Source organism: Pseudomonas sp. PLB05, from assembly GCF_021106615.1.
Lineage (GTDB): Bacteria > Pseudomonadota > Gammaproteobacteria > Pseudomonadales > Pseudomonadaceae > Chryseomonas > Chryseomonas benzopyrenica.
This window is the reverse complement of sequence record NZ_JAJOHO010000001.1, coordinates 450,929-903,406: the sequence shown is the minus strand read 5'-3', so window position 1 is coordinate 903,406 and position 452,478 is coordinate 450,929. Positions and strand designations below refer to the sequence as shown.

Genomic DNA, 452,478 nt, shown 5'->3' with positions numbered 1-452,478 from the left:
GTAACGGGCGCATTGCGCCGGCGTCTCGTCGCCGTGGAATTGCAGGAGATCCAGGGGCACGGCATCCAGCGTCTCCTCGATCTCGCAGGGCGAGGCATCGACGAAGAGCCCGACGGTGGTCACGAAGGGCGGCAGCGCCGCCACGATCTGACGCGCCTGGGCAGCGCTCACCGCGCGCGGGCTGCGCGCATAGAACACCAGGCCGATGGCATCGGCGCCGGCAGCCGCGGCGGCCAGCGCATCCTCGACCCGGGTGATCCCGCAGATCTTCACTCGAACGTTAGCCAAACCGGAATGACCTCGTTCCAAATCGATGGATGTTAGCAGACCACCCGCGCAGCGTCAGCCTTGGGGGTCATCCAGCTCGGGGATATGCCCCAGGAACAGCGGACCCAGCGGCCGCTTGGGCACGGGCGTGCTTTCGGGATATTCGGCGTCCACCAGGTAGAGGCCATAGGGATGGGCGGTAACGCCACCCAGCCGTCGCTCCCGCGCCGCCAGGACCTCGCTCACCCACTCCACCGGCCGCTCGCCACAGCCCACCGCCATCAGCACCCCGGCGATGTTGCGCACCATGTGGTGCAGGAAGGCATTGGCGCGGATGTCGAGGACGATCAGCCGCCCGCTCTGCCAGAGACGCAGGTGGTGGATGGTCTTGATCGCCGACTTGGCCTGGCAGGCCTTGGCCCGAAAGGAGGTGAAGTCGTGGGTGCCGAGCAGCACCTGGGCCGCCTCGCGCATGGGCTCGATGCGCAGCGGACGATGATTCCAGGTGACCTCCTCGGCGAGGTGGGCGGGCCGGATCGGGTCGTTGTAGATCACGTAGCGATAACGCCGTGCCATGGCGCTGAAACGGGCGTGGAACTCGTTGCTGACCGGCTTGACCCAGGTGACGCTGATGTCGGACGGCAGATTGGCGTTGGTGCCCATCACCCAGGCCTTGAGCGGCCGCGCGACGGGGGATTCGAAATGCACCACCTGGCCGGTGGCGTGTACCCCACAGTCGGTACGCCCGGCGCAGTGCAGCGCGATGGGCGCCGCGGCGACCTCGGACAGAGCGTCTTCCAGGGTCTCCTGGACGGAGCGCACGCCCGGCTGCTGGCGCTGCCAACCGCGATAGCGCGCACCCTTGTACTCCACGCCGAGCGCAATGCGCTGGGGCGGAACGATGATGGTGGGGTCTAGAAAATCCAAGGCGACGGCCAGGCGAAAAAAAGGGGAGGCAGCTTATAGCGCCTCCCCTCCTCTGCCAAGTCCGGCCGCGGTCAGCTGAGCTGGGCGATGATCTCCCGCGCTTCCTGCTGTTGTCCGGCATTGCCCTCGGCCAGCACCTCATCGAGGATGTCCCGGGCACCCTCGGGATCGCCCATGTCGATGTAGGCGCGCGCCAGGTCCAGCTTGGTGGCGGTCTCGTCTTCACCGGAGAGGAAGTCGAAGTCGTCCAGACCGTCGCTACCAGCCGTGCCGCTGGTGGTCTCGGCATCGAACTGGCGCGAGGCCTCCTGCAGGCGGGCGGCGAATTCTTCGTCGCTTTCGCGTTTGGGCGCCGGCTGCTCGTCGTCGAAATCGGACAGGTCGAAACTTGCTGGCAGCTCGGCGTCGGCGGTCCGCGTGGCGGGCGCATCCAGCGGCTCGTCGAAGGCCGAACTAGCGTTCGAACGCTCGATCGGCTCGTCCTGTACCGGATCGCCCTGCCGCTCGAATTCGCTGAAGTCCAGGGCGAAGTCGTCGTCCTTGGCGGCCGGAGTGGTCGCCGAGGTAGCCGTGGGTTCGGCATCGAAATTGAGATCGAAGTCGAAATCGTCGCGGGAGTCGGCGGCCTTGGCCTGAGCATCGGCGAAGGCTTCGCCAAACAGCGGCTCCTCGACCGGACCAGCCGGCTGATTCGACTGGGTGTCCTCGCTGCCGAAGTCATCCAGGGACAGATCGAAGTCCTGGCTGTCCTCGGTGGCCGAGAAACCCTGATTGCGGGTCTGCTCCTCGCTCAGTTCGTGGGCGGCGGCCAGGGCAGCCGCCCCGACTGCAGCCGAGGCCACCGCCACGGTGGCCATTGCCGGATAGCGCGACTTCAGGTGCTCGACCGCCGGCTGGGCGCCACCGATCTCCTTGAGTTCGCGCTCCTCGCGCTGGAAGCCATCCTTGTCGCCCATCTCGGCATAGACTTCCATGAGCTTGAGGCGCAGATCGGCGCGATGGGGCTCCTGGTCGCTGGCCTTCTTGAGCACCTCGGCCGCCTGACTGAAGCGACCATAGGCCATGTAGATGTCGGCCTGACCCAGGGCGTCGTCCTGGGCGTCGGCGTCCTGCGCGCTGTCCTGGGTACCCTGCCCCAATTCCAGGCCGGCGAGTGCGTGGTGGTCGCCAAGCTCGGGATCCGCCTCGAACACCGTATCGTTGCGCGCGGCTTCGGCGTCACGCTCACGCTCGGCCTCCTTCACCGCATTGCGACGCGAGTTGATCATCAGCAGGACCAGCAGCGCCAGCAAGGCGCTGCCGCCGATGATGCCGAGCCACAGCGGGTTGCTGAGGATCTCGTCGAGGAAGCTGTTGGTCGCCTCGGTCGGTTCGGTCGCCGGGGTGCTTGGCGTGACCGGAATGACCTTGGGCTCGCTGGCAGCGGGCGGTGCCGCGCCGGTACCTGCCTCGCTGGCGGGCGGCGTGGTGGTCGGTGCGGGGGTGCCCTCGGCTGGAGTGGCCGGGGTCGTCGCCGCCGGCTCCTGAGGCGCCGGCGTGGCGGTGTTCTCGGCCGGCGCGGGCGTGACCGGAGCCGCGGCTCCAGGCGATGCCGGCGGCTGGGCCGGCTGGCCCGCGGCCTGGGGATTGGCCATGTTGGCCTGCATCCGCGCCAGTTGGGCGTCCTTGAGCTGCATGATCTTCTGCAGCTTGTCGAGCTGCGACTGCAGATCGCCGAGGCGGCTCTTGAGTTCTTCGTTCTCGCGGCGGGTGGTGTCCAGGCTCTCCTGGGTCACCGCCAGGCGATCGGCCAGGGCCTGGTCACCGCCCTTGCCACCGGCGGACTCGCCGGCGCGACCGGAGGGCTGACCGGAGAGCAGCTTGAGGTTGTCCTTGGGCGCGGCGGGTGTCGACGTCTCGTTGCCACTCGGCTGGGTCGATGCATCTACCTGCCGGCGTGGCGTCCCCGCGGAGGCGCTGTCGCCACCCTGCTTCCAGGCGCGGGTCTGGCGGGCGATCTCGGCCACCGCCTCGCGCTGGGGCCGCGCGCCGGCCTGGGCCTGATCGGGCAGGCGCAGCACCTGGCCGCTTTTCATCAGGTTGATGTTGCGATCGATGAAGGCGTCGGGATTCAGGTCCTGGATCGCCAGCATGGTCTGATCGACGGTGACGCTGGACGCCGGGCGATTGCGCGCCGCCACTTCCCAGAGGGTATCGCGCCGCTCGGTGGTGTAGGTGCCAGGCGCCTGGGTCACGCTCGGCGCCGGCGCGGCAGGGGGCGTGGCCGGACGCGGCGCACTCGGCGAGGTGGTGCGCGCCCGCGGTGCGGCTGGGACCTGAGGTGCGAACGGCGCTGCCGCGGCCTGGGGGGTATAGAGCGGCGGATCCAGCAGCACCGTGTACTCGCGCAGGATCCGGCCACTCGGCCAGTTTACTTCGAGCAGGAAGTTGAGATAGGGCTCGCGCACCGGGCGCGCCGAGGTCACGCGGATGACGGTGCGCCCATTGCGCACCTCCGGCGTGAACTTGAGATCGTTGAGAAAGAAGGCGCGGTCCACCCCAGCCTTGCCGAAATCCTCGGCGGAGGCCAGATTGGGGCGCAATTCGGCGGCGCCAAGGTCGCGCAGGTCCGACAGATCGATGGTGGCATCGAAGGGCTGATTGAGGGCGGAATTGAGGTGGATCTCCCCCAGGCTGAGGGCCTGGGCCGCGCCAGACATCAAGGCGCTCGCCGCTGCAATTGCCCGCACCAGTTTCTGAACTCGAACCATGACCGTCCCTTTTTAGAAGCTGTCGATCGCGCCACCGTGCGGGCGCCTGTGTCCATCGCTGCGTGCCATGTCCACCACCCCTTTGCTCAAGCCAAAAGGGCGAAGCATTTCACGAAGTATCTTTTAGGCCGACTGTTTAAGCAACAATTCGGCCAGCTGAACGGCTGTGAGCGCCGATAATCTGACGTTGTCCGCCACCAGCCAACACTCCAGTCGTCGAGCATCCCGTGGATGCAGTCGGACGCGCCCTACCAACACCTCTTCCCGCCCCAGGGCATCGCCTACCGCGGACGGACAATCGAGCTCTTCGTCGAGCGCCAGGCCCGGCTCGTCCCCTAGGGCTTCCAGCACCTGCTCCAGTTGCCAGGGCGCCCGGGCCCTCAGGCTCAGCGCCAGGCTGTCGCCAAAGAACACCGGCGCCTGCAGTGCGGTGACATCCAGTACCGGCAAGGTCTCGCCCAGCACCTGCTCACATTCGTCCAGCAGGCGATGTTCCTGGGCAGTATAGCCATCCGCGGCCGGCGCACCGGTGCGACCTAGCAGATTGAAGGCCAGCTGGCCCTCGAACAGCCGTGCCTCAACTGGCCGGCCATTGAGCAGTTCGGTGGCCTGACGCGCCAATTCCTCGACGCCGCCACGGCCAGCGCCGGACGCCGCCAGGCAGGCGGTCAAGGAAGCGTCACCTAGGGTATTGAGGCGAGCGAGCACCGCTGCCACGCTGGCGGCCGCCTGGGTGGCAGCCAGGGGCACCCCGAGCCAGGCGGCGGCAGAGAGATTGTCCAGACGCTCGCCGTTGATCCGGGGCAGGACGGAGCGCGCGGCCGAGGCGCCACTGAGATCCAGCACGGCGCAACCGGCGGCGGTGAGTTGCGGCCTGAGACCTTCCACCACGGTGGCTGGTACGGCGAGGATGACGATGCCGACCTGGGCGAAATCGAAGCCGTCAACGCTGGTGACGCGCAGGTTGCTGCCTCGGAACGGCAGATTCTGACCTGCCGACTCACCACTGGCGAGCAGGTGCAGCCGGCCGAGGGGCACGTCGCGCTCGTCGAGGAGTTCGCGAATGGCTTCGCCATGGGCACTGGTGGCGCCGATGAGGGCGATATCTCTGGCAGTCATGATGGGGACGGTCCGCAACGAAAGAGGGCCGCACTTTACTGGCGGCCCTCCTCCCTAAGCAAACGTTTAACCGTCAGCTCACTGTTCGAGCAGGATCCGCAGCATGCGCCGCAGCGGCTCCGCAGCACCCCACAGCAGCTGGTCGCCAACGGTGAAGGCGCCCAGGTACTGGGAACCCATGTTCAGCTTGCGCAGCCGGCCGACCGGTACGCTCAGGGTTCCGGTCACGGCAGCCGGCGTCAGATCGCGCATGCTGACGTCGCGGTTGTTCGGCACCAGCTTGACCCATGGATTGTGCTGGCTGATCAGGCCGTGGATGTCGGACAGCGGCACGTCCTTGTTGAGCTTGATGGTCAACGCCTGGCTGTGGCAGCGCATGGCGCCGATGCGCACGCAGATGCCGTCCACCGGGATGGGATTCTTGAAGCGTCCGAGGATCTTGTTGGTCTCGGCCTGGGCCTTCCATTCCTCGCGGCTCTGGCCGTTGGGCAGTTCCTTGTCGATCCAGGGGATCAGGCTGCCGGCCAGGGGAACGCCGAATTGCTCGGTGGGGAAGGCTTCGCTACGCAGGGTCTCGGCGACCTGGCGGTCGATGTCGAGGATGGCGCTGGCCGGATCGGCCAGGCTGTCGGCGACGGCAGCGTGGGTCGCGCCCATCTGGCGGATCAGTTCGCGCATGTTCTGGGCACCGGCGCCGGAGGCCGCCTGGTAGGTCATGGCGCTCATCCAGTCCACCAGACCGGCTTCGAACAGCCCGCCCAGGGCCATCAGCATCAGGCTGACGGTGCAGTTACCGCCGATGAAGTCCTTGCGGCCATCGGCCAGGGCCTGGTCGATGACGCGACGGTTGACCGGGTCCAGCACGATGACGGCGTCATCCTGCATGCGCAGACTGGAAGCCGCGTCGATCCAGTAGCCTTTCCAACCGGCCTGGCGCAGCTTGGGGAACACCTCGGAGGTGTAGTCGCCGCCCTGGCAGGTGAGGATGACGTCGAGGGTCTTGAGCTCGTCGATGCTGTAGGCGTCCTTGAGCGGCGCCACGCCCTTGCCAATGGCCGGGCCTTCGCCGCCGACGTTGGAAGTGGTGAAGAACACGGGCTCGATCAAGTCGAAATCCCGCTCTTCGAGCATGCGTTGCATGAGCACGGAGCCCACCATGCCACGCCAACCGATCAGACCTACACGTTTCATCGCTACTGCACCTTTGTTGTCTTGGAGGACGGCCGCCTCCCCTGGCGGCCGATCAGATTAACGCCTAACGAGCGCCGCTACTACTGCTTCGCCCATCTCGCGGGTACCCACCCGCTGCTTGCCTTCCGACCAGATGTCGCCGGTCCGCAGGCCCTGATCCAGCACCTGGCCCACCGCCGCCTCGATAGCCTCGGCCGCCGCGGCGGCGCCGAAGGTGTATCTGAGCATCATGGCCACCGAGAGGATGGTGGCCAGCGGGTTGGCGACGCCCTGGCCGGCGATGTCGGGCGCCGAGCCGTGGCAGGGCTCGTACATGCCCTTGTTGTGGGCATCCAGGGATGCCGAGGGCAGCATGCCGATGGAGCCGGTCAGCATCGAGGCTTCGTCGGAGAGGATGTCGCCGAACATGTTGTCGGTGACGATGACGTCGAACTGCTTGGGTGCCCGGACCAGCTGCATGGCGGCGTTGTCGACGTACATGTGGCTGAGTTCGACGTCGGGATAGTCCTTGGCCACCTCCTCCACCACTTCGCGCCACAGGCGGCTGGATTCGAGGACGTTGGCCTTGTCCACCGAGCACAGTTTCTTCCCGCGCAGACGGGCCATGTCGAAGCCGACGCGGGCGATGCGGCGGATCTCGCCTTCGCTGTACGGCAGGGTGTCGAAGGCCTGGCGTTCGCCGTTCTCCAACACCCGGGTCTCGCGCGGCGAGCCGAAATAGATGCCGCCGGTCAGCTCACGGACGATGAGGATGTCCAGGCCGGAGACCACTTCCGGCTTGAGGGTCGAGGCCTCGGCCAGTTGCGGATAGAGGATGGCCGGACGCAGGTTGCCGAACAGGCCCAGGGCGGAACGGATCTTCAGCAGACCGCGCTCGGGACGGATGTCGCGCTCGAGCTTGTCCCACTTGGGACCACCCACGGCGCCCAGCAGTACGGCATCGGCGGCGCGGGCAAGCGCCAGGGTCTCGTCGGCCAGAGGCACGCCGTAGCGATCGATGGCGGCGCCACCCAGGTCGTCATGGACCAGCTCGAAGCCGAGGTCATGGTCGCGGTTGACCGCTTCGAGCACCTTGACCGCCTCGGCCATGATTTCCGGACCGATGCCGTCGCCCGGCAGGATGAGGATCTGCTTGCTCATTGTCTTTTCCTGTTCCAAATCAGATGGGCTGGGCCCAGAGAACCATGACGTCGACGCTGAAGGAGCCGTCGCGGTCGATTTCGAAATACTGGCGGACTTCCTGACCGATCTTGTTCTGCAGGCTGCGGATGGCCTGGCACTGCGGCTCGGGCGTACGCATGCGCCCGGTCCAGCTGGCGAAGTCCAGGCGCAGGCGCTGGCGACGGCAGCGGGTCACGCCGAGGCGCGCCATGTCCAGCAGGCGGTGCCACTCGGCCAGGGAGTAGTTACGCACATGGCTGATGTCGCGCAGGATCTCCACCGTCTGCAGGTAGGTGTCCAGGCGCGGGTTGGCCGGCGAGACCACGTCGATGATGGCCATTTCGCCACCGTGTCGCAGCACACGGCGCACTTCGCGCAGGGCCGCGCCGATGTCGCGCCAGTGGTGCGCCGAATAGCGGCTGAAGACGAAGTCGAAGCTGGCGTCGCCGAAGGGCAAGTGCTCGGCCATGCCGGGCTGGACGCTGATGTTGTCCAGGCCCTGCTCGGCGGCGGTGCGCTTGACCACCGAAAGCATTTCCTCGGCCAGATCCAGGGCGACCACTTGGCCGGCCACCGGCGCCACGTTGTAGCTGACGTGACCGCCACCGCACCCGAGATCCAGCACCTTAGCGCCTTCGCGCTGGGCCACGGCGTCACGCAATTCGGCGAGTTCGGCGCCCTGGGCATGGACGGTGCTGGTCAGGTAGGCCTCGGCGGTGGCGCCGAATTGCTGCTGTACGTGTTGCTCGTGGTCACCGCTCATGGAGCCTCCGGAAAGAGCGCCGACCTTGAGGGCCGGCGACGGGGTTCAGGCGCTGGGGAACATCCAGGGACTGCTCTGGCGATAGCGGGCTTCGAAACTCCCGATGGCGTCGGCATCCTGCAGGGTCAGGCCGATGTCGTCCAGGCCATTGAGCAGGCAGTGCTTGCGAAAGGCATCGATCTCGAAGGACAGCGCCACACCATCGGGACGGCGCACGGTCTGGCTCTCGAGATCGACCACCAACTGGTAGCCCTCGCTGGCTTCGACCTGGCGGAACAGCTCGTCGACGTCGGCATCGCTGAGGATGATCGGCAAGAGGCCGTTCTTGAAGCTGTTGTTGAAGAAGATGTCAGCGAAGCTGGGCGCGATCACCGAACGGAAGCCGTAGCCATCCAGCGCCCAGGGCGCGTGTTCGCGGCTGGAACCGCAACCGAAGTTTTCCCGGGCCAGCAGGATGCTGGCGCCGGCATAGCGCGGCTGGTTGAGCACGAACTCGGGGTTGAGCGGGCGCTTGCTGTTGTCCTGGCCAGGTTGGCCGACGTCCAGATAGCGCCACTCGTCGAACAGGTTCGGGCCGAAGCCGGTGCGCTTGATCGACTTGAGGAATTGCTTGGGAATGATCTGGTCGGTATCGACGTTGGCGCGATCCAGGGGTGCGACCAAACCGGTGTGCTGGGTAAAGGCTTGCATGGTCAGGCTCCTCAGGCGGTGGCGAAGTCGCGGACGTCGACGAAACGACCGGCGATGGCAGCGGCGGCGGCCATGGCCGGGCTCACCAGGTGGGTACGGCCACCGGCGCCTTGCCGGCCTTCGAAGTTGCGGTTGGAGGTGGAGGCGCAGTGCTCGCCACTCTCCAGGCGGTCGGCGTTCATCGCCAGGCACATGGAGCAGCCCGGCTCGCGCCACTCGAAGCCGGCTTCGATGAACACCTTGTCCAGGCCTTCGCGCTCGGCCTGGGCCTTGACCAGACCGGAGCCCGGCACCACCAGTGCCTGCTTGAGGGTCGCCGCGACCTTGCGGCCCTTGGCCACGGCGGCGGCGGCGCGCAGGTCCTCGATGCGAGAGTTGGTGCAGGAGCCGATGAAGACGCGATCGAGCACGATGTCGGTGATCGGCTGGTTGGCCTTGAGGCCCATGTATTTCAGGGCGCGTTCGATGGAACCGCGCTTGACCGGATCGGCTTCGCGGGTCGGATCCGGCACCTGCTGGTCGACGGCCAGGACCATCTCGGGCGAGGTGCCCCAGCTGACCTGCGGCTTGATCTGGGTGGCGTCGAGCTCGACCACGGTATCGAAGTGGGCATCGGCATCGGATACCAAGCCACGCCACTCGGCCACGGCGGCCTCCCAGACGGCGCCGGTGGGCGCGAAGGGACGACCCTCGACGTAGTCGATGGTGGTCTGGTCCACCGCCACCATGCCCACCCGGGCACCGGCCTCGATGGACATGTTGCAGATGGTCATGCGCCCTTCCATGGACAGGGCGCGAATGGCGCTGCCGGCGAATTCGATGGCATGGCCGTTACCGCCGGCGGTGCCGATCTTGCCGATGATGGCGAGAACGATGTCCTTGGCGGTCACGCCGAAGGGCAAGTCGCCTTCCACCTTCACCAACATGTTCTTCATCTTCTTGGCCACCAGGCACTGGGTGGCGAGCACGTGCTCGACCTCGGAGGTGCCGATGCCATGGGCCAGAGCGGCGAAGGCGCCGTTGGTGGAAGTGTGGGAGTCACCGCAGACCACGGTCATGCCGGGCAGCACGGCGCCCTGCTCCGGGCCGATGACGTGAACGATGCCCTGGCGGACGTCGTTCATCTTGAACTGGGTGATACCGAAGTCGTCGCAGTTCTCGTCCAGGGTGCGGACCTGGATGCGCGAGGTCTCGTCCTTGATGGAGTCGAGGCCTTCCTTGCGGTCCGGGGTGGTGGGCACGTTGTGGTCGAGGGTCGCGAGGTTGGCGTCGAGGCGCCAGGGTTTGCGGCCGGCCAGACGCAGGCCTTCGAAGGCCTGGGGCGAGGTCACTTCGTGGATGATGTGGCGGTCGATGTAGAGCAGCGCCGAACCGTCGTCGCGCTGCTTGACCAGATGCATATCCCAGAGTTTGTCGTAGAGCGTCTTGCCAGCCATGGATGGATTCCTCATCAGGCGTGGAACGGCACGGGCCTTTGCATGCCCTTGGTGCTTGTGGGGTCAAAGATACCGCGCTAGGCTCGCATGAAACAAATTCATCTTTTTCATGAAGCGCATAACCAATAGGAATTCGACGTCTTGGACCTCGCCAATCTCAATGCCTTTGTCGCCATTGCCGAAACCGGCGGCTTTTCCGACGCTGGCGAGCGCCTGCACCTGACCCAGCCCGCGATCAGCAAGCGCATCGCCGCACTGGAGCTGCAGCTGGGGCTGCGGCTGTTCGACCGCATCGGGCGCGAGGTCAGCCTGACCGAGGCCGGACGTGCCCTGCTCCCCCGCGCCTATCAGATTCTCGGCGTGATCGATGACACCCGGCGGGCGCTGACCAATCTCAATGGTGCCATCGGTGGCCGGCTGACGCTGGCGACCAGTCACCACATCGGCCTGCACCGGTTGCCGCCGATCCTCAGGCGCTTTACCCGGGAATATCCCGAGGTGGCGCTGGATATCCGCTTTCTCGATTCGGAAGCCGCCTACGACGAGATTCTGCATGGGCGGGTGGAGTTGGCGATCATTACCTTGGCGCCCCAGACCGCGGCGCCGATCAAGGCGGTGCCGGTGTGGAAAGATCCGCTGGATTTCGTGGCGGCGCCCGAACATCCGCTGGCGAATCAGGCAGAGGTGACCCTAGCCGACGTGGCGCGGCATCCGGCGGTGTTTCCCGGAGGCAATACATTTACCCGGCTGATCGTGCATGGGCTCTTCGATGCCCAGGGGCTGACACCCAATATCGCCATGAGCACCAATTACCTGGAGACCATCAAGATGCTGGTGTCCATCGGCCTGGCCTGGAGCGTGCTGCCGCGGACCCTGCTGGACGACCAGGTGCGCCGGCTGCCGCTGCCGGGGATACAGCTGGAGCGACGGCTAGGGTACATCCTGCATACGGAGCGCACCCATTCGAATGCGGCCCAGGCGTTCATGGGATTGCTGGATGAGGTGGAGGGGAAGTAACGCGTTCAGCGTATACCTATTGATTAGGCATGCGTTTCCGGCATTGGCAATCGCGGCCATGGGCCGCTCCTACAAGTACGGAGCTAACCTGTAGGAGCGGCCTATGGCCGCGATCAGCGCCGTAGGTTGGGCTGAGACGGCTTTATCGTCGAAGCCCAACAACGCGGAGTCAGCCTGGGCAACGTTGGGCTTCGCTGCGCTCAACCCAACCTACGGTGCCGTCAGGAACGCATCAGCCCTTCTTGAGTTTCTTCAGGCGCTTCTTCGACTTGTCGATGACTTCCTTGCGCTCGCGGTCCTTCAGCTCTTTCCATCCCTTGATCTCTGAGCGTTTGCGGCCACATCCCTGGCAGACGTCGTCTTTGATCTTGCACTGGCTGATGCAGGGACTTTCGACCTTACCCACGGCAACCTCGGAAATGAAAAAGGCCCTGCAGTATAACGACTGCAGGGCCCTGTCCAGCGCCATCGGGCAGGATGGCGGACTATGGGGGCGATTTAGAAAACCGCTTGAACCTTCAGGCCACCCACCACGGCATTGTCGACTTCACGCACGCCACCCGGGCTCTTGATGTACTGGAGGTTGGGGCGCACGGTCAGCCAGTTGGTCACGTGCACGCCGTAGTAGATCTCGGCGTCGTACTCGTTGTGCTGCAGCGGCGTGAAGGCCGGATCGTCGTAGTCGGTGGCACCGGCGGCCTGGTTGAGGGCACGCTGATTGTCGCGGAAGTCGCTGTTGGTACTGATGCGCGCGATGCCGAAGCCGATGTCATCCTTGGGACGACCGTCGAAGGGGCCCTTGTAGACCAGGCCGGCCTGGACGTAGTTGCTGACCTTGTTGACGTCCTTAGCGTGGGCGGTGAAGTTGGCGAATACTGACAGGCCACGGCTCGGGTCATCGTTGTGCGCGGTGATCTGCTGACGGGCCACGACCCAGTAGCCGTGCTTGCTGGAGTGCTCCTTGTAGTCCAGCCCGGTGAGGGCCGCGGAGTTGCCGTTGACGTCTTCGTAGACGTCGTTGGCATCGGCAGTGCTGTAGTAGTAGCCGACGCGGTATTCGCCCGGCAGGCCGTTGACCTTGGGCGACCAGACCATTTCCACCGGCAGGACCGCACCCTTGGTGCCGCTGCTGTTGAGCTTGAAGCCGTTGCCGGTTTCCAGCAGCGACGGATTCTGCTCGTAGGCCCCAACCTGGACGAACAACTCGGGGGTCAGGCTGTACTTGACGCGCAGGGCCCACTGACTGACCGGCCAGTTGTACCAGATGCCTTCCCAGTTACCGACCTGGGAACCGCAGAACGCCAGGTTCTGGAAGTCGCACTCGAAGGAGTTGAAGTCCTCGCCTTCGCCGAAGCGACCGGCCTTGATATCCAGGCGACCGTCGAAGAAGCCCTTGGACAGCCACAGCTGGGTCAGACGCCAGGTCTGGCCACGGCCATAGACTTCCTGCACCGAGGAGTAGCCGCCGACGCGCGGATCGGTGATGCGGTCGTCGGTGAGGTTGCGGCCGTCACGGGAGGTGATGGCCAGCTTGAACACCGAGTTTTCCCAACCGGCGATCTTGTTCATGTCGCCCCACAGGCCAAACATGTACTGCGAGCTCCAGCGCCCGGTGCGATCGTCGTCGTAGCCGCCACGCAGGTTGGTCGCGCCCTCGCCCACGTATTCGAGCTTGATGTCCCAGCCCTTGTCGCGCAGGTCCTTGCGCACGCCACCCCAGTCACCGGTCATGGTGTTGCCCAGCGGCTCGAAGGCGGCCTCGGTGTTGTTGACGCCACTGAAGTTGCCACCCGGATTGGCCTGGGGCGCCGCCTGGGCACCCGCGGCGACCGCCAGGGCCAGCAGCGATACCAGGGGCAGTGCGCGCCCCGGACGATTCTTGTGATTTTGCTTGTTCATTACTGAGATCCCTTTTTATTGAAGTGATGACACCCTGGGCCCGAAACCCGCGTCTCTAATACTTAGAACCTATTCAAAGTCTGCTGCGCGTCGGCCAAACGGCGTTGAAAAGGGCTTCGGAATGCTCATTTACCACTCGTAAACTCCGCTTCCTCAGCCCTTTTCGCCTGGTTTGGCTCTAGCTCGCGAGACTCTGAACAGGCTCTTACGGCAGGACGTTGAGGACTTCGTAACAGGCACCCATGGTGTGGTAGTCGACCTTGCCGGCCGGACTCTTGTCGTCGGAGTACTTGTGGTTCCGACGGTCGAGCAGGCGCCACCACGCGCCGTGCTCGTGATCGATGAAATGCGTCCAGCTGTAGCGCCAGAGCGCCTCATAGTGTTCCCAATAGTGGGCCTCGCCACTGCGCTCGGCCAGCAGCGCCGCGGCGGCCAGGGCCTCGGCCTGCACCCAGAAATACTTGTCCGGATCGCAGGGTGAGCCATCCGGGGCGAAGCCATAGTAGAGACCGCCGTGCTCGCCATCCCAGCTCAGGCGCCAGGAGATATCGAACAGCGCCTGGGCGCGCGGAAGCAGCCAGGGCTGGGGGCGATGGCGCTCGAGGATCAGCAGCAGCTTGGCCCATTCGATCTGGTGCCCGGGCTGGAAGCCCCAGGGCCGGAACAGGTTGGCCGGATCGTCGCGGTTGTAGTCCCAGTCGATGGACCAGTCGCTGTGGTAGTGCTCCCAGACCAGGCCACCGGGGACCTCGTCGGCCACCCCGCCCTGCCCTTGGGTCAAGGCCGCCTGGCGCTGGGTCATGTTGCGGGCCAGGGTCTCGGCGCGGTCCAGGTAGCGCGTCTCGCCGCTGGCTTCGAAGGCGGCCAGCAGGGCTTCGCAGGCGTGCATGTTGGCGTTCTGGCCGCGATACGGCGCCACGGTCTGCCAGTCGGCGCTGATCTCGTCGACGTAGAGGCCATCGGCTTCACGCCAGAAATGGGTCTCCAGGGATTCCCAGGCTTCGCTCAGCCAGCCACGCGCTTCCTCGATCCCGGCGAGCAGGCCATGAGCATAGGCCAGCACCACGAAGGCCAGGCCGTAGCAGTGATTGGTGCCATCTACCACGATGTCGCCGTCGAGCAGCCAGGCATAGCCGCCGTTGGCCTGGCGATGCCGCTCGCGCAGGTACCTCAGGCCATGACGGGTCGCATCCAGGTAGGCCGGATCGCCATAGTGCCGGTAGGCCATGGCGAAATCGAAGACGAAGCGGGTACTGGAGACCAGATGGCGGGTCTGGCGGTCGTAGACCGTCCCGTCGTCCTTGAAGAAGTGATAGAAGCCGCCTTGGGGATCGACACAGCGGGGATGGTAGAACGCCAGGGTGTGGCGGACGTGTTCCAGCAGGGTGTCGCGACGACGAAAATCGGGGAAGTCCATCGGGTTTCCTTGGCGGCTATTGTTGTTGTGGGAAAGCGGTCTAGTGAGGGCTCACCTGCAGCAGGGCTTCGACATCGGCACGGGTCGGCGCATAGGCGCCGGCATGGCGGCAGGACACCGAGGCACTGGCCGCGGCGAATCTCAGGCGCTGCTGCAGGTCGGTCAGGCCCAGCAGGCCCGAGGCCAGCCAGCCGGCCATGGAGGCATCGCCGGCGCCCACGGTATCGACGACGTCCACGGCGATGGCGGGCTGCTGCCATTTGCCGTCCGGGGTATAGAGCACCAGGCCGTGCTCGCCACGGGTGAAGAGAATGCGGGCCTGTGGATTGAGGGCGCGCAATTCGTCCAGCGCGGCGCGCTCGTCCAGGCCCGGATAGATCTGGCGGATGTCTTCGTCGGACAGCTTGATGTCGTCGGCCAGGCGCACCAGTTCGGGAAAGGTCTGCTGGCGATAGCGATCGTCCATGAGGTTGCGCCAGTTGGGATCGTAGCTCAGGCGCTTGCCAGCGGCCTTGGCCTGGCGCGCCAGGTCCAGCAGGGTATCGGCCAGCGGATAGCGGGCCAGGCTGATGCAGCTGAAATGGCAGACTTCGGCGGCCTCCAGCCAGCCTTCGGGCAGCAGCGCCGGATCGAATTGCAGATCGGCTTCGCCCGCGAAGAAATAGCGTGGTGGGCGGCTCGACGGCACGATGGCCACCAGGGGATCGGCAGCGACGCGCTGCAGGAAGCGGGTATCGAGGCCGGCGGTTTCCGATTGCCAGGCGATCTCGTCACCCAGGCCATCCTGACTGATGGCACCACCAAAGGCGCTTGTCACGCCCAGCCGGGCCAGGCCACGCGCCACGTTCCAGGGGGCGCCGCCTGGATAACCCCGCCATTCGCCAGGATTACCCTGGACGATGTCGGTGAGGGCTTCGCCAAAGACCACAACGCGGGGTAGTGCCATTCTTGTTCTCCTGTCTGTCACGGCAGCCGGGAGTCGATCCCGAGCCTTTGGTAAGGCCGCAACCCGACCTCAGGCGCGGCGGCGGGCGGACCTTACCACTGCTGTAACGTTTCAGCCATGAACTCCGTTCAAGAAAGTCGGCGACCGCTGGCTGGATCGAACAGCACCGCCCGTCGCGAATCGATCCGCCACAGCACCTGGTCGCCGGCCCGCGGCGCCTCGCCCGGCGCGACTCGGCAGCAGACCTTGGTGCCGTTCCATTCGGCGTACAGCAGGGTGTCCGGGCCGGTCGGCTCGACCACCTGGATCCGCGTCAGGATGCCTGGCACTGCGTTGTCCGCCGGATGCGCCGACTGGATCTGCTCCGGACGCACCCCAAGGATAGCCTCTCGGCCAGCCAGCGCAGGATCCAGTTCCGGCAAGTCCACCTGGCTGTCGCCGGTATCGCCGGTGACGCGGGCGACCACCCTGCCCTCGCGCGCTTCCAGGCGCACCGGCACGAAGTTCATGGGTGGCGAGCCGATGAAGCTGGCGACGAAGAGATTGGCCGGGTTGTTGTAGATCTCCTCGGGGGTGCCGAACTGCTGCACCTCGCCATCCTTCATCACCGCGACCCGATCGCCCAGGGTCATGGCTTCGATCTGGTCATGGGTGACGTAGACGGTGGTGGTCTGCAGGCGCTGGTGCATCAGCTTGATCTCGGTGCGCATCTCCACCCGCAGCTTGGCGTCGAGGTTGGACAGCGGCTCGTCGAACAGATAGAGCTTGGGCCGGCGCGCCAGGGCGCGACCCATGGCCACCCGCTGCTGCTGGCCACCGGAGAGCTGCGCCGGCTTGCGCTCCAGCAGGTGCTCGATCTGCAGCAGCTTGGCCACGCGCGCCACCTCGGCGTCGATCTGCTCCCTGGGCGTCTTGCGGATCTTCAGGCCGAAGGCGATGTTCTCGCGCACGGTCATGGTCGGGTAGAGAGCGTAGGACTGGAACACCATGGCGATATCCCGGTCCTTGGGCTCGACCTGGGTGACGTCCTCGCCGTCCAGGCAGATGGCGCCGCTGCTGATGTCTTCGAGGCCGGCGATGGCGTTCATGAGGGTGGATTTGCCGCAGCCGGAGGGTCCGACCAGGATGAGGAACTGCCCGGCGTCGATGCGGATGTCGATGCCCTTGAGGGCTTCCTGGGCGGCGTTGCCGTAGGTCTTGCGTACGCTTTTGAGTTCGAGAGCTGCCATGGTGGCGTTCCTTATCCTTTGACCACGCCCGAGGTCAGGCCCCGGACGAAATACTTGCCAGCGAAGATGTAGACCAGCAGCGTCGGCAGCGCGGCGATCATGGCGGCGGCCATGTCGACGTTGTATTCCTTCGCGCCGGTGCTGGTGTTGACCAGGTTGTTCAGGGCCACGGTGATGGGCTGCGACGAGCCGCTGGCGAACACCACGCCGAACAGGAAGTCGTTCCACACCTGGGTGAACTGCCAGATCAGGCTGACCATCACGATGGGCGTGGACAGCGGCAGCAGGATCTTGAAGAAGATGGTGAAGAAGCCCGCTCCGTCCAGCCGCGCCGCCTTGATCAGGGCATCGGGGATGCCCACGTAGTAGTTGCGGAAGAACAGCGTGGTGAAGGCCAGGCCGTAGATCACGTGCACCAGCACCAGGCCGGCGGTGGTGTTGGCCAGGCCCAGCTGGCCGAGGGTGAAGGACATCGGCAGGAGGATCACCTGGAAGGGAATGAAGCAGCCGAACAGTAACAGGCTGAACAGCAGGTTCGAGCCGCGGAACTGCCACTTCGACAGGGCGTAGCCGTTGAGCGCGCCGATGAAGGTGGAGATGAGCACCGCCGGCACGGTGATCAGGAAGGAGTTCCAGAAGTAGCTGTGCACCACGTCCCAGGCCTTGAGCCAGCCGATCACCGTCCAGTCCAGGGGCAGGCTCAGCAGGTTGCCGGTGCGGACATCGTCCGGGGTCTTGAAGCTGGTCAGCAGCATCACCAGCAGCGGCACCAGATAGACCGCGCAGGCGATGATCAGGGTGGCGTGGATGGCCACGCGATTGACGTTCAGAGCCTTAGCCATTTCGCTTGCTCCGCAATTCCGAGTAGAGATAGGGCACCAGCACCGCCAGCACCGCGCCGAGCATCAGCACCGCACTGGCCGAGCCCAGGCCCATCTGGCCGCGGGTGAAGGTGTGCTGGTACATGAACACCGCCGGCAGGTCCGAGGCGTAGCCGGGGCCGCCCGCGGTCATGGCCATCACCAGGTCGAAGCTCTTGATGGCGATGTGGGCGAGGATCATCACCGCACTGAAGAACACCGGCCGCAGGCTCGGCAGGACGATGCGCAGGTAGATGGTGGGCAGCCCTGCCCCGTCGACCTGGGCGGCGCGCAGGATGGAGGAATCCACGCCGCGCAGGCCGGCGAGGAACATGGCCATGACGAAACCCGAGGCCTGCCAGAGGGCGGCGATCAGCAGGCAGTAGATGACCCGGTCGGGGTCCACCAGCCAGTCGAAGCGAAAGCCTTCCCAGCCCCAGTCGCGCAGCAGCTTGTCCAGGCCCATGCCTGGGTTGAGCAGCCATTTCCAGGCGGTACCGGTGACGATCATCGACAGCGCCATGGGATAGAGGTAGATGGTGCGGATGAAGCCTTCGCGGCGGATGCGCTGGTCCAGCAGGATGGCGAAGAAGACGCCGATGGCCAGGCTCAACAGGATGAACAGGCCGCCGAAGATCGCCAGGTTCTTGCAGGCCACCAGCCAGCGGTCGTTTTCCAGCAGCCGTGCGTATTGGGCGAAACCGGCGAAATTGTAGCTAGGCAGGAAGCGCGAATTGGTAAAGGAGATCACCGCCGTCCACAGCATGTAGCCATAGAGGCAGACGACCATGGCGATGGCCGTGGGCGCCAGCACCAGCTTGGGCAGCAGGCGCTGCAGCCGGTCCGGGCGTCGGCTGACCGCCGTCGCGGGAAGAGCTTCGGTAAGAGCCATGGAGGCATTCTCAGGGGTGGTATTATCTTGACGTCAGGGAGTTGGATGATCGCGGCCATGGGCCGCTCCTACAGCCGACGATTGGCCTGTAGGAGCGGCCTACGGCCGCGATAAACAATCCTCACCGATGGCTGTTTGCGCTTACTTCGCGGCCTGGATGGCGGCGACCAGTTGCTCGGTGGCCTTCTTCGGATCAGCGTTGGCGTCGTTGAAGAAGTTGGTCACCACGTCGAAGATCGCGCCCTGCACGTAGCTGGTGTTGGCCATGCTGTGCGCCATGCTCGGCTCGGCCTTGCCATCGGCGTTGGCCGCCTGGAAGTCCTTGGCGGACTGCTGGGCGCAGCTGTCGAACTTGGACAGGTCGATGTCGTTACGCACCGGGATGGAGCCCTTGTTGAGGTTGAAGACCTCCTGGAAGGGCTTGTCGATGACGGTGCGTACCAGGTCGTCCTGGGCTTTCTGGTTGTCCTTGTTCTTGATCTTGAACATGGCCAGGGAGTCGATGTTGTAGATGAAGTCGCCTTGGGTGCCTGGCATCACCACGCATTCGTAGTCGACGCCCGGCTTCTTGCCGGCGGCGGTGAATTCCGCCTTGGCCCAATCGCCCATGATCTGCATGCCGGCCTTGCCCTCGATGACCATGGCGGTGGCCAGGTTCCAGTCGCGACCGGCGGCGTTGGGATCGACGTAACCCTTGATGCGCTTGAAGGTCTTGAAGACCTCGACCATCTTGTCGCTACGGATGGTGTCGGCATCGGTCTGCACGAAGACCTTGTCGTAGCCTTCCGGGCCCATGATGGCCATGACCAGGGATTCGAAGATGGTGCCGTCCTGCCAGTTCTGACCACCGTGGGCCAGGGGCACGACGCCAGCGGCCTTGAGCTTGTCGGCGGCTTCGAAGAATTCATCCAGGGTGGTGGGCACCTTGGCGCCGGCCTTCTTGAAGACGGCGGGGTTGATCCACAGCCAGTTGATGCGGTGAATACCGGCCGGTACGGCGACGTACTCGCCGTCGTGCTGCATGGTCTGGGCCACGCGCTTGGGCAGGATGGTGTCCCAGTTACCCTGCTTGGCGATGTCGCTGATGTTGGCCAGGAAGCCCATGCTGGCCCATTCCTGGATGTCGGGCCCTTTCAGTTGGGCAGCGGACGGCGGATTGCCGGAGACGGCGCGGGTCTTGAGCACGGTCATGGCGGCTTCACCAGCGCCACCGGCTACGGCGAAGTCCTTCCAGGTATCGCCCTGCTTCTGCATCAGCTGCTTGAGCACATCGACGGCGCGAGCCTCGCCACCGGAGGTCCACCAGTGCAGCACCTCGACCTCACCGGCATGGGCGGTCAGGGGGGCAGCCAGCGCGGCGCAGGAAAGGGAAACGGCGAGAGCGAGACGATTCAATGCCTTCATGAGGGGTCGTTCCTTGTTGTTTTTTTATTGGAGCTGGGCCGAGTCTAGTCAGACGACTGCGGCCGTGGGTAACGAAGGGAAGGCGTTTTGTCACGAGCTGGTGACATAGCGGCAGGGTCCTGCCTAGCTGCGCGGCAGGGTCAGGGTCACCCGCAGACCGCCCTCGCGGCGGTTGCGCAGCTCCACCTCGCCGCCATGGGCGTGGGCCAGGTTGCGGGCGATGCCCAGGCCCAGGCCGTAACCCTGGCGGTCGGTGGCCAGGCGGACGTGGGGCTGGAACACCTGTTCCAACTCCTGCTCGGGCACTCCTGGCCCTTCGTCGTCGACATGCAGGACGAAGGCATGACCGTCGTCCTCCACCTGCAAATGAGCGCGATGGCCATACTTGAGGGCGTTGTCCAGCAGATTGCCAATGCAGCGCTTGAGCGCCAGGGGCTTGCCCAGCAGGGTGCCCTGGGCTTCTCCGGTGAGGCATACCCGCGGGGGCTGCTCTTGGGTGAAGGGCTCCACCAGCTGCACCAGCAGCGCCTGCAGGTCGACCGGCTCCAAGTTCTCGTGGATGTCGGTGTCCTTGACGCACTGCAGGGCGCCCTTCACCAACAGATCCAGCTCGTCGAGATCACGCACGAGCTTGGCCTGCATCACCTCGTCGTCCACCAACTCGGCACGCAGCCGCAGCCGCGTGATGGGGGTGCGCAGGTCGTGGGAGATGGCGCTGAACAGCTGGGCGCGCTCGTCCAGGTAGCGGGCGATGCGTTCACGCATGGCATTGAAGGCGCGGGTGACCTCGCGGATCTCCTGGGCGCCCTCTTCCCGCACCGGCGGCGTATGGACCTCCAGCGACAGCTCCCGCGCAGCGCGCGACAGCCGCTTGAGCGGGCGACTCTGCCAGCGGATCAGCAGGCCGATGAACAGCAGCAGGAAGGCGCTGCTGAAGACCATGAACAGCAGCTGCTGCAGGGGCAGCCAGGACTCGTCTAGGCTGTAGTAAGGCGCCGGCATCAGGGTCGCCAGATACACCCACTCCCCTTCGCCGATGCGGATCTGGGTCACCAGCACCGGCGGCTCCAGTGGCTCCAGACTCAGGGCATAGTGCGCCCAGGAGCGCGGCAGTTCGTCGAGCGCCAAGGCACCGTTGAACAGCCGCAGCTGCTGCGGGCCGATGAATTCCACGTACATGGGCATGGTGGCGCCCAGGCGTTCGCGCAGCACCGCTTCGACCTCCTGCAGCACGGCGCGACGCCCTGTGGTCGCGGGCAGTGCCTGCATGGTCAGCGGCTTTTCGTTGAGCGAGACGAAGAAGCGCGTGCCGCCCATGTTGCGCAGCTGTTCCAGCACCAGCGGCCGATAGGCCGGTGGCAGCAGGCTGAAATAACGGACGCTGGCGGCGATGGAATAGCCCAGGCTGCGGGCCGCGGTCTGCAGGCCCTGGTTGCGATCGCTGCGCAATGCGGCCGACCAGAACAGCGCCGAGGCGCCCTGGGCCAGGAGCACCGCCAGCAGGGTCAGGAGTAGCATCCGCGCCAGCAGGGAACGCGGCACCAGCCGCGCGAGGGGACCGCTACACCGCATCGGCGACCAGTCCGCTGACCTCGGCGGCGAGCAGGTAGCCGGATCCCCGCACAGTGCGGATCAACCGCGGCGATTTGCCGGTGTCGCGCAGGCGCTGGCGCAGGCGACTCACCGCCATGTCGACGATGCGCTCCAGCGGCAGCACCTCGCGGCCACGGGTGGCATTGGCGATGGTGTCGCGGTCGAGGATTTGCTGAGGATGATCGAGAAACAGCTTGAGCAGGGTGAAATCGGCGCCCGACAGGATGACCTCCTCGCCGTCGCGGTGGAACAGCCGATGACTGACCGGATCCAGGCGCCAGTCGTCGAAGGTCAGCAGACCGGTAGCCACCGGACGCGTTTCGCCAAAGCCGGCCCGGCGCAACAGCGCCTTGATGCGCGCCAGCAGTTCGCGGGGGCTGAAGGGCTTGCCCAGATAGTCGTCGGCGCCCAGCTCCAGGCCAATGACCCGATCCGCCTCGTCGGAACTGGCGGTGAGCATGATGATGGGCACCTGGCGGCAGCTCGACTGCTCGCGCATCCAGCGGCAGAGGGCGAAGCCGTCTTCGCCGGGGAGCATGACGTCAAGGATCAGCAGGTCGGGGACGAAGTCACCCAGCGCCCGGCGCAGCTCGCGGCCATCGCCAACGGCGCGCACCTGATAGCCGGCACGGGTGAGATAGGCGTCGAGAAGCTCACGAATTTCCCCGTCGTCGTCGACGACCAGGAGGGATTTGCCCAGGGTGGACATGGCGATGTTCGCTCTTGTTGTCTTGGCCGGAGGCCAGCTACCGGTAGTGCCGGCAGCATACCGGGGTCGGGCGACCTTGAGTAGTCGCCCACCCCGGGGTGGATCAGAGCCTGTTCAAAGGATCGCGAGCTAGAGCCAAACAAGGCAAAAATGGCTGAGGAAGCGGAGTTTACGAATGGTAAATGAGCATTCCGAAGCCATTTTTAACGCAGTTTGGCCGACGCGCAGCAGACTTTGAACAGGCTCTTAGACCTGTCGCGCCTCGGCGATGGTTTGATCCAGGGCGACGCCGGCACCGAACAGCCCCGGATACTCGGCGGTCACCAGCCAGGCCGGGATGTCCTTGAGGTAGGCGCTGCTGGTCTTGCCCTTGTCGGCGAAGGCATGGGCGAAGGCCCCGCTCTGGAAGCGCTCGACGAAGCGCGGCAGGATGCCGCCGGCGATATAGACGCCACCCAGGGCGCCCAGGGTCAGGGCCGCGTTGCCGGCGACCCGCGCCAGCCAGATGAAGAACTGCTCCAGCACGGCATCGGCATAGGGATCGCCCTTGAGCGCCAGCTCGCAGATGTCCGCCGCGCTGTGCAGGGCGGCGGTCCGGCCGTCCAGCTCGCAACTCGCGTGATAGAGGTTGACCAGGCCGCTGCCGGACACCACGCGCTCCGCGGAGACGTGATTGCCGAACTGACGCTTGAGGATCTTCCAGATATCGAATTCGCGCTGGGTGTTGATCGGCAGGTCGACGTGACCACCCTCGCTCGGCAGCACGATCCAGCGATCCTTGCCGCTGGGCACCAGGCTGGCGAGACCCAGGCCGGTGCCAGGCCCGATCACCAGGCGCGGGCGGGTCGGCAAGGCGATGCCGTCACGGACCTGGACCGAGTCCGCCGGATCCAGGCGAGCGATGGCCCAGGCCATGGACGTGAAGTCGTTGATCAGCAGCAGATGAGTCAGACCCAGCTCGCGGCAGAACTGCTCGCGCTTGATCACCCAGTGATTATTGGTGAAGCGGAAGTCGCCTTCGCCCACCGGGCCCGCACAGGCGAGGCACACGGCGGTGATGTCATCCAGCGCCACGCCGGTCTGCGCCAGGTACTTGCGTACCGCGTCTTCCGGACAGGCGTAATCCGCACAGGCGAAGACCTCGATGGCCTCCAGGCGACCGTCACGCCACAGGGCGAAGCGGGCATTGGTGCCCCCGATGTCGCCAACCAAAGCCAAACTCATTTCAGCGCCTCCAGGCTGGAAGTAAATGCACTGGCACCCGATTCAGCCGTGCTCATGGCGCCGCGCATGAAGGCGAACAACTCACGACCACAGCCTACCCCGGTGCCCTGGGGCGCTTCGACCGTCTGGCGGGCCATCCATTCGTCCGCCGGGACCAGAATCCTCAGCTCTCCGGTACGCCCATCGACGCGGATGAGATCGCCGTCACAGACCTTGGCCAGCGGACCGCCGTCGATGGCTTCCGGGCAGACATGAATCGCCGCCGGAACCTTGCCCGAGGCGCCGGACATGCGGCCGTCGGTGACCAGGGCCACCTTGAAACCGCGATCCTGCAGCACGCCGAGGTAGGGGGTGAGCTTGTGCAGCTCGGGCATACCCAGGGCCTTGGGTCCCTGGAAGCGTACCACCGCGACGAAGTCGCGCTCCAGTTCGCCGGCCTTGAAGGCGGCCGCCAGTTCGCTCTGGTCATGGAAGACCCGCGCCGGGGCCTCGACCAACTGATGTTTGGGCGCCACGGCCGACACCTTCATCACGCCGCGGCCGAGGTTGCCCTGCATGACGCGCAGGCCGCCCTCTTCGTTGAACGGGCGGCTAGCCGGACGCAGGATGTCTTCGTCCAGGCTCTCGGCGCGCCCAGTGCGCCACTCCAGCTTGCCGTCCACCAGGAAGGGTTCCTGCAGGTAGCGCGACAGGCCGTGGCCCATGATGGTGTTGACGTCTTCGTGCAGCAGCCCGGCTTCGAGCAGGGTGTGCACCATGAAGTTGACGCCACCCGCGGCATGGAAGTGGTTCACGTCGGCCTTGCCGTTGGGATAGACCTGCGCCAGGGTCGGGGTGACCGCCGAGATCTCGGCCATGTCGTCCCAGGTCAGCTGGATGCCGGCGGCCTGGGCGATGGCCGGGATGTGCAGGGTATGGTTGGTCGAGCCACCGGTGGCGCTCAGGGCGACCACGGAGTTGACGATGGACTTCTCGTCGACGATCTCGCCCAGCGGCATGAAGTTGCCGCCCTGATGGGTGATGCGGGTCACCTGGCGCGCCGCCTCGCGGGTGAGTTCGTCACGCAGCGGGGTGTAGGGATTGACGAAGGAAGAACCCGGCAGGTGCAGGCCCATCACCTCCATCACCACCTGGTTGGTGTTGGCGGTGCCATAGAAGGTGCAGGTGCCGGGGCTGTGGTAGGACTTCATCTCCGATTCCAGCAGCTCTTCGCGGGTCGCCTTGCCCTCGGCGAAGGCCTGGCGCACGCGCGCCTTCTCCTTGTTGGAGATGCCCGAAGGCATGGGGCCGCCCGGGACGAAGATCATCGGCAGATGGCCGAAGCGCAGCGCGCCGATCATCAGGCCGGGAATGATCTTGTCGCAGATGCCCAGCAGCAGCGCGGCGTCGAACATGTTGTGCGACAGGGCCACGGCGGTGGACATGGCGATGACTTCACGACTCGCCAGGCTCAGCTCCATGCCGGCCTCGCCCTGGGTCACGCCGTCGCACATGGCTGGCACGCCGCCGGCGAACTGACCGACGGAGCCGATCTCGCGAAGCGCCTGTTTGATCAGCTCCGGGTAGTGCTCGTAGGGCTGATGAGCCGACAACATGTCGTTGTAGCTGGAAACGATGGCGACGTTGGCCTGGTCCATCAAACGGAGGCGCTGCTTATCCGTCGAGGATCCACACCCGGCGACGCCATGGGCGAAATTGGCGCATTGCAGCTTGCCGCGCTGCGGACCGTCGCTGGCGGCGGCCCGGATCATGGCGAGGTAACGCTCACGGGTCGGACGACTGCGTTCCACCAACCGCTGTGTGACTTCGAGGACGCGAGGATGCATGGTTTCGATTCTCCACCGGGCTAAATTTGTTGTTATTTAAAACATTCACAGCCAAATTGGCGCTATTATTCCGCTTAGCACGCGTCATGTGTAATGTTTTTTACAACAAAACCCAGCTATCGCGAGGTTTCTCTCAATGAGTATTCGTATTGCCATCAATGGTTTTGGACGCATCGGCCGCAACGTGCTGCGGGCGCTGTATACCGAGGGCTATCGCCAGGACCTGGAGGTCGTCGCGATCAACGACCTGGGCGACGCCGCCATCAATGCGCATCTCCTACAGTATGACAGCGTTCATGACCGCTTCCCTGCCGAGGTGTCCGTCGAGGGCGACAAGCTGGTGGTCAATGGCGACCGCATCGCCGTGACGGCCATCCGCAACCCTGCCGAGCTGCCGTGGAAGGACCTGAAGGTCGACGTGGTGTTCGAATGCACCGGCCTCTTCACCAGCCGCGACAAGGCCGCTGCCCACTTGGAAGCCGGCGCCTCCAAGGTGATCATCTCGGCACCGGGCAAGGACGTGGACGCCACCATAGTCTATGGCGTCAATGACAACATCCTGCGTCAGTCGCACCAGATCATCTCCAACGCCTCCTGCACCACCAACTGCCTGGCGCCCGTCGCCCAGGTGCTGCAGCGCGAGCTGGGCATCGAGAACGGTCTGATGACCACCATCCATGCCTACACCAACGACCAGAACCTGTCGGACGTCTACCACTCCGACCCCTTCCGGGCGCGTTCGGCCACCCAGTCGATGATTCCGACCAAGACCGGTGCCGCCGAGGCTGTGGGCCTGGTATTGCCGGAGCTGCAAGGCAAGTTTAGCGGCATGGCGGTGCGCGTACCGACCATCAACGTGTCGCTGGTCGATTTGACCATCCTGACCGCCAAGGAAACCGACGCCAAGACCATCAACGCCTTCATGAAGGCGGCGGCCGAAGCTTCGCCGGTGCTGGGCTACAACGACAAGCCGCTGGTCTCCATCGACTTCAACCACAACCGCCTGTCGTCGATCTTCGACGCCAACCACACCAAGGTGAGCGGCAAGCTGGTGAAGATCATGGCCTGGTACGACAACGAGTGGGGCTTCTCCAACCGTATGCTCGATACCTGCAAGGCGCTGGTCAACGCGCCGGCCTGAGGTCTGTAGGTCTGAGTTGGAAGAAAGCGCCTTCGGGCGCTTTTTTCGTTTTGGCGAGAGTGTTGGGCTTCGCTATGCGAAGCGCCAACCTATTCGAATATCGCGGCCATGGGCCGCTCCTACAGTTAAATCGGAGCCTGGAGCGGTCGCTACGGCGCACCGGCATGGCCGCGATACGGATCAGCCACTGGGGAGGCTTATGTAGGTTGGGCTGAGCGTAGCGAAGCCCAACAGGGCTGACTCAACCCTCGTCTTCTTCGTCCGCCGCCTGGCGCAGGTCGTCGAAATCGGTCTTGAGGCCGGTCTCCATGGCGTCCAGCTCGGTGAGCAGGGTGCGAAAGCTGGTGCGCTCGGGGATCACCAGGGTGTCCTCTTCTTGCTCCGGCTCCCCTACCCCCAGTGCCGCCAGGCTCAACTCGGGGTCTTCCAGCACCGACGCCGGTTCGGGTTCCAACTGGCGGACCTCGGCCAGAGGCGGCAGTTGGTCGAGACTGCGCAGGTCGAAGTAGTCGAGAAAGGCCTTGGTGGTGGCGAACATGGCCGGGCGGCCGGGCACGTCGCGATAGCCCACCACACGGATCCAGTCGCGCTCCAGCAGCGTCTTGACGATCTGGCTGTTGACCGCCACGCCGCGCACCTCTTCGATCTCGCCACGGGTGATCGGCTGGCGATAGGCGATCAGCGCCAGGGTCTCCAACATGGCGCGGGAATAGCGCGGCGGACGCTCCTCCCAGAGTCGCCCGACCCAAGGCGCGTACTTTTCGCGCACCTGCAGGCGATAGCCGGACGCCACCTCCTTGAGCTCGAAGCCGCGCTTGCGACAGGAGCCACCGAGCACGGCGAGACCGGCGCGCAGGTGGGCGGGCTCGGGGCGCTCGTATTCTTCGAAGAGTTCGGCCAGACGCTCCAGGGTCAGGGGGCGGCCGGCAGCGAGCAGGATGGCTTCCAGCAAGGGTGCCAGTTGCTTGGGATCGGTGTAGTTCATGGGCGGCGATGATAAGGCCGGGCGCGAGTCACGCCAAATCCAACCTATTTCAGAATGGCCAGATCCGTGGGGTCTTTGGCCTTGTCGCCAGCCGGGGCGGCCAGGCATGCTCGTTAGATCGCTACGGAGAGCCACCCATGCCGCTGATCGCTGCCCTGCTCTACCCAGACGTCATGAGCCTGGACGTCACCGGCCCGCTGCAGGTATTCGCCTCGGCCAACCTGGAACGGGAACGTCAGGGCCTGCCCGCCTACTATCAGCTGCGCCTGCTGGGCGCCGCCGAAGGCTTGGTCAGGACGTCAGCCGGCATCGGCATCCAGGCCGAACAGGGTTGGTACGACCTGGACGTGGGCGAGGTGGACACCCTGCTGATCCCTGGCGGCATAGGCATCGAGACGCTACGCCAGGATGCCGGCCTGCAGGCCTGGCTGCGCGATCTGGAACCCCGGGTGCGGCGTCTTGGCTCGGTGTGTTCCGGCGCCTTGATGCTGGCCAGTGCCGGCCTGCTTGACGGCCGCCGGGCCACCACCCACTGGGCCTATGTCGACGAACTGGCGGCCTTTCCGGCCATCGAGGTCCAGGGCGACCGCCTGCATACCTATGATCCACTGGGGCGCGATGGCGATCCCCATGTCTTCACCTCGGCCGGCGTCACCGCCGGCATCGACCTGGCCCTGGCGCTGGTGGAGGCCGATATCGGGCGCCCCCTGGCCCTGGCGGTGGCGCGTCGGTTGGTGATGTTCCTCCGCCGTCCCGGTGGCCAGGCGCAATTCAGCGCCTGCCTGGCGCCCGATCCGGGACGGACGCCCCGCCTGGCCGCCCTGCTCGACTGGATTCCCGGCCATCTCGGCGAGGACCTTGGGCTGGAGCGCCTGGCCGAACGCGCCCATATGGCGCCCCGTACCCTGTCGCGGCTGTTCAGTCGCGAGGTGGGCATGGGCCCGGGTCGCTATGTCGAGCAGGTCCGGCTGGAGACGGCGCGGGTGCTCTTGCAGGACGGCCAGGCCTCCATCGCCACCGTCTCGCGCCTGTGTGGCTTCGGCCACCCTGAAAATCTGCGACGCACCTTTCACAAGCACCTGGCGGTCAGCCCCCAGGACTACGCAGCGCGCTTCGGCGCCTGATCAGGGAGCGACAGCCATGCTGGACATGCGGACTTCGTGTGAGCACTGCGCCAAGGCGTTGCCGATGGAGAGCAAGGAGGCGGTGATCTGCTCCTATGAATGCACCTTTTGCACGGAATGCGCGGCGGGGCCGCTGCAGGAGCAGTGTCCGAATTGTCGCGGGGAGCTGGTCAGGCGTCCGCAGCGGGTAGCGAAAGAAGCTCAAGACACCTGACAGCAAGGCACGGCACGGCACGGCCATGGCGATCCGCCGATGTGACCGCTCTGAGGCACACTGCTGATCACGGCCATGGGCCGCTCCTACAGATACACCTCTGCTGTAGGAGCGGCCCATGGCCGTGATCGCATCAACGCGAATCATCACGCCATCACCGCAACAACCCCGCCTCCGCGCGGATCGGCTCCGGGGTGGGTTCGCCCAGCAGATCCAGCACGGCGATTTCCAGCCCACGACTGAGGGCGTCCAGCGGCAGGTGGTTGGGCTGGGTGCCGAAGGGATCGGCGATCTGGTCGCCCAGGGCATCCAGGCCAAAGAAGGTGTAGGCGAGCACCAGCACCGCCAGGGGCGTGAACCAGCCCAGGCTGTCCACCAGGCAGAACGGCAGCAGGAAGCAATAGACGTGCACCACCCGGTGCAGCATCAGGATGTAGGGATAGGGAATGGGGGTCTGGCGGATGCGCTCGCAGCCACTGAGCACCGTGGTCAGCCGGTCCAGCTGGTTATCGACGTTGGCGATCAGCGGGTCACCGAGCCCTTCCTGTCGTGCCCGGGCAACCAGCGTTGTGCCCAGCCGGCGGATCAGCGCACTGGGTCGGTGAGGGACCGCGAGCAGGGTTTCCTCATCCACCAGCACGCGCTGCAGATCGGCAGACGGTGCTTCCCGGCGCAGGTGATCACGCAGCGCATAACCAAAGGCCAACAGCGGGGTCAGCAGCTGGCGGCGCTCGACCGCATTCAGGCTGGGCAACAGGGTCTCGACCTGGCGCGCCAGGTTGCGTCCGGCGATCAGCAGTTCGCCCCACAGACCACGCGCCTCCCAGAAGCGCTGGTAGGCGGTGGTGTTGCGAAAGCCGAGAAAGATCGCCAGGGTCAGGCCCCAAAGGGTCAACGGGGTGGTGGTCAGGCCGAAGTCGAAGCGCAGGATGACGCCATGGCTGAGGGTCACCGCCAGGCTCAGCAGCATCACATAGAGCAGCTTGCGCCAGATCGCCTGGACGATGGACCCGCGTACCGTGAACAGCAGTTCGCGCAGCGAGGGATTCTGGGGGCGGGTGATCACCGGTAAGGCCGAGGCAGTCTGAGATGAATCAGCGCCACCCGCTCACCGGCCACCGAACGTCGCTCTTCGATGGCATAAGGGGTGAAGCCCAAGGCTTGGTAGAGCAGTAGCCCCACCACGTTTGCGTTGAAACAGGAAAGGACCACTTCACGGGCGCCGTGTGTCTCGAACGCGCGCCCTATCATCATCTTCAGCAGGTAACGTCCGACCCCCTGCCCCCGGTAGGCGGGATCAACGACGGCATTGCCAATCGCATACACCTCATCCGCCCACCTGCAGAAGTTGGAAAATCCCACCACTCGCCCATCCGCCACCACGACGCGATTGTCGCGACGCTCCGCGATGGCGGCCTGCAATTGAACTGGGGTGAGCGGGAATTGGGCACGGGGAAACCAGAACATCAGCTCCGTGGGGTTCTTGGAGAATTCACATAGGGCGGGCAGGTCACTGTCTTGGACCGGCCGATGGCTTAGCTGCAAGGTGAGGTCCTCGGGTTGATGGCTGGACGATCTTGCCCAGCTTTTTGGCTTAGCTACCAAACACTATCCCGACCAGCACCCCGCCGGCCAGCAGCCACAGCGGATGCCAGCGGGTAAATAGCGACCCCAGAGCACCCGCCGCCAGGATCAGCACCCACAGCGGCGTGGTGGCCACGCTCACGCCCACCAGCCAGGCACTGGCGGCTACCAGGCCGACGGTGACCGGCACCAGTCCGGCCTGCAGATGACGGCGCCAGGGGCGGTCGGCGAAGCGTTGCCAGAGGTGCAGCACGCCGAGGGTCAACAGCGAGGACGGTACGAACTTGGCCAGGGAGGTCACCAGCAGCCCCGGCCAGCCGGCCACGTGCCAGCCGATCAGCGGCACGATCATCAGGTTGGGACCAGGCGCCGCCTGGGCCAAGGCGAACAGGGCGGCAAAGTCGGCGGCGCTCATCCAGCCGTGCACCGTCACCACCTGGCGCTGCATCTCCGGCAGCACCGAATTGCCACCGCCAAAGGCCAGCAGCGAGAGCTGGGTGAAGATCAGTGCCAGGGCCAGCAGAGTCGCGCTCATAGGCCCTGCCGATAGCTGAGCAGGACGCTGATCGGGGTGAGCACCAGCATGGTCCAGAGCAGCGGCAGCTTGAACAGCGCCAGGGCGAGAAAGGCCAGGCAGGCGATGCCCAAAGCCAGCCAGCGACCGCGCAAGGGCTGAATGAGCTTGACCGCCATGGCTACCAGCAGGCCGGCGGCCGCGGCCGCGAGACCGGCGAAGGCGCGGCCCACCAGGGGGTCGTCATGGTAGCGGTCGTAGAGAACGCCCAGGCCGACCACCACCAGGGTCGGCCCCACCAGCAACCCGGCGGCAGCGGCCAGGGCGCCGCTCCAGCCGGCGAATCTCATGCCCACCGCCACCGAGAGGTTGATGATGTTGCCGCCCGGCAAGAACTGGCAGAGGCCGAGCAATTCGGTGAATTCCTCCGCCGACAGCCAGCGCCGCTTCTCCACCAGGTAGCGCCGCGCCAGCGGCAGCACCCCACCGAAGGCCGTGATGCCCAGGCCGAAGAAACCGAGGAAGAGATCGCGGCGCCGCGGCCGGTGCAGGGTGGAGTCGTTGTCCATGGGCAGGGGTTCGTCAGATCCAGAGTGACAACAATAGCGTACCGGCAAGACCAGTGACGGAAACCAGGGTCTGCAGCACCGACCAGACCCACAGCGTCTGCTTGAGCTCCAGGCCGAAATACTCGCGCACCATCCAGAAGCCGGCATCGTTGACGTGGCAGAAGAACACCGAGCCGGCGCCGATGGCCAGGGCGATCAGCGAGGCCTGGGGACCGGCCAGCCCGGCCACCACCGGCGCCAGGATACCGGCCGTGGTGGTGGTCGCCACCGTCGCCGAGCCGGTCGCCTGGCGCAGCGCCACCGCGATCAGCCAGGCCAGCAGGATGTAGGGCAGATGGGCGCCCTCGGCGACCTTGGCCACCGTATGGCTGACCCCGGCGTCGAGCAGGGTCTGCTTGAGGCCACCGCCGGCGCCGATGGTGAGCAGCAACGCGGCGATGGGCGCCAGGCTCTTGCGCAGCACGCCACCGACGCGCTCGCGCGGCATGCCACTGCCCCAGCCGAGCAGCACGGTGGCCGCCAGCACGGCGAGCCCCAGGGCGATCAGGGGTTCGCCAAGAAACTTCAGCCCCTCCGCCAGACCGCTGTGCGGGTCGAGGGCGACCTTGGCGAAGGTGCTGCCCAGCATCAGTAGCACCGGCAACAGGATCACCAGCAACGACAGACCGAAACCCGGCTGGCGCGCGCCCTGATCCCGGGCGCTGAACAACTCGCCCAGCTCCGCCGGCGGCTGGATCGTCATGCGCCGCGACAGCCAGCCGCCGTACAGGGGACCGGCCAGGATCACCGCGGGGATGGCGATCACCAGGCCCAGGAGCATGGTCAGGCCAAGGTCCGCGTGCAATGCCCCGACCGCGATCAGCGGACCGGGGTGCGGCGGCAGCAACGCGTGCAGGGTGGTCATCCCGGCCAGGGCCGGAATGGCGATGCGCAGCAACGGCTGCCCGGAGCGCTGCGCCATGACGAAGATGATGGGCACCATCAGTACCAGGCCGACCTCGAAGAACAGCGGCAGGCCGATCACCATGGCCACCAGGGCCATGACCCAGGGCAGGCTGCGACCCTTGCCCAGGCCCAGCAGGGTGCTGGCGATGCGATCGGCGGCACCGGACTCCGCCATCAGCGCACCGAGCATGGAGCCCAGGGCGATGATGATGCCGGCCTCGCCAAGGATCCCACCCGCGCCCTTGCTGAAGGCCTTGGCCACGGCTTCGGCGGGCAGCCCGGCCCCCAGGCCGGCGATGAAGGTGCCGATGAGAATGGCCAGGAAGGGTGGCAACCGGGTGACGCCAATCAGCAGGACGATGGCCAGGATGGCGGCCAGGCAGCAAGAGATCAGCCGGGTGTCGTGGGCGACCCAAGCGAGCGCAGCAGGATCCACAGGTGACTCCTTGTAACTTATTGTTTCAGGATCACCTTAACCGAAACAAGGTTCGAGGTACGACGTAAATCGAAATAACCCCTTTCGCTTATTGCACTTAGCTTGCGAACCTCAGGCGTTTCGCAGGATCCAAACTGCGTTCGGTCATGACCGAATCCCTTACCCTTTGCTCGCAGGCGGTTGGCATGAACGAAACCTCTACTCTCTGGCAGCAGACCCTCGCCCAGTTCCGCGACGGCACCGGTTCCACCCTGCCCACCCCGGGCAGTGGCGCGGCGGCTACCGTGGCGGCCTGCCTGGGCGTCGCGCTGGTCCTCAAGGGCTTGAAGCTCAGCCAGCAGCGCCAGCCGGTGACCCGCCACGCCGAGCTGATCACCCTGGGCGAGCGCCTGCAGGAAGCCCTGAGCACCTGTGCCGACGCCGATGTGCAGGCCTTCGCCAACTACCTGGAAGCCGATCGTCAGGCCAGTGGCGCCGGGGCCGAGGGCGAACGTCGCCAGCAGGCGCTCAATCTGGCCGCGGCCAACGCCGTGCAGATTCCCATCGCTACCGCTCAGCTGTGCCTGGAAGCCCTGGATCTCGCCGTGATCGCCACGCCGCTCACCGTCGAACCGCTGCGCAGCGACACTCTGGCCGGCGGTCGCCTGGTGCATGGTGCCCTCGGTGCGGTGCTGACCACCGTGGATGCCGACCGCAATGGCCTGAAATCCGGCGACGCCCGGGAAGCCGCGCGGCAGATGCGCGACAAGCTCCAGCAGCAGGCTGATCAGCGACTCGCCCAGCTGAGCGCCACCCCCGTTCCGCCGGCCATGGGCTGACGGCCGGTGCTGGCCCGCCTGGGCTGGGTCCTGCGCGGACTCCAGCGACGCCTGTGGTTCCGCGCCACCCTGTTCTCGGTCGCCGGGGTGGCGACCGCCCTCCTCGCCCTGCTCCTGCGTGACCACATCCCGGCCAGTCTGCCGGCCAAGGTCGGCGCCGATGCCGTCGACAAGATTCTCACCATCATCGCCAGCAGCATGCTGGCGGTAACCACCTTTTCCCTCAGCACCATGGTGACGGCCTACAACGCCGCCGCCAGCAGCGTGACGCCCCGGGCCTATCCGTTGCTGTTGGAAGACAGCACTACCCAGAACGCCCTGGCCACCTTTCTCGGCTCCTTCCTGTTCAGCCTGGTCGGCATCATCGCCCTGAGCACCGGCCTCTACGGCGACAACGGCCGCGTGGTGCTCTTCGCCGTCACCCTGGTGGTGATCCTGCTGATCGTCTTCACCCTGCTGCGCTGGATCGACCACCTCTCCCGGCTGGGGCAATTGGATGCCACCAGCGATAGCATCGAAGACGCCGCCCGGCACAGCCTGCAGCGCTGGTTGACCCATCCTTACCTGGGTGGGGTGGCGGCGCCGGTCGATGAACCCGCCAACGGCCGCCCGGTCCTGGCGGACCGCACCGGTTATCTGCAACGGGTAGACATGCCGCTATTGGCGGACCTCTGCGGCGACCGCGCTCGCCTGCGCCTGGCCGCCCTGCCCGGCGCCTTTCTCGATCCGGCGCAGCCGCTGCTCTGGGTGGAAGGCCTACCGCCGGAAAAGGACGCGCGCCTGCGCGCCGCCTTCACCCTGGATGCGCGCCGGGTGCACGACCAGGATCCGCGCTTCGGCCTGACGGTGCTGGGCGAGATCGCCACCGGGGCGCTGGTGCCTTCGCGCAGCGATTCGGGCACCGCCATCGCCATCCTCGGTCGCGCCCAACGGCTGCTCACCGAACTCACCGAAAGGCGCGAGCCCGTCGAGCCTCGCTATCCGCGGATCGAGGTGCCGGAGCTATCGCTGGACGATCTCTTCGACGACTTCTTTCTACCGGTGGGCCGCGACGCGGCGCCCCTGGTGGAGGTGGGCATGCGGCTGCAGAAATCCCTGGCGCGCCTGGCGGTCCAGGGCGATGCGCGGATCAGGCGCGAGTGCCTGCGGCATTCCCGCCTGGCGCTGGCCCGGGCCGAAGCCACCCTGGGCCAGGCCGAAGACCGAGTCATCCTCCAGCAGCTGGCTGCGGACGTCGAACGCCTCTGCGCCTCCCGCTAGCGCGACCAGGCCGGGTCGGTGGTGAAGGCGATGGTCAGCCAGCGGTCCGGGCCCTCGCCGCCAATGGCCTCGCCGATCTCGTCGCGGATGGCGTCCCATTCGTCCAGGGTCTTGGCCGGCCAGCCCACCGGCACGATGAAATACAGCTCGATCTGCCGGGCCCGGCCGACCTTGGCCACATAGGCACGGTAGTCGAGAAAGCCGAAGCGCGAGACCATGCCCTGGGCGACCTCATCGACCTGCTGCTTGAGTTGCGGCGGGGTCACCATGAGGATTTCCGTGAAGGCCTGCCAGACCAGCTTCAGCGGTATGGGAATGATGAGTACGCAGATGATCGACAGCACCAGGGGATCGATGTACGGCGTGATCCAGGCGTAGGCCGTGCCTTCGGCCAGGGCACCAACCAGGAAGGCCAGTACCAGGGCGGCCGAGATGCTGCCCGACATGATCCAGCTCTTGATGTCGAGCTTGAGAAAGTCCGACTGGATGTCCCGGTTCAAGCGATGCACGAGGGCGGCGAAGCCAAAGCAGCATACCGCAGCGACCAGTGCATAGAGCAGCGCCATGCCGAACGCCAGCGCCTTGCCGCCGCTCATCAGGCTAATGATCGAGTTGACCAACGCGTAACAGGCCACGATGCACAGCACGCTGCCGTTGAGGGCGAGCACCATGGGTTCCAGGTGCCAGAACCCCATGTTGAAGCGCTCGGCCAGTCGCCGGTCGCCCTCCGCCTCCTGGCCGTGTCTATGGATCAGCATGGCCACCAGCAGCGCCACGCCACTCATGAAGGCGTCGGTCAGCGAATAGAAGCCGTCGAAGACGATGGCGTAGGAACCCGACAGCACCCCGAAGGCGATGCCCACGACCGCCAGGACCACCGTGACGACGATGGAGAAGCGCAGCACCGTGCGCTCGTTGCCTAGGCGTTTCAGCATGACTCACTCCAGCCACGGGATCGCCGCCAAGGGCGGCGAACAGGTTCAATTCAGGCCAATCATAGAGGTCGGCAGGCTAGCCTGCATGGGCAGTTCGGCAAGGCTTCCATGCATGGACGCAATCAAAAGCCGGCAGGCTTCGGGTGTACACTGCACCGGTGCTTCTTTCCTTCAAGGCCTCTGACAGCAGCCTCTTCCGTATCCCAGAATCCTCAACGGCGACCCACCATGATCGAAGTTACCGAACGCTCCATCGCCGAGTTGCGTCGCGCACTCGAAACCGGCCAGACCACTGCGGTGCAGCTGGTCGAGGCCTACCTGGCCCGTATCGATGCCTACGACCCGCCCGCCAGCGCCACCGCGCTCAATGCCGTGGTGGTGCGCAATCCCAAGGCCCTGGCCGAAGCCGCCGAGTCCGATTGCCGTCGCGCCCGGGGCGAGACCCTGGGGCCGCTGGATGGCATCCCCTACACCGCCAAGGACAGCTATCTGGTCAAGGGGCTGACCGCCGCCTCCGGCAGTCCGGCGTTCAAGGACTTGGTCGCCCAGCGCGATGCCTTCACCATCGAGCGGCTGCGCGCCGCCGGTGCCATCTGCCTGGGCAAGACCAACATGCCGCCCATGGCCAACGGCGGCATGCAGCGCGGTGTCTATGGCCGCGCGGAAAGCCCCTACAACGCTGGCTATCTCACCGCGCCCTTCGCCTCCGGGTCCTCCAACGGCGCCGGCACCGCCACCGCGGCCAGCTTCGCCGCCTTCGGCCTGGCCGAGGAAACCTGGTCCAGCGGGCGCGGCCCGGCGTCCAACAACGGGCTCTGCGCCTACACCCCCTCGCGCGGGGTCATCTCGGTGCGTGGCAACTGGCCGCTGACGCCGACCATGGACGTGGTGGTGCCCTATGCCCGCACCATGGCCGATCTGCTGGAAGTGCTCGACGTGGTGGTGGCGGACGATCCCGACACCTCCGGCGACCTCTGGCGCCTGCAGCCCTGGGTGCCACTGCCCAAGGCCTCGGAGGTCCGCCCGGCCCGCTATAGCGACCTGGCCGTCGACGCGAACGCCCTGGCTGGCAAGCGCCTCGGCGTGCCGCGCATGTTCATCAACCAGGACCCGGAGGCCGGCACCAGCGACAATCCCGGCATCGGAGGCCCCACCGGCCAGCGCATCCATACCCGGCCCTCGGTCATCGCCCTCTGGGAACAGGCCCGCGCCGCCCTGGAAGCGGCCGGCGCCACCGTGGTGGAGGTGGACTTCCCGCTGGTGTCCAATTGCGAAGGCGACCGCCCCGGCGCGCCCACGGTGTTCAACCGCGGCATCGTCTCCCAGGCCTTTCTCCACGACGAACTCTGGGACCTGTCCGCCTGGGGCTTCGACACCTTCCTGCGCGACAACAACGATCCCAGCCTGAACCGGCTGGTGGACGTCGAAGGCGAGCTGATCTTTCCCCACGAACCCGGCACCCTGCCCAACCGTGAAGGCGACCTGGCCGCCGGCATGGCCGAATACGTGCGCATGGCCGAGCGGGGGCTCAAGACCCTGGACCAGATCACCACCCTCCCCGACGGCCTGCGCGGCCTGGAACAAACGCGCAAGATCGACCTGGAAGACTGGCTGCAGGCCCAGGGCCTGGACGCGGTGCTCTTTCCCACCGTGGCCGACGTGGCGCCGGCGGATGCCGAGATCAATCCCGCCTCGGCCGACATCGCCTGGAGCAACGGCGTCTGGGTCGCCAACGGCAACCTCGCCATCCGCCACCTAGGCGTGCCGACCGTCACCGTGCCCATGGGCGTGATGGCCGACATCGGCATGCCGGTGGGCCTGACTTTCGCCGGGCGGGCCTATGACGACTCGAATCTGCTCAGGCTCGCCGCCGCCTACGAGGCGACCGGTTCCAAACGCCAGGTACCGCCGCGGACGCCGCCGCTGGTGGGTTGAGGGTAGAGTGGTGAGTCTTGCCGGCTTCGCCGCGGTCGCGCTGCTGCTGGGGCTCAACCGTGATTCGGCGATGGCGCAGTACCTGGGTCTCTTCGTCTGGGGGCTGACGTTCGGCGGCGCGGCGACGCTGCTGCAAGCCGCCCTGGCGGATACCGCGGGCAGCGGCACCGATGCAGCCCTGGCGATGAACGTGGTGACCTGGAACAGCGCCATCGCCGGGGGTGGCATCCTGGGCGGCCTGTTGCTGGAAGGCGTCGGCCCCCAGGCCCTGAGCTGGGCCGTGGTGGCCTTGTCGCTGGGCGCCCTGGCCATCGCGACGGCTGCCCGGCACCACGGCTTTCCGGCGGGCACCCGGGCGAGCGTCTCACCCGTCCTGGGCCACTGACCGTCCGCGCAGGCACCCGGCCCGCGCCCTTCAGCCCCGGTGCGGGACCGCCTCCAACGTCTCGCCCTGGAAGAAGGCCGGCGCACGCCAGCGGGCGAACAGCATCAGCACCAGACCCAGGGCCAGGATCACCACGGCGATGATGAACACCAGGCCGATACCGCCCAGGTGCGAGCCGCTGCCGAAGTCCGGCGACAGGCTGGCGATGGCGGTCTGCCAGAAGATCACCGAGAGGATGATGGCGCCGAGCAGCGGGCAGAGGCCCCGCAGCAGCGCATGGCGCAGGCTGTCGAACAGGCTGCGGCGGAAATACCAGACGCAGGCATAGGCGGTCAGCGAGTAGTAGAAGCAGATCATCATGCCCAGGGCGGTGATGGTGTCCGCCAGGACGTTGTCGCTGAGGGTGCGCATGACCACATAGAAACCGCCCGTGGCGATACCGGCGGTGATGGTGGCATAGCGCGGCGTGCGCGAGCGCGGGCAGATATGGGCGAAGCGGTGCGACACCGCACCGTAGTATCCCATCGCCAGCAGGGTGCGCGCCGGGGAGATGAAGGTGGATTGCAGAGAGGCGGCGGTACTGGCCAGCACCGCGATGGACATCAGGATCGCCAGCGGCCCCATCACCGGTCCCGCCAGGTGGGCGAAGACGTTTTCCTGGATCTCGGGATTGCCCAGCCCCAGGCCGGCGTCGCCGATGCCGGCGAATTGCAGGGTGGCCGCGGCGGTAAAGAGGTACAGCAGCAGGATCAGCAGCACCGTGACCGTCGCCGCGCGCCCCGGCACCTTCTGGCTGCCCACCGACTCCTCGCTCACCGTCAGGCAGACATCCCAACCCCAGAAGATGAAGATCGACAGCGACAGCCCGGCGGCAAAGGCGGAAAAGGATTCGACGTTGAAGGGGTTGAACCACTCGGGGTGGAAGACCACCGGCGCCGCCGCTGGCGCGGCGTTGAAGGCCGCCAGCGAGAAGCCGACCAGCACCAGCAGCTGCAGGGCGACCAGCCCGTACTGGACGCTCATGGTCATGCCGATGCCGCGGCAGCTGATCCAGACCGCGATGGCGATGAACACGCAGCAGGTGACGATGTTCACCAGCAGGTGCTGCGACAGCGCCGCCAACTCTGCTCGACCGCTGAGCTGGGCGAGAAAGAGATAGAAGAAGTCCACCGCCACCCCGGCGAGGTTGGATAGCACGATGGTGGTGGCCGTCACCAGGCCCCAGCCACCGATCCAGCCAATCATGGGGCCGAAGGCGCGGGTCGACCAGGTAAAGGAGGTGCCGCTGTCCGGATCCACGGCGTTCAGCTCGCGATACCCCAGGGCCACCAGCAGCATCGGCAGGAAGCCGACGATGAAGACCGCGGGCAGGTAGACGCCCACCTCGCGCACGGTCGGCCCCAGGGCGCCGGTCAGGGTGTAGACGGGGGCGATGGTGGAAATGCCCAGCACCACGCAGGCGAGTAGCCCCAGGGAGCCGGCGGCCAGGCCCTTGGCGGACGGATCGGCCAGGGCTTCCGGCCCGGTGTTGCCCGGGGCGCCTGCAGGTGCGCCCTTGCTCTGTTCAGTCATGCGTCTCTGCCCTGCTGTTGGAATTGTTATTCAGAGTCCGGCGTGCGCGGCAAGGTGCCTAACGCGACGCGGCATGGCGCTGGCAGGCGTCGCGGAACGCGTCCAGCAGCGTCAGGGATTCGGGGTTCTCGCGGAAATTCCACTCGGGATGCCACTGCACCCCGACGACGAAGCCCGGCGCGTCCGCCAGCGACACACCCTCCACCAGACCATCCGGTGCCCGGGCCTCGACGCGCAGCCCACTGGCCAGCCGATCGAGGCCCTGGCTGTGCAGCGAATTCACCTGGAAGCTCGCCGGCAGCCCCAGGCGCTCGAACACCCCGCCCGGCGGCACCTGGACCGGATGCTTGGATGCGTATTGCTCGGCCAGCAGCTCGCTCTGGGGCTCGCGGTGATCGTCATGGCCGGGCAACTCCTGCACGCGTTGATGCAGGCTGCCGCCGAGGGCCACGTTGAGCTCCTGAAAGCCCCGGCAGATGCAGAACACCGGAATGCCGCGATCGATGGCCAGCCGCAGCAGCGGCAGGGTATAGGCGTCCCGGGAGGCATCGTGGTGGGTGCCGGCCAGACTGGCGGGCCCCTGGTAGTGATGGGGCTCGACATTCGACGGCGAGCCGGTGAACAGCAGGCCGTCCAGGTGTTCCAGCAGCGCCTGCGGATCGCTCGGCACGCTGCGCGCCGGCAGTACCACCGGCAGCCCGGCGTGACCCGCGGCCTCGACGTACTTGTCGCCGACGGTATGGGAATCGTACTTGCCGAGCGTCTGCCGGCACGCCGTCACGCCGATCAGGGGCATAGGGGACATGGCTTATCTCCAGAGTGCCCGCCTGGATCAGGCGGGCGGACAGGGTCAGATACCGAGGCGATCGCGCAGCTGGTAGTAGGTCGCGCCCAGCGCGGTGAAGGGCACGCGCAGGAGTTGCCCGCCCGGGAAGGGATAGTGCGGCAGGCCGGCGAAGGCATCGAAGCGCTCGGCCTGGCCGCGCAGGGCCTCGGCCAGCACCTTGCCCGCCAGGTGGGTATAGGTGACGCCGTGGCCACTGCAGCCCTGGGAGTAGTAGATGTTGTCGCCGAGACGCCCCACCTGGGGCAATCGCGACAGCGTCAGCAGGAAGTTGCCGGTCCAGGTGAAGTCGATCTTCACGTCCTTGAGCTGCGGGAAGGTCTGCAGCATCTTCGGCCGGATGATCGCCTCGATGTCGGCCGGATCCCGCGCGCCATAGACCACGCCGCCGCCATAGATCAGCCGGCGATCGGCGCTGAGGCGGAAGTAGTCGAGCAGGTAGTTGCAGTCCTCCACGCAATAGTCCTGGGGCAGCAGGCTGCGCGCCATGTCCTCGGACAGCGGCTCGGTGGCGAGCACCTGGGTGCCGCAGGGCATGGACTTGGCAGCCAGTTCCGGCACCAGTCCGCCCAGGTAGGCGTTGCCGGCCACCACCACGAAGCGCGCCTTCACCTGGCCATTGGCGGTATGCACCACGGGGTTGGCACCGCGGTCGATACGGGTGGCGGCGCTCTGCTCATAGAGCTTGCCGCCCAGGGAGGCCACCGCCGCCGCCTCGCCCAGGGCCAGGTTGAGCGGATGGATATGGCCGCCGCTCATGTCCAGCAGGCCGCCCAGATAGCGATCGGTGCCGACCACTTCGCCGATGCCGGCCTTGTCGAGCAGGTGCAGCTGGGTATGGCCATAGCGCTCCCAGAGCTTCTTCTGAGCTTCCAGGTGGCCGAGCTGCTTGCCGGTCAGGGCGGCGAAGACGCCGCCGTCCTTGAGATCGCACTGGATGTCGTAGCGGGCGATGCGCTCGCGAATGATGCGCCCGCCTTCGAAAGCCATCTCGCCCAGCAGTTGCGCCTGCTTGGGTGGCAACTGACGCTCGATGGCATCGATGTCGCGGCTGTAGCTGTTGACGATCTGACCGCCATTGCGCCCCGAGGCGCCGAAGCCGACCCGCGCCGCCTCCAGCACCGTCACGCTGAAGCCGTGCTCCAGCAGGAACAGCGCGGTGGAAAGTCCCGTGTAACCGGCGCCGATGACGCAGACATCGGTCTCGACACTGCCATGCAGCGCCGGGTATTCGGTGTGGAGGTTACGCGAAGCCGCGTAGTAGCTGCCGACGTGTTGTTGCATGGTGAGATTCCTCTGCTTGCGACTCCGGCGGCTGCGCCGGAATCGCCGCGCCTGTTCAGAGCTTGATCCAGGTCGCCTTGAGTTCGGTGTATTTGTCGAAGGCGTGCAGCGACTTGTCGCGTCCGTTGCCGGATTGCTTGAAGCCGCCGAAGGGCGCCGTCATGTCGCCGCCATCATACTGGTTGACCCAGACGCTGCCCGCACGCAAGGCCCGCGCCACGCGATGGGCACGGGAGATATCCCGCGTCCAGACGGCCGCGGCCAGGCCATAGGGGGTGTCGTTGGCGATGCGCACGGCCTCTTCTTCATCCTCGAAGTCGATCACCGCCAGCACCGGGCCGAAAATCTCTTCCCGGGCGATGCGCATGGCGTTGTCCACCCCTTCGAAGATCGTCGGGGTCACGTAGCTGCCACCGGTCTCGGTCAGGGCGCGCGCGCCGCCGCTCACCAGCCGGGCACCCTCGGCGCGGCCCGCTTCGATGAAACCCAGCACGGTGCGCAGATGGCCTTCGTCCACCAGGGCGCCGACGCGGGTGCTGGGGTCCAGCGCATGGCCGGGCGCCCAGGCCTGCAGCGCCTCCGCCACCAAGGCCAGGAAACGCTCCTTGATCGAGCGCTCGACCAGCAGCCGGGAGCCGGCCACGCAGACCTCGCCCTGGTTGAAGGCGATGGCCGCCGCGGCCGCTTCGGCAGCGGCCACCAGATCCGGGGCATCGGCGAAGACGATATTGGGACTCTTGCCGCCCGCCTCCAGCCAGACCCGCTTCATGTTCGATTCGCCGGCATAGACCAAGAGTTGCTTGGCGATGCGGGTGGAGCCGGTAAAGACCAGGGTGTCGACATCCGCATGCAGCGCCAGCGCCTGGCCGACGGTATGGCCATAGCCGGGCAGCACGTTGAACACCCCTGCCGGGATGCCGGCTTCCAGCGCCAGCCCCGCGATGCGGATGGCGGTCAGCGGCGACTTCTCGGAAGGCTTGAGGATCACCGAATTGCCGGTCGCCAGCGCCGGGCCCAGCTTCCAGCAGGCCATCATCAAGGGGAAGTTCCAGGGCACGATGGCCGCGACCACCCCCACCGGTTCGCGGGTCACCAGGCCGAGCTGGTCGCGCGGCGTGGGCGCCACCTCGTCATAGACCTTGTCGATGGCCTCGGCGCTCCAGCGGATGGCATTGGCCGCCGCCGGAACGTCGATACCCAGGGCATCGCCGATGGGCTTGCCCATGTCCAGGGTTTCCAGCAGGGCCAGCTCCTCGGCGTTCGCCAGCAGCAGATCGGCGAAGGCGATCAGCACGCGCTTGCGCTGCGCCGGTGCCTGGTGCGCCCAGTCACCCCGCACGAAGCTGGCCCGTGCGGCCTGTACAGCCACTTCGGCATCCTCGGCCATGCAACTGGCCACCCGCGCCAGGTGACGACCATCCACCGGGCTCAGGTCGTCGAAGACGGCGCCGCCCAGGGCGGCCTGATAGCGGCCGTCGATGAAGGCGCGGGATTCGACGGTCAATGCCTGGGCGCGCCGCTCCCAGTCCTGTCGTGTCAGCACGGTCATGATTGCGCCTCCTAGACGGTATGCAGATACCAGTTGTATTCGAGATCGGAGATGGTGGTCTCGAACTCCTCCAGCTCGGCTTCCTTGCAGGCGACGAAGATGTCGATGTACTCGGGGCTGATGTACTGGTTCATCACCGCGCTGTCGTCCAGGCGGCGCAGGGCGTCGCGCAGGTTGTTCGGCAGGCTCTGTTCGAGCTGCTCGTAGGAGTTGCCACTGACCGGCGCGCAGGGTTCGAGTTGCTGGGTCATGCCGTGATGAATGCCGGCCAGGATCGAGGCCATCATCAGATAGGGATTGGCGTCGGCGCCGGCGACCCGGTGTTCGATGCGGATCGCCTCGCTGCTGCCGGTGGGTACGCGCACCGCCACGGTACGGTTATCCAGGCCCCAGCTCGGGGCGTTGGGCACATAGAACTGGGCGCCGAAGCGGCGATAGGAATTGACGTTTGGACAGAGGAAGGCCATGGACGCCGGCAGGGTTTCCAGGATGCCGGCGATGGCATGGCGCAGCGGCGCGTGGTGCTCGGGATCCTCGGTGGCGAAGATGTTCTGTCCGGTCTGCTTGTCCAGCAGCGAGATGTGCACGTGCAGGCCGTTGCCGGCCTGGCCGGGATAGGGCTTGGCCATGAAGGTGGAATCCATCTCATGGTCGTAGGCGATGTTCTTGATCAGCCGCTTGAGCAGCACCGCGTAGTCGCAAGCCTTGATGGCGTCCTCGACGTGATGCAGGTTGACCTCGAATTGTGCCGGCGCGGATTCCTTGACGATGGCATCGGCCGGCAGTCCCTGCTCCTTGGCGCCTTCGAGCATGTCCTGCAGGCAATCCACGTATTCGTCCAGGTCGTCGATCAGATAGACCTGGGTCGAGACTGGTCGCTTGCCGGAGATCGGCGAGCGCGGCGGCTGCGGCCGGCCGTTCACGTTCTCCTGGTCGATCAGGTAGAACTCCAGCTCGAAGGCGGCGCAGATGGTCAGTCCCAGGTCATCGAATTTCTTCACCACCCGGCGCAGCACCTCGCGCGGATCGGCGAAGAACGGCGAGCCGTCCTGCTCGTGCATGGTCATCAGCAACTGCGCGGTCGGGCGCTTCTGCCAGGGCTCGTAGCTCAGGGTACCGGGGATGGGAAAGCAGGTGCGGTCGGCATCGCCGATGTGCAGGCCCAGGCCGGTGCTTTCCACCGTGGAGCCGTTGATATCCAGGGCGAACAGCGAGGCCGGCAGATTGATGCCGCGCTCATAGACCTTGGAGAGACTGGCCCGCTCGACGCGCTTGCCCCGGATGACGCCGTTCATGTCGGTGATCAACAGATCGACGTACTGGATCTCGGGGTGCTCCTTGAGAAAGCCGTTGGCTTCGGTGAGCTGGACGACGCGGGGGGATATCGAATTCATGGGAGGCATCCTTGACGCTGGCCCGCTTCGTTGTGCTTGCTCGTGCGGGTCTGGCAGCGTGGCTGTGGGCGGTGGTCGCTGCAGGCGCCGACCCCGTCTGCCAAGGTCCGCCCTCCCACCTGATTGCCCTCGCGGGGCTGGGCCAGTATAAATTGGCATGAGCGCAACCCATATCGGCGAATCGGCAAAGGAAGAATGCACGGATGCAATATCAAATAGGCCATGCCGATCTCAAGCTGATCCTCGCCCTGGTGCGTGGCCGGACCCTGGCCCGAGCGGCCGAGCAGTTGCAGGTGGATGTCTCCACGGTGTTTCGCGCCATCCGCAAGCTCGAAGCCAATCTGCAGGTCGCGCTGTTCGACAAGACCCGGCGTGGCTACACCCCCACCCAGAGCGCCAAGGCGCTCGCCGAACAGGCCGAGCGTGCCGAACAGGCCCTGGAAGCGGCGCGGATCGCCCTCACCCAGGGCGAGAACGTCATCAGTGGCACCGTCCGCCTGACCTGCACCGACGCCGTGCTGCGCAGCCTGCTCTTGCCGGGCCTGGCCGAACTCATGCCGCGCTATCCGGCGGTCGCCCTGGAAGTGGCCACCTCCAACACCTTCGCCAGCCTGAGTCGGCGGGATGCGGATATCGCCCTGCGCCTGTCGAACGCCCCGCCCGAACACCTGATCGGCCGGCGGCTCGGTCGCAGCTCCTACTTCGTTTGCGGCCACGAGCGCTATCGCAGCGGCTATGGGCAGTTGGCCACTGAATTGCCCTGGATCGCCCCGGACGACTCCCTGGCCGATCACGTCTCGGTCACCTGGTTGCGGCAGGCCTATCCCAGCCTCACCCCGCGCTATCGCTGCAGCAGCATGTCCTCGGTCGGCAGCCTGGTAGGTGCCGGTCTTGGCGTGGCCGCCCTCCCCGACTTCATGATCAGCAGCCTGGACGGCGTCGAACGCCTGGGTCCGGCGCTGCCAGGCTGCGACACCGATATCTGGCTGCTGACCCGCCCGGACAATCTGTCGCTGCGCTCGGTGCAGATCCTCTTCGATGAGCTGGCGAATCTATTGAAAACCCGGATAGCGGATGTTTGCCAGGCCTGAAGCGAAGCGCTCGTTCGTCGGCTTTAATGGCGACTTACCGGTAACTTTCCCAGTACCGCGTTCCACCCGAACACCCTTTGAACAGAAGTTTTAACGAATTTTTCACGCATTCTTGACGAGCTTTTTGAAGTTAAGGTCATCAACGCGACCTAACGCTTTCAAGTGCTCTGCAGACACGCGGAGTCAAGTACGGAAAGTGCTGTTTCCAGGTAGGCCGTCGGCGACGAATTGCCTTAAAAAACAAGCCGGTTAGGCGATATCGAGAGTCATGGTGGTCAACTTCCACGGAGACAACGATGAGCAGCCGCTTCGCCATACCCGATAACCCCGATCGCGATTGTCTGTTGAACATTCACCGGCTTCTCACCTTGAGAATCGATCAACTGCGCAATGTCGATATGGGCAGCTCGCAACTGCAGGAGATTCTCTTCCAGTTCGAAGCCCTGACGGCAGAAACCATCCAACTGGTCGAGGAAGTCGCCGTGAGACTGGCGACCGAGGCGCATTAGCGGCCAGCGGCCGCAGCGTTCCGGGGCAGTGAAGTGTCCGGCGCGATCCCGCATTCGCCACCACCTGCTCTGCTCGGAAGCGCGCTGGCTGGAGGGATTTGCGTCCAGCGAGGAATGAGGACCCCAGGTCGGGATGCACCTGCGGGAAGCCTGTCGGGCGATAGATTGCAGGCAGCTCCTCCGCCCAGGGCATTCAGGCATTCAGGCATTCAGGCATTCAGGCATTCAGGGCCATGGCCGCATACAGGCCATCCTGCCTGACCAGTTCTTCGTGAGTGCCCTGCTCCACCAGTTGCCCAGCCTGGATGACCAGAATCCGATCCGCCTGCCTGACGGTGCTGAGGCGGTGGGCGATGGAGATCAGGGTCCGCGGCCCTTGCAACGAAGCCAGGGCCGCAGCCATCGCCGCCTGGGTGCTGCTGTCCAGGGCGCTGGTCGCTTCATCCAGGAGGATGATCGGCGGATCGCGCAGCAGCATGCGGGCGAGGGACAGACGTTGGCGCTCGCCGCCGGACAATTGATAGCCCCGGTCACCGACTCCGGCCCCCAGCCCCTCGGGAAGCCCGCGCACCGTGGCATCAAGCTGCGCCCTTTCCAGCGCCCACCAGAGTTCCGCCTCGCTCGCGTCGGGCTTGGCGAAGCGCAGGTTGGCCTCGATGCTGGCGTTGAGCAGGAAGGTATCCTGGGTCACGATGCCGACCAGGCTGGCCAGCGTCGCGAAGCTCAGCTCGCGGATATCGATGCCGTCGTAGCGGATACGCCCCCGATCGGCGTCGTACAGGCGCGCGAGGAGATAGGAGATGGTGGTCTTGCCAGAGCCGGTGGGGCCAACCAGCGCCGTGTGCTTTCCGGCCGGTATCTCGAACGTCAGATCCTTGAGTACAGCGCGATCGCCATAGGCGAAGCTCACGTTCTCGAAACGGATGCCTCGCTGGAAATCCTGCCGCGCAAGAGTCGTCGGTGAGCTCGCCTCGACGACCGTCGCCGGCGTATCCAGGTAGCTGAACACCCGCGCCAGCAAGGCGCGTCCCTTGGCGAATTCGATCCGCGTTTCAAAGATCTCCAGCAGCGGCCAGAGCAATTGCTCCTGCAAGGCGATAAAGGCCACCAGGGTGCCAATGGACACCTGCAGCCCCAGGCCGATGAACAGACCGCCGCCCAGGAAGGTCAGCGCCGGCAGGAGATCCAGCGCCAGGAAGACGAGCGCGAATTCCCATTGTCCCGCCGTGCTGGCCTGGGTTTCCAGGCGCGCCAGCTGCGCGGAGTCACGCTGAAAGCGCTGCACGAGATAGTGCACGCGGCCCAGGGTACGCGACAGGATGATGCCGCCGGCCGACAGGGACTCGGCGATGTTGGCAGAAAGGTCAGCCACCTGTTCCTGTTGCCGGTAGGTCACCCGCTCCCGCAGCTGGGCGACGCGGCCATTGATCCAGACCAGCAAGGGAATGACGGCGAAGGAGACACACGCCAGGCGCCAGTCCAGCAGCAGCATCGCCACCAGGGTCGCCGCCACGACGCTCAGGTGCTTCGCCAGATCCGTGGCGGAGTGGGTCAACAGGGTCTGCAGACCGGCGATGTCGCTGGACAGGCGTGCCTGCACTTCGCCCGCACGGGTACCGGCGAAAAACGCCAGCGAGAGGTTCTGCAGGTGGCCGTACAGGCGGGTCCGCAGGTCGTGCATGACGCTCTGGCCCACCCGAATCGCGACATAGGTCTGGGTCAGGTTGGCGATGGCATTGAACAGCGCCACCCCGACCAGACCCGCGGCCAGATAGACCAGCAGCGTCAGGTCCTTCGCCGGCAAGGCATCGTCGACGATGCTGCGGATCAGGAAGGGACTGATCACGCCGCTGATCCCGGCGACCGCGATCAGCAATACCACCAGCACCAGTGCGGCCCGATGTGGAGCCAGTAGCTCGAGAACTCGCGCGAACGTGACATGCCGCCTGGCCAGGTCGCCATAGTCGTCGAGGATCTCGGTTTCAGCCGGCGATGGTGGGGAAGAAGAGGAACTGGACATTTGCGTGCTTTCAGGTCGGTCAGAGGAAGGAGCGGACTCGGGTCCGCGTCATCGGGTGCCAAGGAAGCCTTGGGCTGTCTAGGGGTCAGGACGCGAGGGCGTCGGTCAGCCGGATGTCAAAGCGCGCGCCGCCTCTTTCGCTTTGCGTCAGCGCCAACTGCCCGCCCTGCTTTTCTATGGCGCGACGGCTGATCGACAGCCCCAGGCCGAAGCCTCCGGTGGCGCGATCCCGACTGCGATCCAGGCGATAGAAGGGCTCGAACACCCGCTCCCGCTCGCCCGGCGGAATACCCTCGCCATCGTCCTCGACGGTGATCAGCAGGTTGTCGGCGTCGCGGCGAACGGTCAGCCAGACCCCACGCTGGCAATAGCGCAGGGCATTGCCAATCAGGTTCTGCAACGCGCGGGCCGTGAGTCTTGGTGCCAAGAGGGCTTGCTCGGGCGCAGCGGCCATGTCCAGGCTCAGGGTGACGCCACGCCTTTCCTGTTCCTCGCTGAAATCCGCCAGGACACTGTCCAGGAAGGCACCGAGCGTGAGTGCTTGACGCTCGGGTGGCTGCTGACTGGACTGCAACCGCGCGTAGGAAAGCAGCTCGTTCACCAGCGCATCCAGTTCGCGGACGTGGCGAATCTGCTGCTCCAGCTGTCGCTGTGTTTCAGCGGGCAGCGGGTCGGCCTGCAACAGTGCCAGGCCGAACTCCAGACGGGACAGGGGCGTGCGCAGCTCATGGGAGACCGCATTGAGCAGATCGCGCTGCTGGACGATCAGGGTTTCGAGGTCCTGGGCCATGTCATCGAAGGCCCGCGCCAGCTGGCCGATGTCCGAGCGCGGCGAGATCGCGGTACGCTCCTGCAAATGCCCTTTGCCCAGGCGCGCCGCCGTGCGCCTGAGCCGCTCCAGATCGCGCCAGTGCGGCCGCAGCCAGACATACAGACAGATGAGCAGCGCCGCCCCGATCAGGGCGTTCATGGCCCAATAGGTCAGGGCTATGTCGGTCGGAACCTCGGCGAAGCCGACCCAGAGGACGTGCCCGCCCGGCAGGGGGATCAGGGCGACGCTGGGATCGCCATCGTCGGTCAGGCGGACGCGCCGCTCGCCCTTGGCCAAACGGTGGCGCTCGGCGCTCGTCAACCGAGCATCGGTCTGCAGCCCCAGCTGCAAGGTGACGGGCGCGATGTCGGCGTTCAGCTCAGCCAGCAGCGCCGGCCAACGAGAGATCGGCGTCTCCACGAAGGTCCGCTCCACCAGTTTCAGTGGGCCATGCATCTGCTCCAGACTGACGCGACTATAGCGATCACTGAACATCTGCTGCAGGGCTTCCGGGACCAGATAGCTGGCTGCGCCATAGGTCACCAGCAGCACGCAATAGAGCCTAATCAGGATCTTGAACATCTAGGCGGACCCGACGCCGCGGCGCGGTCGTCCCTGCTGCGAGACCCATCCGGCCCGTTTTGCCAGCCTGAACGACGGCCAGCGCGAACGGTAGGCGGCGCCTTCCTGGCGCTGACCAGGCAGGAGCACGAGCGTGCTTTGGCGACGCTGATCGGTGGCCATCGGCGCGGCCGAGGCGGCGACGGTTTCGACGCGAAAAAAGGGTTTCACAGGTAGGTCCCAGGGCAAGCAGGCGGCGAGCATAACGGAGCGCCAAGCCCTCAAGGGCAGCCCTTAACACTCTTTCACAAGAGACCTACAGACCTTTACAAGGCAGCCCGGGCGCGCCCTCTACCATAGCGTTCTCCATGAGGACGCCCGATGTTTCACTACCCACTCTTCCCTTCCAGCCACTCCGAAAAAAAGCGGATCCTGGTGCCATCGCACGCCTTGGCTCGGCCCTGCCGCCCAGCCCTGCCCTGGAGCGAACAGCTCACGGCAAGCAGGCTCGTCATGACTGGAGTAACCGTCCTCGCCCTGAGTGGCCTGCTCGCGGGCTGCTCCCTGGCACCCCTCCATGAACGACCGCAGGCGCCGGTCCCGGAGCGCTATCCCGTGCTGACGGCGTCCTCGGACCTGTCACCGGACCGCCAGGGTCTGTTCGCCGACCCGCACCTGCGCGCCTTGATCGATCAGGCCTTGGAAGGAAACCGGGATCTGCGACTGGTCGTGCTGGATATCCAGGAAGCGCGCGCCCGCTATCGCATCAGCCGTGCCGACCTCATGTTCGAACTGGGTGCCACCGCCAGCCGGACGCGGGAACGGACTCAGAGCCTGGATAGCGCCTCGCGTACCGGCCAGGAGCGAAGCGGCAGCCAGACGGCCAACCGATACAGCGTCGGGTTGGGTACCAACGCCTACGAACTGGACCTGTTCGGCAGGCTGAGAAACCTGCGTGATGCCGCTCTGGACGAGTACCTGGCCCAACGCGAGACGCGCAGCGCGGTGGAGCTGTCGCTGATCGCCGAGGTGGCGACGGCCTATCTGAATCAGCGCGCCCTGGATGAGAGACTGCTCGTGAGTCGCAGTACTCTGGAAAGTCGCCAGCGAGGCCTCGCCCTGATCGAACAGCGCCATGCCGCCGGCGTGAGTTCGGCGCTGGACCTGGCCCAGGCTCAAACGGCGCTAGAGACCACCGAAGCCGATCTCGCCGTCCTGGAACGGAGTCGGGCACAGGCGGACAACAGCCTGCGCCTGCTGCTCGGCGGAGAGCCGCGCAGCGACCTGTCCCCGCCCTTGCCGCTTGCGCGCCAGGGTCTCGACCTGCCCGTCCCGGCGGGCTTGCCCTCTGACCTGCTGCAACGCCGTCCGGACATTCGTGCGGCCGAGTACCGCCTGCGTGCGGCCAACGCCAACATCGGCGCCGCTCGGGCTGCCTTCTTCCCGCGCATCACCCTGACGGCCAGCGCCGGCTACCTGAGTTCCGATCTGAACGGCCTGTTCAACCTCGGCAATCAGGTGTGGAGCTTCGTCCCTCAATTGCAGGTACCGCTGTTCGACGGCGGTCGCAACCGCGCCAACCTGGACCTGGCGGAGGTGCGGCGCGATCAGGATATCGCTCGCTACGAGAAGAGCATCCAGGTCGCCTTTCGCGAGGTAGCCGATCAACTCGGTGCGGAGGCGCCCCTGAGACGGCAGCTCGCGGCCCAGCAGCGCCTGCATGACATCACCGCGCGCAGTGTCGAACTGGCGAGCGAGCGCTATCGGCAGGGGCTGGACAACTACCTGAATCTGCTCGACAGCCAGCGCAGCCTCTACCAGGCCGATAACGCCCTGATCGAAACCCGGCTGCAACTGATGATCGCCCACGTCGAGCTGTTCCGCGCACTGGGAGGCGCGTGGGAGCGGAGCGGCGGAGCGGATCTAGCCGCTTCACCCGCTGCGACCCCGTCGCCCATGGCCTCGCGTTAACACTTGTTTACCGGCCTTCATGAGGTTTTACACGGGCCCTTCTGCAGCTCGATATCCTGAATTCCAGGCGCCCATCCACCGGATGCGCGTTCGCACAAAAGGAGACGCCAGTGAGGCACGTCGTAAAAAGCATTGGCTTCATCGCCATGATACTGGGCGGGGTGGCCGTACTCGTGGGGTGGCTCATAGACCCCACCGTCGCCTTGAACAACGGCATAAAGCTGGTTTCGATAAAGCGCGAGTTCCTGCAAACCGACTTCTTTCTCTGGGGCGCCATGTTGTTTGCCGCCGGCTTCAATGGCTATTCCCTGCATACCGATCTGTGAGACCGACGCGACCTTTCCTTTCGTTGATCCACGGGAAAACGTCTCCGCTCCCAGGACATTTCACGAGCCTTGGCTAATGCTCGCTTTCAGCGTCTCTATGACTCTGCTGCTGGCCTGCCTCTCCGCCATGCTCGGCCTGGTCGACCTCGACGAACCCGACGCGATACCTGCCCATGAGCCTGTTGCCCACAGGCAAGCCGTTCAAGATCCTGTTCGATGCCCTCGACCTCTGACAGCCACCACAGGCCCTCGCGAGCAGGCTGAGCCAGGATCGCCGCCAGTTGCCTTTCCGCCCGTCTCCCGGCACGGTGACCCGCCCACCTAGTCCGGAACGCTCACCTTGACCCCTACCCTGCACATCGCCGCCGCCATCCTCCTGAACGACCGCCAGCAGGTGCTGCTGGTGCGCAAGCGGGGCACCACCGCCTTCATGCAACCGGGCGGCAAGGTGGACCAGGGGGAGCAACCCCTGGAGGCCCTGATCCGCGAACTGGAAGAAGAGCTTGGCCTGGTCATCACGCCGGACGCCGCGACCTTTCTTGGCAACTACCAGGCGCCGGCCGCCAATGAACCCGGCTTCAGGGTCGATTGCGCGCTGTATCAGGTAGCCATGGGCGCGCAAGATCAGCCGCTGCCGGCCGCCGAAATCGAAGAGGCGCTATGGGTAGCGGTAGACGAGCCCGGCGCTCTGCCGCTGGCGCCCCTGACCGGCGAGGTGATCTGGCCCTTGCTGCAGCGGCAGCTGCTGAGCCACTAGCAATCGACCTCGGTCAGGCCCGACCGCGCCGCAACCGCCCTGCCAGAGTGGCCTGAGGCATCAGGCCGCTCTGGCAGCGATAGGCGTCAGACTTCCGGTAACGGCCGCCACCCTCCCGCCGTACGCAGCTCGAGGCAGGCCGGCTGGCCATCCAGGCGCAACAGGTGCAGCCAGCCATTGCGCACCAGATCGCGCACCACGGCATGGTTGGCGATCACCTGATCGATCATGGCGCGCGGCGCCTCGATCACCACGTGCAGCCGTAGCGGACGATGCATCCACTGCTGACCGTCGTGCAGCGACTGGCGCGCCAGACCGATGCGCAGGTCGCCGCCGTTGCCCTCGAACACCCCGATATGGCCGCCCACTACGTTGTGCAGCAGCTTGTTGCCACTGCCGAAGCGCAGGTTGTCGGTGGTCGAGGTGAAGTACTGCAGGTTGATCCAGTGGGCCACCACCATGGGTGCGGTCATGATCAGCTCTAGTACCTTGCCCCCTGCGTCCTGCCGCCAGTCGTAGTCGTGCAGGAAGGCGCGGCCCTGCAGATCCACCGCGCGGGTGCGTGCCCGCGGCGCGGCGATGAAGGCGGCGTTGCCGGCCAATCCCCATTCCGGCCGGGTCTGCGCCCAGTCGCGGGCGCGCCGCCGCAGCCGTCCGAGCAACTTGGCCGGCTGCTCCTGCAGCGGCGCCAGGCCCAGGGTGCTGGCCCGTTGCCGACGCACTTCGGCGCTCGCTCCGTCCAGGGCTGCCCGCAGGCGTTGCCAGCTGGGCTGGAGCGCCGCAGGAAGCGCCGCATGACCAAAGACCTGCACCTCATCCGTCGTGGTGTTGTGCAGCCCGGCCAGTACCTGGCAGTGCGGCGGCAGGTCGAGGCCGCGCACCCGTAGCCCGATGCGGACCTCGGGATCGTTGAGCAGGCCGGCCAGCAGTCGCGCATTGATCTCGCCGCTCTGACCACAGCAGGCGCCGCAGTCCAGGCCTGCCGCCTGAGGATTGTTGGCGCTCTGGCTGCCATGGCCGACCAGTACCAGCAGAGGCGGCAGTTGTCCGCTGAGCCCCATGGCCTTGAGGATGCGCTCGGCCAAGTCGACCTGCTGGAGCCGCGACAGGGCCGGCAGCCGTGGTTGCAGCTGCTGCCGCTCGTGGCAGCGCCAGGCACTGAGTTCTGGCGACGGCGCACCACCGGTCAGGCCATAGGTCCGCCCCAACAGCGCCCCGGCATAGCCCAGCCCCACGCTCTCGACCAGGGTGAAGGTCGAGGCCGGCAGCCGCTCGAACAGCCGCCAGCGACCCTGACGGGCCAGGCGCTCCTGGCGCAGCTCTGCCAGTTGCCGATCCCGCTCGGCATCGCCACTGCCATCGCTCACCTGCAGCTGCGGCGCGAGTAGGCCCGGCAATTGCGGGCGCGTGGCCTGGGTACCCAGCGGGGTATAGGCGATGGGCAGGCCGAAGAAGCCGGCGAAACCGCCGGTCTCCAGCTCCGGGCACGTCTGCTCCAGGGCGCGTCTGAGCGGCTCGGAACGCACGTCGATGCAGAAGAACAGCTTGGCCAGCGGTGCCGTGGATGCGGCGGCGGGAGTGCTCTGGCACAGGGCCCGCTGCAGTTGCTCCTGCCAGGCCAGTTCGTCGGCGCGCTGCCACAGCTGCAACGCCCGCCAATTGGCCGAGGGCGCCTGCTGCGAGCGCTCCTGCCAGGCCGCCCGCCAGCTGTGCCAGCGGCTCCCGGCATCGCGCCGGCGATCATCCACTAGCCATTCCCAGGCCGCGCGGATGGCCAGCAGCTCCAGCAGCGTCTGGTCGTCCTCGCCCTGCAACCGGGCCTGCCAGCGCCGATAGGCGCACCAGGAGGCCCAGCCCAGGTTGCGCAACAGCAGGCAGTCGAACCAGGGGGCCCAGTCTTCCGCCGGCAAGCCCAGATGCTCGACCGCCGCCTCCAGGGCCGCCTCGGGTTGCAGTGGCAACTCGGCAATGCGCGGGTGTAGGTCGCGACAGGCGCTGAGCACGCTCAGACCCCGGTCGGCCAACAGACTGGCGCGCCAGGCCTGGTACAGCCCGGCACTGTCCGCCGGCCGCCAATCGGCCTGTTCGTGATCGAACCAGGCCGCGCAGCTCTGGCCGATCTGCTGGGTGATCAGCGCCGGCCAGCCCGGAAGCGGCACGCCTGGCTCGGCGAGATCCTCCAGCAGCGGCAGCCCCTGGCCGACCTCCGCGGGGGCGTTCAGTACCTCCAGCAGCCGTACCGGCGTGCAGGACGCCCCCTGCTCGGCCAGCGCCTGCTGCAGATGGCGCTCGGCGATGCGGCCGTCCTGCCAGGCCTGGCGATAGTCAGCGGTGTCCAGAGTCAGGCGGCTGCCGGCGCGTTGCCAGAGTTGCGCGGCGACGGTCTGCCAGGCCTGATCGCGCCGCTCCCACAGGGGGCTGACAGCGATCATGCGATCCAGCGGCCAGGTCGGCGCGATGCGCGCACAGGCCTGCCGGGCGGCCTCGTGCAGAGCTTGGTGCTTGAGGCTGGGAAGCGCTTCGAAGGCAGTCATGGGTGGTCTCCAAGGGTGGCGCTCAGGGGCTGGGGCGCACGCGCCGGCCACAGGCGGAAGGTCAGGCGGGTGAAGTGCTCGTCCAGGTAGAAGCCGGCAAAGGCCAGCGTGTAGAGGCGTTGCGCCAGAGCGCCGCGAGGCCGAGCCAGCAGCAGGCCCTGCAGCAGGTAAAGACCGACCAGCAGGCCCATCGCCAGCAGGGCCAGCGGCAGCGGCGCCTCGGCGAGGTGCTGGTCGAGGATCCAGCCGGCCGCCTGATGCCACAGCAGATAGGCGCCCAGCAGCAGGCCGAACATCAGCAGTCCGTGCGCCCACTGGCCGCGGCGCAGGCACCAGGGCGCCAGGCCGATCGCCAGCAGCGTCAGGGCCACCAGAGGCAGCTCATGGCGGGGCAGCAGCCAGGCCCAGAGCGCTTGCAGCAGGGTCAGCATCAGGGCGGCCACCAACAACGCGCGCAGCAGGCCGGCCAGGTCGAGCGCGGGTGCCTGGGGTTGCAGCGCCTGTTGCCGGGCATGGGCCACCGTCTCGCCCGCGGCCAGGAAGGCATGGGCCTTGTACAGCGAGTGGGCCAGCAGGTGCACCAGCGCCAGTTCGTACAGCCCCAGCCCGCATTCCAGCAGCATCAGACCCATCTGCGCGCAGGTCGACCAGGCCAGGCGGACCTTGATGCTGATGCGGGTCATCATCACCAGGGCCGCGAGGACCGCGGTCAGCCCCCCCACCAGCACCAGCAGGCTTTGCGCCGGTACGGCGGCGGAAAACAGCGGGGCGAAGCGCAGCAGCACGAACCCGCCGAGATTGACCACCCCGGCATGCAGCAGGGCCGAAACCGGCGTGGGGGCCTCCATCACCTGGATCAGCCAGCCATGCACCGGCAATTGCGCCGACTTGAGGATCACCGTCAGCGCCAGCAGCAGCGCCGCGCCCTGCAATTCCCAGCCGAGCGGACCACCCGCCTGCACCTGGGCCTCCACGGCGGCGAGGATCAGTGAGAGCTGGCTGCTCCCGCCCGCCTGTACCAATAGCAGGATCGCCAGCAGCAGGCTGACATCGGCCAGGCGACTGGCGATGAATTTCTTGTGGGCCGCCACCACGGCCTGAGGGCGCTCGCGGTAGAAGGTCAGCAGCTGGTGCAGGCACAGGCTGGACAGGATCCAGGCGCCTGCCAGCAGCAAGAAGTTATCGCTGGTGACCACCGTGGCCACCGCCGCCAGGGTGGCCAGCAGGGCGAGCACATAACGCCGCTGTCCTGGCTCTCCTTCCAGATAGCGCTGGGAGTACTCGATGATCACCAGCGCCAGCAGGCTGACGAGTCCGGCCATCGCCAGGCCGAGGCGATCGGGGTGCTGGGTTTCGAAGACCGCCTGTAGCCAGGCGGCAAGAACCAGCAAGACGCCCAGATAACCCGCGACACGAGCGGGCCGCCAGAATTGGCGAGGTGAAGCCAGAAAGGCCGCCGGCAACACCGCCAGGGCATAGACCCAGGGCAACAGTGGAGCCAGGGGAAACAGCGGGCTAGACATCGTGCACACTCCTTGAACACCAGAGGGCACCAGTTTCAGGATGTGTACGGATTATTTAAAATAGATTGATCATAACCTAACGTTCACTTTTGAAGAACGAAGCATGCGCCGCCTCAATTTCCATCACCTGCACTACTTCTGGGCCGTGGCCAAGGAAGGCAATCTCACCCGCGCCGCCGAGGCGCTGCATGTCTCCCAGTCCGCCCTCTCCACCCAGATCCGCGTGCTGGAAGACCAGCTCGGCCATCCCCTGTTCCTCCGCTCCGGACGCAGCCTGCGGCTGACCGAAGCCGGACAGCTGGTGCTGGACTACGCCGAAACCATCTTCGCCCTGGGCAGCGAATTGCAGAACACCCTGCAGAACGCCCAGGAGGCGAACCAGAGGCTGCGCATCGGCTCCGTCGCGACCCTGTCGCGCAACTTCCAGGAGAACCTGCTGCGCCCCTTCCTAGGCCGGGAGGACCTGGTGCTCACCCTGGAATCCGGCAGCGTGGACGAATTGCTGGAGCGCCTGGCCCTGCACAAGCTGGACGTGGTGCTGACCAACCAGGCGGTGAGCGCCGACAGCCAGCGCACCTGGCAATGCCGCCTGCTCCATCGCCAGCCGGTGTGCCTGATCGGTCCACCACGCCAGGACCGCCGCCCCTTCGATCTCCACCGCGACCTACAACAGGCCCGCCTGATCGTGCCCGGGCGCAGCAGCGATGTGCGCAGCCAGTTCGACGTCTATTGCAGCGGCCAGGGGCTGACGCCGCGCATCTGCGCCGAGGTCGACGACATGGCCCTATTGCGCCTGCTCGCCCGCGACTCCGGCGACATGGCCCTGCTGCCCGCCGTGGTGGTGCAGGATGAACTGCGCAGCGGTGCGCTGCAGCTCTACGCCGAGGTGCCAGAGATCGCCGAACGCTTCTATGCGGTGACGCTGCAGCGGCAGTTCAGGTTGAGCATTCTGGAGGAATTACTGGGGTAGCCGGCGGGATGGGACTTTGCATAAGCGACACCTAAGACTGAGAAATGCCTCCCCACAGTCCGCCATTAGGACAGAAGCTAAGCAGCTGTGCGCTCAAAATGCGGTTTGAAACATAAGTCGGCCACTAGGAATGAACCTGTTACTTTCTTCAAGGGAAGAAAGCAGTCATCTATATTAAAACTGAAATCTATATAAAATCATCTAACCTCTTAACGGGCCGACCGGAAATTGGAACCTCAAAATAATCTCATCGACAAGAATGCCAATCATGATAAAATCATCAAGCACAGATCCAGCGCACCCTAAAACTCATAGCTAGATTTAAAATATTTTAATATATTAGAGTTTATCAAAAATCTCAGATTAAAATTAGAAATTACTTCAATCAATATTATAAACACATGACCATTTTAAATAAGATCAAGAGGTAGAGAATGTCTTTGCAGTCAAATTTTCCTCTAATTTTCGGAAACTTTAAAGATGACTCTATATCCGAGGCGGTCGAGGAACTGGCATCACAAGGCGGCACTGAAACGCTGGGGGCAATCTTCACTCGCACCGAAGTTGTCAATTTCATATTAGACTTAACTGGCTATAAGAGCGACCGCCCCCTATACAATCAAAGACTGCTGGAACCTTCTTTTGGAGGCGGCGATTTTCTGTTGCCAGCCATCGAACGATTAATTGCCTCTTGGCAAAATTTCGGCGGAAGCGAATTCGATATTGAAAACCTAAAAAAATCGATTCGTGCGACTGAAATCCATAAAGGCAGCTTTGAAAAAACCTACTCCAAAACTAAAAACCTGCTTATCAAAAACAAATTCTCTCAAGCTATAGCTGAAGAACTTACCAGTGAATGGCTGACCCAAGGAGACTTCCTACTTCAACCATTTGATAAAACGTTTAACTACATCGTAGGAAACCCTCCATATGTACGGCAGGAATTGATACCACCCGCCTTGCTTACAGAATACCGGCGCAGATACGAAACCATATACGACCGAGCGGATTTATATATACCTTTCATTGAACGATCTCTTTCTTTATTATCCGAAAATGGAAACCTAGGATTCATTTGCGCGGACCGCTGGATGAAAAATCGATATGGCGGACCACTACGCAACTTAATCTCCAAGAATTTTCACTTAAAAGTATATATAGATATGACGGACACTCCGGCATTCCATACTGACGTGGTTGCCTACCCTGCGATAACCATCATAGGAAGAGAAAATACAGGGAAAACATTAGTAGCGCACAGGCCAAATTTAGACGAAACAACTTTATCCGAACTAGCATTCAACATACTATCGGAAGAACCTTCAAGCCAAAAAAACGCCATTATAGAACTATATAAGGTTGTTAATGGTGCAAATCCTTGGCTATTAGAATCCTCGGATCAGATGGCATTAATACGTAGACTGGAAAGTGAGTTTCCATGCCTAGAAGAATCGGGATGTAAAGTTGGCATTGGTGTAGCTACCGGCGCTGACAAGGCATTTATAGGCAATTTTGATTCACTCGATGTGGAATCAGATAGGAAACTACCCATTGCGACGACAAAAGACATATCTACAGGTCAGGTTTTATGGAAAGGCCTCGGAGTTATCAATCCTTTCAAAGATGAAGGTGGACTTGTCGATTTAGAGAAATATCCAAAACTAAAAAAATACCTAGAAAGTCGTCGTGAAATTATTGCAGGACGTCACTGCGCAAGAAAGTCGCCTAGCAGCTGGTATAAGACAATTGACCGGATAACCCCCTCCCTTGCTAAAAAGGAAAAACTTCTTATCCCTGACATTAAAGGCGAAGCGCACGTAGTATATGAAGACGGAAAACTTTATCCTCACCATAATTTATACGTAATTACATCTGACACCTGGGACCTAAGAGCATTACAAGCGGTTTTGCTGTCTTCAGTATCAAAGCTATTTGTTGCTACATATTCAACAAAAATGAGAGGGGGCTTCCTTAGATTTCAAGCTCAATACTTGCGCAGAATAAGACTCCCATTATGGGATAGCGTCCCATCACCGCTCAGAAGAGAGCTTATAAGCGCAGCTGAGCGTTTAGACCTGCAAGCGTGCAATGCTGCAACCTTCAGGATGTATAAAATGACAGCTGAAGAAATCCTCTCGATTGGCGGGTAATACCGCCAGCTTCTGCAAATAAAATATTGGCACTAAAATGAATTTAGACTGGCTAGATGATAAAGTCAAAGAGGCAGTGAGAAACTTCTGGACTACAAGAGATGGTGGAAAAGGGGTATTAGCTGGCAAGACTCTAGATGCTTTTGTCAAACTCATTGAACAAACAGTTAAAGATAGCGGCCTCTTAAATGCAAAAGCTTACACAGGAAAAAACACATCTCAGCTTCCTGGTTTTTTTAGACCACACAAATGCTGGGATGTAGTTGTAGTGGAGAATGGCAATTTAATTGCAGCTGTAGAGTTTAAATCTCAAGTAGGATCCATAGGAAACAACTTCAACAACCGCACCGAAGAGGTTCTTGGCAGCAGCTTGGATCTTCGCACAGCAATCGAAGAGTCCGCATTTGGCGACGACGCCAACATATTTACAGGCTATATCATAGTTGTAGAGGACAGTGCCGACAGCAGGACCACCCCGAACATAGATATGTCATTCTTTCCAGTCATGCCTGGCTTTTTATTGGATGAGACCGTCCGTAAAGAATTTTATATACCACGAGAAGACAATACTTATCCCAGAATAAAAGGAGTATCTTATATAGATCGATATGACATTATGTGCAAGCGCCTTATGCTCAAAGGCCTCTACACTGCAACTGCACTTATAGCAACCCCCCAAGAAACACCCATTACAGGAAACTATAACAGTATTAGTGCGCAAACCAGCATACATACTTTCATATTAAAACTTGCAAATCACTGCGAAATAATTAACCACATGAAAAATCAAAAATTATAAATCGCTATCAGACACAGAAAGACGTCTAATGCGAAGCTCCAAACGATACTCAGATCTCCATACTATGCCGAACACTACGCCGTGACTTATCGCTAACAACCACCCAGCACCCCAGGCGTGCCCTCCTCCCCCTCGCCCGCTACAATGCGCGCCTTCGTGCCACGCCTGATCGAGAAGACCCGCCATGTCCCTGCCCAAGCACCATCTGGAATTGCTCAGCCCTGCCCGAGATGTCGGGATTGCGCGGGAGGCCATCCTGCATGGGGCCGATGCCGTCTATATCGGCGGGCCGAGCTTTGGGGCGCGGCATAATGCTTGTAACGAGGTCAGCGAGATTGCCGAGCTGGTGACCTTCGCCCGGCGCTACCATGCGCGGGTGTTCACCACCATCAATACCATCCTGCATGACGACGAGCTGGAGCCGGCGCGTAAGCTGATTCATCAGCTGTATGACGCGGGCGTGGATGCGCTGATCGTGCAGGACCTGGGCGTGCTGGAGCTGGACATCCCGCCGATCGAGCTGCATGCCAGCACCCAGACCGACATCCGCACCCTGGCGCGGGCCAGGTTTCTCGATCAGGCCGGCTTCTCGCAGCTGGTATTGGCGCGTGAGCTGAATCTGCAGGAGATCTCGGCCATCGCCGCCGAGACCGACGCGGCCATCGAATTCTTCATCCATGGCGCCCTGTGCGTGGCCTTCTCCGGCCAGTGCAACATCTCCCACGCCCAGACCGGCCGCAGCGCCAACCGGGGTGACTGCTCCCAGGCCTGCCGCCTGCCCTACACCTTGAAGGATGACCAGGGTCGGGTGGTGGCCTTCGAGAAGCACCTGCTGTCGATGAAGGACAACAACCAGAGCGCCAATATGCGTGCCCTGGTCGAGGCCGGCGTGCGCTCCTTCAAGATCGAGGGGCGCTACAAGGACATGGGCTACGTGAAGAACATCACCGCCTACTACCGCCAGTTGCTCGACGAGATCCTCGAAGACCGTACCGACCTGGCCCGCGCCTCCAGCGGCCGCACCGCGCACTTCTTCGTGCCCGATCCGGACAAGACCTTCCACCGCGGCAGCACCGACTACTTCGTCACCGACCGCAAGGTGGACATCGGCGCCTTCGACTCGCCGACCTTTACCGGTCTGCCGGTGGGTCAGGTGGAAAAGGTCAACAAGCGCGACTTCATCGCCGTGACCGAGGAGCCGCTGTCCAACGGTGATGGGCTCAATGTGCTGGTCAAGCGCGAGGTGGTGGGCTTTCGCGCCAACGTCGCCGAGCTCAAGAGCGAATTCGAGGAAGACGGTGCGAAGCGCTACCGCTATCGCGTCGAACCCAACGAGATGCCCGAAGGGCTGTTCCGCCTACGGCCGAATCATCCGCTGTCGCGCAACCTGGACCACAACTGGCAGCAGGCCCTGCTCAAGACCAGCGCCGAGCGTCGTATCGGCGTGCGCTGGCAGGTCGAGCTGCGCGAGCAACGGCTCCAGCTGACCGCCACCAGCGAGGAAGGCATAAGCGCCACTGTCGCCCTGGACGGCCCCTTCGGCGTGGCCAACAAGCCGGAACAGGCGCTGGACGGCCTGCGCGACCTGCTGACCCAGCTGGGCACCACCGAGTACCACGCCCTGGACGTGACACTGGACGCACCCCAGGCCTTCTTCATCCCCAATTCGCAACTCAAGGCGTTGCGCCGCGAGGCCATCGAACAGCTGACCGCCGCACGCGTCGCCGCTCACCCACGCGGTCGCCGCAAGGCCGAGACCAGCCCGCCGCCGGTGTACCCCGAGTCGCACCTGTCGTTTCTCTACAACGTCTACAACCAGAAGGCCCGCGACTTCTACCACCGCCATGGCGTGCAACTGATCGACGCGGCCTACGAGGCTCACGAAGAGCCTGGCGAGGTGCCGGTGATGATCACCAAGCACTGCCTGCGCTTCTCCTTCAACCTCTGCCCGAAGCAGGCCAAGGGCGTCACCGGCGTGCGCACCAAGGTCGCGCCCATGCAGCTGGTCCACGGTGATGAGGTGCTGACCCTGAAGTTCGACTGCAAGCCCTGCGAGATGCACGTGGTGGGCAAGATGAAGGGCCATATCCTCGACCTGCCGCTGCCGGGCAGCCAGGCCGCGGCCAAGGCGCTCGCCAGCATCAGCCCGGAAGACCTGCTCAAGACCATCCGCAACAAGCCGACTGGCTACAGTCACTGAGCCAAAGTGGGCTCCCAGGGTCGATCTGGTCTCGCCCGCCAGATCATCGCCTCGGGAGCCCGGCCGGTCGACGCGCTGTCGGCTCGCTCGCGAAATCGCCATTCCCCGCTCACTCGAGCGCGAATCTCCTCGCTGCTCATCGCCTCCAGCCAGGGCTGGCAAAAGGTGGGTGAAGCGACTTTTTATCGACTCGGCAGCACCTGCCGTAACGCCTGGGCCAGAGGCGCTCGCCGTCGCCAGCAGTGCTGTCACCACGAGTCGAATCGCGCCCGACCGTGAAAAAAAGTGCACGGCACCAGCTCAAAGAACTCAAACCTGGCTGATGCCATCCGTGGGCTCCTGGCTGAATGGCCGAGCTGGCGGACGGTGTCCTGTGTTCCAGTTGACCAAGAGCTCGCTGGGATAAAACGAGTCGCGACCGCGCCTGCGCGGCCGAGTCGTGGCGATTTCTGAACCGGCTAGAAGACCCCTGCTTTATGGATCTCGGATTTTTCAACACCCTGCTATCGACCAGTCTGCTCGGCATCTCGCTGGCCAACTGGCTCGCCATGCTGTGCACCATCCTGCTCAGCTTCACCCTCGCCCGAACCGTCATCGGCTTCGTCCTGAGAAACCTGCGGTCCCGCGCAGAGAAACCGGGTGCCCATGTCAGCCATATCGCCATTCAGGTCTTGTCCAGCACCAGCAATACGCTGTTGCTGCTGGCCGCCATTCTGATCGGCGTAGGGATACTGGACTTGCCCGAGCGTTGGCTGACCCGGGTCAGCAGCCTCTGGTTCGTGGTGGCGGCGCTGCAGGTCGGGCTATGGGCCAACCGCGCGGTGGCCCTGGCGGTGCACCACTACTTCGTCAAGCATAGCCAGGCGGACGTCTACCAGGGCAGCGCCCTGGCCACCCTGTCGCTCTGGGGGGCCAAGGTGCTGCTCTGGGCCGTGGTCGGCCTGGCCATGCTGTCCAACCTCGGGGTGAACATCACCGCCTTCGTCGCCAGCCTTGGCGTGGGCGGTATCGCCATCGCCCTGGCCGTGCAGAACATTCTGGGCGATGTGTTCGCGTCCCTGTCCATCGCGGTGGACAAACCCTTCGAGGTAGGTGACTTCATCGTCGTGGGCTCACTGGCGGGCACGGTCGAACACGTAGGGCTCAAGACCACCCGGATCAGAAGCCTGGGCGGCGAGCAGATCGTCATGGCGAACGCCGAGATGATCGGCAGCACCATCCAGAATTACAAGAAGCTGCAAGAGCGCCGTATCGTCTTCAAGTTCGGACTAACCTACGCCTCCCAGCCAAACCAGATCAAACAGGTCACCACTGCCCTGAAGGAGATCATTCAACGGCAGGACAAGACGCGCTTCGACCGCGCTCACTTGCTGACCTTTGGTGACAGTTCGCTGGAATTCGAAGTCGTCTACATCGTGCTGGATGCCAGCTACAACGTATATATGGACATCCAGCAGGCGATCAATATCGAGATGATGGAAGCCTTCGCCAAGATCGGCGTGCGTTTCGCCCTCTCCAGCCGAAGTCTCTATGTCGAAACCCTGCCCGCGGACTTTCCGCTGGAAAAGGATCGGCAGGATGACACTCAGCGGGATGCCTGGACGCAACACGGCATCCAATAGATCCCCCTCGGAGACGACCCGTGCTGGAACTGGCAGCGATCATTCTCTTCATAACGGCGGTTCTGGCTTTTCTGAACCGTCGTTATGTCGGGCTTCCCTCAGCGATCGGCGTGATGGCCATCGCCCTGGCGCTTTCCCTCGGGTGCATCGGGCTGGACTGGCTCGGGTTTCCTCTGGTCCGCGACTACGAGCAGAACCTGCTGAGCTCCATCGACTTTTCCGAACTGCTGATGCAGGGGATGCTGTCGGTCTTGCTCTTCGCCGGGGCCCTGCATATCGATCTGAGCGAGCTCAGAGCCTTTCGCTGGCAGGTGTCGCTGCTGGCGGTCGTGGGCACGACCGTATCCACCCTGGTGGTCGGATTTGCGCTGTTCTATCTGTTGTCCTTTACCCATGTCTCGCTCTCGCTGATCCACTGCCTGATCTTCGGTGCGCTGATTTCACCGACGGACCCCATCGCCGTCATGGGCATCCTCAAGACGGCCGGAGCGCCCAAGAACACCGAACTGGTCATCGCGGGCGAGTCGCTGTTCAACGACGGCGTGGGTGTGGTGCTCTTTTCGGTGCTCCTGGCGACGTTGGTCAACGACGAACCCATCACCGTGACCAGCACCCTGGAGATCTTCGCCCACGAAGCGGGTGGCGGCATCCTGCTGGGGCTGGTCGTGGGCTATCTGGCCTTCGTCATGTTGCGCAGCATCGACAGCTATCCGGAAGAGATCCTGATCACCCTGGCCACCGTACTGGGCTGCTATACCCTGGCCAACCACCTGGGCGTATCCGGTCCGCTGGCGATGGTGGTCGCCGGCTTGATCATCGGCAACCATGGCCGGGCGCTGGCGATGTCGGACACCACGCGCAAACGGATCGACGCCTTTTGGGAAGCCCTCGATGAGATCCTCAATGCCGTGCTGTTCGTGCTGATCGGACTGGAAATCATCCTGATCGACCTGGCGCCTCCACTGCTGCTGGGCGGGGTTATGGTCGCGGTGCTGACGCTACTGGCGCGCCTGGTCACGGTGGGAATCCCCGTGGGGCTGCTGGGCAGGAGATTTCGGCTGGTGCCTGGCTCCTGGCGGATTCTGACCTGGGGTGGCCTGCGCGGTGGGATCTCGGTAGCGCTGGCCCTTTCCCTGCCCATCGGCGGCGAGCGCGACGTAATTCTCACCCTGACGTATGTGGTAGTGATCTGCTCGATATTGGGTCAGGGTCTGACCATCGGCAAGGTTGCGAAAACGGTATGCAATCCTGCCGCAACCCCATCGCAGGAGCGGCACTGACCCACGGCTGAGCACCGTATCCAGCCGCTGGCGGCTCGATACGGGATAAGGCCTGTCGACCCATGCTGACCGGACACCGGCTCAGCATGGGTCGCCCGCTACTTCTTCAAGCGGCCTGCGGCGCCTGTCGAGCCAGGCCGTTGTAGGCGTCGAGCATGCGTTCGCACCAGGCCGTGAGGGAATCGTCCTGGGCCAATAGCGACTGGGTGCTGACGACCCGGGCCCATTGGAAGGCGCCGAATACGATGTGATCGGCGTAGGCCGGCGCGTCACCAGCCAAATAATCCTGTTGGGCCAGGGTGCTACGCAAAGGCTTCAGGATCGCCCGAAAGGCCTGCAGCGACGCCTCGCGCTGGCTAGCCAGCTCATCCAGGGATACCCCAAACGCGGCTTCGCGGGTCCGCTTGAAATAGTCCTTGTCGGCTTCATCCAGCACCGCATGGACGTCGGGCAGGATCAAGCGCGCCAGCGCCGGATGGACACTCTCGGCAACCCACTGATTGACGAAGCGCGTCAACGCCTTCAGCGCGGCATCGCCCAGCAGCGAGGGCCGATCGGGATACTGTTGATCCAGATACTCGGCGATGGCCCAGCTGTCGGTCACGCACCGCTCGCCGTCGACCAGCACCGGCACCTTGCCCTGCCCGGAGAAGGCAATGGCCTCCTTCTCGTGGAAGCGCCAGGCGACGGTCTCGACCGGCAGCCCCTTGTGGGCCAGTGCCAGGCGCACGCGCCAGCAATAGGGGCTGAAGCGGCAGCTGTCGTCGGCACCAGCCAATTCGTATAGACGGAGTGGAGTGGGCATCGGGATATTTTCTCTTGGTTGAGCAACGGGGCCTCGGACGCCTGCTGGTTCAGACACAGTCGCCCATCAGGTCTTCTGGGACAGCGGAAGAGAGCCAAAAGTACCCACACGCCTGCGCTTTCAACAACCGAGGATGATCGAGGTGGTCAGCCTGACCGCTGCTCCGGTACGCCCTTCCAATCCTTACTTGAACGATCGCTTCCCAGCGCCCTGGGCAAGACCTCCCCACTGGCTAGCCCGGCAAAAAGCCTTTTTTCCAGCGGACCCTCTGGTTGGCTGGCGAAGTTCATCGGCAGGTAATTAGCGCAGGTGCCCTTCCTCGGGCCGGGCTCTCGCCCCCTGTATCGACTACAGTTCAGCGAGCCCCTTCAGCTGTCGCGAACGCTGGCGCCGCAGTACCCGCCCGAGACCGGCGACGCGCAGAGCACCACCAGTCAGGAGTCACGGATGGAGCAGGACAACCAGAAACAGGACTACCTCACCACCCTGGAGTCGCTGGAAAGCCTCTACGGTGAGGTCGCGATCGCCGATCGCCTGGCCGCCGGCGACCTCACCCAGCGCATCGAGGCCGAGGGCCGTGACGAGACCGCGGCCCTGCTCCGCGCCATGGGCGGCATGAACCAGCGCCTGGGCCAGATCATCAGTAACGTCCGCAGTGCCTCCGATGGCCTGGCCAGCGCCTCGGAAGAGATCTCCGCCACCGCCCAGAGCATCAGCCAGGCCAGCACCGAGCAGGCCGCCTCGGTCGAGGAGACCAGCGCCAGCGTCGAGCAGATGTCGGCCTCCATCGCCCAGAACACCGAGAACGCCAAGGTCACCGACGGCATGGCCGGCAAGGCCAACCGCGAGGCGAACGAAGGCGGTCAGGCCGTGAGAGACACCTTGGTAGCCATGAAGACCATCGCCGCCAAGATCGGCATCATCGACGACATCGCCTACCAGACCAATCTGCTGGCACTCAACGCGGCCATCGAAGCGGCGCGCGCCGGTGAGCATGGCAAGGGCTTCGCGGTGGTGGCCTCGGAGGTGCGCAAGCTGGCGGAACGCAGCCAGGTGGCGGCCCAGGAGATCAGCAATGTCGCCCAGGGCAGCGTGGCCCTGGCCGAACGCGCCGGCTCGCTGCTGGACGACATGGTGCCGTCCATCAGCAAGACCTCCGATCTGGTGCAGGAGATCACCGCCGCTTCGGAAGAACAGAGCGCTGGCGTCGACCAGATCAACAGCGCCATGCTGCAACTGAGCCAGGTGCCCCAGCAGAACGCCTCGGCCTCCGAGGAACTGGCCGCCACCGCCGAAGAGATGAGCAGCCAGGCCGAGCAGCTGCAGCAACTGATGGAGTTTTTCGTCCTGAACGGCGCCTCGTCCACGCAACGCTTGGCGCACCCCGCTACCAAGGGGTCGGAACCGGGCCTGGCCAAGCGAGCCGCAGCGCTGGTCGACAGCTCCCGGCACACGACCCAAGGTCGCGTACCCACTGGCTATGCGCTTTTCGAGGAGCCTGCCTGATAGCGAGCCGACCCTGGCGAAGGTGTTCACCCCTGGGTGAGCATCTTCAGCTGCAGGACGCTCCACGGGAGCTGTCAAGCCTGCCCTATCATCCCTGCACTGCAGGGATCGGCGAAACAACGGGTACGCCTACAAAACCTCAGCTGCGTAGGCCGAGAAACTCCTGCAGTCGCAGCGCTATCAGTCTGACCTCCGCCTTTTCGGAGAAACCGACCCGTGGCCAGTCATAGCGGCTGTCACATTCGGTGGCATGGCCGCTGTCGGCTTTCAGCTGCTTGAAGAAGTGTCTGGTTTCAACGATCCCTCGACCTGCCCTTCTGGCATGGGATTCGACGTCGAAGGCAATCTCGCCCAGATTGCCCTCCGCCAGACCCGCAGCGGGCCGGTACAGGAAGAGCTGGCCGCGTTCGGCCTTTACACAGCGAAAGCCCTGCCCGTTTTCCATTTCGTACAAGGCTCCGTAGATATCCGTGAGCAATCTTCTGGCCGTCTCGAACACATACCCATCCATCTATCCAGCTCCCTGCTTTTCGGCAAAAGATCGCGGCAACACCGGTATGGGCGCGGATCATAGAGAACCCTAGCAGTCGTTCAGGAATTAACTCCCAACGGAAACATCGCCTCACAGTTGCCAGACATGGATAGATAGGCGAATCAGATCCTGGCCACGCTGTTTCCCTTGGCTCACAGGGCTAAGGAACGTCTTGACGAAGGACACGACGATGCGCCGTACCTGTCTCAGGGTCCTGTGCAGACCTCGACAAGTCGCGGTAGGAATTAATGATCAACCAGGCTTTCGCCGTGGACGCCACCGCGTGGCGGGCAGGCATCTCAGCGGGCCATCGACAGGCCCGCGCCTGATGCCGGAGCGGACCTAGCCCTTGAAACCCTTGCCCACCAGATAGACCTCACGCGAGCGGGGACGCGAGGCTTCGGGCTTGCGGATCGACACCTTCTCGAAGGAGGTGCGTACGTCCTTCAGAAAGACATCGGAGCCTTCGCCCTGGAACACCTTGACCACATAGTTGCCGCCCGGCTTGAGCACCTGGCGCACCATGTCGAGGGTCAGCTCCACCAGGTACATCGCCGCCGCTTGGTCGGCCGCCGCGACGCCGCTGATGTTGGGCGCGATGTCGGAGACGATCAGATCGGGCTGGCGGCCATCGAGCACGCCGAGGATCTTCTGGAAGACGGCATCGTCGGTGAAGTCGCCCTGGACGAAGTCGACGTTGTCGAGGGCTCCCATCGGCAGGATGTCGGTGGCCACCACGCGGCCCTTTTCGCCGACGATGCCCCCGGCCACCTGCGACCAGCCACCCGGAGCCGAGCCCAGGTCCATGACCAGCATGCCCGGGCGGATCAGCTTGTCCTTTTCGTTGAGCTCGATCAGCTTGTAGCTGGAGCGCGAGCGCAGGCCGTCTTTCTGAGCGCGTTTGACGAAGGGATCGTTGACGTGTTCATCCAGCCAGCGACGGCTGCTTTTGGATCTTTTCATGTTGGAGCTACCACGGGAAAGCGGGTGAGAAGCGGACGCACGCCAGGTCTGGCCGGCCGCGAAGTGGCGGCGATTATAAGCCGATAACGCCCCGGGACGAATCAGGGATCGCCCGGGTGACCGCCAGACCGCCCAGAGGCGCGCCCATCGTCCCAGCCTGACAGCGCCGGGGCCGCCGGGTACAATCGCCGCCCCACCCCTCCTCGTCCCTTCCTTTGCCGGAGTCACCGGCCAGGATTATTGTCATGATTCGCATCAACGAACTGTCGCTGCCGCTTGATCACACCCCCGCCGAACTGCGCCAGGCCATCCTCGGCCGCCTGAACCTGCGCGACGCCGATCTCCTGAATTTCACCGTGTTCAAGCGCAGCTACGATGCGCGCAAGAAGAACAGCGTCATCCTGTTCATCTATATCATCGACCTGGAAGTGCGCGACGAGGCGACGGTGCTGGCGCGCTTCGCCAATGACCTGCACGTACGGCCCGCACCGGACACCGGCTACTACCCGGTCGGCCAGGCGCCGGCGAACCTGACCGAGCGCCCGCTGGTGGTGGGCTTCGGCCCGTGCGGCCTGTTCGCTGCCCTGCTGCTGGCCCAGATGGGCTTCAAGCCCATCGTGCTGGAGCGCGGCAAGGAGGTGCGCAGCCGCACCAAGGACACCTGGGCGCTGTGGCGCAAGAAGGTGTTGACGCCCGAATCCAACGTGCAATTCGGTGAAGGCGGCGCCGGCCTGTTTTCCGACGGCAAGCTCTACAGCCAGATCAAGGATCCGAAGTTCTACGCCCGCAAGGTGATGCACGAATTCGTTCGCGCCGGCGCGCCGGAGGAGATCCTCTACGTCAGCAAACCGCATATCGGCACCTTCCGCCTGACCGGCGTCGTGGCAGCCATGCGCGAGGAAATCATCGCCCTCGGCGGCGAAGTCCGCTTCGAAACCAAGGTGACCGATCTGGTGATCAACGACGGTCAGCTCGAAGGCGTGGTGCTGGCCAATGGCGAGACCCTGCACAGCCGCCACGCGGTCCTCGCCCTGGGCCACAGCTCCCGCGACACCTTCCGCATGCTGCATCGCCAGGGTGTGTTCATCGAGGCCAAGCCCTTCGCCATTGGTTTCCGCATCGAACATCCCCAGGGCATGATCGACGAGGCCCGCCTGGGTAAATACGCCGGCCACCCCGAGCTGGGCGCCGCCGACTACAAAGTGGTGCATCACGCCAAGAATGGCCGCGCCGTGTACAGCTTCTGCATGTGCCCCGGCGGCACCGTGGTGGCCGCCACCTCCGAGCCGGGCCGCGTGGTCACCAACGGCATGAGCCAGTACTCGCGCAATGAACGCAATGCCAACTCCGGCATCGTGGTGGGGATCAATCCCGAGCAGGATTTCCCCGGCGATCCGCTGGCCGGCGTCGAGTTGCAGGAGCGCCTGGAATCCCGCGCCTATGAACTGGGCGGCAGCGACTATTCCGCGCCCGGCCAGCTGGTCGGCGACTTCATTCGCGGCGTGCCCTCCACCGCATTCGGCGAGGTGGAACCCTCCTACAAGCCGGGCGTGCGCCTGGGTGATCTGGCGCCGTCGCTGCCGGCCTATGCCATCGAGGCCATCCGCGAGGCGCTGCCCGCCTTCGGCAAGCAGATCCGCGGCTTCGATCGCCCTGACGCCATCCTCACGGGCATCGAGACCCGTACTTCCTCGCCGGTGCGTATCACCCGGGATAACGACAGCCTGCAGAGTCTGAATCTGCGCGGCCTCTACCCGGCCGGTGAAGGCGCCGGCTATGCCGGTGGCATCCTGTCCGCAGGCGTGGATGGCATCAAGGTGGCCGAGGCCCTGGCCAGATCCATGCTGTCGCAAGGCGACGAGCAGGACGTCCCGCTGGTCCGGGCCGCTGGCTGATGAAGCTCGACGACCTCAAGAAGCTCCACCAGAAGAAGTACCGCGCCGAATTCGGCCACTTCCTGGTGGAGGGCGAGCACCTGGTGCTGGAGCTGCAAAAGGCCGCGCTGCAAAATCCCCCGCTGCAGCGCGCCGAGCTCTATGTGACGACTGCCTATGAGCACTGGCAGAGTCCGTTCCGGACGCACCTGATCAGCGACCGGCAGATGGCGCAGCTGGCCGACACCAAGACCCCGCAAGGGATCCTGGCGGTGGTGCCGATGCCCGCCGCCCTGACGGTCGCACCGGCAGCCGTCGAGGGCGAGCGCGCGGTCTATCTGCACGAGATCCAGGACCCGGGCAACCTGGGCACCATCCTGCGCACCCTGGCCTGGTTCGGCGGCTTTCGCTGCCTGCTCAGCCCCGGCAGCGTCGACCCCTACAATCCCAAGGTGGTCCGCGCCAGCATGGGCGCCATCTTCCACACGCCGCTGGAGCTGGATGTCGCACTCGACGGCCTGCAGGAGCGCTTCCCGCGCCTCGCCTGCCTCGATATGCAAGGCACGCCGGTGCAGTCAGCCCAGTTCAAGGCCTTCGATTGCTACCTGTTCGGCAACGAGGCCCGCGGCGTTCCCCGCGAGCACCTCGCGGCCCTGAATGCCCAGCCCTTCACCATCGCTGGCGCGGGCGCCATCGAATCGCTGAATCTGGCGGCGACGGTGAACATGTGCGCCTATGAGTTGAGTCGGTAGCGGCATCGTTCACTTTGGATTACGAAAGCGCGCGCGATTTGCGGCTCCATCGAGCTGAACAGTACCGCGCGCACCCGGTCCGTATGGGAACGACCACCGGGAGAATCGACGATGACGACAACCAGCAACCTCTTGTGGGGCGCCTTGGCTATTGGCGTGGTGACAGGCATGCGCAGCATGCTGGCGCCGACCATGGTCAGCCAGGCGCTGGCCGAGCGTGCGGACATAGAGGGCGCGGGCGAACCCGCACGTACCCTAGCGTCGCGTCAGGTACGGCGCTACGTAATGCCCCTGGCCGCCGGTGAGCTGTTGGGCGACAAGATGCCCTTCGCCCCGGATCGCACCATTGCGCCATCGCTGCTGGTCCGTGCCCTATCCGGCGGCATCAGTGCGGCAGCGCTCGCAGGTGCGCGGCGACAACCGATACTGCTGCCGGCGTTGATTGGCTCCAGCGCCGCCTGTCTCGCCGCCAAGGTGGCGATCGATCTACGCAAGCGCTACGGTACCAACGCCTGGGTCAATGCGGGTCTTGGCCTGGCCGAGGACTGCTTGGCCGTGTCGCTGGGCAACGCCGGGTTGCGTCGGGCCCTGCAGGATCGCTAGGACAGAAGTCGCACGCCGCTCGCCCTTCACTCTGCCCGGCAGGCCGCGCACGCCCTATCTACCTCAACATGAGCGAGTGCGAACATCGCCGGGCATGAATCGTCCAGAACCCCGCCGGAACTCCTATTAGACATCGCGATCAGAGTTAGCATGAGTGCTCCAACCCTCATTGACTTCAGCCCTGCCAGAGAGCGGGGCTTTTTTTGCCTGTCGTCCAAGGGGTGAGCGAGGCTATCGAGTGCCACCTATGAGGGTGCCGGCACGGCATGGTAAGACGCCTCTTTCACCACGAGAAAATCGCCATGCGCCATCTGTTGCTACCACTACTCCTAGCACCCGCGATTCTGCTTAGCAACCCCGCCTTCGGCCAGCAGGCGCTGAAAACGGATAGCGACTACCTCCAGCACCGGGCAGCCTCGTTGAGTGAGCGGATAAACCTTGCCGTCAAGGGTCACCAGGTGTCCAAGCAACAGGCAGCACGTTTGCAAATGGCCGTAGGCCAGGTGCAGACACGTGCGGGGCATTTACAGGCTCGTGACGGAACAATCAGCCGGCCGGATGCCGATGCCATGAACCAGAACCTTACCGACGTTGAAAGAACGCTTACCCATCAGCCGTGATGGATAAGGCAGATGCATGTTCTCCCAAGACAGATCTCCAATGTTCCTCAGCAGCCTCCATGGCCGCCGCTGACGTGACGTTGTTGGAGCCCTTACCGCTGCGTACATCAGTCCGGTAGGGTCCCTAGACTTTCGAGAGCAAACATCTGTCCATCTTCAGAGCTTCGTACTGTCTGGCGGCAGCTCGTCTGGCTAGTCAGGATCGTGCTCTTCGTCGATATGCCGCCGGTGAGCGACTAGCGACTAGCTGCGGTGATTATCATGTTTTGGTAATTCAACTGGGACGCGAATGCAGCACAGCGAGGCTGATCTGCACCAAAAGCATCTCGGGGCCGGCTTCTGATCGATGACTGATCAACTCTTCTCCCTTCTCGGTTTGTGCCTCCCCGGCCCTCGTGATCATGAAACGATAAAGCTCGATAGGTTCGTTGGTTACCGCGTTTCGGATCAAGACAATGCAGGCAATCTTTCCCTCGTCGTCGTGGGAAAGCGGGTGAGTAATGATTTCGAAGAATCGGCCAAGCACAACGGCCTTGAAACGATCTTCAGTCGCCTGAATGTGCGTCCAGACTTCAGCGACGTCTTCACTGCCCGCAAGATCGGCCATGATGTCGAAATACCTGGCCGTATGCGCCTTGGCCCGCCTGAGGTCCTTTCCGAACGATGCAAGCATCTGGACGCCAGCGATGTAGTCTTTACCTACCGATTCCATGGACAAGCTCCTGGTTGTGAAAGAGGAAGCTGGGACGGGTATAGAGACAGTGGGTCGAATGTTCTTCTTTCGGACCTGCTGCGCACGGGAAAGACTCCCTGTCCCCTTTGCACCGACAGGTGCCTGCTACCTCGAGAACACGCCTGGAAAGCACCGGAAAACCGCGGCCCGGACAATGTGCAGGGCCAGCGATCCCGCGTTGCGACGCCATGTTGCATGCAGGTACCGCGGATCAGACGCAACGGGGGCGGGATCGGGGTCATTACCCGCTCTCCATCGGCTCGACCTGAGCCTGGATGCGAAGCGAGTCCGTCCCAGCCAACCACCGCTTTGACCGCTCTGCTGGAGCGGTCGGCTATTCGCCCACGCCGTTCGCAACGCGGCGTCGAACGCCATTGGCCATCGAACTACCTCGTGACTCCTCTCCGCGACTCGAACAAATCGCCCTGCAGATAGGCTGAAGCGAACTGCGCAGCGTCGGCGAGACCTTTCGGCAGCAGGGTGCCGTAGTGCCTGGAACTTGTCGGAAAGCGCTGTAGTCATGACGCCGCATGGCAGAACGGCCGGGTCGTCTGTCGCCCGGAGTGCGCGCCCGGCGTGGCCGCTGCCCGGTGCCCGGTGCCGTCCCTGCATGCTTTCCACTTGCACCAATAACATCAACTAGCCGTACGGATAGTATCCGCAGGGATATCACTTGCGTCGTGCATCACGTCCTGCCGCATGGATCGCCAACGGCGCGGGGTATGACCGGCAAGCCTTGCGAAGGTCCGACAGAAGTGGGACTGGTCGGAAAAGCCGCATTCCAGAGCCACGTAGGCAACGGAAAGATCTGTCTCCACCAGCAGACCCTTGGCCTTGTCGATTCGACAGGCCAGGGCCCACTCCTGAGGGGATACGCCCGTGGCTTTCTTAAAGGCGCGGGAGAAGTGACTACGAGAGAGCGAGCAGCTTTTCGCGACTTCCGCGACCATCAGCCGGCTGCTGTCGCCCTGGTCCTTGCCCAGTAGTTCCTTCGCCTTTCGTTCCTGCCAGGGTGCCAGCGCGATACGTGCCTGTGGCTCACCTTCAGGCCGCGCGTAGTGCTGCAAGAGGTGACCGCACAGCTCTCGCCCGGCTTCCAGCAGGCGCCGCGTCTCCACTGCGCAGGCATTCTCCAGGGCGTCCTTGAGCAAGTCGACCAGTTGGTAGGTCTCGGCGTCCAGGGCACGGGCGTGAGGCAAGTAAGAGCTGGGCATGAGATCTCTCCTGAAACTGATGGAGAGAGCGTGCCGGACATCGCGCGGCGCTGCCCTTTAGCCGATGTGAAACGTTCTTAAAGGTCATTTAAGCGCGGCTGCAGGAAGTTGGGCGATCCCCTCCCTCATGCGCGGCAGCGTGAAGAAAAACAGACTTTCCCCGCGCCGACCGCGGGTACAGCGCAGCGAGCCACCGTGGGCACTGATGATTGACCAGCAGATGGCCAGGCCCATTCCCATCCCGGTGGGCTTGTCGGTGTAGAACGCCTGAAACACGCGGTCTTCGCAGCCGGGCGCAACGCCAGGCCCGCTATCCTGCACGATCACCAGGATGTCTTCACGCACCGGACGGGCCGAAATGTACAGCCGTCGCCGCAAAGGCGGCAGATCCTGCATCGCCTCGACCGCATTGATGATCAGGTTGCGCACCACCTGCTGGATCTGAGTAGCATCGCCCAAAGCATAGGCATGAGGGGCAATGTCGATGACCAGCCCCACGTTCTGGTCCTGAATATCGGCCCGGGTGACGGACAGCACCCGATTGATGACGCCATCTACCGCGATCGGCTGGCGCTGCGGAGGCGCCTGGCGCGCCAGGGAGCGCATGGCATTGACGATGTCCGCCGCTCGCTGACCCTCGGACAGAATATCGCGAATCCCCTCCAGGGCATCTTCCACTGCGGGGACCGCCCGATCCAGCCAACGCACGCTCGCACCGGCATTGGACAGGATGGAAGCCAGCGGCTGATTGATCTCGTGGGCGATGGATGCTGCCAGCTCGCCCAGCACGCTCGCCTGGGAGGTCCGCTCCAGCTCACCGCGGGCGGCACGTAGCGCGATGTCGGTCTGGCTGCGTTCGGTGATATCCAGCAGTACGCCGATGAAGCCATTGCCCGTGTCGTCCGGCTCCCCGGCCAGTTCCAGAAAATGGTGATTGCCATCGAGTGCCACCGTCCGGAACTTGAGACGAAAGGCATCGTGGCTGTGGACACCCTGGCGCAACTGCTCGCCGAACGTTTCTCGATCATCCGGATGGACCAGCAGCGCCGCGTCGTGCAGGTAGCCGGCATCACCCGGGGCAGGCAAGCCAAGCTGATCGAGCAGCTGGCGCGACCACAGCGAGGCGGATGCCTGGGGCTTCCAGGAGAAGGTTGCATAGCGACTCACCGCCTGGCCCAGCGCCAGCAGGGCCTGCGTCCGCCGCAAGGTGCTTTCGCTGGCTCGCCGCCGCTCGTTCTCGGCGCTGAGGTCACTGTAGAGCTGGGCGTTGCTCAGCGAAATGGCAGCCTGGGCAGCGATCAGCTCCAGGACGTCCACGCGCGCCGGCTCGAAGATTCCTGGAATGAGGGCGTTCTCCAGATAGAGCACGCCGATGACCCCGTTCTGCTTGAGCAGGGGAATGCAGCCCACCGAGCCGCGTTCGAGCTCCAACAGGTGCGGATCCTGGGTGAAACGGCGCAGAGCTTCGGTGCCATTGATGGCGAGCGGCTCGCGATGTTCGAGCACATGCCGGACCAGGCAACGAGGTATTGGCAGGTCACGGGGCAGCTCGCCTCGAAGCCTTACCTCCACGCCACTGGCCTGGGCGACGCCGATGGCCTCGACCTCCAGGTCATCCTCGGCGCCTAGCAACAGCGCGGTGAAGGTCGCGCCAGCGTGGGTGGTCGCGTTGGCCAACAGCGTCTTGATCAGGGCTTCCGGCTCGATCTCCCGTGAGAGCGCCTGGCAGGCCCTGGTGATGGCGAGAACGTCGAGTTCGTGCTTGCCCGGAAGCGCGAGGCTGGGCGCCAAGGCGGGCGCTTCCCGCAAGTCGGGATGGGTCAATTCAAGACGTTCGGCCAGGCGCTTGGCGCCCCACCGGCACCAGGCGTCACGTCCCAGTCGCAGGTGTACCCGAGCCCCGTAATGCATGCTGACCAGGGCCAGGCAGCGACTTTCCAGCTCGTGGCCCAGCCCCTGAATGTGGATCGCCCCGCAGGCGGTGGCCTTGTCGATCGCGTCCTCGTAGTGCAGCAGGGCCTGCAGATGATTACCTTCGATGCGCTGGATCTCGGCTTCGGCCAGCGCCAGGCGGTCGCCGAAATAGCGCGGGTTCAGCTCCGCTGCGGATCTCAGGCACTGGAGCGGACGACTGAAATCCTCGGTGGTGCCGGTTTGGGTCTGTAGAGCGGCGCGGGTGAGCACCGTGAACAGCGCCAGATCTACCAGATGGACATGCACAGGGGCTGCCCAAGCCAGCGCCCAGGCCCGATCCAGATGCCCCGCCGCTCGAGTGAGACTGCCGTCCAGAAACAGATACAGCCCCTCGAACAGCTCCCACAGGAAGTGCAGCTCACCCATCTGCGAGCGGGCGACACGCTGCGCAAGCTCCGCATGATCGGGAATGGGGATGGACTTGCCGATGTCACCGGCCAGCCGGCGAATGTAGAGCGCCTGGATGAAAAGGATGCTCTGGGCGTCGATGAATTCGAGGTGCCGCGCGTACTGCAGACCGGTATCGATCTGCCGGAGCATGCGTTCGATCGGCGCACCCAGCACGATCAGGTCGGAAATGATGTGGTTGTTCGCATAGCAGGCGAAGCTAGGACTGCCTTTTGACACCAGAAACCGGTAGGCGGACTCGGCACACTCCACCGAATAGGGCAATGGTCTGGTCCAGACGCTCACCCGCTCGAGTGCGATCAGGGCCGCGCCGCGCGCCTTGGTGAAGCGCGGCTCGGCACTGAGTTCGGAGGCGACTTCGGCGTAGCGGAAGGCATCGCCATGCCGTCCCAGATGATGGGCTGTCGCCACGCCAAACCAGGCAAGCCCCTCGACGCCGGCGACACTGAGTCCATGCGCGAGCGTCAGCCGGAGGATCTGGCTGGCGGCCACCCACATCAGGTTGGGTTCGACGAAGGCACCTGGGACGATGGCTGCGCGCAGCAGGTCGACGCTCGCCCTGATGCGCTCGTCTGTCAAGGGCGCCAGCTGACCGAAGGCAGCTGCCGGGTCGGTACCGAGCGATTCGGCGACGCTCCGGCCCAAGGCTTCGGCGGCATGATCCGACAGTAGCAGGTCGATGTCAGGCGCCAGGTGGGCGAGGCCCTGCGCCAGGGTTTGGAGCGCCCCCCGGTAGTCCCCCTGCAGCGAAAATATTTCGCAGCGCAGCCGGTACAATTCGGCGCGATGGTCGGCGCGGCGAGTTGCCTGCAGCTGCGTGTCGATGTAGTCCCTGGCCACCTCGTAGGACGCATTGAGGATGAGGCATTGTCCGTAGAGGACCCTGACCTGGGAGGCCGGCTCCTCATCGCCGACAGCGAGCACGGGATTCAGTCGCTCGGCATAGTGCAGATAATCCAGGGCGACCGCTGGTGCCACCAGGCCACGCGCTTGTTGCGCGCCCTCCACCAGCAGGGCTACCAGGGCCGCCGTCTGTTCCGCGGGAAAGGCATCGGCAGGCACTTCGAGCACATGGGACGCCGCACGGTGGACCAGGCTGGGCTGGTCGCCGGAGGCCACCGCGGCGGTAAGGCGCAGGGCGAAGTCCTGATGCATCGCCTGCCGGGCACCGGGTGCCAGCCGTGCTGCCAGTGCTTCCCAGATGGAATCATGGACGAACGACAATCCCGCGCGGTGCTCGACGATCAGGCCCGCCACGAACGCCGGCTTGAGCCAGCGAATGACAGATGCCGGATCCAGCTCCGCAATCAGCGCCAACTCCGCCACGGCGGTTTCATTGCCCAGCAGCGCGAGCTTTTCCATCAGCTCGCGCGTACGCATCGGCAGCTTTTCGACGCGCAGGTCCACCAGCGAGGACATGCCACCGGAAGGGATGTCGGCGCCCATGGCATTTTCGCGAAACGCGGCCACGGCCTGGCGGAAGTACAGCGGATTCACGCTGCCGTCCTGCCCGATCTTCGCCTGCAGGAACGCCCGTTCGGCGTCGGTGAGGAAGGTCTCCTGCACCAGGAGCTCGGTCAGCGCCTGGTCATCCAGCGGTGCCAGCGGCACCTCCTTGACCCGGCACCTCAGTGAGCGGCAATGCGCCAGGAAGGCCGCGGCGGCCGCCTCGGGACGCAAGGCACTGGCTCGATAGGCGACCACCAGCAACAGGTGCCGGAATTGCCCGGGCTCGAGTTCGCGCAGGAATGTCAGGGACTCGGCATCGGCCCGGTGCACATCATCCAGAAACAGCACCAGGGGATGATCGGGCGTGGCTACGGCCTGCAGCAGCTGCTGCAGGGTGCCATGCAGGTGACGGCGTGCCTCGCTCATGTTGGGCGTCACGCTGAGGCGCGCAGGTCCTACGAGTTGCTCCAGTTCCGGCACCAGCCGCGTGACGGCGCTGCCGAATTCGCCGATCGCCACCTTAAGTCGCGACGCCCAGTACTCGCCGCTCTGGCGTGGATCGTCGCGCAGCGACTTGCATAGCGAGGAGAGCGCATTGGCGAGCAAACCATAGGGGCTGGCATGTCCCAGCGCCCTGCCCTTGCCCATCGCATACAGCTGTCGTCCGGGCGCATTCGCGAAGAATCCGGTCACCAGCGCCGTCTTACCCAGCCCGGCTTCGCCACTCACGAGCACGAGCCCCCCCTGCTCCGCCAGCAGGTCATCCAGGGCGTCCTGGAGTAGCCCAAGGTCCTGCGTCCTGCCGATCAAGGCGCGTGGGGAGGCATCCCCCAGTTGAGTCGATATGTCGGAAGCGTCCCGACTCGGGCGACTGGCCTCCTGCCAATCGGCATGGCAGCGCCGGAGTTCGGCCTCGAGCTCCAGTGCCGAGGCGTAGCGTAAACCCGGCTGCTTGGATAGCAGACGAGCGATGAGCGGATCCAGACAGCTGGGCAGGTCACTTCGCCGCGACGTCACCGAGGGTGGTTCGACCGCCAGGTGAGTGTGCAGCCAGCTGGGCGCATCGACCGCTTCGAAGGGGCGGTCACCTGTGGCGAGTTCGAACAGCGTGATACCCAGGGCGTAGAGATCGCTGCGGACCGTGGCCGCCGCCTGTCCGCCGTTGGCGAGTTCGGGTGCCAGATACGCCAGGTTCGACGAGCCGATGTCGCTTCCCGCGCCTGGCACGCGTTCGGTCTCGGCGGCATAGGCGAAACCGGTGATACGCACCGAATCCCCGGCACCGCAGAGGAGATTCCCGGGTTGGAGGTCCCGATGCAGGATACCCGCCTGGTGTACGTCGTTCAGCGCGGCAGTCGCGGCGATGGCCAGCCGGAAGAAGCGATCGATGGGTAGATCGACGGCCCTCAGGGCGGACAGCGGTACGCCGTCCGCATCGTCCAGGACCAGCACCGGTCCATTGGCGGTATTGAGCAAGGCGCGTGGCAGTACCGCCCAGGCCGCGGCCAGGCGCGGCGTCAGCGCATATTCGCGATCCAGTCGTGGATCGTTGACCTGGGCGGAGGCCGAGGTGATCAACAACCAGGGTCGCCGGGTACGCTCGTCATAGGTACGCCAGCGGTGCAGGCCGTCCACCTCGTCGATCGCGATCCAGGTCGCCTTGCTCGGCCATTCATCGCTGAAATCCAGGCGATCACACCAGGGCCGATCGAGTCCTCCTGCCATCAGGACTCCCAGGGCGCCGTGGCCCGAGCCAGCGTGGCGAGCAGCGCTTCCGCGGTAAAGGGTTTGGCGAGGAACTGAACGCTGGTATCCAGGCGCACCGCTTCGACATCCACCCCCTCGGCCTCGGCCGACATGTAGACGATGGGAATGCGGTAGCCCGCGATGCACAGCTGCCCATAGGTCTCCCGGCCTGACAGACCTGGCATGTTCAGATCCATGAGCAGGCAGGAGGCCCGCGCCTTCCATTCGGAATTCAGCAGGCTTTCTCCCGACGGGAAGGACACCGCCTGATAGCCTTCCGACTTGAGCAGATTCACCACCGCCTTGCGGACGGATAGTTCATCATCAACGACACAGACGGCGTCCATGGGCAGCCTTGAGCGGAGGATACGAAGTGCCGAACGGTACGCCGAATCCAGTGCCTGTTCAGGCGGATTGGATGTCGAGCGTCGCGCTATCAGGCAGCCTTCCCGCCATTCTACCCAGCAGGACCAGCTCCACTAGGGTGCGTGTGCTCAGTTTTGTCATGATGTGCTTTTTATGCAGCTTGACGGTGACCTCCTGGAGTCCCAGCGCCAGCGCGATGTCCTTGTTGCGTCGGCCCTCGACCAGCAGACCGAAAACCTCCTGTTCGCGCGGCGACAGGGTGGCGAAGCGCGCGCGGATCGCATCTTCGCGTCGCGCCTGCACATGCAGTCGATGCGCCGTTTCCAGGGCTTCCTGCAGGCTGTCGAACAGCGCCGACTCGTCGAAGGGCTTGGTGATGAAGCCGACCGCTCCCGCCTTCATGGCCCGTACCGACAGGTCGATGGTGCCGAAGCCCGTCATGAAGACGATCGGCACCTTGATACCACGCTGGGCAAGCTCCGCCTGCAGATCCAGACCGCTGCTCTGACTCAGGCGCACGTCCAGCAGCAAACAGCCGGGATCCTCGAAGGAGCAGGTCGACAGGTAGGCCTCGGCGGAGGCGTAGGCGAGCGCACTGAACCCCGCCGATCTAAGCTGGCGAACCAGGCCGTTACGTACCGTCGATTCATCGTCGACGATATGCACGGTAGCCAGGGCTCTCCAGTCAGGCGATCGGTCATCCGCCTTGGTGATCGCTGGCGGATGGTCCTCGGCGGAGGCGAGCTGTGCGACGGGCAGATTCAGTCGATAACCACGGCCGGCCACGGTTTCGAGCAGATCGCGATCCAGCGCCAGCTGCTTGCGTAACGAAGACATCTGGACATGGAGATTGTTTTCCTCGACCACCGTATCCGGCCATACCGCTTCGATGAGTTCGTCCTTGGTAAGCAACCGCTGAGGCGCTGCCAGCAAACATTCGAGCAGGTCAAAGGCGCGGCTGCCAAGCCGAACCGGCTGGTCGTGGCGAAACGCCTCACGGCGCTCGATCGATACCCACACATCTCCTAGACGAATCATAAGCTCCTAGCCGGCTCGGTAGTGGCTGACGATCAAAGTATGACGTCAGTTATCTATCGATAGCATTACTATTGAAATTGGCATTAACGCTTCGGTCCCGTGGTTCAAGGCTACGGCGCTATCCGCCAAGGCGCGGACCGGCAAGCCTGAATGTTCCGTCCATCGGTACGCGCCATTGGTGCGCGCCGTCGAATCGGCTGCCGCGTACGACACCGTCGCAACAATCGTCCAGCTGGGGCACTGTTGCAGTGCACAAGCAAATGGACGGACACGCTGGCGAGAAGATTAAACGGGGGAGATGTCGCCTGAGCGTTAATTAACGTTAATCCAGCACATTTACGTTAATTAACGTCTTGGTCCTTTGGAGAAGAAGCCCGGCTGATCGGACCAGGACGAGCGCTAATCGGGACGTTCGAAGCTGCAGAAGCGCGCGGCAACCCGCGTAGATGCCGAATGCTGGATGGCCCCACGCGTAGGGCCTGATCCTTTGTTAGAAGATCTACCCCCTTGATTGTCACCTTGGTTCCGCAGCACCCTTTTTCGTATGATGCCCGACACCAACAGACGGAACCTCAGGTGTGGACGCCCCAGTAAAACCGGCTTCTTCAAGCCAACCCGACCCGAGGATAGCGCGCTGGGACGCGGGGGCGGCGGTCAACCAGCTGTCCTGGGACGACCTGCGCATCATCAAGGCGCTCAGCGAGTCCGGCAACCGTGCGGCTACCGCCAAGAAACTGGGCATCAACGTCTCAACCGTTTCCCGGCGAGTGGCGCAGGTGGAGAAAACCTTGGGCGTGGCGTTGTTCGACCACCGTCGCTCCGGCTATCAGCTGACAGTCGAAGGCGAGGAACTGCGTGCCTTGGGCGAGCGGGTCGAACTGGATATCGTCAGCGTCGCACGACGTGTCTCCCGCGCTGCACAGGGTCCACTGGGCAAACTGCGGATCACCACCAGCGACTCGCTGCTGCTGTACTTCCTGACCCCGATCATCGCCGACTTCAAGGCGGCGAACGATGGCATGACCATCGAGGTGCTGGTGGGGAATCAGACCTTGAGTCTGGCACGGGACGAGTCCGACATCGCGATCCGGGCCACCAGAAAGCCCGCCGACAGCCTGGTCGGTCGCAGGCTGGCCACCATTGCCTGGGCCGCCTATGGCAGTCGCAACAGGGTGCGGCAGGAGGATCCCTATGCGGCCGGCCAGGCCTGGGTGTCCTACGCCTCCGCCCTGGCCAACCTCAAGGCGGCTGCCTACCTGGAATGCCGAGTTGCCCCTGAGGACGTCTCCTACCGTACTGATTCGGTCGCCGCCGCCAGTGCGGCCATCGTGGCAGGGCTGGGTTTCGGCTTTCTGCCCTGCATGCTGGGCGACAGCACGCCCGGTCTGGTGCGCGTGGGGCCGGTGGTGCCAGAGCTCAACGACGAACTCTGGCTGCTGACTCATCAGGACATCCGCAAGTCCTGGCGGGTAAAGGCCTTCATGGCGTTCTGTGCGGCGGCGGTAGCCGAGCAGAAGGCGCTGGTGGAAGGTCAGCGCCCGTTTGCCACTGCGCTCGAAGACAGCGAAGCCTCTACCTAGCGCGCGCGACTGCCAATCACCGCCCGGCAGGCGATCTCGATCAGCTGCGGGCGCTGGGCCAGCCTCGAAACACCAATGATGTTGCTGGCGCAGCGCGGCGCCTCACAACCGTAGGCCGCCTTGCGCACCTTACCGACGACGGCAAAGGCGGCGTCCATGTCCAGCACATAGAGAGTCTCCTCGACCACGTCTTCCAGGCTTGCGCCATAGAGCGCGAGCAGCTTGGCGATGTTGTCGTAGGCGGTGCGCATCTGCTCGCCCATGGTGGAAAAATCGCTGGGGCGACCCTCGCTGTCCAGCGGTGCGGGCGCTACCAGATTGCCGTCTGCGTCGTGATTGAACTGCCCCGAGACGAAGATTTCGTCACCCACCCTACGGGCCTGCGGATAGCCGTAGGCCTGCTCCCACGGTACGCCCCAGTACGCCGTGTCCTTGTCCTTCAACTGTGCTGCTGCCATTGCCTGTTCCTCGCGGAAAGTGGATTCGCAATGCGGAATCCGGGTGATTGGAAGGCCAAACCCTAGCAGCGCGTTGACGATGTTTGTGGCGCAAATTTGCGCTTTCAAAGGTGCAAAAGTGCACAAGCACAGCTTCGATTGATCCCTTACCTTGGATACCAGTTCCGGTCACAACCGCTGCGAACGAGGCCGTCGCCCCCTTGAAGGCGAGCCGCCGAGATCGCCGCACGGAGCACAGCCCAAACCACACTCAATCGATAGGTGAAGCCATGAACAACTCCAAAACCGAAGTCCTAACTCCCCTGAACAGCCAGCTGATCTTCATCGACCAGCAACCGCAAATGGCCTTCGGCGTCCAGAGCATCGATCGCCAGACGCTGAAGAACAACACCGTCGGCCTGGCCAAGGCCGCCAAGATCTTCAACGTGCCCACCATCTTCACGACGGTCGAAACCGAAAGCTTCTCCGGCCACACCTATCCCGAGCTGCTCGCCGTGTTCCCGGATGCGCCGCTGCTCGAGCGCACCTCGATGAACTCCTGGGACGACCAGAAGGTGCGCGATGCGCTCAAGCGTAATGGCCGCAACAAGATCATCGTCTCCGGCCTCTGGACGGAGGTGTGCAACACCACCTTCGCTCTCTCCGCCATGCATGACGCCGGCTACGAGATCTACATGGTCGCCGACGCCTCGGGCGGCACCACCCAGGCCGCTCACGACTACGCCATGCAGCGCATGATCCAGGCCGGCGTGATCCCGGTGACCTGGCAGCAGGTCCTGCTGGAATGGCAGCGCGACTGGAAGAACCGCGACACCTATGACGCCGTCATGGGCCTGGTGAAGGAGCATTCCGGCGCCTACGGCATGGGTGTCGACTATGCCTACACCATGGTGCACAAGGCCCCCGAGCGTGTCGCTCACGGCCCCACCCTGGCGCCGGTCGCCGCGGCCGTCTGAGCCACTGCCAGCCCCACCGTCTCGGGCGGTGCTGGCGCTTCCATTGCCCAGGCAGGAGTCCTACTCATGAATCCCTCTTCCACTACCGCGACCCTGGTCGTGCGCCACCAGGTCCACCCACAGCACGAACAGCGCTACGAAACCTGGCTGCACCAGACCATCGAGGCCGCCAGTCAATTCCCGGGCCACCTGGGGGTGGACGTAGGCCGCGAACGCCATGGAGATGTCCTTGATTTCACCTCGGTGTTGCGCTTCGACGAGATGCAGCACCTGCAGCTATGGCTCGAATCCTCTGCCCGTCAGTGGCTCGTCAGTCAGGCACGCCCGTGGCTGCAGGATGGCGACAACACCGAAATCCAGCTCGGCAAGGACTTCTGGTTCGCGCCCCGGGAGGCCGACCAGGCACCTGCACGCTGGAAACAGGTGGTCGTCAGCTTCCTGGTCATTCTGCCCCTGAGTCTGCTGATACCCGCCCTCTGGCGGCCCGTATTCGGCGTCGCCCCCTGGCTCGCCGGCTACCTGATGAGCAACCTGCTGATCACTCTGAGCATCGTGGTGCTGGTGGTGTACCTCTTCATGCCGCTGGCCACCCGCGCGCTGAATCCCTGGCTCAGCGCTGACACCCCATAGCGCGCCAGCCCTTCCGCCGCCCTCCTCCCCTTCGTCCGCGATAGCCCTTCCGTTCGTTCATAAGGAATACCCATGAGCGCCGCCGCAACCTTGCTCGACCGCCACCTGCACACGGCAGACCTGCCGTCAGCCCCCTCCACCGCAGTGGCGACCGGTAGTCGAGTGCTCGGGCATCGTTACCTGGGAAAGCGCTGGCAGGGTTCGGTCCTGCGAGGCTGGCTGCTAGGTCTGTTGCTGGCAACGGCCACTGGCCAGTCCGCCACCGCGGCCGAAACACCCGCTCCCGCAAGCTGGGATGTCTTGCTGCGCAACTACTTCCTGCACAGCGACCTGCGCGACAAGGTCGGTCCCGGCCAGCAGAGCTATCAGCAGGAATGGGCGCAGGGCGTCATCGGCGAGCTGCGCTCCGGCTACACCGACGGGGTACTTGGCGTGGGTTTCGATGTACACGGTTTCCTTGGACTGAAGCTCGATGGCGGCCGCGGACACACGGGTACTGGACTGCTGCCGGTCGATGGCAAAGGGCGTAGTGGGAATTACGCGTCCGCTGGTGGAGCCTTGAAAGTCCGAATGGGGACCTATCAACTTCGCTATGGCGAAATGATGGTCGAGACGCCCGTTTTCGATACGGCTGACAAGCGCCTGCAACCGGAATACGCCACCGGATGGATGCTCGAGGGTACGCCGCGACCGGACATGCAGCTGCAACTTGGACACTTCACAGGCTTCAAGAACCAGGCTGGTCGCTCTTCTCATGACGATCTGGAAGGAGCAGGAGTCTCTACCCGCGGCAGTGCCATCAGCCTCGTCGGCGCACGCTTCGCCGTCACCCGGACGTTCAGCGCTGCCCTTTACGCCGCACAGTTGGATGACCGTTGGCGGCAGGACTATCTCAACCTCAGGGTGAGCGATGCCAGCTGGACGCTGGAGGCCAACGCCTACCGTACGCGGGACCAGGGATCTGCCACCGCTGGCGCGATCGATACGCTCGCTTACAGCCTGCTAGGCAGCCATCGCATCGGTGCCCAGACGTTCACCCTGGCCTACCAACGGGTCGAAGGACGGACCCCTTTCGACTTCGTGGGCGGCGACTCTATCTACCTGGCGAACTCGGTCAAATACGCCGATTTCAACGGCGCCGGCGAGCGGTCGTGGCAGGCGCGGTACGATGTGGATCTCGCGGTATTCGGTCATCCCGGCTTGAGTGTGATGGCGCGGTACGTCAGCGGCCGGGGCATCGACAGTACCCATACCCGTCCTGACAGCGCCTATGCCCGTTCACTGGAGGCGGGCGGACGCCACTGGGAGCGAGATCTCGACCTGCGTTACCGGGTCCAGCAGGGCGCGGCCAAGGATCTGCGGGTGACGCTTTCCCACGTGAGTCACCGAGGCAACGACGCCCAGGACGGGCGAGACCTCGATCGGCTGTATCTCATCGTCGAGTACCCGCTGCGTGGCTTCATTTGAGGGCACGCGCCATGAGTCGCGGCTTGGCGATGAAACCGTCCGACCGTTCGGCGTGCAGGTTCGTGCTGACGGCTCGGCTCATGCCATGGACCGCAGGACGTCACTCGACCGAAGCGCAAACGCAGGCGCCGGTCAGTCGATGGAGTCCGTCGCCCGATCGTGAACCTCGTACGATCCGTTACGCGCCCCCTGGCTGTTGCCGCCCCTGGCCCCGAGCGGCTTATGCCAATCGACGCGGCGACCCGCACATCCGCGCCGTGGTTGTCGAAAGGCGCCTTCGGGCTATGGAGCAGACGTGGATAATGGCCGCTGCGTCGGTGCTATCGCTGCACGTCGAAGCGACAACGAACTCATCTTCACCCATGCGCCCTATCGCATCACCGCACACCCCGGGATGGCGAGTTACGAGCGGTTGCATTCACGCCTGTCAGGCAGGCAGAATCGATCCGGTTGTACGATGACGGACAAACAGAGTCATCGGCGACGCCTCGCTTCGTTCCAATAACTACAACAAGGAATCTCGACATGAAAAAGCTGACGCTCCTGGTAAGCTTCCTCTGCCTGTTCACAGGTTATGTCGCCGCCGCTCCCCATGATGAAAGTGACGTAGCTGCCGCCGTGGACAAGCTGACCCAAGCCATGTGGCACAAGGACATAGCGCAACTCAAGGCACTGACCGCTGACAACCTGACGTATGGGCATTCAAGCGGCAACATTCAGGACAAGCAGGCGTTCATCGCCGACATCGAGACGGGGAAGAGCGCGTTCAACGAACTGAAGATGCTCAACCAGAAGATCACCCTGTCGGGAGATGTCGCGCTGGTTCGCAATCACTTCTCGGCCCAGGCTGTAAACAGCGGAAAAGTCGTGCCAACTGAAATCGAGAATTTTCAGATCTGGCAGAAGCAGAATGGCCAGTGGCTATTGATCGGTCGTCAGGCATTTCGCTTCTGATAACCCCTTCGACAGAGGCTGCGTCGATCGCCATGGAAGGTCGTAGAAGATCGACGCTCTCTCGGTCCCACCTACCGCTGCCACATTATGAACTGCCGCCTCGCTGGCCTTGGGTCTTCTGCAAGCCGCCGGCATCGGTGTTGATCCCTTAGACAGTCCTGTCACGCTGCACCGGGCCATCGACGTCCCTAAGCTGGGCTGGCGAATCTCCGCCAGCAGGTCAGTCGATCTTGGCCCGCTTGCGTGTCCGCATCGGCAGTTGGCCTTCGAAATCAATCTGACTGTTCCTGAGCTGACCGCGGCTCAGAGTTCACCGGTACCTGACCACGTGCCACTTGCGTCGTAGCGCATCCTCGGAGAGCAAGACAGCCATATTGAAGAAAGCTGGCTTCCTTCATCGACCAGCGCGGCGCCTGACATCAGATCGGCTGGAGAACAGCACCGCGCTGTCACTGCGGCCCGACGTCACGATTGGGCGCTTTCACCAGGCGTGTGAGTCATCAGTCCTATCCTTCGGCACGTCAAGCCAGGGGCCACCCAGGCTGTGAAGATCGTGGCGCACCGGCCACTCGTCGAAATCCAGCGACATCGCCCAAATGATTATTGCGATATTCGAACGGGCGAATCATAGTGGCCTGATGCCATTTACCTGATCGATGTTCGAGACCTGATCATGCACCCTGATCCCCAAGGCCAAGCCCGCGAAGCGCTACTTGGCCTTCATCGCCAACTCCAGGAAAACGCCAGCCAGCTCAGCCAGGTCGACTGCGATGACCCGGACGTCCGAGCCGTGCTGCAGGCGGTACATGATCTCAATCAGAGAGTTGCCGACCTGGTGGCGGAAACCGCCTTGCTGGCGCCCTTGGAACTGGACTCGGTCACCAACGGCAGCTCATGCGACGGTACCTGCCAATCCTGACTCATCGCCCCTGTCGACTCGACCTTTCACCGGGTCCCGGGCGAGGAGCCGGCGAAACGCCGTGACAGACTTCCCGAGCTGCATTGCCAGACCGAGATGCACGGGCGCGAGTGGAATGACAGGCGCTGTGTGAAGCCGCCTATCCGCCAGCGTCTTTACCCGGCCGCCGTTGGTAGGCACGCGCCCATTCGAGCAGGATGTTTTCTTCGTCGGTACGATCATCGACACCGCACTCTTCCAGTACGGTCACCACTCGACTCATGAAGTCTCGATCGATGCGAGCCTGCTCCATGAGCCTGGTCAGATTCAGCTGCCCCAGCCGCTGGAGCGGGGTCTGAGATTCGTTGTCTTCCATGCCCATCACGTCTGTCCCTGTAAGCACGGCTGCCGAATACCGACTGGCCTATCGCCATCATCTTCCGGACAGGGTCTGGGCTGGCAATGGTTATTGCACGAAGTGTCAAGAATGATGACTGAGCGGCAGTTGATGGCGCGTCCAAGGCGGTTGGCTTGGGCCCTCTGCTCGGCTCTCCGCGCCAGGCAGGCCCCAGCGAGCCTGCCCTACCTGCAACCTAGAAGCCCAGCACCAGAGGCAGCACCAGCGCGGTGACGATGCCCAACAGAATCATGCCCAGCGCCGAGAAGGCTGCCGTTTCCTGGCCCTCGCGCAAGGCATGAGCCGTGCCGATGGCATGGCCGTTCATGCCCAGGGTCAAGCCGCGAGCCGCGGGATCTTCCACCTTGAAGACCTTGAGCAGCGGCAGCGCCAGCGTGGTGCTGATGACGCCGGTCAGCATCACGATCACGGCGGTCAAGGGCGCGATGCCACCGAAATGATCCGCCAGCGGCAAGGCGATCGGCATGGTGACCGACTTCGGCACCAGGCTCATCAGCAGGGTCTCCGACAAGCCAAACAGCCAGCCCAACGCCAGGGTCAGGGAAACGCCCACGACGCCCCCTACCGTGAGGGTTATCAGCAGCGGCTTGCAGAGCGCCACCACCCGCGGGAAGTTCTTGTAGAGCGGAACGGCCAGGCCTACGGTGGTGGGCCCGAGCAGCATCGAGAGCATCCCGCTGGCGCCGCGATACGTCTCGTAGGGAATCCCCCCGACCCAGAGCACGATGGCGACGATCGCCGTGGTGATCAGCACGGGTTGCAGCATGATCAGGCGCAGGCGCTGTTGCAGCACGAGCGCCAACTGATAGGCCGCGAGCGTCAGGGACAAGGCCAGCAGGGGCGCCAGGGCTTGATCAGACATGGTCTTTGTTTCTACCGATCAGGTACTGCAGCAGCCAGCCGCACAAGGGAACGGTGACCAGCAGAGACAGGGCGATGACCAGCACCAGGCGTAACCAGACCGAGGCCTCGATACCGCTGAAATCGACGATTCCCACCGCGGGCACCACGAGCATCAAAGGCAGGTACCTGAGCAGATTGCCCGCCATGGTCTCCACGCCTTCCGGCACTCTGCGCAAAAGCATCAACAGGGTGAACAGAACGATGATCCCCAAGACACTGGCCGGAATGCCACCTATGACGTTCGTCATCCCAGAGCCCAGCAGATAGCAACCTACAAGCGTCAAAAAACCCGAGATATTCATAACCACCCTGAGTGATAGCTTTCTTGTTGAATAGCCTTCAATAACAGCGTGCGCGGCAACGTCCAAGATGGAAGACCCGCATCGAGCTGCGGACCTGCGCTCCGCCGGAAAGCATGGAAATCGCCGCTGATATGGCCTTTCCGCAGCTCACCTGCTACGCCTGGCGTGAGCGGGCCCATGCTAGCCTTTTCACTATAGGCACAGCTGAAAATGCCTGTGCAAATCCATGCTGAGATCGGCGAAAGGTACCCGGTGCGTTCGGCTCGATGCCGTGAATAGCGCCTCGATCTAGGTCGCCTTACCCTGCCCTGCCAATCGGATATCCGTACAACCATGTTCGAACACCTAGCCGAGTACCCGGGCGACCCGATACTGTCGCTGATCAAGACCTATCAGGACGACACCCGACCCGAAAAGGTAAATCTGGGTGTCGGGGTCTATCTGGATGCGCAGGGCAGGTTACCGGTGCTGCAGGCGGTGGCGGCGGCCGAACAGCAGCTGAGGAAAGCAGCGCCGGCACCTTCGATGTATCTCCCCATGGCGGGTCATGACGCTTATCGCCTGAACGCTCAGCGCCTGCAGTTCGGTGACCAGAGCCAGGCACTGGCGGAGGGGCGGATCGCGACCATCCAGACCCTGGGCGGATCGGGCGCCCTGCGGACCGGTGCCGACTTCCTGCGTCAATGGTTTCCGGATTCAGGGGTCTGGGTGAGCGACCCGACCTGGGACAATCACCTCGCCCTCTTCGCCGGGGCCGGCTTCACCGTCGGCACCTACCCCTATTGCCGGTCGGCCTCAGCCGAGCTCGCCTTCGAGGCCATGCTCGGCACCCTCAGCACCCTCCCCCGGCACGGCATCGTCCTGCTCCATCCCTGCTGTCACAATCCCACCGGCCTGGATCTGACCAACGCCCAGTGGCTGGCGGTCATCCAGGTACTGGCCGAACGCGAACTCATCGCCTTCGTCGACTGTGCCTACCAGGGTTTCGGCGAAGGACTGGAAGCGGACGTCTTCGCCATCAGGGAAATGGAGCGCGCGGGTCTGAGCTTCCTGGTGAGCTATTCCTTCTCGAAAAACTTTTCGCTATACGGCGAGCGGGTGGGCACCCTATCGGTCGTCTGCTCTTCTGCGCCACTGGCGTCCAAGGCCCTGGGCCAGTTGCAAGCCACGGTGAGACGGCATTACTCGAGTCCGCCGCGGCATGGCGCTCTGCTGGTGGATCTGGTCCTGGGCAGCGAACTGGCCGATCTCTGGCGGACCGAGGTGGACGCCATGCGCACCCGCATCGCCGCCATGCGCGAGTCGCTGGCACAGGCGCTGGTCGAGGCGGGCCTGCCGCTCGGCGAGCGCATCCGTCGCCACCGGGGCCTGTTTTCCTATACGCATCTCACCCGGGCGCAGGTGCTGCGGCTCCGTCAGGATCATGGGATCTATCTGGTCGACAATGGCCGCCTGTGCCTGGCGGGGTTGACAGAGGAAAGGCTCGCCTACGTGTCTGCGGCGATCGCAGAGGTGACCCGCTGAAAGATAGGGCCGCCCCCGCGAATTCGTCCAGGCCTGACTGAAGCTGCTAGCGCCTCAGCCCGGCACCGCACGCATGCCCTCGAAGATCAGGCGCGTGGTGTTGCGCACGTTGGCGGCATGTCCCTCCCGGTCCATCTCGTCACTGGCCGTCAGGCGCAGCAGTTGCAGGTGCGAGTAATCGTTGAGCAGAAAGGCCGCCAGCTCTACGTCCAGATCGGCGCGCAGCTTGCCGGCGGCCTGCAGCTCGCGCAGCACACTGGCGATCTCGCCCTGCAGGCCGCGGTTCATCTGCCGGTAGGCCTGGGGCAGACCGCTGTCGCCCCCCACCAGCACCAGCGGCAGCAGTTCGCGCCAGAGCGCGGCGGGCAGCACCTCTAGTGCGTAGCTGACGAGGAGGTGCTCCAGATGGCAGAGCGCCTCGACGGGATCTGCGACGTCGCGGATGTGCCGGCGCACGTCGATCAGGGCGCGGCGATCGGACTCCTTGATCATCTCCAGGATGATCTCGTGCTTGCTGCCGAAATACTTGAACACCGTGGGCGCCGAGACCCCGGCCTCGCGGGCGATCTGCTCGACCGTGGTCTCGCGAAAGCCCTGGCGCTGGAACAGCATGACCGCCGCTGCCGAGATGGCCGTGCGGCGTAATTCCTTCTGACGTTCGCGTAGGCCGCTCACCGTCGCTCCTGATTGCTGGCTATGGCCGAAAGGATAGCGGGCTTGCCTTGACCACGAAAAATATTTTATTGACTAAAAAAATTAACAGGGTTAATTATTTTCTCGTACCTGCTCTACGCAGGGCAATTGCCAGGATGAGTCTGATGAACCAGATCCTCGACCGCTCCCTGGTTTCCCGGAATCGGGAAGTCAGCGAGATGTACGACCAACAAGAACAAGAGCCCGTACTGATGCAGGGTTTTCCTGCCGAGCCGGACCAGCGCGTGACCTGGGCCAACTGGATGTCGCCGCCGTTCAACCGCTGGGGCTTCCGCAACCTGGCACGCCTGCGCCCCACCATCGAGGTAGCCGCCGGATCGCGCCCGGACGCGGTGCTGGCCCAGGCACCCGTGGCGCTCAAAACGCTCAGCTTCGAAAGCAGCTGCGGCCGCCGCGTCAGCGCCCTCGACCATCTGCGCGCCAGCAAGACCGACGGCTTTCTGGTGCTGCACCAGGGCCGCATGGTGTACGAGCGCTACTTCAACGGCCAGGTCGCCACGGACCGCCACATCATGTTCTCGGTCACCAAGTCGCTGATCGGGGTGCTCGGTGAGCAACTCATCCATGACGGCGTGCTCGATGCCCAGGCACTGACCCAGCACTATGTGCCGGAACTGGCCGGCAGCGCCTTCGGCGACGCCAGTGTCCGCCAGTTGCTCGACATGGCCGTCGGCGTTCACTACACCGAGCTGTACGACGATCCCGCCTCGGAGAGTTCCCAGTACGGCTACGCCTGTGGCTTCAAGCCGGCCCTGCCCGAGTACGCCCAGTACGAATCCCTGTACCAATACCTGCCGTCGCTGCGCAAAAGATGCGAGCACGGCGGCCTCTTCCATTACGTGACCGCCACCACCGAGGTGCTGGCCTGGGTGATGGAGCGTTCCAGCGGCCTGGGCTGCGCCGAGCAGCTGCAGCGGATCTGGCAGCAACTCGGCTGCGAACGCGACGGCTACTTCATGGCCGACCCCTGGGGTCGCAGCGTCGCCGGTGCCGGCTTCAACGCCACCCTGCGCGACATGGGCCGCTTCGGCCTGATGCTGGCCAACGGCGGTCGGGTCGATGGCCAGCAGGTCATCGACCCGGCGGTGATCGAGGCCATCGCCGCCGGCGGGGACCCGGGGATCTATGGCGTGCACAAGGACTTCTCCGAATGGACCCCGGGCGCCTCCTACCGCAGCCAGTGGTACGTCTTCAACGACCACAGTCCGGCCATCATGGCCAGTGGCATCCACGGCCAGTACCTGTTCGTCGATTTCGCCTCCGAGGTGGTGATCGTCAAGCAGTCGTCGCTGCCCGAGGCGGTCACCGAACTGGACATCGATACCGTACGCCTGCTGCGCGCCATCGCTGCCCAGCTGCACGACTGATCCATCCCTAACAAGATCGACGAGCGCCGGCTTGCCCGCGCGCTCACCTGCTACGACAGGTATCCGGTGGCCGTCCTGGCCACCCTTCACTGCCCTGTAATACAAGAAAAATAGTCAGGAGCTTCATATGTGCACAACCAAGCGCCTTCCCGGCGTGCTGCTGGCGCTCGGCCTGCTGCTGGCCAGCCAGCCGGCCCTGGCGGGCTATCCCTTCGAATACGAGAACCTCAAAGGCGACGTCAACCTGACGGTGGGCGCCGGCTCCCTCTCCACCCGGGGCGTCAATTTCGGCGCCGGTCGCGTGGATGCACGCAGTGGCAAGAACGACGGCCGCCGCAGCGCCTGGCAGGAGTTCTACGTCAAACCCGGCGTCACTCTCGACTACTCCCTCAGCGACAGGGTCCACCTGCTCGCCGGTGGCTCGGTGGTCGGCGCCACCACCCTTGGCGACGGTGATGCCGGTGGCTTCACCCGCGGCTCAGACGGCCGCTTCGCCCCCGAAGAGCTCTATGCCGGAGTGCAGGCGGGCGACTGGAAATTCACCGCCGGCCGCCAGAACTTCATGGTCGGTACCGGCTTCATCGTCATGGACGGCAACCTCGATCTGTTCGGCGATGGCGCCTACTGGCTCGGTCCACGCACCGCCTTCCGCGACTCGGCGATCCTGGCGTGGGGGCATGGCCCGGTCCAGGCACAGGCCTTCACCCTGCGCACCGACGATCACTATGGCGATTTCCGCCTGAGCGGCGCCAACCTGGATTACGATCTCGACGGCCAGGTGACCCTCGGTGCCATGGCCCTGACGGTCGATACCCTGGCCAGCAGAGACAGCAACGCGGCGCGCCGCGACGGCATGCGGGTCTACAACCTGCGGGCACTGCGTGGCCACCTGCCGGGCCTGCCGAACCTGACCCTGAATGGCGAATACGCGGTGCAGCGCGGCGGTGACGGCGCCCTCACCTATGACGCCAAGGCCTGGTATGCCCAGGCCGACTACCAGTTCCAGGACCTGCCCTTCACCCCCACCCTCGGGTACCGCTACGCCGTCTTCTCCGGTGACGAGAACCCTACCGACAACCGCCAGCAAGCCTGGGATCCGCTGAGCAAGGGCTTCATCGACTGGAGCACCTGGCTGGTGGGCGACGTGGTGGGCAACTACCTGCTGTTCAACAGCAACGAGCGCGTCCAGCAGTTCTCGCTCAAGAACCGCCTCAGCGAGGCCCTCACCCTGGGCGTCATCCACTACCAGTTCTGGCTCGACCAGGCCAACTTCCGCGGCGCCGCGGTCAATGACCGGCGTTTCGCCGACGAGACCGCGGTGTACCTCGACTGGACGCCCAATCGGCAGTTCTACAGCTCGCTTTCGTACAACTGGGTGCAGGCCAAGTCCGCCGCCCGGCAGGCGTTCGGCGACAACGAGCGCTTCAGCGCCCTCGAGCTTTACTTCACCTATCGCTACTGACCAGCCACCACAGCCCCCGTGGGGCACAGGAGAGCGTGATGACCACCAAGACACCAACCGAGATCGCCGTACCAACGCTGGAGTGGGTGCTGAGCCTGCATGTCCTTATCGACCCGGCCGATGACCTGGGCGCTTGCACGGATGGCCAGCGCAGCAACTATCGAATCACCGGCGGGCATTTCGAAGGCTTGAACGTGCGTGGCGACGTGTTGGCCGGTGGCGCGGATTTCTATCTGCAGCGCAGCGACGGCGTGGGTGAGCTGGACGCTCGCTATAGCCTGCGCAGCGATCAGGGCGAGTGGATCAACATTCACAACCTTGGTCTGATCACCCTTAGCGAGCGAGGCCGCACGCAGGTTGCCCAGGGCCTCTGGCCCATCGCCGAAGAGGACTACCACTGCAGTTGCACGCCGCGCTTCCAGGTGGCCAGCGGCAGGCTCGACTGGCTGACCCGCAGCGTGATGATCGGCAAGGTGAGCTATCCCGCCGTCGACCAGGTCGCCATCCACTGCTATCGCCTCAGCTGACCGGCAACCCCTATAGCAGCCAGGCTTTTCACTGAAGCGGCAGGCCCGTCTGTGGCCGAGCCGGCAGGTAATAGACCATGACCATCGCCAACCAAACCCTGGTGCGCGCCGCGTGCATCGCCATCGCCGCCGCTTCGATCCTCGTCATCGGCGTGCAGCCGATCTTCATCGGTCTGCTGACCGAACGCCTGGGCCTGACCCTGGCGCAGCAGAGCTGGACCATGTCGGTGGAAATGTGCGGCTCCATCGTTGGGACACTGCTGTATCTGCCAATGATCCGCTTCCTCGGCCCACGCACCATCGCCCTGGGCACGGCCTTGCTGTTGCTGTTCGCCAACGCCGCGACGGCCAGCGTCACCACCCTCGATCCGCTGTTGGCCTTGCGCGGTCTCTCGGGCCTCTGCTCGGGCGTGCTCTACTCCTATGCCATCTACTGGCTGGGCAGCATGCCGGGGCAGGACAGGTCCTTCGGCATCCTGCTGTTCGTGCAGACCGCCCTGTTCGCCAGCAGCGCGGTGCTCATGCCGATGATCGCCGCGTGGCAGGGCTTCGCCGGAGCGATCTATTACCTGGCGGCCTGGTTCGCCCTGGTCTGCCTGCTGAGCGGCTGCCTGCCGGCCAGGCAGAGTCCGGAAGAACAACGGCTCGCCCACACGCCGCTGCGGGCGGGCCTGACCGTGATCGGCGTCTGCTCGCTGCTCGGCATGCTGTTCCTGCAACTGTCGATCTACTCGCTGTGGGGCTTCGTCGACGGCATCGCCAGCGACGCTGGCGTGGCGCCGGTGGACATCGGTTGGGCGATCAGCATCGGGCTGCTCGGCGGCCTGCCCGGTGCGGCCCTGCCCAGCGTGGCCGGGCGGCACCTGGGCCGCGTACCGATGATCCTCACCGGCTCCCTGGCCGTGCTCGGCGCCATCTACATGCTGGCCACGCGCATCCACACCGCCGTAGATCTGCTGCTCGCGGTCTTCCTGATGAACTTCGGCTGGAACCTGGCGCTGTCCTATTACATGTCCTCGGTCGTAACCCACGACCCGAGCGGTCGCCTGACCAAGCTGGTCGGCGTGGTACAGGTCGCCTCCGCCGCCGCGGCCCCGACCCTGCTGAGCCTGATCATCGAAGGCAACGACCGGCGCAGCCTCTTCGTGCTGTCCGCAGGCGCCATCCTGATCGGCTGCCTGCTGGTGATCGTCATGCTGGCCTGCGGGCGGCGCGGCGTGCAGGGCAAGGCACTGAACTGCTCGGTCTGAGCGTTGGCCGCAGGCTAGGGGGTGCCGCGCGAACATCACGGCCTTCCGCGCAACCAGGCGACAAACTCCATGACCGATTTGTCATCACCCGGTCAGCCTGGCGTCCCCTCTGTCCTCCTAGAGTGGCCCGGTCAGCGACTCGCTACCCACCCCTTCAAGAGGACTCTCCATGAAAGCGCTCCTACTCGGTCTTTTCGGTCTGCTCGCCACCGGCTCCGCCCTGGCTGCTCCCGACCATCCCGCTCCGATCCATGACAAGCCCGGTTTCTTCGTCCCCCTCGACGTCGACAAGGTCGTCAGCCAGACCGACCTGAGCGCCCAGTGCGGAATCGTGCCGGCCCACCTCGACTATCTGGATCACGCCGGCCGGGAACATGAGCTGGACTATCTGGTGTCTGGCAATGGCTGCTACAACCAGAATTGAGGCGTCTTTCGACCCGGTACCGAAGCGTGGCGGTCACCGCTGTGCTGGCCAAGGGGGCGCCTGTAACGGCCCCTTCCGCCACCAGAATCCAGGGCTATTGGGCCAGTAGCGCACGCCACGGGTCGGCATGCGGACCGCTAGAAAAACCGATAGGCCTTGGCCAGGGCCCGCTCCAGTACGGCGATGCAGGCGTGGTCGTCCGCATAGGACAGGAACTGGCGCTGCGCATCGGCCTGGGCCTCGGCCAGACGCGTCTTGCGCTCGGCCAGCTCATCTTCCAGCACCGAGGTGCTCATGCCGCCCAGATCACAGCAGGGGTTGGGGCCATTCATAGAAAACTCCGGACAGAAGTGCAGACTGCGTCATCAGACAAGGTTTTGAGATTTGGTTCACAAATCTTAGCGAATCTCATTGTTGCTGAAAGCTGAGTTTCGACCCGGTGCTGTACCGCCCCCCCGCGCTAGAGCGTCTCCCCGAGACTTCCGTACCCTGCACCGGCTATCAGCGAGGCAAAAGCTATACAATTCGGCGCCCTAATCGAGCTGTGAAGATACATGCGCCTTTTGCTTTCGCTTCTCCTGGCCACACTGGTGGCCTCCTCCGCGCTCGCCGCGGCGCCCGATACCTTTGTCGAGGCCAAGGTAATCGCCAGACAAAAAGTCTATTTCGATCAGAACACCAGCGCCCAGGGCGACCTCTATTGCGGCTGCAAGTGGGAGTGGGTCGGCAAATCCGGAGGACGGGTCGATGCCGCCTCCTGCGGTTTCCAGGCGCGCAAGCAGGAAACCCGCGGCGAACGCACCGAGTGGGAGCACATCGTGCCGGCCTGGACCTTCGGTCATCAGCGCCAATGCTGGCAGAACGGCGGACGGGAACACTGCGTGGCGGATGACCCGGTGTTCCGCGCCATGGAGGCCGACCTCTTCAACCTCTACCCCGCCGTGGGCGAGGTGAATGGTGACCGAGCCAATTTCAACTACGGCATGGCCCAGGGCGTGCTGCCGCAATACGGCCGGTGCACGACGAAGATCGACTTCCAGGAACGCGCCGCCGAACCGCGCGACGAGGTCAAGGGCCTGGTCGCCCGGGTCACCTTCTATATGTTCGATCGCTACGGCCTGAACATGTCGCGCCAGCAACAGCAACTGCTCATGGCCTGGGACAAGCAGCAACCGGTCACCGCTTGGGAGCGCGAACGGGATAGTCGCATCGCCGCGGTGATGGGCCATGGCAACCCCTTCGTGTCCGGCGAGCGGCACTGGACGCTGGGCTACCAGCCGGTTGGTGACGGCATCGTCAGTCCTCTGCCGGAGGCCAAGCCAGCGCCGTCAACGCCCTCAGCACCGGCCAAGACCGATAGCTCCACCGCGGCCAGCCAGGGCGCGATCATCGGCAACCGCAACAGTCACGTCTATCACCTGCCGCAAGGCTGCCCGAGCTACGCCCAGGTGTCGCCGAAGAACCAGATCAAGTTCGCCTCCGAAGCCGAGGCGAAGGCGGCAGGCTTCACCAAGGCGGGCAACTGCGCGCCCTGATCGCCAGCCCCAGGCGCTGACCTGCAGCACCCAGGTGTCCTGAGCCGCTTCGGCAGTTACTGCCCCTTGGACAGCTCCACCAGCATCCGCGTGAGCAGATAGATGCGCGGTGTCACGCTGTCCAGTTCCACGTATTCCTCGGGGGTATGCAGCTTGCCGCCGACGATGCCGAAGCCGTCCAGGGTCGGTACGCCGGCACCCGCTGCGATGCTGGCATCCGCGGCGCCGCCACTGCCCTCGACGGTCAGGGTGCGGCCCAGCTCGCCATAGATGCCCTGGGCCATGGCCAGCAGCCGATCGCTCGCCGCGGTCTGCGGCATCGGCGGCAGGCCACGCTCCAGCCGCGTGGTCACCTCGGTGTCGGCAATCCGCTTGTTGGCAGAGATCCGCGCCAGGTCCTTTTCCACCCGGTCGAATTCTTCGGGCAGCGCGGCGCGGACATCGGCCTTGGCGACGGCATGATCGGGAATCACATTGATGCGGTCACCCGCCTCGATCACCGTGAAATTGACCGAAGTCTTCTTCTCCGCGTCGCCCAGGTTGCCCAGTTGCAGCACCTGGTGCGCCACCTCGGTGGCGGCGTTACGCCCCAGTTCCGGGGAAACGCCGGCATGGGACGACTTGCCCTTGACCTCCACCACGGCGGTGGCGCTGCCCTTGCGCCACACCACCAGGCCATCGGCCGGCCGCCCCGGCTCCAGATTCAGCACCACGTCGTGCTGTTTGGCGGTGCTGGCGATCAGCTCGGTGGCGGCCTGGGAGCCGGTCTCTTCGCTGGCATCCAGCAACAGGGTGATCTGCCCGTAGTCCTTGAAGTCGAGGGCCTTGAGAATCTGCAGCGCCGCCAGGGCGACCACGATGCCACCCTTGTCGTCGGACACGCCCGGGCCATAGGCGCGTTTTTCATCGGTACGATACGGCCGGGCCTTGGCCGTGCCTTCCTTGAACACCGTATCCATGTGCGCCAGCAGGAGAATCTTGGCCTTGCCGCTGCCCTTGAGCGTCGCCACCAGGTGCTGGCTCTTGTCCGGCGCGGTGTTGGGCACCTCTTGCACCGTGGCGCCGAGTTTCTGCAATTCCGCGCTGACGAGCTTGCCCACCTCGGTCAGGCCGGGCGCGTAGCCGGACCCCGAGTCGATGTTCACCAACCGCTCCAGCAACGTGAGCGTCGGCGCCTTGGCCTGCTCCGCGGCGGTCTGGATGCGCGCGTCGAGCGCGGCACTGGCGGGCAAGGCGATGCAGCAGGTGAGAACGGCAGCGAGGGTGGTACGCAAGAACGGAGCGGACATCGGACTTTCCTTGTTGGCCTTATTGGATTAGTCAGACAACTGTAGTCGCCACCAGGACATAGGGGAAATCAGGCTGCCAGCTGTTTGGCGCAGGCCTGCAATCACCCCAGGAACATCGCTCCCAGCAGCCGCCAGCCATTGACGGCGTGCTGCTCCGCCGCACCTGCATGGGCACCCTCTGGCGAGACAGGGCTGGTCAGGGGTCAGCCCTAGTTCACCAGGGCCTTGAGCGCCTCCAGGACATCCCGAGTGGCCTGCTGGGTCCCCGCCGTATCAGGCCCGACCTTGGGGCCCAGCACGACGCAGCTGTCCTGATAGGAAAAGACCTTGCCAGTCTGCTGGTTGATCAACTCGCCCTTGGCGTTCTCGGCGATCCGGCAGTCACGCACGGTCTGGCTGTCCTTCGCGACCACCACCGGACTCCAGACATAGGGATTGTCGAAGCCATGCTCGGCGTGGGGATAGGTATGAACCCGGAGGTCGGCGCCCTGCTGCTTGAGCGTCGCGAAATAGCCCTCGCAACGGGAATAGGGATCGTAGTTGTCGGCCAGGCCGTGATAGACGCGCAGCGGTTTGGATACGACCCTGTCCTGCTCACGAAAGGTGATCGAGCAGTCGGGATAGAACGACAGGTAGCCGGCGAACTGGAAATCCTGGCTTTTCCAGAGCTTGTCGAAGCGCGCCATGGCCGCATAGAGCGAGGCCTGCCCACCGCGGGAAAAGCCCATGAGGATGATCTTGCCTGGATCGATTCGCGGGTGCCGCGCGAGCAGGGCGCCGGCGCGATAGTCATCCAGAACGAGATTGAGCCGCCCCAGCTGGGCCTGGTCGGTGGCGGTGCGGGTGATGCCCCGGCCCGAGAAGCCATCCATGGCGAAGGTGGCGATGCCGACCTGATTGAACTGCCGCTGCCAATAGGTGATGTTGGCGCCCAGGCCTCCTGAACCATGCTGGAGGATCACCACCGGGACCTTGCCCGCGCCTGGCGGCAGCGACAGCACGCCACCGAGCAGGACCTCGGTACCGCCTTTGTCCCCCGTCAGGAATTGCTGATCGCTAAGGGTCAGCGAGGTGAAGGTCAGCACCTCTTGCCGAGCGGGGATATCGGTTGCCGGCGAGGTGGCGGCACAGACGGTGGCACAGGTAAGGCAGGCAATGGTCCCGAGCGCGGGGCGCAAAGATCCAGAGGACAGATGGCGCATCGGCTGCATCCTTCTTGTGGGGTCCTCCCAGGGTAGCCAATCAACGGCGCCCTGCTGCGGAGGCGGTGAGCAGAACCCGCCGCACTAGCCAAATTTGGCACCTTTGCCGCGCACTCCCGCCTTGAGGTACGAAACTTGTAGCTCCCGCGCCAACGGCCCTTTGCTACCCAAAAGGTTTCCTAAATGCACCAAGACGGCTCCCTCGCGTTACCGCCGCGCGTCCGGCATCGGTATACCGGTGACATCGACGAGCACGCGCTCTGCGTCGAGGGCTGGCGCATGCAATACGATCAGCTGTCCGCGGGCCGCTTCCAGGGCGAACTCAGCGACCTCTGGCTGGACGACATCAGCCTGCTGCGGGACAGATCCAACCAGGCCATGCTCAAGAGCGGCGAGGCCCAGGGAGAAACCCTGACCTTCAGCCTGCCCATCCGCAACGCTGGCGCCCTGCACTGCGCCGGTCATACCCTCCACGAGGCCCAGTTGCTGGTGGCACGCGGGGACAACCTTCCGGAGTTGCGTACCCCGGCCAATCTCGAATTGCTCTGCATCAACCTGCAGGAAGCCGAGATGGCGCGACTGCTGGCCTGCCAGCACAGCACCCTGGGCGTGCGCGACCTGCCCGGCTGCTATCGGCTACCGGTGGGGGGTGCCTATCTGGAGTTGGCACGGCTGGCCCAAGAGCTCTTCACCCCCGAGGCGCAGATCCTGACCTGGCTGGCGCAGCCGCGCGCGCGCGCCATGCTGCGCGACACCGTGCTGATGCACCTGCTCGATCTGCTCGACACCGGCGAGCCCCACGAACTGGCACCGAGCGCTCGACTGCGGGTGATCCGGCGGGCACGAGAGTACGCCCTGGCCCATCCGGATCAGCCGCCCAGCATCCTCGAACTGTGCAATAGAGTCGGCGCCAGTCGCCGCAAGCTGCAGTACTGCTTCCAGGAGACCCTGGGCATCAATCCGCTGGCCTATCTGCGTACCTTGCGCCTCAATGCGGCGCATCGCGCCCTGCGCCGGGGCGCAGGCGAGTCGGTGCAGGACGTCGCCGCCCAGTGGGGCTTCTGCCATCTCAGCCGCTTCGCCCGCGACTACCAGACGCTCTTCGGGCAACTGCCCTCCACCACCCTCAAGGCCGCCGGGCAAAAGTGCTGAATCTGGCTAACGGCGGGTAACGGCTTTCCCTCAGGCTGGACTGGCCAATAAGAAGAGGGAACTCCATGAACGTTACCCGTCCGCTTCACCTCCTCGCCGTCGGCTTCGCCGCCCTGGGGATGACCGCAGCAAGCCACGCCACCGAGAACGGCTCGCCCACCACCGCCTTCGGGGTCTACAACTTCGGCGCCGGCTTCACCCCGCCGCCCACGCCCCACGGCACCCTCGGGCTGCGTGCCAACTACTACCGCGCCACCTCCCTCCGCGACAGCCATGGCCGCGACAACGGCAACGATTTTTCCATCGATGTGCTGTCCCTGGGCCTGGCCTATCTGAAGATGACCGATAACCGGGTGCTGGGCGCCCGCTACGGTTTCGGCGGGGTGGCGCCCTTCTTCAAGATGGACGCGGACCTCACCGTCAAGGCCAACGGCGTGCCGGTGTTCTCCGACAGCGCCGACCTTTTCCGCCAGGCCGACTTCCAGGTGATTCCGCTGATCCTGCAGTGGGAGCCCTCGCGCAACCTGGGGGTGAACTTCTGGTTCCAGGTGCAGGCGCCCACCGGTGACTACGACAAGAATCGGCTGGTCAATCCAGGCACCAACCACTGGACCGTCTCGCCGATGCTCAACCTGAGCTACATCACCGACTCGGGCTTCGAGGTGTCGTCCAGCTTCCAGACCGATTTCAACAGCCGCAATAACGCCACCGACTACCGCAGCGGCACCGAATACCGCCACGAATTCGCCGTGGGCCAGCACATCGGCCCCTGGACCCTAGGCCTGGGCGGCTACTACTACCGCCAGCTCACCGACGACGACGCCCCCGGCCTCAGCCGTGGCAATCGTGCCCGGGTACTGGCGCTGGGCCCGGCGCTGAGCTTCTTCCAGCCGGGTCTGCCGCCGGTCTGGGTGCATTTCTACAAGGACATCGACGCCCGCAACCGCGCCGAGGGCTACACCCTCGCCGTGCGGCTCTCCCACAGCTTCTGAGGATCCGACCATGACACTCAAAGCCTCCTCCAGCCCCTTGGCCGGTTGGCGCCAGGGCGCCGTACTCCTGCTCGGCAGCAGCCTGACCATCATGGGTTCGGTGATGGTCGCCCCGATCATTCCCAAGCTGGGCGCCGAATTCGGCCCGGTCGAACCTCGTGCCGAGCTGCTGATCCCCCTGGCGATGACCGGCCCCGCCCTGGCCATCGCCCTCTTCGCGCCCCTGGCCGGCTGGCTGGCCGATCGCCTGGGTCGCAAGCGTCTGCTGGTCCTGGCGACGCTGTGCTACGCCGTGCTCGGCATGCTGCCGGCACTGTTGCAGTCGCTGCCGGCCATCACCCTCACCCGTCTGGTCTTCGGCCTGGCCGAGGCGGCGGTGATGACCTGCTGCGTGACCCTGATCGCCGACTACTGGCAGGGCAGCAAGCGCCTGGCCTATGTCAATGGCCAGGTCATCACCATCAGCCTGGTCGGCTCGCTGTTCTTCGTGGTCGGTGGCGCGCTCGGCGAGCATTCCTGGCGCACGCCCTTCTATCTCTATCTGCTGCCGCTGCTGCTGGTGCCCTTCATGTTGCGGCTGCTGTGGGAGCCCAGCCGCGCCAGCGCCCAGAGCCACGTCGATGAAGGCCCCCAGCACAGCGCGCCGCTGCCGCTGATCGTCAACTACCTGCTGGTCTTCGCCGGCATGGTGCTCAGCGTGGTGGTGCCCATCCAGAGTCCGCTGCTGCTGGTGCAACTGGGCGTGACCTCCAGCACCCTGATTGGCGCCTCGGCGGGCCTTGGCCTGCTGGCGACCCTGGGCGGGCCGCTGCTATGGCCGCTGCTGCGCCGCTGGTGGGGCCTGGCCGGCTGCAATGCCGTGCTGTTGGCCTGCATGGGCATCGGGCTCTGGCTGCTGGTGAACGCCCGCAGTTACGAAGCCGTGCTGGTGGCGGTGACCATCCACGGCCTGGGCGTCGGCATGCTGGTGCCCAACACCATGGCACCGGTGATGGGCGCCCTCAGCGCCCGGGCCCGGGGTCGCGGCATGGGCGGCTATACCGGCTGCCTCTATTTCGGCCAGTTCGCCAGTCCCCTGGTGGTGGCCGCGGTCCTGCCCTTCTCCGGCGATCTACACCTGGCCATCCGCGCCCTGGCCAGCGCCGCCCTGGTCGCCGCCCTCGCCTGGGCCGCCGTCGGCCTACTGCGACGCAAGACCGCCCTGCCGACCCCGTCGCGCTCTTCCTGACTTCTGCTCGAGGATCTTCCATGCATAGCCTACAACCCCTACTGGACACCCAAGACGGCCACGGCCTGGCGACGCTGCTGCGGCAGCGCGAGATCACGGCGAGCGAGCTGCTCGAAGCGGTCATCGAACGCCTGGACACCGTGGAACCCAGCCTCAATGCCGTGAGCGAACGGCTGTATGACCAGGCCCGCGCGGCGGCCAAGGCACCGCTCGACGTCGATGCGCCCTTCGCTGGCGTCCCGACCCTGGTCAAGGACCTCTTCACCCCCCTCGCCGGGGCCCGCATGACCAATGGCTCCCTGGCCCTGGGCGAGGTGCGGCCGGATTTCGATTGCGAACTGGTGACCCGCCTGCGGCGGGCCGGCTGCCTGTTCCTCGGCACCACCACTTCGCCGGAATTTGGTACCTCCTACAGCACCGAGTCCCGCCGCTTCGGCGCCACCGCCAATCCCTGGAATCCCGCCCACAGCGCCGGCGGCTCCAGCGGCGGCGCGGCCGCCCTGGTCGCCGCGCGAGTGGTGCCCTTCGCCCATGGCAACGACGGCGGCGGCTCGCTGCGAGTGCCGGCGTCCTGCTGCGGGATCTTCGGTCTCAAGCCCAGTCGTGGCCGGATGCCTTCCGGGCCCATGGTCGGTGAAGGCTGGGCCGGCATGGGCACACCCCATGCCATGAGTCTGTCGGTGCGCGACAACGCCCTGCTGCTGGATGCCACCGCCGGTGCCGATCTGGGCGCGCCCTATGCCGCTCCGGCCCACGCCGTCCCCTTCGCCAGCCTGCTGGAGCGCGATCCGAAACCGCTGCGCATCGCCCTGGTCGAGCACCTGGCGCCCTGGCCGAGCGGCCCCGAGGCCCTGGCCGCGGTGCGCCACACCGCCCGGCTGTGCGAAAGCATCGGTCACCACGTCGAGCCGGCGACCCTGCCGGTGGACCTGCCACGCTTTCTCGACCAGGTCTTCGACATCATCGGCCCCAGCACACGCCACTACCTGCAGGTGCTGGGCACCCTGCGCGGTGCCCCGGTCAGCGAAGAGGAGCTGGATGCACGGACCCGGGTGATCCTGCGCGAGCGGGGCGACATCCCCGCCCATCGCTACGCCGCCGCGGTCGAAGGCCTGCACGCCCTGGGTCGCACCCTGGCCGGTTTCCTCACCGACCATGACCTCATCCTCACCCCGACCCTGACCCGCGAGCCGCCACGCCTGGGCGAACTGGACGGTGGCAACGGGGAGCGTCCGCTGGCCGAGGCCATCGCGGCCTTCCACAGCTATTCGCCCTTCACCGCCCTGTTCAATGCCAGCGGCCAGCCGGCCATGTCGGTGCCGCTCTGGTGGACCGGCAATGGCCTGCCGCTGGGCAGTCACTTCGCCGCGCGTTTCGGCGAGGAAGGGACCCTGCTGGCGCTGGCTGCCCAGCTGGAACGCGCCCAGCCCTGGGCGGACCGGCGGCCGCCGCTGGCGGGAATCCGCTGACCGTCGGCGCTCGACCCGCCACCCCGGCCGCACGGCAACGCCGGCGGCGGCCGCGGGCCAGACACGGAGATGCCCCTCGCAACTTAGCGGGCATCCCGTCCCCCGCTTCGCTTGGATGCTCGCTATACTGGCCGCGCACGGCCTGTGACGAATCCCTCTGGCATCGGTGCTGGAGGCTTCAGTTTGTCGCTCGCCATCTTCCCTGCGTGCCCGGGTAGGGCACCGTACGAGCGACCCGATGAGCAGCCTCCCCTCGACTCCAGTCCCCTCGTACGCCCTGACCCAGGACCTCGAGCTCATCGCCGAGATCGCTGCGGTGCCCAGGATCCTGGACGTGGTCTGCCGGATGACCGGCATGGGCTTCGCCGCCGTCGCCCGGGTGACCGACCACCAGTGGATCGCCTGCAGCACCCTCGACCTCATCGGCTTCGGCCTCCAGCCCGGTGGCGAGTTGGAACTCAAATCGACCATCTGTGACGAGATCCGCGACCATCGCCAGCCGGTGGTGATCGACGACGTCGCGCTGGACGACCGCTACCGTCACCATCACACGCCCCGGCGCTACGGCCTGCGCAGCTATATTTCGGTCCCCATCGTGCTGGACGATGGCAGTTTCTTCGGCACCCTCTGCGCCATCGACCAGCGACCGGCCACGCCGAGCAGCCCCGAGATACTGGCGGCCTTCGAACTCTTCGCCGGCATGATCGCGCTGGAGATCGGCGCCCAGCGCCGCTTCCTCGCCGCCCGCAACGTCCTGCACAGTGAGGGCTTTTCCCGCAGCCTGCTCCAGGCCAGCCTGGATTGCGTGAAGGTGCTCTCCGCCGGCGGGCACATCGAGTTCATGAACACCCAGGGCCTGGAGCTGAACCAGCTGCGGTCCGTCGACCAGGTCATGGGCCGCGAGTACGCGGCGCTCTGGCCGGACGAGGAAGTCGAGAAGATCCGGCACGCCGTCGCGCGTGCCGCTGCCGGCCAGACCACCCGGGTCGAGGGCTTCTGCCCCACGGCCCGTGGCGAGCCGCGCTGGTGGGAGGTGTCCTGCTCGCCTTTCGCGGTGGCCGGCACCGGCGAGGTGAAGATCGTCTGCATCTCCCGCGACATCAGTAGCCGCATCCTCGCCCAGCAGGCGCAACAGGCCCGAGCCGAAGCCATCGCCGCGCTCAACAGCGAACTGGAGCAGCGCATCTCGGAGCGCACCGCTGAGCGCGATCAGATCTGGAACTGTTCGACCGATCCACTGTGCGTGGCGGACCTCGAGGGCTTCTTCGTCAACCTCAATCCGGCCTGGCAGCTGACCCTGGGCTGGTCGCTCGAAGAACTCAGGGCCCAGCCATTCCTGGCCTTTGTCCATACCGACGACCTCGTTGCCACGCGCCAGGCGTTCCGCGACGTCACGCAGGGCATTGCGCTGGTCGGCTTCGAAAACCGCTACCGCCATCGCGACGGTTCCCACCACTGGTTTTCCTGGAATGCCACGCGCAATGGCGAACTGATCTACGCCACCGTGCGCGACGTGACCCAGCAACGCCAGCAGACGCTGGATCTCGCGGCCGCCGAGGACGCCCTGCGCCAGGCGCAGAAGATGGAAGCCATCGGCCAGCTCACCGGCGGCGTCGCCCATGACTTCAACAACCTGCTCACGGTCGCCCGTACCTCCTGCGACCTGCTCAAGCGCCCGAACCTCAGCGAAGACCGCCGCGAGCGTTACCTGGAGGCGATCTCCACCACCGTGGATCGCGCCGCCAGATTGACCGGCCAGCTGCTGGCCTTCGCCCGCCGCCAGACGCTGGCACCTGAGGTGTTTTCCGCCCGGGAGAATGTGCTGGCCATGAGCGACATGCTGGAAACCCTGCTCGGCTCGCACGTCGGCATCGAACTCGACCTGAGCGACGACCCCTGCCTGGTCTATGCCGACCCCAGTCAGTTCGATACCGCCCTGGTGAACATCGCAGTGAACGCCCGCGACGCCATGAGCGGTGCCGGCCGCCTGACCGTCAGCGTCAGCACCGTCGCTTGCATCCCGGCCAACGCGGCGCAGCCCGAACTCGCCCTGCCGGCGGTGGCCATCGCCCTGACGGACAACGGCAGCGGCATCGCCCGGGAGCACCTGGAGCAGATCTTCGAGCCCTTCTTCACCACCAAGCGAGTGGGCCAGGGCACCGGTCTCGGCCTGAGCCAGGTGTTCGGCTTCATCAAGCAATCCGGTGGCGAGGTACGGGTCACGAGCGAGATCGGCCGCGGGACGACCTTCCACCTCTATCTGCCGGTCGCCCCAACGACCGGGCAGCCGTCATCCCTCAATGACGCCACGGCAACGGCCGACGGCGGCGGGATCACCGTCCTGGTGGTCGAAGACAATCTCGAGGTCGGTACCTTCGCCGTCGATCTGCTGAGCGATCTCGGCTACCACGCCGTGCTGGCCGTAACTGCCGAGAGCGCCCTCGCCTTGCTCGCCGACCAGCCAGGCCAGTTCGACGTGGTCTTCTCGGATGTCGTCATGCCCGGCATGAGCGGACTCGAACTGGCCATCGAGATCAGACGCCTCTATCGCGACCTGCCGATCCTGCTGACCTCCGGCTACAGCCAGGTGCTGGCGACCAATGGCGCCCAGGGCTTCGAGTTGCTCCACAAGCCCTACTCGGCGGAAGCCTTGTCGCGCCGGCTGCAGGGAATCCTGGCCGAGCCCGAGACGCATCTGGCGACCTAGCACGGTCCCGGCAACGCTGAGGCACTGGCCCACGCTCAGGTGACGACCGCCCTGCGCCGCCCGCGGCGACCGCGCAGGAGCGGGCGCGACGGAGCACCAGGGCGGGCCGACAGCGGCCACCCCTGCAGCGCGGGCGATCAGGTAACATGCGCCGCCGCGGGCCGATGGCCCCCTATCTGCAGGCAAGGAGTCAAGAGTGTTCGATACCCAGGTCATCATCATCGGGGCCGGCGCGGCCGGTTTGATGTGCGCCCTGAGCGCCGCGGCGCGCGGGCGCCAGGTGCTGGTACTCGATCACGCCAACAAGGCGGGCAAGAAGATCCTCATGTCCGGGGGCGGCCGCTGCAACTTCACCAACCTCTATTGCGAGCCCGCTAACTTCCTCTCGCAGAACGCGCATTTCTGCAAATCGGCTCTGGCGCGTTTCACCCAATGGGATTTCATCGCCCTGGTGGCCAAGCATGGCGTGCCCTACCACGAGAAGAAGCTCGGCCAGCTGTTCTGCGACAACAAGGCCAGCGACATCCTCGCCCTGCTGCTGGACGAGTGCGAACAGGGCGGCGTCGACATCCGCCTCGATACCTCGGTGCAGGAGATCACCCGCCTCGACCCAGGCGGATATCAGCTGCAGACCAGCCTGGGCCCGGTGCGCGGCGAATCCCTGGTGATCGCCACCGGCGGCCTGTCGATCCCGACCCTGGGCGCCACCGGTTTCGGCTATCAGGTCGCCCGCCAGTTCGGCCACCAGCTGCTGCCGACCCGCGCCGGCCTGGTGCCCTTCACCATCACCGATCCCCAGCTGAAGGAATTCTGCAGCGCACTGTCCGGCACGGCGGTGGAAGACTGCCGGATCAGCTGCAATGGCCAGAGCTTCGTCGAGAATCTGCTGTTCACCCACCGTGGCCTGAGCGGTCCGGCGATCCTGCAGATCTCCTCCTACTGGCAACCGGGCGACACCCTCAGCATCGACTTGCTGCCCCACCTCGACCTGGTGCAATGGCTCGCCGAACAGCGCCAGGCGCGCCCCAACAGCGAACTCAAGACGCTGCTGGGCGAGCTGTTCACCAAGAAGATGGCTACCCTGCTCGCCGACAGCTGGTTCCAGTCCAAGCCCTTGAAGCAGTACACCCCCGACGAACTCAAGGCCATCGCGGCGCGGCTGCACGACTGGCAGCTGATCCCGGCGGGCACCGAAGGCTATCGCACCGCCGAGGTCACCCTGGGCGGCGTCGACACCCGCGAGGTCTCGTCCAAGACCCTGGAGTCGCTCAAGTCGCCTGGCCTGTACTTCATCGGCGAAGTACTGGACGTCACCGGCCATCTGGGCGGCTTCAATTTCCAGTGGGCCTGGGCTTCGGGCTACGCGGCGGCGCAGTACGTCTAGGCCAAGAGACCTGGGACAGCGCCCTGCACCGGGACTCAGGTAACCGCAGACGGCCAGGTCTGGCTCGCGATGCGCAAGAAATTCCCGCCCAGAATGGCGTCGATGTCAGCGGCGGCGTAGCCCCGACCCGCCAGTTGGCGTACCAGTTCAGGGAGCGCCTCGGGTTGCAACTGGGTATGACCGTGAGGCTGTCCATAATGACGCGTCGGCCACCAGTCTTCCGCGTCGACGCCCGCAGGAAGGTCATGGTCGGCAGGGCACAACTCGGTATCCAGTCCAATGCCGATATGCCGGGTTCCGACTCGTTCCGCCAGGTAGTCGATCTGGTGGATATAGCTGGCCACCGACGCCTCGGGATCACCCAGAAAGATGCCCAGCCCGGTCAGGCCGATCACGCCATCCTGTTCCGCGCAGGCGCGGATCTGCCGATCGCTGATCGTCCGGGGATGATCATGGAGCGCCTTGATGTTGGTGTGGGAGAAGACCACCGGCCGGGTCGAGACCGCCATGATCTCCAGGCTGGCACGCTCGCTGGCATGGGAACAGTCGAGGGTGATGCCCGCGGCATTGCCGGCCGCCACCATCTGGCGACCCAGCGTCGTCAGACCGCCGCCCTCACCATGGCAACCCCCGGCGCAGGCGTTGTCGCGGTTGTAGGCGAGCAGCATCTGGCGTACCCCGAGGGCGGCATAGAGCCCGACCATCGCCGGGTCGTCGAGCAGCATGGTCGAGCCTTCGAGATCGAAGGAAACGGCCAGTTTGCCCTGTTCGTGCGCCCGGTGGAGGTCGGCCACCTCGCCGACGAGACGGAAGTGCGCGTCATGCCGGGCCAGCCAGGCACGGAAGCCGGCGAGGGTTTGCAGCACCGTCGTGAAAGGCGTCATGTCCATGCCGACATTGATCGACACATGATGGAAGCCGGCGTCGCGATAGCGACTCAAGCCAGACATGTCCTGTCCCGGCACCAAGGGCAGGCAGGCATGCGCCTCCCAGCGTATCGGCTTGAGGCCTGTTGCCATGGCCGCGACAGTCTGCATCTTCGTCCCCCTCCACACGTCTCGAGGGGTTCAACATAGCATGCAGACTGGGGCCGGCCTCGGCGCTAGCCGACATTCACGCCTCGCAGCAGCGCCGGATCCACGGCCCGCGCCTGATAGCGCACCGCGGCCTGGCCATAGGCCTGGGGATCGAGCACCTGGTCCCAGCGTGCCGACGCCTGCTGCTGAACCGCCACGACCTCGGCGTGCGCCGCCTTGGGTTGCAGCGCCGCCTGGGCGCGTCTTTCATTGATCTCGGCGGCCATGGCGGTATAGCTGGCGGTGCTGAGCAGGGCGAGTGCGGCCATCTTGTTGAAGACGTTCATGGTGGATTCTCCGGTCTTGAACATGGGGGCTGGCGTCACCGCGGAAGCGGTCCGGCGTCAGTCACGGTGCTACCTTGCGCCCGGGCGTCTTAACGCTGTCTTAACGCCTCTGAACCCGACCTGAACGGCTGCGACAACCTGCCCCAGGCGATGGCCACTGGCCAATTGATCTGGATCAGTTTTGCCCAGGGCCAGCAGGCGCATCCTGCATGCAGCCGCCACTCCGCCCTGGAGGGGCGCCACGGCTCGCGAGGTCGCCATGAACGGACGCCTGGTCAAAGAACTCTTGGTCATCCTGCTGATCAAGCTGGCGCTGCTGATGGTGATCAAGAGCCTCTGGTTCAGCGCCCCCACGGTCCCGCCCGACGCCACCCAGGCGGTCAGCGCCCACCTGCTGGACTAGCACCCTTTCCCCCTTCTGAGGAGATTGCCGGGATGATCTCGGAATCCGTCGTGGACCTGTCACGCCTGCAATTCGGCATGACCGCGCTGTATCACTTCATCTTCGTGCCCCTGACCCTGGGGCTGGTGGTGATCCTGGGAATCATGGAGTCGGTCTATGTGATGACCTGCAAACAGGTCTACAGGGACATGACCAAGTTCTGGGGCAAGCTGTTCGGCATCAACTTCGCCCTGGGCGTCACCACCGGCCTGACCATGGAGTTCCAGTTCGGCACCAACTGGGCCTACTACTCCCACTATGTCGGCGACATCTTCGGCGCGCCCCTGGCCATCGAGGGCTTGATGGCCTTCTTCCTCGAATCCACCCTGATCGGGCTGTTCTTCTTTGGCTGGGACCGGCTGTCCAAGGGTCAGCACCTGCTGGTCACCTGGCTGGTGGCCCTGGGCTCAAACCTCTCCGCCTTGTGGATCCTGGTGGCCAACGGCTGGATGCAGAATCCGGTCGGCGCCGAGTTCAACTACGTGACCATGCGCATGGAGCTGGCCGACTTCGGCGCCCTGCTGCTCAATCCCGTTGCCCAGGTGAAGTTCGTCCACACCGTGGCCTCGGGCTATGTCACCGGCGCCATCTTCGTGCTGGCGATCTCCAGCTACTACCTGCTCAAGGGCCGCGACATCGGCTTCGCCCGGCGCTCCTTCGCGGTGGCCGCCGCCTTCGGTACCGCCGCGGTCATCTCGGTGATCGTGCTAGGGGACGAATCCGGCTATCGCGTGGGCGAGGTGCAGAAGGTCAAGCTGGCCGCCATCGAAGCCGAGTGGAACACCGAGGAAGCCCCGGCCTCCTTCACCCTGTTCGGCATCCCCAATCAACAGGAGATGCGCACCGACTACGCGGTGAAGATCCCCTACCTGATGGGCCTGATCGCCACCCGCTCCACCACCGAACAGGTCACCGGCATCAAGGATCTGGTCAGCCAATACGAGGCCCGCGTCCGCAATGGCGCCCAGGCCTACGCGCTGCTGGAGCGACTGCGCGCCGGCGACGACTCCGCCGCCACCCGCGCCGCCTTCGATGCCCACAAGCAGGACCTGGGCTATGGCCTGCTGTTGAAGAAATACGTCAACGATCCTGCCACGGCCACCCCCGAGCAGGTCCGTCAGGCCGCACGGGACACCATTCCCGGCGTCGCCAGCCTGTTCTGGACCTTCCGCATCATGGTCGCCAGCGGCGTGCTGATGCTGGCGCTGTTCATCTGCGCCTTCTGGGCCTCGACCCGGCGCAACGAGCTGAAGAAGCCCTGGCTGCTGAAGTGGGCCCTGTTCAGCCTGCCGCTGCCCTGGATCGCCACCCAGACCGGTTGGTGGGTGGCCGAGCACGGTCGCCAGCCCTGGACCATCAGCGAGGTCCTGCCCACCCACCTGTCGGCCTCGACCCTGGCCCCGGCCGATCTATGGGGCTCCATCGGCGCCCTGGTGACCTTCTACACCCTGCTGCTGATCGTGGAGATGTACCTGATGATCCGCTTCGCCCGCCTCGGCCCGAGCAGCCTGCACACCGGCCGCTACTTTCACGAACGGGCTGCCCAGGTCGACGACGCCCTGCGCCAGGCCGCCACCGCCAAGCCCGTCGCACCGGCCAACGCCTGAGGAGACTGCCATGTTCGACTACGAAGTGCTCAAGCTCACCTGGTGGGTGCTGATCGGCGTCCTGCTGATCGGCTTCGCCCTCACCGACGGCTTCGACATGGGCGCCATGATCCTGATGCCCCTGATCGGCAAGACCGACAAGGAACGCCGCGCCGCCATCAACAGCATCGCGCCGCACTGGGACGGCAACCAGGTCTGGTTCATCACCGCCGGCGGCGCCCTCTTCGCCGCCTGGCCGATGGTCTACGCCACCGCCTTCTCCGGGCTCTATTGGGCGCTGCTGCTGGTGCTCTTCGCCCTGTTCCTGCGTCCGGTGGGATTCGACTACCGCAGCAAGCTCGACAACACCCGCTGGCGCAACGCCTGGGACTGGGGCCTGTTCACCGGTAGCCTGGTGCCGGCCCTGGTATTCGGCGTGGCCTTCGGCAATCTCTTCCAGGGCGTGCCCTTCCAACTCGACGACACCCTGAGATCCACCTACAGCGGCAGCTTCTTCGCCCTGCTCAACCCCTTCGCCCTGCTCAGCGGCGCGGTCAGCCTGGCCATGCTCTGCGCCCATGGCGGCAGCTGGCTGATGCTGCGTACCCACCATGCCCTGGGCGAGCGCGCCCGGCGTGCTACCGGCCTGTGCGCCCTGCTCCATCTCGTCACCTTCGGTCTGGCCGGTGTCTGGCTGGCCTACGGCTTCGACGGCTACGTGCTGGTCAGCCAGGGCGATCCGGGCAGCGCCTTGAATCCGCTGCACAAGGTGGTGACCACCGGCAATCCGGGCTGGCTAGCCAACTACCATACCCAGCCGCTGACCCTGCTCGCCCCGGTGCTGGCCGCGCTCGGCAGCGTCCTGGCCCTGCTCGGCAGCAGCTGGCGGCAGGCCGGCCTGGCCTTCACCGGCACCTCCCTGGCCATCGTCGGCACCCTCGCCACCGCCGGCTGCGCACTGTTTCCCTTCGTGCTGCCGTCGAGCCTGGACCCGGCCTCCAGCCTGACCATCTGGGACGCCGTCTCCAGCCACAAGACGCTGGGCATCATGTTCGTCGCCGCGGCCATTTTCGTGCCGCTCATCCTGGCCTACACCCTGTGGAGCTACGTGCGCATGTGGGGCAAGGTCGACGACCGCTTCATCGACGCCAACCCCCACGGCCTCTACTGATCAGCCCCTCTCAAGGAGACATGCCATGTGGTACTTCACCTGGATCCTCGGTGTCCTGCTCGCCGCGAGCTTCGGCATCATCAACGCCCTCTGGCTGGAAAGCACCCGGGAGCTCGATGTCCATGACGATGCCGAGTGCTGAGGCCCTGCCCCGCGTCCACCCACTAGGACGGACGCTGTCCCTGCTACTGGCGGCGCCCCTGGCGCTGCTGCTGATGATTCACCCGGGCTTGATGCTCGATGCCAGCGGGCATTACAGCCATCCGCTGCTGATGGGGGTGATGCTGGGTGTCTCGGCTGGGCTGGTCCACGGCGTGGGCTTCATGCCGCGCCTGTGGCTGTGGCGCCTGGTGTTCGGGCCAGTGGTGGGCTGGCCGCTGCTGGTGCTGGGCTACGCCCTGCTCATCAGGGCACAGCTGGGCTGATTGAAGTTTGATGATAGCGTCCGGCATTCCCGGACGCCGCTCAGACCACCAGGTTTATCGCCTGGCAGTGCGTCTCACCCCCACGCTCGCAGCAAAAAATAATCTGACGATAAAGGTTCGTCTGCAGGTGCCGACATATTCGGAATCGACCTCGACTCGCCGGCTCCTTACCTTGTCGTCGGCGCACCCGCTGACCGCCTCAGAGACTTTCACGATGCTCAGGAACGCCCCCCTCAGTACCAAACTCCTGCTGATCCAGCTCCTGCCCCTGGCCGGCTTCCTGGTGATCTCGGGCCTCTACACCGCCGATCGCTACGAAACGCTCAAGAACATGGAGCACACCGTGACCGCCAGTGCCACGGCCGAGCGCGTCAGTGCCTTGGTCACCAGCCTGCAGCGCGAGCGTGGTGCCAGCGGCGTGTTCCTCGGCAGTGGTGGTAAGTCGATGCAGGACAAGCTCAAGACCTTCCGCGAAGATAGCGATAAGGCACAGAACAACCTACATGCGTTGGCCACCGGTAACGACGCCGCCATCCAGACCGCCATGCGCGCCCTGGACACCCTGCGTGACCTGCGCAGCAAGGTCGATGGCCTGGCGCTCAACAGCACCCAGTCCGGCGCGGCCTACACCGACCTGATCAAGGCGCTGATCGGCTACACCCATGCCCTCGAAGCGGGTGTTGATGATCCTGAAATCCTGCGCGCCCTGGGCGCACTCAATCTCTTCGTCGAGATGAAGGAACGCGCCGGCCGCGAGCGCGTACTGCTGGGCTTGGCCTTCAACCAGAATCGCTTCGACGCTGGCCTGCTGTCGCGCTTCGCCCGCAACCTGGGCGAATTCTCCGCCTACGCCGACGCCTTCCAGCGCAAGGCCACGCCTGAATTCATCCGTCAGCTTGACGACACCTTCAAGCAGCCCAGCGCCATGGAAGTCACCCGCCTGCAACAGCTGGCCTTCACCGTGCCGTTGGGCGATGCCCTGGGCGTCAAGCCGGAGGACTGGTTCAACCTGGCCACCCAACGTATCGACCTGATGGGCCAGGTGGAGGCGGACCTGGGTGCCAGCGTCGGCGCCCAGGCCGAACAGGCCCGTGCGGGCGCCAGTCGCGGTCTCTGGACCACCCTCGGCCTGGTGCTGCTGGTGCTGGTGGCCGTCTCGACGCTGGCCTGGGTGATCATTCGCAACATCAAGCAGGCGGTCGAGCAGGTCAACGGCACCCTTACCCGCCTGGCCACCCGTGACCTCACCGCCCGCTGCGCCTACCAGGGCAAGGACGAGTTCGGCACCATCACCGGCAACCTCAATCTGATGAGCCAGGAGCTCGGCCAGGTCATCCAGGAGATCGGCGCCGCCACCGTGCAGGTCGCCACCGCCGCCGAAGAGGCGTCGGCGGTCGCCATCCAGACCAGCCAGAACGTCGCCCAGCAGCGTCTGGGGACCGACCAGGTGGCTACCGCCATCGCCGAGATGAGCGCCACGGTCAAGGACGTCGCCCGTAGCACCACCGAAGCCGCCGAAGGCTCGCGGCAGGTCGAGGGCAACACCAGCCAGGGTCGCCGCGAATTGCAGGCCACCATCGGCCTGGTGCAAGGGCTGTCGGTGCAGGCCGAGCGGACCTCGGAGATCATCGCCGAACTCAAGCAGGAGAGCGATGCCATTTCCTCGGTGCTGGACGTGATCCGCGGCATCGCCGAGCAGACCAACCTGCTGGCTCTGAACGCCGCCATCGAAGCCGCGCGCGCCGGTGAAGCCGGGCGTGGCTTCGCCGTGGTGGCCGACGAGGTGCGCTCCCTGGCCCAGAAGACCCAGCAATCCACCGGCAGCATCCAGCAGATGATCAGCCACCTGCAGAGCGGCTCCGACCGCGCCACCCAGGCCATGCAGGAGACCCTGAGCCAGGTGCAGACCGGCGCCAGCAACGTGGTCCGCGCCGGCGAGCTGCTCGGCGAGATCGCCGAGGGCGTGACCCTGATCAACGACCGCAACATCCAGGTGGCCTCGGCCGCCGAACAGCAGAGCCAGGTCGCCGAAGAGATCAGCCGCAACGTCAACGACATCAACGACCTAGTGATTCAGGTCAGCGCCGGCGCCGAACAGACCGCCGTCACCAGTCGCGAACTGGCCCGCCTCGCCGAACAGCAACAAGCCCTGGTCGGCCGCTTCCGGGTGGCCTGAGGCCATGAATTCGCAACGGTCGGTGCCTTCGCAAGACACTGGCCGTTCGCTCGGGCCCCTTTCGCCCAAGGCATTCCTCATCACCGCTAAGGGTGCACTTCAGTCGACCATAGCCAACGCCAAGGCGAAAAAAGCGGAAGAGTGGGAGGCTCTCCCGTAGTGCTCAAGCCTCTTCAGAAAGGCACAGGGACGCACCCTTCCACTCGCGCACGCTAGCCTCAAGAACTCATTGGCATGCGGCGGCACCCCACTGGCCGTACCTACTCACGCTCCGGGCCAACGCCTGAACAGGGCGCTGGCGTTCACGCCACCAAAGCCGAAGCCATTGGACAGTGCGTATTCGAGCGGCAGTCGGCGCGCCCGCAAGGCCACGAGATTCAGGCCTTCGGCGGCCTGATCCGGGTGGTGCAGATTCAGCGTCGGCGGCACGATCTGGTCACGCAGGGCGAGCACGGTGAAGATCGCCTCGATACCACCGGCGGCGCCCAGCAGGTGCCCGGTACTGGACTTGGTCGAGGTAATGGCGACTGGCGAGTGATTACCAAAGACTGCCCGAATAGCCGCCAGCTCCCCCTTGTCGCCCACCGGGGTGGAAGTGGCGTGAGCATTGATGTGTTGCACCTCGGCGGCGTTGATCCCGGCCTGGCGCAGGGCCTGCTCCATGGCGCGGCGGGCACCGCTGCCGTCTTCCGGACCGGCGGTGAGGTGATAGGCATCGGCGCTGGTGCCGTAGCCCACCAGCTCGGCCAGGGGTGTGGCGCCCCGGGCCAGCGCGTGATCCAGTGACTCAATGACCAGGAGCCCAGCGCCCTCCGCCATGACGAAGCCTGCCCTATCCCGGTCGAAAGGCCGGGACGCCTCTTGTGGACGATCGTTGTAGCCGGTCGCCAGGGCGCGGGCCGCGGCGAAACTGCCCAGGGTCACCGTATGGAGAGCGGCTTCGGTTCCTCCACAGATCGCGATGTCCGCCTCCCCTGCACGGATAAGGCGGGCCGCGTCGCCGATGGCCTGGACGCTGGCGGCGCAGGCTGTGACCGGTGCGCCGAGTGGCCCCTTGAAGCCATGCTCGATGGATACATGACCGGCGGCCATGTTGGCGAGAAATGACGGCGCGGTGAACGGCGAGAGCCGCCGCGCACCGCGGTTATCCGTGGTGCGCACGGCACTGGCGATGGCGTCGAAGCCGCCGACGCCCGAAGCGATGAGCGTGGCGGTTCGTTGCTGGGCGACATCGTCACCAGGATGCCAGTCTGCCTGTTCGAGGGCCTCCCGCGCCGCGACCAAGGCAAACTCGATGAAGCGATCCATCTTCTTGCGATCCTTGGCGTTGATATGGAGCTCGGGGTCATAGCCGGCCGCCGGGTCCTGCGCCAGATCGGGCACCTGCCCGGCGATGCCGCAACCAGTGTCTCCGGCTACGCTCTCAGGTAGCGCCCGGAGACCTGACCGACCGGCGAGCAGGCGCGACCAGGTCACCTCGGCTCCACATCCCAGCGGACCGACTAGCCCAACCCCGGTAACGACGATACGGACTGGATTCTGCTTGTTCATAAGGCTCCTCGATAGACGGGGCTGAAGGTCCAATCGTCTGGACAGGTATCCCGTAGATGCAGCACTGCTGCCCCATAAGATGACGGCCGACATATAAATCATATGATAGCCATCATGTAAAGCCTGCCAGCTGGCCTGCAGGGTTACCCATGAAGCCTGAAACTGATGGTCAGGCGCCTTCGTTGGATACCGCGAAGGCATCTGGCTGGCGCGGGATCAAGTGCTTCGACCCTTGAGTGCGGAGATCAGGATCCGGTCAGCTAGGCGCCCGACGACTTCGCTTCGAGCAGTTCGAGCAGCGCCGTACGAGCACCATCGAGGACACGATCGGACAGCTCGGGATCCACCACCCCGCGCGACAGCACTAGGGCGCCAACGAGCGTGCTCAACACCAGGACAGCGTCCTGGGGATCCGGCAAGTGCTCGCCAAGCTGCCCCAACCTTGCGAGGAGCGCCTGGTCGGTTGCGGGGTGCGCCTCCCCGCGCTGGCCAAGTTCGGCGGAGACGGTCGGAAAGATGCAGCCTCTGGCGGGCTCGTCCCGGTGCACCGTCGAAAGATAGCGCTGGATGAATTCGGGCAGCGACCAATCCCCCGTCAAGCTCGCGGGCGTTACGGCCCCGATCTCCAGCAGGCAGTGGCGCAGCGCTTCATCGATCAGCTCGTCCTTGGACGCGAAGTGCCCGTAAAACCCCCCATGTGTCAACTTCAGCGCCTTCATCAGGGTCTGCACGCTGGTCGCATTCACCCCGTCGCGGCGAAAGCGCCTGGCAGCCTCTTCGATGATCCGCTGCCGCGTCTTCGCCTTGTGCTCTTCGTCGTAACGCATGGGGTTCTCGATGCCTGGTATGTCAGTCGTCATGCTACGCCGCCAGGCCCACCGGTGGAATCGGCAGGCACTATTGCGGGTCAGGCTTTCAGCAGCGAGGTGGGCCCCGATTGCTGCTCGTGGCGGCTATATCCGGCTTCGCCCGCCCAATGCGGTCACGGCGGCACGCTGCGCCAGGCTGTCCGCGCCCGCGTATTGCTCCTGCCGCAAGGCCGCGAAACGCGCCTGGGACAACGGCCGCTGCAGATGGAAGCCCTGGGCCTGGTCGCACTTGAGATCGGCGATGCGCGCCAGCTGGCCGGCGGTCTCGATCCCCTCGGCCACTACCGTCAGCGACAGTGCCCGTCCCATGCTGACGATGGCCTCGACGATGGCCGCGTTGCTCTCGCTCACCTCGATGTTGGAGACGAAGCTGCGGTCGATCTTCAGGCAGTCGAAGGGATAGGTGCGCAGATAGCTCAGCGAGGAATAGCCGGTGCCGAAGTCGTCCATCGACAGCCGCACGCCCAGCGCCTTGAGTTTCTTCATCAACTCCAGGGCACCCGCCGCGTCATCCAGCAAGACGTTCTCGGTCAGCTCCAGCTCGACCCGTGCCGGGTCGATGCCGGTGCGCTCGAGCACCTTGTGGATCCGGGCGACCAGATCGTCGCGCTGGAACTCCAGCGGTGACAGGTTGATGGACACGATCAACTCCGGCGACCAGTCCATCGCCTGGCTGCAAGCCTCCTGCAACACCCAGTCGCTCAGGCCCAGGATCAGCCCGGTCTCCTCCGCCACCCCGATGAACTCGGCAGGCGCCAGGCGGCCACGGATGGGATGATTCCAGCGCACCAGGGCCTCGGCGCCCAGCAGGCGCTGGCTGCTGGCGTCGAAACGCGGCTGGAAATCCAGCTCGAACTCCAGCCGCTGCAATCCCAGGCGCAACTCGGTCTCCAGCTGACGCCGCGCGAGGATGCGCTGGTTCATGGTGGGCTCATAGAATCTCAGGGTGTTACGCCCCGCCGCCTTGGCTTCGTACAGGGCGATGTCGGCATAGCGCAGTAGATCCTCGGCGCTATGGCCATCCTGGGGTGCCTGGGCAATGCCGACGCTCGCACCGATGTTGATGTCGTGCTCGTCGATCCGCATGGTCCGGCCGATGCCCTCCAACATCCGGTTGCAGAGCAGGCTCACCTGCTCGGCGCTCAGGCAGCCCTTCACCGCGATGACGAATTCATCGCCGCCGATACGGGCCACTAGATCGCCCTCGCGCACGCTGGCGCGCAGCTCTCGGGCGACCTGACAGAGCACCTGATCGCCGGCGCCATGGCCGAGGGAATCGTTGACCGGCTTGAAGCGGTCCAGGTCCAGGGCCAACAGGTGCAGCGGCTGACTGGCACTGACGCCCTCGGCGAAGCGCTGCGCCAGGTAGCGGTGCAACTGGTGACGGTTGGCCAGTCCGGTGAGGGCATCGTGCTGGCTGATGTGTTCGATGCGCGCCTTGGCCTCGATCTCCTCGGTCACATCGCACACGGTGCCGCGAAAGCCGGCCAGCAGGCCACCGCTGATGATGGGCTGAGCCGAGAGCTGGCAGTACCTGAGCTTGGCCTGGGCGTCGCGCATCTCGCAAGGCAGCGGACGGCGACTGCGTCCGGCCGCCAGCGGTGTTCTGGCTACCTCCTCGACCTGGCTCGGCGGATAGCCGAGCAGCTCGTGCAACGGGCGACTCAGCCAGGCTTCCCGGCTGAAGCCGGTGACGGCCACGAAACGCTCCGAAAGATAGACCAGCCGCTGCTCGGCGTCGCTCTCCCAAATCCAGTCGGACGACGCCTCGGACACGGTGCGGAAGCGCTGCTCGCTATGCCTCAGGGCATCTTCGGCCACATCCGTCTGCCGCGCCGCCAGCGCGATCCGCCGACGCAGGTACCAGACCAGCAGCAAGGCCAGACCACACATCGTCGCCAGCAACGGCAGGAACTGCGCCAGCAGGCGCTGCCCCATGCCATGCACCAGCCAGTGAAAGGTCACCGCGATACCCGGATCGGACTTCACCACCAGGGTCGGCCGCTCCGCCACGACGGGCAGTTCCCCTGGCTCCGCGGTCAGCCCGGGCAATTCGAAGGTCTGGCCGAGCTGGGCGAGCTTGTCCGGCGTGAGGATATCGACGAACACCATGTAGGACAGCCGCTTGAAGTCCTGGTAGGTGGCATCCGGGCGGATGACCGCGACCATTACGCTGGCCGGCTTGCCCTCGATCAGGAAATAGCCCTGGGCATGGCCATCCTTGAGCGAGCGCTCCCTGGCCTGGGCCAGCAGGGTCGCCTGGTCGTCCCCCAGCCAGGTATCCAGCTGCATCTTGCTGCGTCCGCCGCCGACCACGGCGTAGCGCGTGACGCCGTTGGGCGCCAGGATGAAGGCGCCATTCACGCCATAGTCGCTGTAAAGGGAGGGCCCGACGTTGTCTTCCTCATAGGCCCAATTCACGTCGACCTTCTTGCTGGTCCGTGCATAGGCTTCCATCCAGAAAGAATAGTCAGTCAAGACCCGGCCAAGCCTGTCCAGCCGCGTTTCCAACGCGCGCTGGGCGTCCGCCTCGCTGTGGTGGCGTTGCTGCTCGTCGATGCGCGCGCACAGGTCGAACAGCATCCACCCGGCCAGGGTAAAGATGAGGGTGACCAAGGCGAAGAAACCAAGGGAAGCCTGACGGGCGACACGGTTGAGTTGGGTAGGCACGGTAGCGACCTGTTGCAACGGGTTGTACGAGGGTGCTGACGACAGGCGACCAGGCCGTAATCGTCTGCCTATATATCGGCATCGGCCCGAGCGCCTTGAAGAGTCCGAATGAATATTCCGCAGAAACACGGGTTAGAGCGGCTGGTTTTGCACCATCCGCGGGCAAAGGAGCGCTGGGCGCGCCAAGACGGCGCAGCCTTGCCCAGGCCTCTTGCCCAAAAACGACAGAGGTCGGCCACTTGCCCGGGCAAATGTTGACCTATCGGTCAGCTTTACCCACCATCAAGGCATTCGAGAGCAGGTGGAGAGCGGCCGTGATCAGGTTTCTGCTGGACCAGGAGCTGCGCGTCGAAGAGCAGCTCGATCCCAACCTTACCGTGCTGCAGTACCTGCGCGAGCATTGCGGCAAGACCGGCACCAAGGAAGGCTGCGCCTCGGGCGACTGTGGCGCCTGCACCGTGGTGCTGGCCGAGCCCGACGGCGAGCGGCTGCGCTATCGCACGGTCAACAGTTGCCTGACCTTCGTTGCGGCGCTGGATGGCCGGCAACTGATCAGTGTGGAGGACCTCAAGCATCAGGGCCGCCTGCACAGCGTGCAGCAGGCCATGGTCGACTGCCATGGCTCCCAGTGTGGCTACTGCACGCCGGGCTTCGTCATGTCGCTGTTCGCCTTGCAAAAGAACGTCGCCGCGCCCGATAACGCTGCCACCCACGAGGCACTGGCCGGCAACCTCTGCCGTTGTACCGGCTACCGGCCAATCCTGGCCGCCGCCGAACAGGCCTGCACCCAGCGCCAGCCGGACCAGTTCGATGCCCGGGAGCAGCAGACCCTGGAGCGCCTCAAGGCCCTAGCGCCGGCGCCGCACACACGCCTGGAAGGCGCCAACCGGCGCTGCCACAGCCCCACCACCCTGAGCGAACTGGCCAGCCTCTACCAGGTGCAGCCCGCGGCGCGCCTGCTGGCCGGCGGTACCGACTTGGCCCTGGAAGTCACTCAGCAGCATCGCCGCCTGGAGACCCTCATCTACCTGGGCAACCTGCCCGAGCTGCATGGCGTGACCGTCAGCGAGGAACGTATCGAGATCGGCGCCGCCACCCCGCTGGCCGACTGCGCCGCCGCCCTGGCCGCCGACTATCCGGATTTCGGCGCGCTGCTGCAGCGCTTCGCCTCCCTGCAGATCCGCAACCAGGGCACCCTCGGCGGCAACATCGGCAATGCCTCGCCCATCGGCGACAGCCCACCCCTGCTCCTGGCGCTCGGGGCCAACGTGCTGCTGCGCCAGGGCGAACGCCTGCGCGAACTGGCCCTGGACGATTTCTTCCTCGACTATCGCCAGACCGCCCTGGAACCAGGCGAATTCATCCAGGCGATACGGGTACCGCGGTCACGCGAGGGCCTGGTGTTCCGTGCCTTCAAGGTGTCCAAGCGCCTGGACGACGACATCTCCGCGGTCTGCGCCGCCTTCGCCCTGGAACTGGAGCAGGACCGCGTCGCCAGCGTGCGCATCGCCTATGGCGGCATGGCGGCCACGCCCAAACGCGCCGCCCGCTGCGAACAGGCGCTGCTCGGCCAGCCCTGGAACGCGGCGTCCATCGAGCGCGCCGTCCAGGCCCTGGCGGAGGATTTCGCCCCGCTGTCGGATTTCCGCGCCAGTCGCGAATACCGCCTACTGACAGCGCAGAATCTGCTGCGCAAATGTCATCTGGAGACCACCCAGCCCGCGCTCGTCACGAGGGTCACCGCCCATGTCTAGCACCCTGCCCGCCCGCACCCCGGAGGAAATGGCCGCCGCCTTCGCTGCCGGTCTGGCCACCGGCGTCGGCAAGCCGCTCAAGCACGAGAGCGCCGACAAGCATGTCAGCGGCGAAGCCCTCTACATCGACGACCGCCTGGAATTCCCCAATCAGCTGCACGTCTATGCGCGGATGAGCGAGCACGCCCATGCGCGTATCACGCACATCGATCTCTCACCCTGCTACCAGATCCCCGGTGTTGCCCTGGCCATCACCGCTGCCGACGTGCCTGGCCAGCTTGACATCGGCGCCGTGTTGCCGGGGGATCCGCTGCTGGCCGATGGCGAGGTCCAGTATCTGGGCCAGCCTGTACTCGCGGTAGCCGCCACCAGCCTGGACGCCGCCCGCCGCGCCGCCCAGGCTGCTATCGTCGAATACGAGCCGCTGGAGGCCATCCTCGACGTCAAGGAAGCGCTCAAGCGCGAGCACTTCATCTCCCCCAGCCACAGCCACCGGATCGGTGACGCGACCGCCGCCCTGGCCGCCGCGCCCCATCGCCTACAGGGCGAACTGGCCATTGGCGGCCAGGAGCACTTCTACCTGGAAACCCAGGTGGCCTCGGTGATGCCCACCGAAGACGGCGGCATGCTGGTCTATTCCTCCACCCAGAATCCTACCGAGGTGCAGAAGCAGGTGGCCGAGGTGCTGGGCGTCGCCATGAACAAGGTCACCGTCGACATGAGACGCATGGGCGGCGGCTTCGGTGGCAAGGAAAGCCAGGCCGGGATGCCGGCGGCGCTCTGCGCGGTGTTCGCCCATCTCACCGGGCGCCCGGTGAAGATGCGCCTGCCGCGCTTCGAAGACATGCACATGACCGGCAAGCGCCATCCCTTCCACGTCGAGTACGACGTCGGCTTCGACGACGATGGCCGACTGCTAGGCATCCGCTTCGAGCTGGCGGGCAACTGCGGCTACTCACCGGACCTGTCCAACGCCATCATCGACCGCGCCATGTTCCATGCCGACAACGCCTACTTCCTCGGCAACGCCCAGATCACCGGCCACCGCTGCAAGACCCATTTGGCCTCCAACACCGCCTACCGGGGTTTCGGCGGCCCCCAGGGCATGCTGGCCATCGAGAACGTCATGGACGCCATCGCCCGCCATCGCGGTCTCGATCCGCTGGAGGTACGGCGGCGCAACTACTACGGCCAGGAGACGCGCAACCTCACCCACTACCATCAGGTGGTGGAGGACAACTTACTCAACGAAATGACCGCGGACCTCGCGGCCAGCAGCGACTATCAGGCACGCCGCGAAGCCATCCAGGCCTTCAACCGGGTCAACCCGGTGCTGAAGAAAGGCCTGGCGCTGACCCCGGTGAAATTCGGTATTTCCTTCACCTCCTCCTTCCTCAATCAGGGCGGCGCCCTGGTCAATGTCTACACCGACGGCAGCATCCACCTGAACCACGGCGGCACCGAGATGGGCCAGGGGCTCAACACCAAGGTCGCCCAGGTGGTGGCCGAGGTCTTCCAGGTCGACATAGCCCGCATCCAGATCACCGCCACCAATACCGACAAGGTGCCCAACACCTCGCCCACCGCGGCCTCCAGCGGTACCGACCTCAACGGCAAGGCCGCGCAGAACGCCGCCCAGACCATCAAGGACCGGCTGATCGACTTCGCCAGCCGCCACTTCCACGTCGGGCCTGAAGAGGTCGACTTCCGCAACGGCCACGTCAGGGTCCGCGAGCGGCTACTGAGCTTCGAGGAGCTGATCCAGCTGGCCTATGTCGGTCAGGTATCGCTCTCCAGCACCGGCTACTACCGCACGCCCAAGATCCACTACGACCGCGACCAGGCCCGCGGTCGGCCCTTCTACTACTATGCCTTCGGCGCCGCCTGCTCCGAAGTGCTGATCGATACCCTCACCGGCGAATACCGCCTGCTGCGCACCGACATCCTCCACGACGTCGGCGCCTCCCTGAATCCGGCCATCGACATCGGCCAGGTGGAAGGCGGTTTCGTCCAGGGCCTGGGCTGGCTGACCATGGAGGAGTTGGTATGGAGCGACGCCGGCAAGCTGCTCACCGCCGGCCCTTCCACCTACAAGATCCCGGCGGTGAGCGACGTGCCGCCGGATCTGCGGGTACGGCTGGTGGAGAATCGCCAGAATCCCGAGGCCACGGTGTTCCACTCCAAGGCCGTGGGCGAACCGCCCTTCATGCTCGGCATCTCGGTGTGGTGCGCCCTGCAGGACGCCGTGGCCAGCGTGGCCGACTACCGTTTCCACCCGGCGCTGGACGCCCCCGCCACCCCGGAACGGGTACTCTGGGGCGTGGAGCGCATGCGCCGCCTGGCCGTCGAAGCCCAGGCCGCCCCGCTCCCTGTCACGGAGGAATCAGCATGAACAGCAAACGCGGCTGGCTGGCCCTGCTGGCCGACTTCGAGGCGCGCGGCGAACCCTGCGTGCTGATCACCGTGGCCGACGAGCAGGGTTCCACCCCTCGCGACGCCGGGACCAAGATGCTGGTGGGCCGCGAAGAGCAGCACCTGACCATCGGCGGCGGCCACCTGGAATACCGCGCGGTGGAAATCGCCCGGGAGATGCTCGCCGCCGGTACCCGCCAGCCGCGCCTGGAGCGTTTTTCCCTGGCCGCCAGCCTCGGCCAGTGCTGTGGCGGCGTCACCACCCTGCTGTTCGAGCCCCAACTGGTCCAGGATCTGCCGGTGATCGTCTTCGGCGCCGGCCATGTCGCCCGCGCCCTGGTGCCGCTGCTGGCCGGTTTGCCCTGCGCGGTGCGCTGGGTCGATTCGCGGCCCCAGGAATTTCCCGATCCGCTGCCCGCTGGCGTCGCAAGGATCGTCACCGAAGAGCCGGTCGACGAGATCGCCCGCATGCCGGCGGGTGCCTACTATATCGTCATGACCCATAATCACCCCCTGGACCTGGAGTTGACCGACGCCATCCTCGCCCGGGGCGACCATGGCTACTTCGGCCTGATCGGCTCCCGGACCAAATGGGCCAAGTTCCGCCACCGTCTCGCGGCGCGTGGCCACGGCGCCGACCGCCTTGCCACGGTGCGCTGCCCCCTGGGCCTGCCCGAGGTCCAGGGCAAGCTGCCGCTGGAGATCGCCATCGCGGTGGCCGGCGAGGTCATCGCCCACTACGGTCGCCAGGCCCAGCAGACGGATCTGCCGCTGCGCCTGGTCACCGCCAGCCCAAGTTAGCTTTGCAATCAGAGAACCCTATGACCGCCATCGCCCATCGCGCCGCCCTGCTCCACAGCCTTGCCGACCCGGCCGAGGTGGGGCTGGACGCCTCCTACGAATACCACGCCGACGGCCTGCTGCTGGTCGAGGACGGCCGCATCCAGGCCATGGGGCCGGCCGCCGAACTGCTGCCCACCCTACCCACCGGCACCCCGTTGATCGAGCACCCCCACGCCCTGATCACCCCCGGCTTCATCGACACCCATATCCACTATCCGCAAACCGGCATGATCGCCAGCTACGCCGAGCAACTGCTGGACTGGCTGGACACCTACACCTTCCCCACCGAGGGCGCCTTCGCCGATCCGGCCAAGGCGGCCGAGGTGGCGGAGATTTTCGTCGGTGAACTGCTGCGCAACGGCACCACCACCGCCCTGGTGTTCGGCAGCGTCCATCCGCAGTCGGTGGACGCCTTTTTCCAGGTCGCCGAACGACTCGATGTGCGCATGATCGCCGGCAAGGTGCTGATGGACCGCAATGCGCCGGGCTATCTGCAGGACACGGCCGCGTCCGCCTATACTGACAGCAAGGCGCTGATCCAGCGCTGGCACGGCAAGGGTCGCCTGCATTACGCGGTCACCCCGCGCTTCGCGCCGACCAGCACCCCCGAGCAATTGGAAGCGGCCGGGCGCCTGTTGGCCGAGCACCCGGACGTCTACCTGCACACCCACCTCTCCGAGAACCTCAAGGAGATCGACTGGGTGAAGGCGCTGTTCCCGGAGCGCGCCAACTATCTGGATGTCTACGACCACTTCCAGCTGCTCGGCCCGCGCTCGGTGTTCGCCCATGGCATCCACCTCTGCGACGAAGAGTGCCAGCGCCTGCACGAGACCGGTTCCGCGGTGGCCCACTGCCCCACGTCCAATCTCTTCCTCGGCAGCGGTCTGTTCGATCTCAAGCGGATGGAAGCCTTCAAGGTCAATGTCGGTCTCGGTACCGACGTTGGCGCCGGCACCAGCTTCTCGCTGCTGCAGACCCTGGGCGAGGCCTACAAGGTGCAGCAACTGCGCGGCCATCGCCTGCACCCCTTCAAGTCGCTGTACCTGGCCACCCTCGGCGGCGCCCGCGCCCTGCGCCTGGACGAGCGCATCGGCAGCCTGGCCCCCGGCCACGACGCCGACTTCGTGGTGCTCGACCTCAAGGCCACCCCGCTGCTGGACTACCGCCTGCAGCAGGCCAAGAGCCTGGAGGAAACCCTCTTCGTCCTCACCACCCTGGGCGACGACCGCGTAGTGCGCGAGACCCATGCCGCGGGTCGCCTGGTACACAGTCGGGACGCCTAAGCCCGTTGGGCTTCGGCGATGGAGCCACCTCACCCAACCTACCCATCACCGTAGGTTGGGCTGAGCGCAGCGAAGCCCAACAAAACTCCCCCCATCCCATACGCACAAAAAAGCCGCCCCGAGGGGCGGCTTGCGCGTTCAGCCTAAGCCGACTCAGCTGGTGCGATAGCGCTCCAGCCAATGGGCGTAGGGCGCCGGCAGCACCCAGGACGGCTGGTCGACGCCCAGGGCCTTGGCTGCATAGTAGGGCCAGTGCGGATCGGCCAGGTGGGCGCGGCCTACCATCACCAGATCCAATTGCCCGTCGGCCACTACCTGGTTGGCCAAAACCGGGGTATCGATGTTCCAGGCCGAGGCGACCTTGAGGCCGGTGGCCTTACGTACCTGCTCGGTGATGGGCGCCAGCAGGCCCGAGCCCCAGGGGATGTTGGCGGTCGGGGTGGAGAAACCGATGCTGACGCTCAGCAGGTCCAGGCCTTCGCGCTTGAAGCCCTGGGCCAGCTCGATGGATTCGGCCAGGGTCTCTTCGTCGCGACCGTCGTATTCGATCACGCCGAAACGGGCGGTCAGCGGCAGGTGCTCCGGCCAGACCTTGCGCACCTCGGCCAGGGTTTCCAGCAGGAAGCGACTGCGGCCGGCGAGGTCGCCACCATATTGGTCGTCACGCTGATTGGAGTGTACCGAGAAGAAGCTCTGCGCCAGGTAGCCGTGGGCAAAGTGCAGTTCCAGCCACTCGAAGCCGGCTTCATAGGCACGCTTGGCGGCATCGACGAAGTCCTGACGGACACGGGCGATGTCGTCCAGGGTCATGGCCTTGGGGACCTTGGGCAGGTTGGCACCAAAGGCCACCGCGGACGGGGCGATGGTGTCCCAGCCTCGGGCGTCGTCGGCGGCGATGTGGTCGTCGCCTTCCCAGGGACGATTGGCACTGGCCTTGCGGCCGGCATGGGCGATCTGGATACCCGGCACCGAACCGGCGGCCTTGATCGCCTGGACCACCGGCACGAAGGCCTGAGCCTGGGCGTCCGACCAGATACCGGCGCAGCCGGGGGTGATGCGGCCTTCCGGCGAGACCGCCGTGGCCTCGACGACGACCAGGCCAGCACCGCCACGCGCCAGGCCGGCATAGTGCACTTGATGCCAGTCATTGATGACGCCATCGACGGCGCTGTACTGGCACATGGGCGGGATGGCGATGCGGTTGCGCAGCGTCACGTCCTTGAGGGTGAAGGGTTGGAACAATGCGGACATCTGAGCGGTCTCCCATAGGACAGATCTTGGTTCGTTATTTCGATATTAATCGAACATAACATAATCGCCAACCCCCGGTGTATGATTGGCTCATGCGCCCTTTCAAACATCCCAGTCCTGACGAATTCTCCCTCGAGCGTCTATTCCATGCGCTCAGCGATCCGGTGCGTCTGGATATCGTCCGTTATCTGGCGCGGGTCACCGAGGCCACCTGTGGCGAACTCGATGGTGGCCGCCCCAAGTCCAGCATGTCGCATCACTTTCGTGTCCTGCGCGATGCAGGACTGGTGCATACCCGCAACGCCGGCACCACGCACATGAATCAGTTGCGCCGCGAAGACCTGGATCAGCGTTTCCCCGGCCTGATGGCAGCCATCCTGGCGCAATCCTCCGATCCCGTGACAAAGCCAGACTAGCTCAGTGGCAGGGAGCGCCAGCAGGCGCTGCCCGGCGTCGTGCTGGTCGTCGCCTGTCGTCTCGGCTGGTCTGGGCGCAGGGAACTCTGAGCGGCGTTCTTCGCTCTTCCCGGTATGAAGGTTGCAAAAGAATAGCTATGGGCAGCGCAGGCGCTGGACGCTGCCGGGAGGTAAAGGATGGGCAAGCACTGGGGATTGGCGACCGCACTCGCAGGTGTCGCCGCGCTGCTCGCTCTCGTACCCAGCCCTGAGCCCATCGCTGAGGCGCGCGGTATCCAGCGGGTCATAGCCTTTGGCGACAGCCTGATGGACTGCGGCACCTTCGGCCATATCTATGCCACCAACCCAGGGCGTACCTACCCTCAGGAAATCGCCGACGCCTACGGTATCGAGTTGGGCCCCAATCGGCAGGTGGAAGGCTATGGCCAGGAGGGACCGAGCGATCCCGATGGTCTTTGCTACGCCGAGGGCGGCGCCGTGACCGGGAGTTTCACCGAGCCGGGCTTCGATCACAACGAAGCGCCGCTGGCCTTTTCCCAGCAGATCCGCAACTTCGAGATGCAGCATGGCCGCTTCCGCCAGCAGGATCTGGTCCTGGTGCAGATCGGCGGCAACGACATCATCGGCCCCTTCTATGACAAGACGCTCAAGGCCGCGCTGATGGCCGACGCCCCCCTGCCCCCGGCGATCCGCGAGCAGGTCGAGACGCGGATCCGCCATACGGCCCTGAACGAGGTCAAGCTGCTGCGCCATGTGCTGGGTCTGGGTGCCCAGCGCCTGGTGGTGCTCAACAACACCGACTATGGCAAGGCGCCCTATCTCGAACCCTGGACACCCGCCCTGGCCGAGCGTAACCACGAACTGGTGCGCCTCTACAACGACACCCTGCAGGCGAACTTGCCAGCCAGTGATCGTCTGCTGCTGGTGGATGCCTATCGGGTGATGGAAGAGGTCTTCGCCCACTACGGCAACTACGGCTTCACCCATGCCGAAGGTGATGCCTGCCTGCCCGGTCGCGAGTTCTGCGATCCGGACAGCTACGTCGAACCGGGCGCCGATCAGGCCTACATCTTTGGTGCCCGCGGTCATTTCGCCAGCCGTACCCACAGCATGCTGGCCCAGGTGGTGCTGGAACGCATCGCCCAGACCTGGCCCGGCAGTGCCGTGCCGGATCGACCGCTGCTCGCCACCGCGCGATCGAACACCGAACCGACCATCCACTAACGCCGCTGAAACCGCGCCCTACCCTGGTGCCGGCCTGGGCGAAAGCGCACCGCGGCGGCGCAATCTTGCCTAGCTGCCGCGATAGGTCGAATAGCTGTAGGGCGAGACCAACAGCGGCACATGGTAATGCGCTCCCTCGTCGGCGAGGCCGAAGCGCAAGACCACGGTATCGAGAAAGGCCGGTTCCTCCAGCGCCACGTCGCGCCGCCGGTAGTAATCGCCCACGTCGAACTCCAGTTCGTAGACCCCCGCCGTGAAGTGCTCGCCCTGCAACAGCGGCGTGTCGCTGCGACCATCGGCATTGGTCCGCATCTCACCCAGCGCCTGCCGCGCCGCCCCCTCCAGCCGGTACAGCCGGACAGCGATATCGGCACCTGGGCGGCCACCGGTGGTGTCCAGCACGTGGGTCGTCAGGTAACCGCCAGCGGATGGAGTGGACATGGGAAAGCTCCTGCAGAGGGGTGCGCCAGCCTAGCAGCTTTTCACCTGCCGATTGTATACAGCCCAGCCCTGGCCCAGTCCGCGGGACCGCTGCCCTCCAGCGCGGGAAAGTCTTCAGACCGGTCAGACCAGTTAGGCAGGATTCTTGCTGGGACTCGGCAAAGGTCTCCAAACATTGTATACAAAACATCTCGACTGCCAGGATGCCCCTTCCATGACCTATCCCCGCGATCTGATCGGCTATGGCGCTCAGCCGCCCCACCCCCGCTGGCCGGGTGATGCCCGCATCGCCCTGTCCTTCGTGCTGAACTACGAAGAAGGCGGCGAACGCAACATCCTGCACGGCGACAAGGAATCCGAGGCCTTCCTGTCCGAGATGGTCGCCGCCCAGCCCCTGCAAGGGGTGCGCAACATGTCGATGGAGTCCCTCTACGAATACGGCAGCCGCGCCGGCGTCTGGCGCATCCTGGAGTTGTTCGCCAAGCACCAGGTGCCGCTGACCGTCTTTGCCGTGGCCATGGCCGCCGAGCGCCATCCCGAGGTCATCCGCGCCATGGTCCAGGCTGGGCACGAGATCTGCAGCCACGGCTATCGCTGGATCGACTACCAGTACCTGGACGAAGCCGAGGAGCGCGCCCATCTGCAGCGCGCCATCGAGATCCTCGCCGAGCTGACCGGTGAACGCCCGCTGGGCTGGTACACCGGGCGTACCGGGCCCAACACTCGGCGCCTGGTGATGGAGGAAGGCGGCTTTCTCTATGACAGCGACACCTACGACGACGACCTGCCCTACTGGGAACCCAACAACCCGACCGGCAAGCCGCACCTGGTGATCCCCTACACCCTGGACACCAACGACATGAGATTCACCCAGGTCCAGGGCTTCCACACCGCCGAGCAATTCTTCCAATACCTCAAGGACGCCTTCGACACCCTCTACGAAGAAGGTGCCACCGCGCCCAAGATGCTCTCCATCGGCCTGCACTGCCGCCTGATCGGCCGCCCCGGTCGCCTGGTGGGCCTCAAGCGCTTCCTGGAGTACGCCCAGAGCCACGAACGGGTCTGGTTCGCCCGCCGGGTGGACATCGCTCGCCACTGGCACAGGGAGCATCCGCCGGCATGAGCGCCTTCCAGACCGTCACACCCAGCCAGCTGGATCGCGCCGCCTTCGTGGCGGCCTTCGGCGGCATCTACGAGCACTCCGCCTGGGTCGCCGAGCGTGCCTTCGACGAGGGCCAGCCGCTGCCGGATAGCGTCGACACCCTGCATCAGCGTCTCGCCGCGCAGGTCGCCCGGGCCAGCCAGGCCGAGCAGCTGGCGTTGATCCAGGCGCACCCGGACCTTGCCGGACGCGCGGCCCTGGCTGGCGAGCTGACCGCCGCCAGCAGTGGCGAACAGGCCGGTGCTGGCCTCGATCAATGCACCCCGGACGAGCTGGCCCGCTTCACCCGCCACAACGAGGCCTACCGCGCCAAATTCGGCTTCCCCTTCATCATGGCGGTGAAGGGCAGCAACCGGCACCTGATCCTTGCGGCCTTCGAGGAGCGCCTGCCCAACACCCCGGAGCAGGAATTCCAGCGCGCCCTGGCCGAGATCGACCGCATCGCCCTTTTCCGCCTGCAGACCCTCTGACCCTTTTCCGACAAGAGCACCCCATGAAACGCACCCACGCCGCGCCCTTCGAGAAGTACCTCAACCTCGCCGATGCCCGCCTCGGCACCCGCGTCATCAGCGTCACCGACGACTGGTTCGCCGCCGCCGACCGCATGCTCCAGTCCCACGAGCCGGAGTGGAAGGAAGGCGTCTACGACGACAACGGCAAGTGGATGGACGGCTGGGAATCGCGGCGCAAGAGGTTCGAAGGCTACGACCATGCGGTGATCCGCCTGGGCGTGCCCGGCTCGATCAAGGGCGTCGACATCGACACCCGCTGGTTCACCGGCAACTATCCGCCCTCCGCCTCCCTGGAAGCCTGCTTCTGTGCCGAGGGCGATCCGGCCGAAGACGCTGCCTGGACCGAGGTGCTGCCGGCCATCGAGATGCAGGGCAATAGCCACCACTACCATGCCATCGCCGATGACCGCCCCTGGACCCACCTGCGCCTGAACATCTATCCCGATGGCGGCGTGGCCCGCCTGCGGGTCTACGGCATTCCCCATCGCGACTGGTCGACCCAGGCCGAAGACGAGGTGCTGGACCTAGCCGCCGCCCTCAACGGCGGACGCGCCCTTGCCTGCAACGACGAACACTATGGCCGCATGAGTAACATCCTCAATCCGGGTCGCGCCGACAGCATGGCCGACGGCTGGGAAACCGCGCGCCGCCGCACCCCTGGCAACGACTGGGTGATCATCGCCCTGGGCCACGCCGGCATCGTCGAAGAGATTCTGGTGGACACCCTGCACTTCAAGGGCAATTACCCGGACAGCTGCCAGATCCAGGGCGCCTATGTGCGCGGCGGTACCGACGGCCAGATCGAGACTCAGAGCCTGTTCTGGAAGGAGCTGCTGCCGCCGCAAAAGCTGCAGATGCACCAGGAGCACAGCTTCCGCGAGCAGGTGCGCGATCTTGGCCCCATCACCCACGTGCGCCTGAACATCTTCCCGGACGGCGGCGTCAGCCGCCTGCGGCTGTTCGGCAAGGTCGCCCGGGGCCAGGCATGAGCCGGCCACTGCGCATCGAGCCGCTGACCGCCGAGGGCTTCGCGCCCTTCGGCGAAGTCATCGAGACGGCGGGCCGGGATTGGTTTCCCATCAACAATGGCTCGACCCAGAGATACCACGCCCTGGCGCGGGTCGAGACAGGGCCGGCGGACGGCACGGCGATCATCAGCATCTTTCGCGCCCGGCGCCTGGACTATCCGCTGACCATCACCATGCTCGAACGGCATCCCCACGGCAGCCAGGCCTTCGTCCCGCTATGCGGCGAACCCTTTCTGGTGGTGGTGGCGCCGCTGGCGCCAGCCCCGGATGCCGGCGCCATCCGCGTCTTTCGCACCGATGGCCGCCAGGGCATCAACTACCACGCCGGGGTCTGGCACCATCCGGTGCTGGCCCTGCGTGACGAGGACGAATTCCTCATCGTTGATCGCGCCGGCAGCCTGCCCAACTGCGACGAGTTCTTTTTCGCCGCGGCCGAGTGCCCGACCCTGGCACTCTAGGGATTGACGGGCGCGCGCCTTAGTTGCTTGCGCAGCAGGCGCGCACTGTCCAGGCAGACCCAGGCCACCGCCAGCCAGATGGGACCATAGGTCCAGATGGCGCCCTCCGGCAGCTGCTCACCGAGCACATAGAGGGCGACGAAGACCAGCAGCGCCGGCTCCACATAGCTGAGGATGCCGAACAGACTCAGCGGCAGCATGCGGCTGGAGGCCAGCATGGCGGCGAAGGCGATGGCGCTGAGCAGACCCAGCCCCGGCAGCAGTGCCCATAGCCAGGGTGTCTGCTGCAGGATCAGGCTGGGCGAAAACCAGTGCAGCGCAAGCAGCGCGAAGGGCAGCAGGCAGCACATCTCCAGGACGAAGCCGGACAGCGCATCCACTGCCATCCAGCGGCGCAGGACGAAATACGGCGGATAGCCCAGCACCGGCAGCAGGCTGACCCAGGACAGCGCCCCGGTCACCCAGACCTCGTTGATCACCCCCAGCAGCGCACAGGCCACTGCCAGGCGCTGCAGCGGTCGCAGGCGCTCGCCATAGACCAGCCGCCCGGTCAGCACGATGGCCAGGGGCAGCAGGAAATAGCCCAGCGACATCGCCATGGCCTCGCCATTCATGGTCGCCCAGACGAACACCCACCACTGGATGCCCATCAGCAGCGCCGCCGCCGGGATGGCCAGGCACAGTCGGGGCTCGCGCACCAGCCGCTTGAGCGTGGCCAACAGGGCCTTGCCCTCGCTCAGGACCACCACCAGCAGGAGCACCATCGGCAGCGACCAGACCACCCGCAGGGCCACCACCTGCAGGCCGTCCAGCGGCGCCAGCCAGGCGAAGTACACCGGCATCAGTGCGAACAGCACCGACGACAGCACCGAAAGGCCCAGACCCTTGCCGGACAGCACGTTCATGACTGACGCCCCAGACGGTTGATGAACAGCGACAGCAGGATGATGCCGCCGCCCAGCAACAGCCTAGGCAGATCGGCTGGGTGCTGCCAGATCAGCAGGCTGACCAGCAGACCCGCCGGCACGTGGGCCTCGTTCATGATCGCCAGGGTGCCGCCATTGACCCGCAACGAGCCCAGCGTCCACCAGTAGAGACCGAGCGCCGTGGCGAACACGCCCATCCAGATCAGCACACCCCACTGCAGGCCGGTGCTGGGCAGCCGCGCCGGATTGCCGAACAACAGAAAGGACAGCGCCGCCACCAGCAGGGCGCCGAGAAAGAACAGCCCGAAGTAGCGATGCAGCGCACCCTGCCCGGCATAGGCGTGCCCCAGGTGCTTGCACAGCACCTGGCCGGCGGCGAAGGTCAGGTTGGCCACCTGCAGCAAGAGAAAGCCCAGCAGGTAGTCACCGGTCAGCGGCTGGAAGCGGATCAGCGCCGCGCCCCCGACCGCCACCACGGCGGCCAGCAGCGACCAGAGGCGGAAGCGGCGCTGCCAGGCATCGTCAAGCAGGGTCACATAGATTGGCGTGAGCACGGTGAACAGCAGCACCTCCGGCACCGTCAGCACGGCGAAGCTGCGATACAGGCACAGATAGGTGATGCCGAATTGCAGGGCGCCTGCCGCCATCAGCCCCAGGGCGAAGCGCCCCGGCACTCCATGCCAGCGGGTGAAGGGCAGGAACAGCACGAAGGCGATGGCCACGCGGACCAGCACGGCGAAATCGCTGTCGACCCGACCGGCGAGGTACTCGCCGATCAGGCTGAAGGAAAACGCCCAGATAAGGGTGACGAGCAGAAGGTAGGGCATGGCGGCGACGCACGAAAAAGGTGCGCGACCTTAACGCGCCCGTTGCCGGAGGGAAACCCCCGGCTTATCGCAGTCTAGCGAGTGGCGTTCAGGCCCGAGGGTTCGGCACCGGTAAGCGCCGCCACCGACTGATTGGCCTGCAGCACGTTATCGGCGCCCGAGACCAGGGTCTTGGGCTCGGCCACGCCGGCCGCGCGGGACCAGTAGACCTGCTGATTGGAACCGCCCACGGCGATGTCGGCCTGGCTGAGCAGGGTCAGCCGTGCCTTGGCGCCGTAGCCATAGGCATCGACCTTGGCGATGCCGTCGCTGCCACGCACCTTGGCCTGCACCTGCTGATAGCCACCGCCGATGCTCAGACTGGCCACCGCGCCCCTGACCGTGGTGACGCTGCCCAGGCCATGAATGGTCAGCGCCTGGGCGCCGTCGAGCACCAGCCGATGATGACTGCCGTAGACGGTCACGGTGCCGCACTGACCTTTCAACGTCAGGGTATTGCCCTCGCCGGACAGGGACACGTCCCGCCCCTCGCAGTCGAGGGTCCGGCTGATGTTCATGCCGTCGATATCGATGGGCTCGACGGCCGCCGCGACGGATTCCTCGGCCTGGACCAGCAGCGGCGCGATGACCAGACAACAACCCAGCAACGCCTTGAATGACGACATGGAGACTCCTTGTCTTGCCTAGAGGGGGACACTCATCGGCTGGCTTGGAGGGCAGCGCCGACGGGACATTTGACCCGGCGTCCGACATTTTTTCAGGCCGTGATGGCCGCCGCGTTTTCCCATCACCCCCGCAGGCACTAACATGCGCCCTTTCGTGGCCCCAGAGCGCTCGATGAAGACTCCTCGCGTTTCCCTCGATCAGTGGCGGACCCTGCAGGCGGTGGTGGATCACGGCGGCTATGCCCAGGCCGCCGAGGTGCTGCATCGCTCCCAGTCGTCGGTCAGCTATACCGTCGCCCGCATGCAGGAGCAGCTCGGCGTGCCGCTGTTGCGCCTGGAGGGCCGCCGCGCCGTGCTGACCGATGCCGGCGCCGTGCTCTTGCGCCGTTCGCGGCGCCTGGTACAGCAGGCCAGCCAGTTGGAGGAACTGGCCTATCACATGGAGCAGGGCTGGGAGTCCGAGGTGCGGCTGGTGGTAGATGCCGCCTATCCCACTCGCCCCCTGCTGCTGTGCCTGCGCGAATTCATGCCGCAGAGTCGTGGCTGCCGGGTACGGCTGCGCGAAGAGGTCCTATCCGGGGTGGAAGAGGCCCTGCTCGACGGCTCGGCGGACCTGGCGATCACCGGCCTGGTGATCGCGGCCCACCTGGGCGCCTCCCTGGGCAATGTCGAGTTCGTCGCTGTCGCCCATCCCGAGCATCCGCTTCATCAATTGCAGCGCACCCTGGTGACCGCCGATCTGGAAGAGCAGCTGCAGATCGTCATCCGCGACAGTGGCCGCGCCCAGCCGCGGGATGCCGGCTGGCTGGCCGCCGAACAGCGCTGGACGGTAGGCAGCATCAGTACCGCCGCCACCTTCCTGCGTGACGGCCTGGGCTTCGCCTGGCTGCCCCGGGACGCCATCCAGACCGATCTCGACGCCGGCCTGCTCAAGCCGCTGCCGCTGGAACAGGGCGCCCAGCGCTTCCATCCCTTCCAGCTCTACAAGACGCGCCAGCACGAGCTGGGCCCGGCCTCACAGATCCTCATGAACCTGTTGCGCAAACATGCCCTGCCACGCTGACCGTGGCGGGGTGCCAGCCGGGTTGCTATCGTTCGCCAGTCGTCTCCGCCACTCAAGGATCCATCATGTTCAAAGCCCTGCTTGCCGCCTGCGCCCTGTTCGTCGCCTCCACCGCCTGGGCCGCGGACAATCCGCACGTGCTCATCAGCACCAACAAGGGTGACATCGAGGTCGAACTGGATGCGGCCAAGGCGCCGGTCAGCACCGAGAATTTCCTGGGCTATGTCGACAGCGGCTTCTACAAGGGCACCCTGTTCCACCGCGTCATCCCCGGCTTCATGATTCAGGGCGGCGGCTACACCCGCGACATGCAGGAGAAGCGCACCAAGGCCCCGATCAAGAACGAAGCCGACAACGGCCTGAAGAATCTGCGCGGCACCCTGGCCATGGCGCGCACCTCGGACGTCAACTCCGCCACCAGTCAATTCTTCATCAACGTCGAGAACAATGCCTTCCTCGACCACGGTTCGCGCGACTTCGGCTACGCCGTATTCGGCAAGGTCGTGCGCGGCATGGAAGTCGTCGACCAGATCGCCGGCGTCCAGACCACCCGCCAAGGCATGCTGCGCGACATTCCCCGTGAACCGGTCATGATTCTCGCTGCCAAACGGCTGTAAGCCGACCCGTCCGGCTGGATGCCGCGCGCCGGTCATCCAGTCCCAACGGCGAGGTCCCCCTTCCGGCGACGCGATACGCTGTCTCCTCTCTACAAGGACCCCGCATGATCTTTCGCCGCTTCGAACGCATCATCGATGCGTTCCGGGAAGCCCCCGATGAAATGCCGCCCACTGGGGTCGGCGCCTTCTATCTCCACTTCCTCAAGCAAGCCTGGCCGGCCTTCGCCCTGCTGTTGGTGGTCGGCCTGATCGGCGCCCTCATCGAGGTCGCCCTCTTCAATTTCATCGGCCAACTGGTCGACCTGGCGGGCAGCGCGCCCAACAGCACGGTGTTCTTCCAGGAGCACGGCGGCACCCTGATCTGGATGGCGGTGGTCACCCTGGTCATCCGCCCCTTGTTCATCAGCCTGCACGATCTGCTGGTGCACCAGACCATCACCCCCAGCCTCACCACCCTGATCCGCTGGCAGAACCATCGCTACGTGCTCAAGCAGAGCCTGGGCTTCTTCCACAGCGACTTCGCCGGGCGCATCTCCAACCGCATCATGCAGACCGGCGTCTCCCTGCGCGATTCGGCGGTGCAGGCGGTGGACGCCATCTGGCACGTGCTGATCTTCGCCGTCACCTCGCTGATCCTGTTCGCCCAGGCCGACGTCTGGCTGATGGTCCCGCTGGTCCTCTGGATCATCGGCTACGTCATCGCCCTCTGGTATTTCGTGCCCCAGACCAAGGAGCGCTCGGCCATCGCCTCGGAATCCCGCTCGCAGCTTTCCGGGCGCATCGTCGACGGCTACACCAACATCTCCACCCTCAAGCTCTTTTCCCACTCGGCCCAGGAGGAGCAATACGCCCGCCAGGCCATGGAAGAGCAGACCGAGAAAGCCGAGAGCGCCGCCCGCCTGATCACCGCCATGGGCGTGACCATCGCCATCCTCAGCGGCTTCCTCATTGCTGGCACCACGGGCCTGGCCCTCTGGCTCTGGCACCAGGGCGTCATCAGCGTCGGCGCCATCGCTCTGGCCACCGGCCTGGTGATCCGCATCAACAGCATGTCCGGCTGGATCATGTGGGTGGTCAACGGCATCTTCGAGAACATCGGCATGGTGCAGGACGGCATGAGCACCATCGCCAAGCCGCGCCAGGTCGGCGACGCCCCGGACGCCAAGCCGCTGCAGGTGACCCGCGGCGCGGTGCTGTTCGAGGACATCGCCTTCCACTACGGCAAGGGCGCCGGCATCATCGAAGGCCTGACCCTGGACGTGGCCCCGGGCGAGAAGATTGGCCTGGTCGGCCCCTCGGGCGCCGGCAAGTCCACGCTGATCAACGTGCTCTTGCGCCTCTATGACCTGGAAGGCGGTCGCATCCTGGTCGACGGCCAGGACATCGCCCATGTCACCCAGGAAAGCCTGAGATGCCAGATCGGCGTGGTCACCCAGGACACCTCGCTGCTGCACCGCTCGATCCGCGAGAATCTGCTCTATGGCCGTCCCGAGGCCACTGATGAAGAACTGCACGCCGCCCTGCGCAAGGCCAAGGCCGATGACTTCATCGCCCGCATCACCGACGCCCATGGTCGTACCGGGCTGGATGCCCAGGTGGGTGAACGCGGCGTCAAGCTCTCCGGCGGTCAGCGCCAGCGCATCGCCATCGCCCGCACCCTGCTCAAGGACGCGCCCATCCTGCTGCTGGACGAAGCCACCTCCGCCCTCGACTCCGAGGTGGAGGCCGCGATCCAGGAGAGTCTGGAAACCTTGATGGAAGGCAAGACGGTGATCGCCATCGCCCACCGGCTGTCGACCATCTCGCGCATGGACCGCCTGGTGGTCATGGAACGTGGCCAGATCGTCGAGATGGGTTCCCATGACGAACTGATCGCCTACAACGGCCTCTATGCCCGCCTATGGCGTCACCAGACCGGCGGTTTCGTCGGTCACGGCGTGCCGAGCAGGCAACGGGTACGCAGCAGCTCCAGCTGACGTTCCTGGTCCAGGCCCGGGTAGAAGCCTTCGATCTTCTGCAGGCCTCCCAGCCAGCTGCGCCGCTCCACCACGCACTCGAACACCGGGCAGGCCGTCTGCCCGGTATCGCCGCAGTCGCGGTAGTAGGTCAGTCGCTGGCTCTTTTGCGCCGTGCCCTGGAAGGGACCGGGGCGATCCTGCAGGACATAGAAGTCGATCTCCGCCGCGCTGCGATGATTCTCCCACTGGAACGCCAAGGTACTGGGATAGAAGAGCACCAGCAGGCCCGCCAGCAGCACCCAGAGAATGCCCGCCGTCACCGGCAGGGGCAGCCGCGAACGAAAGCGGCGCCCACCCCGAATGATCAGCGCCGTCACCACGGTGACCAACGCCAGGGCGATGCACAGGGACGGCAGGCCGGTGATGACCTGACCGGCCACGCCGATGTCCAGCCCGCTGGGCGACGGTACCGTTCGATAGCCGATCTCCAACCGTTCCCAGCCCACTCGATTGCCGATCAGGCCGGCGAGACCAAAGGCGGCGGCCAGGCCGACCAGAGCCCAGAAGGTACGAGGATTGCTGCTGCGCATGGGAAATCGTCCAGACAAAGACCGGGAGACTGCCTAAGCCCGCCGGTGAAGGCAAATCCGAATTTCTCCTGACCCTGGCCCTCTATTGAAAGCCCCCTGCCGAGGAGTCCGCCCATGTCCATCGATCTCGCCCGTGCCGTCCACATCGTCGAAAAGGCCTTTCTGCCCCTGCGCGGCAACGTCCGCGAAGATCCCAGCGACGCCAGCTTTTCCCTTGAGGTGACCGACGGCGCCCGGGTACTGGCCTCGATCGCCCATGTCGCGCGCAGTCAATACAGCCATGCCGGCCATCTCGCCGCCCTGATCGAGCAGACTCGCCTGGAGCTGGCACGCGACGGCTACCTGCTGGAGCCGTGGTCGATGCCGGGTTAGACCGCCGCCCCTGGTCGGCGACCGCGAGGTTCGGCAAGGCGGTGTCGAGCTGATAGACTGCCGCCCCGCAGCCGCCACACCCCGTGGCCCAACGCGAGTGGTTATCGTGGAAATTTTCAAAGAATTCATTTTCGAAGCCGCGCACTTCCTGCCCAATGTTCCGGCAGGTCACAAGTGCGGACGTCTCCATGGGCATTCCTTCAAGGTAGGCCTGCACATCGAAGGTGCTGTCGATCCCCATACCGGCTGGGTCCGGGATTTCGCCGATATCAAGGCCGCCTTCAAACCCCTGTACGAGCGTCTCGACCACCATTATCTGAACGACATCCCGGGTCTCGAGAACCCTACCAGCGAAGTGCTCGCGCGCTGGATCTGGCAACAGCTCAAGCCCCTGCTCCCCGAACTCAGCCAGGTTCGCGTCCATGAGACCTGTACCTGTGGCTGCATCTACCGCGGCGCCTAGGCTTGTCGGAAAAGCGCTTGCGCTCGGCCATACTGCGTTGAAAATCTTCCCGGAATGCTCATTTACCCCTCGTAAACTCCGCTTCCTCGCTGATTTTCGCCTTGCCTGACCTTCGCTCGGCTGCTGTTCAGACAAGCCTTAATTTTTCCCTCCCATTCAAGGTGCCGATGGCGGCAGTCATTTTTCTGCCATAATTCGCGCCTGCCAACTGTCGACGTATCCCCATGTTCGAACTTTTCAGCGGACTCCACGCCTGGGTCGCCATCAGCCTCGTCTTGGCCTTGGCCTTTGTGCTGGCCTTTGAATTCATCAACGGCTTTCACGACACCGCCAACGCCGTCGCCACGGTGATCTACACCAAAGCGATGCCCCCGCACCTCGCGGTGTTCTTTTCCGGCATCTTCAACTTCCTCGGCGTGCTGCTCGGTGGCGTCGGCGTCGCCTACGCCATCGTCCACCTCTTGCCGGTGGAGCTGCTGATCAACGTCAACACCGGCCACGGCCTGGCCATGGTGTTTTCTCTGCTCGCCGCCGCCATCACCTGGAACCTGGGCACCTGGTACTTCGGTATCCCCGCCTCCAGCTCCCACACCCTGATCGGCTCCATCCTTGTCGTCGGCGTGACCAACGCCCTGTTGACCGGTATCCCGGTGAGCGAAGGGGTGAACTGGCAGAAGGCGATCGACATCGGCCTGTCGCTGATCTTCTCGCCACTGGCCGGCTTCGCCGTCGCCGGTCTGCTGCTGCTCGCGCTCAAGCGCTGGCGACCGCTGTCGAAGATGCACAAGACCCCGGAACAGCGCCGCGAACTGGATGCCAAGAAGCACCCACCCTTCTGGAATCGCCTGATGCTGGTCCTCTCGGCCATGGGCATGAGTTTCGTGCATGGATCCAACGACGGCCAGAAAGGCATCGGCCTGATCATGCTGGTGCTCATCGGTATCGTCCCGGCCAAGTTCGTGCTGGATCTGGACAGCACCACCTACCAGATCGAACGGACCCGTGACGCCGCCATCCACCTGGGCCAGTTCTATGAGCGCCAGGGCGACAACCTCAAGGACTTCCTCGCCGAAGTACCCGGCAATCGCGACCTGCCCCAGGAATTCCGCTGCGCCCCGCACATGACCGTACCAACGCTGCAGGCGCTGCTGGCCGACCTGGAAGGCGTCACCGACTACCGTGCCATGAGCGACGACCATCGCCAGCAGGTGCGTCGCTACCTGCTGTGCCTGGACGACACCGCCAAGAAGGTGAGCAAGCTGCCGGTGCTGACCGCGCGTGATCGCGACGATCTCAGCCGCCTGCGCAAGGACCTCACCAGCACCACCGAATACGCCCCCTTCTGGGTCATCATCGCCGTCGCCCTGGCCCTGGGCATCGGCACCATGGTCGGCTGGCGCCGCGTGGTGCTCACCGTGGGCGAGAAGATCGGCCGCCAGGGCATGACCTATGCCCAAGGCGTCAGCGCCCAGGTGACGGCGGTGGCGGCCATCGGCATGGCCAACGTCTTCGCCCTGCCCGTCTCCACCACCCACGTGCTGTCCTCGGGCGTGGCCGGCACCATGGTCGCCAACCGCAGCGGCCTGCAGGGCAGCACGGTGCGCAACATCCTCATGGCCTGGGTCCTGACCCTGCCGGCCTCCATGGCCCTCTCCGCCGGCCTGTTCTGGCTGGCGCACCTGTTCCTGTGATCCCCATCCACCGGGCTCCGCGCGAGCGGTGCCCGGTTGGACCCCTCGTCGGGAAAGCCTGAACAGGATAGCTATTGACGAGTCTAGAGAAATGTGTCCCAGCAAAGACACCTTTCCGAGACAGCCGTACGGTGAACGTCAATGACTCCTGCGACCTACATCCTTCTTCTGATACTTGGCTGGCTAGCCCTGTCGCTGGCCATACTCTGGGCCATGCTGCGCCTGGCGCGGCGCGCCCGCCCCGTGGCGATGTCCTCGCCCAGGGTACTGCCCAAGGCAACCCCCACCGTCCCCGTGAGTCCAGGCAAACACCTGGTCTGCTAGAGCTCTGGACGTGACGAAGCCACCTCGACACCTAGGCGGTGCGCGGGAAAAAAGGAAGGATTCTTATTGTTTGAGAAGAAGGGATTCGAGCGAAAGCGAATCAGGTGAGCAGGGTGTTTTCCTGAGCGCTGCGGCTCATCTGCTCGAGAATCTGGTCTTGCTGTTGCGGGGTCAGGGTGTCCCAGCAGTGGTGCTTGATGAACAGCCCGGCGCCAAAGGCGACGTACAGCGACAGAGCGACGATGACGAGCGTTTCCAGCCCGACGATAGCCCAGGAACGACTCTTGGACGCATTGTCCTTGGTTTTCATAACGACCTCGTGAAATTTAGAGGGGCAATAGTTTAGTCCCTTAAGCAACTTCCGTGCAGCGCCAGTCGTCGATTGGTCAAGCTCATTGACCTGACACTGCGACGAACTTGCGCAAGTTCGACGGCCCTTCCGGGCCGGCGACTTCCCCACACAGGCAAGCTGCAGTGGCACGAATGCACGCCAGGCGCCGCGCTGGTATACTCCGCCGACTGACGGGTCGCTGCAGGCCCTGCCGGTTCCGCTGGCTGTATCGGCCGATCCTGCAACTTCCGCAGCGACGCTTTGTCGCATCGCACGTCCATCGCCGCCGCGCCTGTCGCGCGGTCCGATAACGCCTTCTTGGGGCGTCTATCGACTCAAGGGTCGATCCTCGCTCGCCCGGCTTCGCGCCACAGCTGTGATAAAGAGGAGTTAAAGCAAGACATGTCCACCACGTCGAAGATCATCTACACCCTGACCGACGAAGCGCCCGCCCTGGCGACCTATTCGCTGCTCCCCATCGTCGAGGCCATCACCGCCTCCTCCGGCGTCGCCCTCGAAACCCGTGACATTTCCCTTGCCGGCCGCATCATCGCCCTCTTCCCCGAGTACCTGAAGGAAGAGCAGCGCATCTCCGACCACCTCGCCGAACTCGGCGAACTGGCCACCACTCCCGAAGCCAACATCATCAAGCTCCCCAACATCAGCGCCTCGGTGCCGCAGCTCAAAGCCGCGATCAAGGAACTGCAGGGTCAGGGTTACGCCCTGCCGGACTATCCGGATGAGCCCAAGGACGACAAGGAAAAGGACGTCAAGGCGCGCTACGACAAGGTCAAGGGCAGCGCCGTGAACCCGGTCCTACGGGAAGGCAACTCCGACCGCCGCGCCCCGCTGTCGGTAAAGAACTACGCCCGCAAGCATCCCCATCGCATGGGCGCCTGGAGTGCCGACTCCAAGTCCCACGTCGCCCACATGGACGCCCATGACTTCTATGGCAGCGAGCGCTCGGCCACCGTCGAGAACGCCGGCAGCCTGAAGATCGAACTGATCGGCAAGGACGGCAGCAGCAAGGTCCTCAAAGAGAAGACCGCGGTCAAGGCGGGCGAGATCGTCGATGCCTCGACCATGAGCCGCAAGGCCCTGCAGAGCTTCATCGCCGCCCAGATCGAAGACGCCAAGGCCCAGGGCGTGCTGTTCTCCGTGCACCTGAAGGCCACCATGATGAAGGTCTCCGACCCCATCATGTTCGGCATCATCGTCGGCGAGTTCTACAAGGACGTGCTGACCAAGCACGAAACCGCCTTGAAGGAAGCCGGCTTCGATCGCAACAACGGCATCGGCGACCTCTATGCCCGCCTGTCCAGCCTGCCGGAAGCCACCCAGGCCGCCATCAAGGCCGACTTCGACGCCCAGTATGCCCAGCGCCCGGCACTGGCCATGGTCAACTCCGACAAGGGCATCACCAACCTGCATGTGCCGAGCGACGTCATCGTCGACGCCTCCATGCCGGCCATGATCCGTGACTCCGGCAAGATGTGGAATGCCGAAGGCAACCTGCAGGACACCAAGGCCATCATCCCCGACCGCTGCTATGCCGGCGTCTACCAGGTGGTGATCGAGGACTGCAAGCAGAACGGCGCCTTCGATCCCAGCACCATGGGCAGCGTACCCAACGTCGGCCTGATGGCGCAGAAGGCCGAGGAATACGGTTCCCACGACAAGACCTTCCAGATCCCCACCGACGGTACCGTGCGCGTGACCGACGACCAGGGCAAGGTGGTCTTCGAACACTCGGTCGAGGCCGGTGACATCTGGCGCATGTGCCAGACCAAGGACGCGCCGATTCAGGACTGGGTCAAGCTGGCCGTCAACCGTGCCCGCGCCAGCGGCACCCCGGCGATCTTCTGGCTGGACCAGAACCGCGCCCACGACGCCCAGGTCATCGCCAAGGTCGAGCGCTACCTCAAGGATCACGACACCAACGGCCTGGACATCCGCGTCCTGGCGCCCGAGGAAGCCACCCGCGTGTCCCTGGAGCGCATCCGCAAGGGCGAGGACACCATCTCGGTGACCGGCAACGTCCTGCGGGACTACCTGACCGACCTCTTCCCCATCATGGAACTGGGCACCAGCGCCAAGATGCTGTCCATCGTCCCGCTGATGAACGGCGGCGGCCTGTTCGAGACCGGTGCCGGCGGCTCCGCACCCAAGCACGTCCAGCAGTTCGTGCAGGAAAACCACCTGCGCTGGGATTCCCTGGGCGAGTTCCTGGCCCTGGCCGAGTCCCTCAACCACCTGGGCGAGACCACCGGTAACGCCAAGGCCAAGATCCTGGCCAAGACCCTGGACCAGGCCAACGGCCAGTTCCTCGACAGCAACAAGTCGCCGTCGCGCAAGGCCGGTGAACTGGACAACCGCGGCAGCCACTTCTACCTGGCGCTGTACTGGATCCAGGCTCTGGCCGAGCAGAGCGACGACGCCCAGCTCAAGGCCCAGTTCGAGCCGGTGGCCAAGTCGCTGACCGCCGACGAAGCCAAGGTGGTCGCCGAGTTGAACGGCGTCCAGGGCCAGGCCGTGGACATCGGTGGCTACTACCACCCCGACCAGGCTAAGACCCGCCAGGCCATGCGTCCGAGCGCCACGCTCAACGCCGCCTTGGAACAGCTCAAGGGCTGAACCTGAGGGCTGCGCCCGCAGCCTGAATGGGTGATTACAGCGAACCCTGGCCCTGGCCGGGGTTCGCTGCATTTGGGACCGCCAAAGCTTAGGCCTTGCCTGAAAACTGCCTGCGCTCGGTCATACTGCGTTGAAAATCAGCTCGGAATGCTCATTTACTCCTCGTAAACTCCGCTTCCTCGCTGATTTTCGCCTTGCCTAACCTTCGCTCGGCGACTTTTCAGACAAGCCCTAGGCGGTATACTGCGCGATTACCGATAGCGGAGTCCGAGATGGATTGGCACGCCCACGTCACCGTGGCCACCGTGGTGGAAGACGCCGGTCGCTTCCTGCTGGTGGAAGAAGAGAAGCAGGGTCGCCTGGTGCTCAACCAGCCGGCCGGCCACCTGGAGCCGGGCGAGAGCCTGATCGAGGCGGCACGCCGCGAGACCCTGGAAGAAACCGCCTGGCAGGTGGAGATCCAGGGCGTGATCGGCATCGGCCTCTATGTCGCGCCAGGAAATGGCGTCACCTACTACCGCACCGCCTTCCATGCCCGCCCCCTGGCCCACGAGCCCGGGCGCGTCCTGGACGCCGACATCACCCGCGCGGTCTGGCTCACCCTCGACGAGATCCGCGCCGAGCAGGCCCGACTACGCAGCCCCCTGGTCCTGGACGCCATCGAGAAATACCTGGACGGACACCGCTACCCCCTGTCGATGATCGTAGATATGAGAGGTTTTTGAAGTGAACGGCACCCGCGTCATCGTCGGCATGTCCGGCGGAGTGGATTCCTCGGTCTCGGCCCTCTTGCTCAAGGAGCAGGGCTATCAGGTCGAGGGCCTGTTCATGAAGAACTGGGACGAGGATGACGGCACCGAGTACTGCACCGCCAAGGAAGACCTGGCCGACGCCCAGGCGGTCTGCGACCGCATCGGCATCACGCTGCACACGGCCAACTTCGCCGCCGAGTACTGGGACCACGTCTTCGAGCACTTCCTCGCCGAATACAAGGCCGGTCGCACGCCGAATCCGGACATCCTCTGCAACCGCGAGATCAAGTTCAAGGCCTTCCTCGACTACGCCCTGGCCCTGGGCGCCGACCTGATCGCCACCGGTCACTATGTGCGCCGTCGCGACGTCGACGGCCAGACCCTGCTGCTCAAGGGCCTCGACGCCAACAAGGACCAGAGCTACTTCCTCCACGCCGTGGGCGGCGAGCAACTGGCGCGCACCCTCTTCCCGGTGGGCGAACTGGAAAAGCCCGAGGTCCGCGCCATCGCCGAGCTGCATGGCCTGGCGACCGCGCGCAAGAAGGACTCCACCGGCATCTGCTTTATCGGCGAACGCCGCTTCAGCGACTTCCTCAAGCAGTACCTGCCGGCCCAGCCGGGCGATATCGAGACCACCACCGGCGAGGTCATCGGCCGCCACCACGGCCTGATGTACCACACCATTGGGCAGCGCCAGGGCCTGGGCATCGGCGGCATGAAGGATGCCGGTGACGATCCCTGGTACGTGCTGAGCAAGGACCTGACCCGCAACGTGCTGATCGTCGGTCAGGGCAACGCCCACCCCTGGCTGTTCGCCGAGGCCCTGACCGTCAGCGAGATGTTCTGGGTCAATGACCTGGACCTCACCCAGCCGCGCCGTCTCACCGCCAAGGTCCGCTATCGCCAGCAGGACCAGCCCTGCCGGATCGAACGCCAGGGCAGCGGCTACCGGGTGGTCTTCGACGAGCCCCAACGCGCCGTGACCCCGGGTCAATCGGTGGTCTTCTATGACGGCGATGTCTGCCTGGGCGGTGGCGTGATCGAACACTATCAACCTGCCTGCGCCGAGGCGCCCGCCGCATGAATCGCACCCAGGAACAACTCATCGCCCTGGGCGGCGTCTTCCAGGCCGCCGTGCTGGTCGACCAGTTGGCGCGCACCGGCCAGGTGCCCGAAGAACCCCTGGCCTGCCTGCTCGGCAGCCTGCTGGTCAGGGATCCGGGCAGCACCCTGGACGTCTACGGCGGCAGCGTAGTGCCGCTGCGCGAGGGCCTGGGCGCCCTTTCCAGCACCCTGGAGCGCAATCCCAACAGCCTGCAGCGCGAGCCCCTGCGCTATGCCCTGGCGATGACCGCCCTGGAACGCAAGCTGGAGAAGCGCGGCGACCTGCTCGACCTCATCGGCCGGCGCCTCACCCAGATCCAGTCCCAGGTCGAGCACTTCGGTGTGGCCCACGAGAACGTCATCGCCGCCTGCGGTGGTCTCTACGAGGACACCCTGAGCACCTTCAAGCAGCGCATCCAGGTGCACGGCGAGATGCGCTACCTGCAGCAATCCGCCACCGCCTCGCGGGTACGCGCCCTGCTGCTGGCCGGGATTCGCTCGGCGCGCCTCTGGCGCCAGCTCGGCGGCCATCGCTGGCAGCTGGTGCTCAATCGCCGCAAGCTGCTCGATAATCTCTATCCCCTGCGCAACGGCTGATCCCAGGCCGGCGGCGGTACTACAGCCCCGGCCTTTGCGTGTAGAATTCGGCCCCTTTCTCCCCCGCTACCAAGAGAATGCCCATGCAGCTCTCCTCGCTCACCGCCGTATCGCCCATCGACGGCCGTTACGCCGGCAAGACCGCCGCCCTGCGCCCCATCTTCAGCGAATTCGGCCTGATCCGTTTCCGCGCCCAGGTCGAGGTCCGCTGGCTGCAGCGCCTGGCCGCCCACGCGGGCATTCCCGAAGTCGCGCCCTTCTCCGCCGAAGCCAATGCCCTGCTGGACAAGCTGGCCACCGCGTTCAGCGTCGAGCAGGCGCAGCGGGTCAAGGACATCGAGCGCACCACCAACCACGACGTCAAGGCCATCGAGTACCTGCTCAAGGAAGAGGTCGCCAACCTGCCGGAGCTGGCTGCGGTGAGCGAATTCATCCACTTCGCCTGCACCTCCGAGGACATCAACAACCTGTCCCACGCCCTGATGCTGCGCGAAGGCCGTGACCAGGTGCTGCTGCCGCTGATGCGCCAGATCGCCGGCGAGATCCGCGTGCTGGCCCATCGCTTCGCCGACGTGCCCATGCTGTCGCGGACCCACGGCCAGCCCGCCTCCCCCACCAGCCTGGGCAAGGAACTGGCCAACGTGGTCTATCGCCTGGAACGCCAGATCGAGCAGATCGCCGCCATCCGTCCACTGGGCAAGATCAACGGCGCCGTGGGCAACTACAACGCCCACCTGTCCGCCTACCCGGACGTCGACTGGGAAGCCAATGCGCGTACCTTCATCGAAGACGACCTCGGCCTGACCCTGAATCCCTACACCACCCAGATCGAGCCGCACGACTACATCGCCGAGCTGTTCGATGCCATCGCCCGCTTCAACACCATCCTGATCGACTTCGACCGGGACATCTGGGGCTACATCTCCCTCGGCTACTTCAAGCAGAAGACCGTGGCTGGCGAGATCGGCTCCTCGACCATGCCGCACAAGGTCAACCCCATCGACTTCGAGAACTCCGAAGGCAACCTGGGTATCGCCAACGCCATCCTCCAGCACCTGGCCAGCAAGCTGCCGATCTCCCGCTGGCAGCGCGACCTGACCGACTCCACGGTGCTGCGCAACCTGGGCACCGGCCTGGCCCACGGCGTGATCGCCTACGAAGCCACTCTCAAGGGCATCGGCAAGCTGGAACTCAACGCCGCGCGGATCGCCGAAGACCTGGACGCCTGCTGGGAAGTCCTGGCCGAGCCGGTGCAGACCGTGATGCGCCGCTATGGCGTGGCCAACCCCTACGAGAAGCTCAAGGAATTGACCCGCGGCAAGGGCATCAGCGCCAGCGCCTTGCAGGACTTCATCGACGGCCTGGAAATCCCCGAGGCCGCCAAGGCCGAGCTGCGCCAGCTGACTCCGGCCGGCTATATCGGCAACGCTGCCGAACAGGCCCGTCGGGTCTGAAGATCATCCTTTTTCTACGCCCGGCCTCGCCGGGCGTTTTTCATTGCGCGAGGTGTGCATGAACCCGGATCAACCCCTGCAACTGCTCGGCGGCCTGACCGCCCGTGAATTCCTGCGCGACTACTGGCAGCGCAAACCCCTGCTGATCCGCCAGGCCCTCCCGGACTTCCAGAATCCCCTGGAGCCCGACGAACTGGCCGGCCTGTCGCTGGAAGAGGAAATCGAATCCCGCCTGATCATCGGCCAGGACCGTACCTGGGAACTGCGCCGCGGCCCCCTGCCGGAAGACACCTTCGCCAGCCTGCCCGAGCGGGACTGGACCCTGCTGGTGCAATCGGTCGATCAGTTCGTCCCCGAGGTGGCCGAGGTGCTGGAGTCCTTCCGCTTCCTGCCCAGCTGGCGCGTCGACGACATCATGGTCAGCTATGCCGCCCCCGGTGGCGGTGTCGGCCCCCACTACGATCACTATGACGTCTTCCTGCTGCAGGGCCATGGTCGCCGCCGCTGGCGCATCGGCCAGCAGTGCACCGCCGACAGCCCGCTGATCGACGGCCTGGAGCTGAAGATCCTCGCCGACTTCCAGCAGACCGACGAATGGGTCCTGGAACCGGGCGACATGCTCTACCTGCCGCCGGGTCTGGCCCACGACGGCATCGCCGAAGACGAGTGCATGACCTACTCCATCGGCTTCCGCGCCCCCAGTGCCGGCGAGGTGCTCACCCACTTCACCGATTTCCTCGCCCAGTTCATCCCCGAGGACGAGCGCTACAGCGACGCCGGTTGTGCGCCGGCCAGCGAGCATCCGGCCGAGATCCCGCCCGAGGCCATCGAGCGCCTGCGCGGCCTGATGAAACGCCACCTGAGCGACGATCGCCTGCTGTTGGCCTGGTTCGGCCAGCACATGACCGAGCCGCGCTATCCGGAGCGGGTCGCCGGGGAAAACCTCAGCGCCAAGCAGCTGCGCAAGGAACTCGACGAAGGCGCCCTGCTGATGCGCAATCCCAGTGGCCGCATCGCCTGGAGTCGCCTGGAAGACGAGGTGATGGTCTTCGCCAGCGGCCAGAGCCGCCTGCTGCCCATGCGGCTGCAACCGCTGCTCGACCTGCTATGCTCGGCGGAGGTCCTGCACGAGGCCAATCTCGCGCCCTGGCTGCAGGACGACGATGCCATGCGCCTGATCCGCGAACTGCTCCAGCAGGGCAGCCTGATCTTTGCCGGAGAAGACGACGACGAGTGAGAAGGAGCCGCCGTGGACGAGTCCTTTGCCGATCTGACCCTGGACGCCCTGCCCGAACCTCAGCTCGGCCAGGATCTCGCCCTGCGCCTCGAAGGCCTGGACGCCCTGCGTGAGCACAGCGTCCGCCTCATCGCTCAAGCCAGCCGCCAGCTGTGTATCCAGACGCCTGACCTGGAAGCGCCCCTCTACGACAACCGGGACGTCGAGGCGGCGATCAAGCGCCTGCTGCTGGGCCATCCACGGCATCAGGTACGTCTCCTGATCAACGACAGCGCCCTCGCCATGCGCCAGGGCCATCGCCTCATCGCCCTGGCGCAACGCCTGACCAGCAACCTGCTGATTCGGCGACCACCGGCCGACCAGCAACCGGAAGGCGCCTGCCTGATTGTCGACGACCAGGCCCTGCTGCGCCGCATGGGTAGCGCACCCACCGGCTTCGTCCGTTATGGCGACCGCGCTGCCGTCAAGGTGCAACAACTGGTCTTCGATCGCCTCTGGGCGATCAGCCAACCGGATCAGGAATTGCGGAGGATGCTGCTGTGAAAGGCCTGCTGGCGCTCTTGCTGCTGTTGACAGCCACCGCCTGGGCCACGCCGCGTACCGAAGTCATTCCCCTGCAATACCGCACCGCCGACGACCTGCTGCCCACCCTGCAAGCCGTCCTCGGCAGCGAAGGCAAGGTCAACGTCTATGGCAATCAGCTGATCGTCAACGCCGAGCCGGCCAAGCTGGCCGAGATCAAGAATCTGCTGGCCCAGCTGGATACCCAACCGCGGCGCCTGCTCATCACCCTGGCTACCCGCGCCGGCAGTTCGGGCGCCAGTCAGGGCTATTCGGTAAACGGCGATGTGCGCTCGCCCCAGGTGCGCATCATCGAAGACAGCACCGACCAGAAGGAGGATGGCGCCCAGCGCGTCCAGGTCACCGAGGGCTATCCCGCCTTCATCCGCTTCGGCGCAGACGTGCCGGTGACCACCTACCAGACCTCGCCCTATGGCCAGAGCTACGCCCAGACCGATTACCGCCGGCTCGAACGCGGCTTTCAGGTCACCGCCCGTCTGAGCGGCAACCTGGTCCATCTGGACATCAACAGCGTGGATGATCGCGCCGCGGCCATGCGCCCGGGCACGGTGCAGACCCAGAGCGCCGCCACTCGCATCAGCGGCCCGTTGGGGCGATGGCTGGATCTGGGCGGCTTTCGCCAACAGGTCGAGAGCGACCAGAACGGCCTCACCCGCTACTACTCGACCGAGGGTCGTGACGACCGTCAACTGAGCATTCGCGCCGACCTCATCGACTAGCGAATCGGCGAACGGCAGAACTCTGGCGGCAACTGGCAATCTAGGACACAGGAAGCAAAAGAAACTTATTTGAGAATAATTCTTATATTCATTCTCAAATAAACCTGAAGTTCCGTTTAGTTTGATTCAAAGCAGTCCAATAGAATCTTTTTAAGCCAATAAATTTACAGAATGAATCGATAGAGCATAAAATCTGTCTGTGTTGCGACACCGTGTCGCACTGATAGCGCCTGATACCCAATAATTAAGGATTCAAAGCATGTCTGAGTCGATCAGCCTACTGACCCACAACTGGAGCTTCGCGGTATTTCTCCTGGGCGTGGTCGGTCTGATCGCCTTCATGCTCGGAGTCTCGAGCCTGCTCGGCAGCAAAGCCGTGGGCCGTAGCAAGAACGATCCCTTCGAGTCCGGCATCGTCCCCACCGGGGGTGCTCGTCTCCGTCTCTCTGCCAAGTTCTATCTGGTCGCGATGCTCTTCGTGATCTTCGACGTCGAAGCCCTCTTTCTCTTCGCCTGGTCGGTTTCCATCCGTGAATCGGGATGGGCCGGCTTCGTGGAAGCCTCCATTTTCATAGCAATTCTGTTGGCGGGTCTTGTCTACCTGTGGCGAATCGGAGCGCTCGATTGGGCGCCTGCGAGCCGTCGCGAGCGGCAGGCGAAGTCGAAACAATGAGGCTTTGGCAATGCAATACAATCTCACCCGGATCGATCCCGATGCGGCAGTAGACCGCTATCCGGCCGGCCAGCGGGAAACCGTGGCCGACCCCGTCGAAAGTCAGGTCAACCGCAGCATCTTCATGGGCAAGCTCGAAGATGTCCTGCGGGGCGCGGTCAATTGGGGGCGCAAGAACTCCCTCTGGCCGTACAACTTCGGCCTGTCCTGCTGCTATGTGGAAATGACCACCGCCTTCACGGCGCCCCACGACATCGCCCGCTTCGGCGCCGAAGTCATCCGGGCCTCGCCGCGTCAGGCCGACTTCATGGTCATCGCCGGCACTCCCTTCATGAAGATGGCCCCGGTCATCCAGCGCCTGTACGAGCAGATGCTGGAACCCAAGTGGGTGATCTCCATGGGCGCCTGCGCTAACTCCGGCGGTATGTACGACATCTACTCGGTCGTTCAGGGCGTGGACAAGTTCCTGCCCGTCGACGTCTATGTGCCCGGCTGCCCGCCTCGCCCCGAAGCCTTCCTCCAGGGCCTAATGCTCCTGCAGGACTCCATCGGTGAAGAGCGCCGCCCCCTCTCCTGGGTGGTGGGCGACCAGGGTATCTACCGCGCCGAGATGCCTTCGCAGCGCGAGCAGAACCGCGAGCGCCGCATCCAGGTCACCAACCTGCGCAGCCCAGACGAAGTGTAAGTCCCTTCCGGGACCTGCACGCTGACGACGATCGATTAGCGACGGAACATCATGACCGCAGACACCGCTCTGTCCGCCTCTGCGCTCGCCCCTGCCGGCGAAGCGTCGGTGGTTGGCGAACTCCAGGGCCAGTTCGGCGCCGACGCCCTGACCCTGCAAGACACCCGTACCGGCATGCCGGTGATCTGGGTGGCGCGCGAACGAATCATCGAAGTGTTGCGCTTCCTACGCAACCTGCCCCGCCCCTACGTCATGCTTTATGACCTGCATGGCGTGGACGAACGCCTACGGACCCATCGCCGCGGCTTGCCCAACGCGGACTTCACCGTTTTCTACCACCTGCTGTCCATCGACCGTAACAGCGATGTGATGCTCAAGGTAGCCCTGTCCGCCAACGACCTGCGCCTGCCCACCGCTACCGGTATTTTCCCCAACGCCAACTGGTACGAGCGGGAAGTGCTGGACATGTACGGCATCCATTTCGACGGTCACCCGCTGCCCAAGCGCATGCTGATGGCCGACAACTGGCAGGGGCACCCCCTGCGCAAGGACTATCCGGCGCGTGCGACCGAGTTCGATCCCTATGCGTTGAATGCCGCCAAGCAGGATCTCGAACAGGAAACCCTGAGATTCAAGCCCGAGGAATGGGGCATGAAGGAGCATGCGGAAAATTCCGACTTCATGTTCCTCAACCTGGGCCCGAACCACCCCTCCGCCCACGGTGCCTTCCGCATCATTCTGCAGCTGGACGGCGAAGAGATCGTCGACTGCGTTCCGGAGATCGGCTACCACCACCGCGGCGCCGAGAAGATGGGTGAGCGCCAGTCCTGGCACAGCTACATCCCCTACACCGATCGGGTCGACTACCTGGGCGGGGTGATGAACAACCTGCCCTACGTCCTTTCGGTGGAAAAGCTCGCCGGTATCAAGGTGCCGTCGCGGGTCGACTTCATCCGCGTGATGATGGCCGAGTTCTTCCGCATCAACAGCCACCTGCTGTTCCTGGGTACCTATATCCAGGACATCGGCGCCATGACCCCGGTGTTCTTTACCTTCACCGACCGTCAGCGCGCCTACAAGGTGATCGAAGCCATCACCGGCTTCCGCATGCACCCGGCCTGGTTCCGTATCGGCGGCGTCGCCCATGACCTGCCGCGTGGCTGGGACAAGCTGGTCCGCGAATTCCTCGACTGGATGCCCAAGCGTCTGGACGAGTACGAGAAAGCCGCGATGAAGAACAGCATCCTCATCGGCCGGACCAAGAACGTCGCCGTCTACAACACCAAGGAAGCCCTGGAGTGGGGCGTCACCGGTCCCAACCTGCGCGCCACCGGTCTCGATTTCGACCTGCGCAAGGCCCGTCCCTACTCCGGCTACGAGAACTTCGAATTCGAGGTGCCCATCGCCCACAACGGCGACTGCTACGACCGCGGCATGCTGCGCGTCGAGGAGATGCGCCAGAGCCTGCGCATCATCGAGCAGTGCCTGCAGCACATGCCCGAAGGCCCGTACAAGGCGGATCACCCGCTCACTACGCCGCCGCCCAAGGAGCGCACCCTGCAGCACATCGAGACCCTGATCACCCACTTCCTGCAAGTGTCCTGGGGTCCGGTGATGCCGGCGGGCGAAGCCTTCCAGATGATCGAGGCGACCAAGGGCGCCAACAGCTATTACCTGACGAGCGATGGCAGCACCATGAGCTACCGCACCCGCATCCGGACGCCAAGCTTCCCGCATCTGCAGCAGATCCCGGCCGTCATCCGCGGCAGCATGGTGTCCGACCTGATTGCCTACCTGGGCAGTATCGACTTCGTCATGGCCGACGTGGACCGCTGAGCATGAGCACCGAAACCCTGATCCAAACCGACCGTTTCGTCCTGAGCGACACCGAGCGCTCGGCCATCGAGCACGAGATGCATCACTACGAGGACCCGCGCGCGGCGTCCATCGAAGCCCTGAAGATCGTCCAGAAGGAACGTGGCTGGGTGCCGGACGGCGCCATCTACGCCATCGGCGAGGTGCTGGGCATTCCCGCCAGCGACGTCGAGGGCGTGGCGACCTTCTACAGCCAGATCTTCCGCGTGCCGGTCGGTCGCCACATCATCCGCGTGTGCGACAGCATGACCTGCTACATCGGCGGCCACGAATCCGTGGTGGGCGAGATCCAGCGTCAGCTGGGCATCGGCCTGGGCCAGACCACCACCGACAGCCGCTTCACCCTGCTGCCGGTCTGCTGCCTGGGCAATTGCGACAAGGCCCCGGCGCTGATGATCGACGACGATACCCATGGCGATGTCCAACCTGCGGGCGTGGCCAAACTGCTGGAGGGATACGCATGAGACTGACCTCCTTCGGGCCTGCCAACAGCATCGCCCGTACCCCCGAGACCCATCCCCTGACCTGGCGCCTGCGTGAAGACGGCGCTCCGGTCTGGCTGGAGGAATATCAGGCGAAGGACGGCTACGCCGCGGCGCGCAAGGCGCTGACCGAGCTGGCACCCGACGCCATCGTCCAGGAAGTCAAGGACTCCGGCCTCAAGGGCCGCGGCGGTGCGGGCTTCCCCACCGGCGTGAAGTGGGGCCTGATGCCCAAGGACGAATCCCTCGATATCCGCTACCTGCTGTGCAATGCGGACGAGATGGAGCCCAACACCTGGAAGGACCGCCTGCTCATGGAGCAGCTGCCGCACCTGCTGGTGGAAGGCATGCTGATCAGCGCCCGGGCACTCAAGGCCTACCGTGGCTACATCTTCCTGCGCGGCGAATACGTCGACGCCGCCGCCAACCTGCGGCGCGCGGTGGAAGAAGCCAAGGCCGCCGGTCTGCTGGGCAAGAACATCCTCGGCAGCGGCTTCGACTTCGAGCTGTTCGTCCACACCGGTGCCGGTCGCTACATCTGTGGCGAAGAGACCGCGCTGATCAACTCCCTGGAAGGTCGCCGCGCCAACCCGCGCTCCAAGCCGCCCTTCCCCGCCGCCGTCGGCGTCTGGGGCAAGCCGACCTGCGTCAACAACGTCGAGACCCTGTGCAACGTGCCGGGCATCGTCGCGGGTGGCGTGGACTGGTACAAGAGCCTGGCCCGCGAAGGCAGTGAAGACATGGGCACCAAGCTCATGGGCTTCTCCGGCAAGGTGAAGAATCCGGGCGTCTGGGAACTGCCCTTCGGCATCACCGCCCAGGAGCTGTTCGAGGACTATGCGGGCGGCATGCGCGATGGCTTCAAGCTGAAATGCTGGCAGCCCGGTGGCGCCGGTACCGGCTTCCTGCTGCCCGAGCACCTCTCGGCGCAGATGTACGCCGGCGGCATCGGCAAGGTCGGCACCCGCATGGGCACCGGTCTGGCCCTGGCCGTGGACGACAGCGTCAACATGGTTTCGCTGCTGCGCAACATGGAAGAGTTCTTCGCCCGCGAATCCTGTGGCTGGTGCACCCCCTGCCGCGACGGCCTGCCCTGGAGCGTCAAGCTCCTGCGCAGCCTGGAGAAAGGCGAAGGCCAGCAGGGCGATCTCGATACCTTGCTGCAGCTGGTCAACTTCCTCGGCCCGGGCAAGACCTTCTGTGCCCACGCACCGGGCGCCGTCGAGCCCCTGGGTAGTGCCATCAAGTATTTCCGCGAGGAGTTCGAGGCCGGTGTGCGCAAGGCGCCCAGCGAACCTCGTCCGACTGCTTCCGCGACCGTGATCTGAGGACCTGCCCCTCGGGGCCGCTCCCATCGCTTTCTGGCCGGGCTCGACCCGGCCGGCGCTGCCACTGGCGACCGCCAGGGCGGCGCGAACGTTTTCCCATTAGCCAGACCCGCCCTGCGCGGGTGAGAAGAAAACCCTATGGCCACTATCCATGTAGACGGCAAGACGTACGAGGTCGACGGGGCGGACAACCTCCTCGAAGCCTGCCTGTCCCTGGGGCTCGACATCCCCTATTTCTGCTGGCACCCGGCGCTGGGCAGCGTCGGCGCCTGCCGCCAGTGCGCGGTGAAGCAGTTCGCCGACGAGAATGACACCCGCGGGCGCCTGGTCATGTCCTGCATGACCCCGTCCAGCGACAAGACCTATATCTCCATCGAAGACGCCGAAGCCAAGGAATTCCGCAGCTCGGTCATCGAATGGCTGATGACCAACCATCCCCACGACTGTCCGGTCTGCGAAGAAGGCGGCCACTGCCACCTGCAGGACATGACGGTGATGACCGGTCACAACAAACGCCGTTATCGCTTCACCAAGCGTACCCACCAGAATCAGGACCTCGGCCCGTTCGTCGCTCACGAGATGAACCGCTGCATCGCCTGCTATCGCTGCGTGCGCTACTACAAGGACTACGCCGGCGGTACCGACCTGGGCGTCTACGGTGCCCACGACAACGTCTACTTCGGCCGCGTCGAGGACGGTACCCTGGAGAGCGAATTCTCCGGCAACCTGACCGAGGTCTGCCCCACCGGGGTGTTCACCGACAAGACCCACTCCGAGCGCTACAACCGCAAGTGGGACATGCAGTTCGCCCCGAGCATCTGCCATGGCTGCTCCTCCGGCTGCAACATCAGCCCCGGCGAGCGCTATGGCGAATTGCGCCGCATCGAGAACCGCTTCAACGGCTCGGTGAACCAGTATTTCCTCTGCGACCGTGGCCGCTTCGGCTATGGCTATGTCAATCGCAAGGATCGTCCGCGTCAGGCCCTGCTGAAGGACGGCAGCCTGGAAACCGGCATCGACGCCGCCCTGGATCGCGCTGCCCTGCTGCTGCGCGGCAAGAAGGTGATCGGCATCGGTTCGCCCCGCGCCAGCCTGGAAAGCAACCACGCCCTGCGCGAACTGGTCGGCGCCGAGAATTTCTCCAGCGGCATGAGCGCCCGTGACCTGGCCAACGTGCGCCTCGTGCTGCAGGTCCTCAAGGACAGCCCCCTGCCCGTCCCGACCCTGCGCGCCATGGAGAAGCACGATGCCGTCTTCGTCCTCGGCGAGGATCTGACCCAGACCGCCGCCCGTCTGGCGCTGTCCCTGCGGCAGTCCGTCAAGGGCAAGCCCGAGGCCATGGCCTCGGCGCAGAAGATCCAGCCCTGGCTGAACGCGGCCGTGCAGAACATCGGCCAGAGCGAGCGTAATCCGCTGTTCATCGCCAGCGTCGCCGCCACCCGCCTGGACGACGTCGCCGACGCCCGTCTGCATGGCTCGCCGTTGGAACTGGCCCGTTTCGGCCACGCCGTGGCCCACGCCATCGACGCCAGCGCCCCGGCCGTCGACGGCCTGAGCAGCGAAGTCGCCGAGCAGGCTCGCCTGCTGGCCGAAACCCTGCTGGCCGCCGAACGGCCGCTGGTGGTATCCGGCACCTCCCTGGGTGAGCCGGCGCTGATCGAAGCCGCCGCGAACCTGGCCAAGGCCCTCGCCGCCAAGGGCAAGGCCGGCTCCCTGAGTCTTGTGGTGCCCGAAGCCAACAGCCTGGGCCTGGCGCTCTATGGCGGCGAGTCCGTCGAAGACGCCTTCGCGGCCCTGGAAAACGGCCAGGCCGATGCCCTGGTGGTGCTGGAGAACGACCTCTATCGCCGTGCCCCGGCCCAGCGGGTGGATCAGGCACTGGCCCGCGCCCAGGTGCTGGTGGTGCTGGATCACCAGCGTACCGCCACCGCTCAGCGCGCCGACCTGGTGCTGCCGGCGGCGAGCTTCGCCGAAGGCGACGGTACCCTGGTCAGCCAGGAGGGTCGCGCCCAGCGCTTCTTCCAGGTCTACGAACCGAGCTATTACGATCCCTCCAGCCTGGTCCGCGAGGGCTGGCGCTGGCTGCATGCCCTGCGCAACACCCTGGACAACCGCCCGGTGGACTGGACCCAACTGGACCATGTCACTGACGCCGTGGCCACCGCCGCACCGCAGCTGGACGGCATCCGCGATGCTGCGCCCAACGCCAGCTTCCGGGTGAAGGGCCTCAAGCTCGCTCGTGAACCGCACCGCTACAGTGGCCGTACCTCCATGCGTGCCAACCTCAGCGTGCACGAGCCGCGTGCGCCCCAGGACGCCGACACCGCCTTTGCCTTTTCCATGGAAGGTTATGCCGGCAGCGCCGAGCCGCGTCAGCAGATCCCCTTCGCCTGGTCGCCGGGCTGGAACTCGCCCCAGGCCTGGAACAAGTTCCAGGACGAGGTGGGTGGTCACCTGCGCGCTGGCGATCCGGGCGTACGCCTGATCGAGTCCCAGGGCGATCGCCTGAGCTGGTTCGCCGTGCCGACCGCTGCCGTGCGCGGCGCCGAGTCCGGCTTCCAGGCCGTACCGCTATACCACCTGTTCGGCAGCGAAGAGACCTCTTCGCGCGCCGAGCCGGTGCGTGAGCGCATCCCGGCGGCCTACGTGGCCCTGGCCAAGGCCGATGCCGACCGCCTGGGCGTCAACGAAGGTGCCCTGCTGCGCCTGCAGGTCGCCGGTCAGGAACTGCGCCTGCCATTGCAGATCAAGGCCGAGCTGTCCGCTGGCTTGGTCGGCCTGCCCGCCGGCTTCGAAGGGATTCCGGTGGACTTCGCCGGCCTCACCGTGGAAGGACTGCAGGAGGCCGCGGCATGACCTGGCTCACCCCCACCCTCATCGCCGTCGTCATCGGCATCGTCAAGGCCATCGTCATCCTGCTGGCGGTAGTCATCTGCGGTGCGCTGCTGAGCTTCGTCGAACGCCGTCTGCTGGGTCTCTGGCAGGACCGCCACGGCCCCAACCGGGTTGGCCCCTTTGGTGCCTTCCAGCTGGGCGCCGACATGCTGAAGATGTTCTTCAAGGAGGACTGGACGCCGCCGTTCGCCGACAAGATGATCTTCGCCCTGGCACCGGTGATCGCCATGGGCTCGCTGCTGGTGGCCTTCTCGGTCATCCCGATCACCCCCACCTGGGGCGTGGCGGACCTGAACGTCGGCCTGCTATTCTTCTTCGCCATGGCCGGCGTCAACGTCTATGCCGTGCTCTTCGCCGGCTGGGCGAGCAACAACAAGTTCTCGCTGCTGGGCGCCATGCGCGCCTCGGCCCAGACCCTCTCCTACGAGGTGTTCATGGGCCTGTCGGTGATGGGCATCGTGGCCGTGACCGGTTCCTTCAACATGAGGGACATCGTCGAGGCGCAGCACCAGGGCTGGTGGTTCATCGTTCCCCAGTTCTTCGGCTTCTGCACCTTCTTCATCGCCGGCATCGCCGTGACCCACCGTCATCCCTTCGATCAGCCGGAAGCCGAGCAGGAGCTCGCCGACGGTTATCACATCGAATACGCGGGCATGAAGTGGGGCATGTTCTTCGTCGGCGAATACATCGGCATCGTGCTGATCTCGGCGCTGCTGGTGACCCTGTTCTTCGGCGGCTGGCACGGTCCCTTCCTGGACACCCTGCCCTGGCTGTCGTTCTTCTGGTTCGCCCTGAAGACCGCCTTCTTCATCATGATCTTCATCCTGCTGCGCGCGTCCATTCCGCGTCCGCGCTACGACCAGGTAATGGCCTTCAGCTGGAAGTTCTGCCTGCCCCTGACCCTGATCAACCTGCTGGTGACCGGCGCGGTGGTGCTTTACACCGCCATGCCGGCCATCGGCCAGTGAGGTATCCGTCATGATCAAGGAAATCCTGCACGTCCTGCATGGCACCTACACCCAGTTGCGCAGCATCGTGATGGTCTTCGGCCACGCCTTCCGCAAGCGCGACACCCTGCAATACCCCGAGGAGCCGGTGTACCTGCCGCCGCGTTACCGTGGCCGCATCGTGCTCACCCGTGACCCCGACGGCCAGGAGCGCTGCGTGGCGTGCAACCTGTGCGCCGTGGCCTGCCCGGTCGGCTGCATCTCCTTGCAGAAGACCGAGGCCGAAGACGGTCGCTGGTATCCGGAGTTCTTCCGCATCAACTTCTCGCGCTGCATCTTCTGCGGCATGTGCGAGGAGGCCTGCCCCACCACCGCCATCCAGCTGACCCCGGACTTCGAGATGTCCGAGTTCAAGCGCCAGGAGCTGGTGTACGAGAAGCAGGACCTGCTGATCTCGGGTCCGGGCAAGTATCCGGAATACAACTTCTACCGTGTGGCCGGCATGGCCATCGCGGGCAAGCCCAAGGGTGCCGCGCAGAGCGAGGCAGAGCCGATCAACGTGAAGAGCCTGCTGCCCTAAGGAGCTGTCGTGGAATTCGCCTTCTATTTCTCCGCTGGGGTGGCCGTGCTGGCCACCTTCCGGGTGATCACCAACACCAATCCGGTGCATGCGCTGCTGTACCTGATCATCTCGCTGCTGGCCGTGTCCATGGTGTTCTTCGCCCTGGGCGCGCCCTTCGCCGGGGCCCTGGAGATCATCGTCTACGCCGGCGCCATCATGGTGCTGTTCGTCTTCGTGGTGATGATGCTCAACCTCGGGCCGGTCATCGCCGACCAGGAACGCAAGTGGCTGACCCCCAAGGTCTGGATCGGTCCGTCGATCCTCGCCGGTGCCCTGCTGGTGGAACTGCTGGTGGTGCTGGCGCGCACCCCGGGTGGCACCACCATCGGTCACACCTCGGTAGAGGCCAAGGCCGTGGGCATCAGTCTGTTCGGACCCTATCTGCTGGCGGTCGAACTGGCCTCCATGCTGCTCTTGGGTGCCCTGGTCGCGGCCTATCACCTGGGTCGCAGCGACGTCAAAGACGGGATCGGCGAGTGAGTCGCCAAGGACTGGAGAACAGCCAATGAACGCCATACCTTTGGAACACGGCCTGGCCCTCGCCGGTGCCCTGTTCGCCCTTGGCCTGGTGGGCCTGATGGTCCGCCGCAACATCCTCTTCGTGCTCATGAGTCTGGAAATCATGATGAATGCCGCCGCCCTGGCCTTCGTGGTCGCGGGTAGCCGTTGGGGCGCTCCCGACGGTCAGGTGATGTTCATCCTGATCCTGAGCCTGGCCGCCGCCGAGGCCAGTATCGGCCTGGCGATCCTGCTGCAGCTCTATCGCCGCTTCCACACCCTCGACGTCGATGCCGCCAGCGAGATGCACGGATGAACCTGCTACCCCTCACCTTCGCCTTTCCCCTGGTCGGCTACTTCCTGCTGGCCTTCTCCCGCAGTCGGCTGTCGGAGAATCTTTCCGCGCTGATCGGCGTGGGTTCGGTAGGCCTGGCGGCGCTGGTCGCCGCCTGGGTCGGCTGGAACTTCCACGCCGCACCGCCCGCCGACGGCCACCTGACCATCGTCCTCTGGCAGTGGATGAACGTGGAGGGCTTCGCGCCCAACATGGCGCTCTACCTGGACGGCCTGTCGCTGACCATGCTCGGCGTGGTCACCGGCGTCGGCTTCCTGATTCACCTGTTCGCCTCCTGGTACATGCGCGGTGAAGAGGGCTATTCGCGCTTCTTCGCCTACACCAACTTGTTCATCTTCAGCATGTTGCTGCTGGTTCTCGGCGACAACCTGCTGCTGCTGTACTTCGGTTGGGAAGGCGTGGGCCTGTGCAGCTACCTGCTGATCGGCTTCTACTACAGCGAGCGCGCCAACGGCAACGCAGCGCTGAAGGCCTTCATCGTCACCCGCGTCGGCGACGTCTTCATGGCCTTCGGTCTGTTCATCCTGTTCATGACCCTGGGCACCCTGGACATCCAGGAGCTGCTGCAGAAGGCCCCTGACGTCTTCGCCAGCGGTGATCCGCTGATCGTACTGGCCACCCTGGCGCTGCTCGGCGGTGCCGTCGGCAAGTCGGCCCAGCTGCCGCTGCAGACCTGGCTGGCGGACGCCATGGCCGGTCCGACCCCGGTCTCGGCGTTGATCCACGCGGCGACCATGGTGACCGCGGGCGTCTACCTGATCGCCCGGACCCACGGTCTGTTCCTGCTGGCGCCGGAGATCCTGCACCTGGTCGGCATCGTCGGTGCCGTGACCCTGGTGTTGGCTGGTTTCGCCGCCCTGGTCCAGACCGACATCAAGCGCATCCTGGCCTATTCGACCATGAGCCAGATCGGCTACATGTTCCTGGCCCTGGGTGTAGGCGCCTGGCAGCCGGCGATCTTCCACCTGATGATCCACGCCTTCTTCAAGGCGCTGCTGTTCCTCGCCTCGGGTTCGGTGATCCTGGCCTGCCACCACGAGCAGAACATCTTCAAGATGGGCGGCCTGTGGAAGAAGATCCCCCTGGCCTACGCCAGCTTCGTGGTGGGGGGTTCGGCCCTGGCGGCACTGCCGCTGGTAACCGCCGGCTTCTACTCCAAGGACGAGATCCTTTGGGAAGCCATGGCCAGCGGTCACACCTACCTGCTCTATGCAGGCCTGGCCGGTGCCTTCCTGACCTCGATCTACACCTTCCGCCTGATCTTCATCACCTTCCATGGCGAGGCGCACACCGAGGCTCATGCCGGCCACGGCATCGCCCACAACCTGCCGCTGGCGGTACTGCTGGTGCTTTCGACCTTCGTCGGCGCGATGATCGTGCCGCCGCTGGCCGGTGTGCTGCCGGAATCCGTCGGCCATGCCGGTGGCGAAGCCAAGCACTCGCTGGAGATCACCTCGGGGGCCATCGCCATCGCCGGCATCCTCCTGGCCGCCCTGCTCTTCCTCGGCAAGCGTTCCTTCGTGAACGGTCTGGCCAAGAGCGCGCCGGGCCGCTTCTTCGGGACCTGGTGGTATCACGCCTGGGGCTTCGACTGGCTGTACGACCTGATCTTCGTCAAGCCGTACCTGCTGCTGACCCGCCTACTGCGTCGCGATCCCTTCGACCAGGCCATTGGCCTGATCCCGATGCTGGCACGCGGTGGCAACCTGGCACTGAGCATCACCGAGAACGGCCGTCTGCGCTGGTACGCGGCTTCCATCGTGGGAGGCGCCGTGCTGTTGCTCGGCGCGCTGCTGCTGGCCTGACCCCCTGACTAAGGATAAGTACACGTCATGCTTCTGCCCTGGCTAATCCTGATCCCCTTCATCGGCGGCCTGCTCTGTTTCCTCACGGAAAAGACCGGCCCGCTGGTGCCCCGCTGGATCGCTCTGTTCACCATGCTGCTGGAGCTGGTGCTCGGCCTCTGGCTGTGGGCCCACGGCGACTACAGCCTGGCGCCGGCCCCTGGTGCCGAAACCGCCTGGACCGCGGAATTCCAGATGGACTGGATTCCGCGCTTCGGCATCAGCCTGCACTTCGGCCTCGACGGCCTGTCGCTGCTGATGATCCTGCTCACCGGCCTGCTCGGTGTGCTGGCGGTGACCTGCTCCTGGCGCGAAGTGCAGCGCCATGTCGGCTTCTTCCACCTCAACCTGCTGTGGATCATCGGCGGCGTGGTGGGGGTGTTCCTGGCGCTGGACCTGTTCCTGTTCTTCTTCTTCTGGGAAATGATGCTGGTGCCGATGTACTTCCTGATCGCGCTGTGGGGCCATAGCTCCGCGGACGGCAAGAAGAGCCGCATCACCGCCGCCACCAAGTTCTTCATCTTCACCCAGGCCAGCGGCCTGATCATGCTGGTGGCGATCATCGCCCTGGTGCTGGTGAACTACGGTGCCACCGGCGTCCTGACCTTCGACTACGAAGACCTGCTGCAACTGCAGCTGGATCCCAAGCTGGAATACCTGCTGATGCTGGGCTTCTTCATCGCCTTCGCGGTGAAGCTGCCGGTGGTGCCGCTGCACTCCTGGCTGCCCGATGCCCACGCCCAGGCGCCAACCGCCGGTTCCGTCGACCTCGCCGGTATCCTGCTCAAGACCGCCGCCTACGGCCTGCTGCGCTTCGCCATCCCGCTGTTCCCCAACGCCTCGGCGGAATTCGCGCCGATCGCCATGTGGCTGGGCATCATCGGCATCTTCTACGGCGCCATCCTGTCGTTCGCCCAGACCGACATCAAGCGCCTGGTGGCCTACTCCAGCGTCTCGCACATGGGCTTCGTGCTGATCGGCATCTACTCCGGCAGCCCCCAGGCGCTGCAGGGCGTGGTGGTGCAGATGATCGCCCACGGCCTTTCCGCCGCCGGCCTGTTCATCCTCTGTGGCCAGCTCTACGAGCGCATGCATACCCGTGACATGCGCGAGATGGGCGGTCTCTGGGCACGCCTGCCCTACCTGCCGGCCCTGAGTCTGTTCTTCGCCTCGGCGTCCCTGGGTCTGCCCGGTACCGGTAACTTCGTCGGCGAGTTCCTGATCCTGCTGGGCGCCTTCCCGGTGGTGCCGATGATCACCGTCATCGCCACCTTCGGCCTGGTGTTCGCCTCGGTCTATTCGCTGATCATGATCCACCGCGCCTACTTCGGCCCAGCCAAGGCCGAGGGTGCCCTGCCGGGTCTGAATGCACGGGAACTGTCGATGCTGCTGTTGCTTGGCGTGCTGCTGGTGCTGCTCGGCGTCTACCCGCAGCCGGTGCTGGATACCTCGGCCGCGAGCATGGCCGGTGTTCAGCAGTGGCTCGGCGAAGCCTTCTCCTCTCTCGTTTCCGCCCGGTAAGAGCGCCATGACCTTTACCTACGAACACTTCATCGCCCTCCTGCCGATCATCATCACCGGCCTCACCGCCGTGGTGGTGATGCTGGGCATCGCCTGGCGGCGGGATCACACCATCATCCCGACCCTGGGCGTGATCGGTCTCAACCTGGCCCTGCTGTCCTGCATCCCGGCCCTGGGCGTCGGCGCCATCGACGTCACCCCGCTGCTGCGCATCGACGGCTTCAGCTGCTTCTACATGGCGCTGATCCTGATCGCCACCCTGGCCTGCATGACCCTGTCGCACGCCTACATGGAAGGCTATCCGGGCAACCGTGAAGAGCTGTACCTGCTGCTGCTGATCTCCGCCACCGGCGGTCTGGTGCTGGTGGCGGCGCAGAACGTCGCCGGCCTGTTCATCGGCCTGGAACTGCTGTCGGTACCGGTCTACGGCCTGGTGGCCTACAGCTACTTCAATCGCCGCTCCCTGGAAGCCGGCATGAAGTACCTGGTGCTGTCCGCCGCCGGCTCGGCCATCCTGCTGTTCGGCATGGCTCTGCTCTACGCCCAGTCAGGTAGCCTGAACTTCGCCGACATCGGCATGCAAATGGACGCTCCGGCCAGCACCGGCCTGCTGATGGAAATCGGCCTCGGCATGCTGATCGTCGGCCTCGGCTTCAAGCTGTCCCTGGTGCCCTTCCATCTCTGGACTCCGGACGTCTACGAGGGCTCGCCGGCTCCGGTCGGCGCCTTCCTGGCCACCGCCAGCAAGGTCGCCGTCTTCGCCGTGCTGGTACGGGTGTTCCAGACCATGCCCATGGCCACCGAAGACGGCTGGCTGCACGATGCCATCGCCTTCATCGCCATCGCCTCCATGCTGGTGGGCAACCTGCTGGCGCTGATGCAGAGCAACCTCAAGCGGCTGCTGGGTTACTCCTCCATCTCCCACTTCGGCTACCTGCTGGTGGCGGTGGCCTCGGGCGAAGGCCTGTCGATGGAAGCCGTGGCGGTCTACCTGGTGACCTATGTCTTCACCAGCCTGGGCGCCTTCGGCGTGATCACCCTGATGTCCAGCCCGAGCAACGGTCAACGTGACGCCGATGCGCTGTTCGAGTACCGCGGCCTGTTCTGGCGCCGTCCGTACCTGACCGCGGCGCTGACGGTGATGATGCTGTCCCTGGCCGGCATCCCGCTCACCGCCGGCTTCATCGGCAAGTTTTACGTCATCACCGTGGGCGTGGAAGCGGGCATGTGGTGGCAGACCGCGGCCATCGTGCTGGGCAGCGCCATCGGCCTGTTCTACTACCTGCGCGTGATGGTCACCCTGTACCTGACCGAGCAGGGCCTGCAGCGCCACGATGCGCCGATGAACTGGGGTCAGCGCGCCGGTGGCGTGATGCTGATCGCCATTTCCATCGCGACCTTCGTGCTGGGTGTCTATCCGCAGCCGCTGCTGCAACTGGCACAGCTGACGGTGTTCTGATCCCAGACGCCGCCCACGATCCCCGCTTCGGCGGGGATCGTCGTTTCTGGCCCCGGTGAAACACCCGCCCTTGGCAGGGTCGCACCGCGACCGCTACCCTCGACCCCTACTCTGCCTTCTTCTGCCCTTTTCTGGAGACCGCTTTCTCCCATGCCTGCGTTGAAACCCCTCGCCCTGACCATCGGCCTGCTGCTTGGCAGCCAGGCTTTCGCCGCCCCTGTCTTCGACGTCACCGAACTGGGTGACCCGGCAACTGCCTGTACCGACCTCGACACCTTCGTCAATGCCAAGTGGGTGGCGGCCAACCCCATCCCGCCGGACAAGTCGCGCTGGGGTTCCTTCATGGCCCTGGGGGAAAAATCGCTCAACGACCAGCACGCCATCCTGCAACGTGCCGCGCGCTCGGCGGATCGCGCGGAAGCGGGTTCGGTAGAACAGAAGATCGGCTGGCTGTATCGCTCGGGCATGGACGAAGCCGCCATCGAGCGCGCCGGCTATCAGCCGATCCAGGCGCAACTGGCCGCCATCGATGAGTTACGCACCACGGCCGACGTGGTGAAGTACCTGCAACAGAGCTTCGCCCGTGGCGATATGCAGGTGTTCTCCTTCGGTTCCGGCGCCGACTATCAGAATGCCAAGCAGCAGATCGCCTACGCCTACCAGGGAGGCCTGGGCCTGCCCACGCCCGACTATTACACCCAAGCCGACTACGCGAAGCTGCGCCAGGCCTATCTCGGCCATATCGCCCGGCTGCTGGTGCTGACCGGAGTGCCCAAGGACAAGGCGGCCGCCCAGGCCGAACTGGTGCTGGCCTTCGAAAGTCGCCTGGCGCGGGCTTCCGTCAAGCCGGTGGAGCTGCGCAATCCGGAGAATCAGTATCACTACCTCAGCTTCGCCGAAGCCAACAAGGTCACGCCGCACTTCGACTGGCAAGCCTTCTTCGCCAGCCAGGGCGTCACTGGCCAGCAGGGCTTTTCCTTGTCCCAGCCCGGCTTCTTCGCCGAATTCGACCGGATGCTGGCCGAGACCCCCATCGAGCAATGGCAGGCCTATCTGCGCGCCCATGTGATCGACGATGCGGCGCCGCTGCTGTCCAAACCCTTCCAGCAGGAGAGCTTCGACTTCAACCAGAAGACCCTAAGCGGCCAGCAGCAACAGAGCGAACGCTGGAAGCGGGTGCTGCGCGCGGTCAACGGTGCCATGGGCGAAGGCCTTGGCCAGCTCTATGTGCAAGAGCACTTCTCGCCCCAGGCCAAGGCCCGCGCCCAGGAGCTGGTGGACAACGTGATGCTGGCGCTCAAGGCGCGCATCGAGCAGCTCGACTGGATGAGCCCCGAGACCAAGCAGAAGGCGCTGGCCAAGTGGGACAGCTTCCTGCCCAAGATCAGCTATCCCGAGCGCTGGCGCGACTGGAGCGGCCTGACCCTCAAGCCCCAGGGCTTCTACGCCAACCTGGAAGCCGCCTCGCGCTTCAACTATCGCCATGACCTGGACAAGATCGGCAAGCCCACCGACCGCCAGGAATGGGGCATGTACCCGCAGACGGTCAATGCCTACTACAGCCCCACCGACAACACCATCAACTTCCCCGCCGCCATCCTGCAGCCGCCGTTCTTCTATCCGGACGGCGACGATGCCATCAACTACGGCGGTATCGGCGCAGTGATCGGTCACGAGGCCAGCCATGGTTTCGACGACCAGGGCAGCAAGTTCGACGGCGCCGGCAACCAGGTGGACTGGTGGACCCCGGCCGATCGCAAGGCCTTCGAAGCCCGCACCGGCAAGCTGGTGGAGCAATTCGACAACTATCGTCCGCTGCCGGACCACCCGGACCTGCACGTCAACGGCAAGCTCACCCTGGGCGAGAACATCGGTGATCTCGGCGGCATCAATGCAGCCTACGACGCCCTGCAACTGGCGCTGGCGAAGAAGCCGGAGGAAGCCAACCGCACCGTCGACGGCTACACCCAGCAGCAGCGCTTCTTCCTCAACTGGGCACGGGTCTGGCGCAGCTCCGTGCGTGAGGAACAGCTACGCCTCTCGCTCAACACCGACCCCCATGCGCCCATGAGATTCCGCGCCATCGGCGCGCCGTCCAACATGCCGTCCTTTGCCCAGGCGTTCAGCTGCAAGGCGGGCGATGCCATGGTCCGACCGAACGAGAAACGCGTGGAAATCTGGTGAGGGGCCGGGGGCGTCCGGTGAACGGGTATCGCTTTTGCATCGGCTGTCGCCCCTCCCTGTCAGCGCCCCTTCCATGCCCCTAGAACTCGCCTTTGCCGAAGCCACCGCGACCGGTCCGCGCAAGGAAAACCAGGACGCCTTGCGCAGCGTCCAGCCCAGTGCGGCCCTGGCGGCGACCAAGGGACATCTGTTCGCCCTGGCCGATGGCGTCAGCGGCTGTCCGGACGGTGGCCTGGCCGCGCGCGCGACGCTCCAGGCCCTGGCCCAGGACTACTACTCCACGCCGGAGACCTGGCCGGTGGCCCAGGCTCTGGAACGGCTGCTGCTGGCGCAGAATCGCTGGCTGCAGGCCGCCGGCAATGGCCAGCCACTGCTGACGACCCTTACCGCCCTGGTGATCCGCGGGCGGCGCTACACCCTGGCCCATGTCGGCGACTGCCGTGCCTATCGCTGGTATGGCGGTCGGCTGACCTGTCTCACCGTCGACCACGTCTGGCAGCAGGCCGGCATGCAGCATGTGCTGACTCGGGCCCTGGGGCTGGAGAACCACCTGGTGGTGGATTTTCGCGAAGGCGAGCTGGACGCCGGCGAAACCCTGCTGCTGGTGAGTGACGGCGTCTGGGCGGCACTGGGCGAAGACAGCATGAGGCATATCCTGGTCGATGGCGTGACGGACCTGGATGCCACCGCCCAGGCGCTGGTGGCCGGGGCCCTGCATGCCGGCGGCCAGGACAACGCCAGCGCCCTGCTGGTGCGGGTCGACCGCCTGCCCGACATCTCCCTGGCCGACACCCTGGCCAATGCCGATACCTGGCCGCCGCTGCCCGCCTTGAAGCCCGGCCAGGCCTTCGAAGGCTGGACGGTGGTGGAGCGTCTGGCCGAATCGCGGCAATCGCTGCTCTATAGGGTCAGGGACGAAGCTGGCCGCCCCTGGCTGCTCAAGACCCTGCCCGCGGCGCTGCAATTCGACACCCTGGCCGGTCATGCTCTGCTCATGGAGGAATGGTTCCTGCGCCGCGTCGCCGGTCGCGCCTTCGTCGAGGTGCATCCGCTGCCCCAGCGCGCCCATCTCTATTTCGTGCAGCGCGAGTATCCCGGGCGCACCCTGGCACAACAGCTGGCCAGCGACGGACCCCTGGCGCTGGCCGACTGGCTGGACGTCGCCTCGCGCCTGTTGCGTGCCCTCGGCCAGCTGCACCGACGCAACATCCTCCATCGTGACATCAAGCCGGACAATCTGCATCGTGGGCAGGACGGTGAGCTGCGCCTGCTGGATTTCGGCCTGGCCTATTGCCCGCAACTGTCCCAGGATCTGCAGGACAGCCCGGGCACCCCCAGCTACCGCGCTCCGGAGTCCTTCGAGGGCGCCGCGCCGAGTCCGGCCCAGGATCTCTATGCCGCTGGCGTGACCCTCTACCTACTGCTGACCGGCGGCTATCCCTACGGCGAGGTGGAACCCTTCCAGCGCCCACGCTTCGGCGCGCCCGCCAGCGTCCTGCGCCGGCGCCCGGATGCGCCGGCCTGGCTGGAAGACTGGCTGCAACGCGCCGTGGCGGTAGAGCCGGGCGATCGCTTCGAAACCGCCGAAGAAGCCCTGCTGCTGTTGGAACAAGGCGAACGCCAACTCCTGACCCGCCCCCTGCCGCTGCTGCAGCGCGATCCCCTGCGCACCTGGCAGATCGTGGCGACCTGTTCGCTGACGCTGAATCTTTTGCTGATACTGCTCTGGCTCTATCGGCACTGATCGCGCGACGAAGTGGAGCAGCTTTTGCAGGCCACTGGCCAGCACCCTGTCTGAGCCCGCGCCATGTCCGATCACCAGATGCCCCCCGCCCTGCGCTTCATGCTCGCGGCGCGGCGCTGCGAATTGCAGCAGCTGGAAGGGCTCGCCCTGACGTGCGAGCTGGTGGAACGCGCCAGTGAACTGGTGCATGACCTGCAGCGCGAGCGGGGTTTCAGCAATGTTCTGCTGGGTACCGGCAACGATCGCTACCGCACCGCGCTGGAGCAGCATTCGACGACCGCGCGTCACAGCGAGGCCGGGCTGCGCGCCTGCCTGGAGGCCCTCGATGCCAGGGTGACCCAGGAACGGCCCCGGCTGCTCAATCGCATCGCCTGTGTCCTGCACCTGCTCGATGGCCTGAGCGGCCTGAGACGCGCCATCGTCGAACGCCGGGTGCAGATGCAGCAGGCCACGGGTACCTTCTCGCACCTGATCGGCAGCCTGCTGGCGGTCATCTTCGAGGCGGCGGACACGGCCAGCGATCCAGGTTTGAGCCGCGCGCTGGTCGCCCTGTTCAACTTCATGCAGGGCAAGGAACTGGCGGGCCAGGCTCGGGCGGTGGGCGTCGTCGGCTTCGCCCAGGGCTACTTCGACCAGGATCTGCTGGCGCGCCTGGATGAACTGGACGGTGGCCAGCTGCGCTGCTTCGCCGGCTTCCTCGACCACGCCGACGCCCGGGCAGCCGCCATCTGGGACGAGGTCCAGGGCTGCGCCTCACGGCAGCAGATCGAACAGCTGCGCACCATGGCCCGGCGCACCTCACCGACCACGCCGGTGGCAGGGGTCCTCGCCGAGCTCTGGTTCGAGCTCAATACCCGTCGTCTGGATGCCATGCAGGCAGTGGCCCAGCATCTGGTGGCGGCCTTGCGGACCCGGTGCGCGGCCAGCATCAGGGACGCCCAGGCCGATCTCGACAGCCATCGCAAACTGTCGCGGCGGCTGGCCGAACTCGACCGCGAACCGGGTCAGCCGCTGCTGTTCAGCCTGGCGGCCAATCCGGTGAGCGACGCGGGGCCGGGCGAGGCGCCCGCCGGCATCCTCGACCTGCTGCAGGCCCAGACCCGGCGGCTGCACGAGGTCGAGGCGGAATTGCAGGAGACTCGCCAAGCGCTGGCCGAACGCAAGCTGCTGGAGCGCGCCAAGCAGCGTCTCATGGAGCAGTTGGCGCTGCCCGAAGCCGAGGCTCATCAGCATCTGCAGCGCCTGGCGATGCGCAGCGGCGTGGCCTTGGCCGAGGTGGTCCGCCGGATCCTGGCGCAGCCCGGCTGATAGCGCAGCGTGCGCCCGGACGGCGCACATCGGCAGGGATTCGCCCCGCCACTGTGCGCCAGACGGCACCTCATCTCCAGCAAAGCCGCCATTCGGCGCTTGGCACGGTCTCTGCAATCACCCTCCTGAGCGAGTTTCGCTCCCACAGCATCTCCCGGACGACGGCGTCCACCCTCGCAGCTATGGCTGCCGAGCGTGGGCGCCTTTTTTTATGCCCGCGCATTAAGGACAGACGATGGACGACAACTCCCGTAACGATGACCAGGCCGGTCGTGGACTCCCCCGCCGCAGTTTCCTCAAGCAGTCGCTCGGTATGCTGGGCGCGGGCGCGGCCCTCAGTCTGCTGCCGCCCGGTCTGAAATCCGCCGCCTGGGCAGCGGGCAGCGATACCGTGGAGACGACCAAGGCCAAGCTCGGCTTCATCGCCCTCACCGATGCCGCCCCGCTGTTCGTCGCCGATGAGCTGGGACTGTTCGCCAAGTACGGCATGACCGAGGTGGAGGTGCTCAAGCAGTCCTCCTGGGGCACCACCCGCGACAACCTGGTGCTGGGCTCGGCAGCCAACGGTATCGACGGCGCCCATATCCTCACGCCCATGGTCTATCAGCTGGCCGCCGGCAAGATCACCCCCAATGGCCAGCCGTTGCCCATGGCGCTGTTGGCCCGCCTGAACGTCGACGGCCAGGGTATCTCCTTGTCCAACGACTACCGGGAGCAGAAGATCGGCCTCGACGCCAGTGGCTTCAAGAGCGCCCTGGCCGCCCGCCACGCCGCCGGCAAGAAAACCTCGGCGGCCATGACCTTTCCCGGCGGTACCCATGATCTCTGGATCCGCTACTGGCTGGCGGCCAATGGCATAGATCCGAATCGGGACATCACCACTTTGGTAGTGCCCCCGGCGCAGATGGTGGCCAACATGAAGGTGGGCAACATGGACACCTTCTGCGTCGGCGAGCCCTGGAACGCCCAGCTGATCAAGCAGAACATCGGCTACAGCGCCCTGACCACCGGCGAACTCTGGGCCAACCACCCAGAGAAGGCCCTGGCCCTGCGCGCCGACTACGTCCAGGCCAATCCCCGGGCCACCCTGGCACTGCTCAAGGCGGTGCTGGAGGCTCAGCAGTATTGCGACGTGGCGGCCAACAAGGCCAAGGTCGCCGAGATCTGTGCCAAGCGCCGCTGGATTGGCGCGCCCGCCGACGACGTGGTCGGCCGCCTGCAGGGCACCTTCGACTACGGCACCGGCCGGGTCGTGCAGAACAGCCCGCACGTGATGAAGTTCTGGAACGAGCACGCCTCCTTCCCCTATCAGAGCCACGATCTCTGGTTCATCACCGAGAACCAGCGCTGGGGCTATCTGCCCGGCGCTCTGGATGCCCAGGGGCTGATCGCCAAGGTCAACCGCGCCGATCTCTGGCGCGAAGCGGCGGCGGCCATCGGCGTGCCGACCGGCGACATCCCCAGCGGCAACTCGCGCGGCACGGAAACCTTCTTCGACGGCAAGGTGTTCGATCCCGCCGATCCCAAGGCCTATCTCGCCAGCCTGACGCTCAAGGTCTGACGTCCCCCCCCTTTTGCCAGAGGAGTTTCGCCCATGAACGCCCACACCCGGCTACCCAAGGCCCTCGCCACCTTTCGCCCGCAAACCCGCCTGCGTCGGCTTGGCCAGCAGGTGCTACGCAATGGCCTGCCCCCGCTGGTGGTGAGCGCCCTGCTACTGATTGTCTGGCAGCTGCTGTGCAGCCGTCCCGGCGCGGCCTTGCCGCCGCCGAGCCAGGTGGTCAGCGACACCTGGGAGCTGATCACCCAGCCCTTCTACGACAATGGCGGCAACGACGTGGGCATGGCCTGGCAACTGCTGGCCAGCCTCGAGCGCGTCGCCTACGGCTATCTGCTGGCCGCGGTGGCGGGCATCGCCCTGGGCGTGCTGGTGGGGCAATCGGTCTGGGCCATGCGCGGCCTCGATCCGTTGTTCCAGGTGCTGCGCACCGTGCCACCGCTGGCCTGGCTGCCGCTGTCCCTGGCCGGCTTCAAGGACAGCCATCCCTCGGCCCTGTTCGTCATCTTCATCACCGCCATCTGGCCGATCATCATCAATACCTCGGTAGGCATCCGCAACATTCCCGAGGACTACCGCAACGTGGCGCGGGTGCTGCGCCTCAATGGCTGGGAGTACTTCCAGAAGATCATGCTGCCGGCGGCGGCGCCCTACATCTTCTCCGGCCTGCGCATCGGCGTCGGCCTGTCCTGGCTGGCCATCATCGCCGCCGAGATGCTGATCGGCGGCGTCGGCATCGGCTTCTTCATCTGGGATGCCTGGAACGCCTCGCGCATCAGCGACATCATCCTGGCGTTGGTCTACGTCGGCGTCATCGGCTTCCTGCTCGACCGGCTGGTGGCCTTCATCGGTCGTCTGGTCACCCGCGGCACCGCGAACTAGTGCGGTGTTTCAGAAGCTATCTACCCAATTTTGGCGGCGCTTTTTGCCCGCAGCGGCGGACCGCCCCGGGCGGCGTTGCCACTCCTCGCCATAGCCCTGCTATGACTCGTCGCGGCGCCTAGCCCGCTCGGGGCGCCAAACCGAACAAAAATCACTCGCCAATTCTTGCGCGAACTTCTGAAGCACCACACTAGAGGATTCCCATCATGGCCCAGCCCTATCTGAGCATCGAGCATATCGACAAGAGCTTCACCCGCAACGGCCTCACCTCCACGGTGCTGCGCGACGTCAATCTCAAGATCGAGCACGGCGAGTACATCTCCATCATCGGCCACTCCGGCTGCGGCAAGTCCACGGTGCTCAACATCGTCGCCGGCCTGATCGAGCCGACCTCCGGCTCGATCCTGCTGGAGAATCGCGAGGTCCGCGGTCCGGGTCCCGAGCGCAGCCTGGTGTTCCAGAACCATTCGTTGCTGCCCTGGCTGACCGTCTACGAGAATGTCGCCCTGGCGGTGGACAAGGTGTTCAAGGGCACCAAGAGCAAGGCCGAACGCCACGCCTGGACGCTGCACAACCTGGAAATGGTCAACATGGGCCATGCCCTGCACAAAAGGCCCAGCGAAATCTCCGGCGGTATGAAGCAGCGGGTCGGCATCGCCCGCGCCCTGGCCATGCAGCCCAAGGTGCTCTTGCTGGACGAACCCTTCGGCGCCCTGGATGCCCTCACCCGGGCGCATCTGCAGGACGAAGTGATGCGCATCCAGAGCGAATTGCGCAATACGGTGATGATGATCACCCACGACGTGGACGAGGCGGTACTGCTCTCGGATCGCATCGTCATGATGACCAACGGCCCGGCGGCCACCATCGGCGAAATCCTCACCATCGACCTGCCGCGGCCTCGCGATCGCATCACCCTGGTGGACGATCCGCGCTACAACGGCTATCGCCACGCGGTGCTGAGCTTTCTCTATGAAAAGCACAGCCACCCCGGCGCAGTGGCCTGATCGCGCCCCCTTTCGAGGCACACCGCCTCGAAAGAGGGCAGCCGTCGGTGGCTATCGGCTCGGATCACCGCAGAATGCGGGCAGGCGGCAGCTGGCATGAAGCGTGCACCCTGCTAGCTATCAGCGGTCTTTCTTCAACGGCGAGGAAAGACCCTTTGGACAAAGGCGTCCCAGCTGCTTGCAGCGGGACGCCTTTTTTTTGCGTTACAGTCGCCACCCTGACTACGAGAGGTCACTACATGAGCGGGAAAGTCTGGTTGATCGGCGCCGGCCCCGGCGATCCCGAGTTGCTGACTCTCAAGGCGGTACGCGCCCTGGGCGAGGCCGAAGTGGTGATGATCGATGACCTGGTCAATCCGGCGGTGCTCGAACACTGCCCGACCGCCCGGGTGATCCGCGTCGGCAAGCGCGGCGGCTGTCGCTCCACGCCCCAGGCCTTCATCCACCGGCTGATGCTGCGTTACGCCCGCCAGGGCCGTTGCGTGGCCCGGCTCAAGGGTGGCGATCCCTGCATCTTCGGGCGTGCTGGCGAGGAAGCCGAATGGCTGGCCGCCCGCGGCGTCAGCAGCGAGATCGTCAATGGCATCACTGCCGGCCTGGCCGGCGCCACCGCCTGCGGCATCTCCCTGACCCTGAGGGGCGTGGCCCGCGGCGTGACCCTGGTCACCGCCCACACCCAGGACGACAGCGCGCCCAACTGGCCCGCCCTGGCGGCCACTGGTACCACCCTGGTGGTCTACATGGGCGTGGCGCGTCTGGCCGAGATTCAGCAGGGTCTGCTGGATGGTGGTCTCGCGCTGACAACCCCCGTAGCCATGATCGAGAACGCCTCCCTGCCCAGCCAACGCGAGTGCCGCTCGACCCTGCAGGATCTGCAGGTGGACGCCACGCTCTTTCAGCTCCGCAGTCCGGCGATCCTGGTGATCGGCGAGGTGGTGGGCCAGGCGGCTCTGCAACAGGCGCTGAGCTTCGCCGCCCAGGCCTGAGCGGCGAACTCAGGCACCCCGCCGCCGTTCCTATGGGTAATCCCCCAGCAGAGCGGCGCCCATGGACCTCGTCATCGCCCGCCCGGACGGCCTCTATTGCCCGCCCGGCGACTTCTACATCGATCCCTGGCATCCGGTGGAGCGCTCGGTCATCACCCATGGCCACGGCGACCATGCCCGGGTAGGCAACGGTCACTATCTCGCCACCTCGGGCAGTGCCGGCATCCTGCGCGCCCGGCTGGGGGCGGACATCAACCTCCAGACCCTGGAATACGGCGAGGTCATCGACCACCACGGGGTCAAACTGAGCTTCCATCCGGCCGGCCATGTGCTGGGCTCGGCGCAAGTGCGCCTGGAATACCGTGGCGAGGTCTGGGTGGCCTCGGGTGATTACAAGGTGGAGCCCGATGGCACCTGCACCCCCTTCGAGCCGGTGCGCTGCCATACCTTCATCACCGAATCCACCTTTGGCTTGCCGATCTATCGCTGGCGACCCCAGGCGGAGATCTTCGCCGAGGTCAATGAATGGTGGCGCGCCAACCAGGCCCAGGGACTGGCCAGCGTCCTCTACAGCTATGCCTTCGGCAAGGCGCAGCGGCTCCTGCACGGCCTGGATCCGGAGATCGGCCCCATCCTCGCCCATGGCGCGGTGGAACCCCTGAACCGGGTCTATCGCGAGGCCGGGATTCGCATCCCCGAGACCCACTATGCCGGCGATTTCAAGAAGAGCGACCCCACGTTGCGCCAGGCGCTGATCATCGCCCCGCCCTCGGCCGGCGGCAGCACCTGGATCCGCCGCTTCGGCGAGCACAGCGATGCCTTCGCCAGCGGCTGGATGATGCTGCGCGGCACCCGCCGTCGGCGCGGAGTGGATCGTGGCTTCGTGCTCTCCGACCACGCCGACTGGCCGGGCCTGCTGTGGGCCATCGAGCAGACCGGCGCCGAGAGGGTGATGGTCACCCATGGTTCGGTGGCCACCCTGGTGCGCTATCTGCGCGATCAGGGTCTGGACGCCCAGGGCTTCACCACCGAATACGGTGAGGAAGACGATACCCCCGTCGCCGCGGAGGCCCAGGCATGAAGGCCTTCGCCGAACTCTATGGCCGTCTCGACGCCACTACCTCCAGCAATGCCAAGCTGGCCGCCCTGGTGGACTACTTCGGCAGCGCCCCGGCCGCGGATGCCGCCTGGGCGGTGTATTTCCTCGCCGGCGGCCGCCCCCGGCGCCTGGTGCCGACCCGGCAGCTGCGCGAGCTGACCATGGCGCTCTCCGGCCTGCCCGAATGGCTGTTCGAGGAGAGCTACCAGGCGGTCGGCGACCTGGCCGAGACCATGGCGCTGCTGATTCCCACCGCCGATGCCGCCAATGCCGAAGGCTTGGCCTTCTGGCTGGAGGAATACCTGCTGCCCCTGCGCGGGCTGCCGCCGGAAGAGCTGGCCGAGCGGCTGCCGCCGCTCTGGGGCCAGCTGGATCGCCAGAGTCTGATGGTCTGCATCAAGCTGATCACCGGTGAGTTCCGCGTCGGTGTCTCCAAGCTGCTGGTGACCCGCGCCCTGGCCACCCTGGCGGACCTGGATCCCAAGCGCGTCGCCCAGCGCCTGGTGGGCTATACCGATCTCTCCCATCGCCCCACCGCCGAGGGCTATGCCCGACTGGTCGCTCCGGAAAGCCCGGATGAGCATGCCCAGCGGGGTGGTCAACCCTATCCGTTCTTTCTCGCCCACGCCCTGCAACTGCCGGTGGAGCAGTTCGAGGCGCAACTGGGCCCGGCCGAAGACTGGCAGGTGGAATGGAAGTGGGACGGTATCCGCGCCCAGTTGGTCAAGCGCGACGGTCGCCTGTGGATCTGGTCGCGGGGCGAAGACCTGGTCACCGATCGCTTTCCCGAACTGCATCCCCTCGCGGAATCGCTGCCCGACGGTACCGTCATCGACGGCGAGATCGTGGTCTGGAAGGAAGACGCCGCCCCCGACACCCTGCTCAGCAGTGAGGAGGTCAGCGAGCACCAGGATGACCAGGATCCGGCCGCGCCCATCCCCTTCGGCGTGCAGCCCTTCGCCCTGCTGCAGCAACGCATCGGCCGCAAGACCCTGGGCAAGAAGATCCTCGAAGACGTACCGGTCATCCTGCTCGCCTACGACCTGCTCGAATGGCAGGGCCACGACCTGCGCAGCCAGCCGCAACGTCAGCGCCGCGCCGAGCTGGAACGGGTGGTGGCGCGCTGTGCCAGTCCGCTGCTGCGCCCCTCGCCGCTGCTGCACGGCAAAGACTGGCAGGATCTCGCCCGCCAGCGCGAGGCCTCACGCACCCTGGGGGTCGAAGGCATGATGCTCAAGGCCCAGGATTCGCTCTATGGCGTCGGTCGTACCAAGGACATGGGCACCTGGTGGAAATGGAAGGTCGATCCCTTCTCGGTGGATGCGGTGCTCATCTATGCCCAGCGCGGCCATGGGCGGCGTGCCAGTCTCTATTCCGACTACACCTTCGCCGTCTGGGACGGTCCGCCGGAGAGCAGCGAACGTACCCTAGTGCCCTTCGCCAAGGCCTATTCGGGGCTTACCGACGAGGAGATGCGCAAGGTGGATGCCATCGTCCGCCGCACCACGGTGGAGAAGTTCGGCCCGGTACGCAGTGTCGAGCCGACCCTGGTGTTCGAGCTGGGTTTCGAGGGCATCGCCCTGTCCAAGCGCCACAAGAGCGGCGTCGCCGTGCGCTTTCCGCGGATGCTGCGCTGGCGCCACGACAAGCCGGTGGCCGAAGCCGATACCCTCGACATCCTGCAGCAGCTGCTGGCCTAGCGGATGACCGGCCAGGCACCGCCACCGGTAGCCGATGGTGCCATAGGCGCGCCGCAGGAACCCCGCTGGGCCTTGGCGCTCGCTTGCCTCCCGGCCTTGGCGGCGATCCTGCTTGCCGGCTGGTGGACGGGGACTTGGCTGCCTTGCGTGGTAGCCCTGGGTGGCGCCTATACCGTCGGCTTCGGCGCCTACAAGAGCTTTGCCGCAGAACCCTTGGCGCCCATGCTGGTGGCGGCGCTGGGGATGGCCTTTTCTGCCGTGGTTGGCTCCCTGCTGGGCCATCAGCTGCCGGCGCTGGTCATGGCCGGCGCCCTCTGGGCCGCCTGCTGCGCCTGGCTGTTCGCCGTCGGCAACGGCCCCTGGTGGATCACCCAGCAGTGGACGGTGGCCCTGCTGGTCGCTGGTGGCTTTCCCGGTGATCTGCAGCAAGCCTTGCTGCGGGGCGGCCTGGTGCTGGGCGGTGGGCTGCTGCAACTGCTGCTTTTCGCCCTGGTGCAAAAGGCCCTCTACCGCTCCCAGTGGCGGCTGCGCACCGGCTCCCTGAAGGCCCATCTCTGGGAAGTGGTAGCCCTGTTCGCCGACAGGTTACGGCTCGGCCGCTACGGCTTCTATGCGGCCGCCGTGGTCGCCCTCTGCCAGACCCTGACCGGCCTGCTCGACTACGGCCACGGCTACTGGGCGCCCATGACCGCCCTGCTGGTGCTCAAGCCGCGACTGGGCGACACCTGGCGGCGCGGCCTGGGTCGGCTGGGCGGCACCCTGGCCGGCTGCCTGCTGGCGGGCGCGGTGGTCTGGCTCGACGATACGCCCGCCGTCCTGGCCGGTGCCTGCCTGCTGTGCGCGGCGGGCGCCTATCTGCTGCAGGACGGGCGCTACTCGCTGCAGACGCTGTTCATCACCGGCACCACGGTGCTGATGGTGGCCCTGGCCGGCGCACCCGAGGCGAGCATCGCCCGGGAACGGATCGGCAGCACCCTGCTGGGCGGTGCGGTCGCCCTGCTGTTCCTGGCGCTGGAAGCGGGCGTCGAACGAGGACTCGCCCGCCTTCAGCGACGCCGCCGGTTGCGCCAGGCGAACACCAGCAACCCCAACAAGGCACCCAGGTAGCTGCCATCGTGCATCCAGGCCGCCAGCAGGAAGCCACGGCTGTCCTGCACGCAGGCAGGAACCCGCTGCACGCTGCCCAGCTCCAGGACGAGCCAGCCCAGGCCCAGGCCCAGAAAGGCGAAGCTCAAGGCTCCGAACAGGACGGCCGCGCTGCCGCGCCAGAGATAGCGCTCCATGCCAGCACGCCCGCGCGCCAGCCAGAGCAGCGCCAGACCCAGCGGCAGGCCTGCCACCGCGCCAGCGTGAAGGCCGACCCTCGCCGCTCGCCAGCGCGCCACATCGGTGTCGAGCAAACCGAACTGCGGAAATTTCAGGCAGTGGAAGTAGTCCGGACCTATGCGGTAGCTGAGCTGGTCATGCAGCGCCCCATAGAGCGCGGCCAGGGCGATCAGCGCCAATAGCCTGCCCAGGCCTCGCGCCACCGGCTAGCCCAGGGCCTTGTGGTAGCTGTGCAACCCCGTTCCCAGCGGTCGCGGCAGAAAGCCGCAGAGCACGCCAGAGGTCATCGCATTTTCCCGGCAGGTCATCTCGCCTCACTCCCGTTTCCTTTGCACACAGCCACACGCCGCTATTGCTACCGAGCAGATACGATGTCTTATCGAATCGGCTCTTCTGCTACCTTTCTGCCCACCTTTGGCGCAGGCGTATCTTTTTAGACCCAAAGCGGTGCGTTCGTCCGCCCTGGGCAGGAAAGCCGCGCCTTTCCGGTGCATAATGCGCGCCGCTCGGCTGGGTCGGCTGCGACAGGATGTAACCAACGCGGCAACCGCGTACAGATTTGGGACGATCTTCGCCGACTGGTAAGCTTATTGCTCCCGCGAGGGCACGGGCGTCGTACTGGCGCCATGATTTCATCCACATTCGCACTAGGATCCGACATGAAAAAAAGCTGGCTGACTCTCTCTGCGCTCGCCCTGTGTCTGGCCGCCGGTTCGGCGATGGCCAAGGAATGGAAAGAGATCCGCTTCGGTGTGGACACCACCTACCCGCCTTTCGAATCCCAGGCCGCCGATGGCAGCTTCGTCGGCTTCGACATCGAACTGGGCAACGCCATCTGCGAAAAGCTGGAAGTGAAGTGCAAGTGGGTGGTGAGTGACTTCGACGGCCTGATCCCCGGCCTGCGGGCGCGCAAGTTCGACGGCATCCTATCCTCGCTGACCAAGACCCCGGCCCGTGCCGAACAGATCGACTTCTCCGACCTGCTGTGGTCGGGTCCCTCCTCCATGGTCGTCAAGGAAGGCTCCAACCTGCAGGCCACTCCGGAAAGCCTGAAGGGCAAGACCGTCGGCGTGCAGCAGGGCACCATCCAGGAAACCTTCGCCAAGCAGAAGCTGGCGCCCAACGGCGTCAACGTCCAGAGCTACCAGAACCAGGATCAGGTCTATGCCGACCTGGTGTCCGGCCGTATCGACGTCGCCATGCAGGACATGCTGCAGGCCGAGGGTGGCTTCATGAAGTCGCCCCAGGGCAAGGGCTACGTCAACACCGCCATCCACGACGAGCTGCTGCCGGCCGATACCGCCGTCGGTATTCGCAAGGGCAACGACGAGTTCAAGACCTTCGTCAACAAGGGCATCGCGGCCATCCACGCCGACGGTACCTATGACAAGATCCAGAAGAAGTACTTCGGCGACCTGAACCTCTACGATCCCAAGTAAGGTTCGCTCGGCAGACGCCCCCGGTGCCACCGGGGGCGTTTTACGTATGACCGTTGGCGCTCACCGTGCCCGCGGCCTCACCAGGCGATTCTCCCAAGACGCATGCAGCAGAATTCCTTCGACTCCTTCTTGCAGTCCATCGGACTGGGCACGCTCAGCCTGCATGGCTACGGCCCGCTGATCCTGGAAGGCACCCTGACGACCCTCAAGCTCGCCGGCTTCGCGCTGGTGGTGGCGGTCATCCTCGGCCTGCTCGGCGCCTCGGCCAAGCTGTCGCGCCTCGCCCCCCTGCGCTTCATTGCCCAGAGCTACACCACCCTGATCCGTGGCGTGCCCGATCTGGTGCTGATGCTGCTGATCTTCTACAGCCTGCAGAACTGGCTGGGCGCCCTTACCGACTACATGGGTTGGGATTACATCGACATCGATCCCATGGCCGCCGGTGTCGCCACCCTCGGTTTCATCTACGGCGCCTACTTCACCGAGACCTTTCGCGGCGCCATCCTCGCCGTGCCGCGCGGTCAGGGCGAGGCTGCCGTGGCCTATGGCCTGACCCGCTGGCAGACCTTCACCCTGATCACCTTTCCGCAGATGATGAGATTCGCCCTGCCTGGTATCGGCAACAACTGGCAGGTGTTGCTCAAGGCCACCGCGCTGGTCTCCATCATCGGCCTGGCCGATCTGGTCCGCGCGTCCCAGGAAGCCGGCAAGGGCACCTTCAAGCTGTTCTACTTCCTGATCGTCGCCGGCGTCATCTATCTGCTCATCACCGCCGTGACCAACGCCATCCTCGGGGCCCTGGAACGGCGCTATCACGTCGGCGTGCGGGAGGCCAAGCGATGATCGAACTCCTCCTGCAATACTGGAAGCCCCTGCTGTGGACCGATGGCTACCACATCACCGGCCTGGCCATGACCCTCTGGCTGCTGGTGGCCTCGGTGGTGATCGGCTTCGTCGTTTCGGTGCCCCTGTCGGTAGCCCGGGTGTCCGAGCGCCGCTGGCTGCGCTGGCCGATCGGCTTCTACACCTACGTCTTTCGTGGCACCCCGCTCTATCTGCAGCTGCTGATCTGCTACACCGGCATCTACAGCCTGGGCTTCGTGCGTGACCAGCCCATGCTGGGCAGCTTCTTCCGTGACGGCCTGAACTGCACCATCCTGGCCTTCGCCCTGAACACCTGCGCCTACACCACGGAGATCTTCGCGGGGGCCATCCGCAACACGCCCCATGGCGAAGTCGAGGCGGCCAAGGCCTATGGCCTGGACGGCTGGCGGCTGTACGTGCACGTGATCCTGCCTTCGGCGCTGCGCCGCTCGCTGCCCTTCTACAGCAACGAAGTCATCATGATGCTGCACTCCACCACCCTGGCCTTTACCGCCACGGTGCCGGACCTGCTCAAGATCGCCCGCGATGCCAACACCGCCACCTTCCTGACCTTCCAGGCCTTCGGCCTGGCCGCGTTGCTGTACCTGGCGGTGTCCTTCATCCTGATCGGCCTGTTCCGCCTGGCGGAGCGCCGCTGGCTGGCCTTCCTCGGCCCGACCCACTGACCCAAGCGGCCGCGCCTGGCGCGGCCCCGGAGTTGTCATGCGCCATCTCACCCATCCGCTGGTCGCCCCGGTCCCGGGCACCGAGCGCTGCATCCACAGCTTCCACTTCGGCCCCGCCGAGAGTGGCCGCAAGGTCTATATCCAGGCCTCGCTGCATGCCGACGAATTGCCCGGCATGCTCACCGCCTGGCACCTCAAGCAGCGTCTCCGGGCGCTGGAAGCCGCCGATGAGCTGCTGGCGGAGGTGGTGCTGGTGCCAGTGGCCAACCCCATCGGCCAGGACCAGCAGGTCGCCGACGTGCACCTGGGTCGCTACGAGCTGGAAACGGGCCAGAACTTCAACCGCCGCTTCCGCGACATGACCGCCCAGGTCGAAGCCGCCATCGCCGAGCGCCTGGGTGACGACGTGGCCGCCAACCAGGCCCTGGTACGCGAGGCCTTCCGCACGGCCCTGGCCGCCGAAACCGCCAGTACCCAGCTCGACAGCCAACGCCTGACCCTGCAGCGCATGGCCTGCGACGCCGAGGTGGTGCTCGACCTGCATTGCGATTTCGACGCCGTCGCCCACCTCTACACCACGCCGGAAGCCTGGCCCCAGGTGGAGCCGCTGGCGCGTTACTTCGGTTCCGAGGCCAGCCTGCTCGCCACCGACTCGGGCGGCCAGTCCTTCGACGAATGCTTCACCCTGCTCTGGTGGAATCTCCACCAGCGCTTCGGCGAGCGGCTGCCGCTGGGCAGCCTGTCGGTGACCCTGGAACTGCGCGGCCAGCTGGACGTGCGCGACGAACTCGCCGCGGCGGACGCCGAGGCCATAGTCAACTACCTGCGTCATCAGGGCTTCCTGAGCGGCGTCGCCGCACCGCTGCCGCCCCTGCTGCAACCGGCCACGCCCCTGGCGGCGGTCGAGCCCGTGGCGAGCGCCCAGGGGGGCGTGCTGGTACTCAAGGCCCAGGTAGGCGAGCGCATCGAGGTCGGTCAGGTGCTGGCGCAGGTCATCGACCCCATCAGCGATCGCGTGGAGGAGGTCCGCAGCGCCGTCGCTGGCATCCTCTATGCGCGCTCCAATCGCCGCATGGCCACGGCTGGCATGGTGATCGCCCACGTGGCGGGCACCGAGGCCTATCGCAGCGGCTACCTGCTCTCGCCGTGACCCCTACCCCTTTTCAGCTGTGGAATCCCTATCCATGTACAAACTGACCGTCGAAGGCCTGCACAAGCGTTACGGCGACCACGAAGTGCTCAAGGGCGTCTCGCTCAAGGCCAAGACCGGCGATGTGGTCAGCCTGATCGGCGCCAGCGGCTCCGGCAAGAGCACCTTCCTGCGCTGCATCAACTTCCTCGAGCAGCCCAACGCCGTGACCATGACCCTGGACGGCGAGCCCATCCGCATGGCCGATGACCACGGCGCGGTGCGGGTGGCCGATGCGGCTCAGCTGCAGAACCTGCGCACGCGCCTGGCCATGGTCTTCCAGCATTTCAATCTCTGGAGTCACCTGAGCGTGCTGGACAACATCACCCTGGCGCCGCGCAAGGCCCTGGGTGTGGGCAAGGCGGAAGCCGAGGACCGTGCACGCACCTATCTGGAGAAGGTCGGTCTACCGGCACGCGTGGCTGACCAATATCCAGCCTTCCTCTCCGGTGGTCAGCAGCAGCGGGTCGCCATCGCCCGCGCCCTGGCGATGGAACCGGAGATCATGTTGTTCGATGAACCTACCTCGGCGCTCGACCCGGAATTGGTCGGCGAGGTGCTCAAGGTCATTCGCGCTCTCGCGGAAGAAGGTCGCACCATGCTCATGGTGACCCACGAGATGGCCTTCGCACGGGAGGTGTCTTCCCAAGTGCTATTCCTGCACCAGGGGGTGGTGGAGGAAGAAGGGCCGCCAAGCGAAGTACTGGCGAGTCCGCGGAGCGAACGTCTGCGCCAGTTCCTCAGCGGCAATCTCAAGTAGGCCTCGGGTCCCTGCCTGGGGACCCCGTGCGAACCAGGCGGCGCCAGCCACCCAGGTTCGTACCCGCCACTGCCGAGGTCGCTTAGCGACGCAGCTGCGTGCGACGCCGGTGGGCAGCCAACTGCTCGCGCTCGCGGCTGGAAATCGGGATGGCCTTCACCAGGCCGAGTCGGGCGAGCAGGTCCAGCATCAGAGCTTGTATACGGTCGTTCATGGAAACTCCTCGAGCCAGCGCTCAGTCAGGGACAGCTACAGCGGGCAGGGCTTGCTGCCCTCCTCCACAATATTGAGTCTTCACCGACCGATTCAATCCACAGGGCTGCGGTTGTTCGTCGCAACAGGGCTGAGCTTTGTCAGAAAGTATGTCTCTAGGCTGCCTGCCAGAGATGTCAGCTAGCAGACGTCACTGATTGGCCAGATGCCGATTGTTATTGGAACCCATAACAAATCTGTCTGTCTTGATCTGCGTGGCGAGTTCAATCCACCTCTCGAAACCTGACGAATGGTGAAAAAACACTGCCTTCGTTGGTTATCATCCCAGAGTGATAACGGGTTAGCCGCGGTTCCTCATCCAATAACAACGATGTCATCAGGGTGTCCGCACTCCGATGTTTTCCCTGCTTGTTGTTATCTCCATTACTTTCATCAGGCGCGTCACCAGCACGGCGGGAGTGCTTCCATGAACAGATCCTTACCTCTATTTCTCGTCCTCGGACTCCTGGGCAGCCCGGTGATGGCGGCCAGCTGGGGCATGCAGCGCGAGGTGGGGGATTTCGCTCTGAAGATGAGCACGGCGCCGTCCCGCAGCATGGCTCAGGGCCTGGTCGCGCCGAACTCCGCCGGCATGGGCGGCGGCTTCGATCTCACCCATGACAGCGGTCTGTACTTCGGCCAGTGGACGACCAACAACGCCTCGTCCGCAGAAGCGCCCCTGCTGGAGATGGATACCTATGCGGGCTACAAGCATCGCTTCGCGCCCGGCTACGGCTACGAACTGGGTGTGATCAACTACAGCAACCTGATCCAGAACGTCGATCCCAGCCGCGAGCTGTATTCCGGCATGACCGTCTATGGCAAGCGCCTGGGCGCGGCCTTTGCCAATGACCCCGGACGCCAGAACGCCTCGCTCTACGCCGACCTGGGTACCCTGCCGCTGATCAAGACCGGGGTCTCGCTCAAGTACACCAACTATGTGCTGGACATGCCCACCACCCTCGACAGCGGCGGCATGGTGCGCAGCTTCAATGACTGGTCGGTGAATCTGAGTCGCAAGTGGGTTAACACCCTGTTCAACCTGACCTACAGCGGCACCAGCCTGAGAGGCGCCGACTGCTCGGTGTATTCGGGTCACAACACTTATTGCGACAGCGCCCTGATGCTCAAGGCCTCTCACCCCTTCTTCTAAACACCACAGCTGTCCGCTACTGCCGCAATAGACTGCGCCCAAGCCCCACCTGGGGACGTTCCCGCCCCAGTTGCTGCAGGGCCTGCCGCGCCCGCACCTGTTCCCCGGCCTCCAGCTCGACCAGCCAATTGATCTTCGCTCCTACCCGGGTGGCGATGGGTACGCCATCGCGATAGAGCAGGCGATTGCCGGCCACGGCAGGCACCTTGGCGCCCGGCAGCAAGGTGCCGACCAGATTGAGCGGATCCAGCGCCGACACGCATACCCACAGATCCTCCGGCAGCCGCTGGCGCCATTCCCGCAAGGGTGCGATGGCGGCCGGATCGGCGAACTGTTCGCCGGACAAGCCGGCGATGAAGCGACCGCCCCGGATCTCGCCACGAGCCTCCAGACGATGGCAGGCGCGCAAGAGATCGCGCCAGGGGGGCAACACCTCGCTCTCACGCTGCAGCAGTTGCCAGCAGAGCACGCCATAGCGGCGCAGCAACAGCCCGACCAGCCGCTCCAGCAGGGCATCCGGCAACCGCTCCTCAGTAGGGGCCTCGGCCAGTCGCAAGGCCGCCCAGCGCCCGGCGTCGTCCATGCCGCCATAAAGAGGCATTCGCCCGCGGCGCAGACCGGTGCGGCTGCCGCGCTTGGCTGCTGGTAGCAACAGGGCGCGCAGACCGGCGAAGCTGTCGGCGTTGACCGCGCCCCTACCAACCAACTCGCCCAGGGCCGTTTCCAGCTCGCTGCGCAACAGGCGCGCCTCGCCGAGCAGCTCATCGAAGAAGGAGGCGCCGCGACGCGTCAGCACCTCCAGCACCCGCTGCCCCTTGGGCGACAGGGCCTCGGCCAGCGGGGGCGCGGTGAGGCTGTTCCAGTCGGCCAGGTGGCGCCGGGGCAGCAGGACGATGGGTGACCCCTTGACCGGGCCGCCGCCTCCGCGTCCGGGTTGCGGCAGGCGCAGCCAGACGACCCGACCAGCGCGGCAGAGATCATCGAGGTGGGTAAACTGGTAATCCGGTAGACGACTGGGCAGGACCTCCCCTTCCCAGCCGGCGGCGGCGACCTCGAAGCCCTCCAGCAGGCCGATGACCTGCTCAAGGCCCTCGTTACCTCTCAGGGTCGCCGGACCGGTCAGATGGTGGTGCTCCAGGAGGAATCTCAGGTAGTCGGCCAGCGGCACCGGCTCGATGGCCTTGCGCAGTCGCCCCAGGGTATAGCGATGGATCCGCGCCAGGAGATGGCGCTCGCACCACTCCACGGCGCTGCCTGCCTCGGTGAAGCGCCCCTGCAGCACATAGCCTTCGCCCTGCAGGGCCAGCAGGGCCGGCGTGAGACGCGCCGGCGGGAGCCCGAGGCTGGCGGCCAGCAGATCCTGGTCCACCGGACCGAGGGCGGTCAGACGCGCGCGCAGGAGTTCCACCAGCGCCCCCTCAGGATCCACCGGCGCCTTGAATCCGGGCGGAGGACTGAGCAGCGGCTCCGTGGGGGTATCGGGAAACAGCACCTGAAAGAACGGCAGGCGCTCGGCCGCGATCCACAGGGTGAGCTCCGGCAGCCGCAGCCGCCCGGCTCGGCCGGCTTTGACCAGCTGGCGGGCCTGGGTCTGGTGCGGTGCCAACTCGGCCTCGGTGAGAAAGCCGACGCCCAACAGGGCTTCATGCAGGTCGTCGGCACTTTCCAGCCGTGGCCAGGCTTCTTCGCGCACTAGAGCGATCGCGGCGGGATCCAGGGCGCCCAACTCGTCGGGCTCGGCGCCGCCGAAGCGGCGATTCTGCACCGCGAGCGTCCGCCGCTCCTCGACCGGGGCATCGTCCAGATAGGCATAGGGCTTGGCCGTGAGCACCTCGGCGGCCAGTGGTGACGGCCCGGGCAGGTCGCGGGTGAGCAGGGTCAGCTGGCCAGAGGCGATGCGCGCCAGCAGCGCCAGCCAGCCACGGCTGTCGAGGGACTCGTGGAGGCAGTCGTCGAGGGTCTGGCGGACCAGCGGGTGATCAGGTACCTGGCGCTCGCCGGCGAGATTCTCCAGGCAGGCGACCTGATCGGGAAAGACCGTGGCCAGGAGGTCTTCGCTGCGCATGCGCTGCACCTGGGTCGCCACCTTGCGCCCGGCGCTGAAGCGCGGCAGGGCCAGGGCCGTGGTGGCATTCCAGCGCCAGCGCACGGCGAACAGTGGCGCATCGAGCAGGGCCTGGATCAGCACGGTCTCGGCGGTGGCCGGATGCAGGTAGCGCCAGACCTCGTCGAGGACGAAGCTGTGGCTCGTCGCCAGGGAGAGGATCAGGGCATTCTCCGTGGCCGCCGCCTGCAGCTCCACATTGAAGTTGCGGCAGAATCTCTTGCGCAGGGCCAGGCCCCAGGCGCGGTTGATGCGGCTGCCGAAGGGCGCATGGATGATCAGCTGCATCCCGCCGGCCTGGTCGAAGAAGCGCTCCATCACTAGCGTCTGCTGCGTCGGTAGCGCACCCAGCGCCTGCCGGGCACGACCCAGATAGTCCACCAACTGGCGGGCGGCACCCTCCTCCAGCTCATAGGCCGCGCCGATGCGGGCGATGGCCGGTTCCGGCGGCTCGTCGGTGCCGGGCAGCAGCGGTTCGAACTCCGCCCGCAGCCGCGCCAGGCCTGCAGACAATTCATCGCTGCGCCCCGGCGCCTCGCCGTGCCAGAAAGGGATGTTGGGCGGCTGCCCCTTGGCATCCTCCACCCGCACCTTGCTGCCTTCGATCTTGACGATGCGGTAGGCGGTGTTGCCCAGCTGGAAGACGTCGCCCACCAGGCTTTCGAAGGCGAAATCCTCGTTGACGCTGCCGACGGTATGGCCCTGGGGTTCGAGCAGCACACTGAAGTCGCCGCTCTCCGGGATGGTGCCGCCGCTCATCACCGCAGTCGCCTTGCCGCCCCGGCGGCCGCGCAGGAGTCCATTGACCGCATCCCGATGGACGTAGGCCGCCCGCGGACCGCGGCGATCCGTATAGCCCTGGCTGAGCATCTCCACCACGGCTCGGTAGTCGGCTTCGCTCAGCCCGGCATAGGGCTCGGCCTGGCGCAGCACGGCCAGCAGGCCGGCTTCGGACCACTCCTGGCAGGCCACCTCGGCCACCAGCTGCTGCGCCAGGACATCCAGCGGCGCCACGGGGATGTGCAGGGTATCCAGCTCACCACGGCGCACGCAGTCGAGCAGCGCCACGCACTCGACCAGGTCGTCCCGCGAGGTGGGAAACAGCCGGCCCTTGGGTAGGCCGCCGACCTGGTGGTTGGCCCGCCCGACCCGTTGCAGAAAGGCGGCGATGGAGCCTGGCGAGCCGATCTGGCAGACCAGATCGACATCGCCGATGTCGATGCCCAGCTCCAGGGAGGCGGTCGCCAGCAGCAGGCGCAATTCGCCGCGCTTGAGGCGCTGTTCGGCGTCCAGTCGCTGTTCCTTGGCCAGGCTGCCGTGGTGGGCGGCGACCTGGGCGTTGCCGAGGCGGTCCGAGAGCTGGCGCGCCATGCGCTCGGCCAGGCGGCGGGTGTTGACGAACACCAGGGTGGTGCGGTGTGCCTCGGCCAGCTCGGCCAGGCGGTCGTAGACCAGCTCCCAGGCCTGGGTGGAGAGCATTGCCTCCAGGGGAATGGGCGGCACCTCCAGGGCCAGATCGCGAGCACGCTGGTGGCCGATGTCGATCACCGTACAGGGCCGGGCCTGCCCCTGGGCATCGCGGCCGACCAGAAAGGCAGCCACCGCGGCCAGCGGCTTCTGGGTGGCGGACAGACCGATGCGTTGCAGCGAACGCCCGGTGAGGGCCTCCAGTCGCGCCAGGCTCAGGGTCAGGTGACTGCCGCGCTTGCCATCGGCGATGGCATGGATCTCGTCGACGATGACGCCACGCACGCTGGCCAGCATTCGTCGCCCGGAGTCCGAACCGAGCAGCACATAAAGGGATTCTGGGGTGGTGACCAACAGATGCGGTGGCCGCCGGCGCATGGCCGCCCGCTCCTTTTGTGGCGTGTCTCCGGTGCGCACCGCCGTGCGTAACGCCAGGGGCGGTAGGTTTTGCGCCTCCAGCGCCGCGCTGATGCCAGCCAGGGGGTCTTCGAGATTGAGGCGGATGTCGTTGGACAGGGCCTTGAGCGGCGACACATAGAGCCAGAGGCAGGCCTCGGGCAGGCCACCCTCCTGCAAGGCCTCCTGCACCAGGCCATCCAACACGGCAAAGAAGGCGGTCAGGGTCTTGCCCGAACCGGTGGGGGCCGCCACCAGTACCGAGGCGCCGGCGCGAATGGCCGGCCAGGCCTGCCGTTGCGCCTCGGTCGGGGCGGGAAAGCGCGTCGTGAACCAGCTGCGCGGCGCGTCGTGAAAGTCCGCCAGACTGGCGGCGGCAGGCGATATTGAGGTCATGCCCCCAATATGGGAGTGGGTACTGGGAGCCTCAACCCAAGCCGACCGGCGGCTCAGGTGATGCGATTGCGCAATTCGCCCCCCTCCAGCATGGCTTCGAGGTTGGCCAGCATGACCTGTTGCTGGGCCTGTTGGGCCGAGGCGGCGTTGGCCGCAACGTGGGGGCTGAGCACCAGGTTGGGCTGCTGACGCAGGCGCTCGGGCACCTCGGGTTCGCGGGCGAAGACATCCAGCGCCGCGCCGGCGATCACCCCCTGCTCCAGGGCGTCGGCCAGGGCCTCTTCGTCGACCACGCTGCCACGAGAGATATTGACCAGGTGGCCTTCGGCGCCGAGTGCGGCCAGGACCTCGGTATCCACCGCGCCCACGGTCTCGGCGCTGGCGCGGACCGCTACCACCAGCACATCGCTCCAGCGCGCCAGCTCCAATAGGCTGCCGTGGTAGAGGTAGTCCAGTTCCGCACGGGGCGAGCGATTGAAGTAGCCGATCTCCATGTCGAAAGCCTCGCCGCGGCGGGCGATGCGCCGACCGATCTCGCCCAGGCCATAGATGCCCAGGCGTCGCCCGGCCAGGCCCGGCACCTGGGGCATGCGCTCGACGGCGTTGCTCTGCCAGCGGCCGCTGCGGACGAAGGTGTCGCCCTGCAGCAGGCAACGCGCGCTGGCCAGGATCAGGCCAAAGGTGAATTCCGCCACGGCGGTGGCATTGGCGTCGCCGGCGGTGGTCACCGCGATGCCGCGCTCGCGACAGGCGGCCAGCTCCACGCCTTCGTAGCCGGTGCCGTAGCAGGCCACCAGGCGTAGCGCCGGCAGAGCGTCCAGCAGGGCGGCACGGGTCGGCAGGCCACCAATGGTCAGCAGCGCCACCGCCTCCTCGGCACCGACGGGCAGCGCCATAGGATCGGTCGGCGAAAAGGGCCCGAGTACCTGGTAATGAGCTTCTAGCTGGGTTACCAGTCCCTGGGGCAATTGCGGGGCCATCAGCAGCGTCGGTTTCATCTTGTAATACTTTCCTTGACCAAAAAACCCAGCGTCGCCAGCGGAGGGCATGGTCGTCAACCATTCTCTTTAGGCCGCCGCTTGCGACCCCCTTCACCGTAGCGGTGGAACCGATCCAAGCTCTTGAATGGCTTGGGTTTTCACGCAACTTGTGGACCTGACGCCAGGTCCGATCGGCGTTCGCCAACCACACAGGGATTTTTGGGATGAGTAGAGTTCTCCGCCAGGCCGGTACTGCGTCCTGCCTTGCCTTGCTGGCCGGTCTGCCGCTGAGCGCCGCGGCACTGGAATTCAGTGGCTACGGCCGGGTAGGTGTCGGCGGCGCCGCGGAAGGTGGCAAGCAGAGCTGCTTCCAGCTGCCCGGCGCACCGGCCAAATACCGCCTGGGTAACGAATGCGAGACCTACTGGGAACTCGAATTGCACCAGACGCTGTACAAGGGCGTCGACGGCACCGAACTCAAGGTGCACGGCATGGCCAGCCTCTACAACGTCTACGACCAGACGCCGACCTTCAGCGGCGACAATGGCAACGTGCGCCTGCCGCAGATCTGGACCAGCCTCAGCCTGCCGGCACTCAATGGTGGCGGTCTCTGGGCCGGCCGCCGCTACTACAAGCGTCACGACATCCATATCAACGACTTCTACTACTGGAATCCGAGCGGCACCGGCTTCGGCGTGGAGGACTATGGCCTGGGCGACAGCGGTATGCGGCTGAGCTATGCCTTCAGTCGCGAGGACAACATCGACCAGCCGGACAAGGCCAACCGCCATGACCTCAACCTGGGCGGCATCAAGACCAATCCCGGCGGCGAGATCGAACTGGGGCTGTCCTATATCCAGCGCGCCGGCCAGGTGCAGAACGCCCACAGCGGCTGGTCGGCTACCGCCGAGCACAAGCAGGCGCAGTTCTTCGGCGGGGTCAATGTCTTCACCGTGCAGTACGGTCGCGGCCCGGGCACCGGACTGGGCGCCACCGGCAGCCTGACCGCCGACCAGGATTACGAAAGCCTGCGCGTGCTCGAATCGCCGCGCTGGCAGCTCACCCCGCGCTTCGGCGGCCAGTTGCTGGCGCTCTACCAGCGCGACCGGGCGCCGGGCGATGGTGGCCAGACCTGGTATTCCTTCGGGGTGCGGCCCAGTTACGCCTTCACCCGGCTGTTCAAGCTGCAGGTGGAGTTCGGCCACGACCAGATCCACCCCGATAGCGGGGCCACCCGCAAGCTGAACAAGGTCACCGTCGCGCCGACCCTGGCGCTGGGCGGCATGGGGCTGATGGACCGTCCGGAGATCCGCCTCTACTGGACCTACGCCAGCTGGAACCGCGGCGCCCAGGACGCTGCGGTAGCTGGCACGGCGCTATCCGACAGCGGCGCCTTCGGCGATGCCCGCCACGGCAACAACTTCGGTGTGCAGCTGGAAACCTGGTGGTAGAGAGCGGCAAGCGAGACCGCCCGTCCTGAGCGGGCGAACTAAACCCATGGCGCCCGGTCGGTTTCCTGACAACCAAAAGGCCGACCAGGGAGAACGCCATGAATCCTCTCGCCCGCGCGCTGCCCGCAGCGAGTGACACCGCCACCACCCTGCTCGACCGCTATCAGCGCGTGCGCCGGGCCAGCGAGGCGCTCTGCGCCCCGCTCACCGTCGAGGATTACGTGATCCAGAGCATGGCCGACGTCAGTCCGCCGAAATGGCATCTGGCCCACGTCACCTGGTTCTTCGAGGCGTTCATCCTCAAGCCCTTCCTCAAGGGTTACCAGACGCCCAATCCGGCCTACGATTACCTGTTCAACTCCTATTACGAGACCCACGGCAAGCCCTTTCCGCGGGCGGCCCGCGGGCACCTGTCACGGCCCGGCGTGGACGACGTCTATCGTTTCCGGGCGGCGGTGGACGCGGCCATGGCCGACCTGCTCAGCGCCCCGCCGGCCGAGCACGCCGCCGAGATCGCCCGACGCCTGGAGCTAGGCCTGCACCACGAGCAGCAGCACCAGGAATTGCTGCTCATGGACATCAAGCACATCCTGGCGCAGAACCCGTTGCATCCGGTCTATCGCGCCGACCTGGTCAAGGGCGCCGCAGCTCCGGTGGCGCCCCTGGGCTGGGAAAGCCATCCAGGCGGCGTCCGTCACGTCGGCCATGGTGGCGAAGGCTTCGCCTTCGATTGCGAGACGCCGGTCCACCGGCAATTCGTCGACGACTTCCAGCTGGCCGATCGCCTGGTCACCAATGGCGAATACCTGGCCTTCATCGAAGACAACGGCTATGGCCGCAGTGATCTCTGGCTGTCCGACGGCGCGGCGGCCATCCGCAGCCTCGGCTGGCAGGCGCCACTGTACTGGCAGAAGCTGGATGGTGTCTGGCACCACTTCACCCTGGGCGGCCTGACCCCCGTCGACCCCGCGGCGCCGGTCTGCCACCTGAGCTTCTACGAGGCCGATGCCTACGCCAGCTGGGCCGGCGCCCGGCTGCCCACCGAGGCGGAATGGGAAACCGTGGCGGCGCGCCAGACGATCCAGGGCAACTTCGTCGAGCAGGATCACCTGCAACCGGTCGCCGGCGAAGGTCAGGGCATGCGCCAGCTGTTCGGCGATGTCTGGGAATGGACCGGCAGCGCCTTCCGTCCCTACCCCGGTTTCAAGCCGCTGCCGGGCAGTCTGGGCGAGTACAACGGCAAGTTCATGTCCGGGCAGATGGTCCTGCGCGGTGGCTGTTGCGCCACGCCCCAGGACCATGTGCGCGCCACCTATCGCAACTTCTTCTATCCCACCATGCGCTGGCAGTTCTCCGGTCTGCGCCTGGCCAGAGAGGTCTGACCCATGGCTCTAGCGGTGCGCTTCTTCGATCAGCAACCGGTGACCGTCGCCGACAGCTCGCTGCGGGACGACGTGCTCCAGGGCTTTGCCCAGACCCCCAAGGCGCTGTCGCCCAAGTACTTCTACGATCAGCGCGGCTCCGAGTTGTTCGAGGCCATCACCCGCCAGCCCGAGTACTACCCCACCTGCACCGAAGAAGCCATCCTCGCCAAGGCTGCGGCCGAGATCGCCCGCCTGGCCGGCCGTGATGCCGCCCTGGTCGAACTGGGCAGCGGCGCCAGTCGCAAGGTACGCCTGCTATTGGAAGCCATGCACCCGGCTGGCTACCTGGGCATCGACATCTCCCGGGAATTCCTGCTCAGCAGCACCCAGCGGCTGGCGGCCGACTACCCCTGGCTGGACGTCAGCGCTGCCTGCGCCGACTTCAGTCGACCCATGACCCTGCCCGACAGTCTCGACGGCTTGCGGCCCATCGCCTTCTTTCCGGGTTCAAGCATCGGCAATTTCACGCCCGAGGAGGCCAGCGTCTTCCTGCGCAATCTGCACCGGATGCTGCCAGCGACCGGTGGCCTGCTGATCGGGGTCGACCTGATCAAGGATCGGGCGCGGCTGGATGCGGCCTACAACGATGCCGCCGGGGTGACCGCCGCCTTCAATCTCAACCTGCTCGAACGCATCCGCCGCGAGCTAGATACCGATCTGGATCCACAGCGCTTCCGGCACCTGGCCTTCTTCAACGAAGAACAGGCGCGCATCGAGATGCACCTGGTCAGCACCCGCGACCAGACCGTACGTCTCGAAGGTCACCGCTTCGCCTTCCGTGAAGGCGAACGTCTGCATACCGAGAATTCCTACAAGTACAGCCTCGAGAGTTTTCGCGCGCTGGCCGAAGACGCCGGTTTCAGACAGGTGCGGGTGTGGACCGACCCCCAGGCGCTGTTCGCCGTCTTCTACTTCGCGGCCTGAGCCTTTCGACAGATAAATGACGACTAGCAGAGTGTGAGGCGGGTGGTGAGGGAACTCTCGACCCGATCACGCTCTAAGTAGCAATCTGCTACTACAGCGCACCGAGACGTTGCTATGGAGCCTGCTCCACTCACTGCGGCCAATGAACGCCAGCGTCTTGCACTGCTGCGCGATCTCGCCTTGATCGACCGTCCTTCCGACCGTGCCTTTCAGGACCTCACCGCCCTCTGCGCACGGCTGTTCGATGTCCCTTACGCCATGATCTGCTTTCTTGACGGCCAGCAGGTCCACTGCCGGGCCACGGTGGGCTGTGAGCCCTTCACCGTGCCGCGTTCGCAGTCGTTCTGCCAGCACCTGCAGGAGACCGCTCTGCCGCTGCAGGTGGAAGACGCTCGCCACGACGTGCGCTTCGCTGGCCTGAGGGTGGTAAAGGGCGAGCCCAATATCCGATACTATCTGGGCGCACCACTGCGCACGGCCGAGGGGCTGATGCTCGGCAGTCTGTGCCTGTTCGATTCGGCGCCGCGGGCCGCCCTGTCGCAAGACCGGCTGCTGGGCCTGCAGCAGCTGGCAGCCCTCGCCAGCCAGCACATCGAACTGCTGCGTACCGAGGCTTTCTGGGATCCGGTCACCCAGTTGCCCAATGGCCAGCGTTTCATCGAAGACGCCGAAGGCCTGATCCGCGCCGGCACCCCGGTGGTGGCCGTGGCGGCCGACCTGTTCGCCCAGAGCTATCTCAACGACTTCATCAAGGCCATGGGCCAGGCCCATTTCGATGGCCTGCAACGCGCCATCAAGCAACACCTGCGCCGCCTGCTGCCGGCTGAACAACCGCTGTATCGCCTGGGGCCGGCACGCTTCGGCTTTCTCTTGCACGATACCGACGAAGCCGCGCAACAGGCGCTGCTCGAACGCCTGCAGCAGGAGTTGACAGGGGTGCTCGACTACAATGGCATTCCCATCCAGACCCGCCTGGGCCTGGGGGTGATGTCCCTGACCGACGATCATCCCACCGACTGGCTGCGCGCCCTGATCGCCACCGCCGACGATGCCCGCGCCGAGATGCGCGGCTGCCGGCATTTTGATCCGCAGCACGACGCCGCCTACCGCCGCGCCTTCGCCCTGCTCAGCGCCCTGCCCCAGGCGCTGCGCGCCGACGACCAACTCAGCCTGGTCTACCAGCCGCGTATCGACCTGGCCACCGGTCGCTGTCATAGCGTCGAGGCGCTGCTGCGCTGGCAGCATCCGCACCTGGGCCCGATCGGTCCGGCGGAATTCATTCCGCTGGCGGAAAAGACCGCGCTGATCACCGCCCTGAGTCGTTGGGTGATGCAGCAAGCCATCGGCCAGGCCTATGCCTGGCAACGCGAAGGACGAGGGCTGGGGGTGGCGATCAACATCTCGGCCCATGATCTGAACGATCCGGACTTCACCGAGCACACCACCGACCTGCTGCAGCGCTATCCGGTCAATCCCCGGCGCCTGGAACTGGAGGTCACCGAGAATGCCCTGCTGGGCGATGTGGCCCTGATCCATCGGCAGCTGGCGGCGCTACGTGAGCTGGGCATCGGTATCGCCATCGACGACTTCGGCACCGGCTACAACAACCTCTCGCACCTGCGCGAATTGCCGGCCGACACCATCAAGATCGACCGCAGCTTCGTCCGCGAGCTGACCCATCGCACCAAGGATCGGCTGATCGTCAGCTCGCTGATCGAACTGTCCCATCAGCTGGGCTTTCGCATCACCGCCGAGGGCATAGAGACCGCCGAGGCTTTGGCCAGCCTGCTGGCCATGGGCTGTGACGAAGGCCAGGGCTTCTGGATCGGCAAGCCCATGGCGGAACCGGAATTGCAGGCCTGGCTGCTGGTCCAGCAACCGGATCTGCAGCGCCCGGCGCGCCGGGCCCCGGTATTCCAGCTGTTCGATGGCGCGGCCAAGAGCTAACCCTCAGAACCATCCATTTCAAGTTTTTCCATCCTTGATGATCTTAACTGCCCCTATCACGGGATGTTCGTGGAACTTAGGAGCGCAACCTCATCTGGAAAGAAGTCGTTGAGAGATTCGAATAGCAAGCCCTTGGTGCGGTGATGGCGCACCAGGCGTTGGACCGAGCCTTGCCTGTTAGTACACGGTCTTCATGGGCGGCAGAACCTGCCGGGGCTGGCAACTGCGGTAGCTCGACGGCAGCCGGCAGTTACCTTCAGGCCAGCGAGAAACGGCTGGCGCCGTTATGCGGCTTTCGTGGTGCGGCACTGCCGGGGCACGCGCTAGTGATCTACGACGCGGACAGTGCGCTGGTGTGCGACATCGTGGCGTGCGAAGACGCCTATGAGAGCAAGCGCCCCGGCCCTGCTCCTTGTGAAGGCCCAGGACAAGCAGGTGTGGATCGGCGACCGGCACTTCAGCACCCAGGCCATCGTTTAAGGACTGACCGAACGAGGGGCAGGCTGCATCGTGCGCGAGCGTGCGCGCCGCCCCAAGCCGCGACCCACTGCCCCATGGAACGAGCAGATCGACACTTAGACCGGGCACATGCGCGAGCAGTTCATCGAACAGGCCGAGCTCCCTAAAGGCGCCCTGCGGCACTGGCGCCGCATCGAGATCACGCTGCACACGCCCACCGAGTCCGGCGATAAGACCTTCGTGCTATGGAGCAACATGCCCCATGAGATCGAAGCGGCCACCCTCCGCGGCACTGTACCGCAAGCGACGGCGCATCGAAGGCCTGTTCGGGCGCCTAGAGTCGGTGCTTAACAGCGATATGAAGATGCTGGGCCATCCACGTGCCGCCTTGAAGGGCTTCACTGTGGCAGTGTTGGCCTACAACGTGCTAGCCCTACTCAAACAGCTCATCAAGCATGCGCGTCGCCACAGTCATCCGGAGCTGGACGTGTCCACCTACCACATAGCCGTGGACATCGCCGCCGACTACGGGCCAATGCTGCGCCTGCTAGCGCCGCAGAATCAATCGCGCGCAGACGACGCCCCCGGCCAACTCGTCGAGCACTTGCTGCTGGACAAGCGAACCCCAAGCAGTCGGCCACGTCCAAACGAAAACCCAAGGCCGCAGGGCAAAAGCTACGTCGACAGCTCCGTTGCTCGCGCTCATGCGTCCACCGCTCGCGTACTCGAGCAAGGCGCGGCTAAAAAGACCTTGAAGGGGATGCCTTTTAAAGCCCTATTGCTGCAATGAAATGCCAAGCGTTACTTCATGAAAAACCTTGACCAAGTCGGCTTCGAGCGAATGCGAGCTGGCGCCACACAAAGCTCACTGCACAGTGTCTGCTGGCCAGTGCTAGTGCTGCAGTTCATCCCATACCTTGGCATAAAGCTCCTGCACCTCTGGTGGGCAAGCCACTGTGTACTCGGCACTGTCCAGCACTGCTTTAGGAATATTCAGTTCCGGCGCGCTTCTAAGTTCCTCTGAAAGGAACATGTCGGCACCTTCAATTCCGGTGTCATAGCCGTGGAAACTCGAATTCAGCGCAGCGTTGCGCGGGGATAGTATGAAGTTCATGAACAGCCTGGCATTTTCCACGTTCCGAGCCTCGGCCAGCAGAACCAGACTGTCGCTGAACACTTGAGTGCCTTCACGCGGTAGTCCGAAGTGAACATGTGGGTTGGCCAGGCGCTGGCGCAAGGCGGCTCCATTCCAGTCGATGCTTGCCTGGAAGTGCCCACTGGCCATCATTTCCACGCTGCCATAGTCCATAGCCTTCCACGTCGGGCGTGCCTTGAGTAAGGTTGTCCGTACTTTGGACATCAACGCCGGCTCTGCATCGCACATGCGCCCGCCGTGCATGCGTACCGCGGCGTAGATCACCTCGTTTGGGTCGGCACCGATGTTGATGGTGCCCTTCAGCGCTTCGGGTGGATCCAGCACCACCGACCAGGTATTGATGTCGCCTTCATAACGGTCGGCGTGCACTGTCACCCCTACTATGCCCCATGCCCAAGGGACTGAATACATGCGTTCTGGATCGAAGGGCGGATTGGTCCACGCCTTCTGTACATATCGGTAGTTGGCCAGGTCGATGGCGCCACTTGGACGTAGCAGCTTCGCTTCGCGCCAGGCAGGCAGAAAGTTGCTGGCGACCACGGCAAGATCGGCCTGAACTGTGCCATCTCTAATCTCGGATAAAGCCGCTTCGCTGGTGCGGTACTCGATCAGCCGGACCTTGATGTCATAGGCCTGCTCGAAGCTAGCCAGCAGTTCGGGGCTGGTGTAACTCTCCCAGTTGTACAGGGTTAGGGTACCAGCGGAGCTGACCGCCGTGCTCAACAAAAAGCCGCTCAAACCGACCAGGAGGCTGGCCACCGGTTTCCAGCTCATCAGATGTCTCCTTGCCGAGTTAGGCCAGCGGTAGTAGGACACGTCCCATCGCAACCTGCTTGGAGTGAGTGTCTTGCCCTTCCAGCGCCGAATAGGCAATTGATGCTGAGAACAGCATCAGCAGGACTGAGGCGCAGCGCAGGAATCTGCCGGTATACCTTGACCAGGCTCGGCGCAGGGTTAGGAGGTGGCCCAGGCAGGTCCACAGACTGCCGATTGGAATCAGCACCAGCAGGAAAACACCCATGAACCAGACGAACTGCGGCAGTGACTGGAATGCTGTCAATGGAAATGCGCTGCTGGCGAACAGAAACGCTTTGGGGTTGAGCAAGGTTGCAAGAAACACCTCCAGCCCGCCAGCGCACTGCTGATTGGAGACCAGGCGAGATACGCTACTGCGCCATAGGCGGGTAGCCAGCCATAGCAGGTAGCCCGCGCACAGCCATTTCATGGCAATGAGAAGCCAGGGCCGGTCTGCTCCGTAGGCCAGCAGCAAGCTGCCCCAGGCCAGGATCGATAGGGCGTAGCCTGCCGCCTCTGCACCTACCAGCGGCAAGGCCCGCCACAAGCCGCGTTGCACCCCAGCGGAGAACAACAAGGTATTAGTAGGCCCAGGCACTACGAGGATCAGTGAGGCAAGCAGCGCCAAGGGCAGCACGTGATCGAGTGTCGGCATGTGAAGTCCTCGCAGAGGGGCTCAGGGCGCGGTGAAGGGCAGTGATGTGCGCAACGGTTCGACACTGTCCAGGCCCAGTGCCATGCGGCACAGGCGCTCAATGCCGATGCCGAAGCCCGCGCTGCGTGGTGGAACGCTGCCGTCACGCATCAAGTCGCACATGATCGCGTCCTCAGGACCGAAACTGGCGAGATGGCGAGCTTGGGCCTCGAAGCGTTCCGGATCGTCTTCGTCGGTGTAGCCGTGGACCACTTCCACGCAATCGATGAGGATCTCGAAACGCTCAACGATGGCACCCTGGCCGTCCCGACGCCGGGCGCGCACTTCCGGCAACAGCGGGAAGTCGGTTACCACCATGCAGCGTCCCCGCGATAGCGGCTCGATCTGCTCGGTGATGTAGCGATCAATCAACCACAGGGGGGAGATGTCCGGCTTGTTATACATTTGGCGAAACTTGCGCACCAGGGCCTCACTAGCGCCGGGATCGCTGAACAGGTCTATGCCTAGGTCTTCGAACAGGTGGCCGGCGAACGACAAGGTCTCGATCTGGCCTTTGTAGAAGGTGCGGACCAGTCGACAGGCTAGTTCGAGCATTTCGCCCAGGCTGGCCTCCTGACGATAGAGATCGAGCATGGTGAATTCGGGTAGGTGGGTGCTATCGAGCTCGTCTGGCCTGAAACAGGCTGCCAGTTCGTAGATCGCCGGTGCGTGCTGCAGGTTGCAACGCAGAGCGAAGGCCGAGGACTCGCGCAGCCACCGGCCGTCGCTCAGTTGCAGGCGAGGACGATCTGCATCGCCGGGGTAGCGGCGTAGAATCGGCGTCATGATCTCCAGGTAGCCTTCGCTGTCGAGCAACCTGCGAATACGCTGCAGCATCCGAGCCTTGTAGATCACGGGATGTATGTCGGGGGCCATGCACACTCCTTGGCGAGTATCTTGACCGGTCGCGGTCGACTCAGGGTTGCGGGTTGATCTTCCACCAGCGAGGCCGGGACGAAGTGAATGAATGGGACGTCGGGCGCAGTGCCTTGTCGCCCTTAGCGTCGAAACAGCCCAGCAGCAGGCCGACAGTGGGCGCGTCGTCAATGGCGCCGAGACTGCTGCCGCAGGTAGGGCAGAACGCACGGCTGGATTGCTCCGAAGAGCGGTACAGCGCCGGTATGCCACCTTCCCCGGTCCATTCGACGTCGGCCTTGTCAAACTCCACCCAGCACAGGGTGAGACTACCCGAGTGGCGTTGGCACATGCTGCACGAGCAGGTATGCGGAAATCGCGGTTCGCCCTTGGCGCTGAACCGAATGCGGCCGCACAGGCAACCACCGGTATGAGCAGTGACTTTCATGGGACTAGTCCTTGCCGTCACGCGCGGCGTCGATCAGCGTACTCAGTTCTACCCATTGATCGACGAACGGGGTGAGCATCTGCAGGAAACCGTCGATGACTTGCGGCTGCAGGAAGCCGAACAACTGGGCCTGGCGAATGAAACGAGCAATGCCATCCTGGTGCCCTTGCTCGACCGCCACTTTGCCAGTGGCAGCCTCGTGTTCCTCGTCCAGATGCATGCGGTAATAGTCGTGTAACCTGGGCAGATCGGCACCCTGGCCACGCCCCAGTACCACGCCGAGGCGGTCGGTGATCGCTTGCAGCAGACGGGTTTCGGCAATCGCCACTGCTTCGGTGGCGTAGTACATGCCGAGGATGGTGGAAGGGCAATGGGACCAGGCCAGTACATCGATCATTGACACTAGGCTGCGGGTGGACGCGGCCCTGGGCATCCAACCATTGACTCTGAAGCCGAGGTCGGCAATCAGCGCGCCGCTGAAGACCACGTAGTGAGCGGGTAGCTTGCCGCGCTCACCCCCTTCCTCGAGATAGTTGCGCGTCAGTTCCTGTGCCAGCTCGGGACAGAAGCCGCGCACGGTATCGGCCGCACGCAGCAACAGGGTCGAATTGTAACGGGCGAACACTGACAGCTCGCCAATGTACAGACGCGCCTGTTCGGCGGTCAGGGCGGCAGGATCGACGCGTTGCCAGATCTGTTGGTAAAGAGCCTCGATCAATGGATCGAGGTGTTCGATGATCAGCCGCTCACCGGAAATGACCGCCCGGCCTTCGCTGATTGCCTGTTCGAAGATCTGGCGCGTATGCGTTGCCTGAGCCAGTGCCTCGTCGACGAGACTGGGGAAACTTCTGTACATGTTCGACGCTCCTTCACCAGTTCAAACCAGTTCGAGACTACCGGTACGCGAGAGCGCCCGGCAGGCTTCACGCTGTTGCTCAGTTTCCACCGGCACAGAGTCATAGCTGTTCAGTTGCTCCAGCCAGGCGACCTGTCTGGCGTGCGGGTCATCAATGACCACACTGCGTGCTCCGGCAAACACACGCCGTTGAGCAGCAGAGCAGCCTAGAGCTGCCTGGTGGCTGACGTGCAAGGGTTCACGCAGGCGGATGCGCTGGCCTATCTGGATGGGCAACGGCTCCTGCAACGGGCCTTCCTCGCAGACTTTGGCCGAGATGCGCCGTGGCAGCTCCCAGCCGCCGTTGCTGATCAGTCGGTGCCAGTGGTAACCGAGGTACTCGTGTAGCGCACCGTCGCTCCAGCGCCGCAAGTTGTCGTCCAGCAACTGCCCGAGCGGCACCAGCAGCGGATTGCGATTACCGAAAGGAAGCAGGTCGGAGATACCTTCCTGGTCGAATGGCAGACTCTGCTCACTGAGCTCCGGGATCACCCGACGTGAAAGAAAGCGCGTCAGTGGATAGGTGTAGAATGGCAGGGCCACCGATACTGAATACTCGTCCTGGCGTCCGATGTGATAAACCGACGCCGGCAGGTACAGCACGTCCCCAGGCTTGAGCAAGAACAGTTTGCCGGTCTTGAGCAAGGCGTCGTATGCGCTGGCACCAGCGAAGGTGGGCGCCCGGCCGCCGGCTAGGGCAATGTATTCATCGCGAGTCCAGCAGTAAAATTCCTTCACGCCGGGGCCCAGATGGCAAAGAAACGCGTGCTCGAAGCCTTCGTGTATACCGAATGCAGTGCCCGCATAATTGCCGCAAAACGCTGCTTGCTCCACGCCACCCACGGGCATGCCGCGAAACGCGAAAAATGAGCGAATGAAGCGACCAAAGTCTGCTGCCAGGCGAGGGCTGATCTGTTCGAGATTGTTGATTACCAGACTGAACCGCGTCCTTGCAGTAAGGCGCTGCATAAATGCGACCAGCGTTTCGCCATTGAGGCGTAGTTGACGGTAGGCCTGCTCAATGAGGTCATCCCGACGCTGTTCACCATCATAAATACGAATACGGCTATCGGTAGTTTTCCTGTCAGATTGCTCGGCCAGATCATAAAATGCTTGTTCAACTACTTCAGGGCCGGAAAAACCTTTATGTATCGGCAGAATGGATTCGAACAAGTAGGGTGCTCGGCCCCCTGCGGTCTTTTGATCAAAATCGTCCCATAATTTTGCTTCAAACATATCGAGAAGTTCCTTCGCTAATCGAAAGCAACGCTACTCGCTGTTGAAATGACCGGCCGCTGCAACTCGCAGCGGCCGGCGCTTACCGCACTCAGGCGTCAGGTCGCACGCCTGCCTTCATCGCGTCGGGCCGTACACCCGCCTTCATGGCGTCCGGGCGAACCCCGGCCTTGAGGGCATCCGGTCGCACGCCCGTCTTCAGGGCATCAGGGCGATCACCTGCTTTCAGCATGTCCATTTCGAAGTTCATGTTGCATTTTCCTTCTAAAAGGATTGGCAAAAAGATTTGCCCGCACGCACAGCCACACAATCATTGTGAATCGCTGCAATGATCTGAGCAAAGTTGTGTGTCCGCCCGTGCAGACGATGGGTTGAAACACGCCTGGAAGCCTTTTCTTCGGCGCAAGAAAATAATTACCTTCCGCAGAGGATTTTCCAAATCGGAAAATGTTTCGAGTTGTATGAATTGGCCTAACAGTTTGATGGAAATTAAAAAAATCGTGTAAAACGAGGGAGCCAAATGTGATTGGCTAACGTGACATGTGACATCTGAAGAGCAATCCAGATGACCGTTTTGTTACTGTGTGCGTTACGGTGTTGGAATCTTTTTCGTAAGGTAAAGAGTGGCATTGTCATAGGTACGTAACGCTGCCGGTTTAGGGCTTCGAAAGGAAAGGAGCTATGCATGTAGCCAATCCCCGTCACTGGCTTGCCCTTGTCGCGATCATGCTCGCTTTCCTACCCGTGGTTCTGGACATGACCATACTTACTGTAGCCATGCCCACCCTGACCCTGGCGCTGGGGGCTTCTGCCGCCGAAGTCCTGTGGATAATGGACATCTATCCATTGCTGATGGCAGGTCTGCTGGTGCCCATGGGAACGCTAGCCGATCGCCTAGGCAACCGTCGTCTGCTCCTGATCGGCTTGGTAGTGTTCGGAGTTGCATCGCTGTTGGCAGCCCTGGCTTCGACCACTACCTGGCTCATCGCTGCCCGCGTGCTTCTGGCTTTTGGTGGCGCGATGATCATGCCATGCGTGCTGGGCATCATTCGCCGCACGTTCGAAGATGAGCAAGAGCGTGCTACGGCGCTGGGTTTGTGGAGTATGGTCGCTGCCGCTGGTGCAGCACTTGGGCCGCTGATTGGTGGCGCGCTGCTGGAGTACTTCTGGTGGGGAGCGGTCTTTCTGGTCAATGTCCCGATCATGCTAGTAGTTGCGCCCCTGGTGTTGCTGTTACTTGACCGAGACCAGCAGACCACTCCTTCCGATTGGGCACCTGGCCAGGCATTGCTCTTGATCGCAGGAATGCTGGCGTTGATTTACGGGGTAAAGGCCGCATTCGGCGCTACTCAACCTCTGGCCCTGGCTGTGCCGATCGCGCTGCTAGGAGTCGCTCTGCTGAGTATCTTCGTGCGGCTGCAATTGCATTCGACCACGCCCATGCTGGAGCTGTCGCTGTTCAACCAGCCTGCAATCGTGGCCGGGATTGCCATGGCGATGGTGACGTGCGGCACGCTAACCGGCGTGGAGCTTACGCTTGCACAGGAACTTCAGTACATGCTGGGAAAAACGCCGCTGCAGGCCGCCACCTTCATGATTCCGATCATGGCTGCTGCGGCCTTGGGTGGGCCATTGGCCGGCTATCTTATCAGACTCGGCAGCCTGCGCTGGGTGGCCAGTGTTTCCTTGTGGCTGTGCGCGATGACCATGGCCTTAATGGCCTCGGCTGACCTACACCAACCGGGTTTCTTGGTACCTGCAATACTGGCCTTGCTGGGCCTCACACTTAGTATAGGGCTGACAACTGCCTCTATTGCAATCCTGGGTTCGGTAGAAGCCAGCAAAGGTGCAGCAGCGGGATCATTGGAAGCGACTGCCTATGAGCTGGGGACAGCGCTGGGAATCACTTTTTTCGGTATGTTTATGTCCGTAGTGTTCGCCCATATGCTTGAACTGCCGGTGGACCTTGCTCAGCCTTTGGCTGACCGTGCGATGCGATCAATCGGCGACAGCTATATCGTAGCCCAAGGTCTGATAGCGCCTCAGAGTGGGGCATTGATTAAGGCTGCCAGCGAGGCCTTTTCGACAACGCATAGCGTGTTGCTGATGACCTGCTCGGCCATGATGGGAAGCCTCGGGGTATTCGTCTTCCTCATGCTAAAAGGGTGCAGGCATTAGGGTTTGTTGAGAATCAAATCCAAACGATCACAAGGTTAGGGAGCAGTAAGCGGATGAGCATGGGCCGCCGGCAGAAGCCGAAGCAATCCACTATCAGCGTCGGCCCAAGCGGCATGACTCACACCAAAGAGCCTCCGGAGTTCCCAAGGCAGTTCATGCTTCTTAGAGCCTGTGCAAAGCATAGCGAGTTAGAGCCAAAGCAGGCCTAGACGGCCTTACGAAAGTAGCTGAGAAAGCGGATCAGACCCGCGCTCGGGTTTACGTGGTAAAGAAGCATTGCGACGGGGCCGCCTAGGCGGGGCTGGCGACCCAGGCTGTTTTCAACACCCTTTGGCCGACGCGCAGCAGACTTTGAACCGGCTCAGTGCGGGATCACTCCTGGGTGCGCTTGCGCGGCGGCGCGAAGCCGTCGGCCGAGGTCGGTACCAGGGCACCGGGGCGGCGCTCGGCCTTGGGTTTGGCCTTGGTCTTGGCCTTGCCGTCCTTCTTGCCCTCGGTCTTTTTCTTCTTGACGCCAGCGGCCTTGCCCGAGGCCTTGAGCTTTTTCGGGCCGTTGTAGTTGGCCTTGAGACCCGGCAGCTGGCGGCGCTCGAATCTCAGCTTGAGATAGCGCTCGATGCTGGACATCAGATTCCAGTCACCATGGGTGACGAAGGAAATCGCCAGGCCCGCCTCGCCGGCGCGGCCAGTACGACCGATGCGATGGACGTATTCGTCGCCGCTGCGCGGCAGGTCGTAGTTGATCACCAGGTCGAGGCCTTCGACGTCCAGGCCACGGGCGGCCACGTCGGTGGCGATCAGCACCTTGACCGCGCCGCTCTGCAGCCGCTCCACGGCCAGCTTGCGGTCCTTGGTGTCCTTGTCGCCGTGCAGCACGAAGACCTTGAGGCCCTCGGCCACCAGGCGGCCGGTCAGGCGATCGGCCTGTACCTTGGTGTTGGTGAAGACGATGGCCTTGCGATAGGTCTCGTTGGCCAGCAGCCACTGCAACAGGCGCTCCTTGTGCGGCGGCTCGTCGGCCAGGATCACCTGCTGCACCACGGCTTCGTTCAATTCGCCGGTACGGTCCAGCATGAGGTTCTGCGGCTCGCGCAGGACCTGCTCGACCACCTGACGCAGGCTGTTGCCGCCGCTGGTGGCGGAGAACAGCAGGGTCTGGCGACCCTCGCGTTCGCAGCTGGCGGCGATCTGCAGCACGTCCTCGGAGAAGCCCATGTCGAGCATGCGGTCGGCTTCGTCGAGCACCAGCATCTCGATGTCCTTGAGATCCACGTTGCCAGCGTTGCGCTGCTCCAGCAGCCGCCCCGGGGTGGCCACCAGGATCTCCGGGTTCTTGCGCAGGCCGGCGGCCTGGACGCGGAAGTCCTCGCCACCGATCACCAGGCCGGCCTTGAGAAAGGTGAACTGGCCGAAGCGTTCGATTTCCTTGGCGGTCTGCTGGGCCAACTCGCGGGTCGGCAGCAGAATCAGGGCGCGAGCGCCGGAGCGGGGCTTGGGATCCTTGAGCAGGCGATCCAGCAGCGGCAACAGGAAGGCGGCGGTCTTGCCGCTGCCGGTCCGGGCGGTGACGCGCAGGTCATGGCCTTCCAGGGCCGGGCCCACGGCAGCGGCCTGGACCGGGGTGGGCGTCTTGAAGCCCAGGGTATCGAGGGCCTTGAGCAGGCGCTCGTGCAGAGCGAGTTCGGTAAACACGGGTAGACCTCGGTAAAGAAAGGGCGGCCGCCGCGGGCGACCGCGAGTGATCAGGGGACCAGACGGCTGCGGAACAGCGCCTGGTGCTCGCGGCACTGGGCGGCGGCGAGCAGGAAGACGCCATGGCCGCCACGCTCGAATTCGAGCCAGGTGAAATCGACTTCTGGATAGAGCGCCTCGACGTGGACCTGGCTGTTGCCCACCTCCACGATGAGGATGCCCTGCTCGGTGAGGTGATCGGCGGCCTCGGCCAGCATACGCCGCACCAGATCCAGGCCGTCCTCGCCACAGGCCAGGCCCAGCGCCGGTTCGTGCTGGTATTCGGCCGGCATGTCGGCGAAGTCCTCGGCATCCACATAGGGCGGATTGCTGACGATCAGGTCGAAGCGCTGCCCCGGCAGTCCGGCGAAGCCATCGCCCTGGACGGTATAGACGCGATCTTCCAGGCCGTGGCGCTCGATGTTCTGCCAGGCCACTTCGAGGGCGTCGTAGGACAGATCGCCCAGGGCCACCTCGGCCTCGGGAAAGGCATAGGCGCAGGCGATGCCGATGCAGCCCGAGCCGGTGCAGAGATCGAGGATGCGCGCCGGCGTGGCCGGTAGCCAGGGGGCGAACTGGCCGTCGATCAGCTCGCCGATGGGCGAGCGCGGCACCAACACCCGCTCGTCGACGCTGAACGGCAGGCCGCAGAACCAGGCCTCGCCGAGCAGATAGGCGGTGGGCACCCGCTCCTGGATGCGCTTGTGCAGCAGCACCCCGAGTTCGTAGCGCTCGTCGTCTTCCAAGGCGCAGTCCAGGTAGCGGTCGGCGGTGTCCCAGGGCAGGTGCACGGCGCCCAGCACCAGGGCACGGGCCTCGTCCCAGGCGTTGTCGTGGCCATGGCCGAAGAACAGTTCTTCGGCATGGAAGCGGCTGACGGCCCAGCGGATGTGGTCGCGCAAGGTGCGCAGGCGGGATTCGCTCATGAAAGGCTCCGGATGATCAGCCGCGCATTCTAACCCGCGCCCGGTCCGGCTGCAGGAACTTAACGTCCGGGCCTTTCTTCCTAAGCCTAGACCTTCAACGAGGAGAACATCATGAGCAAGACCGTAGCCGACCATCTCTGGGAGCGACTCGGCCAGTGGAACGTCGAGCGCATCTTTGGTTATCCCGGCGATGGCATCAACGGCATCATGGGCGCCCTGGGTCGGGTGGCCGACCAGTTCGACTACGTGCGGGTGCGCCATGAGGAGATGGCCGCCTTCATGGCCTGCGCCCATGCCAAGTTCACCGGCGAGGTCGGCGTCTGCCTGGCCACCTCCGGGCCCGGCGCCATCCACCTGCTCAACGGCCTGTACGACGCCAAGATGGACCATATGCCGGTGGTCGCCCTGGTCGGCCAGCAGGCAGCCTCCTCGCTTGGCAGCGACTACCAGCAGGAAGTCGACCTGCACACCCTGTTCAAGGACGTCTCCGCCTACGTGGAGACGGTGGTGCATCCGGCGCAGCTGCGCCATGTCATCGACCGTGCCTTTCGCGTGGCCATCGCCGAACGCCAGGTGGCCACGGTGATCATTCCCAACGACATCCAGCAACTGCCGGCGGTGGAAAGTCCGCCGCACCAACACGCCAATGTCCTCTCCGGTGCCGGCGCCATTCCGCCGCGCCCCTATGCCCAGGAAGACGACCTGCAGGCCGCCGCCGACATCCTCAATGCCGGCAAGAAGGTCGCCCTGCTGGTGGGCGCCGGTGCCCTCCAGGCGCGTAGCGAGGTCATGGCGGTGGCGGAAAAGCTCAGCGCCGGGGTGGCCAAGGCGCTGCTGGGCAAGGGCGTGGTCTCCGACGAGCTGCCCTATGTCACCGGCTCCATCGGCCTGCTCGGCACCGAAGCCAGCGATCTGCTGATGAAGGAATGCGACACCCTGCTGATCGTCGGCTCGACCTTTCCCTACACCGAATTCCTGCCCCAGGAGGGCCAGGCGCGGGCCGTGCAGATCGACCTGCACGCGCGCAACATCAGCATGAGGTATCCCATCGAGCAGCCGCTGCTGGGCGATGCCGCCGAGACCCTGAGGCGCCTGCTGCCGCTGCTGGAGAGCAAACCCCATGACAGGTGGCGGGCGCGCATCGAAAAGAGCGTGGCCGACTCCTGGCACTCCATCAAGCAGCGCGCCCTGGCGCCCGCCGAGCCGATCAATCCGCAGCGGGTGTTCCATGAACTCTCCAGCCAGCTGCCGCAGGATGCCATCCTCTGCGGCGACAGCGGCTCCCACACCAACTGGTATGCCCGTGACATCCGCATGAGCGGCCAGATGCTGGGTTCGCTGTCGGGCAAGCTGGCGACCATGGGCTGTGGCATTCCCTATGCCATCGCCGCCAAGTTCGCCCATCCGGATCGCCCGGTGATCGCCCTGGTGGGTGACGGCGCCATGCAGATGAACGGCAACGCCGAGCTGGTCACCCTCCAGCAGTACTGGAAGAGATTCAGCAACCCGACCTTCATCGTCATGGTGCTCAACAACGGCGATCTCAACCAGGTGACCTGGGAGCAGCGCGCCCTGGCCGGCGATCCCAAGTTCGCCCCGGCCCAGGACGTGCTCGACTTTCCCTATGCCCGCTATGGCGAGTTGCTGGGCTTCAAGGGCCTGCGCATCCATCGCCCGGACGAGGTGGCCGATGCCTGGCAGCAGGCCTTCGAGGCGGATCGCCCGGTGGTGTTGGAATTCGTCACCGACCCCAGCGTGCCGCCTTTGCCGCCCCATATCAGCTTCGAGCAGGCCAGGGCGTTCCTCGGCGCCATCGCCAGCGGTGACCCGAACCGCTGGGCCATGCTCAAACAGGGAGCCCGCCAGCTGCTGCGCTAGCCCGCGCGTCTCAGGCTCGCCAATAGCCGCCGAGGCGTATAACCTCGGCGGCCTGACCAAGCCTAGGGTATGAGCATGCAGTTGCCCGAGCACGACCGTTTCGATCCGCCGCCGCTGCGCTTGCGGCGACCCTTCCTGACCACCCTGACCGCCGGCCTAGGGGTCTTTTCCGTCCTGATCGGCCTGGCCGCACTGCTGGTCGGCGCCGCCGCCTGGTTGCAGCCGCCACAACTGGCGCCTTATCTGACGACGGCACGCGAGACTGCCCCGGGCTTCCTGGCTGGCGGTGCCCTGCTGTTGCTGTGCGGGCTTTGGCTGCGCCGCCGCAGTCAGCGGCGCTGGCGCTATCGCAATGCCCTGAGTCTGGCGCCCGAGCTCAAGCGGCGGCGCTGATCAAGACCGCCGCAGCCGCGCCAGGCCACCACCCAGCAGACCGGTGAGGCAGCCCAGTACCAGGCCGCCGACATGGGCGCCATTGGCGATGGAGCCGAAGCCGAGCAGATCGAAGACGCCGGTCAGGCAGATCACCAGCCAGATCAGCATCATGGCCACCACGCCACGGGGCATGCGATAGGCCGGATTGGGCGCCAGCCACTGGAACAGCCAGCAATGGCCGAGCAGGCCATAGAGCACCCCGGACAGACCGCCGAACAGCGCCGGCCCGGTCCAGGCGTACTGCACCAGGTTGGAGCCGGCAGCGAAGGCCAGGGTCAGGAGCAGCAGCATCACACCGCCCTGGCGGAATTCGATACGGCGACCCAGCTCCCAGTACCAGAGGGCGTTCATCGCCAGGTGCAGCAGGCCGAAGTGCAAGAAGATCGGGGTGACCAGCCGCCACCATTCGCCACGGGACAGGCTGACATCGAGATCGAGAAAGGCGATGTGCTCGGCGTCGATCAGGCGGAATTCCTGCAGCGTCAGGTAGTGGATCAACGCCAGGTTGTCGCCCAGTTCGGTGGCCAGGCCCAGCAGCAGGGTGACGGCGAGAAAGACGGCGCTGACCGGACTGGCCTTGAGTTGCGCCAGCAGGCCGAAACCCCGCGGGCTACGGGTAGCCTGGACCTCGCCGCGCGGATCGCCGTCGGGATAGCGTTCATAGAGGCTGCGGGTCTCTTCGACCCGCGCCGGGTCCAGCACCCAGAGCACCTGGCTGTCGCCCTCCTCCACCACCCGATGGCGGATCTGCAGCCGCCGCAGCAGGCGGGTGAAGGCCAGCAGGTCGCGGCCCAAGGGCACGCGCAGCACGGGTTGCGGCTGGTTCATCGGCCCTCCTCGCGCTGGACATCGATCCAGACGAACTTGGCCGGGTCGATCTGGCGTTCGTCGTCGAGGCGGTAGGCCACCAGCTTGCCGTACTTGACCGCGCTGTAGTCCAGGCAGGCCAGGTTGGGTCGCAGGGGTTCGGGATGGCCGTCGCGCCAGTAGTGGCCGACGAACAGCAGCGGCTCGCTTTCGCCATAGCAGAGCAACCCGGCCTTCTCCTCATCGCTCAGGCGTTCGCAGGCGATTTCCGCCGGCAGGGCATCGGGTTGGAAGACCACGTCGCCATAGGTCTGGGGATCGCGCTCCCAGAACTTGGTGCGAAAGCGCGCCCGCACATAGCCATCGCTGCCGGTGAGACGCAGGCCATGGGGCAAGGGCAGCGACACGCCATTGAGCAGGCGCGAGGCGACCCGGCTGGCCAGGCTGCCACCGACGATGGACTGGCGGACGAAGTCTTCGTCGATGCAGGCATCCGGATAATGGTGGAGGAATTCGTCGATCAGCCGCTGATCCCAGCAGGCGTGCACGATGCGGAAGTGGCCGAAATCCTTGCACAGCGGCAAGGTGTACAGCCAGCGCAGGTGGTCCTGCCACTCCTGGGGATGATCGGCGAAGGCGGCCAGGGTCTCTTGGATCAGCTGGCGGTGCCGGGGCGTGTGTTCACGCACCCAGGTCTGGCCGGTACCGGGACTGGCCGGGGTGTACCAGGCCAGGGCGTTGAGTTCGTGGTTGCCGAGGATGCAGTGGGCATGACCGCCCTCGACCATGGCGCGCACCCGGCGCAGCGAACCGCGGATACGCGGCCCGCGGTCGACCAGGTCACCGAGAAAGATCGCCTGGCGCTCGGGGTGCTGCCAGACGCCATCCACCTGTTGATAGTCGAGGCGCTCCAGCAGCAGGTCCAGGGTATGGGCGCAGCCGTGGAGGTCGCCGATCAGATCGTAGCCCAGGGGCATCAGTCGTCTCCCAGGCGACTGCCCCAGCCGAGCTTGGTCCGGCAGATCTCGTAGTAGTTGTGATCCAGCGGATGGATCAGCCTGAGCTTGTGGGGCTTCTTCTGAATGGTCACGGTATCGCCGGGTGCGCAGGTGAAATGATTCTGGCCATCACATGAGACCTGCGGATAGATCGTCATGTTCGGCGACACCAGGATCGACAGGGTGCTGTCGCCGGACACCACGATGGGGCGGCTGGACAGGGTATGGGGATACATGGGCACCACCACGATGGCATCCAGCTTGGGATGCATGATGGGGCCACCGGCCGACAGCGAGTAGGCAGTGGAGCCGGTGGGCGTGGCGACGATCAGGCCGTCGGCGCGCTGGCTGCAGACGAACTGGCCGTCGATGTACAGCTCGAACTCGATCATCCGGGTGGACTTGCCGGGGTGCAGCACCACGTCGTTGAGGGCATCGCCCTGGCCGATCATCTCGCCGCCGCGCTCGACGAAGGCATCGAGCAGAAAGCGCGTCTCCATCAGGTACTGGCCGTCGAGCACCTCGGCGACCTTGGTCTCCAGCTCGTCGGGACGGATGTCGGTGAGAAAGCCCAGCTTGCCGCGATTGATGCCCAACACCGGCACCCGTGGCCGCACCAGAGCGCGGGCGGCGCCGAGCAGGCTGCCGTCGCCGCCGACCACGATCACTAGGTCGCAGATCTCGCCCATGAGCTTGCGGGACACCGTCTGCAGGCCGTGCCCGGGCAGCACCTCGGCAATGGTGTTTTCCAGGATGACGTTGCGCCCGCGTTGCAGCAGGAAGGTCTTGAGCCGGCGGATGGTGTCCAGCACCTGGGTGCTGCCGAGTCGACCGATGATGCCGATGTTACGAAAGGAGTCCATGACGCGCCGGCGGCCCCGTTGGCTGGAAAGTGCGGAAAGTATGGGCGAAAGCCCGTGGCAGCGGCAAACCGCCCTCATCCGACCACGGGTCGCCGCCGGTGATCCACAGCGGCCCGGCTTGGCCTATGCTGGCACCATGACGCCCTTCGCCGAGCTGCACGTCCTGCCCCGCCGCCTGAGCCAGCCCCAGGTGCGCGACCTCGCCTGGGCCCTGGTCGCCCCGCCGCTGCTGACTGCCGCCGATACCCGCCACCCCCTGGCCGCCAGCGACTGGGCGAGCCACCCCGCAAGACTGGCCGACTGGCTGCGGCAACAGGACGCGGCACCCGCTGAATTGGCCGCGTGGCTTGCCCAGGGCAGCGACCGCCGCCTGGGCCGGCAGTACGAAAGACTCTGGCAGTTCGCCCTGGCCCGAGCACCGGGCGTACGGCTGCGCGCTGCCAACCTGCCCCTGCGCGAGGGCGAGCGCACCCTGGGTGAGCTGGACCTGCTGGTGGAGGACGCCGAAGGCGTCCATCACCTGGAACTGGCGGTGAAGTTCTACCTGGGCGAAGGACCAGCGCAGGCACCACGCTGGCTGGGCCCCGGCGGCGAGGATCAACTGGCGCGCAAGCTCGCCCATCTGCGCCAGCGCCAGCTGCCGCTGTCGGCCACGCCCCTGGCCCGAGCCAATCTGGCCGCGCTGGACATCGCTCCGCCGCAGGCGGCAATGTGGCTGGGCGGCTATCTGTTCCAGCCGCTCGACCGCCCCCTGCCCTGGCCGACCGGTGCCTTGCCGCCCCGGCAACCCCAGCTGTGGTGCGAGCGCAGGCAGCTACCGGACGGCCCCTGGGAGGTGCTGCCCAAGGGCCACTGGCTGGCGCCCGCGGTCGCCGACACGCCCTGCCTGCCCTTGCCGGACGGCGAGCCGATCTGGCCGCAATTGCTGGTGCGTCGCGACGCCCAAGGTGACGAGGACGCCCGACTGTTTCTGGTGCCGTGCGGTTGGCCGATTCAGCCGGTGGCCAACGCCGCCAGCTGAGCCTCCAAAGCGCGGCGGCCCTGCAGGCCGCCGCTGTGGATCAGCACCAGGCGACTACCCGGTGGCAGCGCGCCGCCTTCGATCTCCTGGCGCAAGGCCAGCCAGAGCTTGCCGGTATAGAGCGGCTCCAGGGCGATCCCGGTCTGCGCCTCGAAGTCCGCCATGGCCCGGGCCAGCTCGGCATCGATGCGCCCGAAACCACCGCGGCTGGCGTCCAGCAAGCGCCAATTCGGGTTGGTGTGCTGCGCGAGCAGCCGGTCCAGGTTGGCTTCGACGCCATGCCCGAGCGGCACCGCCAGCCCACCCACCACCTGCCAGGCGGGATCGGCGGCGCGGATCACGCCGGCCAGAGTGGTGCCAGTGCCGGCGGCCAGCCAGAGTTGCTGGCAATCGGGCCAGCCAAGAGCGGCGAGCCCCTCGCGCAGCTCGGTGACAATCGCCATGCAGGCCGCGGCGGCCGACTCGTCGCAGCCGCCTTCGGGAACCGGCAGCAGCCCGGGATAACGGGCCTGCCAGGGGTGCCAGAAGTCGGCGTCATGGCGGCGGCGATAGCCGCCATAGCCCAGCCAGTGCAGGGTCATGCCATTGGCCTGCACGTCCTCGACGGTAGGCGTCAGGCAGGGCTCGCCACGCAGGAGGCCGACGGTGGCGAAGCCTTCCTCCCGGCCCAGGGCGGCCAGCGCGTGCAGATGATTGGAGTGGGCGCCACCGAGGCTGATGAGCCCACGGCCCGCGCCCCGGGCCAGGCGTTCGCGCCAGGGCCGCAGCTTGTAGCCCTTGTTGCCGTTATGGGCGGCGGGACGTTGATCCAGGCGTAGCACCGCCAGGCGCAGGCCGCGTGCGGCCAGGGCGGCGAGCCGCACCTCCTGGAGTGCGGCGGGGGTGGGAAACGTCATCAGCCAGGGGCTCAGAGATTGGCGACGTCACCATCGCTGTCATCGCCGCGGTGCTCGGCGCACAGCGTCGAGTGCTGGGGATCGAACTGGGCCGGATGCTCCACCCGCACCACCGGTCGGCCGCAGCGTTCGCCGTCCACCTCGGCCAGGCACACCGGCTGCTGGTGATGCTCCAGCCAGCGCTGGTACTGATCGCGACTGACCTTGCAGTGCTCGGCGACATACCCTAGCGGATCGGCGCTGAAACGCGGGACATCCTGGCGACTGAGGATCAGATGACCGGCGCCAGGCTGGAAGGTGACGAACAGGATGCCCTGGCGCGCCAGGCGCTCCAACTGGCCTTCGTTGCTGTCGCCGATCAGCTGGGCGCAGCGCTCGCGCAGCTGGCGGATGTCTTCCTGCAACTGGCCGTCCAGCTCGTCGCGGTACTTGAGTTCCACCTCGCGGATGGTCAGCTGATTCTTCAGCTCGCCCACCGCCGCGGCCACCCGGGCCTCGCTTTCGGCTTCGGACTGGATGCGCAGCGCCTCGATCTTGTAGAGGGCGTTGCGTTCCAGGGTGCGCATCTGTTCGTTGAGTTCTTCACGCTCCCGGCGGGCCAGGTCGTGCTGCTGCTCCAGGTGCTGGGCCAGGGCGGCATAGCGCACCTCCAGCTCGGCCTTGGCCGTACGCAATTCGTCGGCATCGCGCTGCAGGCGCGCCAGGTCTTCCTGGTGCTGGCGGGTCAGGGTCAGCAGGCGGGTGCGCTGGCCGGCGATCAGCTTGTCCAGCGCCTCCTGGTGTTCCTGGGCGAGGATGCGGCGCACCCGTTCGAGACGGGCCTCGACGTCGATGCCATCGGCGGCGCTGGGATGGTATTCCCCGGCCAGCTCTACTTCGCCATCGCGCGGTGCGACCAGCCCCAGGCAATCGCGGATCGCCTGCCAGTCGTCGTGCTCGGCATCGCTGCGCGGATCCCAGAGATCGCCCTGGTGCCAGGAGATCGGACAATGGCTGCGACTGGCCAGGCGGATCGGCCCGGCGCCCAGGTCGGGACCGACCCCGCCGCGCTCGGCCAGCTCCACCAGCGGCAGGTCCCATTCCGGCAGCGGACTGCCCTGGGCATCGAAGGCCAGCAGGAAAAACACCGTGGCCTTGACCCGGCGATGGTCGTCCAGCAGCAGATAGACGAAGCGATGGCGCCGTCCGGCGCAGTCGAGCAGCGTCTGATCGCCCTGCCAAAGCGCCTGAAAATCGGGAAACAGCAAGGCGCGATTCACACCCTGGTCGCCGAACCCCAGCACCACCGGGGTCAATACCGCCTCTTCGTTCAACGTCTCTGCCATCTCTCGCCGCGTGCTCTGTCGATCCCACATGAATTCCGAGGCCGGCGTCTCGCCACCGGGCGACCGGACGTGCATCCGCGCCCGACCTCTGGTCGGCGACGCCTGTATCTCGCGCCTCCGCCCGACTGCTCCGATGCGCCAGGCCCCCACCCGACGCATCAGGACGGCAGCTTAGCCAATCCTGGTCGGTGGGATGGAACAGAGGCCAGACATTGGGACGAGGGTCGGTCCGGATCGGATGTTATGCGGAGTGGATCACAGAAATCATCCCTGATTGCAACGAAGAGTTACAGCTCCGCGGCCAGCCGGGTGGCTTGATCGATGGCGCGCTTGGCGTCGAGTTCGGCCGCGACATCCGCCCCGCCCACCCGATGCACCGCCACGCCGGCGCCGAGCAGCTCGTCTTCCAGCTCGCGCAGGGACTCCTGGCCCGCGCAGAGCACCACGTTGTCCACGTCCAGCACCTGCTCGGCGCCATCGGGCAGGCGCAGGTGCAGGCCGGCGTCGTCGATGCACAGGTATTCCACCCCACCGAGCGCCTTGACGCCACGCTGCTGCAGGCGCGCACGGTGGATCCAGCCGGTGGTCTTGCCGAGGCCCTTGCCGGGCTTGCCCGGCTTGCGCTGCAGCAACCAGACCTCGCGCGGCACCGCCGGCGGCGCGGCCGGTGCCAGCCCGCCGCGGTTGCTGAAACTGGGGTCTATGCCCCACTCGCGATAGAAGGCGGTAATGGGCTCCGCCTCCTGGTGGCCATGGGTAAGGAAATCCGCGACGTCGAAGCCGATGCCGCCAGCGCCGATCAGCGCCACCCGCCGCCCCACCGGCTGGCGCTCCAGCAGCACGTCCAGGTAGCCCAGCACCTTGGGATGGTCGACGCCGGGAATCGGCGGCACCCGCGGCGTCACCCCGGTGGCCAGGATCACCGCGGCGAAGCCCTCGGCCTGCAATTCGGCGGCGCTGACGCGATGGTTGAGGCGGACATCCACCGCCAGTCGCTCCAGGCGACGCTGGAAATACCTCAGGGTCTCGCCGAATTCTTCCTTGCCGGGAATGCGCCGGGCCACATTGAACTGGCCGCCGATGCGCTCGCTGGCCTCGAACAGCACCACCTGGTGACCGCGCTCGGCCAGGGTGCAGGCGGCGGCCAGGCCCGCCGGGCCGGCACCGACCACGGCAAAGCGGCGTGATTCGGCGGCATGCAGGATCTGCAACTCGGTCTCGTGGCAGGCGCGCGGATTGACCAGGCAGCTGGTCAGCTTGCCGGCGAAGGTGTGGTCCAGGCAGGCCTGGTTGCAGGCGATGCAGGTATTGATCTCGTCGGCGCGGCCGGCAGCGGCCTTGGCGACGAAATCCGCGTCGGCCAGCAGCGGTCGGGCCATGGATACCAGGTCGGCCTGACCGGCGGCGAGGATGGCCTCCGCCACCTCGGGGGTGTTGATGCGGTTGGTGGCGATCAGCGGCACCCGCACCCGGCCCTTGAGCTGGGCGGTGACGGCGGCGAAGGCGCCGCGTGGCACCAGGGTGGCGATGGTGGGGATGCGCGCCTCGTGCCAGCCGATGCCGGTGTTGATCAGGCTGACCCCGGCGTCTTCCAGCCAGAGCGCCAGCTGCAGGCATTCCTCGGGGGTGCTGCCCTGCTCCACCAGATCCAGCAGCGAGAGCCGGAAGATGATCAGGAAGTCCGGGCCGGTCGCGGCGCGAATGCCCGCGACGATGGCCAGCGGCAAGCGGCAGCGCTCGGCGAAGTCGCCGCCCCAACGATCCGTGCGGTGGTTGGTCCGCGCGGCGATGAACTGGTTGATGAAGTAGCCCTCGGACCCCATCACCTCGACGCCGTCGTAGCCGGCCTGTTGCGCCAGCGTGGCGCAGCGGATGAAGGCGGCGATCTGCCCCTCCACCTCGGCCTCGTCCAGTTCGCGCGGGGTGAAGGGATTGATCGGTGCCTGCAGCGCCGAGGGCGCCACCAGCTGGGGGTTATAGGCATAGCGACCGGCGTGCAGGATCTGCAGGCAGATACGCCCGCCGGCGGCATGCACCGCCTCGGTCACCGGCCGGTGGTGCTCGGCTTCCTCGGGCGTGGTCAACTTGGCCGCGCCCTTGGCCACCGCGCCCTCTTCGTTCGGCGCGATGCCACCAGTGACGATCAGGCCGACCCCACCCCGCGCCCGCTCGGCGAAGAAGGCCGCCATCCGCGCGAAACCGCCCGGCCGTTCTTCCAGCCCCGTATGCATGGACCCCATCACCACACGATTGCGCAACATGATCGACCCCACGGGCAGGGGTTCGAGCAGATGCGAATAGCTATTCATAGGGGTGGTATTACGGGGGGCAAGCTCGATCATGGCGGTCTCCGGTGGTTGGCCTTTCTGGGAAAGCCTGGCGCCACGATAGGAGCGGCGCGCCTCGGCCTCAATCACCAGAAATGACAACCTCTTTACCCAAATGCACAGCCACCCCTTGGCAGTGGCGGTCTGGTCTCCTACCCTGAGCACCTTCATCTCACCCGGCCACAGGGGCCGGGACCGCTCTGGAGTACCGATGCGCAAGCTCGTGTTCCTGGTGCTGATCGCCCTGTTCGCCGTGCTGGCGGGCTGGGTGGCCCAGCGGCCAGCCTTCCATTATCTGTCGGACCTGCGCAGTAGCCTGGCGGTGGACCTGACCACCACGCCAGCCGCGGCCACCACCGGCAATCTATTGGGGATCGAGCCCGAGCTGATCGCCCTGGACTACGGCAATCCTGAGCGGCTGCGCCTCAAGCTCGACGCCTCTCTGGCCAACGCCCGCCGGCTGGGGCTGATCGGCACCCAGACCATCGTGGTGCTGCCCGAACACCTGGGCACGCCCCTGGCGCTGATGGGCGAGAAACCCGAGGTCTATGCCGCGGCCCGCAGCGAAGAAGCCATCCAATGGCTGCTGCTGGGCAATCCGCTGCGCGTGGCCCGCGCCTGGTTCCAGACCGAGGGCGACCGGCGCCTGGCCGACAGCCTGTTGCGCATGAAGGCCTGGGACATGGCCAGCGCCTATCAGCAGCTCTTCGCCGGACTCGCCCGCCAGTACAGCGTCACCCTGGTGGCCGGCTCCATCGTTCTGCCCGGTCCGACCCTGGTCGACGGCGAGTTGCGGGTGGGCAGCGGACCGCTGCGCAACGTCACCCTAGTCTTTGGTCCTGACGGCAAGCCCCTGGGCCAGCCGCTGGTGCGACCGCTGACGGCCCAGGCGCACGGCGATGATCTCAGTCCGCCGCTGCTGCGACTGGAGACGCCGCTGGGTCGCCTGGGCGTCATCCAGGGGAGCGACACCGGTCGCGTCGGCGTGCTGGACGATCCCCAGGTGGACCTGCTGGCGATCCCTGCCCTCGCCTCGGGCACCACCCCCGCACCGGCGCCCTTCGATGTGCAGCGCCTGCGCGCCGCCGGCATTCGCGCCGCCTTGGAAGTGCAGCTGCGCGGCCGTCTCTGGGAATGGCAGGCCGCTGGCGGCAGCCAGGCCTTTACCCCGGATGCGGCAGCGGCCACCGATCCCGCCCGGGCCGGCAGCAAGCTGATCAATCTGCGGCTATGAGTGCGCCGGCGCTGCGCCTGGGCGATCTCTCCACCGGTTTCGTGCTGGCGTTGGCGGCTGCCGTCAGACAGCGGGGGACCGATGCCGCCGCCCTGCTGGCCCGCTTCGGCCTGACCGCGGCGCGGCTGGCCGAACCCGGCGGACGGCTGTCGATCCCTCACTACATGCGCCTGGGCCATGCCGCCTTGGAATTGACCGGTGATCCGGCGCTGGGCCTGGCCATGGGCCAGGCGATGCGCCCGGCCTTGCTCGGCCTTGCCGGCATCACCGTGGGCCAGGCGCCGGACGTGCGGCATGCCGCCGAGACGCTGCTGACCCTGGAGCCGCTCTATGGCCGCAACTACCGGGGCCGATCGCGCTATGCGGCCCAGGGCCGCGACGCCTGGCTGCACTTCTATAGCATCAGCCCCTACAACGGCTACAACCGCTTCGTGGTGGACGTGGTGCTCAGCGCCTGGTTGGCGCTGCTGGGCACGGTGGCCGGGCAGGCGCTGCAACCGCGTCGCGTGCTCATCGAATACCCCACGCCGGCGGATCCGGCACCCTACGCGGCTGCCTTCGGTTGCCCGGTGGAATTCGGCGCCGCCGAGAATGCCCTGCTGCTCGATGCCGCCAGCCTCAGCCTACCCGGCCCCGAACACTGCCCGGCCACCTGGCGCCAGCTGCTGGCCCTGAGCGAAGCCGAGCACGGCCGCCTGACCCGGACCCGCGGCCTCACCGAGCGGGTGGTCGAGGTCATGGGGCCACTGCTGCGCCATGGCGAGCCGACCCTGGAGCAGATCGCCGGTCGACTGCGCCTGCCCCCCTGGACGCTGAGGCGCAAGCTGGCCGAGGAAGGTACCCAGTACCGCACCCTGCTCAACCTGACCCGTCGCGACCTGGCACTCGCCTATATCCGCGACACCGAGGCCAGTTTCGGCGAGATCGCCTACCTGCTCGGTTTCGCCTCTCCCGCGGCCTTCCAGCGTGCCTTCAAGCGCTGGACCGAACAGACGCCCGGCGACTGGCGGCGTCTCCAGCGGCAGGGAGTGGCGAACTGAAGGGAGCATAGGCGAGGATCACGGGTCCTAACTGGCTGATCCTTCATCAGGACCGCTGTCGCCCCATGCCGAACTTCCTGCTCGCCCTGTTGCTGCTGTGCCTGGCGTTGCCCCTGCGCGCCGCCGAAACCCCTGCCCCGACCGGTCTCGATCCCCAGCAGGCGCGCCAGGTCGCGGCCCTGCTGCAGGATCCGCAGCGCCGCCAGGAGCTGATCCTGACCTTGCAGGCCATCGCCAGCCAGCCGACGAGCACGACCGGGGCGCGGGCGGCGCCGGCCGCTACGGCGCCCGCGGCCGCCACCGCGCCCAGTGCGGCCACCCCCCCGGCGGCAGGCGAAGAAAAGGCGCTGGTACCGCTGGAGGCCAATGGCCTGATCGCCCAGACCCTCAGTCGCGTCGGGCGCTGGGCGGACAACCTGGGCAGCGAGCTGAACCAGATACAGCGGGCCGTGCGTACCCTGCCGGACTGGTCGCGCGCCAGCTTCACCTCCGCAGCGGGTCGCCATGCCCTGCTGCAGGCCCTGCTGACCCTGGCTACCCTCTTTGTCGCCGGCCTGGTGGGCGAGTGGCTGATCCACCGGGCGCTCCGGCGCCCGCGGCAACGACTGCAGCGCCATGCCGATCTCGCCGACAGCCGCGCCCGGCGCCAGGCCCAGCAGACGGCGGCACAGCAGCCTCCGCCTGAAGCCTCGGCGACCACGACCGAAGACACGGCTACCCGCCCCGCGGAACCTGCTGTGGCGCTGGTCAAGACCCAGATCGATGGGGTGGATCGGCTCGAAGAGGTGCCAATCGCCCCGTCCGACAGCGCCGCGCCCGCGCCAGCCGCGCCGGCGACCGAGTCCGCCGCCACCGATCCCGCACCCGCCAACCGCGCCCGACCCAGCGCCGAGGAGCACTGGACCACCCTGCGGCACCTGCCCTTCGCCCTGGGACTGCTGTTGCTGGAAGTGCTGCCACTGCTGGCCTTCTGGGCCACGGCGGCGCTGCTGATCCACTATCTGGTGGGGTCGGATGCCAATCAGCGCGAGCTGGTCGGTGGCTTCCTCGGGGCCTATCTCACCACCCGCCTGGCGCTGATCGTCATCCGCCTGCTGATCGATCCCGCCGCCCACGGCATCCGCCTGCTCAAGGTCAAGACGGCCCTCGCCTGCACCCTGTTGCGCTGGCTGCACGCCTTCGTTGCCCTGGTCACCTTCGGCCTGGCGCTGGCCCAGGCCGCGGACATCCTGGGGGCCAACGAAGAGGGCCGCGAAGCCATCGTCAAGCTGGTCTCGCTGCTGGCCCATCTGCTGGTGGTAGGGCTGATCTTCCACATGCGTCGACCGGTGGCCGCGCGGATCGCCGGGCACCAGGACGGCAATGGTGCCCTGACCGTGCTGCGCGCCTGGCTGGGTCAGGTCTGGGCCGTATTCGCCGCCGTGTTCGTCATGGGTGGCTGGACCATGTGGGCGCTGGACATCGAGAACGGGCTGCCGCGGCTGATGAATTTCGTCGCCCTCTCCGCCGGTATCGTCATCCTCGGACGCCTGGCGGCGGTGTTCCTGCTCGGCTTGCTGGGTCGGCTGTTCCAGCCGGCCACCACCGAAGGCGCCAGCGGCACCGAGCTGCACCTGCAGCGCTACTATCCGCTGGCGCGCTGGCTGGTGGGGGTGATCGTCACCCTGATCACCGTCCTGGCGCTGTTCCAGTCCTGGGGCTGGAGCGTGCTGGAATGGTTCGGCACGGGCAGCATCGGGCGCAGCCTGCTGTCCGCCTTTCTCACCATCCTCATCGCCGCCGCCATCGCCGTGGTGGTCTGGGAAGGCGCCAACGCCACGGTGAATCGTCGGCTGAGCAGCTGGAACGAACGCGGCGATACGGTGCGGGCCGCTCGCTTGCGCACCCTGCTGCCCATGCTGCGCACCGGGCTGTTCATCCTGGTCGCGCTGATCGTTGGCCTAACCGCCCTGAGCGAACTGGGCATCAACACCACGCCGCTGCTAGCCAGCGCCAGCATCATCGGGGTGGCCCTCGGCTTCGGCTCGCAGAAGCTAGTGCAGGACTTCATCACCGGCATCTTCCTGCTGCTGGAAAACGCCATGCAGGTAGGCGACTGGGTCACCGTGGCCGGGGTCTCGGGCACCGTGGAGTACCTGTCGATCCGCACCGTGCGCCTGCGCGCCGGCGATGGCTCCCTGCACATCGTGCCCTTCAGCTCGGTATCGGCGGTCAACAACATCAACCGCGGGCTGGGCAACGCCGCCCTGCGCATCAGCGTGGGCTACGGCGAAGACATCGAGCGCGTCATCGCCGAACTCAAGGACATCGGCGCAGGCATGCGTGCCGACGAGGCCTTCAAGGACCTGATCCTCGCCGATCTGGAGATCTGGGGCGTAGATGCCGTCGACGGCGCCATGGTGACCATCGCCGGGCAGATGAGATGCCTCGACAAGGGCCGCTGGGGCGTGCAGCGCGAACTCAACCGACGCATCCTCGAACGCTTCCGCGAGCGCGGCATCGAGATCGCCAATCCGCGCGCCAGTCTGCTGCTGCCCAGCGAAGCCGGTATCGTGCCCTCCTCGCCCATCCAGCCACGGCCTGCGGAGTGAACCCCGTGCGGTATCGCCAAGACGCCTTCAACGGCCTGATCATCGACGCCGCCTCGCTGCCCGCCACCCGCGAGGCCTTCGCCCCGGCGCTGGCCGAGTTGCTCGACAGGGCTCGCCGCGAGGGTCGCAACCTGATCTGGCTGACCCTGCCCCTTGCCCTTGGCGAACTGGTCGGCGTGGCCACCGCCGCCGGCTTCGTCTTTCACAACTGCCTGGAAGAGGAACTGACCCTGGTCTGGCGCGGCACACCGACCGCCTTCGCGCCCTTCGTCCCGACCCACAGCCTGGGTGTCGGCGGCCTGGTGCTGAACAGCCACGGCGAACTCCTGGCGATCCGCGAACGCGGCAGCCAGGGCTACAAGCTGCCGGGCGGCCATGTCGAGCTGGGCGAGGACCTGGGTCCTGCGGTGATCCGCGAGGTCTGGGAGGAAACCGGTATCCGCAGCGCCTTGCGCGGCGTGGTCGGGCTGGTGACCACCCACCCCTATCGCTTCGGCAAGTCCAATCTCTATGTGGTCTGCCGCCTCGACCCCCTGAGTGCGGAGATCGCCATCCAGGATCCGGACGAGATCGAGGATGCCCGCTGGCTGGCGCTGCCCGACTACCTGGCGGACCCGGGCAACAGCGCCTTCAATCGCGAGCTGGTGCGCAGCCTGGCCCATGCCGAAGGGCTGGCGCCCAGCGCCTTGAACAGCGAGCGCTATCCCAAGGCCGAAGTCTTTCTCGCTCAGAACGTGGTCACGATATCGCGAGCTAGAGCTAAACAAGGCGAAAATGGCTGAGGAAGCGGAGTTTACAAATAGTAAATGAGCATTCCGAAGTCATTTTCAACGTAGTTTGGCCCACGCGCAGCAGATCGTGAACAGGTTCTCAGCCGTCGAAGGACTGATCCATGCTCTCGGCCGGATGGGCGTCGCGCGGACGGCCCACCGGGCGGGCGGGAATGCCCACCACCGTGGTGTGGGGCGCCACCGGGTGCAGGACCACGCTGTTGGCGCCGATCTTGGCGCCCTCGCCGATCTCCAGATTGCCGAGGATCTTGACCCCGGCGCCGATCATAACCCCGCGCCGCACCTTGGGATGGCGATCGCCCTGTTCCTTGCCGGTACCGCCCAGGGTCACCTGTTGCAGGATGGAGACGTCGTCCTCCACCACCGCGGTCTCGCCAATGACGATGCCGGTGCCGTGGTCGAGCATGATGCCCCGCCCCAGCCGCGCGGCCGGATGGATGTCGATGGCCAGCAGGCGATTGCAGCGCGCCTGCAGGTGCAGGGCCAGCAGTCGCTCGCCGTTGCGCCAGAGCGCATGGCTCAGGCGCTGGGTCTGCAGCGCCAGGAAGCCCTTGGAGAACAGCAGGATCTCCAGCAGGCTGGCATAGGCCGGATCCCGCGCCAGCACCGCTTCCAGGTCCGCGCAGGCGGCCGCGGTCAATTCCGGCCACTCGGCGTGCAGTGCGGCGAATCGCTCGGCGAGTGCCTCGGCCTGTCGCGGATCTTCCGCCAGGGCCTCGGCGCAGCGCCGCACCAGGACGGCGGCCAGATCCACCGGCTGCAGCAGCGCTCGCGTCAGCCCTCGGCCAGGGCTGGGGCGTCGCGGCACCCTGCTTCGGCCTGGGCGCGCAGGAGTTGCCAGAGTTCGGTAGCGGAGCGAGGCGGCATGGCAGGAAAAGGTCCTTAACGGGGGGGCCAAGCTTAGCGGGCGCGACCGCCAACGTCTTGTACATCAGGGTGGTGCTGTCTCGGCGTTCGGGCTGGCGGGCATCCAGGGCATAGCCGGGAATCCGGCCGACCACCTGATAGCCCAGGGACAGATAGAGCGGCTCGGCATGGTCGTCGCTACGGGTGTCCAGGGTCAGCAAGTCCCGCCCCTGGGCCTGGGCGGCCGCCTCCACCGCCTGCATCAGCCGGCGCGCCAGCCCCTGGCGACGGCAGTCGGGATGTACCAGCAACTTGACCACCTCGGCGCGGTGCGGCTGATTGGCCGGGGTATCCAGCACCAGTTGCACGCTGCCGACCACACGCCCGGCCTGGAGGGCGGCGAACAGCAGGCGATCGCCGCGGGCCAGGCCCGGCGCGACCCCTTCGGTCCAGAAGCGATGATTCACGGCGTCGGTGAGTGGCAGGATGAAGCCGATGCTCGCCCCCTCCAGCACACAGGCGGCCAGCAGCTGCTGGAATTCGTCCAGGTGCGCCTTGAGGTCGGCGACCTCCAGCCGTTCGATGCGACAAGCAGTGGTCATGGCAGCTCCTCAGATCATGAACAAAAGATAGCGAGCGCCGTCAGCGCCGCTGAGAAAACGGCTGCTGCCCCACAGGCGATAGCGCAGGCAATCGCCACTGCTCAGCCGATAGGGCTGTTCCTCGATCCAGAGCTGCAACTCGCCCTCCAGCATCAGCAGATGGTGTTCGAGGCCTGGTCGAGGGGAGGCCTCATAGCGTATATCGACGCCGGGCCCCAACTGACTCTCGATCACCTCACCCGCCAGCGCCTGGGCCGGCGGTGACACGGAGCGGCGGCTAAAGGCCTGCGCGGGATCCCTCCAGACCTGCTGGGCCTGGCGCTGGACCTGTGCCGGAAAAGACTGCTCCACGCTGTGCAGCAAGCGCGTCAGGGTCAGGCCGTAGGCCGAACAGAGCTGGCCAAGCACCGCCGTGGTCGGGCTGACCTCGGCATTTTCCAGCCGTGACAGGGTTGCGCGACTCACGCCACTAAGGGTTGCCAGCTGTTCGAGTGACAAACCGCCTTCGAGGCGCAAGGCCTTGAGTCTGAGTGCCAGGCGCTCATCGAGCATCGTTCACCTCCCATTTTCGGGATTTTTTCTCACAAAAGAGAAAATTGAGCAACCCGTTTCTTGGGAAACTTGCTATCCAGCCTATAACTATCGCATTAAACTTTATCGGAAAAACCCTTTAACCCCTGCCTATTATATTAGGGACCCAGCGTCAGTTAATAAGGCAACCAGAGGCTCTGGAAAGAGTGCCTGAACAATTTCTCTTATTGAGGGGCCACTAAACCACCGCGCTAAACACGAAACCTTGGAATGACATTTTTCATGTTCAAAAAGAACGTGACGGTAGAATAGACGTCTCAGTTACTGACCGCGCCGGACACCAGCCTGGGCGCGCCTTTCTGCGATCTATTTCAAAAAATGTCAGCACTACAGCGTTATTGCCCAGACATTGGCAGTAAAACCGCTGAAATCCTTTACAACCCCTGTACAACTTTCTTTGCAGGGGCTCTAGTGCGGCCAGTTGAAACTCAAGCCTTGTATTCAAATTAAACGTCGTCCAATAAAACGCCCTCCTATCAGCCTGCTCGAACTCGCTTGTTAAACTCCTACTCTCAATAAGCGAACCGCCTGGCCTTTAGGGGGCACGGCGCTCGACTCGTCAGTAACCTAAAGTGGAGAAGTTCTTATGGCTAACAAGAGCAGCAATCCAGGCAACTTCGCCAACAATCGCGATCGTGCCGCCGAGGCCGGGCGCAAGGGTGGGCGTGCCAGTGGTGGCAATTTCGCCAATAATCCCGCTCGTGCTTCCGAAGCCGGGCGCAAGGGTGGCCAGAACAGTCATGGCACCCGGCGCACAGAAGCAGAGAGCGAAGCGGCCGCGACCTGAAATCCACCGTTTTGCCGGCAGCCTCCTGTCCTTTACGCCAGAAGGCTGCCTCTGTATCCCTGCCAGACCAGTACCCCTCCCCTATTGCGCCTTCCCAAGTGAGCCCCAACGCACATAAATGCATGGCCGTGCTACCGTTATCGGACAGCCCGAGTGGTCCTTAGGGCCTACTCCTTTCGCCCTCGTCCGCCTGCACCGGTGCCCATGCTCAACAACATTCGCATCCAGAACAAACTCTTCGCCGGCTTCGCCGCCATCATCGCCCTGGTGGTCCTGCTGCTCTGGCTGACCTATGCCGCCTTGCAGAGCCTGGTCGACGCCAATCGCTGGGACAGGCACACCGCCGAGGTGCTGCTGTCGGTCACGGCGCTGGACAACAACCTGCTCGAAACCCGCGCCAAGTTGCGTACCTACTGGTATTCCGGGACCGCCACCGATGCCGAGACCGCGCGCCAGGCCCTGCCGTCGCTGGCCGCCGCCCTGCGTGTGCCCCAGCAAATGACCCAGGACAATGTCAGTCAGCAACAACACTTCGCGCGCCTGATCGCCGATCTCGACAGCTGGCGACAGAACACCTTCGAACCACTGCTGCGCCTGCGTGCCACGGGTAATCTCAGCGCGGTCCAACTGGCCAACGAGCCGCTGATCGACAACCTCACCAGCCAGGTCGCGGCGATGCGCCAGGAGATCCAGGCTATCGCCGATGAAGAGCGACGCCTGTCCGCGCAACGCGCCGGCCATACCGAGGAGGTACGCAACCAGCTGACCTGGACCCTGGTCGCCGGCGGTGCCCTCTGCGTGCTGCTGGCCGCGCTCATCGCCTGGCTGCTCTCCCGTCATCTGCTGCGCTCGATCCGCCGCCTGACCGCTACCGTGGCGCGCATCTCCGCGGGCGAAAGCGGCGCCCGCGTGGACGTGCAGGGCCGAGACGAACTCGCGCAGGTGGGGCTGGCCTTCAACCAGATGGCCCAACAGATCCAGGACGACCATGCCCGCGAGCAGGTCCTGATGCAGCGCCTGCGCGCCGATGTCGACGATCTGCTGGGCGTGGTCAACCGGGCCGCCGCCGGTGATCTCACCGGACGCACCGCGGTCAGCGGCGATGACGCCATCGGCCAGCTGGCCCGCGGCCTGGGCAAGATGATCGAAGACCTGCGCGGGATGATCGCCAAGGTGCAGCGCGCCGGCATCCAGGTGACCTCCTCCACCACCGAGATCGCCGCCTCGTCGCGCCAGCAGGAAGCCACCAGCATCGAACAGGCACAGACCAGCGTGGAAGTGCTGAGCACCACCCGGGAAATCGCCGCCAACGCCAATGCCCTGGTGCGCACCATGGAGGAAGCCGTGCAGGTGGCGGACGAGACCACCCAAGGCGCGGTGCAGGCGCGCAGCAACCTGGCGAGCATGGACAGCACCATGCAGCGCATGGTGGCGGCGACCGACTCGATCAATGCCAAGCTCGCCGCCCTGTCGGAGAAGTCCAGTCATATCAACAAGGTGCTGACCACCATCACCAAGGTGGCCGACCAGACCAATCTGTTGTCGCTCAACGCCGCCATCGAGGCGGAAAAGGCTGGCGAGGCGGGCCGCGGCTTCTCGGTGGTGGCCACCGAGATCCGCCGGCTGTCGGACCAGACCACCGCCGCCACCGACGACATCGAGCAGATGCTCAAGGACATGAATTCCGCGGTATCCGCCAGCGTCATGGGCATGGACAAGTTCTCCGAAGAGATCCGTCGCAGCGTGCAGGAGGTGGCCAGCGTCAGCGATCAGTTGGCCGGGGTGATCGAGGACGTGCAGAAATTGCCGGCACGCTTCGATATCGTCCTGGAAGGCATGCAGTCCCAGGCGGTGGGCGCCGGCCAGATCGCCGAGACCATCACCCAGCTCAACGACAGCACCCAGCAGACTACCGAGGCGCTCAAGGCCACCAGCGAAGCGGTGCAGTATCTGCAGCAGGCGGCCCAGGACCTGCAGAGCAGCGTCGCCACCTTCTCGGTCACCCGTTGACCATGCAGATCCTGGTCTTCCAGTTGGCCGACGCTGCCGCAGCTCTGCCCACGACGGCGATCCGCCAGGTGCTGCCCTTTCTGCAGCTGACGCGGTTTCCCGCCGCGCCACCCGGAGTGGCCGGGCTGATGAATCTGCACGGCGCAGCCATCCCGGTGGTGGACATCACCGCCATGAGCGGCGGACCGGCCGCCCAGGCGCGCCAGGACACCCGCATCCTGCTGGTGGACCATGCCCTGCCCGATGGCACCCGTCGCCCGCTCGGCCTGGTGGTGGAAGGCGTCGCCGGCGTGCGGCGGATCAGCGCCGCCACGCCTCGCCCCGCGGGCATCCGGCTGCCTGACTATCCCTGGCTCGGCGAGGTGCTGGAGACGCCAGAAGGCCTCTGGCTGTGGCTCGATCAGGATCGTTTGCTGTCACCTGCCCTGGCCGCCCTGCTGTTCCAGGAGGCCGCGTGAAGCTCGATCCCCGGCTGGCGCCCCTGGTGCGGGCGCGCACCGGCCTGGCCATCGCCGACGACATGCTCGGCCGCGCCATTCGCCAGCGCCTACGCGAGCGCCAGGAGAGCGATGCCGAGGTCTATATGGCGCGCATCCTCGACGACGAAAGCGAATTCGCCGATCTGCTGGACCTGCTGGTCATTCCCGAGACCTGGTTCTTTCGCGACCCCCAGGCCATCGCCCATGCCGCGCGCTTCGCCCAGGAGCGCCATGCCCGCAGCGGCGCGCCGGTACGCCTGCTCAGCCTGCCCTGCTCCACCGGTGAAGAACCCTACACCCTGGCCATGGCGCTGTTCGATACCGGCCTGCCGGCCCAGGCGTTCCAGGTCACCGCGGTGGACATCAACGAGCCGTCCCTGGAGCGCGCCCGCCGCGGCCTCTATGGGCGCAACTCCTTTCGCGCCCGCGACCTGGCCTTTCGCGAGCGCTATTTCCAGCCCGAAGGCGATCGCCAGCGTCTGACCGAACGGGTGCGCAACCAGGTGCGTTTTCGCCAGGGCAACATCCTGCAGCTGGGCAGCCTGCGCGACGGCGCCCCCTTCGACGTGGTGCTCTGCCGCAACCTGCTGATCTATTTCGACGACCAGACCCAGGGCCGCGCCCTCAGCCACCTGGCCGCGCTCATGCACGACGACGGCCTGCTCTGCGTTGGCAGCTCGGAGATGGTCAGCGCCATGCGCCATGGTTTCGCCAGCCTGGGCGTCGCGCACGCCTCGGCGTTGATCAAGCGCCAGGCGAACATCGCCGATCCGCTACGGCCGCCACCGCCTGCGGCGCCCCGGCGCAAGGCCGCGGTGCGCCCCCCGCCCCCGGCGACGACGCTCCCCACCCGCCTGCGCGCCAGAAGTGCTCCCGCACCGCTACCGACCGCACCCATCCCGGCCGCCTGCCCGCCCCTGGAAGAAGCCCAGCGGCTGGCCGATGCCGGACGAGGCGCCGAAGCCGAGACACTGTTGCGCACCCTGCTCGATACGGATCGCAGCCAGGCCGGTGCCCATTTCCTGCTGGCGCTCATCCTGCCCGATGCCCGCGCCGCCGAGGCCGAGCGGGCACTGCGCCAGGCGCTTTATCTGGAACCGGAGCACTATCCGGCCCTGTGCCGCCTGGCGCTGATCTGCGAAAGAGCCGGCCGACTCGACGAAGCCGGACGCCTGCGCGACCGCGCCGCGCGCATCCAGACCCGTGCCGGTGACGACGCATGAGCCTGAACCGCGAACTCAGCGCCCTGGAGCGTGCCGACTGGGCCGAGCGCTATGCCGAACCCCTGGACGATCGCCAGGCGCAGTCGGCCAGTGCGCTGGTCTTTCGCCTCGGCGCGGAATGGCTGGGCTTGCCCGGCGGCTGCCTGGTCACGGCCACCGAACCCACCGCCGTCCATCGGGTGCCCCACCGGCGTTCGCCGCTGCTGCGCGGTATCGTCCCGGTACGGGGTCAGTTGCAGCCCTGTATCGCTCTGCAGCTGCTGCTGGCAGTGGCGCCGGGCGAGCAGACCGGCGGTTTTCCGCGATTGCTGCTGCTGCATATCGGTCGCCGTGACTGGGCCGTGCAGGTGGACGAGGTGCTAGGACTGCAGCGCTATGCCCCTAGCGAGGTGCAACCGCCGCCCGCGACCCTGGGCGGCGAGTTGCTCAGCTACCTGAGTGGCGTCTATCGCGAAGGCGCGCATCAGGTCGGGCTGCTCGATCTGGCGCGCCTGGAGCGGGCCCTGGAAGAGGCGCTGCGATGAGTCAGCCACCGCGCGATGTGCGCGAGATGTCCCTCTACGATCTCTTCGCCAGCGAGGTGCAGAGCCATCTGCAGGCGCTGGACAGCGGCTTGTTGCGCCTGGAGCGCGATCCCAGCGACACCGGGGTGATCGAGCCGATGATGCGGGCGGCCCATTCCATCAAGGGCGCGGCGCGCATCGTCGACCTCGACGGCCTGGTCGAGCTGGCCCACGCCATGGAGGATTGCCTGGTCGCCGTCCAGGCCGGTCGCCGCCACCTCGGTCCGGCGGACATCGATCAGCTGTTTCGCTGCGTCGACGTCCTCGGTGAGGTCAGCCGCCTGGACGAAGCCGCCAGCCAGCGCTGGCAGAGCGAACAGCGGGATGCCCAGCGGGCGCTGGCACAGGCGCTGACCGCTGGCGCCGCTGCGCCTGCCCCGATGGCGCCAGCCCGGGAGCTGGCGCCCGCCGTGGCGGAAGACCCGGCCCCCGAAGCCGAGCGCAGCCGTGATCCGCTACGGGTGGACAGCGGCCGCTTCAATCAGATTCTCGCCCTCACCAGCGAGGCCCGGGTGATGGGCCTCGGTCTGCATGGCCTGGTTCAGGGCTTCCAGGGCTATCGCGCGGAATTGCAGGGGCTGTTCGGTCAGGCCAATGCGGTCAGCAGCGACGTGCGCCAGCGCCAGGAAGGCCTGCTCGATCGTTACCAGCAGCAGCTCCAGGCGCTGGAAGCCTACGAACGGCGCCTGCTCGGCGTCTGCCAGGGGCTGCTGGACGAGGTGCTCGGGGTGCGCATGCGGCCGCTGCGCGATGCCGTCCAGGGCTTTCCACGGCTGGTGCGTGACCTGGCCCGGGGGTTGGACAAGGAGGCCGTGCTGCAGGTCGAAGGCGCCGATACCCTGATCGACCGCGAGGTGCTGGCGCGGCTGGAAAGTCCGCTCAATCACCTGCTGCGCAACGCCGTGGACCATGGCCTGGAAACCCCGGCCGAACGCCGCGCCCTGGGCAAGCCCGAGTGCGGCCAGATCCGCCTCGAAGCCCGGCATGTCGCCGGGCGCCTGCAGGTCAGCCTGCACGACGACGGCCGCGGCCTGGACCTGGAACGCATCCGCGCCGCGGTCATCGCCCGCCGCCTGAGTCCGCCGCCGGTGGCCGCCGAACTGAGCGCGGCCGAGTTGCTGGAATTCCTGCTGCTGCCCGGCTTCAGTCTCAAGGAGACGGTGACCGAGCTGTCCGGCCGTGGGGTGGGCCTGGACGTGGTGGCCGATGCCATACGCGCCCTGGATGGCGAAGTCCGCCTGGAAACCCGCCCTGGCCTGGGCTTCACTACCCACCTGCTGGTACCGGTCAGTCGCTCCATCGTCCGCGCCCTGATCGTCGACATCGCCGGCGAGGCCTATGCCCTGCCGGTCAACCGCATCGAACGGGTACTGCGCCTGGATCCCGCCGAGGTCCACGCGCTGGAGGGCAAGGCCTTCTTCCTGCTCGGCGAGGATCGCCTGGGCCTGGTCGCCGCCCATCAGCTGCTGGAGCTAGAAGGCGCGCCGCCCAGCGGCGACCTGGCGGTGCTGGTGATCGGCAGCGGCGCGCGCCGCTATGGGCTGGTGGTGGATCGCCTGCGCGGCGAGCAGGGCCTGGCGCTCAAGCCCCTGGACGAGATCTTCGGCAAGCTGCGTTCGGTCACCGCCGGAGCCCTGCTCGACGATGGCAGCCCGGTGCTGCTGCTGGACGTCGCCGATCTGCTCACCGGTATCGAGCGCCTGCTCGGCGAGGGGCAGCTGCGTCAGGTGCAGGGCGGTGCCGCCGTCGCCACCCGACGGGTCAAGCGCATCCTGGTGGTGGACGACTCCCTCACCGTGCGCGAGATGGAGCGCAAGCTCCTGGAAGGCCAGGGCTACCAGGTGGAGGTCGCGGTGGATGGCATGGACGGCTGGAACGCGGTGCGCGGCGGCGAATTCGACATGCTGCTGTCGGACATCGACATGCCGCGCATGAACGGTATCGAACTGGTGGAACTGGTGCGCCGCGATCCGCGTCTGCATGCCCTGCCGGTGATGATCGTGTCCTACAAGGATCGCCCCGAAGACCGCCTCAAGGGCATGCAGGCCGGCGCCGACTACTATCTGACCAAGGGCAGCTTCCACGACGATGCCCTCATCACCGCCGTACAGGACCTCATCGGAGCGCCATGAGAATCGCCATCGTCAACGATCTGCTACTGGCTACCGAAGCCCTGCGCCGCCTGCTGGCCAGCGATGGGCGCCATACGGTCGCCTGGATCGCCCACGACGGCGAGGAAGCGGTGGCCCGTTGCGCCGAGGACCGCCCCGATCTGATCCTCATGGACCTGCAGATGCCACGGCTGGACGGCATCGAGGCGACGCGCCGGATCATGGCCCAGTCGCCCTGCGCCATCCTCATGGTCACCGCCACCCCCGACGATTGCGAGGGGGTGTTTCGGGCCATGGGCGCCGGTGCCCTGGACGTGACCGCGACCCCGGCGCTCAGCGGCGGTGCCGATGGCGGTGCCCTGCTGCGCAAGATCGCCCGCATCGAGCCCCTGGTGCGCCTGCCGGAACGCGCCGCCCGCCCGCAGCTGGTCAGTGCCACCGCACCGACCGAGCACGCTCAAGCGACGCCGGACACCCTGGTCGCCATCGGCGCCTCCACCGGTGGGCCGGCGGCCCTGGTGAGTCTGTTCGAAACCTGGACGCCGACCCCCGAGGCGAGCGTGGTGCTGGTGCAGCACATCGATCGGCGTTTCGCCCCCAGTTTCATCGGCTGGCTCGGGACCCAGATCGCCTGGCCGGTCACGGCGGCCATGCCCGGCGCCCTGCCGCAGCCCGGTCAGGTCTCGGTGGCCCTGGGCGACGATCATCTGCTGCTGGATGCACGTGGCCGCTTCGCCTATACCGTCGAGCCGGCCGATTATCCCTATCGTCCCTCAGTGGACGTGTTCTTCGCCAACCTCGCCAGCCACCCGCGCCGGGTCGGCAAGGCCCTGGGCATCCTGTTGACCGGCATGGGACGGGACGGCGCCAGTGGCCTCTACGCCCTGCGCCAGAGCGGTTGCCCCACCCTGGCCCAGGACGAGGCCAGTTGCGCCGTATACGGCATGCCCGCTGCTGCGGTTAGAATGGGCGCCGCGGAACGTGTTCTTAGCCCCACGCAAATAGGTGCCTGGCTGCAACGGCGCTTCGGCAACAGCTCGCGTAGCATGACATGACCGGTCGCCAACAGGAGCGTTGGACGGCGCAGTGGCAGGGATTGGCCAAAGTGAGACGCGGGATGCCTGACCCCGCCCGCACAAGGACTCGCAGTAATGGCCACGAATGAGGGCAGCACTCTGGACAGCCTGACCGCACCCAAGGTACGCCTGCTGCTGGTAGACGATCAGTTGATCATCATCGAAGCCCTGCGGCGGATGATCGCGGATCAGCCCGATATCGAGCTGCATTACTGCCTGGATGCCCACCAGGCGGTCAACATGGCCCTGCAACTCAAGCCCACGGTGGTCTTGCAGGACCTGATCATGCCCGAGATCGACGGCCTGGAAACGGTCCGACGGTTCCGTGCCGAGCCGGGGCTGCGCGACGTGCCCATCGTGGTGCTCTCCTCCAAGGAAGATCCCCAGGTCAAGGCGCAGAGTTTCGCCACCGGCGCCAACGACTATCTGGTCAAACTGCCCGACAAGCTGGAGCTGCTGGCGCGGGTGCGCTACCACTCCGAGGCCCATGTCCTGCGCGCCCAGCGCGACGAAGCCTTTCGCTTCCTGCGCGAGAGCCAGCGCCAGCTCGCCGAGGCCAATATCCAGCTGCAGAAGCTGGTGGCCATCGACAGCCTCACCGGCATCAACAACCGGCGTCATTTCGACCAGACCTACGAAGGCGAATGGCTGCGTGCCCGGCGCAATCGCCAGCCGCTCGCCCTGCTGCTGTGCGACGTCGACCACTTCAAGCGCTACAACGACACCTATGGTCATCTCAGCGGCGATCTCTGCCTGAAGAAGGTGGCGGCGGTGCTCACTGAACAGCTCAAGCGTCCGGCCGACCTGGTGGCCCGCTACGGGGGCGAGGAATTCGCCATGGTGCTGCCGGAGACCGACGCCGAGGGCGCGCTCAAGGTCGCCGAGGCCTGCCGGGCCGGCGTCGAGCGGTTGCAGGTAGCCCACTCCGGCAGCGACCTGGGCTTCGTCACCATCTCCATTGGCGTCGGCAGCATCCAGCCGCAAAGCGGCGACGATCATGAAGCCTTTATCGAACGCACCGACCAGGCGCTGTACCAGGCCAAGGCCGAAGGCCGCAACCGGGTGCATCTGGTCAAGGGCAGCGGCAAGGACCTTCCAGCCTAGGGACGCGGCGGCACCGACCTAGAAGCTGCGACTGACGAGGCGATTACGCCCCTCTGCCTTGGCCTGATAGAGCAGGTCGTCGGCGGCCTTGAGTAGACCGTTCGGGGTCTGCTCGGGGGTCGGATTGCAGCAGGCCAGGCCCATGCTCATGGTCAACCAGAGGCGATCCTCGGCCAGCGGATGGGCGATGCGCAGTTCGGCGATGCCCTGCCGACAGCGTTCCAGCACCGCTTCCGCGGCCGTGCGCGAAGCGCCGGGTAGCAAGAGCACGAATTCCTCGCCGCCGTAACGCGCCAGACAATCACGCTCGCGGATGCGCTGCTCCAGCACCTGGGCGACCCGCGCCAGGGCCTGATCCCCGGCGCCATGGCCGTGGGTATCGTTGTACTGCTTGAAGTAGTCGATATCGAGCATGGCGATGGCCAGGGCGCCGCGCCGGCTGACCGCCAGCTGCCACTCGATGGTCAGCTGCTCGTCGAAGCGGCGGCGATTGCCCACCGCGGTCAGCGGATCCATGTGCGCCAGCTGCTCGAGCAGCCGCCGCTGGCGGGCCAGTTGCAGGTGCAACCGCACCCGCGCCAGCACTGCCAGCGGATTGAAGGGTTTCTGGATGAAGTCGCTGGCGCCCAGTTCGAAACACTCCACCTCGCGATGCAGGTCGTTGGCCGCGGTGATGAAGATCACCGGGATGGCGCTGGTCTCGGCGCGGCGCTTGAACAGCTGGATCAGCTGCAGGCCGTCGATGCCGGGCATCACCACGTCCAGCAGGATCAGATCGGGGTGTTCACGGGCGGCCTTGGTCAGGGCCTGGACCCCGCTCTTGGCCAGCATGATGCGCGCCTCGTCGCGCAGCAGGTCGCCGAGGACACGCAGGTTGCTCTTCTGATCGTCGACGATGAGGATCAATGGCAGGTCGGGACGACGCCCCTCCATGGGCAGTTATCCCGACCGTTGTCCGGCCTGCCGCAACCGCCGCAGCAGATCCGCGGTGGCATCGGCGGCATGCTCGAACTCGACGTCATTGACCCACTCACGGATGCGCACCAGATCGGCGCTGTGGGGGGTGCTCACACAGGCGCGCAGCAAGAGGTCGAGCAGTTCCTCGGCGGCGAAGTCCGACGTCTGCAGCAGTCCGACCAGGCGTTCGAGCAGGGCCTCCAGTTCCTCGACGGTGGCTTCCTCGTCACTCGCGACCTCGACCAGGATCTCGTCGAGAGACGCCAGGCAGCGCTCGGCTTCGGCGTGCAGGCGGCGCACGTCCTCGCCGAGGGGCTGGGCCAGGCGGATCCGGTTGGTCAGGCGTTGCGCCGCCTCCTGCAGGGCGATGGCACCGACATAGGCGGCGGTGGCCTGCAGGCCATGGGCGCACTCGAACAACGCGGTGACATCGTCCGCTGCCCGCCAGGCCGCGATCCGCCCCGGCAGTTCGGCCTGTTGCACGCGGAAATCCCGCATCAACTGCTCATAGAGTTCGGCGCTGCCACGCAGCAGGCGCAACGCCGACTCGGGTTCGAGCACCGCACTGGCACGGGCACGCGCCAGCACGCCGGCCTCCTTGATCTCGACCACCTCCTCCACCGCCTTGCGTTCGGCGCGCTGCAGCTGTTCGAGGTTGGCCCAGGCGGCGATGATGCGAAACAGCTCGGCGGGATCGAGCGGCTTCACCAGGTGATCGTTCATGCCGGCCTCTAGGCAGCGCTCCCGATCGCCCGGCAGGCCGTTGGCGGTCATGGCGATGACCGGCAGCCCGGCCAGCGCCGGGCGGGTGCGCAATTCGCGGGTGGCCGACAGGCCGTCCAGGCGCGGCATATGGACGTCCATCAGTACCAGGTCGTAGCGCTGCCGTTCCAGCTGGTCCAGCGCGGCCTGGCCGTCTTCGGCCACCTCGATGAGGATGCCGCTGCCCTGCAGGAAGCCGATGACCACCTGGCGATTGATGGCGTTGTCGTCCACCAGCAGCAGGCGAATGCCCTGCAGATCCACCACGCTCTGGCCCACCGTCGGGGTGGCGACCGGCGCCAGTCCCAGACCGGCCAGCAACCGCTGCACAGCGGGACCGGTGACAGGTTTGTCGAGGAGTTCCAGGCCGCCCAGGTCTTCGCCCAGGCTACGCACCTCTTCCGCCTCATAGGGCGAGGCCAGCAGGGTCAACGCCAGCTCCGGCTGCCGGGCACGCAGCTGACGCGCCAAGGCCAGACCGTCTTCGGCGCCCAGGCGCCAGTCGACGATGGCCAGCTCGAAGACCGACGTGGCCATGGCCGCCAGGGCCTGCTGGGTGGATTCCGCTTCCACCACCTGCATGCCCAGTTCGCGCAGGCGCTGCCCCAGGGTCCGCCGGGCCAGACCGTGGTCGTCCACCAGCAGGACCTGCCGGGAGGTCTGGCTGAGCGGCCGCTCGGGCTCGCACACCACCGGCAGGGTCAGGCGCAGGGTAAAACAGGAGCCCCGCCCGGCTTCGCTGTGGACCTCCAGGGTGCCACCCATGAGCTCGGTGAGCTGGCGGGAGATCGCCAGGCCCAGACCGGTACCGCCGTAGCGGCGGCTGATGGAGCCATCCGCCTGGGTGAAGGGTTGGAAGAGTTGCGCCTGCTGGGCTTCGGTCAGACCAATGCCGGTGTCTTCCACCGCCAGGCTGAAATGGGCGCGACCGGCTTCGCAGACGGCGCCGACGCGAACCAGCACATGGCCTCGCTCGGTGAACTTGACCGCATTGCTCAGCAGATTGACCAACACCTGCTGCAGGCGCAGCGGATCGCCTTCCAGCGCCAGGGGAATGTCCGGACCGCAATCCAGCACCAGCTCGACGCCCTTCTCGTGGGCCTTGAGGGCACAGAGGTTGAGGGTACGTTCGAGCACCTTGGCCAGGTTGAAGCCCAGCTGTTCGAGTTGGGTACCGCCGGCCTCGTTGCGCGAATAGTCGAGGACGTCATTGATCACGCCCAGCAGCGTCTCGCCGGAGTCGAGGATCTTGCCGACGTGACCACGCTGTTCGCTGGACAGCCGCGTGCCCAGGGTCAGGCGACTGAGGCCGATCACCGCGTTGAGCGGGGTGCGGATCTCGTGGCTCATGGTCGCCAGGAACAGCGACTTGGCCGCTGCCGCCTCCTCGGCGCGAATGCGCGCCTGGTCCAGCTCGCGGGTGCGTTCGCCGACGCGCTGCTCCAGGGTCTCGTAGATCTGCGCGTGCTCCAGGGAGATCGCCGCCTGGGTGGCCAGGATCCCCAGCACCTGCAGGCGTCCCGGGGTGAAGGCCTGGGCCAGCAGGTTGTTTTCCAGATAGAGGATGCCGATCAGGCGACCCTGGCGCAGGATCGGCAGGCAGCAGACCGAACGCGGCCGGCGCGCGCGGATATAGGCGTCGCGGACGAAGCGGCCGGCGCGGGCGGCGTCATCGAGAATCACCGGTTCACGCTGCCGGATCACCTGGGACACCAGGGTCAGGGGCACCAGGCTTTCGCCGGACTCCTGTTCGTTCAGGGACAGCGGCAGGCTCTGCAATACCTGAGGCTCGGCCGCGCCGCTGCAGACCGAGGCCTGCACCAGCCAGCGACCGCCTTCGGGCAACAGCAGCAAACCGTGCTGGGCACCGCCCTCCTCCAGGATGATGCGCATCATCCGCGCCAGCAGCTGGTCCAGCGCCAGTTCGTTGGAGATGGTCTGCAGCGACTTGAGCACCGACAGCCAGTCAAGCCGCATCATCTCGCTGGTGGATTGGCCCTGAGTGCGCTGCACGGTCAGGGCATTGGTCTCGGCGGCGCGCAGCCAGTGCGGGAATTCGGTTTCCAGCGCCTGGGCCTTGGCCACGGCGCCCCAGTGCAGATAGCTGCGCTGGGCATCCTGCAGATAGGTCCGGGCGATCCGCGGACGCTGCTGTTCCAGCCAGAACCGCCCATAGAGTTCCTCGACCAGCGCCGCGCCCTGGCGGAAGCCATGCAGCCGCGCGGATTCCAGGGCCTGCTCGTAGAGGTCCATGGCGGCCTCGACGCGGCCCTCGCGGCGCGCCCGCTCGGCCGCCACCAGATCGCGCTTGTGGGCGAAATTTTCCGGGCAGTGCGCCGCCCAGCCGCTCAACCGCTCCTGGGCGGCCTCGATCTTGGCCAGCGCCTCGCCCGCCAGCTCGCCCTCGGCGAGCAGGATTAACGCCTGGTAGAAGGCGTGCTCGGCGATGCTGAACCAGCCAAAGCTCGCCGCCAGCGAAGCCTCCATGGCCTCGGCGTGCTGCCGTGCCTGGGGCAGTCGGCGAAACAGCAGCGCCGCCTGCATCTTGTTGAAGTCGTAGTAGTTCAGACAGAGGACATGACCGCTGTCCTGCATCTGCCGCACCAGCGCCGCTTCGTCCTGGCCCTCCTCGTCCCAGGTCGCCTGACCCGGGGTGAGGCCCTGCAGCAGGCGCAGCGACTGGCGCAGGATGGTGAAGATCTCCAGGGTATTGGGATCGCCGACCCCCAACAGGATCCGCTCGATCTCCGCGGTTTCCCCCAGGATGTCGTCGAGCGGCGCGCCGGCGTGCTGCAGGTGCTTGAGAATGTGGAAGGCGCTGTAGGCGGTGAAGATGACGTCGCCGGTACGCTGACCGGCCGCCAGGGCCTCGCGCAGCAGGGCGACGTTGTCCGCGATGGGGGTCGACCAGGGACTGTTGGTCACCGCGAACATGGTGTAGACCTTGCACTTGAGCGGCAGATTGCCGGTGCGGTCCACCAGGTCGACGGCCAGCCGCCCGACCTGGTAACCCAGTTCGTAGCGGCCATGGAAGGCTGACAGCAACGAGCCGTAGTTGGCGTAGCCGAAGGGCGAGAGATCGCCATTGCCGTACTGGATCGACAGCTTGACGATACGCATGACCGCCAGCAGGCTCATGGGCAGGTCGACGTTGATCGCCGGGCCCCAGAGCAGGCCCAACAGGCGGATCAGCAACTGGGCACGCGGGTCTTCCATGCGCGGCAGGTCGAGCAGCGCCGCGGGATGGCGCTCGGCGAGCCAGGCCTCGACCTCGGCGCTGTCGCTGCCGATGGCCTGATTGATATCGTCCGGTGCCTCTGGCCAGGGCTCGCCCAGCACCTGGATGCCGGCCTTGGCCACGGCCAGGGCTTCGGTGAAGCGCCCGAGGCCGCTGTAGAGGTCGATCTGCAGGGCGCGGACCCCGGCTTCTTCTAAGGTGCTGCGGGCGCGCGGCAGCAGCAGCTCGCAGATGCGCAGGGCTTCGTTGGCATCGCCACAGAGGTGCGCGACCTCGGCCCATTCCCGATGCAGCTGAAACAGCAGCACATGGCGGGTCTCCCAGGCGCCAACGTCGATCAGCGCGACCGCCGTGCGCAAAAAGGCCTGGGCGGCCGGATAGGCGTTGGCCTGGCGCGCCTTGCGCGCGGCGTCCAGATTGAGCTCCAGCAGCTGCAGCCGCTCGGCGGGCGTCTCGATCAGCGCCAGGGCCAGATTGAGGTGACTGACCGCGTCCAGCTGCGCGGTGCTGCCTTCGGCGAGGTACAGCTGACCGGCGCGCAGGTGGACCCGCTCGCGCTCGGCAGGCGCCAGCAACGAGTGGGCGGCATGGCGCACCTGATCGTGCAGGAAGCTGTAGTGCGTGGGCGTGTGCTCGCCCACCTGGCCGCCTTCGGGTTCGGTGAGCAGCCCCTCCTGCACCAGCGCCTGGCAAAGTCGGCGGATATCCGCGGGGGATTCCGCCATCAGCGCGGCGAGGCGGTCGCTGGAGAAATGAGTGCCCAGGCAGGCTGCCCATTGCAGCAGCTGCGAGGTAGCGGTCGGCAGGTCCTTGAGCTTGCCGACCATGAAATCGACGACGTTGTCGTAGACGTCCAGTGCCTGGAGCCGGGCTAGTTCCCAATGCCACTGGCCGGTCTCGCCATCGAATTCCAGCAGGCCCTCCTGTTGCAGACTGCGCAGCAGCTGTTCGATGAAGAAGGGATTGCCGAGGGTCTTGTCCAGGCAGAGCCCAGCCAGGGCCGCCTGGTCCGCGGCCGGCGCCGGCAGCAGTTCGGCGATCAGCCGCTCGATCTCCACCCGCGACAGGGGACCCAGCGACAGGGTGCGGATCAGGGCCGCGCCCAGCAGCCGCTCCAGGCCACTGCCGGACAGTTGTTCTTCCCGCAGGGTCGCCACCAGCAGCAACTGACCCTGGTCGGCCCGGGCCAGCAGGCGCTCGATCAGCCGCAGCGACGCACTGTCGGCCCATTGCAGATCGTCCAGCCACAGCAGCAGCGGACGGGTATCCGCGGCAAAGGCCAGCAGCAGCGCGATCACGGCTTCGTCGAAGCGCTGCTCGGCCTGCTGCGGCGGCAATTCGGCCACTGGCGGCTGGGGACCGAGCCAGGCGGCCAGCTCCGGGGACACCTCGGTCAGCACCCCGGCGTTGCCGCCCAGGGCCTCGACCAGGCGAGCGGCGAAGGGCTCCCCCAGGGTCTGGCCGATTTCCACCAGTTCGCGCAGCGCCTGGCGCAGGGCGCCATAGGGCACACCGCTGCCAAGGGTCTCGAACTTGCCATGGGCGAGCAGCACCCGCTCGCCCTGGCGGCGGACGAAGGCCTGCACCAGCGCCGACTTGCCCACCCCGGAAGGGCCGCTGACGAAGACGGCTTCGATCCGGCCCAGGGTCGCCCGCGCCAGCGCCTCTTCCAGCAGCCGCAGGGGGGCTCCGCGGCCCTGTAGGGTGCGTACCGGTACCAGTCGCGCGGGCGGATCCTGCTCGCCCAGGGCGAAGGGGCTGCGTTCACCCGCCTGATGGGCCGCCTGGCAGCGCTGCAGATCGCGCAGGATGCCGAAGCAGCCCTGATAGCGCTCTTCGGCGGCCTTGGCCATGAGCTTGTCCACCAGCGCCGCCAGCATGGGCGGTACCGTCGGCACCCGCTCGACCAGCGAGGGCGCGCGCATCGCCAGGTGCGCGTGCACCAGTTCCAGGGGGTCCTGGGCGCGAAACGGCGGCTCGCCCGCGAGCATCTCGTAGAAGGTCACACCCAGGGCATAGAAGTCGCTGCGATAGTCCTGGTGACGTCCGGTTCGGCCGCTCTGCTCCGGCGCCAGATAGGTCAGCGAGCCCTCCAGGCGGGCGTCGCCGCCCTTGACGGCACCAAAGACGGTGGCGATGCCCAGATCAGTCAGGCGCAGACTGCCCCTGGTGCAGTTGCAGACGATGTTGCGCGGATTGAGGTCATTGTGGGCGATGCGCAGCCGGTGCAGCCGGGCCAGGGCGCGGACGATGGCCAGCGCCCAGTCGAAGAAGTCGTCCAGCGCCAGCGGCCCGGCGGCGAGCAGCTCGGCCAGGTCGGTACCACCGATGTCTTCGAGTACCAGTACCTGGCGGCCCTGGAATTCCAGCAGCTCCAGGGCCGCGCTCACCGCGCCGCTGGCGCTGGCGCGCCGGGTCAGCTCGAACTCATGGCGCAACCCGGCCTGAGCCTGGGGCGTCGGATAGTCGGCGGCCAGTTGCTTGAGGATCACCGGCTGACCGTCGGCCAGGCGCGTGCCGCGGTAGATCAGGGCATGGCGACTTTCGCTCACCTGCGTCTTGCAGCTATAGCCTGGAATCCTCAACACCGCGCTCGCCTCGATCCTCGGCCAACCGGGCACACCGGGTCAGCACCTCAACTATTTCCGTTGCCTCGCTAAAGTCCCAAGGGAACTTTTCGATAAAGTGATATTACCTTAGCCATCACTTGGCATTCGTCCACTGGTGCAACAATTTGCACACTTCGGAGCAATAGGCATGGAAGCTATCCCTTCTGTCCGCAAGATCGCCATTCTGGGTGGCGGCGTGTCCGCCGTCACCGCCGCCTTTCGTATTACGAGCGAGCCCAACTGGCAGGAACGCTATCAGCTCACCCTCTACCAGCAGGGCTGGCGACTCGGCGGCAAGGGCGCCAGCGGACGCAATGTGGCCGACCACCAGCGGATCGAGGAACACGGCATCCATGTCTGGTTCGGCTTCTACTACAACGCCTTCCATAGCCTGCGGCAGTGCTACGAAGAACTGGACCGGCCCGCCGGCGCGCCGCTGGCGACCCTCGACGAGGCCTTCTTCCCGCATTCCCATACCGCCTTCGCCGACGACTTCCAGGATCAATGGACCACCTGGCCCATCGACACCCTGGCCCTGCCTGGCAAGCCCGGCGAGGGCTGGAACCCCAAGCCGTTCATGGGCGCCCTCGGCGATCTGCTGGAGTGGCTGCTGCGCCTGGGCGAGGTGGACGATACCCCGCCAACCGCCGCGCCGACCGGCCTGTTCGCCCGCTTGCGTGCGCACTGCCGCGAGGAATTGCAGGAGCTGGCCCTGGACGAAGCCGAGCGGCACCTGCAGCGCGCGCGCACGGAATTGCCCGACGGCGTCGATCATCCGTTGCTGCTGTGGCTCCTGCGCAAGGCACGCAGCCTCCTAGGCGAGATCCTGCACGAGCGGAGCCAGACCCAGGTCGGTGCTCACCGGTTGTGGCTGCTGATGGATTTCGGCCTGACGGTACTTATCGGCATGCTCGCCGACGAGGTCTATTCCAAGGGCTTCGAGATGCTCAACGCGGAAACCTTCCAGGCCTGGCTGAGCCGCCATGGCGCCAGCACCGCGACCCTGGACGGCGCCGTGCTCAAGTCGCTGCATGGCGGCATCTTCGCCTATCGCGACGGCGATCTCGCCCAACCCGATGTCGAGGCCGGCACCGTGCTGCGCGCGGCGCTGCTGGCCCTGACCACGTCGAAGGGCTCCTTCATCTGGCGCATGCAGGCAGGCATGGGCGACGTGGTCTTCGCGCCCTACTACGAGGTGCTGGCCAAGCGAGGCGTGAACTTCAAGTTCTTCCATCAGGTGACCGGTATCGAAGCCACCGACGAGGGCCAGGGACCGCGGGTGACCCGCCTGCAGATCCAGCGCCAGGTACCGCTCAAGCAGGAGCCCTACCAGCCTCTGGTGGACGTCAAGGGTCTGCCCTGCTGGCCTTCGGCGCCGCTGTACGCGCAGATCTCCGACGACGTCGCCCAGCAGTTGCAGGAGCAGCACATCAATCTGGAGTCCAACTGGAGCGGCTGGTCGGGCGTTGAACAACTGGAACTGCAGGTCGACCGCGACTTCGACGAGGTGATCCTGGGTATTTCCGTCGCCGGTCTGGCCGATCTCTCCCCCAGCCTCTACGCCCTGGATCCGGCCTTCGCCCGGATGACCCGGGCCGTCGCTACCGTGGCTACCCAGGCGGTGCAGCTCTGGCAGGATCGCGACGTCTGGCAATTGGGCTGGACCGGCTCGCCCCAAGGCGGCCAGGCGCCGGAACTGCTCGGCTTCGCCGCCCAGGCGATGGATTCCTGGGCCGACGTCAGCTATCTGGTGGCGCGCGAAGACTGGTCTAGCGGCACCCCGCCCCAGGACATCAGCTACTTCTGCGGCGTCTTCGCTGCCGACGCCGCGCCCCCCATCGGCACGCAGAACGACTATCCCGCGCGCCAGGCAGCCCGGGTGCACCAGGCCTTCATCGACTTCATGAACGGCAACCTGCGCGACTACTGGCCGGACGCCGGGACCGACCAGGGTTATCGCTGGGAATACCTGCTGGCTCCCGCCACGGTTAGCGGCGTGGCGCGCTTCGACTATCAATACTGGCGCGCCAACGTCGACCCCAGCGAACGCTATGTGCAGAGCGTAGCTGGCAGCAGTCGCTATCGCCTGGCGACCGACGGCAGCGTCTGCCGCAACCTCTATCTGACCGGTGACTGGATCCACAACGGCTTCAACATGGGCTGCGTGGAATCGGCGACCCTATCCGGCCTGCAGACCGCTCGTGCCGTCCTCGGCCACCGCGATATCCTGCCCGGCGAGGACGCCTTCCAGTGACGCCACCGCCAGGGCCGTCGCGTAGACAGCGCAGCGGTCCACGGCGGGCGGATAGGCGGGTTCGTCGCCATCCAGGTAATTCAACAGCTCGGGGGCCTGATTCCACTCGGCGGCCTCCCGGTACAGCTTGCGCAATTCCAGGCGAATCCAGCCATCCATGAGACGCACGCCCAGCTCCTCGATGCCCAGGCCATGTCCTTCGATCACCTCGCGATCGGCCTCGGTGAGGGGATAGTGCGGCGGATAGAAGTCGGCCAGGCTGACCAGCAACTTTACCGAGAAGCCACGCGGATCGGCCAGCAGCGCACCCAGCTCGGCGAACAGCGTCGCCTCCTCCACCAGCGCCTGGGCGAACATCAGCCGATACAGGGTGATGTTGAGAAACAGCTGACCCACCGCGTTTTCCGCGCGGGCGTCCTCCTGATGCAGGGCGAAACCGGCCAGGATGGAGGCATTGTGCGCCCGGTACCAATGGCGCGGCGTGGGATCGGCGATAAAGGTCAACCAGCAGCGCGTCGGATAGGGCGCCTGGTCACCTGGCAGCTGATGAGTCGCCAGGCAGCCCGCCAACTCGGACAGGTAGATGAAGTGCAGATTGACGTTGCGCCACCAGGCGCTGCCCGTCACCGGATCCAGGACGCCAGCCTGGATTTCCCAGTCGAGAAAGGCCAGTTCCGAGTCGCCATAACTCAGACCATCGTTATCGGCGTCGCCGAAGCTCCTGTAGAAATCTTCACGGACCGCCCGCCGCCTGGCGGGCAGATTCTCGATCTGGCTACAGAGTTCGGTAGTCGCGGCGACGGCGTCTTCGTAGGTATACATGGCTTCCTTGCTCTAATTGTCGACATCCTGCGCGATCATGGCGTAATGGCATCGTCGGCTTCCACGCGCAATAGGCTGAACGTACTAGAAGAGCGTTCCAGCGGACGCCCCTCCAGACGCCAGTCCCCCTTGAGCGGATCACCGCTGCGGGCGATGACCACCACCGGTCGCACCTGGCGATAGTCGGATAGCTTGCGCTGGGGCAGCATGGCATCGCCGTCATCCAAGCGCACCCGGCGGGGCAGATCGGCGACCCGCAGCCGCCGTACCGCCAGCGGCGGACCGGGCTGATCCACCGCCAGCGCCAGCACGAAGACACTGTCCTCGGGCCGCACCCGCTGCGCCACCGCGGGCGCCAGACTGACCTCCACCTCCACCTCCAGCCCCGGCATGGTCAGCGCCTGGCCGGCGGCCCGCGCCGCGCGCTCCGCCCGGGCGACCCCCTCGGCCAGGGTGCCGCGCAGGGGATCGGCCGGCGGCAGCACGGCGACCAGGCGCTGCCAGTAGTCCGCCGCATCGGCGTAGGCGCCCCGCTCGTAGGCAGCCATGCCCAGCAGTCCCAGGGTGGTGGGCTCGCCGGGATTGGCGGCCAGGGCTTCGTCGGCCAGCGCCTGGGTGCGGGCATCCAGCGTGCGGCCCGCGGCGAAGAAACGGGCCTGGGCCAGTTGGCCGAGGACCTCCGCCCGCCGGCCATCACGCGAGATGACCTGTTCGAAGGCCGCTACCGCCGCCTGGTAGCGGCCCAGGCCGGCATAGGCACGCGCCAGCAGATACCAGTTGTCGGCCGCCTGGGGTTGCAGTCGCGTCGCCGCTTCCAGATCGGCCAGCAGCGCCTGGGGCGACGCTGGCGGCGTAGCGAGGCGCTGGCTCAGCTGCAGCGCCGGCCAGGCGCCAAGCAGCAGATAGAGCCCCAGGGCCAGGACCGGGCCGCCCAGGGCGACCGCGACACCCAGGCGCCGGCCCTGACGCAGCGGCGAAGAACCCTCGGCAGGACTGTCGGCGAGCAGGCTGCGGCCGGCCTCGGCTTCGGCCAGCGCCAGGGCCTGGGTGTCCAGTTCCCCTCGTGCGGCCCGCACCCGGGCATCGGCCAGGCGTTCCTGATAGAGGGTACGATTGAGCACCGCCCGCTGATCCGCCATGACACGTCCACCGCGCAGCAGCGGCACCAGCAGGATCAGCACCGCCAGGATCAGCAGCAATCCCGCCAGCCCCCAGAAGGTCGGCATCACGGCTCCTCCTCCGCCTGCAGCTGCGCCAGTCGCTGGCGTTCGGCGTCACTCAGCGTCTGCTCTGGGCGGCGGCGCCGCGTCAGGACGAGCAGCAGCCCGGCCCCAGCCAGCAGTGCCAAGCCCGGCAGCAGCCAGAGCAGCAGGGTGCGGCCCTCGAAGGGTGGCCGATAGCGGATGAATTCGCCGTAGCGCTGCTCCAGGTGGGCGATGATCTCCTCATCGCTCCGCCCGGCCGCCATCAGGCGCTGGATCTCGCGGCGCAGATCGCCGGCGATGGGCGCATTGGAATCGGCCAGGTCCTGGTTCTGGCACTTGGGACAGCGCAGTTCTCGGGTCAGCGCCTGGAAGCGCGCGCGTTCGGCGTCGTCGCGAAAGCCATAGGGGTCGATGGCCGCCTGGCTCAGGGTCGACCAGACCAGCAACAGCAGCAGCCAGCCGACCCTCATGGCGTCGCCACCAGGGCTCGGTAGCGCGGCCCGAGGTCTGCGTCCCAGACGCGCTGATCGACCACCCCGACATGGCGATAGCGCACCACGCCGCGGGCATCGATGAGAAAGGTCTCGGGCGCGCCATAGACACCCAGGTCCAGGCCCAGCCGGCCTTCGTCGTCGCGGATATCGAGCTGGTAGGGATTGTGGAATTCCGCCAGCCAGCGCCGAGCGCTGGCATTGTCGTCCTTGTAGTTGATGCCGTGGATCACCACGCCCTCGGCCTTGAGTCGAGTGAGCACCGGGTGCTCTTCCCGGCAGGCCACGCACCAGGTGCCCCAGACATTGACCAGCGCCGGGCGGCCGAGCAGATCCTGCCGGGTGAACAGTCGCTCATCCTGCACGCCCGGCAAGGAAAACGCCGGAAAGGGCTGGCCGACCAGCGCCGAAGGCAGCGCCTGGGGATCACGATGGAGCCCGCGAAAGAGCAAGCCGGCCAGCACCAGAAAGGCCAGCAGTGGCAGGCAGAGCAACAGGCGACGGCGCATCAGGCGGACTCCGTGGCAGCGACAGGGGAAGACGAGCGCCGGCGGCGATAGCGCGGATCGGCCAAGGCCAGCAGGCCACCCAAGGCGGTGAACAGGCCGCCGAGCCAGATCAGCCGGACGAAGGGCTTGATCTGCAGGCGCACGGCCCAGGCGCCCTCCCCAAGCGGCTCGCCGAGGGCCACATAGAGATCGCGGGTCAGGCCAGCATCGATGGCCGCTTCGGTCATGACCGCGCCACTGGCCAGATAGCGGCGCTTCTCCGGGGTCAGCAGGGCGATCACCCGCCCCTCATGCTCGACCTGCAGCAGCGCACGCTCGGCGGTGAAGTTCGGCCCTTGGTAATGCTGGGTCCCGGCGAAGCCGAAGCGATAGCCCTGCAGCTCGACATGCTCGCCCGGCGCCAGGCGCAGATCGCGTTGCACATCCAGCTGGCTGGCCAGCACCACGCCCAGGGCCAGCACCGCCAGGCCCAGGTGCGCCAAGTGCATGCCCCAGTAGCTGCGCGGCTGGCTGCGCAGGCCACGGCGCCAGCCCAGCGCCAGCACCTTGCCCAGCACATCGCGCAGCGCGGTCAGCAGGATCCAGGCCGCCAGCGCCAGCACCGCCAGGATCCCCGCCCTGGGCTGGTCCAGCCACCAACCGGCGAGTCCGGCGAGCACGGCGCAAGCCAGCAGGATGGGCGCCAGCAGGCGGGCCAGCCAGCGTCCCGGGCTGCTTTTCCAGCGCACCAGCACCCCGACGCCCAGCGCCAGCATCAGCAGCGCCATCAGCGGCACGAACAGCAGGTCGAAATAGGGCGGCCCCACCGACAGCTTGGCACCCGTCAGGCTGTCGATGATCAGCGGATAGAGGGTGCCGAGCAGTACCATGGCCGCGGCGGTCACCAGGATCAGGTTGTTGATCAACAGCAAGGCCTCCCGGGAGGCCAGGCCAAAGGACGCCGAGCCGCCGAGCGCCGGTGCACGCCAGGCGAACAGCGCCAGGGAGCCGCCGACCACCAGCAGCAGGAAGGCCAGGATGAAGACGCCGCGAGTGGGATCGCTGGCGAAGGCATGGACCGAGGTCAGCACCCCCGAGCGCACCAGAAAGGTCCCCAGCAGGCTGAGGGAAAAGGCAGCGATGGCCAGGAGCACCGTCCAGCCCTTGAACAGGCCGCGCTTCTCGGTCACCGCCAGGGAATGCAGGAGCGCCGTGCCCACCAGCCAAGGCATGAAGGAGGCGTTTTCCACCGGATCCCAGAACCACCAGCCCCCCCAGCCCAGTTCGTAATAGGCCCACCAGGAGCCCAACACGATGCCGCAGCCGAGAAAGGCCCAGGCCAGCAGCGTCCAGGGCCGGGCCCAGCGCGCCCAGGCAGCGTCCAGCCGACCTTCCAGCAGCGCTGCCACGGCGAAGGCGAAGGCCACCGAAAAGCCCACATAACCCATGTAGAGCAGGGGCGGATGCAGGATGAGCCCCGGATCCTGCAGCAGCGGATTGAGATCGTTGCCCTCCCGCGGAAATTGCGGCAGCAGGCGCGCGAAGGGGTTGGAGGTGGCCACCAGGAAGGTCAGGAATCCCGTAGCCACCAGCCCGAGGATACCCAGCACCCGCGCCAGCAGGGCCTGGGGCAAGGACCGCGAACAGCACGCCACCGCCAGACTCCAGCCCGCCAGGATCAGCGCCCAGAGCAGCAGTGAGCCCTCGTGGGCGCCCCAGGTGGCGCTGACCTTGTAGTACCAGGGCAGGCGACTGTTGGAGTTGGCCGCCACATAGGCCACCGAGAAGTCGTCCTGGATAAAGGCCCAGATCAGGCCCGCAAAGGCCAGCGCCAGGAACAGCCACTGGCCAAAGGCGGCCGGGCGCGCCAGCCGCATCCAGTCGACCTGACCGCGCCAGGCGCCCAGCAGCGGCAAGGTGCCCTGCACCAGGGCCATGGCCAGCGCCAGCAGCAGACAGAGTTGCCCCAGTTCCGGGATCATGGCGCCGGCCTCGCGCCGTCCAGTGGCCGTCCGGCCTGGCGCAGCGCCTGGCTCACTTCGGGGGGCATGTACTTCTCGTCGTGCTTGGCGAGGATCTGGTCGGCCACCAGGCGACCCTGGTCGTCGAGTCGGCCCAGGGCCACCACGCCCTGACCTTCGCGGAACAGATCCGGCAGGATGCCGGCATAGCTCACCCGCACCTCGCTCTGGAAGTCGGTGATGACGAAGCTCACCGCGAGGGAATCCGCGGCGCGCACCAGGCTGCCCTGCTCCACCATGCCGCCGGCACGGATGCGGGTGTCCCGCGGTGCCTCACCCTGGGCGATCTGGCTCGGGGTATAGAAGAGGTTGATGTTCTGCTGCAGGGCGCTGAGGGCCAGCGCCACCGCGCCCCCCACCCCCAGCAACAGCAGCAGGATCCACAGCAGCCGGCGACGACGAAGCGGATTCATGGCCGCCGCTCCCGTAGCCAGCGCTGGCGCAGTTCCCGCTGCAGCCGGCGACGCGCCCGCCAGCCGTGCAGCAGCAGGCCGCCGAGGATGACCAGGGTCAGGCCGAAGGCCGGCCAGACATAGAGGCCATGACGCCCCATGCCAAGGGTTTGCGCCCAGTCCACGCCGCTCACGCGCCCTCCTCGCCCAGTTCCAGGCGTACCCAGCGACTGCGCCATTCGCGCCTGAGCACCTCCAGGCGCATGCGCTGCAGCAACACGCCGGCAAAGAACAGATAGAACGCCAGCACCATCACCAGCAGCGGCAGCCACATGGCCGCGGGCATCGGTGGACGCTCCACCAGGCTGAAGGTGGCCGGCTGATGCAGGGTGCTCCACCACTCCACCGAATACTTGATGATCGGCAAATTGACCGAGCCCACCAGCGCCAGGATGGCGCAGGCCCGGGCGGCGCTCTCGCGATGGTCGATGGCCTGCCCCAGGGCGATCACGCCCAGATAGAGAAACAGCAGCACCAGCATCGAGGTGAGCCGGGCGTCCCAGATCCACCAGGTGCCCCAGGTGGGAATGCCCCACAGCGACCCGGTAGCCAGGGCGATCACCGTCATCCAGGCGCCGATCGGCGCGGCAGCGCGCAGGGCCACGTCGGCCAGTTTGAGGCGCCAGACCAGGCCGACGGCTCCGGTGACCGCCAGCAGCAGATAGCAGGACTGCGCCAGAAAGGCGGCCGGCACATGCACATAGAGGATGCGAAAGCTGTCGCCCTGCTGGTAGTCCGGCGGCGCCAGGAACAGCCCCCACACGAGACCGACGGCCAGCAGCAGTCCGGCTAGCGCCAGGCAGGGCCGCTGCAGCCGACCGGCCAGGCGATAGAAGATGGCGGGAGAGCCCAGGCGGTGCAGCCAGGTCCAGTTCATGTCGTCCTCGTCATTGGGCCGCGCCGATGCGCAAGCCGGCGGCGACCGCCAGGGGCGCCAGGGTCAGGGCCAGCAGGGTCAGGCAGCCCAACCAGAGCAGCAAGCCGGTCACCGGCAGACCCAGGCGCGCCGCGTCCAGGGTGCTGGCGCCCAGGATCAGCACCGGGATCTGCAGCGGCAGGTTGAGCAGCGCCAGCAGCAGCCCGCCACGAGCCAGGCCCACGGTCAGGGCCGCGCCGATGGCGCCGATCAGCGTGAGGGCCAGACTGCCCAGGGTCAGGGCCGCCAGGGTCGCTGGCAGGGCCGCGGCGGGCAGCCCCAGCATCAGCGCCAGCAGCGGCGTCAGGGCCACCAGGCCAAGGCCGGCGAAGCACCAGTGCACCAGCAGCTTGAGCAGTACCAGCAGCGGCAAGGGCTGGGGCGCCAGCAGCCAGAGTTCCAGGGAGCCGTCCTGCCATTCGCTGCGAAACAAGGCCTCCTGGCCCAGCAGCAAGGCCAGCAGCAAGGCGATCCACAGCAGTCCCGGCGCCAGGGCGGCCAGCTGCTGGCTATCGGGACCCAGCGCCAGGGGAAACAGGGTCACCACCAGGGCATGAAAGGCCAGGGGCGTGAGCCACAGCGCCGGACGGCGACAGGCCAGGCGCCCTTCGCGCCCGAGGATAGCCAGCCAGGCGCCGCTCATCGGCCACCGTCCAGCCAGAGCAGGCGATGCCCATCGGGCAGGACCTCCAGCTCGCGATGACTGGTCAGCACCAGGGCGCCACCCGCGGCACAATGCGCGCGCAAGCGCTCTTCCAGCTGGGTGCAGCTGGCGGCGTCGAGGGCGGTGAAGGGTTCGTCCAGCAACCAGAGTCGCGGCGGCGCGGGCAGGTGGAGACGGGCCAGGGCGACGCGGCGGCGCTGACCGGCCGAGAGCTGCCTGCAGGGCTCATCCGCCCAGTCGGCCAGACCCAGCGCCGCGAGGGCAGCCAGGCAGGCAGCCGGCGTGGTCGGGCGCCAGAGGTTGGCCAGGCTGTAGAGATTTTCCAGCACGGTCAGCCCCTCGGCGATTCCAGGCGCATGACCCAGCCAGAGCAGTTCTGCCGCCGCGGGTCGGCGCACCTCGCCCGCATCCGCCGGCAGCAGTCCCGCCAGGATGCGCAGCAGGCTGGTCTTGCCGCTGCCGTTGACGCCACCGATCTGCAGCGACTCGCCTGCCGCCAGGCCCAGGCTCAGATCGTCGAACAGCAGGCGACCGCCCCGTTCGCAACGGAGCGCGACGGCGTCGAGCAGGGGCTGATTCAAGACAGGCGATCTCACGGCACTAAAGTCGGTCGGGCGCTGGCCGTTAACCCGGCACACGCCCTTGAAGGCGCGCCATTATACACAGGCGATTCCACCGGACCTGCCCGATGACCCCCATCTCCGCGATCCCACCCAGCGTCGGCGTCACGCCCGCCCTGCCCGTCCGGGCCGCGGCGGCGCAGGCGTCGGATGCCGGCGCGCAGATCCTGCAGGCCCTGCAATCCCTCGATGACCTGATACCGCCCGGCAGCACGGCCACCGCCGAGGTGCTCGCCACCCGGCCAGCCGGCCAGAATTTCCAGTTCCTGCTGCAGCTGCAGCTGGCCCAGGGCGGCAGCGTCCTGCTCACCACCCAGAGTCCGACCAATAACCTGCCGGTGGGCAGCCAGCTGCTGGTCAGTACCCTGGGCTCCACCCAGCTGGCGGTGCTGCTGCAGAGCCTGGAAGGCGACGCCCCGCCACCACCGCTGCAGCAACTGGACCTGCGCCAGCTGCCGGTGGGGACCACCCTGCAGTTACGGGTGCTGAGCAGCCTGCTGCAACAGCAGCCCGGCGCAGCACCCACCTACGAGGTGATCGCCAAGGCCCTGAGCTCCAACCTCGAAGGCCGCCAGCTCAAGCTGGAATCGCCCCGTCCGGTACCGGTGGGCAGCCTGCTGACAGTGGTGATCAAGGACCGCCAGGAAGTCACGGTGCTGCCCATGGCGCAGCGCCTCGACCAGCTCGACATCGACCGCCAGCTACAGGGCCAGGGCCAACGCCAGCTGTCGATGAACGCCCTGCTGCAATGGCTGGAGGACGTCCCCGAGGCGGAGCTGCCACCGTCGGTGGGGGCCGCGCTCAAGGCGCTGCTGGCCAATCTGGAGCACACCGAGGCGCTCACCACCGCCCAGGGCTGGACCCGCGCCCTGGCCCGTAGCGGCCTGCAACTGGAGCAGCAACTGCTGGAGCGCGGCGGTCCCGATCTCCAGGAAGACTTCAAGGCCAACCTGCTACGCCTGGTGGATCGACTGCTGGCCAGCGTACCGGGCGATGCCCTGCGCAATCCCCAGGTCGCGGCCCAGGCCGCCCAGCAGAATCTCCCCGACGCCCTGCGCCGGGCCCTGGGCGGCGCCGCCACCGCCAGTCGCCAACCCACCGCCCTGGACTTTCCCCTGGGCGAACGCGACGGTCGCGGCCTCAGCGCCGCCAACGCCGAACTCGACGAATTGCTGCAACTGGCCACCGGCGTCATCGCCCGCCTGCAGACCCACCAGCTCGCCAGCCTGGCCCAGACCCAGGTCCTGCCAGACGGCTACTACCTCTCCACCTGGCAGACCGAGATTCCCTGGCGCGATGGCGAGCGCCTCGGCGCGGTGCAGGTGCGCTTCCAGGAGGAACGACCGCCGCCGGATACCCGCGGCGAAGCCCGCGACAGCCTGTGGAAGGTGGAACTGGCCTTCGACCTGGCACCGCTCGGCCCGCTGCAGGTACGGGCACAGCTGGCCAGCGGCCGGCTGTCGAGCGAGTTCTGGGCGGAAAAAGGCGCCACCGCGACGCTGATCGATACCGAATTGCCCCATCTGCGCGACCGCCTGCTGGCCGCCGGCTTCGTGGTTGGCGACCTCAGCAGCCGCCAGGGCCGCCCTGCGCGCCATCCGCGCACCTCTCTCGAACAACGTTGGATCGACGATACCGCATGAGCACGTCCGCCCCCCGCCAGGCCATCGCGCTGTCCTATGACGGCAGCAGTGCACCCATCCTGTCCGCCAAGGGCGACGCCGAACTGGCCGAACTCATCCTGGCCACGGCCCGCGAGCACGAGGTGCCCATCTACGAGAACGCCGACCTGGTGCGCATCCTGGCACGCCTGGAACTGGGCGCGGAAATTCCCGAGGCGCTCTATCGTACCCTGGCGGAAATCATCGCCTTCGCCTGGCACCTCAAGGGCAAGTGCCCGGCACACCTGGCCGACCAACCGGACCTGTCCTACGGCTGGGAGCGGATGCCGTAGGTTGCGGTTGAGCGCAGCGAAGTCCAACAGCCGGGCTTGGACGACACGTCGGAACCCGTCCAGATCTCGGCAGCGTTGGGCTTCGCTATGCTCAGCACCAACCTGCGCCCGGTTTCAGCGACCCTGCAACGAATGCCCGACGACGCCCTTCTCTTCCACCTTGGCGGCGTCCCAGAACGCGTCCATCTCCTCCAGGCTGGCTTCCTGCGGCGTGCGTCCCTGGGCTTTCAGCGCCTCTTCTATATAGCGAAAGCGTCGCTCGAACTTGGCGTTAGCCTGGCGCAGGGCGTCTTCCGCATCGACCTGCAGGTGGCGCGCCAGGTTGACCATGACGAACAGCAGATCGCCCACCTCTTCCGCCACCTGGGTGGCCTGGCCGTTGGCCATGGCCTCGCGTACCTCGTCCAGTTCCTCCTGGATCTTGGCCACCACCGGCGTGGCATCGGCCCAGTCGAAGCCGACATTGGCGGCGCGCTTCTGCAGCTTGGCCGCCCGACTCAGGGCCGGCAGCGCGGCCGGAACGTCATCCAGCAGCGACAGCTGCTCGGGCGCCGCGGCCTTCTCCGCACGCTCCTCGGCCTTGATCTCTTCCCAGCGCCGCTTGATGGTCGCCTCGTCCAGCCGTGGCAAGTCCAGGGGGCCATGCAGGTCGCCATCGGGAAAGACATGGGGATGACGCCGCACCAGCTTGCGGATGATGCCATCCACCACCTGGGCAAAGTCGAAATGGCCATCCTCACGCCCCAACTGGCTGTAGTAGACGACCTGGAACAGCAGATCGCCCAACTCGTCGCGCAGCTGGGGAAAATCCCGCTTGGCGATGGCGTCGGCGACCTCGTAGGCCTCTTCCAGGGTGTGGGGCACGATGCTGGCGTAGTCCTGGCGCAAATCCCAGGGGCAGCCGTGCCGGGGATCGCGCAACCGGGCCATGAGGTGCAGCAGGTCGTCGAGCTGGTACATGAGTGAATCCTGTCGCTGGAAAAAGCACGAGGCGCCAGAGGCGCCTCGTGGGGTCGTCGTCACACCGCTCAGGCGGTGCGATTACGCCGGGCTTCGATGATATTGGGCAGCTGGGAAATGCGCCCGAGCAGGCGGCCGAGGGCGTCCAGGCCGGGGATCTCGATGGTCAGCAGCATGTTGGCGGTGTTTTCCTCGCGATTGGAGCGGGTGTTCACCGCCAGCACGTTGATCCGCTCGTTGAGCAGGATCTGCGAGACGTCGCGCAGCAGACCGGAGCGGTCGAAGGCCTTGATCACGATATCGACCGGATAGGTCTGCACCGGCACCGGGCCCCAGCTCACCTGGATGGTCCGCTCCGGCTCGCGACTGGCCAGCTGTAGGGCATTGGCGCAATCCTGCCGGTGGATGGTCACGCCGCGGCCGAGGGTGATGTAGCCGACGATGGCATCACCCGGTACCGGCTGGCAGCACCCAGCGATCTGGGTCAGCAGATTGCCCACCCCCTGGATCTGTACATCGCCGCGCTTGCCCGGCTTGTTGGTGGGCTTGCGCGGGAGGAGATCGAGGGTATCGAGGCCCTTGTCCGGCTCCACCAGCTGCTGGGCGGCATGCATCACATGGGCCAGGCGCAGATCGCCAGCGCCCAGGGCCGCGAGCATGTCCTCGGCGCCCTTGTAGTTGACCTTCTCGGCCAGGGTGTTGAAGTCCACCGGCGGCAACGCCAGGCGTGACAGCTCGCGCTCGACCATGGCCTTGCCGGCAGCGACGTTCTGGTCGCGCGCCTGGAACTTGAACCAGTGGACGATCTTGGCCCGGGCCCGCGAGGTATTGACGTAGCCGAGGTTGGGGTTGAGCCAGTCGCGACTGGGCGAACCCTGCTTGCCGGTGATGATCTCCACCTGCTCGCCGGTCTGCAGCTGGTAGTTCAGCGGCACGATACGGCCGTTGATCTTGGCGCCGCGGCAGTTGTGGCCGATCTCGGTGTGCACCCGATAGGCGAAGTCCAGCGGCGTCGCGCCCTTGGGCAGGTCGATGGCGTGGCCGTCGGGGGTGAAGACGTAGACCCGGTCCGGCTCGATGTCGACCCGCAGCTGATCGGCCAGGCCGCCGATGTCGCCCAGCTCCTCGTGCCATTCCAGCACCTGGCGCAGCCAGGAGATCTTTTCTTCGTAGTGGTTGGAGGCCGATTTGACGTCGGTCCCCTTGTAGCGCCAGTGCGCGCAGACCCCCAGCTCCGCCTCTTCGTGCATGGCGTGGGTACGGATCTGCACCTCCAGCACCTTGCCTTCCGGGCCGATCACCGCGGTATGCAGGGAACGGTAGCCGTTCTCCTTGGGATTGGCGATATAGTCGTCGAACTCGCGGGGAATGTGCCGCCAGAGGGTATGCACGATACCCAGCGCCGTATAGCAGTCACGCATCTCGGGCACCAGTACCCGCACCGCCCGCACGTCGTAGATCTGGCTGAACTCCAGACCCTTGCGCTGCATCTTCCGCCAGATGGAATAGATGTGCTTGGCCCGACCGCTGAGGTCGGACTTGATGCCGGTGGCGGTGAGTTCGTCCCGCAGCTGCTGCATGACGTCGGCGATGTACTGCTCGCGATCCAGCCGCCGCTCATGCAGCAGGGTCGCGATCTGCTTGTACTGCTGCGGCTCCAGATAGCGGAAGGACAGGTCCTCCAGCTCCCACTTGATATGGCCGATGCCTAGGCGATGAGCCAGGGGCGCATAGATGTCGGCCACCTCGCGGGCCACCCGGTTGCGGCGCTCTTCGGTGGCGTTCTTGACCGCGCGGATGGCACAGGTGCGCTCGGCCAGCTTGATCAGGGCCACGCGGACGTCGTCGACCATGGCCACCAGCATGCGCCGGAGGTTGTCGACCTGGGTCTGGCTGCCCAGCACCATGGACTTGCGCGGATTGAGACTCTCGCTGATCGCCGCCATGCGCAGCACGCCTTCGATCAGCTTGGCCACCACCGGGCCGAAATGCTCGGTCGCCGATTCCAGGGTCGCCTTGCCCTCGCGCACCGCTCGATAGACGATGGCCGCGATCAGGCTGTCCTGATCCAGCTTGAGGTCGGCCAGGATCTCGGCCATCTCCAGCCCGGTGTGGAAGCTGGAGGTACCCTCCGCCCAGGTGTGCTCGACCTGACCGGAATTCTCTTCCGCCGTGCGGGCGAAGCCGCAGGCATCCAGCAAGGCCTCGCGATCGAGATTCGGATCCACGCTCTGGATATGATCCAGCCAGGCGTGGAGGTTGATGCTGCCATCGACGTTGACTGGCTGATGCGCTCTGACCTGTACCATCTACCCCTTCCTCACGGCGTAGCCTTCTCGCCGGATTGGCTCGCATCGGTTGGCGAGCCGTCGTTACCCGGGCATCCTGCCCGCTTCGAACAGCACCATGGCTTCCACATGGGCGGTCTGCGGGAACATGTCGAGAATGCCCGCCCTTGTCATGCGATAGCCCTGTCGGACTAGCTCTCCCGCATCCCGCGCCAGGGTGGCCGGATTGCAGGAAACATAGACCAGTCGCCCGATGCCGAGCCCCCGGAGCTGCCGGACCACCTCCAGCGCACCGTCGCGCGGCGGATCCAGCAAGGCCAGCGAATGGCTGCCCAGATCGGCGGGTAGCGGGTTCGACAGGTCCACCTGTAGAAAGTGCGCGTTGCCGATGCCGTTGTCACGCGCATTTTGTATTGCCCGGGATGTCATCGCCGCGACCCCTTCGATCCCGGTGACCGCCGCTGCCTGCCGCGCCAATGGCAGGGCGAAATTGCCCAGGCCGGAGAACAGATCGAGCACCCGGTCGCCAGCGGTGGGCGCCAGCCAGTCCAGCGCCTGGGCGACCATGGCCTCGTTGATGGCGGCGTTGACCTGGACGAAATCGCCCGGCTGATAGGCCAGCGTCAGGTCCCAGGGCGCCAATCGATAGCCCAGCCTGGCGTCGACCTGATCCGGCTGCGGCTCGCCCTTGCCCTGCCACCAGAGCTGGACGCCAGCGGCCGCGCAGAAGTCGCGCAGACGGGCCTGGTCGTCTGGCAGCAGCGCCTGGGTATGGCGCACCAGCAGGGCCGTGGCCGTACCCTGGAAGAGTTCGACATGACCGATCGCCTGGGGGCGCTCCAGCCCGCTCAGCACGTCAGGTAGCGCCCGCAGCAGCGGCTGCAGTTCCGGGACCAGTACCAGGCAGTCGTCGGGGGTGACGATGTCCTGGCTGGCCTCGGCGCGAAAACCCACCTCCAGGCGCCCTTGGCGTTCGTCCCAGCGCACCGCGACGCGGGCGCGCCGGCGATAGCCGAACTCGGGACCGACCATGGGCGCGGCCCAGGCCAGCGGCTGCACCCCGGCCAGCCGGCGGAATTGCTCGGCGAGGGCGTCCTGCTTGAGGGTCAGTTGATCGGCATGGGGCAGGTGCTGCAGGGTGCAACCACCGCAGCGGTCGGCCACGCTGCAGGGCGGTGTGCGCCGCAGCGGATTGGCTTCCAGCACCCTGAGGGTACGGGCCTCGACCACCTGGCTGCGAGCACCGAGCACCCGCGCCTCGACCTGCTCGCCCGGCAGGGCACCGGCGACGAACCAGGTCCGCCCGCCTTCGCGGGCGACGCCGCGGCCGTCATGGGACAGCCGCTCGATGGTCAGCAGCTGCCGCTTGCCGGTCGGCACCGCCGCCGCCCGGGCGCCACCGGCGGGTTGGAAGCGCAGCCCGCCGCCGCCTCGCTTAGCGCGGGTCATAGACGCCGGTCGACAGGTAGCGATCGCCTCGGTCACAGATGATCGCGACGATCACCGCGTTGTCCACTTCCCGGGCGATGCGCAGGGCGCCCGCCACCGAACCGCCGGACGACACACCGCAGAAGATGCCTTCTTCCCGGGCCAGGCGGCGCATGGTGTCCTCGGCTTCCTGCTGGCCCATGTCGATGATGCGATCCACGCGACTGGATTCGTAGATCTTCGGCAGGTAGGCCTCCGGCCAGCGGCGGATACCGGGAATGGCCGCGCCCTCCTCCGGTTGCAGACCCACGATCTGCACCTTGGGATTCTGCTCCTTGAGGTAGCGCGAGGTACCCATGATGGTCCCGGTGGTCCCCATGGAACTGACGAAATGGGTGATGCTGCCGTGGGTCTGGCGCCAGATTTCCGGACCGGTGCCCAGGTAGTGGGCGACCGGGTTGTCGCCATTGCCGAACTGGTCGAGCACCTTGCCGCGGCCCTCGGCCTGCATGCGGGTGGCCAGATCCCGCGCGCCTTCCATGCCCTCTTCCTTGCTGACCAGGATCAGCTCGGCGCCGTAGGCGGTCATGGCCGCCTTGCGTTCGGCGCTGGAATTGTCGGGCATGATCAGGATCATGCGATAGCCCATGATCGCGGCGGCCATGGCCAGGGCGATCCCGGTGTTGCCGGAGGTGGCCTCGATCAGGGTATCCCCGGGCAGGATGTCGCCACGGGCCTCGGCCTGGCGGATCATCGACAGCGCCGGGCGGTCCTTGACCGAACCCGCCGGGTTGTTGCCTTCCAGCTTGAGCAGCACGGTACTGCGGGTGTCGCCGGCCAGGCGCTGCAGGCGCACCAGCGGCGTGTTACCGATGCAATCGGCGATGGTGGGATAGTGCAGACTCATGAATCAGCTCGTTCCGCCAGGGGTGAAAGCCTTCCATGATACTCCCAAAGCACCGCTGACCCTACCCATCCGGCGCCTGGCTAAGGCCGCGGCGTGGCGGCACCGTCGCTGGCCACCTCCAGGGCGGCGGGCAGGCTCAGCGACAGGATGCCCTCCGGCCCCAGGTTGGGCCGCACCTGAGGCGTCACCTGCAGCCCCGGCAGCCCGGCCAGCCGTTCGGCCAGCCGCTTGGCGGCCTCGGGCGCGACCTTGCGGGTGAGATCCTCGGTACCGGAATACAGCCACAGCTGCACCGGACGGGCACCCCCCACGCCCTGGAATTCCTGCGCCCGCTTGAGGATGAAACCCTGCTGCCAGCCAAAGGCGACATCGCTCGCCACATAGCGCTGGAAAGCCTGGGGCTGCCGATAAAGGGTATCGAGCACGAACAGCCCACCGTAGCCATGGCCCCAGAGGGTCTGGCGGTTGGGGTCCACCGGTACGCTCTGGGTCAGCAGCGGCTTGATGCGCTGTTCGATCAGATCGAGAAACGCCCGCGAGCCCCCCGCCGGCCAGTCCTTGCGCACGTCGTCATGATTGCGCCCACTGCCGATCGCCGGGGTGTAGTCGTAGGTGCGTTCCTGCATGGCGTCCGCGGCATCGGCGTACCCGATGGCCACCAGCACCGGCGGACTCTTCAGTTTATGGGGGGACAGCCAGACATCCTGCAGCTGTGCCAGGGCGGCATCGCCATCGAGCAGAAAGAGCGCGGGATAGCCCATCATCGGCGCCGGTTGCTTGGGGATGCCGATATAGACCCGATAGCGGCGCTTGCCATCCGCCGAGTCGAGCAGGTGCGTCTCGAAGCTGTAGTACATCGACCCCCGCTCCACCAGGGTGGTCTTCTTGGGCTCTTGCGCCTGGGTCGGCACCATCCAGCCGGTCCCCAGCAACAGGGCACCCGCTAGCATCAGACTGCAACTCTTCTTCAAAGGATCTCCTCGAACGCAACCGTACCGGAACGACCGGCAGTCCCTACCAGACCGCCGACGGGGTCAATGGTTGTGCACCTCGGCCAGAAGCCGTGGCAGCCTTCGCGGATTTTCTCGAATCAGCGCGCCAAGGGGTGCGACCCCTTTCGCAAAGACTCTCTTTACATTTGGTAAAGAGGTTAGACTCGCCAATTTCCTTGGGGGACGCGTAGTGCTGGACGAATTGGGACTCAAGGGACGCATCCTGCTGTTGAGCGTCCTCCCGACCTGCTGCATGGCGGCCCTGCTCGGGGTCTACTTCAGCTGGGTCCAGCTGTCGGACATGCGCAGCCAGCTCATCGAGCATGGCCAACTGGTCGCCCAGCAGATGGCGCCCCTCATCGCGCCGGCCATGCGCACCGGTGACAACGATCAGCTCAACCGCATCGCCCAGCGCGCCCTCGATCAGGCCGACGTCCGGGCGATCAGCTTCCTCGATGCTGACGGCAACGTCCTCGCCCATGCCGGCCCCTCCATGACCGTGGAGCTGACCGGGCGCGACTTCCAGACCATCAGCATGAGGTCTGGCCTCGACATCACCCACTTCAATCTGCCGGTGCAGACCCACGACCTGCGCCTGACCCGCAGCGACGGCAATCCGGCCTCGCCCCAGACCCTGGGCTGGATCCAGCTCGAACTCTCCCATCACGCCACCCTGCTGCGCGGCTATCGCAACCTGGTGGCCGGTCTCCTGCTGATCCTGCTCGGCCTGGCCTTCACCGCTTTCATCGCCGTGCGCATGGGCCGGCGCATCAACCGGCCGCTGCAGGTGATCGCCCAGGGCGTCAGCCAGCTGCAGGAGGGGCGCCTGGAGACGCGCCTGCCGACCCAACTCGGCAGCCCCGAATTCGACGAACTGGCGACCGGCATCAACCGCATGGCCGAGGCCATGGAAAATGCCCAGTTCGAGATGCAGAACAACATCGACCAGGCTACCGAGGACGTACGCCAGAACCTGGAAACCATCGAGATCCAGAACATCGAACTGGACCTGGCGCGCAAGGCCGCGCTGGAGGCCAGCCGCATCAAGTCGGAATTCCTGGCCAACATGAGCCACGAGATCCGCACCCCGCTCAACGGCATCATCGGCTTCACCAATCTGATGCAGAAGAGCGAGCTGACCCCGCGCCAGCAGGATTACCTGAGCACCATCCAGAATTCCGCCGAGAGCCTCCTGGGCATCATCAACGAGATCCTCGACTTCTCGAAGATCGAAGATCGAAGCCGGCAAGCTGGTGCTGGAGAATCTGCCGTTCAATCTGCGCGACATGATCCAGGACACCCTGACCATCCTGGCGCCCTCGGCCCATGAAAAGCACCTGGAACTGGTCTGCCTGGTCTATCGCGACACCCCGACCCACCTGGTCGGCGATCCGCAGCGCCTGCGCCAGGTGCTCACCAACCTGGTGAGCAATGCCATCAAGTTCACCCACTCCGGCACCATCGCCGTGCGCGCCATGGTCGAGGAAGAGACCGACGACCACGCCCAGTTGCGCATCAGCGTCCAGGACACCGGGGTCGGCCTGACCGACGAAGACCGTCAGATGCTGTTCCAGGCCTTCTCCCAGGCCGACAACTCCCTGACCCGCCAGGCCGGCGGAACCGGTCTCGGCCTGGTCATCTCCAAACGCCTGATCGAGCAGATGGGTGGCGAGATCGGCCTGGAGAGCATTCCCGGCGAGGGCTCGGAATTCTGGATCACCCTCAACCTGCCCAAGGCCCACGGCAGCGTCGAGAGCCACAAGCGCATCGCCCTGGCCGGCCGTCGCGTCGGCCTGGTGGAGCCCCACCCCCTCACCCGCCAGGCGCTGCAGCATCAGCTGGAAGAATGCGGCCTGAGCGTGGAGCCGTTCGAGACCCTGGAACAGCTCAGCGAAGCCGTCGCCCATCCGGCCTCCGGCAAGCTGCCGGTCAGCCTGGCGGTGCTGGGCGTCAGCGCGCGCAGCATTCCGCCGGACCTGCTCACCGAACGCATCTGGGAACTAGGTCGCCAGGACTGCAATACCCTGGTCTACTGCCCCACAACCGACCAGGCGGTGTTCCATGCCTCGCTGCCTGACGTCCATTGCCAACTGCATTCCAAGCCGGCCTGCAGCCGCAAGCTGGAACAGGCCGTGGCGGAATTGCTCAACCAGCGTCCGCAACGCAATGAAAGTGGCGGCCTGGGCATCACCGACAGACCACCGCGCCTGCTCTGCGTCGACGACAATCCGGCCAACCTGCTGCTGGTGGAGACCCTGCTGACCGATCTCGGCGCCCAGGTCACCGCGGTGGAGAGCGGCTATGCGGCGGTGGAAGCCGTCCAGCAGGAGCGCTTCGACCTGGTGTTCATGGACGTGCAGATGCCCGGCATGGATGGCCGCCAGGCCACCGAGGCGATCCGTGACTGGGAAGCCAGCGAAGGCGGCACCCCAGTGCCCATCGTCGCCCTTACCGCCCACGCCATGGCCAACGAGAAACGTGCCCTGCTGCAAAGCGGCATGGACGACTACCTCACCAAGCCAATCAGCGATCGGCAACTGGCCCAGGTCATTCTCAAATGGACCGGCCTGCGCCTGCTGCACAGCTCGGCGCCCGAGGTCACCAGCCTCAACAGTGGCGGCCAGGACATTTCCACGCTGGCGGTGATGGATGCGGACGAAGGCTTGCGCCTGGCGGCCAACAAGCCGGATCTGGCCAAGGATTTGCTGAGCATGCTGCTCGCCTCCCTGGCCGCGGATCGTCAGGCCATTCGCCAGGCCCGCGAAGACGGTGACCGCATCGCCCTCATCGAGCGCGTCCACCGCCTGCATGGCGCTACCCGCTATTGCGGCGTGCCCCAGCTGCGCGCTGCCTGCCAGCACAGCGAAACCCTGCTCAAGCAGGGCGCCCCGACCTCCAGCCCGGCGCTGGAAGAACTGGACGCGGCCATCGTCAATCTGTCCACCCAGGCCAAGAGCCCGCTCTAGCGGGCTAGTCCTCGAACAGCCGCAACTGCAGCGCCGCCTCGCGCAGATCGGTCAGACGCACGCCCACGCCGAGCAGGCGCACCGGTCGATTGCCCCGCCGATAGGCCTGCTCCAGCAGCCGCCGATAGCTGTCGAGATCGCGCCCGGCGCCCTGCTGTTCCAGGGTGGTCTGGGTGAAGTCGTGAAACTTGACCTTGATGAAGGGCCGCTCCGGGCGATAGCGGTCGGCCAGGCGCGTCAACCGCTCTTCGAGCTTGGCCAGCAACTCAGGCAACTCCTTGGCACAGGCGGCGGCATCGGGCAGGTCGCGGTCATAGGTGCGCTCGACGCTGGCCGATTGCCGCTGGCTGTCCACCTTGACCTGGCGCTCGTCGATACCATGGGCCAGTGCCCAGAGGCGCTCGCCGAAGCTGCCGAATTCACGCAGCAGATCGAAGCGCGACCAGGTCTGTAGATCGCTGCACAGGACGATGCCACGGCGCTTGAGCTTGTCGGCGGTGACCTTGCCGACGCCATGCAGCTTGGCCACCGGCAGTACGGCGACGAAGTCGTCCACCTCGTGGGGCGCGATGACGAACAAGCCGTTGGGCTTTTTCCAGTCGCTGGCGATCTTGGCGAGAAACTTGTTCGGCGCAACGCCTGCGGACACCGTGATGTTCAGCTCTTGCCAGACCCGACGGCGGATGTCGCGGGCGATCAGGGTGGCGCTGCCATTGAACAGCTCGCACTGGGTGACATCCAGGTAGGCCTCATCGAGGGACAGCGGCTCGATCAGCTCGGTGTAGTCCTGGAAGATGGCGTGGATCTGCCGCGACACCTCCTTGTAGACGTCGAAGCGCGGCTTGACGAAGACCAGGTCGGGACAGAGCTTTTGCGCCTGATGGGACGACATGGCGGAACGCACGCCAAAGGCCCGCGCCTCATAGTTGCAGGTGGCGACCACCCCACGACGATCAGGGGTTCCGCCTACCGCCAGCGGCTTATTGCCCAGGCGCGGATCATCGCGCATCTCGATGGACGCATAGAAGCAGTCACAGTCGACATGGATGATCTTGCGCTGGCGCTTGGGTGGGAGCTGGGCGGGGGAATTGTCCGGAGCCATGGAGAAAGATGCCGGGCCGGGCACTGCGGCTGATTATCCGTACAGTAAGCCAAGACCGCCCGGATTTGTCCATGGCGGACGACGAATCGCCGGTTAACCGACGTCCTGGAGCAGGCGCTGCCGATGCACGACCTCTTCGCGCAGCTCGTCGACCACCGCTTTGAGATCATGGGCATGGTGCAACTGATCGTAATAGAGGTGGCGCTCGGCGATGACCCCATCCGGGGTGGTGATCATCAGGCGCGCGAAATGCTCACTGCGCTCGAAGAATTCGATACGCCCCAGACCTTGGAGATGCTGAAGCAAGGTTTCCAGCAGGAGATTCATGGCGACCCCTTGGACTTTCCTGGTCAAACGGTTCAGTCGCGTTGCCCATCGTCGAAAGGTGCACTCTCGTCGTCGGCGATGACGATCCGCTCTTCGAAATGGCCGGATCGAACATGGCGGGACGTGGTGTCCAGCAGCGCCTGCGCGGAAACGCGCAGCGTCTTCATGTCGTCGACGAGCAATTCGACTTTTTCCACGACTTGAAGTGCCATATCGGCGGCGCCATTGGCACTACTGCCGGTCAGCGCTAGCGAAAGATTGCACAACTGAGCGACGAGCGTCGCGATGTCGTACTCCATCACGCGCATGATGCGCTGGTCCAGACCACTCGAATCCTGAGAAGGGTGCATGAGGTTCTCCATAACACCCAGCGAGGATAGCACATGGCCACCACCCGCCTGAGCGACCAAGCGGCGTTTTGCTATCACCGTCTCACTTGTCCGCACGGTGGACTCTCATCGGCTTTTCGGACTCTTTGCCGTCCTCATAGGTCGACTGAGGACGTACATCCAGGAGACCACCCATGAAACGCCCTCTATTGTTATCCTCCGCCCTGCTCGTCACCCTGGCGCTCGGCGGCTGCTTTGATCGCGACCAGTCGGATCAGCAGAATCGCTCCAGTGGTGAAAAGGCCTCGGTCCAGATGCAGAAGAGCGATAGCGACAAGTGACCTCGACCCTGCCTGACTAAATAAGCCTTTGAAGAATATTAAATTTTTCCTTGACGAATTTTTTCTTGGCCCTATACTGAGCCACATCGGACGCGGGATGGAGCAGTCTGGTAGCTCGTCGGGCTCATAACCCGAAGGTCGTTGGTTCAAATCCAGCTCCCGCAACCAAATTCGAAAAAACCACTCTCTTGAGTGGTTTTTTTTTGCGCTGAATTTGACCGGGGTCAGATCCCAGCGGTGCGAACTCTGTAGCTACGCGAGCTACAAAGGTTGGTATAGAGCTTTTTTATCTGTACAAGGCTTGGCAAACCGCGCGCGACCAGTAATCTGACGCGCGTTCCTGTCTAGAGGAGTTTGCATGACTGCACCTGATCCAGCCAAAGAGGTCTCCTCGAAGCCGGCATCCCCTGCGGACCATCCTGTTTCGCCCCCTCAAGCGCTGCCCTGGCGCCTGCTGGAGCGGTTGACGGCGTATCGACAACCCATTGAATTGGGTGTGACCCTGGTGTTGTTCGCCGCCGCGCTGGTGGTCTGCTGGCATCTGCTGAGCAGCATCGATGGCGAGGCGCTCCACGATGCCCTTCACGATATCCCACATTCATCCCTGATTGGCGCGCTGATCGCCGCCGCGGCCGGCTTCACCATCCTACTCGGTTACGAGTGGTCGGCCATGCGCTTCGCCGACGTCAAGCTGCCGGCCCGCGCCTGGACCATGGGCGGCCTCACCGCCTTCGCCATCGGCAACGCGGTTGGACTCTCCATGCTGTCCGGCGGCTCGGTGCGCTATCGCCTCTATGCCCGCCAGGGACTCAGCGCCCTGGAAGTGGCGCGGATGACGGTGTTTTCCAGTCTGGCGCTGGGCACCGCCCTGCCGCCACTGGCCGCCATCGCCGCGCTGACCAACCTGCCCGCCTCCACCCAGGCCCTGCGCGTACCGGAAGCGGTGATCGTTACCGCGTCCGCCGTGATCCTGATCGGCTATGCGATCGGCATCCTGGCGCTGCGCCGCTGGCGGGCACCTGAGCAGCCCTGCGCCCATGCCCTGCATTTCCGCATCGGCAAACGCGCCCTGCGCCTACCGACCCTGCGGCTGTCCGCGCTGCAACTGGTGATCACCATCCTCGACGTGACCGCCGCCTCGATGGTGCTCTATCTGCTGCTGCCGACGGCTCCGCCCTTCGGTGCCTTCCTGCTGGTCTATCTGCTGGCGCTGGCAGCGGGCGTGCTCAGCCACGTCCCGGGTGGCGTCGGCGTGTTCGAAGCGGTGCTGCTGGCAGCCTTCGCCAACGAACTGGGTGCCGCTCAGCTCGCCGCGGCGCTGGTGGTCTACCGGCTGTTCTATGTGCTGCTGCCGTTCGTGATCGCCTGTCTGGTGCTGCTGTTCAGCGAAGGCCGGCGCCTGCTGTCGAACAGTCCGGCCGTACGGGTCGCCTCGGGACTCGCGGCACCCATCCTTGCCATCCTGGTTTTTTTTTCTGGGGTGGTCCTGCTTTTTTCTGGGGTCACCCCTGAAATAGACACCCGTCTGGAGGGCATGGATTTCCTGCTGCCCCAGCGGTTGATCGATGCTTCCCACTTGGGCGCGAGCCTGATCGGCGTCGTCTGTCTATTGCTGGCGCAGGGATTGCGCCGGCGCCTGTCCGCGGCTTGGGCGGTGACCTTGGTCTTGCTGCTGCTCGGTTCCCTGCTGTCCCTGTTGAAAGGTTTCGACTGGGAGGAAGCCTCCATCCTGGCGCTGACGGCGGCGCTGCTCGCCACTTTCCGCAAATCCTTCTATCGTCGCAGCCGGCTGATGGAGCAACCCTTCTCGCCGCTGTACGTGACCGCCAGTATCTGCGTGGTCGCCGCCTCGGTATGGTTGCTGCTGTTCGCCTACCAGGACGTGCCCTACGATACCCGTCTCTGGTGGCAATTCGCCCTGGACGCCGATGCGCCACGCGGCCTGCGTGCCGCCCTGGGCAGTTCCGTCCTGCTGCTGATCATCGCCCTGGGCTGGCTGCTGCGTGCCGCGCCGCCGCCCATCGAAGCCCCGACCAGCGCCGAGCTCGAGCGCGCCCTCGGCATCGTGCGCAAATCCAGTCAGCCGGATGGCGGTCTGGTGATGACCGGCGACAAGGCCCTGCTCTTCCATGAAAGCGACGATGCCTTCCTGATGTACGGCCGGCGTGGGCGCAGCCTGATCGCCCTCTTCGACCCCATCGGTCGCTCCCAGCCGCGCGCCGAGCTGATCTGGAAGTTTCGTGATCTCTGCGACCTGCACCATGCCCGACCGGTGTTCTATCAGGTGCGCGCCGAAAATCTACCCTTCTATATGGACATCGGCCTCACCGCGCTCAAGCTCGGCGAAGAGGCGCGCGTGGACCTGCACGCCTTCGATCTCGACAGCAAGGGCAAGAAGGACCTGCGCTATACCTGGAATCGTGGCCAGCGCGATGGCCTGGCCATCGAATTCCATGCCCCGGGCGAGGCGCCACTGGACGAACTCAAGGCCATCTCCGACGTCTGGCTGGAAAGCAAGCAGGTGCGCGAGAAAGGCTTTTCCCTGGGTCGTTTCGACCCCGCCTATCTCCAGCACTTCCGCATCGCCGTGGGGCGCTTCCAGGGCAAGGCGGTGGCCTTCGCCAACCTGCTGGAAACCGAACGCCCGGATCTGGCCAGCATCGACCTGATGCGGGTCACCGCGGATGCGCCCAAGCAGACCATGGAATTCCTCATGCTCGGGCTGATCCTGCACTTCAAGGCTGCCGGCTTCACCCGCTTCTCGCTGGGCATGGTCCCGCTGGCCGGCCTGCATCCCCGCCGCGGTGCGCCGATCACCCAGCGCCTGGGCGCCATGGTGTTCAGACGCGGTGAACAGTTCTATAACTTCCAGGGCCTGCGCCGCTTCAAGGACAAGTTCGATCCGGAGTGGGAGCCGCGCTACATGGCGGTACCCGCCGGCCTGGACCCCCTGGTCGCCTTCGCCGATACCGCCGCCCTAATCGCCGGGGGTTACACCGGCCTGGTCAAACGTTGAGACTCCTATGCTGAAACGTGCACTCGCAGTACTGCTCGTCATCCTGCTGATCGCGGGGGGCCTGGGCTGGTGGTGGCTCCATCGTTGGCCGTCGGCGCCCCAGGTCAAGGTCCAGGAGCAGCCGGATGGTCGTCTGCTGACCATGGCCGTGCCCAAGGGCGAGCCCCATGCCCGCGTGGTGCTGGCCACGCCGTCGGACCTGCAGCTGGCGGATGCCGATCTGCTGGGCCTGGCCACCAACACCGGCGCCGAGATCGTCCAGTATGAGGTCAGGGTATCCAATGGCTGCCAGGCGCAGAGCGATGACTTCGCCAACGCGGCCAAGCAGCTGAGTGGCGCGCCGACCTTTGTCGGCGGCATCGGCCCAGGCGCCGCCCGCGCCTGGCGCTGGCTAACCACCCAGGACAATCCGAAGGCCGCGGCCCTGAGCGTCGGCTTCAACCTGGAAACCCTGGATTGCCCGGACGCCCTGCCGGCCAAGGCGGCCGCTGGCCAGTGGCACATTGCCTGGAACGATCATCCGACCGACGATTCGGCCATCTTCGTGCGTCAGCAGAGCAACGCCGATCTGACCATCGCCGACTACGGCACCGCCCTGCCGGTGGTCCTGCGCACCCAGCTCAAGAATCGTCTGCTGGGCCAGCACAACGACATCCCGACCATCGAGATGCCGGCCGATCCAGACGTCAAGCCCGGCCACCCCGACGTGGTGACCATCTTCTACTCCGGTGACGGTGGCTGGCGCGACATCGACCGGCTTTCGGCCCAGGCCATGAACGAAGCGGGTTATCCGGTCGTCGGGGTAGATGCGCTGCGCTACTTCTGGCAGCACAAGAGTCCTGAGCAGGTCGCCGCCGATCTGGCCAACCTGATGCAGGAGTACCGCGAGAAGTGGAACGCCAAGCATTTCGTCCTGGCCGGTTACTCCTTTGGCGCCGACATCCTCCCGGCGGTCTACAACCGCCTGCCCCAGACGGATCAGGACCAGGTAACCTCGATGCTGCTGCTGGCCTTCAGCCGCAAGAGCAACTTCGAGATCGCCGTGGAAGGCTGGCTCGGCAAGCCGGGCGACGAGGCCGATACCCTGCCGGAAACCAGCAGAATTCCCGCCGCCAAGCTGTTCTGTGTCTATGGCGAGGAAGAGAAGGACGACAGTGGTTGCACCCAGCCGGGTCAACCGGGTGAGAAGCTGGGCCGCCCGGGCGGTCATCACTTCGACGAGAACTACGACAAGCTGGCCGACTTCATGGTCAAGGCCATCGAGGCCCGTACGCCGCAATAGCGTACCTCGTCCGGGCCTGCGGGCCCGGACGAACGGCCGGAACAAGGGACCGGCCTCCAACGGTCTATGGCTGCAACAGCCACGGAGACCTCTGTCATGAGCACACCGCTTTCCGCCGACGCCGCTAGCAAGATCCTGGTGGATGCCTTCCAACCCCTCGGCTGCGTGGTATCGTCCGGCGCGGATGGCCATGACCTGGCACTGGGCGTGGTGGATGCCCAGGGCAAGACGCTCTATACCGAGGAACAACTCAGCGAGACGGACTACAGCGATCCGCTGCGCCTGGCTGGCTACATAGGCACGGTGCGCAGCGAGCTGGAAGGCCGCGGCCAGACCCTCGACAGCTGGCAGATGCCCTTCATCACCGATCCTGACGCCCTGCCCCCGCCGGTATTCAACTAGGCAAAGAAAAGGCCCCTGCTGGGGCCTTTGTTCTTTCTGCGCTCGGCTAGATCTCGACCTGGGTGCCCAACTCGATCACCCGGTTCACCGGCAGCTTGAAGAATCTCAGGTTGCCGTTGGCGTTCTTCATCAGGAAGACGAAGAGATTCTCGCGCCAGGGCGCCATGCCGAGGCGCTTGGAAGCGATCACCGTTTCCCGGCTGAGGAAATAGGTGGTGCGCATCGGGGTGAAATCCAGGCCTGGATAAGGGCAGTGGCTCAAGGCCAGGGGGATGTCCGGCTCGTCCATGAAACCGTAGTGCAGCACCACGCGATAGAAGCCGTCGCCGAAGTCCTCGACCTCCATGCGCTCGCCACGCGATACCCGCGGGCGATCCTCGTAGCGCACCGTCAGCAGCACCACCTGCTCGTGCAGCACCTGGTTGTGCAGCAGATTGTGCAGCATGGCATGGGGGACCACGTCGGTCCGGGCGGTGAGGAACACCGCGGTGCCCTTGGCGCGGAACGGCGGTTGGGCACGGATGCTGCTGATAAAGATCGGCAACGGCAGCGCGCCGTCGTCCAGGCGCTCCACCACCAGTTGCCGGCCCCGCTTCCAGGTGGTCAGCAGGATGAAAATGACGATACCGGCGATCACCGGAAAGGAGCCGCCGGAAAAGATCTTCGGTGCGTTGGCCGAGAAGTACAGGACGTCCACCAGCAGGAAGCCGATCAGCAGCGGCACCATGATCCAGCGCGGCCATTTCCACAGCAAGAGGATCACCGCCGACACCAGGCAGCTGGTGATCAGCATGGTGCCGGTCACGGCCACGCCATAGGCCTCGGCCAGGTTGGCCGAAGACTGGAAGGTCAGGATCAGGAAGATCACCCCCAGCATCAGCGCCCAGTTCATCAGCGGGATGTAGATCTGCCCCTGCTCCTGGCTGGAGGTGTGCTGGATCTGCATGCGCGGAATATAGCCCAGCTGGATGGCCTGGCGGGTCATGGAGAAAGCGCCGGTGATCACCGCCTGGGAGGCGATGACGGTGGCCAGGGTCGACAGCCCGATCATCGGCAGCAGCAGCCATTCCGGGGCCAGCAGATAGAAGGGATTACGGACCGCCGAGGGATCGGCGAGCAGCAGTGCGCCCTGACCGAAGTAGTTGAGCACCAGCCCTGGCAGCACCAGCAGCAGCCAGGCCCGGGCGATGGGTTTGCGCCCGAAGTGGCCCATGTCGGCATAGAGTGCCTCGGCCCCGGTCAGGGCCAGCACGGCCGCGCCCAGGACGATGAAACCCTTCACCGGATTGGCGGCAAAGAACTCCACTGCCCAATAGGGATTGAAGGCCTTGAGCACCTCGGGCTGCTGGACGATGCCATAGACGCCCAGGGCGCCCAGGGTGGTGAACCAGAGCACCATCACCGGGCCGAAGAATTTGCCGATGGTGGCGGTGCCGCGCTTCTGGATGGCGAAGATGCCGACCAGGATCACCAGGGCGATGGGCACGACCCAGGCTTCCAGACCGTCGAAGGCCAGCTCCAGCCCCTCCACCGCCGACAACACCGAGACCGCCGGGGTGATCATGCTGTCGCCATAGAAGAGCGCAGCGCCGAACAGGCCGAGCAACACCAGGGTGGTGGCCAGGCGCGGCGAGCCCTGAGCGGCGCGACGGGCCAGGGCGGTGAGAGCCATGATGCCGCCCTCGCCCTGGTTGTCAGCGCGCATGACGAAGGTGATGTACTTGAGGGTGACGACCCAGATGAGCGACCAGAAGATCAGCGACAGGATGCCGAGCACGCTGTCGTGGTTCAGCGCCAGGCCATAGTGCGGTGAGAAGACTTCCTTGAGGGTATAGAGAGGACTGGTACCGATGTCGCCGTATACCACGCCGGTGGCGAGCACGATCATTCCCAAGGCCGAAGGGGCTTTACCACCGTGCTCGTGTTCCGGACGGCTCATGCAGGGCTCCTAGAGTCTAAAATCGGCGCATCCTGCGCCGAAGCGGCGTCAGGATCAAGTTGAAAAGGCCGGTAGCGTGGCGCGGGCAACCTCTTGGCGCAGCGCTTCAAGGACCATAGACTCTCTGGTCGGCAAAAAGCTCTGTGCGGTCGCCAGGACTGGCGTACCCCTTCCAAGCAGCGGCAGAGATGGCTAGAATCGCGCGTTTTTTGATCAAGGCGCCTCCTGAGCGCCCGCCGAGGTTAGCCCATGTCCATCCAAACGTCCGCCCCCAAGGTCGGTTTCGTCAGCCTCGGCTGTCCCAAGGCCACCGTCGACTCCGAACGCATCCTTACCCAGCTGCGCATGGAAGGCTACGAGATCGTGCCGACCTATGAAGACGCCGATGTGGTGGTGGTCAACACCTGCGGCTTCATCGACAGCGCCAAGGCTGAGTCCCTGGACGCCATCGGCGAGGCCATCGCCGAGAACGGCAAGGTGATCGTCACCGGGTGCATGGGCGTCGACGAGGGCAACATCCGCGGCGTGCACCCCAGCGTGCTGGCGGTGACCGGTCCGCAGCAGTACGAGCAGGTGGTCAGCGCCGTCCACGAGGTGGTGCCGCCGCAGTTGGAGCACAATCCGCTGATCGACCTGGTCCCGCCCCAGGGCATCAAGCTGACCCCGCGCCACTATGCCTATTTGAAGATCTCCGAGGGCTGCAACCACAGCTGCAGCTTCTGCATCATCCCCTCCATGCGCGGCAAGCTGGTCAGCCGCCCGGTGGGTGACGTGCTGTCCGAGGCCGAGCGCCTGGTCAAGGCGGGCGTGAAGGAGCTGCTGGTGATCTCCCAGGACACCAGCGCCTACGGCGTCGACCTCAAGTACAAACTGGACTTCTGGAACGGCCAACCGGTCAAGACGCGCATGCTGGAACTCTGCGAGGCGCTGTCGGGCATGGGGGTCTGGGTGCGCCTGCACTATGTCTACCCCTACCCCAACGTCGACGACGTCATTCCACTGATGGCCGCCGGCAAGCTGCTGCCCTATCTGGACATCCCCTTCCAGCACGCCAGCCCCAAGGTGCTCAAGTCCATGAAGCGCCCGGCGTTCGAGGACAAGACCCTGGCGCGCATCAAGCGCTGGCGGGAGATTTGTCCGGAGCTGACCATCCGCTCCACCTTCATCGTCGGCTTCCCCGGCGAGACTGAGGAAGACTTCCAGTACCTGCTGGACTGGCTCACCGAAGCCCAGCTGGATCGCGTCGGCTGCTTCCAGTATTCGCCGGTCGAGGGCGCGCCGGCCAACGAGCTGGGCCTGGACCCGGTAAGGGACGAGATCAAGCAGGCGCGCTGGGAGCGCTTCATGGCCCACCAGCAGGCCATCTCCGCAGCGCGCCTGCAGCTCAAGATCGGTCGCGAGATCGAGGTGTTGATCGACGAGGTGGACGACCAGGGCGCCATTGGCCGTTCCTATGCCGATGCCCCGGAAATCGACGGCAACGTCTATGTCGACAGCGCCAAGCCGCTCAAGCCCGGCGACAAGGTCTGGGTACGCGTCACCGATGCCGACGAGTACGACCTCTGGGCGGAAGCGCTCTAGGCCTCAGCTAGTCGTGCAGACGGTGGGTGCCGGGTACATGGGCGTGTCCGGCCGCACTGCAGCTGGCGGTGGTCGCTGACGGCGCCGCCGGCTGACCCAGTTCGCGCAGGATGCCGCAACGGTCGCCCTCACCTTCCCCCTGGCACTGCCGTCTCAGGGTCACGAGCTGTTCGCGCAGCTGATTCAACTCGCGAATGCGCACCTCAACATGATGCAGATGGGCGCCGATCAGGGCGTCCACCTGGGCGCACCCCGGCGTGGCGGTATCCCGCAGCGCCAGCAGCGCCCGGATCTCTTCCAGGGTCATGTCCAGGGAACGGCAATGACGCACGAAGATCAGGCGCTCGACCTGATCCCCGTCATAGCTGCGGTAGTTGCTGCTGCTACGCGCCGCCGGACGCAGCAGGCCTTCACGCTCGTAGTAGCGGATGGTCTCGACCGCGCAGTCGGTGCGCTGGGCCAATTCGCCAATCTTCATCGTGCCTTTCTCGCTCCGCTGACATCCGGACAGCCTGCCGCGCTCGCGGCCCTGGGGCAAGGGTTCTGGAACTACCGGCAGGCGGTGGGAAGAGACGTTGGCGACCGCTCAGCAGGTGCGGACGTGCAGGAAGACAAAACGACGCCCCGGCGATGAGTGGATCGCCAGGGCGTCGCGACAATCACCAAACTAGTTGGCGTTGTTCTGGTACAGCGCGGAAGCACGGGCGGGATGTTCCGACTGGAATTGCGCTTCGGCATTGGCCCGGATCGACTTGCTGGACAGGTCGCGACTGGCCGCGGATGCGGTACCCGACAGCACGCCCATGAACAGGACGGCGACGAGCGCTTGGATACCTAGAACTTTCATAGCGAATACCTCTTGGTTGTGCTGTTTCGATAGACACAGCGTACTCCCAGTACTAATCCGCCAGAAAGTCGCGTTTCCGTGAGTGATATTTACCTATTAAGCAAATATCACCAGGGAACGTCTTGATACTGCCTCGGACATTCGCTCATCGTCCAGGCGCGGTGCCCTGCCTATTGCAACTCGCTCAGCTGTTTTTCCAGGCCCATGGCCTGGCCTGCGCCGACACTGGTCAGGTGGAACAAACCATAGGCTTCCAGATAGGTCCAGCGACTCAGCGGACCATTACCTGAGGTGCCATGCCGGCATTCAAGGGTCTTGGCCCTGCCACTCAAGGTAGCCAGCACCTTGCGCGCCTCCCCCTCGCCCACCACCTTGCAGGACAGCTTGATCTCCCGCTGCTCCGCGCCCTTCAGATTGCCGGTCAGGGTCTGCCGGGCCTGGTAGCCGACCTGGCTGCCCACCGCGAGCCTCCGCCAGTCGCCGCTGAAACTCAGTTGATCCAGGCTAGCGAGTTCTTCCACCGGCAGATTGCCGTTGTCGAGGCGAGTGCGGCGTACCAGGTCGATCAGCCCGCGCCAATTGAGCGAGTCGACCCGTGCCGCCCTGCCCTGGGCGCTGAAGCGCAGCAGGCCTGGCTGCGCGCCAGGGCTGACCCGGACCTCTTCGCGATAGGCCTGGGCCTGGCCTTCGTAACGGCTCTCGCCCGCCTCCACGAAGCGCTGCACGGCCATGGCTGGCACGGGCAGCGCCAACGCCTTGAGCACCTGCAGAGGCTGAGCCTGGGCCGCGGGCAAATCGCCAGCGGGCGACGGTGCAGCCGGCGGTGTCGCGGCGGCCTTGATCCCGCCCAGGCGTGGCATGGCCAGTAAGGCGTCCCGGCGGTCACAGGCGGCTTCCAGCAGGGTGCGGCGCTCGACGGGAGCGGCAGCGAAGGTCTCTTGCCCCTGGGCGCCTGGCTGGCTGTCAGTTATCCGTCCGGCGTCGTCCAGGCCGTAACGCGCCAGCAGCAGATAACGGCGCGCGGTACAGTCGGCGGCCAGGGATTCGCGCCACTGGCGCACCGGAGCGCCATAGCGCGGCGTCTGCAGCTGGACGGGCAACTGTTGGCCTCCCCAGAAGCGGCGCACCCCGTTGGCGTCCACCAGGCTGTTGCGGTCGATGACCAGAGTGTCGCCACCGGCGCCACTGGCGAGGACACGCCAATCCGCACTGGCCGGCTGGGCGCAGAGTGCAGCCACGTCTGGACGCTGCTTGAGCGCCTCGACCTTGGCGGCGCTCAGCGCCAGGGGCGCGGCATAGCCATTCACCCGGCCGGGATAGACGCGCTGCTCGCCCTCCAGAAAGAGCAATTCGGCCTGCTCATCCACGCAATCCACGGCCACGAACGCGGCGCCGCCATCCGCCAGGGCCAGCGCCAGTTGCAGGCGAGAGCCCTGGCGCAGGACGCTTTCAGCCACAACGGGCCGGGTGAAGAGCTCCTCGGCATCGGTCACCGGTTCGGCAGGCGGCCGCTGGGTGCTGCAACTGGCCAGCAGCGACAGCAGGCAGAAGGCGTAAATACGGTTGGAGATCATGGTTCCTCTCGGCTGAAAACCGCGATGGATGTCGCGAACAGCAAATTGACCTGAACGAAATGCGTCTGGCGCGGATCAATAAGGGAAGCATGCCGCTTGGCATGACCTCTCCCGTTTCCCAACACGAGGTGCATTCATGAATACCGATCAGATCATAGGCAATGCCAAGGACGCTACCGGCAAGGTCCAGGACAGCTTCGGCGCCGCGACCGGCAATGCCGACTGGCAAGCCGAGGGCAAGGCCCGTCAACTGGAAGGCAAGCTGCAGGAGCAATATGGCCAGGCCATTGACTGCGCACGCAACGTGACCGCCGACAAACCCTTCACTGCCCTGGCCATCGCCGGCGGTGTCGGTTTCGTTCTGGGCGTACTGCTGTCGCGCTCCTGATCGGAGACGCGGGGCTGGCCGATGCGCCAGCCCCAAAACAAAAAGGCCTGCTCAGACAGGCCTTTTTGTTTTGGGGCTAGCTCAGGATTCCAGCGCAACGAGGTGCTTGCGCACCGTGTCCACGATATCGCCGATGTTGAAGGGCTTCTGGAACACGGCATCGAACAGCTCAGCGCTTTCCTGGGCCAGGTGCGCCTGGGCACCGCTCATCAGGATGATGGGCAGGTGTTGCAGGCCCTGGCGTTCGCGCAGGGCCTCCGCCAATTCGCGGCCATTCATCACCGGCATCATGAAGTCGGTGATGACCAGCGACGGTAGTTCTCGATCGAAGACATCAAGCGCTCGGCGACCGTTGCTCGCCTTGACCACCATGTAGCCTTCGTCTTCAAGAGCGAAGGCCAGGATGTCCGCTATCAGAAATTCGTCATCGACTACCAGTATCGTCGTCATGTGGAGACTCTCCCAGCCGACGCGATCATGGTTGTATTGAGGGCATGGCTGAACCGGAAAGCACCTTCACCATGTCTTTGAACGCCTTTTTCAGTTCGATTCCCGAGTTGTCTATCACCATCTCGCGTAGCGAGGGGTCATAAAGGCTATCCCGCACCTTGAGGATGGACAGAACTCTTTTGATCTCCGCCTCGGCCTCGACGAATCGCAGCAAAATCAGATTGTCCACCATGCTGGAAAGTTCGGGAGCCGGCGCTGCTATATCCGCGCCAAACATGTCCCGTAATTCCCAGGTAGCTAGAACTGTGACGCCCTGGGTACGCAGCTCGTTCAGTAATGCACTGAAGTATTCGATGAGCCGCCCCTGGGGCAAGGCGAAGCGGGCAATGGCGCCCAGACTGTCGATCACCAGCCGTTTGATGCCGTGCTGCTGGACCAGCGCGAGCAGCTTCAGACCAACTTCATCAAGGCGCAACTCGGTCGTGGGCTGCCAGTGCATGTGCAGTGCGCCCTGATCGATACGGCCGGCCAGATCGAGCCCCAGGGCGTCGGCCTTGAGCTGCAGCCGCTCCGGCGGTTCATAGAAGCTGAACATCAGACCGGGGGCCTCGGACGTGCAGGCGGCCAGGAAATTCAGCGAAATGGACGTCTTGCCGGCACCCGAAGGCCCCATGAGCAAGGTGGTCGAGCTTTCCGGTAGCCCGTTCTCGATCATCGCATCCAGCGAAGCCACGCCGCTGGTTACGCGCTGGTTCCCAATGCGATAGGTCGCGCCCACCGAGGGATCGCGATAGAGAGTTTCCAACCGTGGAAACACGGTGATGCCGGCATCGGAGATGGTGAATTCGTGGAAGCCCGGCAACGCGCCGCTACCGCGAGTCTTGCGCAGTGCCAGACGGCGGATGGTGCGACTGCCGATCTCTTCCTCGTGCAGATCCAGCACGCCATCGACCATGGTGTGCTCCGGGCTACCGTCTTCGAGACGCGCGCTGGTGAGAAAGATCACCGTGCAACCGGCAAAGGCCGCATGCCCCTGCAACTCGGCGATGAACTTCTTGGTGTCGATGGGCGTTTCCGCACGCGACCGAGCGTTGAGCAGACCATCCACCACCAGCAGACTGGCCTTCTGCCGGCTGATTTCCCGCCGCAGGAGACGCACGACCTCATCCAGCCCTTCGCCTTCCATGGTATCGAAGGCGCTCAGATACTGGACCTGATCCCCGATGCAGGAGCGGTCGAAGAAATCCAGCGTGGAAAAGAACTGGAACATCCGCTCGTGGGTTTCCGACAGCATGGTCGCGAACAGCACCCGGCCACCGCCGCGCACATGGTTGAAGGCGATCTGATTGGCCATGATCGATTTGCCGGAGCCCGGACGGCCCTGGATGACATAGGACGCTCCGGCAACCAGGCCTCCCTTCAAGATCTCATCCAGCCCCTGGATACCGGTTACGACGCGCTCGAGTCGATTCAAGAACGATGCCTCAAACTAATGATGTGTCTGGGACGCCTGGACAGGCGCCCGGTGCTTCGCAGGCAAGAGCCTATAAGGGTGCTACCGAAATAGCCAGCTAGAGGGCCTGGCCTTAGCCGCGTTTGCGAATCAGTCCTTCCTGGGCTACCGAGGCCACCAGCTGGCCTGCGCGGTTGTAGATGCTGCCGCGGCACAGACCGCGAGCCCCGCCGGCCCAGGGACTGTCGATGGCGTAGAGCAACCAGTCGTCCAGGCGGAAATCGCGGTGGAACCAGACCGCATGGTCGAGGCTGGCGATCTGCAGCGAGCGATCCCAGAAGCTGGTGCCATGGGGCAGCAGCGAGCTGGGCAGCAGATTGAAGTCCGAGGCATAGGCCAGCAGATAGCGATGCAGCGCCGGCTGGTCCGGCAGATCGCCGGTGGCGCGGAACCAGACGTGGCGGACCGGCTCGGTGGGTTCCGGCTTGAAGGGGTCGGTAAAGACCACCGGGCGCATCTCGATCGGCCGCGGCCCGAGCAGCTTGTCGCGCAAGGGCACAGGAATCAGCTCGGCGTACTTCTGCGCGTGGGCGATTTCCGATTGCAGCGTCTCGGGCGCGGGCACGTCCGGCATTGTGGTCTGGTGCTCGAAGCCCGGCTCTTCGATATGGAAGGAGGCGCTGCAGAAAAAGATCGGCTGTTCGCCCTGGAAGGCGGTGACCCGGCGGGTGGAAAAGCTGCCCCCGTCGCGGATGCGATCCACCTGGTAGGTCACCGCCTCCACGGTCGAACCAGCGCGCAGGAAATAGCCATGCAGGGAGTGCACCTGGCGCGTCTCGGGCACGGTCTGGCTGGCCGCTGACAGCGCCTGCCCTAGCACCTGCCCACCAAAGAGCTGGGGAAAGCCGAGATCCTGGCTGCCGCCGCGATACAGATCGGGGGCCAAGGATTCGAGGGTCAGCAGTTCGACCAGGTTGTCCAGCACCTTGCTCATGGGAAGGGTTCCTTGACAGAGAGCGATCATCATACGCAAAACCGGTCAAATCCTGTGCGTTCGCCGTGCTTCCAGACACATTACTCATCGTATGACGATAACAGGTGGAGCTTGTGGCCCCATAAGCGGTCACAATGAGGGTACCGCTGTCCGCTCGCAGGCTTCCTCCCCATGACCGAAACCGCCAACGCCTCGTCTCCCCATCCGTCCGCGGCCAAGATCGCGGAGCTGGGTAAGGGTCTCGGGCACGACGACATCTTCTTTGCCGCCGTGAAAAAGACCCGGATGCCGATGATCGTGACGGATCCGCACCAGCCGGATAATCCGATCATCTTCGCCAACGAGTCCTTCCTGCGCACCACGGGCTACGCGCTGGACGAGGTCATGGGCCGCAACTGCCGCTTCCTGCAGGGCCCGGACACGCGCCCGGAACACATCGCCGAAATCCGCAGCGCGCTGCGCGAGCAACGGGATTGCGACATCGAATTGCTGAATTACCGCAAGGACGGTTCGACCTTCTGGAATGCGCTGTTCATCTCCCCGGTGCTCGATCCCCAGGGCCAGCTGCTCTACTACTTCGCCTCGCAGCTGGACGTCTCCCGCCGCCGCGACGCCGAGGATGCCCTGCGGCAGGCGCAGAAGATGGAAGCCCTCGGCCAGCTCACCGGTGGCATCGCCCACGACTTCAACAACCTACTGCAGGTGATGGTCGGCTACCTGGATATCCTGAGGATCAATCTGGATCGTCCGGAACTGGACAAGGACAAGGCCAAGCGCCATGTCGACAACACCCGCGACGCGGTGAATCGGGCAGCCACCCTGACCCAGCAGCTGCTGGCCTTTGCCCGCAAGCAGCGCTTGACCGGGCGCGCGGTGGACCTGAACAAACTCATCGGGTCCCGTCAGGGGCGCCTGGCCCAGGCGCTGGGCGGGCCCCTTCGCTTCATCTTCCGGCCGGCACCGGCGCTGTGGAATTGCCGGCTCGATCCGATCCAGCTGGAGACGGCGCTGCTCAATATCGTCGATAACGCCCGCCTGGCCATGCAGGAGCGCGGTACCGGCACCCTGACCCTGGAGACCCTCAACGTCGAGGTCAATGGCCAGGATCTGGCCCACGGCGGCCTGGCCCAGGGGCACTATGTCTGCATCGCCCTGACCGACACCGGCTGCGGCATGTCCACCGACGTGCTCGGTCGGGCCCTGGATCCCTTCTTCACTACCCGCGACGAAGGCCAGGGCAGTGGCCTGGGCCTGTCCATGGTCTATGGCTTTCTCAAGCAGTCGGGCGGTCTGGTCAGGCTCTATTCCGAAGTCGGCATAGGCACCTCGGTGCGCCTCTACTTCCCCGTCTCCGAAGAGGAAGCGCGCGAGCACCCGGTACCCCTGCCGACCCCGCACGAGGACGGCGGTGGCTCCGAGACCATCCTGGTGGTGGATGACCGTCCGGACGTCGCGGCCCTGGCCCAGGCCATCCTGCAGGAGACTGGCTACCAGGTGCTGGTCGCCCACAATGGCCAGCAGGCGCTGGACATCCTTGCCCGCGAGCCTGCCATCGACCTGCTGTTCAGCGACCTGATCATGCCCGGCGGCATGAATGGCGTGATGCTGGCCAAGGAGGCGCAACGGCGCCGGCCCGAGCTGCGCATCCTGCTCACCACGGGCTATGCCAACAACGCCTTGGAACTGGAGGAAGGTAATGGCGAGCCCTTCCCCATTCTCAACAAGCCCTATGGCCGTCAGGACCTGACCCGCTGGATCCGCCGCATGCTGGACAGCGCCCAGCCATGAAGGACGAAGCCCTGGAGCGCGAGCCCGCCAGCTGCGACACCGGGCAGGATGGCCCGGTGGACCTCCAGAGCTTTCTGGCCTGTCTGGAGCGGGTGGGCAACAGCCCCAGCCAGGTCTCGGTGCAGCATCTGATCGATGCCATCGGCAGTCGCTCCTTTGGTCCCATGATCCTCCTGCCGGGGGTGCTGGCGATCTCGCCGCTCACTGGCATTCCCGGTATCGCCACCGCCATCGCGGTCTTCGTGATGCTGGTGAGCGGTCAGCTGCTCCTGGGACGCGACCACTTCTGGCTTCCGCGCTGGGTCCTGCAACGTTCTGTCTCCCGCGGCAAGCTGCGCAAGTCGTTGCGGCTACTGCGGAAGCCTGCGCGCTGGGTGGACAAGGTGGTCAAGTCGCGGCTGCGGGTACTCACCTCGCGACCCGCGCACTTCGTTACCGCCCTGCTCTGCATCCTCATCGCCGCGACCATGCCGGTGCTGGATTTGGTGCCCTTCGCCAACACCACGGCCGGGCTGGCGCTGACCTCCTTCGCCCTGTCGCTAATCGCCCGTGACGGCCTGCTGTTCCTCCTGGCGCTGGGTTTCTGTACCGGTATCCTCTGGTTCATCCTGGAGCTCCTGGTGTTTTGAGCACACGCCTGCCCCTGGTCTACCACGAGGACTACAGTCCGCCCTTCCCCGCCGGCCATCGCTTTCCGATGGAAAAATTCCGTCTGCTGCACGAACACCTGAGTGCCAGCGGCATCCTGGGTGCAGACAACTGGCGGCGCCCCGAACCCTGCCCGAACGAGCTGCTGGCGCTGGCCCATGCGCCGGACTATATCCGCGCCTTCCAGGCCGGCGAGCTGGCACCGCCGCTGCAGCGCCAGCTGGGCCTGCCCTGGAGCGAAGCCCTGGTGCGCCGTACCATCCGCGCCGTGGGTGGCTCACTGCTCACCCTGGAGCTGGCGCTGCGCCATGGCCTCGCCTGTCACCTCGCCGGAGGGACCCACCACGCCCACCACGACTATCCGGCCGGCTTCTGCATCTTCAACGACCTGGCGATCCTGGCCCTGTCGCTGCTGGAAAGCGGTCGCGCCGGGCGGGTGCTGATCCTGGATTGCGATGTTCACCAAGGCGATGGCACGGCGCGCATTCTGGCTGAGGTACCCGACGCCATCACCGTCTCGCTGCACTGCGCCACCAACTATCCGGCGCGCAAGGCGCGAAGCGACTGGGACATCCCCTTGCCGCGCGGCCTGGACGACGCCGGCTATCTGCGAGTCCTCGACGACGCCCTGGGCTACCTGCTGCCCCTCTATCAGCCCGACGTGGTGCTCTACGACGCCGGAGTGGACGTTCATTGCGATGACGCCCTGGGCTATCTGGACCTCACCGATGTCGGTCTCGCCGCCCGCGACGGCTTGGTCTTGCGGCGCTGCCTGGCGGCGGATATACCGGTGGTAGGGGTGATCGGTGGCGGCTATTCGGCCGACCGCCTGGCCCTGGCCCGCCGGCACGGCATCCTCCATCACACCGCGACCCAGGTCTGGCAGGAGCTGGGTCTTAACTGAACGGGAGTTTTCATGAGCAAGATCGCCAAACCCACCGAATCCAGCCAGGCACGCCTGGCGGTGTTGATCGATGCGGACAACGCGCCGGCAGCCATCGTCGACGGCCTCATGGCGGAGATCGCCCGCTTCGGTGTGGCCAGCGTCAAGCGCATCTATGGCGACTGGACCCAGCCGCAGCTGAACAGCTGGAAGAAGGTGCTGCTCGACCACTCCATCCAGCCGGTACAGCAATTCGGCTACACCAAGGGCAAGAACGCCACCGACAGCGCCCTGATCATCGACGCCATGGACCTACTCTACACTCGTCGTTTTGACGGTTTCTGCCTGGTCTCCAGCGACAGCGACTTCACCCGCCTGGCGGCGCGGCTGCGTGAGGAAGGGCTGACGGTCTACGGTTTCGGCGAGGAGAAGACGCCGGATCCCTTCGTCTCGGCCTGCGACAGGTTCATCTACACCGAGATCCTCAGGTCCAAGCCGCGCGAGGAGAGTCGCGAGACGACGCCGGCCGACAAGCCCGCGACCACCAACCGTGGCAAACCCAAGCTGAGCGCCATCCTCAAGCTCATCGAGCAGGCGGTGGAAGACGCCTCCGACGAAGGCGGTTGGGCCAACCTGGGCCTGGTCGGCACCAACCTGGGCAAGGTACGTCCGGACTTCGATGCCCGCCTCTATGGGCATCGCAAATTCAGTGGCCTGGTGAAAGCCCATGGCGACCGATTCGAGGTTCAGGAACGGGATCCCGCCGATGGCAGCGCGGGCAAGGCCGTGTACATCCGCAACCGTTAACGCCGTTCCGCCTGCCTGGCTCTGGCCCGGGCATCGGCGGCGAAATTCCACGAGCAGGCGCCATCAAGGTGCCATACCACCGGTCAGACATCGTGGAACCGCTCGGCTGGCGGTGGCCTCAACCCTAGGTTAATGCAGCCCTACGGAGACCGCCATGCGAGCCTTGACCTACCACGGTGCCCACGATGTCCGCGTTGATACCGTCCCCGATCCGACCATCCAGGACGCCGACGACATCGTCCTGCGGGTGACCGCCACGGCCATCTGCGGCTCGGACCTGCACCTCTACCGCGGCAAGATTCCGACCGTCGAGCACGGTGACATCTTCGGCCATGAGTTCATGGGTATCGTCGAGGAAACCGGTCCGGCGGTCACCGCCGTGCAGAAGGGTGACCGGGTGGTGATTCCCTTCGTCATCGCCTGTGGCAGCTGCTTCTTCTGCAACCAGGACCTCTACGCGGCCTGCGAGACCACCAACACCGGTCGCGGCGCCATCCTCAACAAGAAGCAGATTCCGCCGGGCGCGGCCTTGTTCGGCTTCAGCCATCTCTACGGTGGCGTACCGGGCGGCCAAGCCGAATACGTGCGCGTACCTAAAGCCAATACCGGCCCCTTCAAGGTGCCCGGCACCCTCGCTGACGAAAAGGTGCTGTTCCTTTCCGACATCCTGCCGACCGCCTGGCAGGCCGTGCTCAACACCGGCATCGGCCAGGGTTCGAGCATCGCCATCTATGGCGCCGGACCGGTCGGCCTGCTGTCGGCCGCCTGTGCGCGGATGCTGGGTGCCGAGCGTATCTTCATGGTCGATCACCACCCCTATCGCCTGGCCTATGCCCAGCAGACCTATGGCGTCATCCCGATCAACTTCGACGAGGACGACGATCCGGCGGCGACCATCATCGAGCAGACGCCCGGCAAACGCGGGGTCGACGGCGTGGTGGATGCGGTGGGCTTCGAGGCCAAGGGCAGCACCACCGAGACCATCCTCGCCAACCTCAAGCTGGAAGGCAGCAGCGGCAAGGCCCTGCGCCAGTGCATCGCGGCCGTGCGGCGCGGTGGCACCGTGAGCGTGCCCGGGGTCTATGCCGGTTTCATCCATGGTTTCCTGTTCGGTGATGCCTTCGACAAGGGCCTCACCTTCAAGATGGGCCAGACCCATGTGCAGCGCTATCTGCCGGAACTGCTCGAACACATCGAGCGTGGCGACCTGGCACCGGAGGCCATCATCACCCACCGGATGTCCCTGGAGCAGGCGGTCGAGGGCTACAAGATCTTCGACAAGAAGCAGGAGGACTGCCGCAAGGTCATCCTGACGCCGGGGCGGACCGAACCGCTGATTCCCGAGCGGCTGGAAGAACCCCTGGCGGCGCCCCTGGGTCAGGCTGGCGTGGTCTAAGAACCTAGCACCTCGCGTACAATGGCGGTTTTCCGTAGCTCCTGGATGCCGCCATGTCTCTCTCCCCCGCCGCCCCTGCCGTCGCTGTCATCGGGGGCGGCCCCGCCGGGCTGATGGCGGCCGAGACCCTGGCCGCCGCCGGCATCCCGGTGGATCTCTTCGATGCCATGCCTTCCGTGGGTCGCAAGTTCCTGCTGGCCGGCGTGGGCGGCATGAATATCACCCATGCCGAAGAGCAGGCCACCTTCCGCCAGCGCTATCGCGAGCGGGAAGGCGACGTCAGCTCCTGGCTCGATGCCTTCGATAGCGATGCCCTGCGCGCCTGGATCCATGAGCTCGGCATAGAGACCTTTGTCGGCACCTCGGGACGAGTGTTTCCCGCCGACATGAAGGCCGCGCCGTTACTGCGTGCCTGGCTGCATCGCCTGCGCGATCAAGGCGTGCGCATCCACACCCGTAGTCGCTGGTTGGGCTGGGACGCCGAGGGTCGGCTGCGCCTGGCGACTCCGGAAGGCGAGCGACTCCTGCAGGTCCAGGCCTGTGTACTGGCGTTGGGCGGCGGAAGTTGGCCGCGCCTGGGTTCGGATGGCGCCTGGCAGGCCTTGCTGGCCGAACGTGGCGTCACACTGCGACCGCTGGAGCCGGCCAACTGCGGCTTCGAGGTCACTGGCTGGACCGACTTTCTCAAGACCCGCCATGCCGGCGCGCCGATCAAGCCGGCCGCTCTCGCCCTGCCCGGCCAACCGCCGCGCCAGGGCGAATTCGTCCTTACCGACACTGGGATCGAGGGGAGCCTGGTCTATGCGCTGTCCGCCGAGATCCGCACGGCCATCGAACGCGATGGCCAGGCGATCCTGAGCCTGGATCTGGCGCCCCAGCGCGACCTGGCCGAACTGGGGCGCGCCCTGGCCAAGTCGCGCGGCAGCCAGTCCCTCGCCAACCACCTGCGGCGCCACGCTGGGATCGACGGCGCCCGCGCCGCCCTGCTCCGTGAGCTGGCGCCACCCGAGGCCTTCCAGGAAATGGCCCAACTGGCCCAGGCCTGCAAGGCCGTGCCGCTCACCGTGGTCCGACCGCGCCCCCTGGCGGAAGCCATCAGCAGCGCCGGCGGCGTGCCTCTGGAGGCACTGGACGACGGCCTGATGCTCCGGCAATTGCCTGGCGTCTTTTGCGCGGGTGAGATGCTCGATTGGGAAGCCCCCACCGGCGGCTATCTGCTCACCGCCTGCTTCGCCAGCGGGCGTGCGGCGGGCCAGGGCGTGCTGCGCTGGCTGGCGAGGCGCTAGGCCTCAGGCCTCAGGCCGGGCGCTCGACGAACTCGGTGGCCGGCGAGCCATCGGCATTGTGCTGGCGAATCACCGCTGGGCGCCCTTCCTCATCAAGCAGGACCTGGCCGATGCCGGCACCGTTCCACAGCCGCTCGCCGGCCTCGCGGCGATCGGGCAGGCGTGGCTGCAGCTCCCAGCGGCGGCGCTTGGTGAAGCCGTTGAGCGGCGACCAGGGCGCATAGAGCCAGCGATTGAGTCGATCCAGGGTCGCCAGCAGGCGCGGGGGAAATTCGTTCTTGATGCCGCTGCTGGTGATCTGCCAGAGCCGCGGCTCGCCGCGTCTGTCGCGGATGCGGATGTCGTAGACGAAGGAATAGTGCACGTCGCCGGAGAGCACCACGTAATTGCCCGGGGTGCGTCGGTGGCGAAAGATGTTGAGCATGGTCTTGGCCGCGCCGGGGTGGGCCATCCAGTTCTCGGCATCCACCATCAGCGGCTGGCCGAACCAGGTGAAGATACGCTGCACCGCCTCGATCAGCTTGACGCCGAACATGGGCGCGGCCGAAACGATCACCGCCGACGGATGATCCAGCAGGTCCTGCTGCAACTCGCAGAGCGCCTCCCAGTCCATCAGGCCTGACGGGTGCTCCAGGCGGCGTTCGCTGCGCCAGCGGCGCGTACGGGTGTCCAGCACGATCAGCGGTGGTTCGGTCTTGAGTACATAGTGCCAACCTTGGAACCGCAGCAGATCGTCGATGCACTGATTCTGCTCCGCACAGTCCAGTTTGCCGTCGTCTCCCGCGGTGGCCAACAGGCAGGCGGTGGCGGCTAACGGCTCGGCGACCGATTCCGGCGCATTGCCCCAGGCCTGGCAGAGCAGATAGGCCAGCAGGGCATTGCCGAGGATGCGCCGAGAGAAGGGATGCCCATAGGCCGTCTCCTCCCAGCGGGCGGATAGATTCCAGTCGTCGGTGACGTCGTGGTCGTCGAAGATCATCAACGTGGGTACCCAGGCCAGGGCCCGCGCGGCCCGGGGCAGAGTCGCCACGAAGCCTTCGATGCAGCGCGACTCGGCGGCGTAACGCTCATGGTCCTTATCGTCGAGCGCCGGTGGCACGACCTCGATCAGGCTCCAGGGCGTGGGGGACCAGCAGAGCAGATAGACCGCCAGCACCTCGCTCAGGGTTACCAGGTGATTGTGGGCATTGGTGGAGGTGAAGATCGGCTTTTCCACCCCACCAAAGAATTTCTCGCGCAGCGCCCGATTGGACTTGAAGGCCGGCAGCAGGTCTTCGCGGTGATAGAGGTTGGCGGCATGGGCCATCAGCGCGTCGCTGTCCGCCACCACCGCGCCTTCGAGAAACTCGCCATGGAGTCCGAGGCGACGGATCAGCGCCTGCACCGCCAGCAGCATGGGCCCCGCGACGTCGTCGGCATAGACCTGATCACCGGTAAGCAACAGGGCCGCGGGCCGCTCCTCGGGGGTCGCACTGGCCTGCAGCAGGCGATCCACCGCGATCAGGCCATCGGCCGAGGCGTGATGGGGCTTGCGACAGGAGCCATGGAGCAGATGATCGAAGCGCGCGCGCAGCACCAGGCATGGCAGGTCCCCGTCGGCCGAGAGCAGGTGTGGGGCCCAATTGCGGATGCCGCCCGCGGTCAGCTGCAGGTCGTAGTGGATGAAGGTATCGGTCGGCAACTCGACCTTGGGCCTGACCTCCAGCAGCTGCAAGTAGGCCTGTGCGCCCAGGCGCAGGCACTGGACCTCGCTCTGAGCCTCCCACTCGGCTTCACCCTGCCAGAGTCGCGGCACAGGCGCCTCGGCGGTGGTGGTCACCAGCCAGAGCAGCAACCGCGACGACTCGACCCGGCGCAACAGCGGACCGGCCAGTACCGGGGGCAAGGTAGAGGTATCGCTCATGGGTTCTCCTGTAGACGCAGAACTGACCACTATGCCGCGTCGGGATTCAGCCCGCAGCCGCCGCCTGGCTACAAAGTTTGAGCGCGCATCACAGTCGGCCTAGAATTCGCTCCCTTTTCGTCGCCATCCGGGCCTGTCATGACCTTTGCCGACCTCGGCCTCATCGATCCGCTGCTGCAGGCGCTCGCCGCCCTGGAGCACAGCTCCCCTACCCCCATCCAGCGCCAGGCCATCCCCGCGGTGCTGGCGGGTCGCGACCTGCTGGCCGCCGCCCAGACCGGCACCGGCAAGACCGGCGCCTTCGGCCTGCCGCTGCTGCAGCGACTGGTGCAGGAAGGCCCGGCGGTGGCGCCCAACCATATCCGCGCGCTGATCCTCACCCCCACCCGTGAACTGGCGGAACAGGTCCATGCCAGCCTGCGCGACTATGCCCAGCATCTGCCCCTGCGCACCGCGGTGGCCTATGGTGGCGTGAGTATCAATCCGCAGATGATGAAACTGCGCAAAGGTGTGGATGTGCTGGTGGCGACCCCGGGCCGGCTGCTCGATCTGTTCAGCCAGAACGCCGTGCGCTTCGACCAGGTGCAGCTGCTGGTGCTGGACGAAGCTGATCGCATGCTCGACCTGGGCTTTTCCCGGCAACTGGGCGAGCTGTTCGTCATGCTGCCGCGCAAGCGCCAGACCCTGCTGTTCTCGGCGACCTTCTCCGACGCCGTGCGCCAACTGGCCGCCCCGGTGCTGCGCGATCCCCAGACCCTCGACGTCAGCCCGCGCAACACGGCCGCCGTCACCGTCAAGCAGTGGGCGGTACCGGTCGACAAGAAGCGCAAGACCGAACTCTTCCTGCACCTCTATCGCAGCGGTCGCCACGGCCAGGTGCTGGTGTTCGCCAAGACGCGCAAGGGTGTGGAGCAACTGGTGGAGGCGCTGCAGGCCGAAGGTCTGGCCGCGGAATCCATCCATGGCGACAAGCCGCAGCCCGCGCGGTTGCGCGCCCTCGCCCGCTTCAAGGCCGGCGAGGCCGACATCCTGGTCGCTACCGACGTCGCTGCCCGCGGCCTGGACATCCAGGACCTGCCGCTGGTGGTCAACCTGGACCTGCCCATCGTTGCCGAAGATTACGTGCACCGCATCGGCCGCACCGGGCGCGCGGGCAACCAGGGCCAGGCGGTTTCACTGGTCTGCGCCGATGAAGTCGAGCAACTGGCGGCCATCGAGACGCTGATCGGCCAGATCCTCATGCGCCGCGACGAGCCGGATTTCATCCCCGACCACCGCGTCCCCCAGACCGGTCCGGGCGGATTGGTCATGAAGAAGCCCAAGAAGCCGAAGAAACCCAAGGTGGGTGGACCGGTATCCGACAAGCCCCTGGGTCGCTGGGTGGAAGACGGCAAACCCAAGGTCAAGTCGGTGCGCAAGTCGCCCGGCTTCGGCAAGCCACGCAAGTAACCGTAAGGAGCGGTGGAATGGCGGTAGACGGGTGATCGCGGCCATGACCGTAACAGACCCTAGGTTGGGCTGAGCGTAGCGAAGCCCAACCGGTCTTGCTCGGGGCCGGTTGTTGGGCTTCGACGATAAAGCCGTCTCAACCCAACCTACGAAAACAGTGCCAGCCCGTAGGAACGGCCGTAGGTTGAGTTGCGCGCAGCGAAGCCAACGGGTCTTGCCCAGAGCCCGCACTGTTGGGCTTCGACGATGGAGCCGTCTCAACCCAACCTACGGCCCCGTAGGAGCGGCCGCATCGGCGGACCGCCAGGGCCGCGCTATGCTGGGCGTCGTTTACTCCGCCAGGCGCCAGGTGGTGCCGCCCTTGCCGTCTTCCAGCACCACGCCCAGGGCGGTGAGCTGGTCGCGGATGCGGTCGGATTCCGCCCAGTTCTTTTCCGCGCGCGCGGTCAGCCGGGCCTGGATCAGCGCCTCGACCTCGGCGGCATCCACCCGCCCCGCCGCATCGGCGCGCAGGAAGGCTTCCGGCTCCAGCTGCAGCACGCCCAGCACCTCACCCAGTTCGCGCAGACGCCCGGCCAGGCCAGCCGCCGCGGCAGGATCGCTCTCGCGCAGGCGGTTGATCTCGCGGGCCAGCTCGAACAGCACGCCGCAGGCACCGGCGGTGTTGAAGTCGTCGTCCATGCACTGGGCGAAGCGCTCGGCGTAGCTTTCGCCGCCTTGCGCCGGTGCTTGCGGCAGGCCCTTGAGCGAGTGATAGAAGCGCTCCAGAGCACCCTTGGCTTCGCGCAGGTTGTCTTCCGAGTAGTTGATCGGACTGCGGTAGTGGCTGGCGATCAGCAGGTAGCGCACCACCTCGGGGTGGTACTTCTCCAGCACCTCGCGCAGGGTGAAGAAGTTGCCCAGGGACTTGGACATCTTCTCGCCATTGATGGTGATCATGCCGCAGTGCAGCCAGGCGTTGGCATAGGTCTTGCCAGTCGCCGCCTCGCTCTGAGCGATCTCGTTCTCGTGGTGCGGAAATTCCAGATCGTTGCCACCGCCGTGGATGTCGAAGGTCTCGCCCAGGCAGCAGGTGGACATCACCGAGCATTCGATGTGCCAGCCCGGTCGCCCGGCGCCCCAGGGCGACGGCCAGCTCGGCTCGCCCGGCTTGGCGGCCTTCCACAGCACGAAGTCCAGCGGATCTTCCTTGGCCTCGCCCGGCTCGATGCGCGCGCCGATGCGCAGGTCCTCGACGCGTCGCCGCGACAGCTTGCCGTAGCCAGCGAAGCGGTTGACCCGGTAGTAGACGTCGCCGTTACCCGGGGCATAGGCATAGCCCTTGTCGATCAGGGTCTGGATCATGGCGTGCATGCCATCGATGTGATCGGTGGCGCGCGGCTCCTGGTCGGGCTTGCGGATATTCAGCCGCGCCTCGTCCTCGTGCATCGCCTCGATCATCCGCGCCACCAAGTCGGTGAAGGGCTCACCGTTGGCATTGGCGCGCTTAATGATCTTGTCGTCGATGTCGGTGATGTTGCGCACGTAGGTCAGCTCATAGCCGCTATGGCGCAACCAACGGGTGATGACGTCGAAGGCCACCATGCTGCGACCATGCCCCAGGTGGCAGTAGTCATAGACGGTCATGCCGCAGACGTACATGCGCACCTGCCCTGGTACCAGCGGCGTGAAGGCTTCCTTGGTCTTGGTCAGAGTGTTGTAGAGGTGCAGCGCCATCATTGCCCCCAGGAATCGCGCAGGGTCACGGTACGGTTGAACACCGGCTTGCCGGGTGCCGAGTCCTTCAGATCGACGCAGAAGTAGCCTTCGCGCTCGAACTGGAAGCGGTCTTCCGGTTGGGCCTGGGCCAACGACGGCTCGGCACGGCAACCCTTGAGCACCACCAGGGATTCGGGATTGATGTTGTCGAGGAAGCTGCCACCCTCCTCGCTCTTCTCCGGCTGCGCCGAACGGAACAGGCGATCGTAGAGGCGCACCTCGCACTCCACGCTACCTGCGGCCGGCACCCAGTGGATCACGCCCTTGACCTTGCGGCCCTCGGGATTCTTGCCCAGGGTGTCCGGGTCGTAGCTGCAACGCAGTTCGACCACGTTGCCGTCGGCATCCTTGATGGCCTCATCGGCACGGATCACGTAGCTGCCGCGCAGGCGCACCTCGCCACCCGGCTCCAGGCGCTTGTAGCCCTTGGGCGGATTCTCTTCGTAGTCGCCCTGGTCGATGTACAGCTCGCGGGTGAAGGGCAGCTGGCGCACGCCCAGATCCTGCTTGGGATGCCGTGCCAGCTCCAGATTCTCTACCTGGCCCTCGGGGTAGTTGGTGATCACCACCTTGAGGGGCCTCAGCACGCACATGGCGCGCGGAGCGTTCTGGTCCAGGTCCTCGCGGATGGCGAATTCCAGCATGGCCACGTCGACCACGCCATTGGAACGGGTCACGCCGATCATCTCGCAGAAGTTGCGGATGGCGGCCGGGGTGTAGCCACGGCGGCGATAGCCCGACAGGGTCGACATGCGCGGGTCGTCCCAGCCGTGCACATGAGCCTCGTCCACCAGTTGCTTGAGCTTGCGCTTGCTGGTGACGGTGTAGTTCAGGTTGAGGCGGGCGAATTCGTACTGGCGCGGCTGGGCCGGCACCGGCAGCTTGGCCAGGAACCATTCGTACAGCGGGCGATGGTCCTCGAACTCCAGGGTGCAGATGGAGTGGGTCACGCCTTCCAGGGCATCGGACTGGCCATGGGTGAAGTCATAGCTCGGATAGATGCACCAGGCATCGCCGGTCTGGTGGTGATGGGCGTGACGGATGCGATAGAGGATGGGATCGCGCAGGTTCATGTTGGGCGAGGCCATGTCGATCTTGGCGCGCAGCACCTTTTCGCCGTCCTTGAACTCGCCGGCCTTCATGCGGGCGAAGAGGTCCAGGTTCTCGGCCACCGAGCGGTCGCGGAAAGGACTGTTGCGACCCGGCTCGGTGAGGCTGCCGCGGTATTCGCGAGCCTGCTCGGGAGTGAGGTCGCAGACGTAGGCCAGGCCCTGCTCGATCAGGTTGACGGCCCAGGCGTAGAGCTGGTCGAAGTAGGCGGAGGCATAGCGCACCTCGCCGGCCCAGTCGAAGCCCAGCCAGTGCACGTCGCTCTTGATGGCGTCGATGTATTCCTGGTCTTCCTTGGCCGGGTTGGTGTCGTCGAAGCGCAGATGGCAGTCGCCGCCGAATTCCTTGGCCAGGCCGAAGTTCACACAGATCGACTTGGCATGGCCGATGTGCAGGTAGCCGTTGGGCTCCGGCGGGAAGCGGGTGACGATCTTGGCCTGCTTGCCGGCGTCCAGGTCAGCCTGGACGATCTGCCGCAGGAAATGCGCGGGGGCGGCTTTGGCGGCGGTGGACGAGTCGGAAGTCGGCTTGCTCATGGGATCCTTAACTGGGCAGACGCACGGCCAGGGTAGGCCGAGCAAAGGTAAACCCGTATCATAGCCCAACCCGTCAAGTCCCGGCGAAACCCTTGAGGCCCTCGCCGGGTCTGGATGCTGTCCCCCTTAGCTACGGATTCGCTGCCATGATCAAGCTGCACACCAACCACGGCGTCATTACCCTGGAACTCTTCGAGGACAAGGCGCCGGAAACCGCGGCCAACTTCAAGGAATACGTCAAGAGCGGTCACTACGACGGCACCATCTTCCACCGCGTGATCAGCAACTTCATGGTCCAGGGCGGTGGTTTCGAGCCGGGCATGAAGCAGAAGCCGACCCGCGCCCCGATCAAGAACGAAGCCAACAACGGCGTCTCCAACGCGATCGGCACCGTCGCCATGGCCCGCACCATGGATCCGCACTCCGCCTCGGCGCAGTTCTTCATCAACGTGTCCGACAACACCTTCCTCAACCACACCGCGCCCACCAGCCAGGGCTGGGGCTATGCGGTGTTCGGCAAGGTGGTCGAGGGCATGGACGTGGTCAACGCCATCAAAGGCGTCGCCACTACCAGCAAGGCCGGTCACCAGGACGTGCCGAGCGAAGACGTGATCATCGAGAAGGCCGAGATCGTCGAGTGATTCTACTGGTCTCCGACCTGCATCTCGAACCGCAACGCCCGGACCTGGTCCGGGCGTTTTTGCATTTCCTCGAAACCCGTGCCCGCGGTGCCGAGGCGCTGTACATCCTTGGGGATCTGTTCGAAGCCTGGATCGGCGATGACGCCATGGGGCCCTTCGAGCAGGAGATCGCCACCGCCCTGCGCCAGCTGGCCGACAGCGGCACGGCCGTCTATCTGATGCATGGCAATCGCGACTTCCTCATCGGCAAGGCCTTCTGCCGCCAGGCGGGTTGCCGCTTGCTGCCGGATCGCCATATCGCCGACTTCCCGGGTCGCCGCGTGCTGCTCATGCATGGCGATACCCTCTGCACCCGCGACGAGGGCTACCAGAAGCTGCGTCGCATCCTGCGCCATCCCCTCACCCTCTTCGTCCTGCGCCACCTGCCGCTGGCCAGCCGCCAGAAGCTGGCGCGCAAGCTGCGCAGCGAGAGTCGCCAGCAGACCCGCGCCAAGGCCATGGACATCACCGATGTCACCGAGGCCGAAGTCGAGCGCGAACTGCGCGCCGCCCGGGTGACGACGCTGATCCACGGTCATACCCACAGGCCCGCCCACCATGAGCTGCTGCTTGATGGCCAGGCGGCCGAGCGTATCGTGCTGGGGGATTGGGACCGCCGTGGCTGGGTGCTGGAAGCCAGCGAAGCGGGCCTGACCCAGGTCGATTTCGCTCTCGACGAACGGTAATAGCGCGGCCAGGCATGCCTGGCTTTCTTGCAGCAATTACCTGATCAGCAAGGCAATTTTGCTTGGCTACCCGGTCGCGGCCACTCCGGCTGCGACCGATCGTCACATGGTCGCTACAGAAATCCGCACGGGTGACCGATGACGAGGGTGTAAGGAGATGTAACCCTTTTCCGCGGAGACGCCCATGCAACTCGACACCCTCTTTGCCCAGCTGCACAACCTGCCCAATGTCCCCGAAGTGGCGCAGGTCCTGATCCAGCAGTTCGACGACCCCAACACCAGCATCGAAACCCTGTCGCGCACCGTGGCGCGCGATCCGGTCATCGCCGCCAAGGTATTGCGCCTGGCCAACTCGGCGCGCTTCCGCGGCGCCCGTGAATCCACCAGCATCGAAGACGCCGCCCTGCGCCTGGGCTTCAACACCCTGCGCACCCTGGTACTGGCCTCGGCCTTCGCCGGCGGCTTCAAGGCCGCGCCCGGTTTCGATCTGCAGGCCTTCTGGTACAACAGCTTTCTGGTCGCCAGCCTGTGCAAGCCACTGGCCAAACAAGCCGGCCTGGACCAGGAAACCGCCTTTACCTGCGGCATGCTCCACGACATCGGCGAATTGCTGATCCAGAGCGGCGCCCCCGAACTGGCACCGAGCCTGGCCGGTCGGGCCACCGCCAGCAGCCATCGCGCCGCCGACGAGACCCTGCAACTGGGCTTCGGCTATCCGGAAGTGGGTGCCGAACTGGCCCGCCGCTGGCAGCTGCCCCAGGTCCTGCGCGACGCCATTGGCTACCAGGCCCGCCCGCTGCAGGCACCGGAAGGCAACGGCTACGCCCTGATCGTGGCCCAGGCGGTCGCCGTGGCCGAGGTGCTGCAGGAGAATGTCGGTGACAGCAAGGTGCAGGACCTGAGCGGTCCGCTGTTCGCCAGCATCGACCTGGCGCAGCTGACGGCCGTACTGCCCAACGCCCGGGATACCGCCGCGACCTTTGCCCAGGCGGCCTGACCCACCGGCGCCTGACCAAATCGCAGGCAAGAAAAAACCCCTGGAGCTGGGCTCTCAGGGGTTCTCTCAGATCTGGCGGTGAGGGAGGGATTCGAACCCTCGATAAGATTTCTCCTATACACACTTTCCAGGCGTGCTCCTTCAACCGCTCGGACACCTCACCAGATTTGCTCGGCGGCTGCATCTGCATCACCGAGGCGCGCAACTATAGGCAAAGGCGATTTCGATGGCAAGCTTTTTCTTCAATCGATTCATACATTTGCACGCAACGCCGGGAAGGTCCGCTGCTCCGCGTCGTTCACGGGATGACCGGTCAGTCGCCTCTCTGCCCTGCGTTACCTTCTATACCTCCGACCAACGGTAGCGTCGCGAGCATTTTTCCAATTGCCTGAAAGCAAAGGAGAAATCGTCTAGTGCGACATTTTTGATAACCGGCTGGCCGGTCATCGCCACAAAACTGAAATTTATGTTCTATAGCTACTGGATAGTGCTCAAGCCTGCGGGTATCAGTAACTGCATGCCGCTGTCGCGCAAGCGCTTCCCGCTGAAGACGTAAAGGCTTCAAACAGCTAACAATAAAGGCCCCGAGTCATGTTCAAGAATCCCGTCCCCAAGTGGCGTCAGGCGAGTTTCGTGCTCATCGTCACCACCGTCGTACTGGTCATCCCCAATCTTTCCCGGTTCTTTGGCTGATCCCTAGCGCCAATAACCCGCTGGTGCTGCCGGCAAGGCTGCCAGCAGGTCACGCAGCCCCTCTCCCCAGCCTTTACGCAAGGCCTGGAAGTAGGGATCGTGCTCGTCGATCCGATGGCTGCTGACCTGCGCCAGCGCATCGCGCGGATAGACCACCAGATCCAGCGGCAGCCCCACCGATAGATTGCTGCGAATGGTGGCGTCGTAGGACAGCAGCGCGCAGCGCAGGGCTTCTTCCAGCGGCGTTGCGAAGGTCAGCGCCCGATCCAGGATGGGCTTGCCGTACTTGCTCTCGCCGATCTGGAAATAGGGCGTGTCCTCGGTGGCACCGATGAAATTGCCGTGGGGATAGAGGTTGTACAACTCCGGCTCCGCGCCGCGGATCTGCCCGCCCAGGAGAAAGGAACAGCTCAGATCCAGGCCATGACCGCTGGGGGCATCCTCGGCATCGCGCTGCAGGACCTCGCGCAAGGTCTGCCCTAGCAAGCGGGCGGCCTCATACAGAGTGGGCACTCCGTGCAGGTTGTCCTGTTCGCTGTCCAGGCGCTGCCGCAACAGGCTGATGACTGCCTGGGAGGTAGCCAGGTTGCCCGCCGACTGGATGGCGATCAGGCGCTCGCCCGGAATTCGGAACAGATGCAGTTTGCGAAAGGTAGCGATGTTGTCGACTCCGGCATTGGTGCGGGAATCGGCGACGAACACCAGGCCGTCGTGCAGTTTCATGGCGACGCAATAGGTCATGCGAACCTCGGGTATCGAGACGGTTTTGCCGCAGCGGTGAGGAAAAAGAAAAGACGACCCCTGGCCGTCTCTTCGTACGCTGCCGGCAGTGCTGATTATTGCTGTTGCTGCACCTGCTGCAACGGCTCGACCAGCACCTTGGCCTCCATGTGCTCCACCCCACCACCGCGGCGCATGCCGCGTACCGGGCAGGCATCCAGGTAGTCCAGGCCGACGGCCAGCCGCAGGTGGCGCTCCGGTCGGGTCAGGCGATTGGTCACGTCGTAGCTGTACCAGGCGCCGTCATGCCAGGCTTCCGCCCAGGCATGGCTGGAGAGGTGCGCGCTGTCGTCGGTGCACAGATAGCCGGACACGTAGCGCGCCGGGATGCCCAGGCTGCGGGCGCAGGCCAGGAAGGCATGGGCATGATCCTGGCAGACCCCGGCGCCCTTGGCGAAGGCCTGGGCGGCATTGCCGTCCACCTCGGTGGAGCCGGGTACATAGATCATGCGCTCGTGCAGGCGCTCCATCAGCTGGATCAGGCTGTCGCGATCCCGGCGACCGTCGCAGACCTCACGGGCGAAGGCGGTCAACGCCTCGTCGGCCTCGGTCAGCCGGGTCTGACGCAAAAAGGGAAAGGCCGAGGCCTGGCAGGGTTCCGCCTCGAAGGTCTCGTCGATCTCCACCTGGCCGCTGGCGGTGATGGTGATGGCGTTGTGGGGCGTGTCCAGGGTCAGCACATGGAGGATGTTGCCGAAGGGATCGCGTTGCGCCCGCGCCGGCCGTGGCAAGGCCAGCTCCCAGCCAAGGATCTTCTGGCGTGCATCGTCCTGAGGCGTGAGGCGCAGGTACTGGATGCTGGCGCGGACCTGATCGGCATAGCGATAAAGCGTTTCGTGATGGATCGCGAGCCTCATACGGCCTCCAGGTAAGCGGTGTTGATGGCGCTGGCGAGCTGGCGGACATGGACGATGAAATCACCGATCCAGGCGTGCAGTCCTTCGTCCAGCACCTCGTCGATGCTGGTGTAGCGCAGCCGCGCCTCGAGACCCGCGGCCAGACGCTTGGCCTCGCGGCCATTCTCCCCGGGCAGACTGGCCAGCACCCGGTGCAGCTCGATCACGCAGGCCAGCAGCGAGCGTGGCAAGTCTTCCTGCAACAGCAGCAACTCGGCGCCGTTGCGCACGTTGAGGGCATCCCGGTAGAGCTCGGTATAGGCCTCGAAGGCACTCAGGGCGCGCAGCAGGGCACTCCACTGATAGAAGCCGCGGGCGGAGGCGTCACTGATGGCTTCCGCCTCTTCTTCCCCCAGCACCTGGTAGCGGGCGTCGAGCATGCGCAGGGTGTTGTCGGCGCGTTCGACGAAGGTGCCCAGGCGGATGAAGCGATAGGCGTCGTTTCTCATGATGGTGCCGACCGTGGCACCGCGGAACAGGTGGGAACGCTCCTTGACCCATTCGCAGAAGCGACTGATACCGAAGCGGATCAGGCCGGTGACGGCGATTTCGCGCATCTCCAGCCAGGTGGAGTTGACGTTCTCCCACATGTCGGCGGTGATGCGTCCACGCACCGCATGGGCATTGCTGCGTGCAGCTTGCAGGCAGCAATAGATGCTGCCGGGGTTGCGCTCGTCCAGGGCGAAGAAGTGCAGCAGGCGTTCGGGGTGCAGGGCGCCGTGCTTTTCCCGGTAGTCATCCAGGGTGCCGGTGATGAGCAATGGCATGGCCAACTCGTCCAGGCCTCCGCCCTGCCCGCTCTGCGGCATCATCGACAGCGAATAGCTGACGTCCAGCATCCGCGCGAGATTCTCGGCGCGCTCCAGGTTGCGGGACATCCAGTACAGATCGGCAGCGGTACGACTCAGCATGGTGGGGTCGCCTTTCAAAGGTCCTTGCGAGGCCGCCGTGGCGGCCACTGTTTCTTGGCGATCTAGTCCTGGACCACCCAGGTGTCCTTGGTGCCGCCGCCCTGGGAGGAATTCACCACCAGCGAGCCTTCGCGCAGGGCGACCCGGGTGAGCCCCCCGGGCACCAGGCGTGTCTTGCGCCCGGACAGCACGAAGGGCCGCAGATCGATGTGCCGCGGCGCGATACCGCTCTCGACGAAGGTCGGGCAGGTGGACAGCGACAGGGTCGGCTGGGCGATGTAGGCGCTGGGATTGGCCTTGAGCCGCGCGCGGAAGGCTTCGATCTCCAGGCTGCTGGCGGTGGGGCCGACCAGCATGCCGTAGCCGCCGGAGCCATGGACCTCCTTGACCACCAGCTCGGGCAGATTGGCCAGCACATGGGACAGCTCGTCCGGCTTGCGGCACTGCCAGGTGGGTACGTTGTAGAGAATGGGTTCTTCGCTGAGGTAGAAGCGGATCATCTCCGGCACATAGGGATAGATCGACTTGTCGTCGGCCACCCCGGTGCCGATGGCGTTGGCCAGGATGACGTTACCGGCGCGATAGGCGGCCAGCAGGCCGGGCACGCCCAGCAGGGAGTCCGGATTGAAGGCCAGGGGATCGAGGAAGGCGTCGTCGAGACGGCGGTAGATGACATCGACCTTGCGGAAGCCCGAGGTGGTACGCATGAACACCTGTTCGTCGCGCACCAGCAGGTCGGCCCCCTCCACCAGTTCCACGCCCATCTCCCGTGCCAGGAAGGCGTGCTCGAAGTAGGCGCTGTTGAACCGGCCCGGGGTGAGCACCACCACCGTGGGGTTGTTGACCGGGGTGGAGCTGCGCAGGGTATCGAGCAGGATGTTCGGGTAGTGGTCGATGGGCGCGATGCGCTCCAGGGTGAACAGCTCGGGAAACAACCGCATCATCATCTTGCGGTTCTCGAGCATGTAGGACACCCCACTGGGAGTGCGCAGGTTGTCTTCCAGTACGTAGTAGGCGCCGTCGCCATCGCGCACCAGGTCGACCCCGGCGATGTGCGCATAGATGCCATTGGGCAGGTCCAGCCCCTGCATGGCCAGCTGGTACTGGTCATTGGCCAGCACCTGCTCGGCGGGTATGACCCCGGCCTTGATGATGCGCTGGTCGTGATAGAGGTCGTGGAGAAAGAGATTCAGCGCCTGGACGCGCTGAATGCAGCCGCGCTCGATGATCTGCCATTCGCTGGCGGGGATGGCTCGCGGCAGGGCGTCGAAGGGAATCAGGCGCTCCGTGCCCTGCTCGTCGCCATAGAGGGTGAAGGTGATACCGGCGCGATGGAACAGCAGGTCGGCTTCGCGACGACGCTGGGCCAGGAGTTCCGGGGGGGTCTCGCTCAGCCATTGCGCATAGCGACCGTAGTGCGGTCGACAGTGCGCCTGGGCGTCATACATCTCGTTATACAGTTGGCGGCTCATGCCGATCTCCTTGTCACCCACGGTGCAGCTTCGCAAGCCGCGTGCCAGCGCCAGAGCCTTGTGGATCAAGCTCTTGCGAGGCGGCGGGTCGCGCGGTGCACCAAAGCCAGGCACGTAAGCGTGCGCATGCACCGCAACGTTTCCGTCATGAGCCTAAGACGGTGCGCCCGGCGGAAAGTGCGATGATTGAGCGGCGGGGTGATTACAGAGAATGAGACAGGCATCCCCTTCGGGATGCCGCCTCGACAAGCCAGGGATCAGGCGGAGCTGCGGCTGACTTCCTGGGTGACGCCCCAGCCATCGAGTTGGCCGCCCAGAGGCACCACCACCGCCTCGAGATCGCTTTCGAAATCGTCGATGGTGGCGTGGGTGGCGAACATCACCTTGCTGACCTGCAGATGCCAGCCCCCCTCTTCATGGGGCATCACCTGGGTGTTGAGGGACTCGCCGTGAAACTGGTCCGCAGCGATGCGGGCCTTGCCTTCGTCGGCGAAGATGGCGAAGAAGTCGATGGGATGGAAGCGGGCGAAGTCGAAGCCGCCCTCCTTCATCCGCTGCAGCAGGTTCAAGCTCACATCATCGGCAAACGACAAGGACATAGGACAACCCTCCTCTGGTTCGGATGATCTTCTCGCCGAGCCGTCGCTACCGACGCCCGGCGAGTCGCGGCTGAGCACTCGAACGGTGCCGCGACCGTCAGGGCTTACGCCTTGCCGATGGCCTCCAGCACGTATCGAGGTAGAGCAAAGGCGGCGGCATGCAGCTCCGGGGTGTAGTAACGGGTCTGGATGCCGGTATCACTGTAGCGTTGCGCCAAGGTTTCGGCACCTTGCCGACGCAAGGTCGCGTCCTTGCTGCCCCAGGCCAGGGTCATCACGCCCCCTATGTAGGTAGGCACCGCTGACAGATAAAAGTGCCAGTCGGCGAACAGCCCGGACATCCGGCTGGCGGTGGTCTTGACCTCGTCCAGCTGCAGGAAGGGCGTGCCATTCTGGGCCACCATCACGCCGCCGTCGTTCAGGCAACGATGGCAGGCCTGGTAGAAGTTCTCCGAGAACAGCACCTCGGCCGGACCGATGGGATCGGTGGAGTCGGAGATGATGACGTCATAGCGCTCGGTGGTGTTGGCGACGAAATTCATGCCATCGTCGATCACCAGATTCAGCCGCGGATCCTCGAAGGCGCCAGCCGAATGACCGGGAAAGTGCTCCTTGCACATCTCTACCACCGAGCCGTCGATCTCGACCATGGTGATGTGCTCGACACCTCGGTGCTTGGCCACTTCCCGCAGGATACCGCCGTCGCCACCGCCGATGATGAGCACCCGCTTCGGCGCCGGATGGGCGAGGAGTGGCACCTGGGTGAGCATCTCGTGATAGATGAATTCGTCAGCCTCAGTGGTCTGGATGACGCCATCCAGGGCCATCACCTTGCCCAGCACGGCGTTCTGGAAAATCACCAGGTGCTGATGCTCGGTACGCACCTCGTGGAGCAGGCGCTCGACGGTGAATCTCTGGCCATAGCCGTCGTAGAGGGTTTCCAGGTAGTCGCTCATGTCGATCTCCGCAGGTGGCGGGCCGAGACAGACAATGCCCGGCCAAAAGCCGGGCATTGTAAGAGCTGGATGTGACAGGCTCCAGCGCTGTGCTGGTTAGCCTTTATGGGTAGGCGCGGTGGCCGAGCGATTGCCGCGCGGACCGGCGGCGGCCCAGGCGATCAGACCGATCACCGGCAGCACGATGATGAGCACGGTCCAGCCGATCTTGGCATTGCTGGTGCTGTCACTGCGGATGACGTTGACGATGGCCCAGATGTCGAGCAGGAAGACGATGAAGCCCAGTACACCGCCGATGGTGGAATTGATCATGTCGCGACTCCCGTTGCGAGGACACAGGTCTCGTCACTTGGGACTGGCGATGGGGGCGTGGAGTTCGGCCGGCTCGCTTGGGAGCGCCGCCGGCCATGGGCCTCAACCGAAGGCGGTGAGATCGATGTCAGCAAAGGACGCCACGCACGGATGGTCGCCCAGCTGGCCACCGGCACGCACTAGACCGCAGGTCGGCAGACCGGCCTGGCGCGCGGCATCCAGCTCTTCCACCACATCGGAAAGGAACAGCAGTTCCGCCGGCGCATGGGTGGTCGCCGAGGCGATGCGGGCATAGGAGGCGGCCTCGCGCTTGCCGCCGGTCAGGGTATCGAAATACCCGGAAAACAAAGGCGTGAGATCGCCATGCTCGGAGCAACCGAAGATCAGCTTCTGCGCCTGGATCGAGCCCGAGGAATAGACGTACAGCGGCAGTCCGGCGGCATGCCACTGGCGCAGGGCCTGGACGGCGTCGGGATAGACGTGCCCCCGGAGGGTGCCGGCGCGATAGCCCTGCTCCCACACCTGCCCCTGCAGCGCCTTGAGCGGCGTGGCCTTGCGGTCGGTGGCGATCCACTCCAGCAGGATGGCGATCACCCGCTCCACGTCGGCGTCCAGCTCGCCGGCTTCGGCACGCACGGCATCGAGTTGCTCGGCCACCGCCGGCTCTCCGGCATGGGCGCGCACATGGGCCGGCAGGTGCGCGCGGGCATAGGGGAAGAGCACATCGAAGACGAAGCTGACGGCGCTGGTGGTGCCTTCGATATCGGTGAGGATGGCCTTGATCGTCACGCCTCGACCTCCAGGCGCGGAAAGCGCTGGGCGATGTCCACGCCAGTGAAGTGGGCGACCCAGCCGTCGGGATTGTCGAACAGGCGGATGGCGACGAAGGACGGCGACTCGCTCATGTCGAACCAGTGCGGCGTACCGGCCGGCACCGAGATGAGGTCGTCCTTCTCGCAGAGCACGGCATAGACCTGGTCGTCGATGTGCAGGGTGAAGAGGCCCTGGCCGGCGACGAAGAAGCGCACCTCGTCTTCATTGTGGCGATGCTCTTCGAGGAACTTGGCGCGTAGCGCCTCCTTCTGCGGATGCTCGGGATGCATGCTGATGACGTCGACGGTCTGGTAGCCGCGCTCTTGGATGAGACGATCGATCTCCGGTCGGTAGGCGGCGATCACCTCCTCCTGGCTGGCGCCGGGCGCCACCGGGGCGGTGGCCTGCCAGCGCTCGAAACGCACCCCGACCTCGGCCAGGGTGGCGGCGATGTGCTCGCCATCGCTGATCACCTTCAGCGGCTGGCGGGGTTCGGCATCATGGTAGACGGTCAGTCGGCTCATGGACGCAGGCTCCGGGTCTTGAGTTCGCATTCGAAGAGGAATTCGAAGGCTTCCACGTGGCGCAAGGCATCGGCCATGCGCGGGCCCCAAGTATAGAGGCCGTGCCCGCGGATCAGGTACCCCACGCAGTCGGGATGCACGTTCAGCCAGGTCTGCACCTTGTCGGCCAGGCGCGGGATGTCCTGGTCGTTGTCGAACACTGGGATCTCCACCCGCACGTCGTGGGTGGTGACGCCATGCAGGGCCTTTTGCAATTCGTAGCCGTCCAGCACCAGGCGATCGCCTTCGAGCTGGCGCGAGAGCACCGTCGAGTTCACCGAGTGGGTGTGCAGCACGGCGCCGATCTCCGGCTGCCAGCGATAGAGCTGGGTGTGCAGCGCGGTCTCCGCGGAAGGCTTCTTGGCCTCCAGCGGGGTGCCGTCGAGGTCGGTGGCGAGGATGTCGTCCAGCTCCAGCTGACCTTTGTGCTTGCCGGAGACGGTCAACAGCAGGCGACTGTCGGACAGCCGTACCGAATAGTTGCTGCTGGTGGCCGGCGACCAGCCGCGGCCATAGAGGAAGCGACCGGCGTCGATGATTTCCCGGGCCAGTTGCTCACGCTGCTGGATCATGGAGGGTTCTCCTAACGGACAAGAGGATGAGGAAGGCGCCTGCCAGCGCCGCCAGAGAGGCGCCGGCAAAGGCGGCAAGGGCACCGGACACCTGCCAGGCATAGCCAGCATACAGCGCGCCCAGCGCACCGCCAGCTCCGGACAGGGCGGCGTAGAGCGATTGGGCCTGGCCCTGGCGGCGGCGGTCGAAATGGGACTGGACGAACTGGATGGCGGCGGCATGGAAGCAGCCGAAGGTGGCGGCGTGCAGCAATTGGGCGAACAGCAGCACCGCGAGGTGATCGGCCAGGGCGCCCAGCAGCCACCAGCGCCCGGCGGCGATGAGAAAGGCGGCGACCAGCAGGGTGTTGAGCGACAGCCGCGCCAGCAGTTGGGGCATCACCAGGAAGATCAATACCTCGGCGACCACCCCCAGCGACCAGAGCTGGCCGATGACGCCGCGGCCATAACCAAGTGCTTCCAGGTGCAGGGTGAAGACCGTGTAGTAAGGGCCATGGGACAGCTGCATCAGTGCCGCGGCGATGAAGAAGGCCGGCACCCGCGGCTGGCGCAGGGTGGTCAGGAACGGCTCGGCCGGCGCCTCAGGGCGCTGGCCGGAGTCTACCTTGACCCCCGGCACCGCCAGCGAGGCCAGCAGGATGATCGCCATCACCAGCAGCAGATAGGCCGGATAGAGATCCAGGCTGACGTACTCGAAGGCCCAGCCCAGCCCCGCCACCGCGGCGATGAAGCCGATGGAGCCCCAGAGGCGAATGCGCGCATAGCGCTGCGGCTGATCGCGCAGATGAGCCAGGGTGATGGCTTCGAACTGGGGCAGCACCGCGTGCCAGAAGAAGGCATGACCGGCCATGATCAGCGCCAGCCAGGCGAAGCCCTGGCCGAGGTAGATACCGGAGAAGCACAGCAGGGTGCAGGCGGCGCCGAGGCGGACGATGCTCAGCCGGCGGCCGGTGCGATCGGCCAGCCAGCCCCAGAGGTTGGGCGCCAGTACCCGCATCAGCATGGGGATGGCCACCAGCTGGCCGATGGCGGTGCCGGAAAAGCCCAGGTGGTGGAAATACAGCCCCAGGTAGGGCGCCGTGGCCCCCAGCAGCGCGAAGTAGGCGAAATAGAAGCCCGACAGGCGCCAATAGGGAACCGGCATCGTCCGTCCGCGGATCAGAGCTGGGGCAGGACGGGCGTGTGCACTTTCACCTCGGCGTTCTGCGCGCGATGGCGCAGGAGGTGATCCATCAGCACCAGGGCCATCATGGCTTCGGCGATGGGGGTGGCGCGGATGCCCACGCAGGGATCGTGGCGACCCTTGGTGATGATATCCACCGGATTGCCGTGGACGTCGATGGAGCGACCCGGAGTGGTGATGCTGGAGGTAGCTTTCAGTGCCAGGTGGGCGACGATGGGCTGGCCAGAGGAGATGCCGCCCAGCACACCACCGGCGTTGTTGGACAGAAAGCCCTCCGGGGTCAGCTCGTCGCGGTGCTCGGTGCCGCGCTGAGCGACGCTGGCGAAGCCGGCGCCGATCTCGACGCCCTTGACCGCATTGACGCTCATCAGCGCATAGGCCAGTTCGGCGTCGAGGCGGTCGAAGATGGGCTCGCCCAGACCCGGCGGCACGCCGTCGGCGACCACGGTGATGCGCGCGCCTACCGAATCCTGATCGCGACGCAGCTGGTCCATGTAGGCTTCCAGCTCCGGCACCCGGTCCGGATCGGGGCTGAAGAAGGCGTTCTCCTCCACGCTGTCCCAGGTCTTGAAGGGGATCTCGATGGGGCCCAGCTGGCTCATGTAGCCGCGCACCCGGATGCCCTGGGTCGCCAGGTACTTCTTGGCGATGGCACCGGCCGCCACGCGCATGGCGGTTTCCCGCGCCGAGCTGCGACCGCCGCCGCGGTAGTCGCGCAGGCCGTATTTGTGGTGGTAGGCGTAGTCGGCATGGGCCGGGCGGAACAGGTCCTTGATCGCCGAGTAGTCCTTGGACTTCTGGTCGGTGTTGCGGATCAGCAGGCCGATGGGGGTGCCGGTGGTGACGCCTTCGAAGACCCCGGAGAGGATCTCCACCTCGTCCGCTTCCTGGCGCTGGGTGGTGTGGCGGCTAGTGCCGGGCTTGCGCCGATCCAGGTCGCGCTGCAGGTCGGCGATGTCCAGGGGCAGTCCGGGCGGGCAACCGTCGACGATGGCGACCAGCGCCGGGCCATGGCTTTCGCCGGCGGTGGTAACGGTGAACAGCGTGCCGAGGGTATTGCCGGACATGCGAGGGCTCCGCGCTACGGGTGAAAGGTATGGATGCAAAATGGGAATGGGCGATTTTACACGCGCCGTGGTCTTTTACACGGATTGTGTGCGGGATAGGCCCCCACACCCCAGCTCTCCGGTGCCCTTCCTGCCATGCGTCTGCTGTTCTCCCTGCTGCTGTGCCTCGCCCTGCCCGCCCTTGCCACGGCGGCCGACCCCGTGCTCTATCGCCCCGTCCAGCTCGACACCGGCAGCGGCGTGCTCAAGGGCAGCCTGATCCTGCCGCGCAGCGAGCGGCCGCAACCCGTGGTGCTCTTCGTCTCCGGCTCCGGGCCTCTTGACCGCAACGGCAACGGACCCGGCGCGCGCAACGCGGCCTTGCAGCGACTGGCCGAGGCCCTGGGCCGGCAGCGGATCGCCAGCGTGCGTTTCGACAAGCGCGGCGTGGCCGAGAGCCGTAGCGCCGAACCGGACGAGAGCCACCTCAGCGTGGAGCGCTATGTCGACGACCTGGTCGGCTGGATCCGGCTACTGCGCGCCGATCCACGCTTTTCCAAGGTGATCCTGCTCGGTCACAGCGAAGGCGCCCTGATCGCCAGCCTGGCCGCCGACCGGGTGCCGGTCGCCGGGGTGGTGACCCTGGCCGGCAGCGGCCGGCCCATCGACGTGGTGCTGCGCGAGCAACTAGCCGGCAAGCTGTCGCCCGCCGGTCTGGCCAGCGCCCAGTGGATCATCGACCAGTTGCTGCGCGGCACGCCGGTGCCCGAGGTGCCGAAGGAGTTGCTGGTGCTGTTCCGCCCCAGCGTCCAGCCCTATCTCATCTCGCTGTTCCGCCAAGATCCGGCCAGGGCCTTCGCCGGTATCCACGCCCCGGCGCTGATCATCCAGGGCACCCATGACGTCCAGGTGGAGGTCGACGATGCCCGGGCGCTGCAGCGGGCCAAACCGGATGCCGACCTGGCGATCATTCCCGGTATGAACCATGTGCTGCGCATCGCCCCGGCGGACTTTCAGGCGCAACTGCCCACCTACGACAACCCCAACCTGCCCCTGGCCCGTGAGCTGATCGAGCGGGTGGCGGCCTTCGTCGCGCGCTCAGGTTCCCCGCTCACTGGCCGATAAGCCGGCAAAGGCGCCCAGGAGGCGCACAGCTGGAGCCTGCCCGTGGAAACCTCTGACCAAGCATCGCCGGCCGTCGAAGCCGCGCCCCATGAACCCCATCCCTGGGCCAGCCTGCCGCCCGAGCGCTTTCAGCTGCTGCGACTGATGCCCCAGCCCGCGGATCGACGGGTCGGGGCGCGCCCCCTGCGCTTCGTGCAACTCGGCCTGGTCGAGCGCCATGGCGACGAGGAAAGTCTGCTGCGACTGACGGTGCAGATACCCGGCCAGCTGCTGCACCGCGAGGTGAACGTGCTGGAGGTCTGGGTCGACCATCGCCAGGGCCAGATCCGCCTGGGGCCCGAACGCGGCTTGCAGATCGAGCCGGAAGAACGTGGCCTGGGCCGCTTCCTGCTGGCCCGGGCCGCCGCCTGGGCGCGCCTGCGCTGGAGCCACTACGAGGTGCAGGACCTGCCCCTGGCGCGCCGCGACGCCCTCGATGACGACAGCCGCAAGCGCCGCGACCACGTGCTCGGCGCCCAGGGCTTCAGCGTCGAGACCGCAGCGGACGACGAGCGCCAGCAGCTCTGCCGGGCGGCGCGGGTCAGCCAGCTGCGCGAGGACTGGAACGCCGACAAGGTGCAGCTGTTGTCGCTGCTGGACGGTGCCACCCTGCTGGAGCAGTGTGACCGGGTGATCGACGAGCGCGATGCCAGCCTGCGCCAACTGGAGGACCGCATCGCCCTCTATCGCCGTGACGACATATCCCTGCGTTTCGCCATCGGCTGCCTGGCGGTGTTCTGCCTGTTCCAGGCCGCCCTGCTGATCTGGATGGCGCTGCGCTAGACGTGGCTGCAGACGACCTGTCGGCAGCGTCCAGGCGCCACCCCTCGCCCGAGGCTTGCTCCCCCGGCGGACCCTGCTAACGTAGCCACCCGTTCGCATCCATCCGCCCGGAGTGTCCGCTGTTCATGGTCTCGCCTCTGCTGTTTCGCCCGCGTGCGCCTCTGCGCCTCGCTACCCTCGGCCTGCTGACCGCCCTTGCCGGCTGCCAGTATTTCGGCGAAGAGCAGCCGACCCACAGCCAACCGCAAGTCAAGGGCAGCCTGCCGCTGCGCGGCCTGGCGCAGACCGCCTCGGTGCGCCGCAACGCCGACGGCCAGCCGCTGATCGAGACCACCACCTTCCACGATGCCCTCTTCGCCCTCGGCTATGTCCACGCCAGCGAGCGCCTGGCGCAGATGGTCGAGCTGCGTCTGCTGGCCCAGGGTCGACTGGCCGAGGCCTACGGTGACAGCCGCCTGGACAGCGACCGTTTCATGCGCGCCGTGGATCTGCGCAAGGCTGCCCAGGTGGCCTACGGCAATGCCTCGCCGCGTCTGAAGACCTTCTTCGAAGTCTATGCCCGGGGCGTCAACGCCTATCTCTATCGCGCTGGCGAGCGAGTCGAGCTGGATGGCCACGAATACCGCGCCGAATACTGGAAAGCCGAAGACAGCGCCCTGCTCTTCGAGCTGCTGAACTTCGCCCAGGCGGTGGACCTGCGCAAGGAGACCGCGGCGCTGGCCCTGGCCGCCCAGGTCGGCCCCGAGCGCCTGGCCTGGCTCTTGCCCACCTACCCGGACGAACCCCTGCCGGAAGAGGAGACCGCCAAGCTGCGCGGCCTGAATTTGCGCGGCCAGTTGCCCGGCCTCGACGCCCTGCTGGACGTCCAGCGCCAGCTGGCTCAGCTCGCCCCTTTCGGCGGCCCCACCGGCACCGCCTGGGCGGCGACACCGGGTCATACCCGCAGTGGGCGCAGCCTGCTCGCGGTGGACAAGGTCAGCGCCTTCAACGGCCAGTCGCCCTTTACCCTGGTGACCTTGAGGGCGCCGCGCTTCGAGGCCGTGGGCACCACCCTGCCCGGCCTGCCGCTGCTGCTCGATGGCTACAACGGCAAGCTGGCCTGGAGCGCCGCGACCCTGATGGGCGACAGCCAGGACCTCTACCTCGAGCGCCTGCAACGCCAGGGCGGTCGTCTGCAGGTGCAGAGCGGCGGTCAGTGGCAACCCGCCGGCGAGCGGGTGGAAACCTTTTTCGTCCGCGGTGAAAAACCGCGCCGCGAGACCCTTTACACCAGCCCGCGCGGCCCTCTGCTGAACCTGGCCTTGGCTCCGGGCGCCAACGGCTATGGCCTGGCCCTGCGCAGCAGCCGCCTGGAAGCCGACAAGAGCCTGGACGCCCTCTTCGACCTCACCCGCGCCAAGGACGTGGAGCGCGCCTTCGAACTGGCCCGGGAGCTGCGCGCCAGTGACTGGAATCTGGTGTTCGCCGATGCCGAGCACGTCGGCTGGCAGGTGACCGGACGCTATCCCAATCGCCGTAGCGGCCTGGGGCTGCTGCCCTCGCCCGGCTGGGACGAGCGCTACGCCTGGGACGGCTATGCCGATCCCATGCTGCACCCCTATGACCAGGATCCGGCCCAGGGCTGGCTGGGCGCCGCCAACCAGCGCGTGGTACCGCGCGGCTACGGCATGCAACTGTCCAGCAACTGGTCGGGCCCCGAGCGCCAGGAGCGCCTGGCGCAACTGGCCGGGCGCTCCGCACGCCTCGATACCCACGATGCCATGGCCCTGCAGCAGGACCAGACCACTACCCTGGCGACCAAGCTCAAGACGCAGCTCGACGCCCCCGGCTTCGCCGCGCCGCTGCGCCAGGCCATCGCCGCCCTGCCGGCCACCCAGCGCCAGCAGGCGGAAGAAGCCTTGCGCCGTCTGCAAGCCTTCGACGGTCGCCTGGCCGCCGGCTCCGCGGATGCGGCGCTCTACGAGGCCTTCCTGCAGGCCCTGGCCGAAAAGACCTTCGCCGATGAACTGGGTGGCACCCGGAGCCCGGCCTGGCAGGCCTTCACCACCCTCAGCGATACCGGCTACAACGCCATCGTCGATCATCTCCTGGCCCGTGACGACAGCCCCTATTGGGATGACGTCAGCACGCCTACCCGTGAAGACAAGCCGGCGATCTTCGCCCGCGCGCTGGCCGGAGCCGTCGAAACCTGCGAGGCCAAGCTGGGCAGCGATCGCGCCGCCTGGCAGTGGGGCCGCTTGCACCGCCTGGATGGCAATGCCAGTGGTGGCGACGGCACGACCCTGGACCTGACCGCCAGCCACTGGGGCGGCGATGACCAGGCCTGGCTGGCGCCGGCGCTGCGCCTGGTGGTGGACTTCGGCCTGGCCGAGCCCCTGCAGGCGAGTCAGGCCGGCACTCCGGGCAAGGGCTGGGCGAAGGGGCAGTACCAGATTCTGCCGCTGCAGCCGCAGAATCTGGAGCGCGTCTATGGGCGCGACCGCCTGCTGCTGATTCCGCAACGGTAGCCTTCTCCACTGGCAGCCCGCGACTTGGCGCGGGTTTTGCCGGTCTCTTGGCAAACCTTAGCCGGTGTCGCCTCTTTAGGCCGTGTTGCGGACCGCTGCGGAGGCGCTTTCTCGCAGGCGCCCTGACCGCGAAGGCGCCCGGTGATGGTGCCGTGTCTGTCACCATAATGGTGCAGGCCCCAGTCGAGACGTCCATGGCGGTGCACAGAGAGGTGCCCTGGCGTCTGTTAGTTGCCGGAGACCCCATGCCTGCCCTGTCTTCCCTTCCTGCCGCGAATCTTTGGGTCGCGGGTTCGGATGCCCCGGAAAAGCCCGAACTCAATCTGGGCTTCCTGCCCCTGAGCGACGCCGCCTCGCTGATCGTGGCGGCGACTCAGGGTTTCGGCGAACCCCATGGCCTGACGCTGAATCTGCATCGCCAGCCCTCCTGGTCGGCCCTGCGCGACAACCTGCTCAATGGCCAGCTCGATGCCGCCCATTGTCTCTATGGCCTGGTCTATGGCGCGCATCTGGGCCTGGGCGGCACCGCCGCTACGCCGATGGCGGTGCTCATGGGGCTGGCGCAAAACGGCCAGAGCATCAATCTGGCGCGCAGCCTGGCCCGGGAAGGCGTGCAGGATACCGCCTCCCTGGTCGAGCGGATCCGCCAACCGGACGCCAGGCCCTTGACCTTGGCGCACACCTTTCCTACCGGCACCCATATCTTCTGGCTCTACTACTGGCTGGCCGCCCAGGGCATCCATCCCCTGCGCGATGTGCGCACTGCCCTGGTGCCGCCCCCACAGATGCCCGAGCACCTGGCCGCCGGCCGAGTCGACGGCTTCTGCGTCGGCGAACCCTGGGGCGCTGCCGCCGTGGCGCGCGGCCAGGGATTCACCCTGACCACCACCCAGGCCATCTGGCCGGACCACCCGGAAAAGGTGCTGGCCTGCACCGGCCGCTTCGCCGAGCGCTATCCCAACACCGCCCGGGCGCTGATCCGCACCCTGCTCGACGCCAGTCGTTTCATCGAGGAGAGTCGCGAGAATCGTCTGGGCACCGCTCAACTGATCAGCGGCGCCGACTATGTGAACACCGACCCGGCGCTGCTCGCCCAGCGCTTTCTCGGTCACTACGAAGATGGCCTCGATGGCCGCTGGGAAGACCAGCACCCGCTGGCCTTCCATCGCCAGGGCGAGGTCAATCCGCCCTATCTGTCCGACGGCCTCTGGTTTCTCACCCAGTTCCGTCGTTGGGGCTTGCTGCGCGAGGATCCGGCTTACCTGGACATCGCCGAGGCGGTGCAGTGCACCGAGCTGTACCGGCAGGCGGCCACCGACGCCGGCCTGGCGATTCCGCCCACCCGGCGCAGCAGCACCCTGTTCGACGGGCGCACCTGGGACGGCAGCGACCCAGCCGGCTATGTCCGCAGCTTCGCCATCCACGCGCTCAGCGATCACTAGGGAGAACGACCTTGCGCATTCTGCTCATCGACGACACCCCCAAGCAGGTCGGCCGCCTCAAGGCCGCGCTGATCGAAGCCGGTTTCGAAGTCATCGAGGAATCCGGCCTGACCATCGACCTGCCCGCACGCATCGAGGCGCTGCGCCCGGACGTTATCCTGTTCGACACCCAATCACCCGGACGCGACGTCATGGAGCAGGTCTGCCTGGTGACCCGCGATCTGCCGCGCCCCATCGTCATGTTCACCGACGAGCACGACCCGGCGGTGATGCGCCGGGCCATCCAGTCGGGGGTCAGCGCCTACATCGTCGAGGGCATCCAGACCAGTCGCCTGCAGGCCATCATCGACGTCGCCCGCGCCCGCTTCGAGACCGACCAGGCGCTACGCGCCGAACTCCAGGCCCGTGAGCAGCAGTTGCTGGAGCGCAAGAAGGTCGACCAGGCCAAGGGTCTGCTGATGAAGATGCGTGGCTGCAGCGAAGACGAGGCCTATACCCTGATGCGCCGCCAGGCCATGAGCAAGCAACAGAAGCTGATCCAGGTAGCCGACCAGATCATCGCCATGAGCGAATTGCTGGGCTGACACACCCTGTAACATTCTTGCAATTGGGACAGCCGAAACTGGAGCTCAACCTTTCCGAGAGCTCTAGCATGCGCCTTACCCTACTGCCCCTCGTTTGTGGACTCCTGCTCACCCCCCTGGCACAGGCGGCCAGCACTCAGCCACAGACCTTTCTCGCCAACCTGGAACAGGCGGGCGAGCAAGGTGCCTTCGCCCAACTGGAACAACGCCAGCGGGAATTGCTGGTGCAGCGCCTGCGCCAGGCCGCCCAGCCCTTCGATCAGCCGGGTATCGAACGGGTCAAGCAGGGCACGCCCCTGGCCGACCAGGCCTGGCTGACCGCCCAGCACTACGACTTCGCCAAGGAAGGCTTGCAGCAGGCCGATATCCAGGTCCTCGAAGGCTTCCGCCAATTGCCCGCCAGCCTGCTGACCGCGAGTACCGCCACCGTCGCCCGGATCAACCACGACGCCTCACCGGCCTTGCAGGATCGCGCGCTGCTCGATGCCGACGGGATCGCCTTCCTGTATTTCACCGCCGATGCCCTGGGCCCGCGCCTGGGCCAGGCGTTTCTCGACGCCTACGAAAGAGGTGAATTGGGCAAAGCGGCCGCCCTGATCAAGGCCTCGGAAGTCAGCACGGCACCGGCGAAGAAATACTTCGACTATCCCCGGCCCTTCCTGCGCCCTGAGCACCCGGTGACCCTGGTCCAGGACCGGGTCGTGCTGGGCAACCACCAGCCCTACCTGGCCTCGGCGGGCGCCTTCTCCAGCGGCCATAGCACCGTGGGTTACACCGACACCCTGCTGCTCGCCGCCATGCTGCCCGAGCGCGCCACGGCGATCCTGGCGCGCGGTGCCGGCTATGGCTACTCGCGCCAGGTGCTGGGGGTGCACTACCCGCTGGACGTCATCGGCGGCCGGATGATCGCCCAGTACAACGTCGCCCACTACCTGGCCGATCCGGCCTATCGCCGCCTGTTCGACGAGGCGCGCGAGCAGTTGCGCACGGCGCTGGCCAAGGCCTGTGGGATGACGCTGGCCCAGTGCGCGGCAGGTAGCGCCGCCGACCAGGACCCCTGGAACAGTCAGGCGGCGGTGGCCTTCCAGCACTACACCCTGAGTTATGGCCTACCTGCTGTCGCGGGTTCCGCCGGGCGGCCGGTCCAGGTCCCGGAAGGGGCGCCAGCGCTGCTCCAGGCCATGGCCCCCACGCTATCCCTTGCGACGGCCCAGCCCCGTCTGGCCAAGTCCCATGGCGTCGCCGAACTGGGCCTGGACCCCGCCCATGAGCAGTGGCAACGCCTGGATCTGCTGGATGCCATCCGTCAGCCCTGAGTGACCTGAACGCGGCGCGGCAACCCGCCGGCTGGGACGCCGGTTCGCCCTGGGACGGCGCGGGAAGCAGTGGCCACCCGGATCGTACCGACGCGGCCATCCCTGCCGGCACTCCGGGTCGGCAACGGTCCATAGTGGGTGCCAGCCAATACCGGCGCTGGCGCCAGCGGCACAGCTGGATGCAGCCGCTACCTGGCGGATCGCGGTGCGGTACAGCGCCCCGCCGTGGAGCACCTCGATCGAAGCTGGTGCAGCGCGCGGCGGCGGCGATCACGAGAGAGACGGACTGGCCGCGTTCCTGGCCCTCTGGCAAAGGTATTGCTTGGTCGAGGAACCCGCTCAACCGCTCTAGCGCGGTCGCCCCTGGATGCCGCACCTACTGGAGTCGTCATGACCGCACCCTCCTTTGCCCGCGCCTCGTCCACCGCTCTCGATCGGCATCCGCCCTCCGCTACCACCCTGCCTTCAAGGCTCGCCATGGGCATGGGGGGTGGCGTACTGTTGGCGATCCTGTCGACCCTGCTGGCAGGCAACGCGCAGACCAGCGCCGCGGTCGGCAGCCTCGGGCTGTTGCTGCTGCTGGCTTGGCGCTTCCACCTGGCGCTGCACCAGCATCACCGTCAACAGTGCTTCTGGCACGTCGAACTTGCCCGGCTGCTAGAGACACCGGCCGACATCGATCCTGCCGCCCTGCTGGTCGCCGCGGCCGAACGGCTGGAACGTAGCGAGCGCATCCGCAGCGAGACGGACTACGCTGGTCAGGCCCTGGGCCAGCTGAGCGAAGAGTCCCGCCATCAGGGCGACGAGCAGGCGCGCGGCATCGCCATGATCGCCGCCGCGGCCGAGGAAATCGAACGTACCCTGGCCAGCATTCGCGGCCTCGCCGAGGCCGCCGGTGAGGCCTTCGCTGACAGCCACGAACAAAGCCTCGCCGGCCATGCCAGTGCCGGCCAGCTGGGTGAGGGCATGGCCTCCATCCGCCACAGCCTGGACGCTACCGCGACCACCGTAGGCACCCTGCTCAGCGGCACCCAGCACGTGGAACAGGCCGTGGTGGCCATCCAGCAACTGGCCCGGCAAACTCAGTTGCTGGCGCTCAACGCCTCCATCGAGGCCGCACGGGCGGGCGAGCAGGGCCGCGGCTTCGCGGTGGTCGCCGAGGAGGTGCGGCATCTCGCCCAGGCCACCGATCAGGCGACCCGTAGCATCACCGACGTCACCGGCACCATCGTCGCCGCCATCCGTCAGGTCGCCAGCCAGGTCGACGAACACGAGGGTCTGCTGGGCCAACAGCAGCACCGCTGCGCAGGTCTGGCCAAGGAGCTGGATGCCATTGCCCAGCGCAGTCAACGCAATCTCGAACAACTGGGCCAGATGCGCCAGGCGCTGGCCGAACATGGCCAGGCCAACCATGCGCTGAGTGAACAATTGCACCAGCTGCATCTCGGCGCCCAGGCCTACGCCGAACAGCGCGAAGCCCTGCATGGCCTCACCGCCTATCTGCGCAAGCTGACCAGGCGGGTGCAGCCATGACGATGCTGGGTACGCTGCTCACCGCCGCCACTCTGTCCGCCGGATGGGTGGTCGGCTGGAATCTGCTCGAGCGTCGGCGAGACCAGGACGCCAGCCAGGAACTGATTCTGGGTCTGCAGGTAGGTCTCGATCTGCTGCAGGGCATCCAGCAACACCGCGGACTTGGCGGCCAGACCAGCCGTGAGGCGCAGCAGCGCCGCACGGCCCTGCACCAGCGCCTGGAGCCGCTGTGGCAGCTATGGGACGACGACGGTCAGTACCGGCGCTGGCAGGAGGTGCGTCAGGCACCGACCGATCTGGAGGCCCACTGCCAACTGATCGAATGCCTGCTGCAGCGCTGGCGGCTGCTGGAACTGCGCCTGAGAGCGCTGCATCCCCAGCGGCCGTCACTGGTCGAGCACTGCCAGGCCATCGAGAATCTGGGGCTGATCCGCGGCATCGGCGTAAGAGCGGCCGGGCATTCGCGCTGCCCCCTGGAGTTGCGGGTACGCCTGCAATACCTCTGCGAGCAATTGCTCAACGGCCCGCTGGAACCCGCGCTGGCCCAGGCCCTGGAGCGCCTGAACAAGGAGGTGCTGGACACGCCCCAGGTCAGGCTCAGCCCGGAAGGCTGCTATGCCCTGCTCACGCCCCTGATCGACGCGCGGCTGGAGGCGCTGCGGCCCCTGGTGCGTCTGGAGCGGACAAAGTCCTCGACAAGCGCAGCGGCCTGCGGCTAATGTCCGCTGCAGGTCACCTCCCGTGACCCACGTCGCTCGGACGGTTCCGGGCGCTTACGTACTTCGAGGAACGCATGACTGATTCCAGTCCCGTGCGCCGCTTTGCGCGCATCGATCGCCTGCCCCCCTATGTCTTCAACATCACCGCCGAACTCAAGATGGCCGCGCGCCGTCGGGGCGAGGACATCATCGACCTGTCCATGGGCAATCCCGACGGCCCTACCCCGCCGCACATCGTCGAGAAGCTCTGCCAGGTCGCCCAGCGCGAAGACACCCACGGCTATTCCAGCTCCAAGGGCATTCCCCGCCTGCGTCGCGCCATCTCCCATTGGTACCGCGACCGTTACCAGGTGGAAATCGATGCCGACAGCGAAGCCATCGTCACCATTGGCTCCAAGGAAGGCCTGGCGCACCTGATGCTGGCCACCCTGGACGCCGGCGACACCGTGCTGGTGCCCAATCCCAGCTATCCGATCCACATCTACGGCGCGGTGATCGCTGGCGCCCAGGTGCGCTCGGTGCCTCTGGTGCAGGGCATGGACTTCTTCGCCGAGCTGGAGCGGGCCATTCGCGAGAGCATTCCCAAGCCAAAGATGATGATCCTCGGCTTTCCTTCCAACCCCACCGCCCAGTGCGTGGAGCTGGACTTCTTCGAGCGTGTGGTGGAACTGGCCAAGCGCTACAACGTGCTGGTGGTGCACGACCTGGCCTATGCCGACATCGTCTTCGACGGCTGGCAGGCGCCTTCCATCATGCAGGTGCCAGGCGCCAAGGACATCGCGGTGGAATTCTTCACCCTGTCCAAGAGCTACAACATGGCCGGCTGGCGGATCGGCTTCATGGTCGGCAACCCCGAGCTGGTCGCCGCCCTGGCGCGGATCAAGAGCTACCACGATTACGGCACCTTCACCCCGCTGCAGGTGGCGGCCATCGCCGCCCTGGAAGGCGACCAGCAGTGCGTGCGCGACATCGCTCAGCAATACCAGCAGCGCCGCGATGTCCTGGTGCGCGGCCTGCATGAGGCCGGTTGGATGGTGGAGAATCCCAAGGCCTCCATGTATGTCTGGGCCAAGATTCCCGAGCCCTACGCCAAGCTGGGTTCGCTGGAGTTCGCCAAGAAGCTCCTCGCCGAGGCCAAGGTCTGCGTCTCGCCGGGCCTGGGTTTTGGCGACTATGGCGACGACCATGTGCGCTTCGCCCTGATCGAGAACCAGGACCGCATCCGCCAGGCAGTGCGCGGCATCAAGCAGATGTTCCGCGCCGACGGCCTGCTGCCCAAGGCAGCCACGCGTAGAACCGGGGTCGAACCGGCCTGAGCCCGCGCCGCGCCGTCGACCGGCGGCGCGGCGAATCCTTGCCGGTTCTGGTGTTCCAAGCTATAAGCGCCTAGTGCACTCTCGGGATATCGTCATGCTGAAAGGCCTGTTCAACCTGCTCAAATCGCCCTCGGCGGACGATCTCAAGCTGGCCGCAAGCATCAACAACTCCTACAAGTCCATGCGCGTGGTCGGCCGCGGCACCCTGCGCATTGATCCGGCGGAGGTCTTCGACTCCCCCGAATTCAAGGAAGACCTGGACCGCGCCCGGCGGCTCATCACCCGCTGATGTTCCTGCTGCTGCTCCTGCCGATCCTGGTCAGCGGATTTCTCGTCTGCCACAAGCATCCGTTGTACTTCTATCGCCTGCATCGCTACGAGGGCCAGTACCTCTATCTGCAGAGCGCCCGCTTCGGTCTGTTCTGCACCCTGCTCGCGGTGGTCCTGCACCTGGGCATCGCCCAATTGCTGCAGGGACGTAGCTGGTCGCTGGGCAGGTGGACCTTTTCCCTCGACTATTTCACCGGTCTCGCCGAGCTGTTGCGCCGCACCGCTACCCTGGACGATCCGCTGCAGGCCGCCTGGATCCTGCTGGTAACGGTGACCGCCCTGCTCATCCCCACGGCCTGGGCCGCACTGGCGCGCTGGACCATCAAGCGCAAGTACGGTCTCACCGAGGACAACTACCGCACCTTCATCCTGGCCGGCATCCTCAAGGACAGTCCGCTGGACGATCTGCTGATGACCGCCTCGATCAACCGGGAGACGCTGATGCTGACCCTGGAAGAGCGCAAGGTGTACGTCGGCCGCATCACCACCCTGGGCGAACCGAGCGAAACGCAAGGGGCCGACCAGGACGTCTGCATCAAGCCGATCATGAGCGGCTACCGCGACAAGGACAAACTCTGGGTGACCTTCACCACCCACTACGCGGACAAGGGCAAGGACATCTACCTGACCTTGAAACAGAGCCAGATCGTCTCGGCGACGCGCTTCGATTTCGACGCCTACGAAGCGTTTCGCTCAAGCGTAAGCCGCACCTGATGTGGCTTCGCAGCGTTTTCCAGGGAACGTATGACTTTTTAGGCAGGTCCCATTTTGCAGGCGCCTTCACTGCCCTGCGGTGATGCCCTTCCCTAACTGCCCAAGAAAATCAGGAGCACGTCCATGACGCCCATGCTGAAGAAAGCCTCCAGCCTGTCCCTCGCCATCCTGCTGGCTGCCGGTGCCGGTCTGGCCCAGGCCGCTGACAAGCTGTCTCCGGCCGAATTCGTCGACGACGCCTCGGCCAAGGGCATCGCCGAGATCGAAGCAGGTAAGCTGGCCCTGGAAAAGAGCAAGTCCCAGGACATCAAGACCTTCGCCCAGAGCATGATCGACGACCACACCAAGGCCAACGAGCAACTCAAGAGTCTGGCCCAGGAGAAGAAGCTGAAGGTCTCCACCGACGCCGAGCTGATGGACAAGGCCAAGGCCATGATCCTGCAGGTGCGTGACGACTCCTTCGATCGCTCCTACGCCAACAATCAGGTCGTGGCCCACGAGCAGACCATCGAGATCTTCCGTAACGAAGCCAAGACCGGCGATGACGCCGCGCTCAAGGCCTTCGCCGAGAAGACCCTGCCGAAGCTGGAGCACCACCTCCAGGAAGCCAAGGCGCTGCAGACCAAGTACGCGAAGTAACAGCGGCGGATCGTAGGTTGGGTTGAGACGACGCTATCGTCGAAGCCCAACAGTGCCATGAGCCAGCGGCACTGTTGGGCTTCGCGCCGCTCAACCCTACCTACATCGACGGTCGCGACCATGGCACGGCGCTGTAGAGCGCCAATAAAGGGCGAAGGTCTGGAGCAACGCCCAATCTTTGGGCGGCAACCTACCCCTGATACCCACCCCCGATCCTCCCAGGCGCGATCTGGCCAGGGCTCGGACGACTTGGCTTCGCTCTTGCAAAGACCCGGATAGCGGTGGCCAACGGCGGTCACCTTACCGACAAAGGCGTCAGTTCACCTCCCGGCAACGGGCAAGGGGGACTGGCGCCTTTTTCATGCCCGTGACGTGCCCGAGGTGCCTCCATGAGTCCCAGTTTCTGGAAAGCCGGCCATGCGCCGACCCTGTTCGCCGCCTTCCTCTACTTCGACCTGAGCTTCATGGTCTGGTACGTGCTCGGCCCCATGGCCGTGCAGATCGCCACCGACCTGCAACTGACCACCCAGCAGCGCAGCATGATGGTTGCCACCCCCATCCTCGCGGGCGCGGTCCTGCGGCTGATCCTGGGCTTTGTCGCCGATCGGCTGTCGCCCAAGACCGCGGGCATCATCGGCCAGGTGGTGGTGATTCTCGCCCTGCTGGTGGCCTGGCTGCACGGCGTACACAGTTATGAGCAGACCCTGCTGCTGGGGCTGTTCCTCGGTTTCGCTGGGGCCTCTTTCGCCGTGGCCCTGCCGCTGGCGTCGCAGTGGTATCCGCCGCAGCATCAGGGCAAGGCGCTGGGCATCGCCGGTGCCGGCAACTCCGGCACGGTGTTCGCCGCCCTTTTCGCCCCGGCGCTGGCCAAGGCCTTTGGCTGGACCAACGTGTTCGGCTTCGCGCTGATCCCGTTGATCCTGACCTTGGTGGTCTTCGTGCTCTGCGCCCGCAACGCGCCGGAACGTCCGGCGCCGAAGAAGCTGGCGGACTACGGTCGCGCTCTGAACGACCGGGACAGCTGGTGGTTCATGTTCTTCTACAGCGTGACCTTTGGTGGCTTCCTCGGCCTCGCCAGCACCCTGCCCGGCTACTTCCACGACCAGTACAGTCTGGATCCGCTGATGGCTGGCTACTACACCGCCGCCTGCGTCTTCGGTGGCAGCCTGATGCGGCCCCTGGGCGGCGCCCTGGCCGACCGTATCGGCGGTATCCGCGCCCTGCTCGGCATGTACACCGTGGCGGCCATCTGCATCGCCGCGGTGGGCTTCCACCTGCCCAGCGCCATGGCCGCCCTGGCCCTGTTCGTGGTGGCCATGCTGAGCCTGGGCGCCGGCAACGGCGCGGTATTCCAGCTGGTGCCCCAGCGCTTCCGCAAGGAAATCGGCGTCATGACCGGGCTGATCGGCATGGCGGGCGGCATCGGTGGCTTCGCCCTCACCGCCGGCCTGGGCGCGGTCAAGCAGGCCACCGGCGACTATCAGCTGGGCCTCTGGCTGTTCGCCGCCCTCGGCGTACTCGCTTGGTTCGGCCTGCTCAGCGTCAAGCGCCGCTGGCGCACCACCTGGGGCTCGGCGGCGGTCACCGCGGCACGCGTCTGAACCAGGACCCGGCGGATCGATCCGCCGGTTTCGTCGTTCAGGGGGCGGGACGCACATAGCTGGTCAGCACGTGATCCCGCCAGACCCCGTCGATCTCCAGGTAGCGCCGCGCCAGGCCCTCGCGCTCGAAGCCGAGGCTCTGGAGCAGATGAGCGCTGCGCAGGTTGTCCGGCAGATGGTTGGCCATGATGCGATTCAGGCCCAGCTCGGCGATGACGAAATCGCGGCTCAGGCGGACGGCATTGCGCATCAGCCCGCGTCCCTGCCAGGCTTCATCCAGGCCGTAGCCCAGGTAGCAGGCCTGGAAACCACCCCGGAATATCTGACTGAAATTGACCGTACCGATGACCAGCGGCCCCGCCCGCAGGACCAGGCGCAAATCGCTCAGACCCGGTCCACCGGCACGATAGGCGGCCGCCTGCCCCTGCCACTGGGCCAGGGTATAGAAGCCATCGGAGCGCCGTGGCATCGACAGCGCCAGATGCTGGCGATTGCGCCGATAGTAGTCGGCTACCGCGGCGGGATCGGCCAGGGTCAGGTCGATCAGCTCCACCGCCTCGGTCACGGCGAAGCGGGGTGGATACTGCAGCGGAATGCTCAGAGCGGTCATCGCTTCGTCTCCGGCGGCAACTCGTAGACCCAGGTGGCGCAGCGTCCACCCTCGGGTCCCTCACGATCGTTCTCCAGCACCCGGATGCGACGAAAGCCGACCCGCTCGGCCAGCCGCTGGCTGGCGGCATTGGCCGCCGAGGTGGTGAGATAGAGCCCCGCGGCGCCGCGCCCTTCGACGAAGTGGCGCAGCGCCGCGGTCATATGGCCCTGCCCCGCGTGACGGCTGTGCACCCAGTAGCCGACCTCGTAGCGACGGCCACCCTCCAGCGGCGTGAGTCCCAGGCAGCCGAGCACCTCGTCACCGCGCACCAGAAAGTAGCGCTTCTCGCCCTGGGCCAGGATGAAGGCGCCGCGGGCCGCGAGCAGGCTGTCGCGTGCCTGGGCGACCGTGGTGTGCTCCCGGGCCCAGCCGAGGAAGCGGCGATGCTCGGCATAGCTCCAGTTCAGCGCCTCGGCGAAGGCCTCTGCCAGGCGCGGTTGCGGCCACACCAGCTCGAAGTCGGCCAGGGCGATACGGGGCGGAAAGTTCATGGCGTGGGTCCGAAATCCAGCCGTGGCACCGCGGCCAGCAAGCGTTGGGTCATGGCGTGAGCGGGCGCGCGCAGCACCTGCTCGGCGCCGCCCTGTTCGACGATACGTCCGCCGTCCATGACCGCGATGCGATCGGCCAGGTACTCGACCACGCCGAAGTTATGGGTGATGAAGAGATAGGCCAGGCCCCTCTCCGCCTGGAGTTCGCGCAGCAGGTCGAGGATCTGCGCCTGTACCGAGACGTCCAGTGCCGAGGTGGGTTCGTCGCAGACCAGTACCTGCGGCTCGACGATCAGCGCCCGGGCGATGGCGATGCGCTGGCGCTGGCCGCCGGAGAATTCATGGGGAAAGCGCTGCAGGGTATCGCCGGGCAGGCCGACGCGCTCCACCAGGGCCGCGGCGCGGCGCTGGCGCTCGGCGGCGTCCAGCTCGGAGCGTAGCGCCAGTAGCCCCTGCTCCAGGGTGGCGCCGATGCGCATGCGCGGATCCAGCGAGGCGAAGGGATCCTGGAAGACGATCTGGATCCGCCGGCGCAGGCGCTGCAGGGTACGGCGGTCGGCCGTGAGCAGTTCCTCGCCGCCGAGGCATGCGCTGCCGCCGATGCGCGGGCCGTCCAGCAGCCGCAGCAGGGCCTTGCCGGTGGTGGTCTTGCCGCAGCCGGATTCGCCCATCAGCGCCAAGGTCTCGCCGGCGTGCAGGTCGAAGCTCACGCCGTCCACCGCCTTGACCCAGTCGCGGGTCCGGCCCCAGGCGCCGCGGCGGATCGGATAGTGCACGGCCAGGTCGCGCACCTCCAGCAAGCGGTCGCCCGGCTGGCGCTCGGGCAGGGTGCGTGGGCTACCGGCAAGGGTCTGGCCGCGTTTGGCGAAGGTGGGAATGGCAGCGGACAGCTCGCGGGCATAGGGATGCCGGGGCGCCTGGAAGAACTCCGCCGCCGGGGCGCTCTCGACGATCGCGCCATGGCGCATCAGGGCCACATGGTCGGCCACCTGGCGTACCACTGCCAGGTCATGGGTGATGAGCAGGATGGCCATGCCCAGCTCGCGCTGGATGTCGGCCAGCAGGGTCAGGATCTGCGCCTGGACGGTGACGTCCAGCGCCGTGGTGGGCTCGTCGGCGATCAGCAGGTCCGGCTCGGCCGCCAGCGCCAGGGCAATCATGATGCGCTGCTTCTGGCCACCGGAGAATTGGAAGGGATAGTCGTCGATCCGCCGCTCCGGCTCGGGAATGCCGACTCGGCGCAGCCAGTCCACCACCCGGGCTCTCGCGGCGCCGCCGCGCAGCTCGGTATGGGCGCGCAGGGTCTCTTCGATCTGCTCGCCGATGCGCATGACCGGATTCAGGCTGGTGGCGGGTTCCTGGAAGATGGTGCCGACGCGCCGGCCGCGCAATTCGCGCAGGCGGCGCTCCGGCAGGCGATGCAGGTCGGTGCCGGCCAGCAGCGCCACGCCGCGGGTGATGCCCAGCGAAGGCGGCAACAGGCGCAGCAAGGACAGCGCGGTGACGCTCTTGCCGCTGCCCGATTCTCCGACCAGGGCGAAGGTCTCGCCGCGGGCGATGGCCAACCCCAGCCGGCTGACCGCCTGGCGCGTGCCCTCCTCGCCTTCGACCAGGATCTCCAGGTCGCGGATTTCCAGCACCGGCGTCATGGCTGCACCTCGCCCTGGCCGGGTCGGCGTCTGAGCCAGGCGGACCTCAGCCGGCGACTGCGTGGATCGAAGGCGTCGCGCACGGCATCGGCGAACAGATTGGCGGCCAGCACCAGGGCCAGCATGAAGGCGAAGGCGCTGAGCAGATTCCACCAGATCATGGGGGTACGGGACATCTCGGTGCGGGCGTCGTTGATCATAGAGCCAAAGGAATTCATGGTCGGGTCCACGCCGATCCCCAGGTAGGACAGCACCGCTTCGTAGAGCACCAGGCTGGAGAATTCCAGGGTCAGGGTGATGAGCACCAGGTAGAAGACATTAGGCAGCAGGTGCCGACGCAGGATGGTGAAATGGGAGACGCCGAAGGCGCGCGCCGCCTGGACGTATTCCAGCTCGCGTAGCTTGAGCGCCTCGGCGCGCAGCAGCCGGCAGAGCCCGGCCCAACCGGTGAGGCCGAGGATCAGGCAGAGCATGAACAACCGGAGGTCGGCGCGCGCCGCACCGGTGTCGAACAGCTCCGGGTGGCGGTCGATGAACACCTGCATCATCAGCACACAGGCCGCCACCAGCAGCACCCCGGGAATGGAGGTCAGGGTGGTATAGAGATAGGTGATGACGTCGTCCACCCGGCCCTTGAAGTAGCCGGCGGCCAGGCCGAAAACGATCGCCGGCGGCAGCATGGCCAGGGTGGTCAGGCTGCCGATGACGAAGGCGGTGCGGATGCTCTTGAGCGACTGGTAGAGGACGTCGTTGCCGGTACTGTCGGTGCCCAGCACGTGATAGCCGCTGGCCAGGGCGATCACGCTGCCGGCCACCAGGCAGACGCCCAGCCAGGTCAGCAGGATAGCGCGCCAGGGCGTGGCGGTATGGCCGCGCAGGATGAGTCCGGTACGCGCGGCGAAGCTGCCCCCTTCGCGCAGCCGCGCCGTCACCAGGGCCGCGGTGGCCAGGGCCAACACCAGACCACCGAGCAGGCCCAGCCCCAGGCGCCGGAGCACGTCGCCACGCCATTCGCGGGCGGGATCGCCCAGGGCGGTGCCGGCGTGCTTGAGGCGCGGGAAGTCGCGCAGCGGCTGGCCATCGGCGCTGGTGCCCAGGGTTTCCTTGGTGAACTGGTGGGTGGCCAGGGGCGCGGAATAGGTCTTTTCGCGCTGGGTCAGGCTGGTGTCGGCCAGCAGGCCATCGAGGGCGGAGAGCACCGTGGGCGAATAGATCGGCGCCGTGGCACCGGGCGCGGCCGGCAACTGCGGCCGGTAGTGCACCGAATCCAGCAGGGCAATGGCGACGAAGCTGGCCAGCACCACGGCCGCGCTCATCGCCGGGGCATCCTGCAGCACCCGTCGCCAACTGGCGCGCAGCGCCGGCTGGCGACGCGCACGCCAGGCATAGAACAGGCTGCCGGCCACCAGCAGGTAAAGGGCGAGGTCGGTCCAGAGCAAGACGAATTTCGGCATGACGGCTACCTGAAGCGAACGCGCGGATCGGCGAGGGTGTAGGACAGGTCCGCCAGGATCAGGCCGACGATGTAGAGCACCGACCCCAGGAACACCATGGTGCGGACCACGGCGAAATCCTGGCCGTTGATGGCGTCTATGGTGTAGCTGCCCAGGCCCGGGATGCCAAAGAAGGATTCGGCGATCAGGCTGCCCATGATCAGCAGCGGAATGGCCGAGACCACCCCGGTAAGGATCGGCAGTGCCGCATTGCGCAGTACATGGCGCAAGAGCACCTGGCGCTCGGCCAGGCCCTTGGCGCGGGCGGTGCGCACATAGTCCTTGCCGATCTCTTCGAGAAACAGCGCGCGATAGAAGCGCGCCTGGCTGCCCAGGCCGGAAATCACCGCCACCACCACCGGCAGCGCCAGGAAGCGCAACAGATTCCAGCCCTCTTCATAGCCCGAATAGGGCACCAGCCGCAGGATCTTCGCGAACAGCCACTGGCCGGCGATGATGTAGAACAGCGAGGAGATCGACAGCAGCACCACACAGAGCACCACGCCCCAGAAGTCCAGCCGGGTGGCGCGAAAGAACACCAGCAGCAGGGCGAAACCGACGCTGGCCAGCAAACCGAGGACAAAGGTCGGCAGCGCCAGCGCCAGGCTTGGTCCGGCGCGCTCGGCGATCTCCCGGCCGATGTCGCGTCCGTTGTCGGCGGTGCCGAAATCGAACACCAGCAGACTGACCGACCGTTTGAAGAAGAGCGTATCGGTGAATCGCTCGACGCCTTCAAGGGTGGTATTAATCAGCAGTGGCTTGTCGTAGCCGTGCTCCGCCTTCCAGTCCGCGATGGCGTCGGCGGTGACGTACTTGCCGCCGATGGCCAGGCGCGCCATGTCGTCCGGGGTGTTGACGGTGAAGAACAGCACGAAGGTCAGCAGATTCACCCCGATGAGGATCAGCACGCCATAGGCCAGGCGTCGCAGCAGATAGCCGATCATGGCCGCTCCTCCCCTGCCGAGTCGCCAAAGGCGGTCTGCCGCTCGCGGCGCTTGAGGATGCGCCAGGCCGGCCAGACCAGCAGCAGGGCCATGCCCAGCAGCAACCACAGCGGCCAGAGCACCGGCTGGTTCCACTCCAACACCTTGCGCTCGCGCAGGGCCGGGTCCAGGCGCAGGTAGCGCAGCTGGTCACGCACCATCTGGGTCGGCTTGGCGTTGTAGACCCACTGGTGGTAGGCGCCACCAGACAGGGGATTCCAGCCGAACAGCCAGGGCGCGTCCTGTTGCACGATGGCGACCATGCGCCGGATCAACGCCACCTTTTCCGGGCCGTCGTCGAGACTCTTCATCTGCTCGAACAGCCGGTCGAATTCGGGATTGCTGTAGTTGCCGGCATTCTCGCCCCCATGCTTGGCCTTGCCCTGGGGACCATAGAAGAGAAAGAGAAAGTTCTCGGCGTCGGGATAGTCGGCGTTCCAGCCCCAGAAGAAGATCTGCGCCGCACCCTTGCGCATCTTGTCCTGGAATCTGTTGTAGTCCGAGCCGCGCAGCTCCAGCTGGATGCCCAGCTTGGCGGTCTGCTGGCGCATCCAGTCGAACATGGCGCTGTCGCCACTGGTCTGGGCATCGTATTGCAGGATCAGCGGTCGCCCGCTCCTGGCGTCGCGGCCATCGGGATAGCCGGCTTCGGCGAGCAACCGCTTGGCTTCCTCGATGGGCCGCCGCTCGGGCTTGCCGTCCACCAACCGATAGACCACGGGATTGGTGCCGGCCGGCGGCGCTTCATAGCCCAGCACGCCCGGCGGCAGCGGGCCGTTGGCAACCAGGCCGTTACCGTTGAGAAAGACGGTGATGTAGCTCTCCCAGTCGAAGGCGATGGACAGCGCCTGGCGCAACTTGCGATTGCGCGCCTGCTGCTCGGGCGTGGCGCCCTGCCCCACCACCGGATCCAGCCAGTTGAAACCCAGGTACCAGTTGGAGGCCTCCACCGCGGTGGGCAACTTTAGGCCACGTTCGCGATAGAGCTCGGCGGAGTCGAGCGAGTCGCCGGCGCGGGTGCGCAAGGCCACGCCGTATTCGCCGCGCTCGATCTGCGGAGCGTCGTAATAGCCCTGGATGAACTTGCCCATCAGCGGCACCCCTTCCTTTTCCAGGCTGAACACCGCCCGATCGATCAGTGGCATGGGCTTGCCGCAGTCGTCCAGCCGGCCCTGCTCGCGATCCTCGGCCTCGCCCTCGCAGGGATAGGGATCGGCGCGGTAGTTGGGATTGCGCTCCAGCACATGGCGGCGATTGGGGATGGATTCGGCGAGACGATAGGGCCCGCTGCCCACCGGCCAACTGTTCAGGCTGAGATTGTGTTCGGCCATACCCGGCTGGCTGTAGAAGCGCTCCGCCTCCCAGGGCACCGGCGCGGCGAAGGTCATGGCCAGCCAGTAGTTGAACTGGGGGTACTTGCCGATCACCCGCAGGCGCAGGGTGTGGTCGTCCAGCACCTCCACGCCGGGCAGCTCGCCCTGACGCAGGTCGAGCCAGGGTAGCGGTGCGCCCTTGGGCAGGCTGGCGCGCAGGGCCTTGTCGGCGGCGCGCAGGCCGTCGCCAAAGGCCTGCATCCCTACCAGGTGCTCGGCGAAGATGGCGTAGCTGGGTGACACCAGCCGCGGACTGGCCAGGCGGCGCAGGCCATAGGCGTAGTCGGCGGCGGTGACGGCGCGGCTGCCGGTCTCGGGAAAGGCGGGAATCTGGTAGCGGTCGGCCAGGTCCTCGGGCGTGATCGGGAAATAGCGGTAGTGGCCCTGGGCATCGCGGGCAAAGGCCGGATGGGGCGCATAGCGGGCGTCGCGGCGGATGGGAATTTCATAGACGCTCTGGGCGATCTGCGCCGGCGGCGCATCGTCCGGCAGGCGCCGGCCCTGAGCGTCCAGGTAATAGGGTGCGACCACCCGCTCCGCGCCGCGGGGGATCAACTCATAGGGCCGCTTGAAATAGTGATAGCCATAGAGCGGCTCATAGATGTTGTAGGTGAAATTGGTCTCGTCGCCGGAATAGGAGCTGGCGGGATCCAAGTATTTCGGCGAGCGGGTGGTAAAGGCGGTATAGAGGGTATTCTGGCCCTCCGCCCCGGCGCGATAGGGGCTGTTGATCGGCGTATCAGCGGGTGAGCAACCCCCAAGCAGCACGAGGGTCGACAGCGCGAGAAGGTGTCTGGACAGTCTGGGCATCGCGTTCCGCTACCGAAAGAGATCTGGGCGGTGATGTCCGCCTAAACGACCAAGCTTGAGCTATTTTCCCGCGAGGCGCAGCACCCCATGCAATCCCGGAAAGATTTCGACAAGATCGTCCACTGGTCCCAGCTCCAGGCCCCCGACGGTCCGGGCTATCCCGACAGTGACGAACGCTTTTCCCTAGGCGCCGCCTTCGGCCGCCACTTCGGCTTCGCCCGCTTGGGTATCCATCATGAATGGCTGCCACCCGGCCGCCGCACCTCGAGGCCCCATGCCGAGGCCACCGAGGACGAATTCATCTATGTGATCGCCGGCCACCCCACCGCCTGGATCGACGGTCACGCCCACCGGCTCAAGCCGAGGGACGGCGTGGGCTTCAAGGCCGGCGACGGCGTCGCCCATACCTTCATCAATGAGACCGCGGAGCCGGTGGAGCTGCTGGTGGTGGGCGATACCAGCCGGGCGGACAATCGGCTGCACTATCCGCTGCATCCGGAATACACCGAGAGTCTTGGGGATAAGCAGTGGCGGGACTGCCCTGAGCGGGAGTTGGGGCCGCATTCGGGTGAGGCGATGTCACCACGAGAGGACGACGAATGCCCGTGAATCCGTTGCGACTCACTGCCTCCATTCGCGCCAACGCAGGACTCCTCACCCAGCTGCAATTGGCGCCCGATACCTGCCTCAGCTATGGCGAGCATCAGGTAGGAGTGCTCACACCGGACTGCCCTGACTACTACTTCGGCAACTACCTCCTGCTGGATCAGCGCCCGACTGCCCAGCAGGTGTTGGCCTGGTCCGCGGACTTCGAGCAGCTGCTCGGCAGCCCACAGCCCCTGGGGCATCGTGCTTTCGTCTGGCCAGAGCCGCAGGGCAAGGAGCCACCGGCGGACCTGCCTTGCGGCTACGATTATCAGCGCCTGGTCTGGATGCGTCTGGCCGCCGATGCCCCGCAGCCCGCCTCGGTCCTGCCTGAAGGACTTCACGTCAGAACCTTCCAACACCCCGACGATTGGCAACATTGGCGTGAGCTCCAGGCAGAGGTGACTCCGGGCGCGGAACATCCAGAAGCGCACCGGCGCTATCTGGATTACCAAGCGCGACGCTATCGATCACTGAGCGACAGCGGCCTGGGCGACTGGTGGGGTGTATTCGATGGCGAGCAGCGGCTGCTGGCCTATCTTGGCCTCTATCGCCTGGGCCGACTGGGCCGGTTCCAAGCGGTTACCACGCGGGTGGACTGGCGTCGGCGCGGACTCTGCCAGGCCTTGCTCGGCACGGTGCTTCGGCACCAACGACATCACGTGGACGCCTTCGTGATCGTGGCGGAAAGCGAACATCACGCCCAACGGCTCTATGCCAAGGCGGGGTTCACCGTAGAGGGCGGCATAGGAACCCTGCTGTGGGCAGGTGCCGGCAGAGGATAGCAATTTGGCTCTCATGTTCAGGAAAACGTGCGCCTCCCTACCCGGATTTATCGCGGCCATGGGCCGCTCCTACACTGTAGGAGCGGCCCATGGCCGCGATAGCCCGTCTGCCTCCACGGCGAATGTTGTCCCCACGATTCTGGAGCGTGACAGGCCTGCCGGTGGAAGACGCTATGCGACTTCTACCCCATCGTTGCGCACCTGTTGGGCTTCAGCGATGGAGCCGCCTCAACCCAACCTACGCCGATGTGCTTTCGTAGGTTGGGCTGAGCGCAGCGAAGCCCAACATCGCCCGCCCAACGTGCGTGGGAGCCCCCCCCCTCTCCCTGTGGGAGAGGGTCGGGGTGAGGGTCGGCGGCTCAGGCTTTACGCGCCTGGGCCGCGCTCACCGCCGCGCGCAGCGCCAGCAGGTAGCTGTCCACGCCGAAGCCGGCGATCTGCCCCAGGACGATCTCGGCGAATACCGAGTGATGCCGGAAGCCTTCCCGCGCATGGATGTTGGACATGTGCAGCTCCACCACCGGCACGGTGAGGATCGCCAGGGCGTCGCGGATGCCGTAGCTGTAATGGGTCCAGGCGCCGGCGTTGATCAGTACCGCGTCGACGCCCTCCTCATAGCCCCGATGGATGCGCTCCACCATCGCCCCTTCGTGGTTGCTCTGGAAGCTTTCCACCTCGACGCCCAGTTCAGCACCCAGGGCCGTTAGCCTGGCGTCGATCTCGGCCAGGGTCACGGTGCCGTACTGCAGCGGATCGCGCTTGCCGAACATGTTGTGGTTGATACCGTGCAGCATCAGGATCTTCATGGGTCCGCTCAGGTCAGGGGAAGGGTCAGCTGGTCGATGACCGGCCGGGTCTCGGGGCGCACGCCGCGCCACCAGGCGAAGGCTTCGGCAGCCTGTTCCACCAGCATGCCCACGCCGTCCGCCAGCTGCGCCACGCCTTGCTCGCGGGCGAGACGCAGGAAAGGCGTCAGCCCCTTGCCATAGGCCAGCTCGTAGGCCAGCGCGGCCTGGGCGAAGACGCCGGCCGGCACCGACGGCAGTTCGCCGACCAGACTGGCGGAGGTGGCATTGATCACCAGATCGAATGTCTCCCCTTCCAACGCTGCGTAGCTCTTTAGGCTGAGCAGCGGATGGTCGATTTCCTGGGCGAGCGCCGTCGCCTTTTGCCCGTCGCGATTGACCAGCACCAGCTCCGTCGGCTTCGCCGCGAGCAAGGGCAATAAGGCGCCACGCACCGCACCACCGGCGCCCAGCAACAGCACCCGCTTGCCAGCCAGGGGCTGGCCGAGGTTGACCTCGATGTCGCGCAGCAGGCCGATGCCATCGAAGTTCTCCGCCAGCACCTGCTCGCCCTCGAACTTCAGCGTATTGGCCGCCCGGGCCAGACGTGCCCTCTCGCTGGACTCGGTGGCCAGCTGGAAGGCCTGCAGCTTGAACGGCGCGGTCACGTTCAGGCCCTGCCCGCCCTGGGCGCGAAAGCGCTGCACGTCGCCGGCGAAGTCCTCCGGCGAGCCCTCGATGGCGCCGTATTCCAGGTCTTGCCCGGTGGTGGCGGCGAACAGGCTATGGATCAGCGGCGACTTGGTGTGGTTGATCGGGCGGCCGATCACCGCGTAGTGGTCGGTCATGCGCAGGGCTCCTGGCTGAACAACACGCCCTCGGCCTGCAGCCGGGCGATCTCTTCCGCGCTGTAGCCCAGGCTCTGGGCCACGGCGACATTGTGCTCGCCGAGATCCGGCGCCACCTGCTGGATGGTGGTGTCGCACCCGGAAAAGCGGAACGGCAGATTGGGCATACGCAGGGTGCCGAAGCGCGGGTGCTGCTGTTCCTGGATCATGCCGCGCGCCTTGATCTGCGGATCCTCGATCACCTCGTCGATGCGCTGCACCTTGGCGCAGGGCACGTCGATCTCATCGAGCAGCGCCAACAGCCGCGCCACCGGATTGGCTGCCACCCAGGCCTTGACGATGGGCAGGATGGCTTCGCGATGGGCATTGCGGCCGGTGGAGGTATGGAAGCGCAGGTCGCTGCCAAAGCCCGGCTGGTCCGCGTCCTGCTCGACCAGGGCGGCGAAGCGCTTCCAGGATTCGTCCACCTGGGCGGCGATCACCAGGTCGCCGTCCTGGGCGCGAAACACGCCATAGAGGGTCGAGGTGGGCATGTCATGACCGGTCTGCTGCGGCAGGATCTCGCCGCCGGACAGGGTGTAGCACTGCACCGCGTATTCGTGCATCGATACCAGGGTGTCGTACAGCGCCATGTCGATGTGCTGGCCGCGCCCGCTCGTGACCCGTCCCAGCAGCGCCGCATTGATGGCGGCCACCGCGTGGGCGCCGGTGTACATGTCGCCCAGGGAGATGCGCAGCAGCGGCGGCGCCTCGCCCGGCGTGCCGACCATCTGCATGATGCCGCTCTTGGCCTCGGCGATCAGGCCGAAGCCGGCGCGATGGGCGTCGGGACCGGTATGGCCGTAGGCCGAGATCGAGCAATACACCAACCGCGGATTGCGCGCCGAAAGCTCCGCGTAACCCAGGCCGAGCCTGTCCAGGGCGCCGGGCCGGTAGTTCTCGATGAAGACGTCGGCGCTGTCGCAGAGCTGCTGCATGAAGGCCTTGCCGCGCGGGTCCTTCATGTTGACGCTGACGCCCTGCTTGCCCATGTTGAGTTGCAGGAAGTAGCCGCTCTGCTGGTCATCTAGGACGAAGGCGTGCTGGCGACCGGCATCGCCGCTGCCGGGCCGCTCCACCTTGATCACCTCGGCGCCGAGCGCCGCCAGGCAGCGCCCCACATAGGGGCCGGCGAGGAAGTGGCTGTAATCGATGACCCTCAGGCCTTGCAGCGGCAGTGGCTGGTTCATAGCGCCCCCTCCCGCCGCGGCACCATCAGCCGGTGCTCGCCGCGCTGGACGACCTCGCCCTTCTGGTTGATCAGTTCCGACGGCAGCACCACGATGCCCCAGCCCGGCTTGCTCTTGCTCGGGCGCATGGCGCCCACGCGTACCCTGACGTGCAATTCGTCGCCGACGCGGATCGGCAGCAGGAAGTCCCAGGTCCAGCCCAGCGACATCCCCGGCAGGAAGCGGTAGTCGCACTGGGTCTTGAGGCCGTCGGCGATGGACAATCCCATCAGCCCGTGGGCAACCAGGCCGCCGAAGTGACTGGCATTGGCATAGGCCTCGTCGACGTGGACCGGGGTGTGGTCGCCGGTGAGGTCGGCATAGGCCAGGATGCGTTCCTTGGTGACCTGGTAGGTCGGCGTGATCGCCTCGTCACCTTCTCGGGCGTCCTCGAAATACTTTTCCGGTACGGTCATGGTCGCTGTCACTCGGCTTGACGGGCGTTGACGGCCAGGGCGTCGTGCACGGCGCGGGCCGGCACGGCCTGGATGAATTCCAGCGCCAGGCCATCGGGCAGGCGCAACCAGTTGGGGCCCTGGGGCAACTGCTCCACTCCCTCGAAGCGCCGGGCGGCGGCCAGGGCAGCGTCGAGGTCCTCGCACATCAGCCCCAGATGGCCCAGGCGCCCTTCCGGGCCTGCGAAGTCCGGCTTGCTCATGAATTGCATCCCGCCCAGCGTCCAGTACTGGCTGGGCGCCTCGACCGGGCCCTGCACCTCGCGCAGGGTCATGCCGAACACCTCATGGAAGAAGCGGATGTGCCAGTGGATGTCCTTCACCCAGATGGCCACGTGTTCCAGATAGGCCTTGGGAATGCTCATGGTTTGGGGTCCTCTTGTTGTCGATCGGCCAGGGCGCGCTCGATGCCCTTGATGCAGGCGACCAGGGTGGCGTTGACCGGCGTGGGCACGCGGTACTGCTGGCCGAGCCGCACCACCGCGCCGTTGATGAAGTCGATTTCGGTGATGGAGCCCTTCTGCAAGCTCTGCAGCAGGGAGGTCTTGAAGGACGGCGGCAAGCCTTCGCGCGCCAGCTCCCAGGCCGCCTGCGGCTCGCGCAGGCCGAGCTCGACGCCGGCCGCGCGCGCCACCGCGATGGCCTCGGCGACCGCCTGCAAGGCGGTGTCGCGCAGCTGCGGCTCGCTGTAGAGCTGGCCATAGGTGAGTTGGGTGATGCCGGTCAGGGCACCGGTGGCGACGTTGACCAGCAACTTGTCCCAGAGGGTGCCGCGGATGTTGCTGCTGACCGTGGTGGCCAGCCCGGCGTCCTCGAAGACGGCGGCAACGGCCTGGACGCGTGCCGAGAGCTGACCGTCGAGTTCGCCGATGAGCGTGCGCTTGCCCGCCACCCCGCTACGGATCCGCCCGGGGCCGAGCAGCACGCCGCCGACATAGGTCTTGCCGGCGATCACCCGCTGCTGGCCGACGATCTCGGCCAACAATTCTTCATGGCCGAGGCCGTTCTGCAGCGACAGCACCAGGGTGTGGGGACCGACCAGCGCCTGGGCCTGGCTCATGGCCGCGGTGGTGGCGAAGGACTTGACCAGCACCACCACCAGATCCACTACCCCGACCGCCTCGGCACTGACCGCTGCCCGCACCTGAACCCGGCGCCTGCCAGCGGCGGTCTCGATGTCCAGGCCGTCGCGGATAACCGTCTCGATATGGGCATTGGGGCGGTTGAGCAGCCAGGTCTCGTGCCCCGCCTCGCTCAACCAGGTACCAAAGGTGCTGCCCAGCGCACCGGCCCCGAGGATGCAGATCTTCATGGGAGAGGACTCCTTGTTTTCGCCCTAACCCTAGGCCCACGGCCCCTATTGAGCTATACAAAGACCTCAATCCACCCATCAGGAATTCTGATAATGCTGCCTACGGACGGCCTGCCCGAACCCAAGCTGTTGATGCTGTTCGAGGTGCTCTATCGCACCGGCAGCGTGACCCGGGCCGCCGAGCAACTGGGCCAGAGCCAGCCCACCATCAGCCTTTGGCTCGGCAAGCTGCGGCAGCAATTGCGTGATCCGCTGTTCGTGCGCACACCGGGCGGCATGAAGCCCACGCCCCAAGCCGAAGCCCTGATCACGCCCTGTCGGGAAGTGCTCGAATCCCTGCGTCGGCTGGTGGCCTGGGAGGTCGCCTTCGAGCCCGCCACCGCCCAGCGGCTGTTCCGCCTCTGCCTGAGCGATGCCAGCCACATCACCCTGCTGCCACGGATATTGGCGCAGCTGCGGGAGGTGGCGCCCGGGGTACGCCTTGAGGTCGCCCGGATCGACGGCAATACCGAACAGGCCCTGGAGATCGGCGAAGCCGACCTGGCGATCGGCTTCATTCCCTGGCTGGGCGGCAGCCTCTATCAGCAACTGCTGTTTCCCCAGGACTGGGTCTGCCTGGTCAGCGCCCGCCATTCACGCCTCGGCGAGCGCTTGACGGCCACGGCCTACGCCGAAGAGGGCCATGTGCTGGTCAGTGCTGGCACCGGGCAGAAGCTGCTGGAAGCGGGGCTGGTCAGAGCCGGAGTGCAGCGCCGCATCGTGCTGGAGCTACCGGGCTTTCTGGGGGTTGGCGCAGTGGTGGGCAGCTCCGACCTCATCGTCACCCTGCCCCGGCACATCGGCACCACCCTGGCGGCCACCTACGGTCTCAAGGTCCATGAATGCCCGGTGCCGATCGAGGGCTTCGCGGTCAGGCAGCACTGGCACGCGCGCTATCACCAGGAGGCCGGCAATCGCTGGTTGCGTGGAGTGCTGCTGGAGCTCTTCGGCCACAGCTGCTAGCGCAGCGGCCAGAAACGAAAAAGCCCCAGCTCAGGGCTGGGGCTTTCGGGCAGGACGCCTGACGATCAGTTGTCCAGGGCCGGGCGCTGGCCGGAGATGGCGATGCGCTTGGGCTTGGCTTCTTCCGGGATCACCCGCACCAGCTCGATGCTCAGCAGGCCATGCTTGAGATCGGCACCCTTCACCTCGATATGGTCGGCGAGGCGGAAGGACAGCTTGAAGGCGCGCTGGGCGATGCCCTGATGCAGGAAGGTCACGCTCTCGGCGCTGTTTTCGCGCCGGCCACCCTTGACGGTGAGCACGCCACGCTCGACTTCGATGTCCAGGTCATCTTCCTGGAGACCGGCGGCGGCGATCACGATGCGATACTGGTCGTCACCGTGCTTCTCGACGTTGTAGGGCGGATAGGAGCTGCCAGCGTCGTTGCGCAGAGCGGATTCGAACAGGTCGTTGAACCGGTCGAAGCCAACGGAATGACGGAACAGCGGGGCCAGGGACAGTACATTGCTCATGGTGAATCTCCTGATAGGTTCAGCAAGTTTCGTTGTTGCTTGCGGGACCCGACTTCGGCATCCCGCACGAACCTAGATAGGAATTCCCCAAAAAATTTCAAGGGACAATCCCGACGAACGGTAGTGCCGCTATTTCTTCTTCGGCTTGCGCTTTTTCTTCTTGGCTGCAGCCAGCGGCAGGGCCTGCTCGAAGGCCGAGCGCACCTCCTGCAGGCGACGCTCCTTGAGGTCGTGGATGCGCTTGCCGCGCTCGGTGGTGAAGTCGATGAGATTGCTGTCGTCGCTCATGGGGCTATCCGGCGAAAGGTGAGATTCAGCCGCACCCCGCTGGCTTTGCGGGTCTTGGCGATCTGGTGCTGCCAATAATGCTGGGTCGCGCCGCCCATGACCAGCAGGCTGCCGTGACCGAGTTCCAGGGAATGGCCGATGCGGCTGCTGCCCTTGCGACGGAAATCGAAGCGCCGCGCGGCCCCGAGATTGAGCGAGGCGATAAGCGGATTGGCGCCGAGACTGGCCTCGTCATCGCTGTGCCAGCCCATGGAATCCTGGCCGTCGCGATAGCGGTTGAGCAGCACGCCGTTGAAGGCCTGACCACAGGCCGCCGCGACGGCGTCGCGAATCCGCTGCAACAGCGGCGTCCAGGGCAAGGCGGCATGATCCAGGCCCGCATAGCCGTAGACCACGCCGGGATCGGCGTACCAGGCCACCTGCCGCGGCACCGGGTGCCAGCGCCCGAAGACCCGCACCTGCGGCTGGCTCCAGGGGGTTTCGTCCTCCAGCTGCTGCAACCAGGCGTCGGCTTGTTCCACAGGTAGCCACTGCGGGTAGAAGGCCAGCTCGGCGTCTTGCAGCTCCAGGTGCTCGACCATGGGCTAGACCCGCAGGTCCACCTGGACGCCCACCTGCTCCGGCTCTTCCAAGGCCTGGGCGCGTTCGGCGCCGAGGCCCTGGCGCAGGGCCTCGCGCTGCCGACGGCGACGACGCGCCTCGCGATCCAGGGTGGCTTCGTCTTCCAGGGGCGCATGGGCCGTCTCGGCCGCCGGTTCCACGGGCGCCACCGGGGCCACGGGTGGGCGTACCGGGGCCGGGTCCAACTGGTTCGGTGGGGTCACGCCAAGGGGTGGAATGATGGGGATCATGACGGGCACCTCGAATTTAGCGGCCTGCGGCAAACAGCAGGTTGGGCTTATGACTCCGCTTTGGCTAAAATAGCCGGCTTTTTGATAGCAGGGGAGAGGCTTCTACATGGCGTCACATCAACCGGGACAACGCTGGATCAGTGACAGCGAGGCCGAACTGGGCCTGGGAACCATCCTGGCCCTGGACGGCCGCCTGCTCACGGTGCTCTATCCAGCCACCGGTGAGACGCGCCAGTATGCTCAGCGCAATGCGCCCTTGACCCGGGTGCGCTTCGCCCCGGGCGACGAGGTGACCCATTTCGAGGGCTGGAAGCTCACCGTCCGCGAGGTCTCCGAAGCGGACGGCCTGCTGACCTACCACGGCTTCACCGCGGAGCGCGAGGCACGCAGCGTGCCCGAGGCCCAGCTGTCGAACTTCATCCAGTTCCGCCTGGCCAGCGACCGCCTGTTCGCCGGGCAGATCGATCCCCTGCCCTGGTTCGGCCTGCGCTACCACACCCACGAGCACCGCAACCGTCTGTTGCAGTCCAGCCTCTGGGGCCTCGGCGGCACCCGCGCCCAGCCGATCCCGCACCAGCTGCACATCGCCCGCAGCGTGGCCGACCGCGTCGCGCCGCGCGTCCTGCTGGCCGACGAGGTGGGCTTGGGCAAGACCATCGAAGCCGGCCTGGTGATCCATCGCCAGCTGCTCAGCGGTCGCGCCAGCCGCGTGCTGATCCTGGTCCCGGAAAATCTCCAGCACCAGTGGCTGGTGGAGATGCGCCGCCGCTTCAACCTGGAAGTCGCGCTGTTTGACGCCGAGCGCTTCATGGCCAGCGAAGACGGCAATCCCTTCGAGGATGCCCAGCTCGCCTTGGTCTCCCTGGACTGGCTGGTGCGCGACGAAAAGGCCCAGGATGCCGCCTTCGCCGCCGGCTGGGACCTGCTGGTGGTCGACGAAGCCCATCACCTGGTCTGGCACCCCGAGGGCGCCAGCCGCGAATACAGCCTGGTCGAACAACTGGGCGAGGTCATTCCCGGCGTGCTGCTGCTGACCGCGACCCCCGAACAACTGGGCCAGGACAGCCACTTCGCCCGTCTACGCCTGCTCGACCCCAGCCGCTTCCATGACTTCGCCGCCTTCCAGCAGGAGTCCCAGCACTACCGCCCGGTGGCCGAAGCGGTACAGGAACTGCTCGATGCCGGCGCCCTTAGCCCGGCTGCCCAGGACGCCATAGGTGGCTTCCTCGGCCAGGAAGGCGAGACCCTGCTGGGGGCGGCTGCAGCCGGCGATGCCGAGGCCCGCGCCCGCCTGGTGCGCGAGCTGCTGGATCGCCACGGCACCGGTCGCGTGCTGTTCCGCAACACCCGCGCCGCGGTCAAGGGTTTCCCCGAGCGCGAGCTGCACGCCCATGCCCTGCCCTTCCCGGATGCCTACCTGGACGAGGGCGTCATGCCCGGCCAGTCGCTGCAACCGGAAACCGAATTCGCCCCGGAGGACGACAACGACCGCTGGTGGCGCCACGACGGCCGCGTCGAGTGGCTGATCGATACCCTCAAGGCGCTCAAGCCGCACAAGGTGCTGGTCATCTGCGCGCGCATGGAAACCGCTCTGGATCTGGAAGACGCCCTGCGGCTGAAGTCCGGCATTCCCGCCACGACCTTCCACGAAGGCATGAGCATCCTCGAACGCGACCGCGCCGCCGCCTACTTCGCCGACGAGGAATTCGGCGCCCAGGTGCTGATCTGCTCCGAGATCGGCAGTGAAGGCCGCAACTTCCAGTTCGCCCACCACCTGGTGCTGTTCGATCTGCCGGCCCACCCGGACCTGCTGGAGCAGCGCATCGGCCGTCTCGACCGGATCGGCCAGCGTCACACCATCCAGCTGCACGTACCCTACCTCGAAGGCAGCCGCCAGGAACGCCAGTTCCAGTGGTACCACCAGGCGCTCAACGCCTTCCTGGCCACTTCGCCCACCGGCAGCGCCCTGCAGGCGCGCTTCGCCAGCGAGCTGGACGAGCAACTGGCGGGTGGTGACGACGCCACCTGGCAGGCGTTGCTGGAACAGGGGGCCCAGGCGCGCGCCGCGCTGGAAACCGAGCTGCACAACGGTCGTGACCGCCTGCTGGAGCTCAATTCCTCCGGCGCCGGTGCCGGCGAGCAGCTGGTCGAGGACATCCTCGAGCAGGATGATCAGTTCGCCCTGCCCATGTACATGGAAGAGCTGTTCAACGCCTTCGGCATCGACAGCGAGGACCACTCCGACAACGCCCTGATCCTCAAGCCCAGCGAGAAGATGCTCGACGCCGGTTTCCCCCTGGGCGACGACGAAGGCGTGACCATCACCTACGATCGCAACGTGGCCCTGGTTCGCGAGGACATGCAATTCCTGACCTGGGAACACCCCATGGCCCAGGGCGGCATGGACCTGGTGATGTCCGGCTCCATGGGCAACACCGCCGTGGCGCTGATCAAGAACAAGGCGCTCAAGCCGGGCACCGTGCTGCTGGAACTGATCTACATCAGCGAGGCGGTGGCGCCGCGTGCCCTGCAACTGGGTCGCTACCTGCCGCCGCTGGCGATTCGCTGCCTGCTGGACGCCAACGGTAACGACCTGGCCGCCCGGGTGGCCTTCGAGACCCTCAACGATCAGTTAGAAAGCGTGCCACGCACCAGCGCCAACAAGTTCGTCCAGGCCCAGCGCGACTCCCTGGCCAAGCTGATCGGCGGCGGCGAAGGCAAGGCCCTGCCGCGCCACGAGGAGCGCGTCGCCAAAGCACGCCAGGCGTACCTCTCTGGCATGGACGAGGAGATCGGCCGCCTGGAAGCCCTACGCGCGGTCAACTCCAGCGTCCGCCAGGACGAGATCGACCGCTTGCGCCAGCAGCGCGAAGAAGGCCTGACCTACCTGGACAAGGCTTCGCTGCGTCTGGAAGCCATTCGGGTGCTGGTGGCGGGTTGAGTGGAACGGCTTCGTTAACGAAGCCCTTCAGTGATACCTAGCGCGGCCATGGGCCGCTCCTACAGAACCGTAGGAGCGGCCCATGGCCGCGATTCGTTTGATAGGGATGTTGGGCTTCGCTCACGCTCAACCCAACCTACGAAAAGCACTCACGCTGCCAGGGTTGCGCCGCCGTCCACCACGATATCCTGCATGGTGATATGGCTGGCCAGGTCCGAGGCAAGGAACAGCACGGTGTTGGCGATCTCGTCGGGCTGGGCGATCTTGCGCAGCGGGATGCCCAGCTTGAAGTCTTCCGGCAGGCCGTCCACCAGGCGCTGATAGCCCTCGGGCGAGCCGAGCATGCCGGCCAGCATGGGGGTCGCCGTGGAACCCGGCGAGACCACGTTACAGCGCACGCCCGAGCCCGCCAGTTCCAGGGCCACGCAGTGGCTCAGCGACACCAGCGCCGCCTTGGAGGTGCAGTAGCCGGCCATCTGCAGGCGCGGCACATGGGCGGCGTTGGAGGCGATGTTGACGATGGCGCCCTGGCCCTGGGCCTTGAACAGCGGCACCAGCTGGCGGAACAGATAAAAGGGGCCGGAGACATTGACGTCCAGCAGTGCCTGCCAGTCGTCCAGGCTCAGGCTGTCGCTGGTGCCCAGACGCAGCACGCCAGCGCCATTGACCAGCACGTCCAGCCGGCGCTCCTCGGCCAGCAGGGACTGGCAAACAGTCTCGACCTGGGCCGCGTCGGCGACATCCAGCAGCTGGGTGCGGAACGGATAGCTGCTCTCGGCGAAGTGCCGGTCAAGGCCGACCACCTCGGCGCCCGCTGCCTGAAAGCGCCGCGCCACCTGCAAGCCGATGCCCTGCCCGGCGCCGGTCACCCAGACGCGCTTGCCAGTGAAATCCAGTTGCGTCATCAGCGGCTCCCTAGGCGCGAGCGCGCAGCAGATCCAGCCAGCCCTGCAGGGTCGGCTGGGCGGCGAGATCGGCGAAGGTGACCGGCAGGCCGCGCTTCTGCCATTCCCCCACCAGGGTCATGACCTGCACCGAATCCAGACCGAAGTCGGTGAGGTTGTCGTCCAGCGCCGGCTCCTCGTCGTCGGCATCGAGCAGCGGCTGGACCTGGGCGCGCAGCCAGGCTTCGTCCAGCACGACCGCGCCCGCGCCGGTGACCTGGGCGGTGCTCAGGGTGCTGCCACAGCGAGTGGCCACGTAGCGTAGCGCCATGCGGTGCTCTTCTTCGCTGAAGTCGGCCACGGCGTCGCCGATCAGGAAGGCCTGGATGTCTCTCATGAAGGCGTCGGTACAGGTGGTCAGGCAGCCGATGTGGGCATAGACGCCGCAGACGATCAGCTGGTCGCGCCGCCACTCGGTCATCAGGTCCTGCAGGTTGGATCTATGAAAGGCGCTGTAACGCCACTTGGTCAGCACCACGTCACCGTCCTTGGGTGCCAGCGCGTCCACCACCTGCTGCAGCGCGGGATCGGCCTGGGTCAGACCCGGACCCCACATGTCGTTGAGCAGAGCGCGATCGGCCGGCGGCTGGTCGGTGGGCTGGGCGGTATAGACCACCGGCACGCCCTGGGCGTCGGCCCAGGCGCGCAGGGCGGCGATGTTGGCCACCACCTGGTCGATCAGCGGGCTGTTGTCGCCATAGAACTCGACGAAATAGCGCTGCATGTCGTGGATCAGCAGCACGGCGCGGTCGGCCGCGGGCGTCCAGGCGACCCTGTTGGCAGGAAAGCCGTCGGGCTGGGGCAAGGGATAGGAGGCAAGACGGGGAATAGCCATGGGAAACCTTAGAGACGCTCGGTGGAAGGGGTCTGCAGCTGCTCGCGCAGGCGCCGCTTGTCGATCTTGCCGACGGCGGTGAGCGGCAGCTGGTCGAGGAACTGGAAACGGTCGGGTAACTTGTATTCGGCCACGCCCTGCTCGCGCAGATAGCGGCGCAGGGCCACCGGCTTGAGCGCCGGATCGCTAACCACCAGGCAGGCACAGCTCTTCTCGCCCATCAGCTCGTCGGCGATGGCCACCAGGGCCGCGTGAGTGATACCAGGATGGCGCAGCAGCAGGCCCTCGATCTCGGCCGCGGCGATCTTCTCGCCCCCGCGGTTGATCTGGTCCTTCACCCGGCCGACCACCTTGAGGTAACCGGCGGCATCGCGCTGGACCACGTCCCCGGAAAAGTAGAAACCCTCGGCATCAAACACTTGGGCATTGTGCTCGGGGCTGCGGTAGTAACCGCGGAAGGTGTAGGGACCGCGGGTGGACAGCAGACCAGGTTGGCCATCGGGCACCGGCTGGCCGTCTTCGTCGGTGATGCGCACCTCGTCATCCGGACTCATGGGCCGGCCCTGGGTGGTGAAGAGACGCTCGGGTTCGTCGTCCAGGCGGGTGTAGTTGACCAGGCCCTCGGCCATGCCGAACACCTGCTGCAGCTGGCAACCCAGTTCGGTGGGCACCCGCCGGGCCTGGGCCTCGGCGAAGCTGGCGCCGCCCACCTGCACCATGCGCAGGCTGGCCAGTCGCGCGCGTTGCTCGGGCGCCGCCGCGGCCTGCAACCAGAGCGCCACCGCCGGCGGCACCAGGGCCACCCAGTCCACCTGATGGCGCTCGATCAGCGCGAAGCAGCGCAGCGGCTCGGGATCGCGGGCCATGACCACGCAGCCGCCGGCGATGAAGACGCCCAGGGCGCCGGGCGAGCTGAGGGTGTAGTTGTGCCCTGCCGGCAAGGCGCAGAGAAAGCGCGTCGCCGGGGTCAGCTGACAGATCTCGACGCTGCGTCTGAGGCTGTAGTAGTAGTCGTTGTGGGTGCGCGGGATCAGCTTGGGCGTACCGGTGCTGCCACCGGAAAGCTGGAAGAAGGCCACCTCGCCACCCGCGGTGGGCGTCAGTTGATAACCCTCCAGGGGGGTATCCAGGCGCTGCTGCAGGCTGCGTGCATCCTGCGCGCCGTCCAGCAGCACCTCGCTCAGCCCGGGCGCCACGTCACGCAACTCGGCGACAAAGGTATCGTCACGGAACAGGTTGTGCTCGGTGGAAGCGATCAACAGCCGCGGCTGGATCTGCTGCGCATAGGCCAGCAGCTCCAGCTTCTGGTGACTGAATAGCGCATTGACCGGGGCGATGCCGGCCTTGAGCAGGGCAAAGAACACCACATAGAACTCGGCCACGTTGGGCAGCTGCACCAGCGCCGTGTCGTGGCGGCGCAGACCGGCGGCCTGCAGGTGGGCGGCCAGGCGGCTGGAGCGCTCGTCCAGCTCGGCATAGCTCAGCTGGCGCTCGCCACAGAGGATCGCCGGGGCGTCCGGCAGGGCCGCGCGACTGCGGGCCAGGATCTCGGTCATCGGCAGGTCGGACCAGTAGCCGAGGGCCCGATAGCGGGCGGCCAGGTCTTCCGGCCAGGGGGTGAATTCCAGACTCACGTGGGGTTCTCCTCGTCGAGCAAGCCACAGGCGGCGCGCATGGTGCCCAGTTTGGCGGTGACCTCGGCCCATTCCGCCGCGGGGTCGGAGGCCTCGACAATGCCGGCGCCGGCGAACAGCCGCAGCCAGTCGCCCTGCACCGTGCCACAGCGGATGGTGACTACCCACTCGCCGTTGCCCTGGGCATCGCACCAGCCGACCATGCCGGTGAACAGGCCACGGTCGAAGGGCTCAATGCGCTCGATCAGCTGGCGCGCGGCCACCGTCGGAAAGCCGCAGACCGCCGGGGTCGGGTGCAGGCGGCAGGCCAGTTGCAGCGCCGAGGTGCGGCGGTCGGCCAGTTCGCCGTCGATGGCGGTGGACAGGTGCCACATGGCGTTGGTGCTGAGCAGCGACGGCGCCTCGGGCACGTCCAGGCGGCTGCACAGGGGGGCCAGCTGCTGGCGGATGTCCTCGATCACCAGGCGGTGCTCGTAATGGTCCTTGCTGGACTCCAGCAGTTCGCGGGCGACGCGCTGATCTTCCCGGGGGTCGGCGTGGCGCTTGGCCGAACCGGCCAGGGGATTGGTATGGACGAGCGCGCCCTGCTTGCGCACCAGCAACTCGGGGCTGACCCCGACCAGCTCGCCGCCCTCGGCGGTAGGGATGCGGAATTGATAGCCGGTGGGATTCTGCCGCGCCAGATTGGCGAGGATGGCCTCCACGTCGGCGGGCTCGGCCAGCTGGATTTCCTGGATGCGCGACAGCACCGCCTTGCTCAGCTCGCCGCGGCGGAAGGCCTCGATGGCCTCCTCCACCGCCAGGCAGAAGCCATCCGCGCTGGGCAGGTTGCGCACCTCGCGCACCTGCGCCGGGGTGACCGGTGCGCTGCTGACCGATGCCGGGCGCGCCATCCAGGCATGCTCGCGGGGCACATAGAGGCAGGAGGGCTTGGTGGTATCGAAGGGAATGGCGCCCATGATCACCGGCTCGGCGATGCCGGCCTGACGGGCACGAGCGAAGGCCTCTTCCACGGCATGCAAAAACAGACTGTCCCGGTGCGCGCCGCCGCTGGCTGGCGTCTCGACCCGGGCACAGATGCCGCGTCCGCGCAGGACACGGTCACCCGACTGGAACAGGAAGGCGGCCTGTTCCTGCTGCTCGGTGGCGATCTGCCCGACCACGTCAGCCCTTTTACTCGACATTGCTACGGACCTCTATACAAATGATAATGCTTATCAATAATCAGAAATTAACTTTTGTATCAGCGGAAGTCAATTCGTTAGCTGCCAAACGGTTTCCCTACAGCACGCAACCCTTTGATCTGTCCGACAAATCGCCACTGGGCAGAACATCGGCAAGACTGTCGGACCGCTCTGGCCTTCCGCTTTGCACGCGCTCGCCCCTGGCCGCCATCGACAGCCCTTGCTGTAGCGAGGTGCATCTTTGAAAATGAGAGTGATTATCTTACAACCGGAAGGCGTCCATGTTCAGCTCGTCGTCAGTGTTTCGCATTCTCACCCCGCTGATCCTCGCCATTCTGGCGCTGGGTGGTACCGCCCGCGCGGCGGACTGGCCCCGACAGATCAGCGCCGACGGCAATCAGGTGACCCTGCCGGCCAAGCCGCAACGCATCGTTTCCACCAGCGTCACCCTCACCGGCTCCCTGCTCGCCATCGGCGCGCCGGTGGTGGCCAGCGGCGCCACCTCGCCCAACAACAGATTCGCCGATGACCAGGGGTTCCTGCGCCAGTGGGGGCAGGTCGCCAAGCAACACGAGGTGAAGCGGCTGTACATCGGCGAGGCCAATGCCGAGGCGGTGGCCGCCGAGGCGCCGGACCTGATCCTGGTCAGTGCCGCCGGTAACGACTCGGCGCTGCGCCTGGTCGATCAGCTCAAGGCCATCGCCCCGGTACTGGTGGTGGGCTACGACAATCGCAGCTGGCAACAGGTGGTGGAACTGCTCGGCCAGGCCACCGGTCGCGAGGACGCTGCTGCCAAGGTAGTCGCCGATTTCGACCGGCGGGTCTCCGACCTCAAGGCGCGCCTGCAGCTACCGCCGCAACCGGTGTCCGCCTTCGTCTACAACCCGGCGACGCGCCAGGCCAATCTCTGGACCGCGGCCTCGTCCCAGGGCCAGTTGCTGGAAAGCCTGGGCTTCACCCTGGCGACGCTGCCGGCCGGGCTGACCACGGGACACAGCCAGGGCCAGCGCCACGACATCCTGCAGCTGGCCGGCGAAAACGTCGCCACCGGCCTCACCGGCCAGACCTTTCTGCTGTTCGCCGCGGACGCCAAGGAAGCCGAAGCGGTACGCGGCAATCCGCTGCTGGCGCACCTGCCGGCGGTCAAGGACAACCGCGTGGAAGCCCTGGGCGCCGAGACCTTCCGCCTCGATCCCTACAGCGCCAACCTGCTACTGGATCGCCTGGAACAGCGCTACGCCAAGCCTTGAGTCCGGCAGTCGTGGCCATGGCGGTCCGCCGATGCAACTGCTCCTTCGGAACTCCGGTATTTTGTCGATCGCGGCCATGGGCCGCTCCTACGCTTACATTGGCGCCTGTAGGAGCGGCCCATGGCCGCGATCTGTCTTGTCCATCGCTGATCGCCATGAGCCCCCAGTGGAAAACGCTGCGCGGTTTTCCACGCTATGCCAGGCGCACCGAAGCGGATCAGGTGCCGAGGCTTTCAGCCCTACGCAGACCTCGGGCCAGCGTCCAGCAGAGGGCGGCCACCCCAGTGGCGACCAGGCCGAAGACGAAGGCCGCCTGCGCCGGCAGCATCAGGCTGGCCAGGCCGCCGAACAACGCCGCGCCGATGGCCTCGCCCCCGATGTTTTGCGCCGTCCACAGCGCATTGATGCGCCCCAGCAGGCGATCCGGCGTCAGGCGCTGGATCAGCGCGTACTGCACCAGGGAATTGAGCGCACCCAGATAGCCGAACAGCACCAGGCACAGCGCTGACAGCGAGAAACCGGGCAACAGGGCGAACACCGCCACCGCCAGAAAGGTGGCCACCGCACTCATCAGCAGGGTACGTCCGGGACGTGGCGCCTGGTTCAGGCGGCCACTGGTGAGGGCGCCGATGGCCGCGCCCAGGGGCGCGGCGGCATAGAGCCAGCCCAGGTGTCCGGTATCCAGCCCCCAACTCTCGCCCAGCGACGGATAGAGCACCCGCACCGCATTGGCCATGGTCACCAGGGCGCCGACTAAGGCGACCGCGCCCAGCAGGCGATTCTCGAAGAGGAAGGCGATGCCGCCCCCCAGGGCCTGCCAGGGCGTCTCGCGCGGCTGCTCCGGCGGTGGCAGCGGCGGCAGGCGCAGCAGCACCAGCAGGGTGATGAGGGTGCCGCCGGCGGTCAGCATGTAGTTCCAGGCCACGCCGCTCTGGGCGATCAGCAAGGTGCCCAACGGCGGCGCGACGATGGCCGCCACCCGCACGCTGAGCATATTCAGCGCGCCGGCCTGCACCATGGACTCCCGACCGACCAGGATCGGCGTCACCGCCAGCAACGCGGTGACGCCCAGGGCACCAAAGAAGCCATCCCACAGCGCCAGCAGGTAGATGGCCGTCAGCGATGGCTCGGGCAGGCTGGCGTTGACCGCCAGGCCGATGAAGCCCAGGCCGCAGATGGAGCGGGCGGCGAGGATCAGCCGGCGCCGCTCCAGGCGATCGGCCAGCACCCCGCCGGTGAGCAGGCCGACGAACATGCCGATGCCGGCCATGCTCAGCGCCAGGCCCACCTTGAGCGGCGAGTCGGTCAGGGCCTGGACCTGGATGGGTATCGCCACGGCCAAGAGGCCAAGGGACAGCACGGACACCAGACGGGCGATGAACAGGGTACGAAAGGCGGCGTGGGACCTGAGCAGGCCGAAGTCGAGCAGAAAGGACGTCTTGGACATGAATCACCGGAAAACACAGGGGACGCTATCGAGCCGCCGAGGCAAGGCTGTTAGCATGTAATACAGACTATCATGTGTTAATACGCCTTGTTCTCATCCACTCCCCTTCCTGTCGGTCGTCACGAATGACCAGGCGCCGCGTCTTCATCCTCGGCTGCGCCGCCCTCCTGCTGCTCCTGGTGATGGCTGCCAGCCTGGCGCTCGGCTCCACCGCCATACCGCTGGCCGACGTCTGGCAGGCGCTGGGCCACGGCTGCAGCGATCCGGCCTGTCTGATCGTACGCGAGGCACGACTGCCACGAACCCTCGCCGGTCTGCTCGCCGGCGCGGCCCTGGGCGTGGCCGGCACCCTGATGCAGGCGCTGACGCGCAATCCCCTTGCCGATCCCGGCATCCTCGGCGTCAACGCCGGTGCCAGCTTTGCCGTGGTGCTGGGTATCGCCCTGTTCGGCGCCAGCGGTCCCGAGCACTACCTGGGCTATGCCTTCGGCGGCGCCCTGCTCGCCAGCCTGGTGGTGCTGCTGGCCGGTATCGCCGGTGGCGGCGGCTTCAATCCCATGCGTCTGGTGCTGGTCGGGGTGGCCCTGGGGGCCATGCTCGAAGGCGTCAGCTCAGGCATCGCCCTGCTCGATCCCCAGGTCTACGATCAGCTGCGATTCTGGCAATTCGGCTCGCTGGACGTGCGTCAGCTGGAGCTGCTGCGCAGCGCCAGCCCGCCGGTGCTGGGCGGGGTGGCTATCGCCCTGCTGCTGGCCCCCGCGCTGAATGCCCTGAGCCTGGGCACCGACCTGGCCGTGGCCCTCGGCACCCGGGTCCGCCAGACCCAGTTGCTCGGCCTGCTGGCCATCACCCTGCTCTGTGGCGCCGCTGCCGCGGCGGTCGGACCCATCGCCTTCGTCGGTCTGATGGTGCCGCACCTGGGCCGCTGGGCCATCGGCGAGGACCATCGCTGGCTGCTGCCTTTCGTGCTGCTGTTCACCCCCAGCCTGCTCCTCACCGCCGACATCGTCGGCCGCCTGCTGGTCACCAACGAGCTGCGCGTCTCGGTGGTGACCGCCTTCCTTGGCGCACCCCTGCTGATCTGGCTGGCGCGCCGCCAGCGGCAGGGAGGTCGGGCATGAGCCGAGCTCTTGGTCTGCGCCTGCCCGGGGTGCTGCTCGCCCTGTTTGGCGGCGCCCTGTTGCTGGCAACGTTCGCCCTGGGCAGCGGCAGCCTGACCCTGAGCCCTTCCCAGGTACTGGCCGCTTTGTTCGGCGAGGCTCCGCGCGGCATCGAGCTGGTGGTCACCCAGTGGCGGCTGCCGCGGGTGGCCCTGGCACTGCTGATCGGCGCCGCCCTGGGCCTGAGCGGCGCGTTGTTCCAGTCGTTGCTGCGCAATCCCCTCGGCAGCCCGGACATCATGGGCTTCAACACCGGCGCCTACAGCGGGGTGCTGGTCGCCCTGGTGCTGTTCCAGGCCAGCATCCTCTGGAGCACCACTGCCGCCCTGATCGGCGGTCTGCTCAGCGCCGCCCTGGTCTATGCCCTCACCTGGCGCGGCAGTGGCGTGGATACCCTGAGACTCATCATCGTCGGCATCGGCGTGCGCGCCCTGCTGATGGCGCTCAACACCTGGCTGATCGTGCATGCCTCCCTGGAAGCCGCCTTCAGCGCCGGCCTGTGGAGTGCCGGCTCGCTCAACGGTATCACCTGGGCCAAGGCCTGGCCGGCGGTGGTCTTCATCCTGCTGGCGGGTGCGGCCAGCCTGGCGCTGAGTCGCCGACTGTTCCTGCTGGAGATGGGTGACGACACCGCCTGCGCCCTGGGTGTGCCGGTGGAACGCACCCGGCTGTCGCTGCTGGGCCTGGGCGTGGTGCTCACCGCCGCCGGCACCGCGGTGGCCGGGCCGATCTCCTTCATCGCCCTGGCCGCACCGCAGATCGCCCGCCGCCTGACCGGTACCCAGCGCCTGGCGCTGCCCGCCGCCGCCCTCACCGGCGCGGTCCTGCTGCTGGGCGCGGATCTGATCGCCCAGCGCCTGTTCCTGCCCTATGTCCTGCCGGTGGGCCTGGTCACGGTGAGCCTGGGCGGGCTCTACCTGATCGGCCTGCTCATCTGGGAGTCCCGCCGCTCATGAACGACGCCCCTTCCTCGCGCCTGCACGCCGAGCGCCTGACCCTGGGCTACGGCCGCAAGCTGATCGCCGAAGACCTGTCGCTGACCATCCCCGATGGCGAGCTGACGGTCATCATCGGCCCCAACGGCTGCGGCAAGTCGACCCTGCTGCGCACCCTCAGCCGACTGCTGGCGCCCAGCCAGGGCCAGGTCTGGCTGGATGGCCAGGCAATCCAGAGCTATCGCACCAAGGAGGTGGCCCGGCGCCTGGGCCTGCTGCCGCAGAGCTCCCAGGCCCCGGGCGATATCTCGGTGCGCGACCTGGTGGCCCGCGGACGCTATCCGCACCAGACCCTGTTCGGCGGCGTGCGCGCCGACGACGAGCGCGCGGTGACCCACGCCATGCAGGCCACCGGCGTCTTCGAACTGGCCGACCGGGCGGTGGACACCCTCTCCGGCGGCCAACGCCAGCGGGTGTGGATCGCCATGGCCCTGGCTCAGGAGACCCCGCTGCTGCTGCTCGACGAGCCCACCACCTGGCTCGATATCACCCACCAGATCGACCTGCTGGAATTGCTGGAAGACCTCAATCGCCAGCAGGGCCATACCCTGGTGATGGTGCTGCACGACCTCAACCACGCCTGCCGCTACGCCACCCACCTGGTGGCCATGCGCGGCGGCAAGGTACTGGCCACCGGCCGCCCGCGCGACGTGGTCACCCCCGAATTGATCAAGGCGGTCTACGACCTGGACTGCCTGATCATCGACGACCCGGTGGCCGGGACACCCATGGTGGTGCCCCTGGCACGGCGCTCGGCTGGCTAGAGTCCTTTCAGCGCCCGATTCAGCACCGGACCGATCTGCGCCAGCTGGGCCGGAGCGATGATGTCGACGTGGGCGCAGTCCACCTCATGGGCCTGCAGGCGGGTGATCCAGGGCGCCCAGGTGGCCTTGACGTCCATTCCCGCCGGCAGGGTGCGGCGGGCGACGAACATCAGCGCCTCGCCGTCGAAGCGAGCGCTACGCGCCGTGGCCAGCAGCCGCACCGAATCGGCGTAGTTGCCCTCGATGGTGGCGAACAGCTGCGACCCCTCCCCCAGCGCCGGATCGGCCAGCCCCTGCTGGGCGGCGAGAAAGGCCTCGCGCTCGCGATTCACTTCGGCCAGCACCTCCGGATCCAGCTCGCGCTGGCCCTCACGCTCCTGCCAGTTCTGGGTTTCCGGCGGATAGGTATCGAGCAGGCCAAGGAAGGCGACCTGCTCCCCGGCCGCCTGCAACCGCGCCGCCAGGCCCTGGGCCAGGGTACCGCCCAGGGAATAGCCGAGCAGATGATAGGGACCCTGCGGCTGCACCTCGCGCAGGGTGCGCAGATGGCGCTGGATGACGGCTTCCAGATCGGCGCCCTGGGCCAGGGGGCCGTCCGGACGCGGCGACTGGATACCGAGCAACGACCAGCGCGGATCCAGGTGCCGAGCCAGCACGCTGAATTGCCAGGCGAAGCCCGAGGCCGGATGGAAACAGAACAGCGTGGGACCGTCGCCCGGGCGCAGCGGCAGCAGGGTCTCGAAGCCGGCACGGGTTTCGCGGGCCGCGTCCTGCTCCAGCTGGCGCGCCAGCCGGGCGACACTGGAGGCCACCATGATCTGGCCGATGGACACCGGCTGCCCCAGCCGCCGCCGCAGGTTGGCCGCCAGGGTCATGGCCAGCAACGAATGACCGCCCAGGGCGAAGAAGTCGTCATCCGCGCCACCGATGGCGCAGCCGAGCACCTCGGAAAAGGCCGCCGCCAATTCACTCTCCAGCCCCGGCGCCAGGGGTCGGCTCGCGGCCCTGGCGACGCCCTGGGGCGCCGGCAGGGCCTTGCGATCCAGCTTGCCGGTGGCCCCCAGGGGCAGGGTGTCCAGCTCCACCAGGGCCACTGGCACCAGATGCGGCGGCAGGCTTTCGCCCAGGCGCGCGCGCAGGCGCTCCAGGTCCAGTGCGGCGCCCGGCTGGGCGATCAGATAACCCACCAGTTGGCGGGCATCGCCACCCGCGGTGTTGGCCGCCTCGCCCAGCACCCTGGCATGGGTGACCGCCTGGGCAACGCCTGGCAGCGCCAGCAGGGCATGGTCGATTTCCGCCAGTTCGATGCGCTGCCCGCGCAGCTTGACCTGGTCGTCGCTGCGCCCGAGGTACTCGACGACGCCCTCCGGCAGCCAACGCGCCACGTCGCCGGTGCGATACAGCCGCTCGCCCTGCCCGTCCGGCGCGGCGATGAAGCGTGCGGCGGTCAGCTCCGGTCGGCCCAGGTAGCCATCGGCGAGTTGCACCCCGCTCAGATAGAGCTCCCCCGCCACACCCGGCGGCACTGGCCGCAGGCGTTCATCGAGGATGTGCAGCCCGGTATTCCACACTGGCTTGCCGATGGGCACGCTGCTGCCGGTGACGGCCGCCAGGGCGGCGCCATGGGCCGGATGGTAGGAGACGTCCACCGCGGCCTCGGTGGGGCCATAGAGATTGTGCAGGGGCGCGCCGACCCGGCGCTCCCAGGTACGGGCCAGCTCGGTGGGCAGGGCTTCACCGCTGCAGAACACCTGACGCAGGCTGGCGCAGCGGGCCACCGCGGCCGGCTCGTCCAGGCTGGCGACGAAGGCCGCCAGCATCGAAGGCACGAAGTGCACCGTGGTCACCCGCTCCCGGGCGAACAGCTCCTGCAGCGCCGCGGGATCGCGATGGGCCTCGGGCGGCGCCAGGTACAGCCGGGCGCCCACCAGCAGCGGCCAGAAGAACTCCCAGACCGACACATCGAAGCTGCTCGGCGTCTTCTGCAAGACGGTGTCGCCGGCGCCGATGGGATAGCTGTCCTGCATCCACAGCAGGCGATTGACGATGGCGGCATGGCCGACCACCACGCCCTTGGGGCGACCGGTGGAACCGGAGGTATAGAGCAGATAGGCTGGATCGCCGGGGCGCGGCCCTTCGAACACCGGATCCTGGTCTACCCCCTTCAGGGGCGCATCCAGGATCAGCACCTGGCTATCGTCCAACCCCGGGAAACGCCCGCGTTGGCTAGCATCCGTCACCAGCACCCGTGGCCGGGCGTCGTCGAGCATCAGTTGCAGGCGCTCGTCGGGATAGCCGCTGTCCAGCGGCAGGTAGGCGGCGCCCAGTTCGATCGTGGCCAGCAGCGCCAGGGACAGGAACACCGAACGCGGCAGGGCCACGGCAACGATATCGCCCCGCCCTACCCCGGCCGCGCTCAGTCGCTGGGCCAGGGCCAGCACCTGCTGGCGCGTTTCCCGATAGCTGAAGGCGTGCTGCAGATCGGCCAGCGCCGGAGCCTCGGGGGTGCGCGCCGCCTGGTCGGCCAACAGGGTCGCCAGGGTGGTCGCCGGTAGCGCGCGCTCAGTGGCGTTGATCGCGGCCAGCCAGTTCCGGTCTGCCGGGTCCAACAGGTCTGCCTCACCCAGGGTAAGGCCAGGGTGATCGGCGAATTGCTCCGCCAGCAGGCCAAAGCGCGCGGCGTGTCCCTGCAGCAGCTCGGCGGCATAGCGCTCGGCATTGCCCAGCAGCTTGATGTCCAGGGCACCGCTCGCCTCCAGGTAGAGGGCGATCTCCAGATCGCGCACCGGCCCCGAGGCCAATTCGTGGGTGATGCCCGGCACCCCGGCGAAATCCAGGGCGAAATCGAACAGCTTGAGGTTGATGACCGGTCCGGTCAGCGGCTCGGCATCGCCCGGCCGGCCGAGATCGCGGGCGATCTGCTCGGCGTCGTAACGCTGGTGGCGACGCACCTTCTTGAGCTCGGCGGCCAACCCGGCAGCCAGCTCCGGCAGCCTCTGGGTCGAGTCGGTACGCACACCCAGCGGCAGGACGTTAAGGGTCGCGCCACCGGATTTGAGCGCCACCGAACCCATGCGCCGCATGAAGATGAAGCCGGCGCTGAAGGCCGGTTGCCCGCTGAGACGGGCGAACCAGGTGGCGGCCAGGGCCACGGCCAGATCCGCTGGCGTCACCCCTTGGGCCTTGCCCTGCTCGGCCAGCTTCGCGAATACCTCGGCAGCTACGCGGGCACGGGCTTCCACCACCCGCGGCGTGGGCACCTGCCCGGCCAGCGCCCCGGGCGCCAGGGACGCCGCCGGCGGTAGCGCAGCCCCCCGCTCGCGCCAGAAGGCTTCGTCGCGCTCGCGGACGGCCGACTGCTGATAGTCCTGATACTCGCGCACCACCTCGGCGAAGGAGACGAAGGGCGAGGCCTCGGCCGTCTCGCCCCGCACCGCGGCGCTGTACAGGGCGGCCACCCGCTTGGCCAGGGCGGCGAAGCCATAGCCGTCGATCAGCAGGTGGTGATAACGCTGGTACCAGAACAGGTGATTGTCGCCCAGCTGGTAGATCCGGTTGAGCCACAGCGGACCGCCACTGGTGGCCCGCAGGTCGCCGTCGAGATCGGCGCGAATGGCCGTTCGCGCCGCATGCTCGGGATCCGCCGCATCGCGCAGGTCCAGCCACTCGGGCGCAGTAATCACCGCATCGCTGTCGATCCACTGCACCAGTTCGCCCTCACGCTCGGCGAACCTGAGCTGGAGGCTGTCCAGTTCGCCGAGGCCCTGGACGATGGCCGCCAGCAGCGCCTGGGCGTCGAGCGGCCCGCGCAACTCGACCAGATGGGCCACGGCGAAGGCATTGGCATGGGGCGACAGCTGATCGGCCATCCAGATACCGGGCTGGGCGGCGACCAGGGGCAGCTCGGGAAAGACGCAAGAGGGCGTAGAGGACACAGGAACTCCAGTCAGGAAAGCAGAGAGGCGGCCGGGCGGATATCGCGCCAGTGGCTGGCCAGCCAGTCGTCGCAGGCCGCGCGCGGTGCGGGCCCGAACACCGGCGCCCAGCCGGCGGGAACGGCCATGGTCTCCGGCCAGAGGCTGCACTGGCCCTGGGCATTGCGCAGGATCAGCAGCACCTGCGCGGGATCGTCGAAGGGATTGAGGGCGTCCATCGGACCTCCTGGAAATGGGAATTAGCGAGGGGCGTTGGCGACCAGGGGGTGCCAGAGCCGGACCAGGCCGTCGAGCAAGCCCCCGCGCCACCAGAGGGCATCATGGCCCCCATCGATCTCGCGATAGTCGAGCGCGTGGCCCTGCTCGCGCAGGCGCGGGACCAAGGCGCGGGAGGCTTCGAGGATGGCCGGCTCGCGCAGCCCCGCCTCGATGAACAGCCGCAAGGGATGCCCCCTCCCCTGCCCGCTTTCCAGCGCCTCGAACAGTCGGCCTGGTTCGCCGCGTTGCGGCCACCAGAAGGAACCGGACTGGCTCAGCGCGCAGCCGAAGCGCTCCGGCCAGTGCAAGGCGGCATAGAGCGCCGCCAACCCGCCAAAGCTCTGCCCGGCGACCACGGTCGAGGTGGCCGACTGGGCATGGGGCGCCCAGTCGCGCACCTGGGGTAGCAGCTCTTCCTGCAGCGCCAGCCAGAACTCGGGATTGCAGGGCAACTCGCTACCACGCAGGGCGCGATCGCTGTGGTCGATCAGCAGATAGACCGCTTCCGGCAACTGGCCAGCATCCGTGAGCTCTTGCAACGGCACGCCGATGGGCATCGTCTGGGCCCAAAATTGCCCATCCAGCAGAATGGCCAGCGGCCGTTCCATAGGGGTGGTATTACCGGTAACGAAGAGCCACACCGGGCGGCTGTTGCCCAGTCTGGCGCTGTTCCACTGGAACTGCCGCAGGCTCGGCCAGGCCGCGGGAGACAGGGTGCGATCGGTGTCGAAGGCCGCCCAGGCCGGTTGCGCAGGCGCATCCGGCAGATGCACGCCCGACACCGCCAACCCGCGGCCACCCTGCCAGGCGCGGCGGGGATTGAGCCGGTCGGCCTGGGCCAGGGGAAAGACGCTGCGCCACCAGAGGCGGATGCCCTGCAGATCAGGCTGGGCTTCGCCTTCGAACGGCGCCGGCTCCCCGCTGGGGATCAGGCAGTAGCTGCCCCGCCAGCGGCCATCCAGTTCGGTCTCCCAGGTCCAGACATCGGTGCCTGGCAGACGCCGCAGGCTCTGCGGCAGGCCCGGTTGATGGTGGTCGGTGACCCCGGTGATATTGAGCCAGACCCGCTGGGTACCGGAGCGCTCGGCCAAACCCTCGGGATCGCGCCAGACAAAGGTCAGGCGATAGCGCCCGGCCACAGTGGGTTCGATCAGCGGCGTGCCGCGGCAGGCGACGGCCTGCCACCAGGACTCGCTGCCCACATCGTCCCGCTGGAAGAGTGAATCTTTCATCGCATCTCAGTGCATCGTGGAAGAGATCGTCATGGCCTGCATCGCGCCGACCGACCCGAGCTTGGCCCGGGTCGGCCTGGACCTCAGAAGTCGTAACGCGCGCCGACCATCACGCTACGCGAGGGGCCCTGGAAGTTGAAGGTGGAGACCGAACCTACGCGCGACCAGTATTCCTTGTCGAGAAGGTTGTTCACGTCCAGGGTCGCGGTGAGTTGCTTGGTGACCGGATAGGAGAACTTGGCATCCACGGTGGCATAGCCGGGGGCGGACACGGTGACTCCAGAGGTCTGGTTGGTCTGGGAGAAATCGCTCATCGCGGTCACCCCGCCGCCGATGCTCAGACCGGTCAGCGGACCGCCCGCCAGGGTGTACTTGGTCCACAGCGAGGCCATGTGCTTGGGCATGGCTTCGAACAGGGTATTGCCATCGCCGCTGAGGTTCTGGGTATCCATGTAGGTGTAGCCGGCGAGCATCTCCCACTGCTCGGTGAGCTTGCCGCTGACCTCGATCTCGGCGCCCTTCACCCGGGTCTTGCCGGAGCTGTCGGAATAGGTGGTGATGGCCACGCCGTTGGCGTCGAAGGGCCGGGCCGCCCGGTTCTCGTCGGTCAGCTGGAAGATCGACAGCCGTGCATTCATATCGCCGTTGAAGTAGCTGCCCTTGATCCCGACCTCGTACTGGTCACCCTCGCGCGGATCCAGCGCCTTGCCCTGGCCATCCAGCTCGCTCTGCGGCTTGTAGACCTTGGAGTAGCTGGCGTAGAGGGAATGGTAGTCGTCCAGGTCGTAGACGGTGCCCAGATAGGGGGTGACGAAGCCACTGTGCTTCTGGCTTTCACCCGCCTCGGCGCCGCTGGCCAGGGTGGTGGTGTATGCCTCGCCCCTGTACCAAGAAACGCGAGCGCCGCCGATCAGCGCCAGGCGCTCGATGGGCCGGAAGGTCACCTTGGAATAGAGGCCGAACTCGCGATCCTCACTGTTGAAGTCGGTCTGGTAGGCGCGCGCCGGCTTGGCGAAGCGGGTTGGCGAATAGCTGTTCACATTGACCGTACCCAGGACGCTGTTGCCATTCTGGTAATCGGTGTCGTAGTGCTTGTAGTCGGTACCCACGACGAATTCGCTGACCTGCCCCAGCGCCTCGAAGGGCTGGCTGTAACTGGCATCAAGGGAATAGGCGTCCTGCTCGAAGTCCCGGGTGCTGGCGCGGATGCTGGTGTTGCCATTGGCCTGCACCGCCCCGCCGGTGAAGGCATAGAGGTAATCCGCTTCCCGGTGCGACGCCCGGGCAGCGATGCGCCCATAGCCGCCGTTATCGAACCTGTGGGTCAGCTCGAAGATGCCGTCGGTGGTCTTGCCGTCGAAGTAGTTCCAGTCCGCCCCCAGGAAGCGCGACTGACTGAAGTCCAGCAGATTGCCCTGGGTGTCGGTGGGATAGCCGTTGTGCGGGGTGAGGTTCTTGACCTGATGGATCAGGCCGAAGGAGATCTGGGTGGCGTCGGACAGGTCGATGTCCAGATCGCCGTAGTAGCTCTGGTCGGTATTGGCGTTGTAATCCACCTCGCCATTGCTGTCGGCGCGGGAGGCGACGAAACGACCGCGGACGTTCTTGCTCGCGGTGAGCGGACCGGCCAGGTCGATTTCCTGGTAGTTGGTGTCCCAAGAGCCGTAGCGCCCGGTGATATGCCCCTGGAACTCGTCGGTGCCGCGCTTGCGCACCATGTTGACGATGCCGCCCAGTTCGCTGGTGCTGTTGAACAGCCCGGAGGGGCCACGCATGATCTCGACCCGGTCGAAGGGCGAGAGGATGGGCACGGTGCCGAAGATGCTGGTCATGGGCGCCGGCAGGCCGTCGATGTTGTATTCGTCGTACTCGTAGCCACGCGAATAGATGGAGGAACGCCCGCTGTCGTTGGTCAGCACCCGCAACCCGGCCGTGGACTTGGCCAGCTCGTCCAGGGTGTTGAAGTTGCGATCCTTGATGTACTCGCTGGTATAGGAGGTGATCGACTGGGGAATGTCGCGTAGGGCGGCTGGCGTCTTGGTGCCCACGGTCGCCGAATCCACGGTATAGCCGCCGGTCTGTTCCGAGGGTGCCATGTCGTAGAGGCGATTGCCTTCGATGGTCAGGGTGTCCAGTTCCGTGGCGTTCTGCTCGGCCACCGTGGCGGCCAGGGCCGTCAGCGGAAAGGGAATCAGCGCGCCGATCAGGAGCAACTGACGAAGGGCCGCGCGAGGAAGGCGGATGGGCTGGCAGAGGGTTCCTTGGGTGTTCATGGTGATCCTTGTGACCGTGGCGTTGCAGCCGACGCCGTGCACTTGAAGGCTGCTCTTCGCGGCATCGCGCGAGGGCCAGCACTTTAAATGATAAAAACTCTCATTATCAAATGTTACGTTAAGTAATAGCTGTTTGCATTGCGGCGAACAGGCAGCCGTGATCCACGCCTGGTACTGCGGGCGCAATGGAGAAGAAAGGAGGGAGAAAGCCGCGGTCGGACGTGCACGGTCCGACCGGAGGGGAATCAGGCCTGGCTTGAGCAGGCCCCAGAGAAGCCGGCGAAGTCGTTAGAGACCGGACACCGCGGGGGTCTTGGCCGCCACCTGACCGATCACCGGGCTGGGCAGCCGGCAAACGATCTCACCGATGGCATTCATCCGTGCCAGACCACCATCGCCCTTGCAGGCGTGATAGTCGGCAAGGTGTTCGGAAGGCGAGTTGCGCAGCCCCTGATCGAGCGCAACCACCAGAGCGATGACGCCCAGCCCCAGGACGACGAGTTCGAGCGTGCTGCGGGCACGATACCAGTGGATCGGTCGCGAAGGGCTCATGGCGGCTCCAGGAAGAGGCGAGTGATGGCGAAGTGGCTTCCTACTCTAATCCTCCTGGCCCGGATGTAAACAGCCGTTGCTCGCCTGGGCGATAGCGGTCATCCGCTCGCCCAGGGGTGTTGTCCTGCGCCTGGGCAAGGCCTTGCCATGGCCTTCTTACTTCATCCCCTGGGCACCCCGACTCGCGAGGCGCCAGGAGCGGCCCCCGCGATCAGTGACAGCAGCCGCTGTGCCCGCCCGTATCGCGCTCACCTCCCCTCCTCTGTACCGGCCCGAAACCGGCAGCGGACCGAGGACGAGACTCAGGGGTTTTCCTTGCTGGGCGTCTTGATGTAGCCGGGCACGGCGGAATCGGGAGGCGAGTGGCGCCCTTCGCTGGCTGCGGCGCCATTGGCCTGGGCACGGTCTTCCTGGGCCTTGGCCTGCTCCTGGGCAGCCCGGTCGACCTTGCCTTCGGCAGCCTTTTCCTCGGCCTTCTGGCTATGGACCTGAGCCTCCCGGGCATGGTCTTCGGAAGTCTTGTCGCACGCCGCCAGGGTTGCGGCGGTAGCCAGTACGAGGGAGCACAGCAGAACTTTCGACATCGGGTATTCCTGTGAAAAGAGACCCTTCAAGGACCTGGGGATGCAGGGGTTGGTTTCTGGCCGGCCGTGTTGGCTTTGCAACCTGAGGTGTCCGTCGCACGGTGGGCGTGGCGGAACCCGCATGCCTGCCCAGCGAGCTGATAGTCGTCGAGCGCATGAACCGCACTGCCAAGCTCTAGCGCGGGCATTTGATCATTATCGACAACAGCTGGTCGCCCGGCGAAGGCCGCACGTCCGCAGACGATGCGGAAAGGTCGGGTGATACGACTAGGCTTCGGAGCTGTTGGCCATGGACAGGCATCGAGACGCGCCATGACGTCTGCCGCCGTTGGCCTCCTGCCTCAACATCGCCAATAAAGCAGGGAACAACCATGACGCTTCTTCAACGGGTAGTCGGCGGCATCGCTCTCCTGGTGTTTCTGCTGCTGGGCATTGTCGCCGTGAGCTTCAACAGTACCCAGTCCATCCATGAACGGCTGACGGTCATCACCGAGCAGTCCGCCCCGCTCGGCCAGGCGGTCGGCGAAATCAACGTGCAGCTGCTGAGCGCCAACCAGGCCCTGCTCGGTCTGCTGGCCGAGTCCGATACCGCCCAGATCGCCACGCGCGAACAACAATTCCACCAGCAATTCGCCAACTACCTGCAGCTGCACCAGCGCCTGCCGGCGCTGTTGCGCGACCACGAGCAACTGGTCCAGGCACTCGATCAAGAGCAGAAACTGGGCAATGCCTACGGCCAGCAGGCGAAAATCCTCATCGACAGCTACCGCCAGCTGGTCACCGTGCGCCGTGAAACCCGGACCCTGCAGGGCTATGCCACGCCCGAGGCCAATCGACTGTCCAGCTACCTGCAGGCCTACAGCGCACAACGGAAGGCGGAAGGCGCCACTTCGGCGGTCCGCGCCGCCCAGTTGCTGCTGATCGAAACGGACAAGACCTACGCCGCCTTCGCCGCCCAGGCGGCACGCGTGGATCTGCCGAGCCTGGCTGTGGCGCTCAACCAGCAGCAGGATGTCATCACCGACCGGCTGCGCGATCTGGCCGCCCTCGACGAGCGCAACGCGCGTATCGTGGGCGTGATGGTCACGCGCCTGCTGCACGAGATGACCGCGCCCGATGGGCTGCGCCAGGCCTATGAGCGGCAGGCCGCGGCCGAAGCCCAGTTCGACGACCAACGCCAGCGTACCAGCACGGCGCTGCAGGCGACCCTGGATGCCCTGCGCACCCTCAGCGGCGGGGCCGTCGCCGTGGCGCAGCAAGCCAAGAACGATACCGATGCCAGCGTGGCCACCAGTCGCCAGGTACTCTTCATCGTCGCCCTGCTGGCGATCTGCACCGCCGTGCTCATCGGCCTCTGGGTCGCGCGCGGCCTGCGGCGTCCGTTGCAGGCGTTCCGCGAATCGCTGCGCCAGGTCACGGCTGGCGATCTGCGGGTCCAGTTCGATGTGAGTCGCAACGACGAATTCAGCGAGCTGGGCGGCTATCTCAACGAACTGATCCGCTCGCTGCAAACCACGGTGACCACCCTTACCCAGTCGGCCGACGACCTCCGTCGTACCGCCCAGGCCAATGCCGACATCAGCGCCAGCACTACCCGCGCCGTGGAGGAGCAGACCGAACGCCTCGGGTCCGCCGCCTCGGCGATGACCCAGATGGAAAGCACCGTGGCCGAGGTAGCCCAGCGCGCGCTCGACACCAAGGATGCCGTGGACCACACCTTCGAGCTGAGCACCGCGACCGGCGCCACCGTCGCCGAGACCATCGACAGCATCCAGCGCCAGGCCCAGCAGATCCAGGTCGCCGCCCAGGCCACCGATGAACTGCAGGGCTATGGCCAGAGCATCGACGGCATCGTCGATGCCATCCGCAATATCGCCGAGCAGACCAACCTGCTGGCGCTGAATGCCGCCATCGAAGCCGCCCGCGCTGGTGAACAGGGGCGCGGCTTCGCCGTGGTCGCCGACGAGGTACGCTCCCTCGCCAGTCGCACCCAGAGCTCCACCAGCGAGATCCAGCAGCAGATCGAACAGATGCAGCAGAAGATCCACTCGGTAGTGGACATCATGGGGGTGAGTCGCGCCCAGTCCGGGGAGTGCGTGCAACTGGCCTCCTCCACCCGCGAAGCCCTGCAGAACATGAGCCAGGCGGTCGGCACCATCCGCGAGATGAACACCCAGATCGCCGCCGCGACCGAAGAGCAGAGCGTCACCGTGCAGCAAACCAGCCGCATGATGGTGCAGATCAACGACGCCGCGCTCCGGGCTGCAGAAGGCGCCGAGCGCGCCGCGCACAGCAGCGAGGACCTTTCGCTTATGGCCAGCCGGCAGCGCGAGCTGCTGCAACGTTTCAGTGTCTGATCGGGGATCGACTCATGTTCAAGTCAACGCTTCGTCTCCTCACCGGTTTCATGCTGGCCGCCACCTGCGTCAACGTGGCCCAGGCCAGTGCCCCCCTGATCGGCGTCCTGACCTCCAAGCGCGACAACTTCCGTACCGCGCTGATCAATAATGTCGAGGAACGCGCCCGTACCCTGGACGCCGATCTGTTCCTGGAAAATGCCAGTAGCGACAGCGCCTTGCAGCTACGCCAGTACCGCAACCTGATTGCCGCCCGGGTCGATGCGGTCATAGTCAATCTCATTGATGACAGCAACACCCAGGAAATGCTGTCCCTGGCGATGAGCAGCAAGGTGCCGCTGGTGTTCATCAACTATCGCCCCAATGTCTCGCCGTTGCCGGCCTATGCGGGCTTCGTCGGTTCGGACGAGGTGGAAGCCGCGACGATGCAGATGGAGGAGCTGGCCCGCCGCGCCGGCTACAAGGGCAAGGTGGCGATCCTGATGGGCGAATCGCACCACCCGGCGACCAAGCTGCGTACCGAAAGCGTCGAGAAGGTGGTGGCCAAGTACCCGGACATGCAGGTCGTGGTTAAGGCCTCGGCCAACTGGCAGCGCAGCGAGGCTACCGATCTCGTCATGCAGTGGGTCAACAAGGGCGTGGCCTTCGACATCGTTGCCGCCAACAACGACGAGATGGCCATCGGTGCGATCCGGGGGCTGGAAAAGGCTGGCAAGCCGCTGGTGCAATACCTGGTGGGCGGCATCGACGGCACCCCCGACGGGTTGCAGGAAATGCACGCGGGCAAGCTGGCGGTCAGCGTCCTGCAGGATGCCAAGGGCCAGGGCGAAGGCGCGGTGGACATGGCGCTGCGCCTGGCCAATGGCTCCACCAGCAACACGCTCACCCAGGTGCCCTTCCAGCTGATCACCCCGGACAACCTGGCGTCTTTCTAGCCCCTGGCCGCAGCGGGGTCGTCCTTCTTCGGCGGCCTCGCTCCTATCGGACTATGCGGCCTGCTCTCTTATGGACCAAGGCGCCCCCTTTCAGAAACGCCAGATGAGCGAGCATTGAGTTCCTGGGGCGCCTTCCTGCAGACGCCCCTCCCACCAACTGAGCGGCAGACTTTCCCGCTCCTGCGGGCTCGAAGTGAAGGCCTCCGGATGTGCGGTGTAAGCCTCCAACATCAGCTGCCGATAGGCCGGAGCCCAGGCCGTTCCCAAGCGCTGGATGTCCATCCTGATCTCCTTCCAAGCGACGATCCCTGAAATGGCATCTAAGCCACCCCTACTGCACGGCCGTGACGTCGCCAGCTCTCGACCTGCGACAAGGTCACGATCCGGCACGTCGCGCGACGCCTGTCCGGCACTGTCGGCCGCGCCGTCGCTCAGTAGTCGTCGTAGCTGACCCTCCAGAACAGGTCGATGCTACCGTCATCGCGATGGGCCACGATCAGGCCTTCGGTCTCGCCAAAGGCTTCCAGCAACAGTGCCCAGTCCTCACTGCTCGCCGCCAGACGCTCCACGTGCACGTGCTTGTCGAGGACCCCGCGCGCATTGTTGACCAGCCGCGACACTCGCATCGTCAGGCGCTCATAGGAGGTCGGCTGGGGCGGCTGGGTATGAGCCATGGGCACAGGCTCCATAACTGTCTATTTACACAGTAGCCCTCGATCCAGGCGACTGGCAAGTTTCCGGACACCAGCAGAACCGGTGGTGCGAGCAGAGGTGCCCAGCGCCGAACGGCTATCGCCTAGCAAGCACCCCCTACCCTGACGCCAGACGAACGCTCTAAGCCAAGCGCCTCGATTCGCTGGTGGCCCAGAGTCAAGGTCATGGCTCCTACTCCACCTGCGTTCGGCTGATCAGCCCCGAGCCATCACCCATGATGGCAATAAGCCGTCTATCCAGGGATAACCGCCAGCCATCCCCCCAAAAGCTGTGACCTGGATCACTTTTTAACTTCTAAGGTCAGACCAACTCGCAACATTCAGGCTGTCCGTAAAGACGCCCGCCGCCGGGCTGACCGCCGCCACAGATCTGGTGAGCGGCTGGTAGCAAAAGATCACACTTCATCGCGCTAGCTATTCCAGGTGCCCTCTTACACCGATAGATATTGCGATAACAAAAAATGTATGTCCGGCTGAGGTTCACTCAACCCCGCCCCCTATCCAGGTAGTCACCATGCAGCACAATGGCTGGAATCTCCTCAGCAACATCAGCGTTCGGGCCAAGCTGACGCTTGGTTTTTCCCTACTCATTGGCATGATCCTGCTGGTGGCCTATACCGGATGGCAGGCCACGGACGCCCTGCGCGACCGCAGTGAAAGGATCAGCGATATCTCCGGATTCAGTACCCTGGCGCGCGACATGCGCATCGAACGGCTCGTCTATATCGTCAAGGCCGACGATACCCAGGCGGCCAAATGGCTGGCCGCGCTCGACAAGATCGAGGCTCAGTTGCAGAGCGTCACGCCCAACTTCAATTCGAAGGCCAACGAAGCCCTGCTGAGCGAAGCCAAGGCCGCCCTCAAGCGCTATCGGGACTTCTACAACCAGGTGGTGACGGCAACCCGCGAACGCGCGGCCGTCCAGCAGGCTGCCACCGCCACGGCGGAAGCGGCCAACACCTATCTGCTGGCCCTGGCCACAGCAGCCAATGCCCAGGAGGGGCGTTTCGAAGACCGCCAGCAGGTGGCGGCCCTCTTCATCGATTTGCAGCAGATGCGCATTGCCCTGCGTAGCTATGCCACCACGCCCGGCAAGGAAAACGAGAGCGCTGCCCACCGCGCCTTGGATGAGATTCAGGCAAAGGTCAAGCTGCTCGGCACGACCAGCGGCCTGCCGACCGAGGCCCTGCAGACACTTGGTAATGAAATCGCGGGCTACCAGCAGCGCCTGCAGCAATTGATCACCACCCAGGTACAGGTGGATCAGGGTCAGGCCGGTATTACCACGACCATCACGTCGCTGCTGTCGATTGCCGACAAGCTCACCGCGATCCAGAAGGAATTGCAGCTGACGGATGTAAGCGGTGCCCGTCAGCTGTTGCTGGTATGGCTGGCCATCGCGATCGCCCTGGGCCTCATCGGCGCCTGGCTGATCACGCGGTCCATCGTCCTCCCCCTGAAGGACACCGTCCTCCTGGCGCAAACGGTCGCCAGCGGCGATTTCACCCGTCAGTTGGAAGTGACCCGCAAGGACGAACTGGGCGCGCTACAGATCAGCATGCAGCAGATGACCACCAACCTGCGTGGGCTGATCGGCGAGATGAAGGACGGCGTCGTCCAGGTTGCCAGTGCCGCCGAACAGCTCTCGGCGGTTACCGAACAGACCAGCGCCGGCGTGCAATCCCAGAAGAGCGAAACCGATCAGATCGCCACCGCGATGCAGGAAATGACGGCGACTACCCACGAGGTGGCACGCAATGCCGGGGCAGCTGCCCGGTCGGCGCTGGAAGCCAGTCAGCAGGCTCAGCAGGGCGACCAGGCCGTCAGCAAGGCCGTCGCCCAGATCGAGCTGCTGGCCAGCGAGATGGCGTCGACCAAGATCGCCATGACCACCTTGCGCGGCCACGCCGACAGCATTGGCGGCGTGCTCGACGTGATCAAGGCCGTGGCCGAACAGACCAATCTGCTGGCGCTCAATGCCGCCATCGAAGCCGCCCGCGCAGGCGAGGCGGGACGCGGCTTCGCCGTGGTCGCCGACGAGGTCCGCGGTCTGGCCCAGCGTACCCGCTCCTCGACCGACGAGATCGCCCAGCTCATCACCGGTCTGCACCAGAGCACCGACCGCATGGCGACGGTGCTCGACCATAACGTGCAGTTGACCGACAGCAGCGTCGGCCTGTCCCGCGAGGCGGGCGAGATGCTCAAGCGCATCACCCAGTCGGTCAAGGACATCGAGTCGATGAACGGCCAGATCGCCTGCGCCGCGGAACAGCAGGGTGCGGCGGGCGAAGAGATCAGCCGCAGCGTGACCACTGTCCGCGACATCTCCGAACAGACCGCTGCGGCCAGCGAAGAGACGGCTTCGTCAAGCCTGGAACTGGCACGTATCGGGGTACGGCTGCAGGAGACGACCGCTCGCTTCAAGGTCTGAAAAGACCCTAGCCTCCTCCGCGGTGCGGAGGGGGCGAGCCGTCAGGTTCTCCAACTCAACCGCCGGTCATGTGGGCTGAATCTCTAACCGAGAGGCTGGTCACAAAGTGCCATCATATTGCCACTAAACGTCAGCCTTCGGACCTTGCTATTCACCCTGTCAGCCCGGACCCCCTATGAAAACCTCTCCAGAGCTTGGTCGGCTTGTCGATCAGACGCTTGCCGTGCCCGTGGGGCCCTTTTCCTTCGCGCCGGTGCTGGAGCGCTTGTTTCATCAGGACATCCATGAACAGCGTAGCCGCCATCTCACGCGCTGCCTCCTCATCGGGACCCTGAGCTACAACAGCTTCCTGCTCTGGTGGTGGCTGCTGATGGAAGATGCCCTGCCGTGGGCAGCCGGCCAGATGCTGGGAATAGCCACCCCCTTCACACTGCTAGTCATCTGCCTGCTGCGGGTAGTCCCCGTTCGTTGGCGTGAAGCTCTGGCCTTGCTACCGTTCTACGTCGGTCTGCTGGTGGTCTACAACTTGGTGATCAATGGCCCGGCCGGCAAGGAAATGAACCAGACGCTGTTCATTTTCACCTGGCCGCTGATGCTCACCTTCGTCAACACCTGCATGAAGAGCGCTCTGCCGCCTGCCCTTGCGTTCAACGGCTTCGCGCTAACCGTCATCTGCATCGCCGTTCACGAAGCCCCCGTATCGGCCATCGTGGGCGGTTTGATGATCACCAATGCCGTCGTGATGGCGTTCTTTTCCCTCCTGGCCAGTTACTGGCTCAATGTCGAGGGTCGTCGCACCTATCTGTACAAGTTGCGCGAAGAAGTCCGTCTGGCGTCCTTGAATTCGGCCAACCAGGACCTGCAGATCCTCTCGGAAACGGATTCGCTCACCGGCCTCGCCAATCGCCGTCAGTTGCGTCCGCTGCTCGAAGCCTTCTGGCAATCGCGCCTGGCAGGTGAGCAAGGCGCCGTGCTCCTGATCGACGTGGATCATTTCAAGCGCTACAACGATCACTATGGCCACCTCGCCGGCGACGAATGCCTACGCACCGTGGCTACCACCCTGGCAGTCGGCCTGGGCGCTGGCGACCTGGTTGGCCGTTACGGGGGCGAAGAGTTTGTCGTCATCCTCAGGCACGTCGGTCCGGCTCAGGCACTCGCTGCCGCGGAAACCATCCTGCAACGCATTCGTGACCTGCAGATTCCGCATCAGGGGCGTCAAGACGACAAGACCTATGTCACCGTTAGCATAGGCATCGCGCGTAGCGGCATCGTCGGCTTGAGTACTGCGGACGATCTGCTGGATTGCGCGGATCGGGCCCTCTACCGCGCCAAACGCGATGGCCGTGATCGGGTGTTCGAAGGTGGTGTCGAGGCCGTCCTGGGTGCGCCTCTGGAGCATGCGGCATTGCTCACGCCTGACGATGTCCGCAAGGGACTCGCCAGTAATGAATTCCTGCTGCACTACCAACCCATCTATCGCGTTCAGCCGCAGCAGGTGATCGGCTACGAGGCGCTGCTGCGCTGGAACCACCCCACCCTCGGCATGGTATCGCCGGACATCTTCATTCCGCTGGCCGAACAGGGCAACTTCATCATCGCCCTGGGCGAATGGGTAGTGAAGGAGGCCTGCCTGGCAGCCAGCCATTGGCCGCCTCACCTGAGCGTCTCCATCAATCTTTCGCCGTTGCAGTTCGCCGACCCCATGCTGCACGAACGGGTATCCGCGGCGCTCAGGCTCTCCCGTCTCGCTCCCAGCCGGCTGGTCCTGGAAGTCACCGAAGGCGTGGAACTGGTCATAGATACCAAGACCCGTCAGTCCTTCGCCCTCCTCCAGTTGCTGGGCATCCGCATGGCCCTGGATGATTTCGGCAGTGGCTATGCTGGATTGGGCCCCATCCTGGAGCTGCCCTTTCAGCTGATCAAACTTGATCGCCGGATTCTGGCGATCAAGGATGAAGAACAGCGCGGCCAGGTCCTGACTTCCCTGCTGTTGCTCGGCGAGGCCATGAAACTGGAAGTGCTCTGCGAGGGCGTGGAAACTGCTGATCAGTTGGCGCAGCTGCGACACCTGGGCGTGCGGTTCGCCCAGGGATATCTGCTGGGCAGACCCGAAGCAGATCCGGATGGCCAGGAGCGGCAGCTTACGGCGTCTCTGGAAGCCTGACGCGCAAGAACCAGCCGCCTCCCTCGACTCGTTCCGAACGTCGACCACGACGCCCCGCCACCGGCTGCCTAGAAGATCGCCATTCCGTCCAGCACCGCCGTGTAGAGCGCGGTTCCGTAGGTCACCACACCGAGAGGCACCCCGACGGCAGCGCCCAGGATCAGTGTGCAAACCAGCAGCGCCAGCAATGGGATTCCGAACACTGGCTGCGCGAGGAAAGAGCCATGACTGCCCTGCTCCACCGTCTTCGCCTGGGGCGTACCGGTCGGGCTGTCGGCTGCGGAACGGGAGCGCTTGGAAGGGTCAGGTTGCTGCCGCCCAGGCCTGGCCTTGCCCTCCATCTCGATAAGGTCGGCGATATCGGCGAGCGTACCGTTGTTGCGGGTGATCTGCTCGTGAGCAGCGCGGAGCGAATCGGGCTTGGCGGTGCGGCCTGCGCCGCGGGGAGGTCTTCGTGAGGCAGTCATACGTACGAGAAAAGGCTGAGAAGGTACTAAGGATGACACAGGTCGATGTTAAGGTTATTAACCTTACCTGTCAGAGTGGCCAATTGCCACTACGTCTTTTTGTCGAAGCGGGACTTTGCTGGATACGCCATTCGCTCAATGCCAGCCGGACAGTCAGGCGCTCCTGCCTCCGTTGCCAATCCTCCGCAGGGTGTAAGGACCTACCATCTTGACTGAAGGCTGACCAAGGCGGCTTTACGAGAACCCTTAGCGCTTGGACCTGGGAGGCAGCCCCTGGTAACTCGCTCCGCTAGCCTCCTCATCAGCTGCGAGCTCCGCCATGGCCAGGCGCGTGGCTTCGATCAGATCTTCTTCGGAATAATCCGCGAATTCGTCCTCCAGCAGATCCAGCCGCTGCTCATGCTCATCGAGCGGATGCAAATCAAGGCCTTCGGCGAGACCCTCTTCAAGATGCCGAATCTGCGTATCCATAGCGCCTCCCTCATTCGCTCCGGCAAGGCAAATGGTCTTGTTCATGCACGCCTGGGGCAAGGAGTCGTGGGCAAGGCTCTGCTCATAAACAGGTACCGCTTCCCCACTGCCCTTGGCGTTGAGGGTCAGCGAAGCCATATCACGCACCAACTCAAGGGTGTCCACTTCACCGGTTCGGTAAAGCTTCAACAACCGGGCATCTGCGTGACGCCTTAGGTTCTGTACGAAAATCGCCGAGCGTAGGCATTTTTCGTACAAAACCTAGCGCTGCTTGAGATCCGGCTGCTGGACCACTTCATCGTGGTCAGGCCAAACCGCTATCGATTGCAGAAACGGACTGCGTCAACACTCCCGCCATCCCCACCGTTTGCTCCGGCGCCCCCGCCCCGCTCCTCCGGCTCCTCCATTACCACCGAAGCCTCCATTTACTCCAGGACCACCATTTCCACCTCTTCCGCCATTTTCCCAGGCCCTCCAGCCACTCCTGCCTGGACGCCGTGCTCGAGCAACAAGGCGAGGGCAAGTACCGCGGCGAGTTCGTCATTACCGAAATCCGTGCATCGTCCTACAGCTCAGGCGACCGCCTGGTCATTGAGATTCGCGCGCTTGGACAGCATGGTGCTTGGAGACCTCGATGCCTTGACGGCCTACGACAACGCTCATATCGACACGCAGGTGGGCCGCCATGGACATGACTACGCCTCACTGGGTACCACCTTGGGACCGCACCCGCTCACCCTGCTGCGGCCGGAGCTTACGGCCCGGCGGCTGATGAGCTCGAAGGACCTGAAGGATCGGCGCCATGGCCAACCGGTCCGGATCGCCGGCCTGGTCGTCGGTCGGCAGCAGCCGGGTACTGCCAGCGGCGTGACGTTCGTGACGCTGGAGGACGAGTATGGGATGGTGAACGTGGTGGTTTGGCGAACCCTGGCAGAGCGCCAGCTGCGAGAGCTGGTGGCGTCACAGCAAATGCGTGTGGATGGCACCATTGAGACGCGAGATGGCGTACTGCATGTCGTCGCAGGGCGCTTACAAGACATTAGCGAACTGCTCCAAGGGCTTGATACCCGTAGTCGGGATCTTCGATAAGTCGTATTAATTCAACGTTAGCGTTTTGCATTCTCGCCGCCAGCCTAGGCAACGAAGGGCAAGGCATTTCCTTCCCCTTCGTTACATCAAGCTAGGTTCGAGCGCCATCTGCTCCTGGAGCACCATCTGCACCAGGCGTGCCGTTCGCGCCAGGCGCCCCACCTTTTCCGCCAGCGCCTCCTTTTCCAGGTACAGCACCACTACCGCCGGCACCACCTGCTCCGCCAGAACCACCAGCTCCACCTTTCTTAACGTGTTTAACGTGGCTGCCCTTGCTATGCCCCCTATCTGACTTACCTGCAGAGCCGGAAATTTCAGGAGACGCAATCTGTGCAACGGTTGAATTATTTGCTAGCGCCTGGTGGGCGCTAGCAAACAAGATAAGAAAACATGCTGCCAGCATTGACCTCTTCATTTAAACCCCTTTTATACCTATAAAATTAAACATCAAATTTAGAGCACCCCACATTAGCGCGTAGATAGAAAAGAGTATTTTCAGAAGCACCTTAGCGCTTCCTTAAGAGAACTAAAACTTGGCTAGCCATTTGCAGTCGATCACATTTTCCAATCGAAATCCTTTTCCATGCAAGGTCTCTTGGGATGAATAACAACACAACATTGAAGGGCCTTTTCAACTGCTGCGAATACTCAAATCTCGGTGGCAATCCGTAGGTTGCCGCGACCGGAGCTTTCAGCGCGGCGGCTGATGAGATCGCGGGACGTGCAGGAGCACCGACCCGGATCGCTGGCTTGGTCGTTGATCGGCAGCGGCCGGGTATCGCAAGCGGCGTGACCTTCGTGACGCTGGAAGACGAGTATGGGATGGTCAAGGTAGTGGTGTGGGCGGCCTTCGCGGAGCCCCAGCGGCGGGAGTTAGTGGCGTCACAGCTGCTGCGAGTGGACGGGACCATGGAGACGTGCAATGGCGTACTAGCACGTCGTAGCCGGCCGACTTGGGGATACATCAGTGAATTATTGCAGGGCCTCGACACCCGGGGTCGAGATTTTCATTGAGTGCATCATCAAGTAGGCCTGCCTGCATTTGCAGATGACGCAAGCGACCACGAGCCGCAAGTGATGCTTCAAGATTCGCCGTCGACGTTATGAAAATCACCAACGTCGTTTTGGTCTCAAAAGCCCTAAAAAAGCCTTACCGCCTATCATTTTTATTGTAGCAACGCCTGACCATAAAAACGGCATCACCCCCTCGTCTTCACAAAATTATTACACTCTTTTCACGACTAATTGGTTTTCTCTCGGCGACCTCCAACAAAGTCGACTTAATGCATATTAACATCATCAACGTCAAGATCCACTGGGTGCCTTGTCTGTTCACCTCGTCGGCGACGAACAACATTAAAGAATCACCTTCCGAGACGACAATAGCTATCAAATATGTATGCAGAGTAACTTATGAACTTCAAATTAGTGCCTCCCGATGACACTGATCGCAATTACCTGCTGACTGTCCATAAAAATCTATGCGACGGAATTGATCAACTGCGAAATCCTGATGCAGTAACACCGGATTTAAAAGATATTTTTTCCCAATCCGAAATAACAACTTCTTTAAGTATTGAACCTGTAGAAGAAACAGCTGTAACGCTAGCTCTAGAAAAAAACTGATGACGACTTGCTATATCTTAACAAATCAAGCGCGACGTCAATCTTATGGCAAGACGACTTCTATCAATCTAGATTAAATCAAAAAGAAACAATATCAGTGAGGAAGCGACAAAGGGGACAGGGGATAAAAAATGAAAACTCATGCATCGAATAGACCCCGTCACCTCGATTCTTTTTTTGAAAAAATTAATCAGAAAGAGACTACCCTCTCAAAATTCGCGAGCGACGAAAATAAAATAAATAAACGCAAAAAACCTCATCGACATTAGAAAAACTGTTTATTAGACTCCAAAATACCGAAAGCTCGATAGCAATAAATAGCAAAAGGAACATTTTTACTGAACCGCCATAGTCAATAAAATAAACCTGAGACGTAGCCTATGAAAAGCTTTCAGACAACCACAATGCACACTCAGACGCTGACGCAATTGCTCAACCAAGAGTTTGAGGATTACCTAGTACTCGTTAGTCCTGCCTGTCCTGATGGGTCAATAATTGCGCGCTTTCAATGTCGACTCCACTCAAGAGTGATCACACTACCATTTGACATACATTCAATAAATGATAAAAGCTACATTAAAGATAGAATTGCTATCACAAGATCCCAGTTAAAGAGCTCTCATTGATCCCCTGACGCGAAGGACTATTGAACCAAGCCGAGCATGCCAAGGCGGAAACTGTAGGCCTCGCGGTACCCGGACGGCTAGCAACAGGCCGTCAGGTGACAGAGCGAACAACTCCAGCTTACGGCTCACTGCGCATCGGAGTACTGCGCCGCCCGGCCTTGGCCGGTGTCAGCCAGCCAGAAAGAGGGGCAGACAACTACAGATTCTGGCCAGAAGGACAGGCGTAGGAAATGAACTCGCCGCCCACCCATTCCTTGCCCATCTCGCCAGTGACTAGGGGGATGCCCAGCGTCTCGAAAACCGGTCGAGCACCGACGCATTCCTACACGTACAGACGGTGTACGCATAGCCCTTGGCGTCCGCGATTTCCGCCAGTTCGTTGATGGATACGAAGTGGTCCGACTGAAACGAGTAGTCGAGGCAGGACCAGCCTGGCCATCGATCTTTCTCGGCCAGGTGCCAGGAACGGCGAAACGCTTGAAGGCGGTTGCCAGAACAGCATCCCGCGCGGCGCTGTGCTTGAAGTCGAAGCAGCACAAAAGCGAACAATTCCTGTACCAGTGCGCCTTGATCTGGAAGCCTCCGCGCCAGTTGACCCAGCCTACCCGGCTGGTGATCTGCGGGCTCCATTTCGGAAGTTGTTCTGCTGCGGCTTTGAGCTGTTCAACCGGTACCATGTTCGGGTCTCCATTCAGCGATGGCCTACCCTCTCACCAACCTGGAGAACGCAAGGCCCGCCGTGGTCCGCCTGGTGCCATGCCGCTAGACTGGCCGGTGCTACAGATGCTTTGAAATGTGATGATGACCTGGACAGACGAGATGCTTACCTTGCTCGGGACCGAGAGCGATACGGCCCTGGGCGATCGGTGGGGTATGTCCCGCATAACGGTAACGCGCAGGCGACAAGCGCTGGCAATCGCCCCCTATGATTTGAAGCAAGCGGGATTCCAGGGCGAGACGCTGTTTCGGTGGACCACGGAGAATCCCGCTCTCCTTGGAAAGGAACCCGATGCCATCGTCGCCAGGCGGCTCGGCATCAGCCGGGGCGCAGTCTACAAGATGCGCCTGCGCCAGGGCCTGGCCCCGGCGAAGCGCGCGCCACGGGTGCAGACCTTACCTCCTGAGGCCGTGCCGTGACTGGGCAAGTTGCGCGACGCCGAGCTGGCTCACCGGTTTGGCATCCCAGATGACCTGATGGACCGCGAGCGAAAGCGGCGCAACATTCCAAAGCTGCAGGTTGAACAACCACTAAGCGAGGCGCTACTGGCTAAGTTGGGCACCGATAGGGACCAGGCGATTGGTCTCAAACACAGGGTGCACTACAGCAAGGTAAGAAAGCTGTGCCTGAAGCGCCAGATCCCCGCGTCCAGCCGCACTAGTGCTGCAAAGCCCGTTCCTGCCAGTGAGCCGCGCGAATCTAGTGCAAGTAGGGAGAGATGACATTAGGCTTGCTCTTCGAAACGAGCAAAACCGACCGGCACGCCACCAGCGGACGCGCGACGAGAGCTATCGAACAGCGCGGACTTTTGCTCAGCCAAGCTCCAACCCGACTGGTTAGCGTTGGGACGGGCGACCTGCTGTACCACCGGCGAGCCGCCAAGGGTGAAATACTCCATCAGTTGCTGAAGCTGCTCGGCTTGGCCACTCATCTCCTCCGCCGTGGCGGCCAACTCTTCGGATGCAGAGGCGTTTTGCTGGGTGATCTGGCTCAGTTGCAGCATGGCGCCGTTGATCTGCTCGACGCCAGCACTCTGCTCTTCCGAGGCGGCGGTGATCTCTTGCACCAGGTCGGAGGTCTTGTTGATGGATGGCACCATCTCGCCCAGCAGCGACCCGGCGCGCTCGGCCAGGGCCACGCTGCTCTTGGCCACGGTGCCGATCTCCTGAGCAGCGACCTGGCTGCGTTCGGCCAGCTTGCGTACCTCGGCGGCCACCACGGCGAAGCCCTTGCCGTGTTCACCGGCGCGGGCAGCCTCGATGGCCGCGTTGAGCGCCAGCAGGTTGGTCTGGTAGGCAATGTCGTCGATGATGCCGATCTTGTCGGCGATGGTCTTCATGGCCACCAACGTCTCGCGTACAGCCTGACCGCCCTCGTCCGCTTCCCGCGCGGCCTTGCCAGCCATGCCGTCGGTGACCTTGGCGTTCTCGGTGTTCTGGGCGATGGAGGCCGACATCTCTTCGATGCTGGCACTGGTTTCCTCGACGGATGCCGCCTGCTCGGTACTGGCCTGGCTCATGCTCTGGGCAGTGGCTGAAACCTCTTCGGAGGCGCTGGCCAAGCCATCGGCCGAGCTGCGCACGTCGCTGATGATCTGCGCCAGGGTGGTGGTCATGGCCCGTACGGACGCCAGCATGCTGGTGGTGTCACCCTCACGGGTCGCCACCTCGACACTCAGGTCGCCACGGGCCACGCGCTGCACCACCTCGGCGGCATAGGCCGGCTCGCCACCCAGCTGACGGATCAGGCTGCGGGTGATCAGGTAGCCGAGCAGGATGGAGACCAGCACCGCGAAGGCACCGATCCCCAGCATCAGGTTGCGGGCATTCACATAGGCGGCAGTAGCCGCATCGCCGGCTTCCTGCATGCGCTGGGCCTGCAGATCGTTGAGCGCGCCCAGGGCAGCGACCAGCTCGTTGTTATTGGGGGCGAAGACGTTCAGCAGGTAATCCCGGGCCTGACCGCGGTCACTGTCCAGAAGACGAAAGAATTCGCCGTATTTGTCCTGCAACCGCTGACGCGCATCAGCGGCAACGGCCAGCTTCTGCTTGCCGTCCTCGCTGGTGATCTTCTTTTGCAGGGCAGCGAGGATCTCGCTGTTGCCCGCGCGCACCTTGGCGATGTCTTCCTTGGTCTTGGCCACAGCACTCTGGTCGTCCAGCAGCAACAGGTTGCGCATGAGACGACCGCTGTCGAGTGTGTTGCGCACCAGGGTGTTGGCCTGCACCGTCATGGGGAAGCGGAACTGCGACATGTTGTCGGCCGAGTCCTTCATCGTCCCCATGTTCAGCAAGGCGACTCCCATGACCAAAAGCAGCATCAAGATGGCGGCCCCGAAACCGATCGCCAGCTTGGTCGAGACGCGAAGTTTGTTGAGCATGCTGAAAGCGCCTCCGGCGCTGGTTACGGCAAAATGGATAAGAGGACGGCCGGCACTCGTGGTAATCGGGGTCTAGGTATAGCGCAGGTCCGACAGGCAAGAACGAAAAGCGACTGGTCGCAGCAGCTCGATGAAACGGCTGAGGTCCTGAACCAAGCGCCGGTCATCGGTGTTGAAAAAGTCCCATCCGTGGGCGCGGTTGTTCGGCCTGACCGCCTATCTCTTTCGCGGTGGCAAGCTGCTCGGATGGCGAGGCGCTCTATTGGGAGCTCTGAGGAACCTGCAGCATGGCGCTATTGATCTGGGTGGATCTATCACTCTGTTCTTCGGACGTCGCTGCGATTTCTTGTACCGGATCAGGCGCGTTGCTGACGAACGGTACCCGTTCACCGAGCAATGGCCCGGCGCTCAGTCAAGGCCATGCAGGGCCAAAAACAGCGACGTATATCTCGGAAGGGATCGCGGCAACCCGGCATGTAAACCGGGAATAACTGCTACTCTGCTAGGGCATAAGCTCATTTCAGCCCGATATAGCCATTTGATATCACTATCAATTCCCGCGGTTTAAGCTGACAGTAGGCCTGCTTAGCCATCGAAGAAGAAAATGCTAAGTAATGGATAAAGCGCTGGAGATGGCGGCCGATAGCCTCCTCAGAATGCCGAGGAACAGAAGCATTTGGCCCCACTAGAGCGACCCATGATCCGTCTATTTTCCTTCCAAAGCCTGCGGGCAAAATTTGCAATCGTCGTCGCGCTTTCTGTCTTGGTGCTTACCGGTATCTTCGGTACCGTCATTGGCGCGTCTTCGATTTCCAGACTCAAAGAGCAGACTGGCAATCAGCTTGCAGAATACGCCGCTTCAATGATCGACCGCCTTGACCGGGATATGTATAGCCGCTCTAAGGAGCTTACCGTCCTCAGTGCCCTGGAGGCACTGCGTCAACCCGGAAGCGTAGGTGAGGCACGTAGGCTGCTCAACCACCTCACTGCCCAATTTCCCAGCTTCTCATGGATCGGGCTTACAGATACTGAAGGCAAGGTGGTCGCATCAACCGGGCGGTTGCTTGAGGGTATGAGCATTGCGCAGCGGCCAGTGTTTATAAACGGCCAAGACCGTACCTTTGTAGGCGACGTGCACGAAGCGGTCATGCTTGCGAAGCTTCTGCCTAACCCATCAGGGGAAGCCATGAAATTCGTTGATATCAGCATGCCGATACGGGACAACGCTGGAGCCTTCAAAGGCGTACTGGCCTCCCATCTGTCCTGGCAATGGGCCGCAGAGGTTGGACGGACCATTTTTGAACCGGCGGAGAAAAGCCTTCCCGGCCTGGAATATCTCGTCGTCAGTCAGGACGGCATGGTCCTATTGGGACCTAAGCATCTCATTGGCAAACCCATTGATCCCAGCATCGACTACAGAAGCGGAGCACGGTGGGCAGTCAGCCAATGGCAGGATCGCAAACTCTACGTAGTAGGACTTGCCGAGAGTGCTGGCCTTGATGGCTATCCCGGTCTGGGCTGGACCGTGGTGACTCGGCAGCCGGCAGACCTTGCCTTTGCAGAGGCTCGGGAAATCCGCTCTGAAATACTCCTATGGGGGAGCGTGCTGGCTATTGCATTTGCCGTTTTGGGATGGTTCGTGGCGGGAATTATTACCAGGCCTTTGAACCGGATAGCTGAGGCGGCTACACGCCTTTCCGAAGGCGCCAAGGTAGAAATTCCGCTGGTGAGGGGCAGCCTGGAAGTCGAAAAGCTGAGCATGGTCATTCGCCACTTGGTGGAGAGCCTAACGTCACTGCATCACGAGCTAGAAGATCGAGTTCAGGCGCGCACCCAGCAATTATCCGATACTAATCTGGTGTTATATAACGCCATCCAACGGCAGAAGCTTATTGAGCAGACAGTTCGTGATCGTGAAGCCGAACTGACGATGGTCATTGAAAACGCTAACGACGCCTATATTAATCTCGACGACACAGGCGCGGTAACTGCTTGGAATAAGACGGCGGAAGAAACATTTGGCTGGTCAGCACACGAGGCGATTGGTGTCCCGCTGGATCAGCTAATTATACCGACAGCAATGCGTGAGGCGCACCGCCGCGGGATGGCGCGTTTTCTAACTACTGGCGAGGCAAAAGTACTCAACCAGCGACTGGAACTACCAGCACTGCGCAAAGATGGTACGTCGCTTTTGGTAGAGGTTAGACTTCGAGCACTGAAAATTGGCACACGCACTCAGTTCAGTGCCTTCCTACACGATATTTCAGACCGTAAAGCTAGGGAGGCTCAGCGAGAACAAGAGGCGAGGCAAGATCCACTTACTGGGTTGCTCAATCGTCGTGCTCTCGCAGAGTTACTTCCGTTGGCACTTGCACGTGCTGATCGCAACAAAACTCCATTAGCGCTCGTGTTCATCGATCTAGATGGCTTTAAAGCTATTAACGACACGTTTGGCCATGAGGCCGGCGATGAACTACTTCGCGTCGTGGCCGGTCGTCTACGAGACACTAGCCGCGCCAGTGATATGGTTGCCCGTTTAGCTGGCGATGAGTTTACCGTTGCGTTAGAAAGTGTACAAAATGGCCTCTCTGACGCAAGAATGGTTGCATCTAAAATGCTAGCAAGCATCGTACAACCAGTTGAACTCCCTTGCGGCTCCGTACACGTACAGGCATCGATGGGTATAGCGGTATACACGCCCGGTTCGCTTACAAGCGCCCCTGAGTTAATCCGCGAAGCTGATGTCTTTATGTACGAAGCAAAACGAGCGGGGAAGGGTATGATTTTCCCAAAACTTCCAAACAACGTTGATCCAGAGAACTTCGACACAAGCGCTGAACCCTAGCTTGGCAGGTCATCTAGCCTTTAATACAAGGCAATTTTGGCAGTCAAAACGCCTTGCAAGAGTCTGAGGAGCGCTCTTGCGAGCATGCGCTATATCCCATTCATAATCGGGCCATATCAATGGCGGCAACAAAATCAGTCCGAGCCGCCCAAGCCGCCCAAGCTGATCGAGACCCTCCTCCCTTCACCGTTGTCGGCATCGAGTACCGCAGCGGCAAGCTCTTGCTCTCCGTCGCCCCACCCGGCAGCATCCAGCTCAGCGAGCTCTACCTGGTACGCCCAGGCGACAACGTCGGCGGGACCCGCTGGCGACTGGCCAATCTCAACGACCGCCAGGCGCAGTTCAGCGTCGACGGCGTCACCCGCAGAGGCAACCCATGCCCACAGTCCCCTCTCCCGGCAAGCCTTGCGGTCGCCCTCATCCTGATCTCACTGGCCGCACTGGCACTCACCGCTGACCAGGCCGCGCCCCAAGTCTTCTCAGGCGAAACAGGTAGTGCTGAACGTCAAAGCGCGGTACAGGGTAACGACAGCGCTGTCGCCCCGGAATGGGGCCTCAGCAGCCAGGAATTCCAGCGCTATCACCCCCCTTGCTGAACCACTCCAGCATCGCTACCACCATGGAATGCATCAAGACGGATCCGCACCAGATGCGTCATGTTCTGGAGGAACGTGCCGACAAGACTCCGAGGAACCTGATAGCCCGTATTGATCACAGCCCCCGCCTACAACAGGAGAGTCGACCAGAGGCGTTGAAGCAATTCCCTCCTTTGCCCTCGCAGCAACCGGCGAGCCTCCCCGACCTTGCGCACCAGCAGCCTTCGGTCAACTCGCAGAATGGATTAGCAATGGGGCGCGACCGCTCACATCGGCAGTGAGGCATGGATAACTGCGCAGCAAAGATGAAGGCAAGATTGCGCCCAGGCCAGACGGTGCCGGGCTCAGGGCACCAGCTGATTCAGTTTGAAATCATCAAACCGCGAGGCTAGATTCCGCCACAGACGGCTGCTTGTCTGAGCTGAGGAAACGCAGAAACCCTCCTTGCGGAGGGTTTCTGGTGAAGATGGTGGGTCGTGTGGGATTCGAACCTACGACCAATTGGTTAAAAGCCAACTGCTCTACCGACTGAGCTAACGACCCGTTAGTGGCCGCCATTCTAGCGATTTTCTCAGGAGAATCAACACCCTAGATGAAATTTTTTACCGGTAGCGGGTGGGGTCGGAAATCTTGGCCGCCTTGAAGCCTTCGGCGCGCAGACGGCAGCTGTCGCAGCGGCCGCAGGCTTCGCCTTCGCCGTTGGCCTGATAGCAGGACACGGTCAGACCGTAGTCCACGCCCAGCCGGGTACCGGTCTCGACGATCTGCGCCTTGGACAGGTACTGCAGCGGGGCTTCGATCCTGAAGGTATCCCCTTCCACACCCGCCTTGGTGGCGAGATTGGCCAGGCGCTCGAAGGCCTCGACGAACTCCGGCCGGCAATCCGGATAGCCGGAGTAATCCACCGCGTTCACCCCGATGAAGAGATGGCGAGCGCCGATCACCTCGGCCCAACCCAGGGCTAGCGACAGGAACACGGTGTTGCGCGCCGGCACATAGGTAACGGGGATGCCCTCGCCCGGCGTCTCCGGCACGGCGATGTCCGGGTCGGTGAGGGCCGAGCCGCCGATGCCGTTGAGATCCAGGCCAATCACCTTATGCTCGACGACACCCAGCTGACGCGCTACGCGCTCGGCGGCCTGCAGCTCGGCGCGATGGCGCTGGCCGTAGTCGAAACTCATGGTGTAGCAGGCGAAGCCCTGGGCCTTGGCCATGGCAACGATGGTGGCGGAATCCAGGCCGCCGGAAAGAAGGATGACCGCTTTAGGCTGACTCATGCTCAATGTCCCGGCTCGTCGTTCCAGAGAATCTTGTGCAGCTGCAACTGGAAACGCACCGGCAGACTGTCGGCCACGATCCATTCCGCCAGCTCACGCGGCACCACCTGGCCATGGCTGGGCGAGAACCACACCTCCCCTGCCCGCTGATCCAGGCGATATTCGATCAGCTTGGAAACCGCCCAGTCGTAGTCTTCACGCGAGCAGATGACGAACTTGACCTGATCGTTCGGTGTGAGATGAGCGATGTTGGCGTAGAGGTTGCGCCCCATTTCCCCGGATCCCGGGGTCTTGAGGTCGACGACCTTGCTGACGCGCACGTCCACGCCACTGACATCCAGAGCACCGCTGGTTTCCAGGGATACCTCGTAGCCAGCATCACACAGCTGCTCGAGCAGCTTGAGGCAATTGGGCTGCGCCAGCGGCTCGCCACCGGTCACACAGACATGGCGTGGCCGGTAGCTGGCAACCTGCTCCAGGATGGCATCGAGATGATGGATCTCACCACCGGTGAAGGCATAGGCCGTATCGCAATACTGGCAGCGCAGGGGGCAGCCGGTGAGCCGGACGAAGACGGTGGGAAGACCGACGGTGCGGGCCTCACCCTGGAGCGAATAGAAGATTTCGGTAAGACGTAGGGTATCTTTTTGCATGGAAGCCACGGGCGTGACGGCTAAACAGGCCATCCGCCTCCGTTGCGGGAGATAGAAGAAAAAAGCCTGCGCTAGGGCAGGCTTTTCAGATCCCGCTGCGCCAGCTGCGCAGCGGAGGTTCCGGGATATTGGCTGATGACCTGCTGGTACATGCCCTTGGCCCGATCCGTGCGGCCGAGCTTCTGCTCGACGCCACCCAGTTTGTACAGCGAATCCGGCACCTTGTTGCTGGTGGGATAGGCCTGGCTGACCTTGGCGAATGCCTGGCCAGCGGCCTGCAGATCGCCCTTGGCCAGATTCACTTCACCCAGCCAGTACTGGGCGTTGCCCGCATACTGGCTATTGGGATACTTGCGCAGAAAGGCGTTGAACGCCTGACTGGCCTTGTCGAAATCCTTGGCCTTGATCAGATCGAAGGCAGCGTCGTAGTACAGCTTTTCCTTCGCCGGATCACCCGGTTCGCTACTGGCGGCCGGTGCCCCTGCGGAAACAGGCGGCGTTGGCGCGTTGTTGGCCGCTATGGCACCACCCTGGGCAGCACCGGCAGCGGCTCCGGCACCTGCATTGGCAGGAGCGGAAGAAAGCTGGGAAAGTCGGCCATCCAGATCCTGGTAACGATCCAATCCTTCCTGCTTGAGCTGGCGGATCTCGTTTTCCTGAACCTCGACCTGGCCACGCAGGCGAGCGATGTCATCCTGCATCTGTTGCAACTGCATGAACAGTTGACCCATGCCGGAAACGGGAGCCCCGTTTCCGGCACTGGCCGCGCCTGCGTTGCCATAGCCTTGCCCAGCGGACTGGGCAACACCATAACTACCATCCTGTACGGGAACCTGAGCCGCGGCGACAACCGGTACACCAAGGGTCAGGGCGATCAAGAACTGCAGGCGCTTGGACATCGTTTATTACTTCTTCAGCTCGACGCGACGGTTCTGAGCCCAGGAAGACTCGTCGTGACCGACGGCAACCGGACGCTCTTTACCGTAGGACACCAGCTCCAACTGAGCCGGAGATACGCCCTGCAGCACCAGGTAGCGCTGAACGGCCTTGGCACGACGCTCGCCCAGCGCCAGGTTGTACTCGCGGGTACCGCGTTCGTCGGTGTGACCTTCCAGAACGACGCGCTGGCCGCTGGCCTTCAGGTCGCGAGCGTGAACGTCCAGAGCGCGCATGGCTTCCGGCTTCAGGTCGGAGCTGTCGTACTCGAAGTAGAAGGTGGTGATGGCGCGCAGAGCGGCTTCATCGCCCATGCTGCCGTCAACGGCACCGGCGTTGGCGCCGTAGCCAGCGTTCGGGTCGACAGCACCGGCGCCAGCGCCAGCGCCAGCACCTTCACCGGAGGCGTCGCCGCCCTTGGAGGAACAACCCACGGCGACAGCCATGGCCAGAGCCAGTGCAGCGAACTTGCCGAATTTCAGCATTTCCATCATGTAACTCCTAAAAGAACCGCAATGTTGGTGTTTCTAAGGACTTTTCTAATTAGCCGTCAGTTCAGGTAAGGAGACCAGGAAGGCTCGCGCACGTCACCCTGGGCGGTGGGAAGAGGAATCCGGACGCGACCATTGATGGAGACAAGCATCAGTACGCCTCGGTCCTGCTGGCGGGTGGCGTAGATTAGCATGGTGCCATTGGGCGCAACAGTGGGCGAATCGTTGAGGCTGGTGTTGGAAAGTACCCGCACAGAGCCGCGCTGGAGGTCTTGCGCAGCGATCTGGAAGTTGGTGAAACCTTCCTGGCGATGCACCATGACCAGAGTCTTTTCATCCGCCGAAAGTTTCGGGTTGGCGTTGTAGTTGCCAACGAAAGTCACGCGCTCAGCACCCCCGCCACTGACGCTGGCTTTGTAGATCTGCGGCTTGCCAGAGCGATCGGAGGTGAAGTAGATGGTCTGACCATCCTTGCCCCAGAACGGCTCGGTATCGATGGAGGAGTCATTCGTCACACGACGAATGGCACGGGAGCCCAGGTCCATCACATAGATCTCGGGGTTGCCGTCCTTAGACAGCACGAAGGCCAGACGATTGCCATCGGGCGAGAACGCCGGAGCGCCATTCAAACCTTCGAAGTTGGTCAGCTGCTCGCGCCGACCGGTATCGATGTACTGCAGGAAGATGCGCGGACGCTGTTGCTCGAAGGAGACGTAGGCGATGCGCTTGCCGTCCGGCGCGAAACGCGGCGACAGGATGGGTTCGCGCGATTGCAGCAGGGTTACCGAGCGGGCACCGTCATAGTCGGCGCGCTGCAGGGTATAGCGGGTGTTGGTCGCGGAGAAGCGCTCGGCGGTCACATAGAGGATGCGCGTGGAGAAGGCACCTTTCACCCCGGTCAGCTTTTCATAGGCTTGGTCGGAGATGAAGTGCGCCATGTCGCGCAGCTGATCGGTGCTGCCGCCGACGTTGCCGGTCAGGACCTGCTGTTCGGTGGACACGTTGAACAGGGCGTAGCTGATCTGCAGTCGACCACCGTTGGGCACGACGTTGCCCACCAGCACATAGTTGGCGCCCAGGGCCTTCCAGTCGCGGAAGATCACTTCGCTGGCCTGGCTCGGCTGGCTCAGCATGTTTTGGCGCGGAATCGGCGAGAACACCCCGGAATTGCGCATGTCGTCACTGACGATATTGGCCAGGTCTTCCGGCAGTGGCTGACCACCCTGCCACCCGAAGGGCACGACGGCGATCGGGATGGCGCGATCACTACCGCTGGAAATCACCAGCGGATCGGCCGCCTGGGCGGAGCCCACCACCAGGACCAGGCCCAGCAGAATGTAACGGATCAGGGTGTTCACAGACTCAGGTCCTCCGGTTTGAAGATCATGCGGCGCTGACGGTACAGCTGATCGAAGGTCTTGCGATCCAGCTGTTGCAGCTCACGGATACGACCGACGTTACGCACGGCCGATACCGCTGAATTATCGAATTCCTTGTTGCCACTGGAACGGGTCACCGTCGCGCTGGTGATGGTCCCATCCGGCAGCATGTTGATCTGCACTTCGACGCTCATGCCGTTGCGCGCCGATTGCGGACGCGTCCACTGCTCGCTGACCAGACGCACGATCAGGTCATCGAAGCTCGATGCCACCTCGTCGCCCTGCTCTTCGGCCAGGGCCTGCTGCCGCTGGGTATCATCGGACAACAGCTCGGCCAGCGCCTGGGCCTTCTTGTCTTCGGCCGCCTTGCGTGCAGCTGCCTGGGCAGCCTTCTTCTTGGCGTCGTCAGCCGCTTTCTTCTTCGCCGCTTCCGCTGCCGCTTCCTTCTTGGCAGCCTCGGCTGCGGCCTTCTGCTTGGCTTCTTCCGCCGATTTCTGCTTGGCCGCTTCTGCCGCCGCTTTCTTGGCCGCTTCGTCGGCCGCCTTCTGCTTGGCGGCTTCGTCGGCTTTCTTCTTGGCGATGTCCGCCTGCTTCTTCTGCTCGGCAGCCTGCTTGGCTTCCGCAGCCGCCTTGGCGGCCTCGGACTGTTTCTCGGCCTCAGCCTTGGCCTCGGCGGCCTTGGCCGCCGCTTCCGCTTGCTGCGCCTTTCGAGCGTCGTCGGCTTTCTTTTGTTCCGCGGCCTGGTGCTGGGCTTCCTTCTGCTGCTGAGCCGCCTTGGCCGCCGCCGCTTCACGCTGGGCTTCCTGCTGCTCGCGACGCTGCTCCAGCTGCTCCTGCTCGTACTGTTTGGCCGCGGTCTTCTTCGCCTCCCCTGCCAACTTTTGCTCGGTCTGGACCTGCGCCGAGCTCTTGGACTTGAGCTGGACCAGGGTCGCTTGAACCACCGGGCGCGACTGGGGCAATTCAGGGGTGAAGGCGAAGCTGACAAACAGCAGGCCGAAAATCAGCACATGCAGGGCGACTGCCCAGATGACCGGCCAGAAATAACTTTCGGACGACGAACGCTCGCGGTGTCGCATCAAGGCGCCTCGGTAATCAACCCGACGTTGGGCACGCCGGCCTGTTGCAAGGCACCCATGGCACCGGCGACGACACCATAGTTGGCAGCCTTGTCACCGCGGATGAACACCTGGGTGTCAGCACGCTGACGCATGATGGCACCGACCTGCTGACTCAGTTGCGGCAGCGACACGGCGGTCTCGGACTTGGCCTTCTGATCGGTATCCACCTCGGACCCGACGTTCCAGTAGTAGGTACCGTCGGACTTCACCGAGACGGTGAGGATCTGCTTGTCGTTGTCTTGCGGCAGGGCCTGACTGTCGACCTTGGGCAGGTCGACCTTGACGCCCTGATTGAGCATGGGCGCCGTCACCATGAAGATGACGAGGAGCACCAACATCACGTCGATGTAGGGCACCACGTTCATCTCGGCGACGGGCTTGCGTTTCTGGCGGCGAGGAACCATGGGATACCTCTTTATTCGTCGCTGGCGTGGACTTTGCGGTGCAGGATGGCCTGGAACTCGTCCGCAAAGGTGTAGTAGCGGTTGATCAGCATTTCCGAACGGGCGGCGAAGCGGTTGTAGGCCACGACGGCGGGAATGGCGGCGAACAGACCGATGGCGGTGGCGATCAGGGCCTCGGCGATGCCGGGCGCCACGGTGGCGAGAGTCGCCTGCTGCGCCGTGGACAGGCCACGGAAGGAGTTCATGATGCCCCAGACGGTACCGAACAGACCCACGTAGGGGCTGGTGGAACCGACGGTGGCCAGGAACGGCAGGGCCTGCTCGAGCTTCTCTTCCTCACGGGAGATGGCGACGCGCATGGCGCGCGAGACGCCTTCCATCACGGCATCGGGATCCACGCCGGGCTGCTGACGCAGGCGGGAGAACTCCTTGAAGCCGGCGCGGAAGATCTGCTCGACGCCGGAGTCCGGGTCGGGGTTGCTGCCGGCCTGGCGATACAGCTTGGACAGATCGATGCCCGACCAGAATTTTTCTTCGAAGGCATCCAGGGAACGCTTGGCGGCACGCATGGCATTGCCGCGCTGGATGATCATGATCCAGGACGTGACAGAGGCTGCGACCAGGATGAGCATCACCAGTTGCACCACCAGACTGGCATTGGCGACGAGGCTCCACATGGACATATGGTCGACGTTGGGTTGCACGCTTAATCTCCTGATTGAATTGACGCCGGATTTCCGGCAAGAACCGTTCGCATGGCCGTCGGGATCGCCCGAGGCCTGAAGCTGTCAGCACGCACGCAGGCGACCGTCACCCACCCTTCACAGAGCAGGACCTCGTCTTCTGCCCGCCGCACCTCTTGGTAAAACCTGAGGCTGGCGCGCTTCGCCTCGACCACCTCGGCGCCGATCAGCAGTTCGTCATCCAGGCGCGCGGGCGCATGGTAGCGCGCTTCGCTGCTGTGGACGACAAAGAGCAGACCGTCCCGGGCGAGTTCGGACTGGGCATAGCCCAGCGCGCGCAGTCGCTCGGTGCGGGCGCGTTCCATGAACTTGAGGTAGTTGACGTAGTAGACGATGCCGCCGGCATCGGTATCTTCGTAGTAGACACGACACCTGAGGACGGACGGCGACGGGCTCCGCGATTGCGCGTGCATACTCTAGAACCTAGCCTCGCCGTTGCCAATCAGAAATGTTCGCAACTGCATTTAGTTACCATTGACCTCGAACAGATCGGGCGTACCGCCCTGGGCCAGACGCGTCGGCAGGTTGAGTCCGAAGTGCAGATAGGCATGCCGGGTCACCACCCGCCCGCGCGGCGTGCGCATGATATAGCCTTGCTGGATCAAATAGGGTTCCAGCACGTCTTCGATGGTGTGACGCTCTTCGCTGATGGCTGCCGCCAGGCTATCCACCCCCACCGGGCCGCCATCGAACTTATCGATCATGGTCAGCAGCAAACGGCGATCCTGGTGATCGAAGCCCTGGGCGTCGACGTCCAGCAGGTCGAGGGCACGACTGGCGATGTCGTGGCTGATATGGCCCTGCCCGCGGACCTCGGCGAAGTCCCGTACCCGCCGCAGCAGGCGGTTGGCGATCCGCGGCGTGCCCCGTGCCCGGCGGGCGATCTCCATCGCCCCTTCGGCTTCGATGGCGAGGCCTAGGATGCCGGCCGAACGCGTGACGATGGTGGCCAGGTCCGCGGTGCCGTAGAACTCCAGGCGCTGGACGATCCCGAAGCGGTCACGCAGCGGGTTGGTCAGCATGCCGGCGCGGGTGGTCGCCCCGACCAGGGTGAAGGGCGGCAGATCCAGCTTGATGGAGCGCGCCGCCGGACCCTCGCCGATCATGATGTCGAGCTGGTAGTCCTCCATCGCCGGATAGAGCACCTCCTCGACGATGGGCGAGAGCCGATGGATCTCGTCGATGAAGAGCACATCGCCCGCTTCCAGGTTGGTGAGCAGCGCCGCGAGATCGCCCGGGCGCTCCAGCACGGGGCCTGAGGTGCTCTTGAGGGAAACCTGCATTTCCTGGGCGATGATGTTGGCCAGGGTGGTCTTGCCCAGGCCGGGTGGGCCGAAGATCAGCGTGTGGTCGAGGGCCTCGCCCCGGCCCTTGGCCGCCTGGATGAACAGGCCCATCTGGTCGCGCACCACCGGCTGGCCGATGTAGTCGGCCAGGCGCACCGGACGGATGGCGCGATCCTGGAATTCCTCTCGGTCGCGGCCACCGGCCGAGATCAGGCGATCGGTTTCTATCATGGGATCAGACCATGCCCTTCAGGGCGCGACGGATGAGTTCCTCGCTGGAAAGGTCTTCCCCTTCCACGGCAGCGACGGCGCGACTGGCTTCCTGAGGCTTGAAGCCCAGGGCGACCAGGGCGCTGACCGCATCGGCCTCGGCGCTGGCGGCGCCGGCGGCCTGGTTCGGCAGGACCAGGGGCGCGATGGTCGGCAGATTTTCCCAGGCCTTGAAACGGTCCTTGAGCTCGACCAGCAGGCGCTCGGCGGTCTTCTTGCCCACTCCCGGCACCTTGACCAGGACAGAGGTGTCCTGGGCCTGAACACAGCGAACCAATTCATCCACCTCGAGACTGGACATCAATGCCAGGGCCAGCTTGGGGCCGACACCATTGAGCCGGATCAGCTCGCGAAACAGCTCTCGCTCGCGTTTTTCGCCAAACCCGTACAGCAGGTGCGCATCTTCCCGTACCACGAGGTGGGTATGCAATGTGACGACCTCGCCCTGGGCCGGCAGCCGATAAAGGGTCGTCATGGGCACTTCGACCTCGTAGCCGACTCCGTCCACGTCGAGCAGGAGATGGGGCGGCTGCTTTTCCGCCAGGGTGCCACGTAGACGACCGATCACAGGGATACCTTCCTACTTCTGGAGCGAGATGTTTGAGCGGGTGAAACTAGAGACGCAGCCGGCCGCCGCGGCGGCGAGTCGCCAGCAGGCCATGGGGGACCAGGCTCTGCCGGGTATGGGCATGGCACAGAGCGATGGCCAGGGCGTCGGAGGCGTCGATCTGGGGCTTTTCGGTCAGCCGCAGCAGGTGCATGACCATCAGCATCACCTGCTGCTTGTCCGCCCCGCCGTTGCCGACCACGGCCTGCTTGACCTGGCTCGCGGTGTATTCGGAGATCTCCAGGCCACCCTCGGCGCCAGCGACGATGGCCGCACCCCGAGCCTGACCCAGCTTGAGCGCCGAGTCGGCATTGCGCGCCATGAACACCTGCTCGATGCCCATGGTGACCGGCCCGTATTGGGCGATGACGTCACGCACGCCGCGATAGACGATCTGCAACCGTTCCGGCAACGGACCGTTACCGGTGCGGATGCAGCCGGAGGCCACGTACTCGCAGCCCCGCCCAGTGTCGCGCACCACGCCAAAGCCGGTCAGCCGCGAGCCCGGGTCGATGCCCAGCACCAGGGTGCCGGGCGCATCGGGCGGCAGGCGCTCGTAGAGGGACATCAGCCGAGCTGCGCCATGACGTCGTCGGGGATGTCGGCATTGGAATAGACGTTCTGCACGTCGTCCAGGTCTTCGAGCATGTCGATCAGCTTGAGCACCTTCTGCGCGGTATCCAGATCCAGAGTCGCGGAGGTCGAGGGGATCATGGTCACCTCGGCTTCGTCGGCCTTGTAGCCGGCGGCGGTCAGGGCTTCATTGACGGCAATGAAGTCGGCGAAGCTGGTGAAGACGTCGATGGAGCCATCGTCGTTGGCCACCACGTCATCGGCACCCGCTTCCAGCGCGGCTTCCATCAGGGCGTCTTCGTCCAGGCCAGGGGCGTAGCTGATCTGGCCCTTGCGCTCGAACAGATAGGCGACCGAGCCGTCGGTACCCAGGTTGCCACCGCACTTGTTGAAGGCGTGACGGACTTCGGCCGCGGTACGGTTGCGGTTGTCGGTCATGGCTTCGACGATGATCGCGACGCCGCTCGGGGCGTAGCCTTCATAGGTCAGTTCCTCGACGTTCTCGCCTTCGCCGGCGCCCACGCCACGGGCGATGGCCCGGTCGATGGTGTCGCGGGTCATGTTGGCGGTGAGCGCCTTGTCCACCGCCAGGCGCAGACGAGGGTTGTCGGCTGGAACGCCGCCGCCCTGGCGCGCGGCCACGGTCAGCTCACGGATGATCTTGGTGAAGATCTTGCCTTTCTTGGCATCCTGGCGTTCTTTGCGATGCTTGATGTTGGCCCATTTGGAATGACCGGCCATAAGCTACTCCAATGTCTTGACGAAGACTGCGTCGGCCGCGAGGGCCGCGACGCAATGAAAAAGGAAACGCAGGGCGCCGACTTGGGCGCCCTCCTCCGGTAAGGCTTATTCCGCTTTGGGCTGCTCGCGCAGGCGGATGTGCAGCTCGCGCAGGGCCTTGGCGTCGACGGCGCCGGGCGCCTGGGTCATGACGTCGGCCGCGCTCTGGGTCTTCGGGAAGGCAATGACTTCACGAATCGACGAGGCGCCGGTCATCAGCATCACCAGGCGATCCAGGCCGAAGGCCAGGCCGCCATGGGGCGGTGCGCCGAACTTCAGGGCGTCCAGCAGGAAGCCGAACTTCTCTTCCTGTTCCGCTTCGCTGATCCCCAGCACCTCGAAGACGGCTTGCTGCATCTTCTTGTCGTGGATACGAATGGAACCGCCGCCCAGTTCGGTGCCGTTGAGCACCATGTCGTAGGCGCGCGACAGCGCGGCACCGGGGTTGGCCTTGAGCTCTTGCGGGCTGCACTTGGGCGAGGTGAAGGGGTGGTGCATGGCGGTCAGGCTGCCATCGTCGTTTTCCTCGAACATCGGGAAGTCGACCACCCACAGCGGCGCCCACTGGCAGGTCAGCAGGTTCAGGTCGTGACCGAGCTTGATGCGCAGCGCGCCCAGGGCTTCGGAGACGATCTTGGTCTTGTCCGCGCCAAAGAACACGATGTCGCCATCCACCGCGCCGACGCGGTCGAGGATGACGTTGATGTTGTCCAGCGGGATGTTCTTGACGATGGGCGACTGCAGACCCTCGACGCCAGCGGCGCGCTCGTTGACCTTGATGTAGGCCAGGCCCTTGGCGCCGTAGATGCCGACGAACTTGGTGTAGTCGTCGATCTGCTTGCGCGGCATGCTCGCCCCGCCCGGTACCCGCAGCGCGGCAACGCGGCACTTGGGATCGTTGGCCGGACCGGCGAAGACCTTGAAGTCGACGTCCTTGAGCTGGTCTTCCACGTCCACCAGTTCCAGCGGAATGCGCAGGTCCGGCTTGTCGGAACCGAAGCGACGCATGGCCTCGGCCAGGGTCATGTGCGGAAGCGTACCGAACTCGACGTCCAGCACTTCCTTGAACAGGTTGCGCACCATGGTCTCGGTGATGTCCATGATGTCTTTTTCATCGAGGAAGCTGGTCTCGATGTCGATCTGAGTGAATTCCGGCTGGCGGTCGGCGCGCAGGTCTTCGTCACGGAAGCACTTGGCGATCTGATAGTAGCGGTCGAAGCCGGCGACCATCAGCAGCTGCTTGAACAGCTGGGGCGACTGCGGCAAGGCGAAGAAGCTGCCGGGATGGGTGCGGCTGGGCACCAGGTAGTCGCGGGCACCCTCGGGGGTGGCACGGGTCAGGATCGGGGTTTCCACGTCGAGGAAACCGTTTTCGTCCAGGTAGCGGCGGATGCTGGAGGTGATGCGCGAACGCAGCTTGAGCTTCTCGGCCATCTCCGGACGACGCAGGTCGATGAAGCGATAGCGCAGGCGGGTCTCTTCACCGACGTCGGTGTATTCGTTGAGCGGGAACGGCGGGGTCTCCGCTTCGTTGAGCACTTCCAGCTCATAGCCCAGCACCTCGATGGCACCGGACGCCATGTTGGCGTTGCGCGCGCCCTCGGGACGCAGACGTACCTTGCCGGTGAGCTTGACCACGTATTCGCTGCGCACGCGGTCGGCCTTGGCGAAGGTTTCGGCGCGATCCGGATCGAACACCACCTGGGCCAGGCCTTCGCGATCGCGGATGTCGAGGAAGATGACCCCGCCGTGGTCACGGCGGCGGTGGACCCAACCGCAGAGGGTGATTTCCTGGCCGTCCAGGCTCTCGTTCAACTGGCCGCAATAGTGGCTGCGCATCATGGTCGTGGTTTCGCTTCTCTAGAACAGGCTGAATGCGTGGAGGCGCCGGGCCAGCAAGACCGGGCGCTCGACTGAACGGGAGATTCTATATCATTCCGTATCATTGTATCGAACATCACGCCGCCTCTGGAGCCACAACCACTGGCTAAACGGCCAGCGGTTCTGTGATAGCCTCGGAGCCTTTCGTAACCGCCGCACAGGAGCTATCAGCATGGAAATCAACATCGGCATCGCCGAACAGGATCGCGCCCAGATCGCCGAGGGCCTGTCGCGCCTGCTGGCCGACACCTACACCCTCTATCTGAAGACCCATAACTTCCACTGGAACGTGACCGGGCCGATGTTCAACACCCTGCACCTCATGTTCGAGACGCAGTACACCGAACTGGCCGTGGCGGTGGACGACATCGCCGAGCGCATCCGCGCCCTGGGCTTCCCGGCACCGGGCACCTACGCCGCCTATGCGCGCCTGTCGAGCATCAAGGAAGAGGAAGGCGTACCGGACGCCGAGGCGATGATCCGCCTGCTGGTGCAGGGTCAGGAAGCCGTGGTGCGCACCGCGCGGGGCATCTTCCCGCTGCTGGACAAGGTCAACGACGAGCCCACCGCCGATCTGCTGACCCAGCGCATGCAGACCCACGAGAAGACCGCCTGGATGCTGCGCAGCCTGCTTGCCGCCTAAGTCCGGGCACCGTCGCAGGCGCGGACCTGCGACGGTGCCACGATTGAGTGGCCTTCACCTTTTGGGTTTAATAAGGACGCGCACCTAGCGCCGGGTCACGCCGCTGTCGAGCACTGTTTCGGCAGTTTCGGCAGACCCGTGTTCTCTATCCCAAGGTGATTTCACATTGAACACGTTATCTACTGTCCATGTCGTGGTGGGCGCTGCTGCGCTCCTGTTATCGGCGATTCCCGGACTGCAGTCCGACACCTCGTCCTTCGATCAACCCGAGTCCATCCACCTGGCCCTGCTGGGTCTTGCCACCCTCCTCTTCACACCCTTCTCCCGCAGCCGCAGCAGTGGCGCCCAGAAACTCGCCAGCGCCCTGCTGGTGATCGCCGTCGTGGCCCAGACCTTTATCCTGCTGGCGCCCTTGGAGCAGATCGGCGGGCTGCCGGCCGAGCTGCTGCCCCTGGGTCTGACCCTGGTCGCCGCCCTGGCCAGTCTGCCGGAAAAGTTTCGCACCTCGGCTCACGGCGCTGCCGTAGTCGACAGCGAGGCGCGCCCGCGTCAGGCCTCGCGTCCTGCGCCCGTCGCGGTCGCCCCGGCACGGCCGCTGGCCGATGACCGCGAGCGCGGCACGGTGAAGTGGTTCAACACCTCCAAGGGCTTCGGCTTCATCTCCCGCGACACCGGCGACGACATCTTCGTGCACTTCCGCGCGATCCGCGGCGAGGGTCATCGGGTGCTGATGGAAGGCCAGCGCGTGGAGTTCTCGGTGATCCAGCGAGACAAGGGCCTGCAGGCCGAAGACGTGGTCATCGCCGCCTGACTTCTGCCGACCAAAGAAAAGGCCGCCCGCGGGCGGCCTTTTTCATGGGCAAGGGTTACTGCCGCTGGGCGGCGGCGGCCTTGCTGTCATTCATGCCGGTGGTGTTGCCGAGCAGGCTGGCGGTGGCGGTCTGGATAAAGGCCTCCAGGCGCTTCTGCAGCTCGGGCGCGCTGGCATCGCCCTTGAGCACCTCGCCACCGGCCTGGGTGCCCAGGTGGTAACGATAGAGCACGGCGTCACGATCGCGTGGCTTGACCAGGATGCGATCGCCGGTGACCAGGGCCACGGTCTGGTCGCTGCCCGAGGGCTTGATCACCGCCACGCCCGGGTCGCCCTGGGGCAGCCCCAACAGGTCGCGCCCCCAGCACTGGTGCTGGGCAGGCTTGCCGAAGCGCGCCAGCACGGTGGGTACCACGTCGATCTGACTGCCCACGGTATCGCGACGGGCGCCAAAGGTGTCCTGCACGCCCGGACCGATCAGCAGCAGCGGTACGTTGAAGCGCGACAGGTCCATCTCGGTGATCTGCTCGTTGTTGCCGAAGCCATGGTCGCCGAGGATGACGAACAGGGTGTCCTGGTACCAGGGCTCGTGCTGGACCTTGGCGAAGAACTGACCCAACGACCAGTCGGCGTAGCGCATGGCGGTCAGGTGCTCGTCGAGCGAGCCATGGCCAGTGACCGGCGCGACCGGCAGGTCCTTGGGCAGCGCATAAGGGGTGTGGTTGGACAGGGTCTGCAAGAGCGCATAGAAGGGCTTGCCGTCCGGCGCCTTGGCCAGCTTGTCCAGTTCCTGCACCGAGCGGTCGAACATGTCCTGGTCGGAGACGCCCCAGGTCGGATCCATGAACACCGGATTGACGAAGTCCTCGCGCCCGACGAAGCGGGTCATGCCCTGGTTGCTGAAGAAGCCGGACTGATTGTCCCATTGGAAGTTGCCGTTGTAGACGTAGACGTCGTCGAAGCCACGGGTACTGAGCAGCTGCGGCAGGCCGGAGAACTGGTGAGCGCCCTCGGGCATGCGCATCAGATACTCGAAGGCCGGCAGATTGGGGAAGCAGGCCATGGTGGCGAACATGCCCTGGTGGGTATGGGTGCCGTTGGAGAAGAAGCGGGTGAACAGGGTGCCCTGCTTGGCCAGGGCGTCGAAGTTCGGCGTGATGCCGTCTTCATTGCCCAGGGCGCCAATGTAACGACCGGCCATGCTTTCCATGAGGATCACCACCACGTTGCGCACCTTGGGCAGCTGGCCGTCGGCGGGCGGGGTATAGATCCGGCGGACGGCAGCCTTGTCGGCGTCGATCAGCTCATCGCGCGGGGTCAGCAGCAGCTGCCGGGTGGTGGCCAGGGCCTCGGCGGCCGGCATGGTGGCCTTCCAGCTGTTGTCGCGGTGATCGGAAAAACTGTTCTCGGCGGCGTCGATCAGCGTCAGGGTACCGTTCAGGCCGAGGTGGTTGGCGAACATCGAATCGGTGGTATAGGCGTCGCCCCAGCGCAGCGGCGGCCCGGATCTCAGGGTGCCGCGGGCGGCGATGACGGCCACCACCAGGCAGAGCATGAACACCGCACCCCGGCGGTACCAGGCGGCCGGTCGCGGCGCGGCATGGCGCCGGGTGGCTCGCTCGATGCCAAAGAACACCAGGCCCAGCAGCAGGGTCGCCACCGCCCAGGCCAGCAGCAGGCGCACCACCGGGAAACCGTTCCAGATCATGCTGGTGACGGTGTGCAGGTCTTCCTGCAGGTACTGGAACACCAGGCTGTTCAGCCGCTGGTGGAATTCCCGATAGAAGTTCAGCTCGGCGACGCCCAGCAACAGGCAGAGGCTGGCAGCCAGGGTGAACCAGCCGGCCTGCAGCCGGCGCGCGGCCATGGCCCTCAGGCTGAACAGGCAGAACAGCGAAGGGGCGCAGATATAGACCACCAGGCGCAGGTCGAAGCGCGCGCCATTGAAGAAGGCCTCGGCGAAGGTGGCGAAGGGCGATGCGCCGATCAGGTCGGTGTTGTAGCCCAGCAGCGCCAGGCGCAGCAGAGTGAACATGACCAGCAGCGCGAGGCCGCAGCCCAGGACGAAGCTCAGGTGGCTGCCCAGCGTCGGCAGCGGGCGAGCGCCCGCGGCGCGCGGGGTTTGGGGGACTTCCGTTTGCGACATGAAAACACCTTGTCAAAAGCAGCAGGGATTCGCGGCGGGTGGCCAGCGGCTCGGGATCGGCCACGCAGAGGCCTCGGGCGCGGTCGGTAGGCGTGGGAGTTTAACCATCCAGCGGTAGCACGCCAGTCTTGCCGCATCGCGCCATGCCGAAGCGAGACCTCTGCCGCGTCGACAGTCGCCCAGCCTGATCAGGAGCACGTCAAAATTTCGTCAAGGGCTGCTCTGGACGCAACGTCAGCGCAGGCATGGGCGGCAGCCGCCGCTTGCAGTAAAATCCAGCACCCTTGACCGCTCCAGCGCCGTATTCAGGATGCCCCATGGCTCACCGTGACGCTCTGCAGGTGCTTCGCACCTACCTGACCAGCCAGATCCTCGGCCAGGAAACCCTGGTGGAGCGCCTGCTCATCGCGGTCCTGGCGGATGGTCACCTGTTGGTGGAAGGCGCCCCGGGGCTGGCCAAGACCAAGGCCATCAAGGACCTGGCGGAAGGCCTGGAAGCGGACTTCCACCGCATCCAGTTCACCCCCGACCTGCTGCCGGCCGACATCACCGGCACCGAGATCTATCGTCCCGACACGGCGAGCTTCTCCTTCCAGCAGGGACCGATCTTCCACAACCTGGTCCTGGCCGACGAGATCAACCGGGCGCCGGCCAAGGTGCAGTCGGCGCTGCTGGAAGCCATGGCCGAGCGCCAGGTGAGCATCGGCCGCACCTCCTATCCCCTGCCCGACCTGTTCTTGGTGATGGCCACCCAGAACCCTATCGAGCAGGAAGGCACCTATCCCCTGCCCGAGGCCCAGCTCGATCGCTTCCTGATGCACGTCAAGATCGGCTATCCCGACGCCTCGGTAGAGCGCCGCATCCTGGCCCAGGCCCGTGGCGAAGCCCTGGACGGCGAGACCCTGCCGACCGAGCGCGTCACCCAGGCGGCCATCAACGCCGCACGCCGCGAGGTGCTCGGTCTGTACATGGCCGACGCCGTGGAGGAGTACCTGGTCCAGCTGATCATGGCGACCCGTACCCCGGGCCGTTTCGACCAGGACTTGGCGCACTGGATCACCTATGGCGCCAGTCCGCGCGGCTCCATCGCCCTGGATCGCTGCGCCCGCGCCCATGCCTGGCTGGCCGGGCGGGACTTCGTCAGCCCGGAGGACATCCAGGCGGTAGTGTTCGACGTCCTCCGTCATCGCGTCATCCTGTCCTTCGAGGCGGAGGCCGCCGGCATCGACCATGACCGGGTGGTGCAGCGCATCCTCGATCTGGTGGCCGTGGCCTGAGATGCCCGAGCGCGACGGCGTGACCCTGGGCCTGGCCGAGCTCATCGAGATGCGCCACCGGGTGGTCGAGGTGCAGCTGTTTTCCGCCGCCGGACGGCGCAGCCCGCTGATCGGCCTGCACCATTCGCGCCTGCGCGGTCGCGGCGTGGATTTCGATCAGGTGCGCGCCTATCAGCCCGGTGACGACGTACGGGCCATCGACTGGCGCGTCACCGCCCGCACCCGGGAACCCCATACCAAGCTGTTCCACGAAGAGCGCGAGCGGCCGGTCTATCTGCTGCTGGAGCAGAGTCCGCGCACCTTCTTCGGCACCCGCCGGCAATTCAAGTCGGTGCTGGCCGGACGCCTGGCCGCGCTGATCGGCTGGGCGGTGCTGGAGCACAACGACCGCATCGGCGGCATGATCTTTGGCGGCGAACGCCTGCACGAGGTCCGCCCACGGCGCAGCAAGCAGAATCTGCTGCGCTTCTTCGATCACCTGATCAACGCCAATCGGGCGCTGCAGGATCCGGCCCTGGCCCAGGTGCCGCGCATTACCTTCAACCAGGTGCTGCGCCGCGCCCGTGAGGTGCTGCGCCCCGGCAGCCTGGCACTGGTGATCTGCGACGAGCGCAGCCTGGACGTGGCCACTGAGCAGCATCTCACCCTGCTCTCGCGGCACAGTGACCTGGTCCTGCTGCCGCTTTCCGATCCTCTGGATCACGAACTACCCCAGGCCGGTCTGCTGCGCTTCGCCAGCGGCCAGGCGGAAGTGGAATTGGATACCGACCGCGCCGACGTCCGCCAGGGCTATGCCGAGCAGGCCGCCCAGCGCCGCGAACGCTGGACGGAACTCAGTCTGCGGCTGGGCATTCCGCTGCTGCCGCTGTCCACCGCGGACGACCTGATCGAGCAGTTGCGGCATCTCTTGCGCCAGCACCGTCCGGGGTACACCTCGTGACGCCCGGGTTGCCGAGTCTGGAGCCGCTGCGGCTGCCGCCGGAACCGGCCTTCTGGCCACCGGCGCCGGGCTGGTGGCTGCTGGTATTGGTCGTGGTGGCGCTGGGCTTCTTTCTGCGTCACCGCCATGGTCGGCGGCCCCTGGTCAGCGCGCCCCTCGTCGAGCCGACTACCGAAGAGGACCTGCGCACCACCGCCCTGGCCGAGTTGGCGCGGCTGCCGCGCCCCTATGGTGCTCCGGCCGGGCCCTGGTTGCAGGCGCTGAACGCCCTGCTCAAGCGCCTTTGCCGGGCCAGCTATCCGGATCAGCTGAGCCAGACCCTGAGCGGGCGCGACTGGCTGGCCTTTCTCGATTCGCGCTGTCCGGCGGCCGGTCTGACGCGCTACATGATCCTGGTCGATGGCGGCTATCGCCCGGATTGCCGGCTGGACGACCGCGCCATCGACGGCCTGCAGGACGCCGTCGCCACCTGGATCCGCAAGCATGTTTGAATTCGCCTGGCCCTGGTTGTGGCTGCTGCTGCCGCTGCCCTGGCTGCTGCGCGTACTCCTGCCGGCGGCCGACAGCGGCCAGGCGGCCCTGCGTGTGGAATTCCTCGGTGAACTCGAACACCTCGGCGGGCGCACCCGCCATACCGGCGGCCTGGGCGGCGTCCGCCGTCTGCTGCCCTTTCTGCTGGGCTGGCTGCTGATCCTGGGCGCGGCGGCCCGGCCGCAATGGGTGGGACCGCCCCAGCCGCTGGACGTGAGCGGTCGCGATCTGCTGCTGGCGGTGGATGTCTCCGGCTCGATGGACACCCCGGACATGCAGCTGGGCGACGAGAGCGTCAGCCGCCTGAGCCTGGTCAAGCAATTGCTTGGCCGCTTCATCGACAGCCGCCAGGGCGATCGCGTCGGGCTGATCCTGTTCGGTTCCCAGGCCTATCTGCAGGCGCCCCTGACCGCCGACCGGCGCACGGTGCATGCCCTCCTCGAAGAAGCCCAGATCGGACTCGCGGGGCGCAACACGGCGGTGGGCGACGCCGTGGGCCTGGCGGTCAAGCACCTGCGCAAGCGCCCGGACAACAGCCGCACCCTGATCCTGGTCACCGACGGGGCCAGCAACGGCGGCGTGCTGACGCCCGCGGTGGCAGCCAGCCTGGCGGCCAGCGAGCGGGTGCGCGTCTATACCCTGGGCATCGGCGCCGACCCGGATACCCTGGGTGCCGGCACGACGCCCAGCGACCTTGACGAACCCATGCTGCGGCACCTCGCCGAGGTCACCAACGGCGCCTACTTCCGGGTGAGATCCAGCGCCGAACTGGCCGCCGTGTCGCACCAGCTCGACCGTCTCGAACCCATCCGCCAGCAGCCGGACCAGGCCCGTCCCACCCGCGAGCTCTATGCCTGGCCGCTGGCCGGGGCGTTGCTGCTCGGCCTGGCCCTGGCCCTTGGCCGCCTGCCGTGGCCACGGCGCTGGCGGTGCGGAGGCAAGGCCACATGAACGACTGGCTGCCGCTGTTCCTGCGTCCCTGGTGGCTGCTGGCGCTGCTGCCGGTCGCTCTGGTGATCTGGTCACTTCGCCAGCGCCGCCATCGCCACGGGCGCTGGCAGGCGCTGCTGCCGCCGGCGCTGCAACCCTGGCTGCTCAGCGACAGCGAGCGCCAGCGCTCGCCCCTCGGCCTGATGCTGCTGGGTCTGACCGGCCTGCTGGCCTGCCTGGCCCTGGCCGGCCCCAGCTGGCAGCAGGGCGAACAGCAGAACTTTCGCCGCAACGATCCGCTGGTGGTGGTGCTGGCGCTGACGCCCGACCTGCTCGCCACCGACGTCACCCCCAATCGCCTGCTGGCGGTGCAGCGCAAGCTGCAGGACCTGCTCAAGGCGCGCCAGGACGGCGAGACCGCCTTCGTCGTCTATGCCGGCAGCGCTCACACCCTGGTGCCCCTGACCGACGATCTGCCGACCATGGACAATCTGCTCAAGGCGCTGCGGCCGTCGATCATGCCGGTGCCAGGCCAGCGCGCCGACCTGGGCATCGCCCAGGCCCTGGAGTTGCTCGGCCCGGCCCCCAGTGCCAGCGCCCGACTGCTGCTCATCGCCAGCGACCTGGATGACCGCGAACGGCAGGGGATCGAGCGCCAGTTGCAAGGTCGGCTGCGCCAGCTGGCGATCCTCGGTCCGGGTACGCCCCAGGGCGCCCCGGTGGCCGCAGAGACCGGCAACTACCTGAGCGACGCCGCCGGCGGCATCCGCATCGCCCGACTGGACGAAGGCCACCTGCAGGGCGTCGCCCGCGAGCTGGGCGGGCGCTATCAACGTCTGCAGCGCGACGACAGCGACTTGCGTCGCCTCGGTCTGCTGGAACGCCCCGACGCTGTGCGGGCCAGCGATGGCCAGGGCCCCTCGGACTGGCGCGACCAGGGCTACCTGCTGCTTCTGCCCCTACTCCTTCTGGCTGCCTGCGGCGCGCGCCGCGGCTGGTTGCTGTGCCTGCCCTTCTGCCTGCTGCTGACGCCGCCTCCCGCCCAGGCCGGCAGCTGGGACGACCTCTGGTTGCGCCGCGATCAACAGGCCCTGCAGTTGCTGGCCAACGACCAGCCCGCAGCGGCCGCCGACCTCTTCACCGACGAGCGCTGGCGCGGCGTGGCACGCTATCGCGCGGGCGACTTCAGCGGCGCCGCCGCGGCCTTCGCCCGGGATCCGTCGGCGGACGGCCACTACAATCGCGGCAATGCCCTGGCCATGGCCGGACGCCTGGAAGAGGCCCTGCGCGCCTACCGGGCGGCGCTGGTGTTGCGCCCGGATCTGACCGCCGCCCTGCGTAATCGCAACCGTCTCGAACGCCTGCTCGCCCAGCGCGCCACGGCCCAGGCCGAGGCCGCCGCCCGCAGTCGCAAGGCGCAGAACGCCAGCCAGAGCAGCGCCCAGGCGGACGAGCCGGCCAGCAGCAGTACCTCGCCGTCCACGGCGACCGCCGCGGCCAGTCCGCAGCAGCAGGCCCAGGCCGGCGCGGACTGGCTCATCGCGCCGACCTATGCCGAAGATCCCCTGGCGGAAGAACAGCGTCAGGCCGCCGAGCAATGGCTGCGAGAGATTCCCGACAACCCGGCCGAGTTGCTGCGCCGCAAATTCTGGTACCAGCAACAACAACGCGAGGAGAACGCGCTGCAATGAAGTCCCATCCGTTGCTGCTGCCCCTCATGCTGCTCGCGCCCCTGGTCCAGGCGGCGGATCTCAGTGCGCGCCTGGAGCGTAGTCAGCTCAGCCAGAACGAGACCCTGGAACTCATTCTCGAGACCACCGATCCCGCCCAATTCGGCAAGCCCGATCTCGGCCCACTGGACCAGGACTTCCGGGTACTCGGGGTGCGACAGAACAGCCTGCCGCCCGGCGAGCGGGTGACCACCCGCTGGAACGTGACCCTGCAACCCAAGGCCAGCGGCGCCCTGACCATTCCCGCCCTGACCCTGGACGGCGCCCGCAGCCAGCCGCTGACCGTCACCGTGGAGGCCACTGCCGGCAAGCGCCAAGCCCGCGAACCGGTCTATCTGGAAGCCGCAGTGGAGCGCACCCGGCTCTATGTGCAAGCGGAAACCATCCTGACCATCCGCCTCTACCACGCCGTGGCGCTCTATGACGACCATGTGCTCACCCCGCCCAATCCCAGCGAGGCGCGCGTGGATCTGCTGGGCACCCCGCAGGTCTACGAGCGCGACGTCGAGGGGGTACGGCATGGCGTGATCGAATGGCGCTACGCCATCCATCCGCTGCAGAGCGGCACCTTGGTGCTGCCGCCCCAGACCTTCAGCGCCACCCTGGCCGGCGTTCTCGACGACAGCTCCCGTGCCGGTCAGCCGATCCAGTTGCGCACCCCCGCGCTGACCATGGAAGTCCTGCCGCAGCCGGCCAGCTATCCGCCGCAGACCCCCTGGGTGCCGGCGCGCAGCCTGACCCTGACGCAGCAATGGAATCCCGCGCCGGCAGACGCCCGCGAAGGCAGCGCCCTGACCCGCACCCTGCAGCTGCGTGCCGAAGGCCTGGCGCCCGGTCAGCTGCCCCCGCTGGTATTGCCCGAGATCGAGGGCGTGAAGCGCTATGCCGAACAGCCGCGGCTGTCCCTGCAGACCCAGGCGCGTGGCCTGGTCGGACAGCGCGAGGAGCGCGTCGCCCTGATACCCACGTCCACGGGGGACAAGGTCCTGCCGCCGGTGGAGGTGGTCTGGTGGAACACCGAGACCGATACCCTCGAACGCGCCACCCTGCCCGCCCAGCCGCTGGTGGTCGCCGAAGATCCGACCCTGCAGCCCGTAGCGGCTCCGGCCGCCACCCAGATCAGCGTCAGTGCCAAGGGACTCTGGCGCTGGCAGTTGGCGACGGCCTTCTTCGCCTTGACCACCCTGTTCGGCTTCGGCCTCTGGTGGCGCGCCCGCCGCCAGCCAGCGGTCCTGCCGACGGTCCCCGATCTCGACAGTCGCCTGCAGCGCGAAGAGCTGCGCCGTGCCTGCCAGAGCAACGATCCCCATGTGACCCGCCACGCCCTGGACGCCTGGGCGCGGCAGCAGCCGGAAACCCTGGCGGCCATGGGCGCGCGATTCGAGCCCCTGGCCGCTGCCCTCGACGATCTCAATGGGGCGCTCTACAGCGAAGCCGGTCAGCGCTGGCAGGGCGAGACGCTGTGGCAGGCGATCAATGCCCTACCGCCGCTGACACCCGCGACCGTGCACGATACCCTGCCGCCGCTCTATCCGCGCTGAGCGGCCTCCTCCAGCCGCGCCAGGCGCTCTTCCAGGGCGACGATCCGGGCTTCCAGTGCCTCCAGTCGGCCTTCGCGTCCCCCTGCGGCGGGACTGCCTTCGGCGGCGCTCCCGAGCTGGGCGACCTGGGCATCGCGGTCCGCCGCATTGCCGAACAGATGCAGATAGCGCTCTTCCCGCTGACCGGGTTGCCGACCCAGGCCGGTGGCCAGACCGCGAGCGATCAGGCGCTCCAGGTGGTGGCGCACCTGCTCGGTATCGTCGAAGGCATGCATCCGACCGCTGCGGGCAAGGAGCTCGCCCAGGGTCTGGGGGCCCCGCAGGAACAGCAGCGCGCAGAGCACCCACTGGGGCGGCGGTAGCTCCAGGGCCTTGTCCAACCGCTGCTCCCAGCGATCCGCACGGCTGCCCATGACCAGGCGCGCCAGGCCGCGTTCTTCCAGACGTCGCAGTCCCTGCCCCACGTCGCCCGGGGTGAGGTTGAGCACCGGCTCGCGGCTGGTCTTCTGGTTGCAGGCCAGCACCAGGGCATTGAGGGTCAGGGGATAGCTTTCCGGCGTGGTCAGCTGCTTTTCGATGAGGCTGCCGAGGACGCGGATCTCAGTAGCTTCGAGCGGCTCTTCGGCAAAGGCGGGGGTGACTGCTTGGCTCATGGCGGACTCCGCTTGGATGACGCGCCAGCCTAGCCTGCCCTCAGCGCCTGTTCAACGTCTCGCGAGCTAGAGCCAAGCAAGGCGAAAATGGCTGAGGAAGCGGAGTTTACGAGCGGTAAATGAGCATTCCGAAGCCATTTTCAACGCAATTTGGCCGACGCGCAGCAGACTTTGATCAGGCTCTCAGCGCCGTCGCCACTGCGGCAGCCCGATCAGCACCACCGCGCCGACGATGACCAGCATGGCCAGCATTTCCGCCGGACCGATCCGCTCACCGGCGAACAGGGTGCCCAGCAGCACCGCTACCACCGGATTGACGTAGGCGTAGCTGGTGGCGGCGGCCGGGCGTACCCGCCCCAGCAGATAGAGATAGGCGCTGAAGGCGATCAGCGAACCGAACACCACCAGATAGCCCAGCGCCAGCCAGCCGCCCAGGGCCGGCCAGTGCTGCAGGCGCTCGCCGCTAAGGTAGCTGGCGCCGAGCAGCACCGCACCGGCCACCAGCATCTCCACCGCGCTGGCCATGGCCCCGCGTGGCAACGGCAGATAGCGACTCCAGATGGAGCCGAAGGCCCAGGCCGCCGCCGCGAGCAGCATCACCGCGGCCCCCAGCGGCGTGGCGCTCATGGTATCGCCCAGGTTGAGCAAGGCGATCCCCACCAGGCCCAGAGCAATACCGGCCCACTCCAGCAGGGTATTGCGCTGCCCCCAGAGCAGGCCGAATAGCAGGGTGAACAGTGGGACCGTGGCGATCGACAGCGCGGCAATACCGGAGGTCACGCCCCAATGCTCGGCCAGGGTCACGCCGCCGTTGCCTACGCCCAGCAGCAGGATGCCGATCACCGCGGCCGCCGCGGTCTCGTGCGCTGTAGGCCAGGGCGCCCCACGCAGGCGCAGCCAGCCCAACAGCAGACTCCCCGCGATCAGGAACCTCAGCCCCGCCATCAGCAGCGGCGGCCAGTGGGCCACGCCGATGCGGATCACCAGATAGGTGGAACCCCAGACCACATAGAGCGCGAAAAAGGCCGCCAGCAAGGGCAGCCAAGTGGGCAGGCGCGGCACGAGGCAGGGCGAGGGGGAGGTGTCCATGCGCGAGAGATTCCGGAGAGGTCAGGCTGACATTGTAGGAGCGCGCGATCGGACGGCTAAGATACAGTCGAGACAGAAAGGGCCCGACCAGCCTTTGATTCAGCAGACTTTAAGGACAGTGACCTTCGATTCGAAGGCAGGAAACTGAAATGGACCATATTGATCGCCGCCTCATCGACCTGCTGCTGGTAGAGGGGCGCGCCAGCTACGCCGACCGGGGTCGCCGGCTGGGTCTTTCCGCGCCGGCCATCGCCGAGCGCATCGCCAAACTCGAGGACGCCGGCATTATCACCGGCTATGGCGCCCGCATCGATCGCCGTGCCCTGGGCTACGGCACCGAATGCCTCATCTCCCTGCGTCTGCACAGCACCAGCCAGGGACCGTTGTTGAAGAAACTGGAAGCCCTGCCCCAGCTTCTCGCCTGCCACCGGGTCACCGGCGAGGACTGTCTGATGCTGCGCGCCGCCGTGCGCGACATGAGCGAACTGGAGACCCTAATCGATACCCTCACCCAATTCGGCATGAGCCGTACCGTGGTGGTGCTGTCGACACCCTTCGAACGCCCGCTGCCGCTTGCCTCCAGCTGAAAGCGCCGACAAAGAAGCCCTGGGGCCTCACGGCACCAGGGCTGGCTCGACACGACACGACACGACACGACACGACAGGCTAGATGAAGGAGTCGTCGTCGCCACTGTCGTCGAGGAAACCGCCGCCGGTATCACCATAGTCGGCCGCATCCTGGAAGCCGCCGTTATCCTGGTAGCCGGCATCCTGGAAACCACCACCGTTGTCGTAGCTGGCGTTGTCCGCCCAGCCACCCTGGGCGCCGGCATCGGCCAGGCCCTGATCGGCGGCTGGGGTCTCGTTGATGACGTTGACGATCTCCTCGGGTTGCGAATGATGGAACAGACCCGAGATGGCCTGGGCCGCCAGCACGCCACCGGCGACCCCGGCCGCGGTCTGCAGCGCGCCGCCCATGAAGCCGCCCATGCGCGAGGGCGCCGCCTGGGGCGCGCCATAGCCCGGGGCAGGCTGGCCATAGCCGGGATTGGGCTGGGCATAACCTGGAGTGCCAGGACGTGAGGCCGCCGGACCAGGATCGTTCCAGCCCCGCGACGGCGCGGCATTGACCGGTGCCTGACCACCCGTGGGCTGATTGCTACCGCCGCCGAACAGGCTGGAGAGAAAGCCGCCGCTGCTTGGACGATTCTGCTGGACCTGGGCCATCTGGCTTTCCAGTTCCTTGACGCGCTGGTCCAGGCGCTTGATGGCGGCCTCCTGGATCAGCATCGCCTGGGCCATGTAATAGGGCGCTGCGGGCTGCTCGCGCAGGCGCTGCTGGATCAATGCCTCGGCTTCCCGGTCACGGGGCGCCGTTTGGGCTTCCGTGGTCTTGAGACGGTCGAACAGACCTTCGATCAGCTGGCTTTCTTCGCGTTGCATGATGACCCTCCCGCAGACGGTCTACTGGTGGCCTTCCCCTGGGAACGGCCTGGATGTCGAAAGGCGCAAGGTTGTGCGCCGTTATGCCAGATAAAGGCGCAGCGGTCGCTTTTCAAGTTGAGTCCACACGGCATTCAGCAGGGGTTCAGCCAGTGACCTGCGGATGCCCTTTCCATCTGAAGAGCCGCCCTAATAGGTAGTTCCGGGTGGGCATCCATAACTGGACAACCGGCCAGGGCTGCGGGAATCTGACCCTTTGTCAGCGAGGCATCCTATGCCGCCCCTGCTCATCCTGATCGACCAGCAACAGGGGATCCGCGCCCCGCACCTGGGGCCGCGCAACCATCCCGATGCCGAACGGCGCATGGCCGATCTGCTGGCGGCCTGGCGTCAGGCCCGGGCGCCCCTGCTGCATGTCCGGCACCTGTCGCGTAGTCCGAGTTCGGTGTTCTGGCCGGGCCAGCCCGGGGTGGAATTCCAGCCGGCCCTGGCGCCCCTGCCCGGCGAGCCGGTGTTCGACAAGCAGGTCCCCGACGCCTTCGCCAACAGTGGTCTGGAGCGCTGGCTGCACCAGCACGGCATCGCGTCGCTGCTGATCTGCGGCGTAGCCAGCGAGAATTCGGTGGAGGCCACGGCGCGCAGCGCCGGCAATCTGGATTTCACCACCTGGGTCGCCGAAGATGCCTGCTACACCTTCGCCAAGCGCGACTTCGCCGGGCAGCCGCGCAGTGCCGAAGAAGTCCATGCGATGGCCATGGCCAATCTGCACGGCGAGTACGCCACCGTCACCTCCAGCGCGGCCATGCTCGAACGCCTGCGGGCGACCGGGTCGCCCTGCTAGACTGCCCTCCTGCCCGTCTGGAAGAGCTGCATGAACCCTGTCGATATCCTGCGCGACTCGCTGTCTTTCTTTGCTCGCAATCTGCGGCCCCTGGCTGTCCTCACCCTCCCCTGGCTGCTGCTCGAGGCTCTGTTGCGCTATCAGGTGCTGGAACGCTTCGGCGTCGACGGCGGGCTGTGGGACATGCTGGTCAGCCTGCTCTGCTATCCGCTGTACACTGCCGCGCTGCTGATCTTCCTGGAAGCACGCACCCAGGGCACCACACCACGCCTGAGCGGCGCCTGGGGCGCCGCCCTGCTGCTCTGGCCACGCTTCGCCCTCCTCGCGGCCCTGACCTCGGGGCTGGTGATGCTGGGCTTTTCGCTGTTGATCGTGCCGGGCTTCCTGATCATGGCCAAGCTGGCCTTCGCCGAGAATCTGCTGGTCCTTGAAGGACGGGCACCGCTGGACGCCCTGCGCGGCAGTCTGCGTCTGAGCCGCGGGCACTTCTTCACTCTACTGGCCTGCATCCTGGCTACGGTGCTGCCGGCCTGGCTGCTCGACGCCTGGATCACCCGGCAGTTCGCCGAGGCCGCGGTGCTGGAGATCATGCTGCAAACCCTGTCGGGCTTTCTGCAGCTGATCCCCAGCATCGCCGTCTATCGCATCTATATGCTGGTCAGACAGAACGCCTGACCCGCCGCCTTACCACATCAGGTCGTCCGGCACCTGATAGGCCGCGTAGGGATCGTCCGGATCCGGCTCGCCGCTCTGCACGTTGAGCAGCACCACGCGCTTGGGATCGCGTTCCTGGATGCGTTCGGCGGTAGCCCGCGGCACCACCTCGTAGCGGCCTTCGTAGCGCACGATGGCCAGGCTGCCCTTGCTGAGCTTGTCCCTCATCATGACGTTGACCGACAGGCGCTTGACCTTCTTGTCGTCGACGAAGTTGTAGTAGTCCTCGGTGCTCAGCTTGGGCAGGCGGCTGGTCTCGATCAGCTGCTTGATCTGCGCCTGCTCGGCCTTGCGCTTCTTCTTCTCTTCCTGGGCACGGTTGAGTTCCTGGTCCTTGGCCAGTTTTTCCGCCTGGGCCTGCTGGACGGCCAGCTCCTGGGAGCGGTCCTTTTCCGTCTGCCCACGATGCTCCATGCGGGTCTGCTTCTGCTTTTGCTTGACGGCCTGCTTGGCCTGCTTTTCATTGACCAAGCCGGCTTTCAGCAGTTGGTCGCGTAGGGACATGCTCATCGATACGACTCGTCTAGATCATCCAAGGGGGCGCGGCTCGGAAGCGGCCGCGCGCCAGGGTGTCCATCCTGCGCAGCCGACGAAGCGAGTGCAAGCCTTTCTCTGGGGTGAAATAATGCAGTCATTACCTATCCGCCCCTGGTTCGGGCGCTGCCGATCACCATTCGCCCATGATTACCTTCGCGATCGTCCTGCTCTTCGTCGCCAGCGTGCTCTTCGTCCATCTTCGCGGACGCGCTCGCCTGCCCTTCCTGCGCCAGCTGGTCAACCACTCCGCGGTGTTCGCGCCCTACAACGCCTTGATGTACCTGTTCTCCAGCGTGCCGTCCAAACCCTACCTGGATCGCAGCCGCTTTCCCGAGCTGGACGTGCTCAAGGACAACTGGCAGGAGATTCGCGTCGAAGCCCTACGGCTGTTCGACGAGGGCTATATCCGCGCCGCGGAAAAGGACAATGACGCCGGCTTCGGTTCCTTCTTCAAGAAGGGCTGGAAGCGCTTCTACCTGACCTGGTACGGCGAACCGCTGCCCTCCGCCCAGACCCTCTGCCCGCGCACCGTCGAACTGGTGCGGCAGATTCCCAACGTCAAGGGCGCCATGTTCGCCCTGCTGCCGGGCGGCAGTCATCTGAATCCCCATCGCGATCCCTTCGGCGGCTCGCTGCGCTACCACCTGGGTCTAGCCACGCCCAACTCGGACGCCTGCCGCATCTATGTCGACGGCGAGCCCTATGCCTGGCGTGACGGCGAGGACGTGATGTTCGACGAGACCTATGTGCATTGGGTCAAGAACGAGACCGACCAGACCCGGGTCATCCTCTTCTGCGACGTGGAGCGCCCCCTGCGCAATCGTCTGCTGACCCGCGTCAACCAGGCGGTCAGCCGCTTCCTGGGCAGCGCCACGGCGCCGCAGAATGTCGAAGGCGAACGCGTCGGCGGCATCAACCAGGCCTATGCCTTCAGCAAGAGATTCGGGGATCGTATCGGCGGCGGCGTAAAGAAATTCAAGCGGCGCCACCCCAAGGCCTATCGCATCGCCAAGCCGGTGCTGGCGGTGCTGGTGGTGATCGCGCTTTATCACTGGATCGTCAGCTGAGGCGACGATCCTGCGGCGGCGGCGACGGTCAGCCAGAACGCTGCTGGCGCTGCCGATGCAGACGGGCCACCAGCTCGGCTTCGGCCTGGGACAGGCCGCAGGCCTGGGTGAGATCATCAGCGCTGGCGCCCAGTCCAACCAGACGCGCGGCCTGGGAAAACGACAGACTGGTGGGGTCGCTCTGCTCGATCTGGGTCAAGCGATCGGGCAAGGGTGCCACCACCTTGGCCAATCCCTGCACCTGCTCACCCATGCGCACCTGCCCGGCCTGATAGGTTTCCAGACGCTTGAGCAGGATCTGCATGCGCTTGTCGACCAGGGCCTCCCGCTCGGCCAGCTTGGCCGCCTGCTGCTGCTGGCGTTGCCAGAGCAGCCAGCAGCAGCCACCGAGGCCGGCACAGGCCAGCCCCAGGGCGACGCTGAGCAGGATCAGCCCGACGAGCATCAGATGCTTTCCAGCTCCGACCACTCTTCTTCGGTCATCAGCTTGTCGAGCTCGACCAGGATCAGCAGCTCGCCGTTCTTGTTGCACACGCCCTGAATGAACTTGGCAGATTCGTCATTGCCAACGTTGGGCGCGGTCTCGATCTCCGACTGCCGTAGGTAGACCACCTCGGCCACGCTGTCGACCAGGATACCGACGACCTGCTTGTCGGCCTCGATAATGACGATACGGGTGTTGTCGGTCACTTCGGTGGGCAACAGACCGAAGCGCTGACGGGTGTCGATCACCGTCACCACGTTGCCGCGCAGGTTGATGATGCCCAGCACGTAGCTCGGCGCACCGGGGACCGGAGCGATTTCGGTGTAGCGCAGGACTTCCTGGACCTGCATCACGTTGATGCCATAGGTCTCGTTATCCAGGCGGAAGGTGACCCATTGCAGGACCGGATCTTCGGAACCCTGTGCGGACGTTTTTTTCATGTTCCCTAGCCTCGTCAAATACCGCACGTGCGGCGAAGCGGGCGAACCCGCTGGTTAGTTGCAGCGAGCAGCCCTAGCGACGGCCACCCACCACCTGTTCAGCGAGCGCCGCCACATCCAGCAGCGCACACATCTGATCGATCACCGTACCGGCCAGCCACGGGCGAGTGGCCCGGTGATTCCGCCATTTGACCTCGGCAGGATCCAGCCGTACCGAATGGCTGACGCCATGCACGGCCAGCCCCCAATCCAGGCCTTGCAGCGATATCACGAATTTCAGCCCTTCGCGATAGTCGTCACGATAGCGTTCGGGCATTACCCAACGTGCGGCGTCGAGCACGCGCAGGTTACCAGCCTGGCAGGGTAGCAGGCCCAGAAACCAGTCTGGCTGACCGAACAGCGGCGTCAACTCTTCGGCGGCGAGCGGATAGATGGAGCCCAGGCAGACCAGGGGAGCGGCCAAGGTCAGGCCGGCGACGTCGAACAGCAGGCATTCGAAGGGCTCTTCACCCCACTCGGGTCGACCTTCCAGATATACGGCGCTGGGCGGTACGCCAGCCGCCACTACCGGCTGCACCGCCGGAGTCCCCACGGCAATGCCCTCCACCACCGGACGCACCGGCTCGGCGACTGGCGTCAATTCGGGGACGCGCCAGTCCAGCTCGATGTCGGTTTCCGGCGCCAGCAGCGCCTGGGGCTCAGGCAGCAGCACCTCGGGCGGGGCGATCCCGGCACGGCGGGTGGCCAGCGGCACGACTCGGGGCTGCCGCGCGGCATCCCGTTCGAGCTCCTCACGCACCGCAGCGGCGAATTCGTCTTCGCTCACGCTGACGATCGGCGCGGCCGCAGCCACCACGGGAGCCTCCACTGGGGTGGCCTCGGCGGTGGGCAGTTCCAGGAACGCATCCAGCAACAGGGCATCGAGATAGCCCTGGAGGACACGCTGAGGACGATTGTCGAGGGACGTCGGTTGGCTCATGGCGTTCTACGTGGGTGAGTTGTCCAGCCTATCGGCCGGAGGGGTGGAAAACTTGAATCAGGCCACTTGGCTGCTGGGCGCGCCGTCGAGCAGATGCCGCAGCAACGCCCGGTAGGCGATGACGCCGCGGCTGTTGGCCTCGTAGCGCGATGGCACCTGGCCGGAGCGACTGGCATCGCGCAACCGGGTATCGATGGGAATGAAGGCCTGCCACAGCTGGGCCGGATAGGTGTTGCGCAAGACCTTGAGGGTACCGATGGAAGCCTGGGTCCGGCGGTCGAACAGGGTCGGCACTATGGTGTAGGGCAGTGCCTGCTTGCGCGAGCGGTTGATCATGGTCAGGGTGTTGACCATGCGTTCGAGCCCCTTGAGCGCGAGGAATTCGGTCTGGGTGGGAATCACCAGATGCTGGCTGGCCGCCAGGGCATTGACCATGAGTACGCCGAGCAGCGGCGGACTGTCGATCAACACATGATCGAAGTCGTTCCACAGCTGCGCCAGGCTCTTAGAGATCACCAGGCCCAGGCCGCTCTGACCCGGCGACTGACGTTCCAGGGTAGCCAGCGCGGTGCTGGACGGCAGCATCAACAGCTGTGGATGGCTGGTGGGTAGCAGTAGCCGCTTCGGCAGGCCTTCCGGCACCTGGCCACCGTGCTGGAACAGGTCGAACGCGCTGTGTTCCAGGCTGTCCGGATCCTGACCGAAATAACTGGTCAGGGAACCGTGGGGATCGAGATCCACCAACAGGACGCGCTTGCCCTCATCGCCGAGCAACCCGGCGAGGGCAACGGTGGTGGTGGTCTTGCCCACCCCACCCTTCTGATTGGCGACAGCCCAGACTCTCATGCGCAGACTTCCTCCCGACGACACGACCAGCCGGGTCAAGGTGCCGGCGTAGCGGCCGGCGACGAAGATTTGACAGGCGCCACCTTGGGCGCCGGTTCTCCAGGCGATCCTGCAGATTGTGTGCCAGTCGACGAATTTTGCAAGGTGCTCTGCGGCCGGAACAGGTCGAGATTGCGCGAGATCAGCAGGACGACCCGCCGATTGCGGGCTCGATTGACGTCATTGGTGTTGTCGACCACCGGCTGATAGGCGCCATAGCCCACCACGGCCAAGCGTTGTGGGGCGATGCCATTGCCGATCAGCAGCCGCACGATACTGGCGGCTCGGGCCGCCGACAGTTCCCAATTGGTGGGGTACAGCGCTGTGCTGATGGGGCGGTCGTCCGTGTAGCCCTGTACCTGGATCGGATTCTTGAACGGCGCCAGAATCTTGGCCACCTTCTCCATGAGACCGAAGGCGGGATTGCTCGGCAGCGAATCGCCACTGGCAAAGAGCAGATTGGAGCTGAGCTCGATTTCCAGCCACATTTCACTGGCCTTGATGTTCAGCTGGTCGCCGGCGATGAGATCGCCGAAGGTGGCTCGCACGCTGTCGGCGATCTGCTGCAGCGGATCGCTGGGGGCGCCCTTGGCCGGTTGAGCGGCGCTCGCATCCATCACCGTCGGCGTCACGCCCGCCGGACGCTGGTCGCCGAGGGGGATGGGTTTGAGCGAGCGCTCCGGCTGGCTGAAGATGCCCGAGAGGCTGTCCGAGAGCACCTTGTACTTGCTCTCGTTCAGCGAGGAAATGGAATACATGACCACGAAGAAAGCGAACAGCAGGGTGATGAAGTCGGCGTAGGAGACCAGCCAGCGTTCGTGGTTCTCGTGTTCTTCGGGACGGCGACGACGACGAGGCATGCGGCGTCCTCCTAGTCCAGAAAACCTTGCAGCTTCATTTCGATAGAGCGGGGATTCTCGCCCTCGCCAATGGACATCAGGCCTTCCAGCAGCATTTCCCGATAGCGGGACTGTTGCTGAGCCAGCGCCTTGAGCTTGTTGCCGACGGGCAGCAACAGCAGGTTGGCGAAGCCGACGCCATAGATGGTGGCGACGAAGGCCACGGCGATGCCGCTGCCCAGTTGCGAGGGATCGGCCAGATTCTGCATGACGTGGATCAGGCCCATCACCGCGCCGATGATGCCCACCGTGGGCGCATAGCCCCCCATGGCCTCGTAGACCTTGGCGGCGGCGATGTCACGGTCTTCCTGGCCGTAGAGGTCCACTTCGAGAATGCTGCGCAGGGCTTCCGGTTCGGTGCCGTCCACCAGCAACTGCAGGCCCTTGGCGGCATAGGGATCGGCTTCGCGGGCGACCAGGGGTTCGAGGCCCAGCAGGCCTTCCTTGCGCGCCACGTTGCTCCAGCTGACCACCTTGCGGATGCCGCCGACGAGGTCCAGCCGTGGCGGCACGAACACCCAGGCCAGCATGGTCAGGGCGCGGCGCAGCACCGGCAGGCGGGTCTGCAGCAGGACGGCGCCCAGAGTGCCGCCGACCACGATCAGCGCGGCCGGTCCATTGGCCAGGGCGGTGAAGGAACCGCCCTCCAGCAGGTTGCCACCCATGATGGCGGTAAAGGCCAGCAGGATGCCGATGAGACTGAGCACGTCCACGCTCAATGCCCTTCTGGCCGGTGAACGCCTGGCGTCACGAACAGGCCTCGGTCAGGTGTCTGCCGATGTCGTCCAGGCCATAGATGGCATCGGCAAGATTGGCCTTGGCGATGGCCATGGGCATGCCGTAGATGACGCAACTGGCTTCGTCCTGGGCCCATACCTGGCTCCCGACCTGCTTGAGCATCCGCGCGCCTTCGCGACCGTCGGCGCCCATGCCGGTCAGGACCACTGCCAGCACCTTGTCGGCATAGGCCTTGGCCGCGGAGCCAAAGGTCACGTCGACGCAGGGCTTGTAATTGAGGCGCTCATCGCCGGGCAGGATCTTCACCATCCCGCGGCCGTCCACCATCATCTGCTTGCCGCCGGGTGCCAGCAAGGCCAGCCCCGGACGCAATTGGTCGCCATCCTCGGCTTCCTTGACGCTGATGCGGCAGAGCTTGTCCAGACGCTCGGCGAAGGCCTTGGTGAAGGCCGCGGGCATGTGTTGGATCAGCACCAGCGGCGCCGGGAAATTGGCTGGCAGCTGGGTGAGCACCCGCTGCAGGGCCACCGGGCCACCGGTGGAGGTGCCGATCGCCACCAGGCGATAGTGCTTGCGCTTGGGCGGCGGCGAAGCCGGGGCCGCGGGCGCATGCGCGGACTGGGCGCCGCTGGGCGTCGCCGGACGTGGTGCCTGGCGGGCTGCAGCAGGCGCGGTCGAGGCACTGGCGGGCGCCGCCGGGGCGACGCTGGGGGCCACTGCGAAGCGCCGGTTGGAGCGGGCGATATGGTGGATCTTCTCGCACAACAGCTTCTGCACACTGGCCGGATTGCGCGAGATGTCCTCGAAATTCTTCGGCAGGTAGTCGACCGCGCCGGCATCCAGGGCATCCAGGGTGACCCGGGCGCCTTCATGGGTGAGCGAGGAGAACATCAGCACCGGGGTCGGGCACTTCTGCATGATGTGGCGGACCGCGGTGATGCCGTCCATCATCGGCATCTCGTAGTCCATGGTGATGACATCGGGTCGCAGCGCCAGGGCCTGGTCGACCCCTTCGCGCCCGTTGCTGGCCGTGCCCACCACCGAAATGTTGGGATCGGCCGCCAGGATTTCCTTGAGCCGACGCCGGAAGAAGCCGGAATCGTCCACCACCAGTACTTTTACCGGCATACGTTGAAACTCCTAACCTGGGGCGGCGCAGGCCACCCGATGGCGCCGGGCACGGGCCCGACGCCGCTCGTACCTGGCCGACTCAGAGCCCGCGACGGGCGTAGCGCTTGAGCATGCTGGGCACATCGAGGATGAGCGCGATGCGCCCGTCGCCGGTGATGGTCGCCCCAGACATGCCGGGCGTTCCCTGCAGCATCTTGCCGAGGGGCTTGATGACCACCTCTTCCTGGCCCACCAGCTGATCGACCACGAAGCCAATGCGCTGGGTGCCCACCGAGAGGATCACCACATGCCCTTCCCCCTGCTCCACATGGGCCGCATTGGGCACCAGCCAGCGCTTGAGGTAGAACAGCGGCAGCGCCTTGTCGCGCACCACCACCACTTCCTGGCCGTCCACCACGTTGGTGCGGGACAGGTCGAGGTGGAAGATCTCGTTGACGTTGACCAGCGGGAAGGCGAAGGCCTGGTTGCCCAGCATCACCATCAGCGTCGGCATGATCGCCAGGGTCAGGGGTACCTTGATGACGATCTTGGAGCCCTGGCCCTTGGTCGAGTAGACGTTCAGGGTACCGTTGAGCTGGCTGATCTTGGTCTTGACCACGTCCATGCCCACGCCGCGGCCGGAGATGTCGGAGATCTCGGCCTTGGTGGAGAAACCCGGAGCGAAGATCAGGTTGAAGCACTCGGTCTCGGTCAGACGATCGGCCGCGTCGCGGTCGAGCAGGCCCTTCTCCACTGCTTTGTTGCGCAGCAGATCCGCGTCCATGCCCTTGCCGTCGTCGGAGATCGACAGGAGGATGTGGTCGCCTTCCTGCTCGGCGGAGAGCACCACCCGTCCGGCGCGGGACTTGCCGTTCTCTTCTCGCTCGGCAGGGCCTTCGATGCCGTGATCGACCGCGTTGCGCACCAGGTGCACCAGCGGATCGGCCAGGGCCTCGACCAGGTTCTTGTCCAAGTCGGTTTCTTCGCCCACCAGCTCCAGGTTGATCTCTTTCTTCAGACTGCGCGCCAGATCACGGACCAGGCGCGGGAAGCGGCCAAAGACCTTCTTGATCGGCTGCATCCGGGTCTTCATGACCGAGGTCTGCAGGTCGGCGGTGACCACGTCGAGGTTGGACACGGCCTTGGCCATGGCCTCATCGCCGCTGTTCAGGCCCAGGCGGACCAGGCGGTTACGCACCAGCACCAGTTCACCGACCATGTTCATGATCTCGTCCAACCGCGCGGTGTCGACCCGCACGGTGGTCTCCGCCTCGCTGGTGGGACGCTCGGCAGGCGCTGCCGCCACCGCAGGCTTGGGCGCCGCGGCCTCGGCCACCGGCGCCGGCTTCGGCGCAGGTGCGGGAGCCGCCGGCTGAGGTGCGGCCACCGGTGCCGGCGCAGCGGCTACCGGGGCGGCTACCACTTCCGCGGCTGCCGCGGGACCACTGAACTTGCCCTTGCCGTGCAATTCGTCGAGCAGGGATTCGAATTCGTCGTCGGTGATCTCGTCACCACCCGTCGCGGCGGCTGGAGCCGCCGCAGCAGGCGCTGCTGCAACCGGTGCCGCGGCCTCGTCCGCGACGAACTTGCCCTTGCCGTGCAATTCGTCGAGCAGAGCCTCGAACTCGTCGTCGGTGATGTCGTCGCCACCAGCCGCTGCCACGGCAGGAGCCGCAGCGACAATCGGCGCGGCGGCCGGTGCCTCGTTGAACTTGCCCTTGCCATGCAACTGATCGAGCAGGGCCTCGAATTCGTCATCGGTGATGTCGTCGCCACTGGTGGCCGCAGGCGTTGCCGCTGCCGCGCTCGGCTCGCTGCCCAGGGCATCGAGCAGATTCTGGAAATCGGCATCGCTCAACTCCGGCTCGGCGGCCGCCGGGGCGGTCGGCGCGGGCGCTGCGGCCACGACCGGGGTGGCAGCCACGGGCGCAGCCGGGACCGGCGCCGGCTCGCTGCCAGCGGGCTCGGCCAGGCGGGCCAGGGCCGCCAGCAATTCAGGCGAGGCCGGAGTCGGCTCTTCGCGTTCACGGACTTGACCGAACATCTCGTTGACGGAATCCAGTGCCTGCAGCACCACATCCATCAGCTCGGCATCCACGCGGCGTTCGCCCTTGCGCAGGATGTCGAATACGTTTTCCGCGATATGGCAGCACTCGACCAGGGTATGGAGCTGCAGGAAACCGGCACCGCCCTTTACGGTATGGAAGCCACGGAAAATGGCGTTCAGCAGATCCATGTCATCCGGGCGGCTTTCCAGCTCGACCAATTGTTCGGACAACTGTTCGAGAATCTCGCCGGCCTCTACCAGGAAATCCTGGAGGATTTCTTCATCGGCGTCGAAGCTCATTCCTGCACTCCCCAAGAGGGTCTGGGTCAGAAGCCCAGACTGGATAGAAGATCGTCGACGTCGACCTGAGCGGCCACGACGTCTTCACGCTTATCGGCATGAATCTGCGGACCTTCACCCTTCATCGTCTTTTCTTTTCGATTCTGTTCGATCAGCGCGGTGTGATCGTGACTGAAGCCGGTATAGCGATCGACCTGGCTGGCCATCATCACCAGCTTGACGAGGTCTTTCTCGATCTGCCCGACGAGGTTGACCACGCGTTTGATCACCTGACCGGTGAGGTCCTGGTAATCCTGCGCCAGGAGGATGTCGTTGAGCTTGGACGACAGTTGTTCGGCGCTGCTCTCGCTGTGGCTGAGGAAGGCATCGACGCGCTTGGCCAACTCGCGGAATTCGTCCGCGCCCATTTCCCGGCGCATGAACTTCTTCCAGTCGGCATGCACGGCGCGGGCTTCGTCACCGAAGTTACCTACCAGCGGGGCACTCTCCTCCACCAGATCCATGGTCCGGTTGGCGGCGTTCTCGGTCATCTTCACCACGTAGGAGAGACGATCGGTGGCATCGCTGATCTGGGAGACCTCTTCGCCGGCCATGCCGCGCGGATCGATCTCGAAGTTGACGATGGCGTTGTGCAGTTCGCGGGTCAGCTTGCCGACTTCCTGGTAGAGCCCCCGGTCACGCAGTTGATTGAGCTCGTTGATGACATGCACGGCCTGGGTGAAATCGCCGCTTTCCAGGCATTTCACCAACTCTTGGGCGTGCTGTTTGAGATTCGACTCGAAGTCGCTGAAGCTGGTGGAGCCAAGCTGATCCATAACGTCCCCGCGGCTTTCTTCAGCCGTTCACCCGCTCGAAGATCTTGTCGATCTTTTCTTTCAGCACCTGGGCGGTGAAAGGCTTGACCACATAGCCGTTCACGCCGGCCTGAGCGGCCTCGATGATCTGCTCGCGCTTGGCTTCGGCGGTCACCATCAGCACCGGCAAGGTCTTCAGCCGCGCGTCGGCGCGGACCTGACGCAGCAGGTCGATGCCGGTCATGCCAGGCATGTTCCAGTCGGTGACGAGAAAATCGAAGTTGCCGCTCTGCAACATCGGCAGTGCGGTGTTGCCGTCGTCTGCTTCGGCGGTATTGGTAAATCCCAGATCGCGCAGCAAATTCTTGATGATGCGTCTCATCGTGGAAAAATCGTCCACGATGAGGATTTTCATGTTCTTGTCCAAGTCGACCTCCGTCCTAATCCGCACACACGCCATGAGGCGCGTCTAAGCAATCGTAGTAGCCTGAGTACCATCCGGTTAACGCGAACGCCATTCCGCCAGCCGCGCCCGCAGGCGTGCCGCGCATTGACTGTGAAGCTGGCAGACGCGTGACTCGCTCACGCCCAATACCTCGCCGATTTCCTTGAGGTTGAGTTCCTCGTCGTAATATAGCGAGAGCACCAGACGTTCACGCTCCGGAAGATTGGCGATGGCGTCGGCCAGGGCCTTGCGGAAGCGCTGATCTTCCAGACCGCGACCGGGCTCGAGTTCATGCGAACCGCTCTCCTCGAGCCCATGCTCACCACCCTCCATGAGGTCGTCGAAACTGAACAGGCGACTCCCCATGGTGTCGCCAAGGATGCCGTAGTACTCATCCAGACTCAATTTAAGTTCGGCCGCGACCTCGGAATCTTTAGCGTCGCGACCGGTGCGCGCTTCCACTGCACGAATGGCGTCGGTGACCATGCGCGTGTTGCGATGCACCGAGCGCGGCGCCCAGTCCCCCTTGCGCACCTCGTCGAGCATGGCGCCGCGGATGCGGATGCCAGCGTAGGTCTCGAAGCTGGCGCCCTTGCCGGCGTCATATTTGCGCGAGGCCTCCAGCAGCCCGATCATGCCGGCCTGCATCAGGTCCTCGACCTGCACGCTGGCCGGCAGACGTGCCAGGAGGTGGTAGGCGATGCGTTTCACCAACGGCGCATAGCGGTTGATGAGTTGCTCCTGCTGGGTACGTTCCGAGGTTTTGCTGTACATGCGAAGCCCGCTGGATGCTGTCATGCGTGGGTACCGATGGCTGGTTGCACAAGGCGCTCGACAAAGAACTCGAGATGGCCGCGCGGATTGGCGGGCAGCGGCCAGCCATCGACTTTCTGGGCCACCGCACGAAAGGCCAGCGAGGCCTTGGCACGCGGAAAGGCTTCAAACACGGGGCGCTGCTTCTGCACGGCTTTGCGCACCGCCTCATCGAACGGAATGGCGCCCACGTATTGCAGGGCGACATCCAAGAATCTGTCGGTCACCTTGGTCAGCTTAGCAAAGAGATTGCGACCTTCCTGGGGCGTCAGCGCCATGTTCGCCAGAACCCGGAACCGGGTGACGCCATGGTCGCGATTGAGCAGCTTGATCAGGGCGTAGGCGTCGGTGATGGAGGTGGGTTCGTCGCACACCACCACCAGGACTTCCTGGGCGGCGCGAACGAAGCTGACCACCTGATCGCCAATGCCGGCAGCGGTATCGACGATGAGCACGTCGAGGTTCTCGCTGATGTCGCTGAAGGCCTGGATCAGGCCGGCGTGCTGGGCCGGCGTCAGATTGACCATCGCCTGGGTGCCCGAGGCCGCCGGGACGATGCGGATGCCGCCCGGGCCGTGCAGCAGCACGTCGCGCAGCTCGCACTCGCCGGAGATGACGTCGGCCAGGGTGCGCTTGGGCGACAGGCCGAGCAGAACGTCGATGTTGGCAAGGCCCAGGTCGGCGTCGAGCAGCATGACGCGCCGCCCGATATCGGCCAGGGCCAAGGCCAGGTTGACCGACACGTTGGTCTTGCCGACACCGCCTTTACCGCCCGTGACCGCTATGACTTGGACGGGATGCATGCTACCCATTGCCTGATACCTTTGATTGAAATCCGTCACACTTTAGACCAAGTGCATTTGGCGTGCCCAGGCATGCGATGCACCACTACCGTTCGTCTGCGCTAACCGGCGCGGCGGGCATTGCTCTGATACAGGCCGGCCAGCATGCCAGCCATGGTTTCTTCGCTCGGCTCCTCGGGTGCCTGCAGGCTCACGGCGCGGCTTACCAACTGGTGGCTGCGCGCCGGATGCAGGTCGTCCGGAATGCGCGGGCCGTCGGCGATGTAGGCCACCGGCAGGCGCTGGCTGATGGCCAGGCCCAGGGCTTCGCCGAGGCTGGCGGCTTCGTCCAGCTTGGTCAGCACGCAGCCGCTCAGGCCGCAGCGCCGATAGCTATGGTAGGCCGCCTTGAGCACCTGGCTCTGGCTGGTGACGCCCAGCACCAGGTAGTTGCGAATCTTCAGCTGGCGGTTGGCCAGGGCTTCGAGCTGCGCCTTGAGCGCCGGATCGTTGGCGGGCATGCCCGCGGTGTCGATCAGCACCAGGCGCTTGCGCGCCAGGGGGGCCAGGGCCTGTGCCAGGGACTGGCCAGGATCGACCAGGGTGACGGGCACGTCGAGGATGCGGCCCAGGGTCTTGATCTGCTCCTGGGCACCGATGCGGAAGCTGTCCATGCTGACCAGCGCCAGGCTCTGGGGGCCGTACTTGAGCACGTAATTGGCGGCGAGCTTGGCCAGGGTGGTGGTCTTGCCCATGCCGGCCGGACCGACGAAGGCGACGACACCGCCCTCCTCCAGGATCTTGGCGTCGGTGGTCTTGGCCAGCTGGGCGAAGTTGGCCAGCAGCATGCGCCAGGCATGGCGCGGATCCTGGATCTTGGCCACGCTGTCGAGCAGGTGCCGGGCCAGATCGGCCGGCAGGCCCATGCGCTGCAGGCGACGCCAGAGGCCAGCCTGCTGCGGACGAGTGGACTGTACCTGAGTCCAGGCCATGGAGCCGAGCTGGACTTCCAGCAGTTCACGCAGGCCGCTGAGCTCGCTGCGCATGGCTTCCAGGGCACGCCGGTCTTCCGGCGCGGCACTGGCGGCAGGCGCGGCGGCGGCCGGCTGGGGGGCACGCGGCGGCGCGATCACCGGCTCGCGGCGGCTGTCGGCGGCGCTGATGGCGCCGAGCAGTTGCTTGTCCTTCGGCGCGGCCGAGGGGACGCCCGGCGCACGGATACTGAGGTCGGCATGGGCCTGGGCGATCTTCGCATGGGTCTTGCGCAACTCCGCCTGCAGCTCCGCGTTGGGCGCGGCCGGTGCCGGAGCCTGGTAGTCCAGCGCCGCGGTCAGCTCGACCCCGCCGGCGACCCGGCGGTTGCTGAGGATGGCAGCGTCCGGGCCCAGCTCGTCGCGTACCAGCTTCATGGCTTGACGCATATCGGCGGCGAAGAAACGTTTGACTTGCATGATCTAGACCTCAGCCATTCTGGCCAACGGTAGCGACGATGGTGACCTGCTTGTTGTCCGGAATTTCCTGGTAGGCCAGCACACTCATGTTCGGTGCCGCCATCCGGGCGAAGCGGGACATCATCCCGCGGATCGCACCGGCTACCAGCAGCACCACTGGCTTACCCATCATTTCCTGACGCTGCGCCGCCTCGACGAGGGAACGCTGCAGTTTTTCGGCCATGCCAGGTTCGAGGAACATGCCGTCCTCGGCGCCTTGACCGGCCTTCTGCATACTACTTAGCAACATCTGTTCCAACCTTGGCTCAAGGGTGATAACAGGCAGCTCAGGCTCCATTCCTACGATGTTCTGGACGATTGCGCGGGACAGGGCGACGCGCACGGCACCGGCAATGGCGGCGGGATCTTGACTCCGTGGCCCAACATTGGCGATGGCTTCGGCGATGGTACGGATGTCACGGACTGGTACCTGCTCCTGCAACAGCTGCTGGAGGATCTTGAGCAGGGTCGACAGGGAGACGATGCCGGGCACCAGTTCTTCGGCCAGCTTGGGCGAGCTCTTGGCCAGCACCTGCAGCAATTGCTGGACTTCCTCGTGGCCGATCAGCTCGTGGGCGTGCTTGAAGAGCACCTGGTTGAGGTGGGTGGCGACCACGGTACTGGCGTCGACCACGGTGTAACCGAGGGACTGGGCCTGGTCGCGCTGGGTGACGTCGATCCAGACGGCCTCCAGACCGAATGCCGGATCCTTGGCGGCGACGCCATTGAGGGTGCCATAGACCTGGCCGGGGTTGATGGCCAGCTCACGATCGGGATAGATCTCGGCTTCGGCCACGCTCACCCCCATAAGAGTCAGACGATAGGCGTTGGGCAGCAGGTCCAGGTTGTCGCGGATGTGTACCGACGGCATGAGGAAACCGAGGTCCTGGGACAGCTTCTTGCGCACGCCCTTGATCCGCGCCAGCAGCTGGCCACCCTGGTTGCGATCGACCATGGGGATCAACCGGTAGCCGACTTCCAGACCGACCATGTCCACCGGGGTCACGTCGTCCCAGCCCAGCTCCTTGGCCTCGGCCGGGCGCTGCACGGGGGCCAGGTCCTGTTGCTTCTTGGCTTCGACCTCGGCGGTCTGCTTGGCCTGACGCTGGCGCTTGTGGATCAGCCAGGCACCGGCGGCGGCGCCGCCGCCCAGGCCGAGGAACGGCAGGTGCGGCATGCCCGGAACCAGGCCCATGGCGATGATGATGAAGGCTGAGACCGCCAGCGCCTTGGGCGAGGCGAACATCTGACGATTGACCTGCTGGCCCATGTCTTCCGACGAGGACACCCGGGTCACCATGATGGCGGCGGCGACCGACAGCAGCAGCGAGGGAACCTGGGCGACCAGGCCGTCACCGATGGTCAGCAGGGCGTAGATACGCGCCGCTTCGCCGAACGGCAGACCGTGCTGGGCCATGCCGATGGCCATGCCGCCGATGAGGTTGATGAAGAGGATCAGCAGCCCAGCGACGGCGTCACCGCGGACGAACTTGCTGGCACCGTCCATGGAACCGTAGAAGTCGGCTTCCTGGCCCACTTCGGTCCGGCGCTTCTTGGCTTCGGCCTGGTCGATGATGCCGGCATTGAGATCGGCGTCGATGGCCATCTGCTTGCCGGGCATGGCGTCCAGGGTGAAGCGCGCCGACACCTCGGAGATGCGGCCGGCACCCTTGGTCACCACCACGAAGTTGATGATCATGAGGATGGCGAACACCACCGCACCGACCACGTAGTTACCGCCGACCACCACCTCGCCGAAGGCCTGGATGACCTTGCCCGCGGCGTCGTGGCCGTCCTGGCCATGCAGCAGCACCACGCGGCTCGAGGCCACGTTCAGCGCCAGGCGCAGCAGGGTCGAAACCAGCAGAATGGTTGGGAAGACCGCGAAATCCAGCGGCCGTAGGGCATAGACGCTGACCAGCAGGACCACGATCGACAGGGCGATGTTGAAGGTGAACAGCACGTCCAGCAGGAACGGCGGCATCGGCAGGGTCATCATGGCGAGCATCGCCAGGACGGCTAGTGGCACGCCCAGGTTGCCGCGCGCCAGACCACGCATGTTGCCCATCATCAGGGATTTGTCGACTTTCACACCCATTCCTCGCTTGCCGGTGCCGTCGTCACGGAAAGTTGACGCAGCGCACTGTTCGCAAGGGCTTGAGCAAGCTCCGGGCCAACTGCTCAAGGCGTTGAATCAGCGAGATTTTTCCTGGGGTGATACAGGACTGGTTACTGATCGCCTGAGCCGCTGGCTGAACCGCGGGCACAGGCCATGAGTCTGTCTAGGGACCCGCGCTAGCGCGCCTATCCGAGGAACATCACCATGAAAATCTGGACCGCAACGCTGTTGGCCACCTGCCTGGTCGGTACCGCCCAGGCGGCCGAATCCCTGACGATCCCGCTGAACAAGGTCACCACCGACGGTGTAGGCGAAAGCGTCGGCAGCGTGCAGGTGACCCGCTCCAAGTACGGTCTGGTCTTTACCCCCGACCTCAAGGGCCTGGAGCCCGGCATCCACGGCTTCCACGTCCATACCAAGCCCAACTGCGGCGCGGCCGAGGTGAACGGCACCCTGACCGCCGGGGGCGCCGCGGGCGGCCACCTGGATCCACGCAATACCGGCAAGCACAGCGCGCCCTGGTCGGACGACGGTCACCTGGGCGAATTGCCGGCGCTCTATGTGACCGCCGACGGCCAGGCCACCCAGCCGGTACTGGCGCCGCGGCTGAAACGTCTGGAAGAGATCAAGGGGCATGCGTTGATGGTGCATGCCGGTGGCGACAACTACTCCGACCAGCCCAAACCCCTGGGCGGTGGCGGCGCCCGTGTCGCCTGCGGCGTCATCAAGTAGGCGCCTTCCCCTCCTCATCCCGCCGCAAATCTGGCGGGATGGGCAGATCGGACAGCTTGGGCTTGCGCCCGCGACCCGCACGGAACTGCCGGAGCTGATAGACATAGGCCAGGACCTGAGCCACGGCGACGTAGAGACCGGCCGGAATCTCCTGATCCACCTCGGTTGAGAAATACACCGCCCGCGCCAGTCCCGGCGACTCCAGCAGCGAGACCTGGTGCTCCTGGGCGATCTCGCGGATCTTCAGCGCGGTGAAATCGCTGCCCTTGGCCACCAGCACGGGCGCCCCGCCCTTGGCCGCGTCGTACTTGAGCGCCACGGCGAAGTGGGTGGGGTTGGTGATGACCACATCGGCATTGGGCACCTCGGCCATCATCCGCCGCTGCGCCATCTCTCGCTGCATCTGGCGGATCTTGCCCTTGACCTCCGGCTTGCCCTCGCTGTCCTTGTACTCGTCCTTGATCTCCTGCTTGGTCATCATCAGCTTCTTGCGATTGCTGAAGATCTGAAAGGGCACGTCCACGGCGGCAATGATCAGCAATCCCAGGGCCAGCAGCAGGGTGGCATGCCCCACCACCTGCATGCTGTGCAGCAGCGCCTGCTCGGTCGGTAGCTTGGCGATCTGCAACAGTGCCGTGCGCTCGCTCATCAGCACCAGTACCGACACGCCGAGGATGATGAAGAACTTGCCCAGGGCCTTGAGCAATTCCACCAGGGAATTCTTGGAAAACATCCGGGCGATGCCGGACATGGGATTCATCCGGCTCGGCTTGGGCGCCAGCATCTTGCCGGAGAACAGGAAGCCGCCCAGGGCAATATGACCGATGATGGCGGCGATCACCACCAGGACGATCATCGGCAGCATCCCGATCATCGCGGCCTTGCCCGAGGCCAGCAGGAAGGTGCCCATGAAGCGCTCGTCCATGACCTCTTCGCGCCGCAGGGAGAAGTTGCTGCGCATCACCTCCAGCAGCTTGCCGCCCAGAAAGGCGCCATACATCAGCAGGCCGCCGACTCCCGAGAGCATGACCGCCACCGTACCGAGTTCGCGTGATCGCGGGAGCTGGCCTTCCTCCCGGGAATCACGCTTGCGTTTCTCCGTGGGGTCTTCTGTGCGGTCTTCGCCATCGGATTCAGCCATGTGGCGTATCTCCTAGCGGGCTCGGGCGAGTTCGCGCAGCCATCGCAGCGCCTCGCTGGCGAGACTTTCATAATGAGAGAGGATATCGGCGGTACCGAGCCAGACAATGACCATGCCCAGCACCACGATCAGCGGCATGCCGACGGAAAAGATGTTTAGCTGCGGTGCGGCGCGGGTCATGATGCCAAAGGCGATATTGACCACCAGCAGCGCGGTGATGGCCGGCAGCACCAGCAGGACGCCGGCGCCCAGGACCCAGCCCAGTCGTCCGGCGACCTGCCAGAAGTGCTCGACGCTCAGGGTATCGCCCACCGGCAGGGTGACGAAGCTTTCCGCGAGGATCTCGAACACCACCAGATGACCGTTCATGGCCAGGAACAGCAGCGTCACCAGCATGGTGAAGAACTGCCCCATGACCGGGGCCGAGGCGCCGTTGACCGGATCGATCATGGACGCGAAGCTCAGGCCCGCCTGAGTGGAAATGATCTGCCCCGCCACCACGAAGACATGGAAGAACAGCTGCAGACTGAACCCCATCACCGCGCCGATGAGGATCTGCTCGACGATCAATGGCAGCGCCTGGGGACTGATGGCGTCCACCTGAGGCATCGGTGGCAGGGTCGGTACCAGCACCAGGCTCAAGGCCAGAGCCAGGTACATCCGCACCCGCACCGGGACCAGGGTGGTGCCGATGATCGGCATGGTCATCAGTAGCGCGGCGATGCGAAACAGCGGAAACAGGAAGCTGCCGACCCAGCCGCCGATCTGCGCGTCGCTGAGGGCCAGCATGGCCTAGCCGATCAGCCGCGGGATGTTGGCGACCGAGGTCTGGATGAATTCCATCAACTGCCTGATCATCCAGGGCCCCAGGACGATCAGCGTCAACAGGGTGACGATCAGGCGTGGCAGAAAGCTCAGGGTCTGTTCGTTGATCTGGGTCGCCGCCTGGAAGACCGCCACGATCAAACCGACGATCAGACTCGGCACCACCAGCACCGTTACCAGCAGCGCGGTGAGCCAGAGACCCTGGCGGAACAGGTCGACGGCGACTTCAGGGGTCATTTCGCTTCTCCACGCAAAGGGGGCACCGCTAGACGGTGCCGAAGCTGCTGGCCAGGGTGCCCATGATCAATGCCCAGCCATCCACCAGCACGAACAGCATCAGCTTGAACGGCAGGGAGATGATCATCGGCGACAGCATCATCATGCCCATGGCCATCAGCACGCTGGCGATCACCAGATCGATGACCAGGAAGGGAATGAAGATCATGAAGCCGATCTGGAAGGCGGTCTTGAGTTCGGAGGTGACGAAGGCCGGCACCAGGATCGACAGCGGTGCCTGATCGGCGCTGGGGATGTCGGTGCGCTTGGACAGCCGCATGAACAGCTCCAGGTCCGATTGCCGGGTCTGTCCCAGCATGAAGTCCTTCATCGGCACCTGGGCCCGGGCGATGGCATCCTGGGCACTGAGCTGCTCGTTGAGATAGGGCTGCACGGCGGTGGTGTTGATACGGTCGAACACCGGCGCCATGATGAACAGCGAGAGAAACAGCGCCATACCCACCAGCACCTGGTTGGACGGCGTGGTCTGCAGCCCCAGCGCCTGGCGCAGGATGGCGAAGACGATGACGATGCGGGTAAAGCTGGTCATCAACATGACGAACGCCGGGATGAAGCTCAGCGCCGTCATGATCAGCAGGATCTGCAGGCTGACCGAATACTCCTGCTGCCCCTCGCCATTGGTACTCAGGGTGATGGCGGGAATCGACAGCGGATTGGCCTGCCCGGCCTGCTGCGCCAGCGCCAGGGGCGCGAACAGCAGCACGGCCAGTCCCAGCAACCAGCCCAGGGTACGTCCCAAGCCGGCCGGTAGACGCAAAGGGGTCATGGTTTCGCCTTGGGATCGCGGCTGATGAGTTCCAGCAGGCGCTGGGCGAATTCCGGGGCCGGCGCTTCCGTCTCGCCGAGCCGCACCGGCTCGCGCAGACTGTGCAACGGCGTGATGCGCCCCCCGGCGACGCCGATCAGCAACTGCTCCTGACCGACCTGCACCAGTACCAGCCGCTCGCGCGGCCCCAGGTGCTGGGTGGAGATCACCTTGATCAGCTGCTGGCCGCGTGGCCCCTGCTGCTGTACCCGGCGCACCAGCCAGGCCAGACCGAGAATCAGCGCGATCACCAGCAGCAGGCCGAGCAGCAGCTGGCCGAGCTGGGCCCCCACATCCAGCCCCGGTGAAGTGGCTTCGGCAGCACGCGCGGTCAGGGGCAGGAGACCCAGCGGCAGGAGCAGACTCTTCATGGATCACCGCAGCTTCTTGATACGTTCCGTGGGGCTGATGACGTCGGTCAGGCGGATCCCGAATTTCTCGTTCACCACCACCACCTCACCATGGGCGATCAGCGTACCATTCACCAGCACGTCCAGCGGTTCGCCAGCCAGACGGTCGAGCTCGATGACCGAGCCCTGATTGAGTTGCAGCAGGTTGCGGATGGAGATATCGGTGTGGCCGACCTCCATGGAGATGGTCACTGGGATGTCCAAGATCACATCCAGGTTGGGACCTTCCATGCCGCTCACCGCCAACCCCCCACTGCTCTGACCAAATTCTTCTACCGGCGCCTTGGGCGGCTTGGGGGTTTCGACCTGGGTACCCTGGGCCATGAGGGCGTCGATGTCGTCCTGGCTGGCGTCGCCGGCCTCAACCAGGGCCGCAGCCCACTCATCCGCCAGGGCTTGTTCTTCGGGGTTGTCTGCCATCGTCTGGGTCTCGTGCTACGCCGGGCCTAGGCCCGGACAAGAAAACGGTTGTCGCTCAGCGGCCGCGGCTGACCGGTTCGAGAATCTGCAGGGCCAGGTTGCCCTTGCGTGCGCCCATCTTGACCTTGAAGGTGGGCATGCCGTTGGCTCGCATGAGCATCTCCTCCGGCATTTCTACCGGAATCACGTCGCCGGGCTGCATGTTGAGGATATCGCGGAGTTTGAGTTGGCGCCGGACAACCGTCGCCTCCAGCGGCACGCGCACATCGAGTAGGTCCTCGCGCAGGGCCTTGACCCAGCGTTCGTCCTGATCGTCCACGTCCGACTGGAAACCGGCGTCGAGCATTTCGCGGATCGGCTCGATCATCGAATAGGGCATGGTCACGTGCAGTTCGCCGCCACCGCCATCCAGTTCGATGTTGAAGGTGCTCACCACCACCACTTCGCTGGGGCTGACGATGTTGGCCAGCGCCGGGTTGACCTCGGAGTTCATGTATTCGAACTGGCAGTCGAGCATGGCGCCCCAGGCTTCCTTAAGGTCGACGAAGCACTGGTCGAGCACCATGCGCACCACGCGCAGTTCGGTGGGGGTGAATTCCCGGCCTTCGATCTTGGCGTGGCGGCCGTCACCGCCAAAGAAGTTGTCCACCAGCTTGAATACCAGCCGGGCATCGAGGATGAACAGCGCAGTGCCGCGCAGTGGCTTCATCTTGACCATGTTGAGGCTGGTGGGGACGTATAGCGAATGGATGTACTCGCCAAACTTGGTAACCTGCACCCCGCCCACGGAGACGTCCGCCGAACGCCGCAGCAGGTTGAACATGCTGACCCGCGTATAGCGGGCGAAGCGTTCGTTGATCATCTCCAGCGTCGGCATGCGTCCGCGGACGATGCGATCCTGGCTGGTGAGGTCATAGCCCTTGATGGTGCCCGGCTCGGCATCGGTCTCGGTCTCGACGATGCCATCGTCGACCCCGTGCAGCAGGGCATCGATTTCATCCTGAGAGAGCAGATCTTGCACGGCCATGGTGTTACCTATTGCAGGACGAGATTGGTGAACAATACCTGTTCGATGGCAGTCTGGCCGGTCAGTTTCTTCGCCAGCTCCTGAACCTTGCTGGTGGCCTGCTGGCGCAGCATCTCCTTGCCCACCGGGGTAAGGAGACTGTTGAAGTCCTGGCCAGAAAACAGCATCACCAGCTGGTTGCGGACCTGCGGCAATTGCGCCTTGAGCGCATCCATCTGCCCCTGGTCGCGCCCCATCAGGGTGACCGTGACCTGCATGTAGCGCTGACGACCCTCGGCGTTGTAGTTGACCACGAAGGCTGGCACCAGCGCCTGGTAGACCGCGGCGAGATGCACCGGTGCCGCCGGCGCGGCCGGCGCGGCGTGCTCGGGTTCTGCGCTCTTCTTGCCGAGCAGGAACCAGGTCGCACCCACCGAGGCCCCGATGACCAGCAGCAGGGCCACGACGATGATGATGATGAGTTTGAGCTTGCCCTTGCCCTTGCCTTCTGCGGCTGCACCCTCTGCCGCAGGGGCCTGCTTCTTCGCCATAAGTACTCGACCGAATCCTGTGCTGCCCGTCACCCTTGCGGGGTGACGCAGCTAACCTATTGATACGAAGGGGATATAGCAGGTGCGGCCGAGGCTGTCACCTGGCAGCCGGCGGCCTGTCACGCGTAGTAGTCGACCAGACTGCGCGCCGCGAGCGTGGCCGAGCCGCGCGTTTCGGCGACGTTCGCCACCGCTTCTTCCTCACCACCACCTGCCACACCGCCTCGACCCCGACGCGAGCCGTCGTCCTGGCCACCCTGCTGCGACTGCTGCCAGGCCTGACCGGACGACTGGTCGGAGACGTTGACGTTGGCCAGGTTCATGCCCTGCTGGGCGAAGAGTTCGCGCAGCCGCTGGCTGCCATTATCCAGGGCCTCGCGCACGTCGGCGTGGGGGCTGGCGAAGGTGACCTGGGTCTGGTCCTGGGTCATGTCGATGCGCACCTCCAGCTTGCCCAGTTGCGCCGGCTCCATCTGGATGTCGGCGGTCTTGAGATTCTGGCTGGACATCCACATGACCTTGTCGACCACCGCCTCGCTGAAGTTGCCGGCTTGCGGACTGAGCGGCTGGCCAGGCACCGTGGCGGTGACCGGGCGAGCCGTCGCCGCGGGCGTACTGAGCGCTTGCGACAGGGAGGTGAGTTTATCGGCAAAGGCCTCGGCCTTGCTCGGTACCGCCGCGTCCTGGCCATCCCCCTGATCCAAGACCGCGACCAGCGCAGCGCTGGCCGCCTGATCCGCTGCGGGGGCGGGCGTACCATCCCCTGGCAACAGCCCCTGCAGCTGCGTTGCTGCCAGGTTGTTGGCGGCCTTGTTGGCATCACCCTGAGCCTGAGGCAGCTGACCCAGCAGTTGCGCTAAGCCGGCGTCCGGCGCCTGCTGCTCGCCGGTCTTGGTCGCGGTGGCCGTTGCGCCAGCCGCCACTCCCGTGGCGGTTCCCGGAATGGCAGAGGCCAAGGCGCCGCCCAGCACCGCTGTCGGATCAGGGGTCTCGGTAGCGGTGGCGGTGGTGGTCGCTTCGGCAGTCGTCCCGGTCGGGGCCTGGGCGGTCGCCACCGGCACGGCTACCGGCTGCGGGAGCTGACCGGTCATACCGAACATGAACAGCGGATCCAGTACCGCATCGAGCGGCGCCTTGGCGTCTTCGTCCTTGGCCACCGGCAAGGCCTTGCCGCTGTCGTCGGCGGCGGCTGCCGACTGCTCGCCGCCCTTGGCGGTGCTGTCGGCCTGGGGCTTGGCGTCCGCCGTGCGGTCGTCATCAGCAGCGCGTGGCGTCCGGTCATCGGCATCCCGGGCACGCCCGGATTCGTTCTTGCGCGCCTGGCTGGGCGCCTTGCTATCGCTGGTATCGCGCGGCTTTTCGCTGCGCGCCGGCTCCCGCGGCTGCTCCTGGGCAAAGACGTCGGCGAACCGCTCCTGCGTCGCCGGGCGGTCCTGGGAAGGGGTCTTGGCCGCAGCTCTGCCGGTAGCGGCTGGAGAGGTGGCGGTATTCAGAAGGAAATCGGGCACGACTGCCATGGAGAGCTCCGAACGACGGGTTTTCGGATACCTAGCAAGTTACGCGCCAGCCGCAAACGCCAGCGCTTTGACGAGTCAGCCGGCGTAGCGTTGCCGCTCGACTTTGAACAGGATGCGGACAATGGCGAATTCGCGCTCCATGGCGGAGATGCCCATGGCCAGCTCGGCGGTGGAGGCCCGCCGCCGAGCGCCCTCCTCCACCTCCCGACACAGCTGCGCCAGAGGCGCTGCGCCCATGTTGCCGGCACTGCCCTTGAAGCTGTGCGCCAGCTGACGAACCTGCTCGGCATCACCACCGATCACGCTACGCTTGAGCTCGGCGATACGCTCTTCGCAGTCGAGCAGAAAGGTTTCGATGAGGTCGACGTATTCCTCCTCCATGCAGTCGCGCAGGGTGGCGAGCGTATCCGGATCGAGGTGGTGGGAAAACATCGGCATTCTCACTGACGGGAAGACAAGGAACGAGCGTCGAGGTCGGGGCTAGATATAGGTCGAACGGGCCCGCTGGGCGTATTCGTCCATCTGTTTCTGCTCGCGCTTGTCCTCGACCAGGCGCTGCTCCTGGCGATAGCGCTCGACCAGCTTGCGCAGGCCTTCGAGACGAGCATAACGCTCCTGCCACTGGGTGCGCGCCTTGGCCACCACGTCGCGGTGCCACTGGGCGTTACGCTCCTGTTGGCCAATCGCCTCTTCCAGCTGGCTGAGAAAACGCTGATAGCCGATCAGCCATTGTCCGGTGACACCACGGCTGCCGTTGACCACCAGCCGTTGCTGGTAATCCTCGCGATAGCGCTGCAATTCCCCCAGCTTGAACTCGGCCTGGGCCAGCTGCTGCTGGCACTGCCCCAGGCGCTGGGCGGCGTCGCGCTCGTCGCGCTCGCTCATCTCCACCACCGGCCCCAGACGTTCGGCTCTGCCTTTCATGATCTATCAGCCTCCCAATACGGCTTGGAGATTGGCGGAACTCTGCTCCAGCGATTCGCTCTCGCGCAGGCCCTGACGCAGGAACTGCTGCATAGGCGCATAGCGGGCGATCGCCAGATCGGTGTCGGCATTCCCGCCGGGTACATAGGCACCGACACTGAGCAGGTCCTTGGCCTGCTGATAGAGCGACCAGAGCTGCTTGACGCGCTGGGCGTTGCGCAGATGCTCCGGGCTGACCACCTGGGGCATGACCCGGCTGATGGACGCCTCGATGTCGATCGCCGGATAGTGCCCTTCCTCGGCCAGCCGCCGCGACAGCACGAAGTGACCATCCAGCACGCCACGCGCCGAGTCGGCGATGGGATCCTGCTGGTCGTCGCCTTCCGAGAGCACAGTATAAAACGCCGTGATCGAACCCCCACCTTTTTCTGCGTTGCCGGCCCGCTCCACCAGGCGCGGCAGCTTGGCGAACACCGACGGCGGGTAGCCCTTGGTCGCCGGCGGCTCGCCGATGGCCAGGGCGATCTCCCGCTGCGCCTGGGCATAGCGGGTCAGGGAATCCATCAGCAGGAGCACGTTCTTGCCCTTGTCGCGAAAGTATTCGGCGATGCGGGTGCAGTACATGGCCGCGCGCAGGCGCAGCAGGGGTGCATCGTCCGCCGGCGAAGCCACGACCACGGCCCGCTTGATGCCCTCCTCGCCAAGGATGTGCTCGATGAATTCCTTCACCTCGCGACCCCGTTCGCCGATCAGCCCGACCACGATGATCTCGGCCTTGGTCAGCCGGGTCATCATGCCGAGCAGCACGCTCTTGCCCACGCCGGTACCGGCGAACAGGCCGAGACGCTGGCCGCGACCTACCGTCAACAAACCGTTGATGCTGCGGATGCCAACGTCCAGGGGCTCGCTGATGGGTTCGCGCTTGAGCGGGTTGATGGTGGGACCGTCCATGGGCACCCAGTCTTCGGCACGCATGCGGCCCTTGCCGTCCAGGGCATTGCCCAGGCCATCCAGGACGCGGCCGAGCATGGACATCCCCATGGGCAGGCGGCCGGTATCCGGCACGGGCACCACCCGGGCGCCGGGGGCGATGCCGGCCAGGCTGCCCACCGGCATGAGAAAGGTCTTGTTGCCGTTGAAGCCCATCACCTCGGCCTCGACTTCCACGGGCTGGTAGCCACCGCCATTGATCAACCGGCAACGACTGCCAACGGCGGCGCGCAGGCCTTCGGCCTCCAGGGTGAGACCGACCATGCGCAACAGGCGGCCTTCGATCACCGGCTGCTGCTCGACCCGGATGGCTTCATCGTAACCGCTGAGGCGGCGTTCGAAACTCAGACGCTCAAGACGCATGGGAGGCATCCTCGATGTCGATGTGCAGATCGGCTTCCTGGGGCTGGGTCGCCTGGTGGCGCTGCTGTTCGGCCAGCTGGGTCAGGGCCTGGGTCAGACGGGTCTCGATGCTGGCATCGATGACGCTGCTCTCGGTCTCGATCCGGCAGCCGCCGGGCATCAGGGTCTCGTCTTCGAGGATGCGCCATTTTTCCTCGTGGCGATCGCGCAGGGCCTTCATCAATTCAAAGTCCTGGGGGCTGACCTGGATACGGATGTTCTCGGCCCCCATGGGCAGTAGCTTCAGCGCCGTGCGCACCACCTGACCCAGCTGACTAGAGTCTAGCGTGAGTTCGCGCTGGATGACCTCGCGGGTGATGTGCCGGACCAGCTGCACCATGCCGGCTTCCAGGGCCTGGTCCTGCTCGCCGATGGGATCGAGCAGATGGCTCATCAGGGTTTCCAGGCTGGCCAGCCGGGCGGTCAGCGCCGCCTCGGCCTCCTGGCGCGCCCTGAGCTGGCCGGCATGGTAGCCGTCGCGCTCGCCGGTGACGAAGCCTTCGTTGTAGGCCTCCTGGCGGATCGCCTCCAGCTCTTCGAGGGTGATCGGCTGGACCTCTTCGACTGGCACCTCTTCGATCTGGGGTTCCGGCTGGGCCTCGGGCTCGGCAGCGGTGGGCGCTGGGATCACCTCGGGCTCGTCGAAGCTGTCGAAGGCTGGCAGGCGCCAGACATCGAAGGCTTCCAGGTCCCGCGCTCTGATCAGTTCGCTTGCCGCTTCTTTGCTCATTACCTGTCCGTCAGAAAACCGCTACTGACCAGACCTTAGCAAAGCACAGGCCAATCCTTGCAAGCCGTCAGACCATTTCCTCGCCACCCTTGCCACCGAGGACGATCTCGCCGGCGTCGGCCATGCGGCGGGCAACGGCGAGCACCTCCTTCTGCGCCCCCTCCACCTCGGAGAGCCGCACCGGGCCCTTGGCCTCCAGATCGTCGCGCAGCAGTTCCGCCGCGCGCTTGGACATGTTGCGGAAGAACTTCTCCTTGATGCCGTCGTCGGCGCCCTTGAGCGCCAGCACCAGCACATCGGAAGACACCTCGCGCAAGAGCGCCTGGATGCCACGATCGTCGACGTCGGCCAGATTGTCGAAGACGAACATCAGGTCCTCGATCTGCCCCGACAGATCCTGGTCCGCGTCGCGGATCGCCTCCATCAGCGGGCCTTCGACCGAGCTGTCCAGGTAGTTCATGATGTCGGCGGCGCGTTTCACGCCGCCCAGAGCGGTACGGGTGGTGCTGGCGCTGCCGGAGAACTGCTTCTCCAGGATGAGGTTGAGTTCCTTGAGCGCCGCCGGTTGCACGGTGTTCAGCGAGGAGACGCGCAGGACGATGTCCAGGCGCACCTTGTGATCGAAGTGCCCGAGCACCTCGGCGGCCTGGTCGGGATCCAGGTAGGCCACCACGATGGCCTGGATCTGCGGGTGCTCATAGCGAATAACGTCGGCTACGGCGCGCGGCTCCATCCACTTCAGGCTGTCCAGGCCGCTGGTGTTGCCGCCCAGCAGGATGCGGTCGATCAAGCCACTGGCCTTGTCTTCGCCCAGGGCCTGGGTGAGCATCTTGCGGATGTAGCCGTCGGCGCCCACGCCCAGACTGGTCTGATCGCCCACCACCTCGATGAAGTCGCCCAGCACCCGCTCGACCTGCTCGCGGTTGACGTTGCGCATCTGGGCCATGGCGGTACCGACCTTCTGCACCTCCTTGGGCCCCATGTGGCGCAGGATCTGCGCGGCATCGGCTTCGCCCAGCGACAGGAGGAAGATCGCGGCCTTCTCTACCTTGGAAAGTTGCGCTTCATTCGTCGCCATTGATCCAATCCTTCACTACCTGGGCGACACGGCCCGGATCATCGTTGACCAGCTGCTTGATGGCGGTCAGTTGAGCGTCATAGCCCTCGCTCGGACTCGGCAGCAACAGCGGTGCAGGACCGGCCAGGCTCACCTTGTCGTCGGCCAGATCGTCCGACAGGCCATCCAGACCACCGGCACCCAGGGCCCCGGCACCACCGGCAGCGGCCAGGGCGGCGGCGTCCTTGGTGTTGCCGCCGGACAGATTCTTCAGCACCGGACGCAGCACCCCAAAGACTAGCACCAGGATGAAGAGGACGCCGAGGGCCTGCTTGATCACCCCCCAGAACCAGGGCTGCTGGTAGAAGGGAATGCTCTCGATCTCTTCCTGCTGCACCGGTGCGAAGGGTGCGTTGATCACGCTCACGCTGTCGCCACGGCTGGCGTCGAAGCCCACGGCATCCTGCACCAGGCGGGTGAAGCGAGCCAGGTCTTCGGGGGTCCAGGGCTGATGGCTGACCTTGCCGGTCGCATCGACCTTGACCTGATCGTCCAGCACCACCGCGACGGAAAGCCGACGCAGACGACCCTGCTGCTGACGGGTATAGCTGATGCTGCGGTCCAGCTCGTAGTTACGGGTGTTCTGCTCACGCTTGTCGGTCGGGTACGGCAGGGTCGCCGGCAGGCTGGTCTTGCTGTCATAGATGTACTGGTCGTTGGCGTCGCGCAGCGGCTGGCCCGGAGCGATGTAGTTCGCGCCGCCACCCTGGGCACCGGCCTTTTCGGGGGTCGAGGACGGACCGGGCGGCTGGTTGGACAGTGCACCGGGCACACCCTGGGCGCCGCCGCCGGAAGTCTGACGTTGCTCGCTGTTCTGCTGCTCGCTACGTAGCGCAGGTTGATCCGGGTTGAACTGCTCCGACGTCGACTCCACGGCGTTGAAGTCCACGTCGGCGGCCACCTCGGCCTTGAAGCGGCCGTTGCCGAGCACCGGCTGCATGATGTTCTGCACGCGCTGGGTCAGGGAGCCTTCCATCTTGCGGGTATAGTCCAGCTGCTTGCCAGCGATCGACAGCTCGGAAAGATTCTGCTGATCGGACAGCAATTGCCCCTTCTGGTCGACGATGGTGACTTGGGACTTGTCCAGCTCCGGCACGCTGGTAGCGACCAGGTTGATGATGGCCATGACCTGACCGGCATCCAGGGTACGACCGGCGTACATCTCGACCAGCACCGAAGCACTCGGCTTGCGCTCGTCACGGACGAACACCGAACTCTTCGGAATCGCCAGGTGCACCCGGGCACCCTTGATGTTGTTGAGGCTGGAGATAGTGCGGGCCAGTTCGCCCTCCAGGCTACGACGATAGTTGGCCGCTTCCATGAACTGGCTGGTGCCCAGCGGCTGCTCCTTGTCCAGCAGTTCGAAGCCGACGTTGCCATCATTGGCGGTGATGCCAGCCGCGGCCATCTTCATGCGCGCGCGGCCAATGTCATCGGACTTGACCAGCAGGGCGCCGGAATTCGGATCGACCTTGTAGCCGATGTCGGCCGCACCCAGGGCCTGCAGCACCTGATTGGCGTCGAGACCATTCATGCTGGTGTACAGCGGCCGATAGTCCGGCTGCTGGGTCCAGAGCACCACGGCGAAACCCAGGGCGACGCTGGCGGCGAGGCCGATCAGCAGCCCCATCTGCCGCAGCAGCGGCATGTCGGCCAGGTTGTCGAGAAAGCTGAGACCCAGCAGCGACTTCTTGGGCTTGTCTTCAGCCTCGGGCTTGGTCGTGGGGACGGGGGCGTTGGTAAGAGCGTCAGCCATTTTCTAGACCGTCCTCAAATCGACATTTGCATGATGTCTTGGTACGCCTGCACGAACTTGTTGCGTACCTGGGTCAAGGCCTGCACGGAGACGCTGGCCTTCTGCGAAGCGATCATGACTTGAGTGAGGTCGACGCCACCCTGACCCAGCTCGAAGGCCTTGGCCATCTCGCCGGCGGTCTGCTGGGTCTCGTTGACGGAGCCCACGGCCTTGCTGAGCATGTCGGCGAAGCTCGGACCCTGGACCTGCTCTGCGCCGGCAGCAGGCGCTGCGACGGCTTTCGACCGGGCCATGGCTTCGGTCTGCATGGAGCGCATTTCCAGCATCAACCGATTGAACTCGACACCTTGAACCATTTTGCTCTGCTCCTCTGGCACGGGAAATTGACGCCGTACCCACTCGTGTCAGAGATAGAGCAATGCCTGTGCCAGATCCTAAAAATCCAGCTAAAACAATGGCTTGGTAAAAAGGTGCCGAGAACCGGTTAAAGTTTGCCGAGAATCAGTCGACGCTGAGGAGTTCGCGGTTACGCTGCAGCAGGGCCTTGCCGATGCCCTTGACCTCGAGCAGCTCGTCCACCGAGGCAAAGGCGCCATGGGCTTGGCGATGGTCGACGATGGCCTGTGCCTTGACCGCCCCGATACCCCGCAGCCGTTGCAGCGCGGTGGCGTCGGCGACATTGATGTTCAGCGGCGCCGGGTCGGCAGGTTTGGTCGCGGCAATCGCGCTGGGCTCGCAAGCACCCGCCCAGGGACTGAGCAGGGCCAGCAACGTCACTATCCAGATGAATCTCATAGAGGAACCTCCCTGTTCCGCTGTTTGATTCGAGGAGCTTAACGCAAAGGATCAGGCGGTCAACTCACCAGCGACCCTGCCTGGGCGCGCTCGGTCCTGAGCGCCAGTAGGGTCTGGCGCACACCCTGGCGCCAGTCGCTGGGCGGGATAGCGAAATGCTGCTCCAGGGCGCTGGAATCCAGCATGGAATAGGCTGGGCGCTTGGCCAGGGTGGGAAACTCGGAGGTGGCGATGCCAGTGATCAGCGGGGCGCGCTCCAGCATGCCCAGCTCCTGGCCGACATCGATGATGTAGCGCGCGAAGTCGCACCAGCTCAGGCCGCTGTCGCCACCGAAGTGATAGAGCCCGTAGGCCACCTGCTCGGGCTGAGCCTTAGCCTGGACGGCGATCTGCAACAGGGCGTCGGCGATATGGCCAGCATAGGTCGGGCAACCCACCTGATCGCTGACCACGCGCAATTCGTCGCGATCGGCGGCAAGTCGCAGCATGGTCTTGAGAAAGTTGTTGCAGTGTTCGCTGAATACCCAGGCTGTTCTCAGCACCACCGAGCGCGGGCAAGCGGAGAACACCCGATTCTCCCCTTCCAGCTTGGTCATGCCGTAGACCCCGGAGGGGCTGACTGGATCCTCGACCTGGTAGGGCTCGGTCGCCGTACCGTCGAAGACATAGTCGGTGGACAGATGCAGCAGCGCGATACCGGCAGCGCCGCAGGCCTGGGCCAGAACTGCGGGACCTTCGATATTGCCACGGGCGGCGATCTCCGGCTCCTGCTCGGCCTTGTCGACCGCCGTGTAGGCGGCCGCATTGATCACGACGTCCGGCGCGAATCGCTCGAGATGGCTGGTTACCGAGCCTTCGTCAGCGATATCCAGAGTGGCACGTCCATGGGCCTCCCATGCCAGTTCTGAACGCTGAAGCCGGTCGGTCAGACAACGTCCGACCTGACCGTTCGCGCCGGTAACCAGTATCTTCATCTATACAGCTCCGCCAATCGAAGACCTTGTGCATCTTTGGCGGACAGGATGGGATCCGTTACCCGCCAGTCGATATTCAGATCCGGATCATTCCAGATCAAAGACCCTTCATCAGAGGGATCGTAATAATCTGTGCACTTGTATTCAAAATCAGCGGTTTCCGACAGCACCACGAAGCCGTGGGCGAGGCCCGGCGGTATCCAGAGCTGGCGCTTGTTGTCTTCCGAGAGGATCTCGGCGACCACGTTGCCGAAGGTAGGCGAACCGCGACGGATGTCGACGGCCACGTCCAGCACCTCGCCGCGCACGACGCGCACCAGCTTGCCTTGCGGCTTGCTGCGCTGGAAATGCAGACCACGCAGCACGTTCCGGGCGGAACGCGAATGGTTGTCCTGGACGAAGGCCAGGGTGATCCCCGCCTGCTGGGCATAGCGCTCCGCCTGGAAGGACTCCAGGAAGAAGCCGCGGTCGTCACCGAAGACCTTGGGTTCGATCAGCTTGACGTCCGGGATCGCGGTATCGAAGACCTGCATCAGTCCTGCTCCTTGCACAAACGGGCCAGGTACTGGCCGTAGCCGGTCTTGCTCAGGGCTTCGGCCTGCAATGCCATCTGCTCGCAGGTGATCCAGCCTTTCTGGAAGGCGATCTCTTCGAGGCAGGCGACCTTCAGGCCCTGGCGCTTCTCGATGGTCTGGACGAAATGGCCGGCTTCCAGCAGGGCATCGTGGGTACCGGTATCCAGCCAGGCGAAACCACGACCCAGCAGGGAAACGTTCAGCGAGCCACGGCGCAGGTACTCGTTGTTGACGTCGGTGATTTCCAGCTCGCCGCGGGGCGACGGCTTAATGTTGGCAGCGATGTCCAGCACGTCGTTGTCGTAGAAATACAGACCGGTAACGGCGTAGTTGGATTTCGGCTTCTTGGGCTTCTCTTCGATGCTCAGGGCCTTGCCCTGCTCGTCGAACTCGACCACACCGAAGCGCTCGGGGTCGGCCACGTAGTAGCCGAAGACGGTGGCGCCCTTCTCCACGCTCGCCGCCTTGAGCAGCGTCTCGCTGAAGCGCTGACCGTAGAAGATGTTGTCGCCCAGGACCAGGCAGACGTTGTCATCGCCGACGAATTCGCGACCGATGATGAAGGCCTGAGCCAGGCCGTCCGGACTGGGCTGCTCGGCATAGCTCAGCTGCATGCCAAAGTGGCTGCCGTCACCGAGCATCCGCTGGAAGCCGGGCAGGTCGGCCGGCGTCGAGATGATCAGGACTTCCTGAATACCGGCCAGCATCAGCACGGACAGCGGATAGTAGATCATGGGCTTGTCGTAGATCGGCAGCGACTGTTTGGACACGCCCAGGGTAATGGGGTGCAAACGGGTACCGGAGCCACCGGCCAGCAGAATTCCCTTGTATTTGCTCATGGCAATCGTCCTCTGAAAATTGACTGTTGCTGTCGGTCGGACACGCCTGCAGGCGTGTCCGCGATAGGATCGTTAAACGGCGTCGCCGAGACGTTCGAGGCGATAGGCGCCGGACAGTACCCGCTGCCACCACTCACGATTGTTCAGGTACCAGGTTACGGTCTTGCGCATGCCGGTCTCGAAGGTCTCTTCCGGCGTCCAGCCCAGTTCGCGACCGATCTTGCTGGCGTCGATGGCGTATCTCATGTCGTGACCGGGACGGTCCTTGACGAAGGTGATCAGGTCGCGATAGCGCTCGACGCCTTCGGGCTTCTGCGGAGCCAGCTCTTCGAGCAGGTCGCAGATGGTCTCGACGACCTGCAGATTGCGCTTCTCGTTGTGACCGCCAATGTTGTAGGTCTCACCGATCTCGCCCTGCGTCACCACGGTGTAGAGGGCGCGGGCATGGTCTTCGACGAACAGCCAGTCACGCACCTGGGAGCCGTCGCCATAGACCGGCAGCGGCTTGCCGTGGATGGCATTGAGGATGACGTGGGGAATCAGCTTCTCGGGGAAGTGATAGGGGCCGTAGTTGTTCGAGCAGTTGGTCACCAGCACCGGCAGACCGTAGGTCCGGCCCCAGGCACGCACCAGGTGGTCGCTGCCGGCCTTGCTGGCCGAATAGGGCGAGCTCGGCGCATAGGGGGTGGTCTCGGTGAAGAGGTCATCGGTACCGTGCAGGTCGCCGTAGACCTCGTCAGTGGAGATGTGGTGGAAACGGAAGGCGGCCTTGGCTTCCGGCGCCAACTCGTTCCAGTAGGCGCGGGTCACTTCCAGGATGACACCGGTGCCGACCACGTTGGTCTGGATGAAGGCGGCAGGGCCCTCGATGGAGCGGTCCACGTGGGACTCGGCAGCCAGGTGCATGACGACATCGGGCTGGAAGGACGCGAAGACCTGCTGCAGGGCGGCGAAGTCGCAGATGTCCACCTGGTGGAATTCGTAGCGGTCGGAGTCGGCGACTTCGGCCAGGGAGTCCACGTTACCGGCGTACGTCAGCTTGTCGACGTTGGCAACCTTGCATTGGGTTTCGTTGATAAGAAAACGTACCACGGCGGAACCAATGAAACCCGCGCCACCTGTTACCAGTACCTTCATCCTGAATCCTGCCTATATCGATTTGTACATCATCGCGCCCGGCGCTGCGGACGAGACATCGGAGGACGGCGCAGCCATCCCTGGCTCGGGTCACAGCCACAGCCATGCACCCAAAGACCTGAGTTAAACAGTGGCAGGAAAAGAAAGTTCAGCCTAGCGGTGGGAGGCTGCCGCTTCTGTGCTCGGCTTCAAATCCAGGCCAAGGGAAAGCGTGGACGGGATCACTCGATGGATCTCTTGCCGTGCAGCCAGTCGACGATGTCGCCCTCTGGCGAATAGCCGGCGACGGTGTCGCGCAGCAGCTGCCGGACGCGAAGGTAATCACCCGCCTCGATCGCGCGATTGAGCTCGACGAGGGCGGTGCGGAAGGCATCCCAGGCCAGGAAATCTTCACTGGCGCGCATGATCTTCGGATGGGAGGTCGGACTGACATCGTCACCGATGAGCAACTCTTCATAGAGCTTTTCACCGGGTCGCAGCCCGGTGAACTCGATGGCGACATCACCATGGGGATTGGTGGGCGAGCGTACGCTCAGGCCCGACAGCTTGATCATCTGCTCGGCCAGTTCGACGATACGCACCGGCTCGCCCATGTCGAGCACGAAGACATCTCCCCCCTCGCCCATGGCCCCCGCCTGGATGACCAGTTGGGCGGCCTCGGTGATGGTCATGAAGAAGCGCGTGATCTTGGGATGGGTGACGGTGACCGGCCCGCCCTTGCGGATCTGAGTCCTGAACAACGGGATGACCGAACCGGACGAGCCCAGCACGTTGCCGAATCTCACCATGGTGAAGCGGGTGCGATTGACCTGATGGATACCATCCGTTTGCCCGTGCAGCACGGGCGCCGCCTCGCGACTCAGGGCCTGCAGGATCATCTCGGCCAGGCGCTTGGTACTGCCCATGATGTTTGTAGGCCGTACCGCCTTGTCGGTGGAGATCAGCACGAAGCTGGTCACGCCGGCCTGGATGGCCGCCTGGGCGGCATTGAGGGTACCCAGGACGTTGTTGCCGAAACCCTCGGCGATGTTGTGCTCGACCATGGGCACGTGCTTGTAGGCGGCCGCGTGGTAAAGCGTGGCGACCTTCCAGTGTCGCATCACCTGCAGGAGCAGCGGCGCGTTGCGGATGGAACCCAGCACCGGCACCAGGGTGACCGGTAGGGCTTCGCGCTGAATATAGGCCTCCAGCTCGCGGTGGATGCTGTAGAGATTGAATTCGGCATGGTCGAGCAGGATCAGGGTGCGCGGCTTCTGGCCGATGATCTGCCGGCACAGCTCGGAGCCGATGGAGCCCCCTGCCCCGGTCACCATGACCACCTGACCGGTGATGCAGCGCGCGAAGAGTTCGGGCCGGGGGGTAACGGGATCCCGACCCAGCAAATCGGCGATGTCGACCTCCTGGAGATCGTCTACCTGCACCTTGCCGCAGGCCAGGTCGCTGATCCGCGGCACGGTTCTGACGTGCAGCGGATAGGGTTCCAGCAGCCCAAGCACTTCGCGCCGGCGTGCACGCGTAGCGGACGGTATGGCCAAGAGGATCTCCTCGGCGCCCGTCTCGTCGATCATCTGCTGGATGTGTTTGGGGGTGTAGACCTTGAGCCCGGCGATGATGCGATTGGCGATGCTCTTGTCATCGTCGATGAAAGCTACCGGACGCATGGCCCGACCCATGCGCAGCGCCGCGACCAGTTGGTTGCCCGCCGAGCCGGCGCCGTAGATGGCGACACGGGGCAGTTCGTCCGGCTGCTTGATGAAGGGCACGGTGATAGCGCGATACCAGTCGCCCAGGAAATACTGGCGCAGCGCGAGACGCAGGCCGCCGATCAGGATTAAGCTGACGATCCAGTAGTTGAAGATCATCGAACGCGGGACGATCTCGGGTAGATCGCGATACCAGTAGATGACTACCGATAGCAGCAGCGTCGACAACGTCACCGCCTTGGCGATGGCGATCAGAGCGTCGTTGCCTAGGTAGCGCATGACCGCGCGGTACATGCCGAAGCGGATGAACAGGGGAATGGCGATGGCCGGCGCAGTGATGAACAGCCAGGCATGCCCGCTGAAGGGCTCGATCATCTGCACGGAACCCAGGCGCAGGTAGAAGGCCAACCAGAGCGAGAGCCAGATCAGCAACAGGTCGACCGCGACCTGAATGACTCGTTTTGTACGCCGGTTCAGCTTGACCAGATGGTCACGCAACATGTCAGTGTCCCTAATCCCTGAATCCGGTGGACTGCGCAGCCATGGCTACCTCATCGGTCCCAGCATGGTATCGAAGGGCCAGGCAAAGCAAAGGCCCATAGGCAAGCAAGAGCCCCAGTATGGCACTTAAAAGCCCCAGCCCCACCAGCAAAGCGATAGGCAGCAACCAGAACAGGTTGATGGCGAGCACCGCCAGGGTCACCGGGCGATGGGCCCCGTGCTGGCGCGACGCCCACTGGTAGGCGTGGGTGCGGTGGGCTTCGTAGGGTTTCTTGCCTCGGCTCAGACGGCGCGACAGGGTCCAGGTGGCATCCACCACGAAGACGCCGAGCAGGATCAGCCAGGCCCAGAACAGCGCCAGGTCGGCCAGTGCCGCCTGCAACGACAGCATGCCGAGGATCAGACCGAGAAAACCACTGCCGACATCGCCCATGAAGATGCGCGCGGGCGGAAAATTCCAGCATAGGAAGCCACCCACGGCCGCCGCCAGCAGCAGCGGTGCGCCCAGCAAGGCGCCATGGCCGGTCACGGCATAGATCAGCGCCATGCCCAGACAGACGACGAGCGCCTCGACGCCGGCGATACCATCGATACCGTCCATGAAGTTGTAGAGATTAAGCAGCCAGACCAGATAGAGGACGCCAAGGGTCATCACCAGCCAGCCGGGCAGCCCCAGAACAGCGGACAGCTGCGCAGGAAGCGCGCCATAGCCGCCCAGCCACAGCAGGGTAGCGAGCGCCGCCAGGAAGTGACCCAGCAGACGCCAGCCGGCGCCCACGTGCCGATGATCGTCGACGAAGCCGAGCACTGCCACCAGCAGCCCCGCTCCTATCAGGACGCCGCAGGAAGCCGGATCAAGCTGCCCCAGCAGCTGCAGCACCACACAGCCGAGCACAAACACCACGACGATCGCCAGGCCGCCGCCTCGAGGCGTCGCCACCTGGTGCGAACTGCGCGCGTTGGGTTCGTCGAGCAGGCCTCCGGACAGGGCATAGCGGCGCAGCGCCGCCGTGCCGAGCCAGCTGCAGCTGCCGGCCAGGAGCAATAGGAGCAGCATCATTTCCGGCCCTCCGCACCAGCCCGTTGCGCGCCCAGCGCACGCAAGGCGGCCCGTGCCGACAGCGGGGGCTGCCAGCCCAGCAAGGTCTTGGTGGGCTGGATGTCGACCTGCAGCGATCCACAGAGACGTTGCGCTACCTCGCCCCGCCCCAGCAACCGGGCGCCCCATTCGAGCCAGGCGGGCGGAATGGCGATCAGCCGGGGTTTCCGGCCCAGGCCTTCGGCCAGCGATTCGAGCAGCTCGGCGGTGGAAAGATCGTCATCGTCGCTGACCAGCAGGATGGCCCCGGCCGCCTTGGGCGCCGAGATGCACAGGATCAACAGATCGAGCAGATTCTCCAGCGCGAGCAGACTGCGCCTGTTGTGCCGAACGCCCCCCAGGGGCAGCGGTACGCCCCGCGCCAGGGTGTCCAGCAGGCGGGCCACATTGGCCTTTACCCCAAGCCCGTAGATCAGCGGGGGGCGAACGATGACCACTTCCAGCCCGGTCTCCGCCATCAGCGCCAACAGCTGCTGTTCGGCAGCGGCCTTGGAACGCGCGTAGGCATCGGTGGGTGCGGGAAGATCGTCAGCGCGAAAGGGCTTGCCGGGAAGGGTCCAGTCGCCGTTGACCTTGATGCTGCTGACAAAGATGAAGCGACGGACGCCGGCAGCCTGGGCATCCCGGGCCAACTTGAGAGTTGCCGCCCGATTCACCTCGTCGTAGCGCGCCTCGCTGGCTGCGCCGGGCTGCTCGCCCAATTGGTGGACGCGGGCGGCGAGGTGGATGACGGTATCCACCCCTGTCAGAGGCGCGGACCAATCGGTAGTGGCGGACAACTCGCGAATCACCGGAGTGACCTTGCCGTCGTCGGAGGCAGCTGCCACCTGACGTTGCGCCGCGACCACCGAATAGCCCTTGGCCTGTAGTTGCCGGACCAGGGCCGCGCCAACGAAGCCCCCTGCCCCTGTCACCAGAATCTTGCGTTCCATCAAGGTGTTGCGCCGTGCAGTCAGCCAGGAAAGGGCGCTTATGGTAAGACATTGCCCCGCAGGGGCCTAGCGACGCAAAACGCAGGCATAAAAAAGCCCGCCGAACCTGAGCGCGGCGGGCCGAAAAAACTTAAGAACCTTAGAAGGTCTTGGCGGACGTCTGAACTTCAACGGCCTGGAAACGAGCGGCCGGCTGGGCGACATAGTGACGCGAGAAGCTCTCGACACGCTGAGCGGGCTGCAGGAACAGCGCAACCATCCAGCTACCGGCCAGAGCGGCTACTGCCAGGAAAGGGTGGCCGAAGTGCATGCTGGTGAAGCAGGCGGCGATACCGATCCAGATGAAAAGATAGTGGCGCATGACAACTTCCTCACTCGGCGTGGACTACGAGGTCACCCAAGACCTTATGTGAAGGAAGTCTCATACAAAAATCGGAACCCGTCTACAAAAATATCAAAACGTCTTGACTTTTTTTGTAAACGTCAAAATACCGATAAAGATCTTATCGATAACGCTTTTTTGACAGCTTTGAGGAAAGCAAAAAAGACAGGAAAATCAACACATTGGCGAGAGACGACGAAAAGGCGGGAAACCAGCGACGGCTTTATGGCTCCAGCTCGTTGACCCTGTCCCTCAACTCCTTACCCGGCTTGAAGTGCGGAACGAACTTGCCGTCCAGCAAGACCGACTCGCCAGTCTTGGGATTGCGCCCGGTACGCGGAGCCCGATAGTGCAGAGAGAAGCTGCCGAAACCTCGGATCTCGATACGGTCCCCGGTGGAAAGCGCCTGGGCCATCTGCTCCAGCATGGTCTTGATCGCCAGCTCGACGTCCCTGGACGACAGCTGCCCCTGATAGGAAACGATGCGCTCGATCAACTCCGACTTGGTCATGGATTTTTCCTTCGTTATCAAGCGGCTAGATCACCTTCAAGGACTTTTAGCACGCTGGCCGATTTTTGAAAAGTCAAGCTGGCGGCTTTGGCCTCCACAACTTTTTACGGGTCGTGACCACCCTGCCCGCTTTCTTCCAGACAAAAAAAAGCGACCCCGAAGGGCCGCCTTTTATTCAAGCTCGAACTTAGTTCTGGCTTTCCATCTGCGCCTTGATCAGGTCGCCGATAGTGGTGGGGCCAGCAGCAGGCTCTTGCTTGCTACGCAGGGAGCTCATGGCTTCCTTCTCGTCGTCGACGTCCTTGGACTTGACGGAGAGGCTGATCACGCGGCTCTTGCGATCGATGCTGATGATCTTGGCTTCGACTTCGTCGCCTTCCTTCAGCACGTTACGGGCGTCTTCGACGCGATCACGGCTGATTTCGGACGCCTTCAGGACGCCTTCGATCTCGTTGCCCAGGGTGATGACAGCGCCCTTGGCATCGACTTCCTTGACGGTACCGCGCACGATGGTGCCTTTCTCGTTCAGGGAAGCGTAGTTGGAGAACGGATCGTCTTCCAGCTGCTTGATGCCCAGGGAGATGCGCTCGCGCTCCGGATCAACGGACAGGATCACGGTGTCCAGCTCGTCACCCTTCTTGAAGCGACGCACGGCTTCTTCGCCGGTTTCGTTCCAGGAGATGTCGGACAGGTGTACCAGGCCATCGATGCCGCCTTCCAGACCAATGAAGATACCGAAATCGGTGATCGACTTGATGGTGCCGGAGATGCGGTCGCCCTTGTTGAACTGACCCGAGAACTCTTCCCACGGGTTAGCGCGGCACTGCTTGATGCCCAGGGAGATACGACGACGCTCTTCGTCGATATCCAGAACCATGACTTCCACTTCGTCGCCGACCTGAACGACCTTGGACGGGTGGATGTTCTTGTTGGTCCAATCCATTTCGGACACGTGCACCAGGCCTTCCACGCCCTCTTCCAGCTCGGCGAAGCAGCCGTAGTCGGTGAGGTTGGTGACGCGCGCCTGAACGCGGGTGCCTTCCGGGTAACGGGCCTTGATGGCAACCCACGGATCTTCGCCCAGCTGCTTCAGACCCAGGGAGACGCGGTTGCGCTCGCGGTCGAACTTCAGCACCTTGACGTCGATCTCGTCGCC

402 protein-coding genes, 3 tRNA genes and 12 pseudogenes (2 of these 417 only partly in view) are annotated in these 452,478 nt (G+C 65.4%); 193 read left to right on the top strand and 224 right to left on the bottom strand.

The features are described 5' to 3' along the window. From LRS53_RS04155 to leuC, 9 genes are all read right to left on the bottom strand, one after another. Positions 1-288, bottom strand: the 5' portion of a protein-coding gene (locus LRS53_RS04155) for a phosphoribosylanthranilate isomerase (RefSeq protein ID WP_231355029.1). It extends 342 nt beyond the left edge of the window; the window shows 288 of its 630 coding nt (coding positions 1-288); it begins with the start codon at positions 286-288; the stop codon falls past the left edge of the window. Between the two features lie 54 nt (positions 289-342). After that, positions 343-1,194 (bottom strand): tRNA pseudouridine(38-40) synthase TruA, encoded by an 852-nt coding sequence (gene truA, locus LRS53_RS04150; RefSeq protein ID WP_017641294.1) that lies wholly within the window; start codon positions 1,192-1,194, stop codon positions 343-345. Between the two features lie 71 nt (positions 1,195-1,265). Continuing rightward, positions 1,266-3,944 (bottom strand): FimV/HubP family polar landmark protein, encoded by a 2,679-nt coding sequence (locus LRS53_RS04145; RefSeq protein WP_231355028.1) that lies wholly within the window; start codon positions 3,942-3,944, stop codon positions 1,266-1,268. A gap of 123 nt (positions 3,945-4,067) precedes the next feature. Further along, positions 4,068-5,063, bottom strand: coding sequence for an aspartate-semialdehyde dehydrogenase (locus LRS53_RS04140; RefSeq protein WP_231355027.1), 996 nt, complete (start codon positions 5,061-5,063; stop codon positions 4,068-4,070). 78 nt (positions 5,064-5,141) lie between these two features. Beyond that, positions 5,142-6,254 (bottom strand): aspartate-semialdehyde dehydrogenase, encoded by a 1,113-nt coding sequence (gene asd, locus LRS53_RS04135; protein WP_007158663.1) that lies wholly within the window; start codon positions 6,252-6,254, stop codon positions 5,142-5,144. 57 nt (positions 6,255-6,311) lie between these two features. Beyond that, positions 6,312-7,394: a 3-isopropylmalate dehydrogenase gene (gene leuB / locus LRS53_RS04130; protein WP_231355026.1), complete on the bottom strand. Its 1,083-nt coding sequence runs from the start codon at positions 7,392-7,394 to the stop codon at positions 6,312-6,314. A 19-nt stretch (positions 7,395-7,413) separates the two neighbouring features. Beyond that, on the bottom strand, positions 7,414-8,178 hold the full coding sequence (locus LRS53_RS04125) for a class I SAM-dependent methyltransferase (RefSeq protein ID WP_017641298.1): 765 nt from the start codon (positions 8,176-8,178) through the stop codon (positions 7,414-7,416). 45 nt (positions 8,179-8,223) lie between these two features. Next, entirely contained in the window at positions 8,224-8,868 is a 645-nt protein-coding gene (gene leuD, locus LRS53_RS04120) for a 3-isopropylmalate dehydratase small subunit (protein ID WP_064309567.1), read from the bottom strand. A gap of 11 nt (positions 8,869-8,879) precedes the next feature. After that, complete coding sequence (gene leuC / locus LRS53_RS04115; RefSeq protein WP_064309568.1) at positions 8,880-10,304, bottom strand: 3-isopropylmalate dehydratase large subunit; 1,425 nt, start codon at positions 10,302-10,304, stop codon at positions 8,880-8,882. A gap of 141 nt (positions 10,305-10,445) precedes the next feature. On the opposite strand from leuC, the gene LRS53_RS04110 reads away from it, so the two are divergent. Continuing rightward, on the top strand, positions 10,446-11,321 hold the full coding sequence (locus LRS53_RS04110) for a LysR family transcriptional regulator (RefSeq protein WP_231355025.1): 876 nt from the start codon (positions 10,446-10,448) through the stop codon (positions 11,319-11,321). A gap of 232 nt (positions 11,322-11,553) precedes the next feature. Here the strand turns inward: LRS53_RS04110 and LRS53_RS04105 are convergent, their stop codons facing one another. The 12 genes from LRS53_RS04105 to edd all read right to left on the bottom strand — a co-directional run bounded on the left by LRS53_RS04105 (position 11,554) and on the right by edd (position 25,320). After that, the gene (locus tag LRS53_RS04105) at positions 11,554-11,727 is read right to left on the bottom strand and encodes a DUF1289 domain-containing protein (RefSeq protein ID WP_082900493.1); all 174 of its coding nucleotides are present in this window, start codon (positions 11,725-11,727) and stop codon (positions 11,554-11,556) included. A gap of 92 nt (positions 11,728-11,819) precedes the next feature. Further along, positions 11,820-13,220 carry a carbohydrate porin gene (locus LRS53_RS04100; RefSeq protein WP_231355024.1) on the bottom strand — a complete coding sequence of 467 codons (1,401 nt, stop codon included), beginning with the start codon at positions 13,218-13,220 and terminating at the stop codon, positions 11,820-11,822. A gap of 205 nt (positions 13,221-13,425) precedes the next feature. Next, positions 13,426-14,637: an AGE family epimerase/isomerase gene (locus LRS53_RS04095; protein WP_231355023.1), complete on the bottom strand. Its 1,212-nt coding sequence runs from the start codon at positions 14,635-14,637 to the stop codon at positions 13,426-13,428. Positions 14,638-14,677: 40 nt separating this feature from the next. After that, a complete protein-coding gene (locus LRS53_RS04090; protein WP_231355022.1) occupies positions 14,678-15,583 on the bottom strand; it encodes a carbohydrate kinase family protein in 906 nt (301 codons plus the stop codon). 128 nt (positions 15,584-15,711) lie between these two features. Continuing rightward, positions 15,712-16,812, bottom strand: coding sequence for an ABC transporter ATP-binding protein (locus LRS53_RS04085; protein ID WP_231355021.1), 1,101 nt, complete (start codon positions 16,810-16,812; stop codon positions 15,712-15,714). Positions 16,813-16,823: 11 nt separating this feature from the next. Next, positions 16,824-17,654 (bottom strand): carbohydrate ABC transporter permease, encoded by an 831-nt coding sequence (locus LRS53_RS04080; protein ID WP_140216771.1) that lies wholly within the window; start codon positions 17,652-17,654, stop codon positions 16,824-16,826. After that, the gene (locus tag LRS53_RS04075) at positions 17,647-18,564 is read right to left on the bottom strand and encodes a carbohydrate ABC transporter permease (protein WP_231355020.1); all 918 of its coding nucleotides are present in this window, start codon (positions 18,562-18,564) and stop codon (positions 17,647-17,649) included. The genes LRS53_RS04080 and LRS53_RS04075 overlap by 8 nt, the downstream gene beginning before the upstream one ends. 141 nt (positions 18,565-18,705) lie before the next feature. Next, positions 18,706-19,968 carry an ABC transporter substrate-binding protein gene (locus tag LRS53_RS04070; RefSeq protein ID WP_184287483.1) on the bottom strand — a complete coding sequence of 421 codons (1,263 nt, stop codon included), beginning with the start codon at positions 19,966-19,968 and terminating at the stop codon, positions 18,706-18,708. A gap of 123 nt (positions 19,969-20,091) precedes the next feature. Then, positions 20,092-21,540, bottom strand: coding sequence for an ATP-binding protein (locus LRS53_RS04065; RefSeq protein WP_269216621.1), 1,449 nt, complete (start codon positions 21,538-21,540; stop codon positions 20,092-20,094). Continuing rightward, positions 21,530-22,270, bottom strand: coding sequence for a response regulator (locus tag LRS53_RS04060; RefSeq protein WP_017641311.1), 741 nt, complete (start codon positions 22,268-22,270; stop codon positions 21,530-21,532). The genes LRS53_RS04065 and LRS53_RS04060 overlap by 11 nt, the downstream gene beginning before the upstream one ends. Positions 22,271-22,516: 246 nt before the next feature. Further along, positions 22,517-23,494: a glucokinase gene (locus LRS53_RS04055; RefSeq protein WP_064309577.1), complete on the bottom strand. Its 978-nt coding sequence runs from the start codon at positions 23,492-23,494 to the stop codon at positions 22,517-22,519. Then, positions 23,491-25,320, bottom strand: a complete 1,830-nt coding sequence (edd, locus tag LRS53_RS04050) for a phosphogluconate dehydratase (protein ID WP_017641312.1) — start codon at positions 25,318-25,320, stop codon at positions 23,491-23,493. Before edd ends, LRS53_RS04055 begins: the two co-directional genes overlap by 4 nt. Positions 25,321-25,456: 136 nt before the next feature. On the opposite strand from edd, the gene gap reads away from it, so the two are divergent. Beyond that, the gene (gene gap, locus LRS53_RS04045; protein ID WP_017641313.1) at positions 25,457-26,461 is read left to right on the top strand and encodes a type I glyceraldehyde-3-phosphate dehydrogenase; all 1,005 of its coding nucleotides are present in this window, start codon (positions 25,457-25,459) and stop codon (positions 26,459-26,461) included. Between the two features lie 244 nt (positions 26,462-26,705). Here the strand turns inward: gap and scpB are convergent. Next, positions 26,706-27,446: pseudogene (gene scpB, locus LRS53_RS04040) on the bottom strand (SMC-Scp complex subunit ScpB); the annotation flags it as partial. A gap of 137 nt (positions 27,447-27,583) precedes the next feature. On the opposite strand from scpB, the gene LRS53_RS04035 reads away from it, so the two are divergent. Next, positions 27,584-28,570 (top strand): GlxA family transcriptional regulator, encoded by a 987-nt coding sequence (locus tag LRS53_RS04035; protein WP_231355018.1) that lies wholly within the window; start codon positions 27,584-27,586, stop codon positions 28,568-28,570. Between the two features lie 16 nt (positions 28,571-28,586). Then, the gene (locus LRS53_RS04030) at positions 28,587-28,784 is read left to right on the top strand and encodes a DUF1272 domain-containing protein (RefSeq protein ID WP_331275285.1); all 198 of its coding nucleotides are present in this window, start codon (positions 28,587-28,589) and stop codon (positions 28,782-28,784) included. A 154-nt stretch (positions 28,785-28,938) separates the two neighbouring features. Here the strand turns inward: LRS53_RS04030 and LRS53_RS04025 are convergent, their stop codons facing one another. From LRS53_RS04025 to LRS53_RS04005, 5 genes are read right to left on the bottom strand one after another with little or no spacing between them, the layout of a single operon-like run. Beyond that, complete coding sequence (locus tag LRS53_RS04025; protein WP_231355017.1) at positions 28,939-29,850, bottom strand: bestrophin family protein; 912 nt, start codon at positions 29,848-29,850, stop codon at positions 28,939-28,941. Next, the gene (locus tag LRS53_RS04020; RefSeq protein ID WP_160922680.1) at positions 29,847-30,329 is read right to left on the bottom strand and encodes a GNAT family N-acetyltransferase; all 483 of its coding nucleotides are present in this window, start codon (positions 30,327-30,329) and stop codon (positions 29,847-29,849) included. The genes LRS53_RS04025 and LRS53_RS04020 overlap by 4 nt, the downstream gene beginning before the upstream one ends. Before the next feature lie 49 nt (positions 30,330-30,378). Further along, complete coding sequence (locus tag LRS53_RS04015; protein ID WP_231355016.1) at positions 30,379-30,903, bottom strand: chromate transporter; 525 nt, start codon at positions 30,901-30,903, stop codon at positions 30,379-30,381. Further along, positions 30,900-31,451 carry a chromate transporter gene (locus tag LRS53_RS04010; protein ID WP_093251952.1) on the bottom strand — a complete coding sequence of 184 codons (552 nt, stop codon included), beginning with the start codon at positions 31,449-31,451 and terminating at the stop codon, positions 30,900-30,902. Before LRS53_RS04010 ends, LRS53_RS04015 begins: the two co-directional genes overlap by 4 nt. A 13-nt stretch (positions 31,452-31,464) precedes the next feature. Beyond that, on the bottom strand, positions 31,465-32,832 hold the full coding sequence (locus LRS53_RS04005) for a GntT/GntP/DsdX family permease (RefSeq protein ID WP_231355015.1): 1,368 nt from the start codon (positions 32,830-32,832) through the stop codon (positions 31,465-31,467). Between the two features lie 185 nt (positions 32,833-33,017). Between LRS53_RS04005 and LRS53_RS04000 the strand changes: the two genes are divergently transcribed. Beyond that, the gene (locus LRS53_RS04000; RefSeq protein WP_017641321.1) at positions 33,018-33,650 is read left to right on the top strand and encodes a cyclodeaminase/cyclohydrolase family protein; all 633 of its coding nucleotides are present in this window, start codon (positions 33,018-33,020) and stop codon (positions 33,648-33,650) included. Positions 33,651-33,656: 6 nt separating this feature from the next. Next, positions 33,657-34,910, top strand: a complete 1,254-nt coding sequence (locus tag LRS53_RS03995; RefSeq protein WP_231355014.1) for a DUF2254 domain-containing protein — start codon at positions 33,657-33,659, stop codon at positions 34,908-34,910. On the opposite strand, the gene LRS53_RS03990 is transcribed toward LRS53_RS03995, so the two are convergent. Then, positions 34,907-35,845 (bottom strand): cation diffusion facilitator family transporter, encoded by a 939-nt coding sequence (locus LRS53_RS03990; protein ID WP_231355013.1) that lies wholly within the window; start codon positions 35,843-35,845, stop codon positions 34,907-34,909. The genes LRS53_RS03995 and LRS53_RS03990 overlap by 4 nt on opposite strands. 228 nt (positions 35,846-36,073) lie before the next feature. Here LRS53_RS03990 and LRS53_RS03985 point away from each other — a divergent pair, with 228 nt between their 5' ends. After that, complete coding sequence (locus LRS53_RS03985; RefSeq protein WP_231355012.1) at positions 36,074-37,780, top strand: amidase; 1,707 nt, start codon at positions 36,074-36,076, stop codon at positions 37,778-37,780. Continuing rightward, positions 37,773-38,165, top strand: a pseudogene (locus tag LRS53_RS03980) (MFS transporter); the annotation flags it as partial. The gene LRS53_RS03985 and the pseudogene LRS53_RS03980, both read left to right, overlap by 8 nt. A 30-nt stretch (positions 38,166-38,195) precedes the next feature. On the opposite strand, the gene LRS53_RS03975 reads toward LRS53_RS03980, so the two are convergent. The 5 genes from LRS53_RS03975 to LRS53_RS03955 are packed head-to-tail and all read right to left on the bottom strand — an operon-like array spanning position 38,196 to position 44,808. Then, positions 38,196-39,737 (bottom strand): APC family permease, encoded by a 1,542-nt coding sequence (locus tag LRS53_RS03975; protein ID WP_231355011.1) that lies wholly within the window; start codon positions 39,735-39,737, stop codon positions 38,196-38,198. A gap of 58 nt (positions 39,738-39,795) precedes the next feature. After that, a complete protein-coding gene (locus tag LRS53_RS03970) occupies positions 39,796-40,542 on the bottom strand; it encodes a gamma-glutamyl-gamma-aminobutyrate hydrolase family protein (RefSeq protein ID WP_231355010.1) in 747 nt (248 codons plus the stop codon). Between the two features lie 45 nt (positions 40,543-40,587). Then, positions 40,588-41,865, bottom strand: a complete 1,278-nt coding sequence (locus tag LRS53_RS03965) for an NAD(P)/FAD-dependent oxidoreductase (protein ID WP_231355009.1) — start codon at positions 41,863-41,865, stop codon at positions 40,588-40,590. 55 nt (positions 41,866-41,920) lie between these two features. Then, on the bottom strand, positions 41,921-43,414 hold the full coding sequence (locus LRS53_RS03960) for an aldehyde dehydrogenase (RefSeq protein WP_231355008.1): 1,494 nt from the start codon (positions 43,412-43,414) through the stop codon (positions 41,921-41,923). 11 nt (positions 43,415-43,425) lie between these two features. After that, the gene (locus LRS53_RS03955; protein ID WP_017641332.1) at positions 43,426-44,808 is read right to left on the bottom strand and encodes a glutamine synthetase family protein; all 1,383 of its coding nucleotides are present in this window, start codon (positions 44,806-44,808) and stop codon (positions 43,426-43,428) included. A 203-nt stretch (positions 44,809-45,011) separates the two neighbouring features. Here LRS53_RS03955 and LRS53_RS03950 point away from each other — a divergent pair, with 203 nt between their 5' ends. Together LRS53_RS03950 and LRS53_RS03945 are read left to right on the top strand one after the other, a co-directional pair. Next, positions 45,012-45,899: a LysR family transcriptional regulator gene (locus LRS53_RS03950; protein ID WP_231355007.1), complete on the top strand. Its 888-nt coding sequence runs from the start codon at positions 45,012-45,014 to the stop codon at positions 45,897-45,899. A gap of 296 nt (positions 45,900-46,195) precedes the next feature. Next, a complete protein-coding gene (locus tag LRS53_RS03945; protein ID WP_017641334.1) occupies positions 46,196-46,408 on the top strand; it encodes a hypothetical protein in 213 nt (70 codons plus the stop codon). Positions 46,409-46,625: 217 nt separating this feature from the next. Here the strand turns inward: LRS53_RS03945 and LRS53_RS03940 are convergent, their stop codons facing one another. Both LRS53_RS03940 and LRS53_RS03935 read right to left on the bottom strand, forming a co-directional pair. Continuing rightward, the gene (locus LRS53_RS03940) at positions 46,626-48,428 is read right to left on the bottom strand and encodes an ABC transporter ATP-binding protein (RefSeq protein ID WP_231355006.1); all 1,803 of its coding nucleotides are present in this window, start codon (positions 48,426-48,428) and stop codon (positions 46,626-46,628) included. An 85-nt stretch (positions 48,429-48,513) separates the two neighbouring features. After that, on the bottom strand, positions 48,514-49,821 hold the full coding sequence (locus LRS53_RS03935; protein ID WP_231355005.1) for an ATP-binding protein: 1,308 nt from the start codon (positions 49,819-49,821) through the stop codon (positions 48,514-48,516). A gap of 492 nt (positions 49,822-50,313) precedes the next feature. On the opposite strand from LRS53_RS03935, the gene LRS53_RS03930 reads away from it, so the two are divergent. The 3 genes from LRS53_RS03930 (at position 50,314) to LRS53_RS03920 (ending at position 52,854) form a co-directional block, all read left to right on the top strand. Continuing rightward, complete coding sequence (locus LRS53_RS03930) at positions 50,314-51,771, top strand: efflux transporter outer membrane subunit (RefSeq protein ID WP_231355004.1); 1,458 nt, start codon at positions 50,314-50,316, stop codon at positions 51,769-51,771. 110 nt (positions 51,772-51,881) lie between these two features. Next, positions 51,882-52,097, top strand: coding sequence for a hypothetical protein (locus tag LRS53_RS03925; RefSeq protein ID WP_160922692.1), 216 nt, complete (start codon positions 51,882-51,884; stop codon positions 52,095-52,097). Between the two features lie 340 nt (positions 52,098-52,437). Then, positions 52,438-52,854 carry an NUDIX hydrolase gene (locus LRS53_RS03920; RefSeq protein WP_231355003.1) on the top strand — a complete coding sequence of 139 codons (417 nt, stop codon included), beginning with the start codon at positions 52,438-52,440 and terminating at the stop codon, positions 52,852-52,854. Positions 52,855-52,940: 86 nt separating this feature from the next. On the opposite strand, the gene LRS53_RS03915 is transcribed toward LRS53_RS03920, so the two are convergent. Together LRS53_RS03915 and LRS53_RS03910 are read right to left on the bottom strand one after the other, a co-directional pair. After that, complete coding sequence (locus LRS53_RS03915; protein ID WP_231355002.1) at positions 52,941-55,388, bottom strand: YbcC family protein; 2,448 nt, start codon at positions 55,386-55,388, stop codon at positions 52,941-52,943. Next, entirely contained in the window at positions 55,385-56,911 is a 1,527-nt protein-coding gene (locus tag LRS53_RS03910) for an NADH-quinone oxidoreductase subunit L (protein WP_231355001.1), read from the bottom strand. The genes LRS53_RS03915 and LRS53_RS03910 overlap by 4 nt, the downstream gene beginning before the upstream one ends. A gap of 103 nt (positions 56,912-57,014) precedes the next feature. Here LRS53_RS03910 and LRS53_RS03905 point away from each other — a divergent pair, with 103 nt between their 5' ends. The 6 genes from LRS53_RS03905 (at position 57,015) to LRS53_RS03880 (ending at position 65,932) form a co-directional block, all read left to right on the top strand. Then, entirely contained in the window at positions 57,015-57,881 is an 867-nt protein-coding gene (locus tag LRS53_RS03905) for a LysR family transcriptional regulator (protein WP_231355000.1), read from the top strand. 434 nt (positions 57,882-58,315) lie between these two features. Then, complete coding sequence (locus tag LRS53_RS03900; protein ID WP_231354999.1) at positions 58,316-60,031, top strand: Eco57I restriction-modification methylase domain-containing protein; 1,716 nt, start codon at positions 58,316-58,318, stop codon at positions 60,029-60,031. 37 nt (positions 60,032-60,068) lie between these two features. Continuing rightward, positions 60,069-60,830: a PaeR7I family type II restriction endonuclease gene (locus LRS53_RS03895; RefSeq protein ID WP_231354998.1), complete on the top strand. Its 762-nt coding sequence runs from the start codon at positions 60,069-60,071 to the stop codon at positions 60,828-60,830. A 184-nt stretch (positions 60,831-61,014) separates the two neighbouring features. Further along, positions 61,015-63,030 carry a peptidase U32 family protein gene (locus tag LRS53_RS03890; protein ID WP_231354997.1) on the top strand — a complete coding sequence of 672 codons (2,016 nt, stop codon included), beginning with the start codon at positions 61,015-61,017 and terminating at the stop codon, positions 63,028-63,030. Between the two features lie 476 nt (positions 63,031-63,506). After that, positions 63,507-64,652: a mechanosensitive ion channel family protein gene (locus LRS53_RS03885; protein ID WP_231354996.1), complete on the top strand. Its 1,146-nt coding sequence runs from the start codon at positions 63,507-63,509 to the stop codon at positions 64,650-64,652. Positions 64,653-64,672: 20 nt separating this feature from the next. Next, complete coding sequence (locus LRS53_RS03880; RefSeq protein ID WP_231354995.1) at positions 64,673-65,932, top strand: cation:proton antiporter; 1,260 nt, start codon at positions 64,673-64,675, stop codon at positions 65,930-65,932. 106 nt (positions 65,933-66,038) lie between these two features. On the opposite strand, the gene LRS53_RS03875 is transcribed toward LRS53_RS03880, so the two are convergent. Next, the gene (locus LRS53_RS03875; RefSeq protein WP_231354994.1) at positions 66,039-66,737 is read right to left on the bottom strand and encodes a glutathione S-transferase family protein; all 699 of its coding nucleotides are present in this window, start codon (positions 66,735-66,737) and stop codon (positions 66,039-66,041) included. Between the two features lie 627 nt (positions 66,738-67,364). Between LRS53_RS03875 and LRS53_RS03870 the strand changes: the two are divergent. Beyond that, positions 67,365-68,243 (top strand): annotated as a pseudogene (locus tag LRS53_RS03870) (methyl-accepting chemotaxis protein); the annotation flags it as partial. A gap of 139 nt (positions 68,244-68,382) precedes the next feature. On the opposite strand, the gene LRS53_RS03865 reads toward LRS53_RS03870, so the two are convergent. Next, positions 68,383-68,754: a hypothetical protein gene (locus tag LRS53_RS03865; protein ID WP_093252156.1), complete on the bottom strand. Its 372-nt coding sequence runs from the start codon at positions 68,752-68,754 to the stop codon at positions 68,383-68,385. 363 nt (positions 68,755-69,117) lie between these two features. After that, entirely contained in the window at positions 69,118-69,738 is a 621-nt protein-coding gene (gene rlmE / locus LRS53_RS03860) for a 23S rRNA (uridine(2552)-2'-O)-methyltransferase RlmE (protein WP_017641377.1), read from the bottom strand. A 245-nt stretch (positions 69,739-69,983) separates the two neighbouring features. On the opposite strand from rlmE, the gene LRS53_RS03855 reads away from it, so the two are divergent. The 4 genes from LRS53_RS03855 to LRS53_RS03840 all read left to right on the top strand — a co-directional run bounded on the left by LRS53_RS03855 (position 69,984) and on the right by LRS53_RS03840 (position 73,587). Further along, positions 69,984-71,633: an NAD(P)/FAD-dependent oxidoreductase gene (locus LRS53_RS03855; protein WP_231354993.1), complete on the top strand. Its 1,650-nt coding sequence runs from the start codon at positions 69,984-69,986 to the stop codon at positions 71,631-71,633. Then, complete coding sequence (locus LRS53_RS03850) at positions 71,633-72,364, top strand: TrmH family RNA methyltransferase (protein WP_231354992.1); 732 nt, start codon at positions 71,633-71,635, stop codon at positions 72,362-72,364. Before LRS53_RS03855 ends, LRS53_RS03850 begins: the two co-directional genes overlap by 1 nt. A 111-nt stretch (positions 72,365-72,475) precedes the next feature. Continuing rightward, a complete protein-coding gene (locus tag LRS53_RS03845; protein ID WP_160922723.1) occupies positions 72,476-72,967 on the top strand; it encodes a DUF4126 domain-containing protein in 492 nt (163 codons plus the stop codon). A 302-nt stretch (positions 72,968-73,269) separates the two neighbouring features. After that, positions 73,270-73,587, top strand: coding sequence for a hypothetical protein (locus LRS53_RS03840; protein WP_231354991.1), 318 nt, complete (start codon positions 73,270-73,272; stop codon positions 73,585-73,587). A gap of 274 nt (positions 73,588-73,861) precedes the next feature. On the opposite strand, the gene LRS53_RS03835 is transcribed toward LRS53_RS03840, so the two are convergent. From LRS53_RS03835 to LRS53_RS03815, 5 genes are all read right to left on the bottom strand, one after another. Next, on the bottom strand, positions 73,862-74,299 hold the full coding sequence (locus tag LRS53_RS03835) for a hypothetical protein (RefSeq protein WP_231354990.1): 438 nt from the start codon (positions 74,297-74,299) through the stop codon (positions 73,862-73,864). Positions 74,300-74,955: 656 nt separating this feature from the next. Continuing rightward, positions 74,956-75,534 carry an AraC family transcriptional regulator gene (locus tag LRS53_RS03830; RefSeq protein ID WP_017641383.1) on the bottom strand — a complete coding sequence of 193 codons (579 nt, stop codon included), beginning with the start codon at positions 75,532-75,534 and terminating at the stop codon, positions 74,956-74,958. 84 nt (positions 75,535-75,618) lie between these two features. Then, positions 75,619-81,090, bottom strand: coding sequence for a trifunctional serine/threonine-protein kinase/ATP-binding protein/sensor histidine kinase (locus tag LRS53_RS03825; RefSeq protein WP_231354989.1), 5,472 nt, complete (start codon positions 81,088-81,090; stop codon positions 75,619-75,621). Continuing rightward, entirely contained in the window at positions 81,090-81,458 is a 369-nt protein-coding gene (locus LRS53_RS03820) for a response regulator transcription factor (RefSeq protein ID WP_017641385.1), read from the bottom strand. The genes LRS53_RS03825 and LRS53_RS03820 overlap by 1 nt, the downstream gene beginning before the upstream one ends. A gap of 58 nt (positions 81,459-81,516) precedes the next feature. Continuing rightward, complete coding sequence (locus tag LRS53_RS03815; protein WP_231354988.1) at positions 81,517-82,515, bottom strand: response regulator; 999 nt, start codon at positions 82,513-82,515, stop codon at positions 81,517-81,519. A 578-nt stretch (positions 82,516-83,093) separates the two neighbouring features. Here LRS53_RS03815 and LRS53_RS03810 point away from each other — a divergent pair. Then, the gene (locus LRS53_RS03810) at positions 83,094-84,095 is read left to right on the top strand and encodes a LysR family transcriptional regulator (protein WP_442968473.1); all 1,002 of its coding nucleotides are present in this window, start codon (positions 83,094-83,096) and stop codon (positions 84,093-84,095) included. Here the strand turns inward: LRS53_RS03810 and LRS53_RS03805 are convergent. Continuing rightward, positions 84,092-84,553, bottom strand: a complete 462-nt coding sequence (locus tag LRS53_RS03805; protein ID WP_160922802.1) for a Rid family hydrolase — start codon at positions 84,551-84,553, stop codon at positions 84,092-84,094. The two genes, LRS53_RS03810 and LRS53_RS03805, sit on opposite strands and share 4 nt — an antisense overlap. A gap of 269 nt (positions 84,554-84,822) precedes the next feature. Here LRS53_RS03805 and LRS53_RS03800 point away from each other — a divergent pair, with 269 nt between their 5' ends. From LRS53_RS03800 to LRS53_RS03780, 5 genes are all read left to right on the top strand, one after another. Further along, a complete protein-coding gene (locus tag LRS53_RS03800; RefSeq protein WP_231354987.1) occupies positions 84,823-85,509 on the top strand; it encodes a hydrolase in 687 nt (228 codons plus the stop codon). A 66-nt stretch (positions 85,510-85,575) separates the two neighbouring features. After that, positions 85,576-86,139, top strand: coding sequence for an antibiotic biosynthesis monooxygenase (locus tag LRS53_RS03795; RefSeq protein WP_231354986.1), 564 nt, complete (start codon positions 85,576-85,578; stop codon positions 86,137-86,139). 72 nt (positions 86,140-86,211) lie between these two features. Further along, a complete protein-coding gene (locus LRS53_RS03790) occupies positions 86,212-87,606 on the top strand; it encodes an OprD family outer membrane porin (protein WP_231354985.1) in 1,395 nt (464 codons plus the stop codon). Between the two features lie 525 nt (positions 87,607-88,131). Continuing rightward, positions 88,132-88,560 carry a nuclear transport factor 2 family protein gene (locus LRS53_RS03785; protein WP_231354984.1) on the top strand — a complete coding sequence of 143 codons (429 nt, stop codon included), beginning with the start codon at positions 88,132-88,134 and terminating at the stop codon, positions 88,558-88,560. A 673-nt stretch (positions 88,561-89,233) separates the two neighbouring features. Beyond that, the gene (locus tag LRS53_RS03780) at positions 89,234-89,479 is read left to right on the top strand and encodes a hypothetical protein (RefSeq protein ID WP_184287323.1); all 246 of its coding nucleotides are present in this window, start codon (positions 89,234-89,236) and stop codon (positions 89,477-89,479) included. Positions 89,480-89,618: 139 nt separating this feature from the next. On the opposite strand, the gene LRS53_RS03775 is transcribed toward LRS53_RS03780, so the two are convergent. The 3 genes from LRS53_RS03775 to LRS53_RS03765 form a co-directional block, all read right to left on the bottom strand. After that, complete coding sequence (locus LRS53_RS03775) at positions 89,619-89,834, bottom strand: hypothetical protein (protein ID WP_231354983.1); 216 nt, start codon at positions 89,832-89,834, stop codon at positions 89,619-89,621. A gap of 217 nt (positions 89,835-90,051) precedes the next feature. Next, on the bottom strand, positions 90,052-90,738 hold the full coding sequence (locus tag LRS53_RS03770; protein ID WP_231354982.1) for an LrgB family protein: 687 nt from the start codon (positions 90,736-90,738) through the stop codon (positions 90,052-90,054). After that, positions 90,731-91,147: a CidA/LrgA family protein gene (locus LRS53_RS03765; protein ID WP_231354981.1), complete on the bottom strand. Its 417-nt coding sequence runs from the start codon at positions 91,145-91,147 to the stop codon at positions 90,731-90,733. Before LRS53_RS03765 ends, LRS53_RS03770 begins: the two co-directional genes overlap by 8 nt. Before the next feature lie 267 nt (positions 91,148-91,414). Here LRS53_RS03765 and LRS53_RS03760 point away from each other — a divergent pair, with 267 nt between their 5' ends. Next, the gene (locus tag LRS53_RS03760; RefSeq protein WP_231354980.1) at positions 91,415-92,605 is read left to right on the top strand and encodes an amino acid aminotransferase; all 1,191 of its coding nucleotides are present in this window, start codon (positions 91,415-91,417) and stop codon (positions 92,603-92,605) included. Positions 92,606-92,659: 54 nt separating this feature from the next. On the opposite strand, the gene LRS53_RS03755 is transcribed toward LRS53_RS03760, so the two are convergent. Next, the gene (locus LRS53_RS03755) at positions 92,660-93,280 is read right to left on the bottom strand and encodes a TetR/AcrR family transcriptional regulator (RefSeq protein WP_231354979.1); all 621 of its coding nucleotides are present in this window, start codon (positions 93,278-93,280) and stop codon (positions 92,660-92,662) included. A gap of 143 nt (positions 93,281-93,423) precedes the next feature. Here LRS53_RS03755 and LRS53_RS03750 point away from each other — a divergent pair, with 143 nt between their 5' ends. The 5 genes from LRS53_RS03750 (at position 93,424) to LRS53_RS03730 (ending at position 98,349) form a co-directional block, all read left to right on the top strand. Next, positions 93,424-94,686 carry a serine hydrolase domain-containing protein gene (locus tag LRS53_RS03750; protein ID WP_442968472.1) on the top strand — a complete coding sequence of 421 codons (1,263 nt, stop codon included), beginning with the start codon at positions 93,424-93,426 and terminating at the stop codon, positions 94,684-94,686. A 127-nt stretch (positions 94,687-94,813) separates the two neighbouring features. Beyond that, positions 94,814-96,148 carry an alginate export family protein gene (locus tag LRS53_RS03745; protein ID WP_231354978.1) on the top strand — a complete coding sequence of 445 codons (1,335 nt, stop codon included), beginning with the start codon at positions 94,814-94,816 and terminating at the stop codon, positions 96,146-96,148. A 38-nt stretch (positions 96,149-96,186) separates the two neighbouring features. Beyond that, complete coding sequence (locus LRS53_RS03740) at positions 96,187-96,675, top strand: DUF3237 domain-containing protein (protein WP_231354977.1); 489 nt, start codon at positions 96,187-96,189, stop codon at positions 96,673-96,675. Between the two features lie 77 nt (positions 96,676-96,752). Then, complete coding sequence (locus LRS53_RS03735; protein ID WP_231354976.1) at positions 96,753-97,925, top strand: MFS transporter; 1,173 nt, start codon at positions 96,753-96,755, stop codon at positions 97,923-97,925. A gap of 169 nt (positions 97,926-98,094) precedes the next feature. Further along, a complete protein-coding gene (locus LRS53_RS03730) occupies positions 98,095-98,349 on the top strand; it encodes a DUF2790 domain-containing protein (RefSeq protein WP_064309029.1) in 255 nt (84 codons plus the stop codon). A gap of 137 nt (positions 98,350-98,486) precedes the next feature. On the opposite strand, the gene LRS53_RS03725 is transcribed toward LRS53_RS03730, so the two are convergent. Then, positions 98,487-98,681, bottom strand: coding sequence for a hypothetical protein (locus LRS53_RS03725; protein ID WP_017641404.1), 195 nt, complete (start codon positions 98,679-98,681; stop codon positions 98,487-98,489). Positions 98,682-98,912: 231 nt separating this feature from the next. On the opposite strand from LRS53_RS03725, the gene LRS53_RS03720 reads away from it, so the two are divergent. Beyond that, complete coding sequence (locus tag LRS53_RS03720) at positions 98,913-99,884, top strand: endonuclease (protein WP_231354975.1); 972 nt, start codon at positions 98,913-98,915, stop codon at positions 99,882-99,884. 56 nt (positions 99,885-99,940) lie between these two features. Here the strand turns inward: LRS53_RS03720 and LRS53_RS03715 are convergent, their stop codons facing one another. Together LRS53_RS03715 and LRS53_RS03710 are read right to left on the bottom strand one after the other, a co-directional pair. Then, entirely contained in the window at positions 99,941-101,173 is a 1,233-nt protein-coding gene (locus tag LRS53_RS03715; protein ID WP_231354974.1) for a glutamate carboxypeptidase, read from the bottom strand. Positions 101,174-101,382: 209 nt separating this feature from the next. Beyond that, positions 101,383-102,375 (bottom strand): dienelactone hydrolase family protein, encoded by a 993-nt coding sequence (locus LRS53_RS03710; RefSeq protein ID WP_231354973.1) that lies wholly within the window; start codon positions 102,373-102,375, stop codon positions 101,383-101,385. Positions 102,376-102,558: 183 nt separating this feature from the next. On the opposite strand from LRS53_RS03710, the gene LRS53_RS03705 reads away from it, so the two are divergent. From LRS53_RS03705 to LRS53_RS03680, 6 genes are all read left to right on the top strand, one after another. Further along, positions 102,559-103,527, top strand: coding sequence for a helix-turn-helix domain-containing protein (locus tag LRS53_RS03705; protein ID WP_231354972.1), 969 nt, complete (start codon positions 102,559-102,561; stop codon positions 103,525-103,527). A gap of 65 nt (positions 103,528-103,592) precedes the next feature. Beyond that, entirely contained in the window at positions 103,593-104,519 is a 927-nt protein-coding gene (locus LRS53_RS03700) for a SphA family protein (RefSeq protein WP_231354971.1), read from the top strand. A 10-nt stretch (positions 104,520-104,529) separates the two neighbouring features. Next, a complete protein-coding gene (locus tag LRS53_RS03695) occupies positions 104,530-105,747 on the top strand; it encodes an MFS transporter (RefSeq protein ID WP_231354970.1) in 1,218 nt (405 codons plus the stop codon). A 20-nt stretch (positions 105,748-105,767) separates the two neighbouring features. Beyond that, entirely contained in the window at positions 105,768-107,216 is a 1,449-nt protein-coding gene (locus LRS53_RS03690; RefSeq protein ID WP_231354969.1) for an amidase, read from the top strand. Between the two features lie 238 nt (positions 107,217-107,454). Next, positions 107,455-109,923 carry a PAS domain-containing protein gene (locus LRS53_RS03685; RefSeq protein WP_231354968.1) on the top strand — a complete coding sequence of 823 codons (2,469 nt, stop codon included), beginning with the start codon at positions 107,455-107,457 and terminating at the stop codon, positions 109,921-109,923. Between the two features lie 196 nt (positions 109,924-110,119). Continuing rightward, on the top strand, positions 110,120-111,307 hold the full coding sequence (locus LRS53_RS03680) for an NAD(P)/FAD-dependent oxidoreductase (protein ID WP_173147888.1): 1,188 nt from the start codon (positions 110,120-110,122) through the stop codon (positions 111,305-111,307). Positions 111,308-111,342: 35 nt separating this feature from the next. On the opposite strand, the gene LRS53_RS03675 is transcribed toward LRS53_RS03680, so the two are convergent. Both LRS53_RS03675 and LRS53_RS03670 read right to left on the bottom strand, forming a co-directional pair. Next, positions 111,343-112,344 carry a membrane dipeptidase gene (locus LRS53_RS03675; protein WP_231354967.1) on the bottom strand — a complete coding sequence of 334 codons (1,002 nt, stop codon included), beginning with the start codon at positions 112,342-112,344 and terminating at the stop codon, positions 111,343-111,345. A 65-nt stretch (positions 112,345-112,409) separates the two neighbouring features. Beyond that, positions 112,410-112,670 carry a hypothetical protein gene (locus tag LRS53_RS03670; protein WP_160922747.1) on the bottom strand — a complete coding sequence of 87 codons (261 nt, stop codon included), beginning with the start codon at positions 112,668-112,670 and terminating at the stop codon, positions 112,410-112,412. Between the two features lie 259 nt (positions 112,671-112,929). Here LRS53_RS03670 and cydP point away from each other — a divergent pair, with 259 nt between their 5' ends. From cydP to LRS53_RS03640, 6 genes are all read left to right on the top strand, one after another. Continuing rightward, positions 112,930-113,073 carry a cytochrome oxidase putative small subunit CydP gene (gene cydP, locus LRS53_RS03665; protein WP_017641416.1) on the top strand — a complete coding sequence of 48 codons (144 nt, stop codon included), beginning with the start codon at positions 112,930-112,932 and terminating at the stop codon, positions 113,071-113,073. Between the two features lie 32 nt (positions 113,074-113,105). Beyond that, a complete protein-coding gene (locus LRS53_RS03660) occupies positions 113,106-114,719 on the top strand; it encodes a cytochrome ubiquinol oxidase subunit I (RefSeq protein WP_231354966.1) in 1,614 nt (537 codons plus the stop codon). A 10-nt stretch (positions 114,720-114,729) separates the two neighbouring features. Then, on the top strand, positions 114,730-115,869 hold the full coding sequence (gene cydB, locus LRS53_RS03655; protein WP_231354965.1) for a cytochrome d ubiquinol oxidase subunit II: 1,140 nt from the start codon (positions 114,730-114,732) through the stop codon (positions 115,867-115,869). 25 nt (positions 115,870-115,894) lie between these two features. After that, positions 115,895-116,011, top strand: coding sequence for a cytochrome bd-I oxidase subunit CydX (cydX, locus tag LRS53_RS03650; RefSeq protein ID WP_007158843.1), 117 nt, complete (start codon positions 115,895-115,897; stop codon positions 116,009-116,011). Continuing rightward, positions 115,998-116,294, top strand: a complete 297-nt coding sequence (locus LRS53_RS03645) for a cyd operon YbgE family protein (protein WP_231355400.1) — start codon at positions 115,998-116,000, stop codon at positions 116,292-116,294. The genes cydX and LRS53_RS03645 overlap by 14 nt, the downstream gene beginning before the upstream one ends. A 214-nt stretch (positions 116,295-116,508) precedes the next feature. Then, positions 116,509-118,470, top strand: coding sequence for a methyl-accepting chemotaxis protein (locus tag LRS53_RS03640; protein ID WP_231354964.1), 1,962 nt, complete (start codon positions 116,509-116,511; stop codon positions 118,468-118,470). Between the two features lie 264 nt (positions 118,471-118,734). Here the strand turns inward: LRS53_RS03640 and fabF are convergent, their stop codons facing one another. The 3 genes from fabF to LRS53_RS03625 form a co-directional block, all read right to left on the bottom strand. Then, positions 118,735-120,021, bottom strand: coding sequence for a beta-ketoacyl-ACP synthase II (fabF, locus tag LRS53_RS03635; RefSeq protein WP_093252266.1), 1,287 nt, complete (start codon positions 120,019-120,021; stop codon positions 118,735-118,737). Positions 120,022-120,281: 260 nt separating this feature from the next. Beyond that, entirely contained in the window at positions 120,282-120,848 is a 567-nt protein-coding gene (locus tag LRS53_RS03630; protein WP_160922753.1) for a TetR/AcrR family transcriptional regulator, read from the bottom strand. A 126-nt stretch (positions 120,849-120,974) separates the two neighbouring features. Beyond that, positions 120,975-123,560, bottom strand: a complete 2,586-nt coding sequence (locus LRS53_RS03625; RefSeq protein WP_231354963.1) for a bifunctional diguanylate cyclase/phosphodiesterase — start codon at positions 123,558-123,560, stop codon at positions 120,975-120,977. A gap of 314 nt (positions 123,561-123,874) precedes the next feature. Here LRS53_RS03625 and xdhA point away from each other — a divergent pair, with 314 nt between their 5' ends. The 4 genes from xdhA to guaD are packed head-to-tail and all read left to right on the top strand — an operon-like array spanning position 123,875 to position 129,852. After that, positions 123,875-125,314 carry a xanthine dehydrogenase small subunit gene (gene xdhA / locus LRS53_RS03620; RefSeq protein WP_231354962.1) on the top strand — a complete coding sequence of 480 codons (1,440 nt, stop codon included), beginning with the start codon at positions 123,875-123,877 and terminating at the stop codon, positions 125,312-125,314. Further along, the gene (gene xdhB, locus LRS53_RS03615) at positions 125,307-127,706 is read left to right on the top strand and encodes a xanthine dehydrogenase molybdopterin binding subunit (RefSeq protein ID WP_231354961.1); all 2,400 of its coding nucleotides are present in this window, start codon (positions 125,307-125,309) and stop codon (positions 127,704-127,706) included. The genes xdhA and xdhB overlap by 8 nt, the downstream gene beginning before the upstream one ends. After that, the gene (gene xdhC / locus LRS53_RS03610; protein WP_231354960.1) at positions 127,703-128,527 is read left to right on the top strand and encodes a xanthine dehydrogenase accessory protein XdhC; all 825 of its coding nucleotides are present in this window, start codon (positions 127,703-127,705) and stop codon (positions 128,525-128,527) included. The genes xdhB and xdhC overlap by 4 nt, the downstream gene beginning before the upstream one ends. A gap of 20 nt (positions 128,528-128,547) precedes the next feature. Next, positions 128,548-129,852 (top strand): guanine deaminase, encoded by a 1,305-nt coding sequence (gene guaD, locus LRS53_RS03605; RefSeq protein WP_231354959.1) that lies wholly within the window; start codon positions 128,548-128,550, stop codon positions 129,850-129,852. Positions 129,853-130,005: 153 nt separating this feature from the next. Here guaD and LRS53_RS03600 read toward each other — a convergent pair whose 3' ends face one another. Continuing rightward, positions 130,006-131,103: an NADH:flavin oxidoreductase/NADH oxidase gene (locus LRS53_RS03600; protein ID WP_064309006.1), complete on the bottom strand. Its 1,098-nt coding sequence runs from the start codon at positions 131,101-131,103 to the stop codon at positions 130,006-130,008. A 92-nt stretch (positions 131,104-131,195) separates the two neighbouring features. On the opposite strand from LRS53_RS03600, the gene LRS53_RS03595 reads away from it, so the two are divergent. Continuing rightward, entirely contained in the window at positions 131,196-131,519 is a 324-nt protein-coding gene (locus tag LRS53_RS03595; RefSeq protein ID WP_064309005.1) for an ArsR/SmtB family transcription factor, read from the top strand. A 177-nt stretch (positions 131,520-131,696) separates the two neighbouring features. After that, positions 131,697-132,743: an SGNH/GDSL hydrolase family protein gene (locus LRS53_RS03590; protein WP_231354958.1), complete on the top strand. Its 1,047-nt coding sequence runs from the start codon at positions 131,697-131,699 to the stop codon at positions 132,741-132,743. A gap of 69 nt (positions 132,744-132,812) precedes the next feature. Here LRS53_RS03590 and uraH read toward each other — a convergent pair whose 3' ends face one another. After that, complete coding sequence (uraH, locus tag LRS53_RS03585; protein WP_231354957.1) at positions 132,813-133,184, bottom strand: hydroxyisourate hydrolase; 372 nt, start codon at positions 133,182-133,184, stop codon at positions 132,813-132,815. Positions 133,185-133,398: 214 nt separating this feature from the next. Between uraH and puuE the strand changes: the two genes are divergently transcribed. The 4 genes from puuE to LRS53_RS03565 are packed head-to-tail and all read left to right on the top strand — an operon-like array spanning position 133,399 to position 136,344. After that, positions 133,399-134,307 carry an allantoinase PuuE gene (gene puuE, locus LRS53_RS03580; protein WP_231354956.1) on the top strand — a complete coding sequence of 303 codons (909 nt, stop codon included), beginning with the start codon at positions 133,399-133,401 and terminating at the stop codon, positions 134,305-134,307. Then, entirely contained in the window at positions 134,304-134,816 is a 513-nt protein-coding gene (gene uraD, locus LRS53_RS03575) for a 2-oxo-4-hydroxy-4-carboxy-5-ureidoimidazoline decarboxylase (RefSeq protein WP_017641445.1), read from the top strand. The genes puuE and uraD overlap by 4 nt, the downstream gene beginning before the upstream one ends. Positions 134,817-134,839: 23 nt before the next feature. Further along, positions 134,840-135,847, top strand: a complete 1,008-nt coding sequence (gene alc, locus LRS53_RS03570; protein WP_231354955.1) for an allantoicase — start codon at positions 134,840-134,842, stop codon at positions 135,845-135,847. Continuing rightward, entirely contained in the window at positions 135,844-136,344 is a 501-nt protein-coding gene (locus tag LRS53_RS03565) for an ureidoglycolate lyase (protein ID WP_231354954.1), read from the top strand. The genes alc and LRS53_RS03565 overlap by 4 nt, the downstream gene beginning before the upstream one ends. On the opposite strand, the gene rarD is transcribed toward LRS53_RS03565, so the two are convergent. The 3 genes from rarD to LRS53_RS03550 all read right to left on the bottom strand — a co-directional run bounded on the left by rarD (position 136,341) and on the right by LRS53_RS03550 (position 138,762). After that, entirely contained in the window at positions 136,341-137,249 is a 909-nt protein-coding gene (rarD, locus tag LRS53_RS03560) for an EamA family transporter RarD (RefSeq protein ID WP_231354953.1), read from the bottom strand. The two genes, LRS53_RS03565 and rarD, sit on opposite strands and share 4 nt — an antisense overlap. After that, on the bottom strand, positions 137,246-138,097 hold the full coding sequence (locus LRS53_RS03555) for an EamA family transporter (RefSeq protein ID WP_231354952.1): 852 nt from the start codon (positions 138,095-138,097) through the stop codon (positions 137,246-137,248). The genes rarD and LRS53_RS03555 overlap by 4 nt, the downstream gene beginning before the upstream one ends. Positions 138,098-138,171: 74 nt before the next feature. Beyond that, entirely contained in the window at positions 138,172-138,762 is a 591-nt protein-coding gene (locus LRS53_RS03550; protein ID WP_231354951.1) for a DUF3060 domain-containing protein, read from the bottom strand. A 172-nt stretch (positions 138,763-138,934) separates the two neighbouring features. Here LRS53_RS03550 and LRS53_RS03545 point away from each other — a divergent pair, with 172 nt between their 5' ends. From LRS53_RS03545 to LRS53_RS03535, 3 genes are all read left to right on the top strand, one after another. After that, positions 138,935-139,825, top strand: a complete 891-nt coding sequence (locus LRS53_RS03545; RefSeq protein WP_231354950.1) for a LysR family transcriptional regulator — start codon at positions 138,935-138,937, stop codon at positions 139,823-139,825. Between the two features lie 62 nt (positions 139,826-139,887). Then, positions 139,888-140,442 (top strand): peptidylprolyl isomerase, encoded by a 555-nt coding sequence (locus LRS53_RS03540; RefSeq protein ID WP_026083888.1) that lies wholly within the window; start codon positions 139,888-139,890, stop codon positions 140,440-140,442. 104 nt (positions 140,443-140,546) lie between these two features. Next, positions 140,547-142,418 carry an ABC transporter ATP-binding protein gene (locus LRS53_RS03535; RefSeq protein ID WP_231354949.1) on the top strand — a complete coding sequence of 624 codons (1,872 nt, stop codon included), beginning with the start codon at positions 140,547-140,549 and terminating at the stop codon, positions 142,416-142,418. Here the strand turns inward: LRS53_RS03535 and LRS53_RS03530 are convergent. Next, positions 142,373-142,990: a hypothetical protein gene (locus tag LRS53_RS03530; RefSeq protein ID WP_231354948.1), complete on the bottom strand. Its 618-nt coding sequence runs from the start codon at positions 142,988-142,990 to the stop codon at positions 142,373-142,375. The two genes, LRS53_RS03535 and LRS53_RS03530, sit on opposite strands and share 46 nt — an antisense overlap. A 114-nt stretch (positions 142,991-143,104) precedes the next feature. Here LRS53_RS03530 and LRS53_RS03525 point away from each other — a divergent pair, with 114 nt between their 5' ends. The 3 genes from LRS53_RS03525 to LRS53_RS03515 all read left to right on the top strand — a co-directional run bounded on the left by LRS53_RS03525 (position 143,105) and on the right by LRS53_RS03515 (position 145,516). Continuing rightward, positions 143,105-143,362: a hypothetical protein gene (locus tag LRS53_RS03525; protein ID WP_093252321.1), complete on the top strand. Its 258-nt coding sequence runs from the start codon at positions 143,105-143,107 to the stop codon at positions 143,360-143,362. Positions 143,363-143,468: 106 nt separating this feature from the next. Then, a complete protein-coding gene (queD, locus tag LRS53_RS03520) occupies positions 143,469-143,825 on the top strand; it encodes a 6-carboxytetrahydropterin synthase QueD (protein ID WP_231354947.1) in 357 nt (118 codons plus the stop codon). A gap of 224 nt (positions 143,826-144,049) precedes the next feature. Continuing rightward, the gene (locus LRS53_RS03515; protein WP_231354946.1) at positions 144,050-145,516 is read left to right on the top strand and encodes an inorganic phosphate transporter; all 1,467 of its coding nucleotides are present in this window, start codon (positions 144,050-144,052) and stop codon (positions 145,514-145,516) included. Positions 145,517-145,940: 424 nt separating this feature from the next. Here LRS53_RS03515 and LRS53_RS03510 read toward each other — a convergent pair whose 3' ends face one another. Next, positions 145,941-146,150, bottom strand: coding sequence for a hypothetical protein (locus LRS53_RS03510; RefSeq protein WP_007158876.1), 210 nt, complete (start codon positions 146,148-146,150; stop codon positions 145,941-145,943). Positions 146,151-146,573: 423 nt separating this feature from the next. Here LRS53_RS03510 and LRS53_RS03505 point away from each other — a divergent pair, with 423 nt between their 5' ends. The 31 genes from LRS53_RS03505 (at position 146,574) to LRS53_RS03355 (ending at position 184,009) form a co-directional block, all read left to right on the top strand. After that, positions 146,574-148,805: an NADP-dependent isocitrate dehydrogenase gene (locus tag LRS53_RS03505; protein WP_231354945.1), complete on the top strand. Its 2,232-nt coding sequence runs from the start codon at positions 146,574-146,576 to the stop codon at positions 148,803-148,805. A gap of 272 nt (positions 148,806-149,077) precedes the next feature. After that, the gene (locus tag LRS53_RS03500; protein ID WP_231354944.1) at positions 149,078-149,530 is read left to right on the top strand and encodes an NUDIX hydrolase; all 453 of its coding nucleotides are present in this window, start codon (positions 149,078-149,080) and stop codon (positions 149,528-149,530) included. Between the two features lies 1 nt (position 149,531). Continuing rightward, the gene (gene mnmA, locus LRS53_RS03495; protein WP_184287166.1) at positions 149,532-150,641 is read left to right on the top strand and encodes a tRNA 2-thiouridine(34) synthase MnmA; all 1,110 of its coding nucleotides are present in this window, start codon (positions 149,532-149,534) and stop codon (positions 150,639-150,641) included. Next, positions 150,638-151,258, top strand: a complete 621-nt coding sequence (hflD, locus tag LRS53_RS03490; RefSeq protein ID WP_017641461.1) for a high frequency lysogenization protein HflD — start codon at positions 150,638-150,640, stop codon at positions 151,256-151,258. Before mnmA ends, hflD begins: the two co-directional genes overlap by 4 nt. A gap of 83 nt (positions 151,259-151,341) precedes the next feature. Next, positions 151,342-152,712, top strand: a complete 1,371-nt coding sequence (gene purB / locus LRS53_RS03485) for an adenylosuccinate lyase (RefSeq protein ID WP_017641462.1) — start codon at positions 151,342-151,344, stop codon at positions 152,710-152,712. Between the two features lie 58 nt (positions 152,713-152,770). Next, a complete protein-coding gene (locus LRS53_RS03480; RefSeq protein WP_231354943.1) occupies positions 152,771-153,949 on the top strand; it encodes a ribosomal protein uL16 3-hydroxylase in 1,179 nt (392 codons plus the stop codon). Between the two features lie 12 nt (positions 153,950-153,961). Then, complete coding sequence (locus LRS53_RS03475; protein ID WP_231354942.1) at positions 153,962-154,492, top strand: DUF7931 domain-containing protein; 531 nt, start codon at positions 153,962-153,964, stop codon at positions 154,490-154,492. Next, on the top strand, positions 154,489-155,250 hold the full coding sequence (locus LRS53_RS03470) for a secretin N-terminal domain-containing protein (RefSeq protein ID WP_231354941.1): 762 nt from the start codon (positions 154,489-154,491) through the stop codon (positions 155,248-155,250). Before LRS53_RS03475 ends, LRS53_RS03470 begins: the two co-directional genes overlap by 4 nt. Positions 155,251-155,509: 259 nt before the next feature. Then, positions 155,510-155,923 (top strand): NADH-quinone oxidoreductase subunit A, encoded by a 414-nt coding sequence (locus LRS53_RS03465; protein ID WP_007158885.1) that lies wholly within the window; start codon positions 155,510-155,512, stop codon positions 155,921-155,923. Positions 155,924-155,933: 10 nt separating this feature from the next. Further along, positions 155,934-156,608: a NuoB/complex I 20 kDa subunit family protein gene (locus tag LRS53_RS03460; RefSeq protein ID WP_007158886.1), complete on the top strand. Its 675-nt coding sequence runs from the start codon at positions 155,934-155,936 to the stop codon at positions 156,606-156,608. A 51-nt stretch (positions 156,609-156,659) separates the two neighbouring features. Continuing rightward, positions 156,660-158,444, top strand: a complete 1,785-nt coding sequence (gene nuoC, locus LRS53_RS03455) for an NADH-quinone oxidoreductase subunit C/D (protein ID WP_173147937.1) — start codon at positions 156,660-156,662, stop codon at positions 158,442-158,444. Positions 158,445-158,446: 2 nt separating this feature from the next. After that, entirely contained in the window at positions 158,447-158,947 is a 501-nt protein-coding gene (gene nuoE, locus LRS53_RS03450; RefSeq protein ID WP_017642310.1) for an NADH-quinone oxidoreductase subunit NuoE, read from the top strand. After that, entirely contained in the window at positions 158,944-160,293 is a 1,350-nt protein-coding gene (nuoF, locus tag LRS53_RS03445; RefSeq protein WP_093252346.1) for an NADH-quinone oxidoreductase subunit NuoF, read from the top strand. The genes nuoE and nuoF overlap by 4 nt, the downstream gene beginning before the upstream one ends. A gap of 138 nt (positions 160,294-160,431) precedes the next feature. After that, positions 160,432-163,149 (top strand): NADH-quinone oxidoreductase subunit NuoG, encoded by a 2,718-nt coding sequence (nuoG, locus tag LRS53_RS03440; protein WP_231354940.1) that lies wholly within the window; start codon positions 160,432-160,434, stop codon positions 163,147-163,149. After that, on the top strand, positions 163,146-164,156 hold the full coding sequence (gene nuoH / locus LRS53_RS03435) for an NADH-quinone oxidoreductase subunit NuoH (protein WP_231354939.1): 1,011 nt from the start codon (positions 163,146-163,148) through the stop codon (positions 164,154-164,156). The genes nuoG and nuoH overlap by 4 nt, the downstream gene beginning before the upstream one ends. Before the next feature lie 10 nt (positions 164,157-164,166). Further along, positions 164,167-164,715, top strand: a complete 549-nt coding sequence (gene nuoI, locus LRS53_RS03430; RefSeq protein WP_017642306.1) for an NADH-quinone oxidoreductase subunit NuoI — start codon at positions 164,167-164,169, stop codon at positions 164,713-164,715. A gap of 9 nt (positions 164,716-164,724) precedes the next feature. Beyond that, positions 164,725-165,237, top strand: coding sequence for an NADH-quinone oxidoreductase subunit J (gene nuoJ / locus LRS53_RS03425; protein WP_231354938.1), 513 nt, complete (start codon positions 164,725-164,727; stop codon positions 165,235-165,237). A 25-nt stretch (positions 165,238-165,262) separates the two neighbouring features. Then, positions 165,263-165,571 carry an NADH-quinone oxidoreductase subunit NuoK gene (gene nuoK, locus LRS53_RS03420; RefSeq protein ID WP_059226196.1) on the top strand — a complete coding sequence of 103 codons (309 nt, stop codon included), beginning with the start codon at positions 165,263-165,265 and terminating at the stop codon, positions 165,569-165,571. Further along, complete coding sequence (gene nuoL, locus LRS53_RS03415) at positions 165,568-167,415, top strand: NADH-quinone oxidoreductase subunit L (RefSeq protein ID WP_231354937.1); 1,848 nt, start codon at positions 165,568-165,570, stop codon at positions 167,413-167,415. The genes nuoK and nuoL overlap by 4 nt, the downstream gene beginning before the upstream one ends. A 27-nt stretch (positions 167,416-167,442) precedes the next feature. Further along, entirely contained in the window at positions 167,443-168,975 is a 1,533-nt protein-coding gene (nuoM, locus tag LRS53_RS03410; protein WP_160924452.1) for an NADH-quinone oxidoreductase subunit M, read from the top strand. 7 nt (positions 168,976-168,982) lie between these two features. Beyond that, entirely contained in the window at positions 168,983-170,434 is a 1,452-nt protein-coding gene (gene nuoN, locus LRS53_RS03405; RefSeq protein WP_017642302.1) for an NADH-quinone oxidoreductase subunit NuoN, read from the top strand. A 150-nt stretch (positions 170,435-170,584) separates the two neighbouring features. Beyond that, positions 170,585-172,618: a M13 family metallopeptidase gene (locus LRS53_RS03400; protein ID WP_231354936.1), complete on the top strand. Its 2,034-nt coding sequence runs from the start codon at positions 170,585-170,587 to the stop codon at positions 172,616-172,618. A gap of 73 nt (positions 172,619-172,691) precedes the next feature. Further along, positions 172,692-174,362 (top strand): bifunctional protein-serine/threonine kinase/phosphatase, encoded by a 1,671-nt coding sequence (locus LRS53_RS03395; protein WP_231354935.1) that lies wholly within the window; start codon positions 172,692-172,694, stop codon positions 174,360-174,362. 63 nt (positions 174,363-174,425) lie between these two features. Then, complete coding sequence (locus tag LRS53_RS03390; RefSeq protein WP_160924454.1) at positions 174,426-175,670, top strand: nitrate- and nitrite sensing domain-containing protein; 1,245 nt, start codon at positions 174,426-174,428, stop codon at positions 175,668-175,670. Positions 175,671-175,905: 235 nt separating this feature from the next. Next, positions 175,906-177,231: a CmpA/NrtA family ABC transporter substrate-binding protein gene (locus tag LRS53_RS03385; protein ID WP_231354934.1), complete on the top strand. Its 1,326-nt coding sequence runs from the start codon at positions 175,906-175,908 to the stop codon at positions 177,229-177,231. Between the two features lie 33 nt (positions 177,232-177,264). Next, positions 177,265-178,110, top strand: coding sequence for a nitrate ABC transporter permease (gene ntrB / locus LRS53_RS03380; protein WP_231354933.1), 846 nt, complete (start codon positions 177,265-177,267; stop codon positions 178,108-178,110). A gap of 206 nt (positions 178,111-178,316) precedes the next feature. After that, complete coding sequence (locus tag LRS53_RS03375) at positions 178,317-179,117, top strand: ABC transporter ATP-binding protein (protein ID WP_064308987.1); 801 nt, start codon at positions 178,317-178,319, stop codon at positions 179,115-179,117. Positions 179,118-179,356: 239 nt separating this feature from the next. Then, entirely contained in the window at positions 179,357-180,103 is a 747-nt protein-coding gene (cobA, locus tag LRS53_RS03370) for a uroporphyrinogen-III C-methyltransferase (protein ID WP_064308986.1), read from the top strand. Between the two features lie 61 nt (positions 180,104-180,164). After that, positions 180,165-181,184, top strand: a complete 1,020-nt coding sequence (locus LRS53_RS03365; protein WP_064308985.1) for a ligase-associated DNA damage response exonuclease — start codon at positions 180,165-180,167, stop codon at positions 181,182-181,184. Continuing rightward, complete coding sequence (locus LRS53_RS03360) at positions 181,181-182,902, top strand: ATP-dependent DNA ligase (protein ID WP_064308984.1); 1,722 nt, start codon at positions 181,181-181,183, stop codon at positions 182,900-182,902. The genes LRS53_RS03365 and LRS53_RS03360 overlap by 4 nt, the downstream gene beginning before the upstream one ends. A gap of 72 nt (positions 182,903-182,974) precedes the next feature. Continuing rightward, positions 182,975-184,009 (top strand): FUSC family protein, encoded by a 1,035-nt coding sequence (locus LRS53_RS03355; protein ID WP_231354932.1) that lies wholly within the window; start codon positions 182,975-182,977, stop codon positions 184,007-184,009. On the opposite strand, the gene LRS53_RS03350 is transcribed toward LRS53_RS03355, so the two are convergent. After that, on the bottom strand, positions 183,949-184,431 hold the full coding sequence (locus tag LRS53_RS03350) for a hypothetical protein (RefSeq protein WP_231354931.1): 483 nt from the start codon (positions 184,429-184,431) through the stop codon (positions 183,949-183,951). The two genes, LRS53_RS03355 and LRS53_RS03350, sit on opposite strands and share 61 nt — an antisense overlap. A gap of 456 nt (positions 184,432-184,887) precedes the next feature. Here LRS53_RS03350 and LRS53_RS03345 point away from each other — a divergent pair, with 456 nt between their 5' ends. From LRS53_RS03345 to LRS53_RS03325, 5 genes are all read left to right on the top strand, one after another. Beyond that, complete coding sequence (locus tag LRS53_RS03345; protein ID WP_064308980.1) at positions 184,888-185,667, top strand: ABC transporter substrate-binding protein; 780 nt, start codon at positions 184,888-184,890, stop codon at positions 185,665-185,667. Between the two features lie 102 nt (positions 185,668-185,769). After that, positions 185,770-186,510, top strand: a complete 741-nt coding sequence (locus LRS53_RS03340; RefSeq protein ID WP_231354930.1) for an ABC transporter permease — start codon at positions 185,770-185,772, stop codon at positions 186,508-186,510. Continuing rightward, entirely contained in the window at positions 186,507-187,217 is a 711-nt protein-coding gene (locus LRS53_RS03335; RefSeq protein ID WP_231354929.1) for an ABC transporter permease, read from the top strand. Before LRS53_RS03340 ends, LRS53_RS03335 begins: the two co-directional genes overlap by 4 nt. Before the next feature lie 37 nt (positions 187,218-187,254). Next, the gene (locus tag LRS53_RS03330) at positions 187,255-188,367 is read left to right on the top strand and encodes a succinylglutamate desuccinylase/aspartoacylase family protein (protein ID WP_231354928.1); all 1,113 of its coding nucleotides are present in this window, start codon (positions 187,255-187,257) and stop codon (positions 188,365-188,367) included. Between the two features lie 34 nt (positions 188,368-188,401). Continuing rightward, a complete protein-coding gene (locus tag LRS53_RS03325) occupies positions 188,402-189,166 on the top strand; it encodes an ABC transporter ATP-binding protein (RefSeq protein ID WP_231354927.1) in 765 nt (254 codons plus the stop codon). Between the two features lie 82 nt (positions 189,167-189,248). Here LRS53_RS03325 and LRS53_RS23585 read toward each other — a convergent pair whose 3' ends face one another. Then, entirely contained in the window at positions 189,249-189,380 is a 132-nt protein-coding gene (locus tag LRS53_RS23585; protein WP_269216620.1) for a hypothetical protein, read from the bottom strand. A 465-nt stretch (positions 189,381-189,845) separates the two neighbouring features. On the opposite strand from LRS53_RS23585, the gene LRS53_RS03320 reads away from it, so the two are divergent. Next, complete coding sequence (locus tag LRS53_RS03320) at positions 189,846-190,571, top strand: TorF family putative porin (RefSeq protein ID WP_026083989.1); 726 nt, start codon at positions 189,846-189,848, stop codon at positions 190,569-190,571. Between the two features lie 16 nt (positions 190,572-190,587). Here LRS53_RS03320 and LRS53_RS03315 read toward each other — a convergent pair whose 3' ends face one another. Together LRS53_RS03315 and LRS53_RS03310 are read right to left on the bottom strand one after the other, a co-directional pair. Further along, complete coding sequence (locus LRS53_RS03315; RefSeq protein WP_231354926.1) at positions 190,588-194,934, bottom strand: DEAD/DEAH box helicase; 4,347 nt, start codon at positions 194,932-194,934, stop codon at positions 190,588-190,590. Positions 194,935-194,987: 53 nt separating this feature from the next. Then, complete coding sequence (locus tag LRS53_RS03310) at positions 194,988-195,932, bottom strand: NAD(P)-dependent oxidoreductase (RefSeq protein WP_231354925.1); 945 nt, start codon at positions 195,930-195,932, stop codon at positions 194,988-194,990. Positions 195,933-196,138: 206 nt separating this feature from the next. Between LRS53_RS03310 and LRS53_RS03305 the strand changes: the two genes are divergently transcribed. The 6 genes from LRS53_RS03305 to LRS53_RS03280 all read left to right on the top strand — a co-directional run bounded on the left by LRS53_RS03305 (position 196,139) and on the right by LRS53_RS03280 (position 202,909). Next, the gene (locus tag LRS53_RS03305) at positions 196,139-197,365 is read left to right on the top strand and encodes a maltoporin (protein WP_231354924.1); all 1,227 of its coding nucleotides are present in this window, start codon (positions 196,139-196,141) and stop codon (positions 197,363-197,365) included. Positions 197,366-197,463: 98 nt separating this feature from the next. Beyond that, positions 197,464-198,747 (top strand): ergothioneine biosynthesis protein EgtB, encoded by a 1,284-nt coding sequence (gene egtB / locus LRS53_RS03300; protein ID WP_231354923.1) that lies wholly within the window; start codon positions 197,464-197,466, stop codon positions 198,745-198,747. 3 nt (positions 198,748-198,750) lie between these two features. After that, entirely contained in the window at positions 198,751-199,713 is a 963-nt protein-coding gene (gene egtD, locus LRS53_RS03295) for an L-histidine N(alpha)-methyltransferase (protein WP_231354922.1), read from the top strand. A 114-nt stretch (positions 199,714-199,827) separates the two neighbouring features. Next, positions 199,828-201,660 carry a putative bifunctional diguanylate cyclase/phosphodiesterase gene (locus tag LRS53_RS03290; protein WP_064308970.1) on the top strand — a complete coding sequence of 611 codons (1,833 nt, stop codon included), beginning with the start codon at positions 199,828-199,830 and terminating at the stop codon, positions 201,658-201,660. Positions 201,661-202,248: 588 nt separating this feature from the next. Next, on the top strand, positions 202,249-202,470 hold the full coding sequence (locus LRS53_RS03285; protein WP_026083987.1) for a hypothetical protein: 222 nt from the start codon (positions 202,249-202,251) through the stop codon (positions 202,468-202,470). Positions 202,471-202,477: 7 nt separating this feature from the next. After that, entirely contained in the window at positions 202,478-202,909 is a 432-nt protein-coding gene (locus LRS53_RS03280) for a hypothetical protein (protein WP_064308969.1), read from the top strand. Positions 202,910-203,011: 102 nt separating this feature from the next. On the opposite strand, the gene LRS53_RS03275 is transcribed toward LRS53_RS03280, so the two are convergent. The 7 genes from LRS53_RS03275 to LRS53_RS03245 all read right to left on the bottom strand — a co-directional run bounded on the left by LRS53_RS03275 (position 203,012) and on the right by LRS53_RS03245 (position 208,448). Next, positions 203,012-204,049, bottom strand: coding sequence for an extracellular solute-binding protein (locus LRS53_RS03275; protein WP_231354921.1), 1,038 nt, complete (start codon positions 204,047-204,049; stop codon positions 203,012-203,014). A gap of 19 nt (positions 204,050-204,068) precedes the next feature. After that, positions 204,069-204,725, bottom strand: a complete 657-nt coding sequence (locus LRS53_RS03270) for a LysE family translocator (RefSeq protein WP_231354920.1) — start codon at positions 204,723-204,725, stop codon at positions 204,069-204,071. Between the two features lie 21 nt (positions 204,726-204,746). Then, positions 204,747-205,640, bottom strand: a complete 894-nt coding sequence (locus tag LRS53_RS03265) for an amino acid--tRNA ligase-related protein (RefSeq protein WP_064308966.1) — start codon at positions 205,638-205,640, stop codon at positions 204,747-204,749. A gap of 40 nt (positions 205,641-205,680) precedes the next feature. Further along, a complete protein-coding gene (locus LRS53_RS03260) occupies positions 205,681-206,067 on the bottom strand; it encodes a GFA family protein (RefSeq protein ID WP_231354919.1) in 387 nt (128 codons plus the stop codon). 4 nt (positions 206,068-206,071) lie between these two features. Continuing rightward, on the bottom strand, positions 206,072-206,923 hold the full coding sequence (locus LRS53_RS03255; RefSeq protein WP_093252426.1) for a DUF3865 domain-containing protein: 852 nt from the start codon (positions 206,921-206,923) through the stop codon (positions 206,072-206,074). A 21-nt stretch (positions 206,924-206,944) separates the two neighbouring features. Next, the gene (locus LRS53_RS03250) at positions 206,945-208,198 is read right to left on the bottom strand and encodes a cupin domain-containing protein (RefSeq protein ID WP_231354918.1); all 1,254 of its coding nucleotides are present in this window, start codon (positions 208,196-208,198) and stop codon (positions 206,945-206,947) included. 91 nt (positions 208,199-208,289) lie between these two features. Continuing rightward, a complete protein-coding gene (locus LRS53_RS03245; RefSeq protein WP_231354917.1) occupies positions 208,290-208,448 on the bottom strand; it encodes a hypothetical protein in 159 nt (52 codons plus the stop codon). Positions 208,449-208,879: 431 nt separating this feature from the next. Between LRS53_RS03245 and LRS53_RS03240 the strand changes: the two genes are divergently transcribed. Next, positions 208,880-210,376 (top strand): MFS transporter, encoded by a 1,497-nt coding sequence (locus tag LRS53_RS03240; protein WP_231354916.1) that lies wholly within the window; start codon positions 208,880-208,882, stop codon positions 210,374-210,376. A gap of 372 nt (positions 210,377-210,748) precedes the next feature. On the opposite strand, the gene LRS53_RS03235 is transcribed toward LRS53_RS03240, so the two are convergent. Together LRS53_RS03235 and prmB are read right to left on the bottom strand one after the other, a co-directional pair. Next, the gene (locus tag LRS53_RS03235) at positions 210,749-212,068 is read right to left on the bottom strand and encodes a DEAD/DEAH box helicase (RefSeq protein ID WP_231354915.1); all 1,320 of its coding nucleotides are present in this window, start codon (positions 212,066-212,068) and stop codon (positions 210,749-210,751) included. A 50-nt stretch (positions 212,069-212,118) separates the two neighbouring features. Next, positions 212,119-213,033: a 50S ribosomal protein L3 N(5)-glutamine methyltransferase gene (prmB, locus tag LRS53_RS03230; protein ID WP_231354914.1), complete on the bottom strand. Its 915-nt coding sequence runs from the start codon at positions 213,031-213,033 to the stop codon at positions 212,119-212,121. 111 nt (positions 213,034-213,144) lie between these two features. On the opposite strand from prmB, the gene LRS53_RS03225 reads away from it, so the two are divergent. Both LRS53_RS03225 and LRS53_RS03220 read left to right on the top strand, forming a co-directional pair. Next, the gene (locus LRS53_RS03225; protein WP_231354913.1) at positions 213,145-214,911 is read left to right on the top strand and encodes a thiamine pyrophosphate-requiring protein; all 1,767 of its coding nucleotides are present in this window, start codon (positions 213,145-213,147) and stop codon (positions 214,909-214,911) included. Between the two features lie 75 nt (positions 214,912-214,986). Then, complete coding sequence (locus LRS53_RS03220; RefSeq protein ID WP_231354912.1) at positions 214,987-215,304, top strand: hypothetical protein; 318 nt, start codon at positions 214,987-214,989, stop codon at positions 215,302-215,304. On the opposite strand, the gene LRS53_RS03215 is transcribed toward LRS53_RS03220, so the two are convergent. The 3 genes from LRS53_RS03215 to LRS53_RS03205 are packed head-to-tail and all read right to left on the bottom strand — an operon-like array spanning position 215,305 to position 218,014. After that, entirely contained in the window at positions 215,305-216,174 is an 870-nt protein-coding gene (locus LRS53_RS03215; protein ID WP_231354911.1) for a rhomboid family intramembrane serine protease, read from the bottom strand. Further along, positions 216,171-217,130 (bottom strand): metallophosphoesterase, encoded by a 960-nt coding sequence (locus tag LRS53_RS03210; RefSeq protein WP_231354910.1) that lies wholly within the window; start codon positions 217,128-217,130, stop codon positions 216,171-216,173. Before LRS53_RS03210 ends, LRS53_RS03215 begins: the two co-directional genes overlap by 4 nt. Next, the gene (locus tag LRS53_RS03205; RefSeq protein WP_007158929.1) at positions 217,130-218,014 is read right to left on the bottom strand and encodes an NAD(+) kinase; all 885 of its coding nucleotides are present in this window, start codon (positions 218,012-218,014) and stop codon (positions 217,130-217,132) included. Before LRS53_RS03205 ends, LRS53_RS03210 begins: the two co-directional genes overlap by 1 nt. A 40-nt stretch (positions 218,015-218,054) precedes the next feature. Here LRS53_RS03205 and LRS53_RS03200 point away from each other — a divergent pair, with 40 nt between their 5' ends. Beyond that, complete coding sequence (locus tag LRS53_RS03200; protein ID WP_231354909.1) at positions 218,055-219,035, top strand: DUF1853 family protein; 981 nt, start codon at positions 218,055-218,057, stop codon at positions 219,033-219,035. Here LRS53_RS03200 and LRS53_RS03195 read toward each other — a convergent pair. From LRS53_RS03195 to LRS53_RS03185, 3 genes are all read right to left on the bottom strand, one after another. Beyond that, positions 219,008-219,931, bottom strand: a complete 924-nt coding sequence (locus LRS53_RS03195) for a 1-aminocyclopropane-1-carboxylate deaminase/D-cysteine desulfhydrase (RefSeq protein WP_231354908.1) — start codon at positions 219,929-219,931, stop codon at positions 219,008-219,010. The genes LRS53_RS03200 and LRS53_RS03195 overlap by 28 nt on opposite strands. An 11-nt stretch (positions 219,932-219,942) precedes the next feature. Next, positions 219,943-221,256: a chromosome partitioning protein ParA gene (locus LRS53_RS03190; RefSeq protein ID WP_231354907.1), complete on the bottom strand. Its 1,314-nt coding sequence runs from the start codon at positions 221,254-221,256 to the stop codon at positions 219,943-219,945. A 287-nt stretch (positions 221,257-221,543) separates the two neighbouring features. Beyond that, the gene (locus tag LRS53_RS03185) at positions 221,544-223,565 is read right to left on the bottom strand and encodes an NADPH-dependent 2,4-dienoyl-CoA reductase (protein ID WP_231355399.1); all 2,022 of its coding nucleotides are present in this window, start codon (positions 223,563-223,565) and stop codon (positions 221,544-221,546) included. Positions 223,566-223,794: 229 nt separating this feature from the next. On the opposite strand from LRS53_RS03185, the gene LRS53_RS03180 reads away from it, so the two are divergent. From LRS53_RS03180 to LRS53_RS03165, 4 genes are all read left to right on the top strand, one after another. Next, positions 223,795-224,817, top strand: a complete 1,023-nt coding sequence (locus LRS53_RS03180; protein ID WP_231354906.1) for a carbon-nitrogen hydrolase family protein — start codon at positions 223,795-223,797, stop codon at positions 224,815-224,817. After that, on the top strand, positions 224,814-225,857 hold the full coding sequence (locus tag LRS53_RS03175; protein WP_231354905.1) for an AraC family transcriptional regulator: 1,044 nt from the start codon (positions 224,814-224,816) through the stop codon (positions 225,855-225,857). The genes LRS53_RS03180 and LRS53_RS03175 overlap by 4 nt, the downstream gene beginning before the upstream one ends. Before the next feature lie 65 nt (positions 225,858-225,922). Next, on the top strand, positions 225,923-228,448 hold the full coding sequence (locus LRS53_RS03170; RefSeq protein ID WP_231354904.1) for a mechanosensitive ion channel domain-containing protein: 2,526 nt from the start codon (positions 225,923-225,925) through the stop codon (positions 228,446-228,448). Positions 228,449-228,453: 5 nt separating this feature from the next. Next, positions 228,454-229,230, top strand: a complete 777-nt coding sequence (locus LRS53_RS03165) for an NUDIX hydrolase (RefSeq protein WP_231354903.1) — start codon at positions 228,454-228,456, stop codon at positions 229,228-229,230. 88 nt (positions 229,231-229,318) lie between these two features. Here the strand turns inward: LRS53_RS03165 and cysE are convergent. From cysE to LRS53_RS03150, 3 genes and pseudogenes are all read right to left on the bottom strand, one after another. After that, positions 229,319-230,106 (bottom strand): annotated as a pseudogene (gene cysE / locus LRS53_RS03160) (serine O-acetyltransferase). A gap of 137 nt (positions 230,107-230,243) precedes the next feature. After that, positions 230,244-230,687: pseudogene (locus LRS53_RS03155) on the bottom strand (GNAT family N-acetyltransferase); the annotation flags it as partial. Positions 230,688-230,696: 9 nt separating this feature from the next. After that, a complete protein-coding gene (locus tag LRS53_RS03150; RefSeq protein WP_231354902.1) occupies positions 230,697-231,239 on the bottom strand; it encodes a helix-turn-helix domain-containing protein in 543 nt (180 codons plus the stop codon). 625 nt (positions 231,240-231,864) lie between these two features. On the opposite strand from LRS53_RS03150, the gene LRS53_RS03145 reads away from it, so the two are divergent. The 8 genes from LRS53_RS03145 to LRS53_RS03110 all read left to right on the top strand — a co-directional run bounded on the left by LRS53_RS03145 (position 231,865) and on the right by LRS53_RS03110 (position 240,631). Further along, entirely contained in the window at positions 231,865-232,065 is a 201-nt protein-coding gene (locus tag LRS53_RS03145) for a general stress protein (RefSeq protein ID WP_017642249.1), read from the top strand. Positions 232,066-232,269: 204 nt separating this feature from the next. After that, a complete protein-coding gene (locus LRS53_RS03140; protein ID WP_231354901.1) occupies positions 232,270-234,075 on the top strand; it encodes a methyl-accepting chemotaxis protein in 1,806 nt (601 codons plus the stop codon). Between the two features lie 2 nt (positions 234,076-234,077). After that, positions 234,078-234,533, top strand: coding sequence for a chemotaxis protein CheW (locus LRS53_RS03135; RefSeq protein WP_017642247.1), 456 nt, complete (start codon positions 234,078-234,080; stop codon positions 234,531-234,533). Beyond that, on the top strand, positions 234,530-235,777 hold the full coding sequence (locus tag LRS53_RS03130; protein ID WP_231354900.1) for a CheR family methyltransferase: 1,248 nt from the start codon (positions 234,530-234,532) through the stop codon (positions 235,775-235,777). Before LRS53_RS03135 ends, LRS53_RS03130 begins: the two co-directional genes overlap by 4 nt. Next, positions 235,774-236,301, top strand: a complete 528-nt coding sequence (locus LRS53_RS03125) for a chemotaxis protein CheW (RefSeq protein ID WP_231354899.1) — start codon at positions 235,774-235,776, stop codon at positions 236,299-236,301. Before LRS53_RS03130 ends, LRS53_RS03125 begins: the two co-directional genes overlap by 4 nt. After that, positions 236,298-238,472, top strand: coding sequence for a hybrid sensor histidine kinase/response regulator (locus tag LRS53_RS03120; protein WP_231354898.1), 2,175 nt, complete (start codon positions 236,298-236,300; stop codon positions 238,470-238,472). Before LRS53_RS03125 ends, LRS53_RS03120 begins: the two co-directional genes overlap by 4 nt. Next, positions 238,469-239,506 (top strand): chemotaxis-specific protein-glutamate methyltransferase CheB, encoded by a 1,038-nt coding sequence (gene cheB / locus LRS53_RS03115; RefSeq protein WP_017642243.1) that lies wholly within the window; start codon positions 238,469-238,471, stop codon positions 239,504-239,506. Before LRS53_RS03120 ends, cheB begins: the two co-directional genes overlap by 4 nt. A gap of 96 nt (positions 239,507-239,602) precedes the next feature. Next, a complete protein-coding gene (locus LRS53_RS03110; RefSeq protein WP_231354897.1) occupies positions 239,603-240,631 on the top strand; it encodes a GGDEF domain-containing response regulator in 1,029 nt (342 codons plus the stop codon). An 18-nt stretch (positions 240,632-240,649) separates the two neighbouring features. On the opposite strand, the gene LRS53_RS03105 is transcribed toward LRS53_RS03110, so the two are convergent. Both LRS53_RS03105 and LRS53_RS03100 read right to left on the bottom strand, forming a co-directional pair. Then, positions 240,650-241,564, bottom strand: coding sequence for a diguanylate cyclase domain-containing protein (locus LRS53_RS03105; protein WP_231354896.1), 915 nt, complete (start codon positions 241,562-241,564; stop codon positions 240,650-240,652). A gap of 6 nt (positions 241,565-241,570) precedes the next feature. Further along, positions 241,571-248,140, bottom strand: coding sequence for a response regulator (locus LRS53_RS03100; RefSeq protein WP_231354895.1), 6,570 nt, complete (start codon positions 248,138-248,140; stop codon positions 241,571-241,573). 205 nt (positions 248,141-248,345) lie between these two features. Between LRS53_RS03100 and LRS53_RS03095 the strand changes: the two genes are divergently transcribed. Continuing rightward, positions 248,346-250,451, top strand: coding sequence for an NAD(P)-binding protein (locus tag LRS53_RS03095; protein ID WP_231354894.1), 2,106 nt, complete (start codon positions 248,346-248,348; stop codon positions 250,449-250,451). On the opposite strand, the gene LRS53_RS03090 is transcribed toward LRS53_RS03095, so the two are convergent. From LRS53_RS03090 to ccmA, 10 genes are read right to left on the bottom strand one after another with little or no spacing between them, the layout of a single operon-like run. Next, positions 250,377-251,273 carry a hypothetical protein gene (locus tag LRS53_RS03090; protein WP_231354893.1) on the bottom strand — a complete coding sequence of 299 codons (897 nt, stop codon included), beginning with the start codon at positions 251,271-251,273 and terminating at the stop codon, positions 250,377-250,379. The two genes, LRS53_RS03095 and LRS53_RS03090, sit on opposite strands and share 75 nt — an antisense overlap. Before the next feature lie 35 nt (positions 251,274-251,308). Further along, positions 251,309-252,499: a c-type cytochrome biogenesis protein CcmI gene (gene ccmI / locus LRS53_RS03085; RefSeq protein WP_231354892.1), complete on the bottom strand. Its 1,191-nt coding sequence runs from the start codon at positions 252,497-252,499 to the stop codon at positions 251,309-251,311. Beyond that, a complete protein-coding gene (locus LRS53_RS03080; protein WP_017642237.1) occupies positions 252,499-252,948 on the bottom strand; it encodes a cytochrome c-type biogenesis protein in 450 nt (149 codons plus the stop codon). The genes ccmI and LRS53_RS03080 overlap by 1 nt, the downstream gene beginning before the upstream one ends. Then, complete coding sequence (locus LRS53_RS03075; RefSeq protein WP_231354891.1) at positions 252,945-253,478, bottom strand: DsbE family thiol:disulfide interchange protein; 534 nt, start codon at positions 253,476-253,478, stop codon at positions 252,945-252,947. The genes LRS53_RS03080 and LRS53_RS03075 overlap by 4 nt, the downstream gene beginning before the upstream one ends. Then, positions 253,478-255,439 (bottom strand): heme lyase CcmF/NrfE family subunit, encoded by a 1,962-nt coding sequence (locus tag LRS53_RS03070; RefSeq protein ID WP_231354890.1) that lies wholly within the window; start codon positions 255,437-255,439, stop codon positions 253,478-253,480. Before LRS53_RS03070 ends, LRS53_RS03075 begins: the two co-directional genes overlap by 1 nt. Further along, positions 255,436-255,891 carry a cytochrome c maturation protein CcmE gene (gene ccmE, locus LRS53_RS03065; protein WP_231354889.1) on the bottom strand — a complete coding sequence of 152 codons (456 nt, stop codon included), beginning with the start codon at positions 255,889-255,891 and terminating at the stop codon, positions 255,436-255,438. The genes LRS53_RS03070 and ccmE overlap by 4 nt, the downstream gene beginning before the upstream one ends. Then, positions 255,888-256,064 (bottom strand): heme exporter protein CcmD, encoded by a 177-nt coding sequence (gene ccmD / locus LRS53_RS03060; RefSeq protein ID WP_064308939.1) that lies wholly within the window; start codon positions 256,062-256,064, stop codon positions 255,888-255,890. Before ccmD ends, ccmE begins: the two co-directional genes overlap by 4 nt. Then, a complete protein-coding gene (locus tag LRS53_RS03055) occupies positions 256,061-256,807 on the bottom strand; it encodes a heme ABC transporter permease (RefSeq protein WP_231354888.1) in 747 nt (248 codons plus the stop codon). Before LRS53_RS03055 ends, ccmD begins: the two co-directional genes overlap by 4 nt. Before the next feature lie 10 nt (positions 256,808-256,817). Next, positions 256,818-257,489, bottom strand: a complete 672-nt coding sequence (gene ccmB / locus LRS53_RS03050; protein ID WP_231354887.1) for a heme exporter protein CcmB — start codon at positions 257,487-257,489, stop codon at positions 256,818-256,820. Further along, positions 257,486-258,091 carry a cytochrome c biogenesis heme-transporting ATPase CcmA gene (gene ccmA / locus LRS53_RS03045; RefSeq protein ID WP_231354886.1) on the bottom strand — a complete coding sequence of 202 codons (606 nt, stop codon included), beginning with the start codon at positions 258,089-258,091 and terminating at the stop codon, positions 257,486-257,488. Before ccmA ends, ccmB begins: the two co-directional genes overlap by 4 nt. Positions 258,092-258,198: 107 nt before the next feature. Between ccmA and fliK the strand changes: the two genes are divergently transcribed. Then, positions 258,199-259,773, top strand: coding sequence for a flagellar hook-length control protein FliK (gene fliK / locus LRS53_RS03040; protein ID WP_231354885.1), 1,575 nt, complete (start codon positions 258,199-258,201; stop codon positions 259,771-259,773). Then, a complete protein-coding gene (locus tag LRS53_RS03035) occupies positions 259,770-260,084 on the top strand; it encodes an EscU/YscU/HrcU family type III secretion system export apparatus switch protein (RefSeq protein WP_017642228.1) in 315 nt (104 codons plus the stop codon). The genes fliK and LRS53_RS03035 overlap by 4 nt, the downstream gene beginning before the upstream one ends. Positions 260,085-260,198: 114 nt before the next feature. Here the strand turns inward: LRS53_RS03035 and mazG are convergent, their stop codons facing one another. The 5 genes from mazG to LRS53_RS03010 all read right to left on the bottom strand — a co-directional run bounded on the left by mazG (position 260,199) and on the right by LRS53_RS03010 (position 266,638). Continuing rightward, positions 260,199-261,044, bottom strand: coding sequence for a nucleoside triphosphate pyrophosphohydrolase (gene mazG, locus LRS53_RS03030; protein ID WP_231354884.1), 846 nt, complete (start codon positions 261,042-261,044; stop codon positions 260,199-260,201). Positions 261,045-261,112: 68 nt separating this feature from the next. Further along, positions 261,113-263,353, bottom strand: coding sequence for a GTP diphosphokinase (gene relA, locus LRS53_RS03025; protein ID WP_093252518.1), 2,241 nt, complete (start codon positions 263,351-263,353; stop codon positions 261,113-261,115). A 63-nt stretch (positions 263,354-263,416) separates the two neighbouring features. Further along, on the bottom strand, positions 263,417-264,781 hold the full coding sequence (gene rlmD / locus LRS53_RS03020) for a 23S rRNA (uracil(1939)-C(5))-methyltransferase RlmD (RefSeq protein ID WP_231354883.1): 1,365 nt from the start codon (positions 264,779-264,781) through the stop codon (positions 263,417-263,419). Continuing rightward, the gene (gene cysM, locus LRS53_RS03015; protein ID WP_017642224.1) at positions 264,768-265,667 is read right to left on the bottom strand and encodes a cysteine synthase CysM; all 900 of its coding nucleotides are present in this window, start codon (positions 265,665-265,667) and stop codon (positions 264,768-264,770) included. The genes rlmD and cysM overlap by 14 nt, the downstream gene beginning before the upstream one ends. 80 nt (positions 265,668-265,747) lie before the next feature. Continuing rightward, positions 265,748-266,638, bottom strand: coding sequence for an alpha/beta hydrolase (locus LRS53_RS03010; protein ID WP_173148021.1), 891 nt, complete (start codon positions 266,636-266,638; stop codon positions 265,748-265,750). A gap of 211 nt (positions 266,639-266,849) precedes the next feature. Between LRS53_RS03010 and LRS53_RS03005 the strand changes: the two are divergent. After that, positions 266,850-269,625, top strand: a pseudogene (locus tag LRS53_RS03005) (response regulator). Between the two features lie 4 nt (positions 269,626-269,629). On the opposite strand, the gene dinB reads toward LRS53_RS03005, so the two are convergent. The 3 genes from dinB to LRS53_RS02990 all read right to left on the bottom strand — a co-directional run bounded on the left by dinB (position 269,630) and on the right by LRS53_RS02990 (position 271,404). Further along, a complete protein-coding gene (gene dinB, locus LRS53_RS03000) occupies positions 269,630-270,727 on the bottom strand; it encodes a DNA polymerase IV (RefSeq protein WP_017642221.1) in 1,098 nt (365 codons plus the stop codon). A 93-nt stretch (positions 270,728-270,820) separates the two neighbouring features. Further along, positions 270,821-271,054 carry a hypothetical protein gene (locus LRS53_RS02995; protein ID WP_017642220.1) on the bottom strand — a complete coding sequence of 78 codons (234 nt, stop codon included), beginning with the start codon at positions 271,052-271,054 and terminating at the stop codon, positions 270,821-270,823. Positions 271,055-271,086: 32 nt separating this feature from the next. Continuing rightward, positions 271,087-271,404, bottom strand: a complete 318-nt coding sequence (locus tag LRS53_RS02990) for a hypothetical protein (protein ID WP_231354882.1) — start codon at positions 271,402-271,404, stop codon at positions 271,087-271,089. Between the two features lie 173 nt (positions 271,405-271,577). On the opposite strand from LRS53_RS02990, the gene LRS53_RS02985 reads away from it, so the two are divergent. The 5 genes from LRS53_RS02985 to LRS53_RS02965 all read left to right on the top strand — a co-directional run bounded on the left by LRS53_RS02985 (position 271,578) and on the right by LRS53_RS02965 (position 276,424). Beyond that, positions 271,578-271,724 carry a hypothetical protein gene (locus LRS53_RS02985; RefSeq protein ID WP_231354881.1) on the top strand — a complete coding sequence of 49 codons (147 nt, stop codon included), beginning with the start codon at positions 271,578-271,580 and terminating at the stop codon, positions 271,722-271,724. Between the two features lie 91 nt (positions 271,725-271,815). Beyond that, positions 271,816-271,892, top strand: a tRNA-Met gene (locus tag LRS53_RS02980). 190 nt (positions 271,893-272,082) lie between these two features. Continuing rightward, the gene (gene mprF, locus LRS53_RS02975; protein WP_231354880.1) at positions 272,083-274,740 is read left to right on the top strand and encodes a bifunctional lysylphosphatidylglycerol flippase/synthetase MprF; all 2,658 of its coding nucleotides are present in this window, start codon (positions 272,083-272,085) and stop codon (positions 274,738-274,740) included. A gap of 7 nt (positions 274,741-274,747) precedes the next feature. Further along, a complete protein-coding gene (locus LRS53_RS02970) occupies positions 274,748-276,022 on the top strand; it encodes a virulence factor family protein (RefSeq protein WP_231354879.1) in 1,275 nt (424 codons plus the stop codon). 96 nt (positions 276,023-276,118) lie between these two features. Next, positions 276,119-276,424, top strand: a complete 306-nt coding sequence (locus tag LRS53_RS02965) for a hypothetical protein (protein WP_082900435.1) — start codon at positions 276,119-276,121, stop codon at positions 276,422-276,424. A gap of 46 nt (positions 276,425-276,470) precedes the next feature. Here the strand turns inward: LRS53_RS02965 and LRS53_RS02960 are convergent, their stop codons facing one another. Next, entirely contained in the window at positions 276,471-278,312 is a 1,842-nt protein-coding gene (locus LRS53_RS02960) for a potassium transporter Kup (RefSeq protein WP_017642214.1), read from the bottom strand. A gap of 306 nt (positions 278,313-278,618) precedes the next feature. Here LRS53_RS02960 and rimO point away from each other — a divergent pair, with 306 nt between their 5' ends. Then, entirely contained in the window at positions 278,619-279,944 is a 1,326-nt protein-coding gene (gene rimO / locus LRS53_RS02955; protein ID WP_231355398.1) for a 30S ribosomal protein S12 methylthiotransferase RimO, read from the top strand. Between the two features lie 7 nt (positions 279,945-279,951). Here the strand turns inward: rimO and cadR are convergent, their stop codons facing one another. The 3 genes from cadR to LRS53_RS02940 all read right to left on the bottom strand — a co-directional run bounded on the left by cadR (position 279,952) and on the right by LRS53_RS02940 (position 282,365). Further along, positions 279,952-280,422: a Cd(II)/Pb(II)-responsive transcriptional regulator gene (gene cadR, locus LRS53_RS02950; protein ID WP_231354878.1), complete on the bottom strand. Its 471-nt coding sequence runs from the start codon at positions 280,420-280,422 to the stop codon at positions 279,952-279,954. A gap of 189 nt (positions 280,423-280,611) precedes the next feature. Beyond that, entirely contained in the window at positions 280,612-280,791 is a 180-nt protein-coding gene (locus tag LRS53_RS02945) for a hypothetical protein (protein WP_231354877.1), read from the bottom strand. 170 nt (positions 280,792-280,961) lie between these two features. After that, positions 280,962-282,365, bottom strand: coding sequence for a hypothetical protein (locus LRS53_RS02940; RefSeq protein ID WP_231354876.1), 1,404 nt, complete (start codon positions 282,363-282,365; stop codon positions 280,962-280,964). Between the two features lie 136 nt (positions 282,366-282,501). On the opposite strand from LRS53_RS02940, the gene LRS53_RS02935 reads away from it, so the two are divergent. After that, the gene (locus LRS53_RS02935) at positions 282,502-282,753 is read left to right on the top strand and encodes a CsbD family protein (RefSeq protein WP_017642209.1); all 252 of its coding nucleotides are present in this window, start codon (positions 282,502-282,504) and stop codon (positions 282,751-282,753) included. An 81-nt stretch (positions 282,754-282,834) separates the two neighbouring features. On the opposite strand, the gene LRS53_RS02930 is transcribed toward LRS53_RS02935, so the two are convergent. The 3 genes from LRS53_RS02930 to tesB form a co-directional block, all read right to left on the bottom strand. After that, entirely contained in the window at positions 282,835-283,203 is a 369-nt protein-coding gene (locus tag LRS53_RS02930) for a response regulator (RefSeq protein WP_017642208.1), read from the bottom strand. A gap of 25 nt (positions 283,204-283,228) precedes the next feature. After that, positions 283,229-284,677 (bottom strand): ATPase domain-containing protein, encoded by a 1,449-nt coding sequence (locus LRS53_RS02925; protein WP_017642207.1) that lies wholly within the window; start codon positions 284,675-284,677, stop codon positions 283,229-283,231. Positions 284,678-284,789: 112 nt separating this feature from the next. Further along, positions 284,790-285,650, bottom strand: a complete 861-nt coding sequence (tesB, locus tag LRS53_RS02920) for an acyl-CoA thioesterase II (protein ID WP_231354875.1) — start codon at positions 285,648-285,650, stop codon at positions 284,790-284,792. A gap of 171 nt (positions 285,651-285,821) precedes the next feature. Here tesB and LRS53_RS02915 point away from each other — a divergent pair, with 171 nt between their 5' ends. The 6 genes from LRS53_RS02915 (at position 285,822) to LRS53_RS02890 (ending at position 292,458) form a co-directional block, all read left to right on the top strand. Further along, complete coding sequence (locus LRS53_RS02915; protein WP_269216618.1) at positions 285,822-287,438, top strand: histidine kinase famiy protein; 1,617 nt, start codon at positions 285,822-285,824, stop codon at positions 287,436-287,438. Beyond that, on the top strand, positions 287,435-288,067 hold the full coding sequence (locus LRS53_RS02910; RefSeq protein ID WP_231354874.1) for an exopolysaccharide biosynthesis protein: 633 nt from the start codon (positions 287,435-287,437) through the stop codon (positions 288,065-288,067). The genes LRS53_RS02915 and LRS53_RS02910 overlap by 4 nt, the downstream gene beginning before the upstream one ends. Further along, a complete protein-coding gene (locus LRS53_RS02905; protein WP_231354873.1) occupies positions 288,064-288,990 on the top strand; it encodes a histone deacetylase family protein in 927 nt (308 codons plus the stop codon). Before LRS53_RS02910 ends, LRS53_RS02905 begins: the two co-directional genes overlap by 4 nt. A gap of 12 nt (positions 288,991-289,002) precedes the next feature. Continuing rightward, positions 289,003-289,776, top strand: coding sequence for an NYN domain-containing protein (locus tag LRS53_RS02900; RefSeq protein WP_231354872.1), 774 nt, complete (start codon positions 289,003-289,005; stop codon positions 289,774-289,776). A gap of 154 nt (positions 289,777-289,930) precedes the next feature. Then, positions 289,931-291,172: a zinc-dependent alcohol dehydrogenase gene (locus LRS53_RS02895; protein WP_017642201.1), complete on the top strand. Its 1,242-nt coding sequence runs from the start codon at positions 289,931-289,933 to the stop codon at positions 291,170-291,172. A 53-nt stretch (positions 291,173-291,225) separates the two neighbouring features. Then, a complete protein-coding gene (locus tag LRS53_RS02890) occupies positions 291,226-292,458 on the top strand; it encodes an NAD(P)/FAD-dependent oxidoreductase (RefSeq protein WP_231354871.1) in 1,233 nt (410 codons plus the stop codon). 10 nt (positions 292,459-292,468) lie between these two features. On the opposite strand, the gene LRS53_RS02885 is transcribed toward LRS53_RS02890, so the two are convergent. Next, complete coding sequence (locus LRS53_RS02885) at positions 292,469-294,361, bottom strand: alkaline phosphatase family protein (RefSeq protein ID WP_231354870.1); 1,893 nt, start codon at positions 294,359-294,361, stop codon at positions 292,469-292,471. 138 nt (positions 294,362-294,499) lie between these two features. Between LRS53_RS02885 and LRS53_RS02880 the strand changes: the two genes are divergently transcribed. Continuing rightward, a complete protein-coding gene (locus LRS53_RS02880; protein ID WP_231354869.1) occupies positions 294,500-295,810 on the top strand; it encodes a DEAD/DEAH box helicase in 1,311 nt (436 codons plus the stop codon). Between the two features lie 330 nt (positions 295,811-296,140). Here the strand turns inward: LRS53_RS02880 and cysS are convergent, their stop codons facing one another. Then, positions 296,141-297,526, bottom strand: coding sequence for a cysteine--tRNA ligase (gene cysS / locus LRS53_RS02875; protein WP_231354868.1), 1,386 nt, complete (start codon positions 297,524-297,526; stop codon positions 296,141-296,143). Next, positions 297,526-299,214: a glutamine--tRNA ligase/YqeY domain fusion protein gene (locus LRS53_RS02870; RefSeq protein WP_231354867.1), complete on the bottom strand. Its 1,689-nt coding sequence runs from the start codon at positions 299,212-299,214 to the stop codon at positions 297,526-297,528. The genes cysS and LRS53_RS02870 overlap by 1 nt, the downstream gene beginning before the upstream one ends. Positions 299,215-299,360: 146 nt before the next feature. On the opposite strand from LRS53_RS02870, the gene LRS53_RS02865 reads away from it, so the two are divergent. From LRS53_RS02865 to LRS53_RS02855, 3 genes are all read left to right on the top strand, one after another. Then, positions 299,361-299,855, top strand: a complete 495-nt coding sequence (locus LRS53_RS02865) for a peptidylprolyl isomerase (protein WP_007158996.1) — start codon at positions 299,361-299,363, stop codon at positions 299,853-299,855. Beyond that, a complete protein-coding gene (lpxH, locus tag LRS53_RS02860; protein WP_231354866.1) occupies positions 299,852-300,580 on the top strand; it encodes a UDP-2,3-diacylglucosamine diphosphatase in 729 nt (242 codons plus the stop codon). The genes LRS53_RS02865 and lpxH overlap by 4 nt, the downstream gene beginning before the upstream one ends. Before the next feature lie 184 nt (positions 300,581-300,764). Continuing rightward, positions 300,765-301,577, top strand: a complete 813-nt coding sequence (locus tag LRS53_RS02855) for an HDOD domain-containing protein (RefSeq protein ID WP_231354865.1) — start codon at positions 300,765-300,767, stop codon at positions 301,575-301,577. Positions 301,578-301,650: 73 nt separating this feature from the next. Here the strand turns inward: LRS53_RS02855 and LRS53_RS02850 are convergent. From LRS53_RS02850 to aroC, 13 genes are all read right to left on the bottom strand, one after another. After that, positions 301,651-301,740, bottom strand: a tRNA-Ser gene (locus LRS53_RS02850). Between the two features lie 533 nt (positions 301,741-302,273). Then, on the bottom strand, positions 302,274-303,011 hold the full coding sequence (locus LRS53_RS02845) for a proteasome-type protease (RefSeq protein ID WP_231354864.1): 738 nt from the start codon (positions 303,009-303,011) through the stop codon (positions 302,274-302,276). 95 nt (positions 303,012-303,106) lie between these two features. After that, positions 303,107-303,907 (bottom strand): transglutaminase family protein, encoded by an 801-nt coding sequence (locus LRS53_RS02840; RefSeq protein ID WP_231354863.1) that lies wholly within the window; start codon positions 303,905-303,907, stop codon positions 303,107-303,109. Next, positions 303,904-304,857, bottom strand: coding sequence for an alpha-E domain-containing protein (locus tag LRS53_RS02835; RefSeq protein WP_231354862.1), 954 nt, complete (start codon positions 304,855-304,857; stop codon positions 303,904-303,906). The genes LRS53_RS02840 and LRS53_RS02835 overlap by 4 nt, the downstream gene beginning before the upstream one ends. A gap of 62 nt (positions 304,858-304,919) precedes the next feature. Further along, positions 304,920-306,329: a circularly permuted type 2 ATP-grasp protein gene (locus LRS53_RS02830; protein WP_017642188.1), complete on the bottom strand. Its 1,410-nt coding sequence runs from the start codon at positions 306,327-306,329 to the stop codon at positions 304,920-304,922. A 257-nt stretch (positions 306,330-306,586) separates the two neighbouring features. Further along, positions 306,587-306,928: a ribonuclease E inhibitor RraB gene (locus LRS53_RS02825; RefSeq protein ID WP_017642187.1), complete on the bottom strand. Its 342-nt coding sequence runs from the start codon at positions 306,926-306,928 to the stop codon at positions 306,587-306,589. Positions 306,929-307,032: 104 nt separating this feature from the next. Beyond that, complete coding sequence (gene speE / locus LRS53_RS02820) at positions 307,033-307,884, bottom strand: polyamine aminopropyltransferase (protein ID WP_231354861.1); 852 nt, start codon at positions 307,882-307,884, stop codon at positions 307,033-307,035. A 96-nt stretch (positions 307,885-307,980) separates the two neighbouring features. Continuing rightward, entirely contained in the window at positions 307,981-308,193 is a 213-nt protein-coding gene (locus LRS53_RS02815; protein ID WP_026083979.1) for a PLD nuclease N-terminal domain-containing protein, read from the bottom strand. A gap of 105 nt (positions 308,194-308,298) precedes the next feature. Continuing rightward, on the bottom strand, positions 308,299-308,985 hold the full coding sequence (gene mtnC / locus LRS53_RS02810; RefSeq protein ID WP_173148039.1) for an acireductone synthase: 687 nt from the start codon (positions 308,983-308,985) through the stop codon (positions 308,299-308,301). Then, positions 308,982-309,533 carry a 1,2-dihydroxy-3-keto-5-methylthiopentene dioxygenase gene (locus LRS53_RS02805; RefSeq protein WP_017642184.1) on the bottom strand — a complete coding sequence of 184 codons (552 nt, stop codon included), beginning with the start codon at positions 309,531-309,533 and terminating at the stop codon, positions 308,982-308,984. The genes mtnC and LRS53_RS02805 overlap by 4 nt, the downstream gene beginning before the upstream one ends. Next, entirely contained in the window at positions 309,530-310,144 is a 615-nt protein-coding gene (locus LRS53_RS02800; protein ID WP_017642183.1) for a methylthioribulose 1-phosphate dehydratase, read from the bottom strand. The genes LRS53_RS02805 and LRS53_RS02800 overlap by 4 nt, the downstream gene beginning before the upstream one ends. Then, positions 310,128-311,288, bottom strand: a complete 1,161-nt coding sequence (locus LRS53_RS02795; protein WP_231354860.1) for an MFS transporter — start codon at positions 311,286-311,288, stop codon at positions 310,128-310,130. The genes LRS53_RS02800 and LRS53_RS02795 overlap by 17 nt, the downstream gene beginning before the upstream one ends. Before the next feature lie 14 nt (positions 311,289-311,302). Further along, on the bottom strand, positions 311,303-312,394 hold the full coding sequence (gene aroC / locus LRS53_RS02790; protein ID WP_160923530.1) for a chorismate synthase: 1,092 nt from the start codon (positions 312,392-312,394) through the stop codon (positions 311,303-311,305). A 135-nt stretch (positions 312,395-312,529) separates the two neighbouring features. On the opposite strand from aroC, the gene LRS53_RS02785 reads away from it, so the two are divergent. The 13 genes from LRS53_RS02785 to LRS53_RS02725 all read left to right on the top strand — a co-directional run bounded on the left by LRS53_RS02785 (position 312,530) and on the right by LRS53_RS02725 (position 327,021). Next, positions 312,530-313,498 (top strand): alpha/beta hydrolase, encoded by a 969-nt coding sequence (locus LRS53_RS02785; protein ID WP_231354859.1) that lies wholly within the window; start codon positions 312,530-312,532, stop codon positions 313,496-313,498. Positions 313,499-313,540: 42 nt separating this feature from the next. Beyond that, positions 313,541-314,320, top strand: coding sequence for a hypothetical protein (locus tag LRS53_RS02780; RefSeq protein ID WP_231354858.1), 780 nt, complete (start codon positions 313,541-313,543; stop codon positions 314,318-314,320). 125 nt (positions 314,321-314,445) lie between these two features. Continuing rightward, positions 314,446-316,827 carry a penicillin acylase family protein gene (locus tag LRS53_RS02775; RefSeq protein ID WP_231354857.1) on the top strand — a complete coding sequence of 794 codons (2,382 nt, stop codon included), beginning with the start codon at positions 314,446-314,448 and terminating at the stop codon, positions 316,825-316,827. A 245-nt stretch (positions 316,828-317,072) separates the two neighbouring features. Then, positions 317,073-318,269, top strand: a complete 1,197-nt coding sequence (locus LRS53_RS02770) for a CmpA/NrtA family ABC transporter substrate-binding protein (protein WP_231354856.1) — start codon at positions 317,073-317,075, stop codon at positions 318,267-318,269. Positions 318,270-318,280: 11 nt separating this feature from the next. Continuing rightward, on the top strand, positions 318,281-318,853 hold the full coding sequence (locus LRS53_RS02765) for an ANTAR domain-containing response regulator (RefSeq protein WP_017642176.1): 573 nt from the start codon (positions 318,281-318,283) through the stop codon (positions 318,851-318,853). Between the two features lie 68 nt (positions 318,854-318,921). Further along, positions 318,922-320,169, top strand: coding sequence for an acid phosphatase (locus LRS53_RS02760; protein ID WP_231354855.1), 1,248 nt, complete (start codon positions 318,922-318,924; stop codon positions 320,167-320,169). 390 nt (positions 320,170-320,559) lie between these two features. Continuing rightward, entirely contained in the window at positions 320,560-321,702 is a 1,143-nt protein-coding gene (locus LRS53_RS02755) for a methyl-accepting chemotaxis protein (protein WP_231354854.1), read from the top strand. Continuing rightward, entirely contained in the window at positions 321,699-322,421 is a 723-nt protein-coding gene (locus LRS53_RS02750; protein ID WP_231354853.1) for a hypothetical protein, read from the top strand. Before LRS53_RS02755 ends, LRS53_RS02750 begins: the two co-directional genes overlap by 4 nt. A gap of 74 nt (positions 322,422-322,495) precedes the next feature. After that, positions 322,496-323,737, top strand: coding sequence for an alanine transaminase (gene alaC, locus LRS53_RS02745; RefSeq protein ID WP_231354852.1), 1,242 nt, complete (start codon positions 322,496-322,498; stop codon positions 323,735-323,737). A gap of 94 nt (positions 323,738-323,831) precedes the next feature. Continuing rightward, the gene (locus LRS53_RS02740) at positions 323,832-324,026 is read left to right on the top strand and encodes a hypothetical protein (protein ID WP_064308263.1); all 195 of its coding nucleotides are present in this window, start codon (positions 323,832-323,834) and stop codon (positions 324,024-324,026) included. Next, positions 324,026-324,781, top strand: coding sequence for a hypothetical protein (locus LRS53_RS02735; protein ID WP_231354851.1), 756 nt, complete (start codon positions 324,026-324,028; stop codon positions 324,779-324,781). Before LRS53_RS02740 ends, LRS53_RS02735 begins: the two co-directional genes overlap by 1 nt. 123 nt (positions 324,782-324,904) lie before the next feature. After that, positions 324,905-325,420, top strand: coding sequence for a DUF4142 domain-containing protein (locus LRS53_RS02730; protein WP_064308265.1), 516 nt, complete (start codon positions 324,905-324,907; stop codon positions 325,418-325,420). A gap of 389 nt (positions 325,421-325,809) precedes the next feature. Then, complete coding sequence (locus tag LRS53_RS02725) at positions 325,810-327,021, top strand: MFS transporter (protein WP_064308266.1); 1,212 nt, start codon at positions 325,810-325,812, stop codon at positions 327,019-327,021. A 37-nt stretch (positions 327,022-327,058) separates the two neighbouring features. On the opposite strand, the gene LRS53_RS02720 is transcribed toward LRS53_RS02725, so the two are convergent. Genes LRS53_RS02720 through LRS53_RS02695 form a run of 6 tightly spaced genes read right to left on the bottom strand, consistent with a single transcriptional unit; the run spans position 327,059 to position 334,472 of the window. Beyond that, positions 327,059-327,631, bottom strand: a complete 573-nt coding sequence (locus LRS53_RS02720) for a GNAT family N-acetyltransferase (protein WP_231354850.1) — start codon at positions 327,629-327,631, stop codon at positions 327,059-327,061. Continuing rightward, on the bottom strand, positions 327,628-328,164 hold the full coding sequence (locus LRS53_RS02715) for a GNAT family N-acetyltransferase (protein WP_231354849.1): 537 nt from the start codon (positions 328,162-328,164) through the stop codon (positions 327,628-327,630). Before LRS53_RS02715 ends, LRS53_RS02720 begins: the two co-directional genes overlap by 4 nt. After that, the gene (locus LRS53_RS02710; protein WP_231354848.1) at positions 328,161-329,813 is read right to left on the bottom strand and encodes an ABC transporter ATP-binding protein; all 1,653 of its coding nucleotides are present in this window, start codon (positions 329,811-329,813) and stop codon (positions 328,161-328,163) included. The genes LRS53_RS02715 and LRS53_RS02710 overlap by 4 nt, the downstream gene beginning before the upstream one ends. Beyond that, positions 329,810-331,267 carry an ABC transporter permease gene (locus LRS53_RS02705; protein ID WP_231354847.1) on the bottom strand — a complete coding sequence of 486 codons (1,458 nt, stop codon included), beginning with the start codon at positions 331,265-331,267 and terminating at the stop codon, positions 329,810-329,812. The genes LRS53_RS02710 and LRS53_RS02705 overlap by 4 nt, the downstream gene beginning before the upstream one ends. A gap of 5 nt (positions 331,268-331,272) precedes the next feature. Then, on the bottom strand, positions 331,273-332,250 hold the full coding sequence (locus LRS53_RS02700; protein WP_231354846.1) for an ABC transporter permease: 978 nt from the start codon (positions 332,248-332,250) through the stop codon (positions 331,273-331,275). Continuing rightward, positions 332,247-334,472 (bottom strand): ABC transporter substrate-binding protein, encoded by a 2,226-nt coding sequence (locus tag LRS53_RS02695; RefSeq protein ID WP_231354845.1) that lies wholly within the window; start codon positions 334,470-334,472, stop codon positions 332,247-332,249. The genes LRS53_RS02700 and LRS53_RS02695 overlap by 4 nt, the downstream gene beginning before the upstream one ends. Positions 334,473-334,559: 87 nt before the next feature. Here LRS53_RS02695 and LRS53_RS02690 point away from each other — a divergent pair, with 87 nt between their 5' ends. Further along, entirely contained in the window at positions 334,560-335,081 is a 522-nt protein-coding gene (locus LRS53_RS02690) for a cupin domain-containing protein (RefSeq protein ID WP_231354844.1), read from the top strand. Beyond that, positions 335,078-335,902, top strand: a complete 825-nt coding sequence (locus LRS53_RS02685) for a GNAT family N-acetyltransferase (RefSeq protein WP_231354843.1) — start codon at positions 335,078-335,080, stop codon at positions 335,900-335,902. The genes LRS53_RS02690 and LRS53_RS02685 overlap by 4 nt, the downstream gene beginning before the upstream one ends. Positions 335,903-336,261: 359 nt before the next feature. Here LRS53_RS02685 and aroQ read toward each other — a convergent pair whose 3' ends face one another. Genes aroQ through LRS53_RS02655 form a run of 6 tightly spaced genes read right to left on the bottom strand, consistent with a single transcriptional unit; the run spans position 336,262 to position 340,570 of the window. Beyond that, a complete protein-coding gene (gene aroQ / locus LRS53_RS02680; RefSeq protein ID WP_231354842.1) occupies positions 336,262-336,708 on the bottom strand; it encodes a type II 3-dehydroquinate dehydratase in 447 nt (148 codons plus the stop codon). A gap of 8 nt (positions 336,709-336,716) precedes the next feature. Further along, positions 336,717-337,535 (bottom strand): shikimate dehydrogenase, encoded by an 819-nt coding sequence (aroE, locus tag LRS53_RS02675; protein WP_184286884.1) that lies wholly within the window; start codon positions 337,533-337,535, stop codon positions 336,717-336,719. After that, a complete protein-coding gene (locus LRS53_RS02670; RefSeq protein WP_231354841.1) occupies positions 337,532-338,764 on the bottom strand; it encodes a CaiB/BaiF CoA transferase family protein in 1,233 nt (410 codons plus the stop codon). Before LRS53_RS02670 ends, aroE begins: the two co-directional genes overlap by 4 nt. Continuing rightward, positions 338,761-339,219 (bottom strand): MaoC family dehydratase, encoded by a 459-nt coding sequence (locus tag LRS53_RS02665; RefSeq protein WP_231354840.1) that lies wholly within the window; start codon positions 339,217-339,219, stop codon positions 338,761-338,763. The genes LRS53_RS02670 and LRS53_RS02665 overlap by 4 nt, the downstream gene beginning before the upstream one ends. A gap of 8 nt (positions 339,220-339,227) precedes the next feature. Then, the gene (locus LRS53_RS02660; protein WP_017642158.1) at positions 339,228-339,623 is read right to left on the bottom strand and encodes a VOC family protein; all 396 of its coding nucleotides are present in this window, start codon (positions 339,621-339,623) and stop codon (positions 339,228-339,230) included. Further along, entirely contained in the window at positions 339,620-340,570 is a 951-nt protein-coding gene (locus tag LRS53_RS02655; protein ID WP_231354839.1) for a ketopantoate reductase family protein, read from the bottom strand. The genes LRS53_RS02660 and LRS53_RS02655 overlap by 4 nt, the downstream gene beginning before the upstream one ends. 93 nt (positions 340,571-340,663) lie before the next feature. Between LRS53_RS02655 and LRS53_RS02650 the strand changes: the two genes are divergently transcribed. Further along, positions 340,664-341,572 carry a LysR family transcriptional regulator gene (locus LRS53_RS02650; RefSeq protein ID WP_231354838.1) on the top strand — a complete coding sequence of 303 codons (909 nt, stop codon included), beginning with the start codon at positions 340,664-340,666 and terminating at the stop codon, positions 341,570-341,572. A gap of 65 nt (positions 341,573-341,637) precedes the next feature. On the opposite strand, the gene LRS53_RS02645 is transcribed toward LRS53_RS02650, so the two are convergent. The 4 genes from LRS53_RS02645 to LRS53_RS02630 form a co-directional block, all read right to left on the bottom strand. After that, positions 341,638-342,084 carry an Hsp20 family protein gene (locus LRS53_RS02645; RefSeq protein ID WP_017642155.1) on the bottom strand — a complete coding sequence of 149 codons (447 nt, stop codon included), beginning with the start codon at positions 342,082-342,084 and terminating at the stop codon, positions 341,638-341,640. A 129-nt stretch (positions 342,085-342,213) separates the two neighbouring features. Further along, positions 342,214-342,372 carry a hypothetical protein gene (locus LRS53_RS02640; protein WP_017642154.1) on the bottom strand — a complete coding sequence of 53 codons (159 nt, stop codon included), beginning with the start codon at positions 342,370-342,372 and terminating at the stop codon, positions 342,214-342,216. Beyond that, a complete protein-coding gene (locus LRS53_RS02635; protein ID WP_231354837.1) occupies positions 342,369-342,953 on the bottom strand; it encodes an alpha-ketoglutarate-dependent dioxygenase AlkB family protein in 585 nt (194 codons plus the stop codon). Before LRS53_RS02635 ends, LRS53_RS02640 begins: the two co-directional genes overlap by 4 nt. Before the next feature lie 3 nt (positions 342,954-342,956). Continuing rightward, complete coding sequence (locus LRS53_RS02630) at positions 342,957-343,223, bottom strand: hypothetical protein (protein ID WP_017642152.1); 267 nt, start codon at positions 343,221-343,223, stop codon at positions 342,957-342,959. Positions 343,224-343,329: 106 nt separating this feature from the next. Here LRS53_RS02630 and rapA point away from each other — a divergent pair, with 106 nt between their 5' ends. Next, entirely contained in the window at positions 343,330-346,164 is a 2,835-nt protein-coding gene (gene rapA / locus LRS53_RS02625) for an RNA polymerase-associated protein RapA (protein WP_231354836.1), read from the top strand. Positions 346,165-346,313: 149 nt separating this feature from the next. Here rapA and dhbA read toward each other — a convergent pair whose 3' ends face one another. From dhbA to LRS53_RS02605, 4 genes are read right to left on the bottom strand one after another with little or no spacing between them, the layout of a single operon-like run. Further along, entirely contained in the window at positions 346,314-347,069 is a 756-nt protein-coding gene (dhbA, locus tag LRS53_RS02620) for a 2,3-dihydro-2,3-dihydroxybenzoate dehydrogenase (protein WP_017642150.1), read from the bottom strand. 10 nt (positions 347,070-347,079) lie between these two features. Next, positions 347,080-347,943: an isochorismatase family protein gene (locus LRS53_RS02615; protein ID WP_231354835.1), complete on the bottom strand. Its 864-nt coding sequence runs from the start codon at positions 347,941-347,943 to the stop codon at positions 347,080-347,082. A gap of 8 nt (positions 347,944-347,951) precedes the next feature. Continuing rightward, the gene (locus tag LRS53_RS02610; RefSeq protein ID WP_231354834.1) at positions 347,952-349,577 is read right to left on the bottom strand and encodes a (2,3-dihydroxybenzoyl)adenylate synthase; all 1,626 of its coding nucleotides are present in this window, start codon (positions 349,575-349,577) and stop codon (positions 347,952-347,954) included. After that, complete coding sequence (locus tag LRS53_RS02605) at positions 349,574-350,761, bottom strand: isochorismate synthase (protein ID WP_231354833.1); 1,188 nt, start codon at positions 350,759-350,761, stop codon at positions 349,574-349,576. Before LRS53_RS02605 ends, LRS53_RS02610 begins: the two co-directional genes overlap by 4 nt. Positions 350,762-351,042: 281 nt before the next feature. Between LRS53_RS02605 and fepB the strand changes: the two genes are divergently transcribed. Then, complete coding sequence (fepB, locus tag LRS53_RS02600) at positions 351,043-352,011, top strand: Fe2+-enterobactin ABC transporter substrate-binding protein (protein ID WP_231354832.1); 969 nt, start codon at positions 351,043-351,045, stop codon at positions 352,009-352,011. A 217-nt stretch (positions 352,012-352,228) separates the two neighbouring features. Here fepB and entS read toward each other — a convergent pair whose 3' ends face one another. Continuing rightward, positions 352,229-353,458: an enterobactin transporter EntS gene (gene entS, locus LRS53_RS02595; RefSeq protein WP_231354831.1), complete on the bottom strand. Its 1,230-nt coding sequence runs from the start codon at positions 353,456-353,458 to the stop codon at positions 352,229-352,231. Positions 353,459-353,583: 125 nt separating this feature from the next. Here entS and fepD point away from each other — a divergent pair, with 125 nt between their 5' ends. From fepD to LRS53_RS02580, 3 genes are read left to right on the top strand one after another with little or no spacing between them, the layout of a single operon-like run. Next, entirely contained in the window at positions 353,584-354,579 is a 996-nt protein-coding gene (fepD, locus tag LRS53_RS02590; RefSeq protein WP_231354830.1) for a Fe(3+)-siderophore ABC transporter permease, read from the top strand. After that, positions 354,576-355,574, top strand: a complete 999-nt coding sequence (gene fepG, locus LRS53_RS02585) for an iron-enterobactin ABC transporter permease (protein ID WP_231354829.1) — start codon at positions 354,576-354,578, stop codon at positions 355,572-355,574. Before fepD ends, fepG begins: the two co-directional genes overlap by 4 nt. Then, on the top strand, positions 355,571-356,377 hold the full coding sequence (locus tag LRS53_RS02580; protein ID WP_017642142.1) for an ATP-binding cassette domain-containing protein: 807 nt from the start codon (positions 355,571-355,573) through the stop codon (positions 356,375-356,377). The genes fepG and LRS53_RS02580 overlap by 4 nt, the downstream gene beginning before the upstream one ends. On the opposite strand, the gene LRS53_RS02575 is transcribed toward LRS53_RS02580, so the two are convergent. From LRS53_RS02575 to LRS53_RS02550, 6 genes are all read right to left on the bottom strand, one after another. Beyond that, entirely contained in the window at positions 356,374-360,312 is a 3,939-nt protein-coding gene (locus tag LRS53_RS02575) for an enterobactin synthase subunit F (RefSeq protein WP_231354828.1), read from the bottom strand. The two genes, LRS53_RS02580 and LRS53_RS02575, sit on opposite strands and share 4 nt — an antisense overlap. An 11-nt stretch (positions 360,313-360,323) precedes the next feature. Continuing rightward, the gene (locus LRS53_RS02570) at positions 360,324-360,530 is read right to left on the bottom strand and encodes an MbtH family protein (RefSeq protein ID WP_231354827.1); all 207 of its coding nucleotides are present in this window, start codon (positions 360,528-360,530) and stop codon (positions 360,324-360,326) included. A 21-nt stretch (positions 360,531-360,551) separates the two neighbouring features. Further along, positions 360,552-361,802 carry an enterochelin esterase gene (gene fes, locus LRS53_RS02565; protein ID WP_231354826.1) on the bottom strand — a complete coding sequence of 417 codons (1,251 nt, stop codon included), beginning with the start codon at positions 361,800-361,802 and terminating at the stop codon, positions 360,552-360,554. A gap of 83 nt (positions 361,803-361,885) precedes the next feature. Beyond that, positions 361,886-364,075, bottom strand: coding sequence for a TonB-dependent siderophore receptor (locus LRS53_RS02560; RefSeq protein WP_231354825.1), 2,190 nt, complete (start codon positions 364,073-364,075; stop codon positions 361,886-361,888). A 288-nt stretch (positions 364,076-364,363) separates the two neighbouring features. Continuing rightward, positions 364,364-364,627, bottom strand: a complete 264-nt coding sequence (locus LRS53_RS02555) for a hypothetical protein (RefSeq protein ID WP_173149213.1) — start codon at positions 364,625-364,627, stop codon at positions 364,364-364,366. 302 nt (positions 364,628-364,929) lie between these two features. Further along, a complete protein-coding gene (locus tag LRS53_RS02550) occupies positions 364,930-365,211 on the bottom strand; it encodes a hypothetical protein (protein ID WP_231354824.1) in 282 nt (93 codons plus the stop codon). A 371-nt stretch (positions 365,212-365,582) separates the two neighbouring features. On the opposite strand from LRS53_RS02550, the pseudogene LRS53_RS23785 reads away from it, so the two are divergent. From LRS53_RS23785 to LRS53_RS02540, 3 genes and pseudogenes are all read left to right on the top strand, one after another. Next, a pseudogene (locus tag LRS53_RS23785) lies at positions 365,583-366,710 on the top strand (HAMP domain-containing protein); the annotation flags it as partial. Between the two features lie 144 nt (positions 366,711-366,854). After that, a complete protein-coding gene (locus LRS53_RS23780; protein ID WP_442968480.1) occupies positions 366,855-367,568 on the top strand; it encodes a methyl-accepting chemotaxis protein in 714 nt (237 codons plus the stop codon). Between the two features lie 14 nt (positions 367,569-367,582). After that, entirely contained in the window at positions 367,583-368,503 is a 921-nt protein-coding gene (locus tag LRS53_RS02540) for a substrate-binding domain-containing protein (RefSeq protein WP_231354822.1), read from the top strand. Between the two features lie 138 nt (positions 368,504-368,641). Here the strand turns inward: LRS53_RS02540 and LRS53_RS02535 are convergent. Continuing rightward, positions 368,642-368,785: pseudogene (locus LRS53_RS02535) on the bottom strand (GNAT family N-acetyltransferase); the annotation flags it as partial. Between the two features lie 149 nt (positions 368,786-368,934). Next, positions 368,935-369,177: a DUF1654 domain-containing protein gene (locus LRS53_RS02530; protein WP_231354821.1), complete on the bottom strand. Its 243-nt coding sequence runs from the start codon at positions 369,175-369,177 to the stop codon at positions 368,935-368,937. Positions 369,178-369,730: 553 nt separating this feature from the next. On the opposite strand from LRS53_RS02530, the pseudogene LRS53_RS23775 reads away from it, so the two are divergent. The 3 genes and pseudogenes from LRS53_RS23775 to LRS53_RS02520 form a co-directional block, all read left to right on the top strand. Further along, positions 369,731-370,789: pseudogene (locus LRS53_RS23775) on the top strand (methyl-accepting chemotaxis protein); the annotation flags it as partial. Beyond that, complete coding sequence (locus tag LRS53_RS23770) at positions 370,775-371,647, top strand: methyl-accepting chemotaxis protein (protein ID WP_437181177.1); 873 nt, start codon at positions 370,775-370,777, stop codon at positions 371,645-371,647. The pseudogene LRS53_RS23775 and the gene LRS53_RS23770, both read left to right, overlap by 15 nt. A 175-nt stretch (positions 371,648-371,822) precedes the next feature. Then, the gene (locus LRS53_RS02520; protein WP_231354819.1) at positions 371,823-373,814 is read left to right on the top strand and encodes a putative bifunctional diguanylate cyclase/phosphodiesterase; all 1,992 of its coding nucleotides are present in this window, start codon (positions 371,823-371,825) and stop codon (positions 373,812-373,814) included. A 68-nt stretch (positions 373,815-373,882) separates the two neighbouring features. Here the strand turns inward: LRS53_RS02520 and LRS53_RS02515 are convergent, their stop codons facing one another. Both LRS53_RS02515 and LRS53_RS02510 read right to left on the bottom strand, forming a co-directional pair. Beyond that, positions 373,883-374,281, bottom strand: coding sequence for a hypothetical protein (locus tag LRS53_RS02515; protein WP_017642127.1), 399 nt, complete (start codon positions 374,279-374,281; stop codon positions 373,883-373,885). 246 nt (positions 374,282-374,527) lie between these two features. Beyond that, entirely contained in the window at positions 374,528-374,890 is a 363-nt protein-coding gene (locus tag LRS53_RS02510) for a hypothetical protein (protein WP_231354818.1), read from the bottom strand. Between the two features lie 353 nt (positions 374,891-375,243). Between LRS53_RS02510 and LRS53_RS02505 the strand changes: the two are divergent. Together LRS53_RS02505 and LRS53_RS02500 are read left to right on the top strand one after the other, a co-directional pair. Next, positions 375,244-375,400, top strand: a pseudogene (locus tag LRS53_RS02505) (DUF3275 family protein); the annotation flags it as partial. A 45-nt stretch (positions 375,401-375,445) separates the two neighbouring features. Beyond that, positions 375,446-375,841 (top strand): annotated as a pseudogene (locus LRS53_RS02500) (OB-fold nucleic acid binding domain-containing protein); the annotation flags it as partial. Between the two features lie 81 nt (positions 375,842-375,922). Here LRS53_RS02500 and LRS53_RS02495 read toward each other — a convergent pair. Further along, entirely contained in the window at positions 375,923-376,084 is a 162-nt protein-coding gene (locus tag LRS53_RS02495; protein ID WP_231354817.1) for a hypothetical protein, read from the bottom strand. Positions 376,085-376,630: 546 nt separating this feature from the next. Between LRS53_RS02495 and LRS53_RS23765 the strand changes: the two genes are divergently transcribed. From LRS53_RS23765 to LRS53_RS02480, 3 genes are all read left to right on the top strand, one after another. Further along, the gene (locus LRS53_RS23765; RefSeq protein ID WP_442968471.1) at positions 376,631-376,855 is read left to right on the top strand and encodes an OB-fold nucleic acid binding domain-containing protein; all 225 of its coding nucleotides are present in this window, start codon (positions 376,631-376,633) and stop codon (positions 376,853-376,855) included. 399 nt (positions 376,856-377,254) lie between these two features. Next, entirely contained in the window at positions 377,255-377,467 is a 213-nt protein-coding gene (locus tag LRS53_RS02485; RefSeq protein WP_231354816.1) for a hypothetical protein, read from the top strand. Between the two features lie 1,445 nt (positions 377,468-378,912). Continuing rightward, positions 378,913-379,230, top strand: a complete 318-nt coding sequence (locus tag LRS53_RS02480) for a hypothetical protein (protein WP_231354815.1) — start codon at positions 378,913-378,915, stop codon at positions 379,228-379,230. Positions 379,231-379,535: 305 nt separating this feature from the next. Here the strand turns inward: LRS53_RS02480 and LRS53_RS02475 are convergent, their stop codons facing one another. After that, entirely contained in the window at positions 379,536-381,191 is a 1,656-nt protein-coding gene (locus LRS53_RS02475; RefSeq protein ID WP_231354814.1) for a methyl-accepting chemotaxis protein, read from the bottom strand. Positions 381,192-381,888: 697 nt separating this feature from the next. Here LRS53_RS02475 and LRS53_RS02470 point away from each other — a divergent pair. Then, positions 381,889-384,036: a diguanylate cyclase domain-containing protein gene (locus LRS53_RS02470; protein ID WP_231354813.1), complete on the top strand. Its 2,148-nt coding sequence runs from the start codon at positions 381,889-381,891 to the stop codon at positions 384,034-384,036. Between the two features lie 119 nt (positions 384,037-384,155). Continuing rightward, on the top strand, positions 384,156-384,632 hold the full coding sequence (locus LRS53_RS23760; protein ID WP_442968470.1) for a hypothetical protein: 477 nt from the start codon (positions 384,156-384,158) through the stop codon (positions 384,630-384,632). A gap of 467 nt (positions 384,633-385,099) precedes the next feature. On the opposite strand, the gene LRS53_RS02460 is transcribed toward LRS53_RS23760, so the two are convergent. The 15 genes from LRS53_RS02460 to aspS form a co-directional block, all read right to left on the bottom strand. After that, a tRNA-Lys gene (locus tag LRS53_RS02460) sits at positions 385,100-385,175 on the bottom strand. A 59-nt stretch (positions 385,176-385,234) separates the two neighbouring features. Continuing rightward, positions 385,235-385,909: a 7-cyano-7-deazaguanine synthase QueC gene (queC, locus tag LRS53_RS02455; protein WP_231354812.1), complete on the bottom strand. Its 675-nt coding sequence runs from the start codon at positions 385,907-385,909 to the stop codon at positions 385,235-385,237. Positions 385,910-385,911: 2 nt separating this feature from the next. Continuing rightward, positions 385,912-386,562 carry a 7-carboxy-7-deazaguanine synthase QueE gene (queE, locus tag LRS53_RS02450; protein WP_231354811.1) on the bottom strand — a complete coding sequence of 217 codons (651 nt, stop codon included), beginning with the start codon at positions 386,560-386,562 and terminating at the stop codon, positions 385,912-385,914. 71 nt (positions 386,563-386,633) lie between these two features. After that, complete coding sequence (gene ybgF / locus LRS53_RS02445) at positions 386,634-387,461, bottom strand: tol-pal system protein YbgF (RefSeq protein WP_231354810.1); 828 nt, start codon at positions 387,459-387,461, stop codon at positions 386,634-386,636. 6 nt (positions 387,462-387,467) lie between these two features. Further along, entirely contained in the window at positions 387,468-387,989 is a 522-nt protein-coding gene (gene pal, locus LRS53_RS02440) for a peptidoglycan-associated lipoprotein Pal (protein WP_017642122.1), read from the bottom strand. Between the two features lie 59 nt (positions 387,990-388,048). Further along, the gene (gene tolB, locus LRS53_RS02435; protein WP_017642121.1) at positions 388,049-389,347 is read right to left on the bottom strand and encodes a Tol-Pal system beta propeller repeat protein TolB; all 1,299 of its coding nucleotides are present in this window, start codon (positions 389,345-389,347) and stop codon (positions 388,049-388,051) included. Beyond that, the gene (gene tolA / locus LRS53_RS02430) at positions 389,344-390,450 is read right to left on the bottom strand and encodes a cell envelope integrity protein TolA (RefSeq protein ID WP_231354809.1); all 1,107 of its coding nucleotides are present in this window, start codon (positions 390,448-390,450) and stop codon (positions 389,344-389,346) included. The genes tolB and tolA overlap by 4 nt, the downstream gene beginning before the upstream one ends. Next, a complete protein-coding gene (gene tolR / locus LRS53_RS02425) occupies positions 390,447-390,893 on the bottom strand; it encodes a protein TolR (RefSeq protein ID WP_017642119.1) in 447 nt (148 codons plus the stop codon). The genes tolA and tolR overlap by 4 nt, the downstream gene beginning before the upstream one ends. An 11-nt stretch (positions 390,894-390,904) precedes the next feature. Continuing rightward, positions 390,905-391,597 carry a protein TolQ gene (gene tolQ / locus LRS53_RS02420; protein WP_026083969.1) on the bottom strand — a complete coding sequence of 231 codons (693 nt, stop codon included), beginning with the start codon at positions 391,595-391,597 and terminating at the stop codon, positions 390,905-390,907. A gap of 2 nt (positions 391,598-391,599) precedes the next feature. Further along, complete coding sequence (gene ybgC / locus LRS53_RS02415) at positions 391,600-392,049, bottom strand: tol-pal system-associated acyl-CoA thioesterase (protein ID WP_017642117.1); 450 nt, start codon at positions 392,047-392,049, stop codon at positions 391,600-391,602. Positions 392,050-392,100: 51 nt separating this feature from the next. Further along, complete coding sequence (gene ruvB / locus LRS53_RS02410; RefSeq protein WP_017642116.1) at positions 392,101-393,153, bottom strand: Holliday junction branch migration DNA helicase RuvB; 1,053 nt, start codon at positions 393,151-393,153, stop codon at positions 392,101-392,103. 4 nt (positions 393,154-393,157) lie between these two features. Next, the gene (ruvA, locus tag LRS53_RS02405; RefSeq protein ID WP_231354808.1) at positions 393,158-393,760 is read right to left on the bottom strand and encodes a Holliday junction branch migration protein RuvA; all 603 of its coding nucleotides are present in this window, start codon (positions 393,758-393,760) and stop codon (positions 393,158-393,160) included. A 46-nt stretch (positions 393,761-393,806) separates the two neighbouring features. Further along, the gene (gene ruvC / locus LRS53_RS02400) at positions 393,807-394,367 is read right to left on the bottom strand and encodes a crossover junction endodeoxyribonuclease RuvC (protein ID WP_007160336.1); all 561 of its coding nucleotides are present in this window, start codon (positions 394,365-394,367) and stop codon (positions 393,807-393,809) included. Next, positions 394,367-395,113 (bottom strand): YebC/PmpR family DNA-binding transcriptional regulator, encoded by a 747-nt coding sequence (locus LRS53_RS02395; protein WP_017642114.1) that lies wholly within the window; start codon positions 395,111-395,113, stop codon positions 394,367-394,369. The genes ruvC and LRS53_RS02395 overlap by 1 nt, the downstream gene beginning before the upstream one ends. Positions 395,114-395,218: 105 nt before the next feature. Beyond that, positions 395,219-396,994, bottom strand: coding sequence for an aspartate--tRNA ligase (aspS, locus tag LRS53_RS02390; RefSeq protein WP_064308309.1), 1,776 nt, complete (start codon positions 396,992-396,994; stop codon positions 395,219-395,221). 211 nt (positions 396,995-397,205) lie between these two features. Between aspS and LRS53_RS02385 the strand changes: the two genes are divergently transcribed. The 3 genes and pseudogenes from LRS53_RS02385 to LRS53_RS02380 all read left to right on the top strand — a co-directional run bounded on the left by LRS53_RS02385 (position 397,206) and on the right by LRS53_RS02380 (position 398,487). Then, positions 397,206-397,676, top strand: coding sequence for a Dps family protein (locus tag LRS53_RS02385; RefSeq protein ID WP_017642112.1), 471 nt, complete (start codon positions 397,206-397,208; stop codon positions 397,674-397,676). A gap of 166 nt (positions 397,677-397,842) precedes the next feature. After that, positions 397,843-398,151 (top strand): annotated as a pseudogene (locus tag LRS53_RS23695) (cold shock domain-containing protein membrane protein); the annotation flags it as partial. A 120-nt stretch (positions 398,152-398,271) separates the two neighbouring features. Beyond that, the gene (locus tag LRS53_RS02380; protein ID WP_160923550.1) at positions 398,272-398,487 is read left to right on the top strand and encodes a cold shock domain-containing protein; all 216 of its coding nucleotides are present in this window, start codon (positions 398,272-398,274) and stop codon (positions 398,485-398,487) included. Between the two features lie 55 nt (positions 398,488-398,542). Here LRS53_RS02380 and LRS53_RS02375 read toward each other — a convergent pair whose 3' ends face one another. Next, the gene (locus tag LRS53_RS02375) at positions 398,543-400,633 is read right to left on the bottom strand and encodes an LTA synthase family protein (RefSeq protein ID WP_231354807.1); all 2,091 of its coding nucleotides are present in this window, start codon (positions 400,631-400,633) and stop codon (positions 398,543-398,545) included. A 317-nt stretch (positions 400,634-400,950) separates the two neighbouring features. On the opposite strand from LRS53_RS02375, the gene LRS53_RS02370 reads away from it, so the two are divergent. The 6 genes from LRS53_RS02370 to LRS53_RS02345 are packed head-to-tail and all read left to right on the top strand — an operon-like array spanning position 400,951 to position 407,582. Then, positions 400,951-401,910 (top strand): AAA family ATPase, encoded by a 960-nt coding sequence (locus tag LRS53_RS02370; protein WP_017642109.1) that lies wholly within the window; start codon positions 400,951-400,953, stop codon positions 401,908-401,910. Between the two features lies 1 nt (position 401,911). Beyond that, complete coding sequence (locus LRS53_RS02365; protein WP_064308312.1) at positions 401,912-402,850, top strand: DUF58 domain-containing protein; 939 nt, start codon at positions 401,912-401,914, stop codon at positions 402,848-402,850. After that, positions 402,847-403,341, top strand: a complete 495-nt coding sequence (locus tag LRS53_RS02360) for a DUF4381 domain-containing protein (protein ID WP_064308313.1) — start codon at positions 402,847-402,849, stop codon at positions 403,339-403,341. Before LRS53_RS02365 ends, LRS53_RS02360 begins: the two co-directional genes overlap by 4 nt. Continuing rightward, complete coding sequence (locus tag LRS53_RS02355; RefSeq protein WP_231354806.1) at positions 403,334-404,332, top strand: VWA domain-containing protein; 999 nt, start codon at positions 403,334-403,336, stop codon at positions 404,330-404,332. The genes LRS53_RS02360 and LRS53_RS02355 overlap by 8 nt, the downstream gene beginning before the upstream one ends. Continuing rightward, a complete protein-coding gene (locus LRS53_RS02350) occupies positions 404,329-406,002 on the top strand; it encodes a tetratricopeptide repeat protein (protein ID WP_231354805.1) in 1,674 nt (557 codons plus the stop codon). The genes LRS53_RS02355 and LRS53_RS02350 overlap by 4 nt, the downstream gene beginning before the upstream one ends. Further along, complete coding sequence (locus tag LRS53_RS02345; RefSeq protein ID WP_231354804.1) at positions 405,999-407,582, top strand: BatD family protein; 1,584 nt, start codon at positions 405,999-406,001, stop codon at positions 407,580-407,582. Before LRS53_RS02350 ends, LRS53_RS02345 begins: the two co-directional genes overlap by 4 nt. Here LRS53_RS02345 and LRS53_RS02340 read toward each other — a convergent pair. Continuing rightward, entirely contained in the window at positions 407,570-408,235 is a 666-nt protein-coding gene (locus LRS53_RS02340) for a YceH family protein (protein WP_231354803.1), read from the bottom strand. The genes LRS53_RS02345 and LRS53_RS02340 overlap by 13 nt on opposite strands. Positions 408,236-408,418: 183 nt before the next feature. Further along, positions 408,419-409,324 carry a drug/metabolite exporter YedA gene (yedA, locus tag LRS53_RS02335; RefSeq protein ID WP_231354802.1) on the bottom strand — a complete coding sequence of 302 codons (906 nt, stop codon included), beginning with the start codon at positions 409,322-409,324 and terminating at the stop codon, positions 408,419-408,421. A 149-nt stretch (positions 409,325-409,473) separates the two neighbouring features. Here yedA and LRS53_RS02330 point away from each other — a divergent pair, with 149 nt between their 5' ends. Then, positions 409,474-409,911: an Lrp/AsnC family transcriptional regulator gene (locus tag LRS53_RS02330; RefSeq protein ID WP_231354801.1), complete on the top strand. Its 438-nt coding sequence runs from the start codon at positions 409,474-409,476 to the stop codon at positions 409,909-409,911. Positions 409,912-409,990: 79 nt separating this feature from the next. Here LRS53_RS02330 and LRS53_RS02325 read toward each other — a convergent pair whose 3' ends face one another. Further along, positions 409,991-410,767 (bottom strand): DUF2076 domain-containing protein, encoded by a 777-nt coding sequence (locus LRS53_RS02325; protein WP_231354800.1) that lies wholly within the window; start codon positions 410,765-410,767, stop codon positions 409,991-409,993. Positions 410,768-411,041: 274 nt separating this feature from the next. On the opposite strand from LRS53_RS02325, the gene LRS53_RS02320 reads away from it, so the two are divergent. Then, the gene (locus tag LRS53_RS02320; protein WP_231354799.1) at positions 411,042-411,608 is read left to right on the top strand and encodes a cysteine hydrolase family protein; all 567 of its coding nucleotides are present in this window, start codon (positions 411,042-411,044) and stop codon (positions 411,606-411,608) included. Between the two features lie 30 nt (positions 411,609-411,638). After that, on the top strand, positions 411,639-412,283 hold the full coding sequence (locus tag LRS53_RS02315) for a YciC family protein (RefSeq protein WP_231354798.1): 645 nt from the start codon (positions 411,639-411,641) through the stop codon (positions 412,281-412,283). Positions 412,284-412,292: 9 nt separating this feature from the next. Here the strand turns inward: LRS53_RS02315 and LRS53_RS02310 are convergent, their stop codons facing one another. Beyond that, complete coding sequence (locus LRS53_RS02310; RefSeq protein WP_017642097.1) at positions 412,293-412,832, bottom strand: DUF2058 domain-containing protein; 540 nt, start codon at positions 412,830-412,832, stop codon at positions 412,293-412,295. 170 nt (positions 412,833-413,002) lie between these two features. Between LRS53_RS02310 and LRS53_RS02305 the strand changes: the two genes are divergently transcribed. Beyond that, positions 413,003-413,926 carry an aspartyl/asparaginyl beta-hydroxylase domain-containing protein gene (locus tag LRS53_RS02305; protein WP_231354797.1) on the top strand — a complete coding sequence of 308 codons (924 nt, stop codon included), beginning with the start codon at positions 413,003-413,005 and terminating at the stop codon, positions 413,924-413,926. 28 nt (positions 413,927-413,954) lie between these two features. Here the strand turns inward: LRS53_RS02305 and LRS53_RS02300 are convergent, their stop codons facing one another. The 14 genes from LRS53_RS02300 to flhA all read right to left on the bottom strand — a co-directional run bounded on the left by LRS53_RS02300 (position 413,955) and on the right by flhA (position 428,230). Further along, on the bottom strand, positions 413,955-414,371 hold the full coding sequence (locus LRS53_RS02300; protein ID WP_007160356.1) for a DUF2802 domain-containing protein: 417 nt from the start codon (positions 414,369-414,371) through the stop codon (positions 413,955-413,957). Continuing rightward, positions 414,371-414,850, bottom strand: a complete 480-nt coding sequence (locus tag LRS53_RS02295; RefSeq protein ID WP_007160357.1) for a chemotaxis protein CheW — start codon at positions 414,848-414,850, stop codon at positions 414,371-414,373. Before LRS53_RS02295 ends, LRS53_RS02300 begins: the two co-directional genes overlap by 1 nt. A gap of 73 nt (positions 414,851-414,923) precedes the next feature. Next, positions 414,924-415,829 carry a chemotaxis protein CheW gene (locus LRS53_RS02290; RefSeq protein ID WP_231354796.1) on the bottom strand — a complete coding sequence of 302 codons (906 nt, stop codon included), beginning with the start codon at positions 415,827-415,829 and terminating at the stop codon, positions 414,924-414,926. Between the two features lie 57 nt (positions 415,830-415,886). Beyond that, positions 415,887-416,675, bottom strand: coding sequence for a ParA family protein (locus LRS53_RS02285; protein WP_231354795.1), 789 nt, complete (start codon positions 416,673-416,675; stop codon positions 415,887-415,889). Positions 416,676-416,710: 35 nt separating this feature from the next. Then, positions 416,711-417,574, bottom strand: a complete 864-nt coding sequence (gene motD, locus LRS53_RS02280) for a flagellar motor protein MotD (RefSeq protein ID WP_231354794.1) — start codon at positions 417,572-417,574, stop codon at positions 416,711-416,713. Positions 417,575-417,585: 11 nt separating this feature from the next. After that, positions 417,586-418,326: a flagellar motor protein gene (locus tag LRS53_RS02275; RefSeq protein WP_231354793.1), complete on the bottom strand. Its 741-nt coding sequence runs from the start codon at positions 418,324-418,326 to the stop codon at positions 417,586-417,588. A gap of 34 nt (positions 418,327-418,360) precedes the next feature. After that, positions 418,361-419,479: a protein-glutamate methylesterase/protein-glutamine glutaminase gene (locus LRS53_RS02270; protein WP_231354792.1), complete on the bottom strand. Its 1,119-nt coding sequence runs from the start codon at positions 419,477-419,479 to the stop codon at positions 418,361-418,363. Between the two features lie 82 nt (positions 419,480-419,561). Continuing rightward, positions 419,562-421,808: a chemotaxis protein CheA gene (locus LRS53_RS02265; protein WP_231354791.1), complete on the bottom strand. Its 2,247-nt coding sequence runs from the start codon at positions 421,806-421,808 to the stop codon at positions 419,562-419,564. A 26-nt stretch (positions 421,809-421,834) separates the two neighbouring features. Next, positions 421,835-422,623: a protein phosphatase CheZ gene (locus tag LRS53_RS02260; RefSeq protein ID WP_017642089.1), complete on the bottom strand. Its 789-nt coding sequence runs from the start codon at positions 422,621-422,623 to the stop codon at positions 421,835-421,837. Between the two features lie 19 nt (positions 422,624-422,642). Next, on the bottom strand, positions 422,643-423,017 hold the full coding sequence (locus LRS53_RS02255; RefSeq protein ID WP_169853335.1) for a chemotaxis response regulator CheY: 375 nt from the start codon (positions 423,015-423,017) through the stop codon (positions 422,643-422,645). A gap of 87 nt (positions 423,018-423,104) precedes the next feature. Next, complete coding sequence (gene fliA, locus LRS53_RS02250) at positions 423,105-423,845, bottom strand: RNA polymerase sigma factor FliA (protein ID WP_026083964.1); 741 nt, start codon at positions 423,843-423,845, stop codon at positions 423,105-423,107. Continuing rightward, positions 423,842-424,672: a flagellar synthesis regulator FleN gene (gene fleN / locus LRS53_RS02245; RefSeq protein WP_017642087.1), complete on the bottom strand. Its 831-nt coding sequence runs from the start codon at positions 424,670-424,672 to the stop codon at positions 423,842-423,844. The genes fliA and fleN overlap by 4 nt, the downstream gene beginning before the upstream one ends. 92 nt (positions 424,673-424,764) lie before the next feature. Then, complete coding sequence (flhF, locus tag LRS53_RS02240; RefSeq protein ID WP_064308323.1) at positions 424,765-426,093, bottom strand: flagellar biosynthesis protein FlhF; 1,329 nt, start codon at positions 426,091-426,093, stop codon at positions 424,765-424,767. Between the two features lie 10 nt (positions 426,094-426,103). Beyond that, positions 426,104-428,230, bottom strand: coding sequence for a flagellar biosynthesis protein FlhA (flhA, locus tag LRS53_RS02235; RefSeq protein ID WP_231354790.1), 2,127 nt, complete (start codon positions 428,228-428,230; stop codon positions 426,104-426,106). A 225-nt stretch (positions 428,231-428,455) separates the two neighbouring features. Here flhA and sodC point away from each other — a divergent pair, with 225 nt between their 5' ends. Then, positions 428,456-428,983: a superoxide dismutase family protein gene (gene sodC / locus LRS53_RS02230; RefSeq protein ID WP_173149246.1), complete on the top strand. Its 528-nt coding sequence runs from the start codon at positions 428,456-428,458 to the stop codon at positions 428,981-428,983. Here sodC and flhB read toward each other — a convergent pair. The 27 genes from flhB to rpsA all read right to left on the bottom strand — a co-directional run. Further along, entirely contained in the window at positions 428,976-430,124 is a 1,149-nt protein-coding gene (flhB, locus tag LRS53_RS02225) for a flagellar biosynthesis protein FlhB (RefSeq protein WP_064308324.1), read from the bottom strand. The genes sodC and flhB overlap by 8 nt on opposite strands. A gap of 12 nt (positions 430,125-430,136) precedes the next feature. After that, a complete protein-coding gene (gene fliR / locus LRS53_RS02220; protein ID WP_017642082.1) occupies positions 430,137-430,913 on the bottom strand; it encodes a flagellar biosynthetic protein FliR in 777 nt (258 codons plus the stop codon). 3 nt (positions 430,914-430,916) lie between these two features. Then, positions 430,917-431,186, bottom strand: a complete 270-nt coding sequence (fliQ, locus tag LRS53_RS02215; RefSeq protein WP_017642081.1) for a flagellar biosynthesis protein FliQ — start codon at positions 431,184-431,186, stop codon at positions 430,917-430,919. A gap of 28 nt (positions 431,187-431,214) precedes the next feature. Further along, complete coding sequence (fliP, locus tag LRS53_RS02210) at positions 431,215-432,012, bottom strand: flagellar type III secretion system pore protein FliP (RefSeq protein ID WP_093254838.1); 798 nt, start codon at positions 432,010-432,012, stop codon at positions 431,215-431,217. Then, a complete protein-coding gene (gene fliO / locus LRS53_RS02205) occupies positions 432,009-432,422 on the bottom strand; it encodes a flagellar biosynthetic protein FliO (RefSeq protein WP_064308325.1) in 414 nt (137 codons plus the stop codon). The genes fliP and fliO overlap by 4 nt, the downstream gene beginning before the upstream one ends. A gap of 3 nt (positions 432,423-432,425) precedes the next feature. Then, a complete protein-coding gene (fliN, locus tag LRS53_RS02200) occupies positions 432,426-432,881 on the bottom strand; it encodes a flagellar motor switch protein FliN (protein WP_017642078.1) in 456 nt (151 codons plus the stop codon). Between the two features lie 55 nt (positions 432,882-432,936). Continuing rightward, on the bottom strand, positions 432,937-433,908 hold the full coding sequence (fliM, locus tag LRS53_RS02195; protein ID WP_017642077.1) for a flagellar motor switch protein FliM: 972 nt from the start codon (positions 433,906-433,908) through the stop codon (positions 432,937-432,939). 8 nt (positions 433,909-433,916) lie between these two features. After that, positions 433,917-434,438: a flagellar basal body-associated protein FliL gene (fliL, locus tag LRS53_RS02190; protein WP_017642076.1), complete on the bottom strand. Its 522-nt coding sequence runs from the start codon at positions 434,436-434,438 to the stop codon at positions 433,917-433,919. A 119-nt stretch (positions 434,439-434,557) separates the two neighbouring features. Then, positions 434,558-435,955 carry a flagellar hook-length control protein FliK gene (locus LRS53_RS02185; protein ID WP_231354789.1) on the bottom strand — a complete coding sequence of 466 codons (1,398 nt, stop codon included), beginning with the start codon at positions 435,953-435,955 and terminating at the stop codon, positions 434,558-434,560. A 75-nt stretch (positions 435,956-436,030) separates the two neighbouring features. Further along, positions 436,031-436,387 (bottom strand): Hpt domain-containing protein, encoded by a 357-nt coding sequence (locus LRS53_RS02180; protein ID WP_231354788.1) that lies wholly within the window; start codon positions 436,385-436,387, stop codon positions 436,031-436,033. Positions 436,388-436,435: 48 nt separating this feature from the next. After that, positions 436,436-436,879, bottom strand: coding sequence for a flagellar export protein FliJ (gene fliJ, locus LRS53_RS02175; RefSeq protein WP_017642073.1), 444 nt, complete (start codon positions 436,877-436,879; stop codon positions 436,436-436,438). 6 nt (positions 436,880-436,885) lie between these two features. After that, positions 436,886-438,232, bottom strand: coding sequence for a flagellar protein export ATPase FliI (gene fliI / locus LRS53_RS02170; RefSeq protein ID WP_231354787.1), 1,347 nt, complete (start codon positions 438,230-438,232; stop codon positions 436,886-436,888). Next, entirely contained in the window at positions 438,222-439,001 is a 780-nt protein-coding gene (gene fliH / locus LRS53_RS02165) for a flagellar assembly protein FliH (RefSeq protein WP_231354786.1), read from the bottom strand. The genes fliI and fliH overlap by 11 nt, the downstream gene beginning before the upstream one ends. A gap of 67 nt (positions 439,002-439,068) precedes the next feature. Further along, positions 439,069-440,079 carry a flagellar motor switch protein FliG gene (fliG, locus tag LRS53_RS02160; protein WP_017642070.1) on the bottom strand — a complete coding sequence of 337 codons (1,011 nt, stop codon included), beginning with the start codon at positions 440,077-440,079 and terminating at the stop codon, positions 439,069-439,071. After that, the gene (gene fliF / locus LRS53_RS02155) at positions 440,066-441,874 is read right to left on the bottom strand and encodes a flagellar basal-body MS-ring/collar protein FliF (protein WP_231354785.1); all 1,809 of its coding nucleotides are present in this window, start codon (positions 441,872-441,874) and stop codon (positions 440,066-440,068) included. The genes fliG and fliF overlap by 14 nt, the downstream gene beginning before the upstream one ends. A 14-nt stretch (positions 441,875-441,888) precedes the next feature. Next, positions 441,889-442,230 (bottom strand): flagellar hook-basal body complex protein FliE, encoded by a 342-nt coding sequence (fliE, locus tag LRS53_RS02150; protein WP_017642068.1) that lies wholly within the window; start codon positions 442,228-442,230, stop codon positions 441,889-441,891. 145 nt (positions 442,231-442,375) lie between these two features. Continuing rightward, a complete protein-coding gene (locus tag LRS53_RS02145) occupies positions 442,376-442,669 on the bottom strand; it encodes a ComEA family DNA-binding protein (RefSeq protein WP_064308330.1) in 294 nt (97 codons plus the stop codon). Between the two features lie 59 nt (positions 442,670-442,728). Beyond that, positions 442,729-443,643 (bottom strand): dTDP-4-dehydrorhamnose reductase, encoded by a 915-nt coding sequence (gene rfbD / locus LRS53_RS02140; RefSeq protein WP_231354784.1) that lies wholly within the window; start codon positions 443,641-443,643, stop codon positions 442,729-442,731. Next, positions 443,640-444,176, bottom strand: a complete 537-nt coding sequence (gene rfbC / locus LRS53_RS02135) for a dTDP-4-dehydrorhamnose 3,5-epimerase (RefSeq protein WP_017642065.1) — start codon at positions 444,174-444,176, stop codon at positions 443,640-443,642. The genes rfbD and rfbC overlap by 4 nt, the downstream gene beginning before the upstream one ends. Beyond that, positions 444,176-445,057: a glucose-1-phosphate thymidylyltransferase RfbA gene (rfbA, locus tag LRS53_RS02130; RefSeq protein WP_007160390.1), complete on the bottom strand. Its 882-nt coding sequence runs from the start codon at positions 445,055-445,057 to the stop codon at positions 444,176-444,178. The genes rfbC and rfbA overlap by 1 nt, the downstream gene beginning before the upstream one ends. 72 nt (positions 445,058-445,129) lie before the next feature. After that, positions 445,130-446,194 (bottom strand): dTDP-glucose 4,6-dehydratase, encoded by a 1,065-nt coding sequence (gene rfbB / locus LRS53_RS02125; RefSeq protein WP_064308332.1) that lies wholly within the window; start codon positions 446,192-446,194, stop codon positions 445,130-445,132. 221 nt (positions 446,195-446,415) lie between these two features. After that, a complete protein-coding gene (locus LRS53_RS02120) occupies positions 446,416-448,398 on the bottom strand; it encodes a polysaccharide biosynthesis protein (protein ID WP_231354783.1) in 1,983 nt (660 codons plus the stop codon). Positions 448,399-448,408: 10 nt separating this feature from the next. Continuing rightward, on the bottom strand, positions 448,409-449,455 hold the full coding sequence (locus LRS53_RS02115; RefSeq protein ID WP_442968479.1) for an MraY family glycosyltransferase: 1,047 nt from the start codon (positions 449,453-449,455) through the stop codon (positions 448,409-448,411). Then, entirely contained in the window at positions 449,455-450,429 is a 975-nt protein-coding gene (locus tag LRS53_RS02110) for an NAD-dependent epimerase/dehydratase family protein (RefSeq protein WP_231354781.1), read from the bottom strand. The genes LRS53_RS02115 and LRS53_RS02110 overlap by 1 nt, the downstream gene beginning before the upstream one ends. 139 nt (positions 450,430-450,568) lie before the next feature. Further along, positions 450,569-450,790: a hypothetical protein gene (locus LRS53_RS02105; protein ID WP_017642060.1), complete on the bottom strand. Its 222-nt coding sequence runs from the start codon at positions 450,788-450,790 to the stop codon at positions 450,569-450,571. Positions 450,791-451,034: 244 nt separating this feature from the next. After that, on the bottom strand, positions 451,035-451,322 hold the full coding sequence (ihfB, locus tag LRS53_RS02100; protein WP_007160396.1) for an integration host factor subunit beta: 288 nt from the start codon (positions 451,320-451,322) through the stop codon (positions 451,035-451,037). A gap of 187 nt (positions 451,323-451,509) precedes the next feature. After that, positions 451,510-452,478, bottom strand: partial view of a 30S ribosomal protein S1 gene (rpsA, locus tag LRS53_RS02095; protein WP_059315566.1) — the 3' portion only. 711 nt of this gene lie beyond the right edge of the window; the window shows 969 of its 1,680 coding nt (coding positions 712-1,680); the start codon falls outside the window, past its right edge — the gene reads right to left on this strand; the stop codon is at positions 451,510-451,512.

What these genes read in the sequence shown, in the direction of transcription:
- LRS53_RS02365 (WP_064308312.1), top strand. Translation starts at nt 401,912, where the DNA reads ATGCCCGAGCGCGACGGCGTGACCCTGGGCCTGGCCGAGCTCATCGAG.
- LRS53_RS03505 (WP_231354945.1), top strand. Translation starts at nt 146,574, where the DNA reads ATGTCCACCACGTCGAAGATCATCTACACCCTGACCGACGAAGCGCCC.
- LRS53_RS02350 (WP_231354805.1), top strand. Translation starts at nt 404,329, where the DNA reads ATGAACGACTGGCTGCCGCTGTTCCTGCGTCCCTGGTGGCTGCTGGCG.
- LRS53_RS03480 (WP_231354943.1), top strand. Translation starts at nt 152,771, where the DNA reads ATGAACCCGGATCAACCCCTGCAACTGCTCGGCGGCCTGACCGCCCGT.
- flhA (WP_231354790.1), bottom strand. Translation starts at nt 428,230, where the DNA reads ATGGGTGTGAAAGTCGACAAATCCCTGATGATGGGCAACATGCGTGGT.
- LRS53_RS03190 (WP_231354907.1), bottom strand. Translation starts at nt 221,256, where the DNA reads ATGGCAGAGACGTTGAACGAAGAGGCGGTATTGACCCCGGTGGTGCTG.
- fleN (WP_017642087.1), bottom strand. Translation starts at nt 424,672, where the DNA reads ATGGGTAGCATGCATCCCGTCCAAGTCATAGCGGTCACGGGCGGTAAA.
- LRS53_RS04015 (WP_231355016.1), bottom strand. Translation starts at nt 30,903, where the DNA reads ATGAGCGCGACTCTGCTGGCCCTGGCACTGATCTTCACCCAGCTCTCG.
- LRS53_RS02105 (WP_017642060.1), bottom strand. Translation starts at nt 450,790, where the DNA reads ATGCGCCACTATCTTTTCATCTGGATCGGTATCGCCGCCTGCTTCACC.
- LRS53_RS03955 (WP_017641332.1), bottom strand. Translation starts at nt 44,808, where the DNA reads ATGAATTCGATATCCCCCCGCGTCGTCCAGCTCACCGAAGCCAACGGC.
- LRS53_RS03285 (WP_026083987.1), top strand. Translation starts at nt 202,249, where the DNA reads ATGCGCGAGCAGTTCATCGAACAGGCCGAGCTCCCTAAAGGCGCCCTG.
- LRS53_RS03730 (WP_064309029.1), top strand. Translation starts at nt 98,095, where the DNA reads ATGAAAGCGCTCCTACTCGGTCTTTTCGGTCTGCTCGCCACCGGCTCC.
- LRS53_RS03670 (WP_160922747.1), bottom strand. Translation starts at nt 112,670, where the DNA reads ATGAACGTCTTCAACAAGATGGCCGCACTCGCCCTGCTCAGCACCGCC.
- LRS53_RS03460 (WP_007158886.1), top strand. Translation starts at nt 155,934, where the DNA reads ATGCAATACAATCTCACCCGGATCGATCCCGATGCGGCAGTAGACCGC.
- LRS53_RS02805 (WP_017642184.1), bottom strand. Translation starts at nt 309,533, where the DNA reads ATGAGCCGACTGACCGTCTACCATGATGCCGAACCCCGCCAGCCGCTG.
- LRS53_RS02110 (WP_231354781.1), bottom strand. Translation starts at nt 450,429, where the DNA reads ATGGAACGCAAGATTCTGGTGACAGGGGCAGGGGGCTTCGTTGGCGCG.
- LRS53_RS02300 (WP_007160356.1), bottom strand. Translation starts at nt 414,371, where the DNA reads ATGCTCGTCGGGCTGATCCTGCTCAGCGTCGCCCTGGGGCTGGCCTGT.
- queE (WP_231354811.1), bottom strand. Translation starts at nt 386,562, where the DNA reads ATGCAAAAAGATACCCTACGTCTTACCGAAATCTTCTATTCGCTCCAG.
- LRS53_RS03385 (WP_231354934.1), top strand. Translation starts at nt 175,906, where the DNA reads ATGGACGACAACTCCCGTAACGATGACCAGGCCGGTCGTGGACTCCCC.
- LRS53_RS02755 (WP_231354854.1), top strand. Translation starts at nt 320,560, where the DNA reads ATGACCGCACCCTCCTTTGCCCGCGCCTCGTCCACCGCTCTCGATCGG.
- LRS53_RS02750 (WP_231354853.1), top strand. Translation starts at nt 321,699, where the DNA reads ATGACGATGCTGGGTACGCTGCTCACCGCCGCCACTCTGTCCGCCGGA.
- LRS53_RS02650 (WP_231354838.1), top strand. Translation starts at nt 340,664, where the DNA reads ATGCTGCCTACGGACGGCCTGCCCGAACCCAAGCTGTTGATGCTGTTC.
- LRS53_RS03360 (WP_064308984.1), top strand. Translation starts at nt 181,181, where the DNA reads ATGAAGGCCTTCGCCGAACTCTATGGCCGTCTCGACGCCACTACCTCC.
- LRS53_RS02700 (WP_231354846.1), bottom strand. Translation starts at nt 332,250, where the DNA reads ATGATCGGCTATCTGCTGCGACGCCTGGCCTATGGCGTGCTGATCCTC.
- rlmE (WP_017641377.1), bottom strand. Translation starts at nt 69,738, where the DNA reads ATGAAAAGATCCAAAAGCAGCCGTCGCTGGCTGGATGAACACGTCAAC.
- LRS53_RS03745 (WP_231354978.1), top strand. Translation starts at nt 94,814, where the DNA reads ATGTGCACAACCAAGCGCCTTCCCGGCGTGCTGCTGGCGCTCGGCCTG.
- cysM (WP_017642224.1), bottom strand. Translation starts at nt 265,667, where the DNA reads ATGAGTCTGCACTATCCCACCATCGCCGATTGCATCGGTAACACGCCG.
- LRS53_RS03245 (WP_231354917.1), bottom strand. Translation starts at nt 208,448, where the DNA reads ATGAACTTCGAAATGGACATGCTGAAAGCAGGTGATCGCCCTGATGCC.
- LRS53_RS03555 (WP_231354952.1), bottom strand. Translation starts at nt 138,097, where the DNA reads ATGCCCTACCTTCTGCTCGTCACCCTTATCTGGGCGTTTTCCTTCAGC.
- LRS53_RS03890 (WP_231354997.1), top strand. Translation starts at nt 61,015, where the DNA reads ATGTCCCTGCCCAAGCACCATCTGGAATTGCTCAGCCCTGCCCGAGAT.
- LRS53_RS02285 (WP_231354795.1), bottom strand. Translation starts at nt 416,675, where the DNA reads ATGAGAGTCTGGGCTGTCGCCAATCAGAAGGGTGGGGTGGGCAAGACC.
- LRS53_RS03950 (WP_231355007.1), top strand. Translation starts at nt 45,012, where the DNA reads ATGCAATATCAAATAGGCCATGCCGATCTCAAGCTGATCCTCGCCCTG.
- LRS53_RS02985 (WP_231354881.1), top strand. Translation starts at nt 271,578, where the DNA reads ATGAAACGCCCTCTATTGTTATCCTCCGCCCTGCTCGTCACCCTGGCG.
- LRS53_RS02775 (WP_231354857.1), top strand. Translation starts at nt 314,446, where the DNA reads ATGGTCTCGCCTCTGCTGTTTCGCCCGCGTGCGCCTCTGCGCCTCGCT.
- pal (WP_017642122.1), bottom strand. Translation starts at nt 387,989, where the DNA reads ATGGAAATGCTGAAATTCGGCAAGTTCGCTGCACTGGCTCTGGCCATG.
- fliF (WP_231354785.1), bottom strand. Translation starts at nt 441,874, where the DNA reads ATGGCTGACGCTCTTACCAACGCCCCCGTCCCCACGACCAAGCCCGAG.
- LRS53_RS02840 (WP_231354863.1), bottom strand. Translation starts at nt 303,907, where the DNA reads ATGAGGCTCGCGATCCATCACGAAACGCTTTATCGCTATGCCGATCAG.
- cysS (WP_231354868.1), bottom strand. Translation starts at nt 297,526, where the DNA reads ATGGCGCTGCACCTCTACAACACTCTGACCAAGACCAAGGAAGCCTTC.
- LRS53_RS02885 (WP_231354870.1), bottom strand. Translation starts at nt 294,361, where the DNA reads ATGAGCGATACCTCTACCTTGCCCCCGGTACTGGCCGGTCCGCTGTTG.
- ybgC (WP_017642117.1), bottom strand. Translation starts at nt 392,049, where the DNA reads ATGCACGCGCAATCGCGGAGCCCGTCGCCGTCCGTCCTCAGGTGTCGT.
- LRS53_RS03845 (WP_160922723.1), top strand. Translation starts at nt 72,476, where the DNA reads ATGACGACAACCAGCAACCTCTTGTGGGGCGCCTTGGCTATTGGCGTG.
- LRS53_RS03775 (WP_231354983.1), bottom strand. Translation starts at nt 89,834, where the DNA reads ATGGAAGACAACGAATCTCAGACCCCGCTCCAGCGGCTGGGGCAGCTG.
- LRS53_RS03930 (WP_231355004.1), top strand. Translation starts at nt 50,314, where the DNA reads ATGACTGGAGTAACCGTCCTCGCCCTGAGTGGCCTGCTCGCGGGCTGC.
- prmB (WP_231354914.1), bottom strand. Translation starts at nt 213,033, where the DNA reads ATGAGCGAATCCCGCCTGCGCACCTTGCGCGACCACATCCGCTGGGCC.
- fliG (WP_017642070.1), bottom strand. Translation starts at nt 440,079, where the DNA reads ATGGCGACGAATGAAGCGCAACTTTCCAAGGTAGAGAAGGCCGCGATC.
- LRS53_RS03855 (WP_231354993.1), top strand. Translation starts at nt 69,984, where the DNA reads ATGATTCGCATCAACGAACTGTCGCTGCCGCTTGATCACACCCCCGCC.
- LRS53_RS23770 (WP_437181177.1), top strand. Translation starts at nt 370,775, where the DNA reads ATGCAGCAGATGACCACCAACCTGCGTGGGCTGATCGGCGAGATGAAG.
- nuoH (WP_231354939.1), top strand. Translation starts at nt 163,146, where the DNA reads ATGACCTGGCTCACCCCCACCCTCATCGCCGTCGTCATCGGCATCGTC.
- LRS53_RS02945 (WP_231354877.1), bottom strand. Translation starts at nt 280,791, where the DNA reads ATGAAAGTTCTAGGTATCCAAGCGCTCGTCGCCGTCCTGTTCATGGGC.
- LRS53_RS03840 (WP_231354991.1), top strand. Translation starts at nt 73,270, where the DNA reads ATGCGCCATCTGTTGCTACCACTACTCCTAGCACCCGCGATTCTGCTT.
- LRS53_RS03900 (WP_231354999.1), top strand. Translation starts at nt 58,316, where the DNA reads ATGTCTTTGCAGTCAAATTTTCCTCTAATTTTCGGAAACTTTAAAGAT.
- fepG (WP_231354829.1), top strand. Translation starts at nt 354,576, where the DNA reads ATGAGCCGAGCTCTTGGTCTGCGCCTGCCCGGGGTGCTGCTCGCCCTG.
- aroE (WP_184286884.1), bottom strand. Translation starts at nt 337,535, where the DNA reads ATGACCGACCACTACGCGGTGATCGGCCGCCCGATCAACCACACCAAG.
- LRS53_RS02900 (WP_231354872.1), top strand. Translation starts at nt 289,003, where the DNA reads ATGAGCAAGATCGCCAAACCCACCGAATCCAGCCAGGCACGCCTGGCG.
- LRS53_RS03695 (WP_231354970.1), top strand. Translation starts at nt 104,530, where the DNA reads ATGACACTCAAAGCCTCCTCCAGCCCCTTGGCCGGTTGGCGCCAGGGC.
- LRS53_RS03865 (WP_093252156.1), bottom strand. Translation starts at nt 68,754, where the DNA reads ATGGATGGGTATGTGTTCGAGACGGCCAGAAGATTGCTCACGGATATC.
- LRS53_RS02355 (WP_231354806.1), top strand. Translation starts at nt 403,334, where the DNA reads ATGTTTGAATTCGCCTGGCCCTGGTTGTGGCTGCTGCTGCCGCTGCCC.
- uraD (WP_017641445.1), top strand. Translation starts at nt 134,304, where the DNA reads ATGAGCGCCTTCCAGACCGTCACACCCAGCCAGCTGGATCGCGCCGCC.
- LRS53_RS02395 (WP_017642114.1), bottom strand. Translation starts at nt 395,113, where the DNA reads ATGGCCGGTCATTCCAAATGGGCCAACATCAAGCATCGCAAAGAACGC.
- LRS53_RS03145 (WP_017642249.1), top strand. Translation starts at nt 231,865, where the DNA reads ATGGCTAACAAGAGCAGCAATCCAGGCAACTTCGCCAACAATCGCGAT.
- fepD (WP_231354830.1), top strand. Translation starts at nt 353,584, where the DNA reads ATGACCAGGCGCCGCGTCTTCATCCTCGGCTGCGCCGCCCTCCTGCTG.
- LRS53_RS03125 (WP_231354899.1), top strand. Translation starts at nt 235,774, where the DNA reads ATGAGCCTGAACCGCGAACTCAGCGCCCTGGAGCGTGCCGACTGGGCC.
- LRS53_RS02670 (WP_231354841.1), bottom strand. Translation starts at nt 338,764, where the DNA reads ATGAACCAGCCACTGCCGCTGCAAGGCCTGAGGGTCATCGATTACAGC.
- LRS53_RS03960 (WP_231355008.1), bottom strand. Translation starts at nt 43,414, where the DNA reads ATGACCGTGCTGACACGACAGGACTGGGAGCGGCGCGCCCAGGCATTG.
- purB (WP_017641462.1), top strand. Translation starts at nt 151,342, where the DNA reads ATGCAGCTCTCCTCGCTCACCGCCGTATCGCCCATCGACGGCCGTTAC.
- LRS53_RS03270 (WP_231354920.1), bottom strand. Translation starts at nt 204,725, where the DNA reads ATGCCGACACTCGATCACGTGCTGCCCTTGGCGCTGCTTGCCTCACTG.
- edd (WP_017641312.1), bottom strand. Translation starts at nt 25,320, where the DNA reads ATGCATCCTCGCGTCCTCGAAGTCACACAGCGGTTGGTGGAACGCAGT.
- LRS53_RS03530 (WP_231354948.1), bottom strand. Translation starts at nt 142,990, where the DNA reads ATGCGCAGCAGCAATCCTCGTACCTTCTGGGCTCTGGTCGGCCTGGCC.
- LRS53_RS03710 (WP_231354973.1), bottom strand. Translation starts at nt 102,375, where the DNA reads ATGCGCCATCTGTCCTCTGGATCTTTGCGCCCCGCGCTCGGGACCATT.
- mazG (WP_231354884.1), bottom strand. Translation starts at nt 261,044, where the DNA reads ATGTACCAGCTCGACGACCTGCTGCACCTCATGGCCCGGTTGCGCGAT.
- LRS53_RS03850 (WP_231354992.1), top strand. Translation starts at nt 71,633, where the DNA reads ATGAAGCTCGACGACCTCAAGAAGCTCCACCAGAAGAAGTACCGCGCC.
- LRS53_RS04000 (WP_017641321.1), top strand. Translation starts at nt 33,018, where the DNA reads ATGAACGAAACCTCTACTCTCTGGCAGCAGACCCTCGCCCAGTTCCGC.
- LRS53_RS04030 (WP_331275285.1), top strand. Translation starts at nt 28,587, where the DNA reads ATGCTGGACATGCGGACTTCGTGTGAGCACTGCGCCAAGGCGTTGCCG.
- tolR (WP_017642119.1), bottom strand. Translation starts at nt 390,893, where the DNA reads ATGGTTCCTCGCCGCCAGAAACGCAAGCCCGTCGCCGAGATGAACGTG.
- LRS53_RS02660 (WP_017642158.1), bottom strand. Translation starts at nt 339,623, where the DNA reads ATGAGCATTCCCAAGGCCTATCTGGAACACGTGGCCATCTGGGTGAAG.
- LRS53_RS03990 (WP_231355013.1), bottom strand. Translation starts at nt 35,845, where the DNA reads ATGCTGAAACGCCTAGGCAACGAGCGCACGGTGCTGCGCTTCTCCATC.
- LRS53_RS03325 (WP_231354927.1), top strand. Translation starts at nt 188,402, where the DNA reads ATGTACAAACTGACCGTCGAAGGCCTGCACAAGCGTTACGGCGACCAC.
- LRS53_RS02515 (WP_017642127.1), bottom strand. Translation starts at nt 374,281, where the DNA reads ATGACTGCCTCACGAAGACCTCCCCGCGGCGCAGGCCGCACCGCCAAG.
- LRS53_RS02295 (WP_007160357.1), bottom strand. Translation starts at nt 414,850, where the DNA reads ATGAAAAAAACGTCCGCACAGGGTTCCGAAGATCCGGTCCTGCAATGG.
- LRS53_RS02605 (WP_231354833.1), bottom strand. Translation starts at nt 350,761, where the DNA reads ATGTCGAGTAAAAGGGCTGACGTGGTCGGGCAGATCGCCACCGAGCAG.
- LRS53_RS03975 (WP_231355011.1), bottom strand. Translation starts at nt 39,737, where the DNA reads ATGACTGAACAGAGCAAGGGCGCACCTGCAGGCGCCCCGGGCAACACC.
- rfbA (WP_007160390.1), bottom strand. Translation starts at nt 445,057, where the DNA reads ATGAGCAAATACAAGGGAATTCTGCTGGCCGGTGGCTCCGGTACCCGT.
- cheB (WP_017642243.1), top strand. Translation starts at nt 238,469, where the DNA reads ATGAGAATCGCCATCGTCAACGATCTGCTACTGGCTACCGAAGCCCTG.
- LRS53_RS03140 (WP_231354901.1), top strand. Translation starts at nt 232,270, where the DNA reads ATGCTCAACAACATTCGCATCCAGAACAAACTCTTCGCCGGCTTCGCC.
- guaD (WP_231354959.1), top strand. Translation starts at nt 128,548, where the DNA reads ATGACCGCCATCGCCCATCGCGCCGCCCTGCTCCACAGCCTTGCCGAC.
- LRS53_RS02705 (WP_231354847.1), bottom strand. Translation starts at nt 331,267, where the DNA reads ATGCCGAAATTCGTCTTGCTCTGGACCGACCTCGCCCTTTACCTGCTG.
- LRS53_RS03465 (WP_007158885.1), top strand. Translation starts at nt 155,510, where the DNA reads ATGTCTGAGTCGATCAGCCTACTGACCCACAACTGGAGCTTCGCGGTA.
- LRS53_RS02725 (WP_064308266.1), top strand. Translation starts at nt 325,810, where the DNA reads ATGAGTCCCAGTTTCTGGAAAGCCGGCCATGCGCCGACCCTGTTCGCC.
- LRS53_RS02715 (WP_231354849.1), bottom strand. Translation starts at nt 328,164, where the DNA reads ATGAACTTTCCGCCCCGTATCGCCCTGGCCGACTTCGAGCTGGTGTGG.
- nuoG (WP_231354940.1), top strand. Translation starts at nt 160,432, where the DNA reads ATGGCCACTATCCATGTAGACGGCAAGACGTACGAGGTCGACGGGGCG.
- LRS53_RS03340 (WP_231354930.1), top strand. Translation starts at nt 185,770, where the DNA reads ATGCAGCAGAATTCCTTCGACTCCTTCTTGCAGTCCATCGGACTGGGC.
- LRS53_RS03375 (WP_064308987.1), top strand. Translation starts at nt 178,317, where the DNA reads ATGGCCCAGCCCTATCTGAGCATCGAGCATATCGACAAGAGCTTCACC.
- fliO (WP_064308325.1), bottom strand. Translation starts at nt 432,422, where the DNA reads ATGAAGAGTCTGCTCCTGCCGCTGGGTCTCCTGCCCCTGACCGCGCGT.
- LRS53_RS02960 (WP_017642214.1), bottom strand. Translation starts at nt 278,312, where the DNA reads ATGATCGTGCTCGCCACCGGCGTGGTATACGGCGACATCGGTACCAGT.
- LRS53_RS03945 (WP_017641334.1), top strand. Translation starts at nt 46,196, where the DNA reads ATGAGCAGCCGCTTCGCCATACCCGATAACCCCGATCGCGATTGTCTG.
- LRS53_RS02550 (WP_231354824.1), bottom strand. Translation starts at nt 365,211, where the DNA reads ATGTCGAAAGTTCTGCTGTGCTCCCTCGTACTGGCTACCGCCGCAACC.
- LRS53_RS02890 (WP_231354871.1), top strand. Translation starts at nt 291,226, where the DNA reads ATGTCTCTCTCCCCCGCCGCCCCTGCCGTCGCTGTCATCGGGGGCGGC.
- LRS53_RS02770 (WP_231354856.1), top strand. Translation starts at nt 317,073, where the DNA reads ATGCCTGCCCTGTCTTCCCTTCCTGCCGCGAATCTTTGGGTCGCGGGT.
- rfbC (WP_017642065.1), bottom strand. Translation starts at nt 444,176, where the DNA reads ATGCAGGTCTTCGATACCGCGATCCCGGACGTCAAGCTGATCGAACCC.
- LRS53_RS02265 (WP_231354791.1), bottom strand. Translation starts at nt 421,808, where the DNA reads ATGAGCTTCGACGCCGATGAAGAAATCCTCCAGGATTTCCTGGTAGAG.
- LRS53_RS03940 (WP_231355006.1), bottom strand. Translation starts at nt 48,428, where the DNA reads ATGTCCAGTTCCTCTTCTTCCCCACCATCGCCGGCTGAAACCGAGATC.
- LRS53_RS03280 (WP_064308969.1), top strand. Translation starts at nt 202,478, where the DNA reads ATGAAGATGCTGGGCCATCCACGTGCCGCCTTGAAGGGCTTCACTGTG.
- LRS53_RS03935 (WP_231355005.1), bottom strand. Translation starts at nt 49,821, where the DNA reads ATGTTCAAGATCCTGATTAGGCTCTATTGCGTGCTGCTGGTGACCTAT.
- leuC (WP_064309568.1), bottom strand. Translation starts at nt 10,304, where the DNA reads ATGGCTGGCAAGACGCTCTACGACAAACTCTGGGATATGCATCTGGTC.
- LRS53_RS03700 (WP_231354971.1), top strand. Translation starts at nt 103,593, where the DNA reads ATGAACGTTACCCGTCCGCTTCACCTCCTCGCCGTCGGCTTCGCCGCC.
- aspS (WP_064308309.1), bottom strand. Translation starts at nt 396,994, where the DNA reads ATGATGCGCAGCCACTATTGCGGCCAGTTGAACGAGAGCCTGGACGGC.
- nuoE (WP_017642310.1), top strand. Translation starts at nt 158,447, where the DNA reads ATGAGCACCGAAACCCTGATCCAAACCGACCGTTTCGTCCTGAGCGAC.
- LRS53_RS03120 (WP_231354898.1), top strand. Translation starts at nt 236,298, where the DNA reads ATGAGTCAGCCACCGCGCGATGTGCGCGAGATGTCCCTCTACGATCTC.
- LRS53_RS02695 (WP_231354845.1), bottom strand. Translation starts at nt 334,472, where the DNA reads ATGCCCAGACTGTCCAGACACCTTCTCGCGCTGTCGACCCTCGTGCTG.
- LRS53_RS04055 (WP_064309577.1), bottom strand. Translation starts at nt 23,494, where the DNA reads ATGAGTTTGGCTTTGGTTGGCGACATCGGGGGCACCAATGCCCGCTTC.
- LRS53_RS03875 (WP_231354994.1), bottom strand. Translation starts at nt 66,737, where the DNA reads ATGCCCACTCCACTCCGTCTATACGAATTGGCTGGTGCCGACGACAGC.
- LRS53_RS23585 (WP_269216620.1), bottom strand. Translation starts at nt 189,380, where the DNA reads ATGAACGACCGTATACAAGCTCTGATGCTGGACCTGCTCGCCCGACTC.
- LRS53_RS02310 (WP_017642097.1), bottom strand. Translation starts at nt 412,832, where the DNA reads ATGAGCATGTCCCTACGCGACCAACTGCTGAAAGCCGGCTTGGTCAAT.
- motD (WP_231354794.1), bottom strand. Translation starts at nt 417,574, where the DNA reads ATGCCTCGTCGTCGTCGCCGTCCCGAAGAACACGAGAACCACGAACGC.
- LRS53_RS02800 (WP_017642183.1), bottom strand. Translation starts at nt 310,144, where the DNA reads ATGATCCAGCAGCGTGAGCAACTGGCCCGGGAAATCATCGACGCCGGT.
- aroC (WP_160923530.1), bottom strand. Translation starts at nt 312,394, where the DNA reads ATGTCCGGCAATACCCTCGGCACGCTGTTCACCGTTACCACCGCCGGC.
- LRS53_RS03825 (WP_231354989.1), bottom strand. Translation starts at nt 81,090, where the DNA reads ATGGCAGGAGGACTCGATCGGCCCTGGTGTGATCGCCTGGATTTCAGC.
- LRS53_RS02760 (WP_231354855.1), top strand. Translation starts at nt 318,922, where the DNA reads ATGCGCCTTACCCTACTGCCCCTCGTTTGTGGACTCCTGCTCACCCCC.
- LRS53_RS02255 (WP_169853335.1), bottom strand. Translation starts at nt 423,017, where the DNA reads ATGAAAATCCTCATCGTGGACGATTTTTCCACGATGAGACGCATCATC.
- LRS53_RS03330 (WP_231354928.1), top strand. Translation starts at nt 187,255, where the DNA reads ATGCGCCATCTCACCCATCCGCTGGTCGCCCCGGTCCCGGGCACCGAG.
- LRS53_RS03965 (WP_231355009.1), bottom strand. Translation starts at nt 41,865, where the DNA reads ATGCAACAACACGTCGGCAGCTACTACGCGGCTTCGCGTAACCTCCAC.
- LRS53_RS03785 (WP_231354984.1), top strand. Translation starts at nt 88,132, where the DNA reads ATGAAAAAGCTGACGCTCCTGGTAAGCTTCCTCTGCCTGTTCACAGGT.
- ihfB (WP_007160396.1), bottom strand. Translation starts at nt 451,322, where the DNA reads ATGACCAAGTCGGAGTTGATCGAGCGCATCGTTTCCTATCAGGGGCAG.
- LRS53_RS03970 (WP_231355010.1), bottom strand. Translation starts at nt 40,542, where the DNA reads ATGTCCCCTATGCCCCTGATCGGCGTGACGGCGTGCCGGCAGACGCTC.
- ccmB (WP_231354887.1), bottom strand. Translation starts at nt 257,489, where the DNA reads ATGAGCGGCGCCTGGCTGGCTATCCTCGGGCGCGAAGGGCGCCTGGCC.
- LRS53_RS02330 (WP_231354801.1), top strand. Translation starts at nt 409,474, where the DNA reads ATGGACCATATTGATCGCCGCCTCATCGACCTGCTGCTGGTAGAGGGG.
- fes (WP_231354826.1), bottom strand. Translation starts at nt 361,802, where the DNA reads ATGAAAGATTCACTCTTCCAGCGGGACGATGTGGGCAGCGAGTCCTGG.
- LRS53_RS03750 (WP_442968472.1), top strand. Translation starts at nt 93,424, where the DNA reads ATGAACCAGATCCTCGACCGCTCCCTGGTTTCCCGGAATCGGGAAGTC.
- LRS53_RS02540 (WP_231354822.1), top strand. Translation starts at nt 367,583, where the DNA reads ATGTTCAAGTCAACGCTTCGTCTCCTCACCGGTTTCATGCTGGCCGCC.
- LRS53_RS03220 (WP_231354912.1), top strand. Translation starts at nt 214,987, where the DNA reads ATGCAGTTGCCCGAGCACGACCGTTTCGATCCGCCGCCGCTGCGCTTG.
- LRS53_RS03150 (WP_231354902.1), bottom strand. Translation starts at nt 231,239, where the DNA reads ATGCTCGATGAGCGCCTGGCACTCAGACTCAAGGCCTTGCGCCTCGAA.
- LRS53_RS02785 (WP_231354859.1), top strand. Translation starts at nt 312,530, where the DNA reads ATGCGTCTGCTGTTCTCCCTGCTGCTGTGCCTCGCCCTGCCCGCCCTT.
- LRS53_RS04095 (WP_231355023.1), bottom strand. Translation starts at nt 14,637, where the DNA reads ATGGACTTCCCCGATTTTCGTCGTCGCGACACCCTGCTGGAACACGTC.
- nuoI (WP_017642306.1), top strand. Translation starts at nt 164,167, where the DNA reads ATGATCAAGGAAATCCTGCACGTCCTGCATGGCACCTACACCCAGTTG.
- LRS53_RS03180 (WP_231354906.1), top strand. Translation starts at nt 223,795, where the DNA reads ATGCGCAAGCTCGTGTTCCTGGTGCTGATCGCCCTGTTCGCCGTGCTG.
- LRS53_RS03705 (WP_231354972.1), top strand. Translation starts at nt 102,559, where the DNA reads ATGCACCAAGACGGCTCCCTCGCGTTACCGCCGCGCGTCCGGCATCGG.
- ntrB (WP_231354933.1), top strand. Translation starts at nt 177,265, where the DNA reads ATGAACGCCCACACCCGGCTACCCAAGGCCCTCGCCACCTTTCGCCCG.
- LRS53_RS03390 (WP_160924454.1), top strand. Translation starts at nt 174,426, where the DNA reads ATGTCCGATCACCAGATGCCCCCCGCCCTGCGCTTCATGCTCGCGGCG.
- fliR (WP_017642082.1), bottom strand. Translation starts at nt 430,913, where the DNA reads ATGCTGGCCCTCAGCGACGCGCAGATCGGCGGCTGGGTCGGCAGCTTC.
- LRS53_RS02870 (WP_231354867.1), bottom strand. Translation starts at nt 299,214, where the DNA reads ATGAGCAAGCCGACTTCCGACTCGTCCACCGCCGCCAAAGCCGCCCCC.
- LRS53_RS02710 (WP_231354848.1), bottom strand. Translation starts at nt 329,813, where the DNA reads ATGACGCCGGTGCTGGAAATCCGCGACCTGGAGATCCTGGTCGAAGGC.
- LRS53_RS03320 (WP_026083989.1), top strand. Translation starts at nt 189,846, where the DNA reads ATGAACAGATCCTTACCTCTATTTCTCGTCCTCGGACTCCTGGGCAGC.
- LRS53_RS02690 (WP_231354844.1), top strand. Translation starts at nt 334,560, where the DNA reads ATGCAATCCCGGAAAGATTTCGACAAGATCGTCCACTGGTCCCAGCTC.
- LRS53_RS03630 (WP_160922753.1), bottom strand. Translation starts at nt 120,848, where the DNA reads ATGCGTTACGACGAAGAGCACAAGGCGAAGACGCGGCAGCGGATCATC.
- LRS53_RS02995 (WP_017642220.1), bottom strand. Translation starts at nt 271,054, where the DNA reads ATGAATCTCCTGCTGGAAACCTTGCTTCAGCATCTCCAAGGTCTGGGG.
- LRS53_RS02520 (WP_231354819.1), top strand. Translation starts at nt 371,823, where the DNA reads ATGAAAACCTCTCCAGAGCTTGGTCGGCTTGTCGATCAGACGCTTGCC.
- LRS53_RS03305 (WP_231354924.1), top strand. Translation starts at nt 196,139, where the DNA reads ATGAGTAGAGTTCTCCGCCAGGCCGGTACTGCGTCCTGCCTTGCCTTG.
- LRS53_RS02570 (WP_231354827.1), bottom strand. Translation starts at nt 360,530, where the DNA reads ATGGACGCCCTCAATCCCTTCGACGATCCCGCGCAGGTGCTGCTGATC.
- LRS53_RS03800 (WP_231354987.1), top strand. Translation starts at nt 84,823, where the DNA reads ATGAACAACTCCAAAACCGAAGTCCTAACTCCCCTGAACAGCCAGCTG.
- rapA (WP_231354836.1), top strand. Translation starts at nt 343,330, where the DNA reads ATGGCGTCACATCAACCGGGACAACGCTGGATCAGTGACAGCGAGGCC.
- LRS53_RS03310 (WP_231354925.1), bottom strand. Translation starts at nt 195,932, where the DNA reads ATGAAACCGACGCTGCTGATGGCCCCGCAATTGCCCCAGGGACTGGTA.
- LRS53_RS02120 (WP_231354783.1), bottom strand. Translation starts at nt 448,398, where the DNA reads ATGTTGCGTGACCATCTGGTCAAGCTGAACCGGCGTACAAAACGAGTC.
- ccmI (WP_231354892.1), bottom strand. Translation starts at nt 252,499, where the DNA reads ATGCCGACCTTCTGGGGGCTGGCGGGATTGCTGCTGATCCTGGCGGTG.
- cydB (WP_231354965.1), top strand. Translation starts at nt 114,730, where the DNA reads ATGTTCGACTACGAAGTGCTCAAGCTCACCTGGTGGGTGCTGATCGGC.
- fliP (WP_093254838.1), bottom strand. Translation starts at nt 432,012, where the DNA reads ATGACCCCTTTGCGTCTACCGGCCGGCTTGGGACGTACCCTGGGCTGG.
- LRS53_RS02720 (WP_231354850.1), bottom strand. Translation starts at nt 327,631, where the DNA reads ATGACCGCTCTGAGCATTCCGCTGCAGTATCCACCCCGCTTCGCCGTG.
- LRS53_RS03210 (WP_231354910.1), bottom strand. Translation starts at nt 217,130, where the DNA reads ATGCCCCTGGGCTACGATCTGATCGGCGACCTCCACGGCTGCGCCCAT.
- LRS53_RS23760 (WP_442968470.1), top strand. Translation starts at nt 384,156, where the DNA reads ATGGCGGCAACAAAATCAGTCCGAGCCGCCCAAGCCGCCCAAGCTGAT.
- LRS53_RS04075 (WP_231355020.1), bottom strand. Translation starts at nt 18,564, where the DNA reads ATGGCTCTTACCGAAGCTCTTCCCGCGACGGCGGTCAGCCGACGCCCG.
- LRS53_RS04065 (WP_269216621.1), bottom strand. Translation starts at nt 21,540, where the DNA reads ATGCGGTGTAGCGGTCCCCTCGCGCGGCTGGTGCCGCGTTCCCTGCTG.
- LRS53_RS03035 (WP_017642228.1), top strand. Translation starts at nt 259,770, where the DNA reads ATGAGCACGTCCGCCCCCCGCCAGGCCATCGCGCTGTCCTATGACGGC.
- LRS53_RS03820 (WP_017641385.1), bottom strand. Translation starts at nt 81,458, where the DNA reads ATGGACGCCGTCTGTGTCGTTGATGATGAACTATCCGTCCGCAAGGCG.
- asd (WP_007158663.1), bottom strand. Translation starts at nt 6,254, where the DNA reads ATGAAACGTGTAGGTCTGATCGGTTGGCGTGGCATGGTGGGCTCCGTG.
- LRS53_RS03365 (WP_064308985.1), top strand. Translation starts at nt 180,165, where the DNA reads ATGGACCTCGTCATCGCCCGCCCGGACGGCCTCTATTGCCCGCCCGGC.
- xdhB (WP_231354961.1), top strand. Translation starts at nt 125,307, where the DNA reads ATGTCTAGCACCCTGCCCGCCCGCACCCCGGAGGAAATGGCCGCCGCC.
- LRS53_RS03095 (WP_231354894.1), top strand. Translation starts at nt 248,346, where the DNA reads ATGGAAGCTATCCCTTCTGTCCGCAAGATCGCCATTCTGGGTGGCGGC.
- LRS53_RS02475 (WP_231354814.1), bottom strand. Translation starts at nt 381,191, where the DNA reads ATGCTCAACAAACTTCGCGTCTCGACCAAGCTGGCGATCGGTTTCGGG.
- LRS53_RS04010 (WP_093251952.1), bottom strand. Translation starts at nt 31,451, where the DNA reads ATGGACAACGACTCCACCCTGCACCGGCCGCGGCGCCGCGATCTCTTC.
- LRS53_RS02645 (WP_017642155.1), bottom strand. Translation starts at nt 342,084, where the DNA reads ATGAGCAATGTACTGTCCCTGGCCCCGCTGTTCCGTCATTCCGTTGGC.
- entS (WP_231354831.1), bottom strand. Translation starts at nt 353,458, where the DNA reads ATGTCCAAGACGTCCTTTCTGCTCGACTTCGGCCTGCTCAGGTCCCAC.
- hflD (WP_017641461.1), top strand. Translation starts at nt 150,638, where the DNA reads ATGAATCGCACCCAGGAACAACTCATCGCCCTGGGCGGCGTCTTCCAG.
- fliA (WP_026083964.1), bottom strand. Translation starts at nt 423,845, where the DNA reads ATGACAGCATCCAGCGGGCTTCGCATGTACAGCAAAACCTCGGAACGT.
- LRS53_RS02320 (WP_231354799.1), top strand. Translation starts at nt 411,042, where the DNA reads ATGCCGCCCCTGCTCATCCTGATCGACCAGCAACAGGGGATCCGCGCC.
- LRS53_RS02470 (WP_231354813.1), top strand. Translation starts at nt 381,889, where the DNA reads ATGATCCGTCTATTTTCCTTCCAAAGCCTGCGGGCAAAATTTGCAATC.
- LRS53_RS02835 (WP_231354862.1), bottom strand. Translation starts at nt 304,857, where the DNA reads ATGCTGAGTCGTACCGCTGCCGATCTGTACTGGATGTCCCGCAACCTG.
- nuoM (WP_160924452.1), top strand. Translation starts at nt 167,443, where the DNA reads ATGCTTCTGCCCTGGCTAATCCTGATCCCCTTCATCGGCGGCCTGCTC.
- LRS53_RS03535 (WP_231354949.1), top strand. Translation starts at nt 140,547, where the DNA reads ATGATCTTTCGCCGCTTCGAACGCATCATCGATGCGTTCCGGGAAGCC.
- LRS53_RS02655 (WP_231354839.1), bottom strand. Translation starts at nt 340,570, where the DNA reads ATGAAGATCTGCATCCTCGGGGCCGGTGCGCTGGGCAGCACCTTTGGT.
- ybgF (WP_231354810.1), bottom strand. Translation starts at nt 387,461, where the DNA reads ATGTCCAAGCGCCTGCAGTTCTTGATCGCCCTGACCCTTGGTGTACCG.
- nuoL (WP_231354937.1), top strand. Translation starts at nt 165,568, where the DNA reads ATGAACCTGCTACCCCTCACCTTCGCCTTTCCCCTGGTCGGCTACTTC.
- uraH (WP_231354957.1), bottom strand. Translation starts at nt 133,184, where the DNA reads ATGTCCACTCCATCCGCTGGCGGTTACCTGACGACCCACGTGCTGGAC.
- LRS53_RS02115 (WP_442968479.1), bottom strand. Translation starts at nt 449,455, where the DNA reads ATGCTGCTCCTATTGCTCCTGGCCGGCAGCTGCAGCTGGCTCGGCACG.
- LRS53_RS02305 (WP_231354797.1), top strand. Translation starts at nt 413,003, where the DNA reads ATGATTACCTTCGCGATCGTCCTGCTCTTCGTCGCCAGCGTGCTCTTC.
- LRS53_RS03545 (WP_231354950.1), top strand. Translation starts at nt 138,935, where the DNA reads ATGAAGACTCCTCGCGTTTCCCTCGATCAGTGGCGGACCCTGCAGGCG.
- puuE (WP_231354956.1), top strand. Translation starts at nt 133,399, where the DNA reads ATGACCTATCCCCGCGATCTGATCGGCTATGGCGCTCAGCCGCCCCAC.
- fliI (WP_231354787.1), bottom strand. Translation starts at nt 438,232, where the DNA reads ATGCGTCTTGAGCGTCTGAGTTTCGAACGCCGCCTCAGCGGTTACGAT.
- LRS53_RS03055 (WP_231354888.1), bottom strand. Translation starts at nt 256,807, where the DNA reads ATGAACTGGACCTGGCTGCACCGCCTGGGCTCTCCCGCCATCTTCTAT.
- LRS53_RS03905 (WP_231355000.1), top strand. Translation starts at nt 57,015, where the DNA reads ATGCGCCGCCTCAATTTCCATCACCTGCACTACTTCTGGGCCGTGGCC.
- LRS53_RS02665 (WP_231354840.1), bottom strand. Translation starts at nt 339,219, where the DNA reads ATGACCGTACCGGAAAAGTATTTCGAGGACGCCCGAGAAGGTGACGAG.
- LRS53_RS03345 (WP_064308980.1), top strand. Translation starts at nt 184,888, where the DNA reads ATGAAAAAAAGCTGGCTGACTCTCTCTGCGCTCGCCCTGTGTCTGGCC.
- speE (WP_231354861.1), bottom strand. Translation starts at nt 307,884, where the DNA reads ATGAGCGACTACCTGGAAACCCTCTACGACGGCTATGGCCAGAGATTC.
- xdhC (WP_231354960.1), top strand. Translation starts at nt 127,703, where the DNA reads ATGAACAGCAAACGCGGCTGGCTGGCCCTGCTGGCCGACTTCGAGGCG.
- LRS53_RS02640 (WP_017642154.1), bottom strand. Translation starts at nt 342,372, where the DNA reads ATGAGCGACGACAGCAATCTCATCGACTTCACCACCGAGCGCGGCAAG.
- LRS53_RS03075 (WP_231354891.1), bottom strand. Translation starts at nt 253,478, where the DNA reads ATGCGCCGTCGCCTGTTGCTCTGCCTGCCACTGCTGGCCTTTCTGGTG.
- LRS53_RS04070 (WP_184287483.1), bottom strand. Translation starts at nt 19,968, where the DNA reads ATGAAGGCATTGAATCGTCTCGCTCTCGCCGTTTCCCTTTCCTGCGCC.
- LRS53_RS03835 (WP_231354990.1), bottom strand. Translation starts at nt 74,299, where the DNA reads ATGGAATCGGTAGGTAAAGACTACATCGCTGGCGTCCAGATGCTTGCA.
- LRS53_RS03265 (WP_064308966.1), bottom strand. Translation starts at nt 205,640, where the DNA reads ATGGCCCCCGACATACATCCCGTGATCTACAAGGCTCGGATGCTGCAG.
- LRS53_RS02325 (WP_231354800.1), bottom strand. Translation starts at nt 410,767, where the DNA reads ATGCAACGCGAAGAAAGCCAGCTGATCGAAGGTCTGTTCGACCGTCTC.
- LRS53_RS02910 (WP_231354874.1), top strand. Translation starts at nt 287,435, where the DNA reads ATGAAGGACGAAGCCCTGGAGCGCGAGCCCGCCAGCTGCGACACCGGG.
- LRS53_RS02485 (WP_231354816.1), top strand. Translation starts at nt 377,255, where the DNA reads ATGAACTTCAAATTAGTGCCTCCCGATGACACTGATCGCAATTACCTG.
- LRS53_RS03185 (WP_231355399.1), bottom strand. Translation starts at nt 223,565, where the DNA reads ATGAATAGCTATTCGCATCTGCTCGAACCCCTGCCCGTGGGGTCGATC.
- LRS53_RS03525 (WP_093252321.1), top strand. Translation starts at nt 143,105, where the DNA reads ATGTCCATCGATCTCGCCCGTGCCGTCCACATCGTCGAAAAGGCCTTT.
- LRS53_RS03595 (WP_064309005.1), top strand. Translation starts at nt 131,196, where the DNA reads ATGCGCCCTTTCAAACATCCCAGTCCTGACGAATTCTCCCTCGAGCGT.
- LRS53_RS03795 (WP_231354986.1), top strand. Translation starts at nt 85,576, where the DNA reads ATGAATCCCTCTTCCACTACCGCGACCCTGGTCGTGCGCCACCAGGTC.
- LRS53_RS03225 (WP_231354913.1), top strand. Translation starts at nt 213,145, where the DNA reads ATGAGCAAGACCGTAGCCGACCATCTCTGGGAGCGACTCGGCCAGTGG.
- LRS53_RS03660 (WP_231354966.1), top strand. Translation starts at nt 113,106, where the DNA reads ATGATCTCGGAATCCGTCGTGGACCTGTCACGCCTGCAATTCGGCATG.
- LRS53_RS04060 (WP_017641311.1), bottom strand. Translation starts at nt 22,270, where the DNA reads ATGTCCACCCTGGGCAAATCCCTCCTGGTCGTCGACGACGACGGGGAA.
- LRS53_RS03510 (WP_007158876.1), bottom strand. Translation starts at nt 146,150, where the DNA reads ATGAAAACCAAGGACAATGCGTCCAAGAGTCGTTCCTGGGCTATCGTC.
- fliK (WP_231354885.1), top strand. Translation starts at nt 258,199, where the DNA reads ATGACCCCCATCTCCGCGATCCCACCCAGCGTCGGCGTCACGCCCGCC.
- LRS53_RS03315 (WP_231354926.1), bottom strand. Translation starts at nt 194,934, where the DNA reads ATGACCTCAATATCGCCTGCCGCCGCCAGTCTGGCGGACTTTCACGAC.
- LRS53_RS03395 (WP_231354935.1), top strand. Translation starts at nt 172,692, where the DNA reads ATGCCCCTAGAACTCGCCTTTGCCGAAGCCACCGCGACCGGTCCGCGC.
- relA (WP_093252518.1), bottom strand. Translation starts at nt 263,353, where the DNA reads ATGGTACAGGTCAGAGCGCATCAGCCAGTCAACGTCGATGGCAGCATC.
- LRS53_RS02990 (WP_231354882.1), bottom strand. Translation starts at nt 271,404, where the DNA reads ATGCACCCTTCTCAGGATTCGAGTGGTCTGGACCAGCGCATCATGCGC.
- LRS53_RS04100 (WP_231355024.1), bottom strand. Translation starts at nt 13,220, where the DNA reads ATGAACAAGCAAAATCACAAGAATCGTCCGGGGCGCGCACTGCCCCTG.
- alc (WP_231354955.1), top strand. Translation starts at nt 134,840, where the DNA reads ATGAAACGCACCCACGCCGCGCCCTTCGAGAAGTACCTCAACCTCGCC.
- LRS53_RS02735 (WP_231354851.1), top strand. Translation starts at nt 324,026, where the DNA reads ATGTTCCTGCTGCTGCTCCTGCCGATCCTGGTCAGCGGATTTCTCGTC.
- flhF (WP_064308323.1), bottom strand. Translation starts at nt 426,093, where the DNA reads ATGCAAGTCAAACGTTTCTTCGCCGCCGATATGCGTCAAGCCATGAAG.
- LRS53_RS02375 (WP_231354807.1), bottom strand. Translation starts at nt 400,633, where the DNA reads ATGTCGCAAACGGAAGTCCCCCAAACCCCGCGCGCCGCGGGCGCTCGC.
- fliE (WP_017642068.1), bottom strand. Translation starts at nt 442,230, where the DNA reads ATGGTTCAAGGTGTCGAGTTCAATCGGTTGATGCTGGAAATGCGCTCC.
- LRS53_RS03895 (WP_231354998.1), top strand. Translation starts at nt 60,069, where the DNA reads ATGAATTTAGACTGGCTAGATGATAAAGTCAAAGAGGCAGTGAGAAAC.
- LRS53_RS02530 (WP_231354821.1), bottom strand. Translation starts at nt 369,177, where the DNA reads ATGGCTCATACCCAGCCGCCCCAGCCGACCTCCTATGAGCGCCTGACG.
- LRS53_RS03830 (WP_017641383.1), bottom strand. Translation starts at nt 75,534, where the DNA reads ATGCCCAGCTCTTACTTGCCTCACGCCCGTGCCCTGGACGCCGAGACC.
- LRS53_RS02940 (WP_231354876.1), bottom strand. Translation starts at nt 282,365, where the DNA reads ATGATCTCCAACCGTATTTACGCCTTCTGCCTGCTGTCGCTGCTGGCC.
- LRS53_RS02935 (WP_017642209.1), top strand. Translation starts at nt 282,502, where the DNA reads ATGAATACCGATCAGATCATAGGCAATGCCAAGGACGCTACCGGCAAG.
- nuoK (WP_059226196.1), top strand. Translation starts at nt 165,263, where the DNA reads ATGAACGCCATACCTTTGGAACACGGCCTGGCCCTCGCCGGTGCCCTG.
- LRS53_RS03690 (WP_231354969.1), top strand. Translation starts at nt 105,768, where the DNA reads ATGCATAGCCTACAACCCCTACTGGACACCCAAGACGGCCACGGCCTG.
- LRS53_RS03885 (WP_231354996.1), top strand. Translation starts at nt 63,507, where the DNA reads ATGGATCTCGGATTTTTCAACACCCTGCTATCGACCAGTCTGCTCGGC.
- fliL (WP_017642076.1), bottom strand. Translation starts at nt 434,438, where the DNA reads ATGGCGAAGAAGCAGGCCCCTGCGGCAGAGGGTGCAGCCGCAGAAGGC.
- LRS53_RS02855 (WP_231354865.1), top strand. Translation starts at nt 300,765, where the DNA reads ATGCAACTCGACACCCTCTTTGCCCAGCTGCACAACCTGCCCAATGTC.
- LRS53_RS03205 (WP_007158929.1), bottom strand. Translation starts at nt 218,014, where the DNA reads ATGGACTCCTTTCGTAACATCGGCATCATCGGTCGACTCGGCAGCACC.
- LRS53_RS02145 (WP_064308330.1), bottom strand. Translation starts at nt 442,669, where the DNA reads ATGAGATTCATCTGGATAGTGACGTTGCTGGCCCTGCTCAGTCCCTGG.
- LRS53_RS03090 (WP_231354893.1), bottom strand. Translation starts at nt 251,273, where the DNA reads ATGTATACCTACGAAGACGCCGTCGCCGCGACTACCGAACTCTGTAGC.
- LRS53_RS02930 (WP_017642208.1), bottom strand. Translation starts at nt 283,203, where the DNA reads ATGACGACGATACTGGTAGTCGATGACGAATTTCTGATAGCGGACATC.
- LRS53_RS02915 (WP_269216618.1), top strand. Translation starts at nt 285,822, where the DNA reads ATGACCGAAACCGCCAACGCCTCGTCTCCCCATCCGTCCGCGGCCAAG.
- LRS53_RS03110 (WP_231354897.1), top strand. Translation starts at nt 239,603, where the DNA reads ATGGCCACGAATGAGGGCAGCACTCTGGACAGCCTGACCGCACCCAAG.
- LRS53_RS04145 (WP_231355028.1), bottom strand. Translation starts at nt 3,944, where the DNA reads ATGGTTCGAGTTCAGAAACTGGTGCGGGCAATTGCAGCGGCGAGCGCC.
- ruvC (WP_007160336.1), bottom strand. Translation starts at nt 394,367, where the DNA reads ATGTCCCTCTACGAGCGCCTGCCGCCCGATGCGCCCGGCACCCTGGTG.
- LRS53_RS02260 (WP_017642089.1), bottom strand. Translation starts at nt 422,623, where the DNA reads ATGGATCAGCTTGGCTCCACCAGCTTCAGCGACTTCGAGTCGAATCTC.
- egtB (WP_231354923.1), top strand. Translation starts at nt 197,464, where the DNA reads ATGAATCCTCTCGCCCGCGCGCTGCCCGCAGCGAGTGACACCGCCACC.
- LRS53_RS04085 (WP_231355021.1), bottom strand. Translation starts at nt 16,812, where the DNA reads ATGGCAGCTCTCGAACTCAAAAGCGTACGCAAGACCTACGGCAACGCC.
- LRS53_RS02740 (WP_064308263.1), top strand. Translation starts at nt 323,832, where the DNA reads ATGCTGAAAGGCCTGTTCAACCTGCTCAAATCGCCCTCGGCGGACGAT.
- LRS53_RS02795 (WP_231354860.1), bottom strand. Translation starts at nt 311,288, where the DNA reads ATGCCGGTTCCCTATTGGCGCCTGTCGGGCTTCTATTTCGCCTACTTC.
- LRS53_RS02370 (WP_017642109.1), top strand. Translation starts at nt 400,951, where the DNA reads ATGGCTCACCGTGACGCTCTGCAGGTGCTTCGCACCTACCTGACCAGC.
- LRS53_RS03240 (WP_231354916.1), top strand. Translation starts at nt 208,880, where the DNA reads ATGCATGTAGCCAATCCCCGTCACTGGCTTGCCCTTGTCGCGATCATG.
- LRS53_RS03915 (WP_231355002.1), bottom strand. Translation starts at nt 55,388, where the DNA reads ATGACTGCCTTCGAAGCGCTTCCCAGCCTCAAGCACCAAGCTCTGCAC.
- LRS53_RS03215 (WP_231354911.1), bottom strand. Translation starts at nt 216,174, where the DNA reads ATGAACCAGCCGCAACCCGTGCTGCGCGTGCCCTTGGGCCGCGACCTG.
- LRS53_RS03550 (WP_231354951.1), bottom strand. Translation starts at nt 138,762, where the DNA reads ATGTCGTCATTCAAGGCGTTGCTGGGTTGTTGTCTGGTCATCGCGCCG.
- LRS53_RS02865 (WP_007158996.1), top strand. Translation starts at nt 299,361, where the DNA reads ATGATCAAGCTGCACACCAACCACGGCGTCATTACCCTGGAACTCTTC.
- LRS53_RS02315 (WP_231354798.1), top strand. Translation starts at nt 411,639, where the DNA reads ATGAACCCTGTCGATATCCTGCGCGACTCGCTGTCTTTCTTTGCTCGC.
- cobA (WP_064308986.1), top strand. Translation starts at nt 179,357, where the DNA reads ATGAGCGGGAAAGTCTGGTTGATCGGCGCCGGCCCCGGCGATCCCGAG.
- LRS53_RS03255 (WP_093252426.1), bottom strand. Translation starts at nt 206,923, where the DNA reads ATGTACAGAAGTTTCCCCAGTCTCGTCGACGAGGCACTGGCTCAGGCA.
- LRS53_RS02965 (WP_082900435.1), top strand. Translation starts at nt 276,119, where the DNA reads ATGAGCACACCGCTTTCCGCCGACGCCGCTAGCAAGATCCTGGTGGAT.
- LRS53_RS23780 (WP_442968480.1), top strand. Translation starts at nt 366,855, where the DNA reads ATGACCCAGATGGAAAGCACCGTGGCCGAGGTAGCCCAGCGCGCGCTC.
- LRS53_RS03500 (WP_231354944.1), top strand. Translation starts at nt 149,078, where the DNA reads ATGGATTGGCACGCCCACGTCACCGTGGCCACCGTGGTGGAAGACGCC.
- LRS53_RS03515 (WP_231354946.1), top strand. Translation starts at nt 144,050, where the DNA reads ATGTTCGAACTTTTCAGCGGACTCCACGCCTGGGTCGCCATCAGCCTC.
- LRS53_RS03760 (WP_231354980.1), top strand. Translation starts at nt 91,415, where the DNA reads ATGTTCGAACACCTAGCCGAGTACCCGGGCGACCCGATACTGTCGCTG.
- LRS53_RS02970 (WP_231354879.1), top strand. Translation starts at nt 274,748, where the DNA reads ATGCTGAAACGTGCACTCGCAGTACTGCTCGTCATCCTGCTGATCGCG.
- mprF (WP_231354880.1), top strand. Translation starts at nt 272,083, where the DNA reads ATGACTGCACCTGATCCAGCCAAAGAGGTCTCCTCGAAGCCGGCATCC.
- LRS53_RS03715 (WP_231354974.1), bottom strand. Translation starts at nt 101,173, where the DNA reads ATGTCCGCTCCGTTCTTGCGTACCACCCTCGCTGCCGTTCTCACCTGC.
- ruvB (WP_017642116.1), bottom strand. Translation starts at nt 393,153, where the DNA reads ATGATAGAAACCGATCGCCTGATCTCGGCCGGTGGCCGCGACCGAGAG.
- LRS53_RS03400 (WP_231354936.1), top strand. Translation starts at nt 170,585, where the DNA reads ATGCCTGCGTTGAAACCCCTCGCCCTGACCATCGGCCTGCTGCTTGGC.
- LRS53_RS03600 (WP_064309006.1), bottom strand. Translation starts at nt 131,103, where the DNA reads ATGTCCGCATTGTTCCAACCCTTCACCCTCAAGGACGTGACGCTGCGC.
- fliH (WP_231354786.1), bottom strand. Translation starts at nt 439,001, where the DNA reads ATGAGCAAAGAAGCGGCAAGCGAACTGATCAGAGCGCGGGACCTGGAA.
- fliJ (WP_017642073.1), bottom strand. Translation starts at nt 436,879, where the DNA reads ATGAAAGGCAGAGCCGAACGTCTGGGGCCGGTGGTGGAGATGAGCGAG.
- LRS53_RS04035 (WP_231355018.1), top strand. Translation starts at nt 27,584, where the DNA reads ATGCCGCTGATCGCTGCCCTGCTCTACCCAGACGTCATGAGCCTGGAC.
- fliM (WP_017642077.1), bottom strand. Translation starts at nt 433,908, where the DNA reads ATGGCCGTGCAAGATCTGCTCTCTCAGGATGAAATCGATGCCCTGCTG.
- fliN (WP_017642078.1), bottom strand. Translation starts at nt 432,881, where the DNA reads ATGGCAGACAACCCCGAAGAACAAGCCCTGGCGGATGAGTGGGCTGCG.
- cydX (WP_007158843.1), top strand. Translation starts at nt 115,895, where the DNA reads ATGTGGTACTTCACCTGGATCCTCGGTGTCCTGCTCGCCGCGAGCTTC.
- LRS53_RS04140 (WP_231355027.1), bottom strand. Translation starts at nt 5,063, where the DNA reads ATGACTGCCAGAGATATCGCCCTCATCGGCGCCACCAGTGCCCATGGC.
- tesB (WP_231354875.1), bottom strand. Translation starts at nt 285,650, where the DNA reads ATGAGCAAGGTGCTGGACAACCTGGTCGAACTGCTGACCCTCGAATCC.
- nuoN (WP_017642302.1), top strand. Translation starts at nt 168,983, where the DNA reads ATGACCTTTACCTACGAACACTTCATCGCCCTCCTGCCGATCATCATC.
- dinB (WP_017642221.1), bottom strand. Translation starts at nt 270,727, where the DNA reads ATGGCTCCGGACAATTCCCCCGCCCAGCTCCCACCCAAGCGCCAGCGC.
- LRS53_RS03335 (WP_231354929.1), top strand. Translation starts at nt 186,507, where the DNA reads ATGATCGAACTCCTCCTGCAATACTGGAAGCCCCTGCTGTGGACCGAT.
- LRS53_RS03170 (WP_231354904.1), top strand. Translation starts at nt 225,923, where the DNA reads ATGCCGAACTTCCTGCTCGCCCTGTTGCTGCTGTGCCTGGCGTTGCCC.
- LRS53_RS03275 (WP_231354921.1), bottom strand. Translation starts at nt 204,049, where the DNA reads ATGAGCTGGAAACCGGTGGCCAGCCTCCTGGTCGGTTTGAGCGGCTTT.
- LRS53_RS02345 (WP_231354804.1), top strand. Translation starts at nt 405,999, where the DNA reads ATGAAGTCCCATCCGTTGCTGCTGCCCCTCATGCTGCTCGCGCCCCTG.
- nuoF (WP_093252346.1), top strand. Translation starts at nt 158,944, where the DNA reads ATGAGACTGACCTCCTTCGGGCCTGCCAACAGCATCGCCCGTACCCCC.
- LRS53_RS02825 (WP_017642187.1), bottom strand. Translation starts at nt 306,928, where the DNA reads ATGTCCTTGTCGTTTGCCGATGATGTGAGCTTGAACCTGCTGCAGCGG.
- LRS53_RS02270 (WP_231354792.1), bottom strand. Translation starts at nt 419,479, where the DNA reads ATGCCGGTAAAAGTACTGGTGGTGGACGATTCCGGCTTCTTCCGGCGT.
- fabF (WP_093252266.1), bottom strand. Translation starts at nt 120,021, where the DNA reads ATGAACAAGCAGAATCCAGTCCGTATCGTCGTTACCGGGGTTGGGCTA.
- LRS53_RS03685 (WP_231354968.1), top strand. Translation starts at nt 107,455, where the DNA reads ATGAGCAGCCTCCCCTCGACTCCAGTCCCCTCGTACGCCCTGACCCAG.
- rfbD (WP_231354784.1), bottom strand. Translation starts at nt 443,643, where the DNA reads ATGAAGATACTGGTTACCGGCGCGAACGGTCAGGTCGGACGTTGTCTG.
- LRS53_RS02880 (WP_231354869.1), top strand. Translation starts at nt 294,500, where the DNA reads ATGACCTTTGCCGACCTCGGCCTCATCGATCCGCTGCTGCAGGCGCTC.
- LRS53_RS03250 (WP_231354918.1), bottom strand. Translation starts at nt 208,198, where the DNA reads ATGTTTGAAGCAAAATTATGGGACGATTTTGATCAAAAGACCGCAGGG.
- LRS53_RS02185 (WP_231354789.1), bottom strand. Translation starts at nt 435,955, where the DNA reads ATGGCAGTCGTGCCCGATTTCCTTCTGAATACCGCCACCTCTCCAGCC.
- LRS53_RS02895 (WP_017642201.1), top strand. Translation starts at nt 289,931, where the DNA reads ATGCGAGCCTTGACCTACCACGGTGCCCACGATGTCCGCGTTGATACC.
- LRS53_RS02580 (WP_017642142.1), top strand. Translation starts at nt 355,571, where the DNA reads ATGAACGACGCCCCTTCCTCGCGCCTGCACGCCGAGCGCCTGACCCTG.
- flhB (WP_064308324.1), bottom strand. Translation starts at nt 430,124, where the DNA reads ATGGCTGAATCCGATGGCGAAGACCGCACAGAAGACCCCACGGAGAAA.
- LRS53_RS02385 (WP_017642112.1), top strand. Translation starts at nt 397,206, where the DNA reads ATGGAAATCAACATCGGCATCGCCGAACAGGATCGCGCCCAGATCGCC.
- LRS53_RS03565 (WP_231354954.1), top strand. Translation starts at nt 135,844, where the DNA reads ATGAGCCGGCCACTGCGCATCGAGCCGCTGACCGCCGAGGGCTTCGCG.
- LRS53_RS03290 (WP_064308970.1), top strand. Translation starts at nt 199,828, where the DNA reads ATGGAGCCTGCTCCACTCACTGCGGCCAATGAACGCCAGCGTCTTGCA.
- LRS53_RS03070 (WP_231354890.1), bottom strand. Translation starts at nt 255,439, where the DNA reads ATGATCCCGGAACTGGGGCAACTCTGTCTGCTGCTGGCGCTGGCCATG.
- sodC (WP_173149246.1), top strand. Translation starts at nt 428,456, where the DNA reads ATGAAAATCTGGACCGCAACGCTGTTGGCCACCTGCCTGGTCGGTACC.
- rfbB (WP_064308332.1), bottom strand. Translation starts at nt 446,194, where the DNA reads ATGAAGGTACTGGTAACAGGTGGCGCGGGTTTCATTGGTTCCGCCGTG.
- LRS53_RS03260 (WP_231354919.1), bottom strand. Translation starts at nt 206,067, where the DNA reads ATGAAAGTCACTGCTCATACCGGTGGTTGCCTGTGCGGCCGCATTCGG.
- rlmD (WP_231354883.1), bottom strand. Translation starts at nt 264,781, where the DNA reads ATGACCCGCGCTAAGCGAGGCGGCGGCGGGCTGCGCTTCCAACCCGCC.
- LRS53_RS02510 (WP_231354818.1), bottom strand. Translation starts at nt 374,890, where the DNA reads ATGGCTTCGCTGACCCTCAACGCCAAGGGCAGTGGGGAAGCGGTACCT.
- LRS53_RS04090 (WP_231355022.1), bottom strand. Translation starts at nt 15,583, where the DNA reads ATGGCACTACCCCGCGTTGTGGTCTTTGGCGAAGCCCTCACCGACATC.
- LRS53_RS03815 (WP_231354988.1), bottom strand. Translation starts at nt 82,515, where the DNA reads ATGATTCGTCTAGGAGATGTGTGGGTATCGATCGAGCGCCGTGAGGCG.
- LRS53_RS03675 (WP_231354967.1), bottom strand. Translation starts at nt 112,344, where the DNA reads ATGCAGACTGTCGCGGCCATGGCAACAGGCCTCAAGCCGATACGCTGG.
- LRS53_RS02480 (WP_231354815.1), top strand. Translation starts at nt 378,913, where the DNA reads ATGCTTACCTTGCTCGGGACCGAGAGCGATACGGCCCTGGGCGATCGG.
- LRS53_RS02830 (WP_017642188.1), bottom strand. Translation starts at nt 306,329, where the DNA reads ATGAGCCGCCAACTGTATAACGAGATGTATGACGCCCAGGCGCACTGT.
- gap (WP_017641313.1), top strand. Translation starts at nt 25,457, where the DNA reads ATGAGTATTCGTATTGCCATCAATGGTTTTGGACGCATCGGCCGCAAC.
- LRS53_RS03640 (WP_231354964.1), top strand. Translation starts at nt 116,509, where the DNA reads ATGCTCAGGAACGCCCCCCTCAGTACCAAACTCCTGCTGATCCAGCTC.
- LRS53_RS03080 (WP_017642237.1), bottom strand. Translation starts at nt 252,948, where the DNA reads ATGAGGGTCGGCTGGCTGCTGCTGTTGCTGGTCTGGTCGACCCTGAGC.
- LRS53_RS03770 (WP_231354982.1), bottom strand. Translation starts at nt 90,738, where the DNA reads ATGTCTGATCAAGCCCTGGCGCCCCTGCTGGCCTTGTCCCTGACGCTC.
- LRS53_RS02560 (WP_231354825.1), bottom strand. Translation starts at nt 364,075, where the DNA reads ATGAACACCCAAGGAACCCTCTGCCAGCCCATCCGCCTTCCTCGCGCG.
- ccmE (WP_231354889.1), bottom strand. Translation starts at nt 255,891, where the DNA reads ATGAATCCGCTTCGTCGTCGCCGGCTGCTGTGGATCCTGCTGCTGTTG.
- LRS53_RS03200 (WP_231354909.1), top strand. Translation starts at nt 218,055, where the DNA reads ATGGGCGAAAGCCCGTGGCAGCGGCAAACCGCCCTCATCCGACCACGG.
- LRS53_RS03740 (WP_231354977.1), top strand. Translation starts at nt 96,187, where the DNA reads ATGACCACCAAGACACCAACCGAGATCGCCGTACCAACGCTGGAGTGG.
- LRS53_RS03135 (WP_017642247.1), top strand. Translation starts at nt 234,078, where the DNA reads ATGCAGATCCTGGTCTTCCAGTTGGCCGACGCTGCCGCAGCTCTGCCC.
- LRS53_RS02615 (WP_231354835.1), bottom strand. Translation starts at nt 347,943, where the DNA reads ATGGCTATTCCCCGTCTTGCCTCCTATCCCTTGCCCCAGCCCGACGGC.
- LRS53_RS02555 (WP_173149213.1), bottom strand. Translation starts at nt 364,627, where the DNA reads ATGAGCCCTTCGCGACCGATCCACTGGTATCGTGCCCGCAGCACGCTC.
- LRS53_RS03105 (WP_231354896.1), bottom strand. Translation starts at nt 241,564, where the DNA reads ATGGAGGGGCGTCGTCCCGACCTGCCATTGATCCTCATCGTCGACGAT.
- LRS53_RS03590 (WP_231354958.1), top strand. Translation starts at nt 131,697, where the DNA reads ATGGGCAAGCACTGGGGATTGGCGACCGCACTCGCAGGTGTCGCCGCG.
- LRS53_RS02730 (WP_064308265.1), top strand. Translation starts at nt 324,905, where the DNA reads ATGACGCCCATGCTGAAGAAAGCCTCCAGCCTGTCCCTCGCCATCCTG.
- dhbA (WP_017642150.1), bottom strand. Translation starts at nt 347,069, where the DNA reads ATGACGCAACTGGATTTCACTGGCAAGCGCGTCTGGGTGACCGGCGCC.
- LRS53_RS03910 (WP_231355001.1), bottom strand. Translation starts at nt 56,911, where the DNA reads ATGTCTAGCCCGCTGTTTCCCCTGGCTCCACTGTTGCCCTGGGTCTAT.
- LRS53_RS02340 (WP_231354803.1), bottom strand. Translation starts at nt 408,235, where the DNA reads ATGAGCCAAGCAGTCACCCCCGCCTTTGCCGAAGAGCCGCTCGAAGCT.
- LRS53_RS03985 (WP_231355012.1), top strand. Translation starts at nt 36,074, where the DNA reads ATGATCGAAGTTACCGAACGCTCCATCGCCGAGTTGCGTCGCGCACTC.
- cydP (WP_017641416.1), top strand. Translation starts at nt 112,930, where the DNA reads ATGAACGGACGCCTGGTCAAAGAACTCTTGGTCATCCTGCTGATCAAG.
- LRS53_RS03805 (WP_160922802.1), bottom strand. Translation starts at nt 84,553, where the DNA reads ATGGCAGCAGCACAGTTGAAGGACAAGGACACGGCGTACTGGGGCGTA.
- yedA (WP_231354802.1), bottom strand. Translation starts at nt 409,324, where the DNA reads ATGGACACCTCCCCCTCGCCCTGCCTCGTGCCGCGCCTGCCCACTTGG.
- LRS53_RS02180 (WP_231354788.1), bottom strand. Translation starts at nt 436,387, where the DNA reads ATGTTTTCCCACCACCTCGATCCGGATACGCTCGCCACCCTGCGCGAC.
- LRS53_RS03725 (WP_017641404.1), bottom strand. Translation starts at nt 98,681, where the DNA reads ATGAATGGCCCCAACCCCTGCTGTGATCTGGGCGGCATGAGCACCTCG.
- LRS53_RS03735 (WP_231354976.1), top strand. Translation starts at nt 96,753, where the DNA reads ATGACCATCGCCAACCAAACCCTGGTGCGCGCCGCGTGCATCGCCATC.
- fepB (WP_231354832.1), top strand. Translation starts at nt 351,043, where the DNA reads ATGTTCAGCTCGTCGTCAGTGTTTCGCATTCTCACCCCGCTGATCCTC.
- queC (WP_231354812.1), bottom strand. Translation starts at nt 385,909, where the DNA reads ATGAGTCAGCCTAAAGCGGTCATCCTTCTTTCCGGCGGCCTGGATTCC.
- LRS53_RS03790 (WP_231354985.1), top strand. Translation starts at nt 86,212, where the DNA reads ATGAGCGCCGCCGCAACCTTGCTCGACCGCCACCTGCACACGGCAGAC.
- LRS53_RS02635 (WP_231354837.1), bottom strand. Translation starts at nt 342,953, where the DNA reads ATGGTCGAGCACCTGGAGCTGCAAGACGCCGAGCTGGCCTTCTACCCG.
- nuoC (WP_173147937.1), top strand. Translation starts at nt 156,660, where the DNA reads ATGACCGCAGACACCGCTCTGTCCGCCTCTGCGCTCGCCCCTGCCGGC.
- egtD (WP_231354922.1), top strand. Translation starts at nt 198,751, where the DNA reads ATGGCTCTAGCGGTGCGCTTCTTCGATCAGCAACCGGTGACCGTCGCC.
- cadR (WP_231354878.1), bottom strand. Translation starts at nt 280,422, where the DNA reads ATGAAGATTGGCGAATTGGCCCAGCGCACCGACTGCGCGGTCGAGACC.
- LRS53_RS03780 (WP_184287323.1), top strand. Translation starts at nt 89,234, where the DNA reads ATGCACCCTGATCCCCAAGGCCAAGCCCGCGAAGCGCTACTTGGCCTT.
- leuD (WP_064309567.1), bottom strand. Translation starts at nt 8,868, where the DNA reads ATGCAAGCCTTTACCCAGCACACCGGTTTGGTCGCACCCCTGGATCGC.
- rarD (WP_231354953.1), bottom strand. Translation starts at nt 137,249, where the DNA reads ATGAACGTGCTGTCCGGCAAGGGTCTGGGCCTTTCGGTGCTGTCGTCG.
- LRS53_RS03645 (WP_231355400.1), top strand. Translation starts at nt 115,998, where the DNA reads ATGCCGAGTGCTGAGGCCCTGCCCCGCGTCCACCCACTAGGACGGACG.
- LRS53_RS03195 (WP_231354908.1), bottom strand. Translation starts at nt 219,931, where the DNA reads ATGACGTTTCCCACCCCCGCCGCACTCCAGGAGGTGCGGCTCGCCGCC.
- LRS53_RS02290 (WP_231354796.1), bottom strand. Translation starts at nt 415,829, where the DNA reads ATGAGCCAACCGACGTCCCTCGACAATCGTCCTCAGCGTGTCCTCCAG.
- fliQ (WP_017642081.1), bottom strand. Translation starts at nt 431,186, where the DNA reads ATGACCCCTGAAGTCGCCGTCGACCTGTTCCGCCAGGGTCTCTGGCTC.
- LRS53_RS04125 (WP_017641298.1), bottom strand. Translation starts at nt 8,178, where the DNA reads ATGAGCGGTGACCACGAGCAACACGTACAGCAGCAATTCGGCGCCACC.
- LRS53_RS03175 (WP_231354905.1), top strand. Translation starts at nt 224,814, where the DNA reads ATGAGTGCGCCGGCGCTGCGCCTGGGCGATCTCTCCACCGGTTTCGTG.
- alaC (WP_231354852.1), top strand. Translation starts at nt 322,496, where the DNA reads ATGACTGATTCCAGTCCCGTGCGCCGCTTTGCGCGCATCGATCGCCTG.
- LRS53_RS04080 (WP_140216771.1), bottom strand. Translation starts at nt 17,654, where the DNA reads ATGGCTAAGGCTCTGAACGTCAATCGCGTGGCCATCCACGCCACCCTG.
- LRS53_RS02630 (WP_017642152.1), bottom strand. Translation starts at nt 343,223, where the DNA reads ATGATCCCCATCATTCCACCCCTTGGCGTGACCCCACCGAACCAGTTG.
- leuB (WP_231355026.1), bottom strand. Translation starts at nt 7,394, where the DNA reads ATGAGCAAGCAGATCCTCATCCTGCCGGGCGACGGCATCGGTCCGGAA.
- LRS53_RS02845 (WP_231354864.1), bottom strand. Translation starts at nt 303,011, where the DNA reads ATGACCTATTGCGTCGCCATGAAACTGCACGACGGCCTGGTGTTCGTC.
- aroQ (WP_231354842.1), bottom strand. Translation starts at nt 336,708, where the DNA reads ATGAAGATCCTGATGCTGCACGGTATCAACCACAACATGTTCGGCAAG.